At 34.8% G+C, this 461,373-nt stretch carries 389 protein-coding genes, 9 tRNA genes, 3 rRNA genes and 3 pseudogenes (1 of these 404 only partly in view); 139 read left to right on the forward strand and 265 right to left on the reverse strand.

The features are described 5' to 3' along the window. Window positions 1-514, reverse strand: partial view of an alpha-2-macroglobulin family protein gene (locus tag MTP08_RS10015; RefSeq protein ID WP_243575909.1) — the 5' end (the start) only. The gene continues 5,420 nt to the left of window position 1, outside the view; 514 of the gene's 5,934 nt are visible here — the first part of the coding sequence; it begins with the start codon at window positions 512-514; the stop codon falls past the left edge of the window. Between the two features lie 18 nt (window positions 515-532). On the opposite strand from MTP08_RS10015, the gene MTP08_RS10020 reads away from it, so the two are divergent. From MTP08_RS10020 to MTP08_RS10030, 3 genes are read left to right on the forward strand one after another with little or no spacing between them, the layout of a single operon-like run. Continuing rightward, window positions 533-1,288, forward strand: coding sequence for a UbiA prenyltransferase family protein (locus MTP08_RS10020; protein WP_243575910.1), 756 nt, complete (start codon window positions 533-535; stop codon window positions 1,286-1,288). Window positions 1,289-1,291: 3 nt separating this feature from the next. Continuing rightward, window positions 1,292-2,371 carry a DNA replication/repair protein RecF gene (gene recF, locus MTP08_RS10025; RefSeq protein WP_243575911.1) on the forward strand — a complete coding sequence of 360 codons (1,080 nt, stop codon included), beginning with the start codon at window positions 1,292-1,294 and terminating at the stop codon, window positions 2,369-2,371. 5 nt (window positions 2,372-2,376) lie between these two features. Further along, window positions 2,377-2,673 carry a hypothetical protein gene (locus MTP08_RS10030; protein WP_209390126.1) on the forward strand — a complete coding sequence of 99 codons (297 nt, stop codon included), beginning with the start codon at window positions 2,377-2,379 and terminating at the stop codon, window positions 2,671-2,673. Here the strand turns inward: MTP08_RS10030 and MTP08_RS10035 are convergent. The 3 genes from MTP08_RS10035 to MTP08_RS10045 are packed head-to-tail and all read right to left on the reverse strand — an operon-like array spanning window position 2,651 to window position 6,429. Then, window positions 2,651-4,684, reverse strand: coding sequence for a recombinase (locus MTP08_RS10035; protein WP_394803717.1), 2,034 nt, complete (start codon window positions 4,682-4,684; stop codon window positions 2,651-2,653). The genes MTP08_RS10030 and MTP08_RS10035 overlap by 23 nt on opposite strands. A gap of 13 nt (window positions 4,685-4,697) precedes the next feature. Further along, a complete protein-coding gene (gene mtgA / locus MTP08_RS10040) occupies window positions 4,698-5,342 on the reverse strand; it encodes a monofunctional biosynthetic peptidoglycan transglycosylase (protein ID WP_243575912.1) in 645 nt (214 codons plus the stop codon). A 40-nt stretch (window positions 5,343-5,382) separates the two neighbouring features. Next, window positions 5,383-6,429 (reverse strand): ABC transporter substrate-binding protein, encoded by a 1,047-nt coding sequence (locus tag MTP08_RS10045; RefSeq protein ID WP_243575913.1) that lies wholly within the window; start codon window positions 6,427-6,429, stop codon window positions 5,383-5,385. A gap of 47 nt (window positions 6,430-6,476) precedes the next feature. Between MTP08_RS10045 and MTP08_RS10050 the strand changes: the two genes are divergently transcribed. Further along, a tRNA-Arg gene (locus MTP08_RS10050) sits at window positions 6,477-6,550 on the forward strand. On the opposite strand, the gene MTP08_RS10055 is transcribed toward MTP08_RS10050, so the two are convergent. The 26 genes from MTP08_RS10055 to MTP08_RS10180 form a co-directional block, all read right to left on the reverse strand. Then, entirely contained in the window at window positions 6,516-8,090 is a 1,575-nt protein-coding gene (locus MTP08_RS10055) for a recombinase family protein (RefSeq protein ID WP_165601786.1), read from the reverse strand. The two genes, MTP08_RS10050 and MTP08_RS10055, sit on opposite strands and share 35 nt — an antisense overlap. 88 nt (window positions 8,091-8,178) lie before the next feature. Then, window positions 8,179-8,400, reverse strand: a complete 222-nt coding sequence (locus tag MTP08_RS10060) for a hypothetical protein (protein ID WP_065720727.1) — start codon at window positions 8,398-8,400, stop codon at window positions 8,179-8,181. A gap of 179 nt (window positions 8,401-8,579) precedes the next feature. Next, a complete protein-coding gene (locus tag MTP08_RS10065; RefSeq protein ID WP_229048556.1) occupies window positions 8,580-13,733 on the reverse strand; it encodes an Eco57I restriction-modification methylase domain-containing protein in 5,154 nt (1,717 codons plus the stop codon). Further along, a complete protein-coding gene (locus tag MTP08_RS10070) occupies window positions 13,733-14,251 on the reverse strand; it encodes a hypothetical protein (protein ID WP_243575914.1) in 519 nt (172 codons plus the stop codon). The genes MTP08_RS10065 and MTP08_RS10070 overlap by 1 nt, the downstream gene beginning before the upstream one ends. A gap of 239 nt (window positions 14,252-14,490) precedes the next feature. Then, window positions 14,491-16,101: a hypothetical protein gene (locus MTP08_RS10075; RefSeq protein WP_229048558.1), complete on the reverse strand. Its 1,611-nt coding sequence runs from the start codon at window positions 16,099-16,101 to the stop codon at window positions 14,491-14,493. Between the two features lie 23 nt (window positions 16,102-16,124). Then, entirely contained in the window at window positions 16,125-16,826 is a 702-nt protein-coding gene (locus MTP08_RS10080; RefSeq protein WP_229048559.1) for a hypothetical protein, read from the reverse strand. 13 nt (window positions 16,827-16,839) lie between these two features. Then, a complete protein-coding gene (locus MTP08_RS10085) occupies window positions 16,840-17,733 on the reverse strand; it encodes a M23 family metallopeptidase (protein WP_229048560.1) in 894 nt (297 codons plus the stop codon). Between the two features lie 4 nt (window positions 17,734-17,737). Continuing rightward, the gene (locus MTP08_RS10090) at window positions 17,738-19,726 is read right to left on the reverse strand and encodes a type IV secretion system DNA-binding domain-containing protein (RefSeq protein WP_065720728.1); all 1,989 of its coding nucleotides are present in this window, start codon (window positions 19,724-19,726) and stop codon (window positions 17,738-17,740) included. A gap of 54 nt (window positions 19,727-19,780) precedes the next feature. Continuing rightward, window positions 19,781-20,647 carry a conjugative transposon protein TraN gene (traN, locus tag MTP08_RS10095; RefSeq protein WP_065720729.1) on the reverse strand — a complete coding sequence of 289 codons (867 nt, stop codon included), beginning with the start codon at window positions 20,645-20,647 and terminating at the stop codon, window positions 19,781-19,783. A 4-nt stretch (window positions 20,648-20,651) separates the two neighbouring features. Next, a complete protein-coding gene (gene traM, locus MTP08_RS10100) occupies window positions 20,652-21,860 on the reverse strand; it encodes a conjugative transposon protein TraM (protein WP_229048561.1) in 1,209 nt (402 codons plus the stop codon). Beyond that, entirely contained in the window at window positions 21,850-22,203 is a 354-nt protein-coding gene (locus MTP08_RS10105) for a hypothetical protein (protein ID WP_229048562.1), read from the reverse strand. Before MTP08_RS10105 ends, traM begins: the two co-directional genes overlap by 11 nt. A 1-nt stretch (window position 22,204) precedes the next feature. Further along, entirely contained in the window at window positions 22,205-22,819 is a 615-nt protein-coding gene (traK, locus tag MTP08_RS10110) for a conjugative transposon protein TraK (RefSeq protein WP_229048563.1), read from the reverse strand. 20 nt (window positions 22,820-22,839) lie between these two features. After that, window positions 22,840-24,075 (reverse strand): hypothetical protein, encoded by a 1,236-nt coding sequence (locus tag MTP08_RS10115; RefSeq protein ID WP_229048564.1) that lies wholly within the window; start codon window positions 24,073-24,075, stop codon window positions 22,840-22,842. Window positions 24,076-24,077: 2 nt separating this feature from the next. Next, window positions 24,078-24,908 (reverse strand): hypothetical protein, encoded by an 831-nt coding sequence (locus tag MTP08_RS10120; RefSeq protein WP_229048565.1) that lies wholly within the window; start codon window positions 24,906-24,908, stop codon window positions 24,078-24,080. 4 nt (window positions 24,909-24,912) lie between these two features. After that, a complete protein-coding gene (locus MTP08_RS10125) occupies window positions 24,913-25,578 on the reverse strand; it encodes a hypothetical protein (RefSeq protein WP_229048566.1) in 666 nt (221 codons plus the stop codon). A gap of 1 nt (window position 25,579) precedes the next feature. After that, complete coding sequence (locus tag MTP08_RS10130; protein WP_229048567.1) at window positions 25,580-26,263, reverse strand: hypothetical protein; 684 nt, start codon at window positions 26,261-26,263, stop codon at window positions 25,580-25,582. 10 nt (window positions 26,264-26,273) lie between these two features. Continuing rightward, complete coding sequence (locus MTP08_RS10135; protein WP_243575915.1) at window positions 26,274-26,927, reverse strand: hypothetical protein; 654 nt, start codon at window positions 26,925-26,927, stop codon at window positions 26,274-26,276. Further along, the gene (locus MTP08_RS10140) at window positions 26,914-29,982 is read right to left on the reverse strand and encodes a TraG family conjugative transposon ATPase (protein ID WP_229048569.1); all 3,069 of its coding nucleotides are present in this window, start codon (window positions 29,980-29,982) and stop codon (window positions 26,914-26,916) included. Before MTP08_RS10140 ends, MTP08_RS10135 begins: the two co-directional genes overlap by 14 nt. Window positions 29,983-29,992: 10 nt before the next feature. After that, a complete protein-coding gene (locus MTP08_RS10145) occupies window positions 29,993-30,313 on the reverse strand; it encodes a DUF4133 domain-containing protein (RefSeq protein WP_065720730.1) in 321 nt (106 codons plus the stop codon). Window position 30,314: 1 nt separating this feature from the next. Then, window positions 30,315-30,635 carry a DUF4134 domain-containing protein gene (locus tag MTP08_RS10150; RefSeq protein ID WP_065720731.1) on the reverse strand — a complete coding sequence of 107 codons (321 nt, stop codon included), beginning with the start codon at window positions 30,633-30,635 and terminating at the stop codon, window positions 30,315-30,317. Window positions 30,636-30,754: 119 nt separating this feature from the next. Further along, the gene (locus MTP08_RS10155) at window positions 30,755-31,288 is read right to left on the reverse strand and encodes a hypothetical protein (RefSeq protein WP_065720732.1); all 534 of its coding nucleotides are present in this window, start codon (window positions 31,286-31,288) and stop codon (window positions 30,755-30,757) included. Between the two features lie 23 nt (window positions 31,289-31,311). Next, a complete protein-coding gene (locus tag MTP08_RS10160; protein WP_065720733.1) occupies window positions 31,312-31,962 on the reverse strand; it encodes a ParA family protein in 651 nt (216 codons plus the stop codon). A 42-nt stretch (window positions 31,963-32,004) separates the two neighbouring features. After that, window positions 32,005-33,468, reverse strand: coding sequence for a relaxase/mobilization nuclease domain-containing protein (locus MTP08_RS10165; protein WP_065720734.1), 1,464 nt, complete (start codon window positions 33,466-33,468; stop codon window positions 32,005-32,007). Continuing rightward, window positions 33,465-33,821 carry a hypothetical protein gene (locus MTP08_RS10170; protein WP_065720735.1) on the reverse strand — a complete coding sequence of 119 codons (357 nt, stop codon included), beginning with the start codon at window positions 33,819-33,821 and terminating at the stop codon, window positions 33,465-33,467. The genes MTP08_RS10165 and MTP08_RS10170 overlap by 4 nt, the downstream gene beginning before the upstream one ends. Next, complete coding sequence (locus MTP08_RS10175; protein WP_065720736.1) at window positions 33,818-34,630, reverse strand: hypothetical protein; 813 nt, start codon at window positions 34,628-34,630, stop codon at window positions 33,818-33,820. The genes MTP08_RS10170 and MTP08_RS10175 overlap by 4 nt, the downstream gene beginning before the upstream one ends. 1,436 nt (window positions 34,631-36,066) lie before the next feature. Further along, the gene (locus tag MTP08_RS10180; RefSeq protein WP_065720737.1) at window positions 36,067-36,759 is read right to left on the reverse strand and encodes a GNAT family N-acetyltransferase; all 693 of its coding nucleotides are present in this window, start codon (window positions 36,757-36,759) and stop codon (window positions 36,067-36,069) included. Window positions 36,760-36,924: 165 nt separating this feature from the next. On the opposite strand from MTP08_RS10180, the gene MTP08_RS10185 reads away from it, so the two are divergent. Then, window positions 36,925-37,326, forward strand: a complete 402-nt coding sequence (locus MTP08_RS10185; protein WP_065720738.1) for a HEPN domain-containing protein — start codon at window positions 36,925-36,927, stop codon at window positions 37,324-37,326. A gap of 99 nt (window positions 37,327-37,425) precedes the next feature. Here the strand turns inward: MTP08_RS10185 and MTP08_RS10190 are convergent, their stop codons facing one another. From MTP08_RS10190 to MTP08_RS10260, 15 genes are all read right to left on the reverse strand, one after another. Continuing rightward, on the reverse strand, window positions 37,426-37,902 hold the full coding sequence (locus tag MTP08_RS10190) for an SMI1/KNR4 family protein (RefSeq protein ID WP_083206639.1): 477 nt from the start codon (window positions 37,900-37,902) through the stop codon (window positions 37,426-37,428). Between the two features lie 2 nt (window positions 37,903-37,904). Then, window positions 37,905-40,358: a hypothetical protein gene (locus tag MTP08_RS10195; RefSeq protein WP_243575916.1), complete on the reverse strand. Its 2,454-nt coding sequence runs from the start codon at window positions 40,356-40,358 to the stop codon at window positions 37,905-37,907. A 94-nt stretch (window positions 40,359-40,452) separates the two neighbouring features. Further along, the gene (locus MTP08_RS10200; RefSeq protein WP_065720741.1) at window positions 40,453-44,217 is read right to left on the reverse strand and encodes a hypothetical protein; all 3,765 of its coding nucleotides are present in this window, start codon (window positions 44,215-44,217) and stop codon (window positions 40,453-40,455) included. 298 nt (window positions 44,218-44,515) lie between these two features. After that, window positions 44,516-44,707: a hypothetical protein gene (locus MTP08_RS10205; protein ID WP_065720742.1), complete on the reverse strand. Its 192-nt coding sequence runs from the start codon at window positions 44,705-44,707 to the stop codon at window positions 44,516-44,518. Between the two features lie 232 nt (window positions 44,708-44,939). Next, on the reverse strand, window positions 44,940-45,977 hold the full coding sequence (locus MTP08_RS10210) for a patatin-like phospholipase family protein (RefSeq protein WP_065720743.1): 1,038 nt from the start codon (window positions 45,975-45,977) through the stop codon (window positions 44,940-44,942). A gap of 79 nt (window positions 45,978-46,056) precedes the next feature. Then, the gene (locus MTP08_RS10215; protein WP_065720744.1) at window positions 46,057-46,563 is read right to left on the reverse strand and encodes a M15 family metallopeptidase; all 507 of its coding nucleotides are present in this window, start codon (window positions 46,561-46,563) and stop codon (window positions 46,057-46,059) included. A 294-nt stretch (window positions 46,564-46,857) separates the two neighbouring features. Further along, window positions 46,858-47,724: a toprim domain-containing protein gene (locus MTP08_RS10220; RefSeq protein WP_312396798.1), complete on the reverse strand. Its 867-nt coding sequence runs from the start codon at window positions 47,722-47,724 to the stop codon at window positions 46,858-46,860. A gap of 387 nt (window positions 47,725-48,111) precedes the next feature. Beyond that, window positions 48,112-49,209 carry a hypothetical protein gene (locus tag MTP08_RS10225; protein ID WP_065720745.1) on the reverse strand — a complete coding sequence of 366 codons (1,098 nt, stop codon included), beginning with the start codon at window positions 49,207-49,209 and terminating at the stop codon, window positions 48,112-48,114. 21 nt (window positions 49,210-49,230) lie between these two features. Then, window positions 49,231-49,455 carry a hypothetical protein gene (locus MTP08_RS10230; protein ID WP_065720746.1) on the reverse strand — a complete coding sequence of 75 codons (225 nt, stop codon included), beginning with the start codon at window positions 49,453-49,455 and terminating at the stop codon, window positions 49,231-49,233. 25 nt (window positions 49,456-49,480) lie between these two features. Beyond that, on the reverse strand, window positions 49,481-50,122 hold the full coding sequence (locus MTP08_RS10235; protein WP_065720747.1) for a hypothetical protein: 642 nt from the start codon (window positions 50,120-50,122) through the stop codon (window positions 49,481-49,483). Between the two features lies 1 nt (window position 50,123). After that, window positions 50,124-50,375, reverse strand: a complete 252-nt coding sequence (locus MTP08_RS10240) for a DUF3853 family protein (protein WP_065720748.1) — start codon at window positions 50,373-50,375, stop codon at window positions 50,124-50,126. 10 nt (window positions 50,376-50,385) lie between these two features. After that, the gene (locus MTP08_RS10245; protein ID WP_083206640.1) at window positions 50,386-50,925 is read right to left on the reverse strand and encodes a hypothetical protein; all 540 of its coding nucleotides are present in this window, start codon (window positions 50,923-50,925) and stop codon (window positions 50,386-50,388) included. A 23-nt stretch (window positions 50,926-50,948) separates the two neighbouring features. Next, window positions 50,949-51,206 (reverse strand): helix-turn-helix domain-containing protein, encoded by a 258-nt coding sequence (locus MTP08_RS10250; RefSeq protein WP_243575917.1) that lies wholly within the window; start codon window positions 51,204-51,206, stop codon window positions 50,949-50,951. Between the two features lie 244 nt (window positions 51,207-51,450). Next, complete coding sequence (locus tag MTP08_RS10255) at window positions 51,451-52,296, reverse strand: RteC domain-containing protein (protein WP_065720751.1); 846 nt, start codon at window positions 52,294-52,296, stop codon at window positions 51,451-51,453. Between the two features lie 221 nt (window positions 52,297-52,517). Beyond that, entirely contained in the window at window positions 52,518-54,230 is a 1,713-nt protein-coding gene (locus tag MTP08_RS10260; RefSeq protein ID WP_065720752.1) for a helix-turn-helix domain-containing protein, read from the reverse strand. Between the two features lie 259 nt (window positions 54,231-54,489). Here MTP08_RS10260 and MTP08_RS10265 point away from each other — a divergent pair, with 259 nt between their 5' ends. The 4 genes from MTP08_RS10265 to MTP08_RS10280 all read left to right on the forward strand — a co-directional run bounded on the left by MTP08_RS10265 (window position 54,490) and on the right by MTP08_RS10280 (window position 56,784). Further along, complete coding sequence (locus MTP08_RS10265) at window positions 54,490-54,750, forward strand: hypothetical protein (RefSeq protein ID WP_123947100.1); 261 nt, start codon at window positions 54,490-54,492, stop codon at window positions 54,748-54,750. Between the two features lie 31 nt (window positions 54,751-54,781). Continuing rightward, entirely contained in the window at window positions 54,782-54,952 is a 171-nt protein-coding gene (locus MTP08_RS10270) for a hypothetical protein (protein ID WP_159745873.1), read from the forward strand. A gap of 11 nt (window positions 54,953-54,963) precedes the next feature. Further along, entirely contained in the window at window positions 54,964-56,454 is a 1,491-nt protein-coding gene (locus tag MTP08_RS10275) for a MauE/DoxX family redox-associated membrane protein (protein WP_065720754.1), read from the forward strand. Between the two features lie 90 nt (window positions 56,455-56,544). Next, window positions 56,545-56,784 (forward strand): hypothetical protein, encoded by a 240-nt coding sequence (locus MTP08_RS10280; RefSeq protein ID WP_233878962.1) that lies wholly within the window; start codon window positions 56,545-56,547, stop codon window positions 56,782-56,784. Window positions 56,785-56,921: 137 nt separating this feature from the next. Here the strand turns inward: MTP08_RS10280 and MTP08_RS10285 are convergent, their stop codons facing one another. Together MTP08_RS10285 and MTP08_RS10290 are read right to left on the reverse strand one after the other, a co-directional pair. Continuing rightward, window positions 56,922-57,131 (reverse strand): hypothetical protein, encoded by a 210-nt coding sequence (locus tag MTP08_RS10285; RefSeq protein ID WP_123865356.1) that lies wholly within the window; start codon window positions 57,129-57,131, stop codon window positions 56,922-56,924. Window positions 57,132-57,312: 181 nt separating this feature from the next. Next, window positions 57,313-59,049 (reverse strand): APC family permease, encoded by a 1,737-nt coding sequence (locus tag MTP08_RS10290; RefSeq protein ID WP_123865355.1) that lies wholly within the window; start codon window positions 59,047-59,049, stop codon window positions 57,313-57,315. Window positions 59,050-59,212: 163 nt separating this feature from the next. Here MTP08_RS10290 and nhaA point away from each other — a divergent pair, with 163 nt between their 5' ends. Both nhaA and MTP08_RS10300 read left to right on the forward strand, forming a co-directional pair. After that, on the forward strand, window positions 59,213-60,565 hold the full coding sequence (gene nhaA / locus MTP08_RS10295; RefSeq protein WP_065720758.1) for a Na+/H+ antiporter NhaA: 1,353 nt from the start codon (window positions 59,213-59,215) through the stop codon (window positions 60,563-60,565). Then, the gene (locus MTP08_RS10300) at window positions 60,555-61,844 is read left to right on the forward strand and encodes a DUF389 domain-containing protein (protein ID WP_243575918.1); all 1,290 of its coding nucleotides are present in this window, start codon (window positions 60,555-60,557) and stop codon (window positions 61,842-61,844) included. Before nhaA ends, MTP08_RS10300 begins: the two co-directional genes overlap by 11 nt. 12 nt (window positions 61,845-61,856) lie before the next feature. On the opposite strand, the gene MTP08_RS10305 is transcribed toward MTP08_RS10300, so the two are convergent. The 5 genes from MTP08_RS10305 to MTP08_RS10325 all read right to left on the reverse strand — a co-directional run bounded on the left by MTP08_RS10305 (window position 61,857) and on the right by MTP08_RS10325 (window position 71,927). Next, a complete protein-coding gene (locus tag MTP08_RS10305; protein WP_083206642.1) occupies window positions 61,857-63,869 on the reverse strand; it encodes a BCCT family transporter in 2,013 nt (670 codons plus the stop codon). A 458-nt stretch (window positions 63,870-64,327) separates the two neighbouring features. Next, window positions 64,328-64,813: a hypothetical protein gene (locus MTP08_RS10310; RefSeq protein WP_065720761.1), complete on the reverse strand. Its 486-nt coding sequence runs from the start codon at window positions 64,811-64,813 to the stop codon at window positions 64,328-64,330. A 182-nt stretch (window positions 64,814-64,995) separates the two neighbouring features. Then, window positions 64,996-67,485: a S9 family peptidase gene (locus MTP08_RS10315; RefSeq protein ID WP_243575919.1), complete on the reverse strand. Its 2,490-nt coding sequence runs from the start codon at window positions 67,483-67,485 to the stop codon at window positions 64,996-64,998. A 29-nt stretch (window positions 67,486-67,514) separates the two neighbouring features. Then, window positions 67,515-68,891 (reverse strand): RagB/SusD family nutrient uptake outer membrane protein, encoded by a 1,377-nt coding sequence (locus MTP08_RS10320; RefSeq protein WP_243575920.1) that lies wholly within the window; start codon window positions 68,889-68,891, stop codon window positions 67,515-67,517. A 36-nt stretch (window positions 68,892-68,927) separates the two neighbouring features. Then, entirely contained in the window at window positions 68,928-71,927 is a 3,000-nt protein-coding gene (locus tag MTP08_RS10325) for a SusC/RagA family TonB-linked outer membrane protein (protein WP_243575921.1), read from the reverse strand. 704 nt (window positions 71,928-72,631) lie between these two features. On the opposite strand from MTP08_RS10325, the gene MTP08_RS10330 reads away from it, so the two are divergent. The 7 genes from MTP08_RS10330 to MTP08_RS10355 all read left to right on the forward strand — a co-directional run bounded on the left by MTP08_RS10330 (window position 72,632) and on the right by MTP08_RS10355 (window position 78,891). Further along, a complete protein-coding gene (locus tag MTP08_RS10330; protein WP_243575922.1) occupies window positions 72,632-72,889 on the forward strand; it encodes an XRE family transcriptional regulator in 258 nt (85 codons plus the stop codon). A gap of 163 nt (window positions 72,890-73,052) precedes the next feature. Continuing rightward, window positions 73,053-74,021, forward strand: coding sequence for an ABC-three component system protein (locus tag MTP08_RS10335; protein WP_243575923.1), 969 nt, complete (start codon window positions 73,053-73,055; stop codon window positions 74,019-74,021). Beyond that, window positions 74,008-74,235, forward strand: coding sequence for an ABC-three component system middle component 6 (locus tag MTP08_RS14740; protein WP_317233001.1), 228 nt, complete (start codon window positions 74,008-74,010; stop codon window positions 74,233-74,235). The genes MTP08_RS10335 and MTP08_RS14740 overlap by 14 nt, the downstream gene beginning before the upstream one ends. After that, a complete protein-coding gene (locus MTP08_RS10340) occupies window positions 74,226-75,947 on the forward strand; it encodes a DUF2326 domain-containing protein (RefSeq protein WP_243575924.1) in 1,722 nt (573 codons plus the stop codon). The genes MTP08_RS14740 and MTP08_RS10340 overlap by 10 nt, the downstream gene beginning before the upstream one ends. 271 nt (window positions 75,948-76,218) lie before the next feature. Continuing rightward, entirely contained in the window at window positions 76,219-76,545 is a 327-nt protein-coding gene (locus MTP08_RS10345; protein WP_243575925.1) for a hypothetical protein, read from the forward strand. Further along, window positions 76,523-76,972 (forward strand): IS3 family transposase, encoded by a 450-nt coding sequence (locus tag MTP08_RS10350; protein WP_243575926.1) that lies wholly within the window; start codon window positions 76,523-76,525, stop codon window positions 76,970-76,972. Before MTP08_RS10345 ends, MTP08_RS10350 begins: the two co-directional genes overlap by 23 nt. Before the next feature lie 200 nt (window positions 76,973-77,172). Further along, window positions 77,173-78,891, forward strand: coding sequence for a hypothetical protein (locus MTP08_RS10355; RefSeq protein WP_243575927.1), 1,719 nt, complete (start codon window positions 77,173-77,175; stop codon window positions 78,889-78,891). 381 nt (window positions 78,892-79,272) lie between these two features. Here MTP08_RS10355 and MTP08_RS10360 read toward each other — a convergent pair whose 3' ends face one another. The 11 genes from MTP08_RS10360 to MTP08_RS10405 form a co-directional block, all read right to left on the reverse strand. Beyond that, window positions 79,273-79,914, reverse strand: coding sequence for a DUF4391 domain-containing protein (locus MTP08_RS10360; RefSeq protein ID WP_243575928.1), 642 nt, complete (start codon window positions 79,912-79,914; stop codon window positions 79,273-79,275). A gap of 8 nt (window positions 79,915-79,922) precedes the next feature. After that, on the reverse strand, window positions 79,923-83,153 hold the full coding sequence (locus MTP08_RS10365; protein ID WP_243575929.1) for a helicase-related protein: 3,231 nt from the start codon (window positions 83,151-83,153) through the stop codon (window positions 79,923-79,925). Next, window positions 83,140-85,704, reverse strand: coding sequence for a hypothetical protein (locus tag MTP08_RS10370; protein ID WP_243575930.1), 2,565 nt, complete (start codon window positions 85,702-85,704; stop codon window positions 83,140-83,142). The genes MTP08_RS10365 and MTP08_RS10370 overlap by 14 nt, the downstream gene beginning before the upstream one ends. A gap of 5 nt (window positions 85,705-85,709) precedes the next feature. Next, complete coding sequence (locus MTP08_RS10375) at window positions 85,710-86,300, reverse strand: sacsin N-terminal ATP-binding-like domain-containing protein (protein ID WP_243575931.1); 591 nt, start codon at window positions 86,298-86,300, stop codon at window positions 85,710-85,712. Between the two features lie 29 nt (window positions 86,301-86,329). After that, window positions 86,330-86,899: a GIY-YIG nuclease family protein gene (locus MTP08_RS10380; protein ID WP_243575932.1), complete on the reverse strand. Its 570-nt coding sequence runs from the start codon at window positions 86,897-86,899 to the stop codon at window positions 86,330-86,332. 14 nt (window positions 86,900-86,913) lie between these two features. Further along, window positions 86,914-88,818, reverse strand: coding sequence for a site-specific DNA-methyltransferase (locus tag MTP08_RS10385; RefSeq protein WP_243575933.1), 1,905 nt, complete (start codon window positions 88,816-88,818; stop codon window positions 86,914-86,916). Between the two features lie 6 nt (window positions 88,819-88,824). Next, entirely contained in the window at window positions 88,825-91,968 is a 3,144-nt protein-coding gene (locus MTP08_RS10390; protein ID WP_243575934.1) for a type III restriction-modification system endonuclease, read from the reverse strand. Between the two features lie 459 nt (window positions 91,969-92,427). Beyond that, a complete protein-coding gene (locus tag MTP08_RS10395) occupies window positions 92,428-93,690 on the reverse strand; it encodes a DUF3945 domain-containing protein (RefSeq protein ID WP_243575935.1) in 1,263 nt (420 codons plus the stop codon). A gap of 90 nt (window positions 93,691-93,780) precedes the next feature. Further along, on the reverse strand, window positions 93,781-94,227 hold the full coding sequence (locus tag MTP08_RS10400; RefSeq protein ID WP_243575936.1) for a hypothetical protein: 447 nt from the start codon (window positions 94,225-94,227) through the stop codon (window positions 93,781-93,783). A 363-nt stretch (window positions 94,228-94,590) separates the two neighbouring features. Continuing rightward, window positions 94,591-94,713, reverse strand: coding sequence for a hypothetical protein (locus MTP08_RS14790; RefSeq protein ID WP_262921839.1), 123 nt, complete (start codon window positions 94,711-94,713; stop codon window positions 94,591-94,593). Window positions 94,714-94,725: 12 nt separating this feature from the next. Continuing rightward, window positions 94,726-95,169, reverse strand: a complete 444-nt coding sequence (locus MTP08_RS10405) for a JAB domain-containing protein (RefSeq protein WP_243575937.1) — start codon at window positions 95,167-95,169, stop codon at window positions 94,726-94,728. A 751-nt stretch (window positions 95,170-95,920) separates the two neighbouring features. Between MTP08_RS10405 and MTP08_RS10410 the strand changes: the two genes are divergently transcribed. Next, the gene (locus MTP08_RS10410) at window positions 95,921-96,394 is read left to right on the forward strand and encodes a hypothetical protein (protein ID WP_123865336.1); all 474 of its coding nucleotides are present in this window, start codon (window positions 95,921-95,923) and stop codon (window positions 96,392-96,394) included. A gap of 483 nt (window positions 96,395-96,877) precedes the next feature. Here the strand turns inward: MTP08_RS10410 and MTP08_RS10415 are convergent, their stop codons facing one another. Then, a complete protein-coding gene (locus MTP08_RS10415) occupies window positions 96,878-97,801 on the reverse strand; it encodes a T9SS type A sorting domain-containing protein (RefSeq protein ID WP_123865335.1) in 924 nt (307 codons plus the stop codon). A 641-nt stretch (window positions 97,802-98,442) separates the two neighbouring features. Next, window positions 98,443-98,820: a Fur family transcriptional regulator gene (locus MTP08_RS10420; RefSeq protein WP_159745853.1), complete on the reverse strand. Its 378-nt coding sequence runs from the start codon at window positions 98,818-98,820 to the stop codon at window positions 98,443-98,445. A gap of 72 nt (window positions 98,821-98,892) precedes the next feature. Here MTP08_RS10420 and MTP08_RS10425 point away from each other — a divergent pair, with 72 nt between their 5' ends. The 4 genes from MTP08_RS10425 to MTP08_RS10440 all read left to right on the forward strand — a co-directional run bounded on the left by MTP08_RS10425 (window position 98,893) and on the right by MTP08_RS10440 (window position 103,768). Beyond that, the gene (locus MTP08_RS10425; protein ID WP_123865333.1) at window positions 98,893-99,231 is read left to right on the forward strand and encodes a MerC domain-containing protein; all 339 of its coding nucleotides are present in this window, start codon (window positions 98,893-98,895) and stop codon (window positions 99,229-99,231) included. 16 nt (window positions 99,232-99,247) lie between these two features. Continuing rightward, the gene (locus MTP08_RS10430) at window positions 99,248-100,450 is read left to right on the forward strand and encodes a GTP-binding protein (protein WP_243575938.1); all 1,203 of its coding nucleotides are present in this window, start codon (window positions 99,248-99,250) and stop codon (window positions 100,448-100,450) included. A gap of 75 nt (window positions 100,451-100,525) precedes the next feature. Next, window positions 100,526-101,938, forward strand: coding sequence for an alkaline phosphatase (locus MTP08_RS10435; RefSeq protein ID WP_123865331.1), 1,413 nt, complete (start codon window positions 100,526-100,528; stop codon window positions 101,936-101,938). A gap of 1,398 nt (window positions 101,939-103,336) precedes the next feature. After that, complete coding sequence (locus MTP08_RS10440) at window positions 103,337-103,768, forward strand: hypothetical protein (RefSeq protein ID WP_243575939.1); 432 nt, start codon at window positions 103,337-103,339, stop codon at window positions 103,766-103,768. Between the two features lie 158 nt (window positions 103,769-103,926). Here the strand turns inward: MTP08_RS10440 and MTP08_RS10445 are convergent, their stop codons facing one another. The 4 genes from MTP08_RS10445 to MTP08_RS10460 form a co-directional block, all read right to left on the reverse strand. Beyond that, window positions 103,927-104,385 carry a ferritin-like domain-containing protein gene (locus tag MTP08_RS10445; RefSeq protein WP_123865329.1) on the reverse strand — a complete coding sequence of 153 codons (459 nt, stop codon included), beginning with the start codon at window positions 104,383-104,385 and terminating at the stop codon, window positions 103,927-103,929. Between the two features lie 547 nt (window positions 104,386-104,932). Then, on the reverse strand, window positions 104,933-105,295 hold the full coding sequence (locus MTP08_RS10450) for a phosphoribosyltransferase (RefSeq protein ID WP_123865328.1): 363 nt from the start codon (window positions 105,293-105,295) through the stop codon (window positions 104,933-104,935). A 234-nt stretch (window positions 105,296-105,529) separates the two neighbouring features. Beyond that, window positions 105,530-106,201: a DNA-processing protein DprA gene (locus MTP08_RS10455; RefSeq protein WP_123865327.1), complete on the reverse strand. Its 672-nt coding sequence runs from the start codon at window positions 106,199-106,201 to the stop codon at window positions 105,530-105,532. Window positions 106,202-106,407: 206 nt separating this feature from the next. Further along, on the reverse strand, window positions 106,408-107,100 hold the full coding sequence (locus MTP08_RS10460; RefSeq protein WP_123865326.1) for a hypothetical protein: 693 nt from the start codon (window positions 107,098-107,100) through the stop codon (window positions 106,408-106,410). Between the two features lie 149 nt (window positions 107,101-107,249). On the opposite strand from MTP08_RS10460, the gene MTP08_RS10465 reads away from it, so the two are divergent. Next, entirely contained in the window at window positions 107,250-107,735 is a 486-nt protein-coding gene (locus tag MTP08_RS10465) for a DUF4385 domain-containing protein (protein ID WP_065721563.1), read from the forward strand. A 115-nt stretch (window positions 107,736-107,850) separates the two neighbouring features. Here the strand turns inward: MTP08_RS10465 and MTP08_RS10470 are convergent, their stop codons facing one another. Both MTP08_RS10470 and MTP08_RS10475 read right to left on the reverse strand, forming a co-directional pair. Next, window positions 107,851-108,534: a Crp/Fnr family transcriptional regulator gene (locus tag MTP08_RS10470; RefSeq protein ID WP_243575940.1), complete on the reverse strand. Its 684-nt coding sequence runs from the start codon at window positions 108,532-108,534 to the stop codon at window positions 107,851-107,853. Between the two features lie 428 nt (window positions 108,535-108,962). Further along, complete coding sequence (locus tag MTP08_RS10475; RefSeq protein ID WP_123947131.1) at window positions 108,963-109,169, reverse strand: hypothetical protein; 207 nt, start codon at window positions 109,167-109,169, stop codon at window positions 108,963-108,965. A 1,079-nt stretch (window positions 109,170-110,248) separates the two neighbouring features. Here MTP08_RS10475 and MTP08_RS10480 point away from each other — a divergent pair. Both MTP08_RS10480 and MTP08_RS10485 read left to right on the forward strand, forming a co-directional pair. After that, the gene (locus MTP08_RS10480) at window positions 110,249-113,275 is read left to right on the forward strand and encodes a lectin-like domain-containing protein (RefSeq protein ID WP_243575941.1); all 3,027 of its coding nucleotides are present in this window, start codon (window positions 110,249-110,251) and stop codon (window positions 113,273-113,275) included. Window positions 113,276-113,324: 49 nt separating this feature from the next. Next, entirely contained in the window at window positions 113,325-113,900 is a 576-nt protein-coding gene (locus MTP08_RS10485) for a hypothetical protein (protein WP_065721559.1), read from the forward strand. A gap of 484 nt (window positions 113,901-114,384) precedes the next feature. On the opposite strand, the gene MTP08_RS10490 is transcribed toward MTP08_RS10485, so the two are convergent. The 7 genes from MTP08_RS10490 to MTP08_RS10520 all read right to left on the reverse strand — a co-directional run bounded on the left by MTP08_RS10490 (window position 114,385) and on the right by MTP08_RS10520 (window position 121,967). Then, window positions 114,385-114,981, reverse strand: a complete 597-nt coding sequence (locus MTP08_RS10490) for a Crp/Fnr family transcriptional regulator (RefSeq protein WP_083206710.1) — start codon at window positions 114,979-114,981, stop codon at window positions 114,385-114,387. A gap of 188 nt (window positions 114,982-115,169) precedes the next feature. Then, complete coding sequence (locus MTP08_RS10495; protein WP_243575942.1) at window positions 115,170-115,361, reverse strand: helix-turn-helix domain-containing protein; 192 nt, start codon at window positions 115,359-115,361, stop codon at window positions 115,170-115,172. A gap of 667 nt (window positions 115,362-116,028) precedes the next feature. Continuing rightward, window positions 116,029-116,493: a helix-turn-helix domain-containing protein gene (locus MTP08_RS10500; protein WP_123865322.1), complete on the reverse strand. Its 465-nt coding sequence runs from the start codon at window positions 116,491-116,493 to the stop codon at window positions 116,029-116,031. 38 nt (window positions 116,494-116,531) lie between these two features. Further along, the gene (locus MTP08_RS10505) at window positions 116,532-117,437 is read right to left on the reverse strand and encodes an IS1595 family transposase (RefSeq protein WP_243575943.1); all 906 of its coding nucleotides are present in this window, start codon (window positions 117,435-117,437) and stop codon (window positions 116,532-116,534) included. Window positions 117,438-117,445: 8 nt separating this feature from the next. Next, window positions 117,446-117,883 carry a hypothetical protein gene (locus MTP08_RS10510; protein ID WP_123865320.1) on the reverse strand — a complete coding sequence of 146 codons (438 nt, stop codon included), beginning with the start codon at window positions 117,881-117,883 and terminating at the stop codon, window positions 117,446-117,448. A 686-nt stretch (window positions 117,884-118,569) separates the two neighbouring features. Beyond that, window positions 118,570-119,124 (reverse strand): hypothetical protein, encoded by a 555-nt coding sequence (locus tag MTP08_RS10515; protein ID WP_123865319.1) that lies wholly within the window; start codon window positions 119,122-119,124, stop codon window positions 118,570-118,572. 26 nt (window positions 119,125-119,150) lie between these two features. Further along, complete coding sequence (locus MTP08_RS10520) at window positions 119,151-121,967, reverse strand: DUF11 domain-containing protein (protein WP_172957717.1); 2,817 nt, start codon at window positions 121,965-121,967, stop codon at window positions 119,151-119,153. A gap of 673 nt (window positions 121,968-122,640) precedes the next feature. Here MTP08_RS10520 and MTP08_RS10525 point away from each other — a divergent pair. Together MTP08_RS10525 and MTP08_RS10530 are read left to right on the forward strand one after the other, a co-directional pair. Then, on the forward strand, window positions 122,641-123,111 hold the full coding sequence (locus MTP08_RS10525; protein ID WP_065721554.1) for a hypothetical protein: 471 nt from the start codon (window positions 122,641-122,643) through the stop codon (window positions 123,109-123,111). A gap of 352 nt (window positions 123,112-123,463) precedes the next feature. Next, window positions 123,464-123,802 (forward strand): nuclear transport factor 2 family protein, encoded by a 339-nt coding sequence (locus MTP08_RS10530; protein ID WP_065721553.1) that lies wholly within the window; start codon window positions 123,464-123,466, stop codon window positions 123,800-123,802. A gap of 101 nt (window positions 123,803-123,903) precedes the next feature. Here the strand turns inward: MTP08_RS10530 and MTP08_RS10535 are convergent, their stop codons facing one another. Beyond that, complete coding sequence (locus tag MTP08_RS10535; protein WP_065721552.1) at window positions 123,904-124,518, reverse strand: alpha-ketoglutarate-dependent dioxygenase AlkB family protein; 615 nt, start codon at window positions 124,516-124,518, stop codon at window positions 123,904-123,906. 151 nt (window positions 124,519-124,669) lie between these two features. Next, window positions 124,670-125,446 (reverse strand): XRE family transcriptional regulator, encoded by a 777-nt coding sequence (locus MTP08_RS10540; RefSeq protein WP_065721551.1) that lies wholly within the window; start codon window positions 125,444-125,446, stop codon window positions 124,670-124,672. Between the two features lie 61 nt (window positions 125,447-125,507). Between MTP08_RS10540 and dinB the strand changes: the two genes are divergently transcribed. The 3 genes from dinB to MTP08_RS10555 are packed head-to-tail and all read left to right on the forward strand — an operon-like array spanning window position 125,508 to window position 130,019. Further along, a complete protein-coding gene (gene dinB / locus MTP08_RS10545; RefSeq protein ID WP_123865317.1) occupies window positions 125,508-126,650 on the forward strand; it encodes a DNA polymerase IV in 1,143 nt (380 codons plus the stop codon). A gap of 10 nt (window positions 126,651-126,660) precedes the next feature. Further along, window positions 126,661-129,723 (forward strand): DNA polymerase III subunit alpha, encoded by a 3,063-nt coding sequence (locus tag MTP08_RS10550; RefSeq protein WP_243575944.1) that lies wholly within the window; start codon window positions 126,661-126,663, stop codon window positions 129,721-129,723. A gap of 20 nt (window positions 129,724-129,743) precedes the next feature. Next, window positions 129,744-130,019, forward strand: a complete 276-nt coding sequence (locus tag MTP08_RS10555) for a hypothetical protein (protein ID WP_123865315.1) — start codon at window positions 129,744-129,746, stop codon at window positions 130,017-130,019. 369 nt (window positions 130,020-130,388) lie between these two features. Here MTP08_RS10555 and MTP08_RS10560 read toward each other — a convergent pair whose 3' ends face one another. After that, a complete protein-coding gene (locus tag MTP08_RS10560; RefSeq protein WP_373695763.1) occupies window positions 130,389-130,580 on the reverse strand; it encodes a TetR/AcrR family transcriptional regulator in 192 nt (63 codons plus the stop codon). 381 nt (window positions 130,581-130,961) lie between these two features. On the opposite strand from MTP08_RS10560, the gene MTP08_RS10565 reads away from it, so the two are divergent. The 8 genes from MTP08_RS10565 to MTP08_RS10600 all read left to right on the forward strand — a co-directional run bounded on the left by MTP08_RS10565 (window position 130,962) and on the right by MTP08_RS10600 (window position 139,020). Next, the gene (locus MTP08_RS10565) at window positions 130,962-131,183 is read left to right on the forward strand and encodes a serine hydrolase domain-containing protein (RefSeq protein ID WP_123865314.1); all 222 of its coding nucleotides are present in this window, start codon (window positions 130,962-130,964) and stop codon (window positions 131,181-131,183) included. Between the two features lie 134 nt (window positions 131,184-131,317). Next, window positions 131,318-131,773: a MarR family winged helix-turn-helix transcriptional regulator gene (locus MTP08_RS10570; protein ID WP_089768737.1), complete on the forward strand. Its 456-nt coding sequence runs from the start codon at window positions 131,318-131,320 to the stop codon at window positions 131,771-131,773. Continuing rightward, entirely contained in the window at window positions 131,770-133,152 is a 1,383-nt protein-coding gene (locus tag MTP08_RS10575; RefSeq protein WP_123865313.1) for a TolC family protein, read from the forward strand. The genes MTP08_RS10570 and MTP08_RS10575 overlap by 4 nt, the downstream gene beginning before the upstream one ends. Window positions 133,153-133,157: 5 nt before the next feature. Further along, entirely contained in the window at window positions 133,158-134,114 is a 957-nt protein-coding gene (locus MTP08_RS10580) for an HlyD family secretion protein (protein ID WP_002978570.1), read from the forward strand. 2 nt (window positions 134,115-134,116) lie between these two features. Next, complete coding sequence (locus MTP08_RS10585; protein ID WP_123865312.1) at window positions 134,117-135,277, forward strand: ABC transporter permease; 1,161 nt, start codon at window positions 134,117-134,119, stop codon at window positions 135,275-135,277. A gap of 59 nt (window positions 135,278-135,336) precedes the next feature. Then, window positions 135,337-136,212: a helix-turn-helix domain-containing protein gene (locus MTP08_RS10590; protein ID WP_123865311.1), complete on the forward strand. Its 876-nt coding sequence runs from the start codon at window positions 135,337-135,339 to the stop codon at window positions 136,210-136,212. 98 nt (window positions 136,213-136,310) lie between these two features. After that, complete coding sequence (locus MTP08_RS10595) at window positions 136,311-137,900, forward strand: oleate hydratase (RefSeq protein WP_123865310.1); 1,590 nt, start codon at window positions 136,311-136,313, stop codon at window positions 137,898-137,900. Between the two features lie 172 nt (window positions 137,901-138,072). Continuing rightward, a complete protein-coding gene (locus MTP08_RS10600) occupies window positions 138,073-139,020 on the forward strand; it encodes an alpha/beta fold hydrolase (RefSeq protein WP_243575945.1) in 948 nt (315 codons plus the stop codon). Window positions 139,021-139,095: 75 nt separating this feature from the next. On the opposite strand, the gene MTP08_RS14745 is transcribed toward MTP08_RS10600, so the two are convergent. The 6 genes from MTP08_RS14745 to aceB form a co-directional block, all read right to left on the reverse strand. Continuing rightward, the gene (locus MTP08_RS14745) at window positions 139,096-140,901 is read right to left on the reverse strand and encodes a 3-hydroxyacyl-CoA dehydrogenase (RefSeq protein WP_123865308.1); all 1,806 of its coding nucleotides are present in this window, start codon (window positions 140,899-140,901) and stop codon (window positions 139,096-139,098) included. A gap of 62 nt (window positions 140,902-140,963) precedes the next feature. After that, the gene (locus MTP08_RS10615) at window positions 140,964-142,100 is read right to left on the reverse strand and encodes a catalase family protein (protein WP_123865307.1); all 1,137 of its coding nucleotides are present in this window, start codon (window positions 142,098-142,100) and stop codon (window positions 140,964-140,966) included. Window positions 142,101-142,110: 10 nt separating this feature from the next. Then, the gene (locus tag MTP08_RS10620) at window positions 142,111-143,469 is read right to left on the reverse strand and encodes a Dyp-type peroxidase (RefSeq protein ID WP_123865306.1); all 1,359 of its coding nucleotides are present in this window, start codon (window positions 143,467-143,469) and stop codon (window positions 142,111-142,113) included. 3 nt (window positions 143,470-143,472) lie between these two features. After that, entirely contained in the window at window positions 143,473-144,024 is a 552-nt protein-coding gene (locus MTP08_RS10625; RefSeq protein WP_002978558.1) for a hypothetical protein, read from the reverse strand. Window positions 144,025-144,431: 407 nt separating this feature from the next. Beyond that, entirely contained in the window at window positions 144,432-145,712 is a 1,281-nt protein-coding gene (gene aceA, locus MTP08_RS10630) for an isocitrate lyase (RefSeq protein ID WP_065721666.1), read from the reverse strand. A 124-nt stretch (window positions 145,713-145,836) separates the two neighbouring features. Next, on the reverse strand, window positions 145,837-147,411 hold the full coding sequence (aceB, locus tag MTP08_RS10635; RefSeq protein WP_123865305.1) for a malate synthase A: 1,575 nt from the start codon (window positions 147,409-147,411) through the stop codon (window positions 145,837-145,839). Between the two features lie 127 nt (window positions 147,412-147,538). Between aceB and MTP08_RS10640 the strand changes: the two genes are divergently transcribed. From MTP08_RS10640 to MTP08_RS10655, 5 genes are all read left to right on the forward strand, one after another. Beyond that, window positions 147,539-149,023 carry a helix-turn-helix domain-containing protein gene (locus MTP08_RS10640; protein ID WP_123865304.1) on the forward strand — a complete coding sequence of 495 codons (1,485 nt, stop codon included), beginning with the start codon at window positions 147,539-147,541 and terminating at the stop codon, window positions 149,021-149,023. Window positions 149,024-149,449: 426 nt separating this feature from the next. Further along, window positions 149,450-149,830 (forward strand): DDE-type integrase/transposase/recombinase, encoded by a 381-nt coding sequence (locus tag MTP08_RS10645; protein ID WP_229049343.1) that lies wholly within the window; start codon window positions 149,450-149,452, stop codon window positions 149,828-149,830. Next, the gene (locus MTP08_RS14775; protein ID WP_373695761.1) at window positions 149,760-149,987 is read left to right on the forward strand and encodes an IS3 family transposase; all 228 of its coding nucleotides are present in this window, start codon (window positions 149,760-149,762) and stop codon (window positions 149,985-149,987) included. Before MTP08_RS10645 ends, MTP08_RS14775 begins: the two co-directional genes overlap by 71 nt. 156 nt (window positions 149,988-150,143) lie before the next feature. Then, window positions 150,144-150,410 (forward strand): transposase, encoded by a 267-nt coding sequence (locus tag MTP08_RS10650; RefSeq protein ID WP_123853376.1) that lies wholly within the window; start codon window positions 150,144-150,146, stop codon window positions 150,408-150,410. 285 nt (window positions 150,411-150,695) lie between these two features. Next, on the forward strand, window positions 150,696-151,352 hold the full coding sequence (locus MTP08_RS10655) for an integrase core domain-containing protein (RefSeq protein WP_123865301.1): 657 nt from the start codon (window positions 150,696-150,698) through the stop codon (window positions 151,350-151,352). A gap of 497 nt (window positions 151,353-151,849) precedes the next feature. Here the strand turns inward: MTP08_RS10655 and MTP08_RS10660 are convergent, their stop codons facing one another. The 4 genes from MTP08_RS10660 to MTP08_RS10675 all read right to left on the reverse strand — a co-directional run bounded on the left by MTP08_RS10660 (window position 151,850) and on the right by MTP08_RS10675 (window position 155,880). Then, a complete protein-coding gene (locus tag MTP08_RS10660; protein ID WP_228459899.1) occupies window positions 151,850-152,668 on the reverse strand; it encodes a phosphatase PAP2 family protein in 819 nt (272 codons plus the stop codon). Beyond that, window positions 152,669-153,643, reverse strand: a complete 975-nt coding sequence (locus tag MTP08_RS10665; protein ID WP_123865300.1) for a sulfite exporter TauE/SafE family protein — start codon at window positions 153,641-153,643, stop codon at window positions 152,669-152,671. Window positions 153,644-154,626: 983 nt separating this feature from the next. Beyond that, entirely contained in the window at window positions 154,627-154,920 is a 294-nt protein-coding gene (locus MTP08_RS10670; RefSeq protein ID WP_123865299.1) for a putative quinol monooxygenase, read from the reverse strand. Between the two features lie 99 nt (window positions 154,921-155,019). Next, window positions 155,020-155,880, reverse strand: coding sequence for a helix-turn-helix domain-containing protein (locus tag MTP08_RS10675; RefSeq protein ID WP_123865298.1), 861 nt, complete (start codon window positions 155,878-155,880; stop codon window positions 155,020-155,022). A 106-nt stretch (window positions 155,881-155,986) separates the two neighbouring features. Here MTP08_RS10675 and MTP08_RS10680 point away from each other — a divergent pair, with 106 nt between their 5' ends. The 8 genes from MTP08_RS10680 (at window position 155,987) to MTP08_RS10715 (ending at window position 166,312) form a co-directional block, all read left to right on the forward strand. Continuing rightward, window positions 155,987-156,892, forward strand: a complete 906-nt coding sequence (locus MTP08_RS10680) for an IS1595 family transposase (protein WP_123865321.1) — start codon at window positions 155,987-155,989, stop codon at window positions 156,890-156,892. 175 nt (window positions 156,893-157,067) lie between these two features. Then, on the forward strand, window positions 157,068-157,847 hold the full coding sequence (locus tag MTP08_RS10685; RefSeq protein WP_123865297.1) for a Mu transposase domain-containing protein: 780 nt from the start codon (window positions 157,068-157,070) through the stop codon (window positions 157,845-157,847). Between the two features lie 12 nt (window positions 157,848-157,859). After that, window positions 157,860-158,600 carry an IS21-like element helper ATPase IstB gene (istB, locus tag MTP08_RS10690; RefSeq protein WP_123853371.1) on the forward strand — a complete coding sequence of 247 codons (741 nt, stop codon included), beginning with the start codon at window positions 157,860-157,862 and terminating at the stop codon, window positions 158,598-158,600. Between the two features lie 227 nt (window positions 158,601-158,827). Then, complete coding sequence (locus MTP08_RS10695) at window positions 158,828-159,316, forward strand: RNA polymerase sigma factor (RefSeq protein WP_243575946.1); 489 nt, start codon at window positions 158,828-158,830, stop codon at window positions 159,314-159,316. An 83-nt stretch (window positions 159,317-159,399) separates the two neighbouring features. Further along, a complete protein-coding gene (locus tag MTP08_RS10700; RefSeq protein WP_123865296.1) occupies window positions 159,400-160,230 on the forward strand; it encodes a FecR family protein in 831 nt (276 codons plus the stop codon). Between the two features lie 86 nt (window positions 160,231-160,316). Further along, window positions 160,317-163,436, forward strand: a complete 3,120-nt coding sequence (locus tag MTP08_RS10705; RefSeq protein ID WP_243575947.1) for a SusC/RagA family TonB-linked outer membrane protein — start codon at window positions 160,317-160,319, stop codon at window positions 163,434-163,436. A 10-nt stretch (window positions 163,437-163,446) separates the two neighbouring features. Continuing rightward, window positions 163,447-165,189 (forward strand): RagB/SusD family nutrient uptake outer membrane protein, encoded by a 1,743-nt coding sequence (locus MTP08_RS10710; protein WP_228459897.1) that lies wholly within the window; start codon window positions 163,447-163,449, stop codon window positions 165,187-165,189. 19 nt (window positions 165,190-165,208) lie between these two features. Next, window positions 165,209-166,312, forward strand: coding sequence for a metallophosphoesterase (locus MTP08_RS10715; protein ID WP_123853367.1), 1,104 nt, complete (start codon window positions 165,209-165,211; stop codon window positions 166,310-166,312). Between the two features lie 645 nt (window positions 166,313-166,957). Here MTP08_RS10715 and MTP08_RS10720 read toward each other — a convergent pair. The 8 genes and pseudogenes from MTP08_RS10720 to MTP08_RS10755 all read right to left on the reverse strand — a co-directional run bounded on the left by MTP08_RS10720 (window position 166,958) and on the right by MTP08_RS10755 (window position 181,949). Beyond that, the gene (locus MTP08_RS10720; RefSeq protein WP_229048583.1) at window positions 166,958-167,869 is read right to left on the reverse strand and encodes a carbohydrate kinase family protein; all 912 of its coding nucleotides are present in this window, start codon (window positions 167,867-167,869) and stop codon (window positions 166,958-166,960) included. 3 nt (window positions 167,870-167,872) lie between these two features. Next, window positions 167,873-169,414, reverse strand: coding sequence for a glycoside hydrolase family 32 protein (locus MTP08_RS10725; RefSeq protein ID WP_243575948.1), 1,542 nt, complete (start codon window positions 169,412-169,414; stop codon window positions 167,873-167,875). A gap of 11 nt (window positions 169,415-169,425) precedes the next feature. Beyond that, window positions 169,426-170,820: pseudogene (locus MTP08_RS14750) on the reverse strand (DUF4960 domain-containing protein). Between the two features lie 12 nt (window positions 170,821-170,832). Further along, a complete protein-coding gene (locus MTP08_RS10735) occupies window positions 170,833-172,530 on the reverse strand; it encodes a RagB/SusD family nutrient uptake outer membrane protein (RefSeq protein WP_229048586.1) in 1,698 nt (565 codons plus the stop codon). Window positions 172,531-172,638: 108 nt separating this feature from the next. Then, complete coding sequence (locus MTP08_RS10740) at window positions 172,639-175,740, reverse strand: SusC/RagA family TonB-linked outer membrane protein (RefSeq protein WP_243575949.1); 3,102 nt, start codon at window positions 175,738-175,740, stop codon at window positions 172,639-172,641. Window positions 175,741-175,752: 12 nt separating this feature from the next. Beyond that, window positions 175,753-177,306, reverse strand: coding sequence for a glycoside hydrolase family 32 protein (locus MTP08_RS10745; protein ID WP_243575950.1), 1,554 nt, complete (start codon window positions 177,304-177,306; stop codon window positions 175,753-175,755). A gap of 33 nt (window positions 177,307-177,339) precedes the next feature. After that, window positions 177,340-178,653 carry a sugar porter family MFS transporter gene (locus tag MTP08_RS10750; RefSeq protein WP_243575951.1) on the reverse strand — a complete coding sequence of 438 codons (1,314 nt, stop codon included), beginning with the start codon at window positions 178,651-178,653 and terminating at the stop codon, window positions 177,340-177,342. A gap of 536 nt (window positions 178,654-179,189) precedes the next feature. After that, window positions 179,190-181,949: a substrate-binding domain-containing protein gene (locus tag MTP08_RS10755; protein ID WP_243575952.1), complete on the reverse strand. Its 2,760-nt coding sequence runs from the start codon at window positions 181,947-181,949 to the stop codon at window positions 179,190-179,192. A 97-nt stretch (window positions 181,950-182,046) separates the two neighbouring features. Here MTP08_RS10755 and MTP08_RS10760 point away from each other — a divergent pair. Then, a pseudogene (locus MTP08_RS10760) lies at window positions 182,047-182,238 on the forward strand (DUF6691 family protein); the annotation flags it as partial. A gap of 63 nt (window positions 182,239-182,301) precedes the next feature. Here MTP08_RS10760 and MTP08_RS10765 read toward each other — a convergent pair. The 6 genes from MTP08_RS10765 to MTP08_RS10790 form a co-directional block, all read right to left on the reverse strand. Beyond that, the gene (locus tag MTP08_RS10765; RefSeq protein ID WP_243575953.1) at window positions 182,302-182,997 is read right to left on the reverse strand and encodes a VIT1/CCC1 transporter family protein; all 696 of its coding nucleotides are present in this window, start codon (window positions 182,995-182,997) and stop codon (window positions 182,302-182,304) included. 62 nt (window positions 182,998-183,059) lie between these two features. After that, window positions 183,060-184,229, reverse strand: coding sequence for a DUF3570 domain-containing protein (locus tag MTP08_RS10770; protein WP_243575954.1), 1,170 nt, complete (start codon window positions 184,227-184,229; stop codon window positions 183,060-183,062). 33 nt (window positions 184,230-184,262) lie between these two features. Next, window positions 184,263-184,466 carry a DUF4266 domain-containing protein gene (locus MTP08_RS10775; protein WP_243577750.1) on the reverse strand — a complete coding sequence of 68 codons (204 nt, stop codon included), beginning with the start codon at window positions 184,464-184,466 and terminating at the stop codon, window positions 184,263-184,265. 26 nt (window positions 184,467-184,492) lie between these two features. Next, window positions 184,493-185,419 carry an FAD:protein FMN transferase gene (locus MTP08_RS10780; RefSeq protein ID WP_243575955.1) on the reverse strand — a complete coding sequence of 309 codons (927 nt, stop codon included), beginning with the start codon at window positions 185,417-185,419 and terminating at the stop codon, window positions 184,493-184,495. A 6-nt stretch (window positions 185,420-185,425) separates the two neighbouring features. Then, window positions 185,426-185,872, reverse strand: a complete 447-nt coding sequence (locus tag MTP08_RS10785; RefSeq protein ID WP_243575956.1) for a thioredoxin family protein — start codon at window positions 185,870-185,872, stop codon at window positions 185,426-185,428. Between the two features lie 70 nt (window positions 185,873-185,942). After that, a complete protein-coding gene (locus tag MTP08_RS10790) occupies window positions 185,943-186,332 on the reverse strand; it encodes a hypothetical protein (protein ID WP_243575957.1) in 390 nt (129 codons plus the stop codon). Between the two features lie 280 nt (window positions 186,333-186,612). Between MTP08_RS10790 and MTP08_RS10795 the strand changes: the two genes are divergently transcribed. The 9 genes and pseudogenes from MTP08_RS10795 (at window position 186,613) to MTP08_RS10835 (ending at window position 197,410) form a co-directional block, all read left to right on the forward strand. After that, a complete protein-coding gene (locus MTP08_RS10795) occupies window positions 186,613-186,945 on the forward strand; it encodes a hypothetical protein (RefSeq protein ID WP_243575958.1) in 333 nt (110 codons plus the stop codon). Between the two features lie 82 nt (window positions 186,946-187,027). Further along, window positions 187,028-190,153 (forward strand): annotated as a pseudogene (locus MTP08_RS10800) (efflux RND transporter permease subunit); the annotation flags it as partial. 264 nt (window positions 190,154-190,417) lie between these two features. Then, the gene (locus MTP08_RS10805; protein ID WP_243575960.1) at window positions 190,418-191,626 is read left to right on the forward strand and encodes a TolC family protein; all 1,209 of its coding nucleotides are present in this window, start codon (window positions 190,418-190,420) and stop codon (window positions 191,624-191,626) included. 7 nt (window positions 191,627-191,633) lie between these two features. Further along, entirely contained in the window at window positions 191,634-192,785 is a 1,152-nt protein-coding gene (locus tag MTP08_RS10810; RefSeq protein WP_243575961.1) for an efflux RND transporter periplasmic adaptor subunit, read from the forward strand. Window positions 192,786-193,336: 551 nt separating this feature from the next. After that, entirely contained in the window at window positions 193,337-193,951 is a 615-nt protein-coding gene (locus MTP08_RS10815; RefSeq protein ID WP_243575962.1) for an NAD(P)H-binding protein, read from the forward strand. A gap of 99 nt (window positions 193,952-194,050) precedes the next feature. Beyond that, entirely contained in the window at window positions 194,051-194,884 is an 834-nt protein-coding gene (locus MTP08_RS10820; protein WP_243575963.1) for an SDR family NAD(P)-dependent oxidoreductase, read from the forward strand. Window positions 194,885-194,961: 77 nt separating this feature from the next. Beyond that, complete coding sequence (locus MTP08_RS10825; protein ID WP_243575964.1) at window positions 194,962-195,714, forward strand: DsbA family protein; 753 nt, start codon at window positions 194,962-194,964, stop codon at window positions 195,712-195,714. A 16-nt stretch (window positions 195,715-195,730) separates the two neighbouring features. Next, a complete protein-coding gene (locus tag MTP08_RS10830; RefSeq protein WP_243575965.1) occupies window positions 195,731-196,390 on the forward strand; it encodes a DsbA family protein in 660 nt (219 codons plus the stop codon). Between the two features lie 48 nt (window positions 196,391-196,438). Beyond that, entirely contained in the window at window positions 196,439-197,410 is a 972-nt protein-coding gene (locus tag MTP08_RS10835) for an NAD(P)H-quinone oxidoreductase (RefSeq protein ID WP_243575966.1), read from the forward strand. Window positions 197,411-197,526: 116 nt separating this feature from the next. On the opposite strand, the gene MTP08_RS10840 is transcribed toward MTP08_RS10835, so the two are convergent. Then, a complete protein-coding gene (locus MTP08_RS10840; protein WP_243575967.1) occupies window positions 197,527-198,360 on the reverse strand; it encodes an aldo/keto reductase in 834 nt (277 codons plus the stop codon). A 437-nt stretch (window positions 198,361-198,797) separates the two neighbouring features. Here MTP08_RS10840 and MTP08_RS10845 point away from each other — a divergent pair, with 437 nt between their 5' ends. The 5 genes from MTP08_RS10845 to MTP08_RS10865 are packed head-to-tail and all read left to right on the forward strand — an operon-like array spanning window position 198,798 to window position 201,868. Then, entirely contained in the window at window positions 198,798-199,601 is an 804-nt protein-coding gene (locus MTP08_RS10845) for an SDR family oxidoreductase (protein ID WP_243575968.1), read from the forward strand. Window positions 199,602-199,625: 24 nt separating this feature from the next. Next, on the forward strand, window positions 199,626-200,534 hold the full coding sequence (locus MTP08_RS10850; protein WP_243575969.1) for a helix-turn-helix domain-containing protein: 909 nt from the start codon (window positions 199,626-199,628) through the stop codon (window positions 200,532-200,534). A 7-nt stretch (window positions 200,535-200,541) separates the two neighbouring features. Beyond that, window positions 200,542-200,877 (forward strand): nuclear transport factor 2 family protein, encoded by a 336-nt coding sequence (locus MTP08_RS10855; protein ID WP_243575970.1) that lies wholly within the window; start codon window positions 200,542-200,544, stop codon window positions 200,875-200,877. An 18-nt stretch (window positions 200,878-200,895) separates the two neighbouring features. Continuing rightward, window positions 200,896-201,510, forward strand: coding sequence for a GyrI-like domain-containing protein (locus tag MTP08_RS10860; protein ID WP_243575971.1), 615 nt, complete (start codon window positions 200,896-200,898; stop codon window positions 201,508-201,510). 43 nt (window positions 201,511-201,553) lie between these two features. Next, window positions 201,554-201,868, forward strand: a complete 315-nt coding sequence (locus tag MTP08_RS10865; RefSeq protein ID WP_243575972.1) for a nucleoside triphosphate pyrophosphohydrolase family protein — start codon at window positions 201,554-201,556, stop codon at window positions 201,866-201,868. Between the two features lie 104 nt (window positions 201,869-201,972). Here MTP08_RS10865 and MTP08_RS10870 read toward each other — a convergent pair whose 3' ends face one another. The 5 genes from MTP08_RS10870 to MTP08_RS10890 form a co-directional block, all read right to left on the reverse strand. After that, window positions 201,973-202,815, reverse strand: coding sequence for an NAD(P)-dependent oxidoreductase (locus tag MTP08_RS10870; RefSeq protein ID WP_243575973.1), 843 nt, complete (start codon window positions 202,813-202,815; stop codon window positions 201,973-201,975). Between the two features lie 26 nt (window positions 202,816-202,841). Beyond that, complete coding sequence (locus MTP08_RS10875; protein ID WP_243575974.1) at window positions 202,842-203,285, reverse strand: hypothetical protein; 444 nt, start codon at window positions 203,283-203,285, stop codon at window positions 202,842-202,844. An 84-nt stretch (window positions 203,286-203,369) separates the two neighbouring features. Further along, window positions 203,370-204,083 (reverse strand): LytR/AlgR family response regulator transcription factor, encoded by a 714-nt coding sequence (locus MTP08_RS10880; protein ID WP_243575975.1) that lies wholly within the window; start codon window positions 204,081-204,083, stop codon window positions 203,370-203,372. Continuing rightward, a complete protein-coding gene (locus MTP08_RS10885; RefSeq protein ID WP_243575976.1) occupies window positions 204,080-205,048 on the reverse strand; it encodes a sensor histidine kinase in 969 nt (322 codons plus the stop codon). Before MTP08_RS10885 ends, MTP08_RS10880 begins: the two co-directional genes overlap by 4 nt. A 124-nt stretch (window positions 205,049-205,172) precedes the next feature. Continuing rightward, entirely contained in the window at window positions 205,173-205,874 is a 702-nt protein-coding gene (locus tag MTP08_RS10890) for a CPBP family intramembrane glutamic endopeptidase (protein WP_243575977.1), read from the reverse strand. Between the two features lie 431 nt (window positions 205,875-206,305). On the opposite strand from MTP08_RS10890, the gene MTP08_RS10895 reads away from it, so the two are divergent. From MTP08_RS10895 to MTP08_RS10910, 4 genes are read left to right on the forward strand one after another with little or no spacing between them, the layout of a single operon-like run. Then, on the forward strand, window positions 206,306-207,736 hold the full coding sequence (locus MTP08_RS10895) for a TolC family protein (RefSeq protein WP_243575978.1): 1,431 nt from the start codon (window positions 206,306-206,308) through the stop codon (window positions 207,734-207,736). 12 nt (window positions 207,737-207,748) lie between these two features. Then, entirely contained in the window at window positions 207,749-208,744 is a 996-nt protein-coding gene (locus MTP08_RS10900) for an HlyD family secretion protein (protein ID WP_243575979.1), read from the forward strand. Window positions 208,745-208,771: 27 nt separating this feature from the next. Continuing rightward, the gene (locus tag MTP08_RS10905; RefSeq protein ID WP_243575980.1) at window positions 208,772-209,938 is read left to right on the forward strand and encodes an ABC transporter permease; all 1,167 of its coding nucleotides are present in this window, start codon (window positions 208,772-208,774) and stop codon (window positions 209,936-209,938) included. After that, window positions 209,935-211,095 (forward strand): ABC transporter permease, encoded by a 1,161-nt coding sequence (locus MTP08_RS10910; protein ID WP_243575981.1) that lies wholly within the window; start codon window positions 209,935-209,937, stop codon window positions 211,093-211,095. The genes MTP08_RS10905 and MTP08_RS10910 overlap by 4 nt, the downstream gene beginning before the upstream one ends. Here the strand turns inward: MTP08_RS10910 and MTP08_RS10915 are convergent. The 9 genes from MTP08_RS10915 to MTP08_RS10955 form a co-directional block, all read right to left on the reverse strand. Next, window positions 211,082-211,831: a succinate dehydrogenase/fumarate reductase iron-sulfur subunit gene (locus MTP08_RS10915; protein WP_243575982.1), complete on the reverse strand. Its 750-nt coding sequence runs from the start codon at window positions 211,829-211,831 to the stop codon at window positions 211,082-211,084. The two genes, MTP08_RS10910 and MTP08_RS10915, sit on opposite strands and share 14 nt — an antisense overlap. An 11-nt stretch (window positions 211,832-211,842) precedes the next feature. Next, window positions 211,843-213,759 carry a fumarate reductase/succinate dehydrogenase flavoprotein subunit gene (locus MTP08_RS10920; protein WP_243577751.1) on the reverse strand — a complete coding sequence of 639 codons (1,917 nt, stop codon included), beginning with the start codon at window positions 213,757-213,759 and terminating at the stop codon, window positions 211,843-211,845. 11 nt (window positions 213,760-213,770) lie between these two features. After that, window positions 213,771-214,427, reverse strand: a complete 657-nt coding sequence (locus MTP08_RS10925) for a succinate dehydrogenase cytochrome b subunit (protein WP_243575983.1) — start codon at window positions 214,425-214,427, stop codon at window positions 213,771-213,773. A gap of 10 nt (window positions 214,428-214,437) precedes the next feature. Next, window positions 214,438-215,868, reverse strand: a complete 1,431-nt coding sequence (locus MTP08_RS10930; RefSeq protein ID WP_243575984.1) for an anion permease — start codon at window positions 215,866-215,868, stop codon at window positions 214,438-214,440. Between the two features lie 23 nt (window positions 215,869-215,891). Then, the gene (locus tag MTP08_RS10935) at window positions 215,892-217,001 is read right to left on the reverse strand and encodes a porin (RefSeq protein WP_243577752.1); all 1,110 of its coding nucleotides are present in this window, start codon (window positions 216,999-217,001) and stop codon (window positions 215,892-215,894) included. A gap of 643 nt (window positions 217,002-217,644) precedes the next feature. Then, window positions 217,645-218,724, reverse strand: coding sequence for a resolvase (locus MTP08_RS10940; RefSeq protein ID WP_243575985.1), 1,080 nt, complete (start codon window positions 218,722-218,724; stop codon window positions 217,645-217,647). A 309-nt stretch (window positions 218,725-219,033) separates the two neighbouring features. Then, a complete protein-coding gene (locus tag MTP08_RS10945; protein ID WP_243575986.1) occupies window positions 219,034-220,608 on the reverse strand; it encodes an efflux MFS transporter permease in 1,575 nt (524 codons plus the stop codon). A 5-nt stretch (window positions 220,609-220,613) separates the two neighbouring features. Beyond that, window positions 220,614-221,663 (reverse strand): HlyD family secretion protein, encoded by a 1,050-nt coding sequence (locus MTP08_RS10950; protein ID WP_243575987.1) that lies wholly within the window; start codon window positions 221,661-221,663, stop codon window positions 220,614-220,616. Then, a complete protein-coding gene (locus tag MTP08_RS10955; RefSeq protein ID WP_243575988.1) occupies window positions 221,663-222,979 on the reverse strand; it encodes a TolC family protein in 1,317 nt (438 codons plus the stop codon). The genes MTP08_RS10950 and MTP08_RS10955 overlap by 1 nt, the downstream gene beginning before the upstream one ends. Before the next feature lie 110 nt (window positions 222,980-223,089). Between MTP08_RS10955 and MTP08_RS10960 the strand changes: the two genes are divergently transcribed. From MTP08_RS10960 to MTP08_RS10990, 7 genes are all read left to right on the forward strand, one after another. After that, window positions 223,090-223,875, forward strand: a complete 786-nt coding sequence (locus tag MTP08_RS10960; RefSeq protein ID WP_243575989.1) for an AraC family transcriptional regulator — start codon at window positions 223,090-223,092, stop codon at window positions 223,873-223,875. A gap of 225 nt (window positions 223,876-224,100) precedes the next feature. Continuing rightward, a complete protein-coding gene (locus MTP08_RS10965; RefSeq protein WP_243575990.1) occupies window positions 224,101-224,568 on the forward strand; it encodes a VanZ family protein in 468 nt (155 codons plus the stop codon). Between the two features lie 74 nt (window positions 224,569-224,642). After that, window positions 224,643-225,644, forward strand: coding sequence for an alpha/beta hydrolase (locus tag MTP08_RS10970; protein WP_243575991.1), 1,002 nt, complete (start codon window positions 224,643-224,645; stop codon window positions 225,642-225,644). A 178-nt stretch (window positions 225,645-225,822) separates the two neighbouring features. Further along, window positions 225,823-226,362, forward strand: coding sequence for a TlpA family protein disulfide reductase (locus MTP08_RS10975; protein ID WP_243575992.1), 540 nt, complete (start codon window positions 225,823-225,825; stop codon window positions 226,360-226,362). 83 nt (window positions 226,363-226,445) lie between these two features. Continuing rightward, the gene (locus MTP08_RS10980; RefSeq protein ID WP_209390368.1) at window positions 226,446-226,787 is read left to right on the forward strand and encodes a YkvA family protein; all 342 of its coding nucleotides are present in this window, start codon (window positions 226,446-226,448) and stop codon (window positions 226,785-226,787) included. Between the two features lie 96 nt (window positions 226,788-226,883). Next, window positions 226,884-228,242 (forward strand): orotidine-5'-phosphate decarboxylase, encoded by a 1,359-nt coding sequence (pyrF, locus tag MTP08_RS10985; protein ID WP_243575993.1) that lies wholly within the window; start codon window positions 226,884-226,886, stop codon window positions 228,240-228,242. Window positions 228,243-228,400: 158 nt separating this feature from the next. Beyond that, window positions 228,401-231,220 carry a gluzincin family metallopeptidase gene (locus MTP08_RS10990; RefSeq protein ID WP_243575994.1) on the forward strand — a complete coding sequence of 940 codons (2,820 nt, stop codon included), beginning with the start codon at window positions 228,401-228,403 and terminating at the stop codon, window positions 231,218-231,220. 51 nt (window positions 231,221-231,271) lie between these two features. On the opposite strand, the gene MTP08_RS10995 is transcribed toward MTP08_RS10990, so the two are convergent. Both MTP08_RS10995 and MTP08_RS11000 read right to left on the reverse strand, forming a co-directional pair. Continuing rightward, the gene (locus MTP08_RS10995; protein WP_243575995.1) at window positions 231,272-232,132 is read right to left on the reverse strand and encodes a lamin tail domain-containing protein; all 861 of its coding nucleotides are present in this window, start codon (window positions 232,130-232,132) and stop codon (window positions 231,272-231,274) included. A gap of 158 nt (window positions 232,133-232,290) precedes the next feature. Then, window positions 232,291-233,235: a T9SS type A sorting domain-containing protein gene (locus tag MTP08_RS11000; protein WP_243575996.1), complete on the reverse strand. Its 945-nt coding sequence runs from the start codon at window positions 233,233-233,235 to the stop codon at window positions 232,291-232,293. Between the two features lie 183 nt (window positions 233,236-233,418). Here MTP08_RS11000 and MTP08_RS11005 point away from each other — a divergent pair, with 183 nt between their 5' ends. From MTP08_RS11005 to MTP08_RS11020, 4 genes are all read left to right on the forward strand, one after another. Further along, complete coding sequence (locus MTP08_RS11005) at window positions 233,419-236,616, forward strand: hypothetical protein (RefSeq protein WP_243575997.1); 3,198 nt, start codon at window positions 233,419-233,421, stop codon at window positions 236,614-236,616. A 31-nt stretch (window positions 236,617-236,647) separates the two neighbouring features. Then, window positions 236,648-238,312 (forward strand): GLPGLI family protein, encoded by a 1,665-nt coding sequence (locus MTP08_RS11010; protein WP_243575998.1) that lies wholly within the window; start codon window positions 236,648-236,650, stop codon window positions 238,310-238,312. A gap of 344 nt (window positions 238,313-238,656) precedes the next feature. Next, window positions 238,657-240,324 (forward strand): asparagine synthase B, encoded by a 1,668-nt coding sequence (gene asnB / locus MTP08_RS11015; protein ID WP_243575999.1) that lies wholly within the window; start codon window positions 238,657-238,659, stop codon window positions 240,322-240,324. A 142-nt stretch (window positions 240,325-240,466) separates the two neighbouring features. Further along, window positions 240,467-241,285 (forward strand): hypothetical protein, encoded by an 819-nt coding sequence (locus tag MTP08_RS11020; RefSeq protein WP_243576000.1) that lies wholly within the window; start codon window positions 240,467-240,469, stop codon window positions 241,283-241,285. 75 nt (window positions 241,286-241,360) lie between these two features. Here the strand turns inward: MTP08_RS11020 and MTP08_RS11025 are convergent, their stop codons facing one another. Next, complete coding sequence (locus tag MTP08_RS11025; RefSeq protein WP_243576001.1) at window positions 241,361-242,377, reverse strand: lysylphosphatidylglycerol synthase transmembrane domain-containing protein; 1,017 nt, start codon at window positions 242,375-242,377, stop codon at window positions 241,361-241,363. 4 nt (window positions 242,378-242,381) lie between these two features. Then, on the reverse strand, window positions 242,382-242,732 hold the full coding sequence (gene panD, locus MTP08_RS11030) for an aspartate 1-decarboxylase (RefSeq protein ID WP_209390375.1): 351 nt from the start codon (window positions 242,730-242,732) through the stop codon (window positions 242,382-242,384). A 399-nt stretch (window positions 242,733-243,131) separates the two neighbouring features. Between panD and MTP08_RS11035 the strand changes: the two genes are divergently transcribed. Continuing rightward, a complete protein-coding gene (locus MTP08_RS11035) occupies window positions 243,132-243,443 on the forward strand; it encodes an HU family DNA-binding protein (RefSeq protein WP_243576002.1) in 312 nt (103 codons plus the stop codon). A 51-nt stretch (window positions 243,444-243,494) separates the two neighbouring features. Here the strand turns inward: MTP08_RS11035 and pdxH are convergent, their stop codons facing one another. Continuing rightward, a complete protein-coding gene (gene pdxH, locus MTP08_RS11040) occupies window positions 243,495-244,136 on the reverse strand; it encodes a pyridoxamine 5'-phosphate oxidase (RefSeq protein WP_243576003.1) in 642 nt (213 codons plus the stop codon). Between the two features lie 24 nt (window positions 244,137-244,160). Between pdxH and MTP08_RS11045 the strand changes: the two genes are divergently transcribed. Both MTP08_RS11045 and MTP08_RS11050 read left to right on the forward strand, forming a co-directional pair. Beyond that, window positions 244,161-244,709: a YqgE/AlgH family protein gene (locus MTP08_RS11045; protein WP_243576004.1), complete on the forward strand. Its 549-nt coding sequence runs from the start codon at window positions 244,161-244,163 to the stop codon at window positions 244,707-244,709. A 105-nt stretch (window positions 244,710-244,814) separates the two neighbouring features. Beyond that, window positions 244,815-245,393 (forward strand): N-acetylmuramoyl-L-alanine amidase family protein, encoded by a 579-nt coding sequence (locus tag MTP08_RS11050; RefSeq protein ID WP_243576005.1) that lies wholly within the window; start codon window positions 244,815-244,817, stop codon window positions 245,391-245,393. Window positions 245,394-245,476: 83 nt separating this feature from the next. On the opposite strand, the gene MTP08_RS11055 is transcribed toward MTP08_RS11050, so the two are convergent. The 9 genes from MTP08_RS11055 to MTP08_RS11095 all read right to left on the reverse strand — a co-directional run bounded on the left by MTP08_RS11055 (window position 245,477) and on the right by MTP08_RS11095 (window position 256,316). Next, window positions 245,477-246,298: an aminotransferase class IV gene (locus MTP08_RS11055; protein WP_394803777.1), complete on the reverse strand. Its 822-nt coding sequence runs from the start codon at window positions 246,296-246,298 to the stop codon at window positions 245,477-245,479. 65 nt (window positions 246,299-246,363) lie between these two features. After that, on the reverse strand, window positions 246,364-246,750 hold the full coding sequence (locus MTP08_RS11060; protein WP_089745767.1) for an START-like domain-containing protein: 387 nt from the start codon (window positions 246,748-246,750) through the stop codon (window positions 246,364-246,366). 162 nt (window positions 246,751-246,912) lie between these two features. After that, complete coding sequence (locus tag MTP08_RS11065; protein ID WP_394803722.1) at window positions 246,913-248,094, reverse strand: aspartate aminotransferase family protein; 1,182 nt, start codon at window positions 248,092-248,094, stop codon at window positions 246,913-246,915. A 144-nt stretch (window positions 248,095-248,238) separates the two neighbouring features. After that, the gene (locus MTP08_RS11070) at window positions 248,239-249,975 is read right to left on the reverse strand and encodes an OstA-like protein (protein WP_243576007.1); all 1,737 of its coding nucleotides are present in this window, start codon (window positions 249,973-249,975) and stop codon (window positions 248,239-248,241) included. A gap of 3 nt (window positions 249,976-249,978) precedes the next feature. Then, window positions 249,979-250,452 carry a Fur family transcriptional regulator gene (locus MTP08_RS11075; RefSeq protein ID WP_209390837.1) on the reverse strand — a complete coding sequence of 158 codons (474 nt, stop codon included), beginning with the start codon at window positions 250,450-250,452 and terminating at the stop codon, window positions 249,979-249,981. A gap of 68 nt (window positions 250,453-250,520) precedes the next feature. Beyond that, complete coding sequence (locus MTP08_RS11080) at window positions 250,521-252,512, reverse strand: KUP/HAK/KT family potassium transporter (protein WP_243576008.1); 1,992 nt, start codon at window positions 252,510-252,512, stop codon at window positions 250,521-250,523. A gap of 134 nt (window positions 252,513-252,646) precedes the next feature. Next, a complete protein-coding gene (locus MTP08_RS11085; RefSeq protein WP_243576009.1) occupies window positions 252,647-253,627 on the reverse strand; it encodes a pyruvate dehydrogenase complex E1 component subunit beta in 981 nt (326 codons plus the stop codon). A 193-nt stretch (window positions 253,628-253,820) separates the two neighbouring features. Then, entirely contained in the window at window positions 253,821-254,240 is a 420-nt protein-coding gene (locus MTP08_RS11090) for a DUF2147 domain-containing protein (RefSeq protein WP_243576010.1), read from the reverse strand. 147 nt (window positions 254,241-254,387) lie between these two features. Then, on the reverse strand, window positions 254,388-256,316 hold the full coding sequence (locus MTP08_RS11095; RefSeq protein WP_243576011.1) for an LTA synthase family protein: 1,929 nt from the start codon (window positions 256,314-256,316) through the stop codon (window positions 254,388-254,390). A 163-nt stretch (window positions 256,317-256,479) separates the two neighbouring features. Here MTP08_RS11095 and MTP08_RS11100 point away from each other — a divergent pair, with 163 nt between their 5' ends. The 5 genes from MTP08_RS11100 to MTP08_RS11120 all read left to right on the forward strand — a co-directional run bounded on the left by MTP08_RS11100 (window position 256,480) and on the right by MTP08_RS11120 (window position 259,801). After that, a complete protein-coding gene (locus tag MTP08_RS11100; RefSeq protein ID WP_243576012.1) occupies window positions 256,480-257,199 on the forward strand; it encodes a CDP-alcohol phosphatidyltransferase family protein in 720 nt (239 codons plus the stop codon). A 54-nt stretch (window positions 257,200-257,253) separates the two neighbouring features. Beyond that, window positions 257,254-258,018 (forward strand): 3'-5' exonuclease, encoded by a 765-nt coding sequence (locus MTP08_RS11105; RefSeq protein ID WP_243576013.1) that lies wholly within the window; start codon window positions 257,254-257,256, stop codon window positions 258,016-258,018. Between the two features lie 3 nt (window positions 258,019-258,021). Then, a complete protein-coding gene (locus tag MTP08_RS11110) occupies window positions 258,022-258,444 on the forward strand; it encodes a putative signal transducing protein (protein WP_243576014.1) in 423 nt (140 codons plus the stop codon). A 247-nt stretch (window positions 258,445-258,691) separates the two neighbouring features. Then, the gene (locus tag MTP08_RS11115; RefSeq protein WP_243576015.1) at window positions 258,692-259,297 is read left to right on the forward strand and encodes a fumarylacetoacetate hydrolase family protein; all 606 of its coding nucleotides are present in this window, start codon (window positions 258,692-258,694) and stop codon (window positions 259,295-259,297) included. 66 nt (window positions 259,298-259,363) lie between these two features. Then, window positions 259,364-259,801, forward strand: coding sequence for a universal stress protein (locus MTP08_RS11120; RefSeq protein WP_243576016.1), 438 nt, complete (start codon window positions 259,364-259,366; stop codon window positions 259,799-259,801). A gap of 70 nt (window positions 259,802-259,871) precedes the next feature. Here the strand turns inward: MTP08_RS11120 and MTP08_RS11125 are convergent, their stop codons facing one another. Then, window positions 259,872-260,105, reverse strand: coding sequence for a hypothetical protein (locus tag MTP08_RS11125; protein WP_209390847.1), 234 nt, complete (start codon window positions 260,103-260,105; stop codon window positions 259,872-259,874). Window positions 260,106-260,147: 42 nt separating this feature from the next. Between MTP08_RS11125 and MTP08_RS11130 the strand changes: the two genes are divergently transcribed. Both MTP08_RS11130 and MTP08_RS11135 read left to right on the forward strand, forming a co-directional pair. Further along, window positions 260,148-261,053 carry a DUF6427 family protein gene (locus MTP08_RS11130; protein WP_243576017.1) on the forward strand — a complete coding sequence of 302 codons (906 nt, stop codon included), beginning with the start codon at window positions 260,148-260,150 and terminating at the stop codon, window positions 261,051-261,053. 12 nt (window positions 261,054-261,065) lie between these two features. After that, on the forward strand, window positions 261,066-261,650 hold the full coding sequence (locus tag MTP08_RS11135) for a DUF3109 family protein (protein WP_243576018.1): 585 nt from the start codon (window positions 261,066-261,068) through the stop codon (window positions 261,648-261,650). 79 nt (window positions 261,651-261,729) lie between these two features. On the opposite strand, the gene MTP08_RS11140 is transcribed toward MTP08_RS11135, so the two are convergent. From MTP08_RS11140 to MTP08_RS11175, 8 genes are all read right to left on the reverse strand, one after another. Further along, entirely contained in the window at window positions 261,730-262,383 is a 654-nt protein-coding gene (locus tag MTP08_RS11140; protein ID WP_243576019.1) for a YiiX/YebB-like N1pC/P60 family cysteine hydrolase, read from the reverse strand. After that, window positions 262,361-262,816, reverse strand: a complete 456-nt coding sequence (locus MTP08_RS11145) for a DUF1801 domain-containing protein (RefSeq protein WP_243576020.1) — start codon at window positions 262,814-262,816, stop codon at window positions 262,361-262,363. Before MTP08_RS11145 ends, MTP08_RS11140 begins: the two co-directional genes overlap by 23 nt. Before the next feature lie 236 nt (window positions 262,817-263,052). Further along, window positions 263,053-270,108, reverse strand: a complete 7,056-nt coding sequence (gene sov, locus MTP08_RS11150) for a T9SS outer membrane translocon Sov/SprA (protein ID WP_449508586.1) — start codon at window positions 270,106-270,108, stop codon at window positions 263,053-263,055. Between the two features lie 6 nt (window positions 270,109-270,114). Next, complete coding sequence (gene ruvA / locus MTP08_RS11155) at window positions 270,115-270,699, reverse strand: Holliday junction branch migration protein RuvA (RefSeq protein ID WP_243576021.1); 585 nt, start codon at window positions 270,697-270,699, stop codon at window positions 270,115-270,117. 181 nt (window positions 270,700-270,880) lie between these two features. Then, a tRNA-Arg gene (locus MTP08_RS11160) sits at window positions 270,881-270,954 on the reverse strand. 32 nt (window positions 270,955-270,986) lie between these two features. Beyond that, a tRNA-Pro gene (locus MTP08_RS11165) sits at window positions 270,987-271,061 on the reverse strand. A gap of 153 nt (window positions 271,062-271,214) precedes the next feature. Next, window positions 271,215-271,544 (reverse strand): 2Fe-2S iron-sulfur cluster-binding family protein, encoded by a 330-nt coding sequence (locus MTP08_RS11170; protein ID WP_243576022.1) that lies wholly within the window; start codon window positions 271,542-271,544, stop codon window positions 271,215-271,217. A gap of 15 nt (window positions 271,545-271,559) precedes the next feature. After that, entirely contained in the window at window positions 271,560-272,615 is a 1,056-nt protein-coding gene (locus tag MTP08_RS11175; RefSeq protein ID WP_243576023.1) for an NAD(P)/FAD-dependent oxidoreductase, read from the reverse strand. 148 nt (window positions 272,616-272,763) lie between these two features. Here MTP08_RS11175 and MTP08_RS11180 point away from each other — a divergent pair, with 148 nt between their 5' ends. Next, window positions 272,764-273,534, forward strand: a complete 771-nt coding sequence (locus tag MTP08_RS11180; RefSeq protein ID WP_243576024.1) for a DUF3108 domain-containing protein — start codon at window positions 272,764-272,766, stop codon at window positions 273,532-273,534. Window positions 273,535-273,726: 192 nt separating this feature from the next. On the opposite strand, the gene MTP08_RS11185 is transcribed toward MTP08_RS11180, so the two are convergent. The 7 genes from MTP08_RS11185 to htpG all read right to left on the reverse strand — a co-directional run bounded on the left by MTP08_RS11185 (window position 273,727) and on the right by htpG (window position 285,042). Next, a complete protein-coding gene (locus MTP08_RS11185) occupies window positions 273,727-276,090 on the reverse strand; it encodes a choice-of-anchor L domain-containing protein (RefSeq protein WP_243576025.1) in 2,364 nt (787 codons plus the stop codon). 117 nt (window positions 276,091-276,207) lie between these two features. Beyond that, entirely contained in the window at window positions 276,208-279,810 is a 3,603-nt protein-coding gene (locus MTP08_RS11190) for a choice-of-anchor L domain-containing protein (RefSeq protein WP_243576026.1), read from the reverse strand. Window positions 279,811-280,002: 192 nt separating this feature from the next. After that, window positions 280,003-280,533 carry a DUF1003 domain-containing protein gene (locus MTP08_RS11195; protein WP_209389833.1) on the reverse strand — a complete coding sequence of 177 codons (531 nt, stop codon included), beginning with the start codon at window positions 280,531-280,533 and terminating at the stop codon, window positions 280,003-280,005. 20 nt (window positions 280,534-280,553) lie between these two features. Continuing rightward, a complete protein-coding gene (locus MTP08_RS11200) occupies window positions 280,554-281,321 on the reverse strand; it encodes a TIGR02757 family protein (RefSeq protein ID WP_243576027.1) in 768 nt (255 codons plus the stop codon). A gap of 7 nt (window positions 281,322-281,328) precedes the next feature. Further along, a complete protein-coding gene (locus MTP08_RS11205; protein WP_243576028.1) occupies window positions 281,329-282,243 on the reverse strand; it encodes a ribonuclease Z in 915 nt (304 codons plus the stop codon). A 122-nt stretch (window positions 282,244-282,365) separates the two neighbouring features. After that, window positions 282,366-282,935: an RdgB/HAM1 family non-canonical purine NTP pyrophosphatase gene (rdgB, locus tag MTP08_RS11210; protein ID WP_243576029.1), complete on the reverse strand. Its 570-nt coding sequence runs from the start codon at window positions 282,933-282,935 to the stop codon at window positions 282,366-282,368. A 217-nt stretch (window positions 282,936-283,152) separates the two neighbouring features. Beyond that, entirely contained in the window at window positions 283,153-285,042 is a 1,890-nt protein-coding gene (gene htpG, locus MTP08_RS11215) for a molecular chaperone HtpG (RefSeq protein ID WP_243576030.1), read from the reverse strand. Window positions 285,043-285,189: 147 nt separating this feature from the next. On the opposite strand from htpG, the gene MTP08_RS11220 reads away from it, so the two are divergent. Further along, a complete protein-coding gene (locus MTP08_RS11220; RefSeq protein WP_243576031.1) occupies window positions 285,190-286,035 on the forward strand; it encodes an alpha/beta hydrolase family protein in 846 nt (281 codons plus the stop codon). Between the two features lie 292 nt (window positions 286,036-286,327). On the opposite strand, the gene MTP08_RS11225 is transcribed toward MTP08_RS11220, so the two are convergent. The 27 genes from MTP08_RS11225 to MTP08_RS11355 all read right to left on the reverse strand — a co-directional run bounded on the left by MTP08_RS11225 (window position 286,328) and on the right by MTP08_RS11355 (window position 312,727). Next, window positions 286,328-286,660 (reverse strand): zinc ribbon domain-containing protein YjdM, encoded by a 333-nt coding sequence (locus MTP08_RS11225; protein ID WP_243576032.1) that lies wholly within the window; start codon window positions 286,658-286,660, stop codon window positions 286,328-286,330. A gap of 76 nt (window positions 286,661-286,736) precedes the next feature. Next, window positions 286,737-286,810 (reverse strand) — tRNA-Asp (locus tag MTP08_RS11230). A 102-nt stretch (window positions 286,811-286,912) separates the two neighbouring features. Further along, complete coding sequence (gene trxA, locus MTP08_RS11235; RefSeq protein WP_130915062.1) at window positions 286,913-287,230, reverse strand: thioredoxin; 318 nt, start codon at window positions 287,228-287,230, stop codon at window positions 286,913-286,915. A 66-nt stretch (window positions 287,231-287,296) separates the two neighbouring features. Continuing rightward, window positions 287,297-288,472, reverse strand: coding sequence for a cysteine desulfurase family protein (locus tag MTP08_RS11240; RefSeq protein ID WP_243576033.1), 1,176 nt, complete (start codon window positions 288,470-288,472; stop codon window positions 287,297-287,299). Window positions 288,473-288,474: 2 nt separating this feature from the next. Continuing rightward, on the reverse strand, window positions 288,475-288,858 hold the full coding sequence (locus MTP08_RS11245) for a hypothetical protein (RefSeq protein ID WP_243576034.1): 384 nt from the start codon (window positions 288,856-288,858) through the stop codon (window positions 288,475-288,477). Between the two features lie 99 nt (window positions 288,859-288,957). Continuing rightward, entirely contained in the window at window positions 288,958-289,545 is a 588-nt protein-coding gene (locus MTP08_RS11250; protein ID WP_209389848.1) for an HAD family hydrolase, read from the reverse strand. A gap of 3 nt (window positions 289,546-289,548) precedes the next feature. After that, a complete protein-coding gene (locus tag MTP08_RS11255) occupies window positions 289,549-290,274 on the reverse strand; it encodes an SDR family NAD(P)-dependent oxidoreductase (RefSeq protein ID WP_243576035.1) in 726 nt (241 codons plus the stop codon). After that, the gene (locus MTP08_RS11260) at window positions 290,275-291,582 is read right to left on the reverse strand and encodes an FAD-binding oxidoreductase (RefSeq protein WP_243576036.1); all 1,308 of its coding nucleotides are present in this window, start codon (window positions 291,580-291,582) and stop codon (window positions 290,275-290,277) included. Beyond that, the gene (locus tag MTP08_RS11265; protein WP_243576037.1) at window positions 291,579-292,466 is read right to left on the reverse strand and encodes a decaprenyl-phosphate phosphoribosyltransferase; all 888 of its coding nucleotides are present in this window, start codon (window positions 292,464-292,466) and stop codon (window positions 291,579-291,581) included. Before MTP08_RS11265 ends, MTP08_RS11260 begins: the two co-directional genes overlap by 4 nt. A gap of 95 nt (window positions 292,467-292,561) precedes the next feature. Then, complete coding sequence (locus tag MTP08_RS11270; RefSeq protein ID WP_243576038.1) at window positions 292,562-294,007, reverse strand: hypothetical protein; 1,446 nt, start codon at window positions 294,005-294,007, stop codon at window positions 292,562-292,564. 108 nt (window positions 294,008-294,115) lie between these two features. Further along, window positions 294,116-294,805: an OmpA family protein gene (locus tag MTP08_RS11275; protein ID WP_243576039.1), complete on the reverse strand. Its 690-nt coding sequence runs from the start codon at window positions 294,803-294,805 to the stop codon at window positions 294,116-294,118. A gap of 16 nt (window positions 294,806-294,821) precedes the next feature. Next, window positions 294,822-295,319, reverse strand: coding sequence for a lipocalin family protein (locus tag MTP08_RS11280; RefSeq protein ID WP_243576040.1), 498 nt, complete (start codon window positions 295,317-295,319; stop codon window positions 294,822-294,824). A 195-nt stretch (window positions 295,320-295,514) separates the two neighbouring features. After that, window positions 295,515-297,191 (reverse strand): S8 family serine peptidase, encoded by a 1,677-nt coding sequence (locus MTP08_RS11285; protein ID WP_243576041.1) that lies wholly within the window; start codon window positions 297,189-297,191, stop codon window positions 295,515-295,517. Between the two features lie 92 nt (window positions 297,192-297,283). Continuing rightward, window positions 297,284-297,898, reverse strand: coding sequence for a WbqC family protein (locus tag MTP08_RS11290; protein WP_243576042.1), 615 nt, complete (start codon window positions 297,896-297,898; stop codon window positions 297,284-297,286). A 63-nt stretch (window positions 297,899-297,961) separates the two neighbouring features. Next, window positions 297,962-299,647 (reverse strand): signal peptidase I, encoded by a 1,686-nt coding sequence (gene lepB, locus MTP08_RS11295; protein WP_243576043.1) that lies wholly within the window; start codon window positions 299,645-299,647, stop codon window positions 297,962-297,964. Between the two features lie 114 nt (window positions 299,648-299,761). Further along, window positions 299,762-300,463: a 4-hydroxy-tetrahydrodipicolinate reductase gene (dapB, locus tag MTP08_RS11300; RefSeq protein WP_243576044.1), complete on the reverse strand. Its 702-nt coding sequence runs from the start codon at window positions 300,461-300,463 to the stop codon at window positions 299,762-299,764. A gap of 19 nt (window positions 300,464-300,482) precedes the next feature. Continuing rightward, entirely contained in the window at window positions 300,483-301,121 is a 639-nt protein-coding gene (locus MTP08_RS11305) for a DUF5683 domain-containing protein (RefSeq protein ID WP_243576045.1), read from the reverse strand. Beyond that, the gene (locus tag MTP08_RS11310) at window positions 301,122-302,012 is read right to left on the reverse strand and encodes a ParB/RepB/Spo0J family partition protein (protein WP_209389814.1); all 891 of its coding nucleotides are present in this window, start codon (window positions 302,010-302,012) and stop codon (window positions 301,122-301,124) included. 87 nt (window positions 302,013-302,099) lie between these two features. Beyond that, on the reverse strand, window positions 302,100-302,873 hold the full coding sequence (locus MTP08_RS11315) for a ParA family protein (protein WP_243576046.1): 774 nt from the start codon (window positions 302,871-302,873) through the stop codon (window positions 302,100-302,102). 163 nt (window positions 302,874-303,036) lie between these two features. Next, window positions 303,037-303,879, reverse strand: a complete 843-nt coding sequence (locus MTP08_RS11320) for an energy transducer TonB (protein WP_243576047.1) — start codon at window positions 303,877-303,879, stop codon at window positions 303,037-303,039. A 366-nt stretch (window positions 303,880-304,245) separates the two neighbouring features. Beyond that, window positions 304,246-305,532: an adenylosuccinate synthase gene (locus MTP08_RS11325; RefSeq protein WP_243576048.1), complete on the reverse strand. Its 1,287-nt coding sequence runs from the start codon at window positions 305,530-305,532 to the stop codon at window positions 304,246-304,248. Window positions 305,533-305,802: 270 nt separating this feature from the next. After that, window positions 305,803-305,910: ribosomal RNA gene (gene rrf, locus MTP08_RS11330) — 5S ribosomal RNA — on the reverse strand. A 158-nt stretch (window positions 305,911-306,068) separates the two neighbouring features. After that, window positions 306,069-308,823 (reverse strand): 23S ribosomal RNA (locus MTP08_RS11335). A 203-nt stretch (window positions 308,824-309,026) separates the two neighbouring features. Then, window positions 309,027-309,100 (reverse strand) — tRNA-Ala (locus tag MTP08_RS11340). A gap of 87 nt (window positions 309,101-309,187) precedes the next feature. Further along, window positions 309,188-309,261 (reverse strand) — tRNA-Ile (locus MTP08_RS11345). A gap of 286 nt (window positions 309,262-309,547) precedes the next feature. Continuing rightward, window positions 309,548-311,064: ribosomal RNA gene (locus MTP08_RS11350) — 16S ribosomal RNA — on the reverse strand. Together the 16S, 23S and 5S rRNA genes with 2 tRNA genes alongside form the textbook arrangement of a ribosomal RNA operon. Window positions 311,065-311,704: 640 nt before the next feature. Beyond that, entirely contained in the window at window positions 311,705-312,727 is a 1,023-nt protein-coding gene (locus tag MTP08_RS11355; protein WP_243576049.1) for a 3-oxoacyl-ACP synthase III family protein, read from the reverse strand. 74 nt (window positions 312,728-312,801) lie between these two features. Here MTP08_RS11355 and MTP08_RS11360 point away from each other — a divergent pair, with 74 nt between their 5' ends. Then, window positions 312,802-313,701, forward strand: coding sequence for a magnesium transporter CorA family protein (locus MTP08_RS11360; RefSeq protein ID WP_243576050.1), 900 nt, complete (start codon window positions 312,802-312,804; stop codon window positions 313,699-313,701). 37 nt (window positions 313,702-313,738) lie between these two features. Here the strand turns inward: MTP08_RS11360 and MTP08_RS11365 are convergent, their stop codons facing one another. The 10 genes from MTP08_RS11365 to MTP08_RS11410 all read right to left on the reverse strand — a co-directional run bounded on the left by MTP08_RS11365 (window position 313,739) and on the right by MTP08_RS11410 (window position 326,559). Beyond that, on the reverse strand, window positions 313,739-314,719 hold the full coding sequence (locus MTP08_RS11365) for an EamA family transporter (protein WP_243577755.1): 981 nt from the start codon (window positions 314,717-314,719) through the stop codon (window positions 313,739-313,741). A 66-nt stretch (window positions 314,720-314,785) separates the two neighbouring features. Beyond that, the gene (locus MTP08_RS11370) at window positions 314,786-317,359 is read right to left on the reverse strand and encodes a T9SS-dependent M36 family metallopeptidase (protein WP_243576051.1); all 2,574 of its coding nucleotides are present in this window, start codon (window positions 317,357-317,359) and stop codon (window positions 314,786-314,788) included. 126 nt (window positions 317,360-317,485) lie between these two features. Beyond that, on the reverse strand, window positions 317,486-320,089 hold the full coding sequence (locus MTP08_RS11375; RefSeq protein WP_243576052.1) for a T9SS-dependent M36 family metallopeptidase: 2,604 nt from the start codon (window positions 320,087-320,089) through the stop codon (window positions 317,486-317,488). Between the two features lie 167 nt (window positions 320,090-320,256). Beyond that, a complete protein-coding gene (gene rpsA, locus MTP08_RS11380; RefSeq protein WP_209389843.1) occupies window positions 320,257-322,047 on the reverse strand; it encodes a 30S ribosomal protein S1 in 1,791 nt (596 codons plus the stop codon). A gap of 249 nt (window positions 322,048-322,296) precedes the next feature. Beyond that, window positions 322,297-323,019 (reverse strand): 23S rRNA pseudouridine(2604) synthase RluF, encoded by a 723-nt coding sequence (gene rluF, locus MTP08_RS11385; protein ID WP_243576053.1) that lies wholly within the window; start codon window positions 323,017-323,019, stop codon window positions 322,297-322,299. A 1-nt stretch (window position 323,020) separates the two neighbouring features. Continuing rightward, complete coding sequence (locus MTP08_RS11390) at window positions 323,021-323,578, reverse strand: hypothetical protein (RefSeq protein ID WP_243576054.1); 558 nt, start codon at window positions 323,576-323,578, stop codon at window positions 323,021-323,023. Continuing rightward, window positions 323,575-324,270 carry a tRNA pseudouridine(55) synthase TruB gene (truB, locus tag MTP08_RS11395; protein WP_243576055.1) on the reverse strand — a complete coding sequence of 232 codons (696 nt, stop codon included), beginning with the start codon at window positions 324,268-324,270 and terminating at the stop codon, window positions 323,575-323,577. Before truB ends, MTP08_RS11390 begins: the two co-directional genes overlap by 4 nt. 177 nt (window positions 324,271-324,447) lie before the next feature. Beyond that, on the reverse strand, window positions 324,448-325,266 hold the full coding sequence (locus MTP08_RS11400; protein ID WP_243576056.1) for an undecaprenyl-diphosphate phosphatase: 819 nt from the start codon (window positions 325,264-325,266) through the stop codon (window positions 324,448-324,450). A gap of 98 nt (window positions 325,267-325,364) precedes the next feature. Next, window positions 325,365-325,661 carry a DUF3098 domain-containing protein gene (locus MTP08_RS11405; RefSeq protein WP_209389838.1) on the reverse strand — a complete coding sequence of 99 codons (297 nt, stop codon included), beginning with the start codon at window positions 325,659-325,661 and terminating at the stop codon, window positions 325,365-325,367. 1 nt (window position 325,662) lies between these two features. Next, entirely contained in the window at window positions 325,663-326,559 is an 897-nt protein-coding gene (locus MTP08_RS11410; protein ID WP_209389837.1) for a cell division protein FtsX, read from the reverse strand. 91 nt (window positions 326,560-326,650) lie between these two features. Here MTP08_RS11410 and rsmA point away from each other — a divergent pair, with 91 nt between their 5' ends. Beyond that, on the forward strand, window positions 326,651-327,421 hold the full coding sequence (rsmA, locus tag MTP08_RS11415) for a 16S rRNA (adenine(1518)-N(6)/adenine(1519)-N(6))-dimethyltransferase RsmA (protein ID WP_243576057.1): 771 nt from the start codon (window positions 326,651-326,653) through the stop codon (window positions 327,419-327,421). 403 nt (window positions 327,422-327,824) lie between these two features. Here rsmA and MTP08_RS11420 read toward each other — a convergent pair whose 3' ends face one another. The 4 genes from MTP08_RS11420 to MTP08_RS11435 all read right to left on the reverse strand — a co-directional run bounded on the left by MTP08_RS11420 (window position 327,825) and on the right by MTP08_RS11435 (window position 332,487). After that, window positions 327,825-328,466 (reverse strand): response regulator, encoded by a 642-nt coding sequence (locus MTP08_RS11420; RefSeq protein WP_243576058.1) that lies wholly within the window; start codon window positions 328,464-328,466, stop codon window positions 327,825-327,827. Between the two features lie 11 nt (window positions 328,467-328,477). Beyond that, window positions 328,478-330,220, reverse strand: coding sequence for a sensor histidine kinase (locus MTP08_RS11425; RefSeq protein ID WP_243576059.1), 1,743 nt, complete (start codon window positions 330,218-330,220; stop codon window positions 328,478-328,480). A gap of 194 nt (window positions 330,221-330,414) precedes the next feature. Beyond that, entirely contained in the window at window positions 330,415-331,425 is a 1,011-nt protein-coding gene (gene pheS, locus MTP08_RS11430; protein WP_243576060.1) for a phenylalanine--tRNA ligase subunit alpha, read from the reverse strand. 402 nt (window positions 331,426-331,827) lie between these two features. Further along, entirely contained in the window at window positions 331,828-332,487 is a 660-nt protein-coding gene (locus MTP08_RS11435) for a YceI family protein (RefSeq protein WP_243576061.1), read from the reverse strand. 130 nt (window positions 332,488-332,617) lie between these two features. Here MTP08_RS11435 and MTP08_RS11440 point away from each other — a divergent pair, with 130 nt between their 5' ends. Next, window positions 332,618-333,553: a sulfate/molybdate ABC transporter ATP-binding protein gene (locus tag MTP08_RS11440; RefSeq protein WP_243576062.1), complete on the forward strand. Its 936-nt coding sequence runs from the start codon at window positions 332,618-332,620 to the stop codon at window positions 333,551-333,553. 57 nt (window positions 333,554-333,610) lie between these two features. On the opposite strand, the gene MTP08_RS11445 is transcribed toward MTP08_RS11440, so the two are convergent. Next, window positions 333,611-334,810, reverse strand: coding sequence for a dicarboxylate/amino acid:cation symporter (locus MTP08_RS11445; RefSeq protein WP_243576063.1), 1,200 nt, complete (start codon window positions 334,808-334,810; stop codon window positions 333,611-333,613). Between the two features lie 96 nt (window positions 334,811-334,906). On the opposite strand from MTP08_RS11445, the gene MTP08_RS11450 reads away from it, so the two are divergent. The 3 genes from MTP08_RS11450 (at window position 334,907) to MTP08_RS11460 (ending at window position 336,721) form a co-directional block, all read left to right on the forward strand. Continuing rightward, window positions 334,907-335,824 carry a DnaJ C-terminal domain-containing protein gene (locus tag MTP08_RS11450; RefSeq protein WP_243576064.1) on the forward strand — a complete coding sequence of 306 codons (918 nt, stop codon included), beginning with the start codon at window positions 334,907-334,909 and terminating at the stop codon, window positions 335,822-335,824. 3 nt (window positions 335,825-335,827) lie between these two features. After that, entirely contained in the window at window positions 335,828-336,130 is a 303-nt protein-coding gene (locus MTP08_RS11455) for a chaperone modulator CbpM (protein ID WP_243576065.1), read from the forward strand. Window positions 336,131-336,193: 63 nt separating this feature from the next. Further along, window positions 336,194-336,721, forward strand: coding sequence for a YcxB family protein (locus MTP08_RS11460; protein WP_243576066.1), 528 nt, complete (start codon window positions 336,194-336,196; stop codon window positions 336,719-336,721). Window position 336,722: 1 nt separating this feature from the next. Here the strand turns inward: MTP08_RS11460 and MTP08_RS11465 are convergent, their stop codons facing one another. The 9 genes from MTP08_RS11465 to MTP08_RS11505 form a co-directional block, all read right to left on the reverse strand. Then, on the reverse strand, window positions 336,723-337,874 hold the full coding sequence (locus MTP08_RS11465) for a hypothetical protein (RefSeq protein ID WP_243576067.1): 1,152 nt from the start codon (window positions 337,872-337,874) through the stop codon (window positions 336,723-336,725). 8 nt (window positions 337,875-337,882) lie between these two features. Further along, window positions 337,883-338,647 (reverse strand): TatD family hydrolase, encoded by a 765-nt coding sequence (locus MTP08_RS11470; RefSeq protein ID WP_243576068.1) that lies wholly within the window; start codon window positions 338,645-338,647, stop codon window positions 337,883-337,885. After that, on the reverse strand, window positions 338,647-339,603 hold the full coding sequence (locus MTP08_RS11475; RefSeq protein WP_243576069.1) for a GSCFA domain-containing protein: 957 nt from the start codon (window positions 339,601-339,603) through the stop codon (window positions 338,647-338,649). The genes MTP08_RS11470 and MTP08_RS11475 overlap by 1 nt, the downstream gene beginning before the upstream one ends. Window positions 339,604-339,692: 89 nt before the next feature. Beyond that, window positions 339,693-340,664: a polyprenyl synthetase family protein gene (locus MTP08_RS11480; RefSeq protein WP_209390231.1), complete on the reverse strand. Its 972-nt coding sequence runs from the start codon at window positions 340,662-340,664 to the stop codon at window positions 339,693-339,695. A 95-nt stretch (window positions 340,665-340,759) separates the two neighbouring features. Next, window positions 340,760-341,593, reverse strand: a complete 834-nt coding sequence (locus tag MTP08_RS11485; RefSeq protein ID WP_243576070.1) for a GLPGLI family protein — start codon at window positions 341,591-341,593, stop codon at window positions 340,760-340,762. After that, window positions 341,571-341,882: a hypothetical protein gene (locus MTP08_RS11490; RefSeq protein WP_243576071.1), complete on the reverse strand. Its 312-nt coding sequence runs from the start codon at window positions 341,880-341,882 to the stop codon at window positions 341,571-341,573. The genes MTP08_RS11485 and MTP08_RS11490 overlap by 23 nt, the downstream gene beginning before the upstream one ends. Before the next feature lie 194 nt (window positions 341,883-342,076). Next, the gene (locus MTP08_RS11495) at window positions 342,077-343,219 is read right to left on the reverse strand and encodes an inorganic phosphate transporter (protein ID WP_243576072.1); all 1,143 of its coding nucleotides are present in this window, start codon (window positions 343,217-343,219) and stop codon (window positions 342,077-342,079) included. Between the two features lie 15 nt (window positions 343,220-343,234). Continuing rightward, entirely contained in the window at window positions 343,235-343,873 is a 639-nt protein-coding gene (locus tag MTP08_RS11500) for a DUF47 domain-containing protein (protein ID WP_209390227.1), read from the reverse strand. Between the two features lie 150 nt (window positions 343,874-344,023). Further along, window positions 344,024-345,727 (reverse strand): DEAD/DEAH box helicase, encoded by a 1,704-nt coding sequence (locus tag MTP08_RS11505; protein WP_209390226.1) that lies wholly within the window; start codon window positions 345,725-345,727, stop codon window positions 344,024-344,026. Between the two features lie 268 nt (window positions 345,728-345,995). Here MTP08_RS11505 and MTP08_RS11510 point away from each other — a divergent pair, with 268 nt between their 5' ends. Beyond that, window positions 345,996-346,661, forward strand: a complete 666-nt coding sequence (locus MTP08_RS11510) for a DUF2461 domain-containing protein (protein ID WP_243576073.1) — start codon at window positions 345,996-345,998, stop codon at window positions 346,659-346,661. 18 nt (window positions 346,662-346,679) lie between these two features. Here MTP08_RS11510 and MTP08_RS11515 read toward each other — a convergent pair whose 3' ends face one another. From MTP08_RS11515 to MTP08_RS11540, 6 genes are all read right to left on the reverse strand, one after another. Next, entirely contained in the window at window positions 346,680-347,591 is a 912-nt protein-coding gene (locus tag MTP08_RS11515; protein ID WP_243576074.1) for a helix-turn-helix transcriptional regulator, read from the reverse strand. Between the two features lie 74 nt (window positions 347,592-347,665). Beyond that, window positions 347,666-347,851: a hypothetical protein gene (locus MTP08_RS11520; RefSeq protein WP_243576075.1), complete on the reverse strand. Its 186-nt coding sequence runs from the start codon at window positions 347,849-347,851 to the stop codon at window positions 347,666-347,668. Window positions 347,852-347,867: 16 nt separating this feature from the next. Next, complete coding sequence (locus MTP08_RS11525; protein WP_243576076.1) at window positions 347,868-348,083, reverse strand: cell wall metabolism sensor histidine kinase WalK; 216 nt, start codon at window positions 348,081-348,083, stop codon at window positions 347,868-347,870. Between the two features lie 427 nt (window positions 348,084-348,510). Then, entirely contained in the window at window positions 348,511-348,921 is a 411-nt protein-coding gene (locus MTP08_RS11530; RefSeq protein WP_243576077.1) for a hypothetical protein, read from the reverse strand. Between the two features lie 23 nt (window positions 348,922-348,944). Next, window positions 348,945-349,634, reverse strand: coding sequence for a hypothetical protein (locus MTP08_RS11535; RefSeq protein WP_243576078.1), 690 nt, complete (start codon window positions 349,632-349,634; stop codon window positions 348,945-348,947). Between the two features lie 28 nt (window positions 349,635-349,662). Next, window positions 349,663-350,262 carry a hypothetical protein gene (locus MTP08_RS11540; protein WP_243576079.1) on the reverse strand — a complete coding sequence of 200 codons (600 nt, stop codon included), beginning with the start codon at window positions 350,260-350,262 and terminating at the stop codon, window positions 349,663-349,665. Window positions 350,263-350,393: 131 nt separating this feature from the next. Between MTP08_RS11540 and MTP08_RS11545 the strand changes: the two genes are divergently transcribed. After that, the gene (locus tag MTP08_RS11545; protein ID WP_243576080.1) at window positions 350,394-351,188 is read left to right on the forward strand and encodes an FkbM family methyltransferase; all 795 of its coding nucleotides are present in this window, start codon (window positions 350,394-350,396) and stop codon (window positions 351,186-351,188) included. 9 nt (window positions 351,189-351,197) lie between these two features. Further along, window positions 351,198-352,673 carry a lipopolysaccharide biosynthesis protein gene (locus MTP08_RS11550; RefSeq protein WP_243576081.1) on the forward strand — a complete coding sequence of 492 codons (1,476 nt, stop codon included), beginning with the start codon at window positions 351,198-351,200 and terminating at the stop codon, window positions 352,671-352,673. Here the strand turns inward: MTP08_RS11550 and MTP08_RS11555 are convergent. The 4 genes from MTP08_RS11555 to MTP08_RS11570 form a co-directional block, all read right to left on the reverse strand. Then, window positions 352,666-353,694 (reverse strand): hypothetical protein, encoded by a 1,029-nt coding sequence (locus MTP08_RS11555; protein ID WP_243576082.1) that lies wholly within the window; start codon window positions 353,692-353,694, stop codon window positions 352,666-352,668. The genes MTP08_RS11550 and MTP08_RS11555 overlap by 8 nt on opposite strands. Continuing rightward, entirely contained in the window at window positions 353,691-354,545 is an 855-nt protein-coding gene (locus tag MTP08_RS11560; RefSeq protein ID WP_243576083.1) for a glycosyltransferase family 2 protein, read from the reverse strand. Before MTP08_RS11560 ends, MTP08_RS11555 begins: the two co-directional genes overlap by 4 nt. 76 nt (window positions 354,546-354,621) lie before the next feature. Next, a complete protein-coding gene (gene aspA / locus MTP08_RS11565) occupies window positions 354,622-356,022 on the reverse strand; it encodes an aspartate ammonia-lyase (protein WP_209390220.1) in 1,401 nt (466 codons plus the stop codon). 129 nt (window positions 356,023-356,151) lie between these two features. Further along, window positions 356,152-357,174, reverse strand: coding sequence for an N-acetylmuramoyl-L-alanine amidase (locus MTP08_RS11570; protein WP_243576084.1), 1,023 nt, complete (start codon window positions 357,172-357,174; stop codon window positions 356,152-356,154). 135 nt (window positions 357,175-357,309) lie between these two features. On the opposite strand from MTP08_RS11570, the gene MTP08_RS11575 reads away from it, so the two are divergent. The 3 genes from MTP08_RS11575 to MTP08_RS11585 all read left to right on the forward strand — a co-directional run bounded on the left by MTP08_RS11575 (window position 357,310) and on the right by MTP08_RS11585 (window position 357,588). Further along, window positions 357,310-357,394 (forward strand) — tRNA-Ser (locus tag MTP08_RS11575). Window positions 357,395-357,407: 13 nt separating this feature from the next. Further along, window positions 357,408-357,482, forward strand: a tRNA-Pro gene (locus tag MTP08_RS11580). Between the two features lie 32 nt (window positions 357,483-357,514). After that, window positions 357,515-357,588 (forward strand) — tRNA-Arg (locus MTP08_RS11585). 185 nt (window positions 357,589-357,773) lie between these two features. Here MTP08_RS11585 and MTP08_RS11590 read toward each other — a convergent pair. Then, window positions 357,774-358,265 (reverse strand): hypothetical protein, encoded by a 492-nt coding sequence (locus MTP08_RS11590; RefSeq protein WP_243576085.1) that lies wholly within the window; start codon window positions 358,263-358,265, stop codon window positions 357,774-357,776. 306 nt (window positions 358,266-358,571) lie between these two features. Here MTP08_RS11590 and MTP08_RS11595 point away from each other — a divergent pair, with 306 nt between their 5' ends. From MTP08_RS11595 to pyk, 5 genes are read left to right on the forward strand one after another with little or no spacing between them, the layout of a single operon-like run. Further along, complete coding sequence (locus tag MTP08_RS11595) at window positions 358,572-358,811, forward strand: acyl carrier protein (protein ID WP_002976354.1); 240 nt, start codon at window positions 358,572-358,574, stop codon at window positions 358,809-358,811. A 32-nt stretch (window positions 358,812-358,843) separates the two neighbouring features. Next, window positions 358,844-360,088 carry a beta-ketoacyl-ACP synthase II gene (gene fabF / locus MTP08_RS11600; protein ID WP_209390217.1) on the forward strand — a complete coding sequence of 415 codons (1,245 nt, stop codon included), beginning with the start codon at window positions 358,844-358,846 and terminating at the stop codon, window positions 360,086-360,088. A 10-nt stretch (window positions 360,089-360,098) separates the two neighbouring features. After that, window positions 360,099-360,863: a ribonuclease III gene (gene rnc, locus MTP08_RS11605; protein WP_209390216.1), complete on the forward strand. Its 765-nt coding sequence runs from the start codon at window positions 360,099-360,101 to the stop codon at window positions 360,861-360,863. Next, the gene (locus MTP08_RS11610; RefSeq protein WP_243576086.1) at window positions 360,841-361,314 is read left to right on the forward strand and encodes an IPExxxVDY family protein; all 474 of its coding nucleotides are present in this window, start codon (window positions 360,841-360,843) and stop codon (window positions 361,312-361,314) included. The genes rnc and MTP08_RS11610 overlap by 23 nt, the downstream gene beginning before the upstream one ends. Beyond that, complete coding sequence (pyk, locus tag MTP08_RS11615; protein WP_209390214.1) at window positions 361,307-362,752, forward strand: pyruvate kinase; 1,446 nt, start codon at window positions 361,307-361,309, stop codon at window positions 362,750-362,752. Before MTP08_RS11610 ends, pyk begins: the two co-directional genes overlap by 8 nt. Before the next feature lie 57 nt (window positions 362,753-362,809). Here the strand turns inward: pyk and MTP08_RS11620 are convergent, their stop codons facing one another. The 3 genes from MTP08_RS11620 to hutI form a co-directional block, all read right to left on the reverse strand. After that, window positions 362,810-364,102 carry an aldehyde dehydrogenase family protein gene (locus MTP08_RS11620; protein WP_243576087.1) on the reverse strand — a complete coding sequence of 431 codons (1,293 nt, stop codon included), beginning with the start codon at window positions 364,100-364,102 and terminating at the stop codon, window positions 362,810-362,812. A 120-nt stretch (window positions 364,103-364,222) separates the two neighbouring features. Beyond that, the gene (gene hutG, locus MTP08_RS11625; RefSeq protein ID WP_243576088.1) at window positions 364,223-365,143 is read right to left on the reverse strand and encodes a formimidoylglutamase; all 921 of its coding nucleotides are present in this window, start codon (window positions 365,141-365,143) and stop codon (window positions 364,223-364,225) included. A gap of 245 nt (window positions 365,144-365,388) precedes the next feature. Beyond that, window positions 365,389-366,615 carry an imidazolonepropionase gene (hutI, locus tag MTP08_RS11630; RefSeq protein ID WP_243576089.1) on the reverse strand — a complete coding sequence of 409 codons (1,227 nt, stop codon included), beginning with the start codon at window positions 366,613-366,615 and terminating at the stop codon, window positions 365,389-365,391. A gap of 262 nt (window positions 366,616-366,877) precedes the next feature. On the opposite strand from hutI, the gene ruvB reads away from it, so the two are divergent. From ruvB to coaE, 3 genes are read left to right on the forward strand one after another with little or no spacing between them, the layout of a single operon-like run. Continuing rightward, window positions 366,878-367,900, forward strand: coding sequence for a Holliday junction branch migration DNA helicase RuvB (ruvB, locus tag MTP08_RS11635; RefSeq protein ID WP_243576090.1), 1,023 nt, complete (start codon window positions 366,878-366,880; stop codon window positions 367,898-367,900). A gap of 46 nt (window positions 367,901-367,946) precedes the next feature. Continuing rightward, window positions 367,947-368,813 carry an MBL fold metallo-hydrolase gene (locus MTP08_RS11640; protein WP_209390183.1) on the forward strand — a complete coding sequence of 289 codons (867 nt, stop codon included), beginning with the start codon at window positions 367,947-367,949 and terminating at the stop codon, window positions 368,811-368,813. Window positions 368,814-368,821: 8 nt separating this feature from the next. Further along, the gene (coaE, locus tag MTP08_RS11645) at window positions 368,822-369,457 is read left to right on the forward strand and encodes a dephospho-CoA kinase (protein ID WP_243576091.1); all 636 of its coding nucleotides are present in this window, start codon (window positions 368,822-368,824) and stop codon (window positions 369,455-369,457) included. A gap of 112 nt (window positions 369,458-369,569) precedes the next feature. Here coaE and MTP08_RS11650 read toward each other — a convergent pair whose 3' ends face one another. Together MTP08_RS11650 and MTP08_RS11655 are read right to left on the reverse strand one after the other, a co-directional pair. Beyond that, window positions 369,570-373,277 carry a GEVED domain-containing protein gene (locus tag MTP08_RS11650; RefSeq protein ID WP_243576092.1) on the reverse strand — a complete coding sequence of 1,236 codons (3,708 nt, stop codon included), beginning with the start codon at window positions 373,275-373,277 and terminating at the stop codon, window positions 369,570-369,572. Between the two features lie 311 nt (window positions 373,278-373,588). After that, window positions 373,589-375,607: a M43 family zinc metalloprotease gene (locus MTP08_RS11655; RefSeq protein WP_243576093.1), complete on the reverse strand. Its 2,019-nt coding sequence runs from the start codon at window positions 375,605-375,607 to the stop codon at window positions 373,589-373,591. A gap of 126 nt (window positions 375,608-375,733) precedes the next feature. Between MTP08_RS11655 and MTP08_RS11660 the strand changes: the two genes are divergently transcribed. Then, window positions 375,734-376,168 carry a hypothetical protein gene (locus MTP08_RS11660; protein ID WP_243576094.1) on the forward strand — a complete coding sequence of 145 codons (435 nt, stop codon included), beginning with the start codon at window positions 375,734-375,736 and terminating at the stop codon, window positions 376,166-376,168. 40 nt (window positions 376,169-376,208) lie between these two features. On the opposite strand, the gene MTP08_RS11665 is transcribed toward MTP08_RS11660, so the two are convergent. From MTP08_RS11665 to lpxB, 10 genes are all read right to left on the reverse strand, one after another. Further along, a complete protein-coding gene (locus tag MTP08_RS11665) occupies window positions 376,209-376,871 on the reverse strand; it encodes a DUF6048 family protein (protein ID WP_243576095.1) in 663 nt (220 codons plus the stop codon). Beyond that, complete coding sequence (locus tag MTP08_RS11670; protein ID WP_243576096.1) at window positions 376,837-377,307, reverse strand: DUF6452 family protein; 471 nt, start codon at window positions 377,305-377,307, stop codon at window positions 376,837-376,839. The genes MTP08_RS11665 and MTP08_RS11670 overlap by 35 nt, the downstream gene beginning before the upstream one ends. 32 nt (window positions 377,308-377,339) lie before the next feature. Then, window positions 377,340-379,808, reverse strand: a complete 2,469-nt coding sequence (locus MTP08_RS11675) for a zinc-dependent metalloprotease (protein WP_243576097.1) — start codon at window positions 379,806-379,808, stop codon at window positions 377,340-377,342. 36 nt (window positions 379,809-379,844) lie between these two features. After that, entirely contained in the window at window positions 379,845-381,251 is a 1,407-nt protein-coding gene (rlmD, locus tag MTP08_RS11680) for a 23S rRNA (uracil(1939)-C(5))-methyltransferase RlmD (protein WP_243576098.1), read from the reverse strand. 145 nt (window positions 381,252-381,396) lie between these two features. Beyond that, window positions 381,397-382,887: a TlpA family protein disulfide reductase gene (locus MTP08_RS11685; RefSeq protein ID WP_243576099.1), complete on the reverse strand. Its 1,491-nt coding sequence runs from the start codon at window positions 382,885-382,887 to the stop codon at window positions 381,397-381,399. Window positions 382,888-383,135: 248 nt separating this feature from the next. Beyond that, entirely contained in the window at window positions 383,136-383,903 is a 768-nt protein-coding gene (locus MTP08_RS11690) for a succinate dehydrogenase/fumarate reductase iron-sulfur subunit (protein ID WP_243576100.1), read from the reverse strand. 24 nt (window positions 383,904-383,927) lie between these two features. Next, window positions 383,928-385,940 carry a fumarate reductase/succinate dehydrogenase flavoprotein subunit gene (locus MTP08_RS11695; RefSeq protein WP_243576101.1) on the reverse strand — a complete coding sequence of 671 codons (2,013 nt, stop codon included), beginning with the start codon at window positions 385,938-385,940 and terminating at the stop codon, window positions 383,928-383,930. A gap of 15 nt (window positions 385,941-385,955) precedes the next feature. Further along, on the reverse strand, window positions 385,956-386,618 hold the full coding sequence (locus MTP08_RS11700; protein WP_243576102.1) for a succinate dehydrogenase cytochrome b subunit: 663 nt from the start codon (window positions 386,616-386,618) through the stop codon (window positions 385,956-385,958). 131 nt (window positions 386,619-386,749) lie between these two features. Next, window positions 386,750-388,519 (reverse strand): ComEC/Rec2 family competence protein, encoded by a 1,770-nt coding sequence (locus MTP08_RS11705; protein WP_243576103.1) that lies wholly within the window; start codon window positions 388,517-388,519, stop codon window positions 386,750-386,752. A 332-nt stretch (window positions 388,520-388,851) separates the two neighbouring features. Further along, window positions 388,852-389,958, reverse strand: a complete 1,107-nt coding sequence (lpxB, locus tag MTP08_RS11710; RefSeq protein ID WP_209390595.1) for a lipid-A-disaccharide synthase — start codon at window positions 389,956-389,958, stop codon at window positions 388,852-388,854. 96 nt (window positions 389,959-390,054) lie between these two features. On the opposite strand from lpxB, the gene MTP08_RS11715 reads away from it, so the two are divergent. The 11 genes from MTP08_RS11715 to ligD all read left to right on the forward strand — a co-directional run bounded on the left by MTP08_RS11715 (window position 390,055) and on the right by ligD (window position 400,463). Next, on the forward strand, window positions 390,055-390,564 hold the full coding sequence (locus MTP08_RS11715; protein ID WP_243576104.1) for a DUF2480 family protein: 510 nt from the start codon (window positions 390,055-390,057) through the stop codon (window positions 390,562-390,564). Window positions 390,565-390,566: 2 nt separating this feature from the next. Beyond that, window positions 390,567-391,832, forward strand: coding sequence for a protein O-mannosyl-transferase family (locus MTP08_RS11720; protein ID WP_243576105.1), 1,266 nt, complete (start codon window positions 390,567-390,569; stop codon window positions 391,830-391,832). A gap of 76 nt (window positions 391,833-391,908) precedes the next feature. Further along, window positions 391,909-392,562, forward strand: coding sequence for a DUF937 domain-containing protein (locus MTP08_RS11725; RefSeq protein WP_209390598.1), 654 nt, complete (start codon window positions 391,909-391,911; stop codon window positions 392,560-392,562). A 146-nt stretch (window positions 392,563-392,708) separates the two neighbouring features. Then, window positions 392,709-393,254, forward strand: a complete 546-nt coding sequence (locus MTP08_RS11730; RefSeq protein WP_243576106.1) for a DUF2975 domain-containing protein — start codon at window positions 392,709-392,711, stop codon at window positions 393,252-393,254. 3 nt (window positions 393,255-393,257) lie between these two features. Beyond that, a complete protein-coding gene (locus MTP08_RS11735; protein WP_209390600.1) occupies window positions 393,258-393,464 on the forward strand; it encodes a helix-turn-helix domain-containing protein in 207 nt (68 codons plus the stop codon). A 103-nt stretch (window positions 393,465-393,567) separates the two neighbouring features. After that, window positions 393,568-394,002, forward strand: coding sequence for an ankyrin repeat domain-containing protein (locus MTP08_RS11740; protein WP_243576107.1), 435 nt, complete (start codon window positions 393,568-393,570; stop codon window positions 394,000-394,002). Window positions 394,003-394,145: 143 nt separating this feature from the next. Beyond that, a complete protein-coding gene (gene aspS, locus MTP08_RS11745) occupies window positions 394,146-395,900 on the forward strand; it encodes an aspartate--tRNA ligase (RefSeq protein WP_243576108.1) in 1,755 nt (584 codons plus the stop codon). 41 nt (window positions 395,901-395,941) lie between these two features. Then, window positions 395,942-397,009, forward strand: a complete 1,068-nt coding sequence (locus tag MTP08_RS11750; RefSeq protein WP_243576109.1) for a hypothetical protein — start codon at window positions 395,942-395,944, stop codon at window positions 397,007-397,009. A gap of 120 nt (window positions 397,010-397,129) precedes the next feature. Further along, complete coding sequence (gene ku, locus MTP08_RS11755; protein ID WP_243576110.1) at window positions 397,130-397,915, forward strand: non-homologous end joining protein Ku; 786 nt, start codon at window positions 397,130-397,132, stop codon at window positions 397,913-397,915. A 2-nt stretch (window positions 397,916-397,917) separates the two neighbouring features. Next, window positions 397,918-398,520 carry a DNA polymerase ligase N-terminal domain-containing protein gene (locus MTP08_RS11760; protein WP_243576111.1) on the forward strand — a complete coding sequence of 201 codons (603 nt, stop codon included), beginning with the start codon at window positions 397,918-397,920 and terminating at the stop codon, window positions 398,518-398,520. A 77-nt stretch (window positions 398,521-398,597) separates the two neighbouring features. After that, complete coding sequence (gene ligD, locus MTP08_RS11765; RefSeq protein ID WP_243576112.1) at window positions 398,598-400,463, forward strand: DNA ligase D; 1,866 nt, start codon at window positions 398,598-398,600, stop codon at window positions 400,461-400,463. 15 nt (window positions 400,464-400,478) lie between these two features. On the opposite strand, the gene MTP08_RS11770 is transcribed toward ligD, so the two are convergent. From MTP08_RS11770 to dapA, 3 genes are all read right to left on the reverse strand, one after another. Next, entirely contained in the window at window positions 400,479-401,141 is a 663-nt protein-coding gene (locus MTP08_RS11770; RefSeq protein ID WP_243576113.1) for a hypothetical protein, read from the reverse strand. A gap of 15 nt (window positions 401,142-401,156) precedes the next feature. Continuing rightward, a complete protein-coding gene (locus MTP08_RS11775; RefSeq protein WP_243576114.1) occupies window positions 401,157-401,651 on the reverse strand; it encodes a GNAT family N-acetyltransferase in 495 nt (164 codons plus the stop codon). An 86-nt stretch (window positions 401,652-401,737) separates the two neighbouring features. After that, window positions 401,738-402,610, reverse strand: a complete 873-nt coding sequence (gene dapA, locus MTP08_RS11780; RefSeq protein ID WP_243576115.1) for a 4-hydroxy-tetrahydrodipicolinate synthase — start codon at window positions 402,608-402,610, stop codon at window positions 401,738-401,740. Window positions 402,611-402,719: 109 nt separating this feature from the next. Here dapA and MTP08_RS11785 point away from each other — a divergent pair, with 109 nt between their 5' ends. From MTP08_RS11785 to MTP08_RS11805, 5 genes are all read left to right on the forward strand, one after another. Then, on the forward strand, window positions 402,720-403,475 hold the full coding sequence (locus tag MTP08_RS11785; RefSeq protein ID WP_243576116.1) for a 5'-nucleotidase C-terminal domain-containing protein: 756 nt from the start codon (window positions 402,720-402,722) through the stop codon (window positions 403,473-403,475). Continuing rightward, window positions 403,475-404,425 carry a bifunctional metallophosphatase/5'-nucleotidase gene (locus MTP08_RS11790; protein ID WP_243576117.1) on the forward strand — a complete coding sequence of 317 codons (951 nt, stop codon included), beginning with the start codon at window positions 403,475-403,477 and terminating at the stop codon, window positions 404,423-404,425. Before MTP08_RS11785 ends, MTP08_RS11790 begins: the two co-directional genes overlap by 1 nt. A gap of 1 nt (window position 404,426) precedes the next feature. Beyond that, the gene (porZ, locus tag MTP08_RS11795) at window positions 404,427-406,679 is read left to right on the forward strand and encodes a type IX secretion system anionic LPS delivery protein PorZ (RefSeq protein ID WP_243576118.1); all 2,253 of its coding nucleotides are present in this window, start codon (window positions 404,427-404,429) and stop codon (window positions 406,677-406,679) included. Continuing rightward, a complete protein-coding gene (gene recO, locus MTP08_RS11800) occupies window positions 406,679-407,365 on the forward strand; it encodes a DNA repair protein RecO (protein WP_243576119.1) in 687 nt (228 codons plus the stop codon). The genes porZ and recO overlap by 1 nt, the downstream gene beginning before the upstream one ends. A 169-nt stretch (window positions 407,366-407,534) precedes the next feature. Further along, complete coding sequence (locus MTP08_RS11805) at window positions 407,535-409,253, forward strand: beta strand repeat-containing protein (RefSeq protein ID WP_243576120.1); 1,719 nt, start codon at window positions 407,535-407,537, stop codon at window positions 409,251-409,253. A 61-nt stretch (window positions 409,254-409,314) separates the two neighbouring features. Here the strand turns inward: MTP08_RS11805 and mqo are convergent, their stop codons facing one another. Both mqo and MTP08_RS11815 read right to left on the reverse strand, forming a co-directional pair. Then, on the reverse strand, window positions 409,315-410,820 hold the full coding sequence (gene mqo / locus MTP08_RS11810; RefSeq protein ID WP_243576121.1) for a malate dehydrogenase (quinone): 1,506 nt from the start codon (window positions 410,818-410,820) through the stop codon (window positions 409,315-409,317). A 147-nt stretch (window positions 410,821-410,967) separates the two neighbouring features. Next, window positions 410,968-412,155 (reverse strand): homogentisate 1,2-dioxygenase, encoded by a 1,188-nt coding sequence (locus tag MTP08_RS11815; RefSeq protein ID WP_243576122.1) that lies wholly within the window; start codon window positions 412,153-412,155, stop codon window positions 410,968-410,970. Between the two features lie 257 nt (window positions 412,156-412,412). Here MTP08_RS11815 and MTP08_RS11820 point away from each other — a divergent pair, with 257 nt between their 5' ends. Both MTP08_RS11820 and MTP08_RS11825 read left to right on the forward strand, forming a co-directional pair. Continuing rightward, complete coding sequence (locus MTP08_RS11820; RefSeq protein ID WP_317233002.1) at window positions 412,413-414,362, forward strand: TonB-dependent receptor plug domain-containing protein; 1,950 nt, start codon at window positions 412,413-412,415, stop codon at window positions 414,360-414,362. Window positions 414,363-414,389: 27 nt separating this feature from the next. Further along, on the forward strand, window positions 414,390-414,869 hold the full coding sequence (locus MTP08_RS11825) for a thioredoxin family protein (RefSeq protein ID WP_243576124.1): 480 nt from the start codon (window positions 414,390-414,392) through the stop codon (window positions 414,867-414,869). An 11-nt stretch (window positions 414,870-414,880) separates the two neighbouring features. Here MTP08_RS11825 and MTP08_RS11830 read toward each other — a convergent pair whose 3' ends face one another. The 25 genes from MTP08_RS11830 to MTP08_RS11950 all read right to left on the reverse strand — a co-directional run bounded on the left by MTP08_RS11830 (window position 414,881) and on the right by MTP08_RS11950 (window position 437,594). Then, window positions 414,881-415,243: a DUF1304 domain-containing protein gene (locus tag MTP08_RS11830; RefSeq protein ID WP_243576125.1), complete on the reverse strand. Its 363-nt coding sequence runs from the start codon at window positions 415,241-415,243 to the stop codon at window positions 414,881-414,883. A gap of 144 nt (window positions 415,244-415,387) precedes the next feature. Continuing rightward, window positions 415,388-415,900, reverse strand: a complete 513-nt coding sequence (locus MTP08_RS11835; RefSeq protein WP_243576126.1) for a hypothetical protein — start codon at window positions 415,898-415,900, stop codon at window positions 415,388-415,390. A gap of 93 nt (window positions 415,901-415,993) precedes the next feature. Continuing rightward, window positions 415,994-416,497 (reverse strand): hypothetical protein, encoded by a 504-nt coding sequence (locus tag MTP08_RS11840; RefSeq protein ID WP_243576127.1) that lies wholly within the window; start codon window positions 416,495-416,497, stop codon window positions 415,994-415,996. A 133-nt stretch (window positions 416,498-416,630) separates the two neighbouring features. After that, window positions 416,631-417,395 (reverse strand): enoyl-CoA hydratase/isomerase family protein, encoded by a 765-nt coding sequence (locus MTP08_RS11845; protein WP_243576128.1) that lies wholly within the window; start codon window positions 417,393-417,395, stop codon window positions 416,631-416,633. Between the two features lie 80 nt (window positions 417,396-417,475). Then, complete coding sequence (locus MTP08_RS11850; RefSeq protein ID WP_243576129.1) at window positions 417,476-418,162, reverse strand: SMUG2 DNA glycosylase family protein; 687 nt, start codon at window positions 418,160-418,162, stop codon at window positions 417,476-417,478. A gap of 328 nt (window positions 418,163-418,490) precedes the next feature. Beyond that, window positions 418,491-420,986, reverse strand: a complete 2,496-nt coding sequence (gene paaZ / locus MTP08_RS11855; RefSeq protein ID WP_243576130.1) for a phenylacetic acid degradation bifunctional protein PaaZ — start codon at window positions 420,984-420,986, stop codon at window positions 418,491-418,493. 81 nt (window positions 420,987-421,067) lie between these two features. Further along, a complete protein-coding gene (locus tag MTP08_RS11860) occupies window positions 421,068-421,898 on the reverse strand; it encodes an alpha/beta hydrolase (RefSeq protein ID WP_243576131.1) in 831 nt (276 codons plus the stop codon). Window positions 421,899-422,017: 119 nt separating this feature from the next. Beyond that, window positions 422,018-422,863, reverse strand: a complete 846-nt coding sequence (locus tag MTP08_RS11865) for a sulfurtransferase (protein WP_243576132.1) — start codon at window positions 422,861-422,863, stop codon at window positions 422,018-422,020. After that, window positions 422,853-423,038 (reverse strand): hypothetical protein, encoded by a 186-nt coding sequence (locus tag MTP08_RS11870; RefSeq protein WP_243576133.1) that lies wholly within the window; start codon window positions 423,036-423,038, stop codon window positions 422,853-422,855. Before MTP08_RS11870 ends, MTP08_RS11865 begins: the two co-directional genes overlap by 11 nt. 59 nt (window positions 423,039-423,097) lie before the next feature. Further along, the gene (locus tag MTP08_RS11875) at window positions 423,098-423,691 is read right to left on the reverse strand and encodes an acyltransferase (protein WP_243576134.1); all 594 of its coding nucleotides are present in this window, start codon (window positions 423,689-423,691) and stop codon (window positions 423,098-423,100) included. Between the two features lie 132 nt (window positions 423,692-423,823). Further along, complete coding sequence (pcaF, locus tag MTP08_RS11880; protein WP_243576135.1) at window positions 423,824-425,032, reverse strand: 3-oxoadipyl-CoA thiolase; 1,209 nt, start codon at window positions 425,030-425,032, stop codon at window positions 423,824-423,826. 83 nt (window positions 425,033-425,115) lie between these two features. Continuing rightward, complete coding sequence (gene paaI / locus MTP08_RS11885) at window positions 425,116-425,529, reverse strand: hydroxyphenylacetyl-CoA thioesterase PaaI (protein WP_209389916.1); 414 nt, start codon at window positions 425,527-425,529, stop codon at window positions 425,116-425,118. Then, the gene (locus MTP08_RS11890) at window positions 425,529-425,753 is read right to left on the reverse strand and encodes a hypothetical protein (protein WP_243576136.1); all 225 of its coding nucleotides are present in this window, start codon (window positions 425,751-425,753) and stop codon (window positions 425,529-425,531) included. The genes paaI and MTP08_RS11890 overlap by 1 nt, the downstream gene beginning before the upstream one ends. 40 nt (window positions 425,754-425,793) lie before the next feature. Further along, window positions 425,794-426,105 (reverse strand): hypothetical protein, encoded by a 312-nt coding sequence (locus tag MTP08_RS11895; protein ID WP_243576137.1) that lies wholly within the window; start codon window positions 426,103-426,105, stop codon window positions 425,794-425,796. A gap of 78 nt (window positions 426,106-426,183) precedes the next feature. Then, window positions 426,184-427,332 (reverse strand): 3-hydroxyacyl-CoA dehydrogenase NAD-binding domain-containing protein, encoded by a 1,149-nt coding sequence (locus tag MTP08_RS11900; RefSeq protein WP_243576138.1) that lies wholly within the window; start codon window positions 427,330-427,332, stop codon window positions 426,184-426,186. Window positions 427,333-427,414: 82 nt separating this feature from the next. Continuing rightward, entirely contained in the window at window positions 427,415-428,215 is an 801-nt protein-coding gene (locus tag MTP08_RS11905; protein WP_243576139.1) for an enoyl-CoA hydratase/isomerase family protein, read from the reverse strand. 128 nt (window positions 428,216-428,343) lie between these two features. Continuing rightward, complete coding sequence (gene paaD / locus MTP08_RS11910; protein WP_243576140.1) at window positions 428,344-428,808, reverse strand: 1,2-phenylacetyl-CoA epoxidase subunit PaaD; 465 nt, start codon at window positions 428,806-428,808, stop codon at window positions 428,344-428,346. Between the two features lie 168 nt (window positions 428,809-428,976). Continuing rightward, window positions 428,977-429,726, reverse strand: a complete 750-nt coding sequence (paaC, locus tag MTP08_RS11915) for a 1,2-phenylacetyl-CoA epoxidase subunit PaaC (protein WP_243576141.1) — start codon at window positions 429,724-429,726, stop codon at window positions 428,977-428,979. Window positions 429,727-429,820: 94 nt separating this feature from the next. Next, entirely contained in the window at window positions 429,821-430,102 is a 282-nt protein-coding gene (paaB, locus tag MTP08_RS11920; protein ID WP_002981782.1) for a 1,2-phenylacetyl-CoA epoxidase subunit PaaB, read from the reverse strand. A 110-nt stretch (window positions 430,103-430,212) separates the two neighbouring features. Next, window positions 430,213-431,151, reverse strand: a complete 939-nt coding sequence (gene paaA / locus MTP08_RS11925; RefSeq protein WP_243576142.1) for a 1,2-phenylacetyl-CoA epoxidase subunit PaaA — start codon at window positions 431,149-431,151, stop codon at window positions 430,213-430,215. Window positions 431,152-431,226: 75 nt separating this feature from the next. After that, window positions 431,227-432,312 (reverse strand): 2Fe-2S iron-sulfur cluster-binding protein, encoded by a 1,086-nt coding sequence (locus MTP08_RS11930; protein ID WP_243576143.1) that lies wholly within the window; start codon window positions 432,310-432,312, stop codon window positions 431,227-431,229. Continuing rightward, window positions 432,313-433,629 carry a phenylacetate--CoA ligase family protein gene (locus MTP08_RS11935; RefSeq protein ID WP_243576144.1) on the reverse strand — a complete coding sequence of 439 codons (1,317 nt, stop codon included), beginning with the start codon at window positions 433,627-433,629 and terminating at the stop codon, window positions 432,313-432,315. 101 nt (window positions 433,630-433,730) lie between these two features. Next, the gene (locus MTP08_RS11940) at window positions 433,731-435,068 is read right to left on the reverse strand and encodes a carboxylesterase family protein (RefSeq protein WP_243576145.1); all 1,338 of its coding nucleotides are present in this window, start codon (window positions 435,066-435,068) and stop codon (window positions 433,731-433,733) included. A gap of 38 nt (window positions 435,069-435,106) precedes the next feature. Beyond that, the gene (locus tag MTP08_RS11945; protein WP_243576146.1) at window positions 435,107-436,381 is read right to left on the reverse strand and encodes an alkaline phosphatase family protein; all 1,275 of its coding nucleotides are present in this window, start codon (window positions 436,379-436,381) and stop codon (window positions 435,107-435,109) included. A gap of 31 nt (window positions 436,382-436,412) precedes the next feature. Beyond that, window positions 436,413-437,594 carry a hypothetical protein gene (locus MTP08_RS11950; protein WP_243576147.1) on the reverse strand — a complete coding sequence of 394 codons (1,182 nt, stop codon included), beginning with the start codon at window positions 437,592-437,594 and terminating at the stop codon, window positions 436,413-436,415. A 440-nt stretch (window positions 437,595-438,034) separates the two neighbouring features. Here MTP08_RS11950 and MTP08_RS11955 point away from each other — a divergent pair, with 440 nt between their 5' ends. The 6 genes from MTP08_RS11955 (at window position 438,035) to MTP08_RS11980 (ending at window position 445,164) form a co-directional block, all read left to right on the forward strand. Then, window positions 438,035-440,281 carry a dynamin family protein gene (locus MTP08_RS11955; RefSeq protein WP_243576148.1) on the forward strand — a complete coding sequence of 749 codons (2,247 nt, stop codon included), beginning with the start codon at window positions 438,035-438,037 and terminating at the stop codon, window positions 440,279-440,281. Between the two features lies 1 nt (window position 440,282). Further along, the gene (locus MTP08_RS11960) at window positions 440,283-440,705 is read left to right on the forward strand and encodes a DUF1163 domain-containing protein (RefSeq protein ID WP_243576149.1); all 423 of its coding nucleotides are present in this window, start codon (window positions 440,283-440,285) and stop codon (window positions 440,703-440,705) included. Further along, window positions 440,705-443,716 carry an ATP-binding protein gene (locus tag MTP08_RS11965; RefSeq protein WP_243576150.1) on the forward strand — a complete coding sequence of 1,004 codons (3,012 nt, stop codon included), beginning with the start codon at window positions 440,705-440,707 and terminating at the stop codon, window positions 443,714-443,716. The genes MTP08_RS11960 and MTP08_RS11965 overlap by 1 nt, the downstream gene beginning before the upstream one ends. A gap of 6 nt (window positions 443,717-443,722) precedes the next feature. Then, a complete protein-coding gene (locus MTP08_RS11970; protein ID WP_243576151.1) occupies window positions 443,723-444,253 on the forward strand; it encodes a hypothetical protein in 531 nt (176 codons plus the stop codon). A 62-nt stretch (window positions 444,254-444,315) separates the two neighbouring features. Next, the gene (locus MTP08_RS11975; RefSeq protein WP_243576152.1) at window positions 444,316-444,516 is read left to right on the forward strand and encodes a peptidase; all 201 of its coding nucleotides are present in this window, start codon (window positions 444,316-444,318) and stop codon (window positions 444,514-444,516) included. An 87-nt stretch (window positions 444,517-444,603) separates the two neighbouring features. After that, entirely contained in the window at window positions 444,604-445,164 is a 561-nt protein-coding gene (locus MTP08_RS11980) for a hypothetical protein (protein WP_243576153.1), read from the forward strand. Window positions 445,165-445,238: 74 nt separating this feature from the next. On the opposite strand, the gene MTP08_RS11985 is transcribed toward MTP08_RS11980, so the two are convergent. The 8 genes from MTP08_RS11985 to MTP08_RS12020 form a co-directional block, all read right to left on the reverse strand. Then, window positions 445,239-445,547 carry a DUF3467 domain-containing protein gene (locus tag MTP08_RS11985; protein WP_209391040.1) on the reverse strand — a complete coding sequence of 103 codons (309 nt, stop codon included), beginning with the start codon at window positions 445,545-445,547 and terminating at the stop codon, window positions 445,239-445,241. A gap of 140 nt (window positions 445,548-445,687) precedes the next feature. Then, a complete protein-coding gene (rpoC, locus tag MTP08_RS11990; protein WP_243576154.1) occupies window positions 445,688-449,953 on the reverse strand; it encodes a DNA-directed RNA polymerase subunit beta' in 4,266 nt (1,421 codons plus the stop codon). A gap of 121 nt (window positions 449,954-450,074) precedes the next feature. Next, a complete protein-coding gene (gene rpoB / locus MTP08_RS11995; RefSeq protein WP_209391038.1) occupies window positions 450,075-453,896 on the reverse strand; it encodes a DNA-directed RNA polymerase subunit beta in 3,822 nt (1,273 codons plus the stop codon). A gap of 383 nt (window positions 453,897-454,279) precedes the next feature. After that, window positions 454,280-456,865, reverse strand: coding sequence for a T9SS type A sorting domain-containing protein (locus MTP08_RS12000; protein ID WP_243576155.1), 2,586 nt, complete (start codon window positions 456,863-456,865; stop codon window positions 454,280-454,282). A 16-nt stretch (window positions 456,866-456,881) separates the two neighbouring features. After that, window positions 456,882-458,048 (reverse strand): hypothetical protein, encoded by a 1,167-nt coding sequence (locus MTP08_RS12005; RefSeq protein ID WP_243576156.1) that lies wholly within the window; start codon window positions 458,046-458,048, stop codon window positions 456,882-456,884. 102 nt (window positions 458,049-458,150) lie between these two features. Continuing rightward, entirely contained in the window at window positions 458,151-458,837 is a 687-nt protein-coding gene (locus tag MTP08_RS12010; protein WP_243576157.1) for a hypothetical protein, read from the reverse strand. 284 nt (window positions 458,838-459,121) lie between these two features. Beyond that, a complete protein-coding gene (locus MTP08_RS12015; RefSeq protein ID WP_243576158.1) occupies window positions 459,122-459,697 on the reverse strand; it encodes a hypothetical protein in 576 nt (191 codons plus the stop codon). Window positions 459,698-459,713: 16 nt separating this feature from the next. Then, window positions 459,714-461,318 carry a hypothetical protein gene (locus tag MTP08_RS12020; RefSeq protein ID WP_243576159.1) on the reverse strand — a complete coding sequence of 535 codons (1,605 nt, stop codon included), beginning with the start codon at window positions 461,316-461,318 and terminating at the stop codon, window positions 459,714-459,716. Window positions 461,319-461,373 lie beyond the last annotated feature (55 nt).

The following is a 461,373-nucleotide window of genomic DNA, read 5'->3' on the forward strand; positions in this document are numbered from 1 at the left end:
CCTTTTTCATTGCCTGATTCTGCAAATCCAGTTCAGCAAAATTTTTAGACAAATAGTTTTTAAAATCCAGTTTACTCCATGTTTCTATCTGTTTTAAATTCTCAGAATTAATATTGGTTCTAGAATTAACCTTCCAAGAATTCTGGCGATAATAATCCAGCAAAAAACCAGAAACTAAGGTTTTGAAGAACAGCAAATCTTCTCCATTAATTTTTTTTTCTACATTCTGAAGTTTAACAAAATACTGTGAAGCAGCCTCATTTTGCTCATCATCAGACGTCTGGTTCATGATGCTGAATTCGGCTTTTAAGGACAAAATGAGTTGTACTGCATTATTTTCTTTCATCGCTTTATTCTGAATTTCTAAAACAGTTGGTAAATTAGATTTAAAATTGCCTTTTTTGGCATTTTCCTGAATCTTTTTCCATTGTTGATCGTAATAATTCTGTGAAAAAACAGGGCTAAAACTCAAGAAAAGCAGGAGCACGAACAAAATCTTGGAATATCTTTGCATAAATGTTATTTTTACTGAATGAATTGCTTAAAATTACTGAAAAAATCGGTTATAGACAGCCAAATATACGTCTCTTTAATGGGAACCTTTTTTGCAGTTTTTTTCATGATTGAGCAAAATACATTCCGTTATCCTACGTTTTTTCTAATTTTCATCACCTATTTCAGTGGTTACCTTTACACCAAGTATCAAAAAACGAAATATTTTTACCGCATTCTCATTCTCAATGTTTTTGCCGGAATTATTTCTGCAATTTTAATTATTTTCAACCATAATGAAATACGTCTGCTGAAATGGTTAATTATTGTAATTTTAGGCTTACTCTACAACAGTTTTTTCTTGGAAAATTACATCCGTAAAATCCCTTTTTTAAAAGTTTTCTATGTCGGTTTGGTTTGGGGACTTGTAAATTGCTGGCTTACTTTACCGCAGTTTAATTTCCCCATATTTTTCATTAGTTTTTTCTTCATTACCGCACTGGTTTTACCTTTTGATATTCGAGACATGAAAAATGACACCATCCAAACATTCCCTAAACTGATTGGAGTACAGAACACCAAATATTTTGCCTATTTGCTGGTATTTTTTGCCTGTATTTTATCAATTTTTTATTTGAAATCTGAATTTGCATTAAGCTTTTACATAACCTCTATCATCACTTTTATTCTTATTTATTTTTCTGAGAATGAAAATAATGATGCTTATTTTTCATGGGGTGTAGAAACTTGTTCGATACTTCCTTTTTTATTTTTAGGAATAATAAAGTATTTTTGACAAATGAATATCAAAAAACTTTCGTTGTACAATTTTAAAAATCATTCTGAAAAGGTTTTTGAATTTTCTCCACAAATCAACTGTTTTGTAGGCAATAACGGTGCGGGAAAAACCAATATTCTGGATGCTTTGCATTACCTTTCTGTTGGGAAAAGTTTTCTGGGAAATACCGATTTTAACAACATTAAAAAAGGCGAAGATTTCTTTACGATTAATGCTGAAATTCAAAATGAAGAAAACGAAGATATCATCAAAATATCCCAACCAAAAGACACCAAAAAAATCATCAAAAAGAATGATAAAACCTACGAAAGATTAGCCGATCATATAGGATATTTGCCCAGCGTAATGATTTCCCCTTACGATTCTAATCTCATTTCGGATTCTGGTGAAAGCAGAAGAAAATTTCTGGATTCGATGATTTCGCAAACCGATTCCGAATATCTTTTTGGCTTAATGCAATATCAGAAAACCGTTCAGCAACGAAATGCTCTTCTAAAATATTTTGCCAAAAACAGAACTTGGGACAAAGATTCTCTGGAAATTTATGATGATCCAATTACAAAATTAGGAACTCTAATTTTCGAAAAAAGAAAGAATTTTGTAGAAAAGCTCAATCCTATCGTGCAGAACTTTTACGAAATTATATCGGGAGGAAAAGAAGCGGTTTCTGTAGTCTATGATTCTCATCTTCTTTATGATTATTTTATCAATCTCCTTCAGGAAAATGTGGATCGCGACAGAATGCTTACTTACACATCAAAAGGAATTCATAAAGACGACCTTTTGTTTGAAATGGATTCTGTTTTATTAAAAAAAACAGGTTCTCAGGGACAGCAAAAATCATTTTTAATTTCTTTAAAACTGGCTCAAATGAGTTTGGTGAAAGAACTTACTCATAAAACACCTATTCTTTTGCTGGACGATATTTTCGACAAACTAGACGATACCCGTGTTGCACAGTTGATAAAGCTGGTCAATCAGGAAAATTTCGGACAGATTTTTATAACAGACACTCACAGAGAGAGAACAGAAAATGTGGTGAAAAAGATAAACGAAGAAAGCATCATTTTTGAAATTTAATCTAAATGAAGAAAAATAAAAAACGTGAGTTTCAAAGTTCTGAACTCGTAAAATCTTTTGCCAGAATTCATGGTTTTGAAGATAAACTGACTGCTTTCGAAATTAAAGATTTCCTTGAAGACTATCTGGACGAATCTCTTTTCATGGAAATTGAAAGTGTAAATCTTCATCAAAAAATCATTCAGATTAAAATTAATTCGCCATTGCTGAAAAATGATTTCAAAATGCGAAAAAGCTTTTATCTGAAAAAATTTCAGGATAAATTCGGTGAAGAAAAATTTACTGATCTTCTTGTTTTATAGGAGTCTGGCTTTTAACCATCGCATTTACTTTAGAATCGAAACTGGAACGTAAAGGAAAGAAAAACTTCAGCGGATTTCTTAAAAAATACTGAAAAATAGCCTTGTAAATTTCTCTTACTTCCCCAAAATTCATTTTTCTGGAACGAAATGCCAAAAACATCGAAAGACTGAAACTTACAAGAAAGTTGAAAAAACCAATCAGGAAAACAGTAAGTAAGGAAATCCAAAATGTGTAAGAATCTACACTAAAATCTTTTCCATACAATCCTAAAGCAAAGTTTCCTGCCGCAAAAGTAATGTGGCGAATATCCAAATCTAAACCAAAAAACAAACCTATCGGTGCAGTTGCTCCAAGAAAAACACCAAACCAAAAGTTAGAAACAATTCCTGGCCAGTTTTTCGAGTAATATTTAGATAAACTTTGTGCAAATCGGTCACCAAAAACTCTTTTTATAGACTGGTTTTTAGCAATTCTGTCCGGTATCTGAAAAAACACCGAATTGTTCCCGATATTCCCCGAAATAATCCCCGAAATAAACAGATAAAACCCAGCAATACATGCATGAAGAATAGCTTTAGATTTAAAAGGATCTAAATCCTTCAAAAGCTTATCGGATTTTTCTACCGCAAGATTTTGCGAGAAAAATACGTCCAAACCATAAATAATCGCTATCGCAATCGGGAAAGCAAGTAAAACGTTCCCGACAAAAGCAATAAACTGACTTCTGAAAAGTTTGGAAACCAAATCTGCAAATTCTGTGTAATTACTGTCGGATCTTTCCTGTTCAGACAAAACTTTCGTCATTGTAGCAGCCGTCATTGCAGGTTGTTTAGTTGCCAAAGTATAACCCATTAAATAAATCATCACAAATCCCATTGCATAATTGAGGGAATACAAAAATGCATGAAAGAAATCGCTTCCCGGCATAAAACCGTATAACATTTTCAGAACGCAGAGTGCACCAACAATAATTCCGCCCCCACTCGCTTTGTAAAACATTTTCATGTACTGTTTACGGTTCGAAGTAATATAATGCGTTCCGGTTTCGGCAGTATGATTGGTAATTAGGTGAGACAGAAGTCTTGTACTGTCATTAAAAAGGTCTGAAATATTATTTTTAGAAGATTTGTACCTTAGGATATTAAAAATCAATAGTTTAGACTTCAGAACCACATCCTGTTCATTGTCGATTACCAAGAGATTGAGAATTTCTGAAATACGTTTAATTTGCTGTCTGATTTTCAGTAAAGACTGATTAATTTTTCCTGAAATTCCGTATTTTGAAGAGTTTTTGAAGGCAATGCTAACAAAATCCTGACATTGCTGTAGATAAATTTTAATCTGTTTATATCTTTCGTCTTTAGAATTAAGCTGAATTTCAGGGTTTATTTTAAACTCCTCCGCAAAAGCTTCCAACTCATTTTGTAAAGCTAAAAACGGATTGTCGAAATTTCTGTATTCGGGAGCCATTCTTACCACATCCACTTCTAGAGCCATCCCTGTAACGCGCCAAGAAAGAATATTCATAGAAAACACAAGTTCTTCTTTTACCTTAGTATTTCTTATAAATCCTGAAATTCCTAAGATTTGCATCATTTCATCTACTTCGTTTTCAGGCAGATTTTGGAAATATTCCAAATCTTTTTTGGGTCTGAAACTTACGTTGTCGATAAGATACCAAACTGTATTTTCGTTTTCTACAGGAGGTAAAATTTTATTTAAAATTCTTTTCTTCAATTCCGGAAAAAAAGCATTCTCCGAGAGAATACTGGCTTCCGTTAAGGAAAGATTGAATGGTCTTTCAGAAAAAATTCCGTAGAGATAATAACTGAAGTTATCTGCAAAATTCTGGTTTTGCTTGAAAAAATTGAGAACATCGGTAAAATCTGCCTTTTTTACCGCTTCCAAAAACTCGGCTAAAGGTTCCAATGAAGCAGTTTCATTCTTAAAAGAAAAATATTTCTTAAGAATAGATTTAAAGTTTCCGTTATTTGAACTAAGGAATTTCATTGGTGCAAAGATACTATTTCAGACTTACATTCCTCATTTGTCTCATAATCCACGCATGTTTTTTTCTGAGATAAGGAGAAGGATTTTTAGGATCGTATTTTTTAGGATTGGGCAAGACGGCAGCAATCCATGCTGCATCCGAAGTACTTAGATCTTTTGAGGATTTTCCAAAATAATATTTGGAGGCTGCTTCAACTCCAAAAACCCCTTGTCCCATTTCAATGGAATTCAGATATCTTTCCAGAATAATATCTTTACTCCATACTTTTTCGATAATAAATGTATAAATCGCTTCCAGCCCTTTTCTAATCCAGCTTCTACCCTGCCAAAGAAATACATTTTTGGCAGTTTGCTGAGAAATGGTGCTTCCTCCTCTAATTTTCGTGCCTTTTTCGTTGTATTTCATGGCTTTTTCGATCGCGGTATAATCGAAGCCGTTATGAGAAAAAAACTTTTGATCTTCTGAGGCTATTACTGCTTTTTTAACATTATTCCCCATCTCATCGTAAGAAATGTAGTCGCGCTGAAGTTTGCCGTAGCTTAAAATACCCCCGATTTGAGTAAAAGTAATGGGTGGATTAAAAAATCTCCCCCAAATAATGAAAAACACATTCAACAAAAGGATGATGAATATAACCTGCTTTATTTTTTTCCACATAAGCACAAAACTTACTGCAAAAATATAAAAATACTGCGAGTTACTTTAATTCCTTCATAAAAGTGAGTTGGTAATCTGGCAATAATTCGGGATGTAAGATTTTTATATAATCCTTTAAAACAACATCACAACGTACGATTCCACTTTCGAAAAAATCGTTGGCTTTACCTTTCTCTTTCCCTACCATACTGTACATTTTACCATGATTGAAGACATTAAGCTTAGCATAAAACGGATTTACAGTCAGCAATTCTTTTTTGGATTGGTGATTTCCTACATTCAGCCAAAACTGAATATTTTTTGATTTTGAAAAAACTTCTTCAAAATTCATTGTTACCGCTTTTGTGTCGGAATTATCCTTCAAAATATAATCTCCATGAGCATCTGAAACAAGTTTTGCAAAAGAAGTATTACCTCCCGGAAGATACCAAATGTCACCATACATTTCGTTTGCTAAAACCCCTGGACTGTTGGGCGCTTTCGAAGCCAATGTTTTTAAAGTATTATAATTTTTTTCAATCTCTTTAAATTTAGACTCTGCCAATTCCTCTTTTCCAAGCAGCTTACCAAATACTTTGATGTAAGCAGCTTTTTCTAAAGGATTTTCTTCGTTAAATTCATCAAGAAAAATAACTTTAATTCCGTTATTTTTTAATACCTCATAAGTATTCTGAAAATTTGCGATATAGTTCGTAAAAACAGCATCTGGTTTCAGAGAAATAATTTTTTCTATATCATATTTCTGTTCACTTCCGACATTATGAATTTTCTTCTGCTGTATTAAGTTACCTATTTTCTCAGAATAAATATATTCCGGGCTGGAAACTCCAATAATTAAATTTTCAGCATTCAGCTCGCCAATATATCCCGACATACTTGCGCTGAGCAAAACAATTCTTTTAAAAGGCAGAACATTTTTCTCAATGGAATAATTAAAATTACCCGATTTAAGGTGAAAAGAATTTTTATCATCCCGTAATTCTACTAGCTTAGAGACCGAAACCGTTTCAAAAGAATCATTTTTTGTTTCTCTTTTACAGGCAATTAATGTAAATATGGTAAATAGAAGTAAAATTTTGGCTTTCATCTTTCAAAGAAAAGAAAAAAGTATTATATTTGCAAACCTTTAAACAAGGCCTCGTGGCGCAACTGAATAGCGCATCTGATTACGGCTCAGAAGGTTACAGGTTTGAATCCTGTCGAGGTCACAAGACCGACATTAGAAGATAATTCACTTCTTTGTCGGTTTTTTTTATTCCCTAACTCCTTCTTAATCAAAAAGATACTATTAGCAAAACTATTGATTTTTGTGGTTTGAAAATTCTCTCCATCAAAGATTAACTTTTCAGGATATATCAAACCAACAATAGCCCTTTTATCCATTGTGTTCGCATTTTTATATCTTTCAGAAATATTTATAATGGAATCAAGTGCTTTATTTATCCTTTGTTCAAAATTATTATTTTCAGCTGAACTCTTTAAAGCATTTAACTTAACCTTCAGATTTTCTATTTCAATTTTGTATTTATTTTTTATGCTTCTAAAATCTTCTTCATCTAATTTATCTTCAATGAACATATCTCGTGCTTTTTCAATTCTTTGCTCTATTCCAGTAAGCTTATTTTGAAGTACTTTGCGTTCATCACCAACGCTATTTGACGCAACTGCAAAATTTTGAACAAATATTGCTTTCAATATTTTTGCTGCACCATTGTTAAAGGTGAATTTTGAAAGTTCTTCCACAAATAAATCATTGACAATTTCAGAATTGTGTCTAAAACCACAATCAACTGTACAATGGTAGTAATAATAATGTTTACTTCTTCCCTTTGCACTGCTGGCTGTCAAGTTTTTATTACACTTTGGACATAGTAAAAGTCCTCTCAAAGGATAGCGTTCCTCATTTATTATACGACCAGCAGGTAAAAAGTCATCTTGATTACTTTTTCTAAATAGAATGCTTTGTACCTTCAAGAATAAATCCTCTGAGATTAAAGCATCGTGCTTTCCCTCAATTATTCTCTCTTCTTCATCATTATAAGCTTTTAACAAAAGTTTGCCTGTATATACTATATTTCTTAAAGCTTCCATAAACGAATTTTTTGTAAGTTTCCTTCCTTCACGTTTATTCATTTCTTTAAGAACCACAGCAGTAGGAAGATGTCCTTTGGCTACCTGTTTAAAAGCCCAAATTATATTTGATGCTTCAGGTTCTTTGACTGCAACATATTTTCTCCCGTCCTCTTTACTTCTATTAATATATCCATACGGAGCTATTCCCATCATCCGCCCTTCTCTGATAGCTCTTCTCATTCCATAAGTCACATTCATTGCCCTACGATCATTTTCCACTTCGGGAGTAGACAAATAAATCGCAAGCAAAAGTTTATTTTCCGGCACTCTCAGATCAAGCGGTTGTTCAATAGCTTGTGGAGTAATATTTAGCTTGTTTAAATTGGAAATCATCTGATAGGCTTCACTCGTATTACGACTGAAACGATCCCACTTTGTGAATAATAACAGTCTTCCTTCTTTAATGTTCCTTAACCTTCTAAATCCATACATATACTTTTTCCATTCAGGTCTTTCAAATGTTTTAGCTGAGTGATCTTCATAAATTACATTACCTATAGCTATATTCAAAGAACTACAATGTTTTCTCAATCTTTCCTCTTGATCACGCTGAGAATATCCTTTATCAGCTTGTTCGTCTGTTGATACACGTATATATAAATCAGCAATTTTCATATTCATTTAATTTAAATTGGAAATAAAGCATAATATAAAACTTACAAAGTTGTTAAACTAAGTAATTATGAATCACTAAAATAAGAAATTAATCGTTATTTAAAAGAAACTCTTTGATCGTAACTTTAGCAAGAGTATGTAAAAGTGATAATATCTCGGAAGCTTCTTCCTCCGAAACAAAAATTTCTGAAGCTTTGAGCATTTTAATAGCAACCTCCAAAGGCATTTCTTTAAAATTAATAATCGACTCTACCTCAAATAAATTTGAAGCATTGGCAGACGGCCGTTTATTTTTTTTTGCTTTGGACATTTAAAAAATTTGAATACCGAGGAGATATAATTTCATCCTCTATCTTGAAGTTTGAATAAAATTCGTAATTAATTCGCAGAAAAAAGCCCTCTACAAGTGAGTAAGGGCTATTTAAGATTTGTCTGGTATAAAAAAGAATTCTTCGACAATATTGATTTGATTTTCATGTGATGTCTCTTCTATCTCTTTCGTAAAACATTTATAGGTTGATCTCCTATTTCACTATCTGCTGTTTGCCTAGCAACAACTTTGATGTCGATTGAAGCATCATTATTAAGTTTTCTATTTTTATGTGCAAAGAGCTTAAAATTTTCATCCATCCTCTCCTTTACATTATCTCTATTTTGACTCAGTTCTTGTCTTTTCTCCTTTTCAATTTTGTACTTAGTAATCAGCTGTGTCTTAATAGCTGGGAGCTCTTCCAACTTTTTGTCTAGTTCATCAATCCTGTCATTGGTGGTCATAGTTTGAAATTCTATTTCTGAAACATTCACACCTTTTTCAGCTAAGTATTCGATAGTTTTCTGAACTTCAGCTTTAGCCAAGTCAATAGTTTTCTGGTAAGAAAAAAGTTGGTTTTTCCAATATCCCGAATTTTCACCTTCATCATTTGAATATCCCAAAATCCTGTTATAAGAATGTTGAGCTTTAGTAACCATCTCCTGTACTTTTAAAAAATTCTCATATTTCCGCAGAACAAATGCACTATCAGCCAGGTGCTTATTTTTCTCACTTTCAATCTTTCTTTTTAGCAGTTCAATTTCAATATTTGCTCTTGTTTCAGGATTGGTTATGATGGATGTTTTAAGTTCCTGTGTACTGATATCAGAAATATCCAAAACATTGGCTCCTTTTTTCATTGCTTCCAAATATCTTGCTTGTTTTGATTGAAGCTTCTGAAGCATAAACACATCGATGCTATCATTGGTAAGCATAAAATTGACCCTCACATTTTCGTGCCTGTTTCCCTGTCTCCAGGCACGGCCTTCGACCTGTCGTAGAGTGGTAAAATTATAAGGAAGGGAAAGCATATATAAATCCGTGGTATTTTGCTGAAGATTCATCCCCTCCTGAATACCTTCGCTGCCGAGAATAATTTTGACTTTCCCGGAATTAAAATCATCCTGAATTTTCAGTCTGTTCGGTTTGCTTGTTGCCCCTGTAATGACGCCAATTTCTTCAGGTTTATAACCAACTTCCGTAATGAGATAATCTTTTATTTTCGGAAATTCTGAAACTGCTAATTCTGAATATATGATTTGACCAAAATCAGGCATATCTTTCTTATTTTGTTGTATCAGTTTCATCGTCTCTATCAGCTTAGGGGAATTCTCAATAAATTCTTTTACTGAAGGGAATTCTCCGTCATAATAAGGAGACAGATAAGGAGAAATAGCGATAAGTCGAGCATTGAGAATATGAGTAAGAATTGCTCCCTTTTGAGAATCGTCGAAATTCTCTGTGAGTAAATCATATTGTTCCTTAGTTAAGTCATTCTGCTCAATTTTATATTCTTTATTAATCTTGGTTGGACGGATTAATTCAGGATTATCTTCTTCTCCTTTAATATCAATAAACTCAGATAGGAGCTGTTGAAACAAAGAATTATTTTTAAACCTCCGAACATTAGCCTTGAACTTTACATCTCCTTTCGCATCAATTTCCATATCATTATCTGCCTCCATAAAGGTTTCAAAAAAGGTATTGACATTGAAGTACCCTGATTCTTCAAGACGCTTATTCGCAATTAAGGATAATATCGAATAATACTCCAGAGGTTTATTGGTAAAAGGTGTTGCTGAAAGAAGCGTAACATTTCTACCATCATATTTATCCTGAATATATTGAGATGCCATCCAGGTATTAATTCCTAATCTGGAAGTCTGTTGATTTTGACTTCTAAAATCAGAAGCAAATCTTCGATCCTCAATTCTTACCTTTCCAACAATGTGATTTGCATTATGAACTTCATCAAAAGTAAAATGATCAAAACCAAAATCCTCCCAGTCATAGATTTTGCCACGCTTCATTTTTCCCTGCAGCTCTTTTTCTTTTTCTAATTCTTTTTGAAAATCTCTTTCGCTGATGGAATTAACACTACGCAATTCACTCTCTGAAATGTAAGAAAACTTTGAAGCCAAATCTTGGGTAATATTTTCGGAGAAACCGATATTATTAAAACCCTCATAAGTAACAATTGTGATTTCACCATCTCTGTTTACAAATCGGGAAAGGTCATAATCCTTTCCTAGATTTCCCAAGACATTTACTTTTGCGTTCGGAATTGTTTCAAATATTGTTTCGACCCATTGTTTTAAAATACTGTCATTGGGTACTACAATCAATGGCCTTTTAGAATTTCCACGCTCCATCGCTTCGTGCATAGAAAATATTCCGGAAAGTGTTTTTCCGAAACCCACTTCGTGTGCCAATAAGCCAACTCCTTTTGTCGTCAGCCTTCCGATTCCTGCTTTTTGTACTTCGGTAAGGCTAAGTTCTCTCCCTTTAAAATTGAGATGAATTTTTGAAAATAGAGGAAATCTGGAATAGTCCGGAACGTAGATATTATTATAATTTCTGTTGAATTCTTTTATAAAACGCTCTCTTAATTCGTCTGATAGTTCTTCACGAATGAACTTTTCAAAAAGGTCATTGGCAGCAGCCTTCCTTCTTTCACGGACTAATGCATTCCTTTCTTTATCACTCCCTGTAACCGTTTCGTTATCTACGTAACTTCGAACTTCCCAGGCTGAAGAACCTGCAAAAGCTTCGCTGGATAAATTACCAACAAAATCTTTGAACTTCTCTGCAAGATTATAATCAAAAACAACTGTTTCAACCTGCTTTGTAGAATGATTATATTTTTCTTTCTCTACTTGTCCCAATGCAAATTGGTGTACAAATTCGTGATTAGGGCTGATAGAAATATCATCCAAAGACTTGGGAGTCGGAAGAACACTCAAGAGCAATTCCTTTTGCTTCTCATATTGGTTTTCAGTTCCACCGATGGCATATTTATCTGCAAAGTCTTTTTCCAAATGTTCAAGCTTGGAATAGATATTTCCTTCAGCATAATAAAAATCGTGCACCCATTTCCCATCAATAAAATTGGCAAATTGATAGTGTTCACCTCTATTATTCAACGTCCCATCATAATCTGTATCACGAAAAGCAGCGATTTGCTCTGCTGAAATATCTGAGCTGTTTTGTAATGAAGTGTTGACAATTTCGTCTGACTTTGAAAAAAGATATTTTAAAACACCTTTTTTTATCTCAGGTTTTGTCTGAATTCTGTACTCGGATTCAAGTTTCTTCTGGGATTGGATAAGCTTTTCAGATTTATCACAAATCTCCTTTAGCATTTCTGCAGAAAATGATTTTATATCTTTATCGATTTGCTCTTTTAACTCGAAATATTTCTCAATTTCTTTTACAATAGCAGGGGATTTAAATTTAATTTCTTGAAAGGTTGAAAGAACTTCATCTATTTTTTCTTTAGCTTCGAAAAGATACTTTTCAGCTGGAGTTTGAACTGAAACCTCTTTTTTAATCGCAATTTCCTCTTTTACTTCTGTTTCCGTATTATCGAAAAATAAATCTTCGAACAAATTACCAATGCGCTCGTTTTGCTTTTTAGTTCTGAGTTGTTCTATTCTGGCTAATGCTTCATCCAAAGTACCGTGGACATAATTTTCCATTCGTCCAAAACGATTACTTTTCTCTCGAATTTCCCCCAGAATATTTTCAGGGTTATTCTCGAAATAATCAGAAACATCTTGTGTGATTTTTTGTGAACTTTTTTTCAGAATGACGATATCGGTTCCAATCTGCGTTCCTGCGAAAGCACCTGTTGGTAAACGATAAGCACTGGAAAATTCTGCATTCTCTAATTTCTTTTGTCGATTGAGCCAACCAGAAGGAAGCACCATTGCCAAAACTCCATTCGGTTTTAATGAGTCTAAAGAACGCTTTACAAAATAATCTTCGTATTTGCTTATTTTGGGTTCTTCTCCCAGCCCTTTGTATAAACCTCGGTGTTCTCCGTACGGAGGATTCCCAATTACCAAATCATACTTTTCAGCGAATTCTTTCGATTCTCGCTTAAAACCTTTTTCGTCAATAAATTCAGTTTCAAATGAACGTAGGTTTACATCAGCTTCCGGATGAAGGATCTTAGAAATTTTAGCGGTTGATTCATTAATCTCAAAAGCAGAAATATTGATTTTTAAGCCCAGGTCTTTTACAGCATACAGAAAATTTCCAGTTCCAATACTAGGTTCTAAAACTGAAATTTCTTTTTGATTTTTGAAATGGTCTTTGATTAGGCTGCGAATAGTATCAACAATCTTAGAATCCGTGTAGTACTCATCTAAAATTCCTCGACCTTCTTTTGCAGTACCACCGCTTTTATATTGATTACAGATGTTTTTTAATTCATCAGTGACGTCCACAGCCGGATGAATAATAACTTTATTATCTTTAGAAACAAAACAAGCTGCAGAAACCACTTCTTCAACTTGGTCATTGGTCAGTTTTTGACCTTTGTATCTTGAAATGAGAAATTCTAATTCCTCATTATATTTAGAATTGTCTAATTCTCCTTCGTCTCCGAGGGATATAGTTCTCCCGGATATGATTCTGCCCAAACGTTTTTGCTTGTCTTCATTTTTTTCAACATTTTGCGGTTGTGTTCCGTCAATAGATCTTCCTGTTCCGTTTCCTGAATCGCTCCACTCTGAGCCTGTAAATCCATTTCCAGCATTTGCGCTGCCGACAGTTTTTCCTCCAGTGTAATCTCTGTTTTGCTTGGATTGGCTGTTTTGCAAAGTTCTACCAGAATCTCGTCCAGAAATTTCGGATCCCAGGTAATGAGTGTTGGATATTCTTTCTGATCTAACATTAAGGTTTGCATTGTCTGAATTTTTGGATTCAACTAAAGTACTATTTTTATTCTGATGATTTATTTTGTTTTTAAGATATTCAGTCAAGTCTATATTTCCTTCATCTGAAATCTCATACATCTTACGGATATCCTTAATATTCTTCTCTTTATATGCCATCTGGATTTTAAGTGTTGCGGCATCTCCTATCCTATCTCCTTCCAAACACAGAAATATTTTCCCGTCAAAATTTTGGTATTGATTTAGAAATTCTGTTGTATTACTTGCAGAATTAAGTGTAACAAGACTTCTGTTGTTGACTTGATTATTTAATTTTAAGAGTTCCAGAAATGAAAGCATATCGGTTTGTTTTCCAAAAACAACTACCTCATTCTTAGTTCCATTGACAATAGAAATCCCATCTGCAACTTTTAAAGAATTTACTCCTTCCATTAATTATTTTTTCTGTTTTTTACGAAGTGATTAAACTCAAACAGCTCTTTAGCTTCATCATCCCAGCTTTTTCTTGGTAATAGCTGAAGTGTTACGAAAATATCTGTCTTTTTATTATAAGAATCAATTCGTTCAAGTCTCCCGTGATAGTCTTTTTCAGCATGTCTGTAAAATGAATAGGGCAAAATGGTATCTGTTGGATAAATGTAGAATCTGGTATAATTCCAAGGTGAGTTGATTTCAAAGCGTTTGTATTTCTTTTTGAATAACATAGTATCAGACAGATTTCTTCGGTTTCTGTAGTTTGGAATCCAATCTTTTGAGAAGACAGCTCCTTCTTTCTTTTCCCATACCGATTGAGAAATTTGTCTTTTGGAAATATCTTTTAATATGACATTACTTCCCGATGCTCCAATTGGATAACATATTGAATCCTCGATGAAATATATCTGCTTGTTGACCTCTGAATAGTTATGATCAGGCACTAATTCGATGAACTGATTTTGCGAATAGTTCATCTTTGATAAATGAAAGCTCTGCATCTGATCCAAACCCTTTGACGCATCGAAATAGACATTCGAGATTAGGTCAATGCCTCCCTTCTCTGATTTGATATTTTTCTGACACGAGTTTAGTGCGAAAAGAAGTATAAAAAATGAAAGTAATAGTTGAATTTTCATATCAATTGGATTTAAAAAAGCGGCAAATCTTTTGATGACTTACCGCTTCCTGTAGTTATTATAGGTAAGAAAGATTTTTATCGCTTAATGCTCTGCTCACGAACATTGGCTTTATCGTGACTATTATCTTGTTCCAAGCCTTCTAAAGGTTTATTGGTATTTATTCGGTTCATCTCATTGTCATACAGTTTAAGATTTCTATTCTGGGGATCCAGAACAGCTTTTGCTTCTACGACCTGATCGTTTTCTTTAAACCTAACTTTAACAATATTTCCTTTTTCCAAAGACTTTATACTGTTTTCTTTCCATTCCGGATTATCAAATACCAGATTAGATTTTTCAACAATCTTAGCTGTATCAACCCCATAATTTTTGTAAAAATTCTGGAAATAGTAATTACCCTTATCCGTCTTCGGTTCATTAAAATTAAATTGACCAAATGCTGGTTCTGTCTGATTGCTCTTAGGATTGACAAATTCAATTTTGACACTTCGTCCTTCCAAAAGGTTTACAGCTTCTTTTGCGGTAAAGGAGTTTTCCCGACTTACAGGAAAGTTGTGCGATTTTTCTTCATTATTATCATTGGTCAATTTGGCATTGTAAGAATTGAGGAAAACGCCTCCCTGATCACTTTTGCTAAACTTTAATATAAAATCAACCTTGTTTTCGGGCAAAGTCTTGTCGGAAGAAGTTTTGATTTCAAATTGTTGTGCTTTCCCTTTGATACCTTTCTCTAAATCTTTGTGGAGTTTTTCATCTTCTCCAAAACCAAGATATTTCATTTGGTCTTTCAGGTATTTTACCTGGTCGAAATCTTTTTGTGTTTCCATAATTTTTGGATTTTGATTGTTATTAAATGTTTGATTTGCATTTTGTTGATTTTTATCTACTTGTTTTAGTTCCTTTAATTTTCCACGACTATCAGTATCTGTGATGACATTATATTTTTCTTTATATGAATCGAGAGAATTTGGATTCTCCTCTCCATAAGCATCATATATCAAATCATCAACTTTTTTAATAAGCTCAGGAGTTTTTAATAGAGTCTCATATTTGAAGCCGTCTATATTAGAATCTATCTCATTTTGCAAAGCATTTAAGTAAGTTTGTTCAGACGAATAATCCATCACATCGGCGATTTCTCCATCGTAATCATAGATAGATATTTTACCAACTTTTACATCATTCTCTCTTTCGTAAAATTCATATCTCCGGTAATGATCTGCTTGTCTTTCATCAATTTCTGAAGTGGTCATCCCTAAACTTAAGTCTGTCCTTACCTCCAATTCCTTTGCCCAGGAATCCGAAAGATATAATTGCTTTGTAGCTTCGTTATCGATGGTTACTTTTTTTAACGCTATATTATCTTCTATGATTAAAAGTCTTCCATCTGTCTTTTGTTTATCAATAAAGCGTACTACTTCAGCTGAGCTTTTAAAATTAGTTTTCACAGAAGTATCAGTATCTGTATTGAAGATTGTATTTACAGCATAATTAGAACCTATAATCATTTGGCTTGCTGTGGATTTATAAATCTGCATAAACTTTTTCTCCCGCTCAGAAAACTTCCTTTCTCCATCTCTGTAAAATATTTCAGGAGAAGTATTCTCTACCTCTTTTGCAAAATCTTTGTAAGCTTTGGTCTTTATAGTAATCACTCTGTCGAACCAGGACAATTCATTCTCCACAACTTGTGATTTAATTTTAAATATTACCTTCTGAATCCTCTATTTTTCTCACGCTCGTCGGTTTGTTCTTCTTCCTGATCTTGGCGATTTCTGTTAGCATCTTCGTATATATCCTGATCATTGACATTCAACTGAATATCTGAATTTCCAGCTTTCGAAATTTGTTTTTGATCTGCTGAAATACTGTTCACAGAATCTATCTCTCTGGAAACAACATTTATATCAATGGAGATTTCCTTGGCTATTTCGGGGTACTTATCTGCTTTGTCCTGCAAAAAACCTTTAAGTTTGAACAGTTCATTTTTATAGCGGTTGAGTTCTTCCGGCTCTTTTTTTTCAGCAATGATGGCGGTAAGCTCTGTTGCATTTTTGATGAAATCGAATTCTACCACTTTTCCTGTCTCACTATCGAAGATGAAGGCTTTCTTTTCAATAAGTGGATAATCACCCGAAAGTTCTTTAACATCGGTATACTGAACTCTGCCTTTACTGTTTTCAATGATTTTGTTAAGGCTTTTGTCTCGTTCAAGAAAAATGACTTTCAGCTTGGTATTATCTTCACTGAGCTGAAACGTAGCTCTGTTCTTATCATTATCAGCAACTATGGTATATCCCTGTAGAAATTTTTCGATATCATCCGGACTCAACTTTTTTGAAAATGTAAGGTCATCATTAATGATTCCAAAATTTTTAAGTTCATCAGTAGGTAAATTGTGATTTTTCATAATAGTAAATATTTTATTGTTGTATGCGTTTATTTTTTCCTGCTTCATAATTGTCAGCAATTAGATTATTAGCATTAATAAGGTCGTTGAGAAACCTAATTGGATTGATGTATTTGCCGTTTTCCTGAACTGCAAAATGTAAATGCGGACCTGTGGAATTTCCGCTATTTCCGCTTCTTGCAATAATAAATCCTGCTTTTACACGCTCTCCAGTTTCGTAATATATTTCTGAAAGATGCAAGTAAGAGGTTACAAATGATGCAGAGTGCCTGACTTTAATATATTTTCCACCACTTCTTGAATTACCTGATTCTATTACAGCACCATCTAAGACTGCGTAAACGTTTTCATAATTAGCTTTGAGATCAGTTCCGTTGTGCATTTTTCCAGTTCTGAAAATTGGATGCGTCCGCCATCCAAATGGAGAAGTAACAATAATTCTTTTGTCCAATGGCATACTTATTCTTGATACAAAATCCTCTTCCTTGATGAATCTGAATTTTTTAATCGGTTTTTCTACATTCTCAATCTTTTCATAGAACTGTTCTTTAATCGTCAGAGAGTCATTATTAGTTTTTATCTTTAATAGTTCACGCTCTTTTTTTGACAAGCTATATTCAAACATCATCGTTTTCAAAGAATCAATTTGACTCGTTAACCACTTCGTCGAACCTCTGGTTTGTTTTTTTAAATCCGATTTAGTAGGAGTACTGAAAAGTTTATTAAAGAAATTTTTATTGTCTTTTTCCTTTTTCAAATCAGGGTTTTCTTTCTGAAATGTCCGCATTTCTGTATTAAATTCATTGGAATTTTCTTCTTTTCTGGTCAGAGTATTGAACTGTCCAAAAGCCAATGAATAACAAAGCGAAACCATTCCTATCATCAAGTATTTTTCGATTGATTTCATAATTTTATTCTTTGATATTTTCCTTGACTATGAGCTCCACTTCTTTATTGATTTTTCTGAAATTGGTCATCAGAACTTCCTCTTTACGGTTGATACCTTTCTTATCCACGAATGAATAGTAATTTGGCATTGTTGGGTAATTTTGTTCTTCTTCCATAATGGCTTTCATATCCAGATTTATTTTTCCTCTTATGGCAGAGGTCTTATATTCTTCAGTCGTGTTATCATTGCCTTGCGCTATCATTCCCACCATCTCTCCAGTTTTCAAGGCTGCAATTTTTCCCGCAGGAATCATAAAGTCCATTTTCTCATTAATGCTGGTCGTTGTTCCTTGTTGAGAGATAGATTGGGAATAAGATTTCTGCTTAATTTTTCCGAATAATTTTTCAAGCCATTCCAATGTATTCTTATCTCTTGCAGAACCGGAAAGTATGTTTCCGACAATTGCAGAAATGGTATCTGCAACCTCTTTTTTATAAAATTGACGAAGCTGTGGAATTTCCTGAAGTCCTAATACAACAGCAACTTTGTTACTTCGTGCCGTTGCAACGATATTGTCAATTTTATGAATATAGATTGTCGGAAATTCATCAGCTATAACTCCTCCAGGTAAATTATGTTTAGAATTGATCAGACGTAAAGTCCTATTAAGGATTGAAGAATACAAAGCTGAATTGATATCCTGCGTTGCAGGATCTGATGCCAAAATCATAATTGAGGGATTTTGTTTATCAGTTATTTTCAATTCTACTTCATCTCCTGAGAACACCCAGAAACTTTCCTTAGTTGCCAAGCGGGAAAGAAATATTTTCAATGTCCCAATCTGTCCTTCCAACTGATCGAAAGCTTTATTGTCATAAGCCGTTTTGAATGGAGAAAGCAAAGAAAAAATCTCTTCGTTCGTAAAAAGAGTATCAAAAATCTCTTTATAACTACGGTTCATAAAAGATAAGATATGTGGCAGATCCGAATATTTCCCATTCTCGAACGTGGCAAAAAAGTAGATACAGGATGACAGAAAGTTGATAGCTGATTGTGTAAAAAAAGCTTCTGAACCACCTCCAGAACTTGCTCCGCCCTTTTGTAATGATGACACCATTGATTCTGCCATTTCCTGAGCTTCCGCTAATGTTTGAATATATTTTTTATGAAATGCATTGACTCTTTTAGACTTTTCAACTTCGTTCAGATTAATGACGTGAAAACTATAATTGTATCCGGAGTCTTTACTCTTTTTCAGCAAATAATGGTAGTAAGCAATTTGAGCTAAATCTGGAAATTTAAAATCGTAAATACAAAGACAGAAACCTTTAGCAATCATTTGACGTATTGAAGGATTAATTATACCAAATGACTTTCCGCTTCCCGGTACTCCGATTACAATTGTACCTCGAAAAGGGTCTATGTTAATATAGCCATTATAGGTTTTGTTATTATATCGAAATCTGTAAGGAATATTAATAGAGGTTTCCGTATTGACTAGCTTTTTATTTTGATTAAAAGATTCCTCTTCCACATTCCATCGGTCTTTTCCCATCTTCTGCTGCATCAACTTTGAAATACTGTCTGCTCCCATCTGAAGAATGACTGCTCCTAAAAAAGAAAGGACAGCATAGATGACCTGGTAAAGATTAAGTCCCGGAAATATTTTTGGTAATGTGCTGCTTCCAGCTTCTTCTTGCCAACTCAATGACGAGAAAATCATTGCTAATCCAAGCACCATCGGAACAATGATTTCAGTGGCAATATTAAGGTCTCTCTTTTTCTTTGCCTTTGTTCCAATGGCAACAAGCCCTATAAGAATGACCGTTGCAATCTTTGCATTTATCGGTGGATAAATGAAACTCATTTTTGAAAAATTCTTCAATAAGTTCGAGATTACTGGAACGTCAGCATTCAGATAGAACAATGAAGCGCAATCCAATGCCACGACAGCATAAACAACTTTCTGTAGAAAGCCATAAATCTTTATTTGATGTTGTTGCTCTTGCATTTTCTTGTTAAAATTTAATATTTCGAGAATGATTAAATGGAAGTAACACTTTCGCTAGAATGTATCTGCTTTAAGGATGTCTGAATAATTGACTTTCATTTCAATGGTTCTTCCGGAAAGCTGTTCCTCAATCAATCTTATCATCATAACCTTGGAATTCGGATACGTAAATTTTTTGAAAACATAAATATTTCGGAAGTTCTTTTTAAAATGCTTTTGAGGATTCAGCTGAAAAAGTGGCATCATCTCAATACTTTGATTATTGGTAGCTTTATGAATTTTTTTGTCCTCAATTGAAAATTTCAAAGCCTCAATATCATAGCTCAAGTTAGAGTTATTTTTAAAGGTCATATCCAGAAAGATGTAATCGCTGATGACATAAACATTATTGAGCTGAAAGCTTAGATTAAAATCTTTCTCTTGTCTGATCGGATTGTTTTCAGATTTCTTTTGAATGATATCCACTGCAAATTTTCGCAGTTCCAGATTGGAAAATATCATTTTGTCAAATTCAATAGGCTGCATTGCTTCGGCTTGAATATGAATATTTGTAACGGTATTCAAGTTTTCTGAATTTCTGTAAACTGCTTTGTATTGAGCAATGAAAGATTGTCCCATAACAGTAATAATTCCGATTTTATCTCGATCAAGAAATGCACTGTGATTCACTTTCTTTACTTTCTCATCAGATTTTTGCTCATCGGTAATCTTAATCCTTGCAATATTGGTTGTTGGTAAATCACCTGTCAATTGTGCGGTTGATAAATCAACATATTGAATGGGCTCTGGCGAGATAATATGCAGATTTATCCCTTCTGTAATTTCGATTTCTGGTAACTCAGAGATAATCTGTTCTTTGGTTGCGGTCTGTGCATTAACAGTTATAGCAAATAGTAAAAGTGTATATAAAATTGATTTCATTTTATTATGGTTTTGATTGGGTTTGAGATTCTTTCAGCTGTTTTTCGTCAATTAGAAATACATAAGAATTGTACTTCAAATTGGCTTTATTGGTTTTGATCAGATTAGCGATTGATTTGGAGGTGGATGTAAATAATTTGGACCCGATGGTTGTAAAAAATCCTTCTCCTCCCATATCCATCTGGGTTCCCTGAACGGAATTGCTTCCCATCTCGCGAATCATATCTCTGAATACACTTTGTGGAACATACAGACCTTTCATCCCATCAACATCATAGATAGAAAGGTTGATAGGTAAAATCTCCCCTTTAGCAAATACTGAAATGATTTTCAGATCCACTCTTTGCATTGTAAATCCAGAGATCTGACCATATAAAATTGAACCTTTGCTAATTTTTTTATTGCCGACAAAAATGTCTTCGAGTAATCTGAACCGAATCCGGCTTCCTAAAAATCCTTTGTTGTCTTCATCAATAACCGCCTTGATAAAACTGTTTTCCTTCTCCTTATAAACTGCGTTAAAATCATTGTTAATCCCTGATTTGCTGACGTTAAATGTTGAATTAAGAAACTCTACCATTTTCTCTTTATTGGCTTTAAGCTTATTTTCTGCTGACAATTTATTTTGATAATCAGGATCTCGTGCTTTTTCCAAGGAATCCATTACCAACATCTGCTGTTTCAGATATTTTACGGGATCTTGCTGGACGCTTTGTTTATTTTCTTTCGGCGTATCTGCATAATTACTTTCCTGCTTTCCATAGGATTTTTCATTCAGCATTTTTATAATCTCGGATGACCTTTTATAATCCTGGTCGTCTTTCTCGTGTTTAGGATTATAATAAGATGACAGATTTCCATTAGCCTGATATTGATTTTGTCGTGAGTTCACAGCTTTTAAAGAATCTATTTTTCTTTTCTGTGATAAGGATAACTGATCCTCATAACTTAATAGACTATCCTGCTCCTTGTCAAGTCCACCGAGCATTGTCCTGTTATCATCTTTTTTAAAGAAAGCATCATATGCATCATTTTTGTTCATAATAGAATCCTGCGATTCGCCCAGTGAAATAGAAAGTTCTTTTGGTTTTTCCTTCGGTTTCTCCTCTTTCACAAACTGAGCGCCTACATAGGCAAACAGAAATATAAATGGTAAGGCAAGGAGTGGCAGAACATATTTTTTGTCTTTAAAGTTGATTTTTTTAATGTCCATTTTTAAAGTTTTGGTATTGGTTAAACAGATATTCTATTCGCAAACTATCTACTTTTAATAATTCCCCGCGATCTCTTTTTGCTTTAAGCAGCTGCAACTCACCTACAATTTTCTCCATTTCCTTACTATTTTTTGTCTGATTATTTTGAGCTACCGAACTTTTTGAATAAAGAATGGGAGGTTTTATTTTGAATGTCAAATCAGACGGAACGAAGATGCCTTGTAATATGGATACGAGGAAAGAAAGTGATAAGAAGACCATTGAATATGTGAAAAATTTCTTCGGATTCTCTACCGACCAGTCCACCCATTTCTGTCCTGTATTTTTAATAAAATTTTTCATTTTAGTAAGAATTTTTAGTTTGATTGGAAAGCTCTTCGTTATTAATAATCCGCCAGTTTTTGAGCAACACGCCGTGAGGATTGTTGGGACTCCGGATGATATCCTCAAAAAATCCTTCGGTAAATAATTTCCGGGTAATGACAGATGATTTTCTGGTTATCATCTGCTTTCCGAAAAACTGAAACTTACTGTTTTCTCTGTCCAAGGAAATGGAATCCGTGTGAATACTTACCATTGAACTGGAAGCAACAATCTGATTGTAAAAACCTTTTTCTCTCAAATTGGTATATTCTTTCTTACCGCTGTCATCAATGAGATAAAGGGATTTTTGAATATTTTCCTTTATATAGGAATCGTCGGGAGCTAACGTAAAAAACAAGCGATGGAATAGTTCTATTTGAGCTTTATATTCCACTGGTCTATTCAATAGGACATCGGTTTGTTTGGCAAGAACCGGAACGCCGTTATCCAAAATATAAATCGATTTTCTTGAATCCTGAATCAATGTGTAAGCAAAAAGAAATCCTGCTACGACAATAAAAACAGCAAACGCAATCGCTCCCAATGAAACTATCTTATTGATCTTTATTCTTTGTTCTAAGTTTTTAATAAGCATTTTTAATAAGTTTAATGAGATTATTTTCCATTTTTCATAGCTTCTTTAACTCTTCCGGATGCAGTGCCTGCTGCTGCTGATTTCACTGCGGAAGCTCCGCCTGTCTTTACCGCGAGCACTGCTGTTTTTGCACCACTTGCCATTCTGCCTACTGCACTTTTCATTTTTGTCATCGCTCCTGCCCCACCTGCTGTTACTATCGTATCGGCAATGGTTGGTGTCATCAGCACTCCGATTCCGGTGACGATATAAGCAACACAGGTAAAAAGTTGGTTGTAAATCATTCCTGAATTACTCACATAGACCATTAAAGCATCTAAATTGGTAATGGTTCCGTTAGTTAGAAGCGTATCATAGCGCTCAATTTCCATTGTATAGCCTGAAGCAATTAATTGTTGTCCGATATTGATAATGGTGTATGCAACAAAAGTGTAGAGATTGATATTGATGAATTTTGAAACCCAGCTATACAAAGAGTTTTCGAATCCCGGAATCAATGCCATTCCAACAGCGATAGGTCCAAGAATGATTAAGATATAAGCCCAGATCTTTTGAATAAAAAAGATGAGATAAACACAAACACGGAGAATGGAAAGGCATATAAACTCTATGATTTCTGCTACCAGTTTCTGCATTTGGAATTCCATCCTGATCTGCCATTCTTTGATGGGTTGTAATAATTTGTCAATACCATCACTGATATCAAACCAGGAATCATCGGCATCTTTCGATGTATTATCAATAACATCCTGTTTGGCGTCCTCTTCGGCATTAAGCTTAATAACTGCATCCAATAACTGTTGTTGTTTTTTAAATCTTTCGATTCTTAAATCATTGACCTCAGATTCAATATCACTAAAAATGGCTATTCCCGGTTCTGCAATAGCTTCAAAAGGAGCCTGAATGAGATTAACAAATCCTGTCCAGTAAATCAAAGTAAACCCGATAAGAATTGGTTTCAGCATTGGTCCAATTTCCCATTCTCTGTCTCCGGCTGCCATCTGCCAACCCATATATCCGAGGTACATCAAAGCACCTAAGCCACCAATAGCTCTACCTACCAATGCTGATCCCTCTGCATTGTCTTGAACGCTGTTGTCCAATTTTGTAAAAACTTCCATAAACCATTTTTCAAAAGCTCCGTCGCCTTTTAAAAACTGCAACAGATTACTGTAATCACTGTCGGTCTGTGCAAAGCAAAAAACAGGTAGTAATAACGCCAGACAGGAAAAAGTAAATGTGATTGATTTATTCATATCTAATACTTATGTTTATATTTTTGCATCACATCCTGAACAATTTGTTTGTCCGAAGCGGAGGTCGATTGTGAAGGTATTGCTGTAGGCAGATGGTTGTTTAAGATGTTTTTATAGTCCAGAAGAAGTGTCGTTTTATCATTATGTTTTTTTAATTCCTGAACAAATTTTCGCCATTTGATCAGAATTTCGTGATACATAATAAAACGTTTTCCTCGCGGCATATCCATTGAGCGGGACATGGAATATTTTTCTTTAATGAGATCCAGTTCTTCCTGCAGTCTTTTCAATGTTCCCGTTGTGAAAAGTGTTTCATAGGTCTGCTGGTCTTTCAGCCTCCACTCCATAAAATTCTGAGGTGTATCGGGAAATTCTGTGATGGGTTTCAACATCCTTTTGTAATACAGCAACCAAAGTGGATCGGCATCAACAGTTGCAGAAGTCCAGTGAGCAAGATCCTGAACACTTCTTTTATAAATCGTGTCGGAAGCAGCTTTGATTTTCTTGGCTTCTTCTTCCTGAAATTTCAATTGCGCCAGTCTTAAATTCTGTTCTCCTGTTGGTTTTAATGGTCTGATATCAGCACCATCTTTATAATCCCTGTTGATTTTAGGAGCCCACATTCCCCATACAGTAGCGTAAGCAAAATTGGTTTGGATGCCAAGAAAATATTTCGGATAAGGTCGCCAATCGCCCCAGCTTTCGAAAGTCATTCTCTTGTGCTGCGCAACAATGGCAGGATCGTTCAGTCTTTTTACGCTGACTTGTCCGAAAACATTTGCGGTAATAAATAATAAGAGGAAAAGTTTTGTTTTTTTTAATAGATTTTCCATAGGTTTAGTTGAATAGGTGTTTGTATTTTTGAATGATGTCTCCGACTATTGCTTTGTCGATATTGAGATAGTTTCGGAGTACCGGAACCTGATACAGATATGGAATCTTCTTGGCATTCTCCAATCTTAGGATGATATAGAGAATGTTTCCATTGATATTCCTTACTCGTGTAAAGATCTTTTCAATCAGCATTTCCCTATCCATAGCATCCATCAGGAAATCTTTATCTTCATTGAGTATATCCTGGGTAATCTCCTGCTGAAGTTTTAGAGTCTGCTTACCTATTTCTGCATAGTATTTTGAAACTAACACCGCATATTCCGGATGTTGGGCGGACAAGTCGAGCATCTTATTTGAATTGGTCACAATCTTACTGAGATACTGATACAGGTAAATCAATTTCTTACTTTGAGTAAGCGCTGAATTGACATTTTTAAGCTGCCCGTAGATGTATTCCTGAATAGCAATAATTTGGGTAGTTTTATTATTGATATCATCATAAAGCTGTTTTTGCTTTTCATAGGAATCTAAAAAAGCCTGCTCACTGGCTAAACGAACGCCGTGGTTGACCGTAATTTGCGATAAAAGTTTATCATTGATAACGATCTGCTGGCTCTTAATCATAATCCCTGAAAATGCAGCTATTAAAAAGGTTATTATTTTCTTCATCTTAAAAGGATTTGATATTGTTCATAATACTTTCCACCACTTGTCGATCTCGATTGACATAATATTGGAATGCTCTTTTATTTCGTAAAACTTTGGCTTTGATATCCCTGATTTTTAGAAGCATATAGGTGGAATTCCTATTGAGTGCTTTGACTTCACTTAATGCATAATCCAACAAAATCTTACGTTCCGATTTCTCCATTTGGTTAATGGCTCCGTATGACAGGATCATTCCAGTTATGAGTCTTGTGACCATCTGCAAATCATCCACAAATTGAACCTGAGGAGGCAAAACACTTACGATAGAATAAGGTGCTGTATTGATTTCATTAATAATGGCAGTCTGATTATCTGTTATCTTCGTTATTTCCCTGCTCATTGCAACACCTGTAGGTATTGCCTGAATTGCAAATGATACAATTCGCAGTCTGTCCTGCACTTTGGTAACCTTCTCTTTGAAGTTTTTCCATTGCGTCTGATTAGCTGTCTCTACAGTAGCATTTAGCGTTTGTTTTTGCCTCATTTCTTTCTGCCTGTCGTGTTCTTTCATCGTTGCATTGATCTCCAGATCCATCATTGGAAAAGAAACATTTTCCTGCTGCCAGGCCGGTGTAGAACCGCCACCGGAAGAAGTCATTAATATGTATATCAGTACAACAGACGATATTTGCAAAATCCTTTTCATCACTTCATTTTTAAAAGTTTCGCTTATATCTGTTCATTATGTTTTCAACAATACCTTTGTCAGTATTCATGTATCCAGCAAAAGGATTAATAGAATTCCAAAATCCTAATCTGTTTGCCTTTTCCAATCGTAATTTGATTGCCAAAAGCCACAACTTCAAAGTTTTTACATTGCTGGAAATGTTATGCAGAATTTTGTATCGGTCACCTGCAGTAGCCAGATTCAGTTCACCGGACGCAAGAATGTCGGTAACATCTGTTACGATCTTCAAACTTTGCTCGTAAGTTTTTTGAGAAGCTTTTGTCCCAAAAATGGCATATTGCGGGTGCTGCGAAGCCAATTGAACTACCTCTGACGAATACGTGTAGCACTTGTTAAGTTCAGAGTAGATTTGCTGTACCTGAATTCCGTTTTGGAGAGTTCCGGAAACTTCTTTCAGTCCTTTAAGTATTTTATTCTGAATATCATTGGCTGCAACTATTTGTGTTCCCACCCAGGTTTGTGCATCCTTCAATTTGGAGGTTTCCTCAATGACATCATTCTGCTTTGCTTTGAGATTTTCAGAATACAAGATCATTGCAGCTGTAACGGTAGGATCGATATAAGTGTTCTGGGAAAATAGAATACTTCCGCATCCTAAAAAAAATAAACTAAGCTTTTTCATAGTGTAATTTTTTACTGATTAATTCTGAAAAGTTCATTTGGCTCTCTTCTAGTTCCTTACTGATAATTTTGAAAACATTTTTTCCTTTGTTTTCACTTTTCATCATTTTATAAAATGAATCAAGTCTTGAGTCCAAGGGATTTTGATATAGATTGACTATCGATACAAGATTTTCAAGACTGTCTCCGAAAGATTTTAAATCCGATACAATTTTGATGAGTGCTTCATCGTAGCTTCCGTATTTTTGAACATAGTACTCGACTGCCGACTTCTCAGGTTTTTCAGTAGTGTAGGTCAAGTACTGCTCTATTGAAACTTCATTTCCGTAGACTTCGCCTTTAGAACCTCGTTTGAGATAAAATTCTTTGAACCTGCTTCTACCAAATTTGTTGTTTAGATTGTTGATGGTAAAAATCTTATTCTGCTCAACTTTGTTTAATGATAGTAAAGCTGCAATGCGGTCAAAATTATCTTTGAATTTGGTTTGATCAAGAAGAATGAAAGTATCAGAGTTATTAATGATGCTGTCTTTTACGACTGCATTTCCGATGATATCATCCAGCTCCTGTGTTACCACCACTGCTTCTCCCCAGAATTTCCTTACTGTTTTATACAGATATAAAATATATCCTCCCATCAGCTTACTGGCAATTGCCTTCCAGGCTTCTTCGATAATGAGTGCCTTTCGTCTGTCTTTCCTCAGTCGCATTTTCTGAATGAACGTATCCATAATGATCAGGGTCACAATTGGAAAAAGCTTGGGATTGTCCTTTACATTATCAATCTCAAAAACAATAAATGACTCCTCAAAGAGACTATTGTCTCCTTCATTATTCAAAGTAGTTCCATAACGTCCGCCTTTGTAAAAGTCCTTTAGAACAAACAGAAAAGTTCTCAGATTGAATTCTCTTTCTGTAATACTGTATTTTTTATTATTTAAATACAAAGGCAGAAATTTATCGCAATAATCATAGAATCCATTAAATGAAAGCTCCTTTGCTTCCAGCTTTTCTTCGAGTTCCTTAATTTTTTTAATGATAGTTTTCCTGAACGTTTCACTCCAGTTTTCATCCTTTTCGGGTTGCTTGATGAGCTCATTTGACTTTATTAGAATCAAGTGAGTTTCATTATAAATCCGTCTTCTTTCTTCATCATTAAGCGTATCGTAAGCCTCATAAATTTGATAAAACTGTTCGCTGTCATAATCAGGGTTATTGATATTCTTATCTGGATGATAGAATTTCAACAGTTTTCTCCCCGCATCTTTAATTTCTTCAGAACTTGCATCGAATGCAATTTCTAAAATGTCATAATATGTTCTTTGTCCTTTATTTTCATTTTCCTGCTGGGCATAAATATCCTCTTCGTGAAAATTGTACTTATTAAGATAGAGAATCAATTCCTCAGAACTTTTACGGTCATACCACTGAGTTCCAGAGTTGAAATACTGATGGTAATAAGACATTAGCACATTATCCAAAATTGATTTCTGTGCTGACGACATTGAGGCATCTGGACCTTGCCAGATCAGGAAGATAAGATTGGTTAAAAACTCTATTTTTTCAATATTGAACTCTTTCTTATCCATCAGGAAAGGATTCATTGTGATGGGTTTTTCCTCCGTGTATTGAATGTAGCGCCCTCCCTTATATTTACAGGTTCCCGAATAAGAATCTCCGGTGTCAACGATGACCACATCATAATTATAAGTGAGATATTGCTCAATAATATTATTCATCAGAAAGCTCTTTCCCGATCCGCTAGGCCCCAGAACAAACTTGTTACGGTTATTAATCCGTCCAATTTTCATCGGTAAATCAGCAGGGTCAACCTTTAACGGAACACCCTGCCGATCTGTAAACCTTAAATAAAAGTTGGATTCTTCGTTCACGGGGTAACTCTCTTTAAAAAAAAAACACAAGGCCGCTTCGCTTGTCGTCATAAAAAGGTCATACTCTCTGAGTTCAGTGGCATTTCCTGGAATGGCGGAGCGGAAAAGTTCCAGCTGATTGTAGGCATTCTTGGAAACGATGATTCCTTTCGTGAAAAGCTTATTCTCAATCAGGGACTGAACCCCTTCCATTTTTTCGAGAGTGCTGGCTGAAAATAGTAATGAAAAATGAGCATTCACAACCAATTGCCCGTCAACTGCAATGTTGTGCAAAAGAGTTTGGATTTCTTCAGCTATGATGGCATTGGATGGAGAATTATTAGCCGCTCCCTCGTGCTTTTTCTTTTTCTTGTCAAGCTCCCTCTGCTGTTGTGCTTGAAGAGGAATGGTAATGACCTGATTGTAGATGATGGTCTCATAATCTTCCAGTTCATTGATGAATGTAAAATTATCAACAGCTGTCTCAGAGGCTGCACCGTTTCCTCCAAGAACAGAATATGGTTCTATTTCAGAAGGCAAATCGATATTTTCAACATCGACAAAGGAAATATTTTTGACAAATCGGTTTCCAATCTGTAAGTATTCATTGGTACTCTTGATATTATCAAAACTTGGAACATCGGACAAGTGCATTGATAGTACACCTGATATATAATATTCAAAATCCTTTTCAAACAGAAGCTGCGGTTCGCAATCATTCTGTTTCAAAAGCATCATTACCTTCTGGCATTTATCCCGAAGCTCTTTGTAGCTTTTATCGGAGAAATGATAGTGCTTCATTTTCTTTTTCAGCTTATCATCCACAATATCTGTGAAGAAAAGTACAGTTTCAATCGTTTTGAAAAGTCTACCATCAAAATGCTCTGAGTATTTCTGCTGAAGGAATTGATTGGAATGTTCTGCTGTGTATTTCTTCTTTGAAAAAATATCGAGCTTTTGTACAATCCTACCCTCTCCAATAATGGATACGACTTGATTTAAAACAGTATGAAAATTCAGGTAATTATCGGGATCAGCAGAATATTGCTCAACAGCGTTTTTGATACGGATACCAATAATTGGATTTCCGTACTGCCCAAACAATACATCAAAGTCCCATCCGAAATCTTTCCCGTAGTCAAACCCGATAAATGGGATGTCAAATGCGTGCTTCTTGGTTTTCATATTGATTTATTTAATTGTTGATTTCAAAACCGTCTGGTTTGTTTTGCTTTAAAAGCTTAGCGTTGATTATCCTCTTAGGAAAAATTAAAATCTGATTGAAGTTTTTGGTCTTGGCATAAAGACCGTGCTTATCCTGTCTTTTGAAAATGAGATAAACACCTCCTGCTGTCACTGCAAGTCCGAGTAGCGAACCCAGTAATCCGAATTTTGATAATATCAGTGAAGCAACAACTCCAACACCTATTACTCCAACAGAATAAATGATATACTTGCCTTTGAGTCCGAAGAATACAAGGGGTTTCTTAAGCCCCTTGTAGAGATAGAAACCCATATTAAGCAAAGAATGCTGTTACGAATTCCGGAACTACCAGTAAGAAGATCATCGCTCCTCCATAGCCCAGAATTTCTTTGTTGACATCCTGATCACCATTCGTCCACTTATTATAAACCCTTAGACCTCCAATGAAACCTACCAATCCTCCGACTGCTTTTAGAATAAGCTTGATGGGATCCCAATAATCCTTAATGTCATTTGCTGCATTCGAAATTGCTGTTGCACCGCCCTGAGCAAACATTGGTGTTACTGCAAGAAGCAATAATGTGGCAGTAAATAATTTTGTAATAACTTGATTACGTGTACTTCTGTAAGTCATAATAATTTAAATATTTATGGTTAGAATTGTGTTTATTTTGCTCAGAAAAAGGCATAAGGGGTGTGCTATCCGCCATTTATTAGAGGATCACAATAGAATTAGAAAGAATTGTTAAACTCTTAGATCAGCGACTGATAAACCTTGTAACCATCACGGTCTGCGAGAACCTGTACACTGGTTTCAGCAAGGTTTAAGAACTGATAGAACTGCTTTTGATAGAGTTCATATTTTGATGGAAGCTGATCTTCTATTGGTTCTTGGGGAATGTTTTCAATCTCATCCAAAGTAGCAATATCTTCTGTTTCTTTCTGGTGTTCATCTATTTCAAATCGCTCATCAAAACTGTCAATATTATTTTCAGACTCGAACTTGTTTCGCCAGTATTCTAAGTCTCTATTTTCATCCTGTTCTTCCTCTCTTACGGGAGAAAGTTCTTTTTTGTTGAATGAATTAGGAGTATTTATATTTTCGACATCATCAATGCTGACTTCTTTTATTTCAGTTGTATTATTATCAAGAAAATCATTCAAAGAATATTCTTCGGTTTCATCTTGATTCTTAGAAATATCCTTTTTCAGGAAAAGATCATAGATGATGTTTCCTGCGTAGTATAGAAGATAAACAGAGATAATGCTGATAATTATTTTTGTCATTTGAGATGGTATTAATGATTTTGTTATAAAGTAATTTCAAGGCATTTATTAATATATTCTGTCAGTTCCAAAAAGGAGTTTTTAACTGCATATTTTTGTTCATAGGTAAGTTTCCTAGTATCAATTGTCTGCAAACAATTCCTTTTAAAGACCGGGCGTTTTAACAGAAGACCATATTTACTAATCTCGGCATCCATACCTTCCTGATTCTGGTATTTGTAGCCTTTATCATATTTTGATCGGATAAAAACCCTCTCCGCCTGGCTTTCCAAAAGACCTAAAAAGTTGATAAACACCAAAGTTGATTTTGCCGATACATTGGAGTATTCAAAAGGAATAACTATAAAATCACTATAAATAAGCAGATCACTGTATTTTGCATCCAATGTTCCTGCAAGGTCAAACACATTAACGTCTTCACTTTCCTTCATTTCAATCAAATGTTCAAAATCTGAAAAAGGCTGCTCATTCTCCTCATCAATGATTTGCACATCATAGAGTTTGGGAATTTCGAGCAACTCATCTTCTTTCCATTTGTGGTAAAAAGACTTCTGAAAATCAAAATCGAATACATTAACCTTCCTCTCGGAAGAAAGTGCAATGTAGTTAGCAAAAGCAATAGCTAACGTTGTTTTACCTGTTCCTCCTTTCTGTGTCCCAAAAGTGATTATCATATCGATTGGTTTATATTTTTCAGATTAATAAATAGCCTTCCACTAACGGCGCTTTCTTCTCTTTTTACGTTCATCTTCAGCAGGATCTTTGGCTGTACCTGAACTTTTCATCAGTTCAAAAAACAACTCGTTGACAACTTTATTCAATTGATTTCCTGCCTTGTTTTCAGTTTTTGATGTAGCCTGTATCTGAGGATCAAACAATTTTTGATACTGCTTTTCTCCGATCAATGCCACCACTTCTCCAATATAATGTAGTCTCGAATGGATGACATAATACTTTCCATCTTCTGACTTAATAACATTGATATCTTTATTATTTTGAGTTTTTAGATAGTCTCGAACATCGTTTCTGACAGTATTGTATATTTCTTTGTTTTTAAGTTTTTTATTCCCAAATAGCATAAATGCCTTTAACTCACTTTCCAGTGCTCTAGCTTTGAGAAAATCCAGTAATAGAATTTTACTTTCACTATCTCTTACATTGTAATCCTTCAGACTTTCAAACAGCTTTTTGTCTATTTTTTCAGAAGTGAACTCAAACAACTCCCTCATTTTCATAATTTCGCTACCTTTATAAACTGAGCCTGTTTTATGGTCAATTAAAGTGTAACCAAAAGGCTGATACTCATCTTTGTGATGAAATACGATGTCAATCCCAAAAACATCTCGGAGTTTTTTCTGAAGCTCACTTTCAAATTCAATCTTAGGAACAAGCTGATCTTTTTCTTTTACTTTTTCTTCAGGAAGCATTCCTTCCTGTTTCCTAAAATCCTCGACTTTAAAAACTTTATTGGAATAGATATTTTTATATTTCCACAAAATTGCCCGAAGTTGCTTTGTTCTGTTTTTATCATTTTTATTATCGAAGACCAACTGATTTTCAGATAAAGTCCGTTGAGTAACTCCGTTTTTTAAAATCGTCAAATACTGTTCATCAGGCGCGTTCTTGCTCAGTTTGTATCCATTCCTGATAAGTAAAGTTTCTAATTGATGGATAGAACTTATTTTGTAATTCAGAAGTCTATTCAATTTTTCTTCTGACTTAATTTCGTAAAGCTTTTCTAAAGTATCGCTTAGTGCTTGTTGAGCATTCAGCTTCTCGTAACTGTCATTAATCTTCTTCCCTGTCTCTTTGTCCACACGGGTCGTGACAATATGGACGTGATTATTTTCTGTATCGTTGTGATGAATTACGATAAATGGTTGTTTCCCATATCCCATCTCATCCATAAAATCTTCAGCAATCTTAGTCAGCTCCTCTTTTGAGTGTTCCTGAAATTTAGTAGAGATCATTGCGTGAAACTGAGGTTTCAAAACCTTTTTGTTTCCATTTGAAATCGCTTTCAAGTAATCCCGAACCTTTTGTTTATTGCTATTCTTATTGATAAATGATGGGAAATTTTTCATCTTCATCAACTCGCCTTTTCCTTCATTGATCTTCTTGTCATTATAATTTACTCCCGGAAAACCTGAACCTGCCGGAGCCATAATTTTAATAATCATTTTGCCAGCAGGGCATAAATATTTTCAAATATCCTATTCTGCACCTTTTTCAATTCCAAAATCTCTGTGAGCTTGTCTGAAAAATTATCCAGTTCTTTAGAACTGATAAACTTCTGAGTATTGACAATTTTTGCTACCTGATTAATATTGGTTTCAATTTTAGTAAAGATGTTATCTTGTTTTTCAATGAACTCTAAAACATTTCTTCTCTCATCATCCATCAATCTGTTCTCTACAGAATTGACAATTAGGCTTGTTAAGGAAATTCCTTTATTTAGACAGATTTTTTGCCAATTATCTTTCTGGATAGCAGAAATCCTAATTTTGATAGAATTTTTCTTCTCATTTATCATTCAACTACATTCAGATAGTTTATCGGAAAAGTGGTCATGCCTTTTATCTTACCATTAAATTTTTCAATCTGATTCTTCCACAACAGCAAATGAAAATCGACGTTTGTCAATGAAACTATACCTTGTTCGACACCTAAGCCTCCTCCATTAGGACTTCCGCTTACCAATATATTGTTGAGCGAACCGACACTTCCACTGGTCATAAATCCTAAATCGCGTAATGGTTTTGAGAGATTGAGCATGATGTAGTTTGAATTGATGGGTGCTGAACAAGTGATGCTTACATCTAGGTAGCCAATTGTTCCAATTCTCCTTGCATCAATTTCTCCGGTTATTCCAAGACCAGATGTTCCCAATCTATATATTTTTGTTGATAAAGTATGCTGTCGGGGATTCGTTGGAAATGGAAGATACTTGTTCCAGGAGGTTTGTTCAGAAATAGTATTTATCGGAAGTGTCTCGTCCAATACGACAAGAGCATCATAGTAAGTAGGCTCAGTAAGTATCTGATTCCAAAACTGACCATTAAAATAATAGTAGCCTTCTTCAACAATATGAATAACTTGACCCAAAAGATTAGATGCAGGTTGAGTTACATAGACAATAGCACCTTTTTGCAATACCGAATAATTTTTAGTTGCAAGCTGATCACCTGTAATTCTTGGTGGAATTATGCCGTCATAGTGATTGGGTAAATCTGGCTTGCCAATAATATCCAAAGTTGCTGAAGGTGTCTCCGTATTAATTCCGACCTGAGCTCTAAGGATAATTGTAAAAACAAATAGTAAAAGGCTAAATAATTTTTTCATTTTTGATAAAATTTCTACTGCAAAGTTGAAGCATAAAAACCTCTAAAACAATAGCTTTGACCGGAGATGGGCTAGTTAAGAATACTCTGGATGAGTCTGGAATCTTCAAAGATTGAAAAAGAATAATTTGGTCTAATTTGGAATATTAAACCTGATTTTATTCAAAATAGAAAAACAAGTTCCGCCGTTTTTCCTCCTTTTTGCAGAAAAGGCAAGATCGTCTTTGGACTCAGAAATTTGGCAAAATTTGTGGGTACAAAGACACATCTTGCTACGAAAAGCAGTTTAATTTTTCAGAGATTAAAAAAATTAAATTTAATACTGATAATTAATTGGTTACATATTTATTGCATTTTTAAGAAAAAGACAATCAATTACTTTAAATAAGAAGTTGTGTATTTTTTATGTAGGTGTTACTTTGGATTTGTAAATTTCTACAAAAGTATTATACAAACCTAGGTAAAATTTACGTAGGTTGTTTGAAAGCATTGGTAAATTTTACTTAGGTATAAAAGAAAGCTATTTTTTTTTTGGCGTCTGGAATCACAACCAAGCATAAGATGTTTCGATCTAATTTGGGTCTTTTAATCCGCAAGATATACTTTTCATAATCTGCTCTTAAAATAAATTCAATTTTTCAGGTTAAAAATATTTTAACAACTGCTCATTAAACGGTTATGTATTTATTGCTTATTAACAGAAAAAATAAACAATAAGTTTTAAAAGAAGCTTGAATTTTTTATGTAGGTGTTACTTTGGATTTGTAAATTTTTACAAAAGTATTATAGAAACCTAGGTAAAATTTACGTAGGTTGTTTGAAAGCATTAGTAAATTTTACTTAGGTATAAAAGAAAGCTATTTTTTTTGGCGTCTAGAATCACAACTAAGCATAAGATGTTTCGATCTAATTTGGGTCTCTTAATCCGCAAGATATACTTTTCATAATCTGCTCTTAAAATAAATTCAATTTTTCAGGTTAAAAATATTTTAACAACTGCTCATTAAACGGTTATGTATTTATTGCTTATTAACAGAAAAAATAAAGAATAAGTTTTAAAAGAAGCTTGTATTTTTATGTAGTTAAACTCTGATGTTATAAATTTTTATCAAAGTGCAATTGCAACACACGTACAACTTACGTAGGTTGTTTTCAAATATTAGTAAATTTTACGTAGGTATTAAAAAGCTGGGTTTATCTTTTAATAAAGCGTCTGTATTTTATAACTGAGTTACTATTTAAAAGATAATACCAATCTAATGTGGGTAATCCAAAAAATACACTATTTCACAACCATTTTATAAAAGCAGGCTAAGGAATTGTGATGGTGTATTTTTAAAGTGGTTGTATCTTATTTCAAGCAAAGTTGCGTTTCCGATTATAGGGTAGAAATGCTTTTCCTGCCTTTTTCGTTTTTATAACTATATGGGATTATTATTAAATACCTGATGATTTTTTACTCCAATAAAAATCTTCCAATTTCCAAGTATGATTTCTAATTTGATTAACCAAATCTTTAAGTTCTTCTGAATAATCTGTATTTCCAAGATTCATTTCTACTTCGGTTTGTATTGCCCAAAGAGACCTTCCCAAATAATTGATTTGTTTTTTAAGCTCATTGATTCTTTCTAAAGAAAATGGGGTGTCTATTCCTACGTTATCATCAAATATAATATTTGGGGTAGGTGATAGTAAATATTCTCCATCTTCGGAGATTGTAAATCCCAAACTTATTGCAACTTTTTCGGAAGCTGTAAAATTTTCCTTCCCAATATCATTTTCCTTTATTGTTATCCGTTGTTCATCTCTACTCAAAAATAAATGAGGAATAATAATGTCCTTCATTGCCATTGTCAAATATCCCTTTCCTCTATAATCTGGAAGAACAAACCAATGTAAATCTCTTCGCATATCAAAAACAATTGCAACATATTTCTTATCATCGTTTTTAATTAAATAAAAATTATCTGGTCCATCTGAATTAGTAACACTATCCGTACTTTTTGGTTTATCAGTCCAAATTTTTGCAAAATCTACATTGGGACTTAATGGTCTCAGGAAAAATAAGCTAGATGATTTGTCGTTTGCATTTAACTTTTCCAGTAGAGATTTTAGAGCTTTGTTTGTCATATTTTTTTATTATGTTGCCTTTAAAACTTACCACTCTATTTCATAAATTTTATCGTTATCACTTAATTCCAAATCATCAATTTTGCAATTATGTTTTTTAGCTTCTGAAGTAAGGAAATGTAAGAAATCGTTAAGCAAATAGACGAAAAGGAAAATTTGACTGAATTGGATTTAACAATTATCAATTCTATACAATTATTTGCAAGAGCAATTTATCAAAATAATTTGAATAAAAGAGTAATAGAGTTGTTCACTCAATTAGAGTCAGTAATTTTATCGGATTCAAATGAACCAATTTTGAACTGTTTAACGAAATACATTTCAAAATTAGTAACGAAAAATATCGAAGAACGGAAATTTATTATCTTATTACTAAAAGAAATGTATGGAATCAGAAGCTCGTATGTTCATCATGCTAAACAGCGAGAAATAAACATCCAAAGTTTAGGTAAATTTCAATATTATATTCATAATTTGATAACTATATTAATCGAACTTTCTACATCGCATACAACAAAAGATACGATCCTAAAAGAAATTGATGATGCAATTCTAGCAGCCTACTAATAACACTAGGATTAGCCGTGAGAATAAAATAGCAATAAGTAAATTTCAAAAAACGATAAATAACTATTTTAAAGCCGTTATTAACTAACGGCTTTTATATTAATATCCATATTTTGAAAAATGAATAGATTTGTCTATGGTTGAGCTTATGTATTCGCTAAACGTTTTATTTAACGGATAAATATAATATTCATCATCTCCACGATACGTTACTCCCCAAACATTTGGATTCTCTGTGTTCTCATCAAGATAAAAGAATGTAAATTGGTCAAAATTACCATATTCTGATATTACCCAAAATGGTCTTGTTATGTTTAGCTTATTTCCTTTTAAAGTTTCTTTTAAATAGCCTAATACTTCGTCATGCGACAACATATCTAAAGTACTGTGCCCATCAAAAAGTTGCAAGCCACCTGTATATTCCCCAGCTAGCAACAAAAACTCTTTGTAAGCTAGTGGAAATTTGATATTTAATTTATTTTCCACTTTTGTAATCTCAGATGGAGATACACCTCTTATTTTCTGTGTTCCTATTTTTGGCGTATTTGCCAATTTTTGCATGTATATATAGCTCATAACTATTTATTTAAAAATTCTAATAATTGTTTATTTCCTTTTACATATTCTTTTGCATCAGATTTTACTGCTTCCACGCTCAATTTTTTAATATTATACATTTCTTGTCGTATAATAATTTGCTTTTTGCAAGATGGGCAAGGTTCGTATAGAGATTTAAAATTATTCTCCAAAACTTGTACATTTTCTTTGCCATGTTTTGCCATTAATGTTGCCAAATCGTGATCGTTTTGCGCAAAAATTTTGTGTTCCGAGTCTTTAAATCGTAACATTTTACCATCTTTCTCTAAAGTCTCGTAGTGCAAATCTAATTCGTCCATAGAGATTCCTAGTTGCTTGGCAATGTAATCTTTGTTAGGATTTCCACAAAACCCTGGTGCATTTTCAGTTGCAAAAGCTTTATACTCTAATTCAATTACTTCACCGTTTACTCTCACTTTTTGTTTCATTGTAGCGACGTTTGATGCTTTTCTGTCTCCTAAAAACTTTTTTCTCCACTCCAGCATCATTTCCATATCTTGTTTAGAAAGCTCACGCATGGGTTTAAGCTTATTCCACTTTTTAATTACTTTGGTTACATCTACATATTTTAGAAGTAAATCTTTAAAGCCAGTATAAAATGCTTTCATCAATCTTTTCTGTAAAGCGATCTCTGCCGGTCCTAAAAAAGGAAGCTGCATATTCAAAGAGCTTCTCGTTTCTTTGGAGTAAAGTTTAATGGCATCAAAGATTTCATCAATCATTTTTCTTATCTCATCTTTACCTTGCTTCATGAAATCAATAAAAGCATCTAAAATTCGGATAAACTCATCTATTGCTTTGCTTACAAATTTAGCACTCTTTTGCCAGGCCTTTTTTACTCCTCTAGCAAAACTAGTAAAAAAACCAAATAGTTCCTGTCCTAATCTCCTTATTATTTCTTCTACTGAAAGCACTCCTCCTGTAAGCAAAATTCCTATAACTACCTCAATAAGTAAAGATATAACGAATCCTAGAAATCCACCTATGAAGTAAGCTAAGTGAACGAAATCTATATTTATTGAAGCTGTAATTGCTTTTTGTAAAAAATGCAGTGTAAGTTGCCAAAGATCTAATTTTTCAAAGCTTTGCAACCCTTCTTCTACACGTTCTATTAATCTAGGTAAATGCGTGTATAGATTTTTCATCAACTCTTTGCTGGAAGTACTAACGTTAATGATCATCTTTACCATGTCTAAAAGACTCGTAACAGCGTCTACCAGAGAATTCCACACTCCACAAACAAAAGCATTCCATGCTCTTATCCCTGTTTTTAAAACGTCAGAAATATCTATGTTTTCTAAATCATTAATAATTTCTTTGCATCTTAAATAAATTTGTTTAAAAGCATCATATACAATTTTATTTAATGAAAAATTTTGGTGATTCTTTTGAGAGACGGAAGAAATATTTAAAAGATTACTAAAATAAGTATCATATACTTCAAAACTATTAGTAAGATCCTGAACAATGGTTCTTATCTTTTTATTCAGCTCATTGTCATCTAACTTATCCAGTTCTTGCTCTAAAACAATGGGATAAAACTTAGGGTCAAAAGGTTTTTGTGCCTTTGGATTCCAACGATGGTCTTCTATCTTTCCTTTGTTTAGAAATTCTATAGCTTTGTCTAATAATAAACATATACCATAGTTTGAAACTTCGGCAAATGCCCCGAATGAAATAAAGTCAATCATCGTGTAGATGGCAGAAATTGTTTTTAATGTAGGATATTCAGCTTTTCCATTTTTCAAAAGCTTTTTTACAAATTTTTCATCTATGTTATATCCAGTTTCCATTACAAAAGAGTCTAGAATCTCACGAATAAGATCACTATTTTCCGTAACGTGACTTGCATAAGTTGACAGAAGATTTTCTCTTAATTTATTTCCTACCGTTACTGCACCATAGATAAAATCTGCTTTGTCGGAAACATTATCTTCTACAAAAATCAGTAATTCATGTTCTCCTGCCAAGGTATTTTTATATGCTTCTTCTAGTTTTTTTGCGCTGGTCGAAATAAAAATCTTCACATGATACGCAAATTTTTTGTTCTTACTTTTTGGATAATAGTAAAAATCTTTTTCTACAATTTTTATTTCATCAGGATCTGTTCCGACATCATTAATTACCATAATTCCATTATAGTCAATAGATTTTGAGTCGATGAAATAAGTGTCTTTTGCTAATATGCTACTTCCTGAAATGGCTCCCATGGCTAGTACTGGACTCACATTATTCATTCCCCTAAAGCTTTCTCCGAGCTGCATGATACTTGTATTATTTTCAGTTTGCAGAAGATCCTGAAACCCATTGTAGCCCATTTGCTGCATCATAGATGTGTTGTCTAATGGAATGAGATTTTGAAAGTCAGAGATAAGCTCCTGTTTTGTGATATCGTCAAAATCTTCTATTTCGTTTAAATATTCTTCGTAAGTCATAATTTTTATGATTTTTTAGCTTTTGGCTTATGGCGGTTAGTTTTTTCCAACCGCCACTTGCCTAAAGCAGGTTAATAATTAGTTGACTATACTTTTATGGAAGATTATTTTTGATGCTCTGCATAGAGATCTGTGCAATTACTTTTCGGGGATCGCTATCCGTAGTAAGCTGTAGATTACCGTTCTTAATGTCGATGTTTTCTACAAAACGGTGCTTTCCTGAGCTTAATTGTGCATCTGTAATAGCAAATTCTGATTTGGTAACCACATCTTCAGGGTTCTCAAACTCTTCAGGATTTTCATGACTAAATGGTAAAGCTGTTGCCGTTTTCAGACCTGCAGAATCTTGCTGCAGTATCGTAAGGGTAGTAGGAAGCTTTGTGATCCAAGGTTTACCTTGTTTTAATCCTACAGGTTCTCTCATTTCATCTACAATACTCATGTACATCGGATCTCCGATTACAGGAACTTCTTCTCCGTTCCAGATCTTACCAGTGCTCAAAAAGAACTGAATCGCATCTTCAAATCCAGGTCTTACCGTTACAATGACTCTTGCCATACCGGATTGTAAGAAACTTCTGAATAACGGATCTACACTTTCGCTGATGTACATTTCCTGCCAGTGTTTTCTATTTGCCCAATAGTAAGGGTAGAAACTGTAGCTCATAATGTTCCATTCGAAAGCCTGTTCCATGAATTTTGCTAAAGCAGTGTACTTATCAAGATTTTCATTTAAGAATACCTGAAAGTTTTCCATTTTATCTCCGTCGGTAAAATTTTGTCCGATAGTATTTGGAGATAAATAATCCTGCAATAGATAAGCAATACAGTTGTGCTTCAGGACATCATTCTCCATATAACGGTAGAAATTACCTGTTTTATCTTTAGCTTCCGCTTCTTTCTCTTTCTGTTCTTGATCTATTCTTGCCTGTTCTTCTTTAAATTTCTCATAAGCTTCTTTATAGGCTTCGATAATCGCATTGAAGTTTTCAGTTTGCCAAGCCATGACGTTTGCATCATTTGGAACACAAGGGAATTTTAAAGCGATATTAAATCCTCCGATGTTCTTTCCGGAAACTCTGTAATTAAATACTCCTGTAAGATTTAATCCGCTTACACCTTCTGTTCCGTTAAGAGTCTGGTTTCGGGTTTCTTTATAATAACTACCTCCTTTTAGGTTACCGAAAGATAAATAAGCAGGTAAAATATAGTTCCCCTGAAAGAATCCTGATCTGTTTCTCTGCTTGTTGTATGCCCAAACGATAGATGCTGAAGTTGCTTTATAACCATCAGGAATTTCAAGGTTTGAATCAAAGAATACACCTTCGCCTTCAGTCTGTGGACTTCCGTTGGCATTAAGAATAACTTCCTTGCCCGGCATTTCTGCGGTCAATGTAACCCCATAAATATCTGCCCAATATTGTAAAAGCTGTCTCGTAGCTTCTTTATGACTTGCCATTGTATAAGGAGCAGGAGCCTTTCGCGGATCGATAGGTGCTGTTAATACATCCGCTTTTGCCACTGCCGTAGCCAAACGGTGTAATCTTGCAGGTTCAGGAATCATAAACTCAAACATTGTACGTTTCCCATAGTTATAGATCTGGTTTTTATATTTCATATCTACCCATCGGTAAACACCTACTACGTGTCGGTCTCCATTTCTGTTATCAAAGCCGTGAGCATTATTCTCTTCATATTCTTCGATGATCTTTTCGATCCTTTCTTCAGAGATTTTCGTAAGAAGCTTATCGGTAGCTTTATTGGTAATTTCCTGTGACTGGGTCATTGCCTGACGAACGCTGTTTTCCTTTGCATTATGGGTTGCAAGACTTCCTCCGACTTCAAATCTACCATAAAGCTCAGTATCTTTGCTCCAGTTTGCATAAGCCTGTGCAGTAGTATCTTTCATGATAACATTGGCAACTTCAGACTGCATATCGTGTCTTGTTGTAGAAGTTGTATCGGTAAGCGTTTCACGTTCTGTAGACTTGGAAGCTGTCGTCTGAATTTCAGTTTTTCTGAGTCTTCTTGTGGATTTCTGCTTAAACTCTCTCGCCATGATATTCTCAATATGGGTGACATCTCCCGGAACATACGCATGGGTGCTCTGTACCACCTTCATATATTCTGCAATCCCCAATCTTTTAAGCCCGAACAGCTTTCTGGAAACCGGTGTTCCTTCTGTTGGTTCTTCCTCTCTCGGTCCTTCTTTTCCGGGTTTTAATGTTAATAATCCTAATTGAGCTTCATTATTAGGAATTTTAAGTAATTCCAGATATGCTTCTCTTCCATTGTTGAAGTAGATATCAATCCTGATCTTGGAAACAGATGAGAATTTATTGACCATTACCGCTGTGAAACTCACCATTCCGTTTAGAACATCTACATTTCCCAATGCTTCTTCGTGATGCCCTGTATTAGAATCCAATATAATTCTGGCATTGGCAACACTCCAAGAATTATCCTGAACCTCAAAGGAGAAATTAATAAATCCGTTATCCGGAACAAAAGCAGACCTTCTCCATACCGCCAATAAGTTGTATGCAAGATGTGTTCTTGTTAATGATCCTCCCACAGGAATCAATGCTCCTGCCAAGTTCGCATATTGTGTCTGGTCTAATACCGTATTGTCTAAAGCTGTCTGAATAGCAGCAGAACTATGATTCTGTATTTGCATAAACACATTATCAAATGTCTGATAACTGTTGTCAATTTGAAGCGCCTGTGTTCCTATTTTTAATTCGGAATCAGACACCACTTCCATTTTTGCACTGGATGGAATTTTAGAATAGAAATCTTCATTTACATTCTGAACAGCACATATGCTTATGAACAATTCAAATGATTCCGGAGAAAGTTTTCTTTGAAGATCTGAAATATCAATCTCATTTTGATAAGAAAATTCAAAAGCAGGAACTTCCAGTTCTCTTAACTGCTCGTACAATTTTCTTAACTCTTCTTCCGAAGCTTTGTGTTCGGTTAAATATTCAATTTCAGAAAAAATCCTGTTATATTCTTCTCTTTGAGACTGATAATTAGCATTATATCGATCATAGGCAGCCTGATAAGCATTTGCACTGGAACTGTTGTAAGATTTTTGAATTTTCTCAAGCTCTGTATACAGTTTCTCCAATTGTTCTTTTCTTAAAAGAGCTTGGGTAACCACAAGATCATTTTTTGCATTGACTTTTAATCTTTCCAATGCTTTTGACGAAAGATCCGAAGTTCCGGATGCTGTTGACCTGCTTGCCAAAGAAGATCCGACCACTTCTTCCTCAACAAAAAGATCTTTAGGCATGACCACTTTGGCATCCAATGCTTTAGTAATTAAATCTGACCCATTAATTTTCACAAGCTCTTCCGTTAAAGATAAGGTTTGCACATATCCTATATGTAACGCTTTTAAAATATGCACAATAGCTTCTTTTGCGTAGAAATCTTTTTGTGTAATTACTTGAAAAATCAAATTATCCCAAAGCTTTTCTATTTCTACCTGTCCTGAAGAGTAGCGTTCCTTTGTTCTGGCAAGCTCTTCAGCTGAAATAGTTTGCTTCTTCGTGATTTTTCTTCCAATTTTAAGAAGAGATACATATTGACTGTTTTCCAGGTCTTTTTCAGTTAACGGTGAGGAAAATGATCTGCACTGATTTTCAAGAGCTCTCAGTTTAGAAATTCCAGACCTGTTTCTTACTGCCTGATCAAATGCATTATTTAATCCGGGTCTGTGTATAAACCCGATATTTTCTTTTTTTGTTTCTGTAAGCTGAGGGTTTCTCATGCTTATGAATCGGAAAAGTGTCTGCGATGTATTATTGGTAGTGTTATTCCCGCTTTCGTTAATATTATTAGTGTCTGACATTTTTTTTGTAAATTTGTTTGATTTTATAAAGGTTAAGATTTGAAGGCTCTTTTTATTAGGGCTACTTCAGGTTTTAGCCTTATTTTTTTAGGTGGTTTCCGGCAAAAGATATCCACCTTTCTCTTTGATAAGGAAAGTCATATTGTACTTTTTAACTGTTGGGTTTAAGACATATTTCTGGCTATTCGGACTTTTCACAAGCCTAATTCAGAAATCTGTCAGTAAAAATCTATGATTGTTTTGCGTTTTTATTGATACTTCAAAAGTACTATGGAGGAGCGACAGAAGTTGACGTATTTTAAATTTTTATTGTGTATTTATTTGTAAAATTCTGTCGTAAAGCATTGCATTCAAACTCTTCCCTCAAGAAGTTTTCAATATCATTAAAATAGTTTTCATTATCTACTTCTATATCTTCAATACCGCTCCAACTAATGGTGTAGAGATTGTGATTGTTGATTGTATCGAAATTGTGATTTGGTGTTTCCATGTTTTGTGTTTTAAAAATTTTGGTTGTTTTTGAATATTATTCTTGCTGTTCAGCATACAGAAATGTTGAATGATATAGTGTTTAAAAGTTTGAGGACTATGTTTTTGTGTCTTTGTTTATAGTACAAAAGTAAAATTGGATAACGACAAAACTCGACGTGTTTTTAAGCAGTTTATAATTTATTTTAGTATAATCAAAATAGCTTATATTGATTGTTTATAAGTTGAAAAGCTTATATTCTATTCTTAATTAATTTCTGCACAATTTGATTCAAAGTTTCTCTGTTGTCATCAATATAGCTTAATCCAGCCTGAATAAGATTTTCAATATTTGATCTTCTTACATTATCCATTGCTGGAGAAGCATTCTTTAAAGACGGATTTATTCTGTAATAATTCTTCTGATTTCTTGTTCCTAGAGTCTGAAACATTTGACATAGCTGATAATCTACCGTTTCTGCATTGGCAGACATCAAAATGTCTATAATCGGAGTTACCCAACCAATTTTCCCTGCTTTTTCCATCTTTTTAAATGAATAACTTTTAGATTCAAGCCCGGTTCCGATCGAAATGATAATCATATCATTTACAGTGGGATGATTGGCTTTCTGATGATTTTTTAAAACTTCGGCAAAAGGGATTTTTCTGGCTTCCGCATAAGCGCAAAGTGCAGGATTATTGGCAAACATTCCGCCATCAATTAAACTGAAAATTTGTCCGTACATTGATTTAATCTGAACAGGAGTAAAATAAGTCGGAGCAGCTGAAGTCGCTCTGCAAACATCTTTTACGTAAAAATTATCTGTGTTTAAGCTGGCTTTCCATGAGTTGAACAATTTTGCTCTTCGGTTTTCTATGTCATAGCTTGTTATTAAGCATGGTTTAATTAATTCTTTTAACTCTAGCTTTCCAAAAAAATCATTCAGGTTTTTTTCTAAAGCTTCCTGACAAATTTTTTCATTCAGCAATCCAAAAGGATTTACCAATTTTTCCCAAAAGGAAACCTGAAATATATCTCCTCCTTTTTCAGAATACAATTCCAAACCTTTCTGTATAGAATATTTTGCTTTTCTATGTTCGTCGGGACACAAAATAATCGCTGCTATCAATGCTCCCGTACTGCTTCCCGCAACCAAATCAAAATAATCTCCAAGCTTTGCACTCGGTGTATCGTGAAACTGCAGTTGCTCTTCTATGTAGCGTAGAACAATACAGGTGATAATGCCTCTTATTCCGCCTCCATCTAAAGAAAGTAGGGTTGTTTTTTTCATTTTTCTACTGTTATTTTGGTAAAGTAAAGATAGGAGCGGAAAGCGACAGAACTTGACGTATTAAATAAATTATGATAAATTATTTTTCAAATATTACATATCCATCCTTATCCTTTTTCAGCTTAGAAAGCGCTCTCCAACTCGTTTTTGCCAAACCCTTTTTAGTCGGAAAATTCTTCTTCTCAAAATGAGGAAGGTCTTTGAATGTTTTCCAGTTTCCACCCCAGTCCCAACCGTGTTCTGCGAAAATTTTCACGCATTCGTACCAGTCGGCAATCTTGTCGTTGTCCCAATCTTTTGCAGTGTCCCAGTTTGCGGTTTTTCCGTCAATAATTAAGCACATATCAACCGCCAAACCGTAGTTGTGGATGCTTTGCCCTGCCTTTGCATTGGTTACTTTTTTTCCTGAAGTCACTCTTCCGATAGCATACAGTTTTTCCTGTTCCTCAAAACTTCGCAATCCCTGGGTTATCCTGATCTTGGCTTTTCCTGTTAATTCTTCATCGCATTCTTTAATAATTTGTTTTACCTCTTCTCTTACAAAAGGGTGAAGTTTTTCGATTCTTTGTTGGGTTACTTTATCCATAATTTTTAATTTTTTTCTGAAACAAATGTATCATTGGAGTACGACAAAACATGACGTAAAATATAAGACTTAAGCATTGATTAATTTTGCTTTACGTAACAAAAAAAAACGATGCAAAAAGAAACAAATTACATAAAACAACTTTTAAAATTAGCTAACAGCAATTGTATTTAATAAAATTCCTATAGATGGCGCATCCTATTCAGAATTAAATAAGACAGTAATAAAAATGTGACTTCGTCTTAAACAATATTTATTTTAGTTAAATATTATTATTTACTTATTAGCCTTTTGTCAATCCCTACAGTACCATTCACTCAAATCCTTGTAGCCAAGGTAAATATGGGAGCAATCCTCCACATTATTATACTGATTTGCAATTTTAGACTTAACAAGCTGGCCATTAGCATCATTATCTAAAAATAAAGAAATCTTCCGGTACTTTTTTAATTCTTTCTCAACCTTGAACAGCATAGAAGTAGAATTTAGGATCAGAAAATCTAAATTCTGCTCCCTACTTATATTTTTAAACGTCAGATAATCGAAAAAACCTTCGAATACAGCAATTTCATTAAACGTGTTCTGTTGATTTTTGATTAATGTGACATCTTTTTTACCAAGGCAAATCTTTGAATATTTATTACGGATCTCCACTCCACCAGAATCATTAAAGAATCCCAACCCAAAAAACCTCTTTCCATTCGTCTCATAATTTATCTCTTTAACCAAGTGCTTTTGTGCACTCACTTTTCTTGATTCTAAATAGTCAATTAATGCAAAATGTTGGATATTGTTCACTTTTAGAATTTTATATTGCATTTCTTCATCCGCTATCAAATTCCGCATTTTATCACAACTTGAAAACTCATACTTTTCTAAATATTTTAAAGCATCGGAAACTGAGCATTGATTTATCTGCTGGACAATCGAAATGACATCATAACTTTTACCGGTGCCAAAATCAAAAGCTCTGTTTTTTACAAAATCTACAGACAAACTTGGTGTTTTTTCATCCCTGTCGAGCGCAAAGTAAAATGCTGTTTTTCTGTTTTCTTTCGAAGGAAACAAATTATAGTGTTCAAGTACATCTTTGATCATGATGTTTTGTCTGGCTTCTTCACAATTCATTTTTTTTCTTTTTAAAGCAAATTTTTTATCCACATTTTCCTTTTAAATAAAAAAAACTTTTTAATTTCTTTTATTATACTTTTAGTAATTGCGCGGATGTACGATGTATAAAGACTATGGTTCACTTTTGGAATGAGTGCAATTCCGAATTTGGAATCAGCGGAATTCCGAAACTGGAATGAGCGCAATTCCGAATAAAACATCATATAAGGATGAGCGTAATTCCGAAATCACTTTTTCTCACTGTCTACAAAGTCCTGCACTTACTGACAATTTTGAGCTCTTATCTACAGTTTAGAATTCCTGCACAATTTTGAAATGAGTTCAATTCCGAAAACAACTTCTGAAAATAGTATATTTTAAGATACTTTTAACTTCAACGACCGCAATTCCGAATTCCGAATGAGCGCAATTCCGACTTTACAATATTATTGGATAACTATTGGGAAGCATTTTTCCGGCTCTTGTCTCCCGGTAAACCTCTATTAAAAGTTTTTGAATTTCCTTTAAAAATTCCATCCCTTGAATGAGGGTTGATTTTATCCTTTTGAATCTGCAATTTTTTATAAATCTCTTGAAGGCTTTCTCAATTAACAGCCGGGTTTGCGGGATGTTTCGGTATTGATGAAAAAATTGCTTCATTTCATTTTCCTGAAGTCCAAATCTTTTCCGAAAATAACTTAGTCTTTTGTTAACTTCTGTAAGTTTATTGGGATATACTAAAACTTCCATTTCAGAAATATAATTTGTTTTTGATGGAATAATTAAGATAAGATCTTCCTTGTACTTATAATTGAAAGACAGGTTATTATATTTGTCAAGGCTGATCCTCACCTGTTTTAGAAATTTGAAACAGAAATCGTTTGCTGTTTTATAGTTAAGACCAAACTTCTTATTCAGTGTGGCGAGCTTAAGGGAAGTTCCCGTTTCCGGCAGTTTTGCAAGCCACATTGCAAATATGATATGTTTGTTATTCCTGACATTATATACCAAATTGTATAGGACATAATTATACTCCGGAATGACCACAAGCTTTTTAAGCCAATAGCTGCTTACTAAAAAAGTGGTGTAACCTCTTTTATCGTAACTAGGTGTGGAAATCAGACCTCCAAAGGTCTTTATCTCTTTTCCCTTGGCATTTAAAGACTTATACCAACCCATTTTAAATCGGGCCAAAAATTCATAGGCATCAATGACCTGCTTAGTAGAACCACTCGGTGAAATCTTACTATTCCGTATTTTAATGGATGCAAAAATATTGTTGCTGGTTTCAAATTCTTCATCAAAAAGAGTCAGCTGTTTTGGGCGGTCTTCCGGTCTGAATTGCTCACTGCTGATGATTGAAATCATATTAAAAATGACACGAAGGGCATTAATCGGAATGTCAGCAGCCTCAGAATCATCAAAAATAAAATCATCCACAAAATGGTTTCCCACCCTTATTTTTTCGGGACTAACTTCTTTTTTGTTTTCAAAGTTCTTTCGGATCAACCGTAAATCTTTATCATCAAAACTCATAATATCAGAAGTGATCAGAGGTTATTTGATTAATTTGATTTTTTCGCTCTTAAGTGTCTTTGAACCATCAGAAAGGTTATAATATTTGAAATTATTTACTTCTAGCTCTTTAAAAACTCTCTTTTCAGCCTTTCCAAAATTTGGAATCCGTACTTTTTCAATGCCTTTATATTCTGCCAGTATTCCATTGATATTTACTTTTTGTCCGGGTCTCAGATCGGATATGATTGTAGCTTTATCTTTCATTTTTTTGATTATTTAAATAAATTCATTAAACTTCAGGGCGTGTTATATCGGGAATGTTATCAACCGAAATCGATTTTTCAGTATTTCCATCCCTCATATAAGGAATAGCGCTTTTCATTGTAGCCTTCCAATTGGTTATCGGACGACCAAGAGCATTTTTCCAATTGTTCTGAATCCAGCCATCGTATTTTATCCTGATATTTATATCAAGAGTCTGGGCATAGTTTTCTAATGTTTCAGCATATTCAATAAATTCTTCCCAAGATGGAATATCGCTGTTTGCAGAATCAGGAACTCCATTTTCCTGAAGTACTTCCAATACTTTTAAGACTTGAAAATTTTCTTTACTTGCAACCTTTTTATTTTTTTTCTTATCAGGTTTAAAATCTAAAGCATAATTTAACAGAAGCCTATAAGAACAGGGACGACCAATTGCGGTTTGAAATTGTATAATACCTGATTTTTCTAATTTCTCCTTAGTGGATTTTACTGTTTTCTGAGTTAATCCTAACTCGCTGGCGATTGCAATATCTGACATCGTAAAATCATACCGGTCCTTTTCAAAACCAATCTTCAGCAGATACAAATACAGCATCACTTCCGTGGGACTCATTTTTGCAGTTTTGTTAAACATCCAAAACCGTTGGATCAGTTCTAGGTAATACATCTTATTTCTCGGAGAAAAGCTGCAGTGCTTTTTCTTTATCAATGATGATGATATTTTTCCTTTGAATGATGGCAGCATCCAAAATTCCTGAGGACTTTATTTCGGAAGCTTTTGACACTGAACATCCCAGGATCTTTGCCAAACCCTTTAATCCGTATTCATATTTTTTCTCATACAAAAAGCTTTTGGAAATTTCCAGGAACTCCGCAACCGTCAGTTGAGACAAAGGTGTTTCAAGATTTACATTCTTCATAGTCCTAACTTTAAGTGTTAATTTTGAGTTTAGAAATCCACATTCTTGCGGCTGATCTCCAGTCTTTCATTGGATAATTGTTACAAAGCTTCCAATCTTTAGATTGATAAGCTGAATAAAATTGCTTCGCTTCTTCTGAAGGCAAATCCCGCTCATTAAAATATAATTCAATCTCATCAAGTTCTGGTTTAATAAATACAACCTCCGTATTCGGAATCAATACAGGATACTTTTCAATATTTATTTTTTGTTTATCAAGTGTTTCAAAGTCAATAATTTCAACTAAGCTTCCTTTGTATGAATTGTAATTTGGGCTGTAAACAATAAAACCTGCATTGTGAATTTCTTTAATACATTTATGATAGGTTGCAAAGGATTTAATTCTGCTTAATTCCATTGCATCCTTCCGAGAAATTGAGAATGGCGTTTGAAACCTGCTTTTTTCCCACAAGTGGAAAAGCGCAACATATAAGCTGATATGTGTGGGACACATCCGGCTGTCCTGAACAAATCTCGCAAAGTAGCCGATTATACTATTTGATTTTTCCATAAGTCTTCGTTATAGATTAATCTTTAGAACCTTGCATAAGTTTTCTCAATATCCTTAAAATTATAATAGAGCGTGCCCCCAATTTTGCTATAAGAAAGAGTTCCGTTAATTCTTAGGTTTTGTAATGTTCCCGATGAAATATTAAGCAGCTTTTTAACTTCAGAAGTGCGCAGCCACAATTTTTGTTCGGTTGTACTTCTTCTTAGTAAATTTTCGATTGCTTCCAGCAGTTTTGCTTTAAATTGCTGAAGGTCTTCTTTGGTGATAATTGATATTGCCATAATTTGAAAATTATTTTGTTTGACAAAATTTCAAAATGACACGGGATATCTTTCGGTAGATTATCGTACTACCGAAAGATTTTTTTTAAATATAAATTTTAATATTTGCTAATTTTATTAAGACTTTTCAAGCTTATACAGCACTTTGAAACCCACATTTTCACTGTAAATTGTAAAAAATTAATTGATGACTTATACTTATAAACTTTTCGGTAGTTTTTCGTACTACCGAAAGGAAAAACATCTACATATCCAAATCATCCAAGTGTTGATTAAGATTTTGCTGAAGTAAATTAAGAAACTTTGAACGCTCAGTTTTTCTAATTCTGATTTCGCCTAAAGTCTTATGATAATTACCCAAACTAATATTAAAAGCCTTTTCGGCCCACCTGAAAATTTCAGACAATTCTGCTTGGCCTGCATTAAAACTATTACTTTGGTGTAAAGCGTACAGCAATTCGGTCAAGGCAACTTTTGAAGCTGTCCATTCTAACTTCTTTACTTCAGTAAGAGAACTTCCTGCCTTGCTTTCTAAATTAATTTTATCTGATAAATATTGCTCAAGAAGATCGTTAGCAATAATTTGTGCGACAATATGATCATGCGAAGTAGAGAAATCCAAATCGTAACTGTATAGTTCCGGGCTTAACTTCAACTTAAAATCAAATTTAAACCGAACAAAGTATTTCTTATCCAAAAATGTTGATTTCCTACGATAGTAATTGATAAAGTCTTTGTTTTCATTGTAGAAAAACAGTAAGTTGATCCGCTCATTTTCATAATATGATAGAAGAGCAGCTGCATCAGCAAAAGGTCTTGAAGCTTCTATTAAAAGAATTTTTGAATAATAAATATAAATAGCAACAAACTGAGGTTTCGTATTCTTAAAAAAATGTATTTCTTCAGCCCAATCTTCAAATTTATGATGATTTACAATTTTTTTTAGCTCTCGAATCGCAGTATCGGTTTCCATCAGGATTTCTTCCGAGCGTAAAATAATATCAGCCTGTCCTCTGTTTATGTGGTCTACTGATTCCATTAAGCCATTCCACAAATTGCCTATCTGCAATCTGATGTTTTGTTCTTTCATACGGTAATACTTTTAGTACCGTAAAATTCGCTTATAATATCAAGATATATCTATTCATAAACTATTGAGGTACTTTTCCAAAAAAACAAACAAGACAAATGTCTTTGTTTGATAAAGAAGATAATTGAAATTGTAAGCAATATTTGCACAGCTTTCCACGAGTTGATCTACATAATTGTCGTTTAGATTATAAGAGCTCTATTAAAATAATATTACTCTACCTATTGATTATCCAACTCTTCAAGTCTCTTTCTAATAAAATCTGTTGGTCTCATTCCTGTTACTTCGAGAAAATGAGTTGAAAACATCTGCCTTGTGGAAATTCCGCACATCTCAGCGAGGGTATCTATCTTATAATTTAAATTCCTCTTATCTTCCAACATAAATGCTGTAATATAATTTATCCTTAATTTCTTTAAATATTCGGGAAATGTGACATCTAGATGTTCATTTAGTACAAAAGAAAGTGTGGTACGGTTAGAACCTATCAATGTTGCAACCTCTGGAAGTTTAATATTTTTCTTAAGATACTGTTTCTTGTCTTCAAAGACTTTTAGATTTTGTACTACATCATTAATTTGTTCAGGAGTATACAGACTTTTTACGTGCTCTTTAACAGGTTTTGATACTTCTTCTGATTCTTTTATCTGACCAATGGTCATTTTTTCTATCAAAATATTATATTGCTGAGTCAAAAGCGCTTCTTTTTTGCGAGATCTGTACACTAAAAATATAATAAGAAATACTGATAAAGTTATTAGAACAGCAAATAGAATTTTCCATTTTTTATGCTTTTTTATAAGCTGTCCTTTTTCCTCATTAAGCCGATCCGTATCGTACTCATATTTTATTTTTGTCGATAGCTTAGCAAAATCTTTAGCAATGATCGAATCTGCCCGTAAAAGCTGATTGGTGTAATAGAGCTGAACAGAATCATTATGCTGCTCTTTGGCATCATTGATGAGAAATTCATAGCTGCCCCTAATTTCCGGCGTTATAAATTTGTATTTATTTACAATAGAATCGACCTTTCTAAAATAGGAAAGCGATTGTTTTCTATTATTATTAATCCAATATAGTTTTCCTAAATAAAAATTAACGGTTGCCAGTGAAGCAAAATCATTATTTTTAAGGAGAATATCCCTTGAAAAAATGAGATGCTTTAAAGCTTCCTTTGTCTTTTTTTGGCGAATAAGTTGGATACCCCGACCTTTCTGAAAGTATGCATATTCAATCGAATGCTGATCTTTATTATCCAAAAGACTTAAACCTAGGTCAATCAACGAATCTTCTTTTTTATGCATCCCGATATTTGCGTATGCTTTGCTTAGACGATAAATACTATTTAAATATCCCGACTCATTATTTAATTTAATATTTTCATGAACATGATCAGCATTCATATTTCTCTGGAAAAAATTTGCGGTCTGTATAAAATGTTGGCTCGCTTCGTCATAATAACCTAAATAACACTTTACTACTCCAAGATGATAAATAACCTTATTTGTTAAATACTGATCTTCAGAATTTTTTGAATATTTAAAAGCAATCAGATAGTTCTCCAGTGCTTTTTTAAAATTTCTACTGTTGTAATAGTATACAATCCCTTTACCAAGATAGGCCCTGGATATCTGGTCTTTATTTTTAGATTTTAATGCTGTAACGATTGCACTGTCGGAGTATATTAATTTTCGCTGTGAAGTATTGCTATAATATATAGCTTCTTCATATCCAGCAATTAGCTTTAAATAATTTTTCTCTGACTTAGCCTTTTCAATATACATTTTAACAAATACCAATGCCCTTTCATCATTTTCTTGATACGAGTTGAAAAGAGACGAAAGCTTCTTATATGAATTTTGTTTTTCTTGACTTTGAAAAAAACCAACAAAAAAAATAAAAAGTATTAAAAAGTAGGCATTATTAGTTCTCATGTGACATTGGTTAAGCCAAAATTAACTAAAATATCGCACTAAAATATGGATATGTACCTCTAAAAGATAAAACCAAAACAAAGTACTGATACGCAATAAATTAAACAACAATTTAATGGGAGTAATAGATCAATTATTCCCTAAAGTAGGATCCATCACTCCACCATTTCCTTTCTAACAACGGCTGATCATCCTAATTTCGAATCAGAATTCTAAACAACCTGGCCGGGATAACTTTTTAACAATCACTTAAAACATCATGAAAAAGTATATCTCAATTTTTAGTTTATTATCTGCCTTCCTAATGATCTCATGCGAGCGATCATCCGATCTCGAATCTGAAACTCAGGAAACAAAGATCATAAATGAAGTAAAAAATTACGACAACAATTCAGCTTCGGCAAGAACCGAATCATCAAATCCTGATATTTCTGATTTAGACAATCTTGATACTGGAGATGATGATGAGCCGAGAAGAGACAAGCAACATTGGAGAGTATCCAGTGATAGTGCACAGTAAAATACTGTTTTATTTAAAAAAATCAGTTAAGGTGAGTTCTGCAAAAGAAAAAGTGATTCTTGAATCTGGGCAAATTTGCACAGTAAGTGGCGAATATGAAACAGTTGGATCTATTTCCACAACAGTCTTTGTATCTGAAGGAAAATTGATGCCTGAATACTGTGGTAAGAAAGTAAAATGGATTTTAGTAAAAAACGGATAAAACAAATAATAATGAATACCTTCAAATTAAAATTCGTAGAATTTACAAGCTACTTTTTCATCCTGTTATTTTGCTATGCTTCGGTAAGCAAAATTATGGACTTTGATAATTTTCAGGTTCAGATAGGGCAATCACCTCTTCTAAGCGCATATGCTGGAGTAATTTCCTACGGAGTAATTCTTGTTGAAGTTGTTATCGTCATTTTTGTTTCCATTAAAAAATTAAGAACAATTGGTTTATATGGATCAACAGCGATAATGTCCGCATTTACAATTTACATCTTCTTAATTCTGAATTATAGTGATTTTGTTCCCTGTTCATGTGGTGGTATATTGGAAAGTTTAGGCTGGACAGAGCATTTATTCTTCAACCTATTTTGTGTAATTATAGGTACTATAGCAGTTTTTATAAGCGAAAGAACTTCAGGTTATTCTAAATTGAGTACTGCAGCTTTATTATTGTTATCAAATATTCTAAGTTGTTTGGCTGTTATTTTTTTATTTCTCAGCTCAGAAAACATTATTAAAGAGGATAATAATTTCACAAGAAGATATTTAATGCATCCTATTGTAGAAAAGCAGAATACATTGTTGGATAACTCTTATTATTATTTTGCAGGAGCAGATAATAAAAATGTTTATTTAGGAAATATAAAATTTCCTCAGCAAATTCTTGTATTGGATTCTGCAATGGTCATAAAGAAGAAAATGAATATCGAACTGGATATTAATGAACTTCCTTACAGAAAACTGGAAACAAAAGTTCTTGGATCTCACTATTACATTTTCGACGGAACAGTTGCTATGATAAAGAGTGGATTATTAAATCATTCAAAGCCTGAGACTGTTAGTCAAAATGATGCTTACTTTTCTCAGTTGGCTGTGATCAATGAAAATAATTCATTTATATTAAGAACCCAAAGCAGCAGAACAAAAGATTTAATCATCGCTTCTCTGCACCCTGATAATGATAATAACAAAGTACAACTACACGCAGATTTTCTACAGAAACAGTCTGATGGAGTTTTCGATAACGATGGTGTTCTTAATGTGGACAGGGCAAATGGAGATATAGTTTATACATACCGTTACAGAAATCAGTTTATTGTCGCAGATTCTACTTTTAAGGTAAAGCACCGTTTAAATACCATTGATACTGTAAGCACCGCACACGTTAAATCGGTGAAACTTCCGGATGGGAAGTACAAAATGGAAAAGCCTCCTTTAAAAGTAAATGGATTTTCTACAGTATACAGAAAACTGCTTTTTAATCAATCCTTTTTGAAAGGAAGATATGAATCTGCAAAACGATGGAAAAATTCTAAAGTGGTAGATGTTTATAAAACAGATTCAAAACTGTACATAGGCAGTCTCTACATGGAAAACCGCGGAGAAAATAAAGTCAGTGATATTATAGTAACCGATCAGTTTCTGTATGCCATCGCCGGAAATCATCTTATTCAGTACCAATTAACAAAGCCTTTGTTAAGGCATTTAAAATAAGGGGAAGCCGAAAACCTTTACCAAGAGTAGGCACCAATTCAAATCCTTTTTATTATGAAAAAGTTAATTTTTCCTGTAGTTCTGGTATTAATGGGCACAGGTTCAGCGTTTGCTACCAAAATGGTTAAAGAAAGCAAACAAGCCATCGAAGCCGGATACCGTCTTGTCAACCACGGTGAAGGTCAGTTTGAATGTATCAATGCAGACAAAGACTGCAGTACATTTGCTACGGCAAATGTTTGTACATGGAGCGCAGATCCCTCTGTTCAATTAAGAGCTGTCGGTTCCGAAACAATGTGTGGCGAACTTCTTTATGAGATTCAGCCCTAATTTAATCTTTGAAGGACGCCGTTGGCGTCCTTCTTATTATTTAATTAATCTCATCAGAAAAAAATCTTTATGTGATTACTTGTTAGTTTTGGAAAATAACATAGTAATATAAATCGAAAAAATTTGAAACTAATTCACTACTTATCCTTTAATTTGGCAAAATATTGGTTTCCGATATTCACACCAGCAGAAATTACAAGACCTCGTATAAATGACCAAAATAATATTTCGTTTAATTTGCTCGTAGTATAATCTCCTGCACTATACAAATTAATTTCCATTAAAAATAAAACGATGGTCATCAGAAATGTACCTAATAAAATTTTCTCAATTCGTCTTATATCCATATTAGATCGTATTTAAATTTCTTAATCAAATCAGCCAGTTTATCTTTTTTTGAGTTGAGTTTATCAATAAAGATTGCTGCTTCTGGTAGCACAATCTTCACCTAAGAGTTTATTCTTTAAAGATAAAATTTAATTATTGAATGCCAACATAATTTAACATCTTAAGCGTTCTCTATTTAAATCAGAGTATCAACCTTACTCCACCTAATTCATCAACACGATAACTGAATTTCTCGCCAGGACTGCTGATAAACATGAAATTTTTAGGAATATTCCAATCATTGCTTAGCTTTTCAACAAGTTCAGGAGTAAATTCGCCTATAATTGTCACATATTCCATATCAACATCAGGATATGCCCTGTCTAATGTATCGAAGTCTGTAAGAAACTTCGGGTCAGGGTGTGCTGCTTTATCCAGAACAGTAACAATTTTTATTCTGTTGGTCACTTCATTTTCATGAAGGTACATCATCACTTTGTTTAATGTTGCTATATCATCACCTTTTGAGAAAAAGACAAAATTCTGTTCATAAAGTTTTTTCAAGTTTTGATTAAGCTCACGTTGACGTACAACCGTATATTTCTTATATCCTTTTGAGAGAGACTGCATTACATTTATGATAAAATGCATAATATCATTTCTCATCAGCATTGCCAAAATAATGAGAACTGAAGGTATAAAATATTGAAGGAATGTCAGTAAATATTGAGGTTTTGCCTGAACCGTTCCGTATAATGCAAGCATTATTGCAAAGAGTGCTATAATAACAGCACACGGTCTGGCATTTTCTGGCCTAGGCAATCTAGAACGGCGTAATTTTAAAAGTATGTTTCCGATCGCGAAAGAAGCCATTACTGTTAGAAACGATAATGCATAAACTGCAGCTAAAGGTCCCAACTCCCCGCGGGTGACCAAAAGAACAGAACAGCATAGGAGAAAAAATAAAATTAAAATTCTGTATGTACTTCCTCTTTTATTTTCTTTTAAAAAATAATTCGGAAGTATTCGATCTAAAGTCATTCTCTTAATTAGGCCATTAACTCCTACAAACGAAGTCAAAACAGCACCGCTGAGTACGGAAACTGCATTGATGGAAATAATTGTCGACAGCCACTTCCCTCCTGTTAATGTGCCAACGTAACTCAAAAATGAATTTTGATGAGATTCAACTGCCGAAACTGGAATAATACAGATCACAAGAAATGCTATTAGTGGATTAAGGATTGAAACCGCAACCCACATATTTCGCAATGTCTTTGCAAAAACACCTCTCTTCTGTTCTTCCACAAAATTTGAAGAACTTTCAAAACCTGATATTCCCAGCATTGCTGCTGAAAATCCAAAAAAGATGGCTGTTAAAATACTGCCATTCTTAGTAGGCAGATGAAAATTATTAATCATAATGGATAATCCATTGTTGCTCACAAAATAAATACATGATCCAATTAAAAGCATCATTGTCGTAAGGTGAAAAATAAAAATTATCAGAGCAACTACCGCGCTTTCAGAAATTCCCTGAATCGTCAATCCCAAAAATAACACAAGCAGTAAAAACGTTGCAATATTAACATTAAAGTGAGGGAAAATGTGATGAAGGTAATGCATCGCTTCACTAGAGGAAATAACAGCAGTAGCCATATATGATAATATTGTTAGACAAGCTGCAATAGAAGCATTACTTTTAGTTGTTGTGTTAAGCAATACATTATAGGCTCCTCCATTCAAGGGTAATGCCCCAACGACTTCACCATAGATTTTACGGAATAAATACAGGACAGCTGCTACAAGTAAAAGGGCTATCCATGCATACTGTCCAGCAGCTACAATAGCAAGTGCAGAAACATATAAGCACGAAGAGGTAATATCATTTCCGCAGATGGCAGTTGCAGACCATTCTCCAAGTTTTTTTGATGACATTCTATAGGTGGTTTGATTAATATGATGTAATAATAAAAATTTATTTTTAAAAAAAAGAAGATTTTAGATTAAAGAACAAGAACAAAAATTTACTTTTCACTTAGACCACAGTAAAACTCTATTCTTACTTAGATTTCGTAAATTTGCAGTCAAATAATTTTCTATGGACAATAACTATGCTAAAAAACCTATTGACAAAATCGTTCAACCTATGCAACGTTTCATACAACAGGAAAAGTCAGGAGGATTATTACTTGGTATCAGCGTTGTTATTGCATTAATCTTAGCAAATACATCGCTTTCTCATTCCTATCATGAAATTTTAGAACAGTCGTTTGGATTCCGCTGGAACAATGAGACTTATTTCGAGTATAATATTCACCATTGGATTAACGATGGTTTGATGTCCATCTTCTTTTTCGTAGTAGGTCTTGAACTGAAAAGAGAAATTATTGGCGGCGAATTATCTGATGTTAGAAAAGCGCTTCTTCCGATTGTCGCAGCTGTTGGAGGAATGGTTATGCCTGCACTAATTTATTTACTGTGCAATCCGTCCGGTGAACCTCATAAAGGATGGGGAATACCCATGGCAACAGATATAGCATTTGCTTTAGGAGTTTTGTATTTATTAGGTAACAGAATTCCTCTCGCTTTGAAAGTATTTTTGACTGCTCTTGCCATTGTGGATGATTTGGGTGCTGTACTGGTTATTGCATTCTTCTACACTTCAGACATCAATATGCTTTACCTGATTGTAGGATTATTGATTCTTGCAATCATGTATTTAGGAAACCGTCTGGGAGTCCGCGCTATATTATTTTATGCGGTTTTAGGAATTTGCGGAGTATGGACAACTTTTCTTTTATCAGGAGTTCACGCAACGATCGCTGCGGTTCTTGCAGCCTTCACTATTCCTGCAGATGTTAAAATAAAAGAAAACATCTTTATCTCAAAAATCAATGTATATCTGCAAAGGTTTAAAAATATTGACCCTACCGAAAATACTCCCACCCTAACGAACGAACAGCTTCATGTCTTAGAAAAAATGAATGAGGCAACATTGGAAGCTACTCCACCCCTGCAAAGACTTGAGCATGCCATGCATCCCGCAGTATCATTTCTCATCATTCCAATTTTTGCGATTGCCAACGCAGGAGTATCGTTAAATATAGATTTTGAAAGTCTGTTCAACAATAATATCGCCTTAGGTACGGCTCTCGGACTCGTAGCTGGAAAAGTTTTAGGAGTAGTTGGATTCAGCTACTTATTTATAAAACTTAAAATTGCGACAGTACCTGAAGGAATGAACTTTAAAAATCTTCTCGGGCTAGGCTTTTTGGCATCGATTGGATTTACCATGTCACTGTTTATCACCTCCCTTGCTTTTTCTCATGAAGAGTATCAGACTCAGGCTAAAATCGGTATTTTCGTTGCCTCCATTATAGGTGGAATTATAGGATACATAATTTTAAGCAGAAATTCTCAAATAAATAATACAAACACAAATGATCAATAATATTTTCAATTTTATCAATCTTCATAATGGTGAAGAAAGAAAAGACAAAGTACTGGAAAACGTAACAGCCAATATTTCTTTCCGGGGATCCAATCTTTGGATTCTTGCCTGTGCCATTATTATCGCATCTGTCGGATTAAATGTAAACTCAACTGCGGTAATCATCGGAGCCATGTTGATATCACCATTAATGGGACCCATCGTAGGAGCAGGTTTTGCTTTGGGCACCTATAATTTTCCGTTGCTGAAAAAATCATTTAAAAATTTACTGATCGCAACATTTGTAAGCTTGACGGTTTCTGCCATCTACTTTTATGTAAGCCCTTTCAAAGATGTACAGTCAGAGTTGCTTGCAAGGACAGCTCCAAATATCTACGATGTCCTAATAGCTTTTTTTGGCGGCTTAGTGGGAGTTATAGCAATTACCAGAGTCGAAAAAGGAAATCCCATTCCGGGTGTGGCGATAGCGACTGCATTAATGCCACCATTGTGTACTGCCGGCTTTGGATTGGCAACATTCAATTTTTCCTATTTTTTCGGTGCATTTTACCTATACAGTATTAATTGTTTTTTTATCTGCATTGCTACTTTTTTTGTTGTTAAATTCCTTCAATATCCTTCATCTATTATTGATAACAAATATGAGAAAAGAATTAAATACGGTATTTCAGTATTGATTTTAGTGATGATCATTCCAAGCTTTTATTTAGCTTACAATCTTTTTAATGAAAAAACATTTACAAAGACCGCAGAGGAATTTGTACATAAGGAATTTGAAAATAAAGGCTTTACCGTTATTTATAAAAAAATTAATTATAACGCCTCACCTAAAATTATTGATATTGCTTTTCTCAACGAAAAGATCACCGCAGATGAAATTTTATCCTATAATAAAATACTTGCAGATTACGGACTATACGATACGAAGCTTAATGTTAGACAAGACGGAACAGATATTAAATCTGAAATTCTAAGTGAAATCAGTAAAACAGACCGAAGCATTTCTGAGAAAGACCTGACTATTGCACAACTCAGACAAGAGCTTAATAGTTATAAAATTTCCGACTCCACTCTTCTTCAGGAAATTAAAATCCTGTATCCATCGATGCAAAACGTCACTTATGGAAAAACTGAACTTTACCCACTGACTGATAGCGCAAGACTACAGTTTACCCTATTGTATACAGGGGATAAGATCGATCAAACACAACTTAAAAACTGGCTGCAGAAAAGACTGAAAGAGAAGAGTGTATTAATTATGAATACGGATGCCAATTAATAAAGATTCCAGTTATTTAAACCGATGATTTGAATCACTACTGATAAACATTGTATTTTTCTCTTCCGATATAATATTGATGAATCGGTCATAATGTTTTAAAACATCCGATATTAATTCGTTTTTTGTGAACAGCTTCACGTCATATCCATCCCTGTTGTCACCAAAATAAGATTTGGGGAAATAAACGAGATTCTCTTCTGCGTCAGGTAGATTGTCTTCATTCAGCAGATATTCAGACACTATTTTTGATTCGCTTCTAACGCCATAAATAAAATTGTTGATCAGATCATATCTGATTTCTATTTCGATTCTTTCTGGGTTTTCTCCATAATTCAATTTTGCATCTATCCCATTAACAGCAAACTCAGACAGAAGTTCACCAAACGCCTGCTTAGCCGTCGTTTCTATGTATCTATGGGTAGAAGCTGCATCATTAAAGGAAGCGATCTGCCTTAGCCTATCTTTCCACTGCTCTCCCGACCAGGGAACGGTCGTGGATGAAAAATCTTTGTCATAATAATTTTTGTCAACCATTAAACCTTTTGTTAGACTAACGAGGAACAGAAGCATGATTATTGAGAAAGGAAGTGCTGTAATCAAGGTCATACTTTGGAGTGCAGCCAATCCTCCAGCATTGAGCAGTATCAGTGCCAAAACAGCGAGAAGTGTTCCCCATCCTATCGTTTGCCACCGTGGCGAAACTTTAGCATTTTTAGTTGCAATACTGTTCATCACAAAAATACCACTATCAGCAGAGGTAACAAAGAAGATGATAATGATACCAATAACTAGAAAACTAATAAATTTTGTAAATGGAAGATACTCCAGAAACTGAAACATCAGTCCGTCCGGATCGTTAGCCATCTGGCTTAAAAAACCATCGGCAACATTCATATCAAACCAAATCGCACTGTTGCCAAATACAGACATCCAGATAAAATTAAATAAAGTAGGTAAAATCAGCACTGCGGCTACAAATTCCCTGATTGTACGTCCTTTTGAAATTCTCGCTATAAACAATCCTACATACGGAGACCAGGAGATCCACCATGCCCAATATAGAATCGTCCAGTCATAAAACCATGTCTGGGTTCCTTCTTCATAGACGTGAGTATTGAATGTGAGCGTAAAAAAACTATTGATATACGTCCCGATACCTTCAGTAAAGCTCCCGATCAGATAAACCGTAGGACCTAAAAAAAGTACAAATAGAAGCAGTATTACGACAGCGGTAATATTTATGTTGCTTAATATTCTCACCCCTTTATCCAAACCGCTGACCGCTGAAAATATAGCCAGTGAGACCAAAACAGCAACGATAAGAACCTGATAAAGAAAACTGTTATCAGGCAATATATTTAGGGTAACCAGTCCTGAATTGATCTGCACTACACCAAACCCTAAAGTGGTGGTGATACCAAAAAAAGTACTGCATAAAGCAAAAACATCGATGACGTTACCCCATCTGCCTTTTATTCTGTCTTTCAATAAAGGATAAAAGCAACTTCTTAAAGACAAAGGAAGTCTATATCTGTACGAAAAATAAGCTAGCGCCAAACCTACAACTCCATAGATTGCCCAAGCATGAATCCCCCAGTGAAAAAAGGTGTAAAGCTGGGCATTCTGAGCCCTTTGAACAAGAGATTTGTCAGAAAATATCTCGTTGGAATAATGCTGCATCGGCTCAGCAACACTAAAATACATTAACCCAATACCCATTCCCGCAGCAAAAAGCATTGATAGCCATGAAAAAAATGAATAATCAGGTCTGCTGTCATTTCGACCTAATCTGATATTACCGTATTTACTGGTCATGATATACACGAGGAAAATCACAAAGATCGAAACTGCCCAAACATAAATCCAGTTCAGGTTCACAAAAATAAAACCTTTGACTACTGTCAGAAGACTATCTGTAATTTCAGGATACAATGCAGAAATAAGACAAACTCCGATTATAAAAATAAGGCTCGGGATTGTAATCCCTTTTTTTAGTGTTGTTCTGATCTTAGTTTTTACCATAAATTCCATATTTATTTTGTAAGTGCTGAAAGTTGCTGAAAGTTGCTGAAAATTAACAATTTTTTTCTTCGAAGGAGAATTTTTTCCGAAGACTATTTAGAAAACGATATTTTTTTCATTGATTTTAAATCTTGTCGTTCAAATTCAAAATATGTTTGGAAACTATCGCATCAGTAATACTGAAAGTTCAAATCGTGTTTTTGCATTGTACTCTTTTTTTAATTTCGCAATATAGTTATTTACCGAACTAATGCTACAGGTCTCAAATTTATTCTTTTTCAGATGCTCAGATATTTCATTTGCGCTACAGCCATCTTTTACTAACTCCTTTATTTTTTCTTTGTAATTCATTATTAACTATTTGTATTTTATCTGCTGTATTTTATTACACAATATTTTAACAGTCATCTATTTACTAATTAGTGAAAGCACAACAACGCCGTTTAAAGGTTTTATAATCATTGAAAAAAAGATTTAATCCTTAGAATTATTTTATGAAATGCTGTATTCTCGTATCCAATCCGTTCACAATTCAGAGCCTCCAAGAACTCGGCAAGATTTGAATATAAACTCTCTTTTAAAGTTGCAATTTTTCTATTGCGGTTATCATATATTGTAAAGAATTCATTTGAATTTTCGTCTACACCATTTTTATACCCTTTAATTTCCTTTAATTTTATTTCCCTTTTTAAAAATAATAAATTGTAATAGAGTAATTTTTCATCGTAAATCTTTGCATTAATCAGTTCGTAATAATTGGTTTTCACCAGAAAATAAATCATTAAAAGGAAAATTACAATAAAATAGAGAAACCAGAAATAATGACCTTCTGAAATCATATTATCGTATGCTGCATTGCTAAATACAAATGGTAAAGAAAATGAAAGCAGCATGAGAATAAATCTAAAATACACAGTTAAAGGTCTTTTTATTTTTAATTTCATTTTATTAATTTTATTTTTTTTATCAAGTTATACTTAAATGTAATACAAAACCAAACTCAAGATGATATGCAAAGATAATTTTTTAAATACTTTTGATAATAGCAATACCGATATCATCAGTTACCACAGCTAAATGATCAAAAAAAAGAACGCTTCAAAAACGTTCTTTAATTATCAGTATTTTAGTTACCAGTCAACTCCTTTTGTATCCAACCTGTACTGTTCCTGCCCTTAAGAAAATAATCCCACCATTCTATTACCCTTCGATTCAAATCAAAAGTTTCAGGCGTCATAATGCCCAAGCTGTGTGACTGATCCTTGTAGTGTAAGGCAATAACAGGTTTCCTATTCCTCAACAAACCAACGTAAAAAGCTTCCGTCTGCTCAGGAACAACATTCGTGTCTTTTCTACCAGTCCAAAGAAGAATTGGTGCATTTACATTTTGTACAAAATTTATCGGATTATTATTATCATAAAGCTTTGGATTTTCGGCATAAGAAATATTCATATCAAATTGCCCATCTTCAAACCTCGCATAATCAGGAACTTCAAAAAGCCTGTTGTAAGAAAAATAGCTTTGAACTGTATTTGCAACAGACGCACCTGAAACAAAAGCTGCAAAACGCTTGGATTTCGTAGCGATAAAGTCGGTCTCATAGCCACCCATCGAATGTCCTGTTAACCCAACTTTCGAAAAATCGATAGAAGTATTATTTTGAATTGCATCCAAGGCTTTATTCACACAATCCAAAGCTGAAATCCCCGTTCCTCTGTCATCAAACACAATATCCGGCTGAAATACAAAATAACCATGTTCAACCAAAATCCTTTTGCTGATTCCATCCTGTGCTACATCACCAGTTAGATAAGTTGAAGCAGCACTGGATTGCTGCTGATAAACCTTTACAACCATCGGATATTTTTTCATAGGATCATAATCCATAGGATAAGTCAATATTCCTTTTAACGGTACCCCCAAAGAATTATTAAAATGCACCACTTCCACTTTCATTTTATCCAACATCAAGTCCTGAGTATTGGTCTGATAAAGCAACTTCTTCTTACTCCCATTATTTGAAACTGAATACAACCCATCAGGCAGATTAAAATTCTCCTCAATGGTAAAACCAGACTTTGTACCACTACCCTTTCCAAAAGCAATTTTCTTAATCTTCCGGTCAGTTTCAGGAATAAGAACCAATCTCTTATTTTTATTCAACTCCAACACTGATGTTGTACCTTTAAGTGTATTGTTTAACTGCAGACGCAAGGGTTTACCAGTGTCTACCGTAACTGTATTGAACTTCGTCTCCAAAAGAGTAAATCCCATTATTACCTTCTTATCCATCAAGACAACCTCCGACTCTTTTGAAATCTCCATACCACTCAAAACACCCGTTTTCAGGTCATAAGAATACAAATCTGTCTTTCCGCTAAAAAACAGTTTTTTGCCATCCAAACTATAAACAGGATTTCTCAAATCAGAACCTTTAACATCAGCCATCTTCTGACTGTGAAGATCAAACAATTTCCATATTTTCTCTTTTCTGTCAAAAGATACCACATACCTCCCATCCGCTGAACCGAATATTTCAGAGGACTTCGGAAATATCAGCGAATATTTTTTCAATTGAATATCATACAAAAACATATCATACTTCGGATTAGCACTCACATAATCAAAAACTTCTCTGTTACTGAATGCCCACAAGTATCGGCTGTTGTTCAGTGAAGTAAAAATTTCAAATCTATCCGTGGGAAACTCTTCAACAGTCCCTGTATCAGTCATAATATGCCAGAACCGATACTTAACCTTACCATTTTTTGTAAACCGAAGCTCCCTGTCCGTTCCGTACCAAAGTTCAACCATTGGAGTCTTAGGAACCGGAATATGGGTTTCAGCACTAACCAAAAAAGATTCTCCTTTCCGAATTTCAGTGACCTTCACAGTTTTCTCAGGAAGATTCTGTAACTCTGCAGGAGCAATGAGCCTGCCGCTCTGTAAATCCAAGATCTTCAGCGATCTCAAGGAAGCTCCCTGCCCAATCTCACGAATACTCAAATAACTCCCCGAAGGCATCATTTCAATCTTCTCAACCGTATCATCTGTCTGATACAAAGCCACAGCCTTTTTACCATCCCATCTCATCAAAGCAAAACGACCATCAACCGATTTAACTGAAAACAAAATCTTCCCATCGTCTCCCACCAGTTTATCAACATTGTCAATCTCATACAAGAGACGCCCATCAGAATGAAAAACCCGGATCTTCCTTTGACTATCCAAAATGTAAAACTGTTTTACATCTTTAATAATACCGCCATTAACAGCGGTATTATATTCAGATCTTTTCCCGGTTTTCAGATTGACAAAAACAGCTTTGCCGACACCCTGAGCAAATAAATAATTCTTGCCTAAAAAATTCCGTGATATATTATATCCTACAAGAGTATCTATAGCTTTTACCCTATTATGAGAAAACACAAGCACTGTATCAATACTCCCCATATACGATTTTGTGACCGCAGCGTAAGAAACATCCTCATTGACCGTCAGCAGATTTAAAGAAGAAAACTGCGCTACCCATTTCTTGAGCCCCTCATCCGACATATCCTGTGCACTAAAGAAAGATACAGTACAAAATATCATCATCAACGATACCTTACTCAAGGGACGCTTAAACTTCAGTCTATTCATGATCAGTACCCGGTATTTTGAGGATTAAGGTTTGAATTAAGCAGCAGTTCCTTCTGCGGAATCGGCCATGCTCTATGAAATTCTTTCCAGTTCGGCTTGGAAGCCGTTAGTACACTCAAACGATCATTCCTTTTCAAATCCAGAAAACGGTGCCCCATCTCCGTAAAAAACTCCCTCCTGTTCTCATTCAGAATTTCCGCCAAAAGCAAATCCTTCCCAATCCCTGAACTCAATGTCGGAAGTCCCGCCCTTTGTCTAGTTTTATTCACAAAAGGTACAGCATCAACCACATTGTTCTGCTGAGCCAAAGATTCAGCAAGAAGGAGATACACTTCCTCCAACCTGAACACAACAGAATACTCCAAAGTATTGGCAGAACGGAGCTTATATTTTTCAGCCCTGTACCAGGTATTCCCACCCACGGTAACAGCAGCCATCCAATTCTGCTTTCTAAGATCCCCGGATGCAAAACTGCCGACCAAAGACGGTGTCAGTGAAAAAGCAGTAGGTGCCGCATTGACAAAATAATAGATCGATGCCTCCTTCGTCGCATCCCCTGAATTCTTAGGCTTTAACTGCCATAGAATATGTGTTCCTGACTTTTGAAAAACCTTAGTAATATCGTTCTGAAAAGTATACAGCGGGCTTTGGAGAATATCCTTCAGCAAAACCTCCGCATGCATATACTTTTTACGGTGCATATACACTTTGGCTAGAATCAGCTCAGCGGTTTTCTTGTTAACAAAAATACGTTCAGCATTCCTATAGGAATCATTCAGCGTTAAAACAGCCTCCGACAAATCCATTTCCAAACGATCCAACACTTCATCGGAAGCCGTCTTGGAAATCGTCTGATTAACCGAATAATTGGTCGTTACAGGATACGGAATATCACCATATATCTGCTGCAAATAAAAAAACAACAAAGAACGGATGGTTAAAGCTTCAGCTTTAATCCGAACCTTATCCTTCTCAGCAATTGCTGCTGAATTCTCAACACCTTCCAAAATACTGTTCGCATAATAAATCTTCTGATAGGCTGCCGTCCAGAATGAGTTCACAGGAATACTTGAATCAATCAGCGTATTGTTAAAAATCTCAGGAAAACCATTATTGGTTGCCGTCGTATGATACGTGAGGTCATCAGTATACATTCCAAACAACCGTCCCGACTGATCCCCTGATATCGGTGAACTATCCCAAAGCCCTGCATACAATGCAGACAACGCTGCATTGGCAGTCTGCACATCATTAAACACATCCTCGGTATCGATCTGATTCTGGGGAAGGTCAGTTTCAATCATCTTCTCACAGGAAACACAAGCCGTTATCAGACATAACGCTCCTGCCAAGGTCAATATATAAATCAATAATTTCATTATTTTTTTCTATTAAGGTTAAAAAGGATTTTAAGATTACAGTGACAATGTTGCACCGAAAGAATACGTCCTCAAAGGCGGCAGAAAGCCCACCGAACTAAACTCAGGATCAACCCCGAAGTATTTCGTCCACGTATACAGGTTCTGTCCCTGAAAATAAAGCTTCACTTCCCGGAACACCTTCCCCTGAAGAGGAATGCTATAAGCCAGCTGAACATTCTTCAGCCTGACAAAAGAAGCATCAGACACCGTCGCATCACTCACCTGAAACAGCTGATGCGAAGCCGTAGGTGCCACGTGATACGGCATATAAAAACCATTTGGATTTTCAGGTGACCATACATTCAGCGCTTCCACAGGAAGATTATTCATCAGTCCCGGCGAAGCCATCAGACTATTGTAGTTCCTACTCTCCTGCTTCACAAACTGCAACAGCACAGATAAATTCCAATTACCATACTTAAAATCATTCGTCAGACCCCCGTAAAACTTCTGTCCCAGGTTCCTGATCACCTGACGGTCATCAGGCGACGCAATCTTACCGTCACCATTAAAATCCGTAAACGCATACTGCCCTGTAGAAGGATTAATACCATTAAGCTGATACAACTTAATAATGTTCACAGGCTGCCCCACCACATACGTGTTGGCATAAGAAGACCCTTCCAGCCCAGGAAAAGACAACAGTTTATTTCTCGGAAAACTGATATTGAATCCGGCATCCCACGAAAACGAATCAGCAGAACCCCTCACCAAATCACCCTTCAATTCAAATTCCCAGCCCTTATTCTGAACCGTTGCCCCGAGATTCGCCAACACAGAAGTAAACCCGGTCACTGCCGAAAGTTGATAACCCAACAGCTGGCTGGAAGACCTGTTGTCATAATACGCAGCCGTCACATTAAACCGGTTTTTAAACAAACCAAGTTCAAGTGCAGTCTCAAACTTCAAAGTCTTCTCCCAACTAAAATCAGGATTATACAACCTCGACGGAATCAGCCCCACCACACCATTATAAATCAATGTTGAGGTCACAAATGTGTTGAGGTATTGGTTCTCCCCTATATTATCACTCCCAGAAGAACCATAACTCCCCCTAAGCTTTCCAAAACTCAACCACGAACTGTCTTTCAAAAACGCCTCCTTCGAAAACAGCCACGCAGCTCCCACAGCACCAAATGTTGCAAACTTATTGTTAGGTCCAAACCTGCTGCTTCCATCCCTACGCCCTGTGAAGTTCAAAATGTACTTACCGTCATATTGATAATTAACCCTACCGAACAAAGCAGCATAGCGGTATTCAGTCTTCACATCATCAGACACCACCTTCGTCTGAGCAGCACCAATATTATTAATAAACACATTGCTCTCAAAACCAAACCCCTGAATCGCGGCATTCGTATTCGTATCCCTCTGATACGTCCCACCAAAAAGAACATCAACCGAATGCTTCCCTGTCTTAAAAGAATAATTAATCTGCGGTTCTACCACCATCGACAAACGGTTCTGATTGCTCTTTGAAGCCGCAGACTGACCTGATGTCATCCCCGATGAAGGATTATTAGCCGTATGCGGACGCAGCGACCATTCCTCAAAAGTCTGATAAGTCAATCCTCCATTCAACCTTAGCTTCAGATTCTTCACCACCTCATATTCCGTGGTAATATTATTCAAAAACTGAAGCTGGTCATTAGTATAAGTATTCCGGTAAGTTGCCAAAGGATTATTGAATGTATTATTCTCCCAATTCAGATTCCCATAAGAATCATACAATGACGGTGCATTCGGAGGAAGCAGATACGACGTATTGGTAATGTCCGAAGTCAGCACATTATTATCCAATGCAGAAAACATGTTCGACATATTCAGGCTGAACTTCCTGTCCTGAGATTGATGTGCTATATTTGCAGAAACAGTATTCGTCCTGTACTTAAAATCCTCACCAAACACCGTTGTCTGTTCATTATGACCCAGGCTCACCAAAAACGAAGTCGTATCACTCCCACCACTCAAAGAAAGCTGAGAATTCGAAAGCGTGGCATATCTGCCAATCAATTCCTTTCTCCAATCTGTAAAACGATTCTGATCCCAAGTCCCGTTCACATCATACGCATTGGCAGGATAAACAGAGATATTATCATTGGCAAAAGCCTGTTTACGCATCTCAATATACTGCTCCGTATTCATCATCTCCAATCCCGATACCGCACGGCTCAAACCATACGAAGAATTCAATGTCAGCCTGAGATTCCCTTTCCTCGCTTTCTTAGTCGTAATCAACACCACCCCATTCGCACCACGTGATCCATAAATAGCCGTAGCATCCGCATCCTTCAGAATCTCAAAACTCTCTATATCATTCGGATTAATACTGTTCAGAGGATTCACATTCGCCAATGCCAGCACCGTTCCACCATACCGTGAATTCACGCCACCTCCTACAGGCACACCATCCACAATATATAACGGCTGATTACCATCAATCTCCGAATTAGATCGAGTACGCAATGAATTCCTGCCCCTGATCTGAATATCAAATCCACCTCCCGCAGTCCCTGAATTCTGAGTAATCGAAACCCCAGGCATTCTACCTTGCGCAGCCGCAAGAACATTCGTCACAGGCTGATTCTCAATATCCGTCGAACCAATCTTTGCAATACTTCCCGTTCTCTCCCTCTCCTTAACCTTATAATAACCAGCATTAAGAACAACTTCCTCAATGCCTTTCACTTTCTGATTAAAGACAACATCTACTACACTCCGTTTATCAACAGCAACAACTTGCTCTGCATAATCAGAATGCCTAAAAACAAGAAGAGGATTATCTCCTGAAATACTAAGATGGTAAACACCGCTTTCATTAGTAACCGAACTCTCATCACTGCCCTGCTGTGAAACAATAACACCGGATAAAGGTAAATTCTCTGCGGTAACTTTACCGCTAATAGTCTTAGTCTGAGCCCTAGCCGCACCACAAACAATGGTCAACATAAAGACAAGACTCATGCTTCCTATGTTAGAATAGGATTTTTTCATAGTTTTGTATGGGTTTTAATTTTATTAAACTCCTTGATTATTATTGAAACTCTTTCTGCAACTGTAAATTCCACTTCACTAAGCAGGAAGAGTTCTTTAATTAAAATCTACATAATAGAATCAAAGAGAATTTCTGTTTCATTTTTATACGTTCTTGTATTTTATATTAATATCACTACCGGATTCAGATCTTTGAAAACAAAACTCTCTAAGTGCCCCTCAGCAAAAAAAGCATAAGGATATCCCTCCAGCCCACCTCAAGGCACCAGAAAGCTTTAATTAATATGAATGAAATTGTGTCCCGTAAAAAGCTTTAAAAGCCGCAATGAGTTGTACACCCCATTGTATCGTGCAGTCAGTTATTATACTTTAGAAAGCAGCTCAGGGTGTAGAGAAAATATCGTACAACAGTGGAAATAAAACGGCATGGAACTCTACTTACCGGATTGGGGCACTGGTATACCTGACAACGATAAGAGAGCCCACGCCTAGGTCGTGAGCATCTTGCTTATCATCTCGTTGTCTAAAAATTACCAGTTTTTCAATCCGAGAATCTAAGCGAATGCTTCTAATGTTTCTTTGAAGTATCGCAAAATTACTTTAATAAGTAATTTGTTCCAAATATAATAAAAATTCTTTTCATTACCGAATTAGGTAATGAAAAATGTTGTAATTAATATGAAATTGCAGGAAAGACTGCAATTATGAGTGAATTTAAAACTGATGAAATCAAAAAATTAGTTGCTGAAAAAATTAAAGAAATTAAAGGTGATACACCTTATTCTAAAATCGCAGATAGGTGTAATATTACTACTGCAAGAATTAGTGATGTATCAAATAATAAGATAGATTGTCAATTAAGTACCTTTATTGAAATAGCAACCGGTTTGCGTATTCATCCTAAAGAGCTATTCGACATAATTTTTGATTTTAAAGAATATTATTCAGAATTAGATAAGTAAAGCCTTATGAGAGTAAGAAATTATTTGTTTACGGAAAACCGTAAAATTTGATGAAAAATAATTATTAGCTTTGGATCAATATAACTTATATGCATAATTATTATAAACCTAACGTTTAAAAATCATTTCATATATCGTAATATAATAATAAATTTGCAATTTAATGATTAGAGCTAATTACTATTCGGTAATCGAAGAAAAACTAAATCTACTATCCGTTCGAATTACTTCAAGGGGTAAATTAAATATTTTAGATCTTCATTTACACTCCGAAAGTTTTTATCATTACTTTTTAAATGAATTGTATTCATGGAATGTTCAGAACGAGAATGAATTCAAACCTAATATTGAGGCGATTGACCTGATTGACCGTACTAATTTTTATGTTATTCAGGTTTCTGCTACCAATTCAAAACAAAAAATTGAATCATCACTAAAAAAAGATTTGATTAAAAGTTATACTAAATACACTTTTAAATTCGTATCTATTGCTAGTGACGCAAGTGAACTTCGTTCAAAAACGTATGACAATCCTCACAGAATTTCATTTAGCCCAGTTCATGATATCATTGATAAAAATTCAATATTAACAACCATTAAAGGATTAGGACCAGATGATTTAAAAAGAGTATATAATTTTATAAAAAAAGAATTAGGTTCGGAAATTGATCCTATCAAATTAGAAACGAATTTAGCAACGATTATAAATATACTTTCCAAAGAAGATTGGAATACAGGAGATGATACTCCTGAAAAAGTGAAGTTTGAAATTGAAAGAAAAATTACACATAATAAATTGAAAGCTGCAAAATTAATCATTGAAGACTATAGTATCCATCATAATAGATTGGATAAGATTTACTCAGAATTTGATAAACAAGGCAGTAATAAAAGCAAAACGGTACTATCAACAATCAGACAAGAATATGCTAAGCTATCTGTTAACCTTACTGATGATCAGCTATTTTTTACAATCATTGAAAAAGTACAAGAAAAAATTCTTGGTAGTGCTAATTATCAAGACATTCCATTTGATGAATTAGAGCTGTGTGTGAATATTTTGGTAGTTGATGCCTTTATTCGTTGTAAGATTTTTGAAAACCCAGAAAATTATAATTATGCTACTACCTGATAACATTCATCCCGAAAATACCATTTATTATAATGGTGCATTTGTCTTGGAAACAATCAAGAACAGTAGTCCAAATAATCTTTTAGATTTGTATCAAGCCACTAAATCAAAAAAAGAAATGTCATTTTCGATATTTGTTTTGTGCCTCGATTGGTTATATTTATTGAATATTGCTACAACTAACGATAACGGAGAAATAAGATTATGTTCTTAAAGCAATTAATTATCTCTACAGAAAAAGAAATCATAAGAGAAATCCCTTTTCATAAGGGATTGAATCTGATTGTAGATGAAAGTAATGATCAAGTTACAGGAAATAGTGTCGGCAAAACAACTGTTTTAAAATTAATAGATTTCTGTTTAGGTGGTAAGCCACAAAATATATACATTGACCCGGAAAGCAAACGTCAAGAATATAAGTTGATCAAAGATTTTTTGATAGCACAAAAAGTACTTATCACACTCATTCTTACCAAAGATTTAGATGTTGAAGATGCTGAGGAAGTAATAATTGAAAGAAATTTCCTTGCAAGAAAGCAAATCGTTAGAAGAATCAACGGGGAACAATATACAGAAGATGAATTTGATGTAAAATTGTCTACATTGATTTTTCCAGAGCATTATGCTGATAAGCCAAGTTTCAGACAGATTATTTCACATAACATAAGGTATAAAGATCAAAGTATTAATAATACTTTGAAAACATTGGATGGATATACTTCTGACGCCGAATATGAAACTTTATATCTATTTTTATTTGGGTGTGATTTTACCAAAGGTAACAATAAGCAAAGTATTTTAGCCAAGTTAAAACAAGAAGACACCTATAAAAGTCGCCTTGAAAAAAATCAAACCAAAACAGCATATGAAACAACTCTCTCATTAATTAACAATGATATTGAGGAATTAAATCAAAAAAAATCATCATTTAATATTAATAAAAATTTCGAAGCCGATTTAGATAGACTAAACTACTTAAGATATAAAAAAAATAAATTAAGTTCTGAGATAGGAAGATTAAATATTAAAAAGAATCTAATATTAGAAACTGAGGAGGAGTTGAAAAATAACATTTCAACTATTGATGTGAAGCAATTAGAAATCATCTACTCTCAAGCTACAAATCTAATTACAAATATTCAAAAATCATTTGATGATTTAGTGGCCTATCATAATCAGATGCTTATCGAAAAGGCAAAATTTATAACGAAAGAATTACCATTAATTGACTCCGAAATTTCTCGAAAGGAAATAGAGTTACGAGAATTTCTTTTAAAAGAAAAAGAACTTGCTGAGATTATTTCAAAAAGTGATTCTTTTGAAGAGTTGGAAAATTTAATTGTAGAGCTAAATCAAAAATATCAAAAAAAGGGGGAATATGAAAATATTATTCAACAATTGGAAGAAGTTGAAGACAATGTAAAAGAATATAACCGCCAATTGAATGAAATTGACGATGAGCTTTTTTCAGACGAATTTGAGAAAGTTGTAAAAACTCAGCTTAATAAGTTCAATAAGCATTTTGCTAATATTTCTAATAAACTTTACGGAGAGCAGTATGCAATTAAATATGATATTGTAACCAATAAGAAAGGACAGAGATTATATAAATTTAATGCATTTAACACAAATCTAAGTTCAGGTAAAAAACAAGGAGAAATTTCTTGCTTCGATCTCGCATATATAATGTTTGCCGAGGAAGAAAATATTCCATCTCTACATTTTATTTTAAATGATAAAAAAGAACTTATGGATGACAAGCAATTAGTAAAAATTGCTGAGTTCGTAAATAATAGCAACATTCAGTTCGTCGCTTCAATTCTAAAAGACAAATTACCTGTAGAGCTAAACGACGAAAAATACTTTATAATCAAACTTTCTCAATCAGAAAAATTGTTTAAAGTTGTAGAAACTGATAAATTATAGTTTTTAAAAATACTACAAATTAATCCTAACTTTAGTTGGGATTTTTTATTTACAAATATTTTGTTAAAATCTTTGTAGTACGTTATTAATAAATCTCATTGATATTTTATTAATTTCATATAAATTCAGTGAAAATACTGATAGTGTACTTTAAAATGTTCATAATTTTGTTATTTACGGAAAACCGTATTGAAAAGATGCCTTTGTTATATACATTTGATGACTAAACTTTTGTACTACTCTGCTCATTAATAAAAAATAACTCTTATCCATGGAAACAAAAAAACGCTCTATTTTAAAACTAGACATTCCAAAATCCGACAACGGGATTATAATTTCAGATCTTTTTAATTTATTAATTTCAACAGATCAAACGGCAAATCAAATCAAAGAAATCTTAAACAAACAATTTGAACAAGATGAGTTTATTCCAATACCTGGAGCTCAAACACTTGTAAATACTCAAATTGTCCAAAACAAAAATTATATCAAGAAAGATTTAATTTCAACTCTTGAGAATATAACTTTCTATTCAGATAATACTTTTACTATTAATTCAGACCAAAGAAGGATTTTTGTACCTAACAACAGTGATTGATTTGTATGATAGAAAAATCATTGGATGGAGTTTAAGCAACGGAATGAGTACTGAGGAAACAAGCCTTGCAGCTTGGAAAATGGCTATCAAAAACAGGAAAATAGGTGAAAGTCTAATTTTTCATAGCGACAGAGGCGTTCAATATGCAAGCAGAAAATTTGCAAATACTTTGCAATTTTATAGCATTACAAGAAGTATGAGCCGCAAAGGAAATTGCTGGGACAATGCAGTGGCTGAAAGCTTTTTCAAATCATTAAAAACTGAACTCATTTATGGAAACAAGCTCATCACAAAAGAAAAAATGGAGTTGGAAATATTTGAATACATTGAAATCTGGTACAACAAAAAAAGACGGCACAGCGCCCTGAGTTACCAAACTATTGAAGAGTTTAACAGTCAAAACAAAATTCATCAAAATGTAGCTTAACTTATACTGGAATTTTTATTTGCATATCCAGTATAAAAAATTTTGTTTTGTGAGAGTCTCAAATCTATATCAAATCAAAAATAATTTTTATATTTTTGCTATTAAATTTAAGAGTGAATAACTATATACTTTCTAAATATATTTTAAAAATAATAAAGACTTTGCAATTTTATTGGATATAATCTTACTCACTATAATTTATGATATTAAATTTTTCTTTTAAAAGCCCTTCAGTGTATGTTTTACTAGCTACAACGATTAACTGTTATTCCTTTGCTCAGGTTGGAATTAATACAAGTAATCCACAATCAACTTTAGATATAAATGCTGGCAATACTTCTTTGGTTCAAGGATTACTATTACCTCGGCTCACTTCAAATGAAATACGGACGATGAGTCAAAATTTATTAAGCAGTTCTCATAACTCTTTAATCGTTTTTGCATTAAACGCGACAACCACTGGAGATTTTGTAACAAGTAAAATTACTGAGCCTGGATTTTATCGATATGTTTACAATGGTTCAGGGGGCACTCAAAAATATTGGAAAAAAATAGAACCAACTGCTTTCGAAAGAATTGTACAAGACGGTAAATCCGGAATTCGAATAATAGATGCTGATATTCAAAAATACGGTTTAATTGGCGAGAATGCAGTAGATGTTTCTTACAGTGATGAAAATTATGTTTGGCTATCTACAGCTAATGGAGCTCGGGGTGATAATTCTTTTGCGGCAGGTCTTAATACTATTTCTCGCGGGAACGCTTCAACAGCAGTTGGTAATAAAACTGAAGCTGGCGGAAATGGATCTTTCTCTGGCGGTCAAAATACGCGATCTGTTGGAGCCAATTCCTTTGCTTATGGAGAAGGTTCTTCTGCAAATAATGCTAATTCAGTGGTCTTTGGTAAGACAAACGTAAATTCCGGTAGTAATTCTAGTATTATAGCTGGTAGAGATAATACTATAACGAATGCTATGAATTCGGCTATCTTATCAGGACATAATAATAGTATAGTCTTTAATAATACAGCTATAGATAATTACCCATATAATTCTATAGGAGTTGCTAATAATATTGTTAGTGGTAATTCAAATAGTATAATAGGGAGTTCTGCATCGACCAAAAATGTTATTGTTGGAGGTACTAATAATGTGCTTAGTGAAGGAATATATTCTATAATTGGAGGTGGGGCTGGTAATAAAATTAGACCTTCTGCAGCTCCATATGATTATGTTTGGTATGCTTCAAACACTATTTCAGGAGGAGAAGGAAATGAGATTAATGCGGACAGATCAGTAATTGGGGGCGGCGATCGGAACCTTATAAGACTTGAAGGGTCAGGGACTTATCCTCAGGGTGCAGGTATGGGAGTAATTAGTGGCGGTCAATTTAATAAAATTCTTTATAAAGGACATTTTGGATCTATTATGGGAGGAAGAGGTAACAATGCCAGGGGTAGCTATTCTTTTGTTACTGGAGCATCGAATGTCGCACAATCTGTAGGAGAATTTGCTATAGGATTTTTTGGAACATTATATAATCCTCAATATCCAAATGCATATACTCATGATGGAACTTGGATTGTAAATTTAGCTACAACAAAAGATAGATTGTTCAACGTTGGAAATGGTGCCGCCCCATCAGAGTTTGATTTTTCTACCGACATATCATCAGCATATGCCTCACGAAGCGATGCTTTTACCATTCTTAAAAACGGACAAGTAGGTATAGATATTGATAATTTTGAAACCAATACTACAACGGCAAAGTTACAAGTTAATGGAGGAATAAAAATCAGTTCTCCATCTAATACACTTGCTGGATCAGCATGTGATAATAATAATAGAGGTCAAATAATTTTTGTAGAGGACAATTTTTATGGATGTAAATCAACAGGATGGGTGATTTTAAATAATTGACAAATTATTATAAACATTCTCATGTTGAAGTTAATTACACTGAAGGTATCGCGAAATAATTCTTATTCCAACTGCTATTTTTTCGCACTCAGGTGGAGAGAATAAATATTATAGAGTCTATGATACTTCAGAATACTATAAGCAGAGTTTTAAAATTTAGAAATGATGGTTTTAAATCGACTATTACTATTTCAAATAAAGGATTGTAAGTCTCCCCAAACGTTGGACAGAATTATACCCTCATTTTGTATTGTAAAACTATAAAATATTTCATTCTGTTGTTGATGTTGGCAAAATTTGTTGAAAAGGATAAAACTGAGTATTTTGATGAAACAAAATCTAAAAGCAAAGATTGGATTACAGACTTACATAAAGTGTAAATTATTTCTTTAGTTCTAGTAATTTTTTTTCAAGTTGTTTCAGCTTTAGATTTAACTCTACTTTTCTATTAAATTGTTGGCAGTTGGCAATAGAAGTTTTGAGTTGTGCAATTTTCCTTGTAATTAAATCATGTTCTCTATTAAGAAATATTAATTCATCTAAGCTATTTGTTTCTTGAAATAAATCATTAATCTGTTCACAAAATTTTTTGTAGACCCAGTCCAAATTATTTTTCAGTTCAATATAAGGATATAGTTCGTTTTCATCATTCCAATCTGTCGAAAATGTATAATCAACCACCGCATTGTCATCATTGGTTGGGTGGGAATGTTTTGCAGAGGTTGAGATATAAAATTCATTATTAAATTTAACTTGGAAAATAATTTGATACGGAATTGCTTTATCAATAATTAGAAGTAAATCCTTAATGTAAAGCTTTTCTTTTAAGTCAATTTCAAAAATTTGTATTTCCTGTATATCTTTCCCTGTGAGGTTTATGGTATCTTGTGATAATTTGTTAGCCCAGGTTATTCTTAAAATCTTTTCACTAATAATCTTTTTCTGCTTAGAGTTGGTGTAAGCATCAAAAGCATTTTTCGGAATTACTTTTTTAACAACAGTAGATTTCGGTAGATCAAACATTCAGTAATTTATTTTACAATTAAAAACGAGATTAATTTAAAATCCTCAATACCCTTAAACTTTTCTTTCATCACGTTGGTGCCGCCAGATTTGAATAAGCTCAAAACTTCTTTTTCATCTTCAGTTTCTAAAATAGTTGCGATGGATTTCTTTAATAATTCTGAATAAATTGACATATCATGATACTCTTCAGTTTCTTTGTTAAGTTCCTCACACAATGCAGTTATAGGTTCTTTTACTCCTTTACATAACATCCGAATAGCATCCAAGATTTTCTTAGAATCAATATGATTAAACAATAACTCCCCCTCATCACTGATATAAACTAAATAAAAAGGATGTAATCGATTTAGCTTATTGATATTGATACTTTCGTTAATATTCTTCAAAACATATATCACTCCAGGTTTCAAAATTTCTGTAGAACGAATAACTGCGTGTATTCCTTCAGGGATATTAACTAGCTCTCCATATTCCTTAATGAAATTGGATAAATCGATTCTAAAATCATTTAGTCCTAAATCTGTTATATCAATTCCTTCTCGTAAATCTTCCAAGTCTGTAACTTCATCTTGTAGTTTTTTTAACTGAATTTTACGGTATTCCAAATCTTTTTGATTCTCTTTCAGAATATTATCATCAGCTGTACTCGCCATATCTGAAATAAGCATCCTATCTTCCACTCTTTGTTTTAAATTAATATAATTATCTAATGTGATATCGGGCCAAAAGTTGACCAAGGTAATTGTTTCGTTGGTTGAGCCAATTCTATCTATCCTGCCAAAACGTTGAATAATTCGAACTGGATTCCAGTGAATATCATAATTAATCAGATAATCACAATCCTGTAAATTTTGACCCTCAGAAATACAGTCCGTAGCTATGAGAATATCAATTTCTTCAATAATTGTTGGAAAGATCAAGTCTTTACCTTTAGACTTTGGAGAAAAACAAGTCAATAATGCATTGAGTTCCGTAGGTATAGTTTTAGCAGTTGTAACTCGTCGTGATCCCGTAATCAAAGTTGTATTAATTTGAAATTCATCTTTAAAAACCTTACTTAGATTTTTATACAGGTAATCTGCAGTGTCAGCAAATGCCGTAAAAATAATAACCTTCTTATTATTGGCATTATGCGGATTTTCTACTTTATTCTTAATTGCCGAAATAAGTTTCTGAAGTTTATAATCTACTGATGGAGTTATTATATTAACTTTCTTTAAAAGTTCATTTAAGGTACTCAAATCTTCTTCCAAATCCTCTTTCCATTGCATGCGGTCGATATCCGCAAGATGAACTTTTACTTTTTTCCCAAAAACATTTTCTTCATCTCCCCAATTGGCCTCCCAGTCAAAGTTTTCATCTTCTGTATCAAACTGAGGACTGATCAAATCCTCCAAACCATCTTTTGACAAAGCTCCTACAGTTTGTTCTATTTGTGAAACAATACCATTAGTTGTAATTCTGAATGAATCTATGGAACTTTCAATTCGTTTCAGTAGGTTGATTCGCATAAGAATCTTCAAGCTTTTTTCTCTATCAACCTGTGTTAGCTTTCCACCTTTGGTTTGCTTATCATAAAGTTCCGCATATTTTGAAACCTGACTTGGCAAAATGTATTTCAGCGGTGTATAAACTGAAAGATTCAATTGTCCTAATAATTCAGCTATTTCCACATAAGTTAGAGAATGATCTACCGTTAAAGGACTTTCTATTGATACAGGCTTATTTCGTTGAGGAAATTTACCAATATCTGTGGTGTCATAGTAAGTTGTAATATGTTTTCTGGATCGGGCAATGGTAAGAGAATCTAATATCTCAAAAAAATCAAAATCCAACATGTCCAGAAGCTTTTCTGTCGTTCTTTCAGATAAATCTAGTTTTGTCCAAACGTTAAATGCTTTCTGAGTTCTTTTGAAAATATTGTCAATACCTAATTCTGTATCTAATTTCTCATCAATAATTTCCGAATTACCTTCATAGGCTAGTGCCAATTGATTTTTAAGGTCATTAAATTTATTATTCACTGGTGTGGCAGAAAGCATCAATACTTTGGTTTCGATACCTTCACGCATTACCTTTCTCAAAAGAGCCTGATAACGGTTTTCTTTTTCGGAATAAGTCAAACCTGCATTTCTAAAATTATGTGACTCATCAATCACCACCAATCCATAATTTCCCCAATTGACATTGGCTAGATTTCTCCCATTACTCATTCCTTTATCTCTCGACAAATCGGTATGGAAAAGCAAATCATAATTAAAACGGTCTTTAGCTAAAATATTGGTTTTGTCATTATGGCGATAGGTATTCCAGTTGGCTTCAAGTTTTTTGGGACAGAGAACCAAGACATCTTTATTACGCATTTCGTAATATTTGATGATACCCAAAGCTGAAAAAGTTTTCCCTAAACCTACACTGTCTGCCAAAATACAGCCTTTGTATTTTTCCAGTTTATTGATGGCACCAATCACCGCATCTTTCTGGAAATTAAAAAGCTTATTCCAGACAACAGTATCTTTAAAACCAACTTTATCATCAGGAAGATTGTCGATACTTAAATCATCAAGAAAATCATTGAAAATATTATACAATGTAATAAAGTAAATAAACTCCGGACTGTTATCTTTAAAAGCTTTTTCAAAATATTGCTGAACTTTTTCGGTCACTTCTTCCAGATTCTCATCATCTTCCCAAACCTGATTAAACCAATCCAAATATGCTCTACTATTTGGGAATTCTGTTTTGTGAATCAAAGTAGGAAATCCTTTTTTAGGTGTGATTCCCAAATCTGCCGTTGTAAAACTGTTCACACCACTCCATGCAATAGAAGACTCATCTTTATCTGTTAAATGAATCATTCCCTGCATTGGGTAATTGGTTTGTTTATTAGATTTGAAGTTAACCTTCTCTTTTACCCATTTACTGCATTCCTTTGCAATGGCTCTTTGTGTCAACTGATTTCTTAAACGCAATTCAAATTCTCCACCACATAGATCTGCTTCTTTAAACAAATGAGGAATAAAAAACTTAGGTACTTCTTTTTTCAGATTCTCTTGCAGAAAACTCGGTGAAGTAAAAATAAAACGCAACTCATTAATACCCTTCAGTTCTTTTCGCAAGGCTTCAAAGGCGTAAATTGAAAATGACGATGCGGCAATAGCCAATTTGCCTTTCTTATTGATGTTCTCTTTGAGGTCGTCTATCAGACGATGGTTTATGTTGTCAATAACCTTCATAATAAAACTTTTTTTTCATGTACTCAATAAATTCTTCAAAGGACATGTTGTTTGACCAAATTGATTTATTTACATAAACCGATTCCGTTTTCTGATCTAAAATAACATTAATGTTCTCAGTTTTAGAAAGATTATCGAGTCCATTATCCCAGTTAATTATCTTGTCTCCAATTTGATAACCAATGTCTTTTACAAATTTCGCATTTTTGATAAAATATTCTTCAGTGATTTCGGTAATATCATCAGGTCTTGTTACAACACATAAAGCATAATTATCTTTTTCTTTAACGGCAGTACGTCCTTGCAAAATAGACATACGTACATTTGGCTTATATTCAATAACATTTTTAATCTCAACAGAAAATTTATCTGATTTAAGAATGAGTTCAAAATCTTTTCCAACATCAGGATTTGTAACCTCGATATCAATTGCAAGATTAGAAAAAACATTTTTAAAGGCATCTTCTGCAGTTTTTCCAATTTGTTTCCATTTTTTGCGTTGTTTTTTAAGAATTATCATTTCATCCGCTTTTTTCAAAAGCTCAGTTGTTCCTAATTCATTGGCAACACGTTCTAACTCCCTCATTTCAGATGCAGATAAATTTATTTGCGCTAATTCAGCAATATCTTCCATTGATTTCCCTGAATTCCTTAATGACATTACTTGTTTCCCAAAACCTTCTCCTAAAGCTATAACATATAACATTGCTCTCTTATTTGCGAAGGTCTTTAAATCTCCCGCAGCTTCAGGATATTGTTCAAACCAATTATTTAAATTTAAAAACGCGTCATGTAAAATCCCACCGTTTTTAACTTTTTTTTCTACATCTGAGTCATCGAAAAGTTTATCGATTTCCTTTGTTAAAATATCAATATTAATTTTCTTAATAGCTTCAGTTTTAATTCTGTTATCTATTAAAAAACCCTTAGGATCACCCTTTCCAGTAAAAGTTTTATATATACTCTTAACCGTTTCATCAAAATACTTAGGATTATCCTCTAAAAACCTAAATTCAGAATAATCTTTAAAATCCCCAGTCTGCATAGGAATTATTCTTCTTTGGAAAAGAACTGTCTTGACCTCATCAGACATTGAAAAGACATGACTTAGAAAATCATTAATCCATTCAAAACAGGCAATTTCATTATCCCCGAAATATGTTTTTGTAAAATTTACAGTTGTATTTTGAGTCTCAATTAGATGTGAAATATATTTAATAGTCCATAGCTCGGCAGAACTTCCAAAATATTCGTAATCAATTGAAATATATTTTTTATCTCCAATTTGATGTGGTAACAACTGTTTAACTATATTGTACCATTTTTCTCTTTTTGTAGCTCTATCGCTTCTAAATAACGAACATACATGAAGTATTGCGTTAATTTGATCATTTGTTGCATTTTTTTCCAATACTTTACTTATCAGTTCTGTATTTAAAGTTTTATAAAATTCAGTTAACTCAAATTCTTTTATACCTTCTATTTTCCCTAACTTTTTGTTTAGGAATTCCTCATCCAAGTTTCTTCCTAAACCTAGTGATACAACTTTCATTTCATCATCAATCTCAGGATATTGAGAAACTTCTAATCTAGTTTTAAATTCATTTTTCTCGTTGAGATAAATTGGATATGATTCTCCCAACTTCGAATTTTTTACTTCCAAAAAATGATAAACTTTCTTCAGCTTTTGATACGTTTCCGGCTTTGTAAAATCGACAGAATCAGGTAAGCCAGCCAGCAATTGTTCCAACGAAATTGTAACTTCGGTATTCCAACTATGATATTCTTGATTGATAATTTTATTCCAGACGTCTAAGCTTTCAGAGGATGGAACTTCATTCGGTAATAACTCCTCTAATAATTCGAAAAATTCCTCGTCAGTCGACAAGTCAATTATTGGAAATCTAGTCTCCTTAATTAGCCTAAGATTTCCTTTTGCATTTTTAACAATCGGTTTGTCTGACAGTAAAATTCTAATTGGCTTCTGTACATTTTCTAAATACCAATCTTCATTATGATACTTCTCTATAAATTCAGGTAATCCAGATAGAGCTAAGTGATGTAAATTATTACAGTTTGATTCAATTAAAATCGAAATAAACTTCAAATACTCGTTAATAAATTCTTTGAGATGGAGGCGGTTACTATCAGCTGTCGAATCTGCAGTATTATCATCTTCTTTTTTTGTTCTAATTCCATCTCGTTCTTCTGTTGGTTTAAATTTTTTATGCTGTACAAAAACAGGTAAATGGAAGTTTTCAGAACCAATTAGCGGAAACTCTTTGTAAAGTACCGACTTGCCCTCAATACTTTCTATAGTATAAAATCCATTATTATTTATAACAGGAAGTCCAAAAATTATGGATTCTGTTTCTTTATATAAAATACCAGAATTATTTTCAACTTTAATATAATTTAATCCATCGATAGAGCTTGGGGTAGGATTAATTTGAAAAACTTTCTTAACTCCATCTCTAATTATTGTTACGGAATTAATGTGTTTTTTCTCCTTTTTATTGATTAAAAGGACGAAGGGAATATTTTTTTCCAACTCGTCTAATCCATTAATCGCATACTTTTTTGTTGTAGGAGAGAATAGGTAAATGAGTGAAGCAAATCCGTAATAAAATCTGATGGGTTTTCTACAATTTTATCTATTTGCTGAAATGCTGTAAATAATGACTGCTTCATTCTCGTTAAAGCTTCAACTTCATCTAATCCTGCTGCTGTTCTATCAATATTCAGAGTAAATTTTCTTAAACTTGCATCTTCAGTTTTTTGATGAATCCCATTAATTGTAAGCTTTTTACTCAAAATATGTGTTGTCACAAATCCTGTCCCATATTTACCTGTTGTGCCATCATCCCCACTTAAAGATTTAGTAGAAGTTTTGTACAATATTGCTAATAAATGTTTAGTTTCAAATGCAGAACCATTATGGGAAAATATAATGTCATTATCTTTTAATTCATAAGTCACATCGACACCATTTTCAGTAGCAATATCTTTAGCATTTTGTAATAACTCCCAAACCCATCTTGATTTCTTATTTTCAGGAAAAGTATTTAAACGGTCAATATCGTGTATAATATCTCTTGCTTCACTTTCGCTACGTTGTAATTCTCTTTCTCTTTGAGCTTCTGTCATTTTCTCCAAGTTATTAGTTTTAGTTTTTTTTATTTAAATAAGCTTCCAGTTTCAGTTCTACAAATCAGTCTCAATCCGTCAAGTTTATCCGCAAAAACATTATATTTTCTTGTACGCTTGTCCAAATCTAAAGACGGTTTAAAAAATTTAATTACTTGTTCCTCAAATTTGCGTAACTCTGAATAAGAAATTGAATCTTCATCATTCCAATAACCAATTATCAAATTTTCAGTCATCCAATCTGTCAAAAGTTGCTCTCCATCTGAATTGAACTTATAATTTAATATTTCCCTACTGCTATTTGTTCCATTTCTGGAAGATGCGGTTAGCTTAAATTCTTGTTTTAAGATTGCTCCAATTGAACGTCTTAGGGTGGAGCGACCTGTACTTTTGCTGCTAAAATGATTTCCCAAATCCCTCTTTTTCAAACTGTCTTTCGCTATTCCAACGTAAAGCACTTGGTTTGGTTTACCAAATTCATTCAAATGGGAGTCTTCTCTCAACATAAAAGCATAAATTCCTGGGCAGGTCGGATAATCAAGATGGTCATTGAGACCTTTAGCCGTCTCTTTAATAGATTTTATAATTATATCTAACATATTACAGATTGAGATTAAATAACCCTCATCTCCGTCCCACCACTCAACTGCTTCAGCAATTGCTTCACATTCTCCTTCGCTGTATCATCTTTAAAACCCTTGTCTATGAAAACAATACGCAATGGTTTTTCTTTGGCAATTTCTTTGGCAAAATCTTCATCGATGCCGTCATCAAAACAGCAGTACAGCGAATCTCCGGCTACAGCATAGACTTCTTTACTCGAAACAGTTTTGCGTTCTATGGGCAATGAAAGTGGCAATCCCCAATCGAGCATTACCTGAGTGAGTAAATCTTCTGCAGTACGACCTTCTTTTACATTGTCTGCAAAAAGATCTAGCGTTCCTTGGTTATAATCCTGCGGTTTGTAATACACATCGTGCATATTGGAAGAATCTAAACGGTACACCCGGAAACCATAATCCTGCTCATCTTTAAAATCTGAAAACAAACCGTCTTTTTTGGCTTTTTCTATTTTTTCTTCTTTTATTTTATTGGCAGCACGGCGTATTCTTTCTTTGCCTATTTCGCAGATATTTTTGTAACCCACCTTATTAGCTTGACTTTTCTCAGAAGTTAATTCTGGTACTTGAACCATGATGTATTTTCTTTTGCCAACTTGTGCTAAGCCTGCCGAAGCTTCTTCTGCATTGAATTGCATGACGGCATGAGCCGTAGTAGCGGAACCAGAGAAAAAATCTAATATGATCCCATCTTTAGCAGAAATTTCAATACATCTTTTAATAAGCAATGACGGCTTTGGTGTATCAAAAATATTCTCTGGGATTAAATCCTTCATTTCATAACGAGCAATTTTAGTATCAGCTGCAAATTCACGATGCCACCATGTTTGTGGTGTTATACCATCTTTTACTTCAGTTAAAAATTTTTTTTGCATCGGTCTAGCGGTTCCCGCAACTCCAAATGTTATCCTTTTGTCATTTAATAATTCTTTAAATTTAGTTTCGGAAACTCTCCAAGAAGTTGATTCTGGTGGCCAATGGACCTGACCGTCTGGACCTGTTATAGAAAAATAACAATTTTCAGAAAAAGTTCTTACCGAAAGGTCACTTGCCCTCCAAACTCCTCGTGGGTCGTTATCCGGATTTTTATATGCAGATAGTTGCTTTTCATCTCTCTTTAATAATATTGGTGACCACTCCAAAGCATTTTTAGCATATAACAAAATATGTTCATGTGTAGCAGACATTCCTTGTGCATCATTTGCAGGACCATATTTTTTTTGCCAAACAATATTCGCAATAAAATTCCCTTCCCCAAAAATTTCATCACAAATCTTACGCAGGTTGTGCACCTCATTATCATCAATGGAGATAAAAATAACCCCATCTTCCGTCAAAAGATTTCTTGCGAGTTTTAATCTTGGGTACATCATAGAAAGCCAATCACTATGGTAACGTCCGTTGGTTACGGGATTAGCTACCAAACGTTGGTTGTATTCGTCTTTTTGCCCACTTTCAAAGAGTTCTTCTTCGCCATCTTTGGTAAAATTGTCTTTATATACAAAATCTTTCCCTGTATTGTAAGGCGGGTCTATGTAGATCATTTTTATCTTATTCAGGTAGCTTTCCTGCAAGAGTTTCAGCACTTCCAGATTGTCGCCTTCTATGTAGATGTTTTCGGTGGTATCAAAATCCACAGAATCTTCCCTTACTGGTCGCAAAGTATTGGTGGTGGGGATATTGGCGGTAACAATAGCTTCGCGTTTTCCTGGCCACTCCAGTCGGTAACGTTCTTTGTTGCCTTCTACTATTTCGTTTGACAATTCCTGTTTTAGTAAATCAAAATCTATCTTTTTACCATCTGCTGTTTCGGTAACGCAGTTGGGGAAAAGTGTGGCGATTTTTTCAATGTTAAGGCTGGTTATATCAGTAGATTGTAGGTCTAATTTATGGTTCATCTTGGTTTATTTTAATTGTGCAATATCTAAAAGTTTACTGTAGGTAGTAATAACATCAAATTTCACTTCGCCATTACTGATGGTTTTAAAGTGTTCTTTGGCACAATGTATTTTTAATTGTTCAATTCCTCTCAGCTCGTTTATGTTTTCAGAGCCTTTGGTTTCGGCTACAAAATAGATGTGTTTCACTTTTTCACTATCCAAAACAATTGCCCAGTCGGGACTGTAGTTGGCAACTGGTGTGGCAATGTAAAAGCCTTTCGGTAATTTTGCATAAACTACAACTTCCGTAGCCTGTTCTAGATTTTTAGTAAATTCTCTTTCTATTTTAGAATCGGTTTCCAGAAAATCATAAATATGTTTTTGAAGGATTTCTTCGGTGCGCAAAACATTTTTCCCATTGGTGAAAACCGTTTTTGCATCAAAAGATTCTTCTGTTTTGTGATACGCAATATTGTTGATGATTAATGATGCTTTGGTTTCATTGATCAGCTTGGCACATTTGGCAATAAATTCTTCGGGATTTTTTCTCAGAAGTTCAAAAGTATTAGGTTTTATCTTTTTAAGAATGGCAACAATCGTTATTCTTTTCAGATTGGTCAATGCTTCTATTTCGCCTACAATGTCATAAGCTACTTCTGTGTAAAGATCAGAAGACAGTTTTTTAGAATCTGTTTTGGTTACACTGATTGCCGTTCCTTCTTTCAATTCTTTTTTAGAAACCTCGCGCATTTCTCCGGTCTTGATTTCATATTTACGTTCAGAAATATGCAGGTCTGCATCAATTCGGATTTTACTGTCTTCAATCAATCTATCCGTGTCAAATTTTACCTCATAAACCGTTTTCAGGCTGATCTTTTTCCAAAGTTCCTGAAACTCTTTTTTTGCAAAGTTTTTATTGATGGTCAACGGAACCGTATTTCGGTCGTCGTCTGGCTTAGGTGCTTCTCCATTATAAACTGTTTTTAATAAATCGGTAATTGCAGAAGCATAAGCTGCGAGATGTTCCGGCACAGGAACTTCATTTTTTTCGATGCGTTCTTTTCCGTCGGGAGTTATTTTATCGTCTTCATCCAGAATGTCGTGCTTGTAAAGAAACTTGTTGAGCTTTTTGGCATCCTCATCCGTCAAGCGAATGGTTTCTCCCAATTCATTTTCAAGCACTTTTCCAAGGAAGAATTTTGTATCTGCTTTTACCGGTCGGTCTTTCAGAGATTTTGCTATTTCATTCTGCAAACCTTTGGCAAATTCCTCATAACTTTCAGAAGCTATTACCGTCAAGACATTAATATCGTGAACCTGTTCGCCCACCAATTCAAAATCCTGACGGGTACCATTTTTATCAACACACAAACGCATCCCACGACCTACTTCCTGTCTTCTTCGGGTCTGGCTTCCGCTGTCTACATTTTTCAATGCACAAATCTGAAATACATTGGGATTGTCCCAGCCTTCTTTTAATGCCGAATGTGAGAAAATAAAACGCGTAGGTTCTTCAAAACTCAACAGCCGTTCTTTATCTTTCATAATCAGATCATAAGCCGACACATCATCAGAATCTTCGCTTCCTCTTTTAATAGTCGGGTCAACGGGTTTTCCTTTTTTGTCGATTGAAAAATAGCCGTTGTGTACACGGTCTGCATCATCACGCTGCAGATAATCTAAATAACTTCCAGGCGCATATACTTTTGAAGTTTTATTGACATCAGTTTCAATAACATAATCGGTATAATCTTGGCGAAACAAATCGATAAATTGATTGATGCAGTTCTTATATTCCTCTTCAAAGATCCGAGCATATTCTCCCAATTCTTCCTCTCCCATTTCATCGTACTTCCTATATTTCTCAACAGAATCAATGAAGAATAATGAAAGAACTTTAATTCCTTTTTCGTACAGTACTTTTTCCTTCTGCAAATGCGAAAGAATTGTTTCCCTAATTTGAATTCTGCGGAAAGCCAGCTCATCTTTATCATTAATCATATCGCCCGGATAAATATCCTGACCATTAACCACGATCTTATTAAGATAGCCATTGACTTCTGTTACCAAACAATTTTTATAAGCCGGCAAACCACCGGAAACTTCATATAAATCTGTGCCCTGTGCAATTTTTTCGCGAACACGTTTTACACCATTGCCGTTTCTTTTTTCATATTCTAAATAAGCTAGAGGAGGTTTATTTGCACTCAAACTGATATATTCCAAATACAAATATCCTGTTGTACCCGACGATCCTTTTAGATTAATCCCTTTCACCTGAATCTTCTTCACTAACTTTTTATTGTAAGCATCCAAAGCATCTAAACGGAAAATTTTATTGTATTCTTCTAAATGCGTAGCAGAATATCGCAGGGTAAAAAGTGGATGAAAGTCTTCCATACTTTTTAAGGTAACAGAACCTTCTTTGCCTACTGACTGAGGTTCGTCAATAATGATAATGGGTTTTGTTTGTGCAATAATATCTATAGGTCTTCTTGAACCAAAATGATCTAACTCCTGATGAATACGTCTTGCATCAGCTCCTCTAGCAGCAAAAGCCTGAGTATTAATAACCATTACGCTGATTCGTCCATCTGAAGCAAAAGTTTCGATATCTTGAGGTCTTGCAGAATTATAGATAAACGGACTTATTTTATGTCCGTAGATTTCCTGAAAATGATCCTGTGTTAATTCAAAAGTTTTAAAAACCCCTTCTCGGATAGCAATACTTGGAACAATGATGATAAATTTGCTCCAGCCATATTTTTTATTCAGCTCATACATTGTACGGAAATAGGTATAGGTTTTACCAGTTCCTGTTTCCATTTCAATTGTCAGGTTATAGCCAATGTTAGCTCCCTTTACTCTATCTAACTCTTGATTTTCGATTAAATAATTCTCTCTTTGGACATTGATGATATTATTAAACATCTGTGAATCTGTGATTTGTATATTACTGTTCCGGTAGCCAATTTCCTCAAGCATGTCACTTTCGAAAGCAGATGCTTGATAAGCATTATTAGAAGCTATTTCTTTAGTTCTTCTCAATATATCCTTACTTCTTTCTAAAGTAAACTTATTGGTTTTTAGAGTTTGTCCCTCAAAACACTTCACAACTGCCTCTATGGCGTGTATTTGAAAATCTTGCTCTTTAAATTGTAACTTCATTAAACATTTCTATTTTATGCGAAAATAACTATAGTATCTTTAGAAACAAAATAATAAAGTCTACATTGTGTGAACTGACTTTAATTTATATTATTTTTTAGAATAAAACAATCTAAGATTGATATAACTTAAATTTCTGCAATCTTTTTTCAAAACATAAACCACAGCCGTAGCTAGGACTGTTTAGAAATGTGATTGCTCCTTTTTTCGCAAAAATGCGGTTCCGACCAGAGAGAGGAATCGCATTTTTGCCACGCCATTTTTCAAGAACACTCCGCGAATTCCGACACAATAACGCCCATTCATAGCTAACGTAAAGTATACAGTACTTGAAAATCAGAACCACACACCAAAATACACGTATAAAAAACTGCAAGCCTTCCAACTTGCAGTTCCCTAATCCATTTTTAATAAATCTAAATCAATTCAAAAAATATCTCAAAAAAACAACATCAAATCTTATCTCGGCTTTTTAAAAGAAAACACAATCTTCCCCACTTCCTCATCAAAATGAATATATCCCTGATACACCTTCCCTTTCTCACTGATTAACCCACTAATATAAGCTGCTTCTCCAGCCTTCAACTTATCCATCTGCCATTTACGAAGATACCTTCCCCGAAAAACCGTCGGAATTCCAACACTAACTCCATTTGCTAAGCCGTGAACTTTCACTTTCTTATAAAAGAAAAACTCCACCCACTGCTTTTCCGCATTAAACTGCAACGTAGCATTAAAAAGCCTTTTACTTTTAGAAAACATATTTTCAACATACAATTGCTTCCCACTATGAAGAACCTCCGTTTGCTCCTCACTTAAAACCACACCACAAATCACCTTCGGAATCCTCACAAACTCCATCCTTAAAGAAAACAATTCATTGGTTAACTTATCCAAACTTACAAGCGACGAAACCCGCTCGCCAGTAACAGGATTAACAAGCTCCACCACTCTGCCCATATTCCCGCAACACAAAAGATTCAACCGATCCTCCTTAGAAAACCTATGTCCCAAAAACTTCTTTCTGAAATCAACCCTATTCTGTACCCGATGAACATGAACCACCACTTCCCCATTATCATCTAACTTTAACTGCAATCGTGCACCTGCCGTTTCATCCGAATCTCCATTATCATTACACTTAACAGGAATCAACACTGGCGTTTTATATCCTTTCAGCAAACATTCCAACACATCCAATTCCTCCAACTTCGCTTTATCAAGACCTATATCAGCCATCGCATCCCAATTTACATCTTCGACCTGAAAACGGTATTTTGGATTAACAGCCACAGAAGCTGATTCCGTATAAGAACTCTCCCGATCAACTCCATCCAAATTCTTTTTATTTCTCAAAGCATCCACTATATCAATCGAAACTTCATACTTTTTCAATTCCTCTTTCTCAATCATTGACGAATTATTTACATACTCCTGCAAACCTTTCGCTGTTTCATGTGCTTCAAATTCCGTCACCTTAAAAAATGAAAATTCGTCAGGATTTTTTAGCTGATGATAAAAATCTGCATAGAAATCCATGAACGAACCTGCCGTAGAATCAATCCTCATCATAGTATCTAAACCATTACTTTCAGGTTCCAATTCAATAAGATTTCCGTTGGGTGCTACGGACTGCACAATTCCAACGGAATTGCTACTGTGACGAAGCACCAATAAAGTGCTGACTGCTGAATTTGCTGTATAACTTGCTGTATTATTCATAATATTTTTATTAATTGTTATTTTGTGATTTGTATTTTCTCAGAATTCAAAATAATCTCATACTATTTCAGATTTTAAACTTTCATTCTTTCAATCCTCCCTAAACATATAGCCGGGCTTAGGCTGCATCAAATCCATATTTTTCCATATAAAATCAAAAACCTCTCTGACTTGCTCCTCACTCAATTTATTAAGAAGAACAGCATTGCTGTAATCGTCATACATAACAATTTCCCTATTCGGAAAACTCCCCGTAGCCATACGAATTGCAGTCCTTCCACTACGGATACACAAATGGAAAACACTGTCACTCCAACCCTCATAACCTAAAACCAAAGTTTCATCCAAAGGAACCGCTCCCGCCACTGCTGTATTCACAGAATCATCTGCAAAACTCAATTTAGCCAACCGATTACAATACGATATTCCTTCATATTCCGCCACTTTCTTAGCAAATAAAACCTGTTCGATATTGCCTTTAGGATTCTCAAATCCAAAAAGCAACGATTCAACTGAAAATTCAAATGTTGTCTTCATATTCTAAAATTCATTTTACATTTATACTTTAAAATTTGTTTTCATTTTCAATGCATTTTTTCTTAATCTTTTAGAAATGTTCGCTCCATAATTTCTCATCATACCTACTAACCTACTCAAATAATAAACTACCCATCATCCAACCATCTACCCAAACCCGCTTACCCTCCCTCAAAACATCAAAAACATTAGACCATGTAGTAGCTACACTTACATTCTTACCACTCTCAATTAGTCAAAAACCCACACCTACCTACCTACCTACCTACCTACCTACCTACCTACCTACCTACCTACCTACCTACCTACCTACCTACCTACCTACCTACCTGAACCAATTTACACTAACCTAATACCTAAAAACTACTGACACGCCATCCATCCATCCATCCATCCATCCATCCATCCATCCATCCATCCATCCATCCATCCATCCATCCATCCATCCATCCATCCAACCAACCAACCAACCAACCAACCAACCAACCAAAACCTATATCAAATCATCCCATCATCCGCAAAAGAATAATGCGCATCCGAAGTCAAAATAACATGATCCAGCAACGACATACTCATAATTTTCGAAGCCTCTTTAATCTGTACAGTCATCTTAATATCACAACTAGAAGGTTTTAAATTTCCTGAAGGATGATTATGCGCAACAATAATTCCCGAAGCATTGCAAAGAAGACCCGCCTGCATCACAATCCTAACATCCACCAACGTCGAAGAAATCCCACATTCAGATATTTTCTTAATCCCCAAAACCTTATTCGCCTGATTCAGATACAAGGCAAAGAAAGATTCCCTGTAATCCATTTCCTCCGCATCAAAATGCTCCCTGAAAATATCCACCGCATCCACAGAAGATGTGATTAACTTTTCACAATTTCCCTTTCTTGAATAACTCAACTTAATTTCGTTTACAATATTGAATTTCATAAGACTTGCTCCGTGTGCGGCGGAGACCTTTAATTTCCCGCACCTACCATTAAAAACCTGTAGATTGCAGCTTGAAGGAAATCTTGACCTTTTCTATTTTTACTTTATCGTAAATCTGAAAATTTACATAAGCATAGATTCTATAATTTATCTTTTATTAAAAGCTCATATAATGATTTATACTAAAAGAATAATAAAGGGTTAAAATTTCAATGAACTGCATTTGCATCTTGTGAGGTTTCTGACTTTTCTATGCAGAATTACCATTCAGGCAGGCACAAGGAAAACTGCAATCAATTCCTTGAAAACAATAAGAAAGCACATTGATAAAGCTTGAAATCTTTTTGCGGAGGTTCTGTAATCTCCGATTACGGATACCCAAAAAGATTTTTTTCCGCAGGGACAACGGAATATATTTGCTAGAGAAAAAGCGGATAGCTTTACAGAGCAATTAGTTATTTACAATTTGTGATAAGAGAATCTTTGTAATAAAAAATATGATTGTAATATTGTAAAATTTACTTTTATGGTTTTTCTGATTATCTTATTATACATTTCAGGTTTCCAATAAAATCCATTAAATAGCACAATATCTTCTAAGTATTCATATTAAATTATCTCATTCAAAAAAAATCTATTTCATTCTTTTTTTGGTATGCATTTAGCAACAATTTGAACTGGAATTATTCTGAAAATCACCATTTAAAATGGCTAATGATAGCAGAAGTATATTTAGTAAAAAAAAATTGACGTGAATACAATTTCATTTGATAAAGAAGTTCATCAGGAAACAATTGACAAAAATGCAGAAAATTTAAAAATCGCTCAACTCAATCTTGAAGATTACAACAAAAGAACGGGTAAGGAGTATGATCTTCTATGCAGGTTTACAAATAATCATCCCCGATTTTTTTTAATGCAGGAGTTAAGATATCCCGAAAACACCAACACAATAGCGAGCCAGATCAACTGGCTGCTGATGTGGAAAAGAGAAATTAACGACAGAGTATATTTTAAAATATTTTTTAGTGATATTCAAAGAGAATTTGAAGAGATTAGCCGATACCATTCTCCCTACATTCAAAAAGATAACGTATACTATAAAGCGGTGGAAGATTTTAAAAAGAAATACACGGATTACGCACCTTTGGGATTTTTGAGTAAAGAAGATGAAGATTATATCAAAGATGAAATAAAGAAAAAATTTCTGCATTATATCGAATAAAGGTAAATCATAGGGCTAAAACGAAATGATGAAGAACAGTTATATTTTAAGATCAACATTTACAATGAATAACCATAAATGCTGCATGCCGGTATAGATTTTGAATATTAGATAATAATTTTTCATCATAACACTCAAATTTAACAATTAACCCGACCCTTGTCGGGTTTTGTATTTATGATACTAAAACAAGTCTCAAAAAATTTAATCATTATTTTTACGTGCACTTGTGCTTTCCACAGCGTTTTTTTCATTCAACTTCGAGCATTTTAATGAAAGCAATATTTTTAGATTACCTCTAGTGACACAGCTACAGAGATCCACTCACTGTATGGCAAAAAACAGTAGTAATTTATCGTTTCTAAGGTTTATTTTATCATACTTGCACTATATTTCTTAATGATAATTCGTATCAACCAAAAGCCACTTCGCTAAAAAAAACGAAATGGCTCCAAATTAATATGAAAAAATATGAATGTATTCTTAATGAATAACTACTCTTTGAGAAATACTTCCCTCAGGTGTTTTAATCAAGAGCAGGTAAACCCCTTTGTGCAAATTCTGATCGCTAAAAGAAACTTCATTTTTTCCGAATGAAAGTCGCTCCTTTTTCTCTGAAATCAGCTTTCCGGACATATCAAAAAGTTTTAATTCAATATCTCCTCCAGAATCTGATTGCACGGGTACTCGGAAATTTCCCGAAGAAGGATTAGGGTAAACAGCACCGATACTGCCCTTTTTATTAAATTCTACCGTTGACAAAGCATTTAGCTCTACTATAGGGAATAAAGAGAAATATAAATCAGGTGAATAATTACTAAAATTTTCAGTCTGATAGTCTACCCAATCCGGTGCACCACCATGGCTGTGAAAACGGATAGCATTTCTTCCATAAATACCTAGATCTGAGGACGGTCTCGAGCCATGCGGACTATGAGAAACCGCAATTCTTTTTGTTCCCAAGCCACCATGCGAATAATCGCCTAAATTAAATGAGACAAAAAAACTTCCCGTGACGTTCACCGGAGTTGAAAATAACTGTGATGTAAGCGTGCCATTAACAGGAATTTGTGAATAAGCTACCGTTTTACTTACCAGTTGTGATCCTGGAAGTCCGTTGGCAGCTACGGTATAAGCTTTGTAATTTGCGTTTAAGGTGGCGGTTCCGTCCTGTCCTAAATGAATAGCAGAAACTCCTACAAGCTGCGCAGATCCGGAGATTTCATATTTCTCCGCAAATTCTTCATCTCCATAAGAATTATGCCCGGTGTAGTAACCTACACCTGAACCATAACCCTGAATGACCGGAGTGGTAACTGTGGGATCAAAATGTTGAAGCGTGGTTTGCTGAGCCGCCAACAGACTTGAAGCCACAGCCAATAAAAGAGTAAAACTTTGTTTTCTCATAACGAATAGATATTTAAATTATAAAAATTGATAAAAATCGGATAGCTGAATTCTATACAGAAATCAGATGTAAAAAAAGTAGCTTATTGATCATTTTGCCTTTATTTTAAGCAGGAGATCATAATATAAACCCATATTTTATTCCTTCACCGCAGGAACATTTGTTAAAAAGAGAATAGAAAAAAAGGAAAGAATTAAGCTACAATAGAGGGCGGTCCCCTGAGCAAAAACAAAGAATATAATCTGCTTTTCAGTATAAAAAATGAAAAATAAAATACTGAATACAGGGTGAATATTAAAATCAGATTTGCAACATAGGAATGAGAATGATCTGATTCACCAAAATGATGGGCGAAATGGAAACAGGCGACACAATGATGATCCGCAAAAGAAGATTTTTCAACAAAAGATCTTTTCTGTTCAAGCTTTGAGTATTCTAATAAATCTGATCTTTCTACCGGATATTGACGGACTTCTGAAGAATGATCATGAAAGACATGAAGCAACTGAGACGCTATAAAAATTAGCGCCAAAAGGAATGCTGTATATCTGTATTTCTTCTTCATTAAAATTTTCTCATCACAAAAGTAAGAAAACTGTAATTAAATGCAACAATGTTGCTATAAATTAATATTAAAATCCTAACCGCAATCTGGACAAATTCCACTTACCACAAAATTGTAATCATGAATAACATAATTTGCTGGCAACTGAATTTCAGGAACTACATTTTCTATGCACACTACTTTCTTACAGTTTTCACAACTGAAATGCAAGTGATCATGATTGTGCTTAGTTTCGCAATTATGGCACATCGCATATTTTACCACGCCATCAACATTCACAATTTTATGAACAGCGCCCTCTTCAGAAAGCCTGTCTAATACACGATAAATCGTGACACGATCGCACAACCCATTCAAAGCGGTATGAATTTCGGCATGAGATAAAGCCACTTCTGATGAATTTATCAGAGTTAAAATCTCTGTCTTTGATTTGGTATTTCTAATCTGTTTCATATTTATTAATGCAACGAAGTTGCAATTATTGAAATTTTGTTTACTTTTGCAACAAAGTTACAATAAGATAAAATGAAAACAAAAATTATAGATATTCTTGGAGCATCCGCGGCTATAATCTGTTTAATCCATTGCGTTGCATTTCCTTTACTGATGATCGTTCCACTTGGAATATCTCATAATGCGTACATCGATTTATTCTTTTTCATCATTGGAACAGCAATCGTGTTTAGAATAACGAAAAAAGCAGAAAACCGTTGGCTTCGTTTGTTGTTTTGGGCTTCCGTTATTACAATCGGTATTTCCGTTGGTCTTGATTTGATGTTTCATCTCCATTCAGAGTTGATTCTTGTTGGGGCGTTGGGATTAATTAGCGCACATTTATTAAACTTTAGAAATCATAAACCTTAAATAATACTAGCCTATCATGCAGAAAAGAATTCCTGTTACCGTACTCAGTGGATTTTTAGGAGCCGGAAAAACTACTTTACTCAATCACGTTTTACACAACAAACAAGGTCTGAAGGTCGCCGTTATTGTAAACGATATGAGCGAGGTCAATATTGATGCCCGCTCGGTGGAAAATCAAAACGTACTTTCAAGAACAGAAGAATCTCTTGTTGAAATGAGCAACGGCTGCATTTGCTGTACTTTGAGAGACGATCTTTTGGTAGAAGTGGAAAAACTGGCAAAAGAAAACCGCTTCGACTACCTTATAATCGAAGGAACCGGAATTGCAGAACCACTGCCGATTGCCCAGACTTTTTCTTATACAGACGAAGAAAGCGGAATTGATTTGTCACAATTCAGCTATATCGATACAATGGTAACAGTTGTTGACTGTTTTAATTTTTTTAAAGATTTCGGAACTAACGAATTGTTGATGGACAGAGATCTTACCGACATTGAGGACGATTACAGGACCATAGTCAATCTTCTTACTGATCAGGTGGAGTTTGCGAACGTCATTATTCTCAATAAGACCGATCTGCTAACGGAAGAAAGTGTGAAATTCCTCAAAGCAGCCATTAAAAAACTGAACCCAGATGCAAAATTCATTAGCTCAGAATTTGGAAAAGTAAATCCTAAAGAAATTCTCAACACTGGTTTGTTTGATTTCGAAACGGCTCAGCTTTCTGCAGGTTGGCAAAAGGAACTGCAAAACCCGCATCACACACCGGAAACTGAAGAATACGGAATTTCCTCTTTTGTTTTCAGACATAACAAACCATTCCATCCTACAAGATTCTACAATTACCTTAATGAAAATTATCCTGAAGGTGTGATGCGTGCGAAAGGACTTTTCTGGATCGCCTCGAGACCTAATGATGCTTTAAATTTTTCTCAGGCCGGAGGTTCATTCAGATTGGAAAAAGCAGGAGTCTGGTGGTGCAGCATGCCGATGAGCGAACGTGAAATGTATAGTTCATTTGCAGAAAATAAAAAGTTTATTGAAAGCAAATGGGACAAAACCTGGGGTGACCGACAAAACGAGATGGTCTTCATCGGTCAGGATTTGGAAAAAGAAACGATGATTGCTGAACTTGAAAAATGCCTGTTGAAAGACAATGAAAAATATATGTTTGACCAGCAGATCAACTTTGCGGATCCTTTCCCACAACATATTTAAACAAATATTAATATTCTATTGATACTGAGTTTTTTAATTAAAAATAATTTAGCCTAAAATAAATAATAAGAACTAATGGACAGAAGGCATTTTTTAAAAGGAACAGCATTATTAACGGGAGCACTTTCACTCGATCCACTAGATTTATTTGGAAAAGAAAGCGAATCCGACGTAGTATTTAGAGGAAAAAAAGCGAAGAATATTATTTTCATGATCAGTGACGGAATGAGTAGCGGTACACTTTCCATGGCGAATATCTATTCCAGGAATGTGCTAGGTAAAGAAAGTCACTGGATGGATCTATATCATCAGAATAAAGTATCCCGAGCTTTGATGGATACAGCTTCTGCGAGTTCTATCGTGACAGATTCTGCTGCAGCAAGTTCGGCTTTTGGAGGTGGAAAACGAGTAAAAAACGGCTCTTTGAACGTTAACGAAAATGGAGAATTTAATCTTCCGATTTGGCAGAAATTCAAGAAAAAGGGTAAAAAGGCTGGTTGTGTAACAACGGTAACCATAACACACGCAACTCCTGCCGGATTCTGCATCAATTCACCCAAAAGAAATGCAGAACCCGAAATTGCGGAAATGTATGCAGACTTTGGCTTTGATGTTTTAATGGGTGGAGGCGACGAGTTTTTCAACCCTGAAAAAAGAGAAGACAAAAAAGATGTTTATGCCAAATATGCTCAGAAAGGCTATCAAATTGTAAAAGACAAAGCGTCTTTGCAAAATCTGGAAAAAGAAAAACCTGTTTTGGGAATATTCAATTCAGGTGCGTTACCATACAGCATTGATAAAAATAATACTCAGGCTCTGAATACAAAACCGAGTTTGGCAGAAATGGCAAAAGCCGCCATCGATCAGATGAAAAGTCATAAAAAAGGTTTTGTCCTGCAAATTGAAGCAGGAAAGGTTGACTGGGCCGCTCACGCTAACGATATTGCAGGATTGATTCATGATCAGCTCGCTTTTGATGAAGCTATTAAAGTGGTTATGGACTTTGCTGAGAAAGATAAGCAAACGCTTGTCATTATAACCACAGATCATGGAAACGCCAATCCGGGAATTATCTACGGTGCAGATGCTACGAAAAATTTTGAGTCGATCTCTCATTACAAATTTACCAATGAGTTTGTTTTAAATAATATCAAACCAAATTTTAATTTGCAGCAAATTAAAGACTGGATTTATGAGAACAATAGAATCTCGATTGCTGATGAAGATGCCAATCATTTACTCAACTTTTATAAAGGCTTGGAAAAATCTGAAAGCGGATTGTACAACTATAAAAACCTTCCATACAAAGCATTTTCTGATATTCAGAAAAAACACAACAATGTAGGATGGATTAGTATGGATCACAGTGCTGATCACGTTGAACTGGCGATGTACGGTCCCGGTAGTCAGCTATTAAAACCGTTTGTAAAAAATACAGATCTTCATAATCTGATGCTGGAAGCTGCGGAAGTGGAAAATCAATTCTAATTAACCTTAACTCAATAAACGTATTGGATGTTTTCACTTCAGGCTAGGGATTGTAATCCTTTTTTAGTGTTGTTCTGATCCTACTTTTTACCATGAATTCAGTATTTATTTTGTAAGTGCTGAAAGTTGCTGAATATTAAAGAGTTTTTCTTCGAATGAGAACCTTTTCCGAAGACTGTTTTGAGAACGACAATTTTTTTTTCATTGATTTTAAATCTTGTCGTTCAAATTCAAAATATGTTTGGAAACTATCGCATCAGTAATACTGAAAGTTCAAATCGTGTTTTTGCGTTGTACTCTTTTTTTAATTTCGCAATATAATTAGTGACTGAACTAATGCTGCAAGTTTTGAATTTATTTTCTTTCAGGTAATCAGATATTTCCTTTGAGCTATATCCTTCCTGAAGTAACTCCCTTATTTTTTCTTTGTATTCCATATTAACAATTTACAGACCTAATTACAGTTTAATATTTAAACTTCCATTTATTATAAAACAATCTGCATTTTATCTGAATCTAATCTTTTTAGAAAGCATTTGTAAACAGCCATCTAAATAGTAATTATTAAAATAAAGATTTAATCCATAAAATCGTTTTATGAAGTGTTCTAACAACCAATACTTTAACATTTCAGGGCCTCCAGAAACTCAGGAAGATTTGAGTACAAACTCTCCTTTAAAGTTGCAATTTTTCTGTTGCGATAATCGAATATCGTAATGAATTCACATGAACTGTTATCCACTCCATTTTTATAACCTTATATTTCCTTTGATTTTATTTCACTTTTCAAAAATAATAAAATTATTATAGATTAATCTTTCATCGTAAAGCCTTACATTGATCAGTTCGTAATAATTAGTTTTCACCAGAATGCAAATCGTTAAAAGGAAAATTACAATAAAATAGATAAACCACAAATAAAGACCTTTTTTAATCATATTTTCGTATGCTTAATTGCTAAATACAAACGGTAAAGAAAATAAAAGTTGCATGAGAACAAATCTAAACTACATGGTTAATGGCCTTTTTATTTTTAATTTCATTTTATTAATTTTTATTTTTTTATAAAGCGATACTAAAATGTGATACAAAACCAAAATCAAGACCATGAAATCATTTAATACTTTTCAATAAGATATCTTTAAAAATTTAAATAACTACTAAACTATGTCTTTAGTCTTTAGTAATTTTTTTCATTGATGCTCAGTTGTTGAGAAAGCAAAGCTTTTAAATATTATAAATATCAATTGGCAAGATCGTAATGTCATTATAAAAAATAATATTGGGTATATCTTTGCACTTTAAATTTGTGTCTATAAGATTGCTTCACATTAAATCATTAAATATTCAGATATGGCATTTGGATTGTAGTAAAATACAGACGTAAATATAAATCTCATGAAAAAATTGTCTTTAATCGTCATCTGTGCGCTTGGTATTTCAGCTTGTAATAAACCTATTAAAAACACAGATAATTCAAGTAAGCAAGTACAATCGGTTGGAAATGATGAAAATGACCACGGATGTATTGCCTCAGCAGGACAAACCTGGAGTGAATTGAAAAAAGACTGTATTCAAATATTCAATCAAGGTTTTCGTCTAAATCCCATAAATTCTAAAAAAGGTGAGGAGGTAATCAGTGCATTTATTCTGGTAAGCGAAGATCAATCAAAAGTCGAGCTGTTTCTTCCTGATAATTCAGATCATAATTCTATTATATTAGACAAAACCGGGAAAAATACTTATCAAAATAATCAATATAAATATGATTTGTACAGCTCCATTCTGTATGTCGATAATATAGAAAAATATAAAGGTAATGTAGAGTAATCGGACTCATAAACTTGCTTTCAAATATGTTATTGGCTGCATTCAAATCATAATGTTTACTTCTTAGACTGCTATTCAAATCTAATTCATAAAACGATACACAAAAAAAAATCCGCCTCAAAAAATGAGGCGGACTATCTTTTAATAATTAATGGAATTTAAGCTTTGGCCTCATCCCTCAATGCTTTAATCTTATCGTGCGAAACTCTCAAAGACTGCTTTTGTTCACGAAGCAATACTTTCGTTTCTTCCATAACATCTTCATCTTCAATTGCTGATTTGTAAGCCTTTTGTGCTGCATCTTCCCCTGCTTCACAGTTGCTAAGCACAGAGGCTCTGTCTCCTCCCGAAAAAGCTGCTCTTACATCCATCCATGCGCGGTAAAGTTTTCCAGACGTTGTCGTACCCTCATCAGTAGATCCACCGTAAGCAACAACTTTACTTTGTAATTCTGATTTATATTTGCCACTCTCACTGATCATCTCCGAAAATAATGATTTGAGATCACTATTTTCACCATCCTGCAATTCATCAATTGCTTTTGCATATCCTTCAATTCTGTCATTGTTGATTTTGATGAGGTCGTTCAATGCCTCAACACATGCGTCGTGATTCATAACTTTTTATTTAATATTAATATTTAATTGGTTGTCTTATATTTTGCAAAGACTGTTCCAGAAATAAATCATAGTTTGTGAATTACGAATACCCAAAAATTTTTGTTGCGTAGACACAACAGAATATATCTTCTTTTAAAAATCGGAGAAACTCAAAAGCAAACTGATTTCATTGAAATCTATTCTGAAAGAAAAGAGCGAGAGAGAAAAAACTATCTGTTTGAATATGCAGGTTAGGCGAGAAGTACGAACTAATGGTGATAGTTATGTAAAAAATTATTAACCTTTCGATAATACATTATTTCGATAAAGATTACTTTACTTTGGAGATTACTAAGTGGTATATTATGCAAAATAATTAGTAATGATTCAGAAACTATATTGTTTAACGGATGCAAATAGAGCAGTAGATAGTAATTGAACTAATCATCAATAGCAGGCAAAATCAGTTCAAAAATTTGAAAAATATTCTGAGTCTAATTTTGAAAGTAGAGGGAAGAAAATAACGAAGATTTAATCCCGTTAATGGATAAGTAAAATTTATTAATTAATCCGGTAAAATAACATCATTTTGAGCCGCATTTAAACTCATCGTACCCTGTTGCGGGTCAACAAATACATTCAGATCATTACCTCTTGTTCTAAAGGCACTGAATATTTTTACTTCTTTGTCAGGAAATGCTTTTTTAACCTTTAGTGCCGCAGCCAATGTTGATCTTCCCAGAGTTAAAAAATCATCAACAATAATAATATTCTTTTCTGTTACCAGCTGTGGCTGAATAGACAGACTGTTCAGATTAGTTTCAAAAGTAGGTCTGGTTGCAGCGGTAAAATTACCGCTTGATTTGGGAATAGCATGAGTCCGAAGCAAGCCAGCAAATGTCCTATTACCCAAAGTTTTTCTAACCATAACTTCACAAAAAATTTTTGTAGGAAAAAGAGCTCCATCAATTAAAGGAGTGCTGCGTGGTACAGGAATCAGAATTGAATCCGCAAAATAACCTTCAACTCCTCTGTCAAATATTGTTGCAGCTAGCTGTCTTGCAAATTTTGGATTACATTTTTACACTGACCTTTATGTAATTGCGAAAGCCTCGCTTTCTCAGAGTTACCCCTCGCACAATATACAAGCAATGTCAGGTAATCAAATTGCATAAAGCTCCTTTGAAGTTAAGAAAGGAAGATCATCCAGAATATCCTGAATATTATCGTTCGTGATTATCTCCGCTCCATACTGCAGCATTTCTTTAGCCCAAGATATATTATGTTCTGAGATAATATTTTCCAAAATATAAAGACTTCTGCCCAATCGAAGAGCCTCCCAGCCTTGATGCATAGTGCCACTCTTTTCAGTTGCTTCCACAATAATAGTTGCATCACTAATAAGTGCCATCGTTCGATTACGCATTGGAAAATTCTTAGGGGTTGTCGGATAACTTTTCGGAAACTGTGAGATCAGCAAATGTTCTTTAGCAATCATATCCTGAAGATCTTTATTTTTTTTAGGATAATACTGATCGAGCGAAGTTCCAATGACTGAAATTGTATTACCGCCGTACTTTATTGCGGAACTGTGTGCTGCAGTATCTACACCTTCAGCCAATCCACTAACTACTGTTATATTGTTCTGAACCAGTTTTTTAACAATCAAGCCAACTCTTTTAACTCCAAGATCCGACACCTTTCTCGATCCTACTACAGCAACTCGACGTCCCGTTTCAAGCAATGAAAAATCACCCTGATAATAAAATGTTTCTGGACTGTTTTTACGCTCTATAGCAGTTAGCTGATTAAGATATTCTTGAACTTTTTCCATTAGAAAACTAATATACAACTAAAAAAATTTCTGACAAAAACTTTACAATAAATTAGCTATTATGATATCGTGAAGATCAAATAATTGCTATTGATATAGGCAAAATCGAATTAGCAGGCATATTTTCAAGAGATCTGATAGAACAAAAATTATAAGAATAAGATAAAAACTTTATCGTTACACTCTAACAAATTAATTAAAACAGATTACTTCTGTAAGTATTTGTATTCAACTCTAAGAACTTCTTCTGTAGATGATTTTAAGGTCATTGACGTAATATAACCATCACTATCATAAGTATTTTCAGAACTTAAAATATTCTGCTTACCATTATTGGACAAAATTATTGACTGAATAGGTCGGGTGCTTAAATAGTAGTATTGAAAGGTTGAAAACAGCGTAACCGGAAATAAATTTTTATCAGGTAGATTATACAAAGGTCCTTTCCTGTTATTATCATAGACAAATTTTTCATTTTCAGAAACGTTGTTAACATAGACTATATCTTTACCCTCAAGCCCGAAGCTCAATAAATTTCCTACCGAATAGCTATTCTGCTGGCTGTTGTAGGTTACCGGGTGCGCATTGGAATAATGTTTTAATCCGGACAGGATCCCATTGGTGTATTGTAAAACATAAGGAACAGAAGTATTGTTTTCCCTTACTTCCACTACCCTGTCATCTTGATAACGGAAGGTAATGTTTGAATTGGGTTCGGAATAACCAATAATCTGCATTTTATCATTGTAGGTTATTTTTGTTGTAGTTGACTCACCGTTTTGGGTCAGGATAAATGATTCCGGATATTTTTTAATTTCCGTTTCAGGAGTATCGTCATCACTATTACAGCTAAGTAAACTTAACGCAGAAATACTAAAAATCAATATATTTTTATTCATATAATTAAGGGTTTAGATGGAAAAAAATTTGTTATGAAATTATTTGTTCAAATCGATTCAATACAACGATAATGCCAACGCTTGACGGTAATTTGCTGTTAAAAATAATTAATCTACAAATAAGGCATCTTGTTTGTAACCTGATTACTATGAGCACAGAAAAACCAACATATCTGAACTTTAATAAGAAAGATTATTTCTGGAAACCTGATATTGACTATCGCCTTCATCCGGAAATGTATAAAGTTGGAAAAGGCGAACAAGGGGTTTTGATATGTGAACCTTACAAATCTGAAATAGGCAAACACTGGCGGTTCAAAAATGAGAAAATTGCCAAAATAAGTTCTGAAACAATATTCTCAATGTTTTTGGATTACCTTGAACAAGACGATTTCGTCGGTGCAGATATGGCAAGAAAATATCTTCAGATGGGCTTTACAAGAGCCAGAAGATATTTTAATTATAAAGGTGGCAAGAAATACGATGCAGAAAAAGGATATCAGCAGTTAGAGAAAGGTACTGGCGATCCTGAGAAAGCCAAGTCAGGAGATATTTTTTATAAGAAATGGAAACAGGCGGAAAAAAATCCAGTCTACTCCAAACTAAAAATTAATTGGAAGAATAAATTTGGGTAAAATGCCAAACCTTTACTTGCCGAGTTGAACCATCTAAACGCTAAAATCATCTGACAATTTCTTCTTTCCCTAAGATGATGGCACAAGCTTTGAATCTTATAATTCAATTTTTTCATCATAACTTACTTGACAATAAACCTGATATTAGTTGGGTTTTTATTTTAAATATTCTGCAAATCCACATAAGACATACTCGATTCACACTAATAAAAAATTTTACTGTGATCAATTTTGAGAATCCCTGATGCTTGCATTTTTTTATGACTCTGATGATTGTTTCAACCCTCAGGCCAGTAAGGCTTGCCAGTTGATTTCTTGTGAAAGGAACTTGGAAACTATACAGTTCTGTGTATCCAAAATAGTCTTTCAAATGATCAAGTAATTTTTGAATTTTTATCAGTGGATCGCTTATCGCCAAAAAAGAAGAAACTAAGTACCTGAAATGAAGACGCTCAGCGGTGTAGCGATTGACATCCAATAAAACCTGAGGATTATCAACAACCAAATCTAAATAAGCAGTTTTGGGCAAACAAATTATTACAGAAGCTGTCAAAGCTACTACGTTAATTGCATATGGCTTATCAGTCAGTAAATAGGATTCTCCAAAACAATGACCAACGAATGGAAAGCCATGCGCAAACTCTTTACCGTCATCAAATGTGTTACAGATTTTCACTGTTCCTACCTGAATCTGATAATAATACTTAGCCTGAATACCCTCTTTGAAAATAATATCATTTTCGTCATAGGATTTCAGAATGGCTCCATGTTTGAATAGTAGTTCGTCGTTTATAATCATATTCGGTTATTATTACTAAAATAATAACAAATGAATTATCTCAATCTACACATGGTATCAATTTTTAAAATTCAGTCATTATTATAAGGATGCAATAGTAGCATACTGTATTTACTTTTAGGAGCAAGTAGATTCTATAATGTGAAGTACATTCTTGCAAGTAAAATTATATAGATATTTTTTGCGTCAGGCACTTGCGGTAAAATATCTTCCACGTTTATTTTTTACTTAGTACAGGAGAATGAAGCAGCTCATATCCTGTCCAACAATACGTCATTATCAAAAAGGTCCAGAGACAAGAGGAAATAATTGCGGGAATTATCGATTAAATTTTCTACCCTTGAATCGATATCAGAAAGAGTGATTCAGAAAGAGTTTTTAAACAAAATCTAACTAATAACAAAATATCCCATAGAGCAAAATTTATTCTATGGGATATGTTCGAGAATCAGTTGCATGCACGTACTAACAATACATGAATTATCAATATTGGCAGATTTTTCAAGGATGGATGTGATCACCCCATTAAAGTAAGAGTTTAAGAATTGATGATTTTTCTCTCCTTTAGGCTCACCATTTCCTTTAAAATAAAATTTTTTCACGTTCATTTTATTCCAAGTACCGTTGTAGTTCATAATTTCAGCATTAAAAGTCGGACTATTACCTCTTATCTTTCCATTTTTAAACAAAAAAGATAAGGTATAATCGACATTATAATAAACAGGCGAGATGCCAGCGGATACTTTAAGTCCTTTATTCTTGTAAGCTGCTAAAGTAATAGCTTGCCCAGAAACCAAGGTTAAGCCATCTTTGGGATTTGAATATAGGGTATTGATCGACTTTAATACTTTGTCATAAAGCTCTTGCTATTTTGCACCAGGAACTTCCACTACAGTATAATCCAAATTATTTTTAGACAAGAAACCTGTTGGTGCTAGGGTAAAGTATTGTGAAAATGCGGAATTTGTAAATAATAGCAAAAATATTGCGCTTAATACGTAATTTTTCATATTTAATTGTTTAAGAAACTCCATCAACTGTATTACGTCAGTGTTAAATTGTTATTTTTTTGTAATTAACATCCTTTTGTAAAAAAGTCAAAAAACGAGAAGGTTAATGATCTTAAAAAGCCATATGGAGGCTGGTGATGTTGGAACAGATAACCATTTAATAATATAGAGTATCTTTTTTCTTAAAATTTTACAGCAGAACATAAAAACAACAACTGTCTAACGAGGTGGTTAATTTTTGTTCCTTAAGAAGATTATTTTTTTCTCCAAATTTACCATAGGGTATGGTTGTAAACTAATAACACATTAGGAAAGTTATCATACACCATACTGTCAGATAAAGAGTTAACAGTGTTATTTAGAATTCATACTTTTTCTTTTTACATTTGTTGATAAAATATAAACTAAAACTCCTTTTAGTAACAATATAGCACCAACAGAAGTTCGATTAATTCTTTGGAGAGGTACTATAGCCATCAACAGCATGCTTGATTTAGTGGTATATTTTGATTTCTCTATTTTGCAAACTTTCAATGCCTGATTAAGTTCAAAAAATGCTCAAGCCCTTTTCATAATATCTGTAATAATAATATTCATTAAACTTATCATTAAATTCATGCTAATCATAAAATGCTTCCCATAAAAATGATATATTTGCACACTTAAAAAATTATATTGAGAAAATTATTTTATTGATTAGCAAATTGTTAAAAGGTAATTTAATTTTCTTCGACTCATCAAATCTTATTGCAATATTTTTTAAAATGAACTTTAACTATTTTTTCAGCTACTTCGATTCCCACAAGATGAATCGAAAACCCATTCTAACAATTCTGCTTTTCCTAGGTTTCTTCGGCTCGTTTAACGCTCAAATGGGACCTAATGACGATTTTGATGGAGATGGAATTATTAACAGTCTTGATTTGGACGATGACAATGATGGAATTCTCGATTGTATTGAACGAGGATATTCCCAAACCGCAAGTGTTGACGATATTTTCAAACTTAATGGATCCGCTACTGAAATTAACAGCAAACAAATACGTTTAACTCAGGCTATTACTTACCAGAGCGGTCAAGCTTGGAGTAACGGTAAAGTTGATTTTTCAAAGAGTTTCGTTTTACGTTATGAAGCAAATCTCGGAGCTAATGATAACGGAGCTGACGGAATTGCAACAGTCTTTCACAATTCTCCATTAGGTGTAAACGCAGTAGGAGGAAGTGGAAGTGGTATGGGAGCAAACGGTATTCAAAATGGTATCGTCCTCGAAATAGACACCTATCAAAATGGAGCGGCTGAGGGTGATATTGCTAATGACCATGGTCAAATCTGGGTATCATCAAATCAGTCGGGAGCAGGACTGCTCACAACTGCAGCTGATCTTGGTCAGTTAGAAGATAATGTTTGGCGCGAAGTTGTTATTACATGGAATTTTACCACTAAAACATTATCATACACTGTCGGAGGTATAAACGCTGGAAGCTACACATTTCCTGCATCCACTCCAATAACAAGTTATTTCGGTGGGGCGAGTAAAGTGTTTTTTGGTTATACCGCATCAACAGGAGGTTCAATCAACGAACAGAGTGTTCGTTTTACAGATTTCTGCTCTCAATTACCTTTAGAACTTGACACTAACGCGGATGGACTGAATAATGAATATGACAGAGATTCAGATTCAGATGGATGTCCCGATGCTATAGAAGGTGATAAATTGATTACGCAGAGCATGATTAACGCAAATGGAAGTATCGCAGGTGGTGTTGATGCAAATGGCATTCCCCTTGCCGCTACTGGTGGCCAAGGAATCGGAAATGCATATAATGCTGCAGTTAGCGATTGTCGCAATACAGGATTATGCTCATCTGGCTGTAATGGAAATGCATATGTTAATAGTACTACTCCTAACACCATTGAGTATGATAACATGGTGAGTGTATTTCACTCTTCAATGGTCAAAGAGTCAGACGGAAAAGTCAAAGTATGGGGACAAGGCATAGCCTTTAATGGAACTGGTCAAACCAACAACGTCCTTATACCACAAGAAATGAACAGCACAACCTATCCTGGATTGACGGGCACCATTTTAAAAATTGCTGCAGGCAGTAACAGTAATAATCAGCAATTTGCAGTATTGACAACTACAGGTCTCTTTGTTTGGGGTGGAGCGACAGGCTCTCTGATTAACCCTACAATCAAGAGTACAAATGTTTTTGGATCTGTAGCGATAGGAACTTCAGGTGTAACAGGTACAAAATCTGACGGGCTACCGGCAGGAGTCTTGCCTGCAGATGTAAAAATGATGTTTGGTACAAGAAACACTTTAGCAATTGTTACCTGCTCAGGGGCTGCTTGGATGTTGAGCAATGGGGGTTCAAAAAATGGCGATGGCACTACGGTCACTGACGCAGTTTGGCACAGAGTTAAAATAAATGCAACTACAGATTTAAATAATGTCGTTGCGATGAGGGGAACTTTAAACGCGATGTTTGCATTGACTTCGGATGGTGAGCTGTATACTTGGGGAACTGGTTCTCGCATAGGTGGAACAAGCGATGTGCCGACGAATAGATCATTTGCCACATTGATGTCTAAACCTGCAGGTATCACAATAAAAATGATTGGAATGACAAACTCAACGAGTGGTCAAAGTTATTTCTTACTTGCTACCAATGGAAATCTATATAGTTTAGGCGAAAATGAATCCAGGCAGCTTGGGATCTTCTCAACTGTTGACAGTAATGTTTGGGTAAGGGTTCAACGAACAGCTGCTGCCGGTGATTTTCTTACCAATGTCGTGTGGATTAGTCCACAGGAACATGAAGGTGGAAACTATGCTGCGATTAATATCCTGACAGCAGACGGTAAGCTATGGGCATGGGGAAATAATAACAATTCTATGTTAGGGGCGACAGGCGCTACTGTAGACCCAACATTAATGCCAGGAAGCATAACAGGAGCTTATGATGCAACTAAACTTAATAGCACTGACACCCTCATTGCTGTGGAAACAGGGGGTCACACAACACTAATTATCAAGCAGTGTAGCACAAAATTCGGATATGTAGGACACCGTATCAGTGGTAGTATGGCAAATAACAGCTCAGGTTCAGGAACAGAAACAGTTTATAATTTTGGGGATACAGCGCCATTATCTATATGTGGGGCATTAGCAGGACCTGCTGTTACTGATTTGAAAATTTGTACAGGAACTTTGGCTAATCTGCAAAACGCTCAACCCAGTTCTCTTCCGCCTGGTGTAACTACTATAGAATGGTGGACAACAATAACAAGGGATTCTGGAACCCAGCTTACGAACATCACTGCTGTTCCTCCAGGAACTTATTACGCATTTTACAGTCCACTTGTTGTAAGCTGTCCGACCACAATGACGGTTTCTTATTATCTTCCGACCGATGTCGGAAATACAAACAATTGTGTGTGTTATAACCCGGCTATAACACCAGGAACAGGCCCCGAAACTAAAATGGGAATAACTCTGCTAAAAAGAGCATCATCGGCTGATAACTGGCCAATGGGAAGAAAATCAGGGCATATAGTTTTAGAGTCAAATTCCAAAGGTTTTGTAGTATCCCGTGTAACTACAGCAGGGCTGTCGGCGATAACCACACCGCAGGAAGGAATGATGGTTTACGATACTACCGCAAGATGTCTTAAAATTTATAGCGATGGTGCATGGACCTGCTTTAACAATCCTGCATGTCCGTAATCATTATAACCCTTACAATTAATTTTGTTATAAATTAACATCCAATAAAATGAAAAACACACTCTTAATCATAACTATAATTCTTTCAGGTTTGGCAAATTCACAAGTCATCATTGGCGATGCTGTAGGAACAGCACCTGCAGGACAAAAAACTTCGGTCCTTTTGGAATTTGCAGCCGGTCAGAATAAAGGAATAATCCTTCCGTACGTCAGAACGATTCCTGCCGGCACAGGTTTAGCCGAAGGAACTATTATTCTAGACGCCACTAATCCAGCAGGCGCAAGAGTACGCTACTATAACGGAGTAACAACGAATGGTGCTACAGGATGGGTAGATTTAAGCAATGGCAATAATGGTAACATTACCTCAGTCATGGCATTACAGCCTACTTCAGCACAGGTAAATGAAGATGCTAATGCTAAAGTGATTATCGGATCGGACACATCATCTGCTGCAGGAGTTTTAGTTCTTGAATCATCCTCGAAGGCAATGATTTTACCGATAGTAAGTGATACCAACAGCATACCAGATCCTGCTCCAGGCATGATGGTTTTTATCAATAAGACCGGGGCGAAAAGATTGGCAGTTTACAACGGTAGTGGGTGGACCTATTGGAAACCGTAAATAATAATTGCTAAGATATAAATTCATAGAATAATATTATTGCAGTTTTGTAATATTGAAATGAAACAAAGTGCTAAAGATTTTATCTTATGTAAGACCTTTAATGTAAATAAAATTAGCATACAGTTATAGTCGGAAGAAAATCTTCCGACTTTTTTTCTTTAAAATTAGGACTTGAAAAGTTCTTAAATCCAATATATATTAAAAGGTAGTATAAAATTTTCTGGACGACTGTGAATAGTCGAAAAACTTAAAATTAAATGGAAGGAGCAATTAGGTTGAAATTCTAAATCCTTTAAAGAACATAATCGTTATCATCTTCAAAATTACACTTAAAGATTTGATAATATTTTGTTTTCATGGCACGGGCTTTGAAACTCCTATTATAGTTTTTTCATCATTTACTTTCTTGACAATTAACCTGACATAAGTCGGATTTTTGTATATACTGACTCGAAACCTTAATAAGACCTAACACTTCTCTTTAATAGTAAATCTTACTGTGATCAATTTTGAGAACCCCTGATGACTCCATTTTTTTTATGACCCTGATTATTGTTTCAACCCTAACGCCTGTAAGGTTAGCTAGTTGATTTCGTGTGAAAGGTACCTGGAAGCTTAATTCTTTAGTATATCCAAAGTATTCTTTTAGATGATCAAGTATTTTTTTTACTCTCATCAGAGGATCGCTGATTGCCAAAAAAGAAGAAACCAAATACCTAAAATGAAGTCTTTCAGCAGTATAACGACTGACATCTATTAAGAGTTCCGGCTTACTCATTACTAAATCTAAATAAGAAGTTTTAGGCAGAAGAATAACAGTACAGCTTTTTACAGCAATTGCAGAAACGGCATAACTTTTTTCAGTTAGTAAATAAGACTCTCCAAAACAATGCCCGTCAAATGGAAAACCGTGAATGAATTCCTTACCATTGTCAAAAATATTACACAGCTTAATGGTACCTTTCTGAATTTGATAATAATATTTAGCTGAATTTCCTTCACAGAAAATTATTTCATTTTCGGCATAAGATTTTGTGAAAGCTCCGCATTGAAATAAAAGTTCTTCAGAGATAATCATGAGATAGTAGTGCAAACAAACATAAAAGTAATCAAAAAAATCCCAATTCACACATGCTCACGATCAAAAATCGAAACTTTAATCAGATTTTAATCACTACTATTATCATCCAAACTTTTATCTTCAGAAATGGTGTATATAAATACTAATGATTAATCATGCTAACCATTTTAAAAGACTGTATATATTTACTGAGTATTTGACAAAACTATTTTACCCTTAAAGATAGCTAATACATTAGCAGCTTGTAGTTTTTTTATTGTTCTGATCACAGTTTCAACACGAAGACCTGTTATCGATGCTATTTGCTGCGTGGTAAGAATTATGATAAATTCTACATCTGACTCTACAGAGTTTGTCTCCCGCAGGTAACCGCACAATATGAGATTCTTTTTTTTTTATCCGCAAAAGACAATGCATGCATTATTAAATTATTATAGTGCATCATATCCTCAGTCTGTATTAAAAATTTTTCATTGTAATCTTAGCGCCATGTGATATTAAAATTTCTTCTTCAATAACCATTAAAATTCTTTTTTTGTTAATTGTATATAAAGTACCTAATTATTGAGGTAAAATGTACATGTGAACTTCTTCAGTATTCCACGATCTGAATCATAATGAAAGCTGTTCAAAAATGATTAAATGAATTAGCAATAATCTTTTCCAACACAAAAAGAAAGAGGCGCTGTAAAACTTGTGTTGGTCAGGTGTAAAGTAAGTTCAAAATAAATTATATTGTGCTAATCTTAATAAAATTTAATGAAAGTTTTATTCGGGTAAATAATAATGGGCATAAAACTTGTAACCCTGTTACCGAACACATTTTCATATACACCATTTCAACACAATATTAATTTGATCAAATCCCCATAGTTTTAGGATAAACTGGGGATTTTTCTATTCGTAGCGCTTGTCATTATTAAAAAGTTATATTTTTTTCAAGTTCACGCCCGTTAAAAATAAAAATCTTATTACCGCTAAGTAAACAACAACAACAACAACAACAACAACAACTATTCGAGTTAATGATGTCTGCCTACATTTTCAAACCTTAAAAAAACAATCAACTTTTGTATTTCTAATTTCAGATGGTTTTTTACCCAAATGTTTTTTGACAAAATTGGTAAAATTACCTTCATCATTGAAACCCAGTTTGTAGCCTATTTCCGAAAAGCTTAACTCTGTAAACTTAATTTCTTTTTCACATTCAAATTTAATTTTATCAATAATTATTTGTTTTGCTGACTTATTACAAACCTGCTCGCATATTTCTGTAAGCCGTCTTGGTGACATGAACATTAAATCAGCATAGTATGACACCTTTTTAGATTTTTTAAAATCTTTTTGAAGAAGTACTTTAAATTTATTGAAAGAAAAATTGATAGTCTTAACAGGCGTATCCGACTTGTTCTTATTCGTATGGAAATGTGCATCCAATAAAAGCGATTCAATGGAATTATGTGCTGCAGCAATAAATAATGACTGATCGACATTTGAGAATTTTTGCAACCGATCAATTAAAATTATTTATGCATATCCGTTATCACTCATACCGCTGTAATGTTAGCAATAATGAGCCTTTCGAAGAGTTGGTCGCCGAAATATCTACGATTTAGTTTGTAAATGAACTCATTTAAATACAATTGAAGATACTTTCTTTTGATTTTATGATAATTTCCCAATAAATTTCGTTTTGCATTACTGATGGTAATATGAACCCATCTTAAAGTTTCACTGGTAGTTTCTTTGTCCGATTTCTCTGTGATATGAAGCTCAACAAAATCAGAGATATCAACGTATGAAGTACTTTTATCAGTGAAAACAATACTCTGGTTGTCAATCGATTCCTTAATGGTTTCATTGATTTCCAAGGAAAGATGCGTTTCTAAAACTTTAGCTTTAAAGTATCTGTAGGATTTTGATTTTTCACCAGTCTCCATGTTTTCCAAAGGCGTAGACTCGGCCATCACGGCAACATTTTGTTTACCCACTGCACCTCTGCCACGAATTCCTTTTTCTTGCTCAATCTCACTGGATTCTACTGTAAAATAGCCTTCATCAAACTCAATCATTCCTTCCAAAGTATATTTTTCATCACGTGTTCCCATTGCTTTTCTTAGTTTATGAACCATCGCCCAAACAGGCTCATAGCGTTTCAATCCCAATTGTTTCTGAATTTCTTTAGACGAAAATCCTTTTTTTGTAACGCTCATTAAGAACATGGTTTTATACCAAATTAAAAATGAAAGGTTAGAGTTCTGCATAATGGTGCCGCTTTTCAGAGAAATCCTTTTACGGCACTTTTTGCATTCGTAGCTCCAAATACTTTTAATCCAGAAATGTTCTTGATGACCACATTTGCAAGACACGCCAATCTTATCTCTCTGCTCCTTAAAATGAATTCTGCAGTCTTCCTCTGTCCCAAAATGAGCTGTAAAGCTAAATATATCCATCTAATTATTTAAATTACAGCTAAATATACGAAATTATTACTAATTACGGATATACATAAAATTATTCGATTATAGTCGTTATTTCCAAAATAAGGAGCGGTAAAAATAGGTGAATGATTATTGAAAAATATTGCAGAATTGAGTAGCAAACTGTCCTTTTGAGAACTTTCAAAAAAAGCTGCTGTAAAAGCAATCACATAGAATTCTTTTCCATCAGGTTTGCTAATGAGCTCAACAACTTTTTGAGGACCTACAAAAATAGCACTTCCACCTCTTACATTGAAAATTTCATCCTCAACTTTGAAAGACAGATCATCAGCAGTTAAAAATATACAAAAATATTGTAATGTATTAAACCGCTTAGAATAGTTATTTCTTTGAATAATCTGTACTAACGAACTAATGCTAAACCCATTACTTTCGAGTTGCGATGCTATTTCATTCATAGTAATTTACATTCTCCTACAATCAAACTCTAAATTACATAATTAAAACTTCGCCTCATCTAAAATGATGGAATTTAACATAAAATTTCCCCATTTTAAATAAACTTACACGAGAAATAAAGGCAGATTATTTATTATTTCCCGAAAAAACCAGTTAATTTTTATAACTTTAAACAACCAATAATCACAAAGATGGAAAGTTCAGATTTAGTCGGAATTTTTTATAATTCTGAGTACTTATTAAAAATCACTAAACGATATGTTCAACTCAATACAAATATTGATACTGATCACAAACCCTTTTACACGTCTGTAATTTGGCGGGAGAAATATGAATTTATTATAAAAGATGATTGTATCATGTTATCTGAAAATATAAGTATGCTTTTATTAAGCAACGCTTCAAAATGTATATTTATTAAGTTCCCTGCTGACCAGCAAAATGAAATCCATTTGATGAGCGTACCTAAATATATTTTTCATTCTATATAATAATAAGACCGTTATAAACTGCACTGTAAAACTAAGTGCTACAAATGTTGAATCCCACTAATTGTTGAACTTTACAGCCTAAATAAAAATAAAAAACATTTATAAAATACAATTGAGTTATAAAAAAAATACCGCCATATGACGGTATTTATTGATAGCATAAAATACTAATTTAAAAATCTCTGTTTTTAAGCCTAATTAGGAGTAGCTTTCCAAAAGCTCCAAACTGTACCGTTAAATACAGCTAACCTTTTAGAACCTGCTTTATTTACATAGACCATCATACCCGGTGAAGGACTGATAATGTTTTGTACATCTTCAACCGTAGGCAAAACCAAAGCTTTATTAGATGATTCAAGAACCAGTACTCCATCAGCAGAAGTAGATGCACTTCCAATTATTGTTTTTGCTCCTGCCAATTCCGGTGCTTGAACTGCTGTTGGTTGTGATGCTAAAGCAGAGGTAACATTTCCATCCTGTCCACTGAGATCCATCCATGAGCCATTAAAATACTTCACCCTAGCCCCTGTTGCTGAAGTTGCATCCAAAGCGACAGTCCCTTCCGCAGGATTAGATGGTAAAGTTCTTAGGTAAGGTAATATCATACCCTTATTCTGTCCCGCAGCAAACTCTAAAAGTACGGAGTTTTTTTGATTAGCCGGTGCTGTTCCGATAGCATCACCGATAACGATTTGAGCATTAATCATTGAAAATGCTACAGAAAAAACAGTTATATATATCTTTTTCATTTCTTTTTTTATTTTCTTTAATAATTCTATGGGCACGACGGTGTAGAAAAACAAGACCATCCTGTATTAGCAGGAACAGCAGTATCTACTGTATAAATCTTCAGACATTTAGCAGTAGTATCATACACCATCATCCCATCTACCGGTTGTGTAATAGCTGAAAGACCTGCCGTTGGAACTCGTGTAATTACTAGACCTTTTGTGTTTGATTCTAAAACCGTGTGAGCACCGGTTCTTACCATTGGCCAATTGCCATTGGAAGCACCCGCTCTATTAAGAAGAGTTATACCATGTTGTGCTGAAATCCCGACAGTACTTGTATTGGGTAGATTATAACATGCGCAAGGAACAATATTTTGTCCATACCCTCTACCGGTGATATTTGTCGTTTGAACAACATTTTGTGTAATGACAATGGTGTTACTTGAAGATGCATTCCAAGGTATTGTGTTGAATGAGTTACCATTGAAAAGCTCCAGCGGGAAAAGGGCTCCGCCTGCTGTCTTACTCCCATACATTGATATTGCGCCGGTCGGACTAATAACTACTTTAATAAGCGGTGCAGAAGCTGTTCCCGAATAATTATATATTAAGGGGGTATTAATTTCATATTGGTCACCATCAGCAAAACGTATATTAATACCTGGAGCAGGAGTGCCATTCGATTGAAACTCAATCTCTGATGATGCAATATTCACTCCATTAATACGCATATTGAATGAATTATCAAGAGAATAAATATCAAAAACAAACCCATTATTTGTAGCGGGCTGGACAAAAGTCTTGGGAGAGCCATCTGTAGCGGTAAATGTTTCACCTCCTACCTGCTCCGTACAAACTGCAGCGGCAGTATAAGACAGATTTAGGCTTCTAATGTTGTTACAATTTCCTCCAATACCATTGTTGGTGCACTCATCCTGTGCATCAGTAGGTGGAACTGCCGGGTCAGGATTCGTAGCGTCAGGATCTGTAACATCATTAGGTCTTAAAATACCGGCTCTGAAATTCTGGTTTCCAGTCGCTACCGTATTGGAAGCTACCAATTTAATCGTATACCCGATTTCGCAACCATTAGGTAAATTAAGTGATGAGGAATAAGTTCTTGTAGCTGCATTATAGGTCACTGCAACTGACTCGCTTCCGCAACCTTTCCCCTCAAACATAACTGACTGTGAATTAAAACCAACGGGATGGATAAAAGTAAATTTTGCACCTGTAACTGCACTGGGTCCGTCATTTTTTGCCTTTACATAAAATGTTACAACATCTCCCGGAACAACAGCAGTCTTATCTGCTACTACCTGAGAAATTTTCATATCTGAAATCTGCGTTACAATCGGTAAAGGCTGCGTTGACATAGGTCCTTTTACAAAAGCCCATGTATCTATAGATCTAAGATCTCCAAACTGGCCTCCAGTTCCTGTACCATTTACTCCCCATATATGACCATTTACAGTACTATTAGCTCCTGAACTATTTATTGGTGGAAGGTGGGAATTGTTGATTGGAGAAGACATACTTCCATTTGTAACGGTTTGAATATCTGTATCATTCCAATAAACTATATTCGATTCTACCTGAGAAAGATTATCTTTATTAAGCAATTCGATGATCGTTCCGTTTTGGTTGTACTCCATATCAATATACGGAAAATGAACTTCTGCTCCCTGAAGCTGTACCGAGATTTGCGCTTGATGCGTACCGGCTGGTAATGACTGACCTGCTCCATCTTTTCCATCCCACAAAATACTATTGGCGTTAGCATTAGCAAAACCCAGTAAAATCCTTTCCGTAAAAGCTGCGGGCGTGGTGCTGCTTTTTATGACAATCGTATATTTTGCAGGTCTATTGGAATTAAACTTAATATACCCACCCTTCGAGCTAATCTGTCCCTGAGTACCTTCAACTCCTGTTGTGTTTAATTGCGTGACCACAGGAACTATAGGTACTTTTTTTAGCCATGTGCTATTTCCTGGTACTGCGCCAATGCTTGTCTCCGGTAGATTCGGATCAGGAAGGGTATAAAATATTTTGTGCGTTATTTGCTGGTTCGTTGAATTTGATATATCCGCAGATAACGGATTATGAACGTCGCTTGCCGTCAAATCGGTTTTATTCAAACTTTTGTAAACCGAAACTCCGTTAGAATTCGTAAAACCATTATTATTGATAAAAAAAGAAAAATACAGTCCGTTATTACCATTGTTATTAATTCGATAAGTAAATCCATCATCAGTTAATCCATAAACGATACCACGAAAACCATTGGTATTTGGGTTGCCGTTTCCGTTAGATAGATTAAGAAGATTGGCATAAACACGTCCACTTATAAAAGCTGTATTGGTTGTATTAAGCACCGATATGTCCCATGCAAAGATACCAGCAGTGGAATCTTGTGTCCAAGCGGCATCTGCTAAAATTGTAGTACTTGGAATTGCTGTACCGCGTGCTAAAAATTCCACGCGATAAATACCCGTGCCTCCTTGCGGAACCAAATAATAAATGGGGGTGTATTTAGTTGATGAATTTTCATTAAATCGTTTTGGACCATTTTTTTCCTGTTCTCTATTAGGAATCTGACCGTTAGCAGAAGCATCGTCAACAACGAGAGCTCCAGAAGGGCTGTAAAGCTGGATGGCTGATGGGCCTGTCCCTAACTGAGCACTGGAAGCCAAAGTAATACGCTCCCCTTCCTTTGCATAAACATAGTGCGTACCTGTCGTAGGAAAAGGCCATCGTTCAGAATCCTTTACTATACTTGAACGCAGATAAGCACGATACCCCAGCTTACCATTTGGATAAAGGTCCTTGGAACCATCTGCAAACAAAAATGTATTGCACATCACAGTAAAGAGAAGTGTTAGACAAAATTTAAAATTCGTAATCAGTTGATATTTATATTTCATAAATGAAGATTGTATAATATTTCGACCTTAATTTTCACCTATCAAAAAAAGAATAATTATAAGGTCCATTTAGATTGTTCGAGTAATAGTCAATTAAACCAGTGTTCTATTACACAGTAGATTGCAACAAAATTTTCGCAAAAGTTGTGAAGTCGAGAACATTTTTTTTAAATTTAAGGAAACTGGTCACATGGAACTACTCCGCACAAAGAAATCGAGCAACCTCCTGTAAGACGCCGATGTATTGCCGTAGAAATTTTCATTCAGTTTTCTATTGAAGATGCAAAAATAAGTAAAACAGATGAAATCAGTTCATCTATGGTAGCTTTTTAATTATAATTTAATTTTAAAAGACTCAAACTACTTAAAAATATATAAACCGATTGAAAATTTAAAAAATTCTATTAATTGCAATTATAATAGTATAATATTTCTAAAATAGTCAGTAAACATAAAAAATATCTTTCGATTTGAAAAATGATTTATTTCTGTTCACTTCCTATTTTATTATGAAGTATTGATCGCTTTGAGTTGTAATTATTCAAAAAATTACTATTTTGTAATAGTTAATGGTAGAATAAGAATAATCCGTAAAAAAAAGGTATTTGAAATGAATACAATTTCATTTGATAAAAACGTTTCTCAAGAAACAATCGATAAGAATCAGGAAAATTTAAAAATTGCTCAACCCAATCTTTCTGATTTTAATGAAAGAATGGGTAAAGATTATGATCTCCTTTGCAGGTTCACCAATGATAATTCCCGTTTCTTTTTGAAGCAGGAACTGCGGTATCCGGAAAATACCAATACGATAGCGAGCCATATCAACTGGCTGCTAATGTGGAAAAGGGAAATTAGCGACAGAGTATATTTTAAAATATTTTTTAATGATATTGAAAGAGAATATGAGGAAATTAATCGCTATAATTCTCCTTACGTACAAAAAGATGAAGTGTATTACAAAATTACTGAAGAATTTAAAAAGAAATACACAAACTATGCACCTTTGGGATTTTTAAGTGAAGAAGACGAAGAGTATATAAAATTGGAGATCAACAGAAAATTCTTGCAGTATATCTAGTAACGATAAACATTTTCCTAAAAGAGATAATGAACACATTTTTTTAGATTAGATTTAAAATTGATAATCGGAAATGGCACTGGTGGTATACGTTTTGAATAATAGAAAGTAATTTTTTCATTATAATTACTCAATTTTAACAATAAACCCGGCTGATGTCGGGTTTTGTATTATAATATCAACCTAAGCTGTAGAAAACATCATAATAGACTACATAAAGTAAATTTGCAGAAGGCTGAAAAATTCTGATTTTTCATCTCTGATTAATACCGGATTTTTATTCAATTATGATTATTAATTGAAAGGCATATTTTTAGATTACCTTTAATAAATTACATTAAAAACAGGTACAATGAATTTAAAAGAAATATTAAATGAAGCGAATGCGTGTATTTCCACGGGTAATTACGATCAATTTTTAACCTATTGTACAATTGATACGCACTGGACATTCATAGGCGAAGCATCACTAACAGGAATTGATGAAGTAAGGGATTATATGAAAGAAGCCTATATTGAACCGCCTAGAGTTAAGGTTGATTTAATGATACAAGAAGGAAACTATCTAACAGCAGTAGGTAAAATAAGCATTGTGAATATAAATTCTGTATGGGTAGAATATGAGTATTGCGATGTATGGAGATTTGAAAATGGCAAACTAGCGGAGCTAAAGGCTTTTGTTGTTGACTGAAATTGTTTCAAGATAAATTATAATATTAAAAGACATTTATCAGGATCATCAAATAATCAACTCCGATATACTTTTACAACCTCCCGTTATTAAAAACATCATTAAGCAATCTCATTAACCTTACGAAATGTCAGATTGATGCGTTCTTTCATTAATTTAGATGATTTAGCAATACGGTGTTCCCAATGTTCCTGAAGGTCACCTTTCATCATCAACAATGAACCATTGGGCAGCGGTATACTGTGTCTGCTCTGATGGTAGTTCAACTTTCTGAAATCAAATTTTCTAATCTGTCCGAGACTTAATGATGCAATAACAGGCCGATCTACATACCTGCTTTCTTTATCTCTATGCCAGGCAACGGAATCGTTATGATCCCTATACAGATTCAGAAGAACTGAATTAAATTCACAGCCGAAAGATTCTTCAATTCTACATTTCAAGGAAAGCAGCTCAGGTGTCCACGCATTCACTTCAAATTCACTACCTCCTAATTTGTAGGATTTCTCACTATCACCATACCACGCAGTAAGACGTGGAGTGACCACCTTTTTATCATACATTGTCTGAACTTTTTGTTTCCATGGCGTATTTTCAAGAAGTTTTGTAAAAAGTAAATCTGCTTCTTCAGAAGTCAAGAAATGTTCTCTGAATTCCAACAATTCTTTTGGAAATGTATAGAATTCCTCGGCACTGAATAAACTAAGTTGTCCCATTGCGATATTGACTTTTTTTATTATTTTTACTATATCCTATTTACAACATAGGATTTTTTTTCATCATTTGTGTTTTTACTTCCCTTCGGGGAAGTTTTTGTTGAATGGCGCTGCGATTATACCTTCACTTTTACCCTTAACAAAAAATGAATTAATTCCTATCTCCCATTTTTTCCTTGATCTGCCTTATATCGGTCTTAATCTCTGAAATGAAATTTTGCATATTACGTTCTGCAAATTCATCAGCTCCATACTCTTTTGTATTAATACTGCAGGCAAATTCCCAAATTTCTTTTATATCAGGTAATGCTATTTTATAAGGCTCATAAAATTTATTATCAGCCTTAACCCAAATGCCATCTGCTTCATGAAACTGAAATCTTTTATAACTGATTCCATCATTAGTGGTAATAAAAACATATGTCCTGTCCGTTTTCAGATCAGAAAGATTCTCGACATATTTTCCAACAATGTAGGTTCCGTTTTTGTAAGGTGGCATGGAATCTCCATCTGCAGGAAAAGCCCTGAACTTTCCGCCTTTTAAAAAAGGTAACGATATGGTCTCAAGTGCTTCTATGTACTCCGGATCTCCATAGCCGTTTAGGTATCCCATCGAAGCCTTTTGGGGAATAATTTCAATCTGATCGTTTCCGTCCTGATCGACCCTGATGGGAAGAACAATCCTATTATCCGGAAGTTCCATAATTTCATCGATAGAATATTTACTTACATTGACAGTCAGCAGTAAATCGATGCTGACATTATAATATTTTGAGATTTTAATCAAAATCTCAAGGGGAGGTTCTGCGGCAGCATCTTCATACTTACCGTACCTTCCTCTGGTAATCAAAAGATCATCGGCAACACTTTGTTGCGAAAGATTTTGCTTGCCTCTCAAATACCGCATGTTTTCTGATAAAATTGACATTGCTATAATTTATAGCAACAAATATACAACTTTTTGCTATAAATTGTAATAATTTTACAGCATGGAAAGAGCAATAGTGCATATGGATTTGGATACGTTTTTTGTTTCCTGTGAACGGCTGCAAAACTCCGAACTGGAGAAAAAGCCGATTATCATTGGAGGCGGAGACCGTGGTGTGGTCGCGTCATGCTCTTACGAAACACGATTTTTCGGTGTACGAAGTGCAATGCCCATTAAGATGGCATTAAAGTTATGTCCCGAAGCAAGGGTAATTAAAGGTGATATGGAAATGTATTCCAAGATGTCTCATCTTGTCACTGAAGTAATACAGGAAAAAGTTCCGGTATTGGAAAAAGCAAGCATCGATGAATTCTATCTTGACCTCTCAGGAATGGATAAGTTCTTTGGTTGCTACCAATGGACAAATGAAATCGTCAATGCTGTAACAAAAAATACAGGATTGCCCATCAGTTTTGCCTTGTCCACCAATAAAACAGTGGCAAAAATAGGAACGGGTGAATCCAAGCCTACGGGTAGATTTGAGATCAGGGAACAAAATATCAAACCATTCCTCAACCCTCTTTCCATCAAAAAAATTCCCATGGTTGGTAATGTCACTTTTCAACTGCTTTCGAGATTAGGTGTCCGAACCATTGAGACTTTATCTGAAACTCCCGTTGAAGTTTTGCATCAGCTAATCGGTAAAAACGGAACTGAACTCTGGAAAAAAGCCAACGGAATTGATGATACTCCCATTGTTCCTTACTCGGAAAGAAAATCTATTTCTACAGAGAATACTTTTTCACAAGATACCATTGATGTTCAGAATCTAAGAAGTATTCTATCCGGTATGGTGGAACAACTGGCATTTCAACTGCGTCAGGAAAAGTGGCTGACTTCAACAGTATCAGTTAAAATAAGGTATTCCAATTTTGATACAGAGACTAAACAATGCCGCATTCCCTATACTTCAGCTGATCATACACTCCTGAGATATGTGCTGGAACTATTTAAGAAAGTATATACCCGAAGAATGCGTATACGTCTTATCGGCGTAAAGTTCACAGGGCTGGTTCATGGCTGTCATCAAATGAATCTTTTCGAAGATACTGAAGAACTGATTTCTCTATATCAGACCATGGATAAAATTAAAAACAGGTTTGGAAGCACCAGTGTAGGCAGAGCATCTGGATTATTAAAATAAATAAGAATTTATGTTTCTCAATTGTCATTCCTATCACAGTCTCCGTTATGGAACCATTTCTATTCAGGATTTGGTTCGTCAGGCTGCAGATTGTCAACTGCAAACTGTAGCATTGACTGATATCAATACAGTGACAGGTATTTATGATTTTTTTAAACTGTGCACAGAAAAAGGTATTAAGCCTATTGTGGGAGTGGAAATCAGAGTAGAGAGCAGGTTGTATTATATATGTCTGGCTAAAAATCAAAAGAGTGTTGGAGAGATCAACAGGCTCCTCACCCATTACAATTGTGATGGAGTAGAAATTCCAAAGCACAATCCAATGCTTCAAAATACCATTATCATATACCCATTGCACAACATTCCCGAAGTTTTGCAAGATTTTGAATATATAGGTATCAGGCCCGAAGAACTTAATCAGCTTATAAAACCCCAACTTAAAAAATGGATCAGTAAAATGGTCATATTACAACCTGTGACCATTACAACCAGACAGGAGTACAATCTTCACAAAATATTGAGAGCAATTGACAACAATACCCTTATCAGTAAATTAGACGCTGAAGATTACTGCAAGGAAACAGAAACCTTTGTCGGTAAAAAAGAATTGTTAGATCAATATCGAAATTATCCTCAAATTATCAATAATACCGCTGCTGTTATTAATCAATGCAGTTTCGATTACAATTTTTCAACCCCAAAAAATAAGCAGTACTTTACAGACAGCAGAGAAAATGATTTTAAACTGCTGACTCGGTTAGCAAACGAAGGGATGGTAGTAAGATATGGAGATGTTCATCCCGAAGCTAAAGCCAGAGTCGAAAAAGAACTAGCCGTTATCGATCATTTAAAATTCAGTGGTTACTTTCTCATTACCTGGGATATTATTCAGTACAGCAACAAAATGGGATTCATGCATGTAGGGCGAGGAAGCGGTGCAAATTCCATTGTAAGCTATTGTCTTGGAATAACCGATATTTGTCCGTTGGAACTGGATCTGTATTTTGAAAGATTTTTGAACCTTAACCGTAAAACTCCTCCCGACTTCGACATCGACTGGAGCTGGAATACCCGGGACATCATTCTTGAATACATCTTCAACAAATACGGCAAAGACCATGTAGCCTTTTGCGGAACCAATGTTGAGTTTAAATACCGATCCATTTTCAGGGAAGTCGGAAAAGCATTTGGTTTACCAAAAGAGGAATTGGACGTACTAGCAACAAGACCGATGAGTGAGCATGATGATAATTCGGTATTTAAGCAGGTTCATAAATACGGTAAGCTTCTTGAAAAGTTTCCAAATCAAAGAAGTATGCATTCATGCGGAATCCTTATTTCTGAGGAGCCAATTACCAATTATACAGCATTAGAAATGCCTCCAAAAGGATTTCCGATCGTACAATTTGATATGCATACGGCCGAAGACATTGGTTTTGAAAAGTTTGATATCTTATCCCAAAGAGGGCTGGGAACAATCAAAGATACTGTGGACTTGATCAAAGAGAAAAGAGGTATTACCGTTGATATCAAAGATACTACCCTATCAAAAAATGAGGCAAATTGCAATGAATTCCTAAGCATAGGGAAAACGATAGGTTGTTTCTATATAGAAAGTCCCGCAATGCGCGGGCTTTTGAGAAGACTTAAATGCGAAGATTATAAAACATTGGTTGCCGCTTCATCCATTATCCGTCCAGGCGTAGCTCAGAGCGGAATGATGAAAGAATATATTTTCAGACATAACAACCCAAAAAAATTTGAATACTTTCATGATGTTTTCAAAAAGGAATTAGGTGAGACTTATGGCATCATGGTCTATCAGGAAGATGTCATTAAAATTGCACTGCATTTTGGAGGACTGTCTGCAGCCGATGGTGATGTCTTACGACGGGCGATGAGTGGTAAAGGAAGATCGTTATCTGCTTTGCAAAAGGTCAAAGACCATTTCTTTGAATCATGTAAAGATTTGGGGCATCCTGAACAACTCTCAAAAGAAGTGTACCGGCAAATTGAGTCCTTTGCAGGATATTCTTTTTGTAAAGCGCATTCAGCCTCTTATGCTGTCGAAAGCTACCAGAGTTTATATCTTAAGGTCTACTATCCTATCGAATCCATGGTTTGTGCCATCAATAATGGTGGTGGATTTTATAGGACTGAAGTGTATGTACATGAAGCGAAAATGTCGGGCGCAACCATTAACAATCCCTGTGTCAACCTCAGCGAATATCAAACAACAGTCTATGGTCAAGATGTCTACTTAGGATTAATGCATATCGAAAAGGTAGAAGGAAAAATCGCCATGATGATCCCTGAAGAGAGACGTAAAAACGGAAATTATACCTCTCTGGAAAATTTCGTCAAGAGAATACCTATTGGAATAGAAACTTTGCAGACGCTAATTTTTATCGGTGCATTTAGGTTTACGGGGAAACAAAAACATGAGCTGCTCATTCAGGCGAGATTTCTCTTTGGGAATGACCAGTCAACATTAAAACAACCAACCTTACTTGATGAACCGCAAAAAGAATACACACTTCCAACAATTGTTAAAAATCCTTTTGAAGATGCTTTTGATGAAATTGAAATATTGGGATTTCCTGTGTCATTCAGTCCATTCGATCTTTTGCAGACAAAGTATCGAGGATCGGTCATGGCGAAAGATTTGGTAAAATACCATAAAAAACAAATCAAAATGCTTGCTTACTTGATCTCCAGAAAACATGTTCCCACCAAAAGAGGAGCCATGTTTTTCGGAACATGGATTGATGCGGAAGGAGCCTATTTTGATACGGCACATTTTCCCAATTGTCTCGAGGAATATCCTTTTCAAGGTGGAGGATGTTACCTGTTATTAGGAACAGTCGAAGTAGATTTTCATTTCCCTACGATCACCATCCATAAAATGGCGAAGATGCCTTTTGTCCCTGATCCCAGATACTCCATGGATAAAGAAAAATCACTCGAAGCTGCTAGATCTCTGCATGAAGATATCAGCATGACCCAAAGAAAACCGTATCCTCAGGAACATGAAATTGGATTACCGAGACAGAAAATGAATTCAGTAAAATAACTATAATCAAATATTTTTCAATGAAACTTAAAGCGACTATTGTTGAAGAAACAAGCCCGAATGACAATTCAGTAATCGTTACTTTTGAAGGGGACAAAAATAAAAAACATTTTGAAGTTAAATGCTCATTTAATCCTTTTGTTCATAAAATGAGAAAATGGGACAGCTGGGAAATGGTAATTAAATGGGATAGCGAAATTTACACCGATAAGAAATCGGGATCAAGATCCTATTTCACTTACCTGCTTTGTGATAAAGCGTTTGAGATTAACTCTCCTTATGGTAAAAAGGATTAAACTGCTAATAACTAATTGATACTTAATAGCCAAAAAATATTAATAATACCCGTAGTGCATTTAGGTAATCAACCGCAATTATCAAAACCAGAAATAATTTTACTAGGTGGCACTGTCGAATATAGCGGAACTGGAGGAAATCATTTCTACAGTTTTGTTAACGGAAGTTATAATTATTTAATCTATCGATTTGTAATACACTCAAAGGACACAGCGGAAATAAAATTAAGTATACAGCATTTCAATGAAAATATTTTTTCAGAATATGGTTCAATCAAATAGGAATATGAATCATGAAAAAAATATTGGAATCTTCACGAGTTGGAGATTACGATCAGTTGGAAAACCTTACATGATCAGTTATTGATATTACGCTTTATACTTGTTTCCCTGTATAAAACTGGTGAGCTCATTAAACCAATAATTGTGACGAACTTTCAGAAACTCAACACAGAGATCTTCCTTGGATTGATAATGCTGATAGAAACTTGCCTTAGCCACCTTCGCCTCTGCAATGATCTGGTTAATCCCGGTAGAATTATAGCCCTGATTGGCAAAAATTCAAAAGGTCGTATTCAGAATTCTTTCTCTCGGTGGTATCATACTTGGATTTTTATAGGTCAACTGTATAACTAAAAAACAAAATAGACAAACTTGTCTGTATGTATTTTTATTATTTTTTATCTGTTGAGGATTTTCGGGTCTAGAAATATACTTTTGCTATCGTAGGATTGATCTTCGGTTGTTATAGTTACTAGGATACCTAGTGTAAGTAAAATACGATTGAAGATGCCTATAAGGATTGAAAAAGTAATGATACTGAATGTTGGACGGCGCATTTATCAATTTTTAAAATCAGTCTTATCATCCTTATTATTATTTTTCTGCTCGATCTCAGCATTTTCCTAGACCGACAGCATTGATGTCTTTATTCAAGGTCAGATGCAAAAACGGAGAATCCCAGGTCTGGAACTGGCGATTGTCAGAAATGGTAAGATAGTTAAAACGGGGTTCTATGGTCTGGCTAATATCCAGGATTCTATTCCGGTAAGCAGCAAATCGGTTTTTACAATCAATTCTATTACCAAAGCTTTTGTGGGCGTTGCCATTCTGCAATTGGCAGAAGAAGGAAAATTAAAACTTAACGATCGTTTATTTCACTAATCACAAATTGTCTTAACAATAATTAAATCAAAAGCTTATGTCATCTCAATCATATTAAGATTTAAAAAAATTTAACACAAATAGTTGTTATTACAACTATTGTTTAATTAACTTTGTTCAATAATAATTTTTATATGAAAGCTGAAAAAATATTAACTGAACAAGATCGATACAATCTGCTTACCGGTAATGTACCTCTACTGTTCAACCGTTTTTTGGGTCAGCAATTCAAATTGAATAATATTAACCTGACCCGGGAACAATGGTCGGTGCTAGTACCTTTATGGAAACAACAGGGATGTTCACAGCAGTCAATAGCAGATTTTACCCACAGGGATAAACCCAGCATAACTAGACTTATTGATCAATTGGAAAAAGAAGGTTACGTAGAAAGAAGGTCTCACCCTACTGACAGAAGGCAAAATCTAATATATTTAACAAATAAAGGAAAGGAGATAGAGGAAAAAGTAATGTATATTGTGAACAATGTCACCGAAAGAGCAACCAGAGGACTTTCCGAAAATCAAATTATGGAGATAAAAAACTTCTTTCAGCATATTCAAAACAACATTCAAAACGAAATGTTATGAAAAAAATAAAGTTAGCCATTACATTGATCCTATTCGGCACTATCACCAACGCACAGATTCTTATAAGTAAGGATTTGGATTATGCTATCGGAAAGGCATTGCAAAAAAATACTGAAATAAGGAATCAAGATCTTGAATTACAAAAATTAGAATTAGAACGCAAAAGCATATTGGCCAAATATATACCGAAGGTCGAGGCGTCAGGTTTATACTCTTACATCAGCAGTGATGCAAAATTAGATCTAGCTACCCTGAATTTACCCATCACAGGATATCCTGTTTTTGGGGGATCTTCCGATTTCAGCACAAATGCGAATATCCTTAATGGAGGTATTACCGCAAAAGCGGTACTGTTCAGTGGCGGACAAATCCTAAATGGAGCCAAGGCTCTCAAAGAAAAAAACACAGGAACAGCTTTTATGATGGAAAATCAGAAAAATGAGGTCATAAAAGATATCATAGGGAGCTTTGACCGTCTCAAACTTCTGGAAACCGCCGAAAAACTCATCGATAACAGCGAAAAGAGATTGAATAAGGAAAAAGAAAGAGTAGAAAAGGCGATATCCGAAGGGTTGGCAATTCCTTACGACCGAGATAAGATCAAACTTTCCACTCTGGAATTGGCTTCCAAACGTGCAGATGTTCAAAATAAAAGAAAACTTCTGATACTCAAGATAAAACAATCCACCAATCTTTCTGAAGAAGAAATTCTTAAAACCAATCATCAGTTGGAGCCCATCATTATTTTGGACAGCCTGAGCACAGCAGAACGAAATGAGGTAAAAGCACTGGAATCTTTCAAAAAAGCTTCCGAATATGCCCTTAAAAAAGAAAAAGGAAGCCTTCTTCCCACAGTTGGGGCTTTTGCGGGATATAGCTATGCATCATTATATAATGCCAATACAAAAGTGCCGATTGAACAATTAAATACGACCGCCAATTTGAAACTAAATGAATTGACACTACATCCGAACTGGATGTTAGGCGTGGCCGTGAAATGGGAACTCTTCAGCGGATTTGAACGTAAACATAAAATAGACGAAGCCAAAATAGGACTCGCCCAGGTTGAAAATAAACTAGCTGACACCAAAGAAAAAGTAGACCTGGAATTGGAAAAAAACAAGGTAGAATACAATACCACGATACATAAGGTAGATATTGCGATCCAAAGGGAAAAAATAGCACAAAATAATAATGAGATAGCATCAAAACAATACAGATTAGGGCTTATTAACGTCACTGAACGCCTGGGGGCGGAAAACGATATATACAAAGAATCCTTAAACAAAGTAGAAACCGTGATTGAACAGCGTAATGCTGCTATTGAAGTTTACCGTGCATCGGGAAAATTATCAAACTTTATTAAAATCCAAAACTAAGCAAAATGAAAAAAATTATTTACATACTAAGCATTGCAGGCATTTTAGCTTCTTGTGAGAATAAACCGAAAGTATCACAAACCATCCAGGGAAAGACCGAGCGGGAAGAGATTGCAGTAGTAGGCAAAATAGCAGGCAGGATAGATAAAATTCTGATCAGCGAGGGAGCTCTTGTTAAAAAAGGAGATACATTGGCGATATTGGAAATCCCGGAAGTAGACGCAAAAAAATCACAGGCACAAGGTGCGGTAAAATCTGCTCAGGCACAATATGAGATGAGTGTACACGGTGCTACTGCCAATCAGTTGGCACAGCTCTATGCCAAGAAATCCGCTTTGGTAGAGCAATATGAGTTTGCAAAAAAATCGCTGGCAAGAATGAATGCAATGGTAAAGGATTCACTGGTTCCGCAACAGCAATATGATGAAGTATTCGCCAAGTATCAGGGAGCCAAATCACAAATGATAGCCGTAGATGCAGAAATTGCCGATGTTAAAAACGGGGTCCGCATAGAACAGCAAACAATGGCGTTGGGACAAAAAGACCGTGCACAAGGAGCTTTGGAAGAAGTACAGGTTGCCGAGAAAGAAAGGTATATCATTGCACCACAGGATATGAAAATAGAATCCATCACATTGAAGCTGGGGGAACTGGCACTACCAGGATATACGCTTTTCAAAGGTTCTCTTAATAATTCCATTTATTTCCGTTTTACTATTCCTGAAAGCCAATTGGCAAATTATGCACAAGGAAAAGAAATCAATGTGCATATACCTTACAAGAATCGGGATATCAAAGGGAAAATCAGAAATATAAAACAAATAGGTGCCTATGCTAATATTGCTACAGCATATCCTGATTATGAAGTGCAGGACGCTTTGTATGAAATATTGATAGACCCTATTAACATCCAACAAGCAAACGATATTCTAAGCAAAACAACAGTAACGCTAAAACCTTAATAATGAAAACATTTCTCAATCTGATCAAACGGGAGTTCGGTTTGTTCTGGAGCAACAAGGTTCTCAGAATTTTGTTTATTGGGGCTCCTTTGATGTACGGTGTTTTGTTGGGATATGTTTACAGCAAAGGGAAAGTGACAGATTTACCAATCATAGTGGTAGATTATGACCAAAGCGCACTCAGCCGGAAAGCCATCGAAATGATGAATGACAACGAAGTTTTGTCTGTTGCAAGGCTGCAGTTTGATGAGACAAACCTCAATCGTTTGATGATTGAGAAAGATGCAACCTGCGTCGTTATTATCCCAAAAGATTTTGAGAAAGATGTGCTGACAAAACGATATCCTGAAGTCACTACCATAGTCAATACTGCAAATGTATTGACCGCAAATTATTCTTCATCAGCACTTCAGCTGGTCTTAGGAACCCTCAAAGCAGGAACACAGGTCGAAACATTGCGCAAACAAGGAGTTCCGGAAAATTTGCTAATGAGCCAGTATGAGCCATTTAAAACCACGTTTATAAAAAAGAACAATAGAAGCACCAACTATATGTATTTTTTGTGGCCAGGTGTTTTGGCTACTGTGCTTCAGCAGGTATTACTATTGGGGCTTGCTCTTTCTTTTGCTTCCGAGTTTGAAAACGGCACTTTCAAATATCTGGTACATAGAAGCCGTTCTGCATTTATGCTGATACTGGTTAAAATCTTGCCTTATCTCATAATGAGCTTCGGGATATGGCTGATGTACTGGGGTTTTACCAAGTGGTTCAGAATTCCTTTTTATGAAAACATTTTTCCGCTTACCCTTATAGCGGGCGTTTTTGTAATCTCGGTCTGCTTTATAGGAATTTTGGTAAGTATCCTTGTTCCGAACCAGCTGAAAGCTACGGAAATCCTTATGGTTATTGCCACACCCAGCTTTATCCTGTCAGGATTTACCTGGCCGCTCAGCCAAATGCCCGCTTGGGTTCAGTATATTGCAAATATCATCCCGCTTACACATTTCCTGCCTGCCTTTAGAATACTTATCATAGAAAAAGGCGCTGTAGACCTCACCTATCCCTATGTTATAAAAATGATAATCATAGGAACAGTAAGCGCCATTGCCAGCTATAGTGTTTTATTTTACAAAGTCCGAAAGATTAAAAGAGAGGAGCTGTAGCGAAGTAAATATAATACGAAAATTATATCAGCCTGCATAAATCTATTAAATAAGAAGCTATGAAAGCTTACGAAAGTATTAAAGAAATATTATCTTTTTATCACGTACATTGTGAGGAACCTTACTTTATATCGTCAGGAAAACTCATTTTTGAATTCCCAAAAAGACTCTTCCGAATGGATTTTTATGCATTCTGCATCTGTGTTTCTGGTAGTATAGATTTAGAAATTGATAATCAGCATTACAAGATATCCCAAAACGGATTCCTGATATCTGCTCCGTCAACAATTATAAAATTTGTAAATACCAGCAAAGATTTCCGTATGAAGGTTCTATTCTTTGAAAAGAATTTCCTGCTCAAGAACATTTCTAATCCATTTTTTATCGAGAATCTGTCTCTATTCAATAAAAATAGCTTTAACGTGGTAATTTCCAACGAATCAAGTAGTACGCACTTAATCAATTTATTGGATTATCTTCAACAGCAGACCACGAGGAATGGTCGTTTTACAGAAGATATTGTTCGTACTATTATTATTAATATTTTATTGGAAGTTGCAGTCCTAACTGATAAAGACAGAAAAGACAACGCATATCCTACTCCACAGGATAACAATAATATTTTTTTTAAATTCAATGAATTGGTGAAAGAAAATATTTTGCAGCATAAGGACGTACAATACTATGCGGACAAGCTATTCATTACCAACAAATATCTTATTCTGATTGTAAAAAAAGCGACCGGCAAAACGCCACATCAGATTATTGATGAGGCCTTATTAAAAGAAGTATACGTTCTGCTCGGCTATCCAGAAAAAAATATTTCTCAGATTGCATTTGAAACGGGCTTTAATTCTACCTCTGCATTCGGCCGTTTCTTTAAAAAGCATGCGTCAATATCGCCCCAAAAGTACCGAAGACAACAGCATTTTTAAAAAAGAAATTCCGTATATGATTTTCGAATTTAGGGATACCAAGGAATTAAGGTATATCAATACCTTTATCATATAAAAATAACCAAAAAAAATATCATATGAGCAATTCGAACAAACATGCATATTTCATCGGAGGCGGATTGGCAAGTCTTGCCGGTGCCGTATATCTGTTAGAAGACGGAGACTTTAAAGGCGAAAACATTCACATCATTGAAGCCTTGCCTATTTTGGGTGGTAGCAACGATGGTGCGGGAACTAAAGAAAAAGGGTTTATTTGTCGTGGCGGGCGTATGCTCAACGAAGAAACCTATGAAAACTTTTGGGAATTAACATCCCGTATCCCTTCTCTGGATGTCCCGAACATTTCCGTAAAAGATGAAATTATGGCATTTGACCACGCGAATCCGACAAAGGCAAAAGCTCGGTTGATTGACAAGAACGGAAACATTTTACCCGTAACGGATATGGGTTTCAACACTCAGGACCGGATGAAATTTGTGAAATTGTTTTTTGCCGATGAAAATGATTTAGACAACATTACCATTCGTGATTGGTTTGACGACCATTTTTTTACGACCAACTTCTGGTATATGTGGCAAACCACTTTCGCCTGGCAGGAATGGAGCAGTATTTTTGAATTTCAACGCTATATGAAACGTATGCTGTTGGAATTTTCAAGAATCGAAACACTCGAAGGGGTTACCAGAACACCATACAACCAATATGAATCCGTTATCTTGCCGTTGAAGGCATTTCTGGACCAGCATAAAGTGGACTTTTCATTAAGAAAAACCGTTACCGATTTGGATTTTGCCGATGATGATGGCATTACCGTAACGGAAATAGAATGCATCAATGCAGAAGGAAATACAGAGAAAATAACCGTGAATGAAGGCGATTTGGTATTCTTTACCAACGGATGTATTACAGATAATTCTAATAACGGCGATTATAATACGCCTGCAAAATATTTACCGTCAAATCCGCCAAGTTTTGCATTATGGCGTAAAATTGCCAACAAGAAACCCGGCAAATTGGGTAACCCCGACCCGTTCTTTACCAAACCTGATGAAACAAAATGGTATTCATTTACGCCAACATTCAAAGGAAATAAATTTCTGAAACTTATTGAAGAATACACTGGAAACAAACCCGGCAGCGGAGCTTTGATGACATTTAAAGATTCATCGTGGCGAATGTCAATTGTGGTGGCTGCACAACCGCATTTCAAAGCGCAAGGCGATGATACTACTATTCTTTGGGGCTACGGATTATATCCAGATGCAGTGGGAGATTATGTGAAAAAGCCGATGATTGATTGCACGGGCGAAGAAATTTTGACAGAGTTGATTCATCATTTACATTTTGAAAAGCACGAACAGGAAATAAAAGATAGCATTATCAATGTTATTCCGTGTATGATGCCTTACATCGATGCTTTGTTTCAGCCAAGAGCTAAAAAAGACCGCCCTGCAGTTGTTCCTGAAGGCAGCACCAACTTAGCAATGATTAGTCAGTTTGTAGAAATACCGGAAGATATGGTTTTCACGGAAGAATATTCGGTTCGTGCAGCACGCATCGCGGTATATACCCTACTCGGCCTCGATAAAAAAGTAACACCAGTAACGGAACACTGGAAAAAACCAGACGTTTTGGCAAAAGCCATCCATACCTCTTACAGAAATTAAAAATAAAAAAAGAGCTGCCTTTACACTTTATCGAAGTTCTTTATTGCTAAAGGCATATCTCTCTTTAATCTATAAAAGAGATTGTCTATAATAACCAATTTATCTAACTTTATTCTGCTCTTGCTTTTGTCAAGGGCAGAATATTTATTTTTAAACAAAACCAACCGACTCTATGGCAAAACAAACATCAGGATATATAAACAGGAAGAAAATTGCCAACTCAGGTACGCACAATCTTTTTTATGAATTATTCGAACCAATAAATGAACCTCCAAAGGCTACACTCCTTATACTACACGGGATGCAGGAGCATAGCGGTCGTTATAAAGATTTTGCGGAAAATCTGGCGAACAATGGTTTTGCTGTTCTATTATATGACCATCTCGGACACGGAAAAACGGCGGAAAACCGGGAAGAACTTGGTTATTTTCAAAAAGAAAATCCCAAGCAGCAACTTATAGACGATGCCGCAACGATGGCAGCATTTTTAGAAAACAACTACCCTAACATTTCTCACTTTTTACTGGGGCATTCTATGGGATCTTTCATTGCAAGATGCTTACTTCAGAATCAGGAAGCTGATTTCAAAGGCGCGGTCATCGTGGGAACGGGAGGAAAAATCAACGGAATCGGTTTTGCAAGATTTTTCCTGTCCATCAACAATATTATTGCCTCAAAACACCGGAGCAAATTCATCAACCAAACTTTTTCAAAAATTAATAATCAACATTTTAAAGGCGAGAAAGATGGCGACCTTACCAGTTGGCTGAGCCTCAGCAAATCCAACCGGGAATCATTTTGCCGGGACAGCCTATGCGGAGTACCTTTTACCAATAATGGTTTTTACGCATTAGTTTCTCTAAATCAACAGGCAACGGAAAGAAAATGGGCAGAAAAATTACCAAAGGAATTTCCTTTTCTTTTTGTAAGCGGAGCTGATGATCCGATAGGAGACTTCGGAAAAGGTGTCGAAAAAACGACAACACAAATGCAAAAAGATGGTTTTACAGATGTTAAAACTAAAATTTATCCTGCTATGCGGCACAAAATACTTAATGAAGATATTAAAGAATCTGTTTATGAAAGTATAAAGGCTTGGCTCTATGAAAAAATATCATAAACAAAAAAGTATTTTAATTAAAAATAATTGATTAATAATTAAAATACTTCGTTTTTAATGGAAATTTAGCATTTATCAAGCTTTTAAAAAATCCTTGCTTTGCCATTCCGGATCAGGATATTTGTAAAAACCTTCGCCGGATTGCTGACCAAGTTTTCCTTTGTCGATAAGTTCGGTTTTTAGCTTTTCTGCTATTTTTTGTGTTAGTTCTCCCGGGATTTCTTTTAAGATGTTATAATTGGTGTTCATCCCATTCAAATCTAAAATAGCCATCGGTCCAAAAGGAGCACCTGTTGCTATTCTCCAGGTTTTATCAATGGTTGCAGGATCGGCAACGTCATTCGCCCACAGTGCAAGGCCAGCCACCAAAAGCGGAATCAACAAAGAATCCAGAACATAGCCCGATTTTTCTTTCTTCAGTTCCACGGGAAGCATAGCAATGGATTTTGCAAACTCTACAATCTCGTTATAAACCGTTGGGTCGGTTTGATCAGAACCCATTATTTCTGCCGTATTACGAACCATTATATGATTGGCAAAATGTAAATGGATGAATTTTTCCGGACGATCGGTAAATGTGCTTAATCTGCTCGGCAAAAGTGTGGATGAGTTGCTCGCAAAAATGGTTTTTTCCGGCGCCTGCTTAGAAGCTTTTTCCCAGAAATCTTTTTTGATATCGATGCTTTCCGGTACGGCTTCTATTAATAAATCAGCATCTTGTAAAGAAGCTTTCAAATCTGTCGAATAAGTGAGATTATTTTTGGTATTTTCGATTTTTTCTCCCTCAGCTTTCAGGTAGTTTTTATATTCTTCAGCCAAGACATCAAAACGGTTTTTTGCCTTATTTAAAGCTTCATCATTAACATCATAAACCGTGACTTTATAGCCGAAATGAGCGCACTGCACCGCAATCTGAAAACCGAGAACACCACTTCCAGCCACCACAACATTTTTGATTCTGATTTTAGATAAATCGGCTTCCGGCACTTTCAAAAAATCTGGACTTTGCCACGAAGGATTTGGATATTTGTAAAAGCCTTCGCCAGTAGAAATTCCCAGTTTATTTTGGTCAATGAAGGTTGATTTAAGTTTATCCAGCACAATCTTATCATCTGTTTTGCCCTTGTCTACTTGCAGTTTGTAAATGTTGTATGGTGTCGTCAATCCGATAATATCATACAAAGCCATTGGTCCGTAAGGCGAACCAGTTCCCAGCATCCAGGTTTTGTCGATGGTTTCTGGCGTAGCATAATCGCCAATCCAAAGCTGCATTCCGGCATTCAGAAATGGATTTAATAAAGAATTGAGCACATATCCTGGAACTTCTTTTTTCACCAAAACAGGCACCATCCCTATCGCCTTGGAAAAATCGACAATTTCCTCAGTTATTTTTTCGTCGGTTCCTGGATGGGGCATAATTTCCGCCGTATTTCGCAACCATATTTGATTAGCAAAATGCAGGTTAAGGTATTGCGCTGGTCTTCCTGTCACCTCAGCAAACTGACTTGGCAACAAGGTGGATGAATTACTTACAAAAATGGTTTTCTTCGGTGCAATTGACGAGAGTTGCTTATAAAATTCCGTTTTTATTTTAATATCTTCTGGCACTGCTTCTATCAAAAGATCGGCATCTTTCACAGCAATTGCCAAATCGGATGAATAGTGCAGTCTTTCCCTGGCTTTTGCAATTTGTTCTTCGGTGGCGTCAAGATCCTTTTTATGACTTTCGGCCAAGCCGTCGAACTTTGCTTTCGCCTTTTCCAGCACCTCATCACTGATATCGTAAACAGTGGTTTCAAATCCGTAAATTGCTGTTTGAAAAGCAATTTGGAATCCTAAAACACCACTTCCAGCTACCGTTACATTTTTTATTTTGCTCATAATTTTGGTTGATTTTTGGTAATAAACTTTACGGAACTAGGACTCAGAATCTTCATTTTCAATTATAATTGATAAAACTCCGGACTGAATGCTTCCTCCAAATTCTTTGGTTCTTTACGTTTTTTGTGATTTAGCTCGTGTCTTGAGGTTGAAGATGTCACATACGCTGACTGCCGTGAACGCTGTAAATTCCCGATCGGTGAATTCTCTTCGATGGTTCTGAACGGTGTAAACGACAGATTTTCCATAATTTCAAAATTACCATCCTCAGGAACCGTTTGTTTTGGTATTGTGATTTTTGCCACCGTACGGAATGGTGATAATTCCTGCGACCATTCTTTTGTAAGGTCATTCACAGGCATTTCTTTCAGGTCTTTGCAAAGTTGTATTTGCAACTCAAACGTAAGGTCTTTTTGAGCTATTTCTTTGATAATTCCTTTTCTGTACGGCCATTCTGCGCTGTCTAGATCAATATTTTTTTCAGTGATGGCGTTCTTGGTCTGCTCAGTTGGGCTCACTCTTACTTTGGCGATATAATCACCGTGGCGAACTGCTCCCATACTGTAAAATTCATAAAGAAAACTGTTGATGGAAGGGATTTTTTGAAAAGTTTTAAGCGCTCCCAATTCCTTCAAAGCCTCAAAATTTGGAAATGCTTTTTTATTTTCGGTGACCCAAAGTGTGGCAAATTCCAATTTTCCCAAGGCTCCCTTTTCAAAGAAATCATTTAGCTTTAAAAACAGCTTTGAAATGAAAACATAATGTTCTGCCGAGTTGCAGAAAAACACCGGATTATTAATCAGGTTAAAATCAACATTGGGAGAATCTTCCTCTCCGGGAGATAATTTTTTGCCATCTATCCCAAAAATCTTTAAAGCAAATCCTTGTGCATTACCGCTAAGTTTATCGGGCAAAACTCTGGACGAACCATTGGAAAAGCGAACTGCTGCCTGGTGTTTTCCGGGTTTCGCATAAATGCCCTGCGCCAGTTCTACGGGCAGATTATCCAAAATTTCAACCTCTGCTTTCAGCACTGCATAGCCATTGGCGTGCGCATCTCTTGTATGATGGGTCGCCCTGCTTAGGTTTGGCGTATTTTTGATGTATTCGCGGATATCGTTATTAATGGTAGTAATATACTCATCGAAATTTTCTGGAATTTCTTCCACTTCGTAACTGTACTTGATGTAATCTTCCATAGTGCTTTTTTTATTTTAATTCGCTAATCCATTTTAAAGCAGAAATGCTTGGAATAAAACAATATTCGCCGCCTTTCACAATGTTGTAGGTCTGCAAACCACGGTATCTTTTGATGAGGGGTTCTCCCGGTGCAGAAAACAGTGCGTCTTCGTCCTGTACACCAATCATAGGATCTTTTTCTGTTCCCAGATTTTGGGAGTTACCATCGTTTGCCCATTGTTTTTGAAGAAATTCCAGTGTTCCCATTGCATCGGCACTAATGCCAATAAAGTACTGTCCACGTTCCTTACCGTCATTTTTAGTTACCTCCGGCGGAACAATTTCGCCAAAAGTTACACTTTTTCTGATGATCCTGTGCAAACGTTCATCCTCCAAAACAAAAGATTTGGAATCTCTTGGGTTCATCCTGCGGATATGCGAACTGAACGGACACTTTTTACCGTACTCATCATTCTTGAAAGAAAAATCATTGTTCTTTTGCATATCATCTCCTAGCGCTTTATCATCCTTTTCGGGAGCTAAAACCAAAGGTGCACCACTTCGCCAGCGACCTACCATTTTGGCAGCCAAGAGTTCTCCCTCTTCCGGCGAAGAAGAATTTTCCTTAATGAATTGATTAAATTCTGCTACCTGACTTTGGTACTTTCTGAAAACCATAAAAGAACCGTTCTTACCTAAAACTTCAGGTTGTGGAAATGGCTTTATGATGCCTGCTTCTCCAGGATAGCCCATTATAAATTCGCCTGCTTTAAGCGGACGGTCAAATCCGGGAGGAACATCTATCCCACTGCCTTCAATTTCCGGATTGCTGATGCCATCCCTGAATCCGAATACATTTTTAACCTCTTCAGATACGGCGAAATCGTGGCTCATTATTACTTCTACGCCGCTGTTATTCGTCAATTTAGAACGAAATTCCTCCAGCTGGCTTTTCCACGCCTCTTCATTGTTGGCGATAATTGCAGCAGCGATGTGAATATGTGATCTTTTAAAAACCTTTTCCCAGTTTTTAGGGTCATTGACTCCAATGTCGTACAGAAACCGGGAACGTTCTGCCATTCCCTCCTTGAAGGATTCGGGAAAAGTATCGAGTGACTCTTGAGGCACACCGATTTTTTCCAGACCTTTATAAGTGAATGTCAAAGTAACCGATGCGCCTTCATTCTTATGCCAGTCTTCCGCAGAACTCACAATCGGCAAGAGTTTTTGGAGCATTTGTCTGGCTGCCACAGCATCTTTGATTTCAATAATAGCCACTGTTCCGAAATATGGTATAGGTCGGCTTCTGAGAATTAAGGCCTGTATTTCGTTCAGCTCAATTTCAACTTTATTGGGATTAAAAATCCGCTTTAAAAATTCCAATGCCATAGGTTAGATTTTATTTGCTTCGTCAATTGCCTTATTCAGTCCTTTAATGATTTTATCATTTCTCCTTATATCATTCACCGTAAGATGCGGAACACCTACATACCAACCTGTCGCAGTAATCTGATGGTCTAGAATGAACTGTTTTACACTCGGGTTTTTTATGCCTGGCCAGCCTTCTACATTCCCAAAAATGATGTCCATTAGCTGCGGAATTTTTGTAGCGAAATCATCAATATAAGCATCCCAGTCGCCATCGTAAGCCGTGCAGAAAAGAATCTTGGTATCGTTATCAAACAAAACTATACGAAGGTCATGCAGCGTTCCTACTTTGGTTGCGCCTTTCAGATCCCCACCTGCAATTTCCATTATGGTTCTGAGATTTTCTGCACCTCCGGGTTTTAGGTCTGCCATCGCAGTTAACTCAGATACACGGCCGGATCTTAACCCTTTTCTTCCGGCAGATGTAGTGGAATGGTCATAACCATCATCGATACCTTCACTGAAATTCGCCTTTGCTAACTCGGCAGCCAATTTTACTTTGTCTATAAAACTCATAATTAAGATTTTTGATTAATACTAATTCACATTATTTTTCAAGATGAAACAATAATCTTAAAGAGTTTATTACAAATGTAAAGCCATAGCAATCTATCGTAATGTACCGAAATTCGTATTTTATGTACTGAAAATCCCTAATCCCACCTATTTGCTTTAAAAGCTTCAATTGATAAAAGGAAATATCTTATCTTTAATCTTGTTGTAATTTTGAGAGAATAAAACCTATTTAACTATAAAAAATCAATCTTTATAATTGAGATTTCTCAATATTTACTCAATAGAACATTCAAAACAAAAACCTTCCTCAAAAGAGGAAGATTGCAACAATTAAATTTAATTATAATGGATTTTTTGTAAGAATAGTTAAACGCAAAAATACAATGAAATTTGCCAATATTAAATTTTTAATGAAACTGTGCTGTTTCTGTCGAATCTCTCATCGCCACTGTTGCTGCCGAACCATTGGTTACAATATTTTGAATTTCATCAAAATATCCTGTCCCAACAAAAGACTGATGTTTTACCGCTCTGAAACCCTGCTTCTGCAAAGCAAATTCGCGTTCCTGCAATTCAGAATAACCTGCCATTCCTTTTTCTTTATATGCCAAAGCTAATTCAAACATCGCAGTATTCAAAGCATGAAAACCAGCCAATGTAATAAACTGGAATTTGTAACCCATTTTTCCCAATTCTTCTCGGAAATTCAGCATTTCATCGACACTTAATTTTGCAGCCCAATTAAAAGAAGGTGAACAGTTATAAGCCAACATTTTATCTGGAAATTTTGTACGAATTCCTTCTGCAAATTTTCTTGCCATCTCCAGATCCGGATTTGACGTTTCCATCCAGATCAAATCGGCATAAGGAGCATAAGATAAACCTCTGTCAATTCCCTGCTCTACACCATTTTTCACAACATAGAAACCTTCGGAAGTTCTTTTCCCTGTCACAAACTTTTTATCCCTGTCATCAATATCTGAAGTCAACAAATCTGCCGCATCTGCATCTGTTCTAGCAATAATTACAGTCGGTACTCCCAAAACATCTGCTGCTAAACGAGCCGATATTAGCTTATTAACCGCTTCTTGAGTCGGAACCAAAACTTTTCCACCCAAATGCCCACATTTTTTCGCAGAAGATAACTGATCTTCAAAATGTACTGCTGCCGCTCCCGCCTCAATCATTTGCTTCATTAATTCATAAGCATTTAAATTTCCGCCAAAACCTGCTTCTGCATCGGCGATTATTGGAACTAAATATTCTTTTTCTCCACCTCCGTTTACGGATTGAATTTGATCTGCCCTTAATAATGCATTATTAATTTTCTTCACAACAGAAGGTACTGAATTCGCTGGGTACAAAGATTGATCGGGATACATTTCACCAGACAAATTAGCATCTGCTGCAACTTGCCAACCTGAAAGATAAATTGCTTCCAGTCCCGCATCAACTTCCTGAACCGCTTGATTTCCAGTTAAAGCTCCTAATCCGGCAACAAAATCCTGAGAATTGAGTTTTGTCCAGAATTTCTTTGACATTTCGGTAGCAATCGTATAATCTAATTGGTAAGAACCTCGAAGTTTCAGTACATCTTCGGCTGTGTAAGGTCTTTTCACGCCATTCCAACGTGGATTATCCAGCCAATCTTTTTCTAATTCCTGAATTTTTTCCTGTTTTGTTTTCATAATATTTGGAGTTTAAAATTTTCTTCAAGTTGCGAGATCTGAGATTTCAAGTGAAACTATTAGAATTGAAATGTGGAAAAATTTTGTGCGAGAACTTTTCTTATTAAAAATTTCTAATTCTATTTTAAATAAACAGATACGCTTTCAATGTTAAAAATTCAACAAAGTTTTCACAGAAAATCAATTCGTTAAAAAGTTCTTTTGCCAGAGTAAATTTTCCGTTTTTGAAACGTTCTTCACCGACATATTTTTCAATTCTTTCCAGTTCCTCAAATTCCCATTGAAGAATCATTTCCCTGGTCAGTTTTCTTTCATCATTTAGAAATGCTTCATTTTTCAGCCATTGCCAAACTTGAGTCCTTGAAATTTCAGCAGTTGCCGCATCTTCCATCAGATTATAAATCGCAGCTGCACCTACTCCCATTAACCAAGATTCGATATACAGAATTCCGACGTTGATATTTTTTCGGACACCCTGTTCGGTAATTTCTCCTTTTGGAATTTCCAGTAAATCATTTTCTGTAATTTGATAATCAAACTTTTTATCGATTTGATTTTTCTCAGGCATAAACTGGTCGAAAATATCTTTCGCCACAGAAACCAAATCGGGATGTGCAACCCAAGTTCCATCGTGACCATTTTTCGCTTCACGCTCTTTATCATTTCTGACCTTTCCAAAAGCCTGACTGTTGGCTTCATAATCATTTTTAATAGGAATCTGCGCCGCCATTCCACCAATCGCGTGAACATTTCTTTTATGACAAACTTCAATCACTCTTTTTGAGTATGCATTCATAAAAGGTGAAGTCATTGTTACCTGATCACGATCAGGGAGAATAAATTCTGGAAGATTTCTGAATTTTTTAATGAATGAAAAAATATAATCCCATCGACCACAATTCAAACCGGAACTATGTTCTTTTAATTCGAATAAAATTTCATCGATTTGAAAAGATGCAGTGATAGTTTCAATTAAAACTGTTGCTTTAATTGTTCCCTGAGGAATTCCGAGATAGTTTTGAGCAAAAACAAAGACGTCATTCCACCAGCGTGCTTCTTTGTAATGTTCTAATTTGGGGAGATAAAAATAAGTTGCACTTCCGTTTTCTATCAATTGTTTTATGTTTCTGAAAAAATAAATTCCAAAATCTATTAATGAAGCGGAAGTTTGTTCATCATTGATTTCAATATGTTTTTCATTCAAATGCAAACCTCTTGGACGAACTAGCAGAACAGCCATTTCTTCATTTAATTGGTATGATTTTCCCTGCTCATTTGTAAAATCAATTCTTCTATTGATTGCATCCGAAAGATGGATTTGACCTTCCATACAGTTTTTCCAGGTTGGAGAATTGCTGTCTTCAAAATCCGCCATAAAAGTTGAAGCACCACAATTCAAAGCATTAATAATCATTTTTCGATCAACTGGCCCAGTAATTTCCACTCTTCGATCCAGCAAATCTTCAGGAAGTGGATTGCAAACCCAATTTCCTGTTCTGATTTCTTCGGTTTCTGGAAGAAATTTTGGAAGAATTCCTTTATCGAAATCTTTCTGTGTAATTTCTCTTTCATCTAAAAGCTCTAATCTTTTAGCATTAAAGTTCTGATGAAGCTCAACCAAAAAATCAACTAAATCATTAGTAAAAATTTCTTCAAACTGTTGCTGAGCTTTAATTCTTAATTGAGTCTTAGTTTCCATAATCAATTGATTTTCTGATTCGACATTACAAACCTAAATAAAAATTTTCACATACAGCGAACGTTCGCTAAATTTATTTTAAAATTTATTATGCGAAAAATCGCTTCCAAATATTTATCTTTGACTTATGAATTCTGAAAGTGACTATATCAAGACGGTTTTCGGGCTAAAACTGAAACAGCAAAGACAAAAGAAAAACTGGTCTTTGCAGGATCTCGCTACAAAGACCGGATTGTCTAAATCTTACCTCAATGAAATTGAAAATGGCAAAAAATATCCGAAGCACGATAAAATTATTCAGCTTTCAGAATCACTGAACTGCACTTTTGATGATTTAGTATCGACAAAACTGGATAAAAGTTTAGCTCCATTTAATGAAATTTTACAATCGGATTTTTTCAAAGAAATCCCTTTGGAACTTTTCGGAATCAATAAAAATAATTTGATAAGTATTATCAGCGATGCACCAAAAAAAGTAACTGCGTTCATTAATGCTTTGATCGAAATTTCTCAGAATTATAATTTAGGAAAAGAACGATTTTACTTCGCTGTTCTTCGTTCGTTTCAGGAATTGTATGACAATTATTTCCCTGAAATTGAAGATAAAGCATTACAGTTTGCGCAAGAAAATAAAGTAGAGATTGGTAAAAATCTACAGTCGGATATTTTAGAAAATATCTTATCTGAAAAATTTAATTATAAAATTCAGTCAGAAAATTTTGAAGAATATGGAACTTTAGACAATCTCCGTTCGCTTTTTATTCCTGAAAAAAAACTATTGCTTTTAAATAAAAAATTGGAACGGGATCAAAAAACATTTATTCTATCAAAAGAAATCGGCTTCAATGTTTTGGAATTAAAAAATCGTCCAAATACATACTCCTGGTTGGATTTTGGAAGTTTTGAGGAAATTTTAAATAATTTTTATGCTTCTTATTTTGCCGGAGCATTATTGATTTCAAAAAAAAAAATCATTAGAAAAACTTCAGAATTTTTCTTTCAGAATGAATGGAACCCCCAAAATTTTGAAAGTCTGATTGAGAAATTCACCAATTCACCGGAAACTTTTTATTACAGATTAACGAATTTACTTTCTTCAGAATTAGGAATTAAAGATTTGTTTTATTTATGCCTTGTTAAAAAGAAAAATTCAGATAAAATTCAGATTTTAAAAGAGTTACATTTAAACCATCAACAAGCTCCACACGCAAATGCAACCAACGAACAATACTGCAGAAGATGGATTGCTGTAAAAAATCTACACGATTTAACTGAAAATGAAACTTTGACGGACGCCCAGATTTCTCATTACAAAGATCAGGGATTCAGCTATTTGGTGATTTCTACTTCACAAAAAAACCCGTTTTCGGATGGAAGTAATCGAAGTTATTGTTTAGGAATTCTGCTGAATGCTCAAACTATTAAGAAAATCAATTTCATTAAATCATCAACTTTAAAAACGATAAACGTTGGTGTAACTTGTGAATCGTGCAGTATTGCAGATTGTGAAGTAAGACAGGCGCCGGCCGTTCGATTGGAAAAGGAACACTTTAATCTGAATATGAAAAGTGCGATTGAAAAAATTAAAAAGGGATGTGAAGCGGAGAGGTAAAAGTTTATAATATTGTGAATATTTTTTTCTAATCTAAATCTAAAATTAAAATTAAATGAATTTCTTATTGCGGCGAGGTAACATACGTTATTGTTTCTACTTATATTTTAGTTTATATATAATGAAAAGCAAAATACTTAAGAAAGAAATAATAGAAGTAATGTTCATATAAAAAAATCCGCCAATATTTTTTTTGCAGGACGGATTTTTCTATATGAATTATGTGTTGTCAGAACTCCAATACAAATTCCTCTTTCGGGATTCTTACTTTTTTCCTCGGCCCAATCCAGTGTTTATCGGATTTTAAAGAAAAGAGGGCTGATAACCGCGCCATCGCATATCCTGATTTCTGCCTCCAATGAATTTAAGGATAAAACCAATTTTGTACACGAAAAGTGGCAGACGGATTTTACCTACTTCAAAATTCTGGGCTGGGGCTGGTGCTATCTAAGCACGGTAATTGATGATTTTAGTCGCTATACCGTCCACTGGGAACTTTGCCGAAATATGAAAGTGAACGATGTCCAAAGAACGATGGATACGGCAATAAAGAAGGCGAACCTGAGAAAGGGACAAACCCCGAAACTATTGTCGGACAACGGTTCCTGCTATGTTGCCGATGAACTGAAGAATTATCTTGAAGACAGGCACGCTATGAAGCAGATCCACGGAAAACCCGCACATCCCCAGACTCAAGGCAAGATTGAACGCTACCACCGGACGATGAAAAAATGTGGTGAAACTGTACCATTACTACAGCCCGGAGGAACTGGAAAAGGCTTTGGAGGAGTTTGTGAACCGCTATAACAACGAGCGCTACCACGAATCCCTGCAGAATCTCACCCCGGCAGATGTCTACTTTGGAAGGGCGGATGAAGTCCTCAAAATAAGACAGCAGATAAAATCTGAAACTTTGAAAAGAAGAAAAAGAGAATATTACAAAACTAAACTAGTCCAAATATGATTTTTTTTCTTTAAAAGCAAAAAAAATGTTTTTATCGACTATATTTGAATACCGAAAACACTATCTAAGGAAAAGTCCACTTTCTTTTGAAGACGTACTGTAATCCTCCCCCAAAACCGCATCATTTAAAAATATAGTTTTTAAATTTGGAAGACTATGAAAAACAGTAAATTTTCAGAAGTTCAGATTATCAAGATTTTATCTGAGCAAAATCAAGGAAAGACAGTGAATGAGATCTGTCGGGAACACGGTATCAGCCAGCCCACATTTTATAAATGGAAGAGCAAATATGGCGGTTTGGATGTTCAGCAACTCTCCAAAATGAAAGAACTTGAAAAGGAACTTTCGCAATACAAAAAAATCGTAGTGGAACTTACGTTGGAAAATGTGGTGATGAAAGATGTAATTGCAAAAAAGCTGTAACACCTTCCGAGAAGCGAGAACTGGTTGTTTATTCCGTATCACAGCACGGAGTAAGCACTCGGAATGCGTGTAAACTTTTCATCATAAGCAGTTCGGTATTTTATTACAAAAAGAAGAAAAACAATGAAGGTGATAGAATCCGTGAGGAGCTGGTGTTGCTCGCAGAACAGCATCAGACTTGGGGATTTTGGACGATGCATCACCGTTTGAGAAACTTAGGCTTTGGGTGGAAATCGAAGATTCGACGTAGTCAATCACAAGCGGGTTTACAGGATTTACAAATCGATGAAACTGAATCTGAGAAGCAAGCGGAAGAAACGGCTTCCGGCAAGGGTAAAAGAACCTTTGCTTCGACCTATTTATCCCAATGTAACGTGGAGTATGGACTTTATGCACGACACTTTGGAGAATGGTAAAAGCGTGAGAAGCCTTAATATTATTGATGATTTTAACAGAGAGATTTTGAATATTACGATCGATACCAGTTTACCATCAGCAAAAGTAGTTTCCGAGCTGGAGCAACTGATCGACTGGCGTGGGAAACCGGAAAAAATAAGAGTTGACAATGGTCCAGAGTTTATTGCAGGAAAATTAAAAGACTGGTGCAACGAAAATGAGATTATTCTTCATTATATTCAGCCTGGAAAACCTACGCAAAACTCTTTGGTGGAGAGATTCAACAGGACTTTTCGGGCAGAATTTCTGGATGTTTATCTTTTTGAGAACATCAGGCAGATGAGAAATTACTCAGAAATATGGATGTGGATGTATAATAATGAGCGCCCTCACAAATCATTGCAATATCTCACACCAAGAGATTTTTTGTTGAAATATGGAAAACTCAAACAAACACAGGCATTAGAGTTTCCCACATTCCAACAAAATTTTAACAACCACAACAGTAAATTATTAACCAAAAACTCTACTTTTGAATATGCCTAAGATGGGTGAGATTACACAAAACCAGTTCCCGGTTGAATTATAGCAAGCACCTTCGCTGATTTTTGATTAGAGCAATACAATGCTTGATAAGTCGCAACTCCTTCTCCTCCAATAAAAATTAGACTAAATTTTTCTGGACCATGGCTGGCATCAAATTCTGCAAGCCTCTCATATACTGTACAATGTGCGAATGGTTTTGCAAATTTCTCGTGAAATCTGCTATATCTATCTAAATTAAAATTTGGAGGTAAAGGTCTAGATGTAATTTCCTAGCGAAAGCAAAACAGAAAGCGTCGTTTTAAATGTAAAAACTGTGGCATTTATCTTACTTCGGATAATAAATATAGGAACGCTCCAAAGTTCAGTTACAGTCAAAATAAAGTATCAATATTTCTATATATCAGATATAAGGCAGTGTAATCTTCCCTTATCAATATAAAGTTATCGTTTTATGAGATTTAATTTTAAACTATAAAAAAACTTGCTGACCATAAAAACTAAAAACCCTTAACCAAACCAATCCCAACCGTTTTGTTTTGATAAAAAGGCATCACCATTGCCGAACTTGTATTATGTTTTCCAGAAATCAATTTATTAATTTTGGGATACAGCCAATATGCCAATTCGGTCGAAATAATCCCAAGTCCTGCACCTGCCATCACATCACCGAACCAGTGTTTGTCATTCAGCATTCTGTAGATTCCCGTAAAAGCGGCAAATGAATATCCCGAAATACTCAACAGAAAATTGGTGTCTTTATATTCTTTGTACATGAAATGTGCTGATGCAAAAGCGATTGCCGTATGTCCTGACGGAAAAGAAAGTCGGTTGGATTGATCAGGTCGTTCTTCTTTTACAATATGTTTCAAGGGAACTGTAATTGCTGAATTAATCAACATGGAAGTTCCGAAAATAATGCTTCTGTCCCTGAAATTATGTTTGCCTTCAATTCCGGCGGCATTTAAACTATAAACCAAAACTGCGGGAGCAAACTGTGTGTAGTTGTCCAATCTGATGTGATCGGGCTGATGTTCATTAATTTCATCTCTTGTTGAAAAATTCAACTGTTTAAGATCTTTGATGGTTAAACTCGCAACGCCGTATCCGACAAGTGCAGTAGGAATAATGAAATTTTCATAATTTAATAAAGTCTCCTTTTTTATAGGTAGATCTACACTGTCTTTTTTAGGTTGATAAATGATTATTGAATCATTGAATCTCTGCGCAGAAATTTGTCCGAAAACACATAGTAGAGCAATGATTAGATTTAAATTTAATAAACGTTTGAGCATAATTTTAATAATCTGATTTTCCATTTAAATTTCAAATTTTGTAAGCTTTTTATCTTTATAACAGTAAAACTCGTGCGCAGCTTCCCTTCCGAAAGTGAAAACTTTTTCTATATACACGGTGTCATATTGCTTTTTCAACGTGATGTATTTCTGCTTTAACGGTTCAGGTAATTCTTCCGGCTGAATCGGTCTTTCTATTTCCAGACCGTCGTTTATGGCATATTCCAGAACCATATCGGTATTTCGCCAAGAGATTACCGAACTGTGTTTGCTTTCATTCACGATTGAAATTTTGTCCTGTTCGATTATTTTACCTGATGTTCCTGCCAGCAAAGCAACTCCGGAAACAACCATTGCTCCGTAACCCACTTTTTTGAAAATATTTTCGCTCAGATAAGGAAGAATAAATTTTACTGTATAGGATGAAAAGATGGTAGCTGCTGCAATCGCCAATCCAAGACATAACGCAAGATTTGAATATAATCCTAAAGAAATGTAGATCATCAGTTTAATGAGATGCAGAAATACTTCATTTGCTGCACGGGTTGCTACAATTTCTTCTTTAGAAAGTCCGAATTTCAGATAAAAACGGTTAAATAAAAGTCCGATTGCTCCTGTAATTCCTGAAACAAAACCTGCAAGGAAACCTATGATTGCCAAAGCAAAATCTGGATATGGTTTTTCGGAATTTTCTGCAGTTTTCTTTGATTTGAAAAGTTGCGGAGCGTTACATACAAGAAAAAGGGCGACAATAAGTTGAAGATAGTTTGGATTGATAAACTTGATCAGATAAGCACCAGTCAAAACCGCAGGAATTGAAAAAGGCACGAACCAAAAGAATATTTTCCAATTGATATGCTTCTTAAAGACTGCAATTCTGGATGCAGAACTTGTAAACGTCCCTATCGTCAGCGAAAATGGAACAACAGAAGTCGGTAAAAGAAGATTTAAAAGCGGAATGAGAATCAGGCTTGCACCGCCGCCACAAATTGCACTCAGCCAGAAAGCTAAGACAGTTCCAAAAAATAATCGTTTTTTGAGATTTTAAAAGTGGTTATTAACGTTTCGGGGCTTTGCGATGGTGGGCAATCGAAGCACAAATCTTCAATTTTACACAAAAGTTGAACCGAAGAACTACCGTTGAACTTTGCAGTTTCGCCCCACTATCGCAAGACCCTTGTTGAACTAAACCTCCGGTAGCTTTACAGTTCGCATAAATCAGTTACTTTGTAAAGTTAATTAAAAAATCACTAGAATGGAAACAAAAAAAAGAGTTTAGACGAGCTCAGAGAAAACAAAATTATCAATCAGGCGAAGCGCGAAGTTCCTGGTTTTACAGAACTTTTAGACCGTTTTGAACCTACCGTTTCGGTTTTGGGAAGAAGCCGAAGTACGTTCAATAATTACTCCAGACACGTCGCTGCGGTATCGCTGCTTTTCGGTAAAATCCCGACAGAATTGGATGCAGAGCAAATCTATCATTACCTTTTTTATCTTCAGAAAAAATCAAAATCACCTTCACAATCTTATTTTAAACACACGGTTTTTGGAGATGAGCCAAAACTTTGAAACCCCTAAAATCTAGCATTTGGGTAAGGAATTTATGCTCAAAAGTGAAGGAAACACGATAAAACCAAGAAAAACCACCAATATTAGTCACAAAAAAAAGAGACTCTTCTAGAAGTCTCTTGTATATCTTTAAAATTTTCCGTCGAAAAACCCATAATGCTGAAAAAAAAGCTCCCGAAGCTTACGTTCAACAGGAGTTTATCTCAGCGTTTTTTATTTTTTATTTTGTTTCGATGATTTTTTAATTAATTGTTGGCTTTTCAAGCACAAGGACACTCTCGTTATTGTGTGCTAAACTTCTTCGTCAGTCTAATCTGAATTTATTATCAAGCTGTTTTGCAAATAAAGAAAGCCTGTCGAAATTCATTTAAAGAACTATGACAGGCTTCCATTTTAGAATACTTGTGCTTTGTTTATTTAGCTGCTAACACATCTATTTTCTCAGTAGAAGGTTGAGTAGCCAACAATTCAGGTGCATTTTCCATTAATGCTTTTGCAATCTTGCCACCAAGATGAGCTTCTCTGCCTTCTTCATCTGAAAAAGTATCAAAAATTCCAAATGTAGAAGCGTCAATACGGAACGCATACCAGGTAACAGTACCTGCTTCTTCATTAGCAAGTGGCAATGCACCTGTAATAAAATCTTCAACATCTTTTTCTTTACCTGCTTTTGCTTCTAGTCGAACTAATAATCCTAGTTTTTTCATTTTTTTTATTTTTAAATTAAACCAATTTTGTTTTAACAAATGTAGCATCTTTAAACTTGTGGTGCTTTTTTATTTAGCTCAAAAACTTATGAAAAAAGGTCAAGTTTTCATAATGTTTTTTGGACTGTAACCAAATTCATTTTTAAAGGCTGTGCTAAAATTTGATAAGCTGTCATAACCGAAGTCCATATAGATTTCGGATGGTGTCGCTTCATTATTAAGCAATAATTTTTTGGCTTTGTTGAGCCGTTTTACTTGAAACCATTTTCCTGGAGACTCTTGATATAATTGTAAAAATTTTCTTTTAAAAGTAGACAGACTCATATTACATAGAAATGCGACCTCGTCAATATTCAAACTCGTGTACAGATTTTTTTCTATGACCATTTTAAAAGATAATTCTCTTTCATTGATTAACAATGAATGTAGATAAACAAAAAAACTTTGCCCATACTTATCAGCCAGATACAGCATAATTTCTTCAAATTTTAGTTCCAGAATCTTTTGAGAGATTGTTTGATTTAAGCCATAAATTTGTTGAATAGAATTAATAAAATGGATAATAAAATTGTCTTTTTGAATAAGAAAATAGGGACTATTGGTCGTTGTTTTATTTAAGTTATTTGGATTAGATAAATGCCCATATTTCAATAAAAAATCATTAATGTTTTTCTGAGAAAAGAAAAAGAGCAGGCAACTGTAACTATTTGCCCCGACAAGTTCTGTTGTTAGAAAATTCCCCGATGCAAGGAGCAAGGCTTGTGTATGATCTATTGAAACGATGTCATTAGAAAAGTGAATGTCTTTTTGTCCGTCCAACAAAAAACTGAATACATTTTTGTTTAGATTAATTTTATTTTTGGAAACATGTTTATACGCCTCGTAGTTAGCAACTTGCAGGTCTGGAGTCTCTGTGTAGTTATTATCAAATAAATGTTCAGGGAAGTTTATAATATCCATAAAATGATTGTCTTAAAAATTAGGCATTGTAAATATATTAAATTTCTATATGTATATCCGTAATTAGTAATAATTTCGTATATTTAGCTGTAATTTAAATAATTAGATGGATATATTTAGCTTTACAGCTCATTTTGGGACAGAGGAAGACTGCAGAATTCATTTTAAGGAGCAGAGAGATAAGATTGGCGTGTCTTGCAAATGTGGTCATCAAGAACATTTCTGGATTAAAAGTATTTGGAGCTACGAATGCAAAAAGTGCCGTAAAAGGATTTCTCTGAAAAGCGGCACCATTATGCAGAACTCTAACCTTTCATTTTTAATTTGGTATAAAACCATGTTCTTAATGAGCGTTACAAAAAAAGGATTTTCGTCTAAAGAAATTCAGAAACAATTGGGATTGAAACGCTATGAGCCTGTTTGGGCGATGGTTCATAAACTAAGAAAAGCAATGGGAACACGTGATGAAAAATATACTTTGGAAGGAATGATTGAGTTTGATGAAGGCTATTTTACAGTAGAATCCAGTGAGATTGAGCAAGAAAAAGGAATTCGTGGCAGAGGTGCAGTGGGTAAACAAAATGTTGCCGTGATGGCCGAGTCTACGCCTTTGGAAAACATGGAGACTGGTGAAAAATCAAAATCCTGCAGATACTTTAAAGCTAAAGTTTTAGAAACGCATCTTTCCTTGGAAATCAATGAAACCATTAAGGAATCGATTGACAACCAGAGTATTGTTTTCACTGATAAAAGTACTTCATACGTTGATATCTCTGATTTTGTTGAGCTTCATATCACAGAGAAATCGGACAAAGAAACTACCAGTGAAACTTTAAGATGGGTTCATATTACCATCAGTAATGCAAAACGAAATTTATTGGGAAATTATCATAAAATCAAAAGAAAGTATCTTCAATTGTATTTAAATGAGTTCATTTACAAACTAAATCGTAGATATTTCGGCGACCAACTCTTCGAAAGGCTCATTATTGCTAACATTACAGCGGTATGAGTGATAACGGATATGCATAAATTTCTATTTCAAAAATCGTTTACTCAAGTTTGGATGAGAAGTTGTTTAGTTTTTGTAAATAACAGTTTGGGCATTGCAAAATGATCGAAAATTGAAAACTAAGGTTTCGGCTTAGGCTACACATAGTAAAAGCCAATTTCTATATGGTAAATCTTTGGTAGAGGGAGCGGTCAAAATCCTGTACAGAAGGATTTATGCCAATCTTAAACAGGAATGCTGCGGTCTGGATGAACTGAATCGTGAGATTTGGGATCTGTTAGACTCTCATAACAAACGTAAGCTCACAGGACGTCCGTACTCCCCCTATGAACTGTTCTTGGAAGATGAGAAGCAGCAACTCCGACCACTGCCTGAGCATCGTTTTGAGATCAGGCACCAATCCTTTGCAACCGTGATGCAGAACGGACACGTACAGCTGAGCCGGGACAAGAACTACTACAGTGTTCCGTATCAGTATATCAAGAAGAAAATCAAGATACTGTACACATCTTCCACCGTGGAGATTTACTATAAATACAACAGGATTGCCATGCACAGGCGCAATTACAAGCCTTATGTTTACACGACCATTACGGAACATCTGGCCAGCACCCACCAGTTCGTGGCAGGATGGAGTGCTGCCCGCTTTATCGATTGGGCAAACAGTATTGATACTGCAGTGGGAGAATACATTGTCCAAATTATCGACAGTCGCAATCATCCCGAGCAGGCCTACAAAAGCTGCCTGGGGATCCTGAACTTCGAAAAGAAGGTAGGCAGGGAACGATTGATTGGTGCCTGTAAACGGGCATTGGATTTTAAGATCTACAGCTTTAAGACCGTACAGAAAATACTGGAGAACAATCTGGATCAGATCATTAATCTGGAAAATGAAGAAAAGGAGCAGGAACTGCCTGATCACGGCAACATCAGAGGAAAACAATATTACCATTAAATACCAACAGTTATGAACGAACCGACAGTGAGCAAAATGAAGCAAATGAAGCTTTACGGCATGCACAATGCCTTTAAGACCGCTATTGAAAGCGGAAGGACAGACCACTATACCCTCGACCAGTTTGTATCGATGCTCATCGATGCCGAATGGGATGAGAGGCACAACAGGCGTATAGAACGAAGCATCAAAAATGCAAAATTCCATTACAGATCCAGTATTGAAAGTATCAACTTCGATGACACCCGCAATCTCGACCGTAATCTGGTGATGCGTCTTGCAGGATGTGAGTTCGTAGAAAAAAATGAGAACATCCTGATCACGGGAAGTACAGGCGTGGGTAAAAGTTATCTGGGGACCGCCTTAGGGTACCAAGCATGCATTGAAGGCTTTAAGGTCAATTATTTTAATACTTCCAAGCTGTTTGCCAAGCTAAAAATGGCAAAAGCAGACGGATCCTACCTGCGCGAACTTGCAAAAATACAGAGACAGGATGTGATCATCCTTGATGATTTTGGTCTTCAGGCACTGGACAGCACCAACAGGATAACCCTTCTTGAAATTATAGAAGACCGTCACAACAACGGCTCCATCATTGTAACATCGCAGATCCCGGTGCAGGGCTGGTATGACATTATTGGTGAAAAGACCATTGCTGATGCTATTCTTGACAGACTTATCCATCAGTCTCACCGCCTGGAACTCCAGGGGGAATCTATGAGAAAGAAAAGAGCAGTAAATACGAGTAATTAATTATTATATTTGAATACCAATTGACACATGAAAAACAAGCGTTTTTATCAAAATTAAGGGTGGTCAATATAAACCGAAATTACCTGGTCAATTTGAATTGGAATTGGGTGGTCAATATCACTGGAATTTGCACGATTTACACATAGATTAAAATTAATATATATTTGATATTGCCTCAATTCGAATTGAGTATTTTTGCGACTTACTGAAACCGTTCGGTTCTTATAATGGAACATTTTAAAAAAATATATTTAGATTACAAACATCAAGTATACTTTTTTGTTAAAAAGTATATTTCAACTATGGAAGATGCTGAAGATGTTGTTCAGGAGATTTTTGTACATCTTTGGAAACATTCTTCCTCTCTGAAAAATCCGCAAACGTTAGAAGCTATCATCTTTAAAACCGCTCAACAGGAAGTTTCCAATTATTACAGAAAGAATAAAATACTTTTCTCTTACACTGATGAAAGTTTGATAAAAGATGAAGCCGATCCAGAAAAGGGAGATCATGAATTTAAAGATGAACAATTGAAAAAAATAGAGATTCTGATGGAAGAACTTCCGGAAAGAAGCAAAACTTTTTCCTATAAAAATAAACTGGAAAAAATAAGTTATTCTCAGATCGCAAAAGAAAATAATATCTCAAAAACAGCTGTAGAAAAACAGGTCAATAAAGTAATCCGATACATAAAGGCCAATCTAAATCTATTTTAACGAAATATTAACTCATGTAAACAAATCATTAAATCCACCTCTTCGGGGTGGATATTTTTATATTACTGCGTAAATATATTTGTATGAAAGATTCTCAAAAACATTTTGAAAAAACCTGGAAGACTGTCTCTACTGAAAAACAGGAAATGGATTCTGCAACAGATTCCAGAATATGGAGAGGACTAGAAGGAAAAATCAGAAGAGAACGTAGGCAAAAATATTATTGGAGTGCTGTTGCTGCTATTTTGCTGCCTTTGTTTGGGATACTGTTTTTCTATGAAGATGTTACTTTAAAAGAAACGAAAGGTGAGTTAACAGTACTTGTGTTGCGAGCAAATGAGTCATCTAAGACTTTCAGATTATCAGATAATAGTATGATTACTTTAGAACCTCATAGTACATTATCGCTAAGTAAAGATTTTGGAGAACGCTCCAGAAATGTAACATTTCAAGGGAAAGGTTTCTTTTCTATTGCTAAAGATAAATCCAAACCTTTCATCGTCAATGCAGGTGATTTTAGTGTTGAAGTATTGGGAACAAAGTTTTCGGTCGATCAGCAATCGGATGAAAAAAAGGTAAAGCTGCTTGAGGGAAAAGTAAAAATAGAACACAAGGGGAAGCTCACTTATCTTCTGCCACATGAGAACTGGAGCACTTCTCCTACCAAAAGTGATTTCCATTATTATGCAGTGAGCACGGCAAAATCTTTCACCTTTGAAAATACAACCTTCGAAGATGCCATCGCTGAAATAGAAAACACCTATGGAACTCATATTACCTATCCTCGAAAAATTGCTAAAAATCAAGTATCGGGTTCTTTTTCAGGAAATCTTAAAGAAATTCTTTCGATTATAAATTATCCTTTTAACCTAAAAACAACATTCAACAATGACCAAGAAATAATTCTCTATTAAAATAAAACAGCACTAATAATGTGGCGTTATCAGTGCTTGTATTAATTCAAAATTCGCTAAAGAATAATAATTAACTCATCAAATTTATGAAAAAAACTGCAATTTCTATTGCTTTACTCGTAGCTGTAGGGTTACCGGTGTATAATTATGCACAAACCCAGGCTAATGTGCCTGTAACCAATACTCAAAAGCAGGTTCCTCTTGTCCAGATCATTAAAAAATTAGAAAAATCAACCAAAACTAAGTTTTTTTATTCTGCTTCAGATTTTAGAAATATTTGGGTAGATGAGAGCAAAATCAACTACTCTTCATTACAGCAAAGTTTAGAATATTTAAAAAAGAGTATTCCATTAGATTATCAAATTCAGAATAATACGATAACTCTAAGAAAATCAGCCAGTACTTCTTTTGTTGAAAATAATGTACAACCGATAAAAGATACTCTGAACCAGCAGGAGAAAAAAATAGAAGAGGTAGTGGTTGTTGGATATGGCACCCAAAAGAAATCAATAATAACAGGTTCGGTATCTGTTGTAAAAGGTTCAGTAACCGAAGGGCAGCCCGTATTATCTGCAGGAAATGCTTTACAGGGTCTTGCAGCAGGTGTTACGGTTACTACACAAACAGGAGCTCCCGGTGGTGATGCCGGAAATATCAGAATCAGAGGGATCAACAGTTTCGGAGGATCTGACAGCAATCCGCTTGTGATTATTGACGGTGTTGCAGGAAATATGAACGATATTGATGTTAATATGATTGAGTCTATCTCTGTTCTTAAAGATGCCGCTTCTTCTGCAATCTATGGTTCAAGAGCAGCTAATGGAGTTATTCTCGTGACCACAAAACGTGCTAAAGGGAATAAGCTTACTGCACAATACAGAGTATATACAGGATGGCAAATGGCTACGGCAATCCCAAAAGTTACCGATGGCCTTACCTACATGAAGGTGTTTAACGATGCGAGTATGAATGACAACGGTACCAAGATCTACAGTGACGAAGCAATCAATGCTTTTTTAACCGCTTATAATAAAAACCCGAACAACTATGACTGGCAAAAGGCTATTCTTCAGGGAAGCGGATATTTACAGGATCATTATTTTTCACTGTCGGCAAAATCAGGAATTATAAGTGTAACTCCATCATTTGGATATGCAAAGCAGGAAGGGATTATAAAAAACACCGATTTTACAAGGTTTACTTTCCGTAATAATATGGATATTACCCCAAATGATCAGTGGAATATCAAATTAGATTTATCGGTAGTCAACAAAGACAGAAAACAAATTGCTGACGAAGCCACGATATGGAATTATCTTGGGAGAATGCCCACCAACATTCCCATCTATTATGGAAGTAACTATTCTGATGGATGGGTAAAAATAAATCCGGTGGGTTTCATCGAAGACGGAGGAAATCGCAAGCAAAATAATCTGGAATTTTTTGGAAATTTAAATGTTTCCTACCAACCTACGAGTTGGTTAACCTTAAAAGGACTTGTCGCTCCAAGATATGTCACTACCAATATCCATCTTTTCAGAAAAAGTGTAAATACCTATTATGAAGACGGAACTGAAGCCGGTGCAGCCAATACTTTCACTGAACTTACAGAATCTGCAAGACGACAGTTTTATGGGACATACCAGTTTCAGGCAAATGCAAAAAAAGAATTTGGAAAGCACAGTTTTGAACTTCTTGCCGGGGCTTCAAGAGAAACCTATGATGAAAAAATATTATCCGGCTATAGAAGAGATTTTCTCTATGATAATTACGAAGTCTTAGATGCCGGTGCAGACAATGAAACGAAAGATAATGGAGGTTCAGAATATGAATGGTTATTAGTTTCTGCTTTTGGTAGATTCAATTACAATTACAACCAAAAATATTTATTTGAAGCCAACATGAGGTACGATGGAACTTCAAGATTTATTGGTAAAAATCGTTGGGCAGTTTTCCCATCATTTTCTGCGGGTTGGGTAGTTTCAAGAGAAAACTTTTTCGAAAATCTAAAAGAAACCATCAGCCAATTGAAATTAAGAGGTTCATGGGGAAAATTAGGAAATCAGAATATCAGCTCTTCTTATTATCCTTTTTCAGAACCGCTATCATTGGGAAGTACTTCTATGAACGGACAGGTATATCAAACGATACAGCAATTGATCATGTCTAATCCTGATTTAAAATGGGAAGAAACCACGATGTCCGGAGTTGGTCTTGATGTATCCTTATGGAAAAAATTAGACTTAACCTTTGATATGTATGATAAAAAAACTGACGGAATTCTTTTACGATTAAACACCTCTCAACTTACAGGTATAGAACCTCCGATACAAAATGCTGCAACAGTAAGCAACAAAGGTTGGGAAATCAGCGCACAATACAATGAAAAATGGGGAGATTTTAAAATGAATCTGGGCTTCAATCTTTCCGATGTCAATAATAAAATCCTTGATATGAAAGGTCAGTCTTCGGGGACATTACTTCGCCAGCAAGTGGGCTCCTCTGTAAATTCTATCTATGGATTTATTGCTGACGGTTTATATCAAAATCAGGCAGAAATTGATGCAGGTCCTACACAGTTTGGAACTTTAAAACCGGGAGATATCAGATACAAAGATATTGCCGGAGCTTTTGATGCTAATGGTAATCCGATTGGGGATGGAAAAATTACAGATGCCGACAGGGCTATCATCGGAAGTACAGTTCCCCGATATACGTATGGTTTCAATATTGGATTTTCCTGGAGAGGTTTCAGATTGTCAGCATTGATTCAGGGAGTCGGAAAAGCCGATGGTTACTTAGATTCACATTACTCAATTCCTGCAGTTAACTCAAGTGCGGTGAAACCTTGGCAGCTTGATTACTGGACTCCTGAAAACACTGATGCCAAATATCCACGTGTTTCCCTCACCTCTACCAATAATACACAAAACTCCACCATGTGGATGAGAAGCGCTGCTTACACCCGTCTCAAAAATGTACAGATTGGCTATGAACTGCCAAAATCCTTTATTGACAATACATTCCTGACGAGTGTTTACATTTATCTCAATGGTCAAAACCTATTGACTTTTACAAAATTCTACGAAGGATATGACCCTGAAATAAATTATAACGCAGGAAGTACCGATGGTGTTTCCTTGGGAGGCGGAAACTATTATCCGCAAGTAAAAACATTCTCTTTCGGTATTGATGTTAAATTCTAATTACAAAACAATGAAAAACCTTATAAAAATATCGTTATTATTCATCATCACTGCGTGTACAAGCTCCGATATGGATTTACAACCTCTAAACGGTCCCACATCAGGAACTTTTCCGGCTTCCTACGAGGAAGGAAAAATGGGACTTTTTGCCGCATATAGAAATTTAAGCACTTTAGATGCAGCCAGTACACCTATTTGGCATGTGATGGATAATATCACTGATATCGGATACGCAAGACCGGGAACCAACTACACCTCTCCTATTACAAGTTCTATCACCACTACCAATGCACTAGCTATAAAACCTTGGGAAATTCATTATAAGACGATTGCAAGATGTCATGCCGTATTAGATAGATTAAATGATATTCCGGGGCTTACCGAAGCACAAAAGACAGAGCTTGGTTCAGAATTAAGATTTATTCGTGCCTATTGCTATTCTCAACTGATTGAGCTGTATGGGGGCGTTCCATTGGTAAAATCAACAGTAACACTTGATAATGCAAATGTTCCAAGAACATCTATTACAGAAATTCAGCAATTCATTATTGAAGAACTTGGAGCAGTTGCCCCTCAGCTTCCGATATCACAATCGCAGTTCGGAAATGTACGTGCATCGCGTATTGCAGCCTTAATGTTGAAAGCAAGAGTTGAACTTTATTCTAAACAATATGCAGCCGCAGCAGCGACTTCAAAGCAGGCACTAGATTTGGCAGCAGGAGTTCATAGTTTAACTGCTTTTAATTCTTCCGTGAATTATGTTGGTAAAGATCATACGGTAGGAGAACCTGATCCTAGTAATATATTCGGACATAGTGGTTTTTCGGGGAGCAAAGAATGGATCTGGGTTGCAGAATACAACATCAATGTCCCAGGATATCTGCATAATCAACAGTATTATTCAGCATCCCGTTTGGGTAAAGGAGTTTGCTATTGGGGACCGACTCAAAATCTTATCGATTCGTATGAAATGACAGACGGTTTGTCTATAACAGAATCTCCATTATATGACGAAACAAACCCATTCAAAAACAGAGATCCCCGTCTTGATATGTATGCCGTAAGACCACATTCCAGATACCTTGGATATCAATTTGAACCTAACACCGCTTTTTCAAAGGTAAACAACTATTGGACAGTTGTAAACGGAAGTGCTCCAAGCCAGGTTGCCAATGCAGATGCCACGAATGCCTATCGCTCATTCAGTGGTTACTTATGGCGAAAAGTGGTTGATATTGCAGACTTTAATTCTACCTCTGTAAGTGGAAATTCAGATTTAAATGTGGGAATTTTCAGATTACCTGAATTAATGTTGATTTATGCAGAAGCAAAAATTGAACTGAATCAGTTAGATAATTCCGTTTATGATGTGATTAATCAAATTAGAGCACGCGCAAAAATGCCGGCTTTAAATAATGGTCTATCGCAAACTGAATTGAGAAAAGCCCTTCGATATGAAAGAAAAGTAGAATTAGCAAATGACGGATTGAGATGGTACGATATAAGACGTTGGGGTATTGCCAACAATGTAATGAACGGATATTTATATCTGAACCGTAACGCAAACAACTGGACAAAATCTGCAATTTCAAGTTTTGATGAAAGCGCCAATCCCGTCTACAATCATCCAAAAGCTTCCACCTATTTTACCACCCAACAAGTAGTCTACAAAGTAAATAAAGATGAATATTGGCCGATACCACAATCGGAAATGGACGCCAATCCTTCATTAAAACAAAACCCAGGATATTAAGCTATAACAAAAGAATTTTATGAAAAAGAATATATCATTACTCTTACTACTGCTTTCTGCAGTGTTTTTCGCGCAAGAAAAATTTCAGGCTCCAAAACTAGACAATGAAAAATCATGGAGTATCATCCTCATTCCCGATACCCAAAACTATGTAAAATGGAATCAAAATCAGCCTATTTTAGATTTGATGGAGCGATGGATCGAGGATAATATCTCGACACTTAATATTAAAATGGTCTGTCAGGTTGGTGATTTGGTGGAACACAATAATATTCTTAATCAGGGATATGACGGCGATCAAAGTGCAGACGACCAATGGAAAGCCATACAGTCTATCATGGGAAGACTGAATGAAAAAGTTCCTTATGTAGCTGCCACCGGAAACCATGACTTCAGCATCAATAATGAAGGACGAAGATTTTCTCGTTATAATGAGTTTTTCCCTTCCAACTTTAACAGTTTAAATCAAAAACATTTAGCACAGAACTTTTTTAATGATGCCGGAGCTCCAAGCATGGAAAATTCGGTTTTGGAACTAAAAGGATTAAATGGATTGGACTACTTATTTGTCAGCCTTGAATTTGCACCCCGAGATAAAACCCTGGAATGGGCTAAAAAAGTCTTGGAAATGCCTCAATACAAAAACCACAGATCCATTTTAATAACCCATGCTTTTTTGAATGAGAAAGACAAGCGAACAAATAAAGAAAATTCATGGTTCATGTATGAGCCCTTTTTAGTCAATAATGTTCCTCAAAAGTCTAAATCTATCGCACTTCCGCAATCTAATAATGGAGAACAGATATGGGAAAAGCTGATACAGCCGTCCCAAAATATGCAGTTGGTACTAAGTGGTCACATTTCCGGTGAAGGGTTTCGCACTGACACTAACAGCTTTGGAAAAAATGTCAATCAAATGCTTTTTGATATGCAGAGCGAAGGTGGCGGTCACCGCGATGGTAACGGAGGCGATGGCTGGCTTAGAATTATTGAATTCTATCCCGATAATAAAACAGTCAAAGTAAAAACCTATTCTCCTCTATTCGGAATTTCCCCAACGACTCAAAAGAACGCTTATAAAACCGACCCTAGAAACGAATTTATTTTTAAATTTACTGAGTAATATAATGTGATAATATACTTGAATGTACCAAACTATAATTTACACATAAATCATTTTATTACTTATCGACTAATAAATCGGATTATAAAATAAATGAAATTACATTTTTTGATTTGGTGCATTCTAGTATATAATTGCCATATTTTAATGTACCAAATTATATCTCTATATAAATTATGATATCTACAACAAACTAAATATTCTATCAACTTTGTGAACTTAAAAGACAATAGAAGTAAACTAAAGCCAAGCTATGTCAATTTCAATTGTTTCAAATGCATAAATTATATTACAAAAAACTTTACAACTACAAGAGCCTTAATGCTAGATTTGGGATAGCCAATTCGTGTTTAATTTGGCTCAAACGAACCAAATCATTGATAAAAGTGTTTGAAGATACGCTCGTTAAGGTCACAAACAGCCAAATGGCTCCAATTTATTCCAAATTGAGCCATTTTTTTATTTTTTGGGTGTCAGATTAATCTTTTTTAGAGTAATAAAACCTGATCTGAATTATACAGGATCACTTCATAATTCGATGTCAAATGATAGGCTGTACATCATGTGAAATTTTATTTTATTGTTCAAAGCTAATATTGCAGTCAACGTACATCATATTGAATCGTCAATGGACCAAAATTAAGATCACGAAAAGGTCTTTCCTGTAAACATATCAATATCAGATGAAGTAATTATGGGATTTGCACCTGCTTTACTTGCTACAATAGCACCCACAGCGCTGGCAAAATCCATAGCCTTATCCGGTTTTCTATTCGATAACAATTGGGCAATCAAACTCGCCAGAAACGAATCGCCTGCCCCAACAGTGTCAGCCACTTTCACCGGATAACCGCCGTGTCGATAAATTTCATCTTCCCATAATAGCAATGAACCGTGTTTTCCCAAAGTCACGCAGATTGATTTTGTATTCGTCTTTTCTGAAATGAAACGGATATTTTCTTCCAAATCATCCGATTTAAAGCCCAACTCAGCATCAATTTCAAGGATTTCTTCATCATTAAATTTAATGAAATCGGCTATATTCATCAATTCTTCCAAAAGCCCAATGTGGTAGAAAGGTTTTCTCAGATTAACATCAAAAACCTTGAACATTCCAGGGTTGGAATCCAGTAGCCTGAAAAGCGTGTTTCTTGAAGCATCATTCCTGCAGACAAGGCTTCCGTAAAAAAAGACATCGGCATTTTTAACGATATTCAAAGTATCATTATTAATTTCAATAAAATCCCAGGCAGACGGAAATTTGATTTCATAAGTTGCAGAACCACGCTCGTTCAATGTTACCTGGACAATGCCTGTATCATAATCTTCTGTCGTAATAATTCCGCTGGTATCAAGCTGATTTTCCCTTACATAGTCACAAATTACCTTTCCATCCTCATCATTACCAACCGCACTTATCATTGCCACCGGAAATCCGAAAGACGCCGTTCTGAGTGCCAGATTGAGCGGAGCACCACCGATTTTCTTTTCTTCTCCAAACACATCGAAGAGTACTTCTCCGAAACTGACTGCGTTTATTTTTTTGTTAAGGAACATTAATTAAGGATTTTTGACATTAATATTACTGAATGAACTGTCTGCAGTACCAAAAATACTCCATTTTTTGTTAACAACATCATATACACGATTGCTGAACGCCAGCTTGTCATTCACATAGACCACACAGACATCATTGCTGATGAAAACCGTTACATTATAGTTGGTTCCCGAGATTCCGGACAAAGGATAAGCATTGGCAAAATCCTCACTTCCACCATTCATTACATAACTCGCCATTCTGTTGGAGGAAGGTTCGAATGAAATTTTAAAACCATTCTTTCCGTCATTATCCTGCGCCAAAATCAATCCTGATTTCCCGTTCGCAGAAGCATTCAACGTAAAGCTGATCTGATTGGCCTTCTGGAGTTTCCCGAACGTTACCTGAGAATTCGCAGAAAGATTAAAGTTATTCCCGTTCTGAGAAGCATTTCCTGTAATCTTATCTACGGAAAGCGGAGCATTTTGTCCAAATACAGATTGCAAGGTAGAAACAGGTTTCACCACCAACGTTCCATCCGGATTCTGAACTAATTGATGTGCTACGAGATTTCCCGCCCAGTCTTTTCCACCTGTGTTGCTTTCAGGAACTTTTCTTGCAGTCCAACCTACCAGATAACGGTTGGCATTGTCCGAAACGGTTTTTGCAGCATAGAGATAAGAGCCATCCAACCGGTCATTCGCAGGTGTAGTCCACGGTCCGTTTGGTGAAGTTCCAATTCTGTAATGTGTTCCGGTATTGTTACTCCAGTTTTCGGAGAAAACAAGATACCAGTAATTGCCCATTTTGAAAAGGTCGGGACATTCCAGCATAATGTAATTTTCTGAAGAAGTTATCGTGTAAATCGGATTTTCTAGCGTCCAATTTCCGCTGGCAGGATTGATTGTGGTAAATTTAAGAACAACCGCTTTTTTAGCAGAAGTCTGTGCAGAAACCAGCATCCAGTATTTTCCATCTTCAGCATTGAAGAAAACGTGCGGGTCTCGGAATTCATAATCATAATAGCCAGCCGGAGCAGTGATTTTAAAATTTTTCACTTTCGTCCAGTTTTTCATATCCGTACTTGTTGCCAAAAGCACACTTTCCCTCGGATTACCCGCTAAAAACGAAGCAATTGCATTGTGCCCTGTATAATAGTAGTAATACGTATTTCCAACTTTTACCAGACTTCCTGTTCCCACACCAAAATCCGGTTCAGAAGCTGTTCCGTAAGGAATTTGTCTCCCTTGATAAGTAAAATCCTTAAAATTGGTCGTCTCAAAGCTGTGAATATCGTGAAATCCTTCGCCTGCAGGTTTAGTTTTAGCATCGTGCAGGAAGAAAAGATGAAATTTTCCGTTTTCGTAATACGGCATTACATCACCAACATAACCTGCAGTGTAATAAGGATTAGTAGTTCCCATCCATTGATTGGGCGGCTGCGGAAAGATGTTGGTCTGTCTGAAAATATCTTCCGGATTCACATCAGCCACCGAATCCTGATTCTGGCAAGAATAAGTTGCTAAAGCCATCACAGCGGCTAAATATATTTTTCTGATTGTCATTGATTCTGATATTAATTCGTTACAAGATAATTAAGGCTGTTCTCCGTGATTTTTTTGATGTTATCCAAAAATCCGTTTGGCTGGCTTGGTGTTCCGTTCGAAGTTTCGTTGTACCAGTCGTAAGCACCCATTGAGATAGTGATACACTTTTTGTTGGTAGTTCCTCCCGGAAATTCGGCCACGGCAACACGTCCGTCCAAAGTATTGTCCCAGGCTTCACTGGCTAGGTTATTTCCTCCTGTTTGCGTTCTCCATCCAGCACCGTTCACATAGCCGCCCCAATCCGGCAAGAACCACCACGCGGTGTGATTCAATCTGAATGTTCCTTTCTGAAGAAAATTGGCTTTTCCAGATTCGTAGGTCTGAAGCCCGTCGAAAACAGGATGCGTTTCATTACCTTTGAAGGAAATTCCCCAATCGTTGTTCGCATCTACAAACCCGTTCGGTAAGAAATCCCCGAAAACATTATTCGGGCCTTTTCCCGAAGGCACAATTCCCAAAGCATCCACATATTGAGCAGCAAATCACGTTAACAGGATATTTCCGCCCGCATTCAGATAGGTTTTGATTTTGGAAGTTACATTTGCATTCAATGCATCACCCGGCAAAGCGGTAGCCGAGTCAAAATGCCACCAAATCACATTGATGCCCGTCAGATTCGCCGCACCACTCGCCACATCTGCCATTGAAACATAAACCGCTCCGGAAAACTTTCCGAAAAGCCAGTCAGAAGCTGCAATTTCATCAGGATTGGTAAGACCTGTTCTGGTTGCTGCAGTTCCGAGGAATGCCACTGTTGGCCCAGAAACCGGAGTGGTTACTTTTGCCGTGTAAATTTCTGTCAGATTCGCATTGGAAACAGTAAATTGTACAGGGCTACTGAAATTAATCATAGTTCCTGATGCAGGATTGATGCTCACATCATTTGCCATTTCTATCACAGGCTGCAATGCAGTAAGATTCGTTCCTTCTGGCATTGTGAGTGAAATCGTCTTGCTGGAATGGTTAATAGTTGCCGATAATCCGTTGATTTTAAAACTAATAATAGGAACCTGAGCCTGAACCGTCACCTGATAATCTTTATAAATATTACCATTCTTCACTCTGAATTTGACAGGCTGCGAAAAATCAATTACAGTTCCCGAAGCCGGGGAAATCACTGCACCTTGCGGAATTTCTATTATTGGCGATAAAGCCTTCACACTCGTTCCGTAAGGCAACGTTACCGTGATTTTATCATTTTTATTGTCAATGTCTCCTGAAACGCCGTTTACTTTAAAGGAAGATACATTCACTGAAACATTTGTTACCAGTCCATCTTCTATACTGTTGTCGCAGGACCAGATCAATATTGCGGAAACCAGCAAGATGAAATATACCGGGAGTTTATTAAATATTGTTTTCATAAATCTTTAGTTTTAATAACCGTTATTTTGCTTGTACAATCCCTGGCTGAAATTGATCTGAGCCAATGGAATCGGGCAGTATTCTTCAATTCCGTGGTCAAATCCTGCTTGGGAATAGTAAGATCTTTTCGTTTTTTCTCCGGAATAATAGGTATTCATCGTACCTGCTGCAGTTCCCCATCTCACAAGGTCGAAGAAACGGCTGCCTTCCATTGCAAATTCCATTCTACGCTCCCATCTCAAGGCTTTTCTTGCAAAATCCTGATTCCAAGTACAGTTCACACCCGGTTCATATTTGCTGATCAGATTGTTTGAAGTATAACTTCCTGTCAAAACGGTACTGTTCGCTGCACGTTGTCTCACCTGATTAATCAATGGCAACGCTTCGTTGATCTGTCCAAGCTCTATTAAAGCTTCGGCTTTCATCAGCAACACATCGGAGTAGCGGATGATGATTCTATTTTTAGAGTTACCATAAAACGGGTCAACATTTACGGTACAGCCACATCCAACCGGTACATTTTCCTTTAATGAAGCATAATAACCATACGTTCCCGGGCTTCTGTTCCAGCTTTCCTGATAGATTTTGTTTTCCTCGTATTTCCAAGGCAATCCCGGCAAAGCAACCGTGTGGTAAAGTCTCGGATCTACTTTGTAATTATTGAGCTGATTGTAATTCAAATCCGTGTCATTATACGTATCGAACATTGGCAGACCTTGTGGCGTTGTCTTGAAAGCATTCACCAGATTCTGGCTTGGTTTGTGGAAATCACAACAGCCCAAACCTTGTGGGAGAGAAAGCACATCACCGTAATTAAGCCTTCCGAAAAGCGTTCCGTCATTATCGGAATATTGAATGGAGAAAACCGATTCCGGACCATTTTCGTGTGCTCCCGGAAGAAAATTGTACCCGAAATCTGATTCAAGAGTATAATTTCCGATCACCTGATTAGCCGCATCAATGGATTTCTGAAGCGTTGCAGGATTGATTTGGGTTACCGTATAATTGTCGTCCTGCTCATAGGCCTGATACAATCTCACTTTTGCCAAATATGCATAAGCCGCACTTTTCTTTGGTCTTCCGACTTCGGATTGCGTTGACGGCAAATCGGCGGCAGCATCTTCAAAATTGGAAGCAATGGCATCCCACAATTGCTGGTCGGTTTTCGCACGGTTGGAGATTTTCGGATAATCGTCAATTGGTGTATTTTCATCCACGTAAGGCACATATTTGAAGAGGATTTCCAGCATAAAATAAAAATGTCCTCTCACGAATTTCATCTCGGCAATACGTTTCTTCTTGTTCGGATATTGCGCTTCAGAAAGCTGGTTAAGCGCTGCAATTGCTTTGTTGCATCTTCCAATTCCCACATAATGCAGATACCAGAGACGGTCCAATTCACCAAAGTCCGAACGGATATTGTTGGAAATTTCAAAAAAGTGAAATGCTTGGATATCATTGGTTCCGCTTCCGCCTTTGTAAGCATCGTCAGAACGCACATTTCCGTACGGCCAAAGGCTGAAAGGCGTGTCGTAATGGTCGTTTCCAAGTGCTGCATAAGCTGCGATCACAAAACCGTCCACATTTTCCGGCGTTACAACATCGGCTTCGGAAAGAACGCCTCTTGGCTCATTGTCCAAAAAATCGTTGCAGGAAGTTGTTCCCAACAGAAATGCGCAGGCAACTGTTAATAGTATATATTTTTTCATTGTTTTAATATTATTTTTGATTTTTTTTTGTCTCTCGCTGATTTCGCAAATCGAGCAGATTTTTTTAATCAGTTTCATCTGGATAATCTGCGAGAATTTATTCAAATATTATAGTGATAAATTAACTCCAAAATTGAACGTCAGCGGAAGCGGATAACCGAAAGCCGGCGTTTCCGGATCAATACCCGTGAAGCTTTTGGATTTGATGGTCAGAAGATTCTGTGCGCTGATGTAAATCCTGAAATTGGTAAGCTTGTACTGCTCCAACACATTTTTAGGAATACTATACCCTAACTGTAAAACTCTCAACTTCAGATAACTTCCATTTTCCACATAATAGGAAGAAAATCTGGATTCCGCATTACTGTCAACTGTTGTAAGAGCAGGAATATCAGAAGTTGAATTTTGTGGCGACCACGCATTAAGCAACCTTGTTCCTTTGTTGGAACCCACATCATCTACACTCCAGAAATCGGTCTGGTATTTTTTGGAATTGATGACATCCACATCGCTGATGCCTTGCCAAAAGGTTGATAAATCGAAGTTTTTGTAGGAGAAATTAAGATTGACACCGTACATAAATCCCGGATTGGGATTTCCTATCCACGTTCTGTCTTTATCATCGATAATGCCATCACCATTCAAATCAGCATAACGGATTCTACCTAAACCTTTGCCTGGCTGTGTGGCAGAATTATCAACTTCGGACTGTGTTCTGAAAAGTCCATCGGCAACATAACCATACATAGAGTTGATAGGTTTTCCGAGAATATTATCGGTCGTGCCGTTTCCACCATAATTGTTGATAACAGATTGTGGTAATTCGATAATGGCATTTTGGTTCATCGAGAAATTCCCTGAAATTTCGTAGCCAAAACCTCCCGAAGTTTTATCGGCATAGCCTAAAGCGACCTCAATTCCTTTGTTTTCCATAGAAGCACCGTTTATCCAGCGGTCTCCACCTTCGCCAATCACGCCTAAATATGGTGGCAACACGAGAATATCTTTGGTGTCTTTTTTATAAATATCGACACTTCCGGTCAGTTTTTGGTTAAAAAATCCGAAATCCAGACCGAGATTGGTCTGCGTGGTGGTTTCCCATCTCAAATCATCATTTTTAGTCTGAGTTGCGATGAAACCCGAAGGCAATAAACCGCTTCCTACTCCCGAAATATCGTAAGCCGTTCCGTAAGAAGTTGCCCAGGTTGGATTTCCGCCTGCATAATTGGCAATGTAAAGCGAGTACACCGCCGAGTTGCTGATTTCCTGATTTCCTGTCTGTCCCCAACCTGCTCTCAGCCTAAAATCCGAGAAAAACGGAATCACTTTTTCTGCAAAATCTTCTTTGTTGATTCTCCATCCCGCAGAAAAGGCAGGGAATGTTCCGAAACGATTATTCTTTCCAAATCTTGAAGACCCGTCATAACGTAACGTTGCAGAAAATAAATATCGATTATCATAATCATAGGAAAACTTCCCGAAGTAGGACAACAAACTGTAGTAAGTAGAACTTCCACCGTTGAAGGCATCTCCCGTTCCGGCATCAGGATACATATATTCTGGTGTCTCTATGAGAAATCCTTCTTTTCTGAGCCAGGTATTGTTAAATATATCTTTGTACATTTCCATTCCGCCCAACAAATCAAAGTGGTGTTTTCCTGCTTTTGCGGTGTATTGCGCCGTGTTGGTCCACGTCCATTTTTCAGTATCGGACTGGTCGATATTTACCGCATTAGTTTTGTTTTGAAGATATCCGGAAACATAACTTCTCTGCAACATTCTTTTATAATAGTTGGAAAAATCGATCCCGAAACTGGATTTCAAAGTCAGGTTTTTCACCGGTTGTAATTCCGCATAAACATTTCCGAAAAACCTTTGGTAGCGGTAACCATTGTCTTTATTGTATTCCAAAAGACGGACAGGATTCTGACGGTCATTCATTCCGCCAACCGGACCACCCCACCCGATTCCGTCCACCGTCCGAACAGGGATAATCGGCAAGGCTCTCAAAGCAGGGTCTAAAACGCCCGGGTCCATCAGTTCATTGGTTTTGGTATAGGTGAAATTTTCCCCGATTTTTAATTTACCATCAAAAAAATTATAGGAAGTATTCACACGCGCAGATAATCTTTTGAAATTGGTCAGCTTCACGATGCCGTCATTGTCATAATAGCCCATTGAGAAGTAATATGAACCCTTGTCTGATGAACTTGAGGCCGCTACGTCCAAAGAGTTGGCAACGCCGGTCTGGGAAACCTCATCGTACCAGTTGGTATTAGCAGATTTGATGGTTTTCGATGCATCCAGATATTCGGGAACGAAGCTGTTGTACAAGGTTGGAACACCATTCTGAACGCCCCAGTCGAAGTTGTAGCTTAGATTATTTAGATTCGGATTCAGACCATCGTTGATATTCGCCTGCCAAAGCACCTGCCCGAACTGTTTTGCGTTTAGAACTTCTGTTTTTTTGGCATATTGTGAAAAGGCTGTATAATAATTCAGGTCGATTCTTGTCTTACCCTTTTTTCCTTTTTTGGTGGTAATGATAATCACTCCGTTCGCCGCTCTAGAGCCGTAAATACTTGCTGATGAGGCGTCTTTCAAAACCTGCATCGATTCTATATCTCCTGAATTCAGCTCGTGCATTCCGGCTTTTGTTGGAATGCCGTCTATTACGTACAGTGGGTCTGTATTGTTCAAAGTTCCGACTCCACGGATAAGGACTTTGGTATTCCCGCCAGATGGCGAACCGTCTGTCGAGATATTCACACCAGCAACTCTACCTTGTAAAGATTTAATGGGATTCGGTTCAGCCTGCTTATTCAAATCTTTCATCTCAACAATGGAAACAGCGCCTGTGATGTCGGCTTTTTTCTGTTTTGTGTAGCCAGTCACAACCACTTCATCAATATTCTTGATTTTATCATTTGCCAAAGTAATGTTGAGAACCGTTTTCTCATCCACAACCACTTCCTGAGTAGAATAATCGGGATAAGTAAAAACCAGCGTATTTCCTTTCTGTAAATCATTGATTTCGAATGCACCATTATTATCTGTGGTTGTACTCACACCGGTTTCTGAAACCGTTACAGTAACGCCACTAAGAGGTTTTTGGTTCGGAGAAACCACTTTGCCCTTCACAATTTCCTGCGCAAAAATGTAGGAAAACGGAAGCAGACAAAGGGCGATTGCCATTTTATATTTCTTCATATGATAGAGTTTTTATTTGATGTTAAGCTGATAAGCACTGAAATCTAAAGAACTTCCCAGAGTATCCGTTGATAAAGTCAGTTCGGAGAAATTTTCGTTCGGAAAGAAGATTTCCGTCAGAACTTTTTCGCCGTCGTTGAAAAAGATTTCTATGGAAGTTTTATCAATAACCAGTTTCATTTTTGCGTTCACATAAATTTCGTTCATAGGTGCTTTGGTCATTGGCGTTGCGTAGTTTTTTCCGAAATCTGTTTTTCCAGATTTTGAGCGGTCTATGAACAGCTCTTTAGCTTTGTTATCAATCCCGAAAAGAACCTCTTCTCCCAAAGTATTTTTCAGCGCAAAAGTGTATTTTCCTGCACTCATCTTTTTTAAATCTAAGTCGATGACTGCTTTTGCTAAATTGATGTCAGATTTGGCAAGCAATTGATTCTCGGATTTTAAACTTATTTTTTTATTGATTGGCTTTCCCTGATATTTTTTAAGCTGGTCAACAGGAACATTTTTGAGAACATAGCCATCTTTTGTTTTTTTAAGTGAAACTTCCCTTGCAACCGTCATACTGCTTCGCCAAAACTCGGTCGGAACTTCCTGTGCGTATTCCCAATTGCTCATCCAGCCGATGATGATTCTCTTATCCTGCGGAACATTGTCAAAGGAAACACTTGCATAATTGTCTTTTCCCCAATCCAGCCACACAGCTTTTTCCCGCTGAAGCTGTTTCGTAAAATGCTCATCAATTTTAAAAGTTTTGCCATCAAAATCTCCAACAAAATATTGTCCTGCAGAACCGTTATTCGGACCACCCAGATTGATATTTACAATCAGAACCCATTTTTCTTCCTTAGAACCTTCAACTTTTAAAGGAAATAAATCAGGACATTCCCAAACACCTCCGTGACCGCCCAAATCTTTCCCAAATTCCGATTGAAAAGTCCAGTCTTTAAGATTTTTTGAGGTGTAGAAATGCGCTCTGTCCTGCGCTGCCAAAGCCATTGCCCATTGTTTTCTCTTGGCATCCCAAATCACTTTAGGATCACGAAAATCACGGATTCCGGGATTTTTGAGGACAGGGTTTGAACTATATTTTGTCCAGGTCTTGCTGTTGTCAAGAGAATATGCAATTCCCTGAGATTCTACGTCAATATTGCCGTCTTTTTCACGGTTAGGATTGTGATAGGTATAAATTGCAACTACAGGATTATTTTTGGCATCTCCAAAACCGGACGTATTATTTTTATCTACGACTGCACTTCCTGAAAAGATGTATCCCAAATCATCCGGATAAAGCGCAATCGGCTGTTCTTCCCATTTTACTAGGTCTTTGCTGGTTGCGTGTCCCCAATGCATTGGTCCCCATTTGTTTCCGTCGGGATAATACTGGAAAAAAAGATTGTAAACGCCGTCTTTATAATAGAGTCCGTTTGGGTCATTCATCCAGCCTTTTTTTGGCGTGAAGTGAAAATTGGGACGGTAAAGCTGTTCTTCCTTCTTCGAATGCAACTGAGCGTTGAGATTCGAAAAAAAGACAGAAGCGACAATTAAACTTGATATTATTTTTTTCATTGGATTATTTTTTCTCGAAGATTTTTGAAGGGTTTACTCTTTTGTAAGTGTTTTGCTTAATTTTTCCAGTGATACGCCTTTGGTTTCCGGCATCATAAAAATCACAAATAATAGCTGGAATACCATTGCGATTGTGAAGACCAGAAACACGGTTCCTGCCCCTATAGTTGAAAATAATGTAGGTATTAATGAAGGAATAATCGCTGCTAAAACCCAGTGCGTAGAACTTCCGAATGCCTGTCCTGAAGCGCGGAGGTGGTTCGGAAAGATTTCGGAGATAAAAACCCAGATCACCGTTCCCTGTCCGATGGCGTGAGAAGCGATAAACAGGAATAAAAATACAGGAATCGCTAAGCCCGACCAATGGAAATAAAACGCCATAGAAACGAGTCCCAATGAAATGATATAACCGATGGAACCAATGTACATCAGAGTTCTTCTGCCCACCTTGTCGATAAGATTAACACCAACCAAAGTGAAAACCATATTCACAATCCCGATTCCGATACTGCTGAGCAATGCGGTTTTCTCGCCCAATCCAGCCTCGCCAAAAATTCTCGGTGCATAATATAAGAATGCATTGATTCCCGACATCTGGTTGAAAAATGCGACAAGGAAAGCGAGCATTAACGGAAAACGATATTTTTTCATAAAGATATTTTCCTTTGGTGCTTCGGCATGATCTTCTTCCATCTGAGAAATTAGTAGGTCAGAATCCTGATCCGGATTTACGGTTTTAACTACATTTTGGGCTTCGTTTATTCTGCCTTTGGAAACGAGCCATCTTGGACTTTCCTGAATTATAAGCACACATAAGGTGTAGATAGTTGCCGGAATTGCCTGAACACCAAGCATCCATCTCCAGTCGTTATCTCCGATTCCGCTGAGTAGATAATTGGATAAAAAGGCAACCAAAATCCCCAGCACAATATTGAACTGATACAAGGAAACCAATCTTCCTCGGTCTTTTGCAGGAGCGATTTCGGAAATATAAGCCGGAGCTGCAATGGTGGATGCCCCAACGCCTAAGCCTCCCATAAATCTGAAAAATGCGAAGATATAAGGATCATTGGAAAGCGCTGTTCCGATTGCTGAAAGTGCATATAAGACACCGATTGCCAAAAGTGTTTTTTTACGCCCGAATTTGTTGGTCGGGATTCCGCCAAAGATGGCGCCGATAACGGTTCCCCACAATGCCATTCCCATTACTACCGCACCGTGGAATGCGTCTGAACTCTGCCAAAGCACCTGTAGTTTTTTGTCGGCTCCGGAAATCACCACAACATCAAACCCGAAAAGAAATCCTGCCAAAGCTGCAGTGACAGACCACATCAAAATTTTATTCATATATAAATATTTATTATTTTTTATTGATCAAATGGAGTCGCTCATTCTTTATTGATGTTTGCGTTTACAAACCATAGCGATTTCACCTATTGAAAAATATTACTTTGTTTGTGGCTAATATATCCTAGGACAGGAATGCGAAGGTCTAATTATGTAACAAAATATTTCGTCAAGGTTAATTATTTGTTAACTTATTTTAATTAACTGAAAATCAAAATTTTAAAATTGATGTAATTTCAAAATATGATAATGATGTTTCAAAAATGTAACATCATTCTATAAAAATGTTACGTGGATTATGAGGATTTTTAGAAGTATGAACGAATGTTAGTGTGGGAAGATTGACCGAAATTTGAGGTCGGGTTTTTGGAAACTACGGCTTTGGTTTTTATAAGATGAATACTTCGGGCAAGCAATGCATCATTGTTCACCTGAACAACGATGTCATATTAGTACCGAGAACGATATCTAGTTCGCACAGATACTGCTACTCTTTATTCGGAAAAGAAAGGAAAAAAATATATACGGATTAATTATTATTCCTCACCACCACTCTTCCTAAACACGTTTGGAGAAACCCCAAACTTATTTTTGAAAACTGTGGAGAAATAATTCGGGGAAGAAAAGCCGGTTTTATAAGCAATTTCGGAAATCGTCAATCCTGGATTTTGTAGCATCGATTTCGCCTGTTCCAGACGGATATTGTTGATGTAGTCGCTTACATTCACGTCAAACATTGCTTTTATTTTTCTGTAAAGCTGAATTCTTGAAATATTCAGTAAATCTGCAAGATTTTCCACTGAAAAATCGGGATTGTCGATATTGGTTTTGATGATCTGATTCAATTTGTTCACAAACGTCTGCTCCATACTTCCGAAGGATTTGCTGTCCACAATTCTTCCGATGTTGTTGGTGTAATAATAACGTAGTTTTTCTCGGTTGTAAAGCAACGAACACAGAGACTGTGTCAGGATCGGATAGCTGAATGGCTTCGTAAGATATAGGTCAACCCCGGATTTCAGTCCATGAAGATAAGATTCCTTATTGTCCAAAGCCGTAAGAAGAATGACCGGAATATGAGATGTTCTGAGGTCATTTTTCAGAATTTCGCAAATTTCAAATCCGTTTTTTTCAGGAAGATTCACATCGCACACAATGATGTCAGGAATTTCGCTTAGCGCTTTATCAATCGCATCCGTACCATCGGAAACCATCACATCAAATTCCGTCTGTAGCTTATTGCTGAGGAAAAACGACAAATCCGAATTATCTTCCACCAAAAGCAAAGAATACCGATCACCTGGATTTTCCTGGATTTGCATAAAACTTCCTTCTTCCACCATGCCAAAAACATCTTCTTTTGCTAACGTTTCCGCATCCATAACACTCGGTTCTTTTATCATCTGATCTTCATTGAAATGCTTGTTTCCTTTGTAAAGGCTGATGATAAATTCCGTTCCTTGAAAAGAACTCACCTCGATTTTCCCGCGATGAAGCTCCACAAACTGACGACTAAGATGAAGTCCAATTCCTGAACTGTTTTTGCGGTTGTTGGAACCTTTAAAATAGGGTTCGAAAACGTTGCTGATTTCTTTTTCTGGGATTCCTATACCGTTGTCTTTGAAGCTGATAACCACCTGATTTCCTTTTTCCTGAATTGTAATTTCAATTTTTCCATTGTCCGGCGTGAATTTAAATGCGTTTGACAAAAGGTTAAAATATACTTTATCCATCAGGTTTCTGTCAATATACAGTTCTAGATTTTTGTTTGTGGAATGGATTTCAAACTTAATATTCCTTTTTTTGGCTTCGTTTTCAAAATCCCTGAAAATGCCATAAGTGAAATCGTAAATATTGGTTTTGGAAACCCTTAAATTGAAGGTTTTATTTTCTATTTTCCTGAAATCCAAAAGATTATCTACCAACCTTAGCAAACGGTTTGAATTTTTATTAATCAGTTCCAGCTCATAAGACGGTTTTGTACCCTTGCTTTTAAAAGTATCTTTCAATGATTCTAATGAACTCAGGATGAGGGTTATTGGTGTTTTGAATTCGTGGGATAAGCCGGTAAAAAAGTTTACTCTTGCTTCATTACTTTCCTTGAGTTCGTTGGCAATGGTTTCAATCTGATTCCTTTGAATCGTCACACGTTCGTTGGTGAGAGTAAGCTGTTTATTTTTAATTTTAATGGTATAAATCAGGTAAATAGCATAGGCAATCAGGCAAAACATCAGAATTAGAAGTACAACTGACCATCGGAACAATTCTCTTTGGGAAGAATAGAGTTCGGTCTGCTTTTTCACGGCATTCACCTGATTTTCGATCACTCCCTGCTGTTCGATGATTTTATCGAACTGGTTGCGCATAATCTCAGCATTCAGCCTGTCGATAATGGTTGTACTGAGCTTGATACGTTTCGGTGGAATTTGCCCGTGGTAGATTTTAATGGCAGTTTCAATGGCTTCCGTTCCGCCGGTAGGATAAAGTAAAGTGGCATTCAATTTACCGTCAAGAACCATCTGAATTCCACCGTCTTTGGTGTTCAGACCATCCACACCGATAAATTTGATTTGATTTTCCACACCGGCGTTTCTCGCTATTTGCCATGCTTGTGTAGCGAGTTGGTCATTGAAAGCAAAAACATATAAGCTTTGATTTCCGAGTGAATCCAGCGTTTTCCTGAAAGCCTCTGCCGGAAGACCTCGGACGGTTTTTATCAGCTCTGTATTAGGATTATTTTTGATGATTTGCTCGAAACCCAAACTCCTTTCAATCGTTGGGGACGAATTGTCATCGCCTTTTATTTCGATGATTTTTTTCAGATTTTTAGAGTCAGAAAGAATATATTGCGCTGCTTCTTTCCCAATTTCTATATTATCTGCTCCGATATAAGTGGCGTATCTATCAGAATTGATTTTCCTATCCACCAAAATCACAGGAATCTTTTTTGCAAAGGCTTTTTCTACTACTGGAATCAGAGAATTGGGGTCAATCGGCGAAATAATGATAACATCTACCCTGCTGTCAATCATTTTTTGAATATCCTGAATCTGTTTTTTGACAGAACCTTCCGCTTTGCTAATGCTCAGATGCACTTCAGAATGCAGTGATGCCTGAATCTCCATTGCGTGGTTCATAGCCTGCCGCCAAGGATGATTGCCCAACCCTTGCGAGAAGCCGATATTTATTTTATCCGATTTTGTTGAAGCATCCTTGCAACCATGCAAAATCATCAGCAACAAAAATAAAACGGTACCAACCTTGGGAAAACCAAACGTTCTAAAAAGTTTTTTCATGGACATATGAACACAATATTAATAAAGATGTTTTACACCTACAATTTTTGGTGAGAGTATTTTATGTTAATTGAATATATGAACGCATCAAAATCCGCCCAAGACATTCAATAAAGGCCAAATCTATGGTGGATTGATTTTCGGTTTTGGCTGGGCGATTACTGGCGCTTGTCCCGGACCACTTTTTGCACAGATCGGAACCGGAGCTTTGGCGGTTATCATTACTTTGGCTAGTGCCATTTTCGGAACTTGGGTGTACGGTTATTTTAAAGAAATATTGCCTCATTAAAATCTTAAATCGACAAAGACTGTAATTAAAAACTACAGTCTTTATTTTTTTATTTAATAATTCCTATGCCACAGAAACTCCAAAAAGATGTCCTATCAAAGCAGTAATTCCCATGGCAACAGTTCCCCAGAAACAGATTCTCAGAACGGCAATTCCGATTTTTGAACCACCGGTCCTTGCTGAAATCGCTCCTAAGATCATTAAAAACATAATGGAAAATCCATACTGGAAATAGACCATTTGTTTAAGCGGTGCCAAAAGCGAGACGGCAAAGGGAAGCAATGCTCCCAAACCAAATGAAGCAAATGATGCGAACGCAGCCTGCAAAGGTTTTGCCTGTGTGATTTCATTAATTCCCAATTCATCGTGAGCGTGAGCTGCCAAAGCATCGTGATTCGTAAGTTCGGTCGCCACTTGCAAGGCAGTTTCTTTGCTTACACCTCTCCTTTCGTAGATTTTTGCAAGCTCTCTTAATTCTATTTCAGGCATTTCTTCAAGCTCACGTTTTTCTCTTAGCAAATCTGCTTTTTCTGTATCTTCCTGCGAACTTACTGATACATATTCTCCTGCGGCCATCGACATTGCACCGGCAATCATTCCGGCTAACGCTGCAAGGATTATCGTATTTCTATCCGGAGAAGCTGCCGCAACTCCAATAACAATACTTGTGGTAGACAACAAACCGTCATTCGCTCCTAAAACCGCTGCACGAAGCCATCCTACTCTATTAACATAATGTTTTTCTAATTGATGATGCATAGGTTGTTGTTTTAAAAAAAAATGACTTGTCAAATAACATTCAACAAGTCAAGTATTACAATCTATTTGAATCTAAAATTTAACGAAATAATATCAGAAGTCATCCCGACAGATTTCGTGTAATGTCCGTATCTGATTTCCAGCATATTTAATCTTTCTACGCCAAACAGACCATTTTTAGGATTAAATCTAATTCCTGCACCGTAAAAATTACTGTTGAATTTAGACAAATCATAATTGCTCGTATAATAATCGTCGAAAGCCATATGTTGTTGGTAAGGTAAAAAATATTTCGCTGCAGTTTGCGAATAATACCTGTAAAAAGGTGTCACAGAAACAAAAGGCGAAATTTTAAAAGGCGTTTCCAGACTCACAGTGTTCGATTTCAATCCCCAATCGTCGGTGTAATACCTGTAATACGCTCTCAAAATCACTTTATCTCCAAGAAAATAATTCGCTCTCACACCAACCGGAAGTTTAAACCTTTTATCAGGCAATGTTTCCTGATGAACCGAATTATCATTAAAATATACCCTGTGAAATGGCAAACTTAAATAACCCGTCTGTTGAACGGCATCGGTAAGAAATTCCATCTGGAAATTCTGATTGATAATCTGTGAATACGCCAAAGACAGAGCATAGGTATTTCTTCCACTCGTTCCTTCATTTTGGGCAGTTCTGAGCTCGATGGGAGCAATCAACTTCACTTGGTCAAAATAGGCTTGGAATTTTGCGGTAAATTCTCCCATTTTGTTTGGTGTTTTTTTCGCAAAACCAATATTAGCGCTATAAGACTGATAATCATATTCTGTAGAAGCCGAAACTCCCGCCAAAAGTGTTGTTCCTTTGTTTTCGTTTTCACGGCTCCAGCTTAGTGCAGGATAGATTCTAGTATCTGCGTGAGAAGCGGAAGAATTGGCTTTCAAATCAATCATATCCGAAGAAGCCGACGTGTAATGGTCTATCCCGACACTGAAACCAAACTTATTTTTCCTGTCTTTTTTATCATATTTTACCAGAGTAACATCGATAGCATTCGAGATGTCGTTGAGCTTTTCAGAACCCGTTCCTCCCGTTACCGCAGAATTATTCCCGTCTTGCTTATAATAACTTGAAACCAAATTGGCTTCATCCAGCGTTAGTTTTTTCGGTTGTGTATTGCCTGTATTCTCCTGTGCTTTTGCATTGAAAATTCCTAAAAGAGCAACAATACTTACTATAATTTTTTTCATTTTAAATCACAATTAAATTTTATTGCTACTATTTTAGTTGCAACCGCAACCACCACCTACTTTTCCGGCATTGGCTCCTGAAGAACCTTCTCTGTACGACTGAAAACTGAGTTCTGTTTTTTCCACAGTTCTGTTCCCTAAAGCCATTTCGGCGTCGTTCAGTTTGTTTTTTTCGTATTCTTTTACGGTGGTGCAAGATTGCACTAAAGCAACGATTGCCAAAAAACACACCGTCATTTTTATTTTAGTTATACTATTTCTTTTCATTTTAAATTGATGTTTTGAGATGAATAAATCTTATTATAATCATCGATAATGACGCATTCTAAATGGTTGATTTGATTCACCATATTCAGTGCGGCATCGATTCCCATAATACTTACCGGAGTTGCCATTGCATCAGCGATTTCTGCATTAGGACAGAAAATGGTGACACTTTTCACGCCCGAAACGGGCATTCCGGTTTTTGGATTGATGGTGTGAGAATATTTTTTTCCGTTGATGACTACGAATTTTTCATAATTTCCCGACGTTGCAACCGCCATATCTGTGATGTTCATATAAGAAAATGGCTGTTTTGAGTTGTCCGGGTCTGCAATTCCGACTGTCCAAGGTTTTCCGTTGGCTTGATTTCCCCAAGTCGTCAAATCTCCGGAAGCATTTACAATACCGGAAACCACGCCTCTTTGCTGAAGAATTCTTTTCGCCATTTCTGCGGCATAGCCTTTCCCGATTCCGCCAAAACCAATGCGCATCCCTTTTTCTTTGAGAAAAACGTTTTGATTGACTGAATATAGAATGATGTTTTGATAATTCACCAATTGCAGATGACTTTTTATCAATTCTGGGTTGGGAAGCTGCGTCATTTCACGGTCAAAATTCCAGAAACTTTTATCGATTCCTCCGTAGGAAATATCGAAATACCCATCGGTAATTTTGCTGATTCTGATGCTTCTTTCAATCAAATCAAAAATCTCAGCATCTACTTTTACAGGTTGTATCCCTGCATTTCGGTTGATGAGATTGGTTTGACTTTCTTCATTAAAAGTTGTTAACAGCCTTTCAATTCTGCGAATTTCTTCAATGGCAGCATCGATATGAAGGTTTGCCCAAGTTTCGTTGTCGTCAACAACGGTAATTTCAAAAGCGTTCCCCATCAGTTTTTGAGGTCTTTTGAATTCTCTCCACATATTCGTCTAAGGTTTTTGGTTGTCTTTAATGTCTCTGATCTCTTTACTGAACGCTAAAGCATCGCCGGAAATAAGACCTTCCCAACTTTTCAGAATTTTACCTTCCGAGTTTAGCAAAATCGTGTAAGGAAAAATTCCTTTTTGATTGTATTGGTCGGCAAGAGAAGCATTTTCTTTCTTGAGTTCTGCCTTAAGCTGATTCTTTTTGTTTCTCGGAAAATCTGCATTGAGATAAACAATGACATTATCGGTTTCCAACTTCTTGAAGTCTTCGGTTTCGATAATATTTTTATGAAGTTTGATGCACGGAATACACCAATCTGAACCGGAAAAATTAAGCAGAATAAGTTCGTTTTTTTCTGCAGCGATTTTTTTTGCGTTTTCCCATCTGTTTTGAGCATTGAAAACGACTGAAAACACAACCAAAAACAGGGTTGAAAATATTGTCTTCATAATATTTTAAATGAAATTTTTGTTTAACGGAGTACAGCTTTTAAAATTTAAAAAACTGTATTTATGAATGTTATGAAAACAGAATTCTAGGTGGTTCCCAAACTGAACTTTTAAAACCCTTCAGGCAAAAGTCTTCATCCTTAGATAAAATTTTAGGTGATTTCAGAAGGTTTAGAAAATCCTTTTTAAATTCAAACTCGAAATTTTGATTAACTGTAAAAACCAAAACCAATGGTTGAGAATGCATCACAAAAGGAAGTTTCTGATCTTTCCCATAATCTCCATCTTTTGCAGGATGTTCGTAATGGGTTTTGAGAAAAGCCACCAAAGGCATTTCCGGATTGAGCGCTTTATGCTCAAAGTAATGCTCTACAAGTGTAGGAATTTTTAAAAGCTGATATAGTTCGGTTGTAGAAACCAAAAACAAAGTAAGCAAAACTATGGAAATCAACTTTTTCACTACTCAAATTTAAATAATTTTAAGTTAAGAACGATTTTAAATAATTTTAGATTGTATAGAAATTATAAAAAACAAATGATTATTTCAACCATTCAACACATTTAAAATTTCCTCTATATACTCTATGAATTAAAATATTATCGACGAAAGCCAAACAACTCTGACTTCATCATAAAATGTGTCATTTTTGTTTTATAATTTATTAACTTAGAATTTCTCGAACAATTAAAAAACGACTATCTTTGCACCAATGTTAAGATGGTTCTCCATACTATGTTTGATGATTTATGTACTTGCAACAACCAATGTAGCGGAAGTATTAAAAACACCTGTCTTAATAGAACATCTAATGGATTATCAAGGAAGCTTTTCCGAGTTTTTGGTGGAACATTACGATAATCATCAACCCGATTCAGATTGGGATACAGACCAGAAGCTACCGTTTTTCAATCCTCCGATTGTCCTGATGGTTTACGCAAAACTTCCGGAAACCACTTTTCACATAGAACAAATCAAGGAGATCATTATTTCTCAAAAACCAACTGTTTATCAGGAAAAAGACTTTTCCAGCAGTTATCTTTCCCGTATTTTCCAGCCTCCTCGCTTTTGTTAATTGATTTTTAATTTAAATATCAGTGTTTTAGGATTTCTTTCTAAAGCAGTTGATTTCTATTTAATTCAATTAATAAATTTTTATGTTAAATAAAATTATTGAGTTTTCTGTAAAGAATAAACTCATTATTGTGCTGTTTACCATTGCGCTTATCCTTTTTGGAATTTATGAAACCACCAAACTTCCTATCGATGCACAACCTGATATTACGAGTACTCAGGTTCAGATTATTACTGTTGCGCCTTCTTACGGCGCTGCAGATATCGAACGTCTCGTAACTTTTCCTATCGAGCAGGCAACCAGTAACATCAGCGGAATTACCCAAATCCGCAGTTTTTCACGTTTTGGATTGTCGTTGATTACAATTGTTTTTGATGATGATACTGATGTGTATTGGGCTCGTCAACAAGTTCAGGAACGATTACAACTGGTTCAGGAAAATATTCCTGCAGGCATCGGAAAACCTGAATTAGGACCTATTTCATCCGGTTTGGGAGAAATTTTCCAATATGTTGTAAGACCTAAAAAAGGATACGAACACGTTTATGACGAAACCGAACTCAGAACCATTCAGGATTGGGTGATTCGCCGACAGTTATTAGGCACGAAAGGCGTTGCCGATGTCAGCAGTTTTGGAGGTAAGTTAAAACAATACGAAATTGCCATTAATCCCAATCAATTACAGGCTTTTAACATCAATATCAATGATGTTTTTGATGCCTTGGAGAACAATAATCAAAATACTGGAGGCGCTTATATTGAGAAAAGAGAAACCGTCCTTTTTATCCGTAGTGAAGGACTTTTAGGAAGCACAGAAGACATCGGAAATATTCAGGTTTCGAGTACAAAAGAAGGAATTCCTGTTCATATTAAAGATGTAGCGAAGGTAAAAATAGGTTTCGCAACCCGTTACGGAGCAATGACTTACAACGACAAAGGCGAAGTTTCCGGAGCAATCGTAATGATGCTGAAAGATGAAAATGCCAATGAAGTCGTTGGAAATATTAAAGAAAAATTAGAAAAAATTCAGGAATCATTACCGGAAGGTGTTGTGATTGAACCGTTTTTGGACAGAGCTAAAATGGTGAATAACACGATTAGTACGGTAAAAACCAACTTAATGGAAGGCGCATTAATCGTCGTTTTCATTCTGGTTTTATTCCTCGGAAATTTCAGAGCGGGATTATTGGTCGCTTCCGTCATTCCTTTGGCGATGCTTTTTGCCATTATTATGATGAATATTTTCGGAGTTGGAGGAAATTTAATGAGTCTCGGAGCTTTAGATTTCGGATTGATTGTGGATGGTGCCGTGATTATTGTGGAAGCCGTTCTGCATCAATTAGCCCACAAAAAACATTTTGGAAAAGACAATATACTTTCAAAAGCTGAAATGGACGGTCAGGTTTCCAGTTCAGCAACAAAAATGGTCAACAGTGCGGTTTTCGGACAAATCATTATTTTAATTGTTTACTTACCAATTTTTACGCTTCAGGGAATTGAAGGAAAAATGTTCAAACCAATGGCACAAACCGTTGCTTTTGCGTTGATTGGAGCATTTTTATTATCATTAACCTACATTCCGATGATGAGTTCTTTGGTGTTGAGCCGAAAGAAAAAAACAAAAGACAATGTTTCTGACAGAGTGATGGCGAAAATTGAAATCGGTCATCAGAAATTATTAATTAAAGCTTTAAAATTCAGAAAAACAATTATTGCAACAGTAATTATTTTGTTTGCAGGAGCGGTTTTCGTGCTTTCAAAAATGGGTGGAGAATTTATTCCGTCTTTGGAGGAAGGCGATTTTGCGGTTGAGATGAGAATTCTTCAGGGAAGTAATATCGAAGAAACAAAAAAAGCCACAACTAAAGCTTCGAAAATTTTATTAAAACAATTTCCGGAAGTTCAGAAAGTCGTGATGAAAATCGGAAGTGGAGAAATTCCGACCGACCCAATGCCGATGGATGGTGGCGATATGATTGTCGTTTTAAAACCTAAAAAAGAATGGACTTCCGCACACTCATTTCCTGAACTTTCAGATAAAATGAATGAAGCATTACAAGTCATTCCAGGACTTACTGCAAGTTTTCAGTTTCCGGTTCAGATGCGTTTCAATGAACTGATGACGGGAGCAAAACAGGATGTGGTCTGTAAAATTTATGGCGAAGATTTGGACAGTTTGGCGACTTACGCTAAAAAGTTAGGAGGAATTATTTCAACAGTCAATAGCGCTCAGGATTTGTATTTAGAACCTGTCGTCGGAGCTCCGCAAGTTGTGATTGATTATAATCGCGCCGAACTTTCACGCTACAATATTTCCGTTGCAGAAATTAACAGAGTTATCAATATGGCTTTTGCAGGTCAAACTGCAGGTGCTCTGTATGAAGGCGAAAGGAAATTCGATGTGGTCGTAAGAATGGATCAAGAGCACAAAAAAGACATTTCAAGCATTCAAAATCTGTTGGTTCCAACGCCTAATGGGGAACAAATTCCGTTGTCGCAACTGGCAAAAGTGGAATTAAGAGAAAGTCCAAATCAGATTCAGAGAGAAAATACCAAACGTAGAATTGTGATTGGGTTTAATGTTCGTGGAAGAGACGTTCAGAGTATTGTGGAAGAGCTTCAGCAGAAAGTTAACAAAGATTTGAAGTTATCTGCAGGTTACACGATTTCTTATGGCGGTGCTTTTGAAAATTTAAATCAAGCCAAAGCAAGATTAGGAATTGCCGTTCCGATTTCTTTGGTAATGATTTTCTTATTGCTGTTCTTCGCTTTCGGTTCTGTAAAACATAGTTTGCTGATTTACACTGCAATTCCGTTGTCCGCAATTGGTGGGATTTACTTTTTAGCATTAAGAGGAATGCCTTTCAGTATCAGTGCGGGAGTTGGATTTATTGCTCTTTTTGGAGTAGCAGTTTTAAACGGAATTGTTTTGATTTCAGAATTCAACAGATTGAAAAAAGATGGAGTAACCAACTTAAGCCGAATTGTTTTGATGGGAACAAGAATCCGTCTTCGTCCGGTTCTGATGACGGCTTTCGTGGCTTCTTTAGGATTTTTACCAATGGCAATCAGCAACGGAGCTGGTGCAGAAGTGCAACGACCTTTGGCAACCGTGGTTATCGGAGGCTTGATGTTGGCAACACTTTTAACCTTGTTCGTTTTGCCGATTCTTTATGTCTTATTTGAACGAATCAGTAAAAAGAAAAAGTTTAATAAGATTAAAGAAAACAGTTAAAAATATCTGGGTAAAATAACTTAGAATTTATCCTTGTTTTCCTCAATAAATGAAGTGGCATTGTTTATCTTAAAAAAGAATCCAATACATAATCTTTGTTTGACCTTGCGATAATTTAAAGGCAAAGAAATACAAAGTTTTCTTAAAAATGAAACTTTATAATTAAGATATACAAAGGCGTTTCACTTAAAATAGAAAGACAAGTTTTAGATAGAAAAAGTCTTTAAAATAAATACAATGAAATTTTCAAACAATCATAAAAAACTGACTGCATTCTTATTTCTGATTTCTTTCGGAATGATGAATGCACAGGAAAACATTACCTATGAACAAACTCTGGAAAAAGCTTTTCAACAAAACAGAACTTTAAAAAACTCAAAATTAATTTCTGAATATCAGGAAAAATTAAAGGCAAGTTATCTCGATATTCCGCAAACGGAAGTCAGTGCGCAAATCGGACAGATGAACGGTGTGGAAACTGATAATTCTTTTTCTATTTCCCAGCGTTTCAGCTTTCCGACGGTTTATGCCAAAAGAAAACAAATGCTGGATGCAGAATGGAATGCAAGTGTCATCAATCAAAATCTGACGAAAGCGCAATTAACAAAGGAAGTTTCCGATGTTTTTTACCGAATTCTGACACTTCAGGAAAAGAAGAAGGTGATTGAATATATCACCAAATTATACAGCAGTTTTGCAGAAAAAGCGAGTTTGAGACTGAAAAAAGGTGAAACCAATATTTTGGAAGAGTCAACAGCGGAAATTCAGAGCGAACAGGCAAAAACGCAACTGAATATGCTTGAAAATGATTTGAATATCGCTAAACTTCAGCTTCAGTTATTGCTTCAGTCCGAAGAAAAATTTCAACCAGTTTCGGACAAACCGATGATGAATATTAATCTTCAGGTTTCGGAAGAAATGGTTCAGCAACATCCTGAATTGCAATATTTAAATCAGCAGATTAAAATCAATGATGCAGAAGCTCAGCTCGAAAAATCTAAATTATTACCGGATTTATTGGTTGGATATACAAATCAAAGTATGAAAAACCTTAATAACAATCGTTTTAATGCGGTTCAGGTCGGTGTGGGAATTCCTTTGTTTACGAAAGGTCAACGAGCTTTGGCAAAAGCAACGAAAGCGAAAGTGGCGATTTCTGAAAACCAATATCAATTAAAAGAAATTGAACTGAAAAACAGATTCGGACAGCAAATTAATAATTACACCAATCAACTGAAAATCGTTGATAATTATGAGCAAAAACAACTTCCAAAATCTGAAACAATTTTAAAAACGGTTCAAAAACAATTGGAAGTCGGCGAAATCGATTATCTGAACTGGGTAATTCTTACGAATCAGGCGGTAAAAACAAAGGTTGATTACATCGATAATCTCGAAAGACTCAACCAAATCGGAGCAGAACTTAATTTCTTACTATCAAAATAACAGCGAAATGTATCTTAAAAATATATCAATCCTTAGTTTAAGTGTAATTCTGATTTTATCTTCCTGTTCAGGAAAAAAAGAGGAAGAAAAAACGGTGTATGAAAACACAAAATTCAAGGAAAAAGACCAGAATACGGTTCAAATGTCGGATAAACAATTGCAATCCATTGGTTTAACGACAACAACAATTCAGGAAAAAACAATGCAAAAACTCGTCCGCCTGAATGGTAAAGTTGAAATCTCGCCGTCTCACATCAGTTCGATTTCCAGCATTATGGGCGGTCATATCAAATCGATTAACGTGATTAACGGAAGTCATTTCAGCAAAGGACAGGTTTTGGCAGTTGTGGAAGACCCGCAATTTATTCAGTTACAACAGGATTATCTGGTGACGAAAGCACAGTTGGAATCGGCAAGATTGAATTTAAGCCGTCAAAAAGATTTGAATATCACCAAAGCGACCAGTGATAAAACTTTGCAAACCGCTCAGGCAGATTATTCTACATTGAATGCTACTTTGAAAGGTTTGGAAGAAAAACTGAGAATTATTGGAATCAATGCAAAAGGATTAAATTTATCGAATATCAGAAGCCAAATTAATGTTTATGTACCTTTTAGTGGTTTTGTGAGCAAAATTTTAGTGAATAACGGACAATATATTAATCCTTCTGATACTTTGTTTGAGTTGATTAATCCTGCAGGTTTATTGCTTGAATTAAAAGTGTTTGAAAACGATGTAAATGATGTGAAAATCGGACAGGAAATTTTGGTTTACAACAATCAAAACCCTGAAAAAAAATCGACAGCTAAAATTGTAAGTATTGTACCGAGTATTGAAAACGGCGGTTCGTCGGTGGCTGTTGCGAAGCTTTCAAGTCCGAATCCTGAGTTTATCAAAGGAATGTACATCAATGCAGAAGTGACAATCAACAGTCGATTTACCATTGGTTTACCGAATGAATCTGTGGTTTCCTTTGAAAGCAAAAGTTATGTTTTTGAAGATTTAGGGAATAAGAAATATAAGATGATTCCTGTGAATGTGGGAATTTCTGATGATCAATTCACCGAAATTTTGAAGGCGGATAATTTGAAAGATAAAAAGATCGTTCAGAAAGGTGCTTATGGTCTTTTGATGGCGATGAAAAATCAGGCAGAGTAGAAATAGAACTTGTTTTATCTATATAAAATGTTTAAAATACCAATAATATCAAGGAGGAATTAGCAAACTTTGAAATTCATATTAAATATCATTTAACACCTTCAAAATATTATCTATGTCTTGTAGCAAATGGTTTGAATAGAGTCCTGTTAAGTTCACCATAAAAAACGCCTAACAGCTTGTAAATAAGTGTTTAGGCGTTTTTATTTATATCTGTAGCCGACATTTGGCCGACAAACAAATGTCTATTTTCTTTTTTTGTCACTAACTCTGTCACTAGGAAAAAAATTAGTGACAGAAAATACCGCAGTTAATTCCGTAACGTTTAGTTTAGGGCTATATTCCTTGTCTTTTAAAATACATCGCTATTTGAAATTATGATTGGATTGACCGTAACAGATCAATTGTGAACTACCTCACATTTTTTTGTGATGTATGTCCTTGGTATCGATTAATTTTCCTTATAATTTTACCATAATAAAAGAAGATAGTTTAGACTTTTCAGAATTTTTAGTTTGCTTTTCTATCATCTACATTAAATCAATTATACAATGAAAAAAGTACTCATACTTGGTGCATCGGCACCTATTGCAAAATTTGTTTCTAGCTTTTTGGACGAAAATAAGGACATCGAACAAGTCTTACTGATGAGAAATGAACGGAAAATCTACGACAAAGACAGAACAATTATTGGAGATGCCACAAATGCGGCGGATTTGGTAAGCGCAATGCATGGCGTGGATCTTGTTTTCTCTGCATTAGGACCATTTCATATGGAAAAATTGGCAAAAACCGTTGTTGCTGCTATGGAAGAAGCCAACATCAAGAGACTGATTTGGACAGCAAGTTTAGGCATCTACAATGAAAGTGCTTTCTCCGAAGCCGGTGTACGGGAATTAGGAAAACCCGAAGTTCCAAACACTTATCTGTGGGATCAAAAAAACGGCGCCGATGTTATCGAGCACAGCAATCTGGATTATACCATTATCAGACCTAATTGGTTGACTAATAATGATATTGTAGAAGATATAGCACTCCAACATAGAAACGAAAAAACAGAGAGTCATTTCATTTCCAGAAAAAGCGTTGGAAAATTTGTGGCGGATCTTATTCAGAATTCTGATCAATATATCAAAGATTCTGTAGCAATATCCGCAAAAAATTAGAGAATGATTATTGTAAAATTTTGATCATCATTGTTGCGAATGCAAACGTTTCATTAATGGATCATTTAAAATCAAATTTAAAATTTAAAATAAAATATTATGAGCGATAAAAAAGTATGGTTTATAACAGGCGCCAGTAGCGGTTTTGGTCTTGCAGCAGTAAAGACACTTTTGAAACACGGTTTTCGTGTGGCAGCCACTTCCAGAGACGAAGCCAAACTGGCAAGTGAGGTTAATGACCAAAGCGGAAATTTCTTTCCGATTTCTATGCAGATTACTGATCAAAACAGCGTCGATGAGGCGGTGACAAAAGTGAAAAATCATTTTGGAAGAATAGACGTTACTATCAACAATGCCGGTTATATATTGGTAGGCGCTATTGAGGAATTAACCGATGACGAGATAAAAGCCAATTATGATGTGAATGTATTTGGGACAATGCGTGTCATCCGCTCGGTAATGAAAGTTTACAGAGAACAAAATTCGGGTTATTTCTTGAATATGGCCTCTATTTCCGGTTCCATTACTTCTCCGGCTCAAGGCATTTACAGCTCCACAAAAGCGGCCGTGATATTGCTTACCGAAGCCGTGGATGAAGAAGGAAGAGAGTTTGGTGTAAGAGCTACAGCGGTATGTCCGGGCGGTTTCAAAACCAATTTCCTTGGCGGATCTGCAAAATTTCCGCAAAATCCTATGAATAATTACCGGGCCGTGAGACAAGCCGAACAAAGTTTCCGTCAGCTCAATCAAAATCAGGGAGGCGATCCGGTAAAAGCCGCAGAAGCATTTATCAAATTGGCTGAAAGCAACAATCCGCCACAAAGAATTTATTTGGGAACCGATGGTTTCCGGGCTGCTGAATACAAAATAAGGGAAGTCGCCACCGAGCTTGAACAATGGCAACAGCTAAGCCTTAGCACCAATTACCGTTAAACTAAAAACTCCTTAGATTGCTGAAATTGATGTTTAAAAAAATTTTAGTTCATAAAGGATTCTAAATGCACTTTTCAATGGCAGATCAAATTAAAATTCAAACCAACTTTTTTGATGATAAGGCTTTCAGTGACAATTTTTGTGGTTCCGAAGGTTGTGAAATTCCAGCTGTAAAAAAGCAGAAACCAACATTAATATATGTTTTTGATGGATTATGCTCTTACTGCTACGGTTTCGATACGCAGCTGTTTATCATCCGGGATGAACTGAAAGCGGAAGTAGATCTGAAAATTATCAGTGGCGGGATGAATATCGGAAAAGACACCCCTCGCATCAAAGAAAAATTGGGCGAAACTTTCCGGAAAGATTACCAGCAGGTGGTACAGATTACGGGCGCTAATATATCAGAGAACTATTTGGCAGGAACTGTTGACAGCGAAAATTATATTGTTAATTCCGAAATCCCGGCGAGGGCATTTTCAACTTTCAAATCTTTACCGGAGATGAAAGACAAACATCTGGACTTCGTTTTTGCCATGCATCAGAATCTGTATGTGAATGGACTTAACCCGAATGAAGATGAGTTGTATAAAAAAACAGCACTTGCTTTTGGTTTAAATGCCGATGAATTTTTAGTCAAGATGAAATCTCCCGAAGCTTTGGAATGGGCTTACCAGGATTTTGACTTAGCAAAACAAATAGGCTCAGATCTGTTTCCCCAACTCTATCTGCAACAGGATAATCAAACAGAAAGAGTGCTGCGTGTCTATGCAAAAGCACCTTTAGCCATCCGAAAAATCAGAGAAAAAATAGAAGAATTAACACATTAAACCTAATTAAAATAAAATGAAACCAACGATAATATATGTTTACGACGGACTATGCTCCTGGTGTTACGGCTTCGAAAAGGAAATGCAAATATTGTATGACAAATTTCAGGATCGCTATGACTTCCAGTTGGTAAGTGGCGGGATGTTTCCGGCAGAACAAAACCGAAGAATCAAGGATATTCTGGGTGAAGGCTTTAGAGAAGCTTATGCACGGGTTATAGAATATTCTGGTGCCGATATCACCGAAAAATATCTGGGTGGATTGGTAGAAAAAGACAACTACCAACTCAATTCCGAAAAGCCGGCACAGGCATTTTCTGCATTCAAAACCTACCCGAATAAAAGCTACCGCCAGATTGAATTTGTGACGACTATGCAAAGTTTTATGTATGGTGAGGGGCTCAATCCCAATGAAGATGAGATGTACCACAAAACTGCGGAACATTTTGAGATTGATGCCGATGAATTTATAGCAAAGATGAAAACGGATGCGGTATTGGAAGATGTGAAAAAAGATTTTCAGTATGCACAAGCATTGCAGGTGACCGGCTTTCCGCAGGTTTTCCTTAAAACACCTCAAGACCAATATTACCTTATCGCCCGAGGATACGATAAAGAAGACAATATTGCGGCAAGAATTGCGGAGATTGAAAAACAGAATGTAATTAATGAATAATCTAAAGTCTGTCATTTTGCAGACCGAATCTATTGATAAAAATATAAAATGAAAGCAGTTGTTATTACAGAATATGGCGCACCAGAAGTATTGAAAACAGAGGATCGTCCTATTCCTGAAATCGGGAAAGATGATGTTCTGGTAAAAGTGAAAGCAGCCGGCATCAATAGACCGGATGTGTTTCAAAGAATGGGTAATTATCCGGCTCCAAAAGGTGTTCCTGCTAATATTCCTGGATTGGAAATCGCCGGCGTGATCGAAAAAATTGGTGCTGATGTTACCGGATTTAGTATTGGTGATAAGGTACTTGCTTTGTTAGGCGGTGGCGGCTACGCGGAATATGTAAGTGTGCCTGCCTTGCAATGTTTGCCGATTCCCCAAAATCTGAATTTTGAAGAAGCCGCAAGTTTGCCGGAAACCATCTATACGGTGTATCACAATGTTTTTCAAAGAGGAAACTTGCAAAGTGGCGAACGGATTTTGATACACGGCGGAAGTAGTGGCATTGGAATTACTGCCATCCAATTGGCAAAAGCCAGTGGCGCTGAAGTTATTGTAACCGTTGGTGATGATGTCAAGGGAGAAAAATGTCTGGAACTGGGCGCTGATCAGTTTATTAACTACAAAAAACAGGATTTCGAAGCTGTACTGAAAGAGCATCCTGTCCATCTCATTTTGGATATGATCGGTGGCGATTATTTTCAAAAAAACATCAATATTTTACAGGAAGAAGGCCGATTGGTTTATATCAATGCGATGAACGGTAATGAGGTAACACTCAATATTTTTCAAATGATGCAGAAGCGCCTGAGCATTATGGGCACGACTTTGAGAAGCCGGGACAAAGCTTTCAAGGCGGAGCTGACTGCTTCCATTAGACACAATATACTGCCGCTGATCGAAACCGGGAAATTTGTGCCGGTAATCTATAAGGTATTTTCAATGGAAGAAGCAGCGCAGGCTCATCATTTGATGGAAAGCAATAAACATATCGGGAAGATTATTTTGAAAATCGATTAAATAAAATGCTTAAAAATCATACGTATTGACCTTAAATAAGATTATTCTTCAATAAAAAAACAACTTCCGATTATTAATGGTAATCGGAAGTTGTTTTATATCTACCTCGTATTTAATCAGATAAATTCTAAGTTTACTTTTCTATGGGGCGGCGGGAAAGCCGCATCTAAAATAGCATTATCTTCTGCCGTCAAAATAATATCTGCAGCTTTTGCATTGTCTTCTACGTGCGCCACCGTCGAAGCTTTAGGGATAGAAATAACAATCCCTGACTGTATGCTCCAGGCTAATGCAATCTGTGCGGGCGTAGCATTGTGATTGTCGGCAACTCGCTGCAACTGATTTCTGGAAACAAGCCTCGATTCATCAATCGGCGAATAAGCCATTAGCGGAATACCTTCCTCTTTTGCCCAGGGAAACATATCGTATTCAATTCCGCGGTGTGAAAGATTGTAAAAAACCTGATTTGTGGCACAATCTTTCCCATTAGGAACTTCAAAAACATCTTCCAAATCCTGTACATCGAAATTACTGACGCCCCAATTCAGAATCTTACCATCTGCCACTAATTTCTCGAAAGCACGAACCGTTTCTTCCACTGGATACGAACCTTGCCAATGCAATAGATACATATCCAACCGATCGGTTTTCAGGTGCCCCAAACTACGCTCGCAAGCCGCAATAGTGCCTTGATAAGAGGCATTTGAGGGCATTACTTTGCTTACCAGATAGATATCATCACGCATCCCTTCTATAGCTTCACTAATCAGATCCTCAGACCTTCCATTGCCATAATATTCTGCAGTGTCAATGAGCGTCATCCCCAATTCTACGCCACGCCGAAGCGTATCAATTTCTTGTTGTCTTCTGTTAGGATGATCACCTATTTTCCAGCAACCCTGCCCGAGTGCAGGCACTTTATTTCGGTTTTTTAATGTAACAAATTTCATACAATTCAATGTTTTGGCTTTAAATATGGGCTATTGAAATTAGTCGTAAAACCGTCTTTCTTCAAGATCAATTTATCAGAGATTTTTCTGATAATTTCTTCATTAAGCTCCTTATCATTTAGATTTTTCTTCAATAACCATTACCCTTGATAATCTAGCAAATCCTTGACCAAATTGAGAGAATTTTTGTTATCATAATCGCGGTCCAACTTATCGATTTGAGTTTTCATACCTTCGATCATTTAATTATAGATAGGCTAGTTTGTCAAAGTATATAATCCCATTATTTATGACTGAATTTATAAGTCAAAAATCTTAATTAAAAAGACAAAACATATTAGGTTCTTCTTCATTTTGGCTACAACCCTACTCACTTTGGCAACATTTACTCCTCAGCATTTGATGAACTTTGCCTTGTAAATATTAAACAAGACAAAATGCAAAAGACAATCTTTATAACAGGGGCATCCTCAGGATTAGGAAAAACGACGGCCACACTATTTCAGTCCAAAGGATGGAATATCATCGCAACAATGCGAAACCCGGAGAATGAAAAGGAACTGACTCAACTAGAAAATGTAACCCTCTTAAAACTAGACGTCACGGATTCAGATCAAATTGAAGAAACGGTTGCTACAATAATCGAAAATCATTCGGTAGATGTTGTACTTAACAATGCGGGTTACGGATTGATTGGGCCTTTAGAAGCCTTGAGTGATGAACAAATCTTCAAACAAATTAACACCAATCTTTTAGGTGTTATCCGCGTAACAAAAGCTTTCACTCCATATTTTCGTGAGAAAAAATCAGGGATGTTCATCAATATTACATCGATGTTTGGATTGATTGGTTACCCAACTTGCTCGGTTTACTCGGCTACCAAATTTGCGATTGACGGTTTTTCAGAAAGTCTGGCGTATGAACTTGCCAACTTTAATGTACAGGTAAAAATAGTGGCTCCGGGTGGCATCCAAACCGATTTTGCAGGTCGGTCAATGGATGGCGGACAACATGAAGCATACCAATCTTTGGTAGAAAAAGTGAGCGAAGGCTATAGCGAAGAAAGCATGAGCCAGTTTTCCACACCTGAAAGCATTGCCAATATCATCTATGAAGCGGCTACAGATAGCAGAAATAAGTTGCGCTATATTGCGGGCAACGATGCTGTTTCTCTATATTCTGAAAGAGAAAAATGGTCTGCACAAACTCAATTTGAAAAAATCGTGAATATTTCTTCCTAGTAAACATTTGGTAAATTTGTATCTATGAAAAATGTACCGCAAAAATTCAACTCGATATCCGATTTACATAATGCTCTCGGTTTCCCAAAACCACTGCACCCATTGGTAAGTCTGGTGAATTATGCTGATATCAAAACACCAGCAGAGGAACTACCGAAAGCTCTTTTGCTTAATTTTTATAAAATATCTTACAAAAAGCATCTTAAGGGAAAGTTAAAATATGGGCAGGGTTATTATGATTTTGATGAAGGAGGTTTGTCGTTCATTTCACCCAATCAGGTTATTCAAAGTGTAGAAGATGAAGCAGATTATTCCGGTTACACATTGCTGTTTCATCCGGATTTCATCAGGAATTATCCTTTAGGAACAAAGATAAAAAGCCTTGGCTTTTTTACTTATTCCGCTAAGGAAGCCTTGTTTTTGTCGGATAAAGAAAAACAGATTCTTTTTGCGATTTTTGATAATATTAAGGAAGAGCTTAGCGGCAATATCGACGATTTCAGCCAGGATTTGGTAGTTTCCTACATTGAGGTTTTATTGAATTACAGCAACCGCTTTTATAAACGCCAATTTATTACCCGAAAAACAGTTAATAATGATTTGTTAAGTCAAGTAGAAAATCTTTTAAATACATATTTTGACGAAGAAAAACCTTTACAAAACGGAATGATAACGGTCGATTATTTGGCATCCCAATTCCATCATTCGCCGCGATATTTAAGCGATATGCTGCGTTCTCTCACGGGGCAAAATGCACAACAACATATCCACGAAAAATTAATTGAAAAAGCGAAGGAATATCTTACCTCTACTACCCTATCTGTATCGGAAATCGCTTATCAGTTGGGGTTTGAACATTCCCAATCATTTAACAAATTATTTAAAAAGAAGACCAACTTAACACCTTTAGCATTTAAAGAATCATTTAATTAAAATCAAAATGGACATACCAGCATTCATCAATACATTCATCATAATTAGTAACGCTTACAAAACCGACAACTATCTGGAACTTTGGCAAGACCATGCCGTTTTAGACGACCCGTCTGTCGGTCAGGTTTTTAAAGGACATTCAGGAATTAAAAACTATTTTGAAAGCTATTTCATTGGTTATAAAACCCAGACACGACTTGTAAAACTATACATTATAAGCGACAATAAAGCTCATATTGAAGTGGAATTCACAGGCGAATTTCCCGAAGGAAAAATAGGCGGAATATTTGATTTTACTTTTAAAGAAGGAAGAATATATAAAGCCAAAGCTGACCTGATGTAAAATTAAACTCAAAAAAATATGGATAATAAACAATCATACAACGATTATTACAAAGCAAGCGAACAGCCGGAAATCGTAGAAATCCCCAAAGCGAGCTATATCTCCATAGCTGGAAATGGCAGCCCTGGAACTGATATTTTTTACGAGAAGAAGAAGGCCATTGTGGAATTTGTTAAAGCCTTGCAAAATCAGTTTAAAAATACTGAAAATGCATTTTCCGAAACTATTGTTGAGATATTTTATTGGTTTGATGAAGACAAGGTTGGATATGTTGATATTGGTAATTTTTATACAACGGTGGATTTGTCATTGCTGAATTACAGAATTGCAATCCGAGTCCCGGAATTTGTCACAAATGAAAACATCACGAACATTGCAGCACAAAAACCACATATACCGTTCGCCAATATGTTTGAACGATTTGTATATACGGCAGGAAAATGTGTTCAGCTTTTGCATAAAGGTCCATTTGCAGGAGAATTAGAAACATTACCCATTCTGCAAAAATTTGCCACCAAAAACGGACTGAAAAAATCAGGAATGCATCAGGAAATTCATCTGATAAACTTTGAAAAAGGAGAAAATCAGGCTTATCTTGAAACTATTTTACGAGATGCTGTGACTGAAATGTAATCTCTTTTCGCTAAATTTAATCAAAATCAAAACAAACTCATTAATGGACATAAAAGAACTTTTGGAACGCTCAAAAAACATACGGGCGATCTATCATCAACTGGAAAAAACTCAACACGGTACAGAATGGACTGTAGAGGAAGATGTACTGGCGTTTTTAACCGATGCCGGTCTGGTCGGTCGTCACACGATGTCACAGCAAAACCGTTGGCCAGCAAAAAATACGGAGGTTATGTTGGAACATAAATTATGCGAATGCATCTGGTGGTTGGCAATTTTAGCCGACAGAATGGATATTAATCTGGAAGAATCGCTAGAAAAATTTTTAACCAAAACCGAAAATTTGTTAGGTGAATAATTCACTTAGAAAACTACGGGATGGGTTCAATATTTTCTAAAAAGAAAACCGACATTTGAAGTTTTTAGGCTTCAATGTCGGTTTTTTAATCGTTTTTGAGAATTTTATTTTTCTAAATACCGGATAATCCCAATAACATCTTCTCTTCCGAAACTTTCTGAACTTGCTTTTTCGTAGATTTCTAAATTTCTATTCCCTAAAGGAAAATCTGCTCCCGCATCTTTGGCTAAACGAATGTCTTTCAGCATGAGGTCTAATGCAAAAGCAGCCTTAAATTGATTATTGAGAAGCAATGGAGTTTTCACCTTGGTCGCACCGCTTCCACTCGCACTTTCATTGATGATCTCCAACATCATTTCACGATTTACGCCCAATTTATCAGAAAGTAAAACAGTTTCTGCCAATCCTTCATAAATCATTGCCAAAAAGTAATTAATGGAGATTTTTGTAGCTAAACCTTTTCCATTTTCACCAAGATGTTTTATTTTCCCCATCTTTTCCAAATAAGGAGTAGCACGTTTCAGATCTTGGACATCACCACCAACCATAATAATTAAAGTTCCTTCTGCAGCAGGTTTGGTGCTTCCCGCAACCGGTGCATCCAAAAAACCAGCTTTTTTAATTTTGACTGCATCCCCCACTTCTTTGGACATTTCCTGAGAAATCGTGCTCATGTCTACAAACAATTTTCCTTCTAGATTATTTTTAAAAATCTTTTCGTAAACAGATTTTACAGCATTGTCGTTGGTAAGCATTGTAAAAATAATGTCCGAATTATTCACCAAATCTTCAACAGACTCACTCACCGTAGATTTTATTTTAAAATCTTCAGATTTTTCTGTAGTTCTGTTATAAACAAAAAGTGGAAATCCTGCTTTTTCAATATTTTTTGCCATCGGATGTCCCATATTTCCGATTCCGATAAATCCTATTTTTTCTACACTCATTTTTTTTGATTTTTAATTGATACATATTACTGCTTTATTTCCTGAAGATCGCTTATTTTTAATTCTGATAATTTTAAGTTAATTTCATATTTATATTTTCGAATTTCATTAGGGTTTCTGCAAACCACATCATAGCCTTCCGGTGTAAACATCGTTTTTTCAAAATGAATAATCATCCAGTTCCGATCATCGCTCATAAATATAATTTCCCATTTACTTTTCGTAAAAAAAAGAATACCAGAGCCTCTCCAAGTAAATTTTGTATTTTCTTGGTTTAAAGGTTTATCCCAACCTTTTATAGATTTAGGTTTTCCGTTTTTCAGAAATTTTACTTCATCTGAAAGACCTATAATTCCGTTCTTGGACTTCATTTGATAGTTGAATGTTGGATTCAATTTATCGCCTTTTGTCCACATCGGAAAGTTGGAAAATACAATATACCAAACGCCCACCAAATAAGATAAATTCATCAGGATTATATTTAAGTTTAAATTTTCATTAAAAAGTACGAATTCTTCATTTAATTTTTAATATCAATTTACACAATTCTCTTTTTAGTGTATATTAAGTTTTTTAAACAACAGTTCTTTGTAAGTATTTCCGATGGACAACTTCAAATATCCGCTTTTAATGATAATCTGTGCAAACCCGTTTTCTATGGCAGAAATTTTTGATAAAGGTATAATGTGAGATCTATGAATTCTTATAAATAAATTATCAGGAAGATGAGCTTCAAGATCACGTAAAGTACCATAACCCGTAATATTTCTTTCTTCACAATGAAAAGTTACATAGTTCCCAACCGACTCGATATAATTGATTTCTGCAAAGCTAATTTTTATTAATTTTCCTTTCTGCTCCGTTTTCAGCAACAAATAATCGGGATTCCCAACAACAGAATTGTGGCTGAAATACCATTTTCTTACTTTATCTATCGCTTTAGAGAAGCGGTCATAGGAAACTGGCTTTACAAGATAATCTATAGCATTAAGATTAAAACCATCCACCGCATACTCCGGAAAAGCTGTTGAAAAGATAATCTTAACATTTTCATTTACCAGTTCTGCAATTTCCAAACCCGACATTTCATCCATTTGAATATCTAGAAAAACAATATCCGCTTGCAGTTTCTTAATAGATTTTAGTCCCTCCAAAGGATTGGTAAAAGTTCCTACCAACTGTAAATCCTGTTCTTTGCCGATATAATACTCCAAAACATCTATCGCATGCTGTTCGTCGTCTATAATAATACATTTTATTCTGTTCATTGCCGGATTTCTAGTTGGAGATGATAAAAGTTTTGTTCGTTTTGTATGCTGAGTTTATATTTTTGAGGGAAGGCGTGATCTAAACGTTGCCTCAAATTATTAATTCCTATATTGTTAGATACTATTTCAGACGAGGTTTTGCGTTTTTTGTTTTTAAGTTTTAAACAAACAATTTTTTCAGTTACAGAAATTTTAATTTCTAAAGGATGTTCCGGATCATTCAGATCACCATATTTAAAAGCATTTTCTACAAGGGTAATAAAGGAAAGCGGAGGAATCTTTTGGTCTTTGATCTCTCCGTTAATTTTAAAACTTATTTGTTTGCGGTCGGAAAAACGCATCTGCTGTATATCTATTACCCGCTGCAAATGGTCTAGCTCTTTCTGAACCAATACTTTCCCATTATTTTCATCAGAATTATCCAGAGCATAACGCATTACATCGCTTAATTTCAAAATATTTTCTGCCAATGGTTGTGATACTTTTAGAGCTTGGGAGAACAAAACATTGAGTGTATTATACAGAAAATGGGGATTAATCTGAGTGCGTAAAAATGCATATTGATATTTGATGGTTTCAAGTTCTTTTTTATTCTTCAAATCGTCTATTTTCAAACGTTCCAATTCCGAATTTTTGAGGTTTTGCTGTGTTTTTAACCATTCCACAATCACAAAATAAAGCAAAGCGTAAACAAAAAATTTAAAAGTTGCAATAATAACCTCCTGGCTATATGCCGCAAAAGAAAAAGAATCGGATTTAATATTAATTCCAAATCTTGGGAACACATTATCAATCAACAAATATCCTCCACCAAAAAGGCTAACAGATATCCCAAGAAAATAAATCGCCATTAAAACTTTACTCTTACTCGATAATGAAAATCCGTAAACGCACAAGTAAAAAAATAAAATCAGAGGAAGGCTCATCGCTAAAACATCTATAATATGAACATTTTCATTCGTCATTAAATTAAGACAGTAAGTATATATTATATAAATGCTCCAGGCTAAAATGTGCAGTAGAATTTTGGGAAAAGATTGGAGTGCTGAAAAAAACTTCGTCAAAACTGCTAATTTTTTAGTAAAAACTTTAGTAAAGATACTGGATTATCACATCCCACAAAATATGAATCATAATCAAAACTTTAATATTTCTATATTTGAAATACAACATTGCGAAAATCGACCCGAATATAAAAGGCTGAATCAACATAAACATAGTTCCATAAGAATAATGTGCAGCCGAAAAAATAACAGATGACATCAACACAGCACCCAATTTATTCCCGGAAATAGAATAAATTCTCGTCATCATATACCCTCTAAAAATAAACTCTTCCACAATACCTGCAGTAATTGATGAGATATAAATAAAAATAGGATATTGCTTTAATAATTCACTTAAATCTTCCGATGTTTGTGATGAAAAGCCTAAATAATGCAGCAAATTGGAAGTCCCAATACCTATTACAGCGAAAGCAATGATGGTAAAAAATATTGTTTTTAAATAAAATAAAGGTTTATATTTTAAGTCTTTCCATTCTGTAAATTTCCTTTTTTCAATATATATGGAATACAAAATGGTGATGAAAAACAGAGTCCAAATAATAATTTTGGAAATAATGACTTTTACGGTTAAAGATTTGACAAGAAAATTATCTAAAATTATTTTTTTACCATAAAGAATCATTAAAATATAAAGAACAACAGGAACAAAAATTCCTATAATTGCTAAAATGTTTCTACGGATTTTATTCTCAACCTTTTTTTCTGAATAAATTAAAGCTTTCATTTCTATAAATTTTGATGATTCAAAAATGCTTAGAATAAAAACTTTTCCAAAAAAAATTATGTGAAATGCAATTTGCCCTATGTGAAATGAATTAAAATACAATAATTTTGGATTTTGCACTCAAAAGCATATCATTTTCGCTATGATACAATAATAAATTCATTAATATGGAAGAAAAATCGAAAACTGAAATTGTTATTTATTATCCATCTATCTCAAGTATTAATAATTTTTGGCACGAATATTCATTAAAGAAGTTTTATAAAACTAAAAATTCTCACTTACAATTATTTTAGCTTTTTTTAATTATCTTTAAAAGTATAAAATTGAGTGCGGTTAATATCTAAATTATTGAATGAGTTTAGCAATTTTTAATCGCCAATATTTTTGTATGATCTAATTAAATAAATGATGTGGAAAATCTTAAGTTTATGAAATTCAGGAAAATTCTGTTTATTTTGTTTATATTTTCTTCTTCCAAAATCCTTTGTCAGCAATTTACATTAAAAGAATGTATCGAAAAAGGAAAACAGAATAACACGGCTGTAAAGTTAGCAGAACAATCTCTGGAAACCAGACAACAGCTTTTGCAATCCAGTAAAAACAATAATTTACCCAAAGTTGACTTTCTTGGGGGATACAATTATATTGGAGAACCAATCAGAATCAATATGCAGCAGGTAAAAGATGGTATTGTTGAAGGTTCTGCTAACCAAAGTGCCAATTCTGCGAATGCTGTTTACCAACAGATTACAGGAAATCCGCTCCCACAACAGGTTCAGAATGTGATTTATCAGACTTCAAAAGATATCATTAGTGCTGTGTATCCCAATTACAATCCTGCCATTGCAAAACAGAGCTATTTTTTGGCGGGAATTCTGGTTCGACAACCCATTTATCTGGGCGGTAAACTCAACGCTGCCAAAGAACTGACCAAACAACAGGTTGAAAGTGGAAAAGCAAATTTGGAATCCTCCCAAAATCTTACAGCATATAACATTGCATTAAATTACATTCAGGTTATGTATCTCAATTCTATGATTGAGAGGCAGGAAAAAATAGTAGAATCTCTTGAGAAAAATGAAAATTATGCTCAGAATCTTCTGAAAGCAGAAATTATCCCTCCATATTTAAAAAACTGGTCTAATATTACCAAGCTTCAAGGCGAAACCAATCTTAAAAATCTAAAACTAGAAAAAGAAAATGCCCTTTTAACCTTAAAAGATTTAATGGGAATTTCTCTTGATGAACCATTGGAAATCCAAGAAAAACTGAATGAAAGTATTGAAGTTCCTAATTTTTCTTCATCGGAAAAAAATACAGATTTAAAACTACTATTAAGTAAAAAGAAAGAGGCCGAAACCACCAATGATATTACCAAATCTTTATCAAGACCAAATATTTTTGCCATTGGAAATTATCAGTTTTTCAGGAAAGACCTTCCGCTTATCACACCACCTTGGCTGGTTGGTATAGAAATGCAATGGACAATTTTTGATCCCGAACGGAAATCCAGAAATCTCGCATCTCAATCTTTGGTAAAGGAAGCTGACCTTCTTATCAATCAAAAACAAAAGTCTTTGGATTTGGCAACCAAAATTTCTGAAAATAAATTATTGAGTTTCAAAGAACAGAGCGAAACTTTTGATACTGCCCGAAAACAGACTTACACCACTACCGAAATGGTAAGAAAAAGAATGGAAAACAGCCTGTCTTCGGTAAAAGATGTAAATGACGCATTACAATTTCAATATGAAGCCGAAAAATTGTATTATACCTCTTTAGTAGCATATCAAACCGTGATTGCGACTTATTTTTATATTACCGGAAACATTGATGATATTACCAAGTATATTCCTTAAACTGATAGCAAGATGAAAAACTTTATAAAAAATTATTGGGCAGTTTTTATTCCGATTGTTGTGCTGATTATTGCTTTGATTTATCTTTTTCAAAATAAAACCTCCGAGAATAATAAAGAAACAGTTCTGGGAATGGTAGATGCAGAATTTGTGGATGTTTCCGCTTCTTTGCCGGGAAGAGTGGTTGATATTTTGGTGAAAGAAGGTGATGAAGTGAAAGAAGGTCAGGTTGTTGCTCAGATGAAAACCTCTGAAATAGAAACTATCAAGGCTCAGGTTTCTGATGCTGTAGTCATCGCACAGAACCAACTCGATAAAGTGAATCGTGGTGTAGAGCCCGAAGTTTTGAAATCTGCAGAAAATCTTCAGCAAATTGCTAAACAGCAAATGGATTTAATGAACAAAACCTATTCCCGTTTCCAGACACTGTATTCGGAAGGAGTAGTTTCGGGACAAGAAAGGGATGTGATTTATTTTAAATACAAAGCAGCTCAAAAGGAATTAGAAACCGCCAATCTTAATGTTCAGCTTTTAAGACGTGGCAGTAATCAAGAAATGAAAAACTCGGCTCAGGCTTTACTCAATCAGGCAAAAGCGGCAGATGAACTCGCACAAGAAGTTAAAGACAATGCGTCCATAAAAGCACCTGCTTCCGGGAAAATTTCTACCATAATTTCGAACAAAGGCGAAATGGTGAATGCAGGTTATCCAATGATGACGATTCAAAAAGACCATTCTTTTTTTGTTAAATTCAATATCCGTCAAAATCAAATGACTAAAATTGATAAAGGCAGTAAAGTAACCATGAAAATTCCTGGTTGCGTACCCGAAAATGTACAAGGAACCGTGGTAGAACTTGCTCCTGCTTTAGGCTATGCAGACTGGGTTCCGGAAAAACAAAATGGCGAATTTGAGCTGAGAACTTTCCAGATAAAAGTGAAACCTGAGAATGCGAATTCGATAAAAGGGCTTCGCTCAGGAATGACCGCACAACTTATTTTCGATTAATTTATATTCTAAAACAGATTTTAACCCTTGAAAGCCATCAGTAAAATCATGATTAGAGAATGGAAACGGATTTTTTCGATTCCAAATTTTTATGTGGTATTATTGGTGATTCCGCCAATCATTTTTCTTTTTTATGGATTAATTTATCAGAAACAATTTGCTAAAGAACTTCCTATGGCAGTTTGGGACGAAGACCAATCTTTGGTTTCCAGAACATTGACTGATATGATGGAGCACAGCGAATTAATAAAATTTACAGCTACAGTTAACAGTAACGCAGAAATTGAAAAACTAATACAGGAAGGAAAAATCTTCGGGGCAGTGCACTTTCCTAAAAATATGGAATCGGATGTTAAGAAAAATCATCAGACTAACATCCCGCTTTATACCAACGGTGCATACTTAGTTCCTGCAAAAATGATTTACAAAGGTGCAGCAGAAGTTATTATTAAAGGTGGATTAGCGGTAGTTCTTCAAAAGGCAGAAAAACAGGGAATGCCTGCTGACAAAGCCAATGTATTGGTTCAGCCGATTAAATTGAATACAACTGTACTTTATAATCCAGATTTTAATTATCAGCTGTATCTAACGCCTGGTTTAATAACTGTCGGACTTCAAATGGCTCTTATCGTAGCATCAGTTTTAATTTTGAATCTGGAATTTAAAAGAAATACCATTGATGAACTTTTACAGATTTCCACCTCATCTTCTCAGATAATCATTGGAAAAATGCTGGCTCATCTTTGCGTGTCTTGGTTGCTTTTTGTTTTAATTGCTTACCTTGTTTTCCCAATTTACGACTTAGGTAAACCGAAAACCGATTTTAATTTTTTCCTGATTTATACGTTGATGTCGCTGGCTTGTATCGGAATTGGAATGATGTTTTCTGCAATTTCTAACAATCTTCTTTTCGTGACAGATGTCGCCATGTTTTTTACATCTCCGGCATTCGTTTTCAGTGGATTTACATTTCCGAGATGGGCAATGCCTTGGTACGACCAGTTTTATGCAGACATCATGCCTTACACTCATTTTTTGGATGGATTTATTAAGCTGTATTTTATGGAACTGCCACTCTCTTATGCAAGTCCGGAAATGGTAAAACTATTGGTTTTCATTGGGATTACTTTCCCATTGAGTATCTTATTTTTTCAGAAAAAAATCAATCTTCATTTAAAATCTAAAGCGGTATGAAAGTGATTTTTGATGTATTGAAAAGAGAAGTTAGAAAGGTATCAAAAGATTCCAGTCTGTTTTTAATTTTGCTTTTAGCCCCCATTCTTTATGCCTTTATCTACGGAAGTATTTACTTTAATAAAGGCGAGGAAAAAGTGAAAATGGCATTGGTAGATGATGATGGTACCGCGGTTTCCCGACTGCTCACGCAACAGTTTGATGCCACACCGATGATCGAGATTATCCCAAGTTCTAACCTTTCTGAAGCCAAAGAAAAAATGTACCGTGGTGATGTTCAGGGTTATTTTTACATTCAGTCGGATTTCGAAAAGAATATTTTATCGCAGAAACAAGCAAACGTAAATATTGTGCTGAATGCATCAAGGTTTTTGCCGTCGAGTGATTTGCTAAGTACAGTCACTAAGGTTTGCTTAACGGTGGGAGCGGGCGTAAGAAAAACCTATTTCAACAAGCAAGGAATGGGTGATGATGAAGCTATGAAAATGACCAATCCCATCAATATGGATTACCGCCCATTGTATAATTCTGGCATGACTTATGGCGATTTTCTGTTGCCCGGATTATTAGCCATCATATTACAACAGACGCTTCTGATAGGTGTCGCAGCTGCTTTTGCATCGGAAAGAGAAGAGAATTTATTAAACAAGCTCTACGAAACTTCCAAAGCTAATATTTCGAAAATAATATTGGGGAAAACCATGCTCTATGTGGTTGTATTTATGATTTTCGGAATCTTCTTTTCAATTGTCAATTTTTCGGTTTTCGGAGTTCAAATAAGAGGAAATTATTGGGATTTGGCAGTGATTTATGCTTTGTTTGTGATTGCTATCACCACATTAGCGATGCTTATTGGCAGTTTTTTCAAAACCAAATTACTTGTTTTTCAGGTTTTGGTATTTTCGTCTTATCCTATTTTTTTAATTACAGGATATTCTATGCCTTATCAGGCTTTACCAAAATTGGTTCAAGGATTGTCTGATGTTTTGCCCACTTCTCCCTTTTTAAAAACTTACATTTCTATTGTACAATCTGGCGGTTCATTATCGGATAATCTAAACTCTGTTATTCATTTAATTGTTCTGTGGTTGATTTTTGAACTTCTTTTGATTGTAAGAATAAGATATTTAATTACTAAAACTACTATTTCTTCCTAAAAAATAAAGCCCGGCTGTATTCAAAATTCATTCTGGCAATGTTGAGGACAGAAATACCTTGCGGACATTCTACTTCGCAGGCTTCTGTGTTGGAGCAGTGTCCAAAATGTTCAGAATCCATCTGTTTTACCATATTCAGAACTCTTGTACTTCTTTCTTCTTTTCCTTGTGGAAGCAATACCAAATGTGATATTTTTGCAGATGTGAACAGTGCTGCACTTCCGTTTTTACAGGTTGCTACACACGCTCCACAGCCAATGCAGGCGGCAGAATCAAAAGCCTCTTCTGCGGTTTGATGCGCTACAGCAATGGCAGTAGCATCAGGAGCCTGACCGGTATTTACAGAAACAAAACCACCCGAAGAAATAATCCTGTCAAAAGCCGAACGGTCTACTTTCAAATCTTTTTTGATAGGAAATGCTTCTGCACGGAAAGGTTCAATCACAATGGTTTCGCCATCTTTGAACGAACGAAGATGAAGCTGACAAGTCGTTGTATGCTCCAGCGGACCGTGAGCCAAACCATTTATCATCACACCACATTGCCCGCAGATACCTTCCCGACAGTCGTGATCGAATTCTACAGGTTCTTCACCTTCCAGAATCAGTTTTTCATTCAGAGTATCGAGCATTTCCAGAAAAGACATATGCGGATTCAGGGCTTTCAAATCGTAATTAACAAGCTTTCCTTCGCTGTTTCTGTTTTTCTGTCTCCATATTTTCAAATGTAAATCCATAGTTTCTGTTTTTATTTGTAACTTCTTACCGTTGGCTGTATTTCTTCAAAAACCAAAGGTTCTTTTATGAGTTCTGGCTCATTGTTTTCTCCCGTCCAGTTCCACGCTGAGATAAACTGATAATCTGCATCATTCCGCAAGGCTTCACCATCTGGTGTCTGATATTCTTCCCGGAAGTGTGCCCCACAAGATTCGTTTCTGGTGAGCGCATCGTAGCACATCAGTTCTCCAATTTCAAAATAATCGGCTACTCGACCTGCTTTTTCCAGTTCCGAATTCATTTGGTCGGCTTCTCCCGAAACTTTCACATCGGTATAGAATTTTTGTTTTAGTTTTCTGATTTCTTCGATGGCATATTTCAATCCTTTTTCATTTCGAGCTAATCCACAGTAATCGTAAAGCAGTTTTCCGAGGGTTTTATGGAAATAATCCACCGTTTTACTTCCATTGATTTTGATGAAATTTTCAATTTGTGATTTAACTTCATTTTCAGCTTTTTCAAACTCAGGATGATCGGCAGATATTTTCCCGGTATGAATTTCACCTGATAAATAATTCGCAATCGTATAAGGTGCTATAAAATAACCGTCAACAGAAGCCTGAAGCAGAGAATTAGCACCCAGTCTATTCGCACCGTGATCCGCAAAATTGGCTTCACCCAACGCAAATAATCCGGGAATTGTGGTCATTAATTCATAATCTACCCAAAGACCACCCATCGAGAAGTGTGCAGAAGGGGAAATCATCATCGGTTCTTGGTATGCGTTGTAACCTGTGATTTTCAGATACATATCGAACAAATTCCCGTATTTCTCCTGGATTTTTTCTTTGCCCTGTTCTTTGATAGCTTTAGAAAAATCGAGATAAACCGCATTTTTCAAAGGTCCGATTCCAAAACCTGCATCAATTCTTTCTTTGGCAGCTCTGGATGAAATATCTCTTGGGGCGAGATTTCCAAAAGCAGGATAACGTCTTTCCAGATAATAATCTCTTTCTTCTTCAGGAATATCATTGGGTTTTCTGGTTTCATTTTCTTTCAGAGGAACCCAGATTCTGCCGTCATTACGCAAAGATTCTGACATCAATGTCAATTTGGATTGATAATCTCCAGATTGCGGTAAAGAAGTGGGATGCACCTGAATCCAACTCGGTGATGCCATGAATGCTCCTTTTTTATGAGCTCTCCAAATCGCAGAGCCATTACAGCCCATTGCCAATGTGGATAAATAATAAATTTTTCCGTAACCACCAGTTGCTAAAACCACAGCGTGAGCAGCGTATCTTTCTATTTCTCCGGTATCCAAATTGCGGACGATGATTCCTCTTGCTTTTCCTTCGATTATTACCAAATCCAACATTTCGTGTCGGGAAAATAACTGAACACTTTTCTTTCCGACCTGTCTCATCAACGCCTGATAAGCTCCCAAAAGCAATTGTTGCCCGGTTTGTCCTCTCGCATAGAAAGTTCTGCTCACTTGGACACCTCCGAAAGAACGGTTATTCAGATAACCTCCGTATTCTCTTCCAAACGGAACGCCTTGTGCAACCGCCTGATCGATGAGGTTTAGAGAACATTCTGCCATTCTGTAAACATTGGCTTCACGAGCACGGAAATCGCCGCCTTTCAAAGTATCTACAAACATTCTGTAAACGCTGTCACCATCATTTTTATAGTTTTTAGCAGCATTTACACCACCTTGTGCTGCCACAGAGTGTGCTCTTCTCGGGCTGTCCTGAAAACAAAATGACTTTACATTATAGCCCATTTCTCCCAATGATGCAGCCACAGAGCTTCCCGCTAAACCAGTTCCAACCACGATAACATCAAGTTTTTTTCGATTGGCGGGATTAACCAATTTGGCAGTTTTCTTATAGTTTTCCCATTTTTTTTCTAATGGACCTTCTGGTATTTTTGAATTTAAATTCATCATTATAACATTTAGCGGTAAGTGAAAAATACATAAACAGGCATCATTGCAAACCCTGCACTTATGATAACGGAATAAGCTATCCCGGCAATTTTAAACCATTTTATAAACTTAGGATGATACAGACCGAGTGTTCTTGTCGCACTGTAAATCCCGTGGATGAGATGGTAACATAGCGCAAACATCGAAATCACATATATTACTACATACCACCATTCTTTAAAAACAGTTACTACGAGAATGTATAAATCTTTGTTTCCGTTTTCATCTAAAGGAATTGTTCCAAATTTGTACACATACCAGAAATTCTGAAAGTGTATGACCAGGAAAATCAAAATAAAGGTTCCTAAAAGCCCCATATTTCTGGAGTACCATTTACTGGCTCTTCCACGTCGGTCGGTCTGATAATTCGCACCGGATTTTTTATTCTTTAGCGTAATTATTAATCCATCAACAGCGTGTAAAATGATACTCGCATACAATATGTATGAAACAATCTCTATAATGATATTTCCTGACAGAAAATGCGAGTAAGCATTAAACTGTAAATGTGCTCGTTCTTTCGGTAAAAAAAGCTGAAGATTTCCTAAAAAATGAATCAGCAGAAAGAAACTCAAGAACAATCCTGTGAGACACATCAGCATTTTTCTAGATAATGATGATAACATAACTATTCGATTAATAATATCCTAAAACTTTCATCCAAAGACCGCCAACTACCATATATATAATGAGTAACACAATTCCTATTTCCAAACCACGAAGCCACCAGGCTTTCAAATCTACGTAGCCGCTTCCGAAAAATACAGGAGCAGGACCGTGTCCGTAATGCGTCAGTACACCATACACAGAACCCATAAAACCAAGCATCATTGCTAATAACATTGGCGGAATTCCTACTGCTACGCCTACACCAAGCAATGCGGCATACATTGCAGCAACATGAGCCGTTGCACTGGCAAAAATATAATGACTGAAAAAATAAACCAGAATGATAACCGGAAAAGCAACAGTCCAAGTCATACCACCGATTTTTGCTTTAATCAGATCACTGAACCAACAGATAAATCCCAATTCATTTAGTGAACTTGCCATCATTACCAAAACAGCAAACCAAACAATAGTATCCCAAGCTCCTTTTTCAGATTTCACATCTTCCCAGGTAAGAACAGAAGTTAATAAAAGTAAAGTAAGACCAATAAATGCAGTTGTAGTAGCATCTATTGATAATGCCCCTCCAAAAATCCAAAGTCCCAGTAAAATGAAAAATGCCAACAACATCAGCCATTCATTTTTAGTGATCGGCCCCATCTCTTTCAGTTTTTCAGCAGCCATTTTGGGAGCATCAGCAGTTTTTTTGAGTTCTGGCGGATATAATTTATATAAAACCAATGGTACTACGAAAAACGCCACCAAACCGGGAACAAAACCTGCTGCAGCCCAAGACATCCATGTAATATCGATTCCAAAACCTGCTGCAAATTTCTGACACATCGGGTTACTCGCAGTTCCGGTGAGAAACATAGAAGATGCAATAAGGTTCATATAATAACTGTTTAGTGTAAGAAAAGAACCCAGTTTTCTATGCGTTTCCTGTTTATCGGGAACCGAGCCAAAGCTCATAGCCATAGACTTCATTATTGGATAGATAATTCCACCACCTCTTGCCGTATTACTTGGGATTGCAGGAGCAAGACACATATCTGCCAAACCTAAACCATAAGCCAGACCGAGAGAACTTTTCCCAAAAACGCGGATAAATAAAAAGGCAATTCTGTTTCCCAATCCTGTTTTGATAAAGCCTCTTGCAATAAAAAATGAAATCCCGATCAGCCAAATGACTTTATCTCCAAAACCTGAGAGCGATTTTGTGATGGATTTTCCTGCATCTCCCGGTGCAACAACCTGTGTAAGTGCGGTGAGCCCGATTGCCATCATACACATAGTTCCCATTGGAGCCGCTTTTAAAATAATGCCAAGAATTGTTGCAGCAAAAATAGCGAACAGATGCCAAGCATTTTCGGCAACGCCTTCTGGAGCTGGAATGAACCATATTGCAAGTGCAACGGCAAAGGTGATTGCAACACCTTTTATGTTTATCTCTTTCATAATAATTGATTTAAAATTAGAAATCAGAATCTGCTTTGTACCTGAACGATGAGCAGATTATTGTTATATTGTGTTGAGTTTTCTATTTGATTTTTGTAACGGTCGAACTGCATTCCGAGCTGTATTCTGGCACCATAATCTTTCAGGAATTCGAGCCCGAACATCGGTGTAATGGTTTGGCGTGGATTGGAATTAACTTTGAAGTTTGTGTCCAAATATTCGTATCGGCAGGAAAATTCTAACGCACTGAGGTTTTTGTGATGAATTTCGTACCGAAGATTAGGTAAAAAGTACACACCTCGGATTTGATATTGATTGATATCTTCCGGTCTTAGCTCCGGAGCAACGGCAAAATAAAGTAAGTGATTGGTTGCCTGTTTACCTTCTATCTGCATATCCAAACTCCATTTTGGATTGAAATGAATATTAGAACTCACATCAACACCTACTGCATATATTTTCTTGCTGAAATATTCACCTGTTCCGCCATTTAAACCTAGATTAACACTATGTTTTTTATCCAAACCAAAAACAAGCCTCGTAGAATATTGTTTTCCGTTATCATTGTCGTTAATTTGATTTTTGCCATTTCCATTAACGGCAGAAAAAGCATAATCTAAAGGGATTTTACCTAACTGAACCCGTCCTGTAGCAGATAATCCTATTTGGAAACTCGTCCATCCCAGTTTACCAAACTCGTTGTATTGGTTAGACCAGTCCAAAGATTTAATAATATCTATAGGATACGTTTCTTCAATCCCGAACCAAGGACGAAATTGCCCTGCTGTAAGCGCCAGTTTCGGACTGAAAGTATATTTTAAATAAGCATTTTCTAATACTCTGGATTTTGGATCATTTTTAAAGTCGGCAAGATTTGCCAATACAGCCACTTCTGTATGTTTACTGATTTGGGCTCTCATTTGCACTCTCATATATTTAATCATAAAGCTGTTGTCTGTTCCTGTATGATCGCTGTGATGCAGTCCGTTCACATCAACATCTTTTGCGGTACTTACCAGATAACGTCCCTGAAAAAGTCCTTTAACCTGAAGTTGAGGATATTTTACGGGATTTTCAGTTTTTTTAATTTGTAAAGAATCGGCGTTTTGTGCCATAGAAACGATAAACGTCATAAAGAAACAGAGTAATAATATTCTTTTAGTATAAAGGGGAATCATAAGTTTTAGTTTTTTTTAGAATCTGCCGGAAAATTTCAAGCATTTTATTAATTAGTACAATCGACTTAATTTCTCATCATAAACAGAAATTACTGACTGGAAACTGTGTTGAAATAAAACTCCTGAGCAGATTCTTATTTTAAGAAATATGATAAGTTGATTGAAAAGAAAATTTCTTTTTCATCAAAATGAATCAGCTAAGTGCTAAAAAAATAAAGGTGGTGTAGTTTCCATAGTCGTTTTAGTTTTTTTGAATTGATAATCTGTGATGGAAATCTTAATTTGATATGATAAATTTATGAGAATTATTTCACTAAAAAAATGACATAATATAGGTTTCGCAAAATATTCAGAAATTTAATATCGGGAACTTTATTCTTAATATTTTATTAATGTTTTAAAAGCATTTATTGAAATTTAAAAAGATAAATCAACAGCATTTTATTCACCCTTACATGATAAGAATGCCATTAAACACTTAAAAAACACTTCTAAACAATGAATTTATGTATGTTGAAACACTGAACACGCCGTTACGTTTCAGAACAATTAAAGACTTAAAAAATAATTCGATTATCTCTTACAACAGGAAAATATACTAATCAAAAAGATGAGGATTGAGTTGAATTTTAATGTAAGCGGTTTTCTGTTTTTTGCCTTTCACCGGTGCCGAATTTAATGGGTAAACCGGAACATAAAAGGTTTCATGGTCTGTCCAAAATGCCTTTTTTTCATCTGCTATTTTGAAGTTGGTGAAGTTTACATACAACAGGTTCTCCTGCTTATGAGTTTCTGGCAGATATTGGCTTACGAGAAAATTATTTCCCACATCGTTATTATTGGAGACAAAAGATACCCAGTTTTTTGAAGGTACAATCTGCGGATAGCCATCTGTAGAGAGCCTAAATATAACCGCATCTTTTACAGCATAAAAAGTGTAATAAGAATCTATTACCTCATCTGAATTTTCTTTAAAAACTTCAAGATTTAAATAGGGAGACCGTCCTACATAATCGTTAGCAAGAGGTCCGGTTTCTGTAGAAATATTTTCGTGTTGTGTGATAACTACTTTCTTTCCGTTTTCTATATACGTCCACAAGTCATCTTTCAGAATTATGTTGGGATTTTTAACCAAAGCTTCATCAATCCGCAATTTATTGGCTGTATTAAATTCTTGCTCGGAAACTTCTGTAATAGTACCAAATTTTTTGAAAGATTTGTTGTTGAAATCATCCGAACGTTTATAGGTACTGCTTCTAATTTCATAAAGATTGACACCTTTCAGGGTTAAATCGTAAGATGCGGTAAATTCCGATTTTAAAACGAAAGCTTCAATGCTGTTCGAAATATCATTATTAATGCTGAAATGGATGGAGTAAAAGTCATCAAACTCATCAAAACCGTAAAAATTATCTAGTTTTCCGTATGCAAATTTTAAACTTGCCGCGTCTTTGCTTGGCTTCACAAAAAACTGCACCGTATCCAACTTTGTAAATAGCTGAAAAGGTACTTCCAGAATATTATCTACTCCTTTTATTTTTTTAAAATCGGCAAATGTTATTTCTTTCTTTGGCTGTTCTGTGTTTGGACTGTTCATTTCAGTCTTATCAGCTTTAGAATTGCATGAAATATTTACAGCTACCCATGCAAACATTAAATATATATAGATAGACTTCATATTTTTTCAGTAAAAATAACAGTCTACAAATAAAAAAACAACTAAACACCTAATAATAGAGCAAAAAATAACAAATTAATTCTTTAATCTGTGATAATAATCTCCAGTAAATTTTATTTGAATTTGGATAATGAACCGTTTTTCCAATTATATTTTTTTGAAAATCTGACTCGGTTAATGATCTTAATTCCATCCAGTTTTCATACATATAAAAATAAAAAAGTCATACAACCTCAATAAGTTATACGACTTTGTTTAAATTAAAAATTCGAAATAAATATTTTTTCCATTTACATTACAAACCCTTCCTTAAATAGGTAATAAAGGTCTGAAATGTACATACACTTTTTTCTCTTTAATATAATAGCATAACAGTAAAAACAGAACGGCTAGAGAAAGCCAGATCATTACAGAATAGTAATCCATAATAGAACGAAGTAAAATCTGATTGTCCAACTGCACTTTAAATACTTTTTGCGTAACCGGCGGAATATCTTTTTTAGACCATCCGTTGTTTTTAAGGTATAAATTAATCCCGCTGATTTTATCGTTATAAAACTGATTATTATTGCTGATGTAATCTAAAAAACGACTGTAATGAATATTATAATTGTAAACTGTAAAATATTTGGTTAGGAAAGAACTTACCGTATATCCTAAAAATCTTACTATCAAACAAAAAGCCGCGGCAGACGGTGCCAAATAATACGGAACAATACTAATTGCAAATAATATTGTAGGAACCATAATTAACCCCACCCCAAGACCATGAGCAAACAGCGGAATGCCATAATAGCTTTCATTTCCGGCATTATCCAGCATTTGTACCATGCAGAGATGGTATATTAAAAGTGCCGTAAAGCCACACATCCAAAGCCAGATTACATTAGATTTTTTTATTTGATGCCACGCTGCTAAAGCTACTCCCGTAATAATTCCTATAAGATTAAATACAAAAATATAGGATATATGACGGGGATCCATGTGGAGAATATTTTTATAAAAGCTTCCCATATAGGCAAAAGAAAACCTTTCTATATACATAAAAAACAGAAGCAAAGCAGCCCACAAATAATTTTTCTCCTTAAAAATAGAAAGATCTATATAAGGTCTTTTTAAAGTAAACTGACGGATTACAAAGAAAAATACAGCAAAAAATATAATTACAGCCACCTGAATTATTTCTGAATTTTGAAACCAGTAATACTGCTGTCCGTAGACACTTAAATATCCTAATCCTATTAAAATTATTGCCAGTAAAATAAAACTGCTCACATCCAGCTGAATAAGGGTATGCCGATGAAATACTTTGGCAGAAGATATACAGACCAGTACCACCACTACACTGCTTGCAAACATGACCATAGACAGCTTGTACACAATATCAAAATTATACTGATCTATTAAATCTGCCGTAATAAGATTATTGAACGAACTTGTACACAATAACATCCCGAAAAATAAACTGTACGCAACCTCTTTTGCCCGAAAAGATTTCATAAAGCCGGTTGCCATAGAAAGGTATAAATTAACGGCACTTGCAAAAAGCATCCCCTGAACAAAACGCACCACAAAAATCACCAGCAAAATCTGAGATGAAAATAAAAGATAACAGCACAGCAACTGAAAAAGCTGAAACTGAATAAAATACTGTTTTGATGTAAAATAACTGTAAAACCTTCTTTCTAAACAGTAAAAAGATGCAAAACCAGCGTAATAAAGAGAAATTGTAAACTGTATATCATTAGGCTCAATCCCATAATATCCTGCGGCAACATCTTCATTTGCCAAAGGAAGAAAAAACATAATCATATTGGGAAGCAGAAGCGCAAAAAGAATAATCTTTGCGAGCCACGCAGGAACCCATTTTTTAAACAGACCCATTTGTTTTATTTATGATGTGGAACAGTAACCGTAACATTCATCCCGGAAAGAAGTTTAGAACGCCATTGTTTATCAACATCCAAAATTTCTATTTTTACTGGAATTCTCTGAACAATTTTTACAAAATTTCCTGTGGCATTATCCGGCGGAAGTAAAGAAAAACTTGAACCCGTAGCCGGAGAAAACGCCAAAATTTTTCCTTTGAATTTTTTATCCGGATAAGCATCTGCTGTAATAGTTACCAAATCTCCAACAGAAAACTCCGCTATCTGAGTTTCTTTGAAGTTAGCCATAATCCATTTTGGCGTTTCATCATTTACAATATAACATAGATGATCTCCCACATCAATCATCTGCCCTTTTTCTATTTTTCGCTTTCCAAGTCTTCCGTTGTAAGGAGCCGTTATTACCGTGTAGCTTACATCCAGATTACGGCGTTGTTTTACTTCATTCAGACGTTGTTTTTCGGCACCGATTACTGCTTTTTCCTGATTCAGATCCTGAACTTTTTCCTGAGCAACTCTATAGTGCTGTTCTGCCTGAGAAAGATCACTTTTATAAATATTCAGATTGGCTTCAATCTGCTCCAGTTTTTGTGCAGTGGCAGATTTCTGACTGTAAAGCTGTTTGTATCTTTCATACTCAAGATTTTCTTTCCAGACTTTAATTTTTGCTGCTTCAATTGCTTGGTAAGCTTCACGAGCTTCAGCTTCCAGCGTTTCCCGCTGCTGATTAAGAACCTGCGTACTCGCATTCTGTTTCTGAAGTTCTGCTCCTACCTGGTTTGCATCAAGCTTATATTCTTTGCTATCGATTATAAACAAGGTATCGCCCGCTTTAACGTTATCAAAATCATTAAACTTCACCTCTCTTACATACCCTCCTACTCTGGCAATTACAGGGTTGATGTATTCTACAACCTGTGCATCGTTGGTAGTTTCATTATGCAAAAATGTATAAATAGATAAAAAAGCTTTTACAGCAATAATCAGTACGAAAACCCATGCAACTGCAGAGGTAAATTTTACAAGTTTTTTACGATGAGATACTTTCATTATAATGTTCCTGTTTCGAATTTTAGGGAATAATAATTTTTCAGAATTTCCATTTTTGACTGTTCCAGTTCAAATTTGGCTTTCACCTGCTGCAAATTGGCATCCAACAGATCGGTAATAAGTGCAGTCTGATTAAAATAGGCATTCTTTAGAATTCTTGCATTTTCATCTGCGTATTTTTGGTTCTGCTCATAGACTTTTTCGTGCTTCACTGCTTCATCATATTGATAAAAACTTTTATAAATACGGGTTCTTATCTCATCGTTTGTAAACTCATGGTGAAGATGTGCCGAATTCAGTTCAATTTTAGATTCTTCAACTTTATGTTTATTATGATACAAACTGCTGATGTCGTACGAAGCTTTCAGCCCTATAATTCCTAAGCTGTACCAGTTGGGATTATAAGGATAAAGAAAAATCTGCGGGTTAGAAAACTGCAAAGAACCGGTAATCCCGACTTTCGGGTAGTAATTGCCTTTATTCAGTTTCAGTTTCATTTCGGCGGCTTGTGTTTCGTGGTGAGAAAGTTCTGCATCAAAACTTTTATTTAACGCCAACTCAATTGTTTCTTCCAAAGTAAAAGGAGGAATCTGTTCTTCGGATGGTGATATTTCTGGTTCCAGTACAGTTTTATCGTCATTTCCCATCAAAACATTAATCTGTTGCTGCAACACAATAATACCGTTATCAATTTCCGTTAAGGTCATTTTTCTTTTGCTGAGCTCGAGTTCGGCACGAAGAACATCACTTTCAAGAATAATTCCGGCTTTGTACAGGTTTTTTATTTCTGTAAGCTGGCTTTCTTTATCATGAATATCTTCTTCCATCGTAACTTTCCACTGTCGCTGCAAATAAAGATCTATAAAAAGATGTATTGCCTTAAGTTTGGTTGCACTTACCAGTTTCTCTTTGTCGGTAACAGAAATTTCAGATAAAATCTGCGCCAACTTAATTTCGTTTTTAGTTTTAAAACCATCGAAAATATTCAAATAAAGATTGGCACCCGTATTATACAGCGTATGAATTACATCGTGATGCTCTGGTTTGTTAAAAATCCCATTTTCGTAAACCAACATATTCGAGGCTTTATCTACAGAACCAAAAACACTTAAATTAGGTAACTGATTGCTTTTAGCCTGCTTGGTTTTCGCCTCAGAAATCTGAATTTTAAGCTTTTCCAGAGCGATTTCTTTACTGTGTTCTTCTACACCGCTAAGCAACCGGTTAAGACTTAAACCTGCTGTCTGTGCGTGTACGGAAATCTGAAAATTAAGAAGCACTAACCCTAAAAAAAACTTCTCTTTTGTACGGATCATTTACTATTCACTTTTAAAGATGCAAAGTTATAACGTTAGTACTTTTGTCATTTTATATAAAATAGACTGATTTTTATCCAAATCAGCCAAAATTATTTTTATTTTTGAATATGAAATTATTTGATATTCTTGAACAGATTGACACATCACCGAAAGATGTTTTTATTATTCATGAAAGGTTTGAACGCGATTATGATTTGCATTCGCATCACAAAGATCAACTAAGCTTCGTAGAAGGAGGAACTGCGTATGTAACTATTGAAAATGAATACCTTGTGGTTCCGGCAATGCATTTTTTATGGATTCCGGCAAATACGCCTCACCGTTTGAAGGTTTCTCATCATGCTACCCAACTTCACTCTTTTTACTTTAAAAAATCGGGTTCGGATTTTTATCAGAATCTTAGAATATTTCCTGCCAACAAACTGATTATTGAACTGATTAAATTCTCTGAACGATGGAATAACGAATTTATAGATTTTTCTGAACCTTATGCCCACACTCTATTTTCGCTGCATGATTTATTGGCTTTAACAAGCGAAAAACCTATAAAATTACAATTACCCACTTCGGAACATCCTAAAATCGAAAAAATAACCGAGTACATCCACTCCAGATTTAATGCTCATCTTACGCTGAATGAACTTTCGGATAATTTCAGCATGAGTGAACGGTCATTCAGCAGATTATTTAAAAAGGAACTGAAAACTTCTTTTTTACAGTATCTTAAAACCTATAGAATTATTCAGTCCATCAACCTTCTGCAAAAACACCACGACAGCTCTATAGAAGAAATTGCCAATTCCTGCGGTTATGAAACCATTACCGCTTTTAGCAATGCTTTTTTAGAATTAACAGGCATGAGACCTTCACAGATGAGAAAAATGATGTACTGATACAATAGACCGATAATTCCTCAATTCAACAGACGGTTTAGAGATAAATAATATCAAAACTTAAAAAAACTTAAAACCTCAAATCTAATATTATGTTAAATAGTTCTAAAAAAATATAAACTATTGTAACGCACAGAATAAAGGTAAGATAATTGTGTTATAGAAGCAAAGACCAAAAACTAATAGCTGGATTTTTTTTATTACTAATCCCTTAAAAGGAAACCTATGAAAAAATACTTTGCAGTTTTTATAACAGTTTACACGATTGTTTTGTTGTATATGATGTTTTATGCATCGGGAAGAGAACCTTCTGAAATCGCTTATTTTCAGCATAAACCTTTTATAACAATTCAGAATTTTTTCGAAAATAACAATATAGATAATCAGGATTTTATCATTAATATTTTTGGAAACATATTTTTGTTCAGTCCGTTCGGTTGGTTAGGATTGTGCATAAAGAAATTTAACAGATTTTTGCCCATCACCATCTTTTTCCTTGTTGCCATTAGCCTAATTGAGTCTTTACAGTATTTCTCAGGGCGAGGAGTTGCCGATGTTGATGATGTTTTTCTTAATACATTTGGGATGCTCTTAGGTTTTGTATTATTTAAATATGCGACTTGGAAAAATATTGCAAACATTAGATTTCATTTTGATTTATTGGAAAAAGGCAAATTATCTCCCGTTTCTTAAATGAAAACATTTTAGAAGAAACATCCACTTTTTGCACAGAATTTGCAGTGAGAATTGCGTTTATTGCCTCAATTATGAAATCAATTTTGCCGAATAGACGGCTTTTCACTTATTTTTTCGTTCTAATTTTCTCAGTATTCTCAACTTTAGCATTTTCACAAAAAAAGAAAACAACCATTCTGTTTGAAAAAGCGAATGTTGAAGAAAACATTGCCTATAAAACCGATGAAAACAACAACAAAATTTTGTTGGATATGTACACTCCAAAAAATACTGAAACTAAAAAGTTGCCTGTAGTAATATATGTTCATGGAGGAGCGTGGGTAGAAGGCAGTAAACTGATTTATGGAGATAATTTTATTGAAAATACTATTTCAAAGCTTTTAGATCAGAATTTTGCAGTAATAAGTATCAATTATCGGCTTGTAACAAAGGAAATTCATTTTAATGCACCTATACAGGATACCAAAGATGCAGTGCGTTGGGTAAGAAAAAATTCAGACCAATATCATTTAGATTCTAATAATATCGGGATGTGGGGAGATTCTGCAGGAGCACATCTTGCACTTTTAAGTGCTTATACAAACGATAACAAGTTTGTCGGCGATTCTACCCTATCGAAATATTCCGCACGAGTAAATTATGTTATTGATAATTTTGGACCTACCGATATGAACAGGCTGCTTCATACACGGGCACCACAGCCGTTACTTTTTGCAGTGGGATTAATTTCAAAAAAAATAATAGAAATTAGGGGAAAACTGATTAAGGGAATAACCGGTTTCGATGCCAAAGAAAACAAAAAAGAAGTGATAGAGATTTGTAAAGACATTTCACCACTCTTGTATTCAGAAAATACAGTTCCTACGTTGATGATTCATGGGAATAAAGATAAAATTGCCCCTTTGAGCCATTCTAAACGACTGAGAAGAATGCTTAAAAAATCTAAAACTGAAAATAGTTTAATCATTATTAAAAAAGGAACTCACGGATTCAGCACCACAGATAAAACAGAACTTGAAAAGATAAGTAATGCGATGGTAAATTTTGCGGTTGCTCATCAACAAGCTCCATAAAATATTCTTTTGTAGATTTTTATCGCTATTAAAGGAAATACTGCTATTTCTTTTGCAGTTATCTTTCAAAATGATTAATATTGTAGTGGGTTGAAAATCAGGTTTTTGAAATTATTATTTTATATTTTAATTTTATATTACACTTTGATTTTCAATTATTTAAATTGAATTTTAAGAAATGAAAAAAAACTTCATATACATCCTTATTCTCGTTGTTGTTGCGGTTATTGCTTTAGTTCCGGGTATAAGAAACTTTTTGAAAGACCAGTTTTTGCCGGTTGCCACGATTGAAAATGCAGTTCACATCAGCAATGAAGATTACGATATAGAGCTACAGGGAATAAATGTTCCAAGCACAAACCTCAAAAATTTTAAAGATAAACCTCTTTTTCTTAATTTTTGGGGAACCTGGTGTCCTCCATGTGTTAAAGAATGGCCTACTATTCAGAAATTGTATGACGGCAGAAAAGATCACCTCAACTTTGTGCTTATTGCGATGAAAGATGATGAAGCTAAAGTGCGTAAGTTTCTTAAAGAAAATAATTATACCGTTCCTGTATATATCGCACAAAGCCCAATTTCGGAGAAAGTACTTCCCAAAGCTTTTCCTACTACATTTTTATTGGATCAAAATGGGAGAATTCTCCTTAAAGAAGATGCTTATACCGATTGGAATACAGAATCTATACATCAATTCATAGATAATATTATCAAATAATAATTTTAACGGAATTTTAATAATGCATTGGTACGCAATTTGAAAATTCTATTACGTTGAAGTTATAAAAAACAAACACAAAAATGAAATATTCTAAAATCACAATTGCTAAAGAGGCCATAAGCCACAAAGGATTTCTGAAAAAAATCCCCGATATTTTCAGAATGGTTAAGTTATGGAGAAAAGGTGTTTATCCTGCAAAGTCGATGGATATGATTCTTCCGCTTTTAGGGATTTTATATGTACTTTCTCCCATAGATTTAATTCCAGATTTTTTCATTCCTGTTGTAGGGGTTTTGGACGATTTGGCTGTTTTATCCTTTACCATCCCAAAACTAATGAAAGAAGTAGATAAATTTCTTCTTTGGGAAACCGAACGAAAATATGGCAATGCACAAATAATAGAGGCAGAAATTGTAAAATAAATAAAACCATCCGAGTGATGGTTTTTTTGTTTATCATGAATTCGGTACTACCTTTTCATCACAAATCATTAAATTTGCAATATCTAATAAAAAATAATGGAAAGTAAAAAAGAATTCTTTTTGGAATGCTACAAACTGGGCATCATCAAATTTGGAAGATTCACCCTGAAAAGCGGTATTGAAAGCCCTTTTTATGTAGACTTAAGACCACTCGCATCCGATCCTAAAATCCTTAAAAATCTTGCCAACTATCTTTTGGATATGCTTCCTTTGGATAACTTCGACCTCATCTGCGGAGTTCCTTATGCTGCACTTCCGATGGCAACTGCGATGTCTTTGGAAAGCTACATTCCGTTAATTATTAAAAGAAAAGAAGCCAAAGAATACGGTACAAAAAAAATGATTGAGGGAATTTACCAGAAAGGACAGAATTGCCTTTTGGTAGAAGACGTTATCACCTCCGGAAAATCTTTGGTAGAAACCATTGCCGAAATCGAGCAGGAAGATATTAAAGTAGCAGATATTGTTGTGGTTTTAGACCGAGAACAGGGAGGAAAACAACTTTTGGAAAGCAAAGGATACCGCGTTCATACACTTTTCAATATTTCTGAAGTTTGCGAAATTCTTCAAGAAAATGGAGATCTTAGCGATGCAGAAGTTCAGAGAATTAACGATTTCTTAAAAGGAAATCATATTCAGTTTGAAGAAAAAAAGAGACTTTCTTATCAGCAGAAATTTGAGCAGGCACAACATTCTGTTTCAAAAAAATTATTAGAAACGGCATTAGCAAAAGAATCTAATCTCATTGCTTCGGCAGATGTTACTACTACAAAAGAACTTTTGGAACTCGCAGAAAAAGTGGGACCACACATTATTGCATTAAAAACTCACATCGACATTATTTCGGATTTTGATTACCAAAATACCATTATCCCATTAAAAGAAATAGCCTCAAAGCATAAATTTCTATTAATGGAAGACCGAAAATTTGCCGATATAGGAAATACTCAGGAATTGCAGTTTACAAGCGGAGTTTTCAGAATTACCGACTGGGCAGATTTTGTAACTTCTCAGGTTATCGGAGGTTTCGAATCTTTAGACTGCTTCAAAAATGTGGGCGTAGTTGCCATTATAGGAATGTCTTCCAAAGGTACGTTAACATCCAATAATTACCGTGAAGAAGCCCTGAAAATCGCCCTTTCTCATCCTAACGTAATTGGTGGGGTTTCTCAAAATCCTATTCCTGAAGAAATTCTGCTTTTCACTCCTGGAGTAAACCTCGCAGATTCAGGTGACGGAAAGGGGCAGCAATATAATACTCCGGAACATGTATTTAAAACCCTTCATACAGATTTTATCATCGTAGGAAGAGGAATTTATAAATCTGAAAACCCAGAACAGGCAGCATCACAATATAAAAGTGCAGGCTGGAATGCCTATCTCACATCTTTGTAAAAAATAATTATACTTATTACTTCCTGAAATTTGAATTGTAATATCATTCAAATTTCAGGATTTTTTTATTGAATACTTTTATATTTTAACAGTATTACTGTTTTAAAAAATATTTTTTTTGCATTAAAATACATTATATTTGATGCTTTATCAGAGCATTGAAAAAATTTGGTGTAAGTATTTTTCTGTTTTTTGGAATTGTGCAATTTCATGCACAAAAAGACAGTATATCTATAAATGCGGAACTTTCTCCGGACAGAAAAACCATTGATGTAAGTCAGCAAATTGTTTATTACAATCATTCCGACAAAGATCTTAATACCATTAAACTTCTCAACTGGATTTCTGCTTACAATAAGCGAGGAACAACCCTTGTTTACCGCAAACTTGAAGACCGTAATTACAACTTACATTTCGCTAAAAAAGAAGAACTTGGTAAAGTTTTACATCTCGAAATAAGCGATGATAAGCATTCAATAACGATTCAAAATGAGGTAACTGATGAAAATCTTTTCCTGAAACTGAAAGAAGCTCTTCATCCTGGACAGCAGATAAAATTAGAGCTTAAATACAAACTTCAATTACCTGACAGAAAATTTACAGGATACGGGACTTCTCCACAAGATACTGCATTGAAGTATTTTTTCATTGTACCGGATCATTTTGATGACTCCAACATGGTAAAACGAAACTACCGCGATATTGAGGAATCTGTAAATTTTAAAACCTATTGGGCTGTAAAATTTAACACTAAAGAAGTTTACAACATTCAAAGTAATCTTCCAAAGAACGAGCCTGATTCTTTTAGCGGATATTTGAATTCTGACCCTGAATTTCTTTTCAGCAAAAATAATTACCCATCCGTTACCATAAATTCTGATGATGTAAAAACCGAAATACAGTTTGGTTATCCGGTAAGTTCACAGGAAATTCAAAATCTAGAGTTTTACCTTCCATTACAGTTGAAATTCATTAAAGAAAGAATAGGAAGCATTCCTGAAAAACTTTTTATTTCTGATAAATTCAGAGCAAAAGAAGATTTTTTCGGAAATAACGATATCCAGTTCTGGAAATTCAGATTCAAACTATTTTCGGATGCGGAAAATGCAGATTTGGATTATTTTGGGATTATCAGCAAAAAAATTCTCGAGGAAAAAATCATTGCAGATAAAGAGGAAAACCATTGGTTTAAAAACGGATTAAAATCTTATTTGGAAATACAGTATCTAAAAAAATTCTACAGTGATGCAAAACTGTTGGGACAGCTTCCGGAAACTAAAATCTTTGGAGTAAAACCTTTAAAATTATTTCATGCATCTAAAGTAAAATTACTCGATCGGTACGGATTAGCCTATCAGTACATTATGACACAGAATCTGGATCAGAAAATTGACGAACCTTTTTCGGTGCTCAGCAATTTCAATGATATGGCAATAAGTAGTTTCGAAACTGGAACATTGTTCAGTTATTCGGCGGATAAGATGGGTGCAGAAAAATTCAACACACTCGTTAAAGACTATATTGCAGAGAATGCGAACAATGAAGTAAATCCTCACGATTTTTTAGAAAAACTTTCGGAAAAAGATGCTTCTTCGGAATATCTTAAACGTTATATCAGCAAAAAACAACGGGTTAATTTCAGATTAAAAAATTTCAGAACCGAAAACGATTTTCTGAATGTGAAAATTGCAAAAAACACAGACGAAAATATTCCTGTAAAGCTCGAAGCACAGACAAAAGAAGGCAAAAGAACAACTTATTGGATAGATACAGAAAAAAATGAACGCCAGAAAACCGTACAAATCCCTGCGGAAGATGTTTACAAAATTACTTTAAACAACGATTATATTTTCCCTGAGGCTAATTACAGAGATAATTTCCTTTATACAAAAGGGATTTTTTCTAATGCCAAAAAAATTAAATTTAAGCTGATAAAAGACATTCCAAATCCGGAGTTTAATGAAATTTATCTCAACCCGAGAATTCGTTTCACCAATACTTATGATAAGTTTCTTATCGGGATGAACTTCAAAAACCAGTCATTATTCGATCAGAAATTTCTGTATTCTATAACTCCGTCTTACAGTACAGGAACGGGGAAACTTACGGGTTCCGGAGCTATTTCCTACTCGTTTTTACCTGCCGAAAGTGTGATCCAAAGACTTACTTTTGGAGTTTCAGGCTCTTATTTTCATTACGATTATGATTTAGCATATCAGAAAAATTCTTTGTACACCAATATTAGTTTCAGAAAAAACCCTAGAAGTACAGTCAGTCGTGGATTAGGGATTTCCTACACCTATTTTCAACGTGATCTCAATCCTCAAATGATTGCTCAAAATGATTATGCTAAATATAATCTCTGGACGGTTGGTTATGGGTTTACCGACAACGAGATGATTCATGAAAAAAGTTTCAGCATCAGTACTCAGGGAATGGAAGATTACAATAAAATTACCGCTGAAGCATTATACCGATGGGAATTTGCACCAAGACAAAAGTTGAGTTTGAGACTTTTTGGAGGGTATTTTGCCAGAAATGAAACCAGAAACAATATTTTCGATTATGGGATATCCCGAGTTTCAGATTATTCATTTTCGTATAATCTTTTGGGACAAAGTGCAACCGGTGGGATATTGTCTCAGCAGTTTATTTTGGCAGACGGAGGTTTTAAATCTTTTATTCCGGGAAGTGTAAATCAGTGGATTACTTCTTTTAATGTAGATTCAAGTGTTTGGAAAATTTTTCATATTTACGCAGATGCCGGACTTTACAAAAACAAAAATCAGCCTACACAATTCATTTGGGACAGCGGTGTAAAAGTTCGGCTTATACCCGATTTCCTTGAAATATTTTTACCCGTACAGTCTTCTTTAGGATTCGAACCCGCTTTCAAGGATTATGGAAAAAGAATACGATATACTTTAATCCTGAATTTAAGCACCATTATTAATGCAGCAAGGAGAGGATGGTATTAAAAAACAGCAATCTTTCGACTGCTGTTGAATGATACTGAGTTATTTAACCCCTTAATCTTTAATAATTTTCTGAGATACCGGCTGATTATCTATTGTAGCCGTAATGATGTAATTTCCTTTTTGAAGATCTGCAACATTTAGATATCTAGCATATTTGCTTTCAGAAGTTCTGATTAATTGACCGGAAAGGGTATAAATCTTAATATCTTTTACTTCTGTTCCAAAAATAATTTCATCTTCTTTAACGAAGGTGTTTTGTACAAATTTATACTTGTGCGCTGTGCTTTGTAAATCGGTTACCGCTAAATTTCCTGATGATTGTGGTGTTGGTAGAGTTATTGTAAAATCTATATTATTATTGTTGGTATCTCCGCTTACTCTGGTGATAGAATTTAAGATTGTTGGCGATGGTGCAGCACCTGCTCCCTCAAATTGATTTGCCAAACCATATCCTACAAAATCTAAGACATTTGCAGAAGTAGGCCCAGAAACTTGAGTGTTATTATTCGCCAAAGCCACTTTGCCAGAAGTAAAAGCAAGCCCAACTCCTACTCCAACCTGTGCGGATCCATCGAAGTTTAGTAAAGCAGTTACAATAAGATTGGGATTGAGCAAATTAATGATTCCTCCAAAACCATCTGTTCCGTGCTGAATTAAATAGGTTTGTCCTGCCGCTAAAGTAATATTAGGAAGATTATTGTATTGAGTAAAACTGCCGGTAGATGATGCATACTGAATTGTAGCCCCATTCAGTGAAGCTGTTGTGGAACCAATGTTCTTCAGTTCTATGAAATCGTGGGTAATGGCTGCTCCAAGAATACCACCCCCAGTGTAAATTTCATTAATAACAATCTGTGCATTAGAAAACGCAGTCATCGAAACAAGTCCGATAAAAGTAAATACTTTTTTCATAACAATATATTTTGGTGATTGTCATAAAAAATCCAAAAATAATACCAAATATTTATATTTTACACATAAATATTACATTATACATGAAAACTTAATGATTTAAAATCATAAAAAAACCACTTCGTATGAAGTGGCTTTGCTATTAAATATATAATATATTAATCTTTCAAAATTTTCTGAGAAACTGGTTGGTTATTTACAGTTCCTGTTACTAGATAGCTACCTTTAGGCAAATCTGCAACATTTACAGTTTCGTTAGCTTTAACAGAAGTTGCTTTTAACAATTGACCTGTTAACGTGTAAACTTTTACGTCTTTCGCATCCTCTCCAAAAGTAATTTCGTCATTTTTTACGAAAGTATTTTTTACGAAAAGAGATTTAGATTTGTTAAAATCTGAAATAGCCAATACAGGAGCATACACTCTAGCCACCAAATTACTTATGCTAACATTTCCAGTCCCAGATGTTGCATTCCCTGCTTGTCTAATCGCAATACCTGCTAAAGTAGCGGGTGAAGCTCCTGCCCCTGTGCTATTTGTTAAAAGTGGTTGAGAATCGATTTGTAAAGTAGCAGTATTTGTTGCGGGAGAAACCGAATTATCCATTATAAAAGTAACCAAAATATTTGATGCAGTACCATAAGGAACTTCTGTTCCATAAGTTGGAATTGCAGAAGTACCAGACCCATTATTTAAAACCCCTAAAGAATATCCAGTTGCAGAACCTTTAATATATAATCTCCCATTAAAATTACCAGTTGTTGTTCCTGCAGTCACCGTAAACATTAAAAAATAATCCCCTGAAGTTGAGAGACCGGTTGCACTTGGAACATTAATGACAGCAGAATAATCTGCTTTGCTAATTCCCGTAGCACTCACGGCGTATGATGAACTAAACGCTTTATTTGCATCCTCACTATTACCCGCAACAAGATTAACTTTAGATCCATCTGAGGTTAACTGACCTTGTGTTCCACTATGATTAACCCAACCATTATTTGTTAAAGCACCAACATAGCTAAACGTATCTGATAAAACATTAGTTTGTGCATTTGCAACTCCTGCAACTGCAACAATTCCTAAAATTGTAAAGATCTTTTTCATAAGTAAAATTTTTATATTAATAATTTATACGGCAAAAATAATGCTATTTTTTCATTTTACACAAAAATAAGGTTAAATTTCTGTTAATAACGCTAAAACCTTTACTGTTCACAATTTTTAGTTATTTTTACCAATTATTTTACAGATTTGAGGAATTATATTCTGATATTCTTATTGTTTTTCATGGGCTTATCATCTTATAACGCCCAAATTTTTACGTGGAAAAATCCCAACACCCTTCAAGACAGTATAAAAAAAGACAGCATTATCGCTTTAAGACTAGAAAGAGATCTTTTTGCAAAAGATACTATGGATTTTGTAAAAACCAGTAACAGAATTATTGTAGATGAAGCTGTATTGGCAAAAAACAATTCTAAAAGATTTTTGGGCGAGCTCAATTCTAAAGGCTCCATTATTAGAGGAATTACTTTTGGGAACAACCAGGGACAATCTGTACAAAGCTCTATGGATTTACAGATTTCCGGAAGACTTTCGAAAGATGTAACAGTTCTTGCAAGTATTTCAGATCACAATTTACCGATTCAGGCGGATGGATATACTCAAACTCTTGAAGAATTCGACAGAATTTATATGCAGCTTAATATTAAAGAAAAATCTATTCTCAGAGCAGGACATTTAGATTTGGCTGAAACTAAAAATTATTTTTCAAAATACCAGAGAAGAAGCATGGGACTTCAGTTTCAGACACAGTTTGGAACCGACAATAAAACTTTTGTAGACATTTCGGCAGGTGTTGCACGAAGTGAATTTCACAGAATTCGTTTTCAGGGAATTGAAGGAAACCAAGGGCCATACCGCCTTACAGGTAAAAACGGCGAACAATTCATCACCTTAATTTCCGGCTCTGAACAGGTTTTCATAGACGGGATTTTAATGAAACGTGGAGAAAACCAAGACTACGTCATCAATTACAATACAGGAGAAGTTACTTTTACGAGTTTCAGACCTATTTTCCAGCAAAATTTCATCACAATTTCGTTCAATTACGCCAATAGAAATTATTCCAGATATTTATTTACCGGAAAATTAGAACATCAGAGAGAGAAATTCAGAATAGGACTGAATTGGTTCATGGAAAATGACAACAAAAACGCTCCCTTAGCTTTAAATTTATCCAAAGAAGATGAACAAATTCTCGCCAATGCCGGAAACGACCCGAATTTAATGTACGCTCCGTCTGGTGTGGTGGCAGAATATAATGTAAATAAAATACTGTACAGTTTGGTTCAGAACCCGAGCGGAAGTTACTACCAGTTTTCTACCGATCCGGCTCAAACTCTTTATCAGGTTTCTTTCACGTACTTCGGCGCCAATCTTGGTGAATACCGACTGAAGCAGACTACCAATAACGGTAGAGTTTTCGAATATGTCGGTCCCAACATGGGAGACTACAGAGCGGTAAGAAAATTACCTTCACCACAAAAAGCACAGGTTTATACTGTTAATTCTGAGTATTTATTGAAAGACGGTAAAATTGGAGCAGATGTTTCCTTAAGCAATTACGATCTCAATTTGTTTTCATCTAAGGATTCTGACCAGAATATTGGCTATGCTGCAAGAATTTTCGGGAATAAAACATTTACGAAAAACAGTTGGAAAGGAACTCCAAGTTTTGAATATCAATATATAGACAAGCAATTCCATATTTTAGACCGTATTAATGATGTAGAATTCTCCAGAGATTTCAACTTAGCCAAAGAATTCAACAATATCACTCAAAATCGTTTTATTTTCAGTTTTTTAAATAAATGGAATAACAAATCTGTCCTTAATTACAGAGTAAATTATCTTGATGAACGAGATTCTTACAAAGGAATTAAAAATGATTTGGATTTTGGTTGGATTAAAGGAAAATTCACCACCAAAGGAAACTTTTCTTACTTAGATACAAAAGCAACACTTCAGAACACTAAATTCATTCGATCCGGAGCCGGAACAGAATTTACCGGAGAAAAAGGCAGCTGGGCTTTAGGCGGAAGCATGGAACATAACGAAAAGAAATTTAACGACAGCCAGTTGATGGATGTTACGAGTTTCAGCTGGAAAGAACTTTTTGTACAGAAAAAAGTTGGAGACAGTGTTAGAACAAAGCTTTTGGCTAAAATGTATGTGAGAGACAATGATTCTGTTCGGGATAACAGATTGCAGAACATGAACCGTATTTTAGGTTTTATGGCAGAAAGCCAGATTATTAAAACTGAAAAAACTACATTAAATGCTTTGCTTCATTACAGAAAATTTTTCTATAAAAATGATGATGTAGATCTAAACCAAAATAAAGATTTTGTTGTAGGAAACATTTTATACAATCAGCAGCTTTTCAAAAACGGAATGCGTTTGCAGGCATTTTACGAGCTTGGAAATGGGCAAGAAGCACAGCGGGAATTTCAGTACATTAAAGTTACCGATGGACAGGGAGTTTACAAATGGACCGATTACAACGGCGATGGCGTACAACAGCTCGATGAGTTTGAAATTGCAGAATATTCAGATTTAGCACAATATATTAGAGTGTACACCAATTCGGTAAGATATATTCCGTCGAATAAAAATAAATTGCAGCTTGCATTATTCGTTAATCCATCGGTGGTTTTCAGTTCTGAAAACAAATTTTTAAAACGCTGGAATTTTAATGTTTCTTTAAATTCTCAAAATTCATTCTATAAAAAAGATAAAGTTTTGGTTTTAAACCCTTTCGAAACCGGAGAAAATCTGATTCTTAAAAACCAGAACATTCTTATGTCTGCCCAGTTTAACCCAACCGACCAGTCGGGCTGGAACGGGAATTACCGCTTCATCTCCAACGATAATCTCCTGAATGCCAATTTCAGCAATGAAGAAAGAAATCAAACCTCTCATTTTGTGAATTTAGGCTATTGGTTCAATAAAGAATTCAGAATCGACTGGGAAAATTCTATTCACGACATTCAAAACTCATCGCAACTTTTTGCTACGAGAGATTACCGCCTCAATAATTTCGAAACCAAACCTAAAGCAACATATCGCTTTACAGATGCCATTCAGGCAGAGTTTTCTTCGGCATACCGAGAAAAAAAGAGAATGGATGGCGAAGAAATGCTTAAAGCTTTCGATATTACAGGAACAATACAGTGGGAACGCAAGAAAACCTCTATTCGTGGGAATTTTTCATTTATTAATAATGATTTTACCGGTAATAATTTCACCATTGTAGGAAACCAAATGCTTGATGGTTTAAAACCTGGAAAAAACCAAGTCTGGAGCGTATTTGTTCAGCAGGCAATTAATTCTTTCTTACAGCTGAACCTGAACTATGAAGGAAGAAATTCTGGCGACAGAACCATTCATATAGGAAGTATGCAGGTAAAGGCAAGTTTCTAATATATATTTTACGATCTCAATAATTTATAATATGTTAAAATCTTTTATTTTCAGTATTTGTATTTTTATTTCTGTTCTGAATTATTCCCAGACCTACGAAATAAGATATGAAAGTTCATACAACGGGAAAGTTCAGCCCAATCAGGATCCGCTTATGGTGTATGCCAATGAAAAAGAAAACTTTATTTTAAATTCAAAAATTAAAGAGCAGAAAAGCGACTACCCTTTTGAAATAAGTAAAATTGAAAAACCCTCTAACACCATTTTTTCTTATGCTTTTTTGAAGCCGGATGAAATTATTTCCACATCGGATGCAGAATCTGTTGATAAGCAAACATTCGAAATTACCAATCAGACTAAAAAAATTCTAGGTTACAACTGCAAAAAAGCCATAACAAAAATAAATTCTAATACCATAGAAGTTTGGTTTACCAACGATTTGAAAATAAGTGGCGGTCCCTCAAGTCTTGGACAAAAGCTTGGTTTGGTTCTTCAGATTGAAAGAAACGGAAATTCTGCAACTACCGCTATTTCATTAAAAAAGATTAAAAACTCGGAAATTGAAAAAATCCTCAGCAAAGAACCCGTAAAAACCGATTTGCTAAGCTATCGTGATTTGTTATGGAAAAGCAGATTTACTACATTATCTGTTTTTGAAAATGAAATTATTAATTTCTCGGATGAATCTAAATCTGATGAAAAAATTAAAAGATTCGCCAACGGAACTGTTATTCTGAAAAAAATTAAATTCCCAAAAATAGAAGCCGGAGACAATATTTTTGTAGAACTGAAGCAACAGTCTAATGGCGACGCTTACGACAGAACAGGAACTGTTTTTTTCATTCCTCAGGAAAAATCGCAATCTTTTTTTAACGGACTGGAAAACGGAATAAAAACTCTTCCTTTATATGAAAATGGAAACGGAAAACAGTATTACGGTGTAGTTTCCACCAATAATTATCAGCCAACAGTAGAATTAATGCGGTTTTTTACATCGTTCGGAATAAATAAATTCAATCATATTCAGCTGAAAGACAAAATTTGGCAAACCGTAAGTCCGTTTCGTCAGGATATCACAGAATTAAAGCCTTCACTTTCCGAAAAAGAGCTTTGGATAGGAACTTTTATCGGAAATTACGATAAAGGCGGCCACAAAGTAAGCCTGGATATAACCATTCACCACAGCGATCAGCTAATTCACCGAAACAATAAAACAATACCGCTTTTCAACACCACAAATATTATGGAAATGGCAGGACAAGATTATGCGACAATGTTCGATAATGATAAAGGCATTTTCGTGGAATTTAATTTGGAAAAAGATTTAAAAAATGCTCAGCTTAGATACATTACCACCGGTCATGGTGGTTGGGAAAACGGCGACGAATTCATCCCAAAAATTAATTCGATTTATTTTGATGGCAAACTTTCTTTTTCTTTTACGCCTTGGAGAACAGATTGCGGTTCGTACAGGCTTTACAATCCTGCTTCGGGAAATTTTCCGGACGGACTATCATCATCAGATCTAAGTCGTTCTAACTGGTGCCCTGGAACAATTACCAATCCGGAATTTATCTCTCTGGGCGACTTAAAAGCCGGGAAACACACTATTCAGGTTAAAATCCCTCAGGGAAAACCAGAAGGAACTAGTTTCAGTGCATGGAATGTCTCGGGAGTTCTTTTAGGTAGCGAGTAAAAACAAAACCTCCTTGCAATATTATTACAAGGAGGTAAAAACACAAATGATGAAAAAAAATTATTTCGAGCAACAAAGTAAGTGAAAAAAAAATTGTCAGTCAATACCACACTTTATTTTTTCTAAAATTTTATACTTTTTTTAAGAAAAAATTTAGATTTTCCTTCACTAACATCAATTTGACAAAGTGTTCGTGAAAAAAATTAAGGAAAAACCGTTCAAATTACATTTTTAATTAATTAAATAAACAATAATCATACATTTAATTAAAATTTTAAAGTTTTTAAAAGTTTTTATTTTAAATTATAAATCATATTAATAGTTTTGCTTTCAAATAATAATATATGTGTGGAATTGTTTGTTTATTTGATGCAAAGCAGTCAACAGAAATACTAAGACCTCAGGTTCTTGAGATGTCTAAAAAAATCCGTCATCGCGGCCCGGATTGGAGTGGAGTTTTTCAAAACGATAAAGTTGTTTTTTCTCACGAAAGATTGGCAATTGTAGATCCCACTTCCGGTAAACAACCTCTGTTTTCTAAAGATGGTAAAAAAGTTTTGGCGGTAAATGGTGAAATCTACAACCACAGAGAACTCAAAAAAGAATTTCCTGATTACGAATTTCAAACACAGTCGGATTGTGAAGTTATCTTGGCACTTTACGAAAAATATGGTAAAAATTTCGTGGAAAAACTGAACGGAATTTTCGCTTTTTCCCTTTATGATATTGAAAAAAACGAATATCTCATCGCAAGAGACCACATGGGAATTTGCCCATTATATCACGGTTGGGACAGAGATGGAAATTATTATATCGCCTCCGAACTGAAAGCTTTGGAAGGAATCTGCAAAAAAATAGAAACTTTTTTACCCGGACATTTGGTTTACAGTCCGGAAGGACCTCAATTTCAACAATGGTATAAAAGAGATTGGGAAAATTTTGATGCCGTAAAAGAAAACAAAACCGACATCAATGCTATAAGAAAAGGCTTAGAAGATGCTGTACACAGACAATTAATGAGCGATGTTCCTTATGGAGTTTTACTTTCCGGAGGATTAGACTCTTCAATTATATCGGCAGTTACCGCAAAATTTGCGAGACAAAGAATAGAAAGCGGTGATACGCAGGAAGCTTGGTATCCGAGATTACACAGTTTTGCCGTTGGTTTGGTAGGTTCACCAGATTTAGCGGCAGCAAAAAAAGCAGCCGAACATATTGGATCTGTACACCATGAAGTTAATTTTACGGTACAGGAAGGTTTGGATGCTATTCGCGATGTAATTTATCATTTGGAAACTTACGATGTCACCACAATTCGTGCTTCTACTCCGATGTATCTTTTAGCAAGAGTCATCAAATCTATGGGAATTAAAATGGTACTTTCAGGAGAAGGTTCAGACGAATTATTTGGAGGATATCTTTACTTCCACAAAGCTCCCAATGCAAAAGAGTTTCATGACGAAACTGTGAGAAAACTGGGAAAACTGCATCTTTACGATTGTTTAAGAGCAAACAAAGCCTTAATGAGTTGGGGAATTGAAGGAAGAGTACCGTTTTTGGATAAAGAATTTATGGATATTGCCATGAACGTTAATCCTGAAGACAAAATGATAAAAAAAGAGGAAGGCAAAATTGAAAAATGGGTATTAAGAAAAGCTTTTGAAGACCTTTTGCCCGAATCTATTGCATGGAGACAGAAAGAACAGTTTTCAGATGGTGTTGGCTACTCCTGGATTGACACTCTAAAAGATATTGCCGAAAAATATGTAACGGATGAAATGATGGCAAATGCGAAATTCAGATTTCCTTTAAACACCCCTCAAAACAAAGAAGAATACCGTTACAGAACTATTTTCGAAGAACACTTCCCAAGTGAAACCGCTGCTGCAACAGTTCCATCGGTTCCTTCTGTAGCGTGCTCCACACCCATTGCATTAGAATGGGACGAAGCCTTTAAGAAAATGAACGACCCAAGCGGAAGAGCTGTAAAAGTACACGAAACTTCATATTAAAAAACATTTTTTTATTAATCCTGTAGTTTTACAGGATTTTTTATTGAATAAAATCAATAATTTTCTGATATTTTAACTAACAATTAAACTTATTATCTAATAAATAATTATATTTGAAAAATAAAAATCTTTATTCGTAAAAATGAAAAGAAACATTACTATTTTATTTGCTCTACTATCGGTAAGCTTCGCTTTCGGACAAGGTAAATACGGAAAATATCTTAATTCAAAAAAACTTGCGCTTACTTATAAAAATGTAAAACCTGCTGAGAAAGACGATTATTACCAGCAATATTATTGGCTTGTAAAAGCAGAACAACTAAAAACTTTTCCCCATCTTGCAGATGTAAAACCTGTGGTTTTGTATGAATTTGTGAAAAAAGTTAACCCTCAAAATCCTACTAAAAAATTAGACGAAAGAGGAAAAGAACTTAGAAGAACTGCAGAATTATCCTTAGATCAGTATTTCAAAAATAAAAATTTCCAGAATAACGAAATTCTTCTTTACAACCTTGAAACTTACGTAGATCCTTCGCAAGGCGAATATTTCACTAAGGTAGATGCAGAGAGAATAAAACAACTTGTTCCTAAAGAATTTTTCGGTTTCGCTTCTTTGAATAAAAAAACAGGAGAAGAAACCAACTATTACCTTTGGGTAGACAAGAAAAAAGATAAGTATAAGATTGTTGATATCATTCCGAATGAAAAAGATAACAAGCAATTCTATGCTTCATTGAAACAATATCTTCCTAAGTATAAATTTCAGAAAAAATTTATGCCTACAGTGAAGAAAGGTTCAAAATCTGATAAAACAGATAAAGATTTCTTTTACATTATGCCTTTCGAGGAAAACAAAGACAACATCGAATACAAAACCGATGACTTCGAAAACTTCACTTTAAGCCAAGTAAAAAGAGAAGGTGAAGCTTGGATAGGTGTTGAAAAACCAAAAAACAAGTAGATAAAAATACTTTTAAAGAAATTAAAATACCGTAAAGTTGATTCTTTACGGTATTTTTTATTATTAATTTTCAGTTTATTTATTGGTTAATTTAGCACGCTCTTTTGCCAACATCGGAATTGAAATAAGCCCCATTACAAGCATCACAACAATTTGTAGCGGAAGCGAAATAAAAGAATAAATTAATCCCATTTCACCACCTAGTTCGGCACTTTTTCCCATAGAAAGAAATAACGCCATAAAACCAAATTTCATAGCAAGATTAAAAGCTCCAATCCCTCCACTTGCAGGAATAATCATCCCAAGAGTTCCCACAACGATAATAAAAAAGCCATCCGCAATACTAAAATCGGAAGTTTCGGGTAACGAAAAACAAACAAGATATGCTGCAAAATAATAAGACACCCAAATCCCTATTGTATATAGAATAAACTTACCTTTTTCTTTTAATTTGAAAATAGACATTAAACCTTGAAGAATTCCATCTATGATACCAATGATTTTCCCTAAAACAGGTACATTTACAAATCTTTTTTTAAATACAAAAAACAAGGTTATAGCAATTGAAAAAATAGCAATAACTAGAAAAATTTTGGAAGGATTTATATTAATTCCAGAATTTTTATAAAAAGCAACAATTGCATCATTTTTAAAAATAAGCGTAAGTCCCAAAAACACAACCATACAAGCCAAATCTACCACTCTTTCAAGGATAATCGTTCCAAAAGACTTATCAACAGGAACTTTTTCCACACCATATAATGCTGTCGCTCTTGCCAGTTCTCCACTTCTAGGAATGGTTAAATTCATCAAATAACCAAAAGACAAAGACCACAACGAATTAGAATTAGATATCTTGTGCCCCATCGGTTCCAACAATAAATTCCAACGAATGGCACGAAACCAATATGCCAAAATGGCAAATACAGCAGCAAAAGCTACCCAAATATAATTCGCTTTTGCAAGAGATTTTTTAATCACTTTAAAATCCAGTCCTTTTAAAGCAAGCCATAAAAAAAAGCCTGCAAAAGCAAGCGAAATAATGACTGTTATAAAAGATTTTACTGTCTTGTTAGATTGTTTACGCTCCATTATATCAGGTCAGAAGGTTAGTTTTTTCGTCTGGAAACACTATTTTTGGCTGAAAATCTTTTGCCTCTTCAGGAGTCATCTGTGCATAGGCAATAATAATGATAACATCATCTCGCTGTACTTTTCTTGCAGCGGGACCATTAAGACAGACTTCACCCGATTTCCTTTTCCCTTTAATAACATACGTATCGAAACGCTCACCGTTATTAACATTTACGATATAAACTCTTTCACCTACAACCAAACCTGCAGCCTCAATAAGCTCTTCGTCTATAGTAATACTCCCAATATAATTAAGGTCTGAAGCCGTAACCCTAACCCTGTGAATTTTAGATTTGAAAACTTCGATTAACATGATGCAAATTTAACCAATAATATTGAAGAAATACATATTAAAATTAAAAATACACACTTTCTAAAAACCATTATTAAATCATTAAAAATCAACATATTTAAAATTATATTACCAAGTATATAAGCTTAACCGTATATCAATAAAAACTTCATATAAAATTACGGATTTAATAATTCAAAAAATAAGAATCCATAAAATGCTAAAATCTCTATAAATAGGCAGTTGGCATGATTTTAGTTTCTCAAAAGCTTGATTTTTCGCTTATTATTGAATTATCAATTTTCAACCAATTTTATTCAAATGTGAAAAAAAAAATAAATTTTTCATTATTTATTTGCACAATTTTAAAATTGTTTTAAATTTGCTTTTATAACTAACTAACTTTTAATATTAAAAATTATGAACAAGTCTGAATTAATCGACGCAATGGCTAAAGATGCCGGTATTACCAAAGTAGCTGCAAAAGCTGCATTAGAATCATTCATTACGAATGTAACCAATACTTTAAAAACTAAAGAAGGTAAAGTTTCCTTAGTTGGCTTTGGTACTTTCTCTGTATCTGAAAGAGCTGCAAGACAAGGTATTAACCCGGCTACAAAAAAGCCAATTAATATCGAAGCTAAAACAGTTGCTAAGTTCAAGGCAGGTGCAGATTTATCTACTGCTGTTGCAACTGCGAACGCCCCGGCTGCAGGAAAAAAGAAGAAATAATCTCACGATTATAAAAAAACAAACCTCATCGTAAACGGTGAGGTTTTCTTTTTATGGTGCTAAACGAGCTATTTCCCAATCTAAATCTTTTAAGGAGTAAATAATTCTGTCATGAAGCCGGTTTGGTCTTCCCTGCCAAAATTCTATCTCATAAGGTTTAGCAATATATCCGCCCCAGTTTTCCGGTCTGGGAACTTCAGAATTTTCAAAATCTTTCTCCAAAACCAGCAATTTATCTTCCAAAAAAATTCTATCAGGAATTTCCTGACTTTGTGGCGAAACTACCGCTCCCAACTGACTGCCTTTCGGTCTGGAATGAAAATAACCGTCGCTTAAATTTTCTGCAATTCTTTCAACCTCTGCTTTAATAATAACTTGTCTTTCCAAAGAAGGCCAGAAAAAATGAAGACAAGCTTTGTGTGTTCTTTCTATCGCCTTTCCCTTTTTACTTTGATAATTGGTGTAAAATATAAAACCTTCGTAAGTATATTGTTTCAGCAAAACCATTCTTGTACGAGGACACCCATCTTCTTCTACGGTAGATACAGACATCGCATTTGCTTCAGAAATAAGAGGATTTTCCGATGCATCTATATACCAGTCCCGAAATTGCTCAATAGGATTTGCTTTAATCTCACTTTCAATTAATTGAGATTTTTGGTAGATTTTTCTTTTATCGTGAAGGTTTTCCATAAATAATTTTTATTAAATTTGAGTATGAATTACTCTTACAAAGGTAAAATATTAATTTCCACACCTGATATTTCGGGAGATATTTTTTCCCGGTCTGTAGTGTTGGTTATTGAACATTCTGAAAGCGGAGCATTTGGATTAATCTTAAATAAGAAAAACCGAACCATGAGTGATCGTTTCAAAAGCTTTTTCGATTTCCCGGTAGAAGTATATGATGGAGGTCCGGTAGAAAACGACAAAGTTTTCTTTATCATTAAAGGAAAAAAAATTACGGAACAGTTTACCGATATTACCCCCGAATTTTATCTTACCGAAGATATTGAAAGCGTAATTAATGCTGTTTTACAAAACGAAATAAACATTCAGGATGTTAAAATATTTTCGGGATATTCCGGCTGGTCTTCTTCTCAATTAGATCAGGAAATCCAGAGAAAAGTTTGGACGGTAGTAGATGTTTACAATTTAGATTACACGCTTCCAAACGATCAAACGTTATGGAAGTCTATTATGCAAAATCTTGGAGGTGAGTTTCTTTTGTGGGCAAATGCCCCGGAAGATATTTCGCTTAACTAATATTATTTCACACTACAACGACATACATTTAACAAATTTTTAGCTTTCTTTATTAAATTTTTAAGATACTTTTCACGTTCTTTGATAAACCAAAAACTTTAGTATATGAAAGCTTTACAATTAATTATTTTATCTTTTCTGGCGGCTATAATACTTTCTTTTTCTCCAACAAGTAAAAAATACATCGTTATAGATGCAGGACACGGAGGTAAAGATTTGGGAGCTACCCGCAATGGCATACACGAAAAAGATATTGTTCTGAATATCGCTAAGCAAATTAAAAAATCTGTTGAAAGAAACGATAATTATGAAGTTATCCTGACTCGTGACGACGATTCTTACCCTAGTCTTTCCGAAAGAACAGAAAAAATTAATAAGCTTAATCCCGAAATGGTTATTTCTCTACACGTAAATCAAACACCTAAAGAAACAGAGAAAACTGGTTTTGAAATTTATGTTCAGAAAAATGAGCAATCTAAAAATTTGGCTGAAAAACTTAAGCATAAGTTGGGAGAATGCCCTGTTAAAGAAGAAAATCTCCATTTATTGAGAGAATCTAAAGTTCCTGCAATATTGTTAGAGCTAGGATTTATGAGCAATACAAAAGACAGAGCGTATATGTCTAGCGAAGAGGGACAGAAAGAAATTGCCGAAAAAATATCCGATTTTATCCGAGGAAATTAAAATCTTACAATACAATTTTCTGATTTTTCATCAGAATAAAACCCGGTAAAGGACAATAAGTTGTTTACCGGGTTTGTCAATTTCTACTGAAAACTGTTTTTCCAAGTTTCTACAAGATCAGAAAAACGACTGTTTTCAAATGTTTTATTTCTAATTTTTTTAACCGAAAAAATTCCCTCTTCATCAGAGATCAATAAAATTTCTTCTGCTTTTTGAGATTCAAAAGCAATAATTTCGTGTTCCTGAACATCTGCCAAATTGTTTTTATGAAGATAGGTTACGAAATTTTCCATTAACGGAGAAATATACGCACCTTCAGATTGCTTAGGTATCTTGATGACATCTCCTTCCAAAAAAAGAAGATTTCCCTTCACAGAACGTGCAATTCTTTTATTTGGATTTAAAAGAATAACATCATCCAAATCATTTTCCTGAGCATAAATTTCCGCATAAATATTTTCCGGACAATGAACTCTTATATTGCTTAGAAGATTGTGATTTACATTAATTTCTTTAATTAAATCCAGCTCCAGCGGTCTTGAACTGATAGAAAGAACATCTGTAATTTCTGTAACCTCAAAATAATAAGAAACTGAAGATTTCGACCATGTAATTCCGTCTGAATTCCTGTAAACCATGAAATTGATGATTCCATTCTCTACACCGTTTTCAAGAATTACTTTTGAGGTAAATAGATTCTGAAAAAACTCAAGAGTATAAGTAAGAGGAATATTGAGCCTCATTTTTCTCATGGATGCCATAAGGAAAAAATAACTTTCTTCATCCATAATCAGTTTAGAATTTCTGATGAAGAAAGAAACTTTTACCGCATCTCCGGAAAGAAAAGCGCGATTAAAAACTTCAGGCTTTTCTGATGTGAAATATAAATTTTTCAAAATATAAATATTTATAAAAAAATAATGAACGATAAATCGTCCATCAGTTTTATCATTCTATGCATGCTGCAATTTTAAGCAGCACCCAGTTTTATTCTAAGATTTTCTATAAGATTTTCCCAATACAAAGCGTTTTCTTCTTCATCTCCTTCTTCACAGAAGTCTGTAATATTCAAAGCTAAATCTTCTGTAATATCATCAATAGTAATGGTCATTTCAAAAAAATGCTTCGTTCCCTCATCTTCTTCCCATCTGAATCGAACGAAACTTTCAGGCTTATATCTGATTAATGTTGCCTTCTCAGCAGGACCACCATTCCAGCTGAAAAAGAAATCATCTCCTTTTTCTACTACTTCATCCGCAAACCATTCTGACAAACCTTCTGCACTTGCAAGATATTCATACAAAATCTCTGACAAACAGTGCATTGGAAATTCATAATGGACTTTGTGTTTCGCCATATATCTTTATTTTTAACGTCACGCAATATATAAATTAATTTTTTTATTACGCAAAATTCTTATTACTTTTTTGAATTATCTGCATGATATTTGTCAGAGACAATCTAAAAAAATATAATGACGTTACTATTAAAAACTCAGATATAAAAATGTTGGATTATATTAATTATCATCAAGAACTTCAAGGATAATTTTACATCCCTCTACAATTTCTTCCTTGGAAATTGTAAGTGGCGGAGAAATCCTCAAATATTCGTTTCTATAGAGTTGCCAGAAAACAATAAGACCTTTCTCCATGCATTTTTTAGCAACATTTAAAGTGTATTCCGGAGAACCTAAGTTAACGGCAAGCATTAAACCTTTTCCGTTAATATTTTTAATTTTAGGATGAACCAAAAGTTCTCGGTACAGTTTTTCTTTTTCATCTACTTCATCCATTACGCCGCTTTCCAAAACTTCTTTCAGCGTAGCGTAAGAAGCTGCAGCAATTAGCGGATTTCCTCCAAAAGTGGTAATATGCCCTAACTTCGGCGAATGGGTAAGAGATTCCATAATTTTTCTTGAACTCATGAAAGCACCCACAGGAACTCCACCTCCCATTCCTTTTCCCATGACAAGAATATCGGGAACAATTCCGAAATGTTCAAATGAAAACAACTTGCCCGTTCTTCCGAATCCAGGCTGAATTTCATCTAAAATAAGCAACGCTCCTACTTCCTCACATCTTTTTTTAAGATTAATTAAATAATTTTGATTAGGAACTAAAAAACCAGCCGCCCCCTGAATAGTTTCCAGAATTACACATGCGGTTTTGTCGGTAATTTTATCGAAATCGTTTTCATTATTAAACTCAATAAAACTTATCATCGGTAATAAAGGTCGGAATTCTCTTTTATGGAATTCATTTCCCGAAACACTTAATGCTCCGTGTGTATTTCCGTGATATGAATTGGTAAACGATACTATTTCTTCTCTTCCGGTATATCTTTTGGCAAGTTTAAGAGCACCATCCACAGCTTCTGCTCCACTGTTAACCAAATAAGTAACTTCCAGCGGATCTGAAGTTGCTTCATCCAAAAGTTTACACAATTCTACAGGTTTTTCCTGAGCGTATTCTCCGTAAACCATTACATGAAGATATTTATCCGCCTGTTCTTTAATTGCATTAACTACTTTTGGATGAGAATGCCCTAAAGTATTGGCAGAAACACCCGCTACAAAATCAAGGTATTTTCTTCCGTCTTTCCCGTAAATATAGCATCCTTCTGCCTTTTCTACTTCGAAACCTGCTGCATAAGGCGTTGTTTGTGCCTGATATTTAAAAAAATCATTTTGAATTTCCATTGTCAGAAAAATTTTAACAAAGCTAAACAAGATTTAGGAAAGAGGAAAATGATAAACATCATTATTATCCCGTTCAAAAAGCATTCATATATTTGAATGAACCATCGTTTCAACGAAATTATATTTGAATTTTAAAACAGTTGCTTATTTCTTAACCCTTTTCGGCTTTTTAGCCTCTTCTTTCGCTTTAGCACGATCTACTGCATCTTTGGCTTTGTTATAAAGCTCATCATTAGGAACATATTTTATTTCCTCGTTATTCGGAGAATCCAGCAATATATCCTGCCATTTCCTGATTCTGTCTTTTGTATTCCAGTTGAAATCGGGAAATTTTCTTTTTTCTGGTTCTATTTTACTCATGGGATAAGTAGTTGCAGTAGCACCAATACTGCAGGAAATAATCTGCAGCTTTTTTTCTTCGAAAAATGCACCAATAATCCCGCAAGAAGTGAGTGTTATCCCAATTCTTTCCGGTTTTTTGGTAGTCTTATTTTCTTCGTCGGCAAAAGTAATTGCCTGAGCGTTCCCAATAACTTTAATCTCTTTAATATCCTTACCTTCGTAGTAAACCGTCATCAGCTTACCTTTTACCTGATTAAATTCGTCTACAAGTGTGAGAGAATCTACTTTGCTGATGGCTAAAGCATTCCCTAATACTTTAAGGGAATCTATATTTTCGGTAACGGTATTTAAATATGCTTCAATTTTATCGCCCGTCACCTGTTTTTCTCCACTCCAGAGAATAGGATCTCTAAACATGTGAAGAACACCATCGGTTTCGTTAAAAGCAATAGAATCTGCTCTTCCCTGAGCATTAGATTTATATACTCTTGCCTTTCGGAATGCACGCAGAAAATTTTTCTTCTTCTTAATATCTGCAGAATCGGGACGTTGATAGGAAAGAATTTTTTCTGCCGCAAAATAAATAGAATCTTTTTCTAAAATTTTTACGGCATAGGGACTTTTCGTCATCATAGCAGAATCTTTCTTCTCGAAAATTTCTCCATATCCGCCTTTCATATATCTTTTTTCTAAAGGATCATCAATGGTAACATTTCCAGTGGCTTTTCCGAATCCCGTAAGCTGGTTATAATAAATTTCGTCTCCGGTAAGAATTTTATCATTATAAAAAATCTTAGAATTTTTGGTAAGAAAAGATTCTTTGGTATTAAGATTATGCGTTCCTTTCTCGGTTACAATTCTGTTTTTAGGATTTTTGTTGTTGGTGATAACTGTGTAACCATTAATATCGACAATACCTGTATTCTGGTTCTGAACTACATTTCTCCCTTCTAATGTATAATCGTTATCGACAATTTTTACATCTCCAGAAAGATCTACAACTCTTGTTGAAAGATAATACGTTGCCGATTTTGTGTATGTAATACTTTTCCCGTCATTGATGGTTCCTCCGGTATTGAAATATGCCTGATTTGCCATCCTGTCGTAATACATTGTCTGTGTTTTAATTACAGTTCCTTTAGGATCTGTAAGCACAACATTTTTTCGGGCAACTCCTTTTTGGGAGTTTCCGTCGTATTCCATTTCGGAAGCAGTAATAACAGAACCATCAGAATTCTGAAGTTTGGTATTCCCAATGGCTTTTACAAAGTTTTCTTCTTCGTAAAAGACCACTTCATCTGCATATAGAATTGACCCCTGATGTTCAAGCTGAACATTTCCTAAAAAATATTGGTTTCCGTCGTATTTTGTATCTTTTTTAATTTCATCGGCGTTGATGATTCTGATTTTGTTATCCGGATTATTTTTAGGAGGCTGATTTTTTACCGGATTCTGCAAATAAGGATCTCGCTTAACAGGTGTATTCTGCGCCATTGCTGCCGAGAAAATCAGCAAAAAAAAGAAAAGGTAAACTCTCATTAATTAGTCATTCTTTGTCCCGTAAAAATACAGCGAATGAGAATCAATTTTCACACCAAAAGCTGCTTCTATCGCTTCTTTAATCCCCTGAATTCTTGGATCGCAAAATTCTATGATTTCTTCGATTTCCTTATCCGAATCTTTCTTATAAATCACCAAATGATCGTGCTGTTTATCGAAGTAAGATTTTTCGTATGATGAAGATGTAAGTGTTTTTTCACCAAACTGGTGCTTACGAATAAGACCTGCATCAAGGAAAATTTCTATTGTATTGTAAATAGTCGCTTTAGATACATGATATTTTTTCTGCATCATCAGAAGATACAGATCATCCACATTGAAGTGATGATCCATATTGTAAATTTCTTCTAAAATAGTATATCTTTCCGGCGTATTACGAAAGCCTTTTTCCAAAAGGTAATTGCGTAAAACTTCCTTTATCAGCGTTATATTTTTTTCTTTTTGTAAAGTATCCATTAAAAAATTTATACTACAAATTTATTGATTTTTATTTAAATATAGCCCACTTCATTACAAGGTGTATTCTAGGACTTACATCTAAAAAATTCCGATTGCTGAATTCTTTTTTTAGGAATAGTTTCTTCGGTAAGAGGTGCAGATTCTACGACTACGTTATGAGAAGTGACTCCCCAAGATTTAAAATCGTCGCTACCAATATACTTCACAAAGTTGTAAATATTGAGCGTAATTTTCTGCTTAACCGTTAAAAGTATGTCGTTAATATAGGTATTATCAATAATTACATACTTTAAATCTGGCGGAATATTATGCGCTCTTAAAGATGGATGGCTGCTTCTTGATGGAATTGTACCTTCCGCCATCATATCATTCAGAACCATATTAAAATAGTCATTAATTCTTCTGTCTACTTTAAATCCTAAAAGAAAATTTATTTTATAGACAGTTCCTGGAAGAATTTCATCTATGCTATATTTAAAAGTATATGGATCTTCCTGATTTACGATACTTAAAATAAAATAATGATCTGCCCTTTTCGGCTGTTTTTTAATGATGGAATAAATAATTTTAGATTCTATTTCATCATAACGTTTTGCACGGCTTAGATATGCAAGATTGGTACAGTATTTAGGGATGGTTTCATCCAGTTTCATATCTTTTATGATAGAAACATATTTGTCTATTTTTACATAATTGGTAAAATTGGCTTTAAGCAGCCTTCCATTATACCACGCATACATACAAACCGCTATAAAACCACCCAAAACCATGGTAAGCCAACCTCCATCCATAAACTTGAGTACATTGGCATAGAAAAAACCAGATTCTAAAGCTAGATAAACTATGAGAAAACCAGCAATAAAGATTTTGTTAAGTCTACTTCTGCTCAGCCAATAGGTTAGCAAAATTGTAGTCATGAGCATAGTAATGGTTATTGTTAAACCATAAGCCGCTTCCATTCTCTCGGATTTTTGAAAGAATATCACTACAATAAAACAGAAAAACATCAGCCCCCAGTTAATTCTAGGAATATACATTTGTCCTTTTATTCCGGACGGATATTCGATATGCTGATTGGGCCAAAAAGATATAGACATTGCCTCAGAAAACATGGTAAATGAACCTGTAATTACTGCCTGACTTGCAATAATTGCAGCTGCAGTCGCCAAAACCACTCCCGGTAAAACCGCCCATTCCGGCATAATTCCAAAAAAAGGATTGATCCCTGTAAATACTTTCTGATAATTATCCAACAGCCAGGCTCCCTGTCCTAAATAATTCAAAATCAGCATCAATTTTACGAAAACCCAACTTATCTGAATATTCTTCGCACCACAATGCCCTAAATCTGAATACAAAGCTTCTGCCCCTGTTGTACAAAGAAATACGGCTCCCATGATAACAATTGCACTAGGAGAATGAGTGATTAAATTGTAGGCATAAACAGGATTAAATGATTTTAAAATCTCAATATGATCAAAAATATGCATGGCTCCAAAACCTCCTAAAACGAGAAACCAAGTAACCATAATAGGTCCGAAGAATTTCCCAATAGAAGCTGTCCCAAATTGCTGTACTACAAAAACTATAAAGAGAATGAATAATGTAATAACCACAACAGGTGTATCCGGATTATAAATTTTCAATCCCTCTATGGCAGACATAACCGTAAGTGATGGTGTAATGACACTGTCTGCAACCAATGTAGATGCTCCGATAATTGCAACAACATACAGCCATTTTTTCTTCAGTCTTTTAACGAGTGAATACAGGGCTAAAATGCCACCTTCACCTCTGTTATCAGCTTTTAGTGCAATAATTACATATTTTACTGTGGTCTGCAGGGTTAAAGTCCAAATTATACAAGACAATGCACCTTCAATATATTCATCAAAAGGCATTGTAGCCCCTTGGTTTCTTGCATTAACAATTGCTTTCATTACGTATAACGGAGAAGTTCCTATGTCTCCAAAAACGATTCCCAAAGAAACAAGGACTCCTACAAATGAAAGTTTTTTCAGGTCAAAATGATGACCTCCTTCTGTAACTTCTGCCATTTCAGCTGATTATTTAAAGGCGCAAATTTATATCAAAATAACGAACCCTCAACATATTAGTTATGAATAGTATAAATGAAAAAACTTCCTTTCGGAAGTTTTTTTCTATAATTACGTCAAAATTATTTTGCAAATTACTTTACGTACATTGCTTTTTTAATTTCTTCTTTTACTTTTTCCAATTTCGGGAACCATTCTGCAAACAATGCCGCAGAATATGGAGCCGGAGCATCCGGAGTAGTAATTCTCTTGATAGGAGCATCCAGATAGTCGAATGCTTTTTGCTGTACCATATAAGTAATTTCTGAGGATACAGATCCAAAAGGCCAAGCTTCTTCAAGAATTACCAGTCTGTTGGTCTTTTTTACTGAAGCTAAAACAGTATCAAAATCTAAAGGACGAACCGTTCTTAAATCGATAACTTCAACAGAAATACCTTCTTTTGCCATATCTTCTGCAGCCTGCATCGCCAGTTTCATAATTTTACCGAAAGAAACCAACGTTACATCTGTACCTTCTCTTTTAACATCTGCTTTCCCGATTGGTAAATAGTATTCTTCTTCAGGAATTTCCATTTTATCTCCATACATCTGTTCAGATTCCATGAAAATTACCGGATCGTTATCCTGAATAGCTGTTTTTAATAATCCTTTCGCATCATAAGGGTTTGAAGGAACTACCACTTTAAGACCTGGAATGTTTGCATACCAATTTTCAAAAGCCTGAGAGTGCGTTGCTCCCAACTGACCTGCAGAAGCTGTAGGACCACGGAAAACAATCGGACAGTTCCATTGACCACCACTCATCTGACGGATTTTTGCAGCATTGTTTATAATCTGATCGATTCCTACAAGTGCAAAGTTAAACGTCATATACTCTACAATCGGTCTGTTACCATTCATTGCAGCACCAACAGCAATACCTGTAAAACCAAGCTCTGCAATAGGTGTATCGATTACACGTTTATCACCAAACTCGTCCAACATTCCTTTAGAAGCTTTGTAAGCACCATTATATTCTGCTACTTCTTCTCCCATTAGAAAAATAGATTCGTCTTTACGCATTTCCTCGCTCATTGCCTGTGCAATTACCTCACGAAAAGTATATTCTGCCATAGTTATTTGAAAAATTTAGAGTACAAAAATAGTATTTTTTTATTATTTACATAACAAAAAAGACATCGTATTAACAAGCATTGCCACATTAGTTTTAATTTGAATAAAAATTCTTTACTTATAAAGACATATTTCAAAATAAAAACGGCATTTCCTGAAAAATGCCGTTTTTAAAGTATTGTAGAAGAAATATTTATTTAACCTTCTGCCAAACTTGAGTTCTACCGATTAAAGATAAACCAATATAACCTCTAACATTAAGATTATCACCGCTTTTTGTAATGGCACACTTATAAATTTTACCAGTTTTAGGATCTGTAATTGTTCCTCCGGTAAATTCTTCTCCGTCTTTTTTCAGTCCTCTAATAACTTCCATGCCCAAGATAGGTTTTCCTTTTCTGTCGTCTTTACAAGATGTACAATTTGGATCACCCGTTTTTATTAATAGCTGAGAAACCTTACCATAATATTTTCCATCAGATTTTTTATAGATTTCTACAATAGATTTTGCCTGTTTTGTTTCATCGTCTATGGTTTTCCATTTTCCTTCAATTTGAGCAAAGGAAAGAACTCCAAAAAGAGAAAATGCGATTGTGAACAGTAATTTTTTCATATTATAAAGTTTAATTTTGTTATATATTAACCGATTGTTAACTGAGTTAAAAATATAAATTAATTTTAAACAGACCAACATTTTTGCTATTTAAAGCATAAATACTAACACTTTACGAGCTATTTATTTTTAAACATTCTTTAAACACTAATTAAGTTTTCTATTAATCACTCTGTTCATATAATCCTGATACCAGGCTTTTGCGAGCTTTTCTCCTTTTTCAATTTCAGGGTTTTTAAGCTTATTAATCAGATTATTTTCGAAGCCTAGATCTTCTTTAGAATAAATTCCTGTAATATTTTTACCATCGAATCTGTACATATAATTTCCAATGATAAACTGTTCGGAAGAACCATCAGAGTTTACAATAAGCGGTTGATATTGCTTTTCGCTCACCAAACTTCTGCCCCAGCTTCTTATTTTTTTATTATATCCAATTAAATCTGCCAAAGTTGGGTAAATATCAATCTGTTGAGCCAATTCCTGATCCACTCCTTTAAGATGATAAGCCGGATTGGGACTGTAAAACATTAATGGCACAGCAAAACGGTTCATTGCTTTTTCATATTCAGGATAAGCAATCTGATTGGTATGATCTCCCGTGAAAACAAAAATAGTATTATTAAACCACGGCTGTTTTCTCGCAGTTTCAAAATATTTTTTAATAGAATAATCGGTGTATTGCATTGGCTCGTGAATTTCCACAGTTCCTTTTTTGAATTTTCCGTTATATTTTTCAGGAATTTTGAAAGGATGATGAGAAGTTGCCGTGAAAACTGTAGCCATAAACGGTGTAGTTTTCCCTACATTTTTTGCGAAATACTGTAAAAAAGGCTCGTCCCAAATAGCCCACATTCCATCAAAATCTTTATCATTATGATATTCATCTTTGCCATAATAATGTTTAAATCCTAATATATTTCCGAAACCTAAAAACCCCATAGAACCGTTGGGAGCACCATGATAAAAAGAAGTATCGTATCCCAAATCGTTGCAGACCGAAACAATTGACTGTATTTTCTGGTTAGAATAAGGCGAACTGGTAAAAGCATCGGTTAAGCTGGGAACTCCGGCCAAAATACTGCTCATCCCATGAATTGACTGTCTTCCGTTGGCAAAAGCATTGGGGAAAATCAAACTTTCATTTGCAAGACTGTCGATAAAAGGGGTATAAGACACAAAATTTTTGATTTTAGTATCTTTATTAAAGGCTCCGGAATATTCTCTTCCGAAAGATTCCACAATAAAAATTACAATATTGGGTTTCTGGGCAACTTCTCTCTGATAGGTTTTGTAGGGAACAATATTTTCGTCAATAAATTTCTCATCTACAAAATGAACTTCTTTAAAGTTATTGGTATTCAGGGTTCTGATAAATGAGAAGGTAGAATTCAGAACAATATTACCCTGTAAAGGATTTTTTACAAATTTATTGGCATCTACAAGGTTTATTGGTCTTGTACTGTGCTTAAAATCTCCTCGAATTCCGCCAACTATTAAAACCGCAGAAATACACAATGTAAGGATAGACAGAACAAAATAAGGAATTAACTTCACAGGTTTTCTTTCGGTAACTTTTACTTTTTTATAAAGCAAAACCCATAAAAACATTAAAACAACAAACCAAATCAATACAAAAGGGTGCTCTGTTACAGAAACAAGGAAAACTTTAAAAATATTGGTTTCATTTTTTGCAACCTGAAAAGCTGCCGAAGTTAATCTTGCCTGAGAAAATTTATAATAAATAAAATCTCCGAAATTCATTGCATAAGCAATTCCGTTCGTTACAAAATAGAGCCAGAAAAGAATTTTTTGATACCTTTTTTTCGTATTAATTACCAGCGGAATAAGACTCAGTAAAATAAATAAAATATTGACATATAAAATTGCTGTAAGATCGAACGTAGTCCCATGAAAAGCCAATCCCAGATAATCTGAAATACTTTCTACCTTGATTAAATTCTTATTGAAAAACCAAAACAGAAGCCTTGCAATCTGATAAAATATAAATGCTAAAAAAATCCTGTAACACAAGATCAGGACTTCCTCTTTTCTGAATTCTTTAAAAAATTTCATTAAAATGTATCGTTATTTTAAAGACGAAAATTATCTACTTCTTTTAAAACAAAAAAAGTCTGATATTTTTTCGCTGTGCAAATTTAAGTTAAATTCAACTGAACTGCATTTTTCCTGCATATTAATTAAGGTTAAAGTTTTTAAAAAATGTAATTTTGCGACTATGAACTTCATTAAAAACAATCTCGCCAACGCCATTACGCTGGGAAATCTTTTTTCTGGATGCGTAGGTGCAGTACATTTACTTTTAGGTGATTATAAAATAACGACAATCTGCATTATTCTATCTTTAGTGTTAGATTTTTTCGATGGTTTTGTAGCCAGAGCTTTAAAATCTAATTCTAATTTGGGCGTGCAGCTCGATTCTTTGGCAGATATGGTGAGCTTTGGATTTCTCCCGGGATTGGCGATGTTTAAAATGCTGGAGCCTTTTGGTAGCGAGGCTTTCGGAATGCCATTTCCTTTTGAAATTAAATATTTCGGATTTCTCATTACGCTTTTTTCTTGTTTGCGATTAGCAATTTTCAATTTAGATGAAGAGCAGAAATATTACTTTAAAGGGTTGAATACGCCTTCCAACACGATTTTGATTTTTGGGATTTACTATTTCCTGAAGGAAAGTTCTTCACCCCGCATTTTTGATTCCGCACTGTTTGAAACGGCATTTATACTATTAACCATTTTATCTTCATGGCTTCTTGTTTCGCCTATTAAAATGATAGCAATGAAATTCAAGTCGATGAAATTGCAGGATAATTATCCCAAACTGGCATTATTAATCGGCTCAATTCTTATTTTGGCACTGTTTAAAATCGTTGGTATTCCTTTAGTGATTATTTATTATATTTTCATTTCAATCGTATTTCAGAAACAACTGAAGTAAAAAATAAAAGACAGAAAATTTCATCTTAAAATTAATACACTCTCAAATTAAAAAATGAACTTAAAACTATATAAACCTCTCTGCGTATTTGATCTTGAAACTACAGGAACCAACGTGGGAAAAGACAGAATCGTTGAAATATGCATTCTAAAAGTAAATCCCGATGCTTCAAGAGAAAGCAAGACATGGAAGGTAAATCCCGAAATGCCCATCCCAAGAGAATCGAGCGAAATTCACGGAATTTATGATGAAGATGTGAAAGACGCTCCCACTTTCAGAGAAATTGCCCCAAAAATTGTGGAAATGATTTCCGGAAGTGATTTGGGTGGTTTTAATTCTAACCGTTTCGATGTGCCTTTGCTTGCTGAAGAATTGCTTCGTGCTGATTTTGATTTTGATCTGAATAAATTCAAACTGGTAGATGCACAAACTATTTATCATAAAAAAGAGCCTAGAAATCTGGGAGCTGCCTATCAGTTTTATTGCGGACAAACCTTAGAAAATGCCCATTCTGCAGAAGCTGATGTTTTGGCAACGTTTGAAGTTTTGGATGCACAGGTGGGAAAATATGACGATATTCCCAACGAAATTAATGCATTGAGTGAATTTACTTTTCATAATAAAAATGCAGATTTGGCGGGATTTATCGGCATTAATGACAAAAACATTCCGGTTTTCAACTTCGGCAAGTATAAAGGTCAGTCTGTAAAAGAAGTTTTCAATAAAGATCTTGGATATTACGGATGGCTTCAGAATGCCGATTTCCCTCTTTACACGAAAAAAGTTTTCACGAAAATTCAGCTTACGGCTAAATTTTAAAAAATGAATGATTTAGTAAAGTTCAGATTCTACGAAAATGCATTGCAAGCCAATCGGGATAAGCAGATTCTGGCAGAAAACGGCATCAACGGTTTTATTGCCAATGAGCAGCTTATTCAGTCAGATTGGTTACTGTCGCAGGCTGTGGGTGGAATTCAGCTTCAGGTTTTTAAAGATGATTTTGATGAGGCAGAGAAAATCCTGAAAGAATATGAGGAAAACGAAAGTTTTGCTCTTGAAGTAGAACACACGATTGAAAATCCGGAGTTTGATTTTGTATGCCCAAAATGTGGATCAAATCATATTTATCAGGATGAAAAACCGGGTGGCGGCTTTGGTTTGGGAATTTTGATTATCGGAATTCCAATTAAAATCCCGAAAAACTTATATCATTGCTATTACTGTGGAAATGAGTTTAAACATTAAACACAGAATGAAAGGAAGATATTTTTCTTTTCATTTCAGTAATGATAAAGTTTAATTTGATGGAGAAATTTCAACATCATGAATTTAATAGCCACGATTGCAGCGGCATCCTTTTCTGAGTGAGGCGGCGGAGCGAAGCGGAGCCGTCCGAGCGAAAAAAAGATACAGCGGAAAGCGTGAAACAGCTCCTAAAATTAAAATGAGTGAGTTTAATGTATTATTTACTCTCTCGTAAAAAAATAAAATTATGAAAATAATCTGCATAGGAAGAAATTACAGCGAACATGCAAAAGAACTGGGAAATGACATTCCAGACAAACCTGTTATTTTTATGAAGCCAGATACAGCAGTTTTGAAAGGAAATGATTTTTATATTCCTGAATTTTCAGACGATGTACATTACGAACTGGAAGTGGTGGTGAAAATTTCTAAAGGTGGAAAGTACATTCAAAAAGAAGCTGCCCATAAACATTATGAGGAAATTGGTCTGGGAATAGATTTTACCGCAAGAGATCTGCAAAGCGATTTGAAAGCCAAAGGTTTACCTTGGGAATTAGCGAAAGGTTTTGACGGTTCTGCCGTAGTGGGAAATTTCTTCAAAAAAGAAAATTATAACCTAGAATCTCTCAATTTTTCTCTACTGAAAAACCAAGAAAAAGTACAGAACGGAAATTCTAAGGATATGATTTTCAAAATTGATGATATTATTGCTTTTGTTTCGCAGTACTTTACTTTAAGAGTAGGAGATCTTATTTTTACAGGCACTCCTGAAGGCGTAGGAAAGGTTTCTGAAAATGATATTCTGGAAGCCTATCTTGAAGGTGAAAAAACTCTTGATATCCGAATTTTGTAGAAATAATCTTGCTTTAAGGTGATTTTTTTGCTATCTTTAAAAGACAGAATTACAAATTAAAAGATTATGACTAACATTGTACTTCCCGTAGATTTTGGGGACAAAACAGACCAGCTTGTAGATGGTGCTGTAAAATTTGCAAAACAATTGAATGGGAGAATTTGCCTTATTCATGTAGCTCCTATTGATATTGGTTTTGCCATTGGTGATATGGGCTACCAATACTTTCCGGAAGTTGAAGGAAATGAAATTCGTGGTGAACTGGTACAACTTAACAAGATTAACCAGAGAATTATTGCTCAGGATGTAGACTGCGAACACATCCTTAGACAAGGTATTGCAAAAGATATTATTCTGGAATATGCCGATACCAAAAATGCAGAATATATCGTAATGGGATCCCACGGAAGAAGCGGTATTTACGATGTTTTTGTAGGCAGTCTTACCAAAGGGCTTACTAAAGATTCTAATATTCCTGTATTGGTATTGCCAATTCACGATTAATATAAATTTAGAGAAGCAAAAAAGACCGATCAAATAAAATTGACCGGTCTTTTTTTATATAACCAATTAATTAACCTTCTTTTTTGTAGATCTTTGGATCGTAGTAAGGATTCTTACCTTCTGTTGGAGAATAATATGCTTTGTCTTTATCGCCTCCTAGCGTTACCACAAGTACATAGCACCAGTACGTGAAAAGCACACAGCATACGATAAACAAAATCCAGTTTAATACGTTTCCAAAAGTATCGTAAAAACCGAAAGACCATTTGAAAACTCTGCTTAAGAATAGAAAGAAAGACGTCATTATTTTCCTTTTTTAATTTAACTTTGCACAAATTTATAAAAAATGTTTAGATTACTTTCAAAAGAAAGCAATATTTTTTCAATTCCTGTGTATATAGGGTTTCTTCTTTTTATAGTAATACTATTCAACATCCTGAATTTCAATACATACGAAGCAATTATCGCAGGAATTACTTTTGTAGGAATTGCATTGGGGTATTTTTGTTTTAATGCCATACAATTAAATTATCAAACTCATCTACCACTTTTCTTATACACATTTTTTATTTTCGGATTGTACAATGGCAATCTTGATATCGGCATTGCCGTAGCCCTGCTTACTAACTCTTTTATCCTACTGCTACTTACCAGTACAAATGAAGATATCCGTAAAAAATCTTATGTTTTGGTAGGATCTATTGTTGCTCTAAATTTTGTGTTTCTTCCCACGACATGGCCTATGATCTTTTTCGTACTCATTCATCTTATCGTGACTTCCGAAAGAGTGGGACTTAATATTTTCAGATTTCTATTGGGGATGATGCTTATTGCTATCAGCTACTTTTCTGTAATGTTTTTTCTTCATTTTAATGAATGGAATACCGCTTATATACCGTTTGGAAAAATGAAAATCGTAACAGATTATACTGCTTTATTCCCGCTAATTCCTATTGTACTGATGCTTATTTATTCTGTATACGATCATTTTGTACATTACAACAGCAAAAGCCCGGTCAGCAGATATAAATACACTTTTCTTCTAGTATTTTCATTAGCACAGCTCATTAGTATTATTTTATACATGGACAAGAATTATGAATATCTTCTGCTCCTTGCATTTCCTTCTGCGATTATTCTGAGTAGGATGATGAGATTTTTGCCTAAATACTGGATGAAAGAAACTTGCCTCTGGCTTACTATATTTTGTTTAATAGCTTTTAAAGCAGGAAACCATTTCAACTTATTTTAAAAACAAAGAATTATGATTCAAATAGACGATAAATTAATTTCTGAGGATATTTTTTCTGAAGAATTTGTATGTAACCTTACCAAATGTAAAGGAGCTTGTTGCGTGGAAGGTGATGTGGGAGCCCCACTAGACAAAGATGAGCTTGTAATTTTAGACAACATTTACGACAAAATAAAGCCTTATCTTACGGAAGCGGGTATACAAGCTCTCGATGAGCAGGGAACGTGGACTACAGACCCATCTGACGGTATGTATGTAACTCCAATGATTGAAGGTGCTGAATGTGCTTATGTAACATTTGATAAAAACGGAATTACCAAATGCGGAATTGAAAAAGCCTATGAAGACGGTGCCGTAGACTGGCAAAAACCAATTTCCTGTCATCTTTATCCAATTCGGGTAACAGAATATTCTACTTTTACGGCTCTTAACTATCATGAATGGCCTATTTGTAGTGATGCATGTACTTTAGGAAAAGAATTGCAGGTTCCGGTATATAAGTTTCTGAAAACGCCAATCACCAGAAAGTATGGAGAGGACTTCTATAATACGCTGAGTGACGTAGCCGATGAATGGAAAAAAGAATACGGAGAATAATAAAGCTTCAAAGTATTTACTATATTTTATCAATTTCAAAACAAAAGGCTGCTATTAATTATTAAAGCAGCCTTTTCATTTATAATTCTCTTATTCTTTCAATCTTTACAGATGCAGCCAATCCATTGGGGTTACAACCAGGCTCTCCTTCGGGTACTTTAAGATTTTTATCTGAATAAAATTTCTCCCAAAAAATATTGGTTTTACCGGTTTTAGGATCTAGAAAAGACATCGGTTCTAAAGTAAAAACATGTTCATTTCTAAAAGCTCTTTCAACAAAATCTGAACAGTAATACGAATTTTCATCTAAAATATAATTGAAATTATATGGCTTTCCCAACATAGAATTAGCACGTTTTATTGCTTCCGGAATACCAGTTTTAAATTCTGGCTTAAGACGGTATAATACCACTTTCTGACTGTCGTTTTTCTGTTCTTTTAAAAAATCATTCAATTTTTGTTTCTGAGAACCGCCTTTAGGTGCTGCATGTAGAACAAATATATCTTTCCCTTCTTTTTCCACAATTCCTACATGATCGAATGAGGCATTTTCAGTTTTTTGGGTAACATTATTTATTGCCCCGGAAAGTCCGTTACTTTTTGCAGTTACAAAAACCAAATCTCCATTTTCTAATCTGGAAGAATAAGAATTTTTACATCCTAAAAAGAGAAGAAAAAAAGTGCAGTAAATAAAAAATCTGAATATTTTTCTATTTTTTATAATTGGTTTCATACAAACTGATCCATTCATCTGCAGTCATTTTTTTACTAAGTTCGGCAATCAGTTCAAAAGGAATATCATCCATTTTTTTGAATCGAATACAAGATTTACCCATGTCTAATTTTCTTTTAGAATATTTTGGAAATTCTTCTGTAAACCAATTTAAAAGTTCTGGTTTTGCATAGATACCCATGTGATATATTGCAATAAAATTTTTCTGAGATGCCAAAGAAATAAATGGCAAAGGCAATCCCGGAGTACAATGATAACCGGGAGGATATTTCCCTAAAGGAACACCCCAACCAATCATTCCGTAACTGGTATTTTCTGCAAAACCTTTCGGCAGATGATCTCCTATGGTCACAAAAATTTTCCGGAAAACTTCCTGCCTTTCTTCCGGTAACTTCGAGATATACTCATCTATTAAATTAGAAACTGCTTTCATTCACTTTTTTTTCAAAATAACGAAAATTCAATTAAATAATAACTATAAGAATTTTCAGAAACATTTTTAGGAATAAAAAAAACAAAAGACACACTCAATTGTGCATCTTTCGTTAGATTTAATTTAATAATTATTGCATATCAAATATATTAACAGTTTTTATAATTTCCAATAGTTGTGAAAAAAAATCCTTTCTTTTTTGAAAGGATTTTAAAAATATTTTTATTTGAATGAATTTAGAAACCACCCGAATCTCCAAATGTAAATGTTGCTGAGATTCCTGCCCTTATAGTCGATAATGGGAACGCCGTAGATATTTTATACTTTGAGGTCATCTGCTCGTAGAATAATCTCAAATTTAGATTCTGGGAAACGTTATAATCAGCAGAAAGTTTAATATTCATTAATTTTTGTCCTCCTGTAACCTGAGAATCATTCAGCAAAATATTCATAATACTTGTGCGGCTGTCTCTTAAAGAAATATCTCCACGAATATTAAGATCCGAACCTTTAGCTCTTGCACCTCGCTGATTATTGGTTCCTAATCTGAAATTTCTCACAATATATCCCAATCTTACAACATACTCTGTATTGGCATCTTCTGTTAAAGTTTGATTCACTAATCCTAAAATTAATGATCGTACTTTATTGTACTGTATACCAAACTGCATATTGTTTCTCATCGTTACATCTACTCCAATTAGAGGAGAAAACGCCTCTGTATAACCTACCTGCGCAAATGTATAAGGATTTATAAAGTTATTGTTAACATCTCTTTGCGAAGTTCCTGCGTTATTTTGACTGTTGAAATAATCTATATTAGACTGAATCCCTGCTGCTGTATATGTTGCTGTATATCCATGCAGAATATCAAACTTACTGAACTGCCCGTTAATCATCGGAATATTTCTTAAACCTGAATAAATAATCCTCCAGTTTGGAATCGGAAGTCCAGATTTCTTAGGATTTGTCATTCGTTCAGGATTTTTTCCTTCAACAGCTGCACGGAATGCAGGGATTAAAACATAAGCATTAGAAATACTGTATCCATCTGCAAAACCATTAGGATTCAGGTTACTTCCAAGTTGTTGGGAAAGATTTCTTGCCTGTGTTCTTATGGCATCGTAAATATAATTACCATCTTTAAAGGATGAATTTAATAAAACCACAGTATTAGAATAAGACACCATATCGTTGGCAAATGTAAAATCTGGATTAGAATTTCCGAAATTGTCCCGATAATTGAAGCCTGTGTGAGAAAAATTTCTGTTGTATGTGCTTAATACATTAAAATCTATTCTAAAATCATTTATTGGAGAAACCTGCAAATCTGCCCTCAGTTCTCGGGTAGAAAGCTTTACATAAGGATCAATCATATAAGGAGAATCGCTTACCCAGCCTCTTTCCATTACCAATCTTCTAATGTCTGCCTGCGAACCGAATAAGAAGCCTAAAGAAGGACCTCCGAAATCCTGCCCGTAACCATAACCATTAGGGGAATATAGTAATCCCGGGATAACGCTACTGTTATTTTCGGTATAATTTACATTCAGCTGTTTAATAGACGTCAGCAAATAAGCTGCACTCTGAAATACCGAAAGTTTATTTTTAAACTTATAGCTTTTAAACGCATATCTCTTTTTCTCCCACGCCTGTGTATAAGCATTGTTTAGAGAATCCTGTTCCTGCTTTCTCTTTTGCAGCGTAGTAGCCATTCTTTTGAAATAACTGAACTGACTGAAAAACTTTGGAAGATCGGCTGAAGCATTGGCAGAAATAATATTGCTGTTCTGCCCAATAGAACCTAAACTTCCTTCTGGACTTGTAAGCAAAGCAGTAGATCTTGCATTCCAATTATAGGTAAAACCATATCCTACCTCAGCTTCAAGAAAATCTAAATAAGGTAAATGCTGAAACGGAAGTCTATAATTAAGCTGTACATTATGCTTGTACAGAACAGGTCTCCCTGCCCTGAAAACATTCCCGAATATAGACGAATTATTCATTGTATTAACGTCTATATTATCATTGAGAGTTCTGGTGGCAGAATTAATCTGCATTTTCAAGGATTTAGTAAAATTGAATTCTAAACCATATTGCCAGCCGAAATAGAAATTTCTGTTTTTCAGTGCAGCAAACTGATCATTAAGATTACCGCTCAGAATGGCATCAATATTTCTGAATTCAAGCTCATTATAATTTCTGTCTAATTCTGTACGGAAAGATACCCTTGTAGGAATCGGATTGAAATTGAATTCTTTCACCCATTTCAAATATTTTGCAGATTTTGCAGTATCGTTTACTATTTTTCTGAAAGGCCTCAATTCCCAAGGTTTGAAGCTGTAATTGTAATCTAAATAACCTCTAAGATATTGTCTGTAATTTTTCTTGGTATAAATATCTCGATAATGATCGTCGTTGTATACCGTTGTTAAAGAAAGGTTTTCAACATCATAAAATTTTGGTTTACTGTTGGGTTTTACTCTTTCTTTATGCATATTTACAACACCAATACTTCTTTGCTGTGTGTATGTTCTTGCAACTTTTTTAAGCTCTTCTCTGTTGGCAGCTTTTTTAAATTCTACATCGGTATCCAATGGATTATACTTAGGATCTTCGATGGTTTGAGAGTAAGAATAGTTTACCGGAATTTTCATCCCCGTTTTTTCAGGAAGAAATTTATCCACATTTACAGCAGTATTAATACTGAAAGCAGATTGTGTAGACTGGTTTCTTTCCGCAGGTTTAGAGTCTATATTCCCAAAACCTACAGAAGTATAAGAGGCACTGGTATTTACCGTTGCAAAATCTCCTAAGTTGAAATTTAAACTTGCATTTCCTGCATAACCACCATCATTTTCAATTTCAGAAAGACGAATTTCGTCTACCCAAATTACTCTACCACTCGCACCAATTCCTGAACGTGAATTATCTCTTATCCCAATCATTATCGTAGTTACGTTTCCTAATGATGGTCTACCTTTTACGTAAATTTTCTTATTTGTATCTCCCCAATTAGAAATCCATGTTCTATCGATAATTTTTCCTGAAAAATTTTTATCTCTGAATACTTTAGCATCAACAAAATCCTGAATATTAAAATCAACTTCATTTTCAATAGGCCAGATTTCCATCGGCGTAGTTGCCGTTCTTGGAGTATATTTCAGCGAAGATTCATATTCATAGTAGTTATCTGAAGCATCACTACCAAAACGAATAAAGAACTTAACATCTTTGTCAAGATAAGAAAATAAGGGATTGTCCAAATTTTGTCCATGCACAAAAAGCCTCAACTTTTTATATCTTCTCATATCCAATTGTACATTTTTGAAAACACCTCTTGCTTGGTCTTTCATATTTTTCACCTTCATATAAAGTGAAGACTCATTCTGTCTTTGTACTCCTGCATTACCACTTAAAACCTGCCTGTCAATTCCCGGAGGCAAAACATAAGGAGGTTGATTCAGTGCATTTTCTTCAATATTTACACTTCCTACTTCGAAGTTATCATTTAAACTTACATTACCATTTAAACCCTCCTCAGTAGGGGCTACAGTTTGACTGGAAATTAAATTAGGATATCTTCTCCAGTCTGATCTCACAAGATCCATTGTACCAAATCTCAAAGTTGATGTCTGATCAAAACCTGTTAATAGTAATCTGGCAAATCTTACATTATTTAGAATCGCAGGATCTTTCTCTCCTCCCAAATTCGGTTTACCAGAATTGTAATTAGAAATCGGAATTCTGAACAAATACCATTTTACATCATCCTTTTTCCCATCCTGGAAAGTTGCCGTTACCGTTTTTTGATCAACAATGTAATTACTTGTTCCTGTTGCTAAACTTGCAGGATCTAGATCAACAATATATTCGTTGTAGCTTTCGCTTTGGTCTAGATTATAATCTTTATTAATATCTTCTGCATCCGGAGTTTGTGTAGCAACTTCCAAAGAATTACTCTGCGAGTTTCCTTCCGGACCTCTAAAGTACTTGTATCTCTGAACCACTGAAGAAGACATATTTCCTGTGAATTTATCCGACATGTAGAATACAAAATCATCCAAAGCAGGATCTAATAAGTTAGTAACAGGATTCACAAATGTATTTCCGAATCTTGCAGTTTCCTGATCAGAGCTTAAACCATCATATCCTAAATCCTGAGCCGTTCTGTCTGCACCTTCAGTTGAGAAAGCATACAAAATTGGCGGTTGTTTTGGCTGAATTCCCCAGTTTGATGAACTTGTACTGGAAGGATTTCCCGCTGTTGGCAAACCGTTTTCATACTGCATTAATCCATCTTTAAGCACATCTTCCGAAACATTTCCTAAATGAAGCAAGAGCTTCGGATTAGTTCCTAAAGCGTGTCCGTCTGCGTAAGGATCCATCATCCAGAATTCAACATATTCAATATTTGAATTTACGAAATTGGAAACACTGATTGGCCGCATAATACCCGCCCATCTCTGAGCCGTACTCTCTGCATTTGGATTGGCATTATAAGGTCCTTTTTCCTGCGGATAATAAGAGATATCAAATGTATTGGTGAATGTCTGTTCGCCGGCTACAAAATCTCTGTTATTAAAGATTTCTGAAAACTGAACTCTTCTTGATGCGTGATTGGAAACCGTCTGCGGAGTAATTCCCTGTGGTGGTCTTCCTCCAACTCCCCAAAATCTCGGGTCTATATTATACCAAGACAATAATCCTCTTCCGTACCCATTGGTAAGATTATCATTAGCTCCGGCTCCGGCAAAAATAGGATTAGACTGATTTTTTTCCGGTTTTGAGGCTAAACTCCACGCACTCGGTTCTTTTAATGAAATTTTGGATGTTGTCTGTTCAAAATCATCAATGTAAGACTGGTCGTTTGTTCCTTTATTTAATCCCGGAATGAGATATGCTCCTTCCATTTTGAAATTAAGATTAGATGGAGCTTCTGTATTAATTCCCGGAATTTTATCGGTAAGTCTTGTAAGAAACGGCAACTGATTATTGTACATCATGTTGATTCCTGCCATGGTATTGTTTACTGCTTCCTGCCCGAAATTAACTTTCTGAGTAAGAGGAGATTCAGAATAATTTACAATGGTTCCTCCAAAGATGAAGTTTTCACTTACCCTTCTTTCTAAATTCAGACCTAAAAATCTTTTTCTCTGAGTATTGAATGTTAACTGATTTTCTAATGAAATATTGATCGCCTGTCCGGACTGTTTTACGGTTTCATTGATAATATCTACCGTACCCAACATATAATTGACGGTATAATCTATTCCTTCCGTAAGCTGAACTCCGTTTGCAGATACTTTTACCGATCCCTGAGGTACATTTACAGCTCCAAGAGAAATTCCCTGTCCTTGTGCTCCTTTATAACGGCCTTCAATGGTATATCTTTGTGCAAGATTACTTGCGCTTGCAACCTGCTTCTGCTGGTTATATAAATCTGAAAATACATATTGAGGATTATTCCCTACCAAACCTGCCATATACGATCCAAATGGCTGAACTTTGGTAAACATAATTCTTCCCTGAGACTGTCTGATGGTAATTCCTTCCACAAAATCGAAAACTCCGTCTCCCAAAACCCCATTATTACTCTGCAAATCTCCATTTACATTCAGACGATCCCAATTTAAGAGTTTTAGCAAATTGGTATCCTGAACCGAAGTATTGGGCAGATAATTTACTTTCCCTCCCGTTTTCGGATCTCTGTAAAAAACATTCAAAATAAAGCCATCCCGGTCTACCTGTACCGCATCCAAAGAATAAAAATTCTTCATCATTAAATTCCACATTGGAGAATTAACGTTTATTTTATTATTCGGTCTCAGTAATTTTGTTACCAAAACAGGACTTTCTTCAGAAAACTCTCCTACTTTGTACACCTGATTGGTTCCATTTACGGTATATGAATAAGAAACCGCTAAAAGCTGATTTTCGTTAAGTTTTTGGTTAAGAGATATATAACCTAATTGCGGGTGAAAGGTAAATTCGTTGGTATTTAAACGTCGTGCTTTGGTGTTGAAAACATAATGCTCTCCATTATCATAAGGCTGTGTGCTTCCCGGAAATGTTTGTCCCTGAAAGTTAGGAAGATAATTTTTACCCTGCTCTCTTGGACTACCTATTGCGGTATTTACCTGCTGATAAAGACCATTCTGAGAGTTATCCGGTAAACCGGAAGCACCTTCTCCCAAATCCCTGATTCCTATAATACTTTTTTGGTAGGCAAGGTTAGAATTCCCCTGATCGAGTACCCAAACTTCCATTCTTGAAATATTAATTCTCGAATTTATCTGTGGGTAATTCAGTAACGCATCGTCATAATTATTTAAAAAATACTGCCCAATAAAAAAGTGTTGGTTCTCTTCATAATCTAAAGCATTAATTTTGAATGTACTCATTGTACCACCTCCCTGCACAACAATATTTCTTGCTTCGCCCTGTTGTTGCGAAAGCACTACAGTTCCGTAAGTTTTACCAAGCTGAAACTCAGATTTGATACCAAATAAAGATTCAGAACCTCTGATAAGACTTGTAGAAAGCGGCATATTTACATTACCAAATTCTATTCTTTTTATAATTTTGTCTTCGCCTCCTGCATTCGGTTTGTGTACATCTCCCAAACCTTTTGTCTGAAGATCTTTCCAAGTTCCTTTTGCCTGCCAAACAAGATTCATTCGATTTTCAAAAGCGAAACCACTTTGCGTATCGTAGTTGGCTTTCAACTGTAGGTTTTCTCCCACTTTACCAATTAATCCCAATTGAATTCTCTGATTAATATCAAAAGCAAAACTGGTTCTGTTTTGAGGTAAAATCATAGGATTATCTATCTTCTGGTAAAGACCACCAAAATCAAAAGAAGCATAACCAGAAGGAATAATTTCAATTTTATTACTTCCAAAAATAGATTCGAAAAGCTTGTTGTTAATGGTAAGAGAAGGAATCAGACCTTTTCGGGCAGCACCGGTTTTATCCTTCCTGAACATAAGATTGTACTGATCCGACTTATCTTTATAAAAAGATTTGGACTGCTCTGCAAGCATAAATTCCTGATAATCTTCCGGAGACATTGCAACAGGCGGTCCCGTCACCGTATTTCCGATTTTAGGATACACATAATACATCCCAGTTTTTATATCGTAGTATGCCTCGTAGTAAGTAGGATCTGTAACCTCGTAATTTTTCCTGATGGAAAAACCCTGCTGATTCTGTTCCTGTGCAAACATATCTACAGAATAAAATATGAATGCCAAGAATATGTATATGCTGAGAAATTTATTATTTTTCACCAAAAGTTAAATATTTTTTAAAATTTGCTTTACCAATTCTTCTACAGAAAGCTCAGGATTTTGTTTTAAAATACGATCGGCAATCTTTTCACTGGTTCGTTTTGGAATGCCCAAAACTTCTAATGCAGATAACGATTCTTCCTTAATTTTATTATTCGTTACAGAAGAAATATTCTCTTCTGCATTGCTGAATTTCTGCACTTTATCTTTTAAATCTACAATAATTCTCTCGGCAGTTTTAGCTCCAATTCCCTTAGCTTTCTGAATAAGAGCTGCATTTCCCGAAAGTATTGCAGATGCTATTTCATCTAAACTTAAAGTGGAAAGTAATATTAAAGCGGATACAGCTCCCACTCCGTTGACACTAATTAAGAGATTGAACATTTCTTTTTCTAGCCGAGAATGAAAACCAAAAAGCAAATGTGCATCTTCGCGGATGATTTGCTGAACAAACAAAAAGGTTTCTTTATTTAAAATGAGTTTTTGAGAAGTCATTAGGCTGATTCCCACATAATAACCTACTCCGTTTATGTTGACAACAGCATAAGTTGGGGTAAGTTCCTGCACAACGCCTTGTAAAGAAAATATCATTATTAATTTTTATAACTCCCAAATATAGTAATTTAATGTAAGTTATAGATTCATTTAACAGAAGAATGATATTTAACTTTTTTTAGTACAGGTTAGATAAAATTTCTGAGTACTGAGAAGAAATTTAAAAATTGAGAATGAGTGTAAATAAAAAAACTCACAATGAGTTGTGAGTCTTAAGTGAGCGCGAAAGGATTCGAACCTTTGACCGTCTGCTTAGAAGGCAGATGCTCTATCCAGCTGAGCTACGCACCCATTTGTAATTTTGAGAAAATTATCGAAAACTGTCGGGGCGGCAGGATTCGAACCTGCGACCTCCTGGTCCCAAACCAGGCGCGATGACCGGACTACGCTACGCCCCGTAAAAAGAGCACCCTATAAGAATTACCTCTTTTTTTGTGGGTGCAAATTTAAATATTTTTTCTAATAAGACCAAGAAATTTATTAAAATTTTTAATATTTCTTTTAATGATGCCTATTAAATGATTTTTTGAAAAGAAAAAACCTCTTTAAAACTATGGATAAGGAGCTATTTCCACTTCTAAACCTTCCATTGCATCGTTAATATGCAACTGACATCCTAATCGGCTATTTTCATGAACATGGAAGGCTTCGGCGAGCATCGCATCTTCTTCCGCTTCCATTTCTTCTAAACCAGGATCTTTTATTACGTAAACCTGACAGGAAGCACACATTGCCATACCACCACAAACTCCAATAGTTCCTTCTTCTGCCAATTCGTAGGCACGGATAACCTCCATCAAATTCATAGACATATCGGTTGGAGCCAAAATGTCGTGAGCAACGCCTTCTCTATCTGTAATTTTAATATTAATATCTGACATACTTATAGCGTGAAATTAATCAATTTTTTTAACCACCGCTTTTTCTGCTTCTTTACGGCTACCATCAAAACCATCTACTCCACTTACAGTAGTATATTTCAATACGAATTTTTTACCCGGATTCAGTCTGTTGTAAACACTCTGACACATTAATGTAGCCTCATGAAATCCGCAAAGAATTAACTTCAATTTTCCAGGATAAGTATTGATGTCCCCAATTGCGTAAATACCATCTATATTGGTTTGATAATCTAAAGCGTTATTCACTACAATCGCATTTTTTTCGATATTCAATCCCCAATTACCAATTTCTCCCAACTTAGGTGTTAAACCAAAAAGTGGAATAAAATAATCTGTATCAATATCATAAGCATCTTCTCCATCTACCTGAACTGTAATAGCTTCTACTTTACCGTTCCCTTTAATCCCGGTAACTTCAGCAGGAGTAATTAGCTTTATTTTTCCTTGATTTTTAAGCTCCTGAACTTTCTCAACAGAATCTAAAGCTCCTCTAAATTCATTTCTTCTGTGAATTAAAGTAACTTCAGTTGCTACATTGGAAAGGAAAATACTCCAGTCTAGTGCAGAATCTCCTCCACCTGCAATAACTACTTTCTTATTTCTGAAATGCTCCGGTTCTTTTATAAAATATTCAAGACCTTTTTCTTCATAATCGGCAATATTATCAATGGTAGGCTTTCTAGGTTCAAATGTACCCAAACCACCGGCAATTGCAATAGCTTTAGCTCTATGCACTGTTCCTTTATTGGTAATTACCTCAAACCATTCATCATCAACTTTTGTATAAGAAACGGCAGTTTCTCCCAAAGTAAAACCTGGCTGAAACTGTTTAATCTGCTCCATTAAATTATCAATAAGCTCTCCTGCATTTACAGATGGATACCCCGGAATATCAAAAATCGGTTTTTTAGGATACAACTCTGCCAATTGACCTCCCGGCTGCGGAAGTGCATCTATAATATGGCATTTCATTTTCAATAAACCAGCTTCAAACACTGCAAAAAGTCCTGTTGGTCCTGCCCCGATAATCAATATATCTGTAGTAATCATAATTTGACGATTATTTAATAATTTGTAGCGCAAATTTACTAATTTTAATGCGAAGCATATTTAATATTGTCTAAATAAAAAACTGAGATTTATCAAAGCATATAAAAACAACTCAGAAACTTGGCAATATTTTTGTAAAATGAAGATTATGAAGAAAATACTCATTATTGTAACCATTATAATATCATTCTTTGGTTACTCTCAACTGACGAATATTGCGGACGGTGAATCTTTAACTTTGAGAATACATTATGGGTTTCTTAACGCCGGCTCTGCAAATCTCACCACTAAAAAAATCACTTTTAACGGAGTACCTCATCTTTACGTGAAAGGCACAGGACAAACAACGGGTGCAGTGAGAGCTTTTTTTAAAGTGGATGACCTGTACGAAAGCTACATTAATATCGCCAACGAATTACCCAGTTTTTATGTAAGAAATGTAAAGGAAGGAAGTTACACCCAACATCTTCAAACTATTTTCAACCATCAGAACAATACGCTGATTTTAACTGACAAAAAGACTCCCGCCAATGGTTCTAAAACTATAAAATCGGTAAAAGGAGTTCAGGATATGCTTTCCTGCTTTTATTATTTGAGAAGTAAAACAGCTGCCGAACTTAAAGTGGGAACCATTATTAACATGAACGTCTGGATTGATGATGAAATGTTTCCTTTTCAGCTGAAAGTAACCGGAACAGAAAATCTTAAAACAAAATTCGGAACCATAAACTGTCTTAAAATAATTCCTTCGGTAAAAAGTGGAAGGGTTTTTAAAGAAAAAGAAGGAGTTACAATGTGGGTAAGTAATGATGCCAACCACATCCCTATTCTTTTGAAAGCAGAACTCGCCGTAGGATCTCTAAAGGCAAGTATTGATGATTATAAAAATGTAAAATATCCGCTAAAGTTTAGCAAATAACGAATGTTAAACTAAAATTGTATTTAACATGTAATTTGTTGTTAAATATGAATAATTTATATGTTTAAAAAGTAAAATAATTCTATTAACTTTCTTAAAAAATTTAAAATAGACTATTCATCAACCATCATTTAAATCCATAAAAAATGCCTCTCAATTTTTGAGAGGCATTTTAAATTTCTGTGAGAGATATTACTCTCTATTTTTAAGCATAATCCATCCCGATCTGTTCATCTGAACTTTAGACTTGTTATATTCAAAATTAAATTTGTACCAGTAAGTTGCCGTCGGAAGTTTTTTACCTCCAACAGTACCATTCCAAACTGGAGTTTCTTTTGAGAATCTGAAAACCTCAACTCCATATCTGTCGTAAATAGAACCAGTGAAGTTTTTGAAATCTTTAAGCGATGTTAAATCTAAGAAATCGTTTACACCATCTTGGTTTGGAGTAATAATATTATTAATCTGTAAAGTGAAAAATTCTATACTTCCGCTACAGCTTGTTCCTTTGGTACGAACTCTTACCGTATAGTTGGTATTATCCAAAAGACCCGTAAACACATTTGAATCCTGCCATAAAACTCCATCTAAAGAATATTCCAAATTTACCGGAATATTATTAATCATAGGATTAGCAGCTGTAACTGTAAGAGTATTACTTTCGTAATTCAGGGCTGTAACATAAGGAGATGCAGCAGCCTGAACTTTCACTGTAAATTCGTCCTGGCAAATTCCATTTTTAATTAAAACTTTATAAATTCCTAATTTGGTAGCATTAATGGTCTGTGTTGTAGCACCGGTACTCCAAAGATAAGTATAATTTAAACCAGCACCTCCTGCATCCAGTATTATACTGTCTCCTATACACATTTCTACATCTTCAAGTGGGGTAGAAATTGCAGGAATTACTTCTACAGTAAATTTTGCAGGCTTTAAAGATTTACATCCTTTCGCTCCTATTGCATACACTTCAAAAGTTGTAGTTTGAAAAACTGTTGCAGTCTGTGTATTTCCATTTCCGCCGAAGTTCACCCATTCATAAGAAACGCCCCCTGAAGCGGTAAGAGTAACAGATTCTCCTGCACATACTCTTATTCTGTCTGGTAAAAGACCTGCAACTGGAGTTACTTCACGCTGTAAAGTAAGCTTTACAAGAATACTACAAAATCCGCCATCTGAAATAACAACATGTAGAATTTGCCCATCGGTTCCGTTATAGTTGGCAACATTGGTAATAAAATTGGCATTTTTTGCCTGCGCATCTGCTAAATTTTCATAAAAATGAAAAGTGGCATTGGGAGTTGGGCTCATTAAAGGTTTCGCACCATTCAGATCAAAAGTTGTAATATCTGGAGTACTGCAAAGTCGATATGTCGCATCTTGACCCGTAGGTGTGGATCCTCCATTGATTTTAACAGATGCTTTTCCGGGACATGGATTGCCCGGAACACTCACTTCAACGGTATAATTCCCAGGTTCTATTGCAGTAATTGTATTAGTTGTAGCACCAGGAATAGGATTTGTCCCGTAGAACCATTGAAACGTCATTGTTGGATCATTTACCGAGGCCGTAAGTACTGTAGGAACTTTATCACATACATTAATTTCACTTGGTAAAGTTGCACCAGTATTATCCAACAGTTCTACTCCAATATTAAAAGATCCACCTTCTAAAAATACAGCGGTATCGAAACTCGTATCTGCACCATAAGGTCCAAAATCTGCCACTACCATCTTAAAATGATAAGCTTGCCCCGGAATAACCGTTGCAACCGCTGTTAAAGGAACTGTTCTTCCTCTAAAATTAGTTTCTATAGGCAATGTATTATATCCAGCAAAGTAATTAGCATTAGATGCAGCACAAGACCCAGGAATTTCAGGTCTGATATTGGTTACACTTACCGGTCCCGCTCCTCCGGGAAGAACTGCCATATTTACATAAGGACCACCAGATACAGGCTTAAGAAGCAATGCAAATCCATCTGCATATCTACATGGATATGAACCATTATATTCCTCTGAAGCAAGCAAATAATTAAATTTTATCTGCGATGTTGTTGGTACAAAATCAAACTCCAAAATTGCTGAATTAGTAAATGTACCAGCAACTCCTATGGCTGCGACAAGATCCGGATCGCTTCCACCAGTATTATTATCACTCAAAGTTCCTCCATAAGCTGAGTTACCTGCATTCCTTGCAAATCCTGTAGATAAAACAATTCCGTCTTTAAAAGGAAAATTGGTTGTCCCACGATGAAAATATCCCCAAGATCTATTATTGTTGCTTACTGCTGAATTAGGCGTAACTGTCGCATTGGTAACATTCGGAACCAAACATGTATTACTTCCCGAAGAAATCAATACATCTTTTACCAACTGTAAAGGAGAAAAATTGGTTTCCTGATATCCTGCTGCATTAACATCAATAAAAGCACCAGATTTTTTAGATTCAGCAGAAAGTATTTTCTTTTGAGGTTGTCTAGGCTCAGATATTTGAGCATTATACTTATTTACTGATATTAACAATAATAAAAAAAATAGTAAAAGCTTCTTCATAAGAATATTTGTTTAATCAAATTTATGAATTTATAACAACAAACCTTTAATTTCAACAATAATTATTAAAAAAAAGAGCTGTTTTTTTCACAAAACAACTCTTTTTTCAGATTTATACTAATTTCTATTTTTCAGGAGAATCCATCCAGATTTCAATTCTAATTTTTTACTGGCTGGGTTTTCCCATTGTACGCGATACCAGTATGTTGCCGTTGGCAAATTAATCCCTTTAATAGAACCATCCCAACGGGTGTTAAATTTATCCGCCTTAAATTGTTCTGCTCCATACCGATCAAAAATTGATGCTGCAAAATTTTTATAATTGCTGATTCCGCTAAAATCTATATAATCGTTTACACCATCGCTATTGGGTGTAATAGCATTACTCATAACAAAGGTAAAAAATGCTATAGTATTACTACATTTTGCTCCTTGAGATCTTACGTAAATGGAGTAGTTTGTATTTTTCAGAACATTGTAGAATATATTTGAAGGCTGCCATGTGACACCACCATCAATAGAATATTCTAAAATTTCACCGGTAGGATTTGTTGCTGTTAAAGTAAGCACATTTTCCTCATATACGATATTTGTAAACTGCGGCAAATCTGGATTTATAATTTGGGCAGTAAATAATTTTGAACAGGTACCATTACTTATCGTTACCGAATAAGATCCGGGTACATTGGTAGTGATTGTTTGTGTTGTTTGCCCTGTACTCCAAAGATAAGTATAGTTGGGACCTGCTCCTGCATCTAGAGTTCCCGGATCTCCTGCACAAACATAAACATCTTTCAATGTAGAGGTTATAGCGGGAACTACCTGTATTGTAATAGTAGCAGGAGTATTAGAAACACAACCATTACCTCCTAAAGCAAAAACCTGATAGGTTGTGGTAGTGGTCGGAGACACAACTTGGGTATTTCCTGTTCCTGTTAACCCCGTCCAATTATATGTAAATCCGCCACTTGCAGTTAAGGTCACCGATTCTCCGGCACAGATTTTTATTTTTGTTGCTGTAACAGAAGCTGTTGGAGGTCCCACAACAACAGTAACAAAAGCTTGATTTGCTGAAATACATCCATTTGCACCTACAGCAAACACAGAATAAGTAGTGGTGTTCATTGGAGAAACGACCTGTACGTTACCATTTCCGGATAAACCTGTCCAATTATAGGAAACACCTCCTGAAGCGGTTAGCGTTACCGATTCTCCCGGACAAATCTGCTGAACAGACGAAGCAAGATTGGCAACTGGCAGAACTTTATCTAATACTACAGTTACTGTAGAGGTATAAGTGCAATTCAAACCGGAGGGTGAATTCGTATTTGTAACCGTTAAAGTATAAGTTCCACCAGCATTCACTACCGGATTTAGGGTATTTCCTCCTGAAACTATATTTCCTCCAACAGTAGTCCATTGAATTGTAGAACCCGAAGGAATAACAGAAGCTGAAGCATTCAATGTAATCTGAGGCTGAGAACAAGTAATCGTTTGCGGTGGCGCAATCGTAAGATTTGTTACAGCAGTTGTAAGAAGCTGTAAATTTACCACATAAGAACACCCACCGTTTTTCACCAAGACATAAATGGTTTGATTTCCTGCACTTTGGAAATTAGTAGCATTATTAATCGTATTAGCATTCCCGGCATTTGCATCCGCCTGATTCAAATAATAAGCAAATGTTGCCGTTGAAGATGATGTAATATCAGATTGAGCAGATGTTAAGTCATAACTTATATTTCCTTGCTGATAACATTTTAAAATTGATGCATTCTGTACGGTAATCGGTTGCGAAACTTCAATAGTTATGGTTGCAGGATTTGCAGAAACACATCCATTTGCTCCGACAGCAGTTACAGTATATGTTGTCGTAGAAGTTGGCGTAACTGTTTGTGTATTTCCATTTCCCGAGAGCGATGTCCAATTATAAGTAGCTCCTCCCGAAGCAGTCAAAACCACAGATTCACCTTGGCAAATAAGTATTTTACTTGCAGATAAACCTGTATTGGGCGGTGCACTATCTCCAGTAACATTTACTGAAGCCGTTTTAGAACAGTTAACATTTCCCGGCTGAAAAACACTTGAAATTGTTAAGGTATATGTTCCTGCAGAATTTACTACTGGGTTCAAAGTATTTCCACCTGAAACAATATTTCCACCTCCGGTGGCTGCCCAAGAAAAAGTAGAACCTGTTGGATAAACCGATGCCGATGCACTTAAAGTAACTTGAGTATTAACGCATGTGATGATTGAAGGATTTGCTATTGTCGCTGTAATTTCCGGAGCTTTAACCAATTGTAATTGGGCAACTTTAGAACAAAAACCATTTTTTACCAAAACATAAATCGTCTGATTTCCCGCACTTGAAAAAGTTGTAGGCGTATTGATGGTGTTTCCATTTCCCGCATTGGCATCACTTTGATTAAGGTAATACGCAAAAGTTGCTCCCGGAGTTGTACTTATTGTCGTTTGGGCAGACGTAAGATTAAAATTAACATTTCCTGCAGCATAACAACTGGTTAAAGTTGCATTTTGAACAACAGGCGATGTTCCTCCAACAATTGTTACCGTTGCCGATCCCGGACATGAATTTCCCGGAATAAGTACTTCTACTTTATAAACTCCCGGCTGAGTCACAGTATATGACGCATTTGTAGCTCCGGGAATAGGGTTAGTTCCTAAATACCACTGGTAAGTTGCTCCCGCAATTTGTGTTGAAGCAGTAAGCGTCTGTGGTGCATTATCGCATACATTAATCGAAGATGGAAGCTGAACCCCTGCCGGATCTAAGATTTTGACACCAATATCAAAAGAACCTGCTTCTAAGAAAACCCCTGAATCGTAGGTAGGATCATCATAATCCGCCAATACCATTTTAAAATGATAGGTCTGCCCGGGAATTACTGTTGCCGTTGCAGTAAGAGGTATTGTTCGACCATTGAAGTTGGTTTCAATACTCGCAGTGTTATATCCCCCAAAATAAGCTTCATTTAAAGCTCCACACGCCAGAACTCCACCACCAAACTGTGTTGAAGGACGAATATTTCTAACACTTACAGGACCTGCACCACCAGGAAGAACTGCAAGATTGGTGTAAGTAGGATCTCCAGATTTCTTTAACAATAAAGCGAAACCATCAACAAACTGACACGGAAAACTACTATCATATTCTTCGGAAGCAAATAAATATCTGAACTTAATTTCTGTTGCAGTCGGCACAAAATCAAACTCGATGTATGTTGCATCTTCCAACATATTGTTGGGAATATTAAGTGCCGTAGCAAGATCTATATCCCCCTGAGTTCCCAAAGCATCGCCTAATGGACCTGACTGAAAAGAATTTCCGGCTTTTCTTGCCTGTCCTGTACTAAGCACAATTCCTTTCTCAAAAGGGAAATTTGTAGATGCTCTATTGAAAAATCCCCAGCTTCTGTTTTGGTTACTTGCTGAAAGATTGGGAGAAACAACTACATTAGAAACATTTGCCGTAGAACAGGTGGAACCTCCTGCTATTAAAACATCTTTTACAAGTTGAGTTATACTGTAAGAAGATTCTGTATAATTGGGAGTATTTATATCAATAAAAGCTCCTGCTCTCATTGTGAGATTAGAGGGTTTGCTCAAAACTTTAGCATCACGTCGCTGCGAAAAAGCAAAATTACTCAGCAAAGTAAATACTAAAAGAAAAAATATATTTTTAAGTATGTTGTTGAACATTTTAACTATTTTCAACAAAAATACTATTTTTTTATTTAAATTCTATCTGAAAATCAATTACATTATTAACAGCTTAATTTTCGTTAACAGTTTGAATTCAGTATTTTAGAAAACAAAAAAGACCGAAATAATCGATCTTTTCTTGTCTGTATTTTAGTAAATCTTACCAATTTGAATTATGTCTAAGAAAAATCAATCTTTATTCAGTTCTTCTATTTTTTTCTGAAGCTCTTCTATTTTGTCTTTCAAAAATTTAATCTCATTTTTGTTGTTGCTTACATTGCTCTTCAAAATAACATTTTTAGCACGTTCGCTGTGATCTTCATCATCTTCTTCGTCATTTATTTCCTCGATATCTTCCTGGATGTCTTCAATATCTTCGTTAATTTCCTCAATATCTTCACTTATCTCCTCGATGTCTTCACTAATTTCTTCAATATCTTCCTGAATATCTTCAATATCCTCCTGAATATCTTCAATTTTTTCATGACTTTTATTTACCGACATCTGAATAAAAATAGCAAGATATATAGCTTCCAAGGAAACCACTGTGGTTAAAATTAAAAGCATTTTATCGAACTCAACAATATTGAGCATGGGAAGCAAAAACGAAATGATGAAAAATAAAGTATGTGCAATTAATGAAGGGATAGACCCTATCCACCAAGTAACTCCTTCTGCAATCTTTTCTAAAAATGCCATTTTTTCATCTTGTTTTTCCATTACTTTATTTTTTTAAATATTTAAAACAGCTCTTTACTTACTCCCAAACCAAATAATGCGAAATCGTATTTTGCAGGATCTTCAGCATCAAGCTTTCTTACGACTTCATCTAATTCTAATACCGTTTTCCAGTCATTCTGCTTTCTGGAAATAAGTTCCAGCTTACGTGAAATATTCCCGGTATGAACATCTAAAGGAATAGATAAAAATCTTTGATCTATTTTTTTCCATATCCCGAAATCTACACCGCGATTGTCTTTTCTTACCATCCATCTCAAAAACATCATGATTCTTTTTGAAGAAGAATTCTTATAAGGTGAACTTACATGTTTATGCGTTCTGTGCTTTTCCAAACCCAAAAAATCTTTTCTGAATCTTTCGATGGAATGTTGAAAATTATATTCTTCCTGATTTAGTAAAAACAATTCTTCCAGACTTTTATGATGAATATAAATTTTCTGAAACTGTTTTATAAAATACGAAAAATCTTCTCCATTGAACGTTCTGTGTATATTTTTATCTTTTATAAAATCTAAATCTCTTTCGGTATGGTTAATTACGAAATCGTAAGGGGAATCCCCCATAATTTCGAGCATTTTTTCCGCAGATTTAATAATCGACTTTCGGTTTCCCCAAGCAATAGTTGCGGCAAGAAATGCAGTAATTTCAATATCCTGCTTCAACTGAAAACGATGAGGAATCTGTACAGGATCATCGAATATAAAATCCGGACTGTTGTAAATATCCGCTTTTTCGTCAAGAAATTCTTTAAGTTCTAATAGATTCATCTTCAATTCAAATTTTCACACAATCCAATGCTTTGGGAAGATAAGTATTGGGGAAAACAGTTCTTGCTTCATCGGTAAAAACCGTTAAATCACCATAGCGATTAGAGAAATGTCCTAAAATTAATTTTCCAACATTTGCTTTTTTAGCTATCGTTGCCGCTTCTAATGCTGTAGAATGCCCGGTGTAATCTGCCATTTCTTTAAGATCGTGCAGAAAAGTAGATTCGTGGTAAAGAACCGTTACGTCTTTAATGATAGGAACTACAGATTCTAAATATCTTGTATCACTGCAAAATGCATACGAAACCGGAGCAAGCGGATCTGTTGTTAAAATTTCATTCTTCAGAACATAGCCATCGCTGAGAACAAAGTCTTTTCCTGCTTTTAAATAATGATAATCGCAGCTTTCTATCTCGCTGTACTTAGACACTTCTGCCATATTAATATGTCTGTCCTTTGGTTTTTCCTTAAAAAGATAACCATTGCAGTAAATTCTGTGATCGAGCGGAATGGTGTACACTTCTACCCTATTATCTTCGTAAATTTTTTCGGAATAATCTTTATCCAGTTCATGATAAACAACCTCAAAACCTCGGTGTGTTTCTGTAATCGTAAATATTGTTTCCAACATTTTTTTTATTCCTTTCGGTCCGTATACATGAAGCGGATTTTCTCTTCCCAAAAGCCTGAAAGAAGCAATTAATCCCGGCAAACCAAAACAATGATCGCCATGAAGATGAGAAATAAAAATATGATTTATTTTAGAAAATCTTGCTTTGGCTTTTCTAAGCTGCACCTGTGTTCCTTCCCCACAATCGATAAGGAAAGACCGCTCCTCCATTTCCAAAAGCTGTGAAGTTGGAGAAGAATTTATGGTAGGTATTGCAGAATTAAAACCTAAAATTGTTAAATAAGTGCTCAAAACTATAATTTATCGTTCGCAAATGTACAATAAAAGCCTGAAGTTGAAATCGGTTTAAAATTGACATGAATTTTTAATCCAAAAATAAAATAATGAGAAGATCAATTTAAACCTTACACCAATCAGTCTTTCAGAAAATCCAGAAATGAATCTAAAGCTTTTTTTCTGTGGCTTATTTTGTTTTTGTCTTCAGGATTCATCTCGGCAAATGTTTTTTCATATCCTTCCGGAACAAAAATAGGATCATAACCAAAACCTTTAAAGCCTTTATTTTCATTTAACAGATTTCCATAAACTCTGCCTTCGAAAAATTTTGCTCCTTTCTCATCAAAATAACACAAAACTGTTATAAAATAGGCTTTTCGATTTTCAACACCGCTCATTTCTTCTAATACTTTTGCGATGTTCTTAGCAAAATCATGATCTCCTGCATATCTCGCAGAATAAATACCCGGTCTTCCGTCTAAAGCTTCTACAACCAAACCACTATCATCACCAAGACTTGGGATTCCGGTTTTCTCGAAACAATATTTTGCTTTTATTAATGCATTCGCATTAAAAGTATCTCCATCTTCAACAATTTCTTCATGAATATCGTAATCTGTAAGACTTTTTACTACAAAGTCTACTCCTAAAATCTGCTGAATTTCCTCTTTTTTATGAATATTGTGGGTTGCTACTAATAATTCCATTAAACTTAGATGTTTGAAAATCGATTAAACTATTTTTGATAATATTTTCTATTACCATCAGACAAATATAATGTTAATTGTTTCAATCTTCCGAAGTATCGATCAGATAAACCATGTGAAATAAATTTAATTTGAAATATCTTCTTCTGAAATTTCATTTAACGACATAAAAAAACTGCCCAATTACTCAGGCAGTTTTCAGTTGTATTATTTAATACTATTTTTCTAATTGTTTATAGCTTCTTTGGATAAAGTCCGTAAGATCTTTTCCTTTCAATAGATTTTGAGATAATTTTGCCAGATCTAAAGCATATTTTATCTGTGTATTTTTTTCTTCAGCATTGTCGTTGGAAAGAATTTTTGATGCAAATTCGCTGTTAGAATTCACTACAAGATTATACATCTCAGGAAATCCTCCCATACCGAACATTCCGCCTCCTCCGGTAGCCTGCATATCTTTCATTCTTCTCATAAATTCCGGCTGAGTGATGGTGAAAGGAGCATCACTGCTGTCTAAATCTTCCAGTTGAACAGTGAATTTCTGATCATTGATAGATTCTTCAACGGTCTTTTTTAACGATTCTTTTTCTGTTTCATTCAGTTTAGAAATTACAGGTTCATCTTTTTTAATTAAATTATTAATATGATCTGCATCTACTCTTGCAAACTGAATTTTTTCTTTTGAAGACTCCAGTTTTTGAATTAAATGCGGAACAATAGGAGAATCTAAAAGAAGAACTTCATACCCTTTGTCTTTGCCAGACTGAATGTAAGAATGCTGCTCATCTGCATTGGTAGCATAAAGAATCACCAAATTACCGTCTTTGTCGGTCTGGATGGGTTTTATCTTTTCTTCAAGCTCATTCCAAAGGAAATATTTTCCGTCTGTGGTTGGGTAGAGTGCAAATTTGTCAGATTTTTCGAAGAATTTATCTTCAGAAATCATTCCGTATTCAATTACAATTTTAATGTCGTTCCATTTTTTCTCGTAATCTTCACGGTTTTCGTTGATTAAAGCAACCATTTTATCTGCCACTTTTTTGGTGATGTAAGAAGAAATTTTCTTCACCGCACCGTCAGCCTGCAAATAAGAACGGGATACATTCAGCGGAATGTCCGGAGAATCTATTACTCCTCTCAATAACATCAGGAAGTCAGGAACAATCCCTTTTACCTCATCGGTTACAAAAACCTGATTCTGGTAAAGCTGAATTTTATCTTTTTCGATATTCAGATTGTTGCTCAGTTTCGGGAAATATAAAATTCCGGTAAGATTGAACGGATAATCAACATTCAAATGAATATTGAATAAAGGCTCTTCGAACTGCATCGGGTAAAGCTCGTGATAGAAAGAGGTATAATCTTCTGCAGTAAGTTCAGATGGCGCAATCGTCCAGGCTGGTGTAGGATTGTTGATGATATTGTCTACTTCTTCCGTCTCTGGCTTTGTACCTTCTGGTGCATCTTCAGGAAGAGGAAGTGTATGTGTTTTGGTTCCGAATTTAATAGGAACAGGCATGAATTTGTTGTACTTTGTCAACAATTCACGAATTTTATTTTCTTCTAAAAATTCTGTAGAATCTTCGGCAATGTGCAGGATAATTTCTGTTCCTCTTTCGGTTTTTGCAGTAGTTTCTTCTAAAGTAAACTCCGGGCTGCCGTCGCAAATCCAGTGAACTGCCGGTTCGTCTTTATAAGATTTAGAAATAATTTCCACTTTCTCTGCCACCATAAATGCAGAATAAAAACCAAGACCGAAATGACCGATAATCCCTGAATCTTTTGCAGAGTCTTTATATTTTTCCAAAAATTCTTCAGCTCCCGAAAATGCCACCTGATTGATGTATTTCTCAACTTCTTCGGAGGTCATCCCTAATCCCTGATCTATGATGTGAATTTTTTTATTCTGCTTATCAGCTTTTACTTCAATTTTCGGGTTTCCGTATTCTACTTTGGCTTCACCGATAGACGTTAAATGCTTCAACTTTAATGTGGCATCCGTTGCATTGGAAATAAGTTCTCTTAAAAATATTTCGTGGTCACTGTAAAGAAATTTCTTAATCAATGGGAAAATATTTTCCACCGATACATTAATACTTCCTTTCATATGTATATAATAATTTTATTGTTTTCTGAATTTTCAATTCTCAAAAAAAATACCATCGCTTAGAAACTGTCATTTTGACAGATTTAAAAATATAAACCAATGCAAAAGAATAATTTTCTTACATTTACTTGTCTTCAAAAAAATTTCATGGAAATTATTATCAATAAAAACATAATCCTTTCTAATCCTGAAACCAAAAGCTTTCTTGCAGATGCTTTTTATCCAAAAACAGATCAATTATTACCATTGGTAATTTTTGTTCATGGTTACAAAGGTTATAAAGATTGGGGAGCATGGGATCTCATGGCTGAAAAGTTTGCTGAAGCCGGTTTTTTCTTTGTGAAATTTAATTTCTCTTACAATGGAACCACCGTTGATGCACCTAATCATTTTGAAGATTTGGAAGCTTTCGGGCACAACAATTATTCTAAAGAACTTTCAGATTTAAGTTTTGTACTGGAGCATTTTTTACAATATCCACAAATTGATAAAGATAAAATTATTTTAATAGGACACAGCCGTGGCGGCGGAATTTCTTTGGTGAAAACTTCAGAAGACATCAGAATAAATGGAATCATCACTTTAGCGAGCGTGGACAGCTTAGATCGTTTTCCAAAAAATGATTCACTCGAAAAATGGAAAGAAAATGGTGTTTATTATGTTGAAAACGCAAGAACCAACCAACAGATGCCACATTATTATCAGTTTTTTGAAGATTTCAAAAACAATGAATTAAGACTGGATGTTGAACGTGCAGCAGAAACGACAAAGGCTCACTTTCTAATTATCCACGGTACAAATGACGAAAGCGTGAATATAAAAAATGCTGAACATCTACATATTCTTAATCCTAATTCAGAATTATTTTTAATAGAAAATGCAAACCATACTTTTGGAGCTAAAGAACCTTGGGAAAATCTTGAAATGCCCAAAGATTTAAAGACTGCCACCGAAAAATCTATTTCTTTCATCAAAGAAAAATTTTCTAATTAATTTCAATTTGGAATAGGCAATGTTAAATAACTGATATTCAAATAACAATTATTTTATCGCTAAGAAAAACTAAGAGCAGTTTAATTTTTTGAAATGCTTAGTAATCTTTTGTTTACCTTGCATTTTATAAATCCATCTCTCAAACTCAGGTTGATTAAAGTTTTTTAGATTTTACATGAATTTAAGGCACAAAAAAAGTTTATTGAGAAATCTCAATAAACTTTCTATATCATTATTAAAATCGGCACTAAAGAGATAATCCCGATATTTTTTTTGATTTATTCATTAAATGTTAAGCTTTTTTTACAAATTCAGACTTAAGTGCCATTGCACCAAAACCGTCAATTTTGCAGTCAATATTATGATCAGATCCTGGTCTAAGACGGATATTTTTCACTTTAGTTCCAGCTTTTACAGGTTTTGGAGCACCTTTTACAGGCAAATCTTTTACTACAACTACAGAATCTCCATTTTGAAGTTCATTACCATTAGAATCCAAAATTTTATCTTCTGTATCTGATTCTGCGGGATCCCACTCGTGAAAGCACTGCGAACAAACCATCATTCCATCTTTTTCGTATGTGTATTCTGACTGGCATTTAGGGCATTGGATTGTTTCGCTCATTTTTGTATTATTTTAAAAATTATTAGTTCTAATTATTCTGATAAAATAAAAAATCCTGTAATATCTTACAGGATTGCGATCCGGACGGGACTCGAACCCGCGACCTCCGCCGTGACAGGGCGGCATTCTAACCAGCTGAACTACCGGATCATTTTAGTAGTGCAAAAATACACATTTTAGATCAAATTCAAAATTATATAATAAAAAAATGCTTTCCAAAGACGGAAAGCATTCATTATCAAACTAATTATTTTATAAGTGTGCACTTAATTTTTCGGCGATAACTTCTTTAGGAGCTACCCCTACCAATTTATCTACAACTTCTCCGTTTTTAAAAATTAAAACTGTAGGAATATTTCTGATACCATACTGCATTGAAATTTCCTGATTGTTGTCTACATCCACTTTCCCTACAACAGCTTTCCCTTCAAAATCGTTAGCAACCTCTTCGATAATTGGACCTAAAGTTCTGCATGGACCACACCATACTGCCCAAAAGTCTACCAATACCGGTTTATCTGATTTTAAAACTGTTTCTTGAAACGAGCTATCTGTAATTTCTAAAGCCATTTTTTTATTTTTAAATTATTACTATTCTAAACTTGTAAACAAATTTACAACTATTAAGCGACAAGACTATCTATGCTCAACATTTGTATTTTCTATAACAAAATCTTTCGAGATTTCTTTTAAAGCATCCACCAAAGCATCTATTTCGTTTTTGGTCGTTAAATGACTGAATGATACTCTTAGAGGTGTGCAGTGATCCATTTCTTCTTCCGATAAAACCATCATCATTACCATTGAAGGTTTAGAAGCCCCTGAAGAACAAGCACTTCCCTGTGAAACTGCAATCCCTTTCATATCGAGTTGCAAACCGATTAAAGGATTTTTAAAAGGTAGCAATACACTTACAACTGTGTATAAACTGTTATTCAGCTCTGAACTTCTTCCGTTGAATTTTACTCCAGGAATTTGTTCCGAAAGTCTTTCTACAGTATATTTTTTTATATTTTGCATGTGGGAAGAGTATTCTTCCATATTTTTGAGAGATAATTCTAATGCTTTGCCCAAACCGGCAATTCCTGCCACATTTTCTGTTCCTGCTCTAAGGCTTCTTTCCTGAGGGCCACCTGTAATAATCCCTTTCAGACCGCTTGCTTTTCTTATAAAGGCAAAACCAATTCCTTTAGGCCCATGAAATTTATGAGCACTGCAAGATGCAAAATCTACCGGAATATCCGAAAAATCAAGAGTCATGTGAGCCATGGTCTGTACAGTATCCGAATGGAAAAGAGCATTGTTTTCTTTACAAATTTCTGCTACTTTTTTAAGATCAATCAGGTTACCGATTTCGTTGTTGGCATGCATTAAACTTACCAGTGTTTTTTTATCCGAAGACTTTAGAAGATCTTCCAGCTTAGATAAATCTATATCTCCTTTTTCATTAGGGCGAATGTATGCTACCTCTACTCCTTTTCTACTTTTCATATCCAAAATACTTTCAGAAACACATTTGTGCTCCAATGGAGAACTGATGATTCTTTCTACTCCCAAATGTTCTACACAAGATTTGATGATCATGTTATTGGATTCTGTTCCGCACGAAGTAAAAATAATTTCGGCAGGACTTACATGAAGATAATCCGCAACCTGCCTTCTTACATTTTCGATTAAAATTTTAGCTTCCTGGCCAAAACTGTGTGTAGAAGAAGGATTTCCAAAATTAATTTTCATGGTTTCAATCATTGCATCAATCACTTCATTAGAAAGAGGTGTTGTCGCTGCATTGTCCAAATATATTTTAGTCATTTTTACTTTGAATATTTTAGTTGTACGGAAGTGAATTGATAACTTGAAGGAACTGAAAATACAAACCAAGGATTAGACATAACCTGAATTGCCATTCCGCCAGATTCGTACTTAGGGATTTCCACATACAGAATATTATCTTTCGCAGAAATACTTGTAATTTCCTTTACTTTATGATCTCCTGAATTGAAAGTTCCCAAATAACAAACCACAACTTTTTTATCTTTTGGGAATGCAGGGGTTTCTATTACTGGATACTGCCCCGAAGCAGTGTATCTTTCTTTTATTTCGTCTGCCAATTCCTGCCGGTTACTTAAAATTCTGAACCCTTGTTTTTGAGTACCTCCCTGAGTTTCAGAAACCAGTATTTCTGCTTGATTGTGCATGTTTGAAGTTTTTTGTGCCGGAGTTCCGATGCAATTTATTATGATTGCAAAAAACAAAATTAGCAATCTGTTCATTTTATTTTTATTAATTCTTCAAAATTAATGAAAAAAACGGTAATGACCTTCATTTGCCCATTGCAACATCTGTTTATCTCCCGAAGTATCTCCAAAAGCTATGATTTTATCATACTTTTCACCAGAAATTTCTTTTTTAATACGAACCAGTTTCTCTTCACCGTTACAGTTTTTTCCGATAAAATTACCTGTAAAAATTCCATTTTTAAACTCTCCCTTTGTGGCAATAAGCATCATGCCCAATTTGTCTGCAAAAGGTTTAGTCCAAATATCCAGCGAAGCAGTAACGATAAAACTTCTGGTATTTTCACGGTCTATATTTTTGATGAATTCTAATGCGTTTTCTCTAAAAATTGAAGGGAAATTTTCTTCAAAAAACTGAATAGATTTTTCTTCTATTTTCGATTGCAACTGACCTTTAAGCACAGAACCTATAAAACTTTTCTTTACCTTTTCTGTGTCTGCCAGTTTTAGTTTTAAAAGAATGAATAGCGGAATATGTCGGATAAACTGTGTTCTGAATTTTGTTGGATTATAAAATTTCAGAAACAAAAACATGGTGTCTTTGTAGGTAAGCGTACCGTCAAAATCAAAACAATATAGTTTTTTCATCATTTAAAGCTTCATCTTTTTAAAAATAAACTCCGGAATATTTCTAATGATCATCATAATAATTCCCCAAACCGGCAATACATACACTACATTTTTTTTCTTTTTGAAAGCATTGTAAATACAATCTGCAGCTTTTGTGGGAGTTGCAGTTAATTTAGGATTTAGCGGTAAACCTTCTGTCATTTTTGTAGCCATGAAACCCGGTTTTACCGTCATTACATGAACTTTTTTATCGAAAAGGTAATTTCTCAAACCACTTAAATAAGCGGTGAATGCAGCTTTTGCACTTCCATAGATAAAATTACTCTGTCTTCCTCTTTCTCCTGCAACTGAAGACAGCCCAATAATGGTTCCTGATCTTTTGCTTTCAAATTTCTGAGCAAAATAATTGATAACAGGTACCAGTTTAGAATAATTGATATCTATAATACGTTCTGTATTCTTATTATCATATAGACCTTCCTCCGTATTTTCCCCTAAATATCCCGCTGCACAAAACAACAGACTTGAATTGACATGATCCCAATCTGAAAATCTAACGGGTTTCATTAAATCAATCTCAATTATCTCAGACTGCTGTAAGAATTTTACATCGATATGTCTTGCAAATCGTTCTGCTGATTCTTTATTGGATGTGAAAAGATAAATTTTTTCAAACCTTTCTCCTGCTTTTAGAGCTTTTTCCACAAAAGCCTGTGCTACTTCGGAGGTACTGCCGAGAACAATCATTTATTTATTATTTAAAATTCTTTTGTGCTGCAAAGACACAAATTTGGAACTCTCTACATTTTTAAGATAATTGGTAAGAGAAGATTTACTCATACTATCTTTCGCAAGATAAATTCTGCCTCCAAATTCTTCTACAATATTGTCTAGCTGTACAACTAAGGATTTTAGTTTAGAATTAACTTTAAAATCCAGAGCCAATGTATAACCCTCAAATGGAAAAGAATTGTAAGCCAAAGGATCGTTTTTGCCTATATATTTAAGAACTGCTAAAAAAGATCCGTTACCAGAATTAGCGATTGTTTCTAAAATTTTACGCATTCCCTCCTTGCCTTTTTCTTTGGGAATAACCATTTGATATTGAATAAATCCTGATTTACCATAGATTTTATTCCAATCTTCGATAATGTCTAAAGGATAGAAAAAAGTTTCGTAAGGAATAATATCTTTTACAACTTTTGCTCGTTGTTTATTATAAATTAAATAATTGAAAATTTTTACCGTAAGATTATTAAGAACAAAACCGGGAAAATAAAAAGGAACTTTTGGTAATTTTTTTGATTTTAAAATCAATGGTTTTTCTTTTACCTTATTCGGCAATTCCGACTGCATGGCAAAGTCCCCTCGTTGTAATACGCTTCTGCCAATATTTTTGCCTTTTTGCAAACAGTCAATCCACGCGACATTATATGTCCAATCTTCACTTTCTTCAAACAAGTGAAAAATCTCGTCTAAATTTTCCGCCTTGATACTTTCTTGTCTAATATAGACACTATCAATATTTTTCAGCTTAAATTTTGCTGATAAAATAATACCGGTAAGTCCCATTCCACCAATCGTAGCCCAGAATTTTTCTTCATTCTCCTCTCTAGAGCAGGTTAGCACATCACCATTTTCAATCATTAACCTAAACGACAATAAACATTCTGAAAAACAATGAATTCCTTTCCCATGAACGTCCGAAGCGATGGCACCACCAATTGAAATAAATTTAGTACCCGGTGTTACCATTAGAAAATACCCTTGTGGTACTACTACTTCCAAAACCTCAGACAATAATACTCCAGATTCGCACTCTATGATACCATTTAATCTGTCGAAACTGATAAATTTATTGAGTTTTTTTGTTGAGAAAATACTTTCACCTAACGAAGCATCTCCATAACATCTCCCGTTTCCTCGGGCAATAACTTCATTATGATTCTGTAAGAATTGTTTTATTTTGATGAAGCTGTCTTCAGACCTCATTTCTTTTTCAACTACCGGGAAATTTCCCCAATTGGTAACTTTCTGCTTTAAATCCGGCTTCATTTCTTAAAATAAATTAAAATTAAAAATGCAGCAACCCACAATATTAAAGTTACTTGTATATAACGGTCTCTATAAACGATTTTTGTTGGAGACTCGGTACGGTTATATACCAAAGTCTGCTGTAAATATCTTAGAAATGCAAATACTACAAAAATTACCGTATAAAATACCCCAGAATGTAATTTAACCTGAATTTCTGGTGACAAGGTGAACATAAGATAGCAAACAATAGCTAAAGTTACAGATATAGACAATGTAATATCCGCAAACTGAACATTATAGCCATCTAATGCTTTTCTGGTTTTACCTGAAACCTGAGCATTAATCAGCTCTCCTCTTCTTTTCCCAATAGCTAAAACCAATGCTAACACAAAGGTAAGTAATGTCGCCCACTGAGATATAAATATACCAGTGATATAACCGCCTGCCTGAACACGCAAAACAAAACCGATTGCAATAATGAAAATATCAATAATAGGAACATGCTTCAGCTTGAAAGTATAGGCAAGATTCATAACAAAGTAACTTGCAACTATTATAGCAAACTCCCACACTTGAATATGGTAGAAATTATACGCAAAAAACACCAACAGAATATCTGTAACAATAAGCCCGACCAAAATACCAATTGCACTCTTTTTAGAAATAGCACCACTTGCTAAAGGGCGTTTTCTTTTTTCAGGATGCTTTTGGTCTGCTTCTATATCATTATAATCATTAAGGATATAAACCACGCCTGCAGCCAAAGAAAATACTACAAAAGCAAAAATACTTTTAGAAAGTAAATCTATATTTTTAATATTTCCGGAAAAAAATAATGGAACAAAGACAAAAAGGTTTTTTACCCATTGCTCTACGCGTAGCAGTTTTAAATATTGTTTCATTTATGTTATTTGATGTGCAAAATTAAGATAAAAAACCTATATAGACCTTATTTGGCAAAGCGACTTTTCTTTTATAACATTTAGTTTTGGTGAATTTATAGATGCTTCAAATTATAAACTTGAACATAATAATTATCTCCAAATTTTCTTTGAATATGTAAATCCTTTATATGAAGATTATAATGTTTATACAGTTTATTTTCAAAATCTAATTCTTTTTTTGGCGTATAAACATCTGGTGTCTCTGAAAGTAAAATTAAATAATCTGCATTAATTTTATCAGCATGATTAAAATACGCTTTCCAGTTGTTATCTTTTCTATATTTGAGAAATAATGCATCATTCAATCCGAAGGTATCATAGCAATCTGCTTTTGAATAATAAGCAATTGCTCCAGCATCCGAAACAAAAATTTTGGAATTAGGATTTTTTGAAAGTGATTTTCCTATCTTAATATGAGCATTTTCCATGCCTTTTGTATACTCAATAATTGAATTCATTTCAAAAAATATTACCCTGAAAAAAGCCATCATAACAATCAAAAAACTTCCTATATAAGCAATTTCAAAAATTTTAATGTATTTTTTTGAAACACTTATTTTATCCAGTTTATTTTCAATGGGAATTAATAAATATGCAAGTAAAGGAAAACTAAACCTATAGCCAGTTCCCATAATTCTTTCCATTCCAAAAGCATAATATACTAAAAAGAAAAGCAGAGGAAAAATGTAAAAATATTTTTTATTTTTCCAAGAATGAAAAATTATTGGAAAAAAAAGAGCAGTAAATAATATAAAGTAAACAAAATCTCCTTTATCTAAACTTACTGCAGATTTAAACATAAAAGGTAAAGGAATTAATTCATTGAAAAAATAGATTTTATAACCTATAAAAAGAGCTAAACTTCCAGCAACAATAAATGCATTTTTCCAAAAAATTTTCTTATTTCTCCACAGACTCAAAGCATAAATGCCTGAAAAAACAATTCCTTCCGGACGAATTAAAAAAATTAAAACAGAGAAAAGAGTTCCTAAATTATTTTTGGAATTCCAATTTTTTAACAAAAGAAATAATACATATATATACAAAATAGTCTCTAAACCATGTTTTGCATTAATTGCCAACAATATAGAAAAAAAAACTCCTCCAAAATATTTAAAAATTATATTGACCCATCTTTGATTACTTATTTCCAAAGGATTTTTAGAGAATGTATACAATAAAACTATTGATAAACAATAATTAACAATATTATAGAAAATGATTGGGCTAATTTTTAGTAAAAAGGGAATTGTTAAAACAATAAACCAAAGAAAACTAGTTTGCCCATCTCCCTGAAAATCAGAGTTTAAGTTATAATATGGTTTAAAATAATCTGCAAAATTTGATGCATATTTAAAAGTAATAAAAGCGTCATCCATTGTATAATTCCATAAGAGGAAAAAGATAAGATTAAAAACTATTAAGAATAATAAAAATCCATTTCTGCTGGAAAAAAGTATGTTATTCTGTGCTATCCTATCCTGTTGTAATGAAACCATAAAGTCAGATTTTAGTTTTAATATATTTTAAAAAAACAGCATAAATCGATTGCAATAATACAAAAAAAACCGCTAAGAAAGCGGTTTTATATTTTAATTTATTACTAATTATTGTCCTTGAGATGCGTCATTAATCATTTTTTCGTTAGCTGTGATAGCAAACTCTACTCTTCTATTTTTAGCTCTTCCTTCTTCAGTATCGTTGCTTGCAACAGGCATAGATTCTCCTTCACCTAAAGCAAACATTCTGCTCGATGCAATACCTTTAGACACCAAATATGCTTTTACTGAATTCGCTCTTCTTTCCGATAATTTTTGGTTATAATCATCTGATCCTTTGCTGTCTGTATGACCATAAATATTGATGTTTGTATCCGGATTATTTACCAAAACCTGAACAAGTTTATCTAAATTAGTTTTCGCTAAAGTGGTAAGATTTGATGAATCGAAAGCAAATGTTACAATACTTTCATTCATAGTGATTTTAATACCGTCACCCACTCTCTCCACTTCTGCTCCAGGTAAAGTTTCTTTAATTTCTTTTGCCTGCTTATCCATTTTGTTACCAATAACGTTACCCGCAACACCTCCGATAACTCCTCCTAAGATTGCACCTAAAGCAGCATTTCTTCCTTTTCCTATATTATTTCCCAAAATCCCTCCAATTACAGCACCAGAAGCTACACCTACTGCAGTACCTCTCTGCTGATTATTTGAATTCTGAACTGCCTCACAGCTTGTTAATAATAAAGCTGAAGATAAAAATAATGCGCTGATATAAGTTTTATTAAATTTCATTATAGTATTTTTTTAATTATCTGGTAAAATCCATACCAGTTCTTTGGAAATTGTAAACCACTTTAATGGTACTACCTTCAAATGGAACATTTTGCTCTAAAGAAAATTCGTCTGTTCCTTTTTCAATAACATTTAAGGTATAACCTGCTGTATTTTGTTTAGCTTTTGTGCCTTCAGCTATTTTCTTAAAGGTGAAAACATTAGATTTAATATCAATCTTGATTGGCTGAATGAGTTTTGGACAAGAACCTCCACCATCTAAAGTATAAGATCCTGAATAATTATTCGGAATAAATCTCCAGTGGCTTCCTATAAAGCATTTAGCATCTGCTCCTTCATCAAAAGGTTTTATTTTATAAGCTTTATCGTAATCGATGCTTACAATCTGCCAATCTCCTTTCATTTTTAGAAATTCTGATCTTTGACTCTGAGCCTCACCTGCTTTTTTAACTCCGGAACAAGACACTGTAAAAAGCGAAGTTCCCACTATGCATGCAAGTAATAGTTTTTTCATAGTTTAATGTTTATTATTAATTTTTTATATCTAATTGAAAAGCAATAGATGCTCAATAATTCAACTTTATAATAAGTAAATTATTTTAACATTTTATATTAGTATAAAAAACCGTGCCAACTAAAGCATATTATTAAAAATAAAGCCTGTATAATTACAGGCTTTATTTATGTTATATATAAAAATATCTGAAAATCATTTTCTTACAGATTTCTTTCCAGATTTACTTTTTATTACATTTTTAGAATTTTGAATTGTAGTTTTTCCATGATAAAAATTATTGTAAGCATATTCAGCTGCTTTTTTCACATCAATTACACCTCCTGCCTGAGATTTATCCTGAAACTCGTTTTCTTTACTGATATTGCTTGTTTTTACCAAAGCTTCAATAATCTGTTCAGGTTTAAGATCCGGCATATATGCTAACAAAACTGCGGCAGCACCTGCGGCAACTGGTGAAGCCATAGATGTTCCCTGTTGGTAGCTGTATTCATTTTTCGGAACGGTAGAATAAATCTCTTCGCCTGGTGCAAATACATTTACCATTTTTTTGTTATAGTTAGAAAAACTTGCTCTTAAATCGTTGCTTCTGTTTGTACTTGCTCCAACAACCATAACATTGTTTACAAATGGCGCAGCATCTGTTACGTTCTTAAAATTGGTTGGATAAGCCAAATGCTCTGCTACATCTTCATTTTCGTTTCCGGCAGCTTTTACAAGAAGTACACCTTTATCCTGAGCATATTTAAAAGCATCCCAAACAACCGTTTTCCCCGGTGATACTGGCTTACCAAAACTCATATTCAAGATTTTTGCTCCATTGTCCACAGCATATCTAATGGCATTGGCAACATCTTTATCTCTCTCATCCCCATTTGGAACTGTTCTAACCGACATAATTTTGGCTATTCTGGAAGCTACACCATACTGAACTTCTTTTCCCTGAGGTAATCCTGCGATAATTCCTGCAACGTGTGTTCCGTGTTCGGCATCCGGACCTTCATAATGATTGTTTCCATATTTTCTTTCGGAATAATCATCATAATTATCTCCAACAATTTCTGCTCTTGGATCATAATCCAAATCATATTGTTTAACCTGAGCACCGTAATGATCGAGTGCCGGCTTAATTTCTTTCGTCATTAAATCTTGTACATCTTGCGGAGATTTACCTTTAAATTCAGGATTTCCAGCTAAATTTTTAAGAATTTCAAGAGCAATAGCATCTTCTTGTTTTGTAGGCGTAATTCCTGCAAGATTTGCCGAAGTTAACGGTTTGCCATTTAGAAGCGAAACCATTGAAGGAATTACTTGGCTAATCATTTCAAACTGTTTAAACTGCTGTCTTCCTTCTACACTTTTTTTATTGAAAATCTCTTTAGACTTCATGTACATCGCAAATTCTTCCGGCATTTTTGCCTGGTTTGCTTTGTTTTTATTAGAATCGCTACCTTCAAAAATAGGTCTGTATTTGGCAACAACTCTTGTTACCTCCATGTTATCGATATCGATATCACCATTTTTTCCTCCAATAAAGTTCCATCCGTGGATATCATCTACATAGCCATTTCCATCGTCATCTTTGCCATTTCCTGGAATTTCGTTGGGATTTGACCAAATATTATTTACCAAACCTGGGTGATCTACCTGAACTCCGCTGTCTAAAACTCCTACTACAACAGTTTTAGGTTTTAATCCTTTAGATTCGAGAAATTTATATGCATTTTCTGTATTTACGCCATATACTTTAGTAGTTGCAAAATCTTTATGATACCAAGTCATTAAATCTTTGTTATCTTTATTTGCAACTTCCTGTGCTGAAGAATAAGCAAAACCTGCTAAAAAAACGGCTGCTAAAAATATCTTTTTCATATTAAATTTTATTTTTTTGAATTTATTTCATCTACTTTCTTCGGACTTCATTTAAAACGAAAGTCTATGAATCTAGAATCTTTTGATTTTTATTATAATTGCTTTATATTTTTAATATAAGTAACAGATTCTGGTCCTTTGTTACAAATAAGGTCTAAAACGGATAAGTCCTTAAGAAAACCCATTTTATCTGAAAATGTCTGATAGTATTCTTCCATATCATAATCTGAAGGATTCTTTGCTGAAAATTTTTCTCGGAAATTACTTTGTTCAGGATTTTTTAGGTACTCGCTGTTCAAAGAGTGTGCCTTATCTGTTTTAAGAATATTCTGAATAATTTCTATGCTTTTGAGATTTAAATCTAGTAAAAATTTATTTTTCTCTTCATAAAGTTTTATGAGTTTATCCTCATAATATTCGAAATAAGGAGAACTTTGGTATGCTGTTTTAATTGACTTCCAATGTAATTTCTGCCAGTCTTCACGATAAGAAACTTTAATATCTTTATATATACGGCTTCCGTTATGATGAATGGGAATGATTAACGATAACTGACCGTTTGCTCCGAAAATGTTGGCTCTGTTTCTATAAGTCTGTTTTGGAAAATTTTCAAACTGCTCAAAAGTTACTTCATTTTCAGGATTCAAAAATTCTGAAAACCAGGAAATCGGTGGTAAATAGAATACCGGTAATAATATATTTTGCATATTTCTTATATAAAAATGAAGTACTTTTTCAAATACTTCATTTCATTTATGTTTATAAATTAATTAAATCTCATCATCTTTTTTCTTCTTACCAAATAATTTCATGAAATATTCCCATCCGAAGAATAAAACTAAAATCATTACAGCAACCCACCAATAAGATGTTTTGTTGGCTTCACCAGTATTTGTTGCTTTAAACATTCTATCCCAACGAATCCTCCAACCATCTGCTTGATATGAAGATTGAGAATCTGTGAAAGCTCCTTCAATACTCATCCAAGTAAACATTGGTTTTCCAACAATATTTTCTTCCGGAACAAAGCCAAAAAATCTAGCATCTAAAGAAGCATCTCTGTTATCACCAATCATCATATAATAATCCTGCTTAATGGTGTATTGGTTAGTTTCTTTTCCGTTGATGAAGATTTTGCCGTTTTTATTCTCTAGAGTATTATGCTCATAATTTTTAATAATCCATTGAAATTCTGGTAAAGTTTCTTGGTTAATAGCAACTACATCTCCTTTTTTAGGAATTCTAAGCGGGCCATATTGATCCTGATTCCAGCCTTTATTGATTGGAAAAATAGAGTTTGTAGTATCAATTTTTGTTTTTTCAGCATTTCTATAAGAAATTCCTCCTTCACCTTTATCCATTATATCTTCATGAGTAGACACTACTTGAGGTAAAGATTTAATTTCATTTAATCTAGAATTTGTAAGCTGCATAAGATATACAATATTCTTAGGATTTATATTGTATTTTTCGTTATTTTTTATAGCAAGAAATTTTTCAGTGTCTAAAACTGCTATTGAAATAAAACCTAATCTTTTATAAAGAGTTGGAACATCAATTTCACTACTTGCCTCAATATAAAATGCATGTTGAATATCCTGATCTCCTAAAACAGTTTCAGGTTTACCATTTACGAACATTCTGCCATCTCTCATCTCAAATGTATCTCCCGCTACAGCAACACATCTCTTTACATAAGGATCTGCTCTGTCTAAAGAAACATGCACAGAATCTCTAGGATAATTGAATACTACAATATCATTTTTCTGAGGTTTGTTGAATTGAAAAATTCTTTCGTAAGGTAATTTTACTGCTTCTACATAAGATTTTCCGTCATTTTTAGGATTTCCATCTTTTTGAAAATCATAAATTGTTCCTTGTAGGAAAGGAATTGCCACGGGACGCATTGGAAGTCTGTATCCATAGCTCCATTTATTTACAAAAAGGAAATCACCCACAAGAAGAGTACGCTCCATTGAACCTGTAGGAATCCCGAAAGGCTGAGTAATGAATGTATGAATAATCGTAGCGAAAACCACAGCAAAAGTGATAGATCCCACAAAAGAATCTTTCTTCTTCGCTTCTTTTTCTTCTTGAGTTAGATAAAGTTCATTTTCGTCTTCTATTTCCACATCTTTGGAATAGTTGACTGTCGCCATATATATAAATGGTAAAATAACCGTAAGTAACTGATCTTTGAAGAGTGTTTTTCCGAACTTCTTCATGAGATACAAATGAAAAACACTCATCATGATAGGTCCTACAATCGGCAAATAAGATAAAATCGCCCACCATTTCGGGTGTTTTGTCTCTTTAAGTATAATGAAATAGTTGTAAAAAGGTATAAATGCGAAAAGCGGACTGTACCCTAGTTTCTTAAACAGCTTCCATGTAGAAATCCCCATTAAAACTGATAAAATGAGGACATAAACTGTATACGTTAAAAAATAATTCATAAATTTTGTACCTAATGTATAATATAAGTAATAAGCTTTGTATCTCGCGAATAAATTTATATTCCAGATCTTTTACTACCAATTAGTTTGCAATGTAAGAATTTTGTTACAAAACTAAAGTCCCAAAACATCTTTCATCGTAAAATTTCCTTTTTTGTCTTTTATCCATTCCGCTGCAACAACAGCTCCCAATGCAAAACCATTTCTATTGAATGCGGTGTGTTTTATTTCGATTTCGTCTACTTCACTTTTATAAAAAACAGAATGCGTTCCCGGAACTTCATCTTCTCTTACTGCAAAAATACCCAACTGATTGCCTAAAGTTTCTTCCAACTTCCACGCATCATAGGTATTTGAATTTTTTATAATTCCTTCAGCCAAAGAGATTGCTGTTCCGCTCGGTGCATCCAGTTTATGAATGTGATGAACTTCCTCTAACTGACAGGTATATTGATTAACGTTTTTCATCAGTCCCGCCAACTTTTCGTTCAACGCAAAAAATAAATTCACCCCCAAACTGAAATTTGAACCATATAAAAATGCAGTTCCGTTTTCTAAAGCAATTCTTTCAATTTCAGGCTTTTTTTCCAACCAGCCGGTTGTTCCGCAAATAACAGGGATTTTATTTTCTAAACATACTTTAATGTTATTAAATGCTACTTCAGGCAAAGAAAACTCAATAACCACATCGGGATGATTAAGATTTTCATGGGTCGGAGTTTCTTTAAGTTTAGCAACAATTTCGTGTCCTCTTTTCAAGGCAATTTCTTCTATAATCTTGCCCATTCTGCCATATCCGACTAATGCTATTTTCATTATTAAATCTAAAGTTTATTTAAAATCTATACGTTAAAGCCAAACCTGTTTTGGGAGGATTGAAATTATAATCATCGTAAATAACTGCAGGTGCCAAACTAAGATCAGGGTCTTTTCTTCCTTCATATAAATGAGCGTCTACAACAGCATCAACAATATTCAAAATATAAATAAGTCCTGAAATTGCAATTGCATAATCCCGCTGTCTTTTGGCTCTATCCTGAGCATTTCCTAAGGCTACAGCATCTAAATAAGGAACCTGAGTTAAAAATTCGTTGGGCGTACCGTTCAGTTTAGCAATATAATACTCTCTGTACTCCTTATATTTGTTCTGGTTCCAGATTGCAATTCCTACGCCCGTTCCTACTGCACCCCAAACGATTGGAATTTTCCAGTATTTTTTATTATAAGCCTGTCCTAATCCTGGAAGTACTGCAGAATACAATCCTGCTTTGGTAGGATTCAGTTTAGTAACCACTTTTTTCGCAGGAGCATTCACTCTCTCTATCTCCTGAATAACTTTAGCAGGAGCTTGCGGTTTTGCAGCAGGAATACTATCTTTTGCATAATGGTCTAATCTTATGCTATCTCTGGGATTGATCTGTGAAAAAAACAACCCAGCTATAAAAACAAAGATAGTGACAAGTATTTTTTGCATTTATTTAATATGAGATAAAATATATTCCAGTTCATCTTCATTCTTAAAATCTAAAACGATTTTACCTTTTTTCCCTGTTCCAGTAGTCTTAATTTCTACTTTTACATCCAGAATATCTGCAATTGTTTTTTGTGCTCTCTTATAATTATTAGACAGTTCGGCTTTGGCTCTTTTTGCTGCCGGAGATTTAGGATTTTTTAATGCGGTAGCTGCTTGTTCAGATTGGCGAACATTCAGTTTCTCTTTAATGATCATTTCAAAAAGAGTTTTTTGATGCTCTTCATTTTCCAGACTGATGATTGCTCTTCCATGACCGGCAGAAATCTCTCCGCTTCGAATAGCGTTCTGAATATCCGGACTCAATCTTAAAAGTCTTATCGAATTGGTAATAGTACTTCTGTCTTTTCCAACTCTTTGGCTTAAATTTTCCTGTGTAAGACCTATTTCTTCTAAAAGTCTATGATAGGTTAAAGCAATTTCGATCGCATCAAGATCTTCACGCTGAATATTTTCTACCAACGCCATTTCCAGAAGCTCCTGATCATTTACCAGCCTGATATAAGCAGGCACAGAAGACAAACCAGCTATTTTACTGGCTCGGAATCTTCTTTCTCCAGAAATAATTTCAAATTTCTCTCCGTCTTTTCTAAGTGTAATTGGCTGAATTACTCCTAAATTTTTTATGGACTGAGCGAGTTCATTTAATGCTTTCTCATCAAAATAAGTTCTGGGCTGTGTGGGATTAGGATAAATGTCTTCAATAGGAACCTCCATAATATTTCCTACAAATTTATCTGCTCCTTCATCGGTTGCTGTGTTTACCGTAGCTTTAGATTCTGCACTCAGAATAGCTCCTAAACCACGCCCCATTGCTCTTTTTTTGTCTTTCATATTGTAAAATGGCAGTCAGCTAATGCATCTTGCTTTTTTTATATTGATAATTTGTTGTAATCAGATAAATTTTAGTTGAAGCAAATCTTAATTATTTACTAATTTCTCGTTTTTCAGCAACACTTCTTCTGCAAGCTGAATGTATTGAATAGCTCCTTTACTTTCAGCATCATAATTCAGAATACTTTCTCCGAAACTTGGTGCTTCACTTAATCTTACATTTCTGCTGATAATTGTTTCGAAAACCATCTCAGGGAAATGAGAATTAACTTCTTCCACCACCTGATTAGAAAGACGCAGACGACTGTCGTACATCGTAAGAAGCAACCCTTCTATATCAAGATCTTTATTATGAATTTTCTGTACGTTTTTAATGGTATTTAAAAGTTTGCCAAGACCCTCCAATGCAAAATATTCGCACTGAATTGGGATGATAACAGAATCTGCAGCTGTTAAGGCATTTACAGTAATTAAACCTAAACTCGGTGCACAATCGATAATGATGAAATCATAATCTTCTCGTACATCTTTCAATGCTTCTTTCAGCATATACTCTCGGTTTTCCTTATCTACCAATTCTATTTCTGCAGCAACCAAATCGATATGAGAAGGAACGATATCCAAATTGGGAGTTGCTGTTTTTTGGATACAGCTTCTGGTATCTACACTATGCTCCAAAAGATTATAGGTAGAATACTGTACTTCTTCCACACCCAAACCAGAAGTAGCATTTGCCTGTGGATCGGCATCAATAATAAGAATTTTCTTTTCTAATACACCCAATGCTGCTGCTAAATTTACGGCAGTTGTGGTCTTTCCCACTCCACCTTTCTGATTAGCGACACCTATAATTTTTGCCATTGCTCAAACTTTAATGCTCAAAAATACACTTTTTTCTTCGCTATTAAAGAATCCCTAAAACCAAAATTGAGTTAAATTGTTGTTAATAAGAATATTACACAATAAAAAAATTATCCACAAAAAAAAATCTTTGTGGATAACTATATATAAAGTTTTATTACTCTTAATTATCAAACTTCATAGAAATCGGGAATTTAAACAAACTTCTCACAGACTCTCCTTTTTTATTTTTTCCAGGAATCCATTTTCCTTTTACTGCCTTAATAGTTCTCACTGCTTCAGCATTAAATCCTGCATCTTTTCCATTCGTTTTAATATTTGAAATTGTACCATCTTTCTCAACAACAAATGTTACCACTGTAGTCATACTTCCTTCTTCTGTAAAAGAAGAAACATCAAACTTGTTGAGTACTTTATTTCTAAAAGAATCAATTCCACCTACAAAATCTGCACTTACCGCTAGAATCCCTGGATTATCCACTGCATCATCACCAGATCCATCTTCCGCTATAACAGTTTTTGGAAGAACAACTGTTCCAGATCCTGAATTTGCAGGTAAAACTATATGTACATTAGGCTCTGCGGGTGGCGAAACGAAATCATTTTTAAAACCAGCAACTGCTTTTGGTGGAATCTCAGTAACAATATCACTTTCATTCGCATCTTTTCCGGGAGTTGGAACCTGACTATTGTATTGCATCACGCTCTTTGGAGGTTGTGGAGCCGTTTGATTTGGAGTTACTGCCGGTGGATCTTCAGGTACATCCGAAATATCAATTGGTGGTGGTAAAACGAAAGTTGGCTCAGTTACTTCAACAGTTTTAAAAGCATTAATTACTATTGGAGTAATTGCAAAAGCAGCCAACAAACTAACACCAATAACGAGTGATTTTGTTAAAATTCGGTCAGATTCGTTTCTCAAAACATACGCACCATACGCTTTATTACGGTTTTGAAATAAAATTTCATTCAGTCGAAACTCTTGATTTTGTTCTAGGTTTTTCATCACATTAACAATTAATAGATTAAGCAAGAATAATTATCAGTTTTCAATCAATTATCCTCATTAAATAAACTAACATCAAAATATTTGCCAATTTTATGATATCTACAAACTAATTTAATAATAATACTAACAAAATGAAAAATTAACTATTCTACACCTAACAAAAATTAAATCTGATGTATAAAAATATATTGACATAGAAATCCCTAGCCCCGATTGAGCGGTTTGTTTAAGCTCTTTTTTACAACTCGGCGATGGAAATCGTCGGGTTGTAAAAAAAGCGAGTAGCGAAAGCGGGAAAAGCTTCAAACAAAAAAAAAGACTATCCTTACGACAGTCTTTTGTGATATTTTGATAAAATTATTATTAAAATAATTCTTTTCTGATGATATTCTGACTTCTTTCAGGACCTACAGAAACAAGGTATACATTAATGCCTAAATATTGCTCTATAAATTCTATATACTTTTGTGCATTGGCAGGAAGTTCATCGTAACTTCGGGCTGTGGTAATATCTTCAGTCCAGCCTGGTAAATCTTCATAAATTGCTTCGTAATCGTACAATTTTGTAGTAGAAGATGTAAAATAGTCAATAATTTTACCATCTTCTGTTTTATATTTCGTAGCGATTTTGATAGTATCAATTCCTGTAAGAACATCTAGTTTTGTGATAACAAGATTATTAATCCCATTAATCATACAAGCATGTTTTAAAGAAACCAAATCTAGCCAGCCAGTTCTACGAGGTCTTCCTGTAGTAGCTCCAAATTCGTGCCCTATCTGTCTGATTTTTTCTCCAAGTTCATTATCTAATTCTGTAGGAAAAGGACCGTTTCCTACTCGTGTGCAGTATGCTTTTGCAACACCAATTAGGTTTTGAAGTGAGGTTGGCGGAACTCCTGCTCCTGTACAAACACCTCCTGTTGAAGGGGAAGAAGATGTTACGTAAGGGTAAGTTCCAAAATCTATATCCAGCATTAAAGCTTGTGCACCTTCAAAAAGAACATTTTTACCTTCATGGATAGCCTCATTAAGTTCCAATTCTGTATCAACAATTCTATCCTGAAGCTGTTTTCCAATTTCTAAAAATTCATTATAAATTTCTTCAACATCCAATGTTGGTTTGTTATAATATTTTTCGAAAAGAGAATTTTTTACCTTAAGATTTTTCTCGATTTTTTCACGAAGAATTTCAGGATTAAGTAAGTCGACCATTCTAATACCAACTCTTGCAATTTTATCTTCATAGCAAGGTCCTATTCCTTTTTTGGTAGTTCCAATTTGTGTACCTCCGAATTCTTCTTCACGATACGTATCCAAAAGAATATGATATGGCATAATAACATGCGCTCTTCTGCTGATGAAAATATGATCTGTCTTAAGACCTTTACTTTCAATCTGGCTAACTTCTTTCATGAAAGCTTTCGGATTCACTACTACACCGTTAGCAATAATACATTTACCTTTACACTGAAGCACTCCAGATGGCAGAAGGTGCAAAACAAACTTTTCATCTCCCACATAAACAGTGTGACCGGCATTGTCACCTCCCTGAAAACGTACTACATAATCTGATTTTGCGGAAAGAACATCTGTTATTTTACCTTTTCCTTCATCTCCATACTGAAGACCTACAACTACGTAAGTTGACATATTTTTACTTTATTTTAGATTCATGCAAAATTAGTTTTAAAAATATTCGTGACCAAATTTGAAGCAATCTAATTTGATATTAGTATGAAACTGATATTCAAATAAATGAATTTAATCTGTCAACAGATAAATTTTCCAATGAATTTGAGGATGAAAAATGGATCATGCTCAAAACCTGAAGATTAGGATTGGATTAGGATTTTAATAAAAACAGGATAGAATAAAATACAATAAAAAAACCTCATACATTTTTGTATGAGGTTTGAAAAAAACTGGCGGCGACCTACTCTCCCGCTTTCGCAGTACCATCGGCGCTAGAGGGCTTAACTTCTGTGTTCGGAATGGGAACAGGTGAGCCCCTCTGCTAAAACCACCCTAAATAAGGTATATAGATTTCAGAGGTTAGATATTAGATTTCAGACTAACTAAAGTCTTGTATCTGATGTCTTATATCTGACATCTTTTTATCGGTAAATTTCATCACAAAGGCAAAACCAGTGTCGCACTTATAAGGCTTGATTTAATGTAAACTTATAGGCTATAAATCTACGGGTAATTAGTACTACTCGGCTATGCTGTTACCAACTTTACACCTGTAGCCTATCAACGTGGTCATCTCCCACGACCCTTAAAAGATGTCTCATCTTGAGGCGAGTTTCGCACTTATATGCTTTCAGTGCTTATCTCTTCCAAACATAGCTACTCAGCGGTGCACCTGGCGGTACAACTGATACACCAGAGGTTTGTTCAAATCGGTCCTCTCGTACTAGATTCAAGCCCTCTCAAACATCTAACGCCCGCAATAGATAGAGACCGAACTGTCTCACGACGTTCTGAACCCAGCTCGCGTGCCACTTTAATGGGCGAACAGCCCAACCCTTGGGACCTTCTCCAGCCCCAGGATGTGACGAGCCGACATCGAGGTGCCGAACCTCCCCGTCGATGTGAGCTCTTGGGGGAGACTAGCCTGTTATCCCCGGAGTACCTTTTATCCTATGAGCGATGGCCCTTCCATACGGAACCACCGGATCACTATGTCCTGCTTTCGCACCTGATCGACTTGTTGGTCTCACAGTCAAGCACCCTTATGCCATTACACTCTACGCACGGTTACCAAGCGTGCTGAGGGTACCTTTGAAAGCCTCCGTTACTCTTTTGGAGGCGACCACCCCAGTCAAACTACCCACCACGCAATGTCCTTCTAAAAGAAGTTAGGCTCCAAGTAAGTAAAGGGTGGTATTTCAACGTTGGCTCCACAAACACTAGCGTGCCTGCTTCAAAGCCTCCCACCTATCCTACACATTACTTACTCAAAGTCAATACGAAGTTATAGTAAAGGTTCACAGGGTCTTTTCGTCCCATTGCGGGTAATCGGCATCTTCACCGATACTACAATTTCACCGAGCTCGTGGCTGAGACAGTGCCCAGATCGTTACACCATTCGTGCAGGTCGGAACTTACCCGACAAGGAATTTCGCTACCTTAGGACCGTTATAGTTACGGCCGCCGTTTACTGGGGCTTCAGTCAAACGCTTCGCTTACGCTAACGCCCTTCCTTAACCTTCCAGCACCGGGCAGGTGTCAGACCCTATACAGCATCTTTCGATTTAGCAGAGTCCTGTGTTTTTGATAAACAGTCGCCTGGGCCTCTTCACTGCGGCCACCATTGCTGATGGCGTCTCTTCTTCCGAAGTTACGAGACTATTTTGCCTAGTTCCTTAGCCACGACTCACTCGAGCACCTTAGGATTCTCTCCTCGACTACCTGTGTCGGTTTTGGTACGGGTTGCTTCACTTCGGCTTTTCTTGGAAGCACTTTCCCTACAGCAACTTCGCCCGAAGGCTAGGTCTTGACTATTCCGTCAGTCTTCAGTAAGTACGGCACTCCGTCCCCTTTTTAGTGTGAGCAAGTATGGGAATATTAACCCATTGTCCATCCACTTCCCCTTTCGGGTGCGCGTTAGGTCCCGACTAACCCTCAGCTGATTAGCATGGCTGAGGAAACCTTAGTCTTTCGGTGAGGGGGTTTCTCGCCCCCTTTATCGTTACTTATGCCTACATTTTCTTTTCTGTCCGCTCCACAATACCTCACGATACTGCTTCGGCGCAAACAGAATGCTCCCCTACCAGATATAATAAATTATAAATCCATAGCTTCGGTAATATGCTTATGCCCGATTATTATCCATGCCGAACCGCTCGACTAGTGAGCTGTTACGCACTCTTTAAATGAATGGCTGCTTCCAAGCCAACATCCTAGCTGTCAATGCAGTTCAACCGCGTTGCTTCAACTTAGCATATATTTGGGGACCTTAGCTGTTGGTCTGGGTTCTTTCCCTCTCGGACATGGACCTTAGCACCCATGCCCTCACTGCCGCAGAACATTTATTAGCATTCGGAGTTTGTCAGGAATTGGTAGGCGATGAAACCCCCGCATCCAATCAGTAGCTCTACCTCTAATAAACTCATTTGCGACGCTGCACCTAAATGCATTTCGGGGAGTACGAGCTATCTCCCAGTTTGATTGGCCTTTCACCCCTACCCACAGGTCATCCGAAGACTTTTCAACGTCAACCGGTTCGGTCCTCCACTTTGTGTTACCAAAGCTTCAACCTGCCCATGGGTAGATCACAAGGTTTCGCGTCTAATCCTACTAACTCAGCGCCCTATTCAGACTCGCTTTCGCTCCGGCTCCGGACCTGAAGTCCTTAACCTCGCTAGTAAAATTAACTCGTAGGCTCATTATGCAAAAGGCACGCCGTCACACCCTATTGGTGCTCCGACCGCTTGTAGGCGTACGGTTTCAGGTTCTATTTCACCCTTCTATTCGAAGTGCTTTTCACCTTTCCTTCACAGTACTTGTTCACTATCGGTCTTTCAGGAGTATTTAGCCTTGGAGGATGGTCCCCCCATATTCAGACAGGATTTCACGTGTCCCGCCATACTCATTTATCATCTATATATACCTTTCGAATACCGGGCTATCACCGTCTACGGCCGCACTTTCCAGTACGTTCTTCTAAATATATAAAGACTTTTGGGCTAATCCGCTTTCGCTCGCCACTACTTACGGAATCTCTTCGATTTCTTTTCCTCCGGGTACTTAGATGTTTCAGTTCTCCGGGTTTGCTCCTCTTACGAGGTAATACATCTTCAATGTATTGGGTTGCCCCATTCGGACATCTCGGGATCTATTCGTGTGTGCCAATCCCCCGAGCTTTTCGCAGCTTACCACGTCCTTCGTCGCCTCTGAAAGCCTAGGCATCCGCCATACGCCCTTAACGATTTCTTTCCTATTTTTAGGTTACTCAAGCACTTATAAGTGCTCGGTTTTCTCTTTGTGATGTCTTTACCGTTAATGTCAATGATCTTATTTTCTTGTACTTAAATAATCAAGTAAAATGTTCTAATGACGGCTCCGTCACTATGTAGTATACATTTCCTTTTATTACCCTCATACATTATACTCTGTACTTTCGTACTTCGTACAATCCGTGGAGAATAAGGGAGTCGAACCCTTGACCTCCTGCGTGCAAGGCAGGCGCTCTAGCCAGCTGAGCTAATTCCCCGCTAGTAGACTTCAGATGTCAGATTACAGACTTTAGACTTTTTTGTCTGATGTCTCTTATCTGATGTCTTCCCGTCTTTTCAATTAGTAGTCTCGGGCAGGCTCGAACTGCCGACCTCTACATTATCAGTGTAGCGCTCTAACCAGCTGAGCTACGAGACTTCATTTAGATTTGAGATAATAGATTTCAGATACAAGACCATTAAGTCTATCTTCTTTTATCTACCATCTTTTGTCTCTCTCCCTATACTAATTTCTAGTGGGTTTTGTATTTTATAATTGATAATCGATGTTGGATGAGTGATTAAGCATCTCTGCTATTATTAATCAATGATCTTTCATCATTTATCTTTTATATATGACAACCAAATAAAAACTAAAGCTTGAACTTTAAGTAAGTTTTTTTTGTACTTGCGTACTTGTTTGTTTAACGTTCTTCAACGCTCTAAAATGAGATGTTCCAGCCGCACCTTCCGGTACGGCTACCTTGTTACGACTTAGCCCTAGTTACCTGTTTTACCCTAGGCAGCTCCTTTTACGGTCACCGACTTCAGGTACCCCAGACTTCCATGGCTTGACGGGCGGTGTGTACAAGGCCCGGGAACGTATTCACCGCGCCATGGCTGATGCGCGATTACTAGCGATTCCAGCTTCATAGAGTCGAGTTGCAGACTCCAATCCGAACTGAGACCGGCTTTCGAGATTCGCATCCAATCACTTGGTAGCTGCCCTCTGTACCGGCCATTGTATTACGTGTGTGGCCCAAGGCGTAAGGGCCGTGATGATTTGACGTCATCCCCACCTTCCTCTCTACTTGCGTAGGCAGTCTCACTAGAGTCCCCAACTGAATGATGGCAACTAGTGACAGGGGTTGCGCTCGTTGCAGGACTTAACCTAACACCTCACGGCACGAGCTGACGACAACCATGCAGCACCTTGAAAATTGTCCGAAGAAAAGTCTATTTCTAAACCTGTCAATTCCCATTTAAGCCTTGGTAAGGTTCCTCGCGTATCATCGAATTAAACCACATAATCCACCGCTTGTGCGGGCCCCCGTCAATTCCTTTGAGTTTCATTCTTGCGAACGTACTCCCCAGGTGGCTAACTTATCACTTTCGCTTAGTCTCTGAACCATAAAGCCCAAAAACGAGTTAGCATCGTTTACGGCGTGGACTACCAGGGTATCTAATCCTGTTCGCTCCCCACGCTTTCGTCCATCAGCGTCAGTTAAAACATAGTGACCTGCCTTCGCAATTGGTGTTCTAAGTAATATCTATGCATTTCACCGCTACACTACTTATTCCAGCCACTTCTACTTTACTCAAGACCTGCAGTATCAATGGCAGTTTCACAGTTAAGCTGTGAGATTTCACCACTGACTTACAGATCCGCCTACGGACCCTTTAAACCCAATAAATCCGGATAACGCTTGCACCCTCCGTATTACCGCGGCTGCTGGCACGGAGTTAGCCGGTGCTTATTCGTACAGTACCTTCAGCTATTTACACGTAAATAGGTTTATCCCTGTACAAAAGAAGTTTACAACCCATAGGGCAGTCGTCCTTCACGCGGGATGGCTGGATCAGGCTCCCACCCATTGTCCAATATTCCTCACTGCTGCCTCCCGTAGGAGTCTGGTCCGTGTCTCAGTACCAGTGTGGGGGATCACCCTCTCAGGCCCCCTAAAGATCATCGACTTGGTGAGCCGTTACCTCACCAACTATCTAATCTTGCGCGTGCCCATCTCTATCCACCGGAGTTTTCAATATCAAATGATGCCATCTAATATATTATGGGGTATTAATCTTCCTTTCGAAAGGCTATCCCCCTGATAAAGGCAGGTTGCACACGTGTTCCGCACCCGTACGCCGCTCTCTCATTTCCGAAGAAACAATACCGCTCGGCTTGCATGTGTTAGGCCTCCCGCTAGCGTTCATCCTGAGCCAGGATCAAACTCTCCATTGTATGTTTGTCTGACTCACTCAAAGTTTTTTAACGCTTTAGTTTTTCCTTACTTGGTTGTTATATTGTATGTCAATGATCTTTTTTTCTTCCGCTTTTTAACGTAGCAATCTCTCTGTCAGTGTCGCTCCGTATTTGCGAGTGCAAAAGTAATAACTTATTTTTTAATGACCAAATGTTTTTGAAGAAAATTTAAAGTTTTTTTTAATTAACCCTAACTCCCAAACACCCCTATCAATAACGCTCCTGCTCTCCCCTAATCGGGACTGCAAAGATAATAACTATTTTTAAAACCACAATCCCTTTTTTAAAAAAAATTAAAGTTTTTTTCGTTACCTCTTTTAAAGCTATTTATCAATTACTCTCCTGCGCTACCTACTTAACTTCCGTTTTTCGGTGCCGCAAAGATAGATATTCATACAAACACAAAACAAATTAATTTAACATAAAATTTACCATTACGTAACACTAAACCCATAACAGCATGGAGATCAGTTACTATTTTTTTAAACAAATGTTTGCTTTTTTTATCTGAAAGCGAGAATTCGATCATCATTTGCACAAATAAATGTCCCAAAATAAAGGTAAGCACATAAAAATACCTCCCGAAAGGAGGTAAAGATAAGCTATAAAAAGAAGTTGATTAATATTCAAACAAAATACTTCCCCAAGTAAAGCCACTACCAAAAGCGGATAGTAAAACTAAATCTCCTCTTTTAATTTTCCCTTTTTCAATCGCTTCACTTAGCGCTATCGGGATAGATGCTGCAGTTGTATTACCGTATTTTTGAATATTGTTATATATTTTTTCATCCGGAAGTCCAAATTTCTGCTGTACAAACTGTGCAATTCGGAGATTTGCCTGATGTGGAATAAACATATCCAAATCTTCTATTGTTTTACCTGCCTTAGATAATGCTTCCTGCATGGTTTCCGGAAATCGTGTTACAGCATTCTTGAAAACAAAATTCCCATTCATAATAGGATATACTTCTTTATTGGTAACATTTTCTGGTTCTTTTCTCATCCTGTCGCTCCAGCCAAATTTGGAACCCGGAAACTGCGTACAGAGTTCGTCTGCATATTTCCCTTCAGAATGCATGTTCATTGCCAAAATATCTCCTGCATTTTCATCTTCGGTTGCAGAAAGAACTACTGCTCCTGCTCCGTCACCGAAAATAACAGAAACCCCTCGTCCTTCATCCGAAAAATCTAACCCAAATGAATGAATTTCAGCTCCCACAACAAGAATATTTCTGTATGCACCAGATTTTATGAATGCATTGGCAACACTCATCGCATATATAAATCCGGAGCACTGATTTCTTACATCTAAAGCTCCAATAGTATCACAGCCTAACATTTCCTGAAGTAAAACTCCACATCCAGGAAAGTAGTAATCCGGAGAAAGCGTTGCAAAAATAATGTAATCTATATCTTTTGAACTTAAACCTGCATCTTGAAGTGCTTTTTCGGAAGCTTTAAATCCTAAATATGCAGAAGTTTCGTGAGAATCATTTCGGTTGAGACGGTGTCTTCTTTCTTTAATGCCGGTACGCTCTGTAATCCATTCGTCATTGGTCGTCATTAATTTTGCTAAATCATCATTGGTAACAACATGATCCGGGACATGAAATCCTATTCCTTTTATTGTACTTTTAATCATATAGTTTGTTTAATTTTGGCAAATATAAAACTTATTGAATACATACTATTTTAAAATATCAGTATTTTTACTTTATGCCGATTAATACATTTTACAGAGATTCTAACTGCGAATGGATAGACGTAGAAGCTCCTACTGCAGAAGACATGCAGTTTCTACATGAAAGATACCAAATTAATAATCTTCTTCTGGAAGATACCATGGATCCTAACCACCTCCCCAAATATGAGGAAGATGGTGAGGTGAAATTTTTTCTCCTGCGTGAAAGTACTGAACTGGAACGGAAAAACCTGAATACAATAAGCGATATCAGCACAAAAATAGGAATCTTCATTCTTGAAAAAACGATTATCACCATCCACAGAATGAAAACAAAAAGTATTTCTGAAACCAAAAAAAGTCTTTCTGCCAATAATGAATTTTATTCTCCCGATAAAATAGCTCTGAAAATAAGTCTGCTCATTATGAAAAGCTTTGATGATGAATCTCTGAGCCTATTTGAAACAATGGATAATATCGAAAATGAAATTTTCCTGAAAAATACCAACCATACCAACGAAATCCGAAGACTTTACCGACTGAAAAGAAAATCTGGTCTCAACTCCCGTGTAATGACTATTTCTATTGATGCTATTGATAAATTTAAGCTGCTTGATATTCAGGATGCAGAATTTGTAGATTTAAAGGATAAGCACAAAGATGTTTTAACAGATTTCGATCATCTTAATGCCCAAATTACCAACTTAATTTCTATGTTTTTAGCCCTTTCGGATCAGAAAGCCAATCAGGTAATGAAAGTTTTGGCAATTTATTCTGTATATTTTTTACCCATCACCTTTATCGCAGGTTTATACGGAATGAATTTTGACAATATGCCTGAACTCCACACCAAATCTGGCTACTATATTACTTTAGGCATCATGCTCGCCATTGTAGTAATAACTTTTATATACGCAAGAAGAAAACAATGGTAAAAAGAAAACCGTTTCAAAAGAAACGGTTCTTAAATATTTAGGTAATCTGAATTTCTGATTTATTCTTTTTTGAAGGCAAATTCATTAAAATAATTGCCATGAGGATTAAAAGAATTCCGATCCACTGAATTAAAATTACTTTTTCATTTAACAGAAAAAATGCCATCGTTACGGAAACCGGGAGTTCTAAAGACGAAATTATACTTCCCAAGCCTAAACCTGTTTTGGGAAATCCCAAGTTGAATAAAATGGGCGGGATTATGGTTCCAAATAGTGCCAATACAAAACCGTAACTCCAAAAAATAGATGTATTAAATGGCTTTATGTGTGCTGTATTGTCTGTAAAATTTAAATAAAATGATTTTAGTGCATCAAAATGCATAGGACCTATCTGAGCAAAAAACAAAAATACAAGTATAATAACAGAGCCACCACTCAGCATAATAATACTTTTTCTGAGTACCGGAAGATGCGTAGCTATGGTATTGGAAGTAAACATGGTTGCTGTAAATGATGCCGCCGCCAATAAACCCCAAAATATCCCTCTCCAGTCGAGCGTTACCTCCAAATGAATTAAATTAGTTGCTAAAACAGTTCCGCATAAAACAATAATGGTTGCCAATATTTTTCTTGCGTTGGGAAATTTTTTCACCAAAAAGCTTTCTACTACAACACTGAACCAAACCGACTGCATTAAAAGGACAATTGCAACCGAAACAGCAATATACTGAACTGAAATATAATAAAACAAACTCGTACATCCCAACGAAGTTCCTGCAAGAACCAAACCTCTCGTTTCTTTTGCAGTGGGTGATGAAAGTTTCTTTTTAGAAGTTATTGTCTGAATAAAATTCAAAATTAAAAGTCCTACTAATCCTAAAACAAACTGCGATGTAGTAACTTCTGCTGTTGTATAACCATCTTTATAAGACATTTTAACGAAAGTTGCCAACATCCCATAAACGCTGGCTCCTAATGCCACAAACAAAATTCCTTTTACAATGTTCTTCTTCATAATTTTTTTTAAAAGCCGGCAAATATACAATAAATAATATTGTTATTTTTTACAGAAGCAATTACAAAATTATTTCTGAACAATCAATTTTGTTTTAAAATCTACCCCAATTCCCTGAACACTTACTACATAAACTCCATTTTCGAAATCTTTAGTAGAAACAGGAATTCTTGCATCTGGAGAAGATCGGTTTTCGGATAGCACAAGTTTTCCGGACATATCATACACCTGAACAAACAATTTACCTATGGTATTATCTTTCAAATAAATAAAAAATTCATCTTTTGCAGGATTGGGATATATTCTGATGAGATTTCGGTCTACGGGAGCATTTGTATTACCGTCTCTACAGTCCGCAGGTACAGAAAAATCTTCTACCTGATCGTTTATATTGGTTTTGCTTCCTGCTAATGCATTCAATCCTAAACCTCTTCTTGCAAATGTTTTCCAAATCATACAACGGTCTTCTCCTTTAGAAGTAATAATTTCTGCATCCAAAATTGCATTTCTGCCATCAATAAACGTAGGATTACAGGTCTGTAATTTTAATGCATCGGTTACCAACTGTAAAACTTTGGCACTTCCACTATTTTTATCTGTTACAACATCTGAGGAATAACCATATTTTGCTGCATACTGCCAATGTAAATCCCAAAGCATCGACGCCCAAACAAAACCTATTCTGTGAACATCCGGAACTATCTGCGAATCCTCTTCAAACTCCATTCCATTGGTATCTCCGTAAGTATAATCGTTTACAGAAAAATCCGGAGAATATTTTGCAGGTCTAAATCCCAATCCGGTTTTAGGTTCTCCACTTGCATAAGAGCCCACACTTCTAGGAATTGAAGCATTATCTCCTATGCTGTTGGTAAGCATTAAGGCAAAAAAATCTGACCATCCTTCTCCCATTTGTTCTTTACTTTGAACTGCTGAAAGGCATGTAAATCCGTTTCCGGTTAATCTGTTTGAAATTCCATGACCATATTCGTGAGTAATAATTCCATTATCAAAACTTCCATCGGGAGTTACTGCAGTATTGGGATCGCTTTTCAGGCTTACATTTACTGTTAAAGAATTATTTAATTGTGTTTTAATATATTCACCTTCTGTATTGCTGATTAAAACTGAAGGTATAGTTATAGACGGATCTATTCCTCCCATTGAAGAAGGAAAATTTGCGGCTCCCTGATTGTTATAAATGATTACAGCAACTGCACCAGCATCTTGAGCATTCTTCACTTTCGATACAAAAGTACAGTTCGTACCACCTCCCCTTTCAATAAGCCCAATTTTTCCTGCTAAAGAATTGGCAGCTAACGGTGAACATCCATTTATTACATTTGCTACCACCACATCGCCTGTTACGCCAACATTATTTAATGAAGGACCAAACTGGGCAGCACTTGCCTGAGGAACACGCACAACCGCTGAAGCAGGTGCATTATAATAAAAATACCTGTTTACCGTAGACCAAAGATACATTTGCATAACAGGTTTATTTCCATCTGCTGGAGTAGTAAAATTTGCATTATTCAGTCCACCGCCGTCTTGAGCTTCAGCTAAAAGATAATCGTTTCCGACACCACCTTTCCCGAAATTATTCTGCTGAAAATTTCGTGCTGATTCTGTAAAACCAAACTGATAAAATATATCATGAACTTTATTGGTTGTATAAAATAAGTTGGTAATTGCCGCATTTTGATTGAAGGCTGGACTTCCATTAAGAGAAAAAGGAAAATTAAAACTTCGTGCAGAACCACCATCCGGAGAATATCCTGGCTGATTTTTATCTGCTTTGTCTTCATACGCAAAAACATTGTTTCCTCTTGTAATAGTATATTTATCTATTCCTGTTGAATGCCATCCTTCTGGTGAAGAAGATAAAATCCAAGGATTTGATACTATGGAGCGATTTCCAAATGTAGGTGCTTCTATAGGTAAAGGAAATACGTTATAGTTTGCGTTATCAGGTGAAAGAAGTGAATTTTTCACCTCTTCTTTCTTATTTTCTAAGTTTGGGTTTATGATATTCCGAGAATAGGCATCAGGATGAAAACTGCAGCTTAATGTTAGATTTTCTTTCAGAATAATTTCCCCTGAATGAGCATCAACAATGATATTCCAAAATTTTGAACTTTTTAAATCTTTTACAGAAAACTGATAAGCCAATTTCAAATCTGACCGATCTGTAAAATACACCAGTTTTTGTCTGACAAAACCTTTATTTTCCGGCTCTTTATCGGATTCATTAAGAATTGCATAATTTTCAATTTCTTTTTCATTCAAAAAAGTTGAAATATTTTGAAGTGCTTTCTCTTTGGTAACAGACGCTATTTCTGATGAAAAATAAGAATAGTTTTTAATAAAATTATCTTCATAATAAATTATTTTTTCATCTTTAATAACAGCAGTACCCACAGAATTATACACCGGAAACCCTTTGAAAATTTGCTGAGTTTTCACAATCTCTGCATTTAACGATTGAGAAAAATTGGTATTATCTATTTTAAAATCTGTTAAATCCGGTTTTTTAAAATTCTGAACTTGTGTAGTAGAGATATAATTTTTCAGCAATCTTTGGTTTTCCTGAGAAAAAAAAGAATACGGAATTAAAATAAAAAGAATAAAAAAATATCTCATATTTATTTTAAAAGTAAATTTACTATTCATAACTACACTGTTTCGCCTTATAAAAGTAAGAAATCTTTCCAATAAAAAAGACTGTCTCTAATGAAACAGTCTTTGTATTAATAATTTTTAAAATTACTATTTGGCTACGATAACTTTAGCTGTTGTATCGATACCTAATCCTTTTACTTTCACCATGTACGTTCCATTAACCAATTTATCTGTAGAAATTGATTTTTTAGAATCGGGAGAAATTTTGTTTTCTGAAGTAACAAGTTTACCCGACATATCGTAGATTTCAACATTTACTTTTCCTAAAATATTTTTCGGGAAATTAATGAAAAATTCATTTTTGGCTGGATTTGGATAAATTGAAATTGCTGCATTTTTAACACTTTCTGTTTCAGAAGTTGAAAGCACACATTCTGTAGGAACTGTAAAATCTTCTGTTTGATCATTAATGCTTGTTTTAGTTCCCGCTGAAGCATCTACTCCAAGACCTCTTTTAGCAAAAGTTCTCCAGATCATACATCTGTCTGCACCACCCGTCTTTGCCATTTCTGCAGCCAAAATAGCATTTCTTCCATCTATAAAAGTTGGGTTACACGCTTGTAGTTTTAGTGCATTAGTTACTAATTGTAAAACTCTCGCACTTCCACTTGTGGCATTTGAAGTAACATCGGATGAATATCCATATTTATTTACATATTCCCAATTAAGATCCCAAAGCATTGTTGCCCAAATAAAACCAATTGAATGAACATTAGGAACTATTGCCGCCCCATTGTTATACTCCATCCCGTTTGTGTTACCATAAGTATAAGCATTTATAGCAAAATTAGGAGAATATTTTGCAGGTCTTATCCCTCCGCCAGTAATAGGTTGCCCAGAAGCATACGTACCTATGCCTCTTGCCACTGATGCATTATCTCCTGGCTTGTTGGTTAGCATTAATGCAAAGAAATCTGACCAACCTTCGCCCATTTGTTCTTTGCTCTGGTTAGAGTTTAAGCAATTATACCCACTTCCTGTTAATCTATTGGAAATCCCATGTCCATATTCATGAGTAACAATACCGTTATCAAAGCTTCCATCGTATTTTGCATCGAGTCTTAAATCTACATTCACCGGTATATTTGAAGATAATTTACTCTTAATATATGTTCCTTCAGAATTACTTATTAAAATCGACGGAATTGTAATTGTAGGATCTGTTCCCTGCATTATTCCCAATGTAGATCCATTTGCCGCATCATTATAAATAATAACTCCTATCGCACCTGCATCCTGAGCATTTTTAACTTTTACAGGGAAACTACAGCTAGAACCACCTCCTCTTTCAATAAGACCTATTTTTCCTGTGAACTCTCCAGCAGGAAAAGGTGTACAACCTGTAACATTGCTTGCAAATTTTACATCTCCGGTAACACCTACATCATTCAGTTCTGGACCAAATTGCGCATAACCTCCAACAACATTTCGTGAAACTGCATCCGAAGGAGCATTATAAAACAACCTTTTATTAGACGCAATCCAAAGATACATTTGCATTATTGGATTATACCCATCAGGATAAGGTGCAAAATTAGCATTATTATACCCTCCTCCGTCTTGAGACTCAGCAAAAACCTCATCATCACTTGCTCCTAAATTTCCGAAGTTATTATTCTGAAAGTTTCTTGCGGATTCTGTAAAGCCAAATTTGTAAAAAATATCGTGCACCATATTGCTTATATAAAACAAATTGGTAGTAGAAGCAGATAAATTATTAATTGCTTTCGCATTAGCATCATAAGGAAAATTGAAATTTCTTACACTTCCTCCATCAGGAGACAATCCGAAAGTAGTTTCATCATCATCTTTATCATCATAAGCATAGACATTATTACCTCTTGTTATGGTATAATGAAGCAACCCATTAGAATGCCACCCTTCTGGTGAAGATGCTAAAATCCAGGGATTGGTAACTATACTTCTCGAAGCAAAAGTTGGAGCTTCGGTTGGTAGTGCAAAAACATTGTACGAAGCATTGTCTGCCGACAAAACCAAACTGTTTTTACTTGTATTGTAATATTCTTTATTTTGAGGAAATAAAACATTGTAAGTTTCAGAATCTCTACTATAAGCTCCTTCGTGAAAGCTACAAGATAGATTAATATTTTCTTTACTTAAAATATTTCCCGACTGTGCATCTATAAGATAACTCCAATGGTTAGAAGATTTAGGCTCGTGTACTAAAAATTCGTACGCAAACTTCAAACTACCAGATTCATCGGAAACATATACCAATCTTTGTTTAGCAGCGAGATGCTTATTATTTCCAGCATCAGAAAATTTAATAATTGGAAGATTAGAAATTTCGGCTTTTCCAACATCAAGAGCTATTTTGTTAAGGGCTATTTTTGGGGTAATTGAAGCTGTAGCTTCAGCAGCGACTCTATAATCTTTAATAAAATTATCTGTGTAATAAACAATTTTATCATTTTTTACTAAAGCAGTAGCAACTGCATTATAAACCGGATAACCTTTATAAGTTTGCTGTGTTTTAATTATATCACCATCTAATGATTTTGAAGAATCTACATTATCTATAACAAATTCATTAAGATCTGATTTCTTATATTCTTTAATTTTATTTTGAGAAATATAATTTTTAATTAAAGTTTCATTTGACTGTGCAAATGATTTCAAGGATAATGTTGACAAAACAACAATTACAAGTGGTAAAACTACTTTTTTCATTTTAATTTATAAGTGCGCAAATGTACAATTAAAAATTAATGAAATTGAATTTATATTGAATTATTCATAAAATATATTAAAGCGTAAAATTTAAGAGTTTTTATCTAAAATCATATAACAAAAAAACCACTCTTTCGAGTGGTTCTTATATTAAAATGTGAGTGAGATTATTTACCTCCTTCCATTTTCTTTTTCAATTCTGCTAATGCATCGATATCTCCTAGAGTAGATCTTTCTTCGTTGTTAGATGAAGAAGATACATTTCTGTTAGCAGATTCTTTCACATTCTTTTTCTCCTCATCTCTGAAGATTCCTGTGTGAGAAACTACTACTCTTTTAAACTCTTTGTTGAATTCGATTACTTTGAAATCAGCCTCTTCACCTTTCTTGATTTTAGATCCATCTTCTTTCTCTAATAATCTAGATGGGCAGAAAGCTTCAACTTCAGCATCTTCAAATTGTACAGAAGCACCTTTATCGTGTACTTCTACAGCTTTACCAGCGTGTACAGTTCCTTCAGCGTATTTAGTTTCGAATTTATCCCAAGGGTTTTCAGTTAATTGTTTGTGACCTAGAGATAATCTTCTAGCTTGGATGTCTAATTCTAGAACTACAACATCTAATTTATCACCAACTGCACAGAATTCAGATGGGTGCTTAATTTTCTTAGTCCAAGAAAGATCAGAGATGTAGATTAATCCATCAATTCCTTCTTCCAATTCTACGAATACACCGAAGTTTGTAAAGTTTCTTACAGTTCCAACATGTTGAGAACCTACAGGATATTTAGCTTCGATATTTTCCCATGGATCTTTAGATAATTGTTTCATACCTAAAGAGATTTTTCTGTCTTCTCTATCTAAAGTAAGAACTTCTGCTTCTACTTCATCACCAACTTTTACGAAATCACCTGCACTTCTCAAGTGAGTAGACCAAGACATTTCAGAAACGTGGATTAGACCTTCAACACCTGGAGCGATTTCTACGAATGCACCATAGTCTGCAAGAACTACTACTTTACCTTTTACTTTATCACCTACTTTCAAGTCAGCAGAAAGAGCATCCCAAGGATGAGCTTCTAATTGCTTCATACCTAATTGGATTCTTGTTTTCTCGTCATCAAAATCAAGGATAACCACTTTTACAGTTTGCCCGTCTTCCAGGATTTCTGATGGATGGTTAACTCTAGACCAAGAAAGATCTGTGATGTGGATTAATCCATCAACACCTCCAAGATCGATGAATACACCGTAAGAAGTAATATTCTTAACAGTACCTTCAAGAACTTGTCCTTTTTCTAACTGAGCGATGATTTCTTTTTTCTGACCTTCGATATCTGCTTCGATCAATGCTTTGTGAGATACAACTACGTTTTTGAACTCAGGGTTGATTTTCACAACTTTGAATTCCATAGTTTTACCCACGAACTGATCGTAATCTTTAATAGGCTTAACATCGATTTGAGAACCAGGTAAGAATGCTTCGATTCCGTGTACGTCTACGATCATACCACCTTTAGTTCTAGATTTAACAAAACCGTTAACGATTTCTCCAGTTTCGTGAAGTTCATTTACTTTATCCCAAGCTTTAAGCGTTCTAGCTTTTCTGTGAGATAATTGTAACTGACCTGTTTTGTCTTCTCTTCTGTCTACCATTACTTCAACTACATCACCTACGCTTAAGTTTGGATTGTAACGGAATTCGTTAAGAGAAATAACACCTTCAGATTTGAAATCGATGTCTACGATAGCTTCTTTGTCAGTTAATCTTACAACTTTACCAGTGATAACGTCGTTATCATTTAAGCTGCTAAGAGATCCGTTGTAGATTTCTTCAAGATCACTTTTTTCTTTTCTTGCATCTGCATCTAGACCAGATTCGAAAGAATCCCAGTCAAATTGTTCTGGTGCTACGTTTTGGTTTAATAAAACCTCTGCTGAATTTGTCTCTTTTGACATTTTCTAAAAAATTTGTATTCCTTCTTTTTTAACGGTTTGAAAAATTGTGGTTTTAAAAAATACGGAAGTCATTAATTATTAATATTTTACTTTTCACAAACCTTACCACGAAAAGTGGTGCAAAATTACGATTTTTTTATTAATATATCTATACAAATTCTAAGTAAAATATTTTATGATATAAAAAACAAAAGCCTTACTATGAAGAGGTAAAGCTTTAAAAAATTTAAACATAAAAATCAATCAAGATCATTCATTCGTTTTAGAAGAATCTTCAAGCAACAGAGATAGTTTAGAAAACTCTTCCTGGGTAAGATCCCGCCATTTGCCGACCGGAAGATCCAATTTTATATTCATAATCCGAATACGCTTTAGTTTTTTTACTTCATACCCCAAAAACTCACACATTCTTCTGATTTGCCTGTTTAAACCCTGAGTTAAAACAATACGAAACGTCATATCATCTATTTTCTCTACCTCGCACTTCTTAGTAACAGTGTCTAATATAGGAACACCGTTTCTCATTTTCTCAAGAAATTTCGGGTTGATAGGCTTGTCTACTCTCACAAGATATTCTTTTTCGTGATTATTTCTTGCACGAAGAATTTTGTTGACAATATCTCCATCCGATGTGAGAAGAATAAGACCTTCACTGGGTTTATCCAGCCTTCCGACAGGAAAAATTCTTTTGGGATGATTAATGTAATCTACAATATTATTTTTTTCTCTATGCGTATCTGTGGTACAGACAATCCCGATAGGTTTATTGAAGGCGATATATACATGATCTTCCTGAGGCTCGCGGATAGCTTTACCATCCACTTCCACAAGATCTTCATCAGAAACTTTAGTTCCCAATTCCGGAATAACTCCGTTAATAGTAATTCTTCCTTCCTCCAAAAGTTTGTCTGCCGCTCTTCTTGAGCAGTATCCCATTTCGGATAAATATTTGTTGATGCGTGTTTTTTCCATTTTACTGAAGCTTCTTGTTAGAAAAAAAGGTAATTCCGTAAGAAAAGCCTATAAAAAAAGTACTGTTTCCGTCAAAGTTCTGAACATCCAAATTAATTTGAAACTTATTTCCCAGATTTTTAGTAATCGGTTCAAAAAAACCGAAGGAAAGACCTATTAACTTCGCATTTTTAGAGGCAGTCTGATTAATCTGAGTTCCAAAATTGGCAGAAATATAGGTAAACTCTTCATCTTGCGGATTACTCACAATAAAAAACGGCTGAACCGTCCAATATATCACATGAAAGTTGGGATCTACATAACTGTACCTAAGCCCTGTTCCTAAAGCAAACCAATTGAGTGGCTGATACCCAACCTGTGCCGCAAAACCATAATTGAATTTTCCGGGATCAAGGTTTTGTCTCTGATATTCGTTGGTTACCTGGCTTTGCTTAATCATCGCAGCAACATCAAAACCAATATTGGCTTCCACTACACCAAAAACACCCAATTTATTGGGTTTTTCCTGAGAAAATAAGAAGTTTGAAATTAGAAGCAGTAAAAAATAAAATTTTTTCATTCTAAAAAAGTAAAATCGTTTTCGAGGTAATTTTTATGAGCATCTTCAACAGAATACTCTCCTATTTTGGTTCTTCTAAGCTGAGTAAGATATGCTCCAACGCTCAATTCCTGCCCAATATCGTGTGCAAGACTTCTGATATAAGTTCCTTTCGAACACCCTACAATAAAGCTAACTAGAGGGAAATTAATTTCAATCTCTTTAATATAATGAATGGTGGTTTTTCTGGATTTCATTTCTACTTCTTTCCCGGCTCTTGCCAAATCGTATGCACGGTTTCCGTCAATTTTAATGGCGGAAAAAATGGGTGGTTTCTGTTCAATTTCACCTAAAAATTTGTCTAATGCCGTTTTCACATCTTCTACCGTAACTTTTGAATAGTCCTGCTGAAGAATTTCCGGTTTTTCGGTATCGTAAGATTCGGTTTGTACGCCTATTTTTATTTCTGCCCAATATTCTTTGGGTGCATCCTGTATTTCGGGAATTTTTTTGGTGAATTTTCCGGTACAGACAATTAAAAGCCCTGTTGCTCTTGGATCTAAGGTTCCTGCATGACCAATTTTGAATTTTTTCGGAAGATTAAACTCTCTTTTGAGTTTATATTTGAGTTTGTTTACTGCCTGAAAGGAAGTCCAGTCAAGTGGTTTATCCAGGAGAAATATATGTCCGGATTGTAGTTGTTCGGAAGTCATTTTTAGGAATAATGAGGGGTGAATAATTTTAAAAATTTCAATTGGGCTAAAATAATGAATTTACATCCGGATTCTGCAGCCCGGCTTGAACGGAGCTCTTTTTGCGAGGAGGTACGACGAGCAAAAAAGCGGGAGTGGAAGACGGATTAAGCTGCCCAAATAAAAAAAATACTGAGATTATTTAAACCAATAAAAATAAACCAAAAGCCCTATTCCTACGATAATTCTGTACCACCCCCAAGGTTTGAAGCCATATTTATTGAGCAATCCAATGAAGGATTTTATGGCAATTAATGCTACAATAAATGCCACAATATTGCCTACGACAAATACGGTGATATTTTCTGAAGATGAAAAAATCATTTCGTAGCCTTTGCTTTCATTAGGTGTTCCTTTTCCCCATGTTTTCACGAAAACTGAATAAACCGTCACCGCTAACATCGTAGGAACTGCCAAAAAGAAAGAAAATTCTGCAGCGGCTTTTCGTGATAACCCCTGAGTCATTCCACCGATGATGGAGGCGGCACTTCTACTGGTTCCGGGCATCATAGCGAGACACTGCCAAAAACCTATGGTTACTGCTTTTTTGATGGATATTCCTTTTTCATCATGAATGACAGGATTTTTGAACCACTGGTCTGCAAACAAAAGTACGACCCCACCTAAAACCAAAACCGTGGAAATGGCAATCTGATTCCCTAATACGGCTTCTATTTTATCGTCCAGAAAATATCCCAAAACCAAAGCAGGAACTACCGCAAAGGCAAGTTTATAATAGAATTTTAAATTACTGAAATCGAAAAACTTTTTCCAATATGCCACAACCACCGATAATATTGCCCCAAACTGGATGGAAACCTGAAACATTTTTAGAAATTCGGTTTCCTGCATCCCCATTAAACTGGCGGTAAAACCCATGTGAGCCGTTGAGGAAATTGGCAGATATTCTGTAAGCCCTTCTATGATAGCAATGATGATTGCTTTGATTAAATCCATCTTGAAATATTAAATTAAAAAAGATTAAGAAATTGAGATATTTAGTAACGAATAACCAAATTTCTGAATTTCTTAATCTCTGTATAAAAAACTGTAATCTATTTTCTTTTTAAAATAGCGTAAACTTCTATCGCAAAACCTATCACGACAAATAATGGTGCTATTCTTATTCTTCTGATGGAAAAAATATCTTCGTTCCAAGAATTAGGATCAAACTTACCGTTTACTGTATTGGCATCCGAACCCATCATCAAAAGAAATCCGAGCACAATACATGCAAGCCCAATCAGCATCCATTTGTAATTTTCTTTTCCGAAATAGAAATTATTTTCTTTAGGAGTTTCTGTATTGCCTCCAAAATCTTCTGCAGAAAATTTGTTTGTTTTTTTGCTCATGTTATGAATAATATAAATCGTCGACATTAGATCTCAGGAACCTCCATGTCGCAATAATTGTACTTAGAACCGTTATAAATATTCCTACTCCAAAAACACCTGCTACTAACCAAATATACTGGTTGGTATCCTGTACAAACGGAGTTTTGATGGTTGTTGTAAAGTAATACCAAATTCCAAATAATGCAAGCAATCCTATTACTGCCCCTAAAAGACCTAAAACAACAGCTTCTTTAATAAATGGTGTTAAAATAAATCTACGTTTTGCACCGACAAGCTGCATGGTTTTAATAATAAATCTTTTAGAAAATACCTTCAGACGTATCGAATTGTTGATTAAAACAATTGCCAAGACCAAAAATAAAACACAAAATCCTAAGATCCATTGCAGTATGGTATTGAGTTTATCGTAAATCTGCTGCGATTCTGAATCATTTTTAACATCTACAACGCCTGGAACTGCCTTAATCTGTTTAAGTACATTTACAATTTTTATGGAATCGTTGTATTCGGGCTTTAACGCTACTTCTACAGATGCAGGGTAAATATCGTCTTCAAATAAAGCTTCAGTATCTATCCCCAAACTTTTTTTAGCTTCTGCTGTTGCCATTTTCTTGGAAATATACTTGGTATGCTTTACAGATTCCATTTTTTGAATTTGCTGTACCGCATCATCTTCAAGCTTCGCTATTTTTGCAGAATCTTTAGCATCGTAGTTTTCATCAAAATAAGCATTTACAACAAGCTGCTCCTTAAGATAATCAGAATATTTCTGTGCATTGATTAAAATAAGCCCCATAAGTCCTAATAAAAATAAGACCAAGGCAATACTTACCACTACCGTAATATTGCTGGATCTAAGCCTTTTCTTATTAAAATCATCTACCGATTTAGCCATTAATATTAAAATTTTTGGCTAAAATAGAAAAAATCTTCCGAAATTTGGGACGAATTAAAGAAAATCATTGTTAACGAAATCATAAAAAACATTGAGTGTAAAAGCCAAAAAACATCTCGGACAACATTTCTTGACCGATGAAAATATTGCCCGTAAAATTGTAGACGGACTTAGTTTTGAAAACTACGGCAATATTCTGGAAGTAGGTCCCGGAACAGGGGTTCTCACCAAATATTTATTAGAAAAAGAACAAAATCTTTATCTCGCAGAAATTGATACTGAATCTATTGATTATCTCAAAAATAATCATGAAGAAATCACCGATAAAAATTTTGTAGGTGACTTTCTAAAGTACGATTTTTCTCCTTTAGCTGAGCAACAGACTGCTATTATAGGTAATTTTCCATACAACATTTCTTCGCAGATTCTTTTCAAAATTATTGATTATTATGAATTGATTCCCGAAATGGTTGGTATGTTTCAAAAAGAGGTTGCAGAAAGAACAGCAGCAGTACCAAGAACTAAAGATTACGGAATACTTTCTGTCTTAGTTCAGGCTTATTATGATGTAAAATATCTTTTTACAGTACATGAAAATGTATTCAACCCACCACCTAAGGTGAAATCGGGAGTCATTAAATTAACGAGAAATCCTAAGGAAGGTCTTGCCGGAAATGAAATTCTTTTTAAGCAGATTGTAAAAGCAGGATTTAATCAAAGAAGAAAAAAACTCTCTAATGCCCTGAAAATTCTTGATATTCCTGAAAACTTAAAGACTCATGAATTTATGGATAAAAGAGCAGAAGAACTTAGTGTTGCCGATTTTATTTCTTTTACGAAGTTGTGGAAAGAAAACGTTTAACGGAAAGATTTGTATTATTTCACCAAACAGCTTACCCTATATTTATTACAGAGCTTTATGCTCTGTAATAATAATAATAAGGCTTTTTTTCATCATTTGTGAATGAAAACTATTTGTGTTTTTGGTGCGTAACTTAGTTTAAAGTGTTACTATAAAATAAGATACTAGGTTAATCAATATGTGTTTATAGAATCGTATTTTCTTTTCGTCATTTGTGTTTTACAAAATTCTCACTAGCAACTAATGATCTATTTTGATGTTGTAAAATTACCACCATTAGAGCTTTCGAACAAAAAAGAACAATAGATAGAATTCGGCTTGGTTGTAGATATTTATCTACAAATTAAAAAACAAATAAGCATCCCTCGAGGAATGCTTATTTTTACTTTCATCAAAAAAATAACTAACTAATTTTAAGTAAATCAATCAGTTCCACTATATTTTCAATATCTAATTTTTCGAAAATACGTTTTTTAGTGGTACTTATGGTATTTTGTTTCACTTCGAGAATGTTGGCGATCTCTAGATTACCCAATCCTTTGGCATATAATTCTGCAATCTGAAGTTCTCTGGAAGTAAGTTTCTGAAGAGGATTTGCAGCATTAGGATTTATATAAACTTCCACTAAAGCCGACTGCGTAACAGAAGAAAGGTATTTCCCTTCTTTACAAAATCTGGTAACAGCTTCTTTTGTTTCTTCCTCTTCGCTCATTTTGCTTAAAAAACCATCTGCTCCAGCATTGATGTATCTTAAAGATTGCGAACGCTCATCAAGCCCGGAAAAAACAAGAATTTTTGTTTTTGGACTGTTCTTTTTAATTTCAGGAATTACCGCTAAACTGTTACCATCCGGAAACATGGCATCAATAATTGCGAAATCAATGCTTTCTTTCTCTATAATTTCCATCAGTTTATTAAGATTGGATGCATGAAAAATATCTCCTTCCAATCCTATTTCCTCAATTACAAACTCCATTCCCTGTCGGATAAGACTATGATCGTCTGCTAACAAAAATCTGTAGTTACAATTATCTTCTGGAGGCATCACTATCTCTTTTATTTTTTAACATCTAATTGAACTTCAAAAGAAACGGTTGTCCCAATATTTTGTTCACTTTCAACAGAAATATTACCATTATAAAGCTCTACCAATTCTTTACAAAGACTTAAACCTAAACCTGCACCTAAATTTTCAACTTCATCGGATAAAACTCCTTGATAATAGGGTTCGAAAATATTTTTCAGATCAGCCTGAGAAATCCCCACACCACTATCGCTTACTTTAGCAGAAAGCAAAACAGTATTATCGTCCAAATATTCTGCTTTTGTATTCACCGTAATTTTTCCGTTTTCTGTAAATTTATTGGCATTCCCCAATATATTCATGAAAATCTGGTTGATTTTGGTATTATCTGAAAAAACAATTATATCATCTTGAATATCCTGATTAACAATAAATTCATTATGCCTTGTTTCGATGTAAGGTTCCATAGAATTCATTATAGACGAAACTTCATTTTTCAGATTAAAATTAACCGGGATAATTTTATTTTCAACCTGCTGATTTTTAGTATATTCTAAAATCTGATTTGCCTGCATCAATAAAGTGTTATTCGTAAAACTTATCGATTTCAGATACTCTTTTACACTCTCATCATTCGTTTTTTTATTGATTCTGTTAAGAAAAAGCCCGATAATTTTCAAGGGAGATCTTAACTCATGACTTAGCATTCCGAGAATTCTGTTTTTAAATTTAAGATTTTCTTCAATCTGAATATTGGATGCTTTTAATCTTTTTTCATAAATGAATGCAATTCTGGTAAGAATCATGATAAGAATAGAAACAATAAACATTAAAATCATCGCTCCAAAAATAAGGTTGGTTCTAATCTTGTTATTTTTAGAATTCAGTTTATCGTATTCTTTTTCCAAATCGCTTTTAGAGCCTTTTATTGCAGCTTCGTAAACATTCATTAATCCGCTGCTGTAGACAAAAAGATCATTAAATACTTTGTAAAATTTATTATTGTTGTTTTGAGAATTGTTTACTCTTAGCTTTATTTTTTTATCTTCAACAAGATAATGATTGTTCACCACTCTCAGAATACTGTCGAAATCGGCTTTAATACTTGTAGAAGTAGGCATAACTCCTTGCTTTACAGTTACCACAACACTATCTTTCGCTTTCCCACCTTTTCCGGATATCGCATCGCCTAAACGTCCAAAAAGACCTTTCTTTTTAATCGTATCTTTAAAAACTTTGGTATCGAGTACTACATTAAACTTATCGAAATCGTATTTTAAAGCATATTTTTTGAAGCCTGGTAAATCTTCTCTAGTATTATTAAAATTGCCTTGTGTAGAATACTGATACGTTGAATCTATAAGATCTTTAAGCTGATTGACATGAGATGATGAGCTTTGCATCGGTTTTGTAATCGCCTTTATTTTAGGGAATTTATTTTCATACCCATTAATTACATTGATGTTTTTATCCAACGTATTTAAAGATTTAAAATAAGAATCTAAATACGTTTCATCTTTGGTTTCTACATACTTCTGCAAAAATCCCTGTGCGGAAAGCAATTCATTTTTAGAATTATCGGTAAGATTTTCGAGTGAATGTATTTCATTCAGCTGTTTTTTTATAAAAGACAGATTTTTGCTTTTTATAAATTCATTATAAAAAAAAGCTGCAATAATCAGCTGAATCAACAAAATACATACAATAAGAGAATAATGCACAATTTTCCTATATCGAAATCTAACCGATTTAGAAGAAGTATCTTTAATATTCATATTGTTTTATATAATTTCTGGATTTGTTTATATGAAAAATTTACTGCAAGGTAAAATTAAACATTTCTAAGATAAAAACTCTTATTTTAGGCTTAGAAACAGAGAAAACAGTATCAATCCCTACTTAAACCAATTGCATATTTTTCATTAAAAAAATCCTGCAACAGAGATTGCAGGATAATGTATGTTTTCTTTTATAAAGTCTTAAACTGTTCAAGTGTCCTGATATCATTTTCGAAGAACATTCTGATATCGCTCATTTGGTAAAGAAGCATAACAATTCTTTCAATCCCCATTCCGAAAGCATAACCGGAATACTTTTCAGAATCAATATTTACATTTTTCAAAACTGCAGGATCTACCATTCCGCAACCCATTATTTCCAGCCAACCGGTACCTTTGGTTATTCTGTAATCTGTTTCTGAATTGAGCCCCCAATACACATCAATCTCTGCACTTGGCTCTGTAAATGGGAAATAGGAAGGTCTCATTCTTATTTTAGACTTCCCAAAAAGTTCAGTCGTAAAAAACTGAATAGTCTGCTTAAGATCTGCAAAACTAACATTTTCGTCTATATACAATCCTTCGATCTGGTGGAAAATACAGTGTGAACGAGAAGAAACCGCTTCATTTCTAAACACTCTTCCGGGAGATAAAATTCTTATCGGAGGCTGATTTTCTTCCATATATCTAATCTGAACAGACGAAGTATGCGTTCTCAATAAAATATCTGGATTTTGCTCTATAAAGAATGTATCCTGCATATCTCTCGCAGGGTGATACTCAGGAAGGTTTAATGCTGTAAAATTATGCCAGTCGTCTTCAATTTCCGGACCGTCTGCTACCGCAAAACCTATGGATCTGAAAATCTCTATAATCCTGTTCTTTACAAGGTTAATAGGATGTCTCGAACCCAATTCTAAAGGAAAAGCAGGTCGGGTAAGATCTTCTTTTTCTGTAATGATAGAAGATGCAGAAGCATTTTTCAAATCTTCCAGTTTAGTATTAACAGCAACTTTAAGAGTATTAATTTTCTGTCCGAAATCTTTTTTCTGATCGTTAGGAATTTCTTTTAATGCTTCATAAAAATCATTCAGCACACCTTTTTTTCCATTAAATCTGATTCGGAAACTTTCTATTTCTTCTTTAATCGCAGTGTTAAAGCTTTTTACTTCTTCAAGTAAACCTTCTATCTTATCAATCATCGTTTTATACTTTCAAAAAAATGTATGTGCAAAAATACGGTTTTCGGCTCAAAAAAACCTTTCTATTTGCCATAAAAAAATCTGCTTCTTTAAAAACAGATTTTTATTAAGTATTTATTATTAATTTTTATCTAAAACAGTGCTAATTATAAGACTCAAAACCGTGAAAAAATTAAGCACAAAACTTACATAGTATTCTCTTTTTTTCTTGTAAACATTAATGAGATTAAAGAAAAATAAAAACCCCAACAAAATTAAAGACGGAATCACCCACATTTCCACAACTATTTGAACAATTTGTCCGCCCCATGACAAGTATGAAAAAATCTGAATACTCATCAGGAAAATCGTTGAGAGAATACTGAGTGCTAGAATTATTTTGGGCTTATAAAAAATCATCATTTATTTCTTTTCAATAGCTTTAACTTTCATTTGGAGCGTAACTTCATTTTTAATCACTCCGTTAGCAGCTGGAGACTGAAATTTAACTCCAAATTCATCTCTCATAATATCTTTAGGTTCGGTGGCAATACTCACTTCGTTTCCGTTTACAGATACATTTGCTTTAAATTGTACCGCTTTTTTTATCCCTTTAATACTGAGATTACCATCTAAAACTGTATTATAATCTCCTTCTGAAGCAGGACTAACCTTGGTGATTTCATAAGAAGAAGTCGGAAATTTCTCAACTTCAAAAAAATCTGCACTTTTCAGGTGACTGTTCAGTTTTTCCAAATCCTGTTTCTTATTTTTGAGATCTTCAGAAGTAAGAGAACCCATGTCTGCTACAAAATTTCCGCTTTCCAGCTTTCCGTCTTTTACGGTAATCATACCACTTTCAAACTTAATGGTTCCAAAATGACTGGTGTTTTCGGTTTTAAATATCTTATAGCCTTTCCATTCTATATTACTGTTCAATGTATCTACCACAAACTGAGTTCCGTCTTTAGTAGTGGAAACGTCATTGGCATCAGAAGTTACTGGTTTTTCTTTTGAGCACGAAATTGCTAAAAAAGTTGAAAAAAGAACAAAAACAGCAACAGATAAGATATTTTTTTTCATATTTAAAAAGTTTAATATTCACTTGAATATCGTGAAACCATATAAAACAGACTTCCCAATAAAGCAAATTTGTTATGGCTAAATTACTAAAAATATGCCACCCTAACCTAAAAACTGCTATTTTTGCATTATGCTACTCGAGATTCAAAACCTTCACTTTTCGTATTCAAAAGAAAAAAAACTTTTTGAAAACCTCAATCTTCAGTTTGAAGAAGGTAAAATCATTGCATTAGCAGGTGAAAGCGGTTGCGGAAAATCTACATTACTCAGTTTAATATATGGCTTACAAGACTGGGAAAGCGGAGATATTATTTTTGATGATAAAAAACTGTTGGGTCCCAAAGGAAATCTGGTTCCGGGAGAAGCAGAAATGAAATTTGTTGCCCAAAATTTTGATTTGATGCCCTACTCTACGGTCGCAGATAATGTTGGGAAATTTATTTCAAATATAAATTTGTCTCACAAAAGAGAAAAGACTGAAGAACTTTTGGAAGTGGTTGGTTTAACAGAATTTGCCCATGTTCTGCCAAAAAACCTCAGCGGCGGACAACAGCAGAGAGTTGCCATTGCAAGAGCTCTCTCTAAACTCCCGAAACTCCTTTTGTTAGATGAACCTTTCAGCAATCTGGATTTTGCAAGAAAAATTGAACTTAGAGAAAAACTGTTCAGATTTGTAAGAGAAAATAAAATTACGCTTCTTATTTCAACTCACGAACTACAGGATATTCTTCCATGGACGGACGAAATTGTAATTCTTAAAAATGGCGAATTAATTCAGAAAGACAAGACTTTCAACATTTATAAAAATCCCAGCAGTGAATATGTCGCCAAACTTTTTGGAGAGGTAAATCTCTTTTCTGAAATTGAAATGTCTGAATTCTGTACCGACAGATTTTTCTATTATCCACATCAGATTAAAATTGCTGAAGAAGGTTTTGACGCAATTATTTTAGAAAGCAGATTTGCAGGAAATTATTACTGGAATAAAGTGCTGTCTAAAAATAAAGAATTAGTTTTATTTACCGAAAACAAAATAGAAAACACAGTAAAAATCATTTTAAGCTGATTTCTGCAAAGTAAAGTTTCAAACAATTTCGAGATTAAAAATATTTTATTCGGAAATCTAAATTTTCACAAATCTACTCACAAAAAGCGATGCAATTAACTGACCAACTGCATTTAAAACTGTTGCTAAAGGATCTACCAAAGTTCCTATAATCATCACCGCCGGAATTGCCTCTTGGGGCAGCTGATATACAGAAATCATCAGCATTTCTCCAATATATCCTCCATTCGGAATTCCTCCCGCTACAATACTCACAAAAACAGTAATACCCAATGCTAAAAGTAAATTTACCGGATCAAAGAAATCTCTTCCTATAATTAAAAATGCCACATAAATTTTAATTATCGACGACATAGACGAACCGTTTTTATGCAAAGTTGTCCCAATAGGAATTACGATATTGTAAATCTGAGAAGGTATTTTCATTTGTGACGCTGCCTGTAAATTTGCCGGCATGGTCGCAAAACTGCTGCAAGTACTTAATGCTGTTAATGATGGATATATAGCATTTTTCCAAAAATCGCTCACTCCACTTTTACCTTTTGCCAAAAAAGCATACAGTGAAAAGAACACAAAAAAATAAACTATTCCGGCAATATAATATAATCCTAAAGGTTTGGCGTAAAACCCAAAAAGCTGAGGTCCTAATGTTGCCACCTGAAAGGCAAAATATGCACCCAAGCCAATAGGAGCTATTTTCATTATCATTAAAAGTAATTCTTTCATTACTTCGTAGCCTGATGCAATAAAAGACCTGAATGCTTTACCCTTTTCACCAGCTTTGCGAGCAGAAAAACCGGTAAGAAAAGAAAAAATAAGCAATGCCAACATATTCTGTCTCGAAAAAAGCTGCGTAAACTCTCCAACTGTAAAGAAACCAACAATTCTATCACCCCAACTATCGCTGTTGGCAGCTTCTTCCATAATCTCCGAACTTCCTGAAACTCCTGAAACCGGAAAAAAATACACGACACAAATTGTGAATACAGCCGCCGTTATAATAAAAAACAAAAAAGTAAATGCCATTGTAAGCATAATCTTGCCAAACTTAGATTGTTGCTCCAACGAAGCAATAGAATTGGAAACAGCAAAAAACACTAACGGAACTACACTTACAAAAAGAAGATTCAGGAAAATATCGCCGAGAGGCTTTATATAATGTACAAAAGCAGGCGAAATTATACCGATAATGCTTCCTATGGAAATTCCCAGAAGTAAAAATAAAATTCCGGAATAATTTTTCAAAACCTGGTTCATGCAGTTACTTTTTAATCAAAGATAAATTTATTTTTTTTAATTTTCCAGATATAAAATTTAGGTGCTAATTTTGTATTTTTATAAAAAATTGTTTCTATGGCATATGTAGATTATTATAAAATTTTGGGTGTAGACAAAAATGCAACACAGGAAGACATCAAAAAAGCTTACCGAAAATTGGCAAGAAAATTACATCCGGATTTGAACCCTAATGACAAGGAGGCTGAAAGAAAATTCAAAGAACTGAATGAAGCCAACGAAGTTCTCAGCAACGTTGAAAACCGTGCAAAATATGATAAATATGGCGAACACTGGAAGCACGGAGAAGAATATGAAAAGGCTCAACAACAGCAAAGACAGTATCAGAACCAAGGAGGAAATTATGGCGGAGGATTTTCTGGAGCCAATTTTGGTGAAGGAGAAGATTTTTCAGATTTTTTCCAAAGTATGTTTGGTGGCGAAGGCGGTGGATTCGGAAGAAGCTCAAGAGGAAGTGCATCAGGAAAATTTAAAGGACAGGATGTTCAGGCAGAACTCAATTTAAGCCTTAAAGATGCCGCAACTACTCATCCTCAAACCTTTGAAATTAATGGAAAGAAGGTAAGAATTACAATTCCTGCAGGAGTTTATGACGGACAGCAGATTAAACTGAAAGGACACGGAAATCCGGGATATAATGGTGGCCCAAATGGAGATTTGTATATTACATTTAGTATTCAGGCAGATCCTAATCTTGAAAGAACAGGAGATGATCTTAAAACAAAAGTTTCCATAGATCTTTACACAGCAGTTTTGGGTGGTGATGTAACGGTAAATACGCTGGACGGAAGCGTAAATCTAAAGGTAAAACCAGAAACTCAAAACGGCACAACCGTAAGATTAAAAGGAAAAGGTTTCCCAATATATAAAAAAGACGGGCAATTTGGCGATCTGTTCGTAACCTACGACGTAAAATTACCAACCAATCTTACTGATAAGCAGAAAGAACTTTTTGAACAACTTAAAAATTCCTAAGCAATGGATGAAAGAATATCTCGAGAAGAACTCGTAAAAATATATAATATCGAAATTACTTTTTTTGATGAACTGGTAGATTCCGGTCTCATTAATATACAGACCGAAAATGAAGTTCGGTATCTTCTTTATGAAGATTTGCCTTCTTTTGAAAAATTTACCAATTGGCATTATGATTTAGACATTAATCTCCCGGGATTGGAAGTTATACATAATATGTTGCAAAAAATGGAAGATTTAAAGCAGAAAAACCGTGAATTATTAGGTAAATTATCTGCAATAAGCGATAAATATGAAGATGCGTAACTGTTATAAACTTACCTTTTTCGGAATTTTGAAAAAACTATCTTTGCAACAGAATTTATCATTATGAGCCAAGAAAAGATAATCGTTTTACATCCAAAAAGGAAAGATTTCGAAGAAATATATTTTAACGCAAATCAGGGAAGTTTATTTTTCTCTCCCACCACAAGAGGAAAAACAATTACCACTATTGTTGTAGCTTTAATTTTACTGATTTTATTTATTTTCAGGAACGATTTTACAAAGGAGAAAGCAGGAATTTTATACTTCGTGAGTTTTCTCCTTTTGCTTTGTGCAGTTTTTCTTTCTGTGGGCATCAACAAAGTTTCCCAATGGAAAAAACAGGTAAACCATTATCTTTTGAAACTTGAAAATTGCAGAATTTACGAAATCACCTTCAATGAAGCTTTTTTTACGGTAAATATTGATGATGAGAAAGAAACCAGCGAATGGAAAGATTTTGAATATTTCAACAGCAATAATGAATGCATAATTCTGGAAGGAAAATACAGCTATATGTTTCCCAAAAAGTCTTTCAGTGATAAAGATTTTCAGCTATTGAAAAAGACATTAAAAGAGAAAATTGATATTTAATTTAAACTTTTACCACTTCATTTTCTTCGCTGTATAAACAGAAACTTACAATACAAAACGGTAGTGCCGCTGTAAGATATGTAATATTTATAAAGTTGGTTTCTGTATTTCTAATAATCTGCTCTACGATAAACGAAAGCATCAATAAAAAAACAATAACTGAAGAGCAAAAGAAAACATGCTTCATTTTCTTGATGATGAATGAAAGAAATATCGTAATCAGAACAAAAAACAGCATCACAAATACATTTGCCTGTCCCTGAACACCCAAAGGATTATACGCCAAAATATACTCTACACTTTCTGCAGGAAGCAGTACAGAACTAAGCAATACACTTACAACTCCTAAAAAAGTAAGCGAAAATCTCATTTTTTCGCCTAATGTTGCTAAAAAAAACGAACGTCCCAAAAAGAGAATAAGAGGCACTAAAACGACACTTCTTGTTAAAAAAAGTATTCCAACAATCAATCCAAGTAATATCGGTTTTTGGAAATAATTGTAGGGATATTTTTTATTCCAATATAAAATGAAAGCAGATGTTAAAATAAAAGAAGAAATAAAATCGCTTTTACAAATGGCTTCATACAAATAAGTTAAAGAAAAGAACAGCATAAAAACTGCCAGAAAAGCGGTCTTAAAAGATTTAAAAACAAATTTAGAAACAACTCCAAAGAGCATTAAAGCCGCAGCCTGCATATATCCTACATTTCCCAAGAGATAAAAACCAAGCAGAAGCAGAAGCTGCCCCGGAAGATACGAGGGAATATTTCCCATAAAGTTTCTGGTAGAATAAATGTATTTCCCATGCAGCCAGTAATCTAAAGAATATTCTGCCGTCTGCCATCTGTCGATGTTCAAACTATAAGGATCTTTCATAATATGGGAAAGAAATATGTAGACAATACCACAAATTGCAATCGCTACAGAAATCATTTTCCCATTCATTTTGATCTTTTTTAAAACCGATTGATAGAAAACATAAAACAAAACATGCACACCCACAAAAAGCAATGCAAGAAAAAAAATGGGAATTTTTTCCTGACGCGATCCATATTTTATTAAATACAGGAAATTAATGACAAAATAAATCGTGAAAGCAATGAGTTTCATCATGTTCGTTTTGTCTAAAAACTTTATAATTCCTGCTTTCATTAAATTATTTAATGCTGAAAAATCTTTTTGGCATTTTCTGTCGTAATTCTGTCGATTTCTGAAAAATCTTTTCCATAAATATCTACCAGTTTTCCTGCTACCAAATCAAGATAGGCACTTTCGTTTCTTTTTCCTCTGTGCGGAACCGGAGCGAGATAGGGAGAATCGGTTTCCAGAACAATTTTTTCTAATGGAATTTCGTGTAAAAACTGATCTATTTTCCCGTTTTTAAAAGTGACCACACCACCAATTCCTAACATAAAATTCAGGTCTAATGCATGTTTTGCCTGATCCAGATTCCCAGAGAAACAATGAAAAATACCTCTAAGTTGAGGATGCTTTTTTCTCTCCAATACTTCAAAAGTTTCATTAAAACTTTCTCTTGTATGAATTACGATGGGTAAATTTCTCTCTATTGCCCAATCTATTTGCTGCTCAAACGCGTTTATCTGAATATCCAAAGTCGATTGATCCCAATACAAATCTATTCCTATTTCTCCAATTGCCGGAAAATGTCTTTTGTCTAAATAATTTTTTACTGTGTCGAGTTCTTTTTCCCAAGATTCTGGCTTTACATAACACGGATGAAGTCCCATCATTGCAAAAATCTGCTCAGGATATTGGCTTTCCAGCTGTAACATCTTCTCATGAGATTCCGAGTCTATAGCGGGAAGATAAAATTTGGTAACACCTTTATCCAAAGCTCTTGAAATTGCTTCTTTTCTGTCTTCGTCGAACTCTTCAGAATATAAATGAGTATGTGTATCTATCATTATTTCGTAAATATTTTGTGCTTAACTTTTAATCTTTGCACTTCAATTCTTTCATTCAGTTTTTCTTTAAACTTTAGAAATTTCGGATCTTTTTCATCTTCCGTACGATGTTCTAAAGCCTGAATAATTTTAAAATTTTCTTTAATGAAATCTTTTGTTTCATCTGAAAAAAAAGCCTCGCCAAATTTTTCAAAAATATAATTGACTGCCTGAGAATTCGGATGAATTAAATCTTCTCTGTAAAATCTATAATCCCGCAAATCATCCATTACAATTTCATAAATGGGTATGTAGCAACAGTTTTCAAATTGCGTTATCGCTTCATGAATGGCGGTTATTAATTTGGATTTACTCAGTTGATTTTCGATCATTCCATCTTTGGTATGACGCACCGGAGAAACCGTAAAAAGAATCTGAACATCATCTTTGCAGATATCTTTCAAATTTACAATGGTATCATAAACAGAATCTGTTAATTCCTGATGCGTTAAAAGTCTTTTTTCAAAAAATTTCTGAGGAATTTTATGGCAATTGGCAACCAGCTTTTTCTTGGGTAGAAATTCATAAATAAAAGAAGTTCCGTAAGTAATTATTACCCAATTTGTATCTTGCAGAAACCGGTTCCCTTCTTCTATTTTAGTATTGATTTTATCTAAAGTCTGGTGAATATATCGGGTATCGAAACTCGTATGATGATCTAGGGACAAATAAGTTTCATCGTAAACAATTAACTCATCTTCAAGATAGAATTGAGCATCATGAAGTCTTTTCACCGAATTATTAATCGAAAAAGGATTAAAAACCGTTCCAAAAGGATTATTAAAACTTTGAAGCTGACCATTTTGAAACAATTCATGCATTTCAGATGCAAAACAAGATCCTATTGAAAATATTTTATCTTCAACAAGAATCTTTTTCGGAAACGGCTGTATATCTACTTCTGTACGGAATTTCATTCAGTAAATTTGAAAATCTGAGAATGCGTCAATTTGAAAACTTAAAAAAATAGTATTATTCAAATTTTCAAACTGACGAATAATCTAAGTTATGATTCTCTCCTCAAAAGGTAGTTGGCGAGTTCAGAAAAAGGTTTTTTCTTTTCTTCGGGAACATCTATTTTCGCAAGATAACTTTGTCCGATTTCATTATGCTTTTCAATTAAACGCAAAGCTTTCTCATCTGCTCTCGTTCTTCTGAAAATTTTCTCAACACCATATACTTTATCGATGTTATCGGTTTTTTTAGAGTACCAGTAATCGAGTTCTTTTCTCTCTTCTTCTGTTCCGTATTCTCTTGCCAAAAGATAAAGTACTGTTTTTTTGTTCTCGTAAATGTCTCCTGCATGTTTCTTTCCGAACTGAGTCTGGTCTCCGAAAACATCAAGATAATCATCCATAATCTGGAATGCAATCCCAATGTGTTTTCCAAAATTGAAAATAGATTTAGCATCTTTAAACTGAGCTTTTGCAATCATGGCTCCGATTTCAAAAGAAGAAGCACTCAAAACTCCGGTTTTGTAGGTAATCATTCTGATGTAATCATCAAAAGTTACATTCTCCTGAGTTTCAAAATTGATGTCGTATTGCTGTCCTTCGCATAAAAGCAAACCGGTATGGGTAAATATTCTGATACAAGCCTTGAAAATTTCAGGCTCCAAATCTTCAAAAAATTTGTACGCTTTCAGCATCAATCCGTCGCCAGAAAGAATACCTGTATTAATTCCGTGAAGAGTATGAATGGTTGGCTTATTTCTTCTGAGCGGAGCTTCATCCATAATATCATCGTGAATAAGCGTGAAATTATGGAAAAACTCGATTGCCAAAGCCGGCTTTATTGCCATTTTCTGATCGCCTCCAAACAAATCGCAAGCCATTAAAACCATAATAGGACGCAAACGCTTTCCACCATGAGAAATAATGTAATTCATCGGCTCATACAGTTCTGTAGGCTTATCTTTGAAAGTATATTTATTGATTGCTTCAGCAACGATTTCTTGGTATCTATCTAGAAAATCCATAAAATATTAATAGTTTGAACAAAAATACGATTTTCTGAGGGGTTTTAAAACAAAAAACTTTGCCCGTTCGAGCAAAGTTATATTTATATTGAATTCTATTTTATCCAAACATCGCCTTTTTCTAAAGGATTGTTATGCTGTTTTACAAACTCAAAAAATTCTTGATTTATTTTATCAAATAATTCATTGGGATTCATAATTTTACCCTTAGTATCTTTCATTACAACATTGGGTGATTGCATCACAGATTCCCTCACAGAAACTGCAGGATCATTAATAATCTTGTTTTTTAATGATATATATTTTTCTTCGGTAAGAGAGATAATATTTTTTGGAAGTTTTACATCCTCTTCATTCTTTTTAACAGTTACTACTTTAAAATGATAATCGGAAGCAGAATCTTTCAAGTCTAAAATTAATCCCGGAAGTCCGAAAAATTTATAAGGTCCATCATTTAAAGGTATTTCTTCTGTATACCATGCAATCCAGATTCTACCGCCAAAAACGGTTTGAGCTTTCTTAACAGGATAATTTAAAATTGTATTTCTATCTGGTAATAATTTCCAAACCATTACTGGCTTTTTAATATTGAATGCAAAATTTTTGCTTTCAATATTTCTAATTTCAGTATAATGATCATTTTTAAAATCTTTTACAAAACCAAAATTAAGTTCGTATTTTGTTGAAACATGAGGTAAAACACCTGTTTTTAAATACTCTGCTGTAACTCTATTATAAATTGAATCTAATTTGAATTTTGTTTCATTATAAAAATAAGAAGTCTTATTTTTAATTTTGAGTGTCATATACTCTGTATTATAACTACTCTTTGTGGAATCTGGCTTGTAAGTAATTTCGTAGGTAGTACTAATTTGTGCTTTAAGAATAACAAAAAAAGCAAGCAGACTAATAAATAATACCTTCGTCATGTAATTTCGGATATACTTTCTCAATTCTATATATTTTTAAAATATTTTTACCATCCTTACTACAATTGCAGACTTCACCTTTAATATAATTATCTATTTCTGCATTGTATTGTTTTACAAAACTATCATAACTCAAAAACACATTATCTGCTAATATTTCCGGAATATGAAACTCTTGAATATTTAAATAGCCATTATCAACCTTTTCTGCAGAAAATTCGTACATTCCATCAGAGGTTTTAAGGCAAACCTTATTCTGAAAGTACAAACCTATGAATTTCTTTCTCATTTGATAATACTAATAACTACTAAAGTTATTGCTAACTCGTTTTTAAAGTTAATAATTAATTTTTAAAATTTATCTTCAAAGAAAAAAATACTAAATCTTTATTCACTTTTTCTTGAAAATTATTACACTTAATATACAAACAAAAAACTTTGCCCCTTCGAGCAAAGTTTTAATCTTGTATATAGATCTTATCCTTACGTGAAAAATTTAACCAAAAGATAGGTAAATCCAGCAACTATTGCAGAGATAGGAATGGTTAAAACCCAAGCCCAAAGAAGACTTACAGTAATTCCCCATCTTACGGCAGATACTCTTTTCGTTAAACCAACCCCGATAATTGAACCTGTAATAGTATGTGTTGTAGAAACCGGAATACCAAAATGGTCTGTAATAAATAAAGTAATCGCTCCCGCAGTTTCTGCACTTACTCCTTCTAAAGAGGTAACTTTTGTAATCTTAGTTCCCATTGTTTTAATGATCTTCCAACCACCGCTCATTGTTCCTAATGCGATTGCAATGAAAGAAACCAAAGGAACCCAAAGATAATGCTCTGCAAAGAAAGAAAAACGGTCAGCCGAAGGAATATTAAGATATATAGGATCCTGAATCATATTCACATGGTAGTAAATTAATGCAGCTCCAATAATCCCCATTACTTTCTGTGCATCATTAAGACCATGTCCCAAACTGAATAACGCAGAAGAAACCAACTGCATTTTCTTAAACGCTTTATCTGCTTTGTAAGGGTTAGCTCTTTTATAAAGATGAACAATGATAAGTGTAATAATTATCGAAATCACCATACCAATAATGGGAGCCATGAAAATGAATAAGAAAATCGGAATTACTTTTTCAAATTTCACAATATCCTGTTTGGTAACCTGTGCAAAAGCTTCCTTCAATTTTTCAAAAGTTCCTAAATCCGGATGAGCAAGAGCAATTTCATGATAATCCATCATGAAAGCATGCATTAAAGCTGCACCCAAAAAACCACCAATTAAGGTATGTGAAGAAGATGAAGGAATACCAAACCACCATGTTAACAAGTTCCATGCAATAGCAGCCATTAATCCTGAGAATATTACTTCAAGGGTAATAAAATTTTCGTTTACCGTTTTGGCAATCGTATTACCAATTTTAAAATCTTTGAAGATGTATGCCGCAATAAAAAAAGCTGCAAAATTCCACAATGCTGCCCATAAAACCGCCTGAAACGGAGTTAAAACCTTTGTGGAAACAATAGTTGCAATTGAGTTGGCTGCATCATGAAAACCATTAATGTAATCGAAAACCAAAGCCAGAGCAATAATAACTATAAGTAAAATAGGAAATTCCATTTTTGTTATCTTGTTTTATGCGTACTTAATCATGATGTTCTCAATGGTATTGGCAACATCTTCTGCTTTGTCTGTTACTACTTCAAGATAATTGAGTACGGAAGAAACTTTGATAATATTGATCGCATCATTCGTTTCGAATAATTCTACCATAGAATTAGAAAGAAGATCGTCCGCAATATTTTCAATAGAATTTACTTTAATACAAGCTTCTTTTACCTGTTCCATATTTTTAAATCCTTTAAGATTTTTCATCGCATTCTGAATTTCCAGACAAGCTTTGTGAATCAGTAATGAGAAATCTGCATAAGCCTTCATTCTAGGAGATTTGTAAAGGAAAATATATTTTGCCGAAGCATAGATATAATCTGCAATATCATCCAGACCTGTAGCCAATGTGTGAATATCTTCACGGTCGAAAGGTGTGATGAAGTTTTTTCCAAGCTCAACGAAAATTTCGTGGGTAAGCTCATCATTTTTGTGTTCGTAGTCGCTCATCATTTTAAGCATAGAATCATCATTCAGATCAAAATCTTTTATTCCCTGGTTAAAATCATTAGCCATAGCAACAAGATTGTCTGTAACTTTCTCGAAAAGAACAAAGAAAATTTTATCTTTCGGTTGAAAAGCGTGGAAAATATTACCAATTCCCATATATAGTGTTTATAAATTTCGTCTGCAAATTTCTTAAAAAAGGATTGTTACCGGAAGCATCTTAGATTAATTTTTGTTAATATTGAAGTGATATTTTCCCTATAAATAAAAAAACCGGCTAAGTGCCGGTTTATATAAGTTTTACAGGAATTAGTTAGCTTCTTCGGCTCTCATTTCCTTTCCTTTAAATTTCATGGAAGAAATGTTTCCTAAAAGCTCTCCTTTGAATGATTTTTCTACTTCAAAGAATGAGAATTTTTCCAGAATTTCGATGTTTCCAATTTCAGCACGCTTGTTGCCTTTGCTTGAAGTTGCCTTATTAATAATTTCTAAAACATCTATCTTCTTCAACTGATCTTTCTTACCTAAATTGAAGAAAAATCTGGTCATATTTTCGTCACGCTGTCTTGGTTTTCCACCTCTTCTTTCGCCACGGTCTCTACCACCTCTATCGCGGTCTCTGTCTCGATCTCTACCTCTATCACGATCTCTTCTATCACCTCTTCCACCTCTGTCATCATCTCTGCTGCTCAATTTCTGTTCTATTAAATCGTGTCTGTCTTTATAATAAAGAGCAAGATCTTTTAGTTGAAACTGAAGTAGTTTATGTACTAATTCTTCTTTAGAAAAAGCCGAAAGATCAGGGATTAAAGAATTATCGAACTCAAAGAAATCTTGGTGCTCTTCAAAAAGGCTTTCAAAAACTCCTGCAACCTGTGCTTTTACAATATCTTCTCCGGTAGGGATTTTACCTTCGTTAATTTCTATTTTTGTTACAGATTTTATCTGCTTCAGTTTTCTGCTTTCTTCAGGCTTAATTAAAGCAATCGAAATTCCATCTCTTCCCGCTCTACCTGTTCTACCACTTCTGTGAACAAACACCTCCGGATCATCCGGCAAAGAATAATGTACTACGTGAGTAAGAGAATCTACATCTAAACCTCTTGCTGCAACATCTGTAGCCACAAGAATATCAATATTTTTCAGTCTGAATTTCTTCATTACCGTATCTCTCTGTGCCTGAGAAAGATCACCATGAAGAGCATCTGCTGCATAACCGTTCTGCATTAAGAAATCTGCAACCTCCTGTGTTTCCATTCTTGTTCTGCAGAAAATAATGGAATATTGGTTCGGGTTAGCGTCAATAAGTCTTTTTAAAGCTTCTTTTTTCTGACGGTAACCTGCAACATAGTATTCGTGCTTAATGTTCTTTTTAACTTCGTTAATAGAACCCACCGAAATTCTGTGAGGTTTTGTAAGATAATTTTTAGAAATTCTCTCTACTTCTTTGCTCATTGTAGCAGAGAATAAGAAAGTCTGTTTCGTTTCAGGAGTTTCTCTCATGATGGTTTCCAGTTCTTCTTTGAAACCCATTGAAAGCATTTCGTCTGCCTCATCTAAAACAAGCCAGTGAATAGCCGAAAAGTCTAAAGCCTTTCTGTTAATTAGATCGATTACTCTTCCCGGAGTTCCTACAATAATTTGTGGTTTCTCTTTTAAAGAACGAATCTGATCCATAATACTGCTTCCACCATAAACTGCTGTAGTTTTGATGTTCTGCATGTACTTAGAATAATTTTTGATGTCTTTGGTAATCTGAAGACATAATTCTCGTGTCGGACAAAGCACCAAAAGTTGGATTTTGCGACTCGTATCGTCAATCATATCCAAAATCGGAAGCGAAAACGCTGCTGTTTTGCCTGTCCCTGTCTGCGCAAGTGCGATAAGATCGCGAATATCTGAAAGAATGAAAGGGATAGTCTGTTTTTGGATTTCTGTCGGGCTTTCGTAACCCAGTTCGCCAATTGCCTTAAGTAAATCAGGACTTAAATTGGTCTCCGTAAATAAATTCATTAAATATTATAAAATTTTTTGCAAAGGTACAATATTTATTTGAATATTGAATTATATAATATTAACGAATTAATAATTTTAATTTAGAAAACCTTAAGCATTTTCAAAATTAGACAGAAAAACAATAACTTTTTTATTTTTAATTTAAAAATTTTTCAACAATTATTGGTTTTGAATTTTCGGTTTTTTACGGTCTTCAAATTTACGAATCTTTAAAAAGAAGGTGTTTATTTCTCATATATATTCTCTAAATTTGAATAAAAAACAGATGACAACCCCTATTTCACCAAAAATCCTGAGCTTCATTAAAAAACTTGAAAAAAACAACAATCGGGAATGGTTTAATGACAATAAAACTTTATATACTGAAGCATTATCCTATTTTCAGGATTTCATTCAAAATCTTATTGAGGAAATGGGGAAGTTTGATGAAAACATTCTAAAAGAAGATCCTAAAAAAGCTTTATTCCGAATTTATCGCGACACTAGATTTTCTAAAGACAAAACCCCTTACAAAACCAATTTCGGAGCATCTTTCGGAATGGGGAAAAACGGAAAAAAATCCGGATATTACATTCATATCCAGCCTGGAAAGTCTTTTTTAGCTGCCGGAATTTATCTACCAGAATCGTCTATTTTAAAAACGATACGTAAAGAAATCTCCATATTCGGAGAAGAGTTTCTTCAAACCATAGAAAATGAAAACTTTAAAAAATATTACGGTGAACTGGATCAGGAAAACAAACTTAAAAACGTACCGCAAGATTTTGAAAAAGAAGATCCTATGGCAGAATATTTAAAATTAAAAAGTTTTGTCGGGATACACAATTTATCTGATGAAGAACTTTCTGAACCCAATACTTTACAGAATTTTTCTAAAATATTCATGGCGGCAAAACCACTGAATGATTTTTTGGAAGGATCTTTAGAATAAATTGATAGGCAATCTAATTTATTTGGAATATACTTCTCTCATCATATCTATTCGATCTTTCACTTCATTTCTTAATGATTTTGGGGAAATAACTTCAACCAATTCGCTATGCGACAAAATTTCTTGGATAAAATCGAAAGTCGGAACCAGAAACAATTTTATAACTAATTTTTCTTTGTTTTCTGAAACCACCTCTTGTGAATAATGCAGTGGTAAAGATTTTATGTATTTCCCTTGCACGGCATCAAAGGAGAGCAGAATTTTCTGGGGATTTTCTCCATAAGTTGAAATAATCCCAAAAGAGTTTCTGAAAATTTCTTCCGCATCAATTTCCTGTCTCTTAAAAGTAGAATGATGAATTTCGAGCGCTGAAATCCTGTCTAAGCCGAAAGTTTTCAGCAAAAAACCCTCTTTATGTTTTTCGTTTGCTAAAAGATACCATCGGTCGTTAAATTCTTTCAAAGCATAAGATTCTACCACTCTTTTTTCCGCTTTTTCCTCCCAAAATTTATGGTAATCAAATGAAATAATTTTCCTGTTTTGAATCGCATGTAGCAAACCATTCAAATGATCCAAACCTCTCGCCTTTCTTTTTTGAAAAAGCATAATCCCAGATTTTCCTTTCGTCTGCCGATAAGCATCAATCAGTAAAACATTGTCTACAATATTTTCGCTTTCAAGATCATATTCTCGCTCCGTAATTTTAAAGTTTTTGTCAGTTCTGGAATAAGAACTTTCCATTTCCAAGAGTTCAAAGATTTGAGTACGGTCTCTTTTGAAAGTTTTTTCTGAAAATTTTAATTCAAATCCTTTCTTATCAAATTCTTTTTCAAGAAAATCATAAGCTTCTTTGTAAGAAACACCATTCTTTTTTCTTTTAAAAAGATCCGCCAACATCATAAAACGGTAAATTTGTTCAACTTGAGCCATTGTTTTTAATTTTTTATAAATGTTTTAAAAGAAAGAAAATACATCAACCCTCTTAGTTGCACTACTGATTTTGGCTAAACAAAATCAACAAAACCATCAAGGATAATCATAATCGATAAATCAACATCGTTTTTTGGAGGATAGAAAATACCATCAACGACATAATCCTGAAAAAAAGCAACAGAATGGTTTTCAAATTCCGTTTTATAGTTTACTTCGTCTTTTATGACGGTCTTAAAAATATCTTTCTCAAAATCCAAAAGTTGATCATTTCTATTAATTTCCCCTAATCAATACTGAAATCAAAATATTGATTAGCAATAACTTGCTTTGATCATTTAGATCAAGAATTAAAGATTCTTTATTTTCTAAATTATCAAAGAAAATTAAGTATTTAGGATCTAAAAGCACTTCTAAAGTTTCCGCTTTAACATTTAAATTGTTGGTTTTGAAAAATTCATTGTAAGAAATCATATTTTTATTTTTTTTCAAAAGTAAATTTCTTCACGGCCAAACCGTGGGTAGGAAATATTTTTTTGTTTAAATAAAATATGGTATGAAGATGCTTTTTATAAACATCAGAAATGAATAATATCTTTTTTGAGTGATGGATTTCTTTATTGGCAAATAAATTTAATTCATGAAATTTAGAACAGAATTGATAATTGTATTGCAGTAAACTTCTTTACCTAAACTTCGATTAGATGGATGATAGGTGTCAATGATCATTAAACGACTGTTGTGAAAAATTCTAGTTTTATTTTCTTTCCTTTCTTCCATTTTATCGTATTCATCACCGTATATTTCTTCAAAAAGATTATCTAACAGGTCAAAAGTTCCTCCACAAATTATTACTTATGGTTTAAATAATTCAATCTGTCTTTTCAAAATATCATTCTCAGAAAAATGTTTTTGAACCTCACTGTGATTTGCGAGACTTGTTCCGGGAAGTTTTTTCATATTTACATAAGCTATATTTTTTATAACATTGGCAATTTTCTGGTTCTTCAGATATGAAAGGTATTTTTTCCCATTCCATTTTATTGAATATTCCATAAAGTGTGTAAACAATTGGATTAAAAGTTTGATTCCAACCCTTTTCCTTTGTAAGTACATTTGGTAAATCATTCAACACATCTATTAAACTCCAACCATCCACATCATTTTCACTATTCACATCTTTATTAATCCAAAGTATTTTTGGGTTTGAGTGAAAATATTTTTCAACATCTATTATTCCATCCGGAATCGGTGTAGAATTTTCACATTTAAGATTTTCAATCTCTTTTATTATTTTTTCTTGCTCTAATTTTAAATTTTCTATTGTCATATTATTTTTTTCTAACTCTGAAACTAAGCTAATTCATCGGATAAATTTTCAACAGCATTAATTATTGAATTTATGTAATTTTTCTTTCTTGAAGCAGGATGAAAAGCATCTAAATAAATCTTACCATTATTTAAATAAACATTTAATAGATTATCTATAGAAAGTTCGCGAACTAAATCTTCATCTTGAATATTAAAAAAATCTTTGTACAAATGAAATGTGTTTCCAAAAATATTCACATTTGGGTTTAAAAGTTCGGTTTGTCTTCTTAAAATATCTTTATGACGTAAAAATCCATTAAATAAATTTTCATCACTCGTCCAAGTTCCTGTTTCAGAATAGTTTTTATTAGCGTTAATAATCGCAATATTCTTTATAATGTCACACATCGAGTGATTATCTTTAATATAATCAAGTTCTTCCCATGTTTTGAATCCATTTAGTAAACTATACGAAACATAAATTATAGGATGCCAAGTAGGTCTTGCAACAGTCTTGAACCAATCACTATAAAGATCTTGACTTTCAAAATAACTACGATAATAAAACGAATCTTCTTCCTCCGAATATGATTCTTTTAAAAACCAAGCAATTCGGTATTTACTCGCAAAATATATTTCATTATCTATTGCTCCATCAACCATCGTTTTGGGGATAGACTTCATTTCTTCCTCTATTTTTACAATTTCTCTGATTCTGAAATCTAAATTCATAATTTATTTTTGTTTAAATTTAATTATTTCACTTTAAGAAAGACATATTATCAACCATATCATCAACAAATTTTCTAAAAATTTCTACATTGAAAATTTCTTTTTTGATTTTGAAAGCAATATCTTCAAATTCATAAATAATTTCAGATATGTAACAATCTAAAGCATCATCCGCATTTAGTTTTTTGCTTGTAAAATTTTCATAATTCGCTTTAACTTTTTCACTCATCAAAAATTCTACAATATCTTTATTTTCGATATCATTTTCATTCCCAAGAAGAAATATTGCCCACAAAACATCTCTCACATCTTCATTTTTACTGAATTTTGAAAATCCTATATATTTCTGATTACAGTTTTCTTTAAAATTCTTTTCAAAAATATCAAATAACTTTTTTTCATTAGAATTCCAGTTATTTTGTAATTTCACATCATCTGTTTTTCTTTTTTCATATATAAAACACAAATAAAGATTTGCATTCTTATCTAGTCGGACTTCACTTTTAAGAGTTCCAAACTTAAAGAAATAGAATAGATTTAAATTTTGATCTCTCTTTTTAAAACGATCCCAAAACATTTGTTGCAACTTTGTTTCCCAGTTGTTTTTAAATCTTTTATAATCTTCCATGCTTTTATTTTTCCAGCAAACTTAAAATCCTCCGCAGCCAAAACATGTCCGTGAAAAATATTTTCTCAAAAAAAACATTAGACAAAACTTTGTTAAAATGATTAACTTTGTCGGTCGTCAAATAATCAGATATGTCCTTATACCCGAAACTAGCCGAAAATCTGCAATATATCAGTCCGAGTTTTTATAAACAGAGGTATTTTAAAAATTTAAAAAACCTTAATAAAGAAAACTTTTCTGCCAGAAATGTAGAACCCGAACTGGTTTGGATTAAAGAATATTTACAAAAAGATGCCATAATTTTTGATATTGGTGCCAATGTAGGAACTTTTCTATATCAATTTGAAAATCAGCTGAATAATAAGAATATTTACGCTTTTGAACCTAACAAAAAACTCAATAAAAGACTCAAAAGGCTCTTCACTTCAATGAACATTTCCTCTGTGGCACTTTCAGACGAAAATACAACTGCAGAATTTAAAGTCCCTATTATTAAAGGGAAAATGGTAGCTTCCCGAGGAACGCTCAATACTTCCTACAAAGAAAAAGACGAAGAAAACAGCTACACAGAAACCGTAAAAGTGATAAAACTGGATGACTGGATTATAAAACACAACATCAAAAAAATTGATTTTATTAAAATTGATGTGGAAGGAAATGAAATGAAAACCCTCTTTGGCGGAAAAAACACCATCCTGAAATTCAAGCCCACATTAATGGTAGAAATGGAGCAAAGACACCACGATCAGCCCATTTGGAGCGAGATTTCTGAAGTAGAAAACTGGGGTTTTAATGCTCATTATTTAAACAGAAAATCATTTACACTCGAAAAACTAACAGAAGAAATTTTACTCAAAAATATCAGCGACGAAAAAAATAAAACCGAATACATCAACAACATTATTTTCACTCCAAAACAAGCATAAACTGAAAGTATGAGTGTAGTAGCAAGGCAAGGTTTTAAATATTCTGTTATTGGATATATCGCAACCCTGATCGGGATGTTTTCTATTTTTATTTTTACCAACAACCTCTTTTTTTACGGAAAATTAAGATTCATCATGTCTACTGCAGAATTGTTGGTTCCTTTTGTAGTTTTGGGAATTTCTTATTCTAATGTAAAATTTTTCGGAAAAGCTCATGAAGACGGAAAGCATCAGAATATGCTCTCGCTTTCTTTAGCCATAATTTGCATTAATTTTTTTGTTTTTCTCATCGTTTTCTTTCTCATTCCTTATTTCTCTCCAGAATTTACCAAAATGAAAATTTGGGAAAGTAAAAAATATATTCTCCCTCTGGTTTTAACGCTTTCTCTTTGTGCGATTTTCAATAAATATATTTCCAACTATAAAAGAATTGTAGTTTCTAATATTTTCGACAATCTGTTGCCTAAACTTGCCAATCTGGGTTCTTTCTGCCTGTTTTTTTACTTCCAGATGTCTGAGCAGATTGCACTGGCTTTTTTCTTCGGAATGTTTGCCTTAATGCTTTCAGGATATATTTTTTACGCCAATAAGCTGGAAAAAATTCATCTTGATTTCAGCACAGAATATTTTAAAAAAGACCATTTTTATAAAGAATTTGCCTCTTACAGCTTTTTCGGATTTCTGGGAACTTTCGGAAACCACATGGCTATCAACAACTACATGATTGGGGAATTTATCGGTGAAGAAGAAATTGCCGTTTACAGTATTTTATTGGCTTTAGTATCGCTTATCTCTATTCCACAACTGGGTTTATTTAATATTTCAGCTCCATTCATCCGAAAAAATCTGGCAGATGGAGATATGGAAGAACTGGACCGGTTTCACAAAAAAACCTCACTGACGATTTTTTTCCTCGGAGCCGTTTTATTTGGCTGTATTATGGTGGGATTTCCTTATTTAACGCATTTTATGCCTAATAAAGGGGATTTACTAAGGATGTATGAGCCTGTGATTTGGATTTGGGGTTCGGCAGTTTTGATGGATTTAGCTACCGGATTCAACGGAAATATCATCTCGCTATCCAAATACTACAAATTCAATATTATTGTAATGTTGCTTCTTGCAGGTTTAACGGTTGGTTTAAACTGGTATTTCATCAATAACACAGATCTTTCGTTAATCGGAATTGCTATTTCTACGGCAATTTCGGTGAGTATTTACAACCTTATCAAAGTTATTTTCAACTATTTCGTGTTTAAAGTTTCTCCTTTTTCTATTGAAATGATTTTTGTTTCTATCATTTGTACTTTGGCAATCACGGTGGCTATTATTTTACCGGTTTTTGAGAATAATTTCATCAATTTAATCTACAAACCTGCCGTAGTTTTGATTTTGATTTTTATTGGAAACCACTTCACCAAGATCTTTCCGGTAGAACAGTATATCAATTTAAAATTCATTAAAAGCATTCTGAAATTTAAGTAACCTGAAGCAGCTTTTCTTCCAGTTTTTGCAGAACCCTTTTTTTGTTAAATTCTTTCTGAAAATTGAACTGAAAATCTGTAAGCTCATTCAATTGCAGAATTACATCTTTCTTTTCAGGTACAATAAATGCAAGATCTGAGGGATAATTTTCAGGAAAAACAGCTGCCTTACCAAACTTAATGGCGTCGCCCAGATTTCCCGTCATTTTCGTTTTTCCATAAATTTCTTTTTGACTGAAAAATTCTGTCTTTTCCTGAATGGGACACCAGAGAACATCTGCTTTTTTCATCCAAAACTCAAAATCTTCCTGAGAAACCCTTTCTGTAAAATATTTAAAACTAAAATTTCCAGAAACTTTTTTTATTTTTTCCAGCTCCTCGCCTTTTGCCTTTCCCAGAAAGACAAATTCTATTTTTTTTGCCTGTTCAGATTTTTGAATACAGTCTAAAACATGAGCATAATCCCGTCTTTTCTGAGAAACACCACCCGGAATAACAACAGTTAATTTTTCATTTTTGCTGAAAACGAATTCTTTAGAATAAAAAAGTGGTAAAAAAGCATAGGTTTGCGAAGACAACGCCTCATCTAAAACAAAGAGTTTCGCAGCATTTTTATAAACATTTGCAGATTGTAGCAAGCCTTCTTTCAGTAAAAGTTTTAATCTGAAAAGCTGATCAGTTCTCAATATGCTTTTTATTAAATCTAAAGGTGAAGTTTTAGAAAAATTAAGATTATGAACAATAATTGCCGACTTATATTTTCGTGTAATTTCCAGAAAAGTATCGAAATACCGGTGAGCCGTCCCGATCATTACAAAATCATATTTTTTTGCTCTCAGCTGTTCTAAAATCATGGAAGAATCTGATAAAAAAACATTCTCCTGATTGGAAGAAATCTGACTGTCAATTTTTTTTGAAAAATAATAATCTACAGAAATTTCTTTTGAATCTTCCATTAAATCCATAAAATCGGCAGCAATTTCTGCGTGCGTATCAATTTCTATGTAGGCAATTTTTTTCAAATTTTAAACCATTTCTTTTTAAACTGATTCCAGCGTTCATCATTAATTACTTTTTGCTCTTTTTTAGAAATTTTCAGTTCAAGATGTTGAGATCTGCATTTTTCATAAGAGTTGATGATCTGCATTAAAAATGACGGAGATTTTGCTTTTGAAGCTTCTTTAGCAGCGGCTATATAGGTAAGAAAACGGTTTAAACCGAGAAAATAAAAATATCTTCCATAATAATCGGCAGGTTTTATGGTATAATCGGCTCCTTTTACTTTAATCAGTTTTACCTGCAGTTCAGGGATTACCACTTCTTTCCAACCTGAATTTTTAAGAAGAATGGCATCAATATTATCCCATCCCAAAGTTTCTCTAAGCCCTCCAATTTCCTGAAAACACTCCTTTCGGTACGCTTTCATCGGACCACGCACATGATTTTTGTTGGAATTTCCTTCATACACCCATTCCCCATTTTTTTCAAGATATAAAAGTCCGCCAACCAGCCCATAATCAGGATTTTCAGCAAAAGCATCTGCTATTTTCTGAAGATAATTTTCATTTAAAATAATATCAGAATCAAACTTACAAACAATATCAAAATCTGCTAAATTTTTAGTTTCCAAACCCTTCTTAAATGCAGCAACCACTTTTGATCCCGGTTGATGAGATGATTTCTGAAGTGTAATGGTTTCAAACCTGAAATCACTTTCTGTGTATCTTTTAATTACGCCAGAAGTTCCATCAGACGATCCATCATTAACCACTACGACCGTAAAATCTTTAAAACTTTGCTGCTGCAGAGAATCCAGAGTAAAAGGAAGATTTTTTTCTTCGTTGTGAGCAGGAATAATGATGAGAAATTTCAAAATAAAAACATGTAAAATGAAATAATTAACCGGTGATGAATTGCTTAATTCATCACCGATTAATTACTGTTAAAATTTATTTATTATGCGGCGTAAGCATATTTTTTGGATCCAGAATTTCATCTAATTTCTCCTGAGAAAGCAATCCATGTTCAAGAACCAAGTTATAAACACTTTTTCCTGTTTCTAATGCTTCTTTAGCAATTTTGGTAGATTGTTTATAGCCTATATAAGGATTCAAAGCAGTGACAATTCCTATGCTGTGCTTTACCATATTGAGACAAATTTCTTTGTTGGCAGTGATACCCACAACACATTTTTCGCGAAGAGTATCGAGAGCATTACACAGAAAATGAATATTTTCCATAATTGCATGAGAAAGAACTGGTTCCATTACATTCAACTGAAGCTGCCCCGCTTCTGCTGCAAAAGTTACCGTTAAATCATTCCCTATAACTTTAAAACACACCTGATTGACAACTTCAGGAATGACCGGATTTACTTTTCCAGGCATAATTGAAGAGCCCGGTTGCATTGGTGGAAGATTAATTTCAGACAATCCAGCTCTCGGTCCGGAAGCCAGAAGTCTTAAATCATTACAGATTTTCGACAATTTTACAGCCAGACGTTTCATAGCTGATGAATAAATCACATACGAACCTGTATCTGGAGTAGCTTCCACTAAATCGGGTGCAGAAACGATAGGATATCCTGTAATTTCTGACAGATTTTTTGCACAAAGTTTTGCATAACCAATTGGTGCATTAATCCCTGTACCAATGGCGGTCGCTCCCATATTCACCTCTACAAAAAGGTTGGCGTTATTATTCAGTTTAGAAATATCTTCTTCCAAAGTAGCAGCAAAAGCTTCAAACTCTTGTCCCATCGTCATTGGAACAGCATCCTGAAGCTGGGTTCTTCCCATTTTAATCACATCATGGAATTCTCTTCCCTTTTCGCGAAATGCTTCTACAATCTGCTTGAGTTTTTCTACCAAAACATCATTCATTTGCAGTAAACCCATTTTAATTGCCGTAGGATAGGCATCATTGGTCGACTGAGAAAGATTGATATGGTCATTTGGTGAACAAAATTCGTATTCACCTTTATTTTTCCCTAATTTTTCCAGAACACGATTGGCAATTACTTCATTTGCATTCATGTTTATTGAAGTTCCCGCACCTCCCTGAATCATATCAACAGGAAATTCGCTGTGAAACAAACCTCCAATAAGTTCATCACATGTTTCTGAGATTTTCAAATATAAGTTTTCATCCAAAAGCCCTAATTCATAATTGGTTTTAGCCGCTGCTTTTTTTACAAACGCCAAACCTTTAATAAATTCAGGATATGAAGATAAAAGCTGTCCCGATATTTTAAAATTATCTATTGCTCTTTGAGTCTGAACTCCAAAATAAGCGTTTAAAGGCACATTAAGTTCTCCTAAAAGATCACTTTCCTTTCTGAAATTTTCCATAATTTATAAATTAATGTAACGGTTCTATAATATCAATTTAAGCGCACCAATTTAGCAATAAAAAGCTATTGAAAATTTAAGAAATGGGAGCAAAAAAAATGATTCGTTTACATTAGTTGTTTCCTGAATTTATTTTACCGGATATTTTTGGTTTAAAGCCTGTAGAATTGCCCAGGTTTCAGCATCTATAACGCCATCATAGTTTTGTGGCCTGAAATGATACTGAAAAACCTCAATTGTTCTTTTGGTAGCATCATCCCATTTCCCGTTTGGAAAAAGATCGTATCCAAATTTCTGTAATGCAGTCTGCACAACAAATACAAATGACGGTTCGTTATATTTTGTAGAAACTTCGGTTTCTGCATTCACTATAAAAGTTTGTTTTACAGCTTCATCATACCACATTCCTATCTGGTATTCATCATATAGTTTTTTCCACGGAAAAAGCGGTCCAGGATCTTGCTTTCTTGTAGGTGCAATATCCGAATGAGCCAAAACATTGGTAGGAGGAATATTATATCTCATCACAATATCTTTCGCTAAAGCGGCAACTTTTTTAATCTGCTCATCACTAAAAGGCTGAAATATTTTTTTCCCGGTTGCATCCGACTTGTATCCCGGATTTACAATTTCTATCCCGATTGAAGTATCATTTAAATTTTTGTCTGCTCTCCACGCACTAACACCAGCATGATAAGAACGTTTATTTTCATCAACAAGCTGATAAATCTCGTTATCACCTAAATTATTAACCAGATAATGCGCACTCACATTTTGTTTTGTAAGCACTTCTACAGATTTATCGTCCGGCAAAACGGTATAATGAAGAATTAAATATTTCTGTCTGAAGTTTTGGGCAATTGCAGGAAAATAGGTCTTCACTACTTTGAATCCTGCGGGTTTTGCAGATACAATAGAACCATAACTTGCAGTATTGTCGTTTTTGGTAATATCTGCAATATTAGTTGTAAAGAATTCTACACCATGATCTTTTATAACATGAGGTTTCTGCTTTTCAACCGCTGCCACATTCACAGGTTTTGCTTGCGAAACTGCAGTTTTAGGACGATAAGAGTTTTTCTTGATATTTTTCTGTGAAGTACAGGAAAACACCAGAACACTTAAGCCGATGATATATAACGATTTACGCATCTGTCTATTTTTTCAATTGTTTATTAGCGTAAAAATACACAATTTTTTCTTGTCTTTTATTTGGTAGATAAAGAAATCTGTTCTATATTTGCACTCGCAATAACAGAACAAAGATCTTTACAATATAAATAAAAAGGAGGGTTGCCGGAGTGGTTAACGGAGCAGTTTGCTAAACTGTCGACGCGAAAGTGTCGCAAGGGTTCGAATCCCTTACCCTCCGCATTTTATTTACTCGGGGCGTAGCGTAGTCCGGTCATCGCGCCTGGTTTGGGACCAGGAGGTCGCAGGTTCGAATCCTGCCGCCCCGACAATTTTCGATAATTTTTTCAAAATTACAAATGGGTGCGTAGCTCAGCTGGATAGAGCATCTGCCTTCTAAGCAGACGGTCAAAGGTTCGAATCCTTTCGCGCTCACTTTTAAAACTCACATTTTTTGTGAGTTTTTTTTGTTTTATGGATATAATTGAACGAATTTCGAAATTAATTCAACGGAAACTTTTCATTACAAACTCCAATCAATCCTCCATATCATAAATTTTTTAAAGAATAAATTTCACTAAAATAAATTAGTGAAATTTTGATTTTAAAAGCCTGAATAATTAAAAACCAATACGTTTCATTGCATACGGACTCAAATATATTTCATGTAAAGAAATAAGCGATTCAACATCCGTATATTTTTGAAATGCCAAATCATTTTTATTAAACGAAAGCTCTATAGAAGGATTATAAGACGCTACCAATCTGGCAACAGAAAATCCATTATATGCACTTATGAAACCATCAAATAAAATTTTGGATTCTGCTTTTTGAAACACTCTGTTTTCATCAAAAAAAACATTTCCCGAATCTATTTCAGTAATTTCACTATTATGCTTTAAAGATTTCCAAGTGGCATAATTCTTTGGTTCCTTAAGAATATTACCTTCCGAATCTACCGGTAAAAACATATCTAAACTAAGTGGCATTCTCAGAAATTGAGCGTAATTATTCAACAGATTAAGCGTGTGAAGATCGGCAAAACCTTCATTTGAATAATATTCTATTACAAAATCCGTCATCGGAATCAATCTCTGAGAAAAAATCGACATGTTTACTTCTATATTTATCTTTGAAAACAGGAAGCAAATATATATTTAAAAAGATCAACAGATATCAAGAAACTATAGTTTAAAATAAATCAAAATAAGGTAATAATATAAGTTTAAAAACATCTTTACAGAATAATAATTCTATAAAACAAAAAGAATTAACACATAAATAATTGATAACTAAAAGAGTATCTCAAAGCACGTAAAATTATATTATACAATTCTATAAAAAAGTTTAAAAAAACGATTTATCATAAAGAATTTTATATATTTGCAGCATCTAACAATTAAAAAAAATAATTTACTATGTCAGACATTGCATCAAGAGTAAAAGCTATCATCGCTGATAAGCTTGACGTTGAAGAAACAGAAGTAACTCCTGAGGCTAGCTTCACAAATGATTTAGGAGCAGACTCACTAGATACAGTTGAGCTAATCATGGAATTCGAAAAAGAATTTAATATTCAGATTCCTGATGACCAAGCTGAAAAAATTACTACTGTAGGACACGCTATCGCTTATATAGAAGAAGTAGTAAATAAATAATATTCTTCAACAAAGGAAAATTTTAAAAATTTATGGAATTAAAAAGAGTAGTTGTAACTGGTTTTGGCGCAATAACACCTGTAGGTAACAATGCGAGTGAATACTGGGAAAGTCTTGTAAAAGGCAAGAGCGGAGCCGCTCCTATTACTCTTTTTGATGCCACAAATTTCAAAACCCGATTTGCGTGTGAAGTGAAAAACTTCAATCCTTTAGACTATTTCGACAAGAAAGAAGCTAAAAAAATGGATAGAAATACGCAGTTAGGATTGGTTGCTGCCAGAGAAGCAGTAAGTCATTCAAAAATTATAGAAGACAATGTTGATAAAAACAGAGTCGGCGTAATTTGGGGATCTGGAATCGGAGGTTTAGAAACATTCGAAACGGAAGTTTTGGGTTGGGCAAACACCGATATTCCAAGATTCAATCCTTTTTTTATTCCTAAAATGATTGCGGACATTACCCCGGGACATATTTCTATAGAATATGGTTTCCATGGTCCCAATTATACTACGGTTTCAGCTTGTGCATCATCTGCGAACGCTCTTATTGATTCTAAAATGCTTATTCAGCTCGGAAAAGCCGACGTAATAGTTTGCGGAGGTTCTGAAGCAGCGGTTACAGCGAGCGGAGTCGGAGGTTTTAATGCTATGATGGCACTTTCTACAAGAAATGATGATCCTACAACGGCATCTCGACCTTTCGACAAAGACAGAGACGGATTTGTTTTAGGCGAAGGCGCAGGTTGCATCGTTCTTGAAGAGTATGAACACGCTGTGAAGCGTGGAGCAACAATTTATGCAGAATTATTGGGTGGCGGTATGAGTGCAGATGCACATCACATGACAGCACCACATCCTGAAGGTTTGGGAGCTTATCTGGTAATGAAAAATTGTCTAGAAGATGCAGGACTTACTGCTGATGAAGTAGACCATATCAATATGCATGGTACATCTACTCCATTAGGAGATATTGCAGAATCTAATGCAATTTCTAGATTATTGGGTGAACACGCTTACGATATTCAGATTAATTCTACAAAATCAATGACAGGACACCTTTTAGGTGCAGCCGGAGTTATTGAAGCAATTGCTGCTTTGGGAACAATTATTCATGGTATCGTTCCTCCTACAATCAACCATTTTACTGATGATGAAAACATCGACAGCAGACTGAATTTCACGTTTAATGAAGCTGTAAAAAAAGATGTAAAAGTTGCCATGAGTAATACTTTTGGATTTGGTGGACACAATGCCTGTGTTCTATTTAAGAAAATCTAAATATTACTGAATGGAGTTACAGAAATACTTTTCTAAATTCCTCCTCAAACAAAGAAAAAGAACACTTACTGAAAGAGATTATTTTCTAAGTACGGAGCTAAATAAAATTTTAGGCACTGACATTCAGAATATTAACTTCTACAGAGAAGCTTTTTCTACAAAAAGTTCTTCTAAAAACCAGGATAGCAATTACGAAAGACTGGAATTTTTAGGAGATTCTGTTTTGGGTACAATTATTTCTTGCCATTTGTTTCATACTTATCCTAAAGCTAATGAGGGATATATGACACAAATGAAATCTAAGATTGTAAATAGGAAGAATCTCAATAAACTGGGTGAAGACTTAAAGCTTACAAGCCTTTTACAAAAAAACAACCATTCTGCTGCTTTAGGCGAAAATATTTCGGGCAATTTGTTTGAAGCACTTATCGGTGCAATTTATCTGGACTTGCAATACGAAACGTGCAAAAAAATCGTTTTAGAAAAGTTGCTTACCCCAACAGAAATTAATAAGCTTGAAAATAAAATTGTAAGTTATAAAGGTCTTTTACTAGAATGGAGCCAGAAGAAAAAACTGAATATAAAATATGAAACCTGCGAAGAAATTCAGGTGAACAAATCTATTGTTTTTCGCTGTCATGTATGGCTTGGAAATGAAAAAATTTCTAATGCAACAGAAACTTCAAAGAAAAAGGCAGAAGAAAAAGCAGCACAAAGGGCATTTTATATTTTAAATAAAAAAGAAAATATACTTGGAAATTCAAAAACTTTATGATTTTGACGAAACGGATTTTGAAGATATTACCATAGGCTTGGTAAGATTGGTAAAACATATTCCGGATCATGAGTTTTTTTTTAAGATAAATCATTTTAACGATTTAAAATTTTCAAGAATAGAAGATCTTATTTACCATGGTAAATATTATGATTTTTCATTTCCCAGATATGAAGCATATCATAAATACACCAAAACTTGCTTCACTTTTATTGCAAACAAATCATCAGAAAGTAAGCAAAAAAAACTGCAGACTGAACTCTTCTCAGAAGAAGAAAACATTAAATTTTTATTAAATAATCATCCAGATGTAGAATATATTCTGCATAGTTCGGAACAATTTCCTGATTTTTCCGTAATTTTGCTGGCTGAAAATCTTGTGTTTCCTATCCAAGATTACATAATAGGTTCTGAAGAAGAACTTTATCAAATAATACAGTATTATGAATAAGTATTTAAAGAAGACTAAAATTATTGCAACACTGGGCCCTGCTTCATCTTCGAAAGAAGTGATGTTGGGATTAATGAGAGCGGGTGTTGACATTTTCAGAATAAATTTTTCGCATGCAGACTACGACTTAGTTCGCTCAAATATTGAAATAATAAGAGAGTTAAATAAAGAATACGGTTATTCTGTAGGAATTTTGGGAGATTTACAGGGACCTAAATTGAGAGTTGGAGTTGTAAAAGAAGGTTCTTACCTGAATCCTGGTGATGTTCTTACATTTACCAACGAAAAAATAGAAGGCGATTCTACAAAAGTTTATATGACTTATCAGCAGTTTCCTCAAGACGTAAATGTAGGAGAAAGAATCTTGATTGATGATGGTAAACTTGTTTTGGAAGTTTTAGAAACCAATAAAATTGATACTGTTAAAGCTAAAACAATTCAGGGAGGACCATTAAGCTCTAAAAAAGGGGTTAACCTTCCGAATACCAACGTTTCTCTTCCTGCATTAACAGAAAAAGACATTCAGGACGCCAACTTTATGCTTGATATGGAAGTGGATTGGATTGCTCTTTCTTTCGTTCGTCATGCACAGGATATTATAGATTTAAAAGAATTAATTTCTAAACATCCGAATGGTACGATTAAAACTCCAATCATCGCTAAGATTGAAAAACCGGAAGGTGTAAAAAATATCGAAGAAATCTTGTTAGAATGTGATGGATTAATGGTTGCAAGAGGTGATTTAGGAGTGGAAGTTCCTATGGAAGAAGTTCCTGCCATTCAGAAAAACCTGGTTGAAAGAGCAAGATTTTACTCAAAACCGGTAATCATTGCAACCCAAATGATGGAAACAATGATTAACAGTTTAACGCCTACTAGAGCAGAAGTAAATGACGTTGCCAATTCTGTATTAGACGGTGCAGATGCAGTAATGCTTTCAGGAGAAACTTCTGTAGGTAGATACCCAATTCAGGTGGTGGAAAACATGGCGAAAATTGTGAAAAATATAGAAATGACTAATTTCTATCAACACAAAAACGAACCTATTGAAAAAGATTTCAATTGTATTGATGAACGTTTCATTACCAACAGGGTTTGTCTTGCTGCCGTAAGAATTGCAAAAAGTACCAACGTTGCAGCTATTGTAACATTAACAAGTTCTGGTTATACAGCCTTTCAATTATCAGCTCACAGACCTAATTCCCACATTATTGTTTTCAGTGGAAATAAGAGAGTTATTACAATGCTGAATTTACTTTGGGGAGTTCGTGCTTATTATTATGACATGAATAAACCTACTGACGAAACTATTATTCAGGTAAATATGTTGACGCATAACCATGGTTATATAGAAACCGGAGATTTCGTTATCAACATCAATGCAACTCCGTCTTATGAAGGTGGAAAAACAAATACATTGAGATTAACTACAATTTAATTATTGTCTTTACTATAAAAAAACCTCCCGAAAATTAATTTTTCGGGAGGTTTTTATTTACTTTCCTAAAACCGTTTTAATTGTTACAAATTCTTTTAAAGCGTGCAGAGAAAGTTCTGTTCCATAACCTGAAGACTTGGTTCCTCCAAACGGAAAACGAGGATCTGAACTTGTCATTCTATTAATATTAACCGTTCCGGATTCTAAGTTTTCGATAAAAAAATGCTGACGGTCTTTATCAGACGTCCAAACTGAATTAGACAGACCAAAAGGGATATCATTGGCTATTTTTAAAGCCTCTTTATCATCTTCTGCAATCATTACCATTCCTAAAGGACCAAATAATTCATCAAGCAAGATAGGATTGCCTTCTGCAACTCGGATTAATCCGGGATTAAACTCGTTCTCAGAAATTCTTTCCAAAGGAATAATCACTTCTGCACCATTATCCAAAGCTTTCTGATATTGTTTTTCCAAATCATCTGCTAAATCAGGTCTTGCCATTCCGCTCAATTTGGACTCTTTCAAATGAGGATCAGCCGGAATATATTTTTTATATTCTAAAATAAATTTTGGCAGAAAATCGAACTCAATATTTTTTTGAACAATAAATCTTTTTGCAGCAACACAGGTTTGCCCACAATTCTGAAGTCTTGCCAAAGCACCTACTTTTGCAGCTTCGCCTAAATCGGCATCATCCAAAACGATAAATGCATCACTTCCACCCAATTCAAGCAGAGATTTTTTGATATTCTTTCCGGCAGTTGCGGCTACTTCTGCACCTGCTTTTCCACTTCCGGTGAGACTTACCCCTTTTATGATACTATGTTCTAAAACTTCCTCAACTTCTTTATGTCCGATTTCTAAATTTTGAAACAAACCTTCAGGGAAACCAGCTTCAATAAAGACTTTTTCTATCGCATTACCACTTCCGAAGCAAATGGATGCATGTTTCAGAACTACTGTATTCCCTGCTAAAATTGCAGGTGTAGCAAATCTTAAAACCTGCCAGAAAGGGAAATTCCATGGCATTACGCCTAAAATTACGCCTTTAGGCACAAAATGAATTTCGGAAATACTGTATTCAGATTGAATTTTTTCGGGTTTTAAAACATTTTCTGCTTCCGCATAATAATTCATCATTAAAGCACTTTTCTCTACCTCAGAAATAGATTGAGAAATGGGTTTGTGCATCTCGTCGGTAATAATTTTACCAAAATTTTCAGCTTTAGATTTAAAAATTTCAGCCGCTTTGGCAATGAGTTTTTGCTTTTCTTCAAAAGGAACTTTTTTCCATTCCTGAAAAGTTTGTTCCGCTTTTAAAAGCTTTTTTTCTATTAATTTTTCCATGTTAATTTTAAAAATCATACAGAATCAGAAAAAAATTCTGATATCTATGGGATCATTCAGCAACAAATATTATTCCTCGCCACTCTAAATTTTAATGATAATCTCTATGAACAATATTGGTTAGATTATAAACCATTCATTAGCTAAACTGGCAGCCAGTCTTGCTGTACGTTCCTGAATATCAAACTCTGGGTTTACTTCTGCAATATCTAGTGCAGAAAGTTTTTCGTTTTTGAGAATATGTTTGTACAAATGCATGAATGCTGAGTCAGCAAAAATACCATTATAAGCCGATGCTGAAACTCCCGGAGCAATAGAGGCATTGAAAACATCCATGCAAATTGTGAGATAAAGAACATCCACAGAATCAATGAGTTCATTCACTCTTTCATACACCGAAGGAAGATTTTCAAAGAACAGTTCATCTGCCAGAATATATTTCATCCCAAATTGGTGTGCAGTATCAAAGAGTTTCAACGTATTAGAATTTCTCTGAATTCCGATATGCAGAGAGTGAATTTCACCTTCCTGAGCAATTTGCCAAAATCCCGTTCCCGAACTTGCTCCTACTCCATTTTCTGGTTGTCTGTTATCAAAATGAGAATCGAAATTAATAATTCCTATTTTTTGTTCAGGAAAAGCGGTTTTTACTCCACGGTAATGCCCGAAAGTAACTTCATGACCACCTCCTAAAACCAAAGATTTACCTCCTTTCAACAGAACTTTGGAAACTTTTTTCGCCAGTTCGTTTTGAGTATTTTCAAGATTTCCGTCTTCACAATAAATATTTCCGAAATCCAGAAAAGAAAAATCGGGACGAACTACAGGAAAATTAGACATATTTCTCCGTATAATATTCGGAGCACCTTTTGCACCTTGTCTTCCCTTATTTCTGAGAACGCCCTCATCAACTGCAAACCCATGTAAAACGAAATCGTTCGGTGAAATGGTATCGTAATTTTTTTCTTCTTTTACTCTCTGAAAAATTCTGTGGTAAAGTAATTCTTCACCATCCAGCCTTCCTTGCCAGATATTGTTCATATTAATTGATGCTTTTTTTGATTTTATTCTTTGTAGCTGCAAACACTAACTAAAAATTTAACTATAAATATACTATTGCAATAATTCCAAATAACCAAACTTTAAGGTTATTAAAACATCCTTAAAAGGAAATAATATATCTTCCTTCCCTTTTTGTCATCACTTCAAAAAACCAAATTATTGACAAAAAAAATATTGAAGAATAATTAGTACAATAATTGAGTTAAAGTAATTTGTTATTTTTTTCAATTAGTTTTAAGTCCATCGACATACACATTTTCCGCTTTCAAACTTCCTTGATTATAAAGAACATTCTGGAAATTACTTGTTTTAAAAGTTACAAAATCAGCTTTAAAACCTTCTGTCAATCTTCCTCTGTCTTCCAAACCTAGAGCAAACGCAGCACGAAAAGTAATTCCCGCCAAAACTTCAGCCGTTGTCAATTTTTCAAATGTTGCTAAGATTGATGCTTGCGTAATTAAATTTCCCATTGGTGCAGAACCGGGATTCCAGTCGCTTGCAATTGCCAATATTGCTCCGGCATCCAAAAGTTTTCTTGCAGGAGTAAACTTTTCGCCTAGACCTAAACTTGCACCCGGTAAAGCAGTTGCAACCGTGTCAGATTTTGCCAAAAACGCAATATCTTCATCAATAGTAGCTTCCAAATGATCTGCAGATTTAGCACCCACTTCTACTGCAATTCTGGAACTTCCGGAAGTAAACTGATCCGCATGTACGGTAATATTAAAACCTAAATCCTTAGTTTTAAGCAAAAATTCTTTGCTTTCCTCAGGTTGAAATGCCGATTTTTCAATAAAAATGTCAACTCGTTTGGCTAATTTCTCTTCTTTTACTTTCGGAAGAATTTTACTCAAAATATAATTCAGATATTCTCCATTTGTTCCTTCAAAATCTCTCGGTTTCAAATGTGCAGACAGACATGTAGGAACCAAAGTAGCTTTTGTCTGCTCCTGAGCTTTCTTTATAATTCTAAGCATTTTCAGCTCATTTTCTACATCTAAACCATACCCGCTTTTTATTTCAATGGTGGTAATTCCCAAAGAAATTAAAAAATTAATTCTTTCAACTAAAGTTTTCAGTAATTCTTCTTCGGAAGCATTTCTTGTATGCAGAACCGAACTCCAGATACCACCGCCGTTTTCGGCAATTTCCAGATAAGTTTTTCCGGCATTACGCATGGCAAAATCATTGGCTCTGTTACCTCCGAAACAGATATGCGTATGAGAATCTACAAAAGCAGGAAGCACAATCTGCTCCCCTTCTACTGTTTCTATTTCTATATTTTGATTCTCAGATTTCAGAGCTTCAAAATTTCCGATATGCAGAATTTTGCCGTTTTGAATTAAAATTCCGCCATCGGGTATAATTTCCAGCTGCTCGTCAGAAAGTTTTCCTCTTAAAGGAAGATGGGAAAGGGTTACAACCTGTTTGAATGGACCTATAAGTTTCATTGATTTATTTTAAAGCTAAAATTTGAGTAAAAATGATGCTATAACTTTTTAAAAATTTTACTTGGAATACATTTCAAACCGTTATAAACTGATCATTTTTGTTTTTAAAATTTTCCTCTCAAAAATACTTAAAATATATCAATCTTATAAATCACAAATTCTGCTTACAAATCTAAAGTTTAATTTGCTTTAGAATTAATATTATTCTCAATTTAAATCTTAGCCTAAATTTCTTATCTTTACGGTAAATGAAACTGAATTAATGCCTGATTTTTTACATCCAGATAAAGACAATTATTCTGACGAGGAGCTTCTGCAGGAAGAAAAAATCCGCCCGCAAAGCTTCAAGGATTTTGCAGGACAGAGAAAAACACTGGAAAATCTCGAAGTCTTTGTTACCGCCGCCAAAAGACGCGGTGGAGCACTTGATCATGTGCTTCTGCACGGTCCGCCAGGATTAGGAAAAACCACTTTAGCCAATATTATCGCCAATGAATTAGGAGTAAGTTACAAAATTACCTCCGGTCCTGTTTTAGATAAACCTGGAAGTTTAGCCGGCTTACTGACGAATCTTGAGGAAAACGACGTGCTTTTCATTGATGAAATCCACAGGCTTTCCCCTGTTGTAGAAGAATATCTGTATTCTGCAATGGAAGATTATAAGATTGATATTATGCTGGAAACCGGTCCGAACGCAAGAAGTGTACAGATTGGCTTGAATCCTTTTACTTTGGTTGGAGCAACTACCAGAAGCGGAATGCTTACAAAACCTATGTTGGCAAGATTTGGAATTCAAAGCAGACTGGAATATTATACCATTGAATTATTATCAATGATAATCATCCGCAGTGCGAGAGTTTTAGGTGTAAAAATATATGAAGATGCGGCAATAGAAATCGCCAGAAGAAGCCGTGGAACGCCCAGAATTGCCAATGCACTTTTGAGAAGAGTTCGTGACTTTGCGGAAATCAAAGGAAATGGAGAAATTGAAATAGAGATTACCAAATATGCTTTAAACTCTTTGAATGTGGATGAATTTGGTCTGGACGAAATGGATAACAAAATTATGCGGGTAATGATCGAAAATTTCAAAGGAAAACCTGTGGGAATTTCTGCTTTAGCAACATCTATTGCAGAAAATCCTGAAACGCTGGAGGAGGTTTATGAACCTTTTCTTATTCAGGAAGGGTTTATCATCCGAACACCGAGAGGGCGTGAGGTGACGGAAAAAGCTTATAAGCATTTGAATATTGCTAAGCCAAAAAATCCGGGAGAATTATTTTGATAAATTTCTATAAAACACAAAACATTTAGACTAAAATATATAAAATATGAAACTATACCCGATCCAATGCGGAAAATTTAAGCTTGACGGCGGAGCTATGTTCGGAGTCGTCCCGAAGAGTCTGTGGGAAAAAACCAACCCTGCAGACGAAAGAAATTTAATTGAACTCGGAACAAGATCTTTGCTTGTGGAAGATGGCAAAAAACTCATTTTAATCGACTGTGGTCTTGGAAATAAGCAGGACGAAAAATTCTTTGGTCATTATTCTCTTTGGGGAGATGATACTTTAGATAATAATTTAAAAAAGTATGGTTTTGTGAGAGATGATATTACCGATGTCTTCTTAACGCACCTCCATTTTGATCATTGCGGTGGAGCTATTGAATGGAATGACGATAAATCCGGATACAGACCAGCCTTTAAAAATGCTCATTTCTGGACGAATGAAAACCATTGGCAATGGGCAACTGAACCCAATGCAAGAGAAAAAGCAAGTTTTCTGAAAGAAAATATCATCCCAATTCAGGAAAGCGGACAGCTGAATTTTTTACCGCTACCAACCAACGGAAATTATGGTTTTGCTCCGGATTTGAAAATGGATGTAATATTTGTGGATGGTCATACAGAAAAACAGATGCTTCCGGTAATTCAATATCAGGAAAAAACGATAGTTTTTGCAGCAGATTTAATTCCGACAACCGGGCATATTCCTCAGGTTTATGTAATGGGTTATGATACAAGACCTCTTTTAACCATTGAAGAAAAGGCAAAATTCCTGAAACAATGCGTTGATAATGATTATCTTCTGTTTTTTGAACACGATGCACATAACGAACTGGCAAGTCTGAAAATGACTGAAAAAGGAGTTCGTCTGGATCAGACTTTCACATTTAACGATGTTTTTGGATATTGATTTTGATTATGGAAGAAATACATTCAGAAAATCAGAAAAGTGAGCCAGATCCCTTATCTGCTTCCAAAATAATTGGTTTAACAGGAGGAATTGGTTCAGGAAAAACTACAGTTGCAAAGTTTATTGAAAATTGTGGTTTTCCGGTATATTATTCAGATGACCGTGCAAAAGAAATCGTGAATGATAATGATGATTTAAAATCAAAAATAAAAGAACTTTTAGGCGAAGAATCTTACCTACAAAACGGATTATACAATCGTAAATTTGTTGCTGAAAAGGTATTTAATGACAAAGAACTTCTTCAGCAATTAAATGAGATTATTCATCCCGCTGTGCGTATTGATTTTGAAAAATGGGTAAATAAGCAAACCCAATATTTAATCTTTAAAGAAACCGCTTTATTATTTGAATTAAAACTGAACAAGCAGTGTTATCAATCTATTTTAGTTACTGCCGAAGATAACATCAGAATAAAAAGAGTGATGGATCGTGACGGTAAAACTTATCGAGAAGTACAGTCTGTCATGGAACAACAAATGCCTGAAAGGGAAAAAATTAAAATAGCAGATTTTCTAATTTATAATAATACCGGTCTGGATGATTTAAAAGATCAAACCGAAAAAATTATTTTTGAGATTGAGTAATTTTTTACAAATAGCCATTGATTATTTTCAGTGGCTTTTTAATTTTTCTTGATATGATAACAAAAAAATAAGCTCTCATTTCTGAGAGCTTATTCTATTTTAAGATGATTTATTATTCTTTAATAAATTTCTTCTGAGCTGTACCCTTAACATCATCAATGTCGATTACATACATTCCGTTAATTAATCTGCTTACATCTATCTTATTGTTTAAGATAATTCCACTTGAAATTAACTGACCAGCTGCACTATAAATTTTATAATTTGCTTTTTTGCTGATGTTTTTAACATTCAATACCGTTTTAACAGGGTTTGGATAGATAAGAATATCTGTCTGATTGATAGCATTATCAACCGGCAACTTAGAAATTCTAACTACATAATCTTCTACCTCTCCGCTGGCAAAACTTGTACAGTTTACCGGGATAGCTCCTTTTGCCATGGCAACTCTCATTATGACATACTTATAATCTGTCATACTAACAAATGCATCTGCAGGAACCGTAAATGTAGCCGATGCTGTAGCATTAGAGTTAGGACCGTCAGCTAAAATTCTCTCATTTAAATCGAATTCTCCATTTCTATTGAAATCAATCCATACTGCTAATCCAGAGTCAGAAGCTAAAGTTTTATTGATAACAATCTGATTACCTGTTGAACCTTGAATTAATTCAATAAAGGTTTTAGGATCTGAATTAAAGAAAGTATACGTTGAAGCATTAGAAGCATTAGTCATTACAGGCTTACCTGTTGGTGTTACTTTTACCTGCGAAATATATTCGGTAGTTGAACTTCCTGCTGAAACTGGACAATAGGTAACAGTAGGTGTTGTAAAATAGTAAGGAGGTGTATAATTACCTGGCGTACCACTACAAACGTTAGCAACCTGCATTTCATATTTGGTTAATTCCAACAAACCAGTAATTGTATAGGTATTTGTATTTACCGTTACTGTAGTCCAGCTTGGAATTCCAACTTTTCTATATCTCAAAATATAAGATCCTGTAGATCCCTGACCTGTAAATGCATCCCACACAACCTCTGCTGTTGTAGGGTTCAACTGAGTAATAGTAAGTCCTGGAGGTGGTACTTCACATAATCTTATCGTAGTGAACACCTGAGGATTTGACCATTGATTTGGATTTGTTTCCCCAACGCAGACATTAGCAACCTGAACTTCATATGTTACATATGAGCTTAATCCGTTAAGAGTAATTGAATTTGCAGGAGGAAGTGGTGCAGTAGGAGTAATCCAAGTTGGAGAACCTACTGGTCTGTATCTGATTACATATGTTGCACTAGGAACTAATGGATTCCAAGTAACCACTGCTGAATTTGCTGTAACATTGCTTACAACAACAGTTGGAGGATTAGGATCACATCTTGTCGTGAATGATCTAACAGGTGTGAAAGTACCATTTGTAGAGCCACAACGTGCCGCAATCTGAACCTCATATTGTGTAGCAGGAGTAAGACCTGTTAATTGATATGGCGGCACACCACTTACTGAAGATATTGAAATTGATGTCCATGCAGACGCAGGATTGGTAACAGGTCTGTATTGGATCACATAATTTAAGTTATTTGCAGCAGGTGTCCATGTTATATTGGCAGTAGTATGCGTAATGGTATTGAAAGTAGGAGTACCCGGTTGAGCATTACTACATGGTCTCAATTTTACCGCATAATCCTCTACTTCACCATCTACCGGACCTGTACACATAACTGGAGCACTTCCTTTTCTTAAAGCTACTCTCATCGTTGTAGTATATGGTCCTGTATAAACATTTGTAAAAGGCACATTAAATGTTGCTGTTACTGGCGTAGTAGTATTAGATGGAGAAATTAAAATTCTTTCACTATTATCAAATACTCCATTTCTGTCATAATCGATCCAAGCAGTAACTGCATCAGCATTGGTAGAGGTAGCCCAAGCTTTTCCTACTGAAATCTGATTTCCTACCGATCCAATTTCCAAGTTAATAACCGGAGTGGTATAACTTGCATAATTCGTTTGAAGTGTTGTATTACTTACAACAGGTAAGTTAATAGGTGTAACGGTTACATTAGAAATGTAGTCGTTAGACCCTGTACCTATCATTGTACAATAGGTTAAAGGAGGAGTTGTAAAGTTTGTAGTAGAACCAAAAGATCCTGAAGTACCATTACAAATCGTCTGAACCTGAACCTGATAAGTAGTTTGTTCTGTTAAACCAGTTATTGTATAAAAACTCTGACCGGTTGGTGTACCTGTAGGCAAAGCTTGACCTGTTGCCGATGGTAACCATGGTCCGTTAGGATTAAGTCTCCATCTTATTACATAATTTGCTCCAGATGTAGGGGTCCATGACACAATAGCAGTACTTTCATTAGGAGTAGTTACATTGAGAGGTGTTGGAGAAGCAGTTGTACACGGCTGTAAATCTACAAGCTTAACATTATAATCTTCAACTTCACCATAAGAGAACGCTCCACAAGGAGTAGGAACATCACTCTCTCTTAAAATAACTCTCATTCTTACAGGAAGGTTACCCATATAAGCCCCTTGTGCGGCTGTTCCAGGTACCGTAAATGTACCGTTCACTAATAGAGTCTGATTTGATGGTGAATCTAATACTCTTTCTCCACCAGGTGTTCCTATAGGATTATCATTAAAAATACCATCTCTGTTAAAATCAATCCAAGCTCTTGCAGAAGCACTCCAAAGAGAATTTGGGTATGTTTTTGTTACTGAAATAGAATTGTTTGAAGTACCTCTATATAATGTAATAAGTCTTGTAGGGTCTGTAGTATAATCCGTGTAAAAAGGTGGCGGTGTAGTAGAATTACTCACCATAGGAGTTCCTCCTGTAGGATTTACAGTTACATTCGAAATATATTCATAAACCGTTGAAATATATGTTGGAGCAGAAGTACAATATGATATTGCAGGAGTAGTAAAGGGTACAGCTGTAGAAAATGCTCCCTGACTACCTCCACAAATTGTAGCCATTTCTACTTCGTAAGCTGTACTCTCGTTAAGCCCTGGAATAGTATAACTATAGGTTAAAGGTGTTGTAATATTTACAGTAGTCCAAGTTCCTCCAGGAGTTGTTCTATATCTCAAAACATAGGTAGCTCCAATAGCAGGATTCCAACTTACAACAGCCGATGTTGATGTTAAACCTCCCACAGCTATACCAGTTGGAGGAGCAGTTGTACAGGGTTGTAAATTGAACGCCGTGAATTGTAATCTTGGAATTCCAGTTTCTCTTCTCATAGCTGTAGGCGGAGAAGCCGGATTAGGATTTGTACTGTCACTATAATATAAAATTCCTCTATTGGAACCTGCATTATATGATCCCCAATTTTGTGTACAAGAATAGTTAGGAGAATTTTCGTCCACAGCAATTACCAAATTACTTGTACCATCCCAAACAAAAGGAGTTGTTAGTGGAATAGTTACCCATGCACCATTAGTCATTGTAGGAAGTGTGCCTGAGTATACTTGCTGCATATTTGCAACCGGTACCCAACTTGTGGTGGTAGCAAAATCATTCTGCGCAGTATTCCCCATGTAAACAACCCATTGGTTATAATTCGCTTGTGTAGAAGCAGTTGTAGACACAAAGAACTTAATGGCAGTAATATATGTATTTGCTCCCACTGCAGTTGTCATTTCTGCTGCTGTATATATTTGCTGAGAATAATTATATCCATAGCAAGAATATAAGGGGAGATAATTACTTGTTTGTGTACCTCCTCCAATTTGAAAGGTTTGTGCTCTTATATTTCCTAGAAAGGCAAACATAAAAGCCAACGTGAATAAAAGTTTCTTCATATTATTAAAATATTTAATCCTTTAGGATATTTGAAATGAAACAAGGTTTACAGATTTGATTATAATGATTATTAGCCTACTATATTAGAAAGGTTAACAATCTTTACTTATTAATAATGATTACAAAAGATAGATTTAATGCATAGGCTTTTTAATTTTTGTTTTAAATACAAATCTAATAATTTTTTGCAATTATTCACGTATAAGTATTTATTTTTTTAATATAATGGTATCAATTCCAACATTCCGTTCTATATATAAAAAAAATCCCCAGAAATTATCTGAGGATTTTTAGTATTTAATATAAAAAATTACTTCTTAATAAATTTCAATTTTTCTGAAATATCTTTGTCTTTCACTGTAATAATATAAGCTCCTTTTACAAGTTCGCTAATTACAACTTTGTTTCCTTTAATTTCGCCAGTTTTAACTAACTGCCCCACTGCATTGTAAATATCGAATTTAGCATTATCCGAAACCTTTGTAATATTTAAAACATCGGTAGCAGGATTTGGATAAATTTCCACCTTTTCAATTTTAGTTTCTCCTGTAGATAAAACAGTAATATTTACAGCTCTTTTTTGTATTGTACCAAAACTTGTTCCTTGGAAAACAAGATTATTTTGAGAATCTTTAAGATTATAATAACCTCCGGTATCATAAATACCATCTCCATAAGAATCATTTATTGTAAAAGTATAACATCCGGGAGCTAATGTCCATGTTTGAGTAATTAGCGAAGGTAGTGGACCTGTGGGTGAGCTATTTGAATATGGTCCTCCATTATAAATTACAGCACCTGAAGAATTAGATAAATTCCAACTCGTTTCAGATCCATAATTATCTCTCTGTAATGTAAAAGTAAATGTACCTTGCTCTGCATTTACCGCTCCTGATCCTACAAAATATGTTGTAAAAGAATTGTTTGAAGCTCTTTGATCGGCAGACCCGTTAACTGTATTAACAGAAACAGTCATATTCCCAGTAGGCATAGTACCTGGAACATTTAATGTTACTAACGCATAACGACTAGGAGCTAAACTTCCAGTCCAATTGTATGTTTGAGTATTTGTTCCTACACCATAAGTAATAACTGCCGAGGTCATTATTGTATTTCCTCTATTATACAATGATATTTTAATATTTTTTGTCGCATTCCCTCCGCAAGTAGAATTCTCAGTTGAACAACTCCTTTCAAGTTTCACCTCTGCATCGTTGGCAAAAAGAGGAATTGCCATATTTGTAGTTGAAGATTTAAGCTCCATTCTTCTCGGCGAATTGTTCATGACCGCAGTGATTCTGTCTTTTTGATCACTAGTAAAAATATTCATACAAGCATCTACCGTGTAATCCATATAATTTTCGAACATCTCATCTGAAGTACCGCAACTATTAGACTTAGGATGTGCAGGACAGCCGCTATTTGCAGTTTCATGTACAGGAGTATCTGCACAGAAATCATCTCCACAAGATTGATCTCCCCAAATATGTCTCAATCCTAAAAAGTGCCCCACTTCATGGGTCATAGTTCTACCACTATTGTACGTTGCATCCAGAATAAAAGTTCCATCATTATAATCAATACTTCCAAAGGCAGAATAGTTAGCTACTACACCATCTGTATAAGCCAAACCTTCATTTGCATTTAAACCTGGTAAATTGGAATTTGATGGAAATTGTGCATATCCTAAAAGATCCCAATTAGCTCCTCCAAACTTAACACTCCACATATTCATATATTTGGTAGGATCCCAGATTGTACGTGGTTTAACATACGAATTAACACCTGCTTGTGTCCAAATATCGTAGCATAAATTAGTTCTATCAATTCCACTGGTAGGATTTCCATTCGGGTCTACTTTCGCTAACTCAAACTGAATCATAATATCCGCTCCTACAGGATTAGAATTATAACCAGGAGTGTTAACACGTTTTCTGTAATCGTTGTTCATTACAGTAATTTGAGACTGAATCTGAGTATCCGTAATATTAGGAGCAACACCGTAATCTTGCCCTGAATGTATTACGTGTACCACAACGGGAATTGTTATAATCCCCCCATTTTGAGATTTGCTCTGCTTTGAATTTTCAATAAGAGGTTTAAGCCACGCTTCGAATTGCGCATTGCTCATTCTGCTTGGATATTTATCCTGCAAAAACTTCTCATAACCAGTAGATGCACATCGCATTATACCATTAGCATCTCTAATTTCATCAACTGTGTAAGCCTTTCCGAATAACAGCCCTCCTTCCAATTTTTGTCCATAATAAAATGAACATAAAAGAGCTGATAAAACGAAAAATACTTTTGAAATCGTATAATTTCTCATTTTATAAAAATTAAATTAAATCTTTACAAATATAATATAATAACCATATTATATTAACAATTAGTTTAATTAAAAAAAACTTAATTTGCATATCAAAATCCAAACAATTATACTTATCATCAAAAAATGAAAAATTTAACCTTCTTTTTAGCGTTGATTCTTGTAGCTTTTAACTGTAAAAGCAAATCCCAAGTAGCACAACATACAGTTACTTCAATTATTCTTTCTGAAACAACTCGAGGAACACAAAGAGTTTTTAAATGGACGCCGGAAAATATCGAAAAATCTGTAAATGGTAATAATGCTACATCGCCAATATTATTATCTGACTGGAATTCTATTGTAAAAACTGCCAACGAAATAGATTTTAACAAAATATCTACTTTTGAATCTACAAGCACTAAAAGATTCACAGATGCTGCATTAGCATCCGTAATAACCATAACAAAAGATGGAAAAGAATATCATTCTACCACTTTCGATTCGGGAAATCCGCCTAAAGAACTCAAAAATCTTTATGATTTAATTCGAAAACTTACAGAAAACAAAAAGAGCAATTAAAAACTGCTCTTTTTTATTTTGTTGATAATTTTAATTCCTTCTAAAATTTATATGCTATATTCCATGCAAAACCCATGTTGAATTTTGAAGAACTTCTACCAAATCCGGGAACTATCATTGGCATCACTTCATCTTGTTTACTTGTATATACTAAATAGTGAGGCTGCATATTGACATCAATATAAAAATTGGTTTCAAATAACTGCACTCTTCCTCCAAGACTTGCTTCTATCCAAAATGACGACTGCGATGAAGAAGGCATTGAAACCGCAAAGCTATTTCCACCAAATCCCCGTACAGGTATTGCCATATATTCTTGTTTGTAAAATGACCCTCCAATTTTTCCGCCACCGTAGAAACCATTAAAATCGTTTTCTCTGTCGCGAGCCAGCATATAAAGAGCTCCAACTTTCATGAAAGGACCGCTGGCTTTGGCATCGTACCCATTTTTATCATAAATATTTTTATCATAACCAGCTTCTACAACTCCATGAAGATTATCTTTAATTTTTGATGAAATGAACCCTTGAAAAAGCTGTCTGTCCGAAAAAAAAGAAACTCCTGTATTTAAAACATCCAAACCTATCATAAAGTTGGGTTCATATTTCCATTTTGGCTTTTCGGCATCTTTTTTCTCCTGTGCAAAGGCAGAAATAATGCCCATTATGCTAAAAATTAAGATATAAATTGGTTTTTTCTTCATTTTGAATAAAATTTTGTCCCTGTTCAAGACTTTTAACAGAATTTGATAATAATAAAACTGAATTCAGGTTTTCGTAATTTCTTTTTACCCCACAACCTGGAGAAACATAAATAGATTTAGCGGTATAATTTACCCTGATTTTTGAAGAATCTTTTTTAGCCGAAGTTTTTATGTAAATCTCCGTGTAAGGAGAATCGTCTACTCTTAATGGTACAAAAACAGAATCTACTTTTGTTCTCCACCCAAAATCGACTATTGAGTTTCCTAAATTGGCAAATACTTTTATAGAATCTAATTTCGTAACCTTTCCACCTGTTTTAAACATCATTTTCATACGAGGTGTTCCTTCGCCGTTTTCGCATATATCATCATCTCCGCCACAGGAAATAACCGATGAAAAAACAAAAAGCAAAAGAGTTAATTTTAAATATTTCATACATTTAATTTAATATGATGCGAAGCTAATCTCTATTTAGGATCTAAAGCTTTTTCTATACGGAAAACCAAATCTTCGTAGTGATATTTATTCACCAAATCCGCAGTTGAAATTCTTTCTGAAAGATCTTTTTTAATAGCCATTAAATTTCCTCTAACAATAGATGAAACATCGGTTTTATCCATATTTTTCACATCTGCATATTTCATCAGATTTTCAACATAATTTCGCTGTAGATTTCTTCCGAAAGCATCAAGCTTATCTTTTTTAATGATAGAATTATTAAGATCAGAAAACAAATCTGTTAACGAATATGCATTGGTGTCTACAGCAGATGTCTGATAAAGACTTTGCAGCACCAGTGGACTCAATATTCTTCCCAGAACACTATTTTGAATTTCTTCAACAGTTTTTACCGGAGTTCTGCCTGTTTTTTGAAAGATATCTTCTTTCAGCAACCACTGAGGAGTAACAAAAATATTTTCCGAAAGAAATTTCATGGCTTCCTGTTGATCTTTCTTAGCAACGACTTCATAAACACTGCCAGATTGCTCCACTGTTTTTGGAGTTTCCATTTGTCCGCCAATATATTTAGAAACATGTCCCAAATATCTTCTGAACTGTAAAGTTACCTGATCGTACATCATCCCAAGATTTTCATAGTCTTCATTAGGAGTTTTTGTCCATTCGTTTAGATTATCAACAATTCTTTTAAGATTTTTTATTCCATAAGCACTTGCAATCATCGCATTATCTCCTACCTGCTCACTTTGTGACCTCGGATCTAAAGGATTGGTTTCCGTACCGAACCACAATCTTTCATTTTTTAAATTTTTAATCACCCATTTGTTTAAAAATTCTTTTTCGGCAACCGGAGTTTTAAACTGATTAAATCTTTTGTAACCCCATTCTATTGCCCAGTTGTCATAATCTCCAATTCTTGGAAAAATACCCGAAGCTCCGATATTATCTTCAGGTTGTGCCACATAATTGAATCTTGCATAATCCATAATAGATGGCGTATGTCCGTTTTTTTCCAACCATTTTTTATCTCTTAGTTTTTCAACCGGAACCGTTGAACTCGAACCATAATTATGTCTTAAACCTAAAGTATGACCAACTTCATGAGAAGAAACAAAACGGATGAGTTCACCCATCAGTTTTTCATCGAATTCCATTTTTCTGGCTCTGGGATCGTTGGGTGAAGCCTGTATAAAATACCAGTTTCTGAGAAGTGACATTACATTGTGATACCAGTTGATATGACTTTCCATTATTTCTCCTGTTCTGGGATCTGAAATGGATGGACCGGAAGCATTAGGCACATCAGAAGGTTTGTAAACAATGGCAGAAAATCTTGCATCTTCAAGACTCCATTCGGTATCTACCTTCGGATCCGGAACTTTTGCATAAATGGCATTTTTAAATCCTGCTTTTTCAAAAGCTTTTTGCCAATCATTCACCCCTTGAATAAGATAAGGAACCCATTTTTTAGGAGTGGCAGGATCAATGTAAAAAACTATTGGTTTTGCCGGCTCAACCAATTCTCCTCTATTGTATTTTGCCAAATCCTGAGGTTTTGGCTCTAGTCTCCATCTTTTTATGAGGGAAATTCTTTTCACGCCTTGAGGATCCAGATCGAAATCTGTATATCCTACTGTAAAATATCCTACTCTGGGATCAAAAAACCTTGGCTGCATTTTATTTTCCGGAAGCAAAACAAAAGAAGAATTAATTTCTACTGTATAATTACCACTCACTTTTGGAGTTTCTTTTATAAGCGGATTAGCTCTTCCTGCTGTTCTTGCAAAAGTTTTAGTGGTATTAATTTCTACATTGGTAGGAAATGATTTTACAAAATTAATGAATGACATATCTTTCTGAAAAGATCCAATTCTATAATTTTCTTTGGTATAAACCGAAAAAGAAGTGAGCTCATTATCCGAATTCAAAATATCTGTTACCTCAATAACTGACGAGTTTTTGTTGATTCCATACGCTTTAATATCGAAAGACTTGATGATGGACTGTACATTATTTCTCGTCACCGAATTATACATATCCGAAGTAGAATCTTTAGCATAATCTACAAAAGAAATAGAGCGGAGGAGAATTTTATCTTTCGGACCTTTTTCAAAAGCGATAATTTCCTGCCCAATTTGATCTCCCGCATAACCCGAATTTCCGGAACGCATTCCTGCTGCTGCTTTTGTAAGTCTTGTTACAAGTAGAAATTCTTTTTTAAGAACTGAATCCGGAATTTCAAAGTAATATTTATCTTCTACTTTATGTACTGTAAAAACACCTTCATCCGAAACCGCTTTATCGGTAATAATTTCTTTAAAAGATTTTATTGAACTTTTCTTTTTCTCTTTATCATCTTTTTTAGCCTTAAGAGTATCTGTTTTTATGGCAACAGAATCTTTAATCTGAGAAAAGACATTTTGCTGAAAAAGCATTAAAGTACCAAAAAGCAACAGTGTTTTACAGTATTTTGCCATGTTTATGTGATTGAATGTAGAACCAAATTTAATTAATTATTTCTTTATTAAAAGAGCAATATTCTCCACATGATGTGTTTGTGGAAACATATCTACCGGAAGAATTTTCACAAGTTGATAATCGTCTTTCATGAGAGCCAAATCTCTTGCCTGTGTTGCAGAATTACAGCTTACATACACAACTTTTTCGGGTGCTAACTTTAAAATCTGCTCTACCACTTTTTGATGCATTCCGTCTCTTGGAGGATCTGTAATTAAAACGTCTGCTTTGGGATGACTGGCTAAAAATTCTTCTGTAAAAACATCTTTCATATCTCCACAATAGAAAGTAGTATTGGTAAGTCCATTTAATTCGGCGTGTTCTGTTGCCGCGTTTATAGCTTCCTGAACAGATTCTATACCAATTACCTGTTTTGCATTTCTTGCTACATATTGGGCAATTGTTCCGGTTCCTGTATACAAATCGTATACAACTTCATCACCTTTAAGATCAGCAAATTCCAATGTTTTTCTGTACAACTCCAAAGCTTGTTTATAGTTGGTTTGAAAGAATGATTTAGGTCCTATTTTAAATTTCAAGCCATCCATTTCTTCCATTAAAAATCCTTCACCAAAATAAACATGAATGTCTAAATCATAAATAGAATCATTTTGTTTAGGATTAATCGCATATACTAATGTTTTAATCTGCGGAAATTTTTCTAACAGGTAAGCGAAAAGTTTTTCTCTGTTCTCTTTTTCTTCTCTGTATAATTGAAAAAGTATCATCCACTCCCCTTTTGAGTTTTGCCTCATCATTAATGTCCTTAGAAAACCTTCCTGATTTTTAACATCGAAAAAATCTAAGCCTTCTTTTACCGCATATTCTTTCACCGCCAAACGTATTGAATTAGACGGATCTTCCTGAAGAAAACATTCTTTTAAATCTAAAATTTTGCTCCACATTCCCGGAATATGAAAGCCAAGAGCATCTCTGTTGCCGAAATTTTCCTCGGAACTGATTTCATACTGCGTAAGCCAACGGGAATTAGAAAAAGAAAATTCCATTTTGTTACGATAAAAATATTGTTCTTCTGATCCTAAAATTGGCATCGTTTCAAAATTTTCTATTCCGCCAATTCTTTTAATATTGTTATAAACTTCTTCCTGCTTAAAGTCGAGCTGTTTTTCGTAGCTCATATTTTGCCATTTGCATCCGCCGCAAGTTCCGAAATGAATACATTTTGGCTCTACACGATAAAGCGAACGCTGAATTACTTCTAATGCTTCACCTTCAAAATATTTAGATTTCGCTTTTTTTACTCTTACGTTCACAATATCTCCGGGAATAGCACCAGAAACCATAACGGCTTTACCTTCTTCGGTTCGTCCGATTGCTACACCTTTTGCTCCGGCAGAAACCAGCTGTATATTTTCAAGAACTAAATTTTTCTTTTTTTTCATTGAATTGATATCAGGATCTTAAATCCTTTATTTAATTATATAACATTTAAAGCCTAAAACTTTCAGGCACAAATCGATTGCAAAAGTACAATAAAAAAAACCTTATCCGAAGACAAGGTTTTTGTTTATCATTTTTTAGTAATAATTATTTTGTCTGAGATGCTTTAGGAGCTTCTTCCACTTTCGTAGCTTTTTGGAAAGTTGCAGGATCTAGCTGAAGCTGTGGTTGCGCTTCTACTTTAGGTGCAGACAAACCAGTTTGCTTATCTAGAATATTAACCAACTCCTGATCACCAAGGTTTACGAATGGTCTGCTTGCAATTTTACCGTTTTTATCTACAATAATGAAATTAGGCAGTTTAAAACTGTAAATTCCATATTTCTTAGCAATATCAGAGTTTAAACCTCCCTCTCCGTAAACATTAGTTCCCGGAATTCCTTTCAGCATTGCATTACTTGTCTTAATGAACTGTTCTTTGGTATCGTCTAAATTTACATAGACAAAATTCATTTTAGATTTGTAAAAATTAACAACTTCTTTCATTACAGGAACAGTACCTTCTGCAATATAAGGATTCCAAGAAGCGTAGAAAACCAACATATAAGGTTTACCTTTGTTCTCGCTCAATTTATAAGCAGAACCATCTTGTTTTACCAAAGTAGCTTCCGGAGCATCATCACCAATTTTAAATCCAGCGATAGTAAACTGCATTTTTTTCAAATCTGCCTTAATCGTTGAATCTTTAATCTCTTCTTCGATAATCTTTTTAATTTTATCTACTGTTTTAGCCGGAGTTTGCGGATGAATATCAGACTGAGCTATAACAAATGCCAAAAGATAATCTTTTTCGGTTTGAGAGACATCTTTTTTAGTTTTCAAATAATCAACAAATATTTCAGAAGTGGTAAGATCTGCTTTTGCCTGAGATTTAGATTGTGCAAACTTTTGGAAATCACTGCTCATTTTAGTTAAAAGATACTGTCTGTAAAACGGACTTGCTTTTACCATTGCATCTTTATTTTCCTGAAGTTTATTTTCGTAATCCGTAAACGCCTTACCCATTTTGAAAGAAGGATTGTTAGACGTTTGTTTCTTACTCATTTCATAATTTACCATCAGATTAAGTACAGCAACTTTAGCATCCATTTTCTTCCAATCAACAACTTCATTACCCGGATTGAATTTTTTAACATTCTCGTCGATATTCTTATTGATGTCTGCTTCTATTTTTTGCATTCCTTTTACAAACTTAGCTTCATCACCGCTAATTAACTCTTGAATATTTAAAGTTTGTCCGTAAGTTGAGAGAAATTTTTGGCAAGCCTGAAAAAAGTCATTATCGTTTTTAGCATCACCATTTACTACATATTCTCCGGGAAAAGTAGCTGCAGAACCAGAGATATTTACTTTTTCTCCTCCTTTAAGGAAAATAAGATTCTGTTTACCTCCATAATTTATTACGTACATTCCGTTTTTAGGAGCTTCAAACTCTCCGGAAAAATTTCCGTCTTTATCTAGCCCCAAATTAACCAATGGCAATGTAGCAACTCCTGAAGCTTCTACAAATTCTATTCTTTCTAATGGAGAACCTCCCGCGATTTTCCCTTTTACTTCAACTTTTTTTGAACAAGACATTACAAATATTGCAATGACAAACAACAAAAGATATTTTTTAATCATTATTGTATAATTATTTTTTTTGAATGACTGAATCTTCGATTTCATTTTGATTTTGAATAATGTAGCAAAAATAAGTTTTTAAACTGTATAAAAGACAACTTAAAACCTTAATTTATGAAAGATTTAACTAAAAAAATCGTCTCAATTTAATGAAGACGATTTTTTTATTAATTCACTAAAGTTAGTAAACTTTAAAATTTATTTTATCCTCTATCAACAAAAGCTGACATATATTCTCTGTTCATTCTTGCGATATTCTCCAAAGAAATTCCTTTAGGACATTCTACTTCGCAAGCACCGGTATTTGAGCAGTTTCCAAAACCTTCTTCATCCATAGCTTTTACCATGTTCAAAACTCTTCTTTTTGCCTCTACTCTACCTTGAGGTAAAAGGGCATATTGAGAAACTTTAGCTCCTACAAATAACATTGCAGATCCGTTTTTACATGAAGCTACACAAGCTCCACATCCAATACAAGCTGCCGCATCCATAGCTTTATCCGAATCTTCTTTTGGAACAAGGATATTATTGGCATCAGTAGTATTTCCTGAAGTATTTACGGAGATAAAACCACCTGCAGCCATCACTCTGTCGAATGCACTTCTGTCTACAATTAAATCTTTAATTACAGGGAAAGCAGCACTTCTCCAAGGTTCTATAACGATAGTTTCACCGTCTTTGAACATTCTCATGTGAAGTTGACAAGTTGTAATCCCAGTATCCGGACCATGTGCTCTACCGTTGATGTAAAGAGAACACATTCCACAGATCCCTTCACGACAGTCGTGGTCGAAAGCGATAGGTTCTTTTCCTTCGTTGATTAAATTCTCGTTGAGGATGTCCAACATTTCTAAGAATGAAGAATCTGTAGAAACATCCGATATTTTATAAGTCTCAAACTGACCTTTAGATTTATTATTTTTTTGTCTCCAAATTTTCAGTGTAAGATGTAATCCTTTTTTTGCACTCATAATGATATATTTATAGATTGGAGATTATTTGTAACTTCTTGTTTTAACTTCGATGTTTTCATAGATCAGATCTTCCTTATGAAGAACTTCCTGATTGATGTCTCCACCTTTATATTCCCAAGCTCCTACGTATTTGTAATTTACATCATCTCTTTCTGCTTCTCCATCCGGAGTAGAATGATCTTCACGGAAGTGACCTCCACAAGATTCGTTTCTGTTTAGTGCATCAATTGCCATCAATTGACCCAATTCTAAGAAATCTGCCACTCTGAAAGCTTTTTCTAACTCTGTATTCATTCCTTCTGCTTCTCCCGGAACTTTTACGTTTTTCCAGAAATCGTTTCTTACTTCTTCAATCTCTTTAATAGCTTCTCTCAAACCTTCAGGAGTTCTTCCCATTCCTACTTTATTCCACATAATGTGTCCTAATTTTTTATGGAAATAATCTACTGAATGTGTTCCTTTATTATTAAGGAAGAAAGCTACTTTTTCTTTGATTTCTTTTTCAGCAGAATCGAAATCCGGAGAGTTGGTAGGAATTGCTCCTGTTCTGATGTCTGCAGAAAGATAATCTGCAATTGTATAAGGAAGTACGAAGTAACCGTCCGCAAGACCCTGCATTAAAGCTGAAGCTCCCAATCTGTTGGCTCCGTGGTCTGAGAAATTAGCTTCACCAATTACGAAACATCCAGGAATGGTAGACTGTAAATTATAATCAACCCAAACGCCACCCATTGTGTAGTGAACAGCAGGATAAATCTTCATCGGAGTTTTGTAAGGATCGTCTGCAGTAATTTTCTCGTACATCACGAACAAGTTACCATATTTCTCCTCAACCCAGCTTTTACCTAAATCGTAAAGCTGTTGCTCTGTAGGGTTGTGAATATGTTTTTCGATAGCGGCTTCTTTACCTTTCTTCATAATTTCTGTAGAGAAATCCAGGTAAACCCCTTCTTTAGTATCATTATTCTCGATTCCGAATCCGGCATCACATCTTTCTTTAGCCGCTCTGGACGCAACGTCTCTAGGCACTAAGTTTCCGAATGCAGGATATCTTCTTTCCAAATAATAATCTCTATCTTCTTCTTTAATATTTTCCGGCTTCAACTTCCCTTCTCTGATAGCTACAGAATCTTCAATCTTTTTAGGAACCCAGATTCTTCCTGAGTTTCTTAATGATTCAGACATCAAAGTTAATTTAGACTGCTGAGTTCCGTGAACCGGAATACATGTCGGGTGAATCTGTACATAACAAGGGTTTGCGAAATACGCTCCTTTCTTGTGAATTTTCCAAGCTGCAGAAACGTTGGATCCCATTGCATTGGTAGAAAGGAAATATACGTTTCCATATCCTCCCGAAGCAATCACTACTGCGTGTGCAGAATGTCTTTCGATCTCACCTGTTACAAGGTTTCTTGCGATAATTCCTCTTGCTTTTCCGTCTACAATTACGAGCTCTAACATCTCGTGACGGTTGTACATCTTAATTCTACCTTTACCGATCTGACGGCTCATTGCAGAATATGCTCCTAATAATAACTGTTGACCAGTTTGTCCTTTTGCATAGAATGTTCTTTTTACCTGAACTCCCCCAAATGAACGGTTATCTAACTGACCGCCGTAATCTCTACCGAAAGGAACTCCCTGAGAAACACACTGGTCAATAATATTGGCAGAAACTTCTGCTAAACGGTAAACGTTTGCTTCTCTAGCTCTGTAATCTCCACCTTTAATAGTATCATAAAATAATCTATAGGTAGAGTCACCGTCTCCCTGATAATTTTTTGCGGCGTTGATCCCTCCCTGAGCTGCAATAGAGTGAGCTCTTCTTGGAGAATCCTGATAGCAGAATGCTTTTACATTATATCCCTGCTCAGCTAAAGTAGCTGCTGCAGAACCACCTGCCAAACCTGTACCTACAACAATAATATCAATCTTATCTCTGTTGTTTGGTGCAACAAGGTTCATATGGTCTTTATGATGTTTCCACTTGTCTTTTAACGGACCTGCTGGAATTTTTGAATCTAATTTACTCATATTAGTATATTGATATTATTGAGTTACGTAATGAAAAATTGCAATGAAAATAAATCCAAGCGGAATTAAAATAGAATACCAGTTTCCGAATGCTTTAATCACTGGAGTGTACTTCGGATGTCTTGCTCCGATAGACTGGAAAGAAGACTGGAAACCGTGAGCTAAGTGCAATCCTAAAAGCACAAAAGCAACTACATAAAGAACTACTCTCCATAAATCATGAAATTTATGGTGAAGCTCTCCCCAATATCTTGTTTCTTCCGGTGTATTCCCCTGAATGTATTTAAAATTCATTTCAGGAAACCAAAAATCGTAGAAGTGTAATGCAAGAAATGCAAGAATTACAGCTCCAGAGATAATCATGTTTCTCGACATCCATGTAGAATTAGCAGCTCCATTGTTATTTGCATACTTAATGGGTCTTGCACTATTATTCCTTGCTTCGAGTATAAATCCCATCACAAAATGGAAAATTACCGCAAAAGCGAGAATAGGCTGCATAAGAAACTGCACCGCCGGATTATATCCCATAAAATGAGACGCCTGATTAAATACATCTTCGCTAAAAACAGAAGTCATGTTGGTAGAGAGATGCATCACTAAGAAAATCAGCAAAAACATTGCTGAAAGTGCCATAGCATATTTTCTACCTATTGTAGAACTTGTTAAACCTGCCATATTGAGTTTAAATTTGATTTTCCACAAAATTAGCAAATGTTAACAATACATAAAACTGAGAAATCTCACTATTGCACAGTTTGTAATCTTTCTAAATAAGATAGGTCTTTTTCGGAAGAAAATTCACCGAATTATTTGATTGGGTATTTATCTTTATCAATTTTAACAGTTTTTACAGAATCTGAAACATATTTTATTTGATAATGTTTGATTCTTCTGGAAGAAATATATGGATTAACAATAAATTTCCGAATATTTTCTTCATTCTTTGATTTGTTCATTATAAAAAGGGCATTTCCTCCATTTTTAACAGCTATCACAGATGTTTTCTTGTAATTGAAAACAAGAACCTCATTTTTATAATTTTCATAAACATCAAAAGAAATCTTCACAGAAAGAAATAAAAATACCGTAAAAGCAAACCTGTAAATACTCTTCTGATTACATTTTTCAAGCAAAAATCTCAAACTGTAAATAATGATAAAAAAGAATAAGACCTCAACGATACTGAATGAAATATTTTCAAAGAAAACAGCATCAAAATCTGCAAACCAATGAATGACTTTCAGCAAGATTTTAATGAGTTCATCATAAATAAAATCAAGAAACCCAAATTCTATATTTACGGCAAACAGACCGGTCATAACAAAAGAGAAAACAATAATTATTTCCGAAAACGGAACGATAGCAAAATTTGCAATCGTAGACACAAGCGAAAACTGATGAAAATAGTACAAAACCAAAGGCAAAGTAGCAATTTGGGCAGAAAGAGAAATAGAAACTGTATTGAAAAGCAATTTTTTAACATAATTAGTGGGCTTAGGAAAATATTTTAAAATAGGTTGATTAAGCCAATAAATTCCCCAAACTGCTAAAAAACTCAACTGAAAACCAACATCGAAAATCTGCTGTGTATCAATCAACAGAATTATCCAAGCTGAAAGTGCCAAAGAATGTAGCAAATCTGGCTTTCGCTGAAGAATGACATATCCAAAATAAACACTCAACATCATGCATGAGCGAACTACAGAACTCCCAAATCCAATAAAGAAAGCAAAAATCCAGATGAAAACCAAACTGCTTACAATAGCATATTTCCTAATATAAATAGAAGAAAATCTTGCGAGTAAAAAATAAAAAATCCCAAAAATAACAACAATATGAGTTCCTGAAATAGCCAGAAAATGAACCAAACCCGAACGGTTGAAATCCTGAACTGTTTCCGCATCCATTTCTGTTCGGTCTGCCAAAATAATTCCCTTTAGAAACTCCCTACTTTTGGCAGACATTTCAGATTGATCGATTCTTTGAAGAACATCCAGTCTTTTCTGTTTAATTTTTCCATCAAAACTCAAATCTTGTCTTTTTGCAGAAGAAATTTCTCCATTAATGTAGCACAGATAAAAAATATTATTTCTCGACAGGTATTTTTGATAATCGAACTGAAAATTATACTCCGGTTTCTTCGGCTGAACAATATATGCTTTTGCTTGATAATAATGATTGAAATCTAAATCTCCCAAACTTTTATCGACATTCACAATGGCTTCAAAGGATTGATTTTCTGCTTCAGCCAAAACTTCATACTTTTTATATTTCTCGTTCGAGTTGAGTTTTTTAGAAAGTTTAAAAACGATTGTACTGTTGGTTTTTACATTAGTCTTTTGGAAATGATTGCTATTGAAATAATGCACTGAAACTCCTATAAAGAAAAAAAGTATTACAAATACTAAATTTCTTATCTTAAATAAGAATGTATTTTTAACGTAAAATAAACAAGAAAGAAAAATTATTAAGAAGACAATCCCTATAATACTATCTTTTTCAAGATTAAAAAAATCCTGAAAAAAAATTCCTATAATAAAGCAAATAACTGCAATTAGAAGAGGCTGTTTTTTCAAATCGCTTGTGTTTTAGCAAACTAAGTTACTAAAAAACCAAAATAAAACTTAAAAAACAGGGCAAAAAATTCACTGCAAGATTTATATTTGCAAAAACAATCTCGATGAACCTTTCTAACTTTGAATATTTGTTATTAAGAACTATATCTTTCTACACAATAATAATTTTCTTTATTATTGTGATGATTATTAAATCGAAAATCGATTTACCCATTAAGCTTTTATTAACCTCTGCCGTTTTATTTATCCCGGTTATCGGCTTAATAATAAGCATTTTATTTATTCTTAAAAATAAAAAAAGTGATTTTTTGAATGTTTAGAAAAGCTGAAGATTAGCCTAATTTAAGAATGACATTCGCGGCATTATCACTAGCTCCGCTTCCTCCCAGTTTTTCTCTCAAAAGATCAAAATCATGCAGCATCTGCTCTCTTTTTTCACCGTTTAGTATTAAATTTAATTCTGCAACGAGATTTTGGGTATTAAGGTCATTTTGAATAAGTTCTTTTACCACTTCCCTATCCATAATTAAGTTCACGAGAGAAATGTATTTAATGTTTTTCACCAATCTTTTGGCAATCGCATAAGAAATTTTGCTTCCTCTGTAGCAAACCACTTCGGGAATATTCAGCAAAGCTGTTTCTAAAGTTGCCGTACCAGAAGTTACCAAAGCCGCTTTAGAACATCTCAGCAAATCGTAGGTTTTATTCGAAACGAAATGTACGTTTTCATCCACATATTTTTGGTAAAAATCTTTATCTAGACTGGGTGCACCAGCGATTACAAATTGATAATTTTGAAAATGCGGACGTACAGAAAGCATCATTTCCAACATTTTTTCGACCTCCTGTTTTCTTGAACCGGGCAAAAGGGCAATAATTTCCTTTTCGTTTAAATGATTTTGAGCTTTAAACTGATCGACATTTACTTCTTCGAGTTTCGAAATCGCATCCAATAAAGGATGACCTACAAAATGAGATTTTACGCCATGTTTCAGATAAAAATCTTTTTCGAAAGGCAGAATCACCATCATTTCATCCACATATTTTTTGATGGTTTCTACTCGTCCTTCCTTCCAAGCCCAAAGTTGTGGCGAAATATAATAAACCACCTTAATTCCCAATTCTTTGGCAAATTTTGCAATTCTGAGATTAAAACCCGGATAATCTACCAAAACTAAAACATCAGGTCTGTTATTTTTGATATCTTCTTTGCAGAATTTAATATTATTGAGAATCGTTCGCAAATTCATCGCTACTTCCAAAAAACCCATAAAAGCTAAGTCGCGGTAATGTTTTACTAAAGTTCCGCCCTGTTTTTGCATAAGATCCCCACCCCAAAATCTGAATTCTGCGTGTGGATCTTTCTGCTTTAATGCTTTCATTAAATTGCTTCCGTGTAAATCTCCTGAAGCTTCTCCCGCAATGATATAATATTTCATAAAATGACAAGCGATGATTGATTTTCTAAATCTCGGATTTTAAACCCAAAATTTCAAATTAGAATGAGTAAATTTGCTTCAAAGATAATGATAAAAATGGCAGAAGAATTTGAAATCAGAAACAAAGTAGCAGAAAGCGGACTTATAAATTTTGATATTGCCGATTTGCTTCCCAAAGGAGCAAGAAAAGGGATAGACCTGAAAGATTTTCTCTTCATGGAAATGATTTTAAAAGAAAAAGATTTCCGCGAAAAGGTGGAGGCAATTAATACTGAAGAATACAGAGATTCTTATGTATATGTTTACAACTCTGCAGATGCTATCGTTCCGCTTTGGGCTTATTTTCTGATTACTGCAAAACTTACCAACACTGCTAAGAAAATTGTATATGGAAATTTAGAAAATTTAGAAATCATATTGATGCATGACGCCATCAGCAATTACAATTTTTCTGAAATGAACGGAAAAAGAGTCTTGGTAAAAGGTTGCTCCGACAAAGAAATTCCGGAAAATGCTTACATAGAACTCGTGGAAAAACTTCAGCCGATTGTAAAGTCGCTTATGTTTGGTGAAGCCTGCTCTAATGTTCCCATTTTAAAGAATTAAGAATGAAAAAAACTTTATACGCCGGATTATTATTTTTCTCATTTTTAGTCATTTACTACATCGGAAGTTTTTCTAAAATTCCGTTTGCAGATTGTGTTGGGTTTGTACTTATTACCGAATTGGACACTTTTGAGACGGTTGCTATTTCTACCTCACACATTCTTTATTGCAATACAGCCATTTTAATTAATAAAATAACAGGATTAGGAGCGATTGAATCTAATCGGTTTTTAGTGATTTTTTCAGCAGCTTTTTCGGTTCTTTTCGTTTATCTTACAGTTCGGAATTTAACCAAGACAAACTGGAATGCTGCTGTTGCTGCCATTGTTTTCGGGTTTAGTTTTACTTTTTGGAAGAATGCCGAAATTGTTGAAGTTTACACGTATAATGCATTATGGATAATCTTATTCTATTTATGCATGATTAACAGTTTTGTATCGAAAAAAAATAAAAACTACATCATTTTTGCCGGTATTTTTCTCGGAATAAGCATTTGGGTACATATCCAGAATTTTTTATTGATTCCGGCATATATTTTATTTCTTTTCTATTTTAAATCTGAAAAAAAGAGCGTTATATACTCATTATTATCTTTCGCTATTATTTTCTCTTCAATATTTATTCTGAATCTTTCTCAGGGATATCCACTTCTGTCTCCTTTTAGCAGTAATCAGGGACATTGGATTGAAGATTCTTTCCAAAAAACATTTACCCAATATGCATTAGATCTTGTAAAATCTGTTGCATATTTACTATACAACTTTAATGTTTTTGTTATAGCAGGAATTATTGGTATGATTAAGCTGTATAGAGAGAACAGAAAGATGTTTAATATTTTCTTTCTTGCATCTGTCTTAATTTATGGCTTTGCTACATTTTATGCCGTTTCGGATAATTATATATTCTTTTTGCCTTTTAATATCGTATTTGCTTTAGCAATTGGGTATGGTCTTACATCCGGTAAACGCTTGTATTTCAAAAAACTTTCATGGATTTGTATACTTACGCCGGTCTTATATTATTTAGCTTTCAGCATATCAATATCATTTGTTCCACAGGCAAAAAAATTTGATGATTTTAAGAGCTACAAAGGAGGACTCTCCTATTATATGCTTCCATGGATGAATAACAATAAAGGAATTCTGGAATTTGTAATAGACAAAAAAACCTCTCCAGAACCCATCAACTGGATGATTGAAAGTGCTGAAACATACATTCAGGAACTTAAGAAAAAAGGCTACACAGAAGCTGAAATACGTAAACTCTAGAAAAATATATTCTTTTTTTGCGGTATCATTTTTGCTAATCTTCATTCACTTTAATAATAAAAAATAAACACAAACTATGAGTCTAATTGACCTTTTAACAGGCAGCACCGGAAATCAGGTAGCAGAACAGGCTGAAAACAAATTCGGAATCAGCAAAAATCAAATCATTGCACTTTTGGCAGTTGCAACGCCTTTGGTAATTAATTATCTGAGAAATAAATCTCAGGATGCCAACGAAGCTGAAGCGCTAAATAATGCTTTAGATAAAGATCACGACGGAAGTATTCTGAACGACCCTTCACAGCTTGAAGCCAGACAAAATGAAGGGGGATCTATTCTTTCGCATATTTTTGGAAACCAAAAATCTACCGTAGAAAATCAGTTATCGCAAAATACAGGAATTTCTATTGATAAAATCGGACCTGTATTGGCAATGCTCGCTCCGGTAATCATGGGATATATTGGTAAAGAAAAACAGCAGAATAATGTTGGAGCAGGAGGTCTTGGAGATCTTTTAGGCGGAATTTTAGGCGGAGCTCAAAATCAGGCACAACAACAGCAGTCTAATCCTTTAAACGATATTCTAGGAAGTGTTTTAGGAGGTGGGCAATCGCAATCTTCAGGAAATCCATTGAATGATATTTTAGGAAGCGTTCTTGGAGGAGGACAACAGAAACAGCAAGGCGGAGGAATTGGAGATCTTCTTGGTGGGCTTTTCGGAGGAAAATAATTTTTTACATCTTAAAAATATTGAATACCGAAGTTTATGCTTCGGTATTTTTTTGTAGTTAAATTAAAAATATTTTAAAATTTCAATAATTAATTATCGTAAAACAATAATTAATTATATATTTGCAATAATAAAATATTGAAACAATGAACAATTCTTATAATGTTGCTATTTCTTTTTTAAAAATAATCTTATGGATAACCCTTGTATCAGCGGTTTTAGGCATTATAGCTATATTTCTTTTTTTTGGCACAGCCACATTTAATTTTAATTTCCCACTTTTCACAAGTGCAAATATTGAAATTGGTGGCAATAAAGTTACATTTGAAGAATTAAAAAAAACAGGGTTTTTCAATTTTGCTATCATATGCTTTTTATCCATTCTTTATTTATGGTTTTTTATTAAATTATCAAAAACAGCTCTTACGATTCTTAATAAAGTAAACCTAAAAAGTCCCTTCAGTGAAGAAAGTGCAAATTTAATTTCGAAACTAGGTAATACGGCTTTAACTTTAGGAATTTTAAACATCTTAATAAGCACAATTATTCCACTGCTTTACCGTGGAAGTTTTTCAATAAACATCAATTTTGAAAATTCTAATTTCTTTATCATTGCTGCAATATTGTACATTGTAAGTGTTATATTTAAAAAGGGAATAGAATTACAGTCTGAAAACGATTTAACAATTTAATGGATGCCAATCATTATTAATATAGACGTCATGTTGGCGAAAAGAAAAATGCAGTCGCAAGAATTGGCAGAAAAAATAGGAATTACTCAAGCCAACTTATCTATTCTGAAAACTGGCAAAGCGAAAGCCTTGAAATTATCTACTTTAGAAGCCATCTGCAAAATTCTTGATTGTCAACCAGGAGATCTTTTAGAATATGTAAAAGATTAATAAAATTCTGTATTCACTTTTAAAAAATCAACGAAATGGATTCATAATTAGCAATATATCTCAAAAAAAATATTTAGCTTTGTATAAATTAAAATAAATTGTTATGAAAAAAATATTGACCTCCACTTTACTTTTCGGTATCCTTGCTTTTACAAGTCTGGTTTCTGCACAGGAAATAAATAGCGACCAAAGAGGAGCAATTCAGTCAGATAACGTAGAAAATTTCAAAAAAACTTTTGCTAAAACAGAGTATGATAAATGTTTAAACGTAAAAGAACTTTCTACAACGGTGCTTTCATATAGCATTAAATATAAAAAAAATAACATCACAGAATTTCTTTTGGGTAACAAAGCAAACGTAAATAAAGCTTGCGATGGAGTAACTCCTTTAATGAATGCTGCAAAATATGGAAACATGGATGCTGCAAAAAATCTTTTGAAAAGAGGAGCCAAAAAAGATACAAAAGACAATAACGGTAAAACTGCAAAAGACTATGCCGTAGAAAACAAGCAATCTGCAATCGCCATGATTCTTTAATCATTTTTATCTTAAAATATTTCAAAACTTCCTTCGGGGAGTTTTTTATTTTTAAAACCTCCTAAAAACCTTATCTTTGCAAACGAAAATTTAGACAATTTTAAGTCTAATATCTAAAGTATAATATCTAACATCTAAAACAAATGTTTCGATCGCACACAAACGGAGAATTGTCTCTCAAAAATCTTAATGAAGAAGTTACACTTTCAGGATGGGTACAAACCATTCGTGATAAAGGTTTTATGATTTGGATAGATCTTCGGGATCGTTACGGTATTACTCAGCTGGTTTTCGACCAAGACCGTTCTACTGCGGAGCTGATGGAAAATGCCAAAAAACTGGGACGCGAATTTGTCATTCAGGTTACAGGAAAAGTAATAGAAAGAGTAAGCAAAAACCCTAATATTCCAACAGGTGAAATTGAAATTTTGGTAGAAAAGCTTACTGTTTTAAACGAATCTCAACTGCCACCTTTTACCATAGAAGATGAAACTGATGGCGGCGAAGAGCTGAGAATGAAGTATCGTTATTTGGACATCAGAAGAAATCCGGTAAAAGATAAACTGATTTTCCGCCACAAAATGGCTCAAAAAGTAAGAAATTATCTGTCTGACAACGGCTTCATAGAGGTTGAAACCCCGGTTTTAATTAAATCTACGCCGGAAGGAGCCAGAGATTTTGTGGTTCCAAGCAGAATGAATCCGGGACAGTTTTACGCTTTACCCCAATCTCCGCAAACTTTCAAACAATTGTTGATGGTGGGCGGAATGGATAAATATTTTCAAATTGTAAAATGTTTCCGTGATGAAGATTTACGTGCCGACAGACAGCCGGAATTTACACAAATCGACTGCGAAATGGCTTTTGTTGAGCAGGAAGATGTAATGAATGTTTTTGAAGGAATGACTAAAACTTTGTTAAAAGACATCACCGGTCAGGAATTTGGAGATTTCCCTAGAATGACATTTGCAGATGCAATGCAAAAATACGGAAACGATAAGCCGGACATCCGTTTCGGAATGGAATTCGTGGAACTGAATGACTTAGTAAAAGGAAAAGATTTCAAAATATTCGATGAAGCCGAATTGGTTGTAGGAATTACTGTTGAAGGGTGTGCAGATTATACCAGAAAACAAATTGATGAACTTGTAGACTGGGTAAAAAGACCACAAATAGGAGCATCGGGAATGGTTTGGGTAAAATTCCAGAATGATGGTATAAAAACTTCATCAGTAAATAAATTTTACAACGAGGAAGATTTAGCAAAAATCATCGAAAAATTCGGAGCGAAAGAAGGCGATTTAATGTTGATTCTTTCCGGAAACGAAAATAAAGTAAGAGCTCAGCTTTCAGCATTAAGAATGGAGCTTGGTAACCGTTTAGGACTGAGAAAAGGCGATGTTTTCGCACCTCTTTGGGTAGTAGATTTCCCTTTATTGGAATTTGATGAAGAAAGCGGACGTTACCACGCAATGCACCACCCTTTCACTTCTTCAAAACCAGAAGATATTCATTTATTGGAAACAGATCCCGGAAAAGCTAGAGCCAATGCTTACGATATGGTCTTAAACGGGAACGAAATTGGTGGAGGTTCTATCAGAATTTTCGATAAAGATCTTCAATCTAAAATGTTCGATCTGTTAGGTTTTTCAAAAGAAGAGGCAGAAGCACAATTCGGATTTTTGATGAATGCCTTTAAATACGGAGCTCCGCCTCACGGTGGTTTGGCTTTCGGGTTTGACCGTTTAGTAGCTATCCTAGATGGCAATGAGGTAATTAGAGATTACATAGCCTTCCCTAAAAATAATTCAGGACGCGATGTAATGATTGATGCTCCGGCAGAAATTGCAAATGAACAGCTTGATGAATTAGAATTGAAATTAAATTTAAAAGCATAAATTAGAAGCGGAGATTTTTCTCTGCTTTTTTAATTATCAAAATGAAAAAACTAATATCAAAATTTAATTATCTCTTCATTTTTATCGGCTTTTTCGGTGTTGCACAGACTGATATTTACGGAAATGAAAAACTAAAAGGAAAAATAAAAACTGTAGAATCTTTCGTCATCGAATATGGCAATAAAGAAAAACCAGTATTTTTTCAAAATTTCGATACAATGGGAAGACCTCTTATTGTAAAAAAATACAATGATGGGTATTTGAGAAGTGAAGAGCGAAATGAGTATAAGTCCAATCAAATTATCACCACACTCTGCGAATCTTGTGGTAATGATTTTGATCGTTATTTTTCTAAATTTTCTATCAAAGAAAATGAAAAATACCCCGATTCAGGCTTTTTAACAAATGATCCCTCAGTAAGACAGAAAATCTATAAAACAGTAGATAAGTCAGGAAATATTATTTCTGAGAAATACTATACAGTAAATGGATATCTCACTTCTACAATAAAATCTTCATATAATCCTAAATCTAAAATTATTTCAAGCGACAGTTACGATGATGAAAACAAATTGTATTCTAGTAATAAATATCTTTATAACAAAAGTAATTTTCTAACGGAAGAAATTAATAAAAATGAAAACATTCCAGAATCTAAGAAAAGCTATTTCTACGATCATCTAGGAAGAATGATACTTGAAAAACAAAACTACAATAATACCATCTACGAAACCTCTTTCGAATATATAAAAGTAAAAGACACAACTAAAATTTTAAGATATTCTACCAATTCTAAAGGTGAAAAAAGACTTTTCGAAATTGAATTATCCTACCCTACTCTAAAAGGAGAAACCAAAGAAAAGCAAAATATATCCAATAATAAAGTGGTATATAAAACGGTCTTTCAGTACGATCTCTCTAAAAATCTTAACTCCCAGAAATATTATAACGATAAAAACGAACTGATAAGAGAATCTTATTACACATATGATAAATATGGTAATTGGACTGAAATAAACATCTCCGAGACCGTAAATGTTATAGTTAATAATACTGTGAATAAAGAAATTCAAAAAAAACAATATATTCGGCGACTTCAATATTATTAAAGATTCAGAAATCTCTATTTGCGATCATTAAATCTCTGTTTTCTGCTATAGAGATACCACATACAATTCAATATTTTTTGTCGGCATAATCATTGTACACTTTACGGAAATCAAATTACAATGAAAGCAATCTGGAACGGTGCCATCGGCTTTGGGTTAGTTAATATCCCCATAAAAATTTATTCTGCTACCGAAACCAGCAAACTGGACTTGGATATGCTAGATAAGTCAGATTTTTCGAACATCAGATTCAAAAGAGTAAACGAAAAAACAGGAAAAGAAGTAAAGTGGGCAAATATTGTAAAAGGCTATCTGATGGACGACAAATACATCGTTCTTGAAGATGAAGATTACGAAGCAGCAAGTCCCGAAAAGTCTAAAATTCTTTCTATTGAACATTTTGTAAAAGAATCTGAAGTAGATTCTGTTTACTTTGAAACCCCCTATTTTCTTGAGCCTCAGAAAAATGGCGAAAACGCTTACCGTCTTCTCATAAAAGCTCTTCAGCAGACTAAAATGGTTGGTATCGGAACTTTTATCCTTCGGGAAAGTGAAGCGATTGGGCTAATCAGACCTTATAATGACGATGTTTTGGTGTTGAACAAATTGCGCTTTGCAGAAGAAATTCGGGATTATAAGGATTTGAAAATTCCTGCCAAAAAAGTTCCAAAGCCGGCAGAACTCAAGATGGCAAAAAATTTAATTGAACAGTTATCTGAAAAATTTGATCCTACCATCTATAAAAACACTTATTCTGCTGAACTCCTGAAAATTATCAAGAAAAAAGCAAAAGGAAAATCGGTGAAAATTAAAAAATCTGAACCGACTAAACAAGGAAAAGTAATTGATTTAATGGCTCAGCTTAAAGCCAGTTTGAAAGGTTCTCAATCTAAAAACGCTTCTTAACTATGGCTTTACAGGACTACAATAAAAAAAGAAAGTTTGATGAAACTTCAGAACCGAAAGGAGCGACAAAAAAAAGTAAAAGTAAACTGATTTTTGTTGTACAGAGACATGCTGCAAGCAGACTTCATTATGATTTTCGTCTGGAAATGGATGGGGTTTTAAAAAGCTGGGCTGTCCCGAAAGGACCATCTTTAAATCCTGAAGATAAACGCTTGGCAATGATGGTGGAAGATCATCCTTATGACTACAAAGATTTTGAAGGAAATATACCTGAAGGCAATTACGGAGCCGGTCAGGTAGAAATATGGGATAGCGGAACCTATGAACCTTTAGATGAAACTTCAAAACTTTCTGATGAAAAAGAACTTCTGAAAGAGTTAAAATCCGGATCTCTGAAATTTACACTTTATGGGAAAAAATTAAAAGGAGAATTTGCATTGGTAAAGATGAAAAATACCGAAAATAATGCATGGCTACTCATTAAACATAAAGATAAATTTGCCAAAGAAGAATATGATGCTGAAGAAAATGTTGCGAAAAATTCAACAGTTTCAAAGTTTTTAGAGGAAAAAAAAAGCCCAAAAAACGTCAAAAAGAAACCGTAAATACGGAGGCAAAACCAAAATTTAAAAGATTTAATTCTTTAGTAGACGAAAAAAAGATTGAAAGTTTTATTAAGCCGATGCTTGCAAAAGCACAAGCGGAAGCGTTTGATAATAAAGGCTGGATTTTCGAAATAAAATGGGACGGATATCGTGCTATTGCCGATCTCAGTAAGAAAGAACCTTTATTTTATTCACGAAACGGGATTTCATTTCTGTCAAAATTCAGTAAAGTTGCGGAAGATTTTCAAAATCAAAAACATAAAATGATTGTTGATGGCGAAATTGTTGCCTATGACGAAAATGGCAAGCCCAACTTTCAGCTCTTACAGCAAATTGGTGATAACCCCAATTTAGCTTTAACTTATCAGGTATTTGATCTGCTTTGGCTAAACGGTCATTCTACCGAAGAGCTACCTCTCATCCACCGAAAAAAACTTTTAAGAGAGGCTCTCACAGAAACTGATTTGATTAAATATTGTGATCATATTCCGGAAAAAGGAATTGCTTTTTTTAATCAGATGAGAAAGATGAATCTTGAAGGGATGATTGCCAAAAAATCTGATAGTCATTATACTGAAAACAGCCGAAGTGCCGATTGGCTGAAAATAAAATTCACCAATACCGAAGAAGCTGTAATCTGTGGTTTTACAGAGCCGAGAGGTTCAAGAAAAAAGTTTGGAGCATTGATATTAGGTAAATTTATTAATGAAAAACTGATGTATGCGGGGCACACCGGGACAGGATTTAATGCTGAGCTCCTGAAAGAAATTCATCACAAAATTGAAAAAATAGAAGTAAAACATTCACCTTTTGAAATTGCTCCGAAAACCAATATGCCGGTTACATGGGTGATTCCAAAAATAATATGTGAGGTGAAATTTTCTGAAATTACGAAAGACGGTATATTTCGCCATCCTGTTTTTGTCACACTACGAGAAGACAAAACCATTGAAGATCTCAAAAACGATTCACTAAAAAAAAATCATAAGATGCCTAAGGAAAAAACCATAAAAAACTCTGAAAATCAAAATGAGACGCAAATTTTACTTAATCGTCATACCATAAAACTTACTAATCAGAATAAAATTTATTTCCCTAAAGATAATATCACAAAAGGTGAAATTATAGAGTATTATCAGTCGGTTTCAGAATACATTCTTCCACATTTGAAAAACCGCCCGCTTTCTCTCAACCGTTTTCCCAACGGAATTGAAGAATCCGGATTTTACCAAAAAGACATTGGAGATTCTTTCCCAGAATGGATTAAAACAACAAAAGTTTATTCTGATTCTACTGAAAAGTATATTGATTATGCAGTTTGTAATAACAAAGCAACACTAGCGTTTCTGAATAATTTAGGATGTATTGATTTTAATCCGTGGAATTCTTCTTTACCTCAATTGGATCATCCTGATTTTTTGGTTTTAGATTTAGATCCTTCTGAAAAAAATACATTTGATGAAGTAATAGAAACGGCTTTACAGGTAAATGAAATTTTAAAATCTATTAAAATTAAAGGATACTGTAAAACTTCGGGAAGTACAGGAATGCATGTTTACATTCCGATGGGAAGAAAATATGATTTCGATCAGGTGAAAGATTTCGCTCATATTCTTATGAAGAAAGTACATGAAAATCTACCAAAAATTACCACTTTAGAAAGAAGTTTACAAAAACGTGACAATAAAAAAATCTATTTAGATTATCTTCAAAACCGCTCCGGGCAGACTTTGGCAAGTGTTTACAGCATTCGCCCGAAAGAAGGTGCTCCAGTTTCGATGCCTTTAGAATGGGATGAATTACAAAAAGGACTGAAAATTACAGATTTTAATATTTATAATTCGTTAGACAGAATTAAAGAAAAAGGAGATTTATTCAAACCGGTTTTGGGGAAAGGAATTGATATGGTAAATGCTTTAGAAGAATTGGAAAATAACAATTAATTCTTAAACTAAAAGTTATTTATCGTTGTATACTTCGTAATGCAATGGAACTTTATTTGAAAATATCTGTCCCACAAAAATTGAATCCTTATTATTTTTCTCTCTAATAGGTTGATAATATTTTCCAATAATATCTTTCGGAATCTGTACACTCATTTGAAAGTAATATTCAGATTTATTTTTTAAATATATAAATCTACTTTTATAACTTGGAAAATTTACTTTTGTTAAAAAAAATTTTTCCTCACCAGGCTTTAACTTTATAACATTTTTGCTAATTCGGAATGCAATTTCCAAATCTTCATCACTAAATAATTGAGAAAATGATTTTTCAAATCTTCTAAAATCTATATGAGTATGATCTAAATCAAATTTATTTTGTCCATTATGAAATGCTTGATCACTTTTTAATAAAATATTTTTTTCAAAAATATAGTAATCAGGAAGTCCTAAGAACCGTGGTTCGACAAAGTTGTATCCATCCTCATTGAATTCATCAGAATCTAATATAATTAGGTAATTTTTATCTGAAACATTTTTAAGTGTGTAAACGATATTATTGTCATCGAATATTGAGACCTTTTTAATCGTATCATTAATTATTTTAAGTTCTAAATCGTTTTGCGCCAAACAAATATTAAAAACTAAAATTGCAAAAAAAATATAGGTGTATTTCATAATTTAGTTTTGTGATTACAAATTTTTCTCCATCAGAAAATCATCCATCACATAGCCGTTTCCAATATCAAAAACACCTTCTCCGTAAACCTGATAACCTTGCGATTCGTAAAATTTTAATGCTGAATTATACTTATTTACATTTAAAATAATTCTGTTATCTCCGTTTTCTTTTACTTTTTCAGTTAAAAATTCAAGTGTTTTTTTGCCTAAACCTTTACCTTTACTCTCGGGAACAAGATAGATGCGGTGGAGTTTTGTAGTATTTTCTTCGTAATGATCTTCAAAACCGATAAAACCGGCATCATTCAAATCATCATCAATAACTAAAAAATAATGATAATTAGGATGTTGAAAATGGCTCTGTAATTCTTGTTCAGAATACATTTCATTAAGCATATAATCCAGCTGACTGGCTGAAATGATTTCCGAATACGTACTTTCCCAGGATCTTCTTGCCAAATCCTGAATTTTCTCAATATCCTGTTCTGTTGCTTTGATTAGTTTCATATTTGATTAATTTTTCAGAGGATAAAGACTAAAAAAGTGAAAAGCATTATACTCTTCACTTTAATTTTATTGATGAAATGATTTTTTTAAATCTTAGCCATTTCATTTTTAATTTTTACATAAAGTCCTTCTGAAGCCGGAACTAAAGGAAGTCTCAGGTAATTTTTAATGAGTCCTTTTTCAGCCAAAACAACTTTCACACCGCAAGGATTTCCTTCAGCGAAAATAAGTCGGGTAATTTCTACCAATTTGTTATGAATTTCATAAGCTTGGTCCACTTTTTTTTCTAAAGCCAATTGAACCATTGTAGAAAATTCTTTAGGGTACGCCTGCCCGATCACAGAAATAACCCCTGCTCCACCTGCTAAAGTTACGGGAAGTGTAAATTCATCATCTCCGGAAACCAGATTGAAGCCTTCAGGCTTTTTTCTCAGAATATCAAAATACTGAAGAATATTTGGTGCCGCTTCTTTAATCAGGAATAAATTAGGGAATTCTTTTGCCAAACGTAAAGTGGTTTCTGCTTCCAAATTCTGTCCGGTTCTTGACGGAACGTTATAAATGATAATATTTTTTCCTGTAGAAGCTAAAGCTTTATAATGCTGATAAAGCCCTTCCTGATTTGGTTTGTTGTAGTATGGGGAAACCGACAATACCGCCGTAAAATCTGAAAGATCCGTCTCTTCGATCTGTTTTTTAACTTCAAGCGTATTATTTCCGCCAATTCCTAAAACCAACGGAAGACGTTTACTATTAACCTTAATGATATGATCTGTTACCTGTTTTTTCTCCTCTACTGAAAGCGTTGCCGCCTCTGCTGTAGTTCCCAAAACAACCAAAAAGTTGGTTCCGTTATCGATATTGTACTCCACAAGTTTGGTTAAACTGTCGAAATCTACCGATAAATCTTCATTAAAGGGTGTTACCAAAGCAACACCTACACCTTTTAAAATGCTCATCTGTTAAAAAATTATTATTGCCAAATTTAAACATTTCAGCTAAGAATTTATAATAATTAATGAGGTTTTATTCTACATATAATTATATTTGCATATACTAAAAGACATTATGCAGAATAAACTTTTGTTGCTTGGGATTGCGTTGGTTTCACTTACAGCATGCAAAACGACCTCGTCGCAGCTAGTTCATGTTGAAACTCAAAAAAACATTTCCATTAATAATGAGCTGAAGAGCGATGAAGAACTTGCCAAATTTATAGAGCCCTACACCCTGAAGCTTAATAAAGAGATGAACCAAAAAATCTCTCATACACAGGTTAATCTCACTAAGGAAGGCGATAATAGCAATTTGGGAAATCTTCTAGCAGATTACACTTTCGACGGAGCTGATAAATGGGCAAAAACCAATCTCGGACGTACTATAGATGCCGCTCTCATCAACATTGGAGGGATCCGTACCACGATTGGAAAAGGAGATATTCTTCTGAAAAATGTTTATGAAGTAATGCCTTTTGAAAATGAGGTAATCATTGTTAAATTTAAAGGTTCAGATTTAATGGGGCTTTTTGAGTATTATGCCAAATACCAAAAGAATAATCCTGTTTCGCATTTATATATAGAAACAAACCAAGGATCGGTTTCTAAAGCTTTGATTAATGGAAAAACGATAAATCCGGATCAGGACTATTATGTTGCCACTTCAGACTATTTGGCTTTGGGAGGCGATAATATGAAGTTTTTCAGCAAAGGAGAAATGATCCCTACAGGAATAAAACTGAGAGATTTGTTTATTGAATATTTCAAAAACAATACAGACATCAATCCTAACGAAGAGATTCGTTTACACTTTATTGATAAAAAATAATGAACAGAAAAAGTTTTTTAAAAACAATAGCAGGTGGATCTTTGGCAATGTCTTTAGCTCCCAATTTGATGATGGCAGAAGAATTGAGTTTAAATTCTTTTAAATCAGCAACAAAACTTACCATTCTTCATACCAACGACCAGCACAGCAGAATAGAGCCTTTTGACTCCAGCTACACCAAAAACCCTAATCAGGGCGGGTTTGCAAGAAGAGCAAGTTTAATACAAAAGATTCGTAACGAAGAAAATAATGTACTTCTTTTAGATTCCGGTGATATTTTCCAGGGAACACCTTATTTCAATTTTTTTGGCGGAGAGCTTGAGTTTAAACTGATGTCTATGATGAAATACGATGCTTCCACGATGGGGAATCATGATTTCGACAATGGTTTGGACGGATTTCTAAAGGTTTTACCCAATGCTAAATTTCCTTTCATCTGTTCTAATTATGATTTTAAAAATACAATATTAGACGGAAAAACATCCCAATATCAAATTTTCGATAAAAATGGGATTAAAGTAGGAATTTTTGGGGTGGGAATTCAGCTTGAAGGTCTTGTAGGCAAAAAACAGTACGGCGAAACCATTTGGAATAATCCTATTGATGTTGCACAACATTATTCTAACTTTCTGAAGAATGAAAAAAAATGTGATTTGGTAATATGCCTTTCCCACATAGGTTATGATTACGAAGATGAGCCACAAAAACTAAGTGATAAAATTTTAGCTTCTCAAACAGAGAATATTGATTTAATTCTTGGAGGGCACACCCATACTTTCTTGCCCGAGCCTCAGAATTTCAAAAACAGACAAGGGAAAAATGTTTTGGTAAACCAGGTGGGTTGGGCTGGCTTGCTTTTGGGCAGAATAGATTTCTTTTTCGATCATCATAAAAACGTAAAACAGATTTCCTGGAATAATCAGGCAATCGACAGCAGTATAATCGCTTAATATGAAAAAACTTTTAATTTCTCTAGGTATTTTTGCAACATTGCAGTTTGCAGATGCTCAAAATATTACGTCTAAAAAGTGGGCAGATCATTTTTCCTATAATAATGTTCTTGCTATGAAGGAAGACAATGGCAAAATTATCGCTGCTACAGAAAACGGAATTTTTTATTATACCATCGCCACAGGAGAAATTTCAAAACTTTCTAAAGCCAACGGTCTCCATGAAGTAAAAATTTCTGCTTTCGATTATAATCCACAGACCAAAATCGGATTGGTAGGTTACCAAAATGGCTCTCTGGATGTTATTACTCCACAAGGAATAACTCTTGTGGTAGATATTCCTATCGCAACAGGATATAACGGAAGCAAAAAAATTAATCATATTTCTATTACAGGAGATAAAGCTGTTGTTTCTGTAGGATATGGTTTGTCTATATTTGATCTGAAGAAAAAAGAATTCGGAGATTCTACATTTTTTGTTTCTACAGGCGGTGTTTATTTAGCCAGTAATGAAGCAACAATTAAAGACAATAAAGTTTTTTCAGTTACCAATGATGGCTTCAAAAGCCACGAAATGAATACTACATTTCCTGTATATTCTACTTGGACAACAGAATTTCCTGGTTATTACAAACATATAGATTCTGAATCTGCAATCGCTTTTTCTTCTGGCAATACTGCCTATATCTACAATAATGGAGTTGCAACACCTGTTTCTCAATCTTTCGGAAACATTTCGGATCTGGTAGTAAATTCAGACAATATTGTAATAACAGATGGAGCAAGAATTTACACCTACAATACTTCGGGAAACAATACAGGAAATTTTGCTTTGGGCGAAACCTGTAATACGGCAACAAGAATTGGATCTAAAATCTATGGTGGAACTGTACTTTCCGGAATTAAAACTGAGGACGAAGTAACGTATAAACCCGATGGTCCATACTTTAATTATGCCTATAAAATTAGATTATTCAACGATAACCAAATTTTAGTTTCTACGGGAATTAGGGCTAATGGATATAATGATCCTCAAATAAATCCAAAAAATCCCGGATTTTATTATTTTACAGGAACAGAATGGCTTTATCCTTCTATTTTTAAAGGAAGTTCTACTGTATTTAACGTGATCGATGCTTTCCCAGATCCTGCCAATACTGCAGATGTTTTCTTCAGTAATTATAATTACGCCGCAGGATACGGAATTTACAAAATGAAATATAATTCTGGTTCCAAAGATTTTGATTTTGTAAAATTATATGATTTAGCAGCCGTAGACCCTTATATGAACCGACCGGTAGGCTTTACATCGGACGAGCAAAACAATATATTTTCTACAGTTTCATTTTATAACGGAACTTCAGGTTCAATAGGTTTTTACGAAAGAACTACAGATAAATTTGTACTAAAAGATCTCAGCACAAGTGCTGCACTTCAATATCCCATTTACAGCAAAGATTTATTATGGATTCCGATTCCCAGAACCATAAATTTTGTCGTTTATGATACAAAAAAGACTGCTAATATTTCGGATGACACACAATATTTACTCGATCAAAATAACGGACTTGCAGGCGAAACCATATCTTTTGCCATGGATAAGTCGGGAGATGGCTGGTTCGGAATGCAAAATGGACTGAGAATTCTTCCTAATGCTGCAACAGCCGTTAAAAGCAACCCTACTCTTCAACCCATTGTGATTGAACAGGGAGGTTTAGCAGAGGAACTTTTCAGAGATTCGCCTATTCTCCAGATTGAAGTTGATGGTGGAAACCAAAAATGGGTATCAGTAGAAGATGGTGGTGTATATTATCTTTCTGCCAATGGAGAAAAAATTATTAAACATTTTAATAAAACCAACTCTCCGCTCCCAACCAATATGGTTACAGACATTAAAATTGATAAAAAAACAGGAAAGGTGTACTTTGTTACCTTCGACGGAATTGTTACGTATCAGGGAGATGTAAGCGATGTAACTTCAGATTTTGGAAATGTTTTGGTATATCCTAATCCAGTAGTGCAGTCGCAGTTCAAAGGAAATGTAACTATTAAAGGTTTGGCGGAGAAAACCAATATCCGAATTACAGATGCAGCAGGGAATTTAGTTCACTCCGCAGTTGCCCGAAATGGATATTATGAATGGAACCTTAACAACCAAAGAGGAACCAGAGTAGCTTCAGGAATTTATTTCGTACTTATGACTAATGAAGATGGTTCAGACAAAGCTACCGCTAAAATTGCTGTAGTGAATTAATGATTTCTCAGAACGGATTTTTGTTGTCTTTCATTAAGTATGGTGAAAATGATGCAATCCTGCATTGCTTCACCGAAGATGAAGGTTTTCAAACTTATTTCCTGAAAGGAATTTATACCAAAAAAAATAAAAAGAAAGCTTTTTTACTCCCACTCAATAATCTGAATATTACTGTAAACAGTAATAAAAATACAGCCATAAAAACAATTTCTAAATTTGAAATTGCACAGCTTAGCGATATTTATACGGACATAAAAGCAAATGCCGTAATTTTTTTTGTTGCAGATTTTCTGAATCATATATTAAGAAATGAGGACAAAAACATATCTATTTTTCGGGAAATGGAAGCATTGATAAAACAATTGGAAAGCAAAAACTATAGCTCTCATTTTGTTTTTTTACTCATTATTTTGAGAATTCAGGGTGTAGCGCCGCTTTTAGGTGAAGGAAATTTTCTGGATCCTGAAACCGGAACATTTTCTCACATAGAAACGCATCATTTCTTTAACGACCAAACCTCTTTAATCTGGAAAACCATTCTTACCGAAACCAATCCTTACGAAATAAAAATTGCTCAATCTCAAAGAAAAAACTTTTTAGACAGCGTATTGATCTACTATCACTATCATGTTACCGATTTCAGAACACCCGATTCTTTAGAAGTGCTGCAGCAAATTTTCGAGTAATTATCCATTATCTTCAAAGCTTTAAAGAGTCGTCAAAATGTATTAATTTCCAAATAATTAAAAATCCCCCTCCTTTATTATAAAAAAAATATCATTTTATTTAACAAATGATTAAATTTACATCAATAAATGAATTATGAAAAAAAATACTGTTATTGCTTTTAGCATATTGTTCTCGACCTACTCTTTAGCACAAGTTGGCGTTAACACAACTACTCCCGAATCAACATTTGACGTAAGAGCAAAAAATCATTTAGGAATAGTATCGGGAACAGACGGAGTTCTAGTACCTAGGGTGAGCAACCTTAGCACAGACGGTACCATAGCAGGAACAGTGAATGGAACAATTAACGGTCAATTAGTTTATTTAACAGTAGATTCTTCTCCTTATACACAAGGCTTTCACTATTGGGACGGTACCAAATGGAATCGTGTTGGCTTATCGTCTGACAGTTGGAATCTCAAAGGTAATAGTGGCACATCAGAAGCCAATAACTTTCTTGGAACTACAGATAATCATGCTCTAAAATTTAGAGTCAACAACAATAAAGCCGGTCGATTTGATATGAATAATACAATCTTAGGCTACGACTCAGAATCTACACAATCCAATCTTTCTAACGCGACCATTGTTGGAGTCCAAAGTGGAAACAATGTTAATGCTCTAGCTCCAATCGTAATAGGGGCACGTTCTGTACAATCTGGAATGACTGGTTCTTACAATATTGTAATGGGTTACTATTCCGGTAATGCACTTGGCAGTGGTACACAAAATATTTTCATTGGTGATAATCTAGGAAATACTATAAATACCGGGAATTTTAATATCGGAATAGGAAGCCAAGCACTTGGTGGCGCAAACGGAGCCCTTACAAGTAATATTGCCATTGGAAGACAAGCTGGAAACATCGCTCAAGGTAGTAATAATGTTATGATTGGTGATAATGCCGGTTTTCATTTCACAGGCGGTAACAGTCTTCTAATTGGTTATAGTGCAGGATCTGATGCAACTGGTGACCAAAACATTGTGATGGGAACTCGTGCTGGCGAACAAATGGGTGGCGGAGTTAATAATATAATAATGGGTAATTTATCCGGTCAGTTTGCTACAGGAAATAATAATGTAGCTATCGGTCTTAACTCTTTGTCAACTACTGGTGCAAATGGCTCTAACAATACATTTTTGGGAACCTATTCTGGAGTAAATGTAACAAGTGGTGACAATGTATTTATAGGAACTAATTCCGGTAACGGAAGCAATACTTCGGGAGGTTTTAATACTTTTGTGGGTAGCGGCGCTGGACAATCTTACAAGAATAGTACAAATAGTGTAGCATTAGGATATGCTGCAGGTGCAGGCAATGAAAATGGAAACTTAAACACCAATATTGGTTATAATTCTAAAGTACCAAATAATAGCCTTACAAATACAACAGCATTAGGTGCGAACTCTTATGTGGAGCAAAGCAATTCTTTGGTTTTAGGATCTGTTAGTGGTAAAAATGGAGCAAATACAAATACTAATGTCGGTATTGGAACTACAGCACCAAATAGTACATTGCAAGTTGTAGGTAGTGTTAGTATGTCTATTAATAGTATTAATGATGATTCTATTATAAATTATGACGTTACAAGTTCTGATTATACAATAGTAAAAAACACTACTGTAGCACTTTCGGTGAAGTTACCCGCAGCAACAAGTAGCAATATTGGAAGAATCATTAATGTTGTAAAAGGTGGTAACAGCTCAACTGTTCTTACTGTAGTTCCTTCTGGAAGTGATATAATTAAGAGAGGTACAGCATCTCAATCTTCTTTTACAGTTTCTCTTTTTGCAACATTTCAATCAAACGGTAACGGTATTTGGCACCAGATATCTGGTTCTTAATATAATAATACCTATTAAAGGTTTAAAAAAGCCAAATTCAATTGAATTTGGCTTTTTATTTTTAATAGATAAGTTCTAATTTTTCTTTACTATAATCTCTTACCTTTTTCGTTAACTCAGGATTTTCTGATAGTTTTTGTCCATAAGACGGGATCATTTCCAGCAGTTTATCTTTCCATTCTCCTTGAAGTTTTTCAGGGAAGCATTTTTCAAGAACATTCAGCATTGCAAATACCGCCGTAGAAGCTCCAGGAGACGCTCCAAGTAAAGAAGCAATAGTTCCTTTTTCGTTTACAACGACTTCAGTTCCGAATTCCAGCTTTCCTCCTAATTTATCATCTTTTTTAATGATCTGCACTCGTTGCCCTGCCACTTTCAATTCCCAATCTTCTTCTTTAGCATCTTTTACAAATTCTCTTAAATGCTGCATTCTCTGAGCTTTACTCATGGCAACCTGCTGAATAAGATATTTTGTAAGAGGTAAATTATGCCACCAAGCTCCAAATAATGAACGGATATTTTTAGTGTTGACACTTTCCGGTAAATCGAGATAACTTCCTTCTTTCAGAAATTTTGTTGAAAAACCTGCAAAAGGACCAAAAAGAAGAGCTTTTTTACCATCAATAATTCTTAAATCTAAGTGAGGAACAGACATTGGCGGTGCATCTACAGTTGCCTGAGTATACACTTTTGCCTGATGTTGTTCCACCAAATCCTGATTATGAGTTACCAACCATTGTCCAGAAACCGGAAACCCACCATATCCTGCACTCTCTTTAATATCCGAACTTTCGAGTAACGGCAATGCATATCCACCCGCTCCGATAAATACAAAATCGGCAGTCACTTCCTGTTTATGTCTGTTGATACGGTCTTTCACTTTCATTTCCCAAGTACCATCTTCACGAGGATTGATATCTTTTACCTCATGATAAAGAAAAACCTCTACCTTAGAATCTTCCAGTAAATGTTTTGCCATTTTTCTTGTAAGACTTCCAAAATTCACATCGGTTCCCAAATCCATTTTTGTAGCAGCTAAAACCTCAGATTGATTTCTTTTGCTCATAACCAATGGTATCCATTCTCTCAGTTTTTCGTGATCGGTAGAAAATTCCATATCTGAAAACAAAGGAGATTCTTTCAAAGCATTAAATCTTTTCTGAAGATACTCTGCATCATTTTCACCAAAAACCAGACTCATGTGTGCACAAGAATTGATAAATTCCTGTGGATTCTGGATATAATTTTTTTCAACTAAATAAGACCAAAACTGTTTAGAAACCTCAAATTGTTCAGCAATTTTTTCCGCTTTTACAATATCTATAGAACCGTCTTCTTTTTGTGGAGTATAATTGAGCTCACAAAATGCAGAATGCCCTGTCCCGGCATTATTCCAAGCTGCGGTACTTTCTTTGGCAAACCTACCAAGCCTTTCGAAAATGGCAATATCTAAATTAGGATCAAATTCATGAAGTAAAGTGGCTAAAGTCGCACTCATAATTCCTCCGCCAATTAAAACAACATCGTATTTTGGCTTAGGTGTCTTACTGGTTATTGCTTTTCGCATTATCTAAAAATTTACCACGAATTTCGGGAAAAAGTTTTACTTCGGGGGTATGGTTAATTGTTTTTAACATCAAAAATTTACCCTGAATAAAAAACATCGGCAATAATGACCGATGTTCTATGTTTACTCGCTTATTTTTCTGAAAAACTACTCCTGGAGTCTGTCTTTCAACCCATGATCTTCACTTTCAAGCCACGAAGTTTTATAGGTAGAATCTTCAATTTTTAAAGCTTCTTCGGTAATTTTTAATGGTCTGAACGGATCTACCATTACAGCATATTCTTCGGTAAATTTTTTACCTATGCTTCTTTCCATTGCACCAGGATGAGGACCGTGAACTATTCCTCCAGGATGCAAAGTAAAATCCATTAAATCTATATGGTTTCTGCTTATGAAATCGCCCTCTGTATAAAACAAAACTTCATCAGAATCTATATTTGAATGATTGTATGGTGCAGGAATCGCTTGCGGATGATAATCGTACATTCTTGCACAGAACGAGCATACTACATAGTTGTGACCTTCAAAGTTTTGGTGAACCGGTGGCGGCTGATGAATTCTTCCGGTAATTGGTTCAAAATTTTTGATGTTGAATTTGTACGGATAAAAATAGCCATCCCAACCTACCACATCAAACGGATGAGTTGCATAAATAAAATCGGTAATCTGATTTTCTTTTTTTACTTTAATTAGAAACTCCCCTTTTTCATCTTTAGGTTCAACAAAAGTTGGAGCAACAATATCTCTTTCGCAGAATGGTGAATGTTCCAAAAGTTGTCCGAATTCATTTCTATATCTTTTTGGAGTATAAATCGGAGAATGACTTTCCAACACAAAAAATACAGTATCTTCAGAATTCAGTTCTGTCTGATAAATTGTTCCTCTTGGGATAATAATGTAGTCTCCCGTTGAAAAACTGAGATCTCCTACAAAAGTTTTCAGGATTCCGCTTCCTTTGTGTACAAAAAGTAACTCGTCACATTCTGCATTTTTATAGAAGTAATCCATGGATTTTCTGGGTTTAGATAATCCCATCTTTAGATCATTATTTACCATCAGAAACTTACGGCTATCCAGAAAATCATCTTCGGGTGTAACATTCATCCCTTTAAACATTCTAGGAGTAACGTTTTTTTCGATGGCTATTTTCGGCGAAACATCTTTAGCTTCTCCTATAGATTTTATCTGAGTAGGACGATGGATATGGTATAGCAATGAAGAAATACCATGAAAACCTTCTGTCCCGAAAAGCTGCTCGTAGTAGAATTTATCTTCAGGCGATTTAAAAACTGTATGCCTTTTTTGTGGGATATTTCCCGATTGGTGGTATCTCATTTTACTTTTATATCTGGATTCTCAAATTTAATATTTTTAAATGAATTGTCTGAAAAAGATTTTCCAATATCTAAGTTTTGCATTTCTAAAAATAATTGTTAGATTTGTCTAACAATTTAAATTACATGAGGCAAATAATTATATTTTCAATTTTAATAACTTCCGTCTATTCAATTCAAGCACAAGAAAAAGACAGTATAACCAAAGATTCTTACAAAAAAGTGGATTCTGCTACAACAACAGAGCAAAAAAATATAATGACAACAAAAGATATCGACGATATGGTTATTACAGGAACTTTAAAACCTATCAGCAAATCTAAGAGTCCGGTATCTGTAGAAATTTACACCCAGAAATTTTTCCGGAAAAATCCTACTCCAAATGTTTTTGAAGCTATAGCAATGATAAATGGCGTAAGACCTCAACTAAATTGTTCGGTTTGTAATACAGGCGATATTCACATTAATGGATTGGAAGGACCATACACCATGATTTTAATTGATGGAATGCCTATTGTAAGTTCTCTTTCTACTGTTTATGGATTGAGCGGAATTCCCAACAGCCTGATTGACAGAATTGAAGTGGTAAAAGGTCCCGCCTCTTCGCTTTACGGTTCTGAAGCAATGGGTGGAGTTATAAATATCATAACAAAAAATGCATTAACAGCGCCAAAGCTAAGTTTAGACATAATGACTACCTCGTGGAGCGAAAATAATCTCGACATTTCCACAAAGCTTAATATCTCCAGAAATGCGGCTTCTATTATCAGCTTAAATTATTTTAATGCTAACAAGAGATTTGATGAAAACAAAGATAACTTTACAGATTCAGCATTGCAAAAACGAATTTCTGTTTTCAACAAATGGAACTTCAGACGAAAAAACAGCCGATCTGCAAGTTTTGCATTACGATACTTGTATGAAGACCGATTTGGTGGAGAAATGCAGTGGAATAAGTCTTATCGCGGAAGCGAGAAAAAATATGGCGAAAGCATATATACCAACCGATTGGAAGCTTTTGGGCTGTACCAACTTCCTGTAAAAGAAAATATAATGATTCAGTTTTCTTATAATTATCACGATCAAAATTCGTATTATGGTATCAATCCTTATCTCGCCAAACAGAAAGTCAGTTTTATACAAACTTATTGGGACAAAAAAATAAAAAACCATAGTTTACTTTTTGGGTTTACCTTCAAGAATACATTTTATGATGATAATACACCCGGAACATTATCTGCAGACGGATTTACAAATCAACCTATGAAATCTCCGATTTTTGGTGGTTTTATTCAGGATCAATGGGAAATCAGCGAAAAAAACACATTGCTCATCGGCTACAGATTAGATTATGATAAGATACATCGCAGTGTACACTCGCCGAGATTAGCATGGAAATATTCGCCCAATCCATTTCATACCTTTAGATTTAATTTTGGTACAGGTTTCAGGGTAGTGAATTTATTTACTGAAGATCATGCTGCACTCACAGGTTCACGAGAAGTAGTAATTCAATCTAATTTGCAACCCGAAAGATCTGTAAACGGAAATCTGAATTATATGTGGAAAATTCCTGCAGGAAATCATTTGATTAATCTTGATGCTTCTGCCTTTCACACCTATTTTAGCAATAAAATTGTTGGTGATTTTGATTCTGATCCCGAAAAAATTATTTACAATAATCTAAACGGATACGGAATTTCACGAGGATTATCTTTGAATACAGATCTTATTTTCAGTTTTCCTTTAAGTATCAATTTAGGATTAACTTACGTTGATGTATATCAGAAATTTGATGATGAAAGACAAAAATCGCAGCAACTACACGCACCAAAATGGAGCGGAACCTATAATATTACCTACAAATTCAGCTATAATCTTGCAGTAGATTTTACAGGACAATGGTATGGACCGATGAGATTACCCATTCTGGTAAATGATTACAGACCAGAATACTCACCATGGTATTCTTTAGCAAATATTCAGGTTTCAAAAAGTTTTTCATCTGGCTTTGAAGTATATTGTGGCATTAAAAACCTCTTCAACTTTACGCCGAAAAACCCTATAATGAGGCCTTTTGATCCGTTTGACAGAAATGTAAATGATCCTATAAACAACCCCAACCGATATACTTTTGACACCACTTACGGCTATGCTCCTATGCAAAAAATACGAGGATTTTTAGGCATAAAATATACTTTGAAGTAATTCAGAAAAAATTTAAACCCAATAGCTATGATGAAACTTATAACTATGCTTACCCTTTCCATTTCAGGGATTTGTTTTTCTCAGATGAAAACTTTGGATATTTCGGATTTTGAAATTCAGCATAAAAAAAATCCGAAGCCAATAATACTCAGAATTTATACAAAATGGTGTTCGGTTTGTAAAATGGATTATTTCAGAATTAATCAAGACATAGAACTTATATCTTTAATTAATAAAGACTTATACTTCATTAACTTTGATGCAGAAAATACAAAAGAAAAAATAATTTTTCAGGGGAAAGAATATAGTTATTTGCCCAATGGAACTTCAGGACTTCACGAGTTGGCAATAGCGTTTTCTAAAAATAAAAATCTTCCCATTTACCCATTATGGATTATTTTAGATGCAGAAGGAACATTGGTTTACTATCATGAAGGTTTTTGTTCCCCCGAAATTTTAAAAGAAAATTTAAAAAATTGGTACCAGATTTATTCCGAAAATAGATAATTAACCGAAAACTACTTCAGCAAAACCACAATAATTGCCAAAATTGCAGGTAAAGCCTGAACAAAAAATATTTTCTTAGCAGATAAAGATCCATATATTCCGGCAACTGCTACACATCCTAGAAAAAACAAAGCTATATTACTTTGCCATTTAGAGTCTTCAATACAAAATGACCATAATAATCCTGCTGCCAGAAACCCATTATACAAGCCTTGGTTTGCCGCCAAACCTTTTGTGAGTTTAAACATTTCGGGAGGTAAAGCACTTTTAAAGACTTCTTTTCCTTTGGTTTCCCATGCAAACATTTCCATCCAAAGTATATAAAGATGTTCTAATGCAACAACGGCAATTAAAATTTTGGCAACAATTTCCATTTACATCGAATTTTTTTGAAATGTAAAGCTAAAAATTAAATGTCAATTTGGAATAAGATCGTTTTACATTTTTTATCATTAAAAATGAAAATAGCTTTCCTATTTTTCTGAAAAGCTATTTTTTTATTTGAGATTGAAATAAAATTATCTTGCAGGAACACTGCTGAAATTAAGCGAAACCTTAATGTTCATATCCGAAGAAGTCTGATTCTTCAATTCATAAACTGTTCTTACAGAAAGTCCTGAACTTTTAACAATATTATCTAAAAACCCGCTATCATTAAGGTCTAAATTTAAGCTTGAAGAATTGGTGGAAATATCACTTCTTGAAGCCACCAGTTTTTCGCTTGTTCCGTTGGAAGAGATATAGACTTTTACAGATTTCAACGCACTTAAATCTCCACTTGTAGGAGGAACTACAGAGATTTTCGCCTCGGAAATTCTTACATCTTTAATCTGTGCATTATTATTTCCGCCTACCCAAGTCTGAACATTGGATGCCGTAGATGTAGAAGAAACTTCTTTGTTAGCAGGAACTCCTGTAGAAACTAAAAAATTAGAGGTATAAGGAAAAGTATTCTGTACAATAGATTGTACTGCACCACAACTTGCCAATGCTATAGATGAGACAGTGGCTATTAATACTATCTTTTTCATATATTAAATATTTATAATTAAAGTTGATGCAATTCTTAAGTTAAGATAATTGCAAATTAAATCTAAAATGAGTTTTGCAGAAATTATACCACTTTAGTCTATCGTAACTGAGAATTGTCCTGTATTTTCTCCTTCAGCCATAAGATCTTTACCTATAATAAGCCAAATTTCGCCTTTCCCTTTAATATCATAAGAAATATCTCTACCAAAAGGACCATCATACGTTCCGTCTGATAATTTAATCTGGTTAAATCTTACATTCATATTGTTATTTTTGGGAGTAATCACACCATGAAGTTTAGATTTACTATAATTGGGAATTCTAATAATGAGTTTTTGAATTTTATCATCAAATGTTTGATCTATGGTACTTGGAAGTTTCTCTGCATCGATAATTTTAACGGCTTCTCCCATTTTATTGGTTGCTGAAACTTTTAATGAATCTCGATTTTCAGATGATGCCACAGAATCTTTTGGCTTAACAGCTGAATGGGTTTCTCCTGAAAGAGAATCTTTATCTGTTATTTTAACCTCTGTATTTTGTTTTGTACATGAAGCCAACAATAAAGGAATCATTAATAATACTGACTTTTTCATTTCTATATAGTTTTCTTAATTGACCGATTTTTAGAATCTGAATACTAAAATTATTCCATTTACAATCTCTTCCAAACAAAAAAACAGCATTCAAATCTGAAATGCTGTTCTATCACAATTATTTAATAAAAATTTACTTTGCTCTTAATTTCTCTTTTATGGCCTGAATATTTTTCTTTGCAGATTCTTCTAAAATAAGACTTGCACTCATGTGAATTCTTGCAGGCATCAATTCAGCAAAATGCTCCGTTCCTTCCCAGGAAACTTTTTTAATTAAAGCTAAAGCATCTTCGCTACGGGAAGAAAGAGTGGTTAAAAACTGCTCTAGTTTTGCGTCCATCTCAGCAATTGTAGGCGAAACCGAATGATAAATATTATGCTGTTCTGCCCAATCTGCTGATCTGAAATCTGCGTCTATCGCCATTGCTGCAAACTGTGATTTACCTATTTTTCGCTCCACATAAGGTCCTATTACAAAAGGTCCGATGCCTAAATTAATCTCCGTTAAAGCCAAAGCAGAGTCTTTTGTTGCAAAACAATAGTCTGCTCCACAAGCAATGCCTGCACCACCACCGGTTGTTTTCCCCTGAACTCTTACCACCACAATTTTTCCGCAGTTTCTCATAGCATTCAAAACCTTCGCAAAACCTCCGAAAAACTTTGTAGATTTCTCTAATTCTTCAATTTCTAAAAGTTCATCAAAGCTTGCACCTGCACAGAAAGCTTTTTCACCTGCACTTTTTACAAGGATTGCTTTTACCTCTTTTTTGGCACCTTCTTCTAAAATTGTTTCCGCCAATTTTTCCAGAATAGCTCCCGGAAGCGAGTTACTTTTCGAGGTTCCGAAAGTAATTTCGGCAATATTATTTTTAATTTCTGATGTTACAAAATCACTCATTTCTTATCTGATATTGAATTCAAACAAAAATACTAACAATTGTTCGGTAAAAAAATTTAATGAAGAAAAATTTCTTTCTCCTAATCTTTTTTTAAAGCTAAAATATATTTATCAATATAAAACTGTTTTTCTTTTGATTTGTATTGCTGAATATATCTTGGATGTTCCAATACAGTCATTTTTTCAAAAAGATGGGCTTCCTGATTTAGTTTTGAAATAAATTCTGCATTCTTTTTTCCAAGAACGAAAACCTCAGAAGTATCGAGATTTAGGCTAATATGCTTTTTCAAAGTATCAATCATAAAATCTTTTACATCCTTGAAAAGTTCTTTATCATCGTAATAATTGGCATTAACCCAACTTCCTTTCGATTTTCTCACAATTGCGAGAGGAAAAGGAGAATTGATATAAACATCCCTATAAAATTCTTCGGCACCGCCGTACTGTGCAATCATATCATATACAAAAACGGATGAAACTTCATGAGTGTATGCAGATTTCATTTTAATTCCGCAAACGGTTTCCAGACGCTTGGTATCGGTAAAAGGAACTCCCGTAATTCCGGCTCCGTGACGGCTAGGATTAATCCCAATCATAAATTTTCTCTGCGCAGTATCGTTATAGTAATGATGGTAAAACTTTTCCATAACGGTCATTGTTTCAGGATTATCCAAATAAGGATTTAAAACCTGAAAATCGTTGGGAAGATTTCCCGAATAATGTAATTTGCTGTTAAATTCTATGACCTTTTCCCCGAATGTTTTCATACGATTAAGATAGAAAAATGCAGCAAAAAATTTAATTGCTGCATTGTTGTATTTACACTTATTTAACGTGAGTTCGGGATAAGAAATATTTTAAATAGTTCTGATATTAATTATTTTATCGCAAAGAAAAACAAAGAGAAGTTTACTTTTTGAAATGCTTTTAAGCTATACAAAGCCACTTTGTTTAGCAAAGTAACACAAAACTTTGTGTTACTTTGCTAAGTTATACGTCTTGGTTTATCTTACAACATATGTAAATCAAAAATTTTAATCTTTTGTTTAGCTTTGCGTTTTATAAATCCTTATCCCGAACTCAGGTTATTTAAATTTAAATCAATCCGAACTGCTCAAAATGGTGTGTAAAATGCTTTCGTTGGAAAAGTTCCATCATTTCTTTATTAAGCATCCCGAATCTTGGATGATAATGTTCTGCAAAAGGATTTTCTTTATAATAAACTTTAAATTCTTTTATGATATCAAGCAATTTTGCTTTTGCCTCTTCCAGATTTTTATATTTTGGCTGCAGACTTTCCCCGTCTTTCAAAAGTGGATATTTGGCACCAGATTTTATCTTTTGATCTGTGTACAGCCAATCCTGAAGTTTTTCAAGTTTTTCTGCAGGAATTTCTTCAAAATCTTCAGATTTTAAATTTCCAAAGCCATTTTTCATGACCTCTTCCAAATGTTCAACCATCAGTTGTGGAGAAAGTTCCCCAAATGTACGCTCAGATTTTTCGGTTAAATTATGCAACATTTTTTGAATATTTCTAACATTTAAATCCATAAAAGGAGACTGCTTTGCCACTAATGTTAAAATGGTAGCTACACAAACAACCTCATCTCTCTGATTCACCACTTCAACCAGCCATTTTACAACACCAGAAGGAATATTTCTGCCTTTCACCCCACGGTTGATCTTTTCTTTCGCCGTTAAGTAAACCGTAATCGTATCTCCTGCATAAACAGGTTTAAAGAATGAGCAGTTTTCTAAACCGTAATTGGCAATAACAGGTCCTTTTTTTCCTGAAACGAACAATCCCGCCGCTGCAGAAAGAATAAAATATCCGTGAGCCACTGTTTTATCGAAAATCGTTCCTGTTAAGCTGGTCGCATCAGTATGGGCATAGAAATGATCCCAGGAAACATTAGAGAAATTCACAATATCTGCATCAGTTACCGTTCTTCCAGCTGTTTCTAAAGAATCACCAACCTCAACTTCTTCAAAATATTTCTGGAAAGGATGTTTGTCTGAATATTTTTTCTCTGCTCCCTGCTGATAAATTTTAGTAATTGCCGTTAAAATATCCGGGGAACCCTGAATTGCGGTCTTTTGAAGGAAAAAATGAAGACCGTTTAAACCGCCCATTTCTTCACCGCCTCCGGCTCTTCCGGGGCCACCGTGCATTAAAGTAGGAAGTGGCGAACCGTGACCTGTACTTTCTTTGGCATTGTCTCTGTTTAACACGAAAATTCTACCGTGCTGAGAAGCCATTTTCCATGAAGTTTCGGCAACAAATTTTTCATCATGAGAAATGATAGAACCGACCAAACTTCCTTTTCCTCTTTTTGCTAACGCTGCAGCTTCTTCCGCATCTTTGTAAGGCATCAACGTAGAAACCGGACCAAAAGCTTCAACATTGTGAGAAATATTTTTGGTGAATGGAGCATCATTTAAGAATAGTTTCGGGCTCATAAATGCACCGTTTTCATAGTTGGCATCTACCAATTCGTGTTGTCCATCGTAAATAAGTTCTGTTTCGGCTTTCAGTAAATTTACTTTTCTTAAAACTTCATCATACTGCTGTTTTCCGACTAAAGAACCCATTCTTGTTTCTCGGCTTAACGGATTTCCGATTTTGGTCTGGTCTAATGCTTTAGATAAAGCATTCTGAACATCACCGATTAAGTTTTCAGGAACGATAATTCTTCTGATTGCGGTACATTTTTGTCCGGCTTTCGTCGTCATTTCGTTACGAACTTCTTTGATGAATAGATCAAACTCCGGAGTGCCTGGTTTTGCATCCAACCCAAGAATAGAACAGTTCAAAGAATCGGCTTCCATGTTGAAACGAACCGCATTTCCTGCAACTGACGGTAAAGATTTTAATTTTCTACCTGTTGTCGCAGAACCTGTGAATAACACAGAATCTCCATCCTGAACATAATCCAGAATATTTCCAGGTTCCCCGCAAACCAACTGCAGAGCTCCTTCAGGAAGAATTCCACTTTCAATCATATCCTGAAAAACTGCATTGGTTAAATAAGAACCAAACGGAGAAGGCTTTACAATTGAAGGAACACCCGCTAATAATGAAGTTGAAAGTTTTTCCAGCATTCCCCAAACCGGGAAGTTATATGCATTAATTTGTACTGAAACCCCTTCGCTCGGCGTTAAAATATGAGTTCCCAAAAAAGTTCCGTTAGCAGAAATTTTCTGAGTTTCCCCATCCACCCAAAACGGAGTATTGGGAAGCATTCTCTTCGCCAAACCAGAATATGTGAAGAAAGTACCGAAACCTCCTTCAATATCTACCCAAGAATCTACATGAGTTGCTCCTGTTTTATAAGATAAATCGTAATATTTTTTCTTTCTTTCGAGAAGATAAAGAGCTACCTTTTTCAGCATTTCCCCACGGTCGTAGAATGTCATCGATGAAAGATTTTTGTAACCTACTGTTCTTCCGTAATCTAATGCCTGCTCAAAATTCAGACCTTCTGTATCGGAAACAGCAACTTGCTCTCCTGTCACAGCATTGTATAAAGGAATTCCGTTTCCAGAGCCTTCTATCCATTCGCCGTAGATATAGTTTTTTAACTTTTGCATATAGTATTTAGTTTAACAATGTATCAATTTAACAGTTTACCAATAATTTTTACACTGATACATTTTTAGATTGTTATATTTTTAATTTTTCGGTTCTTTATACGGAAACAATTTCATCAAACCTTCATACAAACTTCTGTGAAGAATCGTTGCATGGTTATCTGTTTCCATCATTTTATATTCTAAAGTCCAATTTTTTTTATTGGCTTTTTTCAAAACATCGAAGAAATTTTCCGCATCTTTTATCATCACCGGATGTTCACCTTTTCCGACAGAAATATAAATGAATTTTTTGGTATCCGGAATTTTAGTTAATAATTGAGGAGCCTGTTTTAACAAACTTTCATTATCCCACCATAAACTCGGACTGATTATAAAATAATTATTGAATAGTTCAGGTTTTTTTAATAGAATTTCAGTGGCTAAAAGTCCACCCAAAGATTGTCCGAATAAGTATTTATCGGTTGTTTTAAACTGACTTTCGATATAAGGTTTTAATTCTTTCTCCAAAAAACTGATGAATTTGTCCGAATGTCCTGTCGTAGGATAATCTTTCTGTAAATCCTTTAAATCAGTATGAAAAGTAAAATCCTTTTTCCTGTCAATATTGGCAATTCCTACCACAATCGTTTCCGGCATAGAATACATTTGATTGAAAAATTGCACTAAACCCGTAACGTGAATAAAATCTTCATTCATGCTTCCATCCAAAAGATAGATGATGGGGTAAGATTTTGTTTTATCGAAATTTTGTGGAAGATAAATATTTAAAACTCTGTCTTCATTTAAAATTTTGGAATTTATTGTTCTGATTTCTCCAATAGTTAAGGGTTTTACATTTCCACTTTGGGCAAAAACCAAAGATTGAAATGCAAAGAAAATACTGCAGTAGATGAGAAGTTTTTTAAACATTTTTATTTTAATTGTTTTTTATAAAAACCTAACGGGTTTTGAAAATCTAGCTATCCCTTAAATTTAGACCAAGTTTCGCAGCTAATGTTTCCTTACCATATTTTCTCTTCTCCATAAGATCATAATTCTATTGGAAAAGTATTACTAATATTTCCCCATTCCATCCATGAACCGTCATATACTTTTATTCTTTCAATACCTACTTTTATTGCACCCAAAGCACCTATACAGGATGTTACTCCAGAACCACAACTAAAAATAAGTTCCTTAGAAATATCCATTTCAGAGAAAATTGCCTTTAATTTTTCATCAGATTTTAATTTACCATTTTCAAGAAACACTTCAAAAGGAATGTTGATGGAATTAGGAATATGTCCCGACTTTAGGTTATCTCTAGGCTCCTTTTCTATACCATAAAATCTTCCATGTGACCTAACATCGATTATTATACTGTCAGATAAGTGATTTAGTACATATTGGGAGTCGCAGAAAAACCGATATGTTTCCTCGGTATTATTTATAGAAAAATCCCCGACAGCTTCATCGGTAAGATAAGAATTTTCTACTGGATAGCCTTCGTTTTTCCAGTCAATTAATCCTCCATCCAAAATTGAGATATTGTTATGTCCTAAACTCTTCAACATAAAAAAAACACGAGGAGAAGAATATATTCCCTGATTATCATAGATCACAATTTCGGAATTATTTTTTATTCCTAATTTCCGAACATTCTCTAACATATTACTTATATTTGGCAATGTGTGATCATATGGACTTGATAAATCACTAAATATTTTTTTTAAATCAAACTTTTTTGAATTTGGAATTATTTCATTGATATTATTGTTATTGACAGAAACAGTTTTAGGTTTAATGCTAGCATCTAATATTATCAAATTTTGATTTTTGCTATTTTTATTTAACCAATTAGCCGAAACCGTAGTGCTTATTTTATTATTTCCCATTTTGAATTATTATAAAACAATAGGCATAAATATCTGCAATTTGAAGAATATATTTATCTAACTGCTTCAGAAAAAATTGATAGTTTGTTTCTTCACGGAAAATTAATTCTTTCCCATTTACATGAGAAAAAATGTGATAGACAGAATCAAACTCAAAATTTTCTGTATTTCTCATTTTACTTTATGAAAACCTAACGGGTTTTGAAAACCCATTAGGTTTGGGTATATTTTAAACTATTTCACATCATCCCAAATGCTGTAATCAACAACTTTCGTAGGAATCTGCTGCACATATTCTGTAAAAGGCTCACAGGGAAGAATGGCATCTTTTCCTTCTCTTGCCAATTCCTGATACAATCTTGTTCCTTCCGTTTTCCATTTGATCATTTCATCAGAAATATCACGAATGATTTTTGCAGGGCTTCCAACAATCAATTTTCTTGCATCACATTTGAAATTGGCAGGAACGAAAGCCAAGGCTCCGATGATACATTCGTCACCGATTACTGCTTTGTCCATCACTACGGCGTTCATTCCAACCAAACAATTTCTACCAATATGTCCGGAATGAATAATCGCTCCATGACCAATATGCGCCGATTCTTCTAAAATGGTCTCAATGCCCGGAAAAACGTGAAGTGTACAATTTTCCTGTACATTGGCCCCGTCTTTCACGATAATTTTACCCCAGTCGCCTCGAATTACTGCATTCGGACCAATATAAACTTCTTCACCGATTTCCACATTGCCAATAATCACCGCTTGTGGATGAACGTAAGCGGAAGGCTTAATGATGGGGCGAATTCCGTGATATGAGTAAATATTCATAAAATTTTTATTGGAAATTTAATTTAATCAATGTATCAATCTAAGAGTTTACCAATGAGATGCTTCGACAAGCTCAGCATGACAGGAATTGTTACGTTGATACATTTTCAGATTCTTATATTATTGAAAAAGCTATACTTTTTCAATCACCATGGCATAACCTTGTCCGACACCGATACAAAGCGTACACAACGCATATTTTTTATCTTGTTTTTGAAGTTCCATAGCGGCAGAACCAACAATTCTTGCTCCTGAAACTCCGAGTGGGTGACCGATTGCGATAGCTCCTCCGTTTGGATTTACTCTCGCATCATCATCCTTTAAACCTAACGTTCTTGTTACCGCCAAAGCCTGTGCGGCAAATGCTTCATTGAGCTCAATGACGTCCATATCTTCCAGTGAAAGATTTACCCTTTTTAAAACTTTTTGAGTTGCTTCAACAGGTCCGATTCCCATAATTCTAGGCTCTACACCGGCAACAGCTGATCCTAAAATCTTGGCAATAGGCTTCAAACCATATTTTTTTACAGCTTCTTCGCTGGCAAGAATTAATGCTGCTGCTCCGTCATTCATTCCGGAAGCGTTTCCAGCTGTTACTGTCCCTCCTTCTTTTCTGAAAGCCGGACGCAATTTCCCCAAACCTTCCATTGTGGAAGTAGGTTTGATGAATTCGTCTTTATCGAAAACTTTCGGTTCTCCTTTTCTTTGTGGGATTTCCACTTTTATAATTTCTTCAGCCAATCTACCGTTTTCCTGTGCTTTAGTCGCTTTCTGCTGAGACCAAAGAGCAAATTTATCCTGATCTTCACGGCTGATGTTATGCATTTCTGCTAAATTTTCGGCCGTTTCTCCCATTCCGTCAACGCCGTACATTTCTTTCATTTTCGGATTGATGAATCTCCATCCGAAAGTCGTATCAAACATCTGGCTGTCTCTCCCAAAAGCCGCACTTGGTTTTGACATCACATAAGGCGACCGCGTCATGTGTTCTACTCCACCGGCAATGTAAATTTCACCTTCTCCTGAAGCAATCGAACGGAATGCATTCGCCACCGCCGACATTCCCGAAGCACACAATCTGTTGACGGTTTCGCCTCCGATTTTATAGGGAAGACCGGCTAACAAAAGCCCCATTCTCGCTACGTTTCTATTATCTTCACCTGCCTGATTGGCGCATCCGAAAATAACATCCTCAATTTCCTCAACAGGAACTTCAGGGTTTCTTGCTACGATTTCTTTAATAACGATAGCAGCCAAATCGTCTGCTCTTACTTCTGAAAGACCACCTGATAATTTTGAAATTGGTGTTCTGATGTAATCTATAATGTATACATTGTTCATTTTTCAATAGATTTTAGATGATAGATTTCAGACAACAGACATTTCTAAATCTAATATCTTACCTCTGATGTCTTTTATCTGATTTATAATTCTGTAACCTTTTTTCCGATTTTATAAACAGTTCCTACAAATTTCGCCACCAATTCTTGATTCTGATTGGTAATTTTAATATCGTAAATTGCTGTTTTTCTGGTATTATTTACCAAAATACTTTCTGCTCTGAAAATATCTCCTTCTCTTCCAGCCTTTGTGAAATTTATGGTTACGCTTAAAGCCACGGCTGCATTTCCGTCATTGTTTGAAGAAAAAGCAAAAGCTGAATCCGCAAAAGCAAAGGTTACTCCACCATGAACCGTTCCCAAACCGTTGAGCATTTGTTTCGTGATTTGCATTTCAATTAATGCATAGTTTTCTTTAATATCAATAATTTTTATTCCTAAAAACTGGGAGAAGTAGTCTTTCTCCATCATGTAATCTACAACCTGTTTCGGATTCATTATCTTTTATTTAAATTTTTAAATCTGATTACATCTTTCCATGTATAATTTCTTCCGTCTAAAATGAAGATTGCTAAAAAAATAAAGACGAAATAAAATAAAAAGCCATATATATTGATACTTTTCTCATCATCCCAACCCAAATAATAAAAGAAAAGTTTTACAAGGGCGAAACCAACAACATAAATAGCCGCAGTTACTATAGATCTGAGAAAGTTTTTCATTGTAAAAATTCTTTTCAGCATAATTTTAAATGTTTTTAAGCTAAGAATTGTTTATTTGTTCATATAATTCATCTGCCAATTGATCGTAAATACTCATGGTTTTACCCAAAATTAACTGTTCATAAGTGAGATTTCCAGAATCTGATGATTTTTCGCCCTGATAAAAACCGATTAAATTAATCCCTTCTTCGTGGGCGATTCTTTTAACTAATTCTTTATATTTTTCGTTGAAAATTCCCAATAATTCTAATTTTTCCTGATCATCTTTTATTGAAGAAAGTTTCTGAATTAAATATTCTTTTTCAATGTTCAGCCTTATTTCCAATTCTGTTCGGAATGATCCTATATCCATGACATTTAATCAATAAATAACAATGCCGCATTTACCAATGAATAAGAAGAACTGCTGCATCGTTAGATTGGTATATTGTTACATTTTACGAAGTAATGGGCTTTGTCTATACCTTTCCTCCTGATATTCTTCGTAAAGATTTTGAAGGGTTTCAGAGATTTTCGCATATCCGATTTCTTTTCCCCAAGCCAATAATCCTTTGGGATAATTTACTCCTTTCTGCATTGCTAATTCCAAATCTTCGTCGTTGGCAACACCTAATCTTTTTGCTTCTACCGCTTCATTTATCAACATAGAAATAATTCTCAAGAATATTTGTTGATATAATTCATCATTCTTTTCAAACTCTTGACTCTTGGTTCTTGACTCTTGGTTCTTATCAGAATAATCATAAAACCCTTTTCCTGTTTTTCTGCCGTGAAGTTTGGCTTCCAACATTCTTTGCTGAAGGAGGGACGGTTTGTATTTCGGATCGTAAAAATATTCGTTGTAAACCGTTTTTGTTACGGAGAAATTAACATCTACTCCAATAAGATCCATCAGTTCAAAAGGTCCCATTTTAAAGTTTCCAATTGTTTTCATCGCATCATCAACCTGTTCTACTGTTGCGATATTTTCCTCAACAATTCTCAGTGCTTCACCATAATATGGGCGTGCAATTCTGTTCACGATAAATCCCGGAATATCTTTAGCAATAACCGGAGTTTTGCCCCAGTCTTTCATCAAACTGTATATTTTTTCGGCTAAAAATTTTTCTGTTAATAAAGAAGGAATAACCTCAACCAAAGGCATCAATGGAGCCGGATTGAAGAAGTGGATTCCGATGAAACGCTCCGGTTTTTGTAATTCCGCACCGAGAGAGGTGATGGAAATAGATGATGTGTTGGAACCGATTACACAAGTTTCAGAAACGTGGTTTTCCAGTTCTGTAAATACTTTGGTTTTGATTTCTTTATTTTCGATGATGGCCTCAATGATGAGTTCACATTCTTTGAAGTCTTTCAATTCTGTAGCAATGGAGATATTGGCTAAAATTTCAGTCATTTTTTCTGCCGAAATTTTTTGTTTATCAACCAGTTTGGTTAATGTTTTTTCCAAACCTACAGTTGCCGTTTCTACTTGTTTTGCATTGGCGTCATAAACCCAAACTTTGCATCCGTTGGTTGCGGCCACTTGTGCAATGCCTATTCCCATGGTTCCGGCACCGATGATTCCTACATTTTTCATGTTGTATAATGTAAAATGTACAATGTAAAAAGTATTGTATGTGTACGTTGTACATTTTACTTTTTACATTGTACAAGTTTATTTATTTTCCTTTATAATTAGGTTTTCTTTTTTCTAAAAAGGCAGTTACACCTTCTTTAAAATCTTCTGTTTCTGCAGCTTTTTGCTGTAAATCTCCTTCCAATTCAAGCTGTTCTTTTAAAGTATTATTGTAAGAGTTAGCAAAAGCTTTTTTGGTTAGTTTTAAGCCTATTGTAGGCATATTAGATACTTTCTCCAAAATTTCCATAGATTTTGAATTGAATTCTTCTTCGCTGAAAACTTCTGCTACCAAACCATAAGATTTTGATTCTTCAGCCGATAATTTTTTACCCGTAAATGCTAAATAATTAGCCAATTGTCTTCCTAATAATTTAGGCAAGAAATAGGTTCCACCAGTATCAGGAATTAACCCAATATTTGAAAATGCCTGAGCAAAATATGATTTATTATTGGCTAAAACAAAGTCGCAAATCAATGCTAACATCGCTCCTGCTCCTACAGCCGGACCATTTACCAATGCAACAACAGGTTTTTTGCAACGTGTAATTTCAAGCACCAAAGGATTATAATAATCAGTCACAATTTTTCGGATAATATCGTGATCCTGATGATCATTTCCCTGAACAAAAGCATCATCCAGATTCTGACCCGAACAAAACGCTCTTCCTCTTCCTGAAATCGCAACACATCTTACTATGGGATCATTACTGCATTCATTTACAAATTCCTTTAACTCTGTTAACGAAGGCTTAGTTAAGGCATTCATGGTATCTGGCTGATTGAGATAAGCAATTTTTAGCTTTCCCTCAAAGTGGGTTTCGATGTCAAGTTGTGTGTACATAGTTTTACTTTTTATAATTAATGTAAATTTACGTATAAAAATATAGCAATATATCAGCTTATCAGTATAACAATATTTGCCGCATTCAAAATTGTTACATTTTTATATTGCTCGATTGTTACATTAATCTAGTGACATTTAAAATAATCAAATGGCTCTAAACAGTCTAGGCATTGATATGAAGCTTTACATAAAGTAGATCCGAATCTGCTGATCTGTTTTGAATTCATAGAACCACAACGCGGGCATTTCTTCGGTTTCCCGATATGATGTTCGTCTGCACCTTTTTCAGGAGGTGTGATTCCGTAAACACGAAGTTTTTCTCTGGCTTCATCCGTAATCCAATCCGTCGTCCAAATGGGAAACATTTTGGTAACTACTTTTGCATCCCAACCATTCTCTTTCATAATTTTTATGATGTCTTCCTCAATGGTAAACATAGCGGGACAGGCAGAATAAGTAGGCGTAATGGTTACTTCACAAGAATTCTCGCTGGTAACTTTGGCTTCTCTTACAATACCCAATTCCACAATATTGATTACCGGAATTTCCGGATCGGGAACGAGTTCTAATATTTCTAAAGGATTTTTCAATCTTCTTTTTATCTGATATTTTTTAACGCAAAGTGCGCAAATTTTATTTGACTACTAATTGTTTTTAAGTTCGCTAAGGCGTTTCACTTATTAAAGTCAACAAAGTATAATTTCAATTGCAGTTCTAATTGTTATATTGATAAACTGCTACATTGTTACATTTAAAAATTACCACGTACAACCCGGGTACGCTCTCTGCATATACTGCAATTCACAAAGGATAAATCCGAAATATTCTGTATGATATCCTGTTCTTGATTTTGGCTGCATGAAAGGATTTGTAGGGTATTCTAATTTGAAATCCGCAAAATCTTTCTGTGTAATCGCAACAAATTCTTCGTAAAGAGCATCTGAATTCGGAGCAATATTTAAAGCAACCAAATCATCTTCTCCTTCTGTTTTTGCGAATAAACCTTTGGTATATTCCCAGATATTTTCAATCGCTTTTACCAAACGACTTTTACTCTCCTCTGTTCCCTGAGCGAAAATCTTCATCCAAGACGCAGCGTGAGTATAGTGATATCTTACTTCTTTTAAAGATTTTTGGGCGATGGCAGAAAGTTCTTCATTGGCAGAATTTGACAAGGCTTCATACATCAATTTCTGATATACAGCGAAAACGTAAACCTTTAAAATGGTCTGTGCATAATCTTCGTTGGGAAGTTCTGTCCAGTGTGCGTTTAAGTATTCGTGTTCATATCTTAAAAATGCTAAATCATCTTCACTTTTTCCGTTATCGATCACTCTTGAAGCATAAACATAAAAGTTGTTTGCCTGACCAAGTTCATCCAACGCAATATTCGTTAATGCAATATCTTCCTCTAAATAAGGACCTTCACCGCACCACGCAGACAAACGCTGTCCCATAATGAAACTGTCGTCTGCCAATTTTAATAAATAATTATATAATGGGTTCATTGTTTAATCAATTTGAAGACCAAAAGATGATAGACTGATAGAAAATAGATTGTAAAGTCTTTTATCTATTCGTCTATTATCTCCAAAGTCTTAATTACATATTTTTCACATCGTTTGGAATCTCGTAGAAAGTCGGATGACGGTACAACTTGTCATCAGCCGGATCGAAGAATGCTTCTTTATCCACCCCTTCCGAAGTCACGATATATTTACTTGGAACTACCCAAACAGAAGTTCCCTCTTTTCTTCTTGTATAAACATCTCTTGCGTTCTGCAAAGCCATTTCTGCTGTGGGTGCCTGTACAATTCCTACATGTTTGTGAGATAATCCCGGTTTAGTCTGAATAAACACTTCCCACATATCTAAATTTGCCATAAATAAAATTAAATTTAACAATGTATCAATGTACCAGTTTAACAATAATGAGATTCTTCGTTTTGCTCAGAATAACAATTGAATTGCTACATTTTTACATCGGTATATTGTTATATTGAAATTTTTTCCTGTTTTTCCGCAAAAGCCGCTGCCGCTTCCTTTACCCAAGAATTTTCTCTTTGAGCTTTTCTTTTGGTTTCGATACGCTTTTTGTTGGCTGGGCCATTTCCTTTTAAGATTTCCATGAATTCATCCCAAGGAAGTTCTCCGAAATCGTAATGTTGTCTTTCCTCATTCCATTTCAGATCTTTGTCCGGAATGGTTAATCCTAAGAATTCAGCCTGAGAAACCGTAACGTCAATAAATCTCTGACGAAGGCTGTCGTTACTTTCTCTTTTCACTCTATAATTCATAGAAATTTTAGAGTTCGGCGAACTGTCGTCATTTGGTCCGAACATCATCAAAGCGGGCCACCAGAAACGGTTTAAAGAAGCCTGAGCCATTTCTTTCTGCTGTTTTGTACCACGGCACAATGCCATTAAGATCTCATATCCCTGTCTTTGGTGGAAAGATTCTTCTTTACAGATTTTCACCATCGCTCTTGAATAAGGGCCATAAGAATTCCCCATCAACATTACCTGATTCATGATTGCTGCTCCATCAACCAACCAACCAATTGCACCGATATCTGCCCAACTCAATGTCGGATAATTGAAAATACTTGAATATTTTGCTTTACCTTCCAACATGTCTTCGTAAGTTGCATCTCTGTCTGCTTTAATGCTTCCGTCTCCTAAAGTCTCTGTTGCAGAATACAAGTACAAACCGTGACCTGCTTCATCCTGAACTTTAGCCAACAGCGCCATTTTTCTTCTCAGTGAAGGTGCTCTGGAAATCCAGTTGGCTTCTGGCAACATTCCCACAATTTCAGAATGTGCGTGCTGAGAAATCTGTCGAACCAATAGTTTTCTGTAATCATCGGGCATTACATCTTTTGGTTCTACTTTATTTTCGTCGTGTACGTATTGTACAAATTTTTCTAAATCCATTTTCTTGTCTTTTGTAAAATGTAAAAAGTATTTATGTATTCATGAATACGTTTTACATTAAATCGTTAATACAATTTAAACATCATAATTAAGCATCACCACATTCGTTGTCGGGTGACATTGACAGGTAAGAACATAACCTCTGGCTACTTCTTCTTCGGTAAGCGCGTAGTTTTTTTCCATGAAAACTTCACCTTCCAAAACTTCGGCTTTACACGTACAACAAACTCCTCCTTTACAAGCGAAAGGCACAGGAAGATTGTCTTTCAATGCTTTATCTAAGATACTCTCTTTTTTTGAATTCAAGTGGAACGAATATTCATCATCATCGATGATAACCGTTACCATACTTTCGATATTGGCAATAGCTTTGAATTCATCGCTCATTTCCTCCGTATTTTCTTCATCCGGAGCGGTGAAATATTCAAATAATACCTGAATTGCCGGTACTTTTTTATCTTTCTTTAAATAATCTGCAATTCCTTTGATCATTTCCGAAGGTCCGCAAATGAAGAATGTTGATTCTTTCACATCAATATCTGCGTACCTTTCGAACAACTGATCTAATTTTTCAGGAGAAATTCTTCCTTCAAAAATCGGATCTTCATGTTTCTCACGGCTTACTAAATAGACAACTTTCAGTCTTCCATTAAAAGTTTCAACCAGTTTATCGATTTCAGCTTTTTTCATTACATGATTCATTCTTCTGTTGCTGTAGAACAAATAAGCATTTGAATTCGGTTCCTGATAAAGACTTTCCTTAATATTCGATAAAACTGGAGAAATTCCGCTTCCAGCAGCCAAACCAACGTAAGTTTTTACATTTGTTGGGTGATACGAAGTATTGAAACCTCCCATTGGAGGCATTACTTCAAGGATTTCGTCCATGTGAAGATGTTCGTTGAAATACCCAGAAACCTTTCCGTTTTCGAGTAATTTTACCAAAACTTCCAGTGTGTTGCTTTTTTCACTCGGAGCATTGCAGATGGAATAAGAACGCCTTTCCTCATTTCCGTTAATCATCATTCGGAAATTAAGATACTGCCCCTGTTTGAACCTGAATTTATCTTTCAGATCTTCAGGAATTTCAACGGCTACATTTACAGCATCGTTGGTATCTTTCTGAACTTTTACAGTTTTAAGTTTATAAAATGAATTCATTTATTTTTTAAGTATTCTGTTAATTTTTCCGCCTTCGCATTTTGGAAGACTGTCCTGAGCGTGAATTTTAACTTTCGTAGTAATTCCTACTCTTTTTTTAATTTCGTTTTCGATGCTTTTCCCAAAGTTTCCGACAAAAATAGCATAATCATCGGTATTAATTTCAAGTTTTTTTGCTCCTACAAAATCATTATCAATTTCAACATCAATATCGAGTGCCACACACATCTGTTCTTTTTCAATTGGCGTTAAATAATAATTCGGAACCACTCCGTCCACATGAGAAAACGCTTCTTCAATCTGGCTTGGATACACATTCACGCCTCTTACAATCAGCATATCATCGGCCCTTCCAAGAATTGGTTTCATTTTAACCATAGTCCTTTTTCCGCTTTCATCATAATACAGACTTGTGATATCGTTTGTCCAGTAGCGTAAAAGCGGCATGGCTTTCTTCGTTAAAGTTGTAATCACCAAAACGCCTTCTTCACCGAATGGAACAGGTTCTTTGGTAACTGGATCTAAAATTTCAGGATAAAAATGATCTTCCCAAATATAAGCTCCACCTTTTTCCTCAAAATCCTCCATCGAAACTCCCGGACCAATAATTTCGCTTAAACCATAAATATTGGTTGCATGCACGCCCAATCTTTCTTCAATATGTTGTCTGATGATTTCCGTCCACGGTTCTGAACCTAAAACGGCATATTTTAAACTGATCTCTTCTGCAGAAATTCCACGTTTTGAAAATTCATCAGCGATTGTAAGAGCATAAGAAGGCGAACAACAGAGAACTTCCGGCTGAAAATCCATAATTAAATCAACCTGCCTTGATGTCATTCCACCCGAAATAGGAAGAACGCTCATCCCTAATTTTTCCGCTCCGTAATGAAGTCCGAGCCCACCGGTGAAAATACCATAACCATAAGCATTATGCAACTGCATTCCCGGTTTTGCTCCTGCTGCGTTTAAAGATCTCGCCACCACTTCACTGAATAAATCGACATCTTCTTTTGCATAGCCTACAACTGTCGGTCTTCCCGTTGTTCCGCTAGAACAGTGAATTCTCTGAAGTTCATTTTTAGGAACCGTAAACAATCCGAACGGATAATTATCTCTTAAATCTTGCTTGTAAGTAATTGGAAGTTTCGTAATATCTTCAATCGACCTTATATCTTGTGGAGATATTCCTGATTCATTAAATTTCCTTCTATAAAATTCCGACTTCTCTCCAAGATAGTCTACCAATTTAGCCAATCGCTCAGATTGAAGCTGTCTCAATTGGTCGAGCTTTAAATATTCAACTGAAAAATCCATATAATTAACTAACTAACATTTGTTAGGTGTAAAATTAAAAAGATTTTTTAATCTGACAAATTTTTTATGATTTTTATCATAGATTTTTGAATATTAGCTAATTAATGATTGGAGCTCACCTTGTTAACTTTCAAAATTTCAGGTCTTTCAGAATCATTAGATATTTTTCCTGTCTTTGCAAACTCTGCCCATAAAGCACGAATTTTTTTCCCTGAAAGATGAATATTGCTCCAAGGAGTATCTTTAAGAAGCACTGAATTCTTCCAAGCAGATTCATTAGAAAAAATAAGAGGCAAATCTACACAGTGCGAAGCTCCAATACTGTGATTTTGGGTAATTGAACTCAAAACAAATTGATAAACATTACCTCCGCCACTAGCCAGATTTTCAGCAAAATTATTAATAGGATTTGCGTAAATTGAATTGGTAGTTACACTTACCATTTTATCCAAAATTTTCTTATGAAGATAAGTGTAAAAGCCTTTTTCTGCTGTTTTAATGTAAAATGCTGTTTCGTCTTGATTATATCCAACCAAAACATCATATTTTGAAGCATTTTTTTTCCATAAATCTACACTTTCCTCTTCTGTACACAATGGAGGAAAACCATACTGACTACAGAAAGGCATCGCAGTTTTTAAGCCATATTTTCTAAATGACGGCAAATAACTATCATATTTTTCCACCATGGTTAGAGGATCTTTTTCATCTTTCAAAAAATCTGTATTCTGAAAAAATTCCTGTGACATTTTCTGTCTTTTTTTTCTGAAACCAAGCGGAGCACTTTGAATAATTGCCCGATGAAACAAACCTTTAACGCCTTCAGAAATCATAAGATGAGCAATAGCATCTCCACCGGAAGACTGCCCGAAAAGTGTAACATTATCTTTATCTCCTCCAAAATTTGAAATATGGGCTTGAATCCATTTCAATGCTTCAATGATATCAAACAAACCTAAATTTGCAGGTCGGTCTTCAGTTCCGCCCAAGAAACCAAAAAGACCTAACCGATAGGAAACAGAAACCACCATAACGTGTTGTTCTTTCACCCAAACCGAAGGATCAGAAGTTGGCAAATTCCCACATCCTACTTCATAAGAACCACCGTGGATCCAAACAATTACAGGCAATTTATCTTCTGTGGATACATTTTCGGGGCGGGTAATGGTGAGATATTGAGGCGATTCGTCAGGTTGAAAGTCATCTATATTGGTTTTCTGAATTAAGCGGTCTAAAAAAGGGCTTACTTTTTGAGGACAAACCGGAGTTTTATGTAAAAGCTGTTCCGGATTGTTATCTTTCTGGGGAACAGGCATTTTGAACCTTTCGGAACGTGCGTAACGAATATTTTTAATTTTTAAAACATGATCTTCCTGAAAGGCAAGAATGTTCCCAAGAGAAGTATGAAATGTATAAACACTGTTTGGATGGTCTTTCATATAAAATACTTTCAACTATAAATATCGTTTACTGTTCATTAGCGTAAAATTTTCTTTATATGACGTAATTTTCCGTCAATAGGCTGTTCAATTTTCAAACCAAGAATTTCTGCAACTACGGGATAGACATTTACGTTCTCAAATTCATCAATAACTGTATTATTTTTGAACTGATTTCCCCATGCAAAAAAAGTGGCTTTCATTTCCGGAACAGACCTAGGATCGTAACCATGTTTTCCAACAGATGTTTTTTTGCCTTTTTCAAGAAATATTTCTGGTGCTTTAGGAACTAAAACTATTTGCCCGATTCTCCCAAATCGGTCATCTTTTGTTCGGAAATGAAGATACTTGGGTAGTTTTTTATCCAAATACACTTCGTAACTCTCTGTTTTATTTGCTTTTAAATACTTATACGTACTTTTTACCTCATCAGAATTTTTAACATATACTCTTAATAAAGTCTGAGAATTATAGATATCGAATTTACCTTTATCCAGAAGAATATCAGGAATTTCGAGTGGTTTATCGCCGTTCACTTTAATCATTCCGTGGTCGGACAGAAATATAAAGTTCACATTTTTCAAACCTAACTGATTAACTTTTTGTACCAGTTCACCTATTGCATCATCAACCAGATGCACTGCTCTTTCAGTTTCCTTGGAATCTGGACCGAAATGATGCCCCGCAGCATCTACATCCGGAAAATACAGTGCAATAAAATGGGGTCTTTGTTCCTCCGGAAGCTGAAGCCATTTAATTACTTTAGTTACTTTTTCTGAAGGTGAAAATTTTTCATGATACGGATAATAATAGCTAGGTCTTATTCCACCCGCATTACTTGCTGAACCTACCCATTGTAAAGATGCAGATAAAGTTCCCTGCTTTTCTGCCAGTGCCCAAAGCGGAACTCCACCGTACCAACTTCCGTCTTCGGCGTTCTCTTTTTTATTCATGGCATACCCTTCTTTTCTTTTGTAATCATAAAAATAATTATCGATTAAACCATGATGGGAAGGATAAAGCCCGGTAATTAAACTCCAATGATTGGGAAATGTAATACTAGGAAAACTCGGAAGCATTGCCTTTGCCTGAACTCCTCCGTTTGCATATTTTATAAGATTCTGAGCATTGTATTTCTTTGCGTAATCGTATCGAAATCCGTCTGTGGAAATCATAATCACATACGGTTTTTGCATTGCTTCAGCACTATTGTAGCGGTTTGGAACAATGATTTGAGCGGTATCTGAAGGAATATTCTGTGCAGAAAATAATTGACAAATAAACAGACTGAAAACTATAAGAAAGTATTGCATTGAGGAGAATTTTTAAGAGATTTACTCATCTTTAGACTGCAAAATTACTAATCTCTTGTTCAAAACAATCTTTAAAATAACAAAAGTTGGTTTTATGTGCTAAATTTTTAAACTTGGTCTGCACTTCGATAGTTTCTTTATTTTGTGTAAGTTTAAGACATGTTTGATAATATAATAATGAGTAGTAATTTTTCCAGCCTACTCCAATATTTTCGAGATTTACAGACTGAAGATAATCTGAACTTATTCTATATTTTCCCATTTTTTCATAGGCAACGGCACAGAGAATTTTCCAGACTTCATCATGGGTAATTTTGCGGTCTTCCGGAACATAAAACTGGTCTTGATATTGTTGAAAAGTCTGATTTTTGATGAGGAATTCTATTTCTTTAATTCTGTTTGTAAAAATGAGCAATTCTAAAACAGAATATTCAAAACTACAAACCAATTTTTCAGAGGCTGAAATGTAATGAATCCTCCATTTCTTCATTTCCAAAAATGTTTTTTTGAATCCTTTTTCATCACCTATACAATCTGCGTATAATAATTCCACTCCAAATTTTAGTCCTGCCGGAATTACATGAATATTTTTCTGAATTTCTGTATTTTTAATCTGTTGGAAATACATCTTCATCAATTCATGATTCTGCTGCAAAAACGCACTTAAAAATAAAAATCCATACGCAAAAATTTTTCCTTCATTGCCATTATTATATTTCAGATAATGTAGAAAATACTGATCGTAAACTGTTCCTAAAAGATCGCGCATTGGATGATGTTCAAGAAAAAACTTTCTAGCCATCGGATAAGACAGTAAATACTGATGTACATTTGCCAGCAATTCCGGGCTTTCAGAAATATTCAAACAAAGTTCTTCGCTTTTGCGCCAATAATCTTTAGAAGTGTCATCTTCTCTGAAAAATTCTTTCAAATCTTTATTAGAAAAAGAGTCTAAAAACCCAGAAAAATCTCTGTAACCACAAAACTTAGCCAATTTATTAACCACATAATCACTGGTCTGAGAATCTGATTTTATAAGACCAAAAAAACGCCTGATGGTCTGTGCACTGATGCTGAAACCTGTCTCTTTGGCAATTCGCTCCGAAAGCAAAGCACAGTCTGTCGCCGTTGAAATCTGCTTTCCAAAGTTTTGAATAATAACTTTTTTCAAATGCCGGATTGCATCAATATACAGTGTAGAGTTTTTGTTCATTAAAGAAATGGTTATTAAATTTTTAAGACAATGAGATAAAACAAAAATAACCAATCATCCTTGAAATTGTACAAAATTGTACACAACATAACAGAAATTCTTGAATTATTTTTGAGAGTTATAACTATGCTAAATGTATAAAAAGGAAGCAAAATCCGATTACGGAAAACCGTAATTATCGATAACCTTTTTATGTTATTTTAGTAGTTTTTTTCACTCGGACATGGTTTGTCTAGGTGAGTGAGTAGATTTGTGAAAAAAAAATTAAAATTTAGAATATTAACCATTCATCAGCATTAAAAACCTTAAATATAACATGTAATTCGATGAAACATTTACAAATATAGAGTATAAATTTATAAAATATATAATTTTAATTTGAATAGAGATATACAATATTCTAAAAATTTTATAATGTAAAATAATTTTAAGACAAAAAAATGAAAGTAATTATTGACTATGATACAGTAATGTTTGAATTTAAGATAGAATGTAACGATTCAACCATCCAAAATAGCTTGAAACAAACAATAAAAGATAATCAAGGAAAAAGAATTACAGATTGGGTAAAAGAGTTTATTAAAAAAGTAAAAGAAGAAACTAACAATGATCCATTTGCAATGAAGATTATTGGTTGTGATTTGTATGAAGAGCAATATATCAAAGAGCTTTTTAATGAAATAAATATTGAATTTGAAAAGACTGTTGATGATAAAGATATTCAAGACAAGTACAAGGCAATTGATAATTTTTTAGAATATGCAGAAAAATCAAAAGAAGATATTGTTAAAAATGCCCTACGTCCAAATATTGAAAATATTAAAACTCATAGAAGTACAATAATAGAGATTCCTGTTATTGCAACAATGAGTTCCGGAAAATCTACTTTATTGAATGCTTTAATTGGAAAAGACTATTTACCCGAAGACACAGGTGCGACTACCGCAACAACATGCGATATTATTGTAAATAATCATTTACATAATTTCATTGGAAAAGCAATTTTTGATGGTAAAGAAGAAAAAAATACCAACGGAAACATCTCAGAGTTTTTAAAAGATTGGAATTTGAAAGCTAATGAAAATATTAATGACAAAAACGATGAAAAAAAATACCCTGATTTAAAATTACAAATAGAAGGTTTTATTCCAAATCTTAATACTTCAAATTTTAATTTACACTTTATTGATACGCCTGGACCCAATAGCTCTCAGCATAGTCATCATAAAGAAAAAACGTTTAGTTATTTAAAAGACAATCAAAATTTACCGATAGTTTTATATGTGCTTGATCCTGAAAAAATGGATTCAAAAGATGACGACTTTACTTTAGATGAAATCAGTAAGGTATTTAAAAATAACAACAAAAGTATAGACAGAATTATTTTTGTATACAATAAAATTGACAGAGAGGATATTGAAGAAAAGTCAATTAAAGAAATACTAAATAAAGTGGAATCTTTTTTAGAAAGAAAAGGTATTAAAAATGCTAAAATCTTTCCTATTAGTGCACAGTATGCAAAATTTGCTCAAATTGAGAATAACTTAACAAATAAAAAGAAATCAGATTTAAGAAATTATCGAGATAATTTTATTCACAATATAGATGATAATTATAAAGGATATCAACTTTTAGAATATGCACCGTTAACAAATTCTCAAAGAGAACAATTAAGAAAAACTATTACTAATGGTGAATTAGATTCGGAGTTGGTTTATTCAGGCTTAGCCGCATTGAAGTTATATTTAGAAGATTATATAATAAATCATCACAAAAAAACACAATACAAAGAGTTGAAAACCATTGCAAACAAAGTTTATAAACAGATTGAAACATCAATTCAACTTGAAGAAGAAAGGCTAGAAGAAATAACAGAAGGGCAAAAAAAAGAAAAAGAAGAAAATCAAAAAAAAGACATAGCGATATTAGATAAGAAAAAAAAAGAAGCTATTGAAGATATAAATAAAATAAAAGTAGATAAAAACTTTATTGAGCAAAAGTCAAGAGAATTTACTATGTCTTTTAATGACATAAAAAACAAAACATTTCAGAGGGAGGAACTAAGTAAAAATGAAGCAATTAAGCTAATTGAAGAAACGAATGAAGTAATTAAAAATATGCAAATTAGTATTAAAACAGATTTAATTTCTGAAATGAACAATCAATTGCATAAATACTTAGAAAATATAAAAAAAATTACAAAAGATAAATTTTCATTAGATGCAAATAATATAGAAATTAATGCTTTTAATGCAGAAATGGAAAATAGTGTTAATGCAATAAATATAAATCAACTTCACAAGTATCAAGAAGAAAAAGTTGAAACAATAACAAGAGAAATTGAAAGTAAGTGGTGGATTAAAAGAAAATTAAATTGGAAAGTAACAGAAGAACATAAGGTTTCAAAAACAATAATTAAAATTGTCGACCTTTACAGAGATACTTTAGAGCCATACAGTAAAACGTTTACAATAACATTAGAAGATTATAAACAAAATTTTATTGAAAAATTCTGTAATATTCATGATAGTTTTATTAATAGAATAGAAACTGAATTTGAAAATACTAAAAATAATATTTTTGAAAAATATACAAGTTCTATGAGTGAAGACAAAATACATAAAGTTATGAAACTTAAAGAACTAAAAAAATTGACAATTGATATAAAAAATTTTAGAAGAAACTAATATGAGAAATTTTACAGATAATAAGCCTTTATTACAAAATATTCAAAATAATGACATAAAAGAAATTAAACGTATCCTAATAGATAATATCTTTTTTCTTCAAGGTAATAGAGAAGAAATCAATAAAGCTATTCGGTATGCTTTAGATAAAAGTGATTTTCGTTTCGATGAAAATAAAGATTTAGAAGTATCAAATATAAATGATAAAGAAAGATGTTTTTCAGAAGAGCAATTTAATTTGGGTGAAAATTATTCAGAAGAACGTTATAATGTTTTGGTAGACTTGTATAATGAAGTTTACGCCAACAAAGAATATATTTACGAAAATGAACCTGCAACAGATAACAATAAAGTAGCCAAAATAGTTGCAGTGGCTGTAGGTGTGGGTATTACTGTGTATATTTTATATAGAATTTTAGATTAATGAGTACAGAAATTCAAAAAACAAATCAACAAGTTACAACTATTATTGATTTTGATGCCATACAGTTCAATTTACAAAAAAAATATTTAGAAGAAGATATTAGCATTCTACCTATTAACGATATACAAGCATCTGAAGATTTAATTACTCAAACTCGCTTTTTTGAACTTGAAAAATTTGTTTATGAAAAAGATATTAAAATATCGTATAAACTTAAATCAGTTTTTAGTGCATTACATTCTGTAAATAGTTCGGTGATTTTTAAAATTGTTTCTAATGGTACACAATGTACTATATATATTGGCGTAAAATCTAAAGCAGTTACAAACGCATCTAAAGTATTAACCGGAGCATTAAAAGGAAATTTTCCGGGAACAATATTTGTAGAAAACGAAGGAAGTGATGGTGCTTTAAAAAATGATGAAGTAAGCGATTTACAAAATAAAATTCTTAACGATTGCAAAGAAATAACAGCTGTTGTAGGTACACCATCGTTAAAAGACCAAGAAGAAGATCAGTTTATTCAGGGAATCGAAAACCTTATTTTAGGAATGAATGGTAAACCATTTACTGCTATTTTTATTGGCGATCCTGTTCCTGCAAACCAAGTAGAATTTACTTTAGATACTTACGAACAAATTTACAGTGTATTATCTAGCGAAAAAGAATTTGTTATAACAGATGGAGAAAATGAGTCGAATTCCACTTCATTCAGTACTTCAATAGGTAGTACATCTTCAACATCTGCAAGTGTTACAGAAGGTACAAATGAATCTACAACAACAAATTCTGGACCTTGGATTGGAAGAAAGCTAATGAATGGTTTGTTTGGGACAGGCTCAAAAAATGCTAATAGCATATCTCAAGGATTAGAGAGTTTAGTTAATTTAGGAGCTAAAGTATTAGATTTTGAAATTGGTAGTAAGGTACGTTTAGCACAAAATATATTAGGTAAAGAACCAGATTTTAAGATTAAACCAGATTTAAAAACAAAAGCAGAAGGTAGCAAAACAAAAGGCACAAATCATTCCGAAACAAAATCTAACGTAGAAGGAACTAGTGAGAATACTACTAAAGGAGAAAATACTTCCACAGGTACTTCAACATCTCATCAAAAAACCTTTACAAACAAGAAAGTTTCAAATTTTTTAGACCGGCTAGATAAGCAAATCGAACGTTTAGAACAAGGTAAAGGTGTAGGTTTTTGGAATGTAGGGGCTTACTTTATTTCTAAGGAAGCACAAAATAGCGTTATTGCAGCTAATATTTACAACGGAGTTATTAAAGGAGCAGAATCAAATTTTGAAACAGCAGTTGTAAAAACATTCAACTCGATAAATGAAAGCGAAAGAGAAAAAGTAAAAGAATATTTACAAAAATATCAAATTCCGCAATTACACAATTACGGCTATTTGGCACAAGCCATTACTACCGATGAACTAACGGTTCAAATAAATTTTCCTCATAAATCAGTTGTAGGTTTAGATGTGGTAGAAATTACACCATTTGGTAATAATCCCGAAAGAGAAGTTAAAAACAATATTAAAATAGGAAAGCTTTATAATTACGACCAAGTATTTACCAATGATATAGTATTAGATTTCAACAAATTTACCAGCCATATTTTTGTTACGGGCAGCACAGGTTCAGGAAAATCAAACGTAACTTACAATTTAATTGATAAGCTATGTGAAAAAAACATTAATTTCTTAGTGATAGAACCCACAAAAGGAGAATACAAAGATGAATTTGGAGGAAGAAAGAATGTTGCAGTTTATGGTACAAACCCAAATTATACACAATTACTTAAAATCAATCCATTTGCATTTCAGGAAAACATTCACGTCTACGAACATATTGATAGATTCATAGAAATTCTAAATGCTTGTTGGCCTATGGAGGCGGCAATGCCAAATTTACTTAAAGAAGCAGTCGAAGATGCCTATATTTCAAAAGGATGGCTTTTAGATGAATCTCGTTGTATTGCAGATAAAAAAGAATATCCTTTATTTTTGGATTTATTAAAATCGTTGGAAAATGTTATTGAAAACAGTGACTTTTCACACGAAGTAAAAAGCAATTACCAAGGAGCTTTGGTAACACGTGTTCGCAGTATGACCAATGGTTTAAACAAATTAATTTTTACAAACGAGTGCATTTCTGACGAGGATTTATTTGACAAAAATGTTATTGTCGATCTATCTCGTGTCGCATCATCAGAAGGAAAAGCGTTGTTTATGGGGATTTTGTTTATGAAGCTAAATGAATATCGCATCGCTAACAAAAATGAAAGTAACAGTAATTTAAAACATATCACGATACTTGAAGAAGCGCATAACTTATTAAAAAGAACATCTACAGATCAATCGGCTGATGGTGCAAATTTAGCAGGTAAATCTGTGGAAATGATTTCAAATGCTATTGCCGAAATGCGAACTTATGGTGAAGGATTTATTATTGCAGACCAAGCCCCTGGGTTATTAGATATGTCGGTAATTCGTAATACAAATACTAAAATATGTTTGCGTTTACCCGATTTTGAAGACAGAAAATTAGTTGGAAATGCAATGAATCTAAATGAAAATCAAATAAAAGAATTAGCAAATTTAGAAACAGGTGTTGCTGCAATTTATCAAAACGATTGGCAAGAAGCTATTATTTGTAAATTTGATAAGTTTGAATCTAAAGAAAAAGAGTTTAAACACACAGTAGAAATTAATAAAAAAGATAATATTGAAAGAGTATTAGAAATTATTAACCACTACGAAAAAGAAAAAAGGATTAAAGAAAATGACATTGATTTTATTAATGAAACTATTTCATTGGATTTTCTATTACGACAAAATTGGGATGAAGGTAAAAGTTTAAATAGTTTAAAAATAGATGTTACTAAAACACTAATAAAAATCACAGGTTTAGATAAAAAAGCAGTACAACCAATACTTAAATACGTAGTTCACTTATTAAAAAGAAAAAATTATAAAAGCATTATAAATAAAATTAAGATATAAAATATTATGGCAGCAATGGAAGCATTAACAGCAGCTTTAAAAAAAGCAGCAGAAACAACCATAAAAGAAGGTTTAAAAAAAGGAATTGAAGGATACAAGGATGGTAAAGATCTTAGAGAATCATTGAAAGGTGGTTTTGATGCTATGAAAGAAACAGGCTTTAAAGAAATTAATAATTTTTTATCACCCGAAAATGCTGAGAAACTGAACGAAAGTTCTGAGAAGCTAAATGAGATTCAAGATAAAATTGAATTTGAACCACAAAATTTTTCAGAAAACCAAACAGAAATCGTTAGTAATTTTAATGAAACTAAAGAAAATATTAATGAGGTTGCTAAAGATTTGAATGAAAATTTAAATGAAAAAGGATTAACACAAGAAATTAAAGAAACATTAAATGAGTTTAAGGATATTCTAAATCAAGTAAAAGAAATTCAAGAAAAACTTAAAGATTTGGGCATTAGTCCCGATATGTTATCAATGTTAAATTCTGACACTTCTGAGATTGATGATATGGAAGATGCAGATGGTGAATAAACCATATTATTCATTCCACAAATCTGCATTAACCATTTAATGATTTAAAGAAATACTAACCAATGTCCACCCACCTCTACATCGCAACCGCAAAAAAACAATACGGCAAACTCGCCAAAGGAATGTTTGTAGAAATTATAATAAGAAATGCCAGCAGACCGCCTATACAAAAAGAAGTTTTGGATGCCATCAACAAAAAATATGGCGATAAAACTGCCGTAAATGGGTTAAGCATTTCCAATTTTGATATTGTAAAACAATAAATAATAATCAGACAGGTTGTCAAACTTTTTCCTAAACCTCACGGGTTTTAAAAACCCGTGAGGTTTGTTTTTAACACAAATACAAAAATGTCACATCTTACGTTCAATCCTTGGATCGGAAAAAACTACGGTAAACCACCATACGGCAAACTTTTAATCCTCGGAGATTCTCACTATTTTAATAATGGACTTCCGAATAATCTGGAAAATTTCACAAAAGCTCAGATTGCCGAGTTAGACGATATTTCGAGTAATTTTCACAAGACTATCCTGAAGATTTTTAATCATCATACCCATCATGAATTTTGGGATAAGATTGCTTTTGCCAATGCTGTTCAGAGTGCTTTTACCAATGCGGATCAAGTTCCTACAAATGCAGAGAAAGATATTGCTGAACGTGCTTTCAAAGAATATTTGGAAATTGTGAAGCCAGAAAAAGTAATTGTATTTTCCAGCCGACTTTGGGAGCATTTTTTCAACAAACCTGGTTGGGGAAATCATCTGGGAAAAATCAATGATCGATGGAATGTAAGAGCGCTAGACTATGTTGGAGGAACTTGCAAAGCTATGGGTTTGCATCATCCTTCAAGCCGTGGATTCAGTGTTCCTGAATTTCAAAAAGTTATTCAGGATTTTCTAAGATTTTAAAACAGGTTTTATTACCACAACAAAAGAGCCTCAGCTAAAAAACTGAGGCTCTTTTTTTTATGTTGAGAAAAATCTTAAGCTTGTACGTTATTTCCTCCCAATACGAAAGGTTCAACTTCTTTAATTTCTCCGAATTGTTGCTCAAAATTCGCAACGTTTTGCTGAAGTGCAGCCAAAACTCTCTTTGCATGAAGAGGAGCCAAGATTACTCTAGATCTTACGTTAGCTTGTTGAACACCCGGCATCATTTGGATGAAGTCTACCACAAATTCAGATGGAGAATGGTTTACTAATGCTAAGTTACAGTAAACTCCTGAAGCGATCATTTCGTTTAACTGAATGTTGATGTTTCCGTCTTGTGGATTTTGATTTTGATTGTCCATTTTTTGTTTAAAGTTTTTGTTTTAATATTCAAGTTTCAAAAATAAATAAAAGTTTGAAGCCTGAACATTAATTTATAATTATTTTTTTGAATTCAGGATTCGGAATACTCATTCATACCCCGAATCCTTTATTCTTTTTATTAATTCAAATCTTCGAATTCTTTTCTAGAACCTACGATTACACTTTGATATTCTTTAAGACCTGTACCTGCAGGAATTCTGTGTCCTACAATTACATTTTCTTTAAGACCGTTAAGATCATCTACCTTACCGGCAACCGCAGCTTCGTTAAGAACTTTAGTTGTTTCCTGGAATGATGCAGCAGACATGAATGATTTCGTTTGAAGAGCCGCTCTTGTAATACCTTGTAATACCGGAGTAGCTGTTGCAGGTAGAGCATCTCTTACTTCCACCAAAGCTTGATCTTCACGCTTCAATTTTGAGTTTTCGTCTCTTAATTCTCTTGCAGTAATCATCTGTCCCGGTTTGAAAGCTTTAGAATCTCCGGCTTCAGTAACTACTTTAAGACCAAATACTCTGTTGTTTTCTTCCAAGAAGTCATATTTATGTTCAAGAGCACCTTCAAGGAACTGAGTATCACCTCCATCTACGATAGAAACTTTCGTCATCATCTGTCTTACGATAATTTCGAAGTGCTTGTCGTCGATTTTTACCCCTTGTAAACGGTAAACTTCCTGAATCTCATTTACTAAATATTCCTGAACTGCAGTTGGACCTTTAATTCTCAAGATATCTTCCGGAGTGATAGAACCGTCAGAAAGTGGTGAACCAGCTCTTACGAAGTCGTTCTCCTGTACCAAAATTTGGTTTGATAATTTAACTAAATAAATTTTTCTCTCACCAGTTTTAGCTTCAACGATTAATTCACGGTTACCTCTCTTAATTTTTCCGTAAGAGACTACCCCGTCGATTTCTGTAACCACCGCTGGGTTTGAAGGGTTTCTTGCTTCGAATAATTCGGTAACTCTCGGAAGACCTCCAGTGATATCCCCTGCTTTTGCAGATTTTCTTGGGATTTTGATTAAGACTTTACCTGCCTTAATTTTTTCACCGTCGTTAACCATTAAGTGGGCTCCTACCGGTAAGTTGTAACCTTTCTGTTCAACACCTTTAGAATCTACCACTTTTAAAGTAGGTACAGCTTTCTTGTTTCTCGATTCTGAAATAACTTTCTCTTCGAAACCTGTCTGCTCGTCGATTTCCAATTGGAATGAAATCCCCTGGATAATATCTTCGTATTCTACTTTACCGGCTGTTTCTGCAATAATAACCGCGTTGTACGGATCCCATCTACAGATCATATCCCCTTTACTTACTTTATCTCCCGGTTTTACCGCCAAGATAGCACCATAAGGAATGTTGGCAACCATTAACGGAGTTCTAGCCTCGTTATCTGCCACCAAACGGAATTCTGTTGAACGTGAAACGACAACTTCAGCTGTATTACCGTTTTCATCTTCAGAAGTAATGGTTCTTACTTCATCCATTTCTACGATACCGTCTCTTCTTGCTACAATTGAAGGGTTTTCTGATACGTTTCCTGCAGTACCCCCTTGGTGGAAGGTTCTCAACGTAAGCTGAGTTCCTGGTTCCCCAATAGACTGTGCTGCAATTACACCTACCGCTTCACCCATGTGAATCATCTTACCTGTTGCTAAGTTTCTACCGTAACATTTAGCACAGATACCTTTTTTAGTTTCACAAGTTAATGGTGAACGAACTTCAACCGCTTCTAATCCTGCTTCTTCAATTTTCTTCGCTAAAGATTCAGTAATAACCTCATCTGCTTCAGCAATTAATTCATCACTTTCAGGATCATAAATATTATGTAAAGAAACTCTACCTAAAATTCTTTCAGAAATTCTTTCTACAATTTCGTCATTTTTCTTCAAGGCAGTAACTTCTGTACCTCTTAAAGTTCCACAATCGTCTTCTGTAACGATAACGTCTTGTGCAACGTCTACCAATCTTCTCGTTAAGTAACCTGCATCGGCAGTTTTAAGAGCAGTATCCGCAAGACCTTTACGGGCACCGTGGGTAGAGATAAAGTATTCTAAAATAGAAAGACCTTCTTTAAAGTTCGCAAGAATCGGGTTTTCGATGATTTCCGCACCGGTAGAACCAGCTTTTTGCGGTTTCGCCATCAAACCTCTCATCCCGGATAACTGACGGATCTGTTCTTTAGAACCCCTTGCTCCAGAATCAAGCATCATATATACAGAGTTGAATCCGCCTTTGTCGGTTTTCATTCTGCTCATGATCATTTCTGTTAATCCTGCGTTGGTATTCGTCCAAACGTCGATTACCTGGTTATAACGTTCTGTATCGGTAATTAGACCCATGTTATAGTTAGCTCTAATTTCGTCAACAGCTTCAATAGACTGCGCAATCATCTGTTTTTTCTCTACCGGAACTACAATATCTCCAAGAGAGAAAGAAAGACCTCCTTTGAATGCGTTTGAATACCCTAAATCTTTCATGGCATCCAAGAACTTCACAGTTGTAGGAAAATCTGTATCTGCAAGGATTTTACCGATAACATTTCTTAATGATTTCTTCGTTAAAAGTTCATTAATATATCCTACCTGCTTAGGTACAATCTGGTTGAATAAAATTCTACCTACAGAAGTTTCGATTAATCTTGTAACGATTTCTCCGTTTTCTTTAACCGGAAGTCTACATCTTACTTTAGCATTTAAAGATACTCTACCTTCTGCATAAGCGATTTCTGCTTCTTCAGGAGAATAGAATGCAAGACCTTCTCCTTTTACTTTCATATCTTCTGTAGAACTCAACTCTTTGGTCATGAAATAAAGACCAAGAACCATGTCCTGAGAAGGTACAGTGATAGGAGAACCATTTGCAGGGTTCAAGATATTTTGTGAACCTAACATCAATAACTGAGCTTCAAGGATTGCTTCAGGACCTAACGGTAAGTGTACCGCCATCTGGTCACCATCGAAATCGGCATTGAAGGCCGTTGTTACCAATGGGTGAAGCTGAATTGCTTTTCCTTCAATCATTTTAGGCTGGAATGCCTGAATACCCAATCTGTGAAGCGTAGGTGCTCTGTTTAGTAAAACAGGGTGACCTTTCATCACGTTTTCAAGGATATCATATACAACAGGTTCTTTTCTGTCGATGATTCTTTTAGCAGATTTTACTGTTTTTACAATTCCTCTTTCAATCAGTTTTCTGATGATGAACGGTTTGTAAAGTTCCGCTGCCATATCTTTAGGAATACCACATTCGTGAAGCTGTAAGTTTGGACCTACAACAATTACCGAACGCGCAGAGTAATCTACCCTTTTTCCTAATAGGTTCTGACGGAAACGACCTTGCTTACCTTTCAATGAATCTGAAAGTGATTTCAATGGTCTGTTTGATTCAGATTTTACAGCTGAAGATTTTCTTGTATTATCGAATAATGAATCTACAGATTCCTGAAGCATACGCTTCTCGTTTCTCAAGATTACTTCAGGAGCTTTAATCTCCAATAATCTCTTCAAACGATTGTTTCTGATGATCACTCTTCTGTAAAGGTCATTCAAATCGGAAGTAGCGAAACGTCCTCCATCCAACGGAACCAATGGTCTTAGTTCTGGTGGAATAACAGGAAGCACACGCATAATCATCCACTCCGGTCTGTTGATCATTCTTGTATTAGCACCTCTCAATGCCTCTACAACGTTCAATCTTTTTAGAGCTTCAGTTCTTCTTTGTTTTGAACCTTCGTTGTGAGCTTTGTGTCTCAAGTCGAAAGACAAGGCATCAAGATCAATTCTTTTTAATAATTCCTCAACTGCTTCAGCACCCATTTTAGCGATGAATTTGTTTGGATCGGAATCATCAAGATACTGGTTTTCAACAGGAAGAGTTTCCATAATATCAAGATACTCTTCTTCTGTAAGGAATTCCATATGATCGAAATCGGAACCGTCTAATTTCTTAGCAATACCTTGTTGAATTACTACATATCTTTCGTAGTAGATAATCATATCCAATTTCTTGGAAGGAATACCCAAAAGGTAACCGATTTTGTTTGGTAAAGAACGGAAATACCAGATGTGAGCAATAGGAACTACCAAATTGATATGCCCGATTCTCTCTCTACGTACTTTTTTCTCAGTAACCTCTACACCACAACGGTCGCAAACGATCCCTTTGTAACGAATTCTCTTGTATTTACCACAAGCACATTCGTAATCTTTAATAGGACCGAAGATTTTTTCGCAGAACAAACCATCTCTTTCAGGCTTGTGTGTTCTGTAGTTAATAGTTTCCGGCTTAAGCACCTCCCCTCTTGAGTCTTGTAAAATAGATTCCGGTGAAGCTAAACCGATGGTTATTTTATTAAATCTACTTGATTTATTTTTATTTGACATAATTTTTTAGATTTTAGATTTCAGATTTCAGATTTCAGACGAAATCATCATTCCAAATTCAACTGGTTTTAAAATTTTTAGAGCCACATAATCTGACATCTAGTGTCTGACATCTGATATCTTACTCCTCCAATCTTACGTCTAATCCAAGACCTTGTAACTCGTGAAGTAATACATTGAAAGATTCCGGAATACCAGGTTCTGGCATTGCTTCTCCTTTTGCAATCGCTTCATAAGTTTTTGCTCTACCAATCACGTCATCCGACTTCACAGTCAAGATTTCTCTCAAGATGTTAGATGCACCGAATGCTTCAAGTGCCCAAACCTCCATCTCTCCAAAACGCTGTCCACCAAACTGAGCTTTACCTCCTAAAGGCTGCTGAGTAATGAGTGAATAAGGTCCAATAGAACGTGCGTGCATTTTGTCGTCAACCATGTGTCCTAATTTCAACATATAGATGATACCAACTGTTGCCGCTTGTGAGAATCTCTCTCCGGTACCACCATCGTAAAGATAAGTATGTCCGAATTTAGGAAGACCTGCTTTATCGGTATATTCTGTAATCTGATCTAATGTTGCTCCATCAAAGATTGGCGTAGCGAACTTCATACCCAGTTTCTGACCAGCCCATCCAAGAACTGTTTCATAAATCTGTCCGATGTTCATACGAGAAGGTACCCCAAGTGGATTCAATACGATATCTACCGGTGTTCCGTCTTCTAGGAAAGGCATATCTTCTTCACGAACGATTCTCGAAACGATACCTTTGTTACCGTGACGACCTGCCATTTTATCCCCAACATTCAGTTTACGTTTTTTAGCAATATAGACTTTAGCCAACTTCATGATACCTGCAGGAAGCTCATCTCCGATTGAAATTGCAAATTTCTCACGGTTTTTAACTCCTTGGATATCGTTGTATTTAATTTTGTAATTGTGAATTAATTGTTTAATTAACTCATTTTTATCGTTATCAACAGTCCAATCTGCACCGCTAACGTTTACATAATCTTCAACTGAAGTTAACAATTTATGAGTGAATTTAACACCCTTACCGATAATTTCTTCGTCTAAGTCATTAGTAACTCCCTGAGAAGTTTTACCGCTCACTAACGTGTTCAATTTTTCGATTAAAGTATTTCTTAACTCGTCAAACTTAGCTTTGTAAGTGTTTTCAATTTCTTCAAGCTTCAGTTTTTCTTCAGTTCTTTTCTTTTTATCTTTAATGTTTCTTGAGAACAATTTTTTATCGATAACAACACCTCTTAATGATGAATCTGCTTTCAATGAAGCATCTTTTACATCACCAGCTTTGTCACCGAATATTGCTCTAAGTAATTTTTCTTCCGGCGTAGGATCAGATTCTCCTTTTGGAGTAATCTTACCAATCATGATATCACCAGGCTTCACTTCAGCCCCGATTCTAATCATACCGTTCTCATCAAGATCTTTAGTAGCTTCTTCAGAAACGTTCGGAATATCTGCTGTAAGTTCTTCCATACCTAATTTGGTATCACGAACTTCAAGAGAATATTCATCTACGTGGATTGAAGTAAACCAGTCTTCACGCACAACTTTTTCGTTGATTACGATGGCATCCTCGAAGTTGTATCCTTTCCAAGGCATGAACGCTACAACAAGGTTTCTACCAAGAGCCAATTCTCCTTTTTCTGTAGCATAACCATCACAAAGAACCTGTCCTTTCTGTACTGTATCTCCAACTCTTACGTTTGGTCTTAGAGTAATGGTTGTACTTTGGTTGGTTTTTCTGAATTTTGTTAAATTATATGTTTTCGTAGCAGATTCGAATGATACTAAATCTTCGTCTTCGCTTCTTTCATATTTAATAACAATTTTATCTGCATCTACATATTCTACGCTACCTCTTCCTTCTGCATTAATTAAAATTCTAGAATCTTTAGCCACCTGTTGTTCCAGACCTGTACCTACGATTGGAGCTTGTGGCTTCAACAAAGGAACTGCCTGACGCATCATGTTAGATCCCATCAATGCACGGTTCGCATCATCATGTTCCAAGAACGGAATTAATGAAGCTGAAATACCAGAAATCTGGTTAGGCGCTACATCAATTAAATTAACTTCAGAAGGTTCTACTACAGGATAATCTCCATCAAGACGGGCAATAATTCTATCTGTTTCGAAATCACCATTGTCACTTAACTCAACGTTTGCCTGAGCAATTACTTTATCTTCTTCGTCCTCCGCATTTAAATAGATTGGATCTGCATTTAAATCTACTTTACCACCTTCAACTTTTCTGTATGGAGTTTCAATGAAACCTAGAGTATTGATTTTAGCATAAATCCCTAGAGAAGAAATCAAACCAATGTTTGGTCCTTCCGGAGTTTCAATCGGACAAATTCTTCCGTAGTGAGTATGGTGAACGTCTCGAACCTCGAAACCTGCTCTTTCTCTTGATAAACCACCAGGCCCTAGTGCAGAAAGTCTACGCTTGTGCGTAATTTCTGAAAGTGGGTTGGTTTGGTCCATAAACTGAGAAAGCTGGTTGGTACCAAAGAATGAGTTAATTACTGATGTTAAAGTTTTAGCGTTAACAAGATCTAGCGGAGTAAAGATTTCGTTATCTCTAACGTTCATTCTCTCCTTAATTGTTCTTGCAATTCTAGAAAGACCTACACCGAACTGCCCTGCCAATTGCTCACCAACAGTTTTAATTCTTCTGTTAGATAAGTGGTCGATATCATCAACCTCAGCTTTAGAGTTAACCAATTCTATTAAGTGTCTTACAATCGCAATGATATCTTCTTTGGTAAGAACCTCAGTGGTTGTAGGAATATTAAGACCTAATTTTTTGTTCAGTCTGTAACGTCCAACTTCTCCTAATGAATATCTTTGCTCGGAGAAGAATAATTTTTCGATAATTCCTCTTGCAGTTTCCTCATCTGGCGGATCTGCATTTCTTAACTGACGGTAGATGTATTCTACTGCTTCTTTTTCAGAGTTAGTAGGGTCTTTTTGTAAAGTATTCTGGATGATAGAGAATTCGTTTGAATTTTCTTTGTGAATCAGGATAGATTTCACACCAGCATCCAAAATAAGATCTAAATGCTCTTTTTCAAGAATTGTTTCTCTATCTAAGATGATTTCGTTTCTTTCGATAGAAACAACCTCACCGGTATCTTCGTCTACGAAATCTTCAAACCAAGTGTTCAAAACTCTCGCAGCTAATGTTCTTCCTTCTACTTTTTTAAGGGCAGCTTTAGAAACTTTTACTTCTTCTGCAAGGTCGAAAATCTGAAGAATATCCTTATCAGATTCGAAACCGATTGCTCTTAATAATGTTGTTAAAGGTAATTTTTTCTTACGATCGATATACGCGTACATTACGCTGTTGATATCGGTTGTAAATTCCATCCAAGATCCTTTAAAAGGAATAATTCTTGAATAATACAATTTGGTTCCGTTAGCGTGATATGTCTGTCCGAAGAACACACCCGGAGATCTGTGTAACTGAGTTACAATAACACGCTCCGCTCCATTAATAATGAATGAACCAGAAGGGGTCATATAAGGAACCGGACCTAAATATACATCCTGTACAACTGTCTGAAAATCTTCATGTTCAGGGTCTGTACAATATAATTTAAGTCTGGCTTTTAGAGGAACTGAATACGTTAAACCTCTTTCCACACACTCGTCGATCGAATAACGTGGAGAATCTACCAAATAATCTAAAAACTCCAATACGAATTGGTTTCTAGAATCGGTAATAGGAAAGTTTTCCTGGAAGGTTTTATGCAAACCTTCTTTCTTTCTGTCCTCAGGAAGTGTATCTAACTGGAAAAAATCTTTAAATGACTCTAACTGGATATCTAAGAAATCCGGAGTAATGATTTTTCCTTTAGCCGAAGAGAAATTAATTCTCTCCACTCCCCTAGTTGTTGATGTTGTTTTACTCATAAAACTTTTAAGAAAGGGTTAAAAAATATTTTGATTAAAAAATATCAGAAAATTTAAAAAAAAGAGATCACGAGGCTAGATTATTGATATTTGGCACTATTGTAAAGAAATCTTGCACCCTAGTTCTTAATTCTAATTTCCTAACTGCAACACCGGTATATCTTTTCACGGCGTAATGCAAAATACTTTATACTTCAGCCTAATTTAGTGAACAATACAAATAGAAAACGCCCTCTCAATTACATGAAAGAGTATTCTTTATTTGAATTAATATTGTAAATCGTGCCAAATGATTTTGCAAATATATGACATTTAAACAAATAAAAAAAATATGCCACTCAAATTTGAGTGGCATATCTAAATGAGTTAGGAAATCTTTTTAATTATTTAACAATAATTTTATAAGATTTTACACTTTCTCCAGTTTGAAGTTTCACAATGTAAAATCCAGCAACTAGAGATGCTGTAGAAACCTGTATTTTCCCTACAAAAGAGTCAGATTTTACTAATTGACCTTGTGCGGAGTAAATATAGTATGTTGTCTTTCCTTCTGGATTTTTAGTTTCTATATTTAGCACATCACCTGATTTAACTGGATTTGGATAAATTTTATCATCTTTTATTACCTCTGGCTCGACGTTAGAGAAACCAACTCTACCTTGAAGTGAATACGGTGAAAGTGGAGAACCTGGAGCACCTCTATTTACTATATCAGTGTCAATTTGGTCCATGATACCATCTTTATCATTATCTTTTATTAAGTTGATAAAACCTCCAAATAATGGATCTAAATTTTCTTTGCCAATTTTATGCAAATCAAAATCAAAACTGTTTGATTTTAAATCCATATAATCTGGAACACCATCACCATCGGTATCTTTAAGTTTATATTTCATTACTCCTGAGTCCGGAGAGGTTTCTAATATATCTGCAATACCATTTGTACCAACTGAAATATCTGAATCTATAATACCATTTTTATCTTTGTCTATAGTATTAAGAACGCTCATTGGAATTCCCGCTTCAAAAAGATCTAAAATACCATCATTATCAGAATCCAGATCTCTATAATTTGGTACAGAATCGCCTAAAACTGAAATGAAATTCTGATCTCCTTCATTATCATCATCTTCGTAAAAGCCATTTTTATTAACATCTTCAAGTGCATCGGGAATACCATCATTATCAGAGTCCATATCACAGGCATCCGGTACACCATCTCCATCTGTATCTAACGCTTGAGACTTATCATTAAGTGCTGAACATCCTTCTGCACAATCTGGAATACCATTACCATTGTTATCAATAGAATCATTTCCGTTAGGACAAAGATCATAGCAGTTTGGCACCCCGTCATTATCATCATCCTTGCTTGCAAAAGCATTGTATATATTGTAAGTTTGTGGAAAACGTATACCAGAACCACTGTAGAACGTAATTTTCATTCTATTAAATGGTTTTGTAGACTTACCACCAACATAAAACTTATTAGAGTTAGACGTAATTAAATTACCACTTATAAGACTGCCAGAACCTGTGAAAACATCTGTTTGCACATTATCTCGGTAAAGCGTCACCGTAACAAGCTCTAAGAAACTTACCCCTGCAAGATTGGCCGCCTTGTCTATTGTGAAACCCGCGAAAGTATTTGCAGGTTGTATAGAATTAGTATTAACCGTTGCATAAGCAGAAAATAAACTTAAGAAAGAAGCCGCAGGTATAGTAGCCGTTGCATAATTCTCTTTGTTGGCATCAACAATAGCTTCCGGGTTTATCATTTTAGAAAATAATATACCAAATAAGCCTTGCCCAGAAGTCCAATTAATACCTGTTTGCAAATTACCAGCGATTGCAGAAACACTTGTTTGTATCTTATCATCACAATCGCAACCAACTGGTTCTTCAAAAGCATAGTAAACCTTCAGTGCACCAAGGTTTACACCTAAAGTTTGTGTCACCTTTAGTCTAATTTCATTAAAAGGTTTTGTTGTATTGAGCGATACTTTTTGCTTCCCTGTACCAAAACCTAAAACTTTGATATTGATAATACCACCACCATTAAGTAGATTTTCAGAATCTTGTAGCTGACCATACAGGTAAGTTTCGATAGTTATATTTTTCAAAAACTCGGCACTTAACAACTTACCTTCATCATCTGGAGAGATTACGAAACCAGCTCTATTACCAGCAGGATACGTTTGATTTGTATCTAGTAAACCTACAGAATAAGATCCCGCTACACCCAATGGCAACATAATGGTACCAAAAGAGTTCTTATCACCATCGGAGATATTTTGCTTATTAAAAACATAAGATAATGGTGCGATAAAACTACTACTACCAGATACATTATTATCTACACCACTACCAGAAATAATATCATCACAAATGTTATTATTATCTTCTGGCATCTTCTTAGGATCAAAAGCAAATGCATAGTACACATTCATCGCAGTGAAAATGGATATTGCATTTTTTTGATATAATCTTACTTCATTAAAACTTTTATTTGTCCTAAAATGCAAGAATATTCTTGATTTGTTACCCGCGAAAGCAGGAACAGAAAGAAGCGAAGTACTTGTTGTAGATTCTTGCAAAACGCCATCTTTATAAGTACTAATCCTTAAAGAACTCAATAAGCTCGCAGTGATTAAACCTCCACCAAGATCTATATTAAACCCTGTTATTGTACCCGCAGGGTAATTATGATTTTTATCTTTTACAGAAATACCATTCCCTCCAGACAATGTTACAAAACTACCCATGGAAACGTAATTATTAAGATTGGAATCTATGAGTGGATCTAAAGAACCATTATAACAACCAAAGCAAAAACCATTATCGTTTACTGCTTTTGCCTCTATAGCTCCACCACGCATCGGTGTATAGCCTTGTGCCAAGATATTGGCAGAAAATAGTACTAGGGCTAGTATAACCAAATACTTCTTTAAAAATGTAACATTCATCATTTATATTAAAAAAAAATTAATTATCTAATACTCTCCAACCACTTCCGTCGCAACCTAGAAAGTTACTACCTGTAAAAACGATCAAACCTGCATTGTTGGCATTACACGTTGGTGCAGTAGAAACTGTTGTCACTTTGATGCCCGTTTTCACAGCAAGATCCGCATCACCGTCACTTGTTGTACGTGCCACATTAATACCTACTCTAGTAGAGGTACTACCTTGCCCATGTACAAAAGAATGCATGTTATTCGCATAAATATTTGAATTGTTATCAGCTGAACCAGACACACCACCATTTCCAACAATAATTGTATTATTCCCAACTGTCCCATCATTATTAAATCCGAGTGTTACAACATTTGTTGCTGCTTTATTGCTTGAACCAAAAGCAATCCCGCCAGTAACTGTATTACTATTACCAAATGCCATCCCAGCATTTACACTATTACTTGAACCAATAGCAAGATTGTTAGGATTTGCCGAACCTCCTGTTTTATTAGATCGTCCAAAAGCCATACCCGAATTCATCTCATTACCCTCTCCATAAATATAAACTGGCTGAGTGGAGGCAGAGCTAATATCATTACTCTTACCTAGTACAAATCTTGAACTATCTCCCATTGAACTTGCCGTACCAATATTGTTATTAGATCCCCAAACAAACCCAGCATAAGGTGATGATGTGCTACTATTGCCACCAATAAAATTACCGTTAGTATCAATCGTAGCAACAATTTTTCCATTGGTACCGACTGTTAGATTTTGTGCATCCTTCGTCCCAATAAAGTTGCCTGAGCTAATTGCACTGCCTAAGGCTCCAGATGCTGCAGTAGTACCAGAGTTGCCCAATAAACTCCAATCCGCACCACTCATATTAATCCATTTAGCACCATCGTAAAAGTAATAACCAACAGCTGTAACATTGGTAGTTTGGCTAGTTGCAGCATCTGTTCTTGCTGCAGTAACGAACACAATAGCTCCCGTTTGATCGGTTGTGTAAGTTTTCCCATTTAATTGATTACCCGATAATCTAGGTGCTATTACACCGTCTAATACTGCACTTGATGAAGCTTGTCCTACAATATCTAATGTAGCTTTTGGCTGCGCTGTTCCTATACCCACTTGTGCGCTAATGGTTCCAATGCCCAAACCCAGGCAAAGTAAAATAACTTTGTTTTTCATATTTTATCGTATTTTATTAATAAATAATGTGTGATAATAAAAATCACTCACCCAAATCATCATCATTCTTTATCTTATAAAAAATGATGATGCAATATTAGATCAAGTTTGAGAAAAATAATTGTAGGGAGGAGGCCTAGAAAACAGCGAGTAACTCAACACATCATTTATTATCAGTAAAATATTGCCTTTATAAATATTTCCCGCTGTAAGTTCAGATAAAAAAAATGATATATATAAATCCCTACTTGCGCATTTAAAATCTTTGAAAACTTTAAAACTATAAATAGGTATATTGGCAATATTTTGTCCGAGTGAAATTGAATATATAAAATTGCTATTATTTCCCTGATTTATTCTATTGGAAAAATTAGATTTTACGTTTTTAACTGTTTTCGCAATAATCTTTTCAAATGCTTTATTTTTGGCTATCAAAACATTTTTCCGAAAACTGTTTTTCTTTTTAGCTATTTGAAGAGCTTTAGAATGTTTAACAATAATTGCGTTGGTAAATTGTTCCGAATTGGAAATATATGTATTTAGACCTACAAAAATGACAGCGGATGAATCGACGGACTTGGAATTAGAATCCAAATATTTTCTTGAAACGTTACCTGCAATAGTTTTCTGAGCAACAATATTATTACCTAGAAATGAAAATATAATTATGGCAGTAACTAATACTAAATTAGAAAAAGGATAGTTTTTATCCAAACATTTGTATTTCTGCAAAGATAAAAAAATATAAATACAAATATAATTACTAGAATTAACAACTATTCCAAGCATACAATTAATTAACAAATTACAATAAGTAACCACCTTTACAATAATTTTAAATTATATTTTGTACACATCACATTAAATTTAATTGTAAATTATAGTTAAAATATATCTTTTTCTAAAAAAATTAAAACCAATTAATAGCATTGAATAGCTATTTTAATATTTCACAGGATTGTGTTTAATTTTTAGTGCCAAATAGAGAATATAAATCAACAAAATTAATTTTCTCTCACAATAAAAAACCACTTCAAAATGAAGTGGCTAAGTATTATTATTTTAAAAAAAACTCAGTTATCTGCTCTCCAATAAGACCAAACCGTACCATTATACACACAGAATAGTTTTTTCACAGAATCAAAAACAATCATCCCGGGTGCGGGATTTTTAATATTATCTGCAGGATTCGTCACCAAAGGCGGTATCATTGCTTTGTTGGTATCTGCCAAAACTAAAATTCCCGGAGTAGTATCATTAACAGTCCCTCCAATTTGAGACTTAGCACTACTATTTTGAGTATACACTGTTCCTGTTTGCAAGCTATTATCGATAGCTGTATTGCCACCGGTAGCTGGTTTTTCATTTACATGAACGGTAAGATCTACCCAAGTTCCGTCATTTTTTGAAATCTTCACTTTTTTATCGTTGACGTCCAAAACCAAAGCTCCTCCTTTTGCATTAGCTGCAGAATTCAATTCAACTGTAGTTCCGTTAGTATTAAGAACCCACGGCAAAATCAAGCCCTTATTACCTGTCCCGAACTCTAAAGAAACTCCAGGCTGTACAGTTTGCTTCCCAATAGCAACTTGTGCGGCAAGAGAAGAAACAAAAAAAACGTTTATAAAAATTGAATATATAAGTTTCATAATTTTAATTTTAAAATTAATTTTCTTCTGGGCAAGACTGCGTTTTAAAACACTTCCATCCTGTTCTTGTACCATCAATATTTATTTTCATACAATCGTTGGTTGTATCATAATAGGTCATCCCAACTACAGGAGCAGTGATTGCAGCAGAGCCATTTGAAAGAGGTTCTCCCGAAAAAATATTTGTTCCGTTCGCTGTTGCACTTGGCATTCTATTCATAACGAAAGGTTTAGTATTAGACTCAAGTGCAGTCCAGCCATTATTTCTTACCATTGGCCAGTTTGAATTACCTGATCCTGCTCTATTGAAAGAAGTGATACCGTGAAGAGTAGGAAGATCCATTCCACTTGAACTTGGATTTCTATAACATTTACAGTCATTCAAACTATTATCTTGAGAGTTACCCTTTCCTTGACCAACATCTGCTGTTCCGTCCGTATTATCTACCAAACCAGCATGAGTATTATTTGAAAGACCAATACTTGAATTAGTATTATTTATAGCATTATTAACTAATTGAGGAACACCATTAGCCGTTGATGCAGTACTAATAATCTCGGAAGGTGTTCCGGTAGTAATACCATCATATCTTACTTTTATTTGACCTGGATTTGTTGTAGCCGTCAATGGATTAACCATAGAATAAGTTACATTTTCAGAACCTTCAATTGCATCCGGACAACCATCTCCATCTGAATCTGGATCTAAATAATCCGGAATATGATCACCATCAGTATCCGTAGAGAAACAATATGAAATACTATCTACATGCCCATAATTGTCAACATACATTTTAATACGATAAGAGCCAGCCGATAGAGGAAGATTAGAAATACTACTGTTAAACCATCCTTTATCTCCCAGAGATCGGGAGAATTGGATTAAATCCCCTTGCCCTGAAATCTGTTCAACACCATTTACTAGTTTAAAAATTATAATTCTTGTGTTAAATGACGTATAACCCGAAGAAGCAGACTCTCTATTCGAAAACCAAGCTGAAGCATTAACAACCGTAGGATTTGTAAAAGAAAAATCTTTATATATGTATGCACTTGCACCATTTATATCAAGATATTGACTCCCCGATTGTGCAGTGTTGGGACCTGAAGTATAACTACTACCATTTACACGTATGATATTAAATGCATCATTAGGCAACACAGACCCTGTAGTCTTATCAACAGCCGTCCATCCATTATAGGGATTAGTACTCTGAAAATTATTACCATTTACAGTTGGTAGTAACGGACTAGTATCAAACCCTTCAAAACCAGTTGTAGCACAAAACCCTTCTGTCGTATCAAGAATACCATCATTATCATTATCATTATCTAAAGTATTTACCACTCCATCTCCATCCGAATCGCACGCAAGTTGAGCTAAAACAACATTATCAATCCCAACATCATTTCCACTAGCTCCATTGGGTTGTAAATTAACAATTTCAATGGTAACAACTGATGTTGTAGCATTAAACAACAGAGCCAATCTCCTCCAAACATCATCATTTGCGACGGATAAATTATCCGAATCAACACTTGCTATAATATTACTATTATTATCCTTTACATTCAATCGTAATCTAGGAATATCTGCACAGTTATTACACAACCCAGCCATGTCAATTCTAAAGCGATATTGCTGACCAATATTAACATTTAAGCTTCCAACACTA

The sequence above is a fragment of the Chryseobacterium oryzae genome (assembly GCF_022811665.1).
Lineage (GTDB): Bacteria > Bacteroidota > Bacteroidia > Flavobacteriales > Weeksellaceae > Chryseobacterium > Chryseobacterium oryzae.

Coding starts and splice junctions, on each gene's coding strand:
- MTP08_RS10405 (WP_243575937.1), bottom strand. CDS start 95,169: ATGAAATTCAATATTGTAAACGAAATTAAGTTGAGTTATTCAAGAAAG.
- MTP08_RS10145 (WP_065720730.1), bottom strand. CDS start 30,313: ATGGGTTTCTATCTCTACAAGGGGCTTAAGAAACCCCTTGTATTCTTC.
- paaI (WP_209389916.1), bottom strand. CDS start 425,529: ATGAATCCGAAACAGGTTGTAGATTACATGATGGAGAAAGACTACTTC.
- MTP08_RS11540 (WP_243576079.1), bottom strand. CDS start 350,262: ATGGAAGATTATAAAAGATTTAAAAACAACTGGGAAACAAAGTTGCAA.
- MTP08_RS11145 (WP_243576020.1), bottom strand. CDS start 262,816: ATGAAAGCAGTTTCTAATTTAATAGATGAGTATATCTCGAAGTTACCG.
- MTP08_RS10740 (WP_243575949.1), bottom strand. CDS start 175,740: ATGAAGAAATATAAAATGGCAATCGCCCTTTGTCTGCTTCCGTTTTCC.
- rpsA (WP_209389843.1), bottom strand. CDS start 322,047: ATGTCAAAAGAGACAAATTCAGCAGAGGTTTTATTAAACCAAAACGTA.
- MTP08_RS11010 (WP_243575998.1), top strand. CDS start 236,648: ATGTTAAAATCTTTTATTTTCAGTATTTGTATTTTTATTTCTGTTCTG.
- paaA (WP_243576142.1), bottom strand. CDS start 431,151: ATGGATTTAGAAAAATTTGTACAATACGTACACGACGAAAATAAAGTA.
- MTP08_RS11490 (WP_243576071.1), bottom strand. CDS start 341,882: ATGAGAAAGAAATTCATAGGTTTGTACTTTCAGAATAAGGTTTGCCTT.
- MTP08_RS10995 (WP_243575995.1), bottom strand. CDS start 232,132: ATGAAAAAAGTATTTACTTTTATCGGACTTGTTTCGATGACTGCGTTT.
- MTP08_RS11005 (WP_243575997.1), top strand. CDS start 233,419: ATGGGCTTATCATCTTATAACGCCCAAATTTTTACGTGGAAAAATCCC.
- istB (WP_123853371.1), top strand. CDS start 157,860: ATGAACGAACCGACAGTGAGCAAAATGAAGCAAATGAAGCTTTACGGC.
- MTP08_RS10055 (WP_165601786.1), bottom strand. CDS start 8,090: ATGAAAATTGCTGATTTATATATACGTGTATCAACAGACGAACAAGCT.
- MTP08_RS10395 (WP_243575935.1), bottom strand. CDS start 93,690: ATGAATAATACAGCAAGTTATACAGCAAATTCAGCAGTCAGCACTTTA.
- MTP08_RS10975 (WP_243575992.1), top strand. CDS start 225,823: ATGAAAAAAAACTTCATATACATCCTTATTCTCGTTGTTGTTGCGGTT.
- MTP08_RS11550 (WP_243576081.1), top strand. CDS start 351,198: ATGAGTGTAGTAGCAAGGCAAGGTTTTAAATATTCTGTTATTGGATAT.
- MTP08_RS10965 (WP_243575990.1), top strand. CDS start 224,101: ATGAAAAAATACTTTGCAGTTTTTATAACAGTTTACACGATTGTTTTG.
- MTP08_RS10810 (WP_243575961.1), top strand. CDS start 191,634: ATGTATCTTAAAAATATATCAATCCTTAGTTTAAGTGTAATTCTGATT.
- aceB (WP_123865305.1), bottom strand. CDS start 147,411: ATGGAAACTAAGACTCAATTAAGAATTAAAGCTCAGCAACAGTTTGAA.
- MTP08_RS10360 (WP_243575928.1), bottom strand. CDS start 79,914: ATGTTTGATCTACCGAAATCTACTGTTGTTAAAAAAGTAATTCCGAAA.
- MTP08_RS10880 (WP_243575975.1), bottom strand. CDS start 204,083: ATGAACAGAATAAAATGTATTATTATAGACGACGAACAGCATGCGATA.
- MTP08_RS10205 (WP_065720742.1), bottom strand. CDS start 44,707: ATGGAAACACCAAATCACAATTTCGATACAATCAACAATCACAATCTC.
- MTP08_RS10060 (WP_065720727.1), bottom strand. CDS start 8,400: ATGTCCAAAGCAAAAAAAAATAAACGGCCGTCTGCCAATGCTTCAAAT.
- MTP08_RS11045 (WP_243576004.1), top strand. CDS start 244,161: ATGAATTACTCTTACAAAGGTAAAATATTAATTTCCACACCTGATATT.
- MTP08_RS11890 (WP_243576136.1), bottom strand. CDS start 425,753: ATGAAAAACTTTCTCAGATCTATAGTAACTGCGGCTATTTATGTTGTT.
- asnB (WP_243575999.1), top strand. CDS start 238,657: ATGTGTGGAATTGTTTGTTTATTTGATGCAAAGCAGTCAACAGAAATA.
- MTP08_RS10290 (WP_123865355.1), bottom strand. CDS start 59,049: ATGTCATCAAAAAAACTTGGAGAATGGTCTGCAACTGCCATCTGCGGA.
- recF (WP_243575911.1), top strand. CDS start 1,292: ATGAATATCAAAAAACTTTCGTTGTACAATTTTAAAAATCATTCTGAA.
- MTP08_RS11275 (WP_243576039.1), bottom strand. CDS start 294,805: ATGAAATTTAATAAAACTTATATCAGCGCATTATTTTTATCTTCAGCT.
- lpxB (WP_209390595.1), bottom strand. CDS start 389,958: ATGAAATATTATATCATTGCGGGAGAAGCTTCAGGAGATTTACACGGA.
- MTP08_RS10450 (WP_123865328.1), bottom strand. CDS start 105,295: ATGGTTAGAAAAACTTTGGGTAATAGGACATTTGCTGGCTTGCTTCGG.
- hutI (WP_243576089.1), bottom strand. CDS start 366,615: ATGAAACTTATAGGTCCATTCAAACAGGTTGTAACCCTTTCCCATCTT.
- MTP08_RS10840 (WP_243575967.1), bottom strand. CDS start 198,360: ATGAAATTTGTTACATTAAAAAACCGAAATAAAGTGCCTGCACTCGGG.
- MTP08_RS10175 (WP_065720736.1), bottom strand. CDS start 34,630: ATGAAAAAATTATTTAGCCTTTTACTATTTGTTTTTACAATTATCCTT.
- MTP08_RS11935 (WP_243576144.1), bottom strand. CDS start 433,629: ATGGATTTTTCAGTTGAATATTTAAAGCTCGACCAATTGAGACAGCTT.
- MTP08_RS11725 (WP_209390598.1), top strand. CDS start 391,909: ATGAGTCTAATTGACCTTTTAACAGGCAGCACCGGAAATCAGGTAGCA.
- MTP08_RS11065 (WP_394803722.1), bottom strand. CDS start 248,094: ATGGAAATTCAAAATGATTTTTTTAAATATCAGGCACAAACAACGCCT.
- MTP08_RS11865 (WP_243576132.1), bottom strand. CDS start 422,863: ATGGGAAATAATAAAATAAGCACTACGGTTTCGGCTAATTGGTTAAAT.
- MTP08_RS11130 (WP_243576017.1), top strand. CDS start 260,148: ATGTTTAGATTACTTTCAAAAGAAAGCAATATTTTTTCAATTCCTGTG.
- MTP08_RS10115 (WP_229048564.1), bottom strand. CDS start 24,075: ATGAATAAATCAATCACATTTACTTTTTCCTGTCTGGCGTTATTACTA.
- MTP08_RS10700 (WP_123865296.1), top strand. CDS start 159,400: ATGAAAGATTCTCAAAAACATTTTGAAAAAACCTGGAAGACTGTCTCT.
- MTP08_RS10215 (WP_065720744.1), bottom strand. CDS start 46,563: ATGGATAAAGTAACCCAACAAAGAATCGAAAAACTTCACCCTTTTGTA.
- MTP08_RS10195 (WP_243575916.1), bottom strand. CDS start 40,358: ATGACTTACGAAGAATATTTAAACGAAATAGAAGATTTTGACGATATC.
- MTP08_RS11280 (WP_243576040.1), bottom strand. CDS start 295,319: ATGAAAAAACTATTACTTGCATGCATAGTGGGAACTTCGCTTTTTACA.
- rluF (WP_243576053.1), bottom strand. CDS start 323,019: ATGGAAAAAACACGCATCAACAAATATTTATCCGAAATGGGATACTGC.
- MTP08_RS10210 (WP_065720743.1), bottom strand. CDS start 45,977: ATGAAAAAAACAACCCTACTTTCTTTAGATGGAGGCGGAATAAGAGGC.
- MTP08_RS11140 (WP_243576019.1), bottom strand. CDS start 262,383: ATGAAACCAATTATAAAAAATAGAAAAATATTCAGATTTTTTATTTAC.
- MTP08_RS11590 (WP_243576085.1), bottom strand. CDS start 358,265: ATGTCGATTTTTTCTCAGAGATTGATTCCGATGACGGATTTTGTAATA.
- MTP08_RS10825 (WP_243575964.1), top strand. CDS start 194,962: ATGGCAGATCAAATTAAAATTCAAACCAACTTTTTTGATGATAAGGCT.
- MTP08_RS11310 (WP_209389814.1), bottom strand. CDS start 302,012: ATGAAAGACAAAAAAAGAGCAATGGGGCGTGGTTTAGGAGCTATTCTG.
- MTP08_RS11850 (WP_243576129.1), bottom strand. CDS start 418,162: ATGAAAACATTCGGGGAAAAGGTCATAGAATTTAACAGCAAATTACAT.
- MTP08_RS10955 (WP_243575988.1), bottom strand. CDS start 222,979: ATGATCCGTACAAAAGAGAAGTTTTTTTTAGGGTTAGTGCTTCTTAAT.
- MTP08_RS11245 (WP_243576034.1), bottom strand. CDS start 288,858: ATGCACAATCAAGCAGAAATACTGGTTTCTGAAACTCAGGGAGGTACT.
- MTP08_RS10640 (WP_123865304.1), top strand. CDS start 147,539: ATGAATTCTGAAAGTGACTATATCAAGACGGTTTTCGGGCTAAAACTG.
- pyk (WP_209390214.1), top strand. CDS start 361,307: ATGAATAAGTATTTAAAGAAGACTAAAATTATTGCAACACTGGGCCCT.
- MTP08_RS11815 (WP_243576122.1), bottom strand. CDS start 412,155: ATGAGATACCACCAATCGGGAAATATCCCACAAAAAAGGCATACAGTT.
- MTP08_RS11720 (WP_243576105.1), top strand. CDS start 390,567: ATGAAAAAAACTTTATACGCCGGATTATTATTTTTCTCATTTTTAGTC.
- ku (WP_243576110.1), top strand. CDS start 397,130: ATGAAAGCAATCTGGAACGGTGCCATCGGCTTTGGGTTAGTTAATATC.
- paaZ (WP_243576130.1), bottom strand. CDS start 420,986: ATGCAAAAGTTAAAAAACTATATCTACGGCGAATGGATAGAAGGCTCT.
- MTP08_RS10775 (WP_243577750.1), bottom strand. CDS start 184,466: ATGACGGTGTGTTTTTTGGCAATCGTTGCTTTAGTGCAATCTTGCACC.
- MTP08_RS11360 (WP_243576050.1), top strand. CDS start 312,802: ATGCCGATTAATACATTTTACAGAGATTCTAACTGCGAATGGATAGAC.
- MTP08_RS10105 (WP_229048562.1), bottom strand. CDS start 22,203: ATGAAAAATTTTATTAAAAATACAGGACAGAAATGGGTGGACTGGTCG.
- MTP08_RS10920 (WP_243577751.1), bottom strand. CDS start 213,759: ATGAATTTAAATTCAAAAATACCAGAAGGTCCATTAGAAAAAAAATGG.
- MTP08_RS10910 (WP_243575981.1), top strand. CDS start 209,935: ATGAAAGTGATTTTTGATGTATTGAAAAGAGAAGTTAGAAAGGTATCA.
- MTP08_RS10285 (WP_123865356.1), bottom strand. CDS start 57,131: ATGGATATAAGACGAATTGAGAAAATTTTATTAGGTACATTTCTGATG.
- MTP08_RS10525 (WP_065721554.1), top strand. CDS start 122,641: ATGAATACAATTTCATTTGATAAAAACGTTTCTCAAGAAACAATCGAT.
- paaB (WP_002981782.1), bottom strand. CDS start 430,102: ATGGCAAATTTAGATATGTGGGAAGTGTTTATTCAGACTAAACCGGGA.
- MTP08_RS11285 (WP_243576041.1), bottom strand. CDS start 297,191: ATGAAAAAGATATTTTTAGCAGCCGTTTTTTTAGCAGGTTTTGCTTAT.
- pheS (WP_243576060.1), bottom strand. CDS start 331,425: ATGATTGATAAGATAGAAGGTTTACTTGAAGAAGTAAAAAGCTTTAAC.
- MTP08_RS10320 (WP_243575920.1), bottom strand. CDS start 68,891: ATGAAATTATTGATTTATATATTGACCTTGGCAGGAGCGTTATGTCTG.
- mqo (WP_243576121.1), bottom strand. CDS start 410,820: ATGCGAAAAGCAATAACCAGTAAGACACCTAAGCCAAAATACGATGTT.
- nhaA (WP_065720758.1), top strand. CDS start 59,213: ATGGACAATAACTATGCTAAAAAACCTATTGACAAAATCGTTCAACCT.
- MTP08_RS11670 (WP_243576096.1), bottom strand. CDS start 377,307: ATGAAATATTTAAAATTAACTCTTTTGCTTTTTGTTTTTTCATCGGTT.
- MTP08_RS11435 (WP_243576061.1), bottom strand. CDS start 332,487: ATGAAAAAAAATATCTTATCTGTTGCTGTTTTTGTTCTTTTTTCAACT.
- MTP08_RS10345 (WP_243575925.1), top strand. CDS start 76,219: ATGGAAACAAAAAAACGCTCTATTTTAAAACTAGACATTCCAAAATCC.
- MTP08_RS11200 (WP_243576027.1), bottom strand. CDS start 281,321: ATGAATCTATTAGAACTTAAAGAATTTCTTGACGAAAAAGCGGATATT.
- MTP08_RS10540 (WP_065721551.1), bottom strand. CDS start 125,446: ATGTCAATTTTATCAGAAAACATGCGGTATTTGAGAGGCAAGCAAAAT.
- truB (WP_243576055.1), bottom strand. CDS start 324,270: ATGACTTCCGAACAACTACAATCCGGACATATATTTCTCCTGGATAAA.
- MTP08_RS10355 (WP_243575927.1), top strand. CDS start 77,173: ATGATATTAAATTTTTCTTTTAAAAGCCCTTCAGTGTATGTTTTACTA.
- MTP08_RS11960 (WP_243576149.1), top strand. CDS start 440,283: ATGAGAAATTTTACAGATAATAAGCCTTTATTACAAAATATTCAAAAT.
- MTP08_RS10170 (WP_065720735.1), bottom strand. CDS start 33,821: ATGATAAATGAGAAGAAAAATTCTATCAAAATTAGGATTTCTGCTATC.
- MTP08_RS11475 (WP_243576069.1), bottom strand. CDS start 339,603: ATGAAATTCCGTACAGAAGTAGATATACAGCCGTTTCCGAAAAAGATT.
- MTP08_RS11025 (WP_243576001.1), bottom strand. CDS start 242,377: ATGGAGCGTAAACAATCTAACAAGACAGTAAAATCTTTTATAACAGTC.
- MTP08_RS10580 (WP_002978570.1), top strand. CDS start 133,158: ATGAAAAAAATTATTTACATACTAAGCATTGCAGGCATTTTAGCTTCT.
- MTP08_RS10365 (WP_243575929.1), bottom strand. CDS start 83,153: ATGAAGGTTATTGACAACATAAACCATCGTCTGATAGACGACCTCAAA.
- MTP08_RS11095 (WP_243576011.1), bottom strand. CDS start 256,316: ATGAAATTTTTTAAAGAATTCAGAAAAGAGGAAGTCCTGATCTTGTGT.
- MTP08_RS11715 (WP_243576104.1), top strand. CDS start 390,055: ATGGCAGAAGAATTTGAAATCAGAAACAAAGTAGCAGAAAGCGGACTT.
- rpoB (WP_209391038.1), bottom strand. CDS start 453,896: ATGAGTAAAACAACATCAACAACTAGGGGAGTGGAGAGAATTAATTTC.
- MTP08_RS11950 (WP_243576147.1), bottom strand. CDS start 437,594: ATGAACAAAAACTCTACACTGTATATTGATGCAATCCGGCATTTGAAA.
- MTP08_RS12015 (WP_243576158.1), bottom strand. CDS start 459,697: ATGAAACTTATATATTCAATTTTTATAAACGTTTTTTTTGTTTCTTCT.
- MTP08_RS11620 (WP_243576087.1), bottom strand. CDS start 364,102: ATGGAAAAATTAATAGAAAAAAAGCTTTTAAAAGCGGAACAAACTTTT.
- MTP08_RS10725 (WP_243575948.1), bottom strand. CDS start 169,414: ATGACAATCAGAAAAATATATTTAGCCGCTGTGATGGCTTTAGCAACT.
- MTP08_RS10885 (WP_243575976.1), bottom strand. CDS start 205,048: ATGACGAATGAAAATGTTCATATTATAGATGTTTTAGCGATGAGCCTT.
- MTP08_RS10485 (WP_065721559.1), top strand. CDS start 113,325: ATGAAAAACACACTCTTAATCATAACTATAATTCTTTCAGGTTTGGCA.
- MTP08_RS10855 (WP_243575970.1), top strand. CDS start 200,542: ATGGACATACCAGCATTCATCAATACATTCATCATAATTAGTAACGCT.
- MTP08_RS10765 (WP_243575953.1), bottom strand. CDS start 182,997: ATGCATCATCAATTAGAAAAACATTATGTTAATAGAGTAGGATGGCTT.
- MTP08_RS10390 (WP_243575934.1), bottom strand. CDS start 91,968: ATGAAGTTACAATTTAAAGAGCAAGATTTTCAAATACACGCCATAGAG.
- rpoC (WP_243576154.1), bottom strand. CDS start 449,953: ATGTCAAATAAAAATAAATCAAGTAGATTTAATAAAATAACCATCGGT.
- MTP08_RS11195 (WP_209389833.1), bottom strand. CDS start 280,533: ATGGAAAAACAAGATGAAAAAATGGCATTTTTAGAAAAGATTGCAGAA.
- MTP08_RS10670 (WP_123865299.1), bottom strand. CDS start 154,920: ATGAAAAAACTAGGATTATTAGTTCGACTAGAAGCAAAAGCAGGTAAA.
- MTP08_RS11775 (WP_243576114.1), bottom strand. CDS start 401,651: ATGAAACTAATCAAAGCAACAGAACAGGATATTGAGAAAATTCAGGAT.
- MTP08_RS11250 (WP_209389848.1), bottom strand. CDS start 289,545: ATGAAAAAACTATATTGTTTTGATTTTGACGGTACGCTTACCTACAAA.
- MTP08_RS10935 (WP_243577752.1), bottom strand. CDS start 217,001: ATGACGTTTATCGTTTCTATGGCACAAAACGCCGATTCTTTACAAATT.
- MTP08_RS10890 (WP_243575977.1), bottom strand. CDS start 205,874: ATGAAAGCTTTAATTTATTCAGAAAAAAAGGTTGAGAATAAAATCCGT.
- MTP08_RS10240 (WP_065720748.1), bottom strand. CDS start 50,375: ATGAAGAATGTAAATCTTGAAACACCTTTGTCTCAACTGACGGTTGCG.
- MTP08_RS11985 (WP_209391040.1), bottom strand. CDS start 445,547: ATGGACAATCAAAATCAAAATCCACAAGACGGAAACATCAACATTCAG.
- MTP08_RS10710 (WP_228459897.1), top strand. CDS start 163,447: ATGAAAAACCTTATAAAAATATCGTTATTATTCATCATCACTGCGTGT.
- MTP08_RS10590 (WP_123865311.1), top strand. CDS start 135,337: ATGAAAGCTTACGAAAGTATTAAAGAAATATTATCTTTTTATCACGTA.
- MTP08_RS10070 (WP_243575914.1), bottom strand. CDS start 14,251: ATGAACTATTCGCAAAATCAGTTCATCGAATTAGTGCCTGATCATAAC.
- MTP08_RS11465 (WP_243576067.1), bottom strand. CDS start 337,874: ATGAAAGCAGGAATTATAAAGTTTTTAGACAAAACGAACATGATGAAA.
- MTP08_RS11425 (WP_243576059.1), bottom strand. CDS start 330,220: ATGAATATTAAAGATACTTCTTCTAAATCGGTTAGATTTCGATATAGG.
- traM (WP_229048561.1), bottom strand. CDS start 21,860: ATGGACATTAAAAAAATCAACTTTAAAGACAAAAAATATGTTCTGCCA.
- MTP08_RS10830 (WP_243575965.1), top strand. CDS start 195,731: ATGAAACCAACGATAATATATGTTTACGACGGACTATGCTCCTGGTGT.
- MTP08_RS11640 (WP_209390183.1), top strand. CDS start 367,947: ATGAAACTATACCCGATCCAATGCGGAAAATTTAAGCTTGACGGCGGA.
- MTP08_RS10870 (WP_243575973.1), bottom strand. CDS start 202,815: ATGAGTGTAGAAAAAATAGGATTTATCGGAATCGGAAATATGGGACAT.
- MTP08_RS11035 (WP_243576002.1), top strand. CDS start 243,132: ATGAACAAGTCTGAATTAATCGACGCAATGGCTAAAGATGCCGGTATT.
- pyrF (WP_243575993.1), top strand. CDS start 226,884: ATGGAAAGTAAAAAAGAATTCTTTTTGGAATGCTACAAACTGGGCATC.
- MTP08_RS10190 (WP_083206639.1), bottom strand. CDS start 37,902: ATGAGCTATATATACATGCAAAAATTGGCAAATACGCCAAAAATAGGA.
- MTP08_RS10600 (WP_243575945.1), top strand. CDS start 138,073: ATGGCAAAACAAACATCAGGATATATAAACAGGAAGAAAATTGCCAAC.
- MTP08_RS11505 (WP_209390226.1), bottom strand. CDS start 345,727: ATGAATTTATTTACGGAGACCAATTTAAGTCCTGATTTACTTAAGGCA.
- MTP08_RS10960 (WP_243575989.1), top strand. CDS start 223,090: ATGAAATTATTTGATATTCTTGAACAGATTGACACATCACCGAAAGAT.
- MTP08_RS11110 (WP_243576014.1), top strand. CDS start 258,022: ATGAATGATTTAGTAAAGTTCAGATTCTACGAAAATGCATTGCAAGCC.
- MTP08_RS10895 (WP_243575978.1), top strand. CDS start 206,306: ATGAAATTCAGGAAAATTCTGTTTATTTTGTTTATATTTTCTTCTTCC.
- MTP08_RS11120 (WP_243576016.1), top strand. CDS start 259,364: ATGACTAACATTGTACTTCCCGTAGATTTTGGGGACAAAACAGACCAG.
- rnc (WP_209390216.1), top strand. CDS start 360,099: ATGGAGTTACAGAAATACTTTTCTAAATTCCTCCTCAAACAAAGAAAA.
- MTP08_RS11970 (WP_243576151.1), top strand. CDS start 443,723: ATGGCAGCAATGGAAGCATTAACAGCAGCTTTAAAAAAAGCAGCAGAA.
- MTP08_RS10160 (WP_065720733.1), bottom strand. CDS start 31,962: ATGATAATCACTTTTGGGACACAGAAAGGAGGAACAGGTAAAACAACG.
- MTP08_RS11070 (WP_243576007.1), bottom strand. CDS start 249,975: ATGAGAGTTTACCTTTTCTTTTTTTTGCTGATTTTCTCGGCAGCAATG.
- MTP08_RS10440 (WP_243575939.1), top strand. CDS start 103,337: ATGAAAAAATTGTCTTTAATCGTCATCTGTGCGCTTGGTATTTCAGCT.
- MTP08_RS10865 (WP_243575972.1), top strand. CDS start 201,554: ATGGACATAAAAGAACTTTTGGAACGCTCAAAAAACATACGGGCGATC.
- MTP08_RS11305 (WP_243576045.1), bottom strand. CDS start 301,121: ATGCAAAAAATACTTGTCACTATCTTTGTTTTTATAGCTGGGTTGTTT.
- MTP08_RS11125 (WP_209390847.1), bottom strand. CDS start 260,105: ATGACGTCTTTCTTTCTATTCTTAAGCAGAGTTTTCAAATGGTCTTTC.
- MTP08_RS10660 (WP_228459899.1), bottom strand. CDS start 152,668: ATGGAAAATCAGATTATTAAAATTATGCTCAAACGTTTATTAAATTTA.
- MTP08_RS11740 (WP_243576107.1), top strand. CDS start 393,568: ATGAAAAAAATATTGACCTCCACTTTACTTTTCGGTATCCTTGCTTTT.
- MTP08_RS10530 (WP_065721553.1), top strand. CDS start 123,464: ATGAATTTAAAAGAAATATTAAATGAAGCGAATGCGTGTATTTCCACG.
- MTP08_RS10750 (WP_243575951.1), bottom strand. CDS start 178,653: ATGAATAAAATTTTGATGTGGTCTGTCACTGCAGCTTTGGCAGGATTT.
- rdgB (WP_243576029.1), bottom strand. CDS start 282,935: ATGGAATTATTAGTAGCAACCCACAATATTCATAAAAAAGAGGAAATT.
- MTP08_RS11530 (WP_243576077.1), bottom strand. CDS start 348,921: ATGACAATAGAAAATTTAAAATTAGAGCAAGAAAAAATAATAAAAGAG.
- MTP08_RS11730 (WP_243576106.1), top strand. CDS start 392,709: ATGAACAATTCTTATAATGTTGCTATTTCTTTTTTAAAAATAATCTTA.
- MTP08_RS11900 (WP_243576138.1), bottom strand. CDS start 427,332: ATGAAAAATGTAGGAATCATCGGTGCCGGAACCATGGGAATAGGCATT.
- MTP08_RS11270 (WP_243576038.1), bottom strand. CDS start 294,007: ATGGTTTCATTACAACAGGATAGGATAGCACAGAATAACATACTTTTT.
- MTP08_RS11875 (WP_243576134.1), bottom strand. CDS start 423,691: ATGAATATTTACTCATATCACGGAATTCGCCCCATCATTAAGCCTTCC.
- MTP08_RS10325 (WP_243575921.1), bottom strand. CDS start 71,927: ATGAAAAAATCCTATTCTAACATAGGAAGCATGAGTCTTGTCTTTATG.
- MTP08_RS10705 (WP_243575947.1), top strand. CDS start 160,317: ATGAAAAAAACTGCAATTTCTATTGCTTTACTCGTAGCTGTAGGGTTA.
- MTP08_RS10535 (WP_065721552.1), bottom strand. CDS start 124,518: ATGGGACAACTTAGTTTATTCAGTGCCGAGGAATTCTATACATTTCCA.
- pcaF (WP_243576135.1), bottom strand. CDS start 425,032: ATGAACAATGTATACATTATAGATTACATCAGAACACCAATTTCAAAA.
- MTP08_RS11595 (WP_002976354.1), top strand. CDS start 358,572: ATGTCAGACATTGCATCAAGAGTAAAAGCTATCATCGCTGATAAGCTT.
- MTP08_RS10785 (WP_243575956.1), bottom strand. CDS start 185,872: ATGAAGACAATATTTTCAACCCTGTTTTTGGTTGTGTTTTCAGTCGTT.
- traN (WP_065720729.1), bottom strand. CDS start 20,647: ATGAAATCAATTTTATATACACTTTTACTATTTGCTATAACTGTTAAT.
- MTP08_RS11980 (WP_243576153.1), top strand. CDS start 444,604: ATGTCACATCTTACGTTCAATCCTTGGATCGGAAAAAACTACGGTAAA.
- MTP08_RS11955 (WP_243576148.1), top strand. CDS start 438,035: ATGAAAGTAATTATTGACTATGATACAGTAATGTTTGAATTTAAGATA.
- MTP08_RS11085 (WP_243576009.1), bottom strand. CDS start 253,627: ATGGCAGAATATACTTTTCGTGAGGTAATTGCACAGGCAATGAGCGAG.
- MTP08_RS10565 (WP_123865314.1), top strand. CDS start 130,962: ATGCAAAAACGGAGAATCCCAGGTCTGGAACTGGCGATTGTCAGAAAT.
- MTP08_RS11860 (WP_243576131.1), bottom strand. CDS start 421,898: ATGTTTAAAAAACTTCTCATCTACTGCAGTATTTTCTTTGCATTTCAA.
- fabF (WP_209390217.1), top strand. CDS start 358,844: ATGGAATTAAAAAGAGTAGTTGTAACTGGTTTTGGCGCAATAACACCT.
- MTP08_RS10335 (WP_243575923.1), top strand. CDS start 73,053: ATGATTAGAGCTAATTACTATTCGGTAATCGAAGAAAAACTAAATCTA.
- MTP08_RS14740 (WP_317233001.1), top strand. CDS start 74,008: ATGCTACTACCTGATAACATTCATCCCGAAAATACCATTTATTATAAT.
- MTP08_RS11570 (WP_243576084.1), bottom strand. CDS start 357,174: ATGCGTAAATCGTTATATATCATCGGCTTAAGTGTTCTGGTGTTTTCC.
- ligD (WP_243576112.1), top strand. CDS start 398,598: ATGCTTGCAAAAGCACAAGCGGAAGCGTTTGATAATAAAGGCTGGATT.
- MTP08_RS11700 (WP_243576102.1), bottom strand. CDS start 386,618: ATGGCAGGTTTAACAAGTTCTACAATAGGTAGAAAATATGCTATGGCA.
- MTP08_RS10045 (WP_243575913.1), bottom strand. CDS start 6,429: ATGAAAGCCAAAATTTTACTTCTATTTACCATATTTACATTAATTGCC.
- MTP08_RS10625 (WP_002978558.1), bottom strand. CDS start 144,024: ATGAGTTTTATAGACAAAGTAAAATTGGCTGCCGAGTTAGCAAAGGCG.
- MTP08_RS10130 (WP_229048567.1), bottom strand. CDS start 26,263: ATGAAAAGGATTTTGCAAATATCGTCTGTTGTACTGATATACATATTA.
- ruvB (WP_243576090.1), top strand. CDS start 366,878: ATGCCTGATTTTTTACATCCAGATAAAGACAATTATTCTGACGAGGAG.
- MTP08_RS11820 (WP_317233002.1), top strand. CDS start 412,413: ATGACAACAAAAGATATCGACGATATGGTTATTACAGGAACTTTAAAA.
- MTP08_RS11175 (WP_243576023.1), bottom strand. CDS start 272,615: ATGATTACTACAGATATATTGATTATCGGGGCAGGACCAACAGGACTT.
- MTP08_RS11080 (WP_243576008.1), bottom strand. CDS start 252,512: ATGGCAGAAGTTACAGAAGGAGGTCATCATTTTGACCTGAAAAAACTT.
- MTP08_RS10020 (WP_243575910.1), top strand. CDS start 533: ATGAATTGCTTAAAATTACTGAAAAAATCGGTTATAGACAGCCAAATA.
- rlmD (WP_243576098.1), bottom strand. CDS start 381,251: ATGAAAAAAAAGAAAAATTTAGTTCTTGAAAATATACAGCTGGTTTCT.
- MTP08_RS12005 (WP_243576156.1), bottom strand. CDS start 458,048: ATGAAAAACAAAGTTATTTTACTTTGCCTGGGTTTGGGCATTGGAACC.
- MTP08_RS11115 (WP_243576015.1), top strand. CDS start 258,692: ATGAAAATAATCTGCATAGGAAGAAATTACAGCGAACATGCAAAAGAA.
- MTP08_RS10675 (WP_123865298.1), bottom strand. CDS start 155,880: ATGGATATTATAAACTTCCCTGAACATTTATTTGATAATAACTACACA.
- MTP08_RS11105 (WP_243576013.1), top strand. CDS start 257,254: ATGAACTTAAAACTATATAAACCTCTCTGCGTATTTGATCTTGAAACT.
- MTP08_RS10180 (WP_065720737.1), bottom strand. CDS start 36,759: ATGACAAACAAAGCTCTAAAATCTCTACTGGAAAAGTTAAATGCAAAC.
- MTP08_RS11535 (WP_243576078.1), bottom strand. CDS start 349,634: ATGAATTTAGATTTCAGAATCAGAGAAATTGTAAAAATAGAGGAAGAA.
- dapA (WP_243576115.1), bottom strand. CDS start 402,610: ATGAGCATTTTAAAAGGTGTAGGTGTTGCTTTGGTAACACCCTTTAAT.
- MTP08_RS10275 (WP_065720754.1), top strand. CDS start 54,964: ATGAATACCTTCAAATTAAAATTCGTAGAATTTACAAGCTACTTTTTC.
- MTP08_RS11375 (WP_243576052.1), bottom strand. CDS start 320,089: ATGAAAAAAGTAGTTTTACCACTTGTAATTGTTGTTTTGTCAACATTA.
- MTP08_RS11830 (WP_243576125.1), bottom strand. CDS start 415,243: ATGGAAATTGTTGCCAAAATTTTAATTGCCGTTGTTGCATTAGAACAT.
- MTP08_RS10680 (WP_123865321.1), top strand. CDS start 155,987: ATGGATATATTTAGCTTTACAGCTCATTTTGGGACAGAGGAAGACTGC.
- MTP08_RS10620 (WP_123865306.1), bottom strand. CDS start 143,469: ATGGCATTGGAATTTTTAAAGCGGATTTTTAATCCCAATAAAGTTGAA.
- MTP08_RS10930 (WP_243575984.1), bottom strand. CDS start 215,868: ATGAAAGAGATAAACATAAAAGGTGTTGCAATCACCTTTGCCGTTGCA.
- MTP08_RS10305 (WP_083206642.1), bottom strand. CDS start 63,869: ATGGTAAAAACTAAGATCAGAACAACACTAAAAAAAGGGATTACAATC.
- MTP08_RS10445 (WP_123865329.1), bottom strand. CDS start 104,385: ATGAATCACGACGCATGTGTTGAGGCATTGAACGACCTCATCAAAATC.
- MTP08_RS11790 (WP_243576117.1), top strand. CDS start 403,475: ATGAACAGAAAAAGTTTTTTAAAAACAATAGCAGGTGGATCTTTGGCA.
- MTP08_RS10400 (WP_243575936.1), bottom strand. CDS start 94,227: ATGAAGACAACATTTGAATTTTCAGTTGAATCGTTGCTTTTTGGATTT.
- MTP08_RS10715 (WP_123853367.1), top strand. CDS start 165,209: ATGAAAAAGAATATATCATTACTCTTACTACTGCTTTCTGCAGTGTTT.
- hutG (WP_243576088.1), bottom strand. CDS start 365,143: ATGAACAATATCTGGCAAGGAAGGCTGGATGGTGAAGAATTACTTTAC.
- MTP08_RS10310 (WP_065720761.1), bottom strand. CDS start 64,813: ATGAAATTAAAAATAAAAAGACCTTTAACTGTGTATTTTAGATTTATT.
- MTP08_RS10555 (WP_123865315.1), top strand. CDS start 129,744: ATGAAACTTAAAGCGACTATTGTTGAAGAAACAAGCCCGAATGACAAT.
- paaC (WP_243576141.1), bottom strand. CDS start 429,726: ATGAACCCATTATATAATTATTTATTAAAATTGGCAGACGACAGTTTC.
- MTP08_RS10435 (WP_123865331.1), top strand. CDS start 100,526: ATGGACAGAAGGCATTTTTTAAAAGGAACAGCATTATTAACGGGAGCA.
- MTP08_RS11460 (WP_243576066.1), top strand. CDS start 336,194: ATGAGCCAAGAAAAGATAATCGTTTTACATCCAAAAAGGAAAGATTTC.
- MTP08_RS10585 (WP_123865312.1), top strand. CDS start 134,117: ATGAAAACATTTCTCAATCTGATCAAACGGGAGTTCGGTTTGTTCTGG.
- MTP08_RS10200 (WP_065720741.1), bottom strand. CDS start 44,217: ATGTCAGACACTAATAATATTAACGAAAGCGGGAATAACACTACCAAT.
- MTP08_RS11510 (WP_243576073.1), top strand. CDS start 345,996: ATGACAACCCCTATTTCACCAAAAATCCTGAGCTTCATTAAAAAACTT.
- MTP08_RS10940 (WP_243575985.1), bottom strand. CDS start 218,724: ATGAAGTCTATCTATATATATTTAATGTTTGCATGGGTAGCTGTAAAT.
- MTP08_RS10835 (WP_243575966.1), top strand. CDS start 196,439: ATGAAAGCAGTTGTTATTACAGAATATGGCGCACCAGAAGTATTGAAA.
- ruvA (WP_243576021.1), bottom strand. CDS start 270,699: ATGATATTTTCTTTACAAGGCGTTGTGCAGGAACTTACCCCAACTTAT.
- MTP08_RS11845 (WP_243576128.1), bottom strand. CDS start 417,395: ATGAGTGATTTTGTAACATCAGAAATTAAAAATAATATTGCCGAAATT.
- MTP08_RS10850 (WP_243575969.1), top strand. CDS start 199,626: ATGAAAAATGTACCGCAAAAATTCAACTCGATATCCGATTTACATAAT.
- MTP08_RS10695 (WP_243575946.1), top strand. CDS start 158,828: ATGGAACATTTTAAAAAAATATATTTAGATTACAAACATCAAGTATAC.
- MTP08_RS10465 (WP_065721563.1), top strand. CDS start 107,250: ATGAGCACAGAAAAACCAACATATCTGAACTTTAATAAGAAAGATTAT.
- MTP08_RS11370 (WP_243576051.1), bottom strand. CDS start 317,359: ATGAGATATTTTTTTATTCTTTTTATTTTAATTCCGTATTCTTTTTTT.
- MTP08_RS10970 (WP_243575991.1), top strand. CDS start 224,643: ATGAAATCAATTTTGCCGAATAGACGGCTTTTCACTTATTTTTTCGTT.
- MTP08_RS14745 (WP_123865308.1), bottom strand. CDS start 140,901: ATGAGCAAAATAAAAAATGTAACGGTAGCTGGAAGTGGTGTTTTAGGA.
- MTP08_RS11470 (WP_243576068.1), bottom strand. CDS start 338,647: ATGATAGATACACATACTCATTTATATTCTGAAGAGTTCGACGAAGAC.
- MTP08_RS10820 (WP_243575963.1), top strand. CDS start 194,051: ATGAGCGATAAAAAAGTATGGTTTATAACAGGCGCCAGTAGCGGTTTT.
- MTP08_RS10650 (WP_123853376.1), top strand. CDS start 150,144: ATGAAAAACAGTAAATTTTCAGAAGTTCAGATTATCAAGATTTTATCT.
- aspA (WP_209390220.1), bottom strand. CDS start 356,022: ATGGAAAATTTCAGAAAGGAAAGTGATCTTTTAGGAGAACTTAATGTG.
- MTP08_RS11750 (WP_243576109.1), top strand. CDS start 395,942: ATGAAAAAACTAATATCAAAATTTAATTATCTCTTCATTTTTATCGGC.
- MTP08_RS10720 (WP_229048583.1), bottom strand. CDS start 167,869: ATGTTCCTTAACAAAAAAATAAACGCAGTCAGTTTCGGAGAAGTACTC.
- MTP08_RS11480 (WP_209390231.1), bottom strand. CDS start 340,664: ATGGATTTTCTAGATAGATACCAAGAAATCGTTGCTGAAGCAATCAAT.
- MTP08_RS10340 (WP_243575924.1), top strand. CDS start 74,226: ATGTTCTTAAAGCAATTAATTATCTCTACAGAAAAAGAAATCATAAGA.
- MTP08_RS11940 (WP_243576145.1), bottom strand. CDS start 435,068: ATGAAAGACCATCCAAACAGTGTTTATACATTTCATACTTCTCTTGGG.
- MTP08_RS10140 (WP_229048569.1), bottom strand. CDS start 29,982: ATGAAAACCAAGAAGCACGCATTTGACATCCCATTTATCGGGTTTGAC.
- MTP08_RS11975 (WP_243576152.1), top strand. CDS start 444,316: ATGTCCACCCACCTCTACATCGCAACCGCAAAAAAACAATACGGCAAA.
- MTP08_RS10245 (WP_083206640.1), bottom strand. CDS start 50,925: ATGGAAAAATCAAATAGTATAATCGGCTACTTTGCGAGATTTGTTCAG.
- MTP08_RS11650 (WP_243576092.1), bottom strand. CDS start 373,277: ATGAAGAAACTTTTATTCACGTTGGCTTTTATGTTTGCCTTTCTAGGA.
- MTP08_RS11020 (WP_243576000.1), top strand. CDS start 240,467: ATGAAAAGAAACATTACTATTTTATTTGCTCTACTATCGGTAAGCTTC.
- MTP08_RS10165 (WP_065720734.1), bottom strand. CDS start 33,468: ATGATTATTAAAATTATGGCTCCGGCAGGTTCAGGTTTTCCGGGAGTA.
- MTP08_RS10980 (WP_209390368.1), top strand. CDS start 226,446: ATGAAATATTCTAAAATCACAATTGCTAAAGAGGCCATAAGCCACAAA.
- MTP08_RS10945 (WP_243575986.1), bottom strand. CDS start 220,608: ATGGGTCTGTTTAAAAAATGGGTTCCTGCGTGGCTCGCAAAGATTATT.
- MTP08_RS10135 (WP_243575915.1), bottom strand. CDS start 26,927: ATGAAAAAGCTTAGTTTATTTTTTTTAGGATGCGGAAGTATTCTATTT.
- MTP08_RS11265 (WP_243576037.1), bottom strand. CDS start 292,466: ATGAAACAATATTTAAAACTGCTACGCGTAGAGCAATGGGTAAAAAAC.
- MTP08_RS11835 (WP_243576126.1), bottom strand. CDS start 415,900: ATGAAAAAGATAGTATTAATAGCCACTGTCTCATCTATAGCATTGGCA.
- mtgA (WP_243575912.1), bottom strand. CDS start 5,342: ATGTGGAAAAAAATAAAGCAGGTTATATTCATCATCCTTTTGTTGAAT.
- MTP08_RS10415 (WP_123865335.1), bottom strand. CDS start 97,801: ATGAGAAAACAAAGTTTTACTCTTTTATTGGCTGTGGCTTCAAGTCTG.
- MTP08_RS12010 (WP_243576157.1), bottom strand. CDS start 458,837: ATGCTTGGAATAGTTGTTAATTCTAGTAATTATATTTGTATTTATATT.
- MTP08_RS11785 (WP_243576116.1), top strand. CDS start 402,720: ATGCAGAATAAACTTTTGTTGCTTGGGATTGCGTTGGTTTCACTTACA.
- aspS (WP_243576108.1), top strand. CDS start 394,146: ATGTTTCGATCGCACACAAACGGAGAATTGTCTCTCAAAAATCTTAAT.
- MTP08_RS11050 (WP_243576005.1), top strand. CDS start 244,815: ATGAAAGCTTTACAATTAATTATTTTATCTTTTCTGGCGGCTATAATA.
- coaE (WP_243576091.1), top strand. CDS start 368,822: ATGGAAGAAATACATTCAGAAAATCAGAAAAGTGAGCCAGATCCCTTA.
- MTP08_RS11410 (WP_209389837.1), bottom strand. CDS start 326,559: ATGGCTAAATCGGTAGATGATTTTAATAAGAAAAGGCTTAGATCCAGC.
- MTP08_RS11930 (WP_243576143.1), bottom strand. CDS start 432,312: ATGAATTCATTTTATAAACTTAAAACTGTAAAAGTTCAGAAAGATACC.
- MTP08_RS10795 (WP_243575958.1), top strand. CDS start 186,613: ATGATTTATGTACTTGCAACAACCAATGTAGCGGAAGTATTAAAAACA.
- MTP08_RS10470 (WP_243575940.1), bottom strand. CDS start 108,534: ATGATTATAAACGACGAACTACTATTCAAACATGGAGCCATTCTGAAA.
- MTP08_RS11225 (WP_243576032.1), bottom strand. CDS start 286,660: ATGAGCGAAACAATCCAATGCCCTAAATGCCAGTCAGAATACACATAC.
- MTP08_RS11445 (WP_243576063.1), bottom strand. CDS start 334,810: ATGAACCAGGTTTTGAAAAATTATTCCGGAATTTTATTTTTACTTCTG.
- MTP08_RS11945 (WP_243576146.1), bottom strand. CDS start 436,381: ATGCAATACTTTCTTATAGTTTTCAGTCTGTTTATTTGTCAATTATTT.
- MTP08_RS11770 (WP_243576113.1), bottom strand. CDS start 401,141: ATGAAATACACCTATATTTTTTTTGCAATTTTAGTTTTTAATATTTGT.
- MTP08_RS11545 (WP_243576080.1), top strand. CDS start 350,394: ATGTCCTTATACCCGAAACTAGCCGAAAATCTGCAATATATCAGTCCG.
- MTP08_RS11665 (WP_243576095.1), bottom strand. CDS start 376,871: ATGAAGAAAAAACCAATTTATATCTTAATTTTTAGCATAATGGGCATT.
- MTP08_RS10460 (WP_123865326.1), bottom strand. CDS start 107,100: ATGAATAAAAATATATTGATTTTTAGTATTTCTGCGTTAAGTTTACTT.
- MTP08_RS11450 (WP_243576064.1), top strand. CDS start 334,907: ATGGCATATGTAGATTATTATAAAATTTTGGGTGTAGACAAAAATGCA.
- MTP08_RS10235 (WP_065720747.1), bottom strand. CDS start 50,122: ATGTATTACCTAGAACTGATCCAACGGTTTTGGATGTTTAACAAAACT.
- MTP08_RS10550 (WP_243575944.1), top strand. CDS start 126,661: ATGTTTCTCAATTGTCATTCCTATCACAGTCTCCGTTATGGAACCATT.
- MTP08_RS11320 (WP_243576047.1), bottom strand. CDS start 303,879: ATGAAAAACCTAGAACAAAATCAAGAGTTTCGACTGAATGAAATTTTA.
- MTP08_RS11455 (WP_243576065.1), top strand. CDS start 335,828: ATGGATGAAAGAATATCTCGAGAAGAACTCGTAAAAATATATAATATC.
- MTP08_RS10900 (WP_243575979.1), top strand. CDS start 207,749: ATGAAAAACTTTATAAAAAATTATTGGGCAGTTTTTATTCCGATTGTT.
- MTP08_RS11485 (WP_243576070.1), bottom strand. CDS start 341,593: ATGACGAAGGTATTATTTATTAGTCTGCTTGCTTTTTTTGTTATTCTT.
- MTP08_RS11190 (WP_243576026.1), bottom strand. CDS start 279,810: ATGTTCAACAACATACTTAAAAATATATTTTTTCTTTTAGTATTTACT.
- MTP08_RS11180 (WP_243576024.1), top strand. CDS start 272,764: ATGAAGAAAATACTCATTATTGTAACCATTATAATATCATTCTTTGGT.
- MTP08_RS10265 (WP_123947100.1), top strand. CDS start 54,490: ATGAAAAAGTATATCTCAATTTTTAGTTTATTATCTGCCTTCCTAATG.
- pdxH (WP_243576003.1), bottom strand. CDS start 244,136: ATGGAAAACCTTCACGATAAAAGAAAAATCTACCAAAAATCTCAATTA.
- MTP08_RS11135 (WP_243576018.1), top strand. CDS start 261,066: ATGATTCAAATAGACGATAAATTAATTTCTGAGGATATTTTTTCTGAA.
- MTP08_RS10655 (WP_123865301.1), top strand. CDS start 150,696: ATGAAACTGAATCTGAGAAGCAAGCGGAAGAAACGGCTTCCGGCAAGG.
- MTP08_RS10090 (WP_065720728.1), bottom strand. CDS start 19,726: ATGCAAGAGCAACAACATCAAATAAAGATTTATGGCTTTCTACAGAAA.
- MTP08_RS10425 (WP_123865333.1), top strand. CDS start 98,893: ATGAAAACAAAAATTATAGATATTCTTGGAGCATCCGCGGCTATAATC.
- MTP08_RS10085 (WP_229048560.1), bottom strand. CDS start 17,733: ATGAAATCAATCGAAAAATACTTGATGATAGGAATGGTTTCGCTTTGT.
- MTP08_RS11290 (WP_243576042.1), bottom strand. CDS start 297,898: ATGCAAAATATATTATTACCGGTATTCTATTTACCACCGATTTCCTGG.
- MTP08_RS10035 (WP_394803717.1), bottom strand. CDS start 4,684: ATGAAATTCCTTAGTTCAAATAACGGAAACTTTAAATCTATTCTTAAG.
- MTP08_RS11255 (WP_243576035.1), bottom strand. CDS start 290,274: ATGATTGTTCTCGGCAGTACCTCCGAAGTAGCACAGGCTTTTGTGGAA.
- dapB (WP_243576044.1), bottom strand. CDS start 300,463: ATGAAAATAGCATTAGTCGGATATGGCAGAATGGGCAAGATTATAGAA.
- MTP08_RS10595 (WP_123865310.1), top strand. CDS start 136,311: ATGAGCAATTCGAACAAACATGCATATTTCATCGGAGGCGGATTGGCA.
- MTP08_RS11870 (WP_243576133.1), bottom strand. CDS start 423,038: ATGAGAAATACAGAAAATTTTGAGTTTGATTCTGTCTATCACATTTTT.
- MTP08_RS10875 (WP_243575974.1), bottom strand. CDS start 203,285: ATGAATTTATCTTATTTGGTGGGCGTTTGGTATATTGTATTTTCCAAC.
- trxA (WP_130915062.1), bottom strand. CDS start 287,230: ATGGCTTTAGAAATTACAGATAGCTCGTTTCAAGAAACAGTTTTAAAA.
- MTP08_RS10615 (WP_123865307.1), bottom strand. CDS start 142,100: ATGGAAGATTACATCAAGTACAGTTACGAAGTGGAAGAAATTCCAGAA.
- MTP08_RS11075 (WP_209390837.1), bottom strand. CDS start 250,452: ATGGATACTTTACAAAAAGAAAAAAATATAACGCTGATAAAGGAAGTT.
- MTP08_RS11515 (WP_243576074.1), bottom strand. CDS start 347,591: ATGGCTCAAGTTGAACAAATTTACCGTTTTATGATGTTGGCGGATCTT.
- MTP08_RS10330 (WP_243575922.1), top strand. CDS start 72,632: ATGAGTGAATTTAAAACTGATGAAATCAAAAAATTAGTTGCTGAAAAA.
- MTP08_RS11965 (WP_243576150.1), top strand. CDS start 440,705: ATGAGTACAGAAATTCAAAAAACAAATCAACAAGTTACAACTATTATT.
- MTP08_RS10520 (WP_172957717.1), bottom strand. CDS start 121,967: ATGTGCAATACATTTTTGTTTGCAGATGGTTCCAAGGACCTTTATCCA.
- porZ (WP_243576118.1), top strand. CDS start 404,427: ATGAAAAAACTTTTAATTTCTCTAGGTATTTTTGCAACATTGCAGTTT.
- MTP08_RS10755 (WP_243575952.1), bottom strand. CDS start 181,949: ATGAAAAAACTTTTTAGAACGTTTGGTTTTCCCAAGGTTGGTACCGTT.
- MTP08_RS10230 (WP_065720746.1), bottom strand. CDS start 49,455: ATGAAAGATAAAGCTACAATCATATCCGATCTGAGACCCGGACAAAAA.
- MTP08_RS10505 (WP_243575943.1), bottom strand. CDS start 117,437: ATGGATATATTTAGCTTTACAGCTCATTTTGGGACAGAGGAAGACTGC.
- MTP08_RS10420 (WP_159745853.1), bottom strand. CDS start 98,820: ATGAAACAGATTAGAAATACCAAATCAAAGACAGAGATTTTAACTCTG.
- MTP08_RS10925 (WP_243575983.1), bottom strand. CDS start 214,427: ATGTTATCATCATTATCTAGAAAAATGCTGATGTGTCTCACAGGATTG.
- MTP08_RS10150 (WP_065720731.1), bottom strand. CDS start 30,635: ATGACTTACAGAAGTACACGTAATCAAGTTATTACAAAATTATTTACT.
- MTP08_RS10515 (WP_123865319.1), bottom strand. CDS start 119,124: ATGAAAAAGATATATATAACTGTTTTTTCTGTAGCATTTTCAATGATT.
- MTP08_RS11825 (WP_243576124.1), top strand. CDS start 414,390: ATGATGAAACTTATAACTATGCTTACCCTTTCCATTTCAGGGATTTGT.
- MTP08_RS10280 (WP_233878962.1), top strand. CDS start 56,545: ATGGGCACAGGTTCAGCGTTTGCTACCAAAATGGTTAAAGAAAGCAAA.
- MTP08_RS10770 (WP_243575954.1), bottom strand. CDS start 184,229: ATGAAAAAAATTATAGTAAGTATTGTTGCTCTTTTAGGAATTTTCAAT.
- MTP08_RS11905 (WP_243576139.1), bottom strand. CDS start 428,215: ATGTACACACAACTTGACATCGAAACCCACTTTGAGGGAAAGCTAAAA.
- MTP08_RS11690 (WP_243576100.1), bottom strand. CDS start 383,903: ATGAGTGCAAAAAAAGGATTACATCTTACACTGAAAATTTGGAGACAA.
- MTP08_RS10805 (WP_243575960.1), top strand. CDS start 190,418: ATGAAATTTTCAAACAATCATAAAAAACTGACTGCATTCTTATTTCTG.
- MTP08_RS10475 (WP_123947131.1), bottom strand. CDS start 109,169: ATGAACTACAACGGTACTTGGAATAAAATGAACGTGAAAAAATTTTAT.
- MTP08_RS11355 (WP_243576049.1), bottom strand. CDS start 312,727: ATGATTAAAAGTACAATAAAAGGAATAGGATTTCATGTCCCGGATCAT.
- MTP08_RS11170 (WP_243576022.1), bottom strand. CDS start 271,544: ATGTCAGATATTAATATTAAAATTACAGATAGAGAAGGCGTTGCTCAC.
- MTP08_RS10225 (WP_065720745.1), bottom strand. CDS start 49,209: ATGAGTTTTGATGATAAAGATTTACGGTTGATCCGAAAGAACTTTGAA.
- MTP08_RS10030 (WP_209390126.1), top strand. CDS start 2,377: ATGAAGAAAAATAAAAAACGTGAGTTTCAAAGTTCTGAACTCGTAAAA.
- MTP08_RS11500 (WP_209390227.1), bottom strand. CDS start 343,873: ATGGGAATTGGTAATATTTTCCACGCTTTTCAACCGAAAGATAAAATT.
- MTP08_RS11760 (WP_243576111.1), top strand. CDS start 397,918: ATGGCTTTACAGGACTACAATAAAAAAAGAAAGTTTGATGAAACTTCA.
- MTP08_RS10080 (WP_229048559.1), bottom strand. CDS start 16,826: ATGAAAAATCACAATTTACCTACTGATGAACTTAAAAATTTTGGAATC.
- MTP08_RS10735 (WP_229048586.1), bottom strand. CDS start 172,530: ATGAAAAAATATATACTATTAACAGTTGCCTGCGCATTTCTGTTGGGA.
- MTP08_RS10250 (WP_243575917.1), bottom strand. CDS start 51,206: ATGGCAATATCAATTATCACCAAAGAAGACCTTCAGCAATTTAAAGCA.
- MTP08_RS12000 (WP_243576155.1), bottom strand. CDS start 456,865: ATGATGAATGTTACATTTTTAAAGAAGTATTTGGTTATACTAGCCCTA.
- MTP08_RS10745 (WP_243575950.1), bottom strand. CDS start 177,306: ATGAAAAAAATAATATCAAGTTTAATTGTCGCTTCTGTCTTTTTTTCG.
- MTP08_RS11660 (WP_243576094.1), top strand. CDS start 375,734: ATGAAAAATTTAACCTTCTTTTTAGCGTTGATTCTTGTAGCTTTTAAC.
- MTP08_RS11420 (WP_243576058.1), bottom strand. CDS start 328,466: ATGCCTCCAGAAGATAATTGTAACTACAGATTTTTGTTAGCAGACGAT.
- MTP08_RS11000 (WP_243575996.1), bottom strand. CDS start 233,235: ATGAAAAAGATCTTTACAATTTTAGGAATTGTTGCAGTTGCAGGAGTT.
- MTP08_RS10120 (WP_229048565.1), bottom strand. CDS start 24,908: ATGGAAAATCTATTAAAAAAAACAAAACTTTTCCTCTTATTATTTATT.
- MTP08_RS11315 (WP_243576046.1), bottom strand. CDS start 302,873: ATGGCAAAAATTATAGGTGTCGCTAATCAGAAAGGTGGAGTGGGAAAG.
- dinB (WP_123865317.1), top strand. CDS start 125,508: ATGGAAAGAGCAATAGTGCATATGGATTTGGATACGTTTTTTGTTTCC.
- MTP08_RS10915 (WP_243575982.1), bottom strand. CDS start 211,831: ATGGATTTACATTTGAAAATATGGAGACAGAAAAACAGAAACAGCGAA.
- MTP08_RS12020 (WP_243576159.1), bottom strand. CDS start 461,318: ATGGCTGGGTTGTGTAATAACTGTGCAGATATTCCTAGATTACGATTG.
- MTP08_RS10125 (WP_229048566.1), bottom strand. CDS start 25,578: ATGAAGAAAATAATAACCTTTTTAATAGCTGCATTTTCAGGGATTATG.
- MTP08_RS10490 (WP_083206710.1), bottom strand. CDS start 114,981: ATGATTATCTCTGAAGAACTTTTATTTCAATGCGGAGCTTTCACAAAA.
- MTP08_RS11440 (WP_243576062.1), top strand. CDS start 332,618: ATGCTACTCGAGATTCAAAACCTTCACTTTTCGTATTCAAAAGAAAAA.
- MTP08_RS11895 (WP_243576137.1), bottom strand. CDS start 426,105: ATGGATATAGGATCATTCCGAACAGAATTGGAAATAAGGCTGAACATT.
- MTP08_RS11100 (WP_243576012.1), top strand. CDS start 256,480: ATGAACTTCATTAAAAACAATCTCGCCAACGCCATTACGCTGGGAAAT.
- MTP08_RS10380 (WP_243575932.1), bottom strand. CDS start 86,899: ATGTTAGATATAATTATAAAATCTATTAAAGAGACGGCTAAAGGTCTC.
- aceA (WP_065721666.1), bottom strand. CDS start 145,712: ATGAAAACAAAACAGGAAAAAATTCAGGAATTAGAAAAAGATTGGCTG.
- MTP08_RS10575 (WP_123865313.1), top strand. CDS start 131,770: ATGAAAAAAATAAAGTTAGCCATTACATTGATCCTATTCGGCACTATC.
- panD (WP_209390375.1), bottom strand. CDS start 242,732: ATGTTAATCGAAGTTTTCAAATCTAAAATTCACAGGGTTAGGGTTACG.
- recO (WP_243576119.1), top strand. CDS start 406,679: ATGATTTCTCAGAACGGATTTTTGTTGTCTTTCATTAAGTATGGTGAA.
- MTP08_RS11325 (WP_243576048.1), bottom strand. CDS start 305,532: ATGTCAACTTACGTAGTTGTAGGTCTTCAGTATGGAGATGAAGGAAAA.
- MTP08_RS10845 (WP_243575968.1), top strand. CDS start 198,798: ATGCAAAAGACAATCTTTATAACAGGGGCATCCTCAGGATTAGGAAAA.
- MTP08_RS11405 (WP_209389838.1), bottom strand. CDS start 325,661: ATGAGCAAAAAAACAAACAAATTTTCTGCAGAAGATTTTGGAGGCAAT.
- MTP08_RS10155 (WP_065720732.1), bottom strand. CDS start 31,288: ATGACAAAAATAATTATCAGCATTATCTCTGTTTATCTTCTATACTAC.
- MTP08_RS10255 (WP_065720751.1), bottom strand. CDS start 52,296: ATGAAAGAACAAAACATCAGATTGCAGATAGGCAATTTGTGGAATGGC.
- MTP08_RS10375 (WP_243575931.1), bottom strand. CDS start 86,300: ATGACAGAAGCTCAAAGAGAAAGAGAATTACAACGTAGCGAAAGTGAA.
- MTP08_RS11060 (WP_089745767.1), bottom strand. CDS start 246,750: ATGGCGAAACACAAAGTCCATTATGAATTTCCAATGCACTGTTTGTCA.
- MTP08_RS10950 (WP_243575987.1), bottom strand. CDS start 221,663: ATGAAAGTATCTCATCGTAAAAAACTTGTAAAATTTACCTCTGCAGTT.
- lepB (WP_243576043.1), bottom strand. CDS start 299,647: ATGAATTATTTTTTAACGTATACAGTTTATGTCCTCATTTTATCAGTT.
- MTP08_RS10860 (WP_243575971.1), top strand. CDS start 200,896: ATGGATAATAAACAATCATACAACGATTATTACAAAGCAAGCGAACAG.
- MTP08_RS11655 (WP_243576093.1), bottom strand. CDS start 375,607: ATGAGAAATTATACGATTTCAAAAGTATTTTTCGTTTTATCAGCTCTT.
- MTP08_RS10780 (WP_243575955.1), bottom strand. CDS start 185,419: ATGTGGAGAGAATTCAAAAGACCTCAAAAACTGATGGGGAACGCTTTT.
- traK (WP_229048563.1), bottom strand. CDS start 22,819: ATGCTTATTAAAAACTTAGAACAAAGAATAAAGATCAATAAGATAGTT.
- htpG (WP_243576030.1), bottom strand. CDS start 285,042: ATGAAAGGAAGTATTAATGTATCGGTGGAAAATATTTTCCCATTGATT.
- MTP08_RS10510 (WP_123865320.1), bottom strand. CDS start 117,883: ATGAATGAAATAGCATCGCAACTCGAAAGTAATGGGTTTAGCATTAGT.
- MTP08_RS10300 (WP_243575918.1), top strand. CDS start 60,555: ATGATCAATAATATTTTCAATTTTATCAATCTTCATAATGGTGAAGAA.
- MTP08_RS11695 (WP_243576101.1), bottom strand. CDS start 385,940: ATGAGTAAATTAGATTCAAAAATTCCAGCAGGTCCGTTAAAAGACAAG.
- MTP08_RS11185 (WP_243576025.1), bottom strand. CDS start 276,090: ATGAAGAAGCTTTTACTATTTTTTTTATTATTGTTAATATCAGTAAAT.
- MTP08_RS11840 (WP_243576127.1), bottom strand. CDS start 416,497: ATGAAAAAGTCAGTATTATTAATGATTCCTTTATTGTTGGCTTCATGT.
- MTP08_RS11090 (WP_243576010.1), bottom strand. CDS start 254,240: ATGAAAAAATTACTGTTCACAATCGCATTTTCTCTTTTTGGAGTTCTT.
- MTP08_RS10430 (WP_243575938.1), top strand. CDS start 99,248: ATGCAGAAAAGAATTCCTGTTACCGTACTCAGTGGATTTTTAGGAGCC.
- MTP08_RS11220 (WP_243576031.1), top strand. CDS start 285,190: ATGGAAATTATTATCAATAAAAACATAATCCTTTCTAATCCTGAAACC.
- MTP08_RS11675 (WP_243576097.1), bottom strand. CDS start 379,808: ATGGCAAAATACTGTAAAACACTGTTGCTTTTTGGTACTTTAATGCTT.
- MTP08_RS10065 (WP_229048556.1), bottom strand. CDS start 13,733: ATGGAAGGAGTAAATTCTTTAAAAGTTGCAGATGGGATTTCTATTGTC.
- MTP08_RS11240 (WP_243576033.1), bottom strand. CDS start 288,472: ATGACTAAAATATATTTGGACAATGCAGCGACAACACCTCTTTCTAAT.
- MTP08_RS10260 (WP_065720752.1), bottom strand. CDS start 54,230: ATGAGAACTAATAATGCCTACTTTTTAATACTTTTTATTTTTTTTGTT.
- MTP08_RS11495 (WP_243576072.1), bottom strand. CDS start 343,219: ATGGAATTTCCTATTTTACTTATAGTTATTATTGCTCTGGCTTTGGTT.
- MTP08_RS10385 (WP_243575933.1), bottom strand. CDS start 88,818: ATGAACCATAAATTAGACCTACAATCTACTGATATAACCAGCCTTAAC.
- MTP08_RS10815 (WP_243575962.1), top strand. CDS start 193,337: ATGAAAAAAGTACTCATACTTGGTGCATCGGCACCTATTGCAAAATTT.
- MTP08_RS11390 (WP_243576054.1), bottom strand. CDS start 323,578: ATGAAAAAATTTTATTTTTTACTGCTTCTAATTTCAAACTTCTTATTT.
- MTP08_RS11735 (WP_209390600.1), top strand. CDS start 393,258: ATGCCAATCATTATTAATATAGACGTCATGTTGGCGAAAAGAAAAATG.
- MTP08_RS10455 (WP_123865327.1), bottom strand. CDS start 106,201: ATGGAAAAAGTTCAAGAATATCTTAATCAGCTAACTGCTATAGAGCGT.
- MTP08_RS11400 (WP_243576056.1), bottom strand. CDS start 325,266: ATGGATTTAATCAAAGCAATCATCATTGCTATCATAGAAGGGCTTACA.
- MTP08_RS11685 (WP_243576099.1), bottom strand. CDS start 382,887: ATGTCTTGTTCAAAAAAAGTTGAAGTAAAAGGGAAAATCGCGGGAGGT.
- MTP08_RS11260 (WP_243576036.1), bottom strand. CDS start 291,582: ATGAAGCCGGATTTAAAGCAGAAAGTTACCAATTGGGGAAATTTCCCG.
- MTP08_RS10570 (WP_089768737.1), top strand. CDS start 131,318: ATGAAAGCTGAAAAAATATTAACTGAACAAGATCGATACAATCTGCTT.